The organism is Peristeroidobacter agariperforans, assembly GCF_004138335.1.
In the GTDB taxonomy this organism is placed as follows: domain Bacteria; phylum Pseudomonadota; class Gammaproteobacteria; order Steroidobacterales; family Steroidobacteraceae; genus Steroidobacter; species Steroidobacter agariperforans.
Genome location: NZ_RYFW01000002.1, coordinates 167501 through 628873, shown reverse-complemented (window position 1 = coordinate 628873; position 461373 = coordinate 167501). Strand labels below are relative to the sequence as shown.

At 62.5% G+C, this 461373-nt stretch carries 410 protein-coding genes, 5 tRNA genes, 2 rRNA genes and 4 pseudogenes (2 of these 421 only partly in view); 138 read left to right on the top strand and 283 right to left on the bottom strand.

Annotation, left to right across the window (positions count from 1 at the left end):
- The 7 genes from EK373_RS16715 to EK373_RS33380 all read right to left on the bottom strand — a co-directional run.
- Positions 1 to 566, bottom strand: the 5' portion of a protein-coding gene (locus tag EK373_RS16715; protein WP_129644878.1) for a chemoreceptor glutamine deamidase CheD. 67 nt of this gene lie to the left of the window's left edge; only the first 566 of its 633 coding nucleotides appear in the window; the start codon lies at positions 564 to 566; the stop codon falls past the left edge of the window.
- Entirely contained in the window at positions 559 to 1440 is an 882-nt protein-coding gene (locus tag EK373_RS16710; protein ID WP_129644877.1) for a CheR family methyltransferase, read from the bottom strand. Before EK373_RS16710 ends, EK373_RS16715 begins: the two co-directional genes overlap by 8 nt.
- Positions 1441 to 1507: 67 nt before the next feature.
- Positions 1508 to 2014, bottom strand: a complete 507-nt coding sequence (locus tag EK373_RS16705; RefSeq protein WP_129644876.1) for a chemotaxis protein CheW — start codon at positions 2012 to 2014, stop codon at positions 1508 to 1510.
- Positions 2015 to 2182: 168 nt separating this feature from the next.
- Entirely contained in the window at positions 2183 to 3928 is a 1746-nt protein-coding gene (locus EK373_RS34025) for a methyl-accepting chemotaxis protein (protein WP_129644875.1), read from the bottom strand.
- 193 nt (positions 3929 to 4121) lie between these two features.
- Positions 4122 to 6221 carry a chemotaxis protein CheA gene (locus EK373_RS16695; RefSeq protein ID WP_129644874.1) on the bottom strand — a complete coding sequence of 700 codons (2100 nt, stop codon included), beginning with the start codon at positions 6219 to 6221 and terminating at the stop codon, positions 4122 to 4124.
- 6 nt (positions 6222 to 6227) lie between these two features.
- On the bottom strand, positions 6228 to 6590 hold the full coding sequence (locus EK373_RS16690) for a response regulator (RefSeq protein WP_129644873.1): 363 nt from the start codon (positions 6588 to 6590) through the stop codon (positions 6228 to 6230).
- Positions 6587 to 7237 (bottom strand): STAS domain-containing protein, encoded by a 651-nt coding sequence (locus EK373_RS33380; RefSeq protein WP_198683388.1) that lies wholly within the window; start codon positions 7235 to 7237, stop codon positions 6587 to 6589. Before EK373_RS33380 ends, EK373_RS16690 begins: the two co-directional genes overlap by 4 nt.
- A gap of 187 nt (positions 7238 to 7424) precedes the next feature.
- On the opposite strand from EK373_RS33380, the gene fliK reads away from it, so the two are divergent.
- Together fliK and EK373_RS16675 are read left to right on the top strand one after the other, a co-directional pair.
- Complete coding sequence (gene fliK / locus EK373_RS16680) at positions 7425 to 8645, top strand: flagellar hook-length control protein FliK (protein WP_129644872.1); 1221 nt, start codon at positions 7425 to 7427, stop codon at positions 8643 to 8645.
- The gene (locus EK373_RS16675) at positions 8642 to 8986 is read left to right on the top strand and encodes an EscU/YscU/HrcU family type III secretion system export apparatus switch protein (RefSeq protein WP_129644871.1); all 345 of its coding nucleotides are present in this window, start codon (positions 8642 to 8644) and stop codon (positions 8984 to 8986) included. Before fliK ends, EK373_RS16675 begins: the two co-directional genes overlap by 4 nt.
- 49 nt (positions 8987 to 9035) lie before the next feature.
- Here EK373_RS16675 and EK373_RS16670 read toward each other — a convergent pair whose 3' ends face one another.
- From EK373_RS16670 to EK373_RS16660, 3 genes are all read right to left on the bottom strand, one after another.
- Complete coding sequence (locus tag EK373_RS16670) at positions 9036 to 9581, bottom strand: DUF2802 domain-containing protein (RefSeq protein ID WP_129644870.1); 546 nt, start codon at positions 9579 to 9581, stop codon at positions 9036 to 9038.
- 133 nt (positions 9582 to 9714) lie between these two features.
- The gene (locus EK373_RS16665) at positions 9715 to 10068 is read right to left on the bottom strand and encodes an Hpt domain-containing protein (protein ID WP_129644869.1); all 354 of its coding nucleotides are present in this window, start codon (positions 10066 to 10068) and stop codon (positions 9715 to 9717) included.
- 74 nt (positions 10069 to 10142) lie between these two features.
- Positions 10143 to 12713 carry a serine/threonine-protein kinase gene (locus EK373_RS16660; protein WP_198683387.1) on the bottom strand — a complete coding sequence of 857 codons (2571 nt, stop codon included), beginning with the start codon at positions 12711 to 12713 and terminating at the stop codon, positions 10143 to 10145.
- A gap of 245 nt (positions 12714 to 12958) precedes the next feature.
- Between EK373_RS16660 and EK373_RS16655 the strand changes: the two genes are divergently transcribed.
- Positions 12959 to 15502, top strand: coding sequence for an HWE histidine kinase domain-containing protein (locus EK373_RS16655; RefSeq protein ID WP_129644867.1), 2544 nt, complete (start codon positions 12959 to 12961; stop codon positions 15500 to 15502).
- A 3-nt stretch (positions 15503 to 15505) separates the two neighbouring features.
- On the opposite strand, the gene EK373_RS16650 is transcribed toward EK373_RS16655, so the two are convergent.
- The 21 genes and pseudogenes from EK373_RS16650 to crcB all read right to left on the bottom strand — a co-directional run bounded on the left by EK373_RS16650 (position 15506) and on the right by crcB (position 33612).
- Positions 15506 to 16018, bottom strand: coding sequence for a GNAT family N-acetyltransferase (locus EK373_RS16650; protein ID WP_129644866.1), 513 nt, complete (start codon positions 16016 to 16018; stop codon positions 15506 to 15508).
- A gap of 131 nt (positions 16019 to 16149) precedes the next feature.
- Positions 16150 to 17424, bottom strand: a complete 1275-nt coding sequence (locus EK373_RS16645) for an oligosaccharide flippase family protein (protein ID WP_129644865.1) — start codon at positions 17422 to 17424, stop codon at positions 16150 to 16152.
- A gap of 121 nt (positions 17425 to 17545) precedes the next feature.
- Positions 17546 to 18547 carry a flagellar motor protein MotD gene (motD, locus tag EK373_RS16640; protein WP_129644864.1) on the bottom strand — a complete coding sequence of 334 codons (1002 nt, stop codon included), beginning with the start codon at positions 18545 to 18547 and terminating at the stop codon, positions 17546 to 17548.
- A 17-nt stretch (positions 18548 to 18564) separates the two neighbouring features.
- A complete protein-coding gene (locus EK373_RS16635) occupies positions 18565 to 19305 on the bottom strand; it encodes a flagellar motor protein (RefSeq protein WP_129644863.1) in 741 nt (246 codons plus the stop codon).
- 81 nt (positions 19306 to 19386) lie between these two features.
- Positions 19387 to 20139, bottom strand: coding sequence for a protein phosphatase CheZ (locus EK373_RS16630; RefSeq protein ID WP_129644862.1), 753 nt, complete (start codon positions 20137 to 20139; stop codon positions 19387 to 19389).
- Positions 20140 to 20176: 37 nt separating this feature from the next.
- Positions 20177 to 20551, bottom strand: a complete 375-nt coding sequence (cheY, locus tag EK373_RS16625; protein ID WP_129645882.1) for a chemotaxis response regulator CheY — start codon at positions 20549 to 20551, stop codon at positions 20177 to 20179.
- Positions 20552 to 20581: 30 nt separating this feature from the next.
- Positions 20582 to 21331 (bottom strand): RNA polymerase sigma factor FliA, encoded by a 750-nt coding sequence (locus EK373_RS16620; protein ID WP_129644861.1) that lies wholly within the window; start codon positions 21329 to 21331, stop codon positions 20582 to 20584.
- Positions 21328 to 22200: a MinD/ParA family ATP-binding protein gene (locus tag EK373_RS16615; protein WP_129644860.1), complete on the bottom strand. Its 873-nt coding sequence runs from the start codon at positions 22198 to 22200 to the stop codon at positions 21328 to 21330. Before EK373_RS16615 ends, EK373_RS16620 begins: the two co-directional genes overlap by 4 nt.
- 54 nt (positions 22201 to 22254) lie before the next feature.
- Positions 22255 to 23787: a flagellar biosynthesis protein FlhF gene (gene flhF / locus EK373_RS16610; RefSeq protein WP_129644859.1), complete on the bottom strand. Its 1533-nt coding sequence runs from the start codon at positions 23785 to 23787 to the stop codon at positions 22255 to 22257.
- Between the two features lie 16 nt (positions 23788 to 23803).
- Positions 23804 to 25909: a flagellar biosynthesis protein FlhA gene (gene flhA / locus EK373_RS16605; protein ID WP_129644858.1), complete on the bottom strand. Its 2106-nt coding sequence runs from the start codon at positions 25907 to 25909 to the stop codon at positions 23804 to 23806.
- A 404-nt stretch (positions 25910 to 26313) separates the two neighbouring features.
- Positions 26314 to 26754, bottom strand: a complete 441-nt coding sequence (locus EK373_RS16600) for a hypothetical protein (protein WP_129644857.1) — start codon at positions 26752 to 26754, stop codon at positions 26314 to 26316.
- Positions 26755 to 27056: 302 nt separating this feature from the next.
- Positions 27057 to 28172: a flagellar biosynthesis protein FlhB gene (gene flhB, locus EK373_RS16595; RefSeq protein ID WP_129644856.1), complete on the bottom strand. Its 1116-nt coding sequence runs from the start codon at positions 28170 to 28172 to the stop codon at positions 27057 to 27059.
- Between the two features lie 9 nt (positions 28173 to 28181).
- Positions 28182 to 28961, bottom strand: a complete 780-nt coding sequence (fliR, locus tag EK373_RS16590) for a flagellar biosynthetic protein FliR (RefSeq protein ID WP_129644855.1) — start codon at positions 28959 to 28961, stop codon at positions 28182 to 28184.
- Positions 28962 to 28973: 12 nt separating this feature from the next.
- Complete coding sequence (gene fliQ / locus EK373_RS16585) at positions 28974 to 29243, bottom strand: flagellar biosynthesis protein FliQ (RefSeq protein ID WP_129644853.1); 270 nt, start codon at positions 29241 to 29243, stop codon at positions 28974 to 28976.
- The gene (gene fliP, locus EK373_RS16580; RefSeq protein WP_269813689.1) at positions 29240 to 30007 is read right to left on the bottom strand and encodes a flagellar type III secretion system pore protein FliP; all 768 of its coding nucleotides are present in this window, start codon (positions 30005 to 30007) and stop codon (positions 29240 to 29242) included. The genes fliQ and fliP overlap by 4 nt, the downstream gene beginning before the upstream one ends.
- Entirely contained in the window at positions 30007 to 30504 is a 498-nt protein-coding gene (gene fliO / locus EK373_RS16575; protein ID WP_129644851.1) for a flagellar biosynthetic protein FliO, read from the bottom strand. The genes fliP and fliO overlap by 1 nt, the downstream gene beginning before the upstream one ends.
- Positions 30505 to 30537: 33 nt before the next feature.
- A pseudogene (gene fliN / locus EK373_RS16570) lies at positions 30538 to 30807 on the bottom strand (flagellar motor switch protein FliN); the annotation flags it as partial.
- 127 nt (positions 30808 to 30934) lie between these two features.
- Complete coding sequence (fliM, locus tag EK373_RS16565) at positions 30935 to 31939, bottom strand: flagellar motor switch protein FliM (protein ID WP_129644847.1); 1005 nt, start codon at positions 31937 to 31939, stop codon at positions 30935 to 30937.
- Positions 31940 to 31954: 15 nt separating this feature from the next.
- Positions 31955 to 32455 (bottom strand): flagellar basal body-associated FliL family protein, encoded by a 501-nt coding sequence (locus EK373_RS16560; RefSeq protein WP_157994393.1) that lies wholly within the window; start codon positions 32453 to 32455, stop codon positions 31955 to 31957.
- Between the two features lie 239 nt (positions 32456 to 32694).
- Complete coding sequence (locus tag EK373_RS16555; RefSeq protein ID WP_129644843.1) at positions 32695 to 33216, bottom strand: GNAT family N-acetyltransferase; 522 nt, start codon at positions 33214 to 33216, stop codon at positions 32695 to 32697.
- 12 nt (positions 33217 to 33228) lie between these two features.
- On the bottom strand, positions 33229 to 33612 hold the full coding sequence (crcB, locus tag EK373_RS16550; RefSeq protein WP_129644841.1) for a fluoride efflux transporter CrcB: 384 nt from the start codon (positions 33610 to 33612) through the stop codon (positions 33229 to 33231).
- Positions 33613 to 33728: 116 nt separating this feature from the next.
- On the opposite strand from crcB, the gene EK373_RS16545 reads away from it, so the two are divergent.
- Positions 33729 to 34850, top strand: a complete 1122-nt coding sequence (locus EK373_RS16545) for a hypothetical protein (protein ID WP_129644839.1) — start codon at positions 33729 to 33731, stop codon at positions 34848 to 34850.
- A gap of 3 nt (positions 34851 to 34853) precedes the next feature.
- On the opposite strand, the gene EK373_RS16540 is transcribed toward EK373_RS16545, so the two are convergent.
- The 4 genes from EK373_RS16540 to EK373_RS16525 form a co-directional block, all read right to left on the bottom strand.
- On the bottom strand, positions 34854 to 36245 hold the full coding sequence (locus tag EK373_RS16540; protein WP_129644837.1) for a family 43 glycosylhydrolase: 1392 nt from the start codon (positions 36243 to 36245) through the stop codon (positions 34854 to 34856).
- 109 nt (positions 36246 to 36354) lie between these two features.
- Positions 36355 to 36942, bottom strand: coding sequence for a 2-hydroxychromene-2-carboxylate isomerase (locus EK373_RS16535; protein WP_129644835.1), 588 nt, complete (start codon positions 36940 to 36942; stop codon positions 36355 to 36357).
- Entirely contained in the window at positions 36939 to 37415 is a 477-nt protein-coding gene (locus EK373_RS16530) for a hypothetical protein (protein WP_129644833.1), read from the bottom strand. The genes EK373_RS16535 and EK373_RS16530 overlap by 4 nt, the downstream gene beginning before the upstream one ends.
- On the bottom strand, positions 37412 to 38848 hold the full coding sequence (locus EK373_RS16525; RefSeq protein WP_129644831.1) for an FAD-binding oxidoreductase: 1437 nt from the start codon (positions 38846 to 38848) through the stop codon (positions 37412 to 37414). Before EK373_RS16525 ends, EK373_RS16530 begins: the two co-directional genes overlap by 4 nt.
- Before the next feature lie 131 nt (positions 38849 to 38979).
- Between EK373_RS16525 and EK373_RS16520 the strand changes: the two genes are divergently transcribed.
- Positions 38980 to 39720 carry a helix-turn-helix domain-containing protein gene (locus EK373_RS16520; protein ID WP_129644829.1) on the top strand — a complete coding sequence of 247 codons (741 nt, stop codon included), beginning with the start codon at positions 38980 to 38982 and terminating at the stop codon, positions 39718 to 39720.
- A gap of 1 nt (position 39721) precedes the next feature.
- On the opposite strand, the gene EK373_RS16515 is transcribed toward EK373_RS16520, so the two are convergent.
- The 26 genes from EK373_RS16515 to flgB all read right to left on the bottom strand — a co-directional run bounded on the left by EK373_RS16515 (position 39722) and on the right by flgB (position 64820).
- Complete coding sequence (locus tag EK373_RS16515) at positions 39722 to 40612, bottom strand: flagellar hook-length control protein FliK (RefSeq protein ID WP_157994392.1); 891 nt, start codon at positions 40610 to 40612, stop codon at positions 39722 to 39724.
- Positions 40613 to 40647: 35 nt separating this feature from the next.
- Complete coding sequence (fliJ, locus tag EK373_RS16510) at positions 40648 to 41085, bottom strand: flagellar export protein FliJ (RefSeq protein WP_129644825.1); 438 nt, start codon at positions 41083 to 41085, stop codon at positions 40648 to 40650.
- Positions 41086 to 41090: 5 nt separating this feature from the next.
- On the bottom strand, positions 41091 to 42488 hold the full coding sequence (fliI, locus tag EK373_RS16505; protein WP_129644823.1) for a flagellar protein export ATPase FliI: 1398 nt from the start codon (positions 42486 to 42488) through the stop codon (positions 41091 to 41093).
- A complete protein-coding gene (locus tag EK373_RS16500) occupies positions 42485 to 43198 on the bottom strand; it encodes a flagellar assembly protein FliH (RefSeq protein ID WP_129644821.1) in 714 nt (237 codons plus the stop codon). Before EK373_RS16500 ends, fliI begins: the two co-directional genes overlap by 4 nt.
- The gene (gene fliG, locus EK373_RS16495) at positions 43195 to 44211 is read right to left on the bottom strand and encodes a flagellar motor switch protein FliG (protein WP_129644819.1); all 1017 of its coding nucleotides are present in this window, start codon (positions 44209 to 44211) and stop codon (positions 43195 to 43197) included. Before fliG ends, EK373_RS16500 begins: the two co-directional genes overlap by 4 nt.
- Positions 44204 to 45952, bottom strand: coding sequence for a flagellar basal-body MS-ring/collar protein FliF (fliF, locus tag EK373_RS16490; RefSeq protein WP_129644817.1), 1749 nt, complete (start codon positions 45950 to 45952; stop codon positions 44204 to 44206). The genes fliG and fliF overlap by 8 nt, the downstream gene beginning before the upstream one ends.
- A 58-nt stretch (positions 45953 to 46010) precedes the next feature.
- Entirely contained in the window at positions 46011 to 46376 is a 366-nt protein-coding gene (gene fliE, locus EK373_RS16485; protein ID WP_129644815.1) for a flagellar hook-basal body complex protein FliE, read from the bottom strand.
- Between the two features lie 20 nt (positions 46377 to 46396).
- Positions 46397 to 47536 carry a sigma-54 interaction domain-containing protein gene (locus tag EK373_RS16480; RefSeq protein ID WP_269813688.1) on the bottom strand — a complete coding sequence of 380 codons (1140 nt, stop codon included), beginning with the start codon at positions 47534 to 47536 and terminating at the stop codon, positions 46397 to 46399.
- A 189-nt stretch (positions 47537 to 47725) separates the two neighbouring features.
- Positions 47726 to 49234, bottom strand: a complete 1509-nt coding sequence (locus tag EK373_RS16475; RefSeq protein WP_198683385.1) for a sigma-54 interaction domain-containing protein — start codon at positions 49232 to 49234, stop codon at positions 47726 to 47728.
- 324 nt (positions 49235 to 49558) lie between these two features.
- A complete protein-coding gene (locus EK373_RS16470; RefSeq protein WP_129644813.1) occupies positions 49559 to 50125 on the bottom strand; it encodes a PilZ domain-containing protein in 567 nt (188 codons plus the stop codon).
- 5 nt (positions 50126 to 50130) lie between these two features.
- Entirely contained in the window at positions 50131 to 50475 is a 345-nt protein-coding gene (locus EK373_RS16465; protein ID WP_129644811.1) for a hypothetical protein, read from the bottom strand.
- Positions 50472 to 50876 carry a flagellar export chaperone FliS gene (fliS, locus tag EK373_RS16460; RefSeq protein WP_129644809.1) on the bottom strand — a complete coding sequence of 135 codons (405 nt, stop codon included), beginning with the start codon at positions 50874 to 50876 and terminating at the stop codon, positions 50472 to 50474. Before fliS ends, EK373_RS16465 begins: the two co-directional genes overlap by 4 nt.
- A 90-nt stretch (positions 50877 to 50966) precedes the next feature.
- Complete coding sequence (gene fliD / locus EK373_RS16455) at positions 50967 to 52343, bottom strand: flagellar filament capping protein FliD (RefSeq protein WP_129644807.1); 1377 nt, start codon at positions 52341 to 52343, stop codon at positions 50967 to 50969.
- 18 nt (positions 52344 to 52361) lie between these two features.
- A complete protein-coding gene (locus EK373_RS16450) occupies positions 52362 to 52739 on the bottom strand; it encodes a flagellar protein FlaG (protein ID WP_157994391.1) in 378 nt (125 codons plus the stop codon).
- Positions 52740 to 52761: 22 nt separating this feature from the next.
- A complete protein-coding gene (locus tag EK373_RS34020; RefSeq protein ID WP_129644803.1) occupies positions 52762 to 54186 on the bottom strand; it encodes a flagellin N-terminal helical domain-containing protein in 1425 nt (474 codons plus the stop codon).
- A 236-nt stretch (positions 54187 to 54422) separates the two neighbouring features.
- Positions 54423 to 55625 carry a flagellar hook-associated protein FlgL gene (gene flgL / locus EK373_RS16440; RefSeq protein ID WP_157994390.1) on the bottom strand — a complete coding sequence of 401 codons (1203 nt, stop codon included), beginning with the start codon at positions 55623 to 55625 and terminating at the stop codon, positions 54423 to 54425.
- A gap of 79 nt (positions 55626 to 55704) precedes the next feature.
- On the bottom strand, positions 55705 to 57597 hold the full coding sequence (flgK, locus tag EK373_RS16435; RefSeq protein ID WP_129644799.1) for a flagellar hook-associated protein FlgK: 1893 nt from the start codon (positions 57595 to 57597) through the stop codon (positions 55705 to 55707).
- Between the two features lie 35 nt (positions 57598 to 57632).
- Positions 57633 to 58562, bottom strand: coding sequence for a flagellar assembly peptidoglycan hydrolase FlgJ (gene flgJ, locus EK373_RS16430; RefSeq protein ID WP_129644797.1), 930 nt, complete (start codon positions 58560 to 58562; stop codon positions 57633 to 57635).
- 13 nt (positions 58563 to 58575) lie between these two features.
- On the bottom strand, positions 58576 to 59682 hold the full coding sequence (locus tag EK373_RS16425; RefSeq protein ID WP_129644795.1) for a flagellar basal body P-ring protein FlgI: 1107 nt from the start codon (positions 59680 to 59682) through the stop codon (positions 58576 to 58578).
- Between the two features lie 41 nt (positions 59683 to 59723).
- A complete protein-coding gene (flgH, locus tag EK373_RS16420) occupies positions 59724 to 60404 on the bottom strand; it encodes a flagellar basal body L-ring protein FlgH (RefSeq protein ID WP_129644793.1) in 681 nt (226 codons plus the stop codon).
- A 12-nt stretch (positions 60405 to 60416) separates the two neighbouring features.
- Entirely contained in the window at positions 60417 to 61202 is a 786-nt protein-coding gene (flgG, locus tag EK373_RS16415) for a flagellar basal-body rod protein FlgG (RefSeq protein WP_129644791.1), read from the bottom strand.
- A 42-nt stretch (positions 61203 to 61244) separates the two neighbouring features.
- Entirely contained in the window at positions 61245 to 61988 is a 744-nt protein-coding gene (gene flgF, locus EK373_RS16410) for a flagellar basal-body rod protein FlgF (RefSeq protein WP_129644789.1), read from the bottom strand.
- Positions 61989 to 62031: 43 nt separating this feature from the next.
- Positions 62032 to 63255 carry a flagellar hook protein FlgE gene (gene flgE, locus EK373_RS16405; protein WP_129644787.1) on the bottom strand — a complete coding sequence of 408 codons (1224 nt, stop codon included), beginning with the start codon at positions 63253 to 63255 and terminating at the stop codon, positions 62032 to 62034.
- Positions 63256 to 63295: 40 nt separating this feature from the next.
- Entirely contained in the window at positions 63296 to 63970 is a 675-nt protein-coding gene (locus tag EK373_RS16400) for a flagellar hook assembly protein FlgD (protein ID WP_129644786.1), read from the bottom strand.
- Positions 63971 to 63985: 15 nt separating this feature from the next.
- Positions 63986 to 64399, bottom strand: coding sequence for a flagellar basal body rod protein FlgC (flgC, locus tag EK373_RS16395; RefSeq protein ID WP_129644784.1), 414 nt, complete (start codon positions 64397 to 64399; stop codon positions 63986 to 63988).
- A gap of 13 nt (positions 64400 to 64412) precedes the next feature.
- Complete coding sequence (gene flgB, locus EK373_RS16390) at positions 64413 to 64820, bottom strand: flagellar basal body rod protein FlgB (RefSeq protein ID WP_129644782.1); 408 nt, start codon at positions 64818 to 64820, stop codon at positions 64413 to 64415.
- A gap of 519 nt (positions 64821 to 65339) precedes the next feature.
- Here flgB and flgA point away from each other — a divergent pair.
- The 3 genes from flgA to EK373_RS16375 all read left to right on the top strand — a co-directional run bounded on the left by flgA (position 65340) and on the right by EK373_RS16375 (position 67227).
- Positions 65340 to 66077, top strand: coding sequence for a flagellar basal body P-ring formation chaperone FlgA (flgA, locus tag EK373_RS16385; RefSeq protein ID WP_157994389.1), 738 nt, complete (start codon positions 65340 to 65342; stop codon positions 66075 to 66077).
- A 333-nt stretch (positions 66078 to 66410) separates the two neighbouring features.
- Positions 66411 to 66728: a flagellar biosynthesis anti-sigma factor FlgM gene (flgM, locus tag EK373_RS16380; protein ID WP_157994388.1), complete on the top strand. Its 318-nt coding sequence runs from the start codon at positions 66411 to 66413 to the stop codon at positions 66726 to 66728.
- A 13-nt stretch (positions 66729 to 66741) separates the two neighbouring features.
- Positions 66742 to 67227, top strand: coding sequence for a flagella synthesis protein FlgN (locus EK373_RS16375; RefSeq protein ID WP_129644776.1), 486 nt, complete (start codon positions 66742 to 66744; stop codon positions 67225 to 67227).
- A 6-nt stretch (positions 67228 to 67233) separates the two neighbouring features.
- On the opposite strand, the gene EK373_RS16370 is transcribed toward EK373_RS16375, so the two are convergent.
- The 4 genes from EK373_RS16370 to EK373_RS16355 all read right to left on the bottom strand — a co-directional run bounded on the left by EK373_RS16370 (position 67234) and on the right by EK373_RS16355 (position 70823).
- A complete protein-coding gene (locus EK373_RS16370; RefSeq protein WP_129644775.1) occupies positions 67234 to 67536 on the bottom strand; it encodes a hypothetical protein in 303 nt (100 codons plus the stop codon).
- Positions 67537 to 67925: 389 nt separating this feature from the next.
- Complete coding sequence (gene hemP / locus EK373_RS16365; protein WP_129644773.1) at positions 67926 to 68126, bottom strand: hemin uptake protein HemP; 201 nt, start codon at positions 68124 to 68126, stop codon at positions 67926 to 67928.
- Between the two features lie 77 nt (positions 68127 to 68203).
- Entirely contained in the window at positions 68204 to 69349 is a 1146-nt protein-coding gene (locus tag EK373_RS16360; RefSeq protein ID WP_129644771.1) for a DUF6607 family protein, read from the bottom strand.
- A gap of 88 nt (positions 69350 to 69437) precedes the next feature.
- Entirely contained in the window at positions 69438 to 70823 is a 1386-nt protein-coding gene (locus EK373_RS16355) for an L-serine ammonia-lyase (RefSeq protein ID WP_269813687.1), read from the bottom strand.
- 208 nt (positions 70824 to 71031) lie between these two features.
- On the opposite strand from EK373_RS16355, the gene EK373_RS16350 reads away from it, so the two are divergent.
- The 4 genes from EK373_RS16350 to EK373_RS16335 are packed head-to-tail and all read left to right on the top strand — an operon-like array spanning position 71032 to position 74426.
- Entirely contained in the window at positions 71032 to 71685 is a 654-nt protein-coding gene (locus EK373_RS16350; protein WP_129644769.1) for a PepSY-associated TM helix domain-containing protein, read from the top strand.
- A 17-nt stretch (positions 71686 to 71702) separates the two neighbouring features.
- Positions 71703 to 72215, top strand: a complete 513-nt coding sequence (locus EK373_RS16345; RefSeq protein WP_129645877.1) for a DUF2271 domain-containing protein — start codon at positions 71703 to 71705, stop codon at positions 72213 to 72215.
- A gap of 20 nt (positions 72216 to 72235) precedes the next feature.
- On the top strand, positions 72236 to 73042 hold the full coding sequence (locus EK373_RS16340) for a DUF4198 domain-containing protein (protein WP_129644767.1): 807 nt from the start codon (positions 72236 to 72238) through the stop codon (positions 73040 to 73042).
- A gap of 4 nt (positions 73043 to 73046) precedes the next feature.
- A complete protein-coding gene (locus tag EK373_RS16335; protein WP_129644765.1) occupies positions 73047 to 74426 on the top strand; it encodes a sulfite reductase subunit alpha in 1380 nt (459 codons plus the stop codon).
- 40 nt (positions 74427 to 74466) lie between these two features.
- On the opposite strand, the gene EK373_RS16330 is transcribed toward EK373_RS16335, so the two are convergent.
- Complete coding sequence (locus EK373_RS16330; RefSeq protein WP_198683383.1) at positions 74467 to 74817, bottom strand: DUF4870 family protein; 351 nt, start codon at positions 74815 to 74817, stop codon at positions 74467 to 74469.
- 197 nt (positions 74818 to 75014) lie between these two features.
- On the opposite strand from EK373_RS16330, the gene EK373_RS16325 reads away from it, so the two are divergent.
- On the top strand, positions 75015 to 75206 hold the full coding sequence (locus EK373_RS16325) for a hypothetical protein (RefSeq protein WP_129644764.1): 192 nt from the start codon (positions 75015 to 75017) through the stop codon (positions 75204 to 75206).
- An 11-nt stretch (positions 75207 to 75217) separates the two neighbouring features.
- On the opposite strand, the gene moeB is transcribed toward EK373_RS16325, so the two are convergent.
- Positions 75218 to 76363 carry a molybdopterin-synthase adenylyltransferase MoeB gene (gene moeB, locus EK373_RS16320; RefSeq protein WP_198683382.1) on the bottom strand — a complete coding sequence of 382 codons (1146 nt, stop codon included), beginning with the start codon at positions 76361 to 76363 and terminating at the stop codon, positions 75218 to 75220.
- 287 nt (positions 76364 to 76650) lie between these two features.
- On the opposite strand from moeB, the gene EK373_RS16315 reads away from it, so the two are divergent.
- Positions 76651 to 77541, top strand: a complete 891-nt coding sequence (locus EK373_RS16315; protein ID WP_129644762.1) for a helix-turn-helix domain-containing protein — start codon at positions 76651 to 76653, stop codon at positions 77539 to 77541.
- On the opposite strand, the gene EK373_RS16310 is transcribed toward EK373_RS16315, so the two are convergent.
- Complete coding sequence (locus EK373_RS16310; protein ID WP_129644760.1) at positions 77542 to 79227, bottom strand: AMP-binding protein; 1686 nt, start codon at positions 79225 to 79227, stop codon at positions 77542 to 77544.
- Between the two features lie 33 nt (positions 79228 to 79260).
- Complete coding sequence (locus EK373_RS16305) at positions 79261 to 79764, bottom strand: asparaginase domain-containing protein (protein ID WP_129645874.1); 504 nt, start codon at positions 79762 to 79764, stop codon at positions 79261 to 79263.
- A 110-nt stretch (positions 79765 to 79874) separates the two neighbouring features.
- Here EK373_RS16305 and EK373_RS16300 point away from each other — a divergent pair, with 110 nt between their 5' ends.
- On the top strand, positions 79875 to 80906 hold the full coding sequence (locus tag EK373_RS16300; protein WP_129644758.1) for an aldo/keto reductase: 1032 nt from the start codon (positions 79875 to 79877) through the stop codon (positions 80904 to 80906).
- 10 nt (positions 80907 to 80916) lie between these two features.
- Here the strand turns inward: EK373_RS16300 and EK373_RS16295 are convergent, their stop codons facing one another.
- From EK373_RS16295 to EK373_RS16285, 3 genes are all read right to left on the bottom strand, one after another.
- A complete protein-coding gene (locus tag EK373_RS16295) occupies positions 80917 to 82608 on the bottom strand; it encodes an N-acyl-D-amino-acid deacylase family protein (protein ID WP_198683381.1) in 1692 nt (563 codons plus the stop codon).
- 113 nt (positions 82609 to 82721) lie between these two features.
- Entirely contained in the window at positions 82722 to 84662 is a 1941-nt protein-coding gene (locus EK373_RS16290) for a hybrid sensor histidine kinase/response regulator (RefSeq protein WP_129644756.1), read from the bottom strand.
- A gap of 252 nt (positions 84663 to 84914) precedes the next feature.
- A complete protein-coding gene (locus EK373_RS16285) occupies positions 84915 to 85247 on the bottom strand; it encodes a thioredoxin family protein (protein ID WP_129644754.1) in 333 nt (110 codons plus the stop codon).
- 149 nt (positions 85248 to 85396) lie between these two features.
- On the opposite strand from EK373_RS16285, the gene EK373_RS16280 reads away from it, so the two are divergent.
- Entirely contained in the window at positions 85397 to 86239 is an 843-nt protein-coding gene (locus EK373_RS16280) for a polysaccharide deacetylase family protein (protein ID WP_129644752.1), read from the top strand.
- Here EK373_RS16280 and EK373_RS16275 read toward each other — a convergent pair.
- From EK373_RS16275 to EK373_RS16240, 8 genes are all read right to left on the bottom strand, one after another.
- Positions 86157 to 87113 (bottom strand): GlxA family transcriptional regulator, encoded by a 957-nt coding sequence (locus EK373_RS16275; RefSeq protein ID WP_129644750.1) that lies wholly within the window; start codon positions 87111 to 87113, stop codon positions 86157 to 86159. The two genes, EK373_RS16280 and EK373_RS16275, sit on opposite strands and share 83 nt — an antisense overlap.
- Positions 87114 to 87128: 15 nt before the next feature.
- Entirely contained in the window at positions 87129 to 87686 is a 558-nt protein-coding gene (locus EK373_RS16270; RefSeq protein ID WP_129644748.1) for an isochorismatase family protein, read from the bottom strand.
- A gap of 123 nt (positions 87687 to 87809) precedes the next feature.
- Positions 87810 to 89051, bottom strand: a complete 1242-nt coding sequence (locus EK373_RS16265; RefSeq protein ID WP_129644746.1) for a sugar phosphate isomerase/epimerase family protein — start codon at positions 89049 to 89051, stop codon at positions 87810 to 87812.
- A 94-nt stretch (positions 89052 to 89145) separates the two neighbouring features.
- Positions 89146 to 89490, bottom strand: a complete 345-nt coding sequence (locus EK373_RS16260) for an ArsC family reductase (protein ID WP_129644744.1) — start codon at positions 89488 to 89490, stop codon at positions 89146 to 89148.
- Positions 89491 to 91455 (bottom strand): TonB-dependent receptor, encoded by a 1965-nt coding sequence (locus EK373_RS16255; RefSeq protein WP_129644743.1) that lies wholly within the window; start codon positions 91453 to 91455, stop codon positions 89491 to 89493. It lies immediately after the preceding gene.
- A gap of 126 nt (positions 91456 to 91581) precedes the next feature.
- Positions 91582 to 93381, bottom strand: coding sequence for a DUF885 domain-containing protein (locus EK373_RS16250; protein ID WP_129644741.1), 1800 nt, complete (start codon positions 93379 to 93381; stop codon positions 91582 to 91584).
- Between the two features lie 76 nt (positions 93382 to 93457).
- Positions 93458 to 94534 carry a cyclic nucleotide-binding domain-containing protein gene (locus EK373_RS16245; RefSeq protein WP_129644739.1) on the bottom strand — a complete coding sequence of 359 codons (1077 nt, stop codon included), beginning with the start codon at positions 94532 to 94534 and terminating at the stop codon, positions 93458 to 93460.
- A gap of 131 nt (positions 94535 to 94665) precedes the next feature.
- Positions 94666 to 95382: an SDR family NAD(P)-dependent oxidoreductase gene (locus EK373_RS16240; protein ID WP_129644738.1), complete on the bottom strand. Its 717-nt coding sequence runs from the start codon at positions 95380 to 95382 to the stop codon at positions 94666 to 94668.
- 202 nt (positions 95383 to 95584) lie between these two features.
- Between EK373_RS16240 and EK373_RS16235 the strand changes: the two genes are divergently transcribed.
- On the top strand, positions 95585 to 97822 hold the full coding sequence (locus EK373_RS16235; protein WP_129644736.1) for a DUF6600 domain-containing protein: 2238 nt from the start codon (positions 95585 to 95587) through the stop codon (positions 97820 to 97822).
- 271 nt (positions 97823 to 98093) lie between these two features.
- Entirely contained in the window at positions 98094 to 99980 is a 1887-nt protein-coding gene (locus tag EK373_RS16230) for a DUF3413 domain-containing protein (RefSeq protein ID WP_198683380.1), read from the top strand.
- Here the strand turns inward: EK373_RS16230 and EK373_RS16225 are convergent.
- Entirely contained in the window at positions 99924 to 102296 is a 2373-nt protein-coding gene (locus tag EK373_RS16225; RefSeq protein ID WP_129644732.1) for a Tex family protein, read from the bottom strand. The genes EK373_RS16230 and EK373_RS16225 overlap by 57 nt on opposite strands.
- Before the next feature lie 213 nt (positions 102297 to 102509).
- On the opposite strand from EK373_RS16225, the gene EK373_RS16220 reads away from it, so the two are divergent.
- A complete protein-coding gene (locus EK373_RS16220) occupies positions 102510 to 103820 on the top strand; it encodes a serine hydrolase domain-containing protein (RefSeq protein ID WP_129644730.1) in 1311 nt (436 codons plus the stop codon).
- A 38-nt stretch (positions 103821 to 103858) separates the two neighbouring features.
- Here the strand turns inward: EK373_RS16220 and EK373_RS16215 are convergent, their stop codons facing one another.
- Positions 103859 to 106246 carry a TonB-dependent receptor gene (locus EK373_RS16215; RefSeq protein ID WP_129644728.1) on the bottom strand — a complete coding sequence of 796 codons (2388 nt, stop codon included), beginning with the start codon at positions 106244 to 106246 and terminating at the stop codon, positions 103859 to 103861.
- A 131-nt stretch (positions 106247 to 106377) separates the two neighbouring features.
- Entirely contained in the window at positions 106378 to 108297 is a 1920-nt protein-coding gene (locus EK373_RS16210; RefSeq protein WP_129644726.1) for a tetratricopeptide repeat-containing sulfotransferase family protein, read from the bottom strand.
- Positions 108298 to 108396: 99 nt separating this feature from the next.
- On the opposite strand from EK373_RS16210, the gene EK373_RS16205 reads away from it, so the two are divergent.
- The 4 genes from EK373_RS16205 to EK373_RS16190 all read left to right on the top strand — a co-directional run bounded on the left by EK373_RS16205 (position 108397) and on the right by EK373_RS16190 (position 112237).
- On the top strand, positions 108397 to 108927 hold the full coding sequence (locus tag EK373_RS16205) for a methylated-DNA--[protein]-cysteine S-methyltransferase (protein WP_129644724.1): 531 nt from the start codon (positions 108397 to 108399) through the stop codon (positions 108925 to 108927).
- 46 nt (positions 108928 to 108973) lie between these two features.
- Positions 108974 to 110467 (top strand): amidohydrolase, encoded by a 1494-nt coding sequence (locus EK373_RS16200; RefSeq protein WP_129644722.1) that lies wholly within the window; start codon positions 108974 to 108976, stop codon positions 110465 to 110467.
- The gene (locus tag EK373_RS16195; protein WP_129644720.1) at positions 110464 to 111714 is read left to right on the top strand and encodes an amidohydrolase family protein; all 1251 of its coding nucleotides are present in this window, start codon (positions 110464 to 110466) and stop codon (positions 111712 to 111714) included. Before EK373_RS16200 ends, EK373_RS16195 begins: the two co-directional genes overlap by 4 nt.
- Before the next feature lie 82 nt (positions 111715 to 111796).
- Positions 111797 to 112237: an EF-hand domain-containing protein gene (locus tag EK373_RS16190; protein WP_129644718.1), complete on the top strand. Its 441-nt coding sequence runs from the start codon at positions 111797 to 111799 to the stop codon at positions 112235 to 112237.
- 111 nt (positions 112238 to 112348) lie between these two features.
- Here EK373_RS16190 and EK373_RS16185 read toward each other — a convergent pair whose 3' ends face one another.
- Positions 112349 to 113644 carry a hypothetical protein gene (locus EK373_RS16185; RefSeq protein WP_157994387.1) on the bottom strand — a complete coding sequence of 432 codons (1296 nt, stop codon included), beginning with the start codon at positions 113642 to 113644 and terminating at the stop codon, positions 112349 to 112351.
- Positions 113645 to 113825: 181 nt separating this feature from the next.
- Between EK373_RS16185 and EK373_RS16180 the strand changes: the two genes are divergently transcribed.
- Both EK373_RS16180 and EK373_RS16175 read left to right on the top strand, forming a co-directional pair.
- Positions 113826 to 115814 (top strand): TonB-dependent receptor plug domain-containing protein, encoded by a 1989-nt coding sequence (locus EK373_RS16180; RefSeq protein ID WP_157994386.1) that lies wholly within the window; start codon positions 113826 to 113828, stop codon positions 115812 to 115814.
- 2 nt (positions 115815 to 115816) lie between these two features.
- Positions 115817 to 117259 (top strand): PepSY domain-containing protein, encoded by a 1443-nt coding sequence (locus EK373_RS16175; RefSeq protein WP_129644712.1) that lies wholly within the window; start codon positions 115817 to 115819, stop codon positions 117257 to 117259.
- Between the two features lie 65 nt (positions 117260 to 117324).
- On the opposite strand, the gene EK373_RS16170 is transcribed toward EK373_RS16175, so the two are convergent.
- The 6 genes from EK373_RS16170 to EK373_RS16145 form a co-directional block, all read right to left on the bottom strand.
- Positions 117325 to 118467 (bottom strand): acyl-CoA desaturase, encoded by a 1143-nt coding sequence (locus EK373_RS16170; RefSeq protein WP_129644710.1) that lies wholly within the window; start codon positions 118465 to 118467, stop codon positions 117325 to 117327.
- A 175-nt stretch (positions 118468 to 118642) separates the two neighbouring features.
- Positions 118643 to 119701, bottom strand: a complete 1059-nt coding sequence (locus tag EK373_RS16165; protein WP_129644708.1) for a cell division protein FtsA — start codon at positions 119699 to 119701, stop codon at positions 118643 to 118645.
- A gap of 4 nt (positions 119702 to 119705) precedes the next feature.
- Positions 119706 to 121196 carry a peptidoglycan recognition protein family protein gene (locus EK373_RS16160; RefSeq protein WP_157994385.1) on the bottom strand — a complete coding sequence of 497 codons (1491 nt, stop codon included), beginning with the start codon at positions 121194 to 121196 and terminating at the stop codon, positions 119706 to 119708.
- A gap of 111 nt (positions 121197 to 121307) precedes the next feature.
- Positions 121308 to 122879, bottom strand: a complete 1572-nt coding sequence (locus EK373_RS16155) for a sialidase family protein (RefSeq protein ID WP_129644705.1) — start codon at positions 122877 to 122879, stop codon at positions 121308 to 121310.
- A complete protein-coding gene (locus tag EK373_RS16150) occupies positions 122876 to 125158 on the bottom strand; it encodes a TonB-dependent receptor (RefSeq protein WP_129644703.1) in 2283 nt (760 codons plus the stop codon). Before EK373_RS16150 ends, EK373_RS16155 begins: the two co-directional genes overlap by 4 nt.
- 124 nt (positions 125159 to 125282) lie before the next feature.
- Positions 125283 to 125705: a hypothetical protein gene (locus EK373_RS16145; RefSeq protein WP_129644701.1), complete on the bottom strand. Its 423-nt coding sequence runs from the start codon at positions 125703 to 125705 to the stop codon at positions 125283 to 125285.
- 294 nt (positions 125706 to 125999) lie between these two features.
- On the opposite strand from EK373_RS16145, the gene EK373_RS16140 reads away from it, so the two are divergent.
- From EK373_RS16140 to EK373_RS16125, 4 genes are all read left to right on the top strand, one after another.
- Positions 126000 to 126383 (top strand): response regulator transcription factor, encoded by a 384-nt coding sequence (locus EK373_RS16140; RefSeq protein ID WP_232831129.1) that lies wholly within the window; start codon positions 126000 to 126002, stop codon positions 126381 to 126383.
- Positions 126383 to 127231, top strand: a complete 849-nt coding sequence (locus EK373_RS16135) for a methyltransferase family protein (protein ID WP_129644697.1) — start codon at positions 126383 to 126385, stop codon at positions 127229 to 127231. The genes EK373_RS16140 and EK373_RS16135 overlap by 1 nt, the downstream gene beginning before the upstream one ends.
- A 115-nt stretch (positions 127232 to 127346) precedes the next feature.
- On the top strand, positions 127347 to 128339 hold the full coding sequence (locus EK373_RS16130) for a hypothetical protein (protein ID WP_129644695.1): 993 nt from the start codon (positions 127347 to 127349) through the stop codon (positions 128337 to 128339).
- 124 nt (positions 128340 to 128463) lie between these two features.
- The gene (locus EK373_RS16125; RefSeq protein WP_129644693.1) at positions 128464 to 129669 is read left to right on the top strand and encodes a hypothetical protein; all 1206 of its coding nucleotides are present in this window, start codon (positions 128464 to 128466) and stop codon (positions 129667 to 129669) included.
- Positions 129670 to 129752: 83 nt separating this feature from the next.
- Here the strand turns inward: EK373_RS16125 and EK373_RS16120 are convergent, their stop codons facing one another.
- The 8 genes from EK373_RS16120 to miaB form a co-directional block, all read right to left on the bottom strand.
- Entirely contained in the window at positions 129753 to 131024 is a 1272-nt protein-coding gene (locus EK373_RS16120; protein WP_129644691.1) for a dicarboxylate/amino acid:cation symporter, read from the bottom strand.
- 8 nt (positions 131025 to 131032) lie between these two features.
- Positions 131033 to 131815, bottom strand: coding sequence for an undecaprenyl-diphosphate phosphatase (locus EK373_RS16115; protein ID WP_129644689.1), 783 nt, complete (start codon positions 131813 to 131815; stop codon positions 131033 to 131035).
- A gap of 118 nt (positions 131816 to 131933) precedes the next feature.
- Complete coding sequence (locus tag EK373_RS16110; protein WP_157994384.1) at positions 131934 to 132581, bottom strand: FMN-binding negative transcriptional regulator; 648 nt, start codon at positions 132579 to 132581, stop codon at positions 131934 to 131936.
- A gap of 108 nt (positions 132582 to 132689) precedes the next feature.
- Positions 132690 to 134249 carry an apolipoprotein N-acyltransferase gene (lnt, locus tag EK373_RS16105; protein WP_198683379.1) on the bottom strand — a complete coding sequence of 520 codons (1560 nt, stop codon included), beginning with the start codon at positions 134247 to 134249 and terminating at the stop codon, positions 132690 to 132692.
- Between the two features lie 109 nt (positions 134250 to 134358).
- A complete protein-coding gene (locus EK373_RS16100; protein ID WP_129644683.1) occupies positions 134359 to 135210 on the bottom strand; it encodes an HlyC/CorC family transporter in 852 nt (283 codons plus the stop codon).
- Positions 135203 to 135697, bottom strand: a complete 495-nt coding sequence (gene ybeY, locus EK373_RS16095) for an rRNA maturation RNase YbeY (RefSeq protein ID WP_129644681.1) — start codon at positions 135695 to 135697, stop codon at positions 135203 to 135205. Before ybeY ends, EK373_RS16100 begins: the two co-directional genes overlap by 8 nt.
- The gene (locus EK373_RS16090; protein ID WP_129644679.1) at positions 135694 to 136734 is read right to left on the bottom strand and encodes a PhoH family protein; all 1041 of its coding nucleotides are present in this window, start codon (positions 136732 to 136734) and stop codon (positions 135694 to 135696) included. Before EK373_RS16090 ends, ybeY begins: the two co-directional genes overlap by 4 nt.
- A complete protein-coding gene (gene miaB, locus EK373_RS16085) occupies positions 136731 to 138179 on the bottom strand; it encodes a tRNA (N6-isopentenyl adenosine(37)-C2)-methylthiotransferase MiaB (protein ID WP_407676196.1) in 1449 nt (482 codons plus the stop codon). The genes EK373_RS16090 and miaB overlap by 4 nt, the downstream gene beginning before the upstream one ends.
- A gap of 315 nt (positions 138180 to 138494) precedes the next feature.
- On the opposite strand from miaB, the gene EK373_RS16080 reads away from it, so the two are divergent.
- The 3 genes from EK373_RS16080 (at position 138495) to EK373_RS16070 (ending at position 145195) form a co-directional block, all read left to right on the top strand.
- Complete coding sequence (locus EK373_RS16080) at positions 138495 to 143615, top strand: Ig-like domain repeat protein (RefSeq protein WP_129644675.1); 5121 nt, start codon at positions 138495 to 138497, stop codon at positions 143613 to 143615.
- Between the two features lie 20 nt (positions 143616 to 143635).
- Complete coding sequence (locus EK373_RS16075) at positions 143636 to 144622, top strand: RHS repeat-associated core domain-containing protein (RefSeq protein ID WP_157994383.1); 987 nt, start codon at positions 143636 to 143638, stop codon at positions 144620 to 144622.
- 84 nt (positions 144623 to 144706) lie between these two features.
- A complete protein-coding gene (locus EK373_RS16070; RefSeq protein ID WP_129644671.1) occupies positions 144707 to 145195 on the top strand; it encodes a hypothetical protein in 489 nt (162 codons plus the stop codon).
- Between the two features lie 81 nt (positions 145196 to 145276).
- Here the strand turns inward: EK373_RS16070 and ssb are convergent, their stop codons facing one another.
- Positions 145277 to 145771 (bottom strand): single-stranded DNA-binding protein, encoded by a 495-nt coding sequence (gene ssb, locus EK373_RS16065; protein WP_129644669.1) that lies wholly within the window; start codon positions 145769 to 145771, stop codon positions 145277 to 145279.
- A 238-nt stretch (positions 145772 to 146009) separates the two neighbouring features.
- On the opposite strand from ssb, the gene uvrA reads away from it, so the two are divergent.
- Positions 146010 to 148865 carry an excinuclease ABC subunit UvrA gene (gene uvrA / locus EK373_RS16060; RefSeq protein ID WP_129644668.1) on the top strand — a complete coding sequence of 952 codons (2856 nt, stop codon included), beginning with the start codon at positions 146010 to 146012 and terminating at the stop codon, positions 148863 to 148865.
- A 6-nt stretch (positions 148866 to 148871) separates the two neighbouring features.
- Here the strand turns inward: uvrA and EK373_RS16055 are convergent, their stop codons facing one another.
- The 5 genes from EK373_RS16055 to EK373_RS16035 all read right to left on the bottom strand — a co-directional run bounded on the left by EK373_RS16055 (position 148872) and on the right by EK373_RS16035 (position 151661).
- Positions 148872 to 149252 (bottom strand): VOC family protein, encoded by a 381-nt coding sequence (locus EK373_RS16055; RefSeq protein ID WP_129644666.1) that lies wholly within the window; start codon positions 149250 to 149252, stop codon positions 148872 to 148874.
- A 21-nt stretch (positions 149253 to 149273) separates the two neighbouring features.
- Positions 149274 to 149747 (bottom strand): hypothetical protein, encoded by a 474-nt coding sequence (locus EK373_RS16050; RefSeq protein WP_129644664.1) that lies wholly within the window; start codon positions 149745 to 149747, stop codon positions 149274 to 149276.
- Between the two features lie 75 nt (positions 149748 to 149822).
- Positions 149823 to 150620, bottom strand: coding sequence for a TIGR00266 family protein (locus EK373_RS16045; protein ID WP_129644662.1), 798 nt, complete (start codon positions 150618 to 150620; stop codon positions 149823 to 149825).
- Between the two features lie 84 nt (positions 150621 to 150704).
- Positions 150705 to 151217 (bottom strand): GNAT family N-acetyltransferase, encoded by a 513-nt coding sequence (locus EK373_RS16040; RefSeq protein WP_129644660.1) that lies wholly within the window; start codon positions 151215 to 151217, stop codon positions 150705 to 150707.
- A 210-nt stretch (positions 151218 to 151427) separates the two neighbouring features.
- Complete coding sequence (locus EK373_RS16035; RefSeq protein WP_129644658.1) at positions 151428 to 151661, bottom strand: hypothetical protein; 234 nt, start codon at positions 151659 to 151661, stop codon at positions 151428 to 151430.
- Between the two features lie 170 nt (positions 151662 to 151831).
- On the opposite strand from EK373_RS16035, the gene EK373_RS16030 reads away from it, so the two are divergent.
- Both EK373_RS16030 and pepQ read left to right on the top strand, forming a co-directional pair.
- Positions 151832 to 152674: a 2-keto-4-pentenoate hydratase gene (locus EK373_RS16030; RefSeq protein WP_129644657.1), complete on the top strand. Its 843-nt coding sequence runs from the start codon at positions 151832 to 151834 to the stop codon at positions 152672 to 152674.
- Positions 152675 to 152676: 2 nt separating this feature from the next.
- A complete protein-coding gene (gene pepQ / locus EK373_RS16025; protein WP_129644655.1) occupies positions 152677 to 154014 on the top strand; it encodes a Xaa-Pro dipeptidase in 1338 nt (445 codons plus the stop codon).
- A 451-nt stretch (positions 154015 to 154465) separates the two neighbouring features.
- On the opposite strand, the gene mscL is transcribed toward pepQ, so the two are convergent.
- Together mscL and sthA are read right to left on the bottom strand one after the other, a co-directional pair.
- The gene (mscL, locus tag EK373_RS16020; RefSeq protein ID WP_129644653.1) at positions 154466 to 154870 is read right to left on the bottom strand and encodes a large-conductance mechanosensitive channel protein MscL; all 405 of its coding nucleotides are present in this window, start codon (positions 154868 to 154870) and stop codon (positions 154466 to 154468) included.
- 110 nt (positions 154871 to 154980) lie between these two features.
- Complete coding sequence (sthA, locus tag EK373_RS16015; RefSeq protein WP_129644651.1) at positions 154981 to 156372, bottom strand: Si-specific NAD(P)(+) transhydrogenase; 1392 nt, start codon at positions 156370 to 156372, stop codon at positions 154981 to 154983.
- A 345-nt stretch (positions 156373 to 156717) separates the two neighbouring features.
- Here sthA and EK373_RS16010 point away from each other — a divergent pair, with 345 nt between their 5' ends.
- Both EK373_RS16010 and EK373_RS16005 read left to right on the top strand, forming a co-directional pair.
- Positions 156718 to 159222 (top strand): TonB-dependent receptor, encoded by a 2505-nt coding sequence (locus tag EK373_RS16010; RefSeq protein WP_129644649.1) that lies wholly within the window; start codon positions 156718 to 156720, stop codon positions 159220 to 159222.
- Positions 159223 to 159299: 77 nt separating this feature from the next.
- Positions 159300 to 160283 carry an FAD:protein FMN transferase gene (locus EK373_RS16005; RefSeq protein ID WP_129644647.1) on the top strand — a complete coding sequence of 328 codons (984 nt, stop codon included), beginning with the start codon at positions 159300 to 159302 and terminating at the stop codon, positions 160281 to 160283.
- A gap of 381 nt (positions 160284 to 160664) precedes the next feature.
- Here EK373_RS16005 and rplQ read toward each other — a convergent pair.
- The 45 genes and pseudogenes from rplQ to EK373_RS15780 form a co-directional block, all read right to left on the bottom strand.
- Positions 160665 to 161057 (bottom strand): annotated as a pseudogene (gene rplQ / locus EK373_RS33760) (50S ribosomal protein L17); the annotation flags it as partial.
- 61 nt (positions 161058 to 161118) lie between these two features.
- Positions 161119 to 162123 (bottom strand): DNA-directed RNA polymerase subunit alpha, encoded by a 1005-nt coding sequence (locus EK373_RS15995; RefSeq protein WP_116808871.1) that lies wholly within the window; start codon positions 162121 to 162123, stop codon positions 161119 to 161121.
- A gap of 103 nt (positions 162124 to 162226) precedes the next feature.
- Positions 162227 to 162850 (bottom strand): 30S ribosomal protein S4, encoded by a 624-nt coding sequence (gene rpsD / locus EK373_RS15990; protein ID WP_129644643.1) that lies wholly within the window; start codon positions 162848 to 162850, stop codon positions 162227 to 162229.
- A 20-nt stretch (positions 162851 to 162870) separates the two neighbouring features.
- Entirely contained in the window at positions 162871 to 163284 is a 414-nt protein-coding gene (rpsK, locus tag EK373_RS15985; protein ID WP_129644641.1) for a 30S ribosomal protein S11, read from the bottom strand.
- Positions 163285 to 163304: 20 nt separating this feature from the next.
- On the bottom strand, positions 163305 to 163685 hold the full coding sequence (gene rpsM / locus EK373_RS15980) for a 30S ribosomal protein S13 (RefSeq protein ID WP_129644640.1): 381 nt from the start codon (positions 163683 to 163685) through the stop codon (positions 163305 to 163307).
- Between the two features lie 90 nt (positions 163686 to 163775).
- Entirely contained in the window at positions 163776 to 163889 is a 114-nt protein-coding gene (gene rpmJ / locus EK373_RS15975) for a 50S ribosomal protein L36 (protein ID WP_116808875.1), read from the bottom strand.
- A 45-nt stretch (positions 163890 to 163934) separates the two neighbouring features.
- Positions 163935 to 165233 carry a preprotein translocase subunit SecY gene (gene secY / locus EK373_RS15970; protein WP_129645872.1) on the bottom strand — a complete coding sequence of 433 codons (1299 nt, stop codon included), beginning with the start codon at positions 165231 to 165233 and terminating at the stop codon, positions 163935 to 163937.
- A 98-nt stretch (positions 165234 to 165331) separates the two neighbouring features.
- Entirely contained in the window at positions 165332 to 165781 is a 450-nt protein-coding gene (rplO, locus tag EK373_RS15965; RefSeq protein WP_129644638.1) for a 50S ribosomal protein L15, read from the bottom strand.
- Positions 165782 to 165784: 3 nt separating this feature from the next.
- On the bottom strand, positions 165785 to 165979 hold the full coding sequence (gene rpmD / locus EK373_RS15960) for a 50S ribosomal protein L30 (RefSeq protein ID WP_129644636.1): 195 nt from the start codon (positions 165977 to 165979) through the stop codon (positions 165785 to 165787).
- A gap of 40 nt (positions 165980 to 166019) precedes the next feature.
- On the bottom strand, positions 166020 to 166529 hold the full coding sequence (gene rpsE, locus EK373_RS15955; RefSeq protein WP_129644634.1) for a 30S ribosomal protein S5: 510 nt from the start codon (positions 166527 to 166529) through the stop codon (positions 166020 to 166022).
- A 12-nt stretch (positions 166530 to 166541) separates the two neighbouring features.
- Positions 166542 to 166892, bottom strand: coding sequence for a 50S ribosomal protein L18 (rplR, locus tag EK373_RS15950; protein WP_129644632.1), 351 nt, complete (start codon positions 166890 to 166892; stop codon positions 166542 to 166544).
- Positions 166893 to 166960: 68 nt separating this feature from the next.
- Positions 166961 to 167497, bottom strand: a complete 537-nt coding sequence (gene rplF / locus EK373_RS15945; RefSeq protein WP_129644630.1) for a 50S ribosomal protein L6 — start codon at positions 167495 to 167497, stop codon at positions 166961 to 166963.
- Positions 167498 to 167512: 15 nt separating this feature from the next.
- Positions 167513 to 167908 carry a 30S ribosomal protein S8 gene (gene rpsH, locus EK373_RS15940; RefSeq protein ID WP_129644628.1) on the bottom strand — a complete coding sequence of 132 codons (396 nt, stop codon included), beginning with the start codon at positions 167906 to 167908 and terminating at the stop codon, positions 167513 to 167515.
- A 27-nt stretch (positions 167909 to 167935) separates the two neighbouring features.
- Positions 167936 to 168241: a 30S ribosomal protein S14 gene (gene rpsN, locus EK373_RS15935; RefSeq protein ID WP_116808881.1), complete on the bottom strand. Its 306-nt coding sequence runs from the start codon at positions 168239 to 168241 to the stop codon at positions 167936 to 167938.
- A gap of 16 nt (positions 168242 to 168257) precedes the next feature.
- Entirely contained in the window at positions 168258 to 168803 is a 546-nt protein-coding gene (gene rplE / locus EK373_RS15930; RefSeq protein WP_129644626.1) for a 50S ribosomal protein L5, read from the bottom strand.
- 32 nt (positions 168804 to 168835) lie between these two features.
- Positions 168836 to 169150 carry a 50S ribosomal protein L24 gene (gene rplX / locus EK373_RS15925; protein ID WP_129644624.1) on the bottom strand — a complete coding sequence of 105 codons (315 nt, stop codon included), beginning with the start codon at positions 169148 to 169150 and terminating at the stop codon, positions 168836 to 168838.
- A gap of 10 nt (positions 169151 to 169160) precedes the next feature.
- Positions 169161 to 169529: a 50S ribosomal protein L14 gene (gene rplN / locus EK373_RS15920; RefSeq protein ID WP_129644622.1), complete on the bottom strand. Its 369-nt coding sequence runs from the start codon at positions 169527 to 169529 to the stop codon at positions 169161 to 169163.
- Positions 169526 to 169822, bottom strand: coding sequence for a 30S ribosomal protein S17 (rpsQ, locus tag EK373_RS15915; protein ID WP_129644620.1), 297 nt, complete (start codon positions 169820 to 169822; stop codon positions 169526 to 169528). The genes rplN and rpsQ overlap by 4 nt, the downstream gene beginning before the upstream one ends.
- A 2-nt stretch (positions 169823 to 169824) precedes the next feature.
- Complete coding sequence (gene rpmC, locus EK373_RS15910; RefSeq protein WP_129644618.1) at positions 169825 to 170031, bottom strand: 50S ribosomal protein L29; 207 nt, start codon at positions 170029 to 170031, stop codon at positions 169825 to 169827.
- A 15-nt stretch (positions 170032 to 170046) separates the two neighbouring features.
- Positions 170047 to 170460, bottom strand: a complete 414-nt coding sequence (rplP, locus tag EK373_RS15905) for a 50S ribosomal protein L16 (protein ID WP_129644616.1) — start codon at positions 170458 to 170460, stop codon at positions 170047 to 170049.
- An 11-nt stretch (positions 170461 to 170471) separates the two neighbouring features.
- Positions 170472 to 171170, bottom strand: a complete 699-nt coding sequence (gene rpsC / locus EK373_RS15900; protein WP_129644614.1) for a 30S ribosomal protein S3 — start codon at positions 171168 to 171170, stop codon at positions 170472 to 170474.
- Between the two features lie 5 nt (positions 171171 to 171175).
- Positions 171176 to 171517 (bottom strand): 50S ribosomal protein L22, encoded by a 342-nt coding sequence (rplV, locus tag EK373_RS15895; protein ID WP_129644612.1) that lies wholly within the window; start codon positions 171515 to 171517, stop codon positions 171176 to 171178.
- A gap of 5 nt (positions 171518 to 171522) precedes the next feature.
- The gene (gene rpsS / locus EK373_RS15890; RefSeq protein WP_129644610.1) at positions 171523 to 171801 is read right to left on the bottom strand and encodes a 30S ribosomal protein S19; all 279 of its coding nucleotides are present in this window, start codon (positions 171799 to 171801) and stop codon (positions 171523 to 171525) included.
- Positions 171802 to 171819: 18 nt separating this feature from the next.
- Positions 171820 to 172644, bottom strand: coding sequence for a 50S ribosomal protein L2 (gene rplB, locus EK373_RS15885; protein WP_129644608.1), 825 nt, complete (start codon positions 172642 to 172644; stop codon positions 171820 to 171822).
- Positions 172645 to 172675: 31 nt separating this feature from the next.
- Entirely contained in the window at positions 172676 to 172975 is a 300-nt protein-coding gene (gene rplW, locus EK373_RS15880) for a 50S ribosomal protein L23 (RefSeq protein ID WP_129644606.1), read from the bottom strand.
- Positions 172972 to 173589 (bottom strand): 50S ribosomal protein L4, encoded by a 618-nt coding sequence (rplD, locus tag EK373_RS15875; protein ID WP_129644604.1) that lies wholly within the window; start codon positions 173587 to 173589, stop codon positions 172972 to 172974. The genes rplW and rplD overlap by 4 nt, the downstream gene beginning before the upstream one ends.
- A gap of 12 nt (positions 173590 to 173601) precedes the next feature.
- A complete protein-coding gene (gene rplC / locus EK373_RS15870; RefSeq protein ID WP_129644602.1) occupies positions 173602 to 174294 on the bottom strand; it encodes a 50S ribosomal protein L3 in 693 nt (230 codons plus the stop codon).
- A 391-nt stretch (positions 174295 to 174685) separates the two neighbouring features.
- Positions 174686 to 175000, bottom strand: coding sequence for a 30S ribosomal protein S10 (gene rpsJ / locus EK373_RS15865; protein ID WP_129644601.1), 315 nt, complete (start codon positions 174998 to 175000; stop codon positions 174686 to 174688).
- A gap of 56 nt (positions 175001 to 175056) precedes the next feature.
- Positions 175057 to 176247, bottom strand: a complete 1191-nt coding sequence (tuf, locus tag EK373_RS15860) for an elongation factor Tu (RefSeq protein WP_129644583.1) — start codon at positions 176245 to 176247, stop codon at positions 175057 to 175059.
- An 86-nt stretch (positions 176248 to 176333) separates the two neighbouring features.
- On the bottom strand, positions 176334 to 178424 hold the full coding sequence (fusA, locus tag EK373_RS15855) for an elongation factor G (RefSeq protein WP_129644599.1): 2091 nt from the start codon (positions 178422 to 178424) through the stop codon (positions 176334 to 176336).
- A 63-nt stretch (positions 178425 to 178487) separates the two neighbouring features.
- Positions 178488 to 178967: a 30S ribosomal protein S7 gene (rpsG, locus tag EK373_RS15850; protein ID WP_116808904.1), complete on the bottom strand. Its 480-nt coding sequence runs from the start codon at positions 178965 to 178967 to the stop codon at positions 178488 to 178490.
- Between the two features lie 38 nt (positions 178968 to 179005).
- Complete coding sequence (gene rpsL, locus EK373_RS15845) at positions 179006 to 179380, bottom strand: 30S ribosomal protein S12 (protein WP_129644597.1); 375 nt, start codon at positions 179378 to 179380, stop codon at positions 179006 to 179008.
- 221 nt (positions 179381 to 179601) lie between these two features.
- Positions 179602 to 183804: a DNA-directed RNA polymerase subunit beta' gene (gene rpoC, locus EK373_RS15840; protein WP_129644595.1), complete on the bottom strand. Its 4203-nt coding sequence runs from the start codon at positions 183802 to 183804 to the stop codon at positions 179602 to 179604.
- A gap of 50 nt (positions 183805 to 183854) precedes the next feature.
- Positions 183855 to 188018 carry a DNA-directed RNA polymerase subunit beta gene (gene rpoB / locus EK373_RS15835; RefSeq protein ID WP_129644593.1) on the bottom strand — a complete coding sequence of 1388 codons (4164 nt, stop codon included), beginning with the start codon at positions 188016 to 188018 and terminating at the stop codon, positions 183855 to 183857.
- Between the two features lie 183 nt (positions 188019 to 188201).
- On the bottom strand, positions 188202 to 188585 hold the full coding sequence (rplL, locus tag EK373_RS15830) for a 50S ribosomal protein L7/L12 (RefSeq protein ID WP_232831128.1): 384 nt from the start codon (positions 188583 to 188585) through the stop codon (positions 188202 to 188204).
- 54 nt (positions 188586 to 188639) lie between these two features.
- A complete protein-coding gene (gene rplJ / locus EK373_RS15825) occupies positions 188640 to 189170 on the bottom strand; it encodes a 50S ribosomal protein L10 (protein WP_129644591.1) in 531 nt (176 codons plus the stop codon).
- Positions 189171 to 189448: 278 nt separating this feature from the next.
- Positions 189449 to 190144, bottom strand: a complete 696-nt coding sequence (rplA, locus tag EK373_RS15820) for a 50S ribosomal protein L1 (RefSeq protein ID WP_129644589.1) — start codon at positions 190142 to 190144, stop codon at positions 189449 to 189451.
- A gap of 1 nt (position 190145) precedes the next feature.
- Entirely contained in the window at positions 190146 to 190577 is a 432-nt protein-coding gene (gene rplK, locus EK373_RS15815; RefSeq protein ID WP_129644587.1) for a 50S ribosomal protein L11, read from the bottom strand.
- A gap of 171 nt (positions 190578 to 190748) precedes the next feature.
- Positions 190749 to 191282: a transcription termination/antitermination protein NusG gene (gene nusG / locus EK373_RS15810; protein WP_116808912.1), complete on the bottom strand. Its 534-nt coding sequence runs from the start codon at positions 191280 to 191282 to the stop codon at positions 190749 to 190751.
- 1 nt (position 191283) lies between these two features.
- A complete protein-coding gene (gene secE, locus EK373_RS15805) occupies positions 191284 to 191661 on the bottom strand; it encodes a preprotein translocase subunit SecE (protein ID WP_129644585.1) in 378 nt (125 codons plus the stop codon).
- A gap of 28 nt (positions 191662 to 191689) precedes the next feature.
- Positions 191690 to 191765, bottom strand: a tRNA-Trp gene (locus tag EK373_RS15800).
- Between the two features lie 52 nt (positions 191766 to 191817).
- Positions 191818 to 193008 carry an elongation factor Tu gene (gene tuf / locus EK373_RS15795; protein WP_129644583.1) on the bottom strand — a complete coding sequence of 397 codons (1191 nt, stop codon included), beginning with the start codon at positions 193006 to 193008 and terminating at the stop codon, positions 191818 to 191820.
- Between the two features lie 66 nt (positions 193009 to 193074).
- Positions 193075 to 193150: transfer RNA gene (locus tag EK373_RS15790), tRNA-Thr, on the bottom strand.
- Between the two features lie 76 nt (positions 193151 to 193226).
- A tRNA-Gly gene (locus EK373_RS15785) sits at positions 193227 to 193300 on the bottom strand.
- A gap of 9 nt (positions 193301 to 193309) precedes the next feature.
- Positions 193310 to 193395 (bottom strand) — tRNA-Tyr (locus EK373_RS15780).
- 182 nt (positions 193396 to 193577) lie between these two features.
- Between EK373_RS15780 and EK373_RS15775 the strand changes: the two genes are divergently transcribed.
- Entirely contained in the window at positions 193578 to 195116 is a 1539-nt protein-coding gene (locus tag EK373_RS15775; protein ID WP_129644581.1) for a sensor domain-containing diguanylate cyclase, read from the top strand.
- Positions 195117 to 195143: 27 nt separating this feature from the next.
- On the opposite strand, the gene murI is transcribed toward EK373_RS15775, so the two are convergent.
- A complete protein-coding gene (gene murI / locus EK373_RS15770) occupies positions 195144 to 195965 on the bottom strand; it encodes a glutamate racemase (protein WP_129644579.1) in 822 nt (273 codons plus the stop codon).
- A gap of 233 nt (positions 195966 to 196198) precedes the next feature.
- A complete protein-coding gene (locus EK373_RS15765; protein ID WP_129644577.1) occupies positions 196199 to 197182 on the bottom strand; it encodes a threonine ammonia-lyase in 984 nt (327 codons plus the stop codon).
- A gap of 159 nt (positions 197183 to 197341) precedes the next feature.
- Here EK373_RS15765 and EK373_RS15760 point away from each other — a divergent pair, with 159 nt between their 5' ends.
- Positions 197342 to 197620, top strand: a complete 279-nt coding sequence (locus EK373_RS15760; RefSeq protein WP_116808918.1) for a PilZ domain-containing protein — start codon at positions 197342 to 197344, stop codon at positions 197618 to 197620.
- Between the two features lie 29 nt (positions 197621 to 197649).
- On the opposite strand, the gene EK373_RS15755 is transcribed toward EK373_RS15760, so the two are convergent.
- Positions 197650 to 198951 carry a spinster family MFS transporter gene (locus EK373_RS15755; RefSeq protein WP_198683377.1) on the bottom strand — a complete coding sequence of 434 codons (1302 nt, stop codon included), beginning with the start codon at positions 198949 to 198951 and terminating at the stop codon, positions 197650 to 197652.
- 137 nt (positions 198952 to 199088) lie between these two features.
- On the opposite strand from EK373_RS15755, the gene recQ reads away from it, so the two are divergent.
- Positions 199089 to 200969, top strand: a complete 1881-nt coding sequence (gene recQ / locus EK373_RS15750; protein WP_232831127.1) for a DNA helicase RecQ — start codon at positions 199089 to 199091, stop codon at positions 200967 to 200969.
- Between the two features lie 98 nt (positions 200970 to 201067).
- A complete protein-coding gene (locus tag EK373_RS15745; protein WP_129644573.1) occupies positions 201068 to 202015 on the top strand; it encodes a 3-oxoacyl-ACP synthase III family protein in 948 nt (315 codons plus the stop codon).
- Between the two features lie 21 nt (positions 202016 to 202036).
- Here the strand turns inward: EK373_RS15745 and EK373_RS15740 are convergent, their stop codons facing one another.
- Positions 202037 to 202996, bottom strand: a complete 960-nt coding sequence (locus tag EK373_RS15740) for a universal stress protein (RefSeq protein ID WP_129644571.1) — start codon at positions 202994 to 202996, stop codon at positions 202037 to 202039.
- Positions 202997 to 203059: 63 nt separating this feature from the next.
- Positions 203060 to 204616 (bottom strand): hybrid sensor histidine kinase/response regulator, encoded by a 1557-nt coding sequence (locus EK373_RS15735; RefSeq protein ID WP_129644569.1) that lies wholly within the window; start codon positions 204614 to 204616, stop codon positions 203060 to 203062.
- A gap of 222 nt (positions 204617 to 204838) precedes the next feature.
- Between EK373_RS15735 and EK373_RS15730 the strand changes: the two genes are divergently transcribed.
- The 3 genes from EK373_RS15730 to EK373_RS15720 all read left to right on the top strand — a co-directional run bounded on the left by EK373_RS15730 (position 204839) and on the right by EK373_RS15720 (position 208698).
- Positions 204839 to 205588, top strand: coding sequence for a sensor histidine kinase (locus EK373_RS15730; RefSeq protein WP_198683376.1), 750 nt, complete (start codon positions 204839 to 204841; stop codon positions 205586 to 205588).
- Between the two features lie 5 nt (positions 205589 to 205593).
- Positions 205594 to 206241: a response regulator transcription factor gene (locus tag EK373_RS15725; RefSeq protein ID WP_129644565.1), complete on the top strand. Its 648-nt coding sequence runs from the start codon at positions 205594 to 205596 to the stop codon at positions 206239 to 206241.
- A gap of 84 nt (positions 206242 to 206325) precedes the next feature.
- Positions 206326 to 208698, top strand: coding sequence for a phosphoketolase family protein (locus EK373_RS15720; protein ID WP_129644563.1), 2373 nt, complete (start codon positions 206326 to 206328; stop codon positions 208696 to 208698).
- Positions 208699 to 208751: 53 nt separating this feature from the next.
- Here EK373_RS15720 and EK373_RS15715 read toward each other — a convergent pair whose 3' ends face one another.
- Positions 208752 to 209876: an NAD(P)/FAD-dependent oxidoreductase gene (locus tag EK373_RS15715; RefSeq protein WP_129644561.1), complete on the bottom strand. Its 1125-nt coding sequence runs from the start codon at positions 209874 to 209876 to the stop codon at positions 208752 to 208754.
- The gene (locus EK373_RS15710; RefSeq protein ID WP_232831126.1) at positions 209873 to 211168 is read right to left on the bottom strand and encodes an SAM-dependent methyltransferase; all 1296 of its coding nucleotides are present in this window, start codon (positions 211166 to 211168) and stop codon (positions 209873 to 209875) included. Before EK373_RS15710 ends, EK373_RS15715 begins: the two co-directional genes overlap by 4 nt.
- A gap of 255 nt (positions 211169 to 211423) precedes the next feature.
- Here EK373_RS15710 and hemN point away from each other — a divergent pair, with 255 nt between their 5' ends.
- From hemN to EK373_RS15660, 10 genes are all read left to right on the top strand, one after another.
- Positions 211424 to 212797 (top strand): oxygen-independent coproporphyrinogen III oxidase, encoded by a 1374-nt coding sequence (gene hemN / locus EK373_RS15705; RefSeq protein ID WP_129644557.1) that lies wholly within the window; start codon positions 211424 to 211426, stop codon positions 212795 to 212797.
- Positions 212798 to 213027: 230 nt separating this feature from the next.
- Positions 213028 to 214500 (top strand): cytochrome-c oxidase, cbb3-type subunit I, encoded by a 1473-nt coding sequence (gene ccoN, locus EK373_RS15700; RefSeq protein ID WP_129644555.1) that lies wholly within the window; start codon positions 213028 to 213030, stop codon positions 214498 to 214500.
- An 8-nt stretch (positions 214501 to 214508) separates the two neighbouring features.
- The gene (gene ccoO, locus EK373_RS15695; protein WP_129644553.1) at positions 214509 to 215144 is read left to right on the top strand and encodes a cytochrome-c oxidase, cbb3-type subunit II; all 636 of its coding nucleotides are present in this window, start codon (positions 214509 to 214511) and stop codon (positions 215142 to 215144) included.
- On the top strand, positions 215141 to 215314 hold the full coding sequence (locus EK373_RS15690; protein WP_129644551.1) for a cbb3-type cytochrome oxidase subunit 3: 174 nt from the start codon (positions 215141 to 215143) through the stop codon (positions 215312 to 215314). The genes ccoO and EK373_RS15690 overlap by 4 nt, the downstream gene beginning before the upstream one ends.
- Positions 215311 to 216246 (top strand): cytochrome-c oxidase, cbb3-type subunit III, encoded by a 936-nt coding sequence (ccoP, locus tag EK373_RS15685; protein ID WP_129644549.1) that lies wholly within the window; start codon positions 215311 to 215313, stop codon positions 216244 to 216246. Before EK373_RS15690 ends, ccoP begins: the two co-directional genes overlap by 4 nt.
- A complete protein-coding gene (locus tag EK373_RS15680) occupies positions 216233 to 216529 on the top strand; it encodes a hypothetical protein (RefSeq protein ID WP_129644547.1) in 297 nt (98 codons plus the stop codon). The genes ccoP and EK373_RS15680 overlap by 14 nt, the downstream gene beginning before the upstream one ends.
- Entirely contained in the window at positions 216526 to 217923 is a 1398-nt protein-coding gene (gene ccoG, locus EK373_RS15675) for a cytochrome c oxidase accessory protein CcoG (RefSeq protein ID WP_129644545.1), read from the top strand. The genes EK373_RS15680 and ccoG overlap by 4 nt, the downstream gene beginning before the upstream one ends.
- The gene (locus EK373_RS15670) at positions 217920 to 220424 is read left to right on the top strand and encodes a heavy metal translocating P-type ATPase (protein WP_129644543.1); all 2505 of its coding nucleotides are present in this window, start codon (positions 217920 to 217922) and stop codon (positions 220422 to 220424) included. The genes ccoG and EK373_RS15670 overlap by 4 nt, the downstream gene beginning before the upstream one ends.
- Positions 220421 to 220588 carry a cbb3-type cytochrome oxidase assembly protein CcoS gene (ccoS, locus tag EK373_RS15665; RefSeq protein WP_129644541.1) on the top strand — a complete coding sequence of 56 codons (168 nt, stop codon included), beginning with the start codon at positions 220421 to 220423 and terminating at the stop codon, positions 220586 to 220588. Before EK373_RS15670 ends, ccoS begins: the two co-directional genes overlap by 4 nt.
- On the top strand, positions 220566 to 221294 hold the full coding sequence (locus EK373_RS15660) for a sulfite exporter TauE/SafE family protein (RefSeq protein ID WP_129644539.1): 729 nt from the start codon (positions 220566 to 220568) through the stop codon (positions 221292 to 221294). The genes ccoS and EK373_RS15660 overlap by 23 nt, the downstream gene beginning before the upstream one ends.
- Here EK373_RS15660 and EK373_RS15655 read toward each other — a convergent pair.
- Positions 221288 to 222934 carry a SulP family inorganic anion transporter gene (locus EK373_RS15655; protein ID WP_129644537.1) on the bottom strand — a complete coding sequence of 549 codons (1647 nt, stop codon included), beginning with the start codon at positions 222932 to 222934 and terminating at the stop codon, positions 221288 to 221290. The two genes, EK373_RS15660 and EK373_RS15655, sit on opposite strands and share 7 nt — an antisense overlap.
- A gap of 240 nt (positions 222935 to 223174) precedes the next feature.
- Here EK373_RS15655 and EK373_RS15650 point away from each other — a divergent pair, with 240 nt between their 5' ends.
- Positions 223175 to 225655 (top strand): PAS domain S-box protein, encoded by a 2481-nt coding sequence (locus EK373_RS15650; protein WP_129644535.1) that lies wholly within the window; start codon positions 223175 to 223177, stop codon positions 225653 to 225655.
- Here EK373_RS15650 and EK373_RS15645 read toward each other — a convergent pair.
- The 3 genes from EK373_RS15645 to EK373_RS15635 are packed head-to-tail and all read right to left on the bottom strand — an operon-like array spanning position 225622 to position 231360.
- The gene (locus tag EK373_RS15645; RefSeq protein WP_129644533.1) at positions 225622 to 226812 is read right to left on the bottom strand and encodes a sensor histidine kinase; all 1191 of its coding nucleotides are present in this window, start codon (positions 226810 to 226812) and stop codon (positions 225622 to 225624) included. The genes EK373_RS15650 and EK373_RS15645 overlap by 34 nt on opposite strands.
- Before the next feature lie 26 nt (positions 226813 to 226838).
- A complete protein-coding gene (locus EK373_RS15640) occupies positions 226839 to 227723 on the bottom strand; it encodes a CheR family methyltransferase (protein WP_129644531.1) in 885 nt (294 codons plus the stop codon).
- A gap of 4 nt (positions 227724 to 227727) precedes the next feature.
- Positions 227728 to 231360: a response regulator gene (locus tag EK373_RS15635; protein WP_198683375.1), complete on the bottom strand. Its 3633-nt coding sequence runs from the start codon at positions 231358 to 231360 to the stop codon at positions 227728 to 227730.
- A gap of 318 nt (positions 231361 to 231678) precedes the next feature.
- On the opposite strand from EK373_RS15635, the gene EK373_RS15630 reads away from it, so the two are divergent.
- From EK373_RS15630 to EK373_RS15620, 3 genes are all read left to right on the top strand, one after another.
- Complete coding sequence (locus EK373_RS15630; RefSeq protein ID WP_198683374.1) at positions 231679 to 232308, top strand: response regulator transcription factor; 630 nt, start codon at positions 231679 to 231681, stop codon at positions 232306 to 232308.
- A gap of 155 nt (positions 232309 to 232463) precedes the next feature.
- A complete protein-coding gene (locus EK373_RS15625; protein ID WP_232831125.1) occupies positions 232464 to 234803 on the top strand; it encodes a putative bifunctional diguanylate cyclase/phosphodiesterase in 2340 nt (779 codons plus the stop codon).
- A 401-nt stretch (positions 234804 to 235204) separates the two neighbouring features.
- Complete coding sequence (locus EK373_RS15620) at positions 235205 to 237394, top strand: sensor histidine kinase (RefSeq protein ID WP_129644523.1); 2190 nt, start codon at positions 235205 to 235207, stop codon at positions 237392 to 237394.
- Between the two features lie 6 nt (positions 237395 to 237400).
- On the opposite strand, the gene EK373_RS34015 is transcribed toward EK373_RS15620, so the two are convergent.
- The gene (locus EK373_RS34015) at positions 237401 to 239122 is read right to left on the bottom strand and encodes a methyl-accepting chemotaxis protein (protein ID WP_129644521.1); all 1722 of its coding nucleotides are present in this window, start codon (positions 239120 to 239122) and stop codon (positions 237401 to 237403) included.
- A gap of 341 nt (positions 239123 to 239463) precedes the next feature.
- Between EK373_RS34015 and EK373_RS15610 the strand changes: the two genes are divergently transcribed.
- The 3 genes from EK373_RS15610 (at position 239464) to EK373_RS15600 (ending at position 242169) form a co-directional block, all read left to right on the top strand.
- Positions 239464 to 239682 carry a DUF3562 domain-containing protein gene (locus EK373_RS15610; RefSeq protein WP_129644519.1) on the top strand — a complete coding sequence of 73 codons (219 nt, stop codon included), beginning with the start codon at positions 239464 to 239466 and terminating at the stop codon, positions 239680 to 239682.
- A gap of 183 nt (positions 239683 to 239865) precedes the next feature.
- A complete protein-coding gene (locus EK373_RS15605) occupies positions 239866 to 241146 on the top strand; it encodes a glycerophosphodiester phosphodiesterase family protein (protein WP_129644517.1) in 1281 nt (426 codons plus the stop codon).
- Between the two features lie 99 nt (positions 241147 to 241245).
- On the top strand, positions 241246 to 242169 hold the full coding sequence (locus EK373_RS15600; protein WP_129644515.1) for a S1/P1 nuclease: 924 nt from the start codon (positions 241246 to 241248) through the stop codon (positions 242167 to 242169).
- A gap of 4 nt (positions 242170 to 242173) precedes the next feature.
- Here EK373_RS15600 and EK373_RS33080 read toward each other — a convergent pair whose 3' ends face one another.
- From EK373_RS33080 to EK373_RS15590, 3 genes are read right to left on the bottom strand one after another with little or no spacing between them, the layout of a single operon-like run.
- A complete protein-coding gene (locus tag EK373_RS33080) occupies positions 242174 to 242329 on the bottom strand; it encodes a hypothetical protein (RefSeq protein WP_157994382.1) in 156 nt (51 codons plus the stop codon).
- Positions 242330 to 242343: 14 nt separating this feature from the next.
- Entirely contained in the window at positions 242344 to 242580 is a 237-nt protein-coding gene (locus tag EK373_RS15595) for a VOC family protein (RefSeq protein ID WP_129644513.1), read from the bottom strand.
- Complete coding sequence (locus EK373_RS15590) at positions 242505 to 243206, bottom strand: VOC family protein (RefSeq protein WP_129644511.1); 702 nt, start codon at positions 243204 to 243206, stop codon at positions 242505 to 242507. Before EK373_RS15590 ends, EK373_RS15595 begins: the two co-directional genes overlap by 76 nt.
- Positions 243207 to 243437: 231 nt before the next feature.
- Between EK373_RS15590 and EK373_RS15585 the strand changes: the two genes are divergently transcribed.
- On the top strand, positions 243438 to 244625 hold the full coding sequence (locus EK373_RS15585; RefSeq protein WP_129644509.1) for a hypothetical protein: 1188 nt from the start codon (positions 243438 to 243440) through the stop codon (positions 244623 to 244625).
- Between the two features lie 144 nt (positions 244626 to 244769).
- Here EK373_RS15585 and EK373_RS15580 read toward each other — a convergent pair whose 3' ends face one another.
- The 8 genes from EK373_RS15580 to EK373_RS15545 all read right to left on the bottom strand — a co-directional run bounded on the left by EK373_RS15580 (position 244770) and on the right by EK373_RS15545 (position 252936).
- Positions 244770 to 246224 carry a bifunctional 2-methylcitrate dehydratase/aconitate hydratase gene (locus EK373_RS15580; RefSeq protein WP_129644507.1) on the bottom strand — a complete coding sequence of 485 codons (1455 nt, stop codon included), beginning with the start codon at positions 246222 to 246224 and terminating at the stop codon, positions 244770 to 244772.
- 4 nt (positions 246225 to 246228) lie between these two features.
- On the bottom strand, positions 246229 to 247386 hold the full coding sequence (gene prpC, locus EK373_RS15575) for a bifunctional 2-methylcitrate synthase/citrate synthase (RefSeq protein WP_129644505.1): 1158 nt from the start codon (positions 247384 to 247386) through the stop codon (positions 246229 to 246231).
- Between the two features lie 172 nt (positions 247387 to 247558).
- On the bottom strand, positions 247559 to 248839 hold the full coding sequence (locus tag EK373_RS15570) for an NAD(P)/FAD-dependent oxidoreductase (protein WP_129644503.1): 1281 nt from the start codon (positions 248837 to 248839) through the stop codon (positions 247559 to 247561).
- Between the two features lie 21 nt (positions 248840 to 248860).
- Complete coding sequence (locus EK373_RS15565) at positions 248861 to 249178, bottom strand: 2Fe-2S iron-sulfur cluster-binding protein (RefSeq protein ID WP_129644501.1); 318 nt, start codon at positions 249176 to 249178, stop codon at positions 248861 to 248863.
- A gap of 69 nt (positions 249179 to 249247) precedes the next feature.
- Complete coding sequence (cofD, locus tag EK373_RS15560) at positions 249248 to 250189, bottom strand: 2-phospho-L-lactate transferase (protein WP_129644499.1); 942 nt, start codon at positions 250187 to 250189, stop codon at positions 249248 to 249250.
- Positions 250186 to 250947: a coenzyme F420-0:L-glutamate ligase gene (cofE, locus tag EK373_RS15555; RefSeq protein WP_129644497.1), complete on the bottom strand. Its 762-nt coding sequence runs from the start codon at positions 250945 to 250947 to the stop codon at positions 250186 to 250188. The genes cofD and cofE overlap by 4 nt, the downstream gene beginning before the upstream one ends.
- Positions 250948 to 250955: 8 nt before the next feature.
- Complete coding sequence (locus EK373_RS15550; RefSeq protein ID WP_157994380.1) at positions 250956 to 251729, bottom strand: enoyl-CoA hydratase/isomerase family protein; 774 nt, start codon at positions 251727 to 251729, stop codon at positions 250956 to 250958.
- 103 nt (positions 251730 to 251832) lie between these two features.
- Entirely contained in the window at positions 251833 to 252936 is a 1104-nt protein-coding gene (locus tag EK373_RS15545; RefSeq protein WP_129644493.1) for a flavodoxin family protein, read from the bottom strand.
- Between the two features lie 143 nt (positions 252937 to 253079).
- Here EK373_RS15545 and EK373_RS15540 point away from each other — a divergent pair, with 143 nt between their 5' ends.
- Entirely contained in the window at positions 253080 to 254465 is a 1386-nt protein-coding gene (locus EK373_RS15540; protein WP_198683373.1) for a mechanosensitive ion channel family protein, read from the top strand.
- On the opposite strand, the gene EK373_RS15535 is transcribed toward EK373_RS15540, so the two are convergent.
- Positions 254435 to 255433: a sulfate ABC transporter substrate-binding protein gene (locus tag EK373_RS15535; protein ID WP_269813686.1), complete on the bottom strand. Its 999-nt coding sequence runs from the start codon at positions 255431 to 255433 to the stop codon at positions 254435 to 254437. The genes EK373_RS15540 and EK373_RS15535 overlap by 31 nt on opposite strands.
- 616 nt (positions 255434 to 256049) lie before the next feature.
- On the opposite strand from EK373_RS15535, the gene EK373_RS15530 reads away from it, so the two are divergent.
- Positions 256050 to 257315 (top strand): M20/M25/M40 family metallo-hydrolase, encoded by a 1266-nt coding sequence (locus EK373_RS15530; protein ID WP_129644489.1) that lies wholly within the window; start codon positions 256050 to 256052, stop codon positions 257313 to 257315.
- A gap of 1 nt (position 257316) precedes the next feature.
- Here the strand turns inward: EK373_RS15530 and EK373_RS15525 are convergent, their stop codons facing one another.
- Entirely contained in the window at positions 257317 to 257886 is a 570-nt protein-coding gene (locus EK373_RS15525) for a phosphoribosyltransferase (protein WP_129644487.1), read from the bottom strand.
- Between the two features lie 56 nt (positions 257887 to 257942).
- Here EK373_RS15525 and bioA point away from each other — a divergent pair, with 56 nt between their 5' ends.
- The 3 genes from bioA to bioD are packed head-to-tail and all read left to right on the top strand — an operon-like array spanning position 257943 to position 261050.
- Entirely contained in the window at positions 257943 to 259217 is a 1275-nt protein-coding gene (gene bioA, locus EK373_RS15520; RefSeq protein WP_129644485.1) for an adenosylmethionine--8-amino-7-oxononanoate transaminase, read from the top strand.
- Complete coding sequence (locus tag EK373_RS15515; protein WP_129644483.1) at positions 259214 to 260323, top strand: aminotransferase class I/II-fold pyridoxal phosphate-dependent enzyme; 1110 nt, start codon at positions 259214 to 259216, stop codon at positions 260321 to 260323. Before bioA ends, EK373_RS15515 begins: the two co-directional genes overlap by 4 nt.
- 22 nt (positions 260324 to 260345) lie before the next feature.
- On the top strand, positions 260346 to 261050 hold the full coding sequence (gene bioD / locus EK373_RS15510) for an ATP-dependent dethiobiotin synthetase BioD (RefSeq protein WP_129644481.1): 705 nt from the start codon (positions 260346 to 260348) through the stop codon (positions 261048 to 261050).
- On the opposite strand, the gene EK373_RS15505 is transcribed toward bioD, so the two are convergent.
- From EK373_RS15505 to EK373_RS15495, 3 genes are all read right to left on the bottom strand, one after another.
- Complete coding sequence (locus EK373_RS15505) at positions 261005 to 262000, bottom strand: ornithine cyclodeaminase family protein (RefSeq protein ID WP_129644479.1); 996 nt, start codon at positions 261998 to 262000, stop codon at positions 261005 to 261007. The genes bioD and EK373_RS15505 overlap by 46 nt on opposite strands.
- A 216-nt stretch (positions 262001 to 262216) precedes the next feature.
- On the bottom strand, positions 262217 to 263989 hold the full coding sequence (locus tag EK373_RS15500; RefSeq protein WP_129644477.1) for an acyl-CoA dehydrogenase: 1773 nt from the start codon (positions 263987 to 263989) through the stop codon (positions 262217 to 262219).
- 24 nt (positions 263990 to 264013) lie between these two features.
- Positions 264014 to 267514 (bottom strand): methylmalonyl-CoA mutase family protein, encoded by a 3501-nt coding sequence (locus EK373_RS15495; protein WP_129644475.1) that lies wholly within the window; start codon positions 267512 to 267514, stop codon positions 264014 to 264016.
- A 166-nt stretch (positions 267515 to 267680) separates the two neighbouring features.
- On the opposite strand from EK373_RS15495, the gene EK373_RS15490 reads away from it, so the two are divergent.
- Complete coding sequence (locus EK373_RS15490) at positions 267681 to 268334, top strand: TetR/AcrR family transcriptional regulator (protein ID WP_198683372.1); 654 nt, start codon at positions 267681 to 267683, stop codon at positions 268332 to 268334.
- Here EK373_RS15490 and EK373_RS15485 read toward each other — a convergent pair.
- From EK373_RS15485 to EK373_RS15470, 4 genes are read right to left on the bottom strand one after another with little or no spacing between them, the layout of a single operon-like run.
- The gene (locus EK373_RS15485; protein ID WP_129644471.1) at positions 268331 to 268669 is read right to left on the bottom strand and encodes an Hpt domain-containing protein; all 339 of its coding nucleotides are present in this window, start codon (positions 268667 to 268669) and stop codon (positions 268331 to 268333) included. The two genes, EK373_RS15490 and EK373_RS15485, sit on opposite strands and share 4 nt — an antisense overlap.
- The gene (locus EK373_RS15480; protein ID WP_129644469.1) at positions 268669 to 269055 is read right to left on the bottom strand and encodes a response regulator; all 387 of its coding nucleotides are present in this window, start codon (positions 269053 to 269055) and stop codon (positions 268669 to 268671) included. The genes EK373_RS15485 and EK373_RS15480 overlap by 1 nt, the downstream gene beginning before the upstream one ends.
- Before the next feature lie 2 nt (positions 269056 to 269057).
- A complete protein-coding gene (locus EK373_RS15475) occupies positions 269058 to 270101 on the bottom strand; it encodes a diguanylate cyclase (protein ID WP_129644467.1) in 1044 nt (347 codons plus the stop codon).
- A gap of 5 nt (positions 270102 to 270106) precedes the next feature.
- Positions 270107 to 271060, bottom strand: coding sequence for a response regulator (locus tag EK373_RS15470; RefSeq protein ID WP_129644465.1), 954 nt, complete (start codon positions 271058 to 271060; stop codon positions 270107 to 270109).
- A 202-nt stretch (positions 271061 to 271262) separates the two neighbouring features.
- Here EK373_RS15470 and EK373_RS15465 point away from each other — a divergent pair, with 202 nt between their 5' ends.
- Together EK373_RS15465 and EK373_RS15460 are read left to right on the top strand one after the other, a co-directional pair.
- The gene (locus EK373_RS15465) at positions 271263 to 273416 is read left to right on the top strand and encodes an ATP-binding protein (RefSeq protein ID WP_129644463.1); all 2154 of its coding nucleotides are present in this window, start codon (positions 271263 to 271265) and stop codon (positions 273414 to 273416) included.
- Positions 273413 to 276913 (top strand): ATP-binding protein, encoded by a 3501-nt coding sequence (locus EK373_RS15460; RefSeq protein WP_129644461.1) that lies wholly within the window; start codon positions 273413 to 273415, stop codon positions 276911 to 276913. The genes EK373_RS15465 and EK373_RS15460 overlap by 4 nt, the downstream gene beginning before the upstream one ends.
- Here EK373_RS15460 and EK373_RS15455 read toward each other — a convergent pair.
- Entirely contained in the window at positions 276897 to 277889 is a 993-nt protein-coding gene (locus tag EK373_RS15455) for an isoaspartyl peptidase/L-asparaginase family protein (RefSeq protein WP_129644459.1), read from the bottom strand. The genes EK373_RS15460 and EK373_RS15455 overlap by 17 nt on opposite strands.
- Positions 277890 to 278186: 297 nt before the next feature.
- Between EK373_RS15455 and EK373_RS15450 the strand changes: the two genes are divergently transcribed.
- The gene (locus EK373_RS15450; RefSeq protein WP_129644457.1) at positions 278187 to 280256 is read left to right on the top strand and encodes a carboxypeptidase-like regulatory domain-containing protein; all 2070 of its coding nucleotides are present in this window, start codon (positions 278187 to 278189) and stop codon (positions 280254 to 280256) included.
- Positions 280257 to 280306: 50 nt separating this feature from the next.
- Here the strand turns inward: EK373_RS15450 and EK373_RS15445 are convergent, their stop codons facing one another.
- From EK373_RS15445 to EK373_RS15435, 3 genes are all read right to left on the bottom strand, one after another.
- Positions 280307 to 281932, bottom strand: coding sequence for a glycoside hydrolase family 43 protein (locus EK373_RS15445; RefSeq protein ID WP_198683370.1), 1626 nt, complete (start codon positions 281930 to 281932; stop codon positions 280307 to 280309).
- 86 nt (positions 281933 to 282018) lie between these two features.
- Positions 282019 to 284334, bottom strand: coding sequence for a pectinesterase family protein (locus tag EK373_RS33375; protein WP_198683369.1), 2316 nt, complete (start codon positions 284332 to 284334; stop codon positions 282019 to 282021).
- Positions 284335 to 284344: 10 nt separating this feature from the next.
- Positions 284345 to 287584, bottom strand: a complete 3240-nt coding sequence (locus EK373_RS15435; RefSeq protein ID WP_129644453.1) for a TonB-dependent receptor — start codon at positions 287582 to 287584, stop codon at positions 284345 to 284347.
- Between the two features lie 320 nt (positions 287585 to 287904).
- Between EK373_RS15435 and EK373_RS15430 the strand changes: the two genes are divergently transcribed.
- Together EK373_RS15430 and EK373_RS15425 are read left to right on the top strand one after the other, a co-directional pair.
- The gene (locus EK373_RS15430) at positions 287905 to 288798 is read left to right on the top strand and encodes a rhamnogalacturonan acetylesterase (RefSeq protein ID WP_322095824.1); all 894 of its coding nucleotides are present in this window, start codon (positions 287905 to 287907) and stop codon (positions 288796 to 288798) included.
- Between the two features lie 55 nt (positions 288799 to 288853).
- Positions 288854 to 289453, top strand: a complete 600-nt coding sequence (locus EK373_RS15425) for a DUF938 domain-containing protein (protein ID WP_129644451.1) — start codon at positions 288854 to 288856, stop codon at positions 289451 to 289453.
- A 19-nt stretch (positions 289454 to 289472) separates the two neighbouring features.
- Here EK373_RS15425 and amaB read toward each other — a convergent pair whose 3' ends face one another.
- A complete protein-coding gene (gene amaB / locus EK373_RS15420) occupies positions 289473 to 290993 on the bottom strand; it encodes an L-piperidine-6-carboxylate dehydrogenase (RefSeq protein WP_129644449.1) in 1521 nt (506 codons plus the stop codon).
- Positions 290994 to 291002: 9 nt separating this feature from the next.
- Positions 291003 to 292025: a saccharopine dehydrogenase family protein gene (locus EK373_RS15415; RefSeq protein WP_407676200.1), complete on the bottom strand. Its 1023-nt coding sequence runs from the start codon at positions 292023 to 292025 to the stop codon at positions 291003 to 291005.
- 173 nt (positions 292026 to 292198) lie between these two features.
- On the opposite strand from EK373_RS15415, the gene EK373_RS15410 reads away from it, so the two are divergent.
- From EK373_RS15410 to EK373_RS15380, 7 genes are all read left to right on the top strand, one after another.
- Positions 292199 to 292645 carry an Lrp/AsnC family transcriptional regulator gene (locus tag EK373_RS15410; RefSeq protein ID WP_129644445.1) on the top strand — a complete coding sequence of 149 codons (447 nt, stop codon included), beginning with the start codon at positions 292199 to 292201 and terminating at the stop codon, positions 292643 to 292645.
- Between the two features lie 91 nt (positions 292646 to 292736).
- Positions 292737 to 293957, top strand: a complete 1221-nt coding sequence (locus tag EK373_RS15405) for a putative DNA modification/repair radical SAM protein (RefSeq protein WP_129644443.1) — start codon at positions 292737 to 292739, stop codon at positions 293955 to 293957.
- Between the two features lie 2 nt (positions 293958 to 293959).
- The gene (locus EK373_RS15400) at positions 293960 to 295336 is read left to right on the top strand and encodes a UdgX family uracil-DNA binding protein (RefSeq protein WP_129644441.1); all 1377 of its coding nucleotides are present in this window, start codon (positions 293960 to 293962) and stop codon (positions 295334 to 295336) included.
- 28 nt (positions 295337 to 295364) lie between these two features.
- Positions 295365 to 296363: a ligase-associated DNA damage response exonuclease gene (locus EK373_RS15395; protein WP_129645867.1), complete on the top strand. Its 999-nt coding sequence runs from the start codon at positions 295365 to 295367 to the stop codon at positions 296361 to 296363.
- Positions 296360 to 297982, top strand: a complete 1623-nt coding sequence (locus tag EK373_RS15390; RefSeq protein WP_129644439.1) for an ATP-dependent DNA ligase — start codon at positions 296360 to 296362, stop codon at positions 297980 to 297982. Before EK373_RS15395 ends, EK373_RS15390 begins: the two co-directional genes overlap by 4 nt.
- Positions 297983 to 298009: 27 nt before the next feature.
- Positions 298010 to 298444, top strand: coding sequence for an NIPSNAP family protein (locus tag EK373_RS15385; protein WP_129644437.1), 435 nt, complete (start codon positions 298010 to 298012; stop codon positions 298442 to 298444).
- A gap of 12 nt (positions 298445 to 298456) precedes the next feature.
- Positions 298457 to 298804, top strand: coding sequence for a GFA family protein (locus tag EK373_RS15380; protein ID WP_129644435.1), 348 nt, complete (start codon positions 298457 to 298459; stop codon positions 298802 to 298804).
- A 3-nt stretch (positions 298805 to 298807) separates the two neighbouring features.
- On the opposite strand, the gene EK373_RS15375 is transcribed toward EK373_RS15380, so the two are convergent.
- The 8 genes from EK373_RS15375 to EK373_RS15340 form a co-directional block, all read right to left on the bottom strand.
- On the bottom strand, positions 298808 to 300190 hold the full coding sequence (locus tag EK373_RS15375) for an alginate export family protein (protein WP_129644433.1): 1383 nt from the start codon (positions 300188 to 300190) through the stop codon (positions 298808 to 298810).
- 111 nt (positions 300191 to 300301) lie between these two features.
- A complete protein-coding gene (locus EK373_RS15370) occupies positions 300302 to 300826 on the bottom strand; it encodes a hypothetical protein (RefSeq protein ID WP_129644431.1) in 525 nt (174 codons plus the stop codon).
- Positions 300827 to 300860: 34 nt separating this feature from the next.
- Positions 300861 to 301127: a hypothetical protein gene (locus tag EK373_RS15365; protein ID WP_129644429.1), complete on the bottom strand. Its 267-nt coding sequence runs from the start codon at positions 301125 to 301127 to the stop codon at positions 300861 to 300863.
- Positions 301128 to 301149: 22 nt separating this feature from the next.
- The gene (locus EK373_RS15360) at positions 301150 to 302670 is read right to left on the bottom strand and encodes a SulP family inorganic anion transporter (protein WP_129644427.1); all 1521 of its coding nucleotides are present in this window, start codon (positions 302668 to 302670) and stop codon (positions 301150 to 301152) included.
- Positions 302671 to 302707: 37 nt separating this feature from the next.
- Complete coding sequence (locus tag EK373_RS15355; RefSeq protein WP_129644425.1) at positions 302708 to 303400, bottom strand: carbonic anhydrase; 693 nt, start codon at positions 303398 to 303400, stop codon at positions 302708 to 302710.
- A 74-nt stretch (positions 303401 to 303474) separates the two neighbouring features.
- The gene (locus tag EK373_RS15350) at positions 303475 to 304806 is read right to left on the bottom strand and encodes an ATP-binding protein (RefSeq protein WP_129644423.1); all 1332 of its coding nucleotides are present in this window, start codon (positions 304804 to 304806) and stop codon (positions 303475 to 303477) included.
- A gap of 1 nt (position 304807) precedes the next feature.
- Positions 304808 to 305518, bottom strand: a complete 711-nt coding sequence (locus tag EK373_RS15345; RefSeq protein WP_129644421.1) for a response regulator — start codon at positions 305516 to 305518, stop codon at positions 304808 to 304810.
- A gap of 165 nt (positions 305519 to 305683) precedes the next feature.
- Positions 305684 to 306199, bottom strand: coding sequence for a hypothetical protein (locus EK373_RS15340; RefSeq protein WP_129644419.1), 516 nt, complete (start codon positions 306197 to 306199; stop codon positions 305684 to 305686).
- Positions 306200 to 306364: 165 nt separating this feature from the next.
- Between EK373_RS15340 and EK373_RS15335 the strand changes: the two genes are divergently transcribed.
- Positions 306365 to 308704, top strand: coding sequence for an NADP-dependent malic enzyme (locus EK373_RS15335; protein WP_129644417.1), 2340 nt, complete (start codon positions 306365 to 306367; stop codon positions 308702 to 308704).
- Between the two features lie 48 nt (positions 308705 to 308752).
- Here EK373_RS15335 and EK373_RS15330 read toward each other — a convergent pair whose 3' ends face one another.
- A complete protein-coding gene (locus tag EK373_RS15330) occupies positions 308753 to 309076 on the bottom strand; it encodes a PepSY domain-containing protein (protein WP_129644415.1) in 324 nt (107 codons plus the stop codon).
- A 158-nt stretch (positions 309077 to 309234) separates the two neighbouring features.
- Between EK373_RS15330 and EK373_RS15325 the strand changes: the two genes are divergently transcribed.
- From EK373_RS15325 to EK373_RS15315, 3 genes are read left to right on the top strand one after another with little or no spacing between them, the layout of a single operon-like run.
- Positions 309235 to 309558, top strand: a complete 324-nt coding sequence (locus EK373_RS15325) for a PepSY domain-containing protein (protein ID WP_129644413.1) — start codon at positions 309235 to 309237, stop codon at positions 309556 to 309558.
- A 1-nt stretch (position 309559) separates the two neighbouring features.
- Positions 309560 to 310225: a response regulator transcription factor gene (locus EK373_RS15320; protein WP_129644411.1), complete on the top strand. Its 666-nt coding sequence runs from the start codon at positions 309560 to 309562 to the stop codon at positions 310223 to 310225.
- Complete coding sequence (locus tag EK373_RS15315; protein ID WP_129644409.1) at positions 310225 to 311598, top strand: sensor histidine kinase; 1374 nt, start codon at positions 310225 to 310227, stop codon at positions 311596 to 311598. The genes EK373_RS15320 and EK373_RS15315 overlap by 1 nt, the downstream gene beginning before the upstream one ends.
- Positions 311599 to 311630: 32 nt before the next feature.
- On the opposite strand, the gene EK373_RS15310 is transcribed toward EK373_RS15315, so the two are convergent.
- On the bottom strand, positions 311631 to 312329 hold the full coding sequence (locus tag EK373_RS15310; protein WP_129644407.1) for a glutamine amidotransferase-related protein: 699 nt from the start codon (positions 312327 to 312329) through the stop codon (positions 311631 to 311633).
- 229 nt (positions 312330 to 312558) lie between these two features.
- Between EK373_RS15310 and EK373_RS15305 the strand changes: the two genes are divergently transcribed.
- Positions 312559 to 313308 (top strand): FadR/GntR family transcriptional regulator, encoded by a 750-nt coding sequence (locus EK373_RS15305; RefSeq protein ID WP_129644405.1) that lies wholly within the window; start codon positions 312559 to 312561, stop codon positions 313306 to 313308.
- A gap of 113 nt (positions 313309 to 313421) precedes the next feature.
- Positions 313422 to 314633, top strand: a complete 1212-nt coding sequence (manD, locus tag EK373_RS15300; protein WP_129644403.1) for a D-mannonate dehydratase ManD — start codon at positions 313422 to 313424, stop codon at positions 314631 to 314633.
- Here the strand turns inward: manD and EK373_RS15295 are convergent.
- From EK373_RS15295 to EK373_RS15270, 6 genes are all read right to left on the bottom strand, one after another.
- A complete protein-coding gene (locus EK373_RS15295; RefSeq protein ID WP_198683368.1) occupies positions 314623 to 315771 on the bottom strand; it encodes a hybrid sensor histidine kinase/response regulator in 1149 nt (382 codons plus the stop codon). The genes manD and EK373_RS15295 overlap by 11 nt on opposite strands.
- Positions 315768 to 316343, bottom strand: coding sequence for a chemotaxis protein CheB (locus EK373_RS15290; RefSeq protein WP_129644400.1), 576 nt, complete (start codon positions 316341 to 316343; stop codon positions 315768 to 315770). Before EK373_RS15290 ends, EK373_RS15295 begins: the two co-directional genes overlap by 4 nt.
- On the bottom strand, positions 316343 to 317164 hold the full coding sequence (locus EK373_RS15285) for a CheR family methyltransferase (protein WP_232831122.1): 822 nt from the start codon (positions 317162 to 317164) through the stop codon (positions 316343 to 316345). Before EK373_RS15285 ends, EK373_RS15290 begins: the two co-directional genes overlap by 1 nt.
- The gene (locus EK373_RS15280) at positions 317161 to 320259 is read right to left on the bottom strand and encodes a response regulator (RefSeq protein ID WP_129644396.1); all 3099 of its coding nucleotides are present in this window, start codon (positions 320257 to 320259) and stop codon (positions 317161 to 317163) included. Before EK373_RS15280 ends, EK373_RS15285 begins: the two co-directional genes overlap by 4 nt.
- Positions 320260 to 320369: 110 nt before the next feature.
- Entirely contained in the window at positions 320370 to 321257 is an 888-nt protein-coding gene (locus tag EK373_RS15275) for a DMT family transporter (protein ID WP_129644394.1), read from the bottom strand.
- On the bottom strand, positions 321254 to 321784 hold the full coding sequence (locus EK373_RS15270) for a GNAT family N-acetyltransferase (RefSeq protein WP_198683515.1): 531 nt from the start codon (positions 321782 to 321784) through the stop codon (positions 321254 to 321256). Before EK373_RS15270 ends, EK373_RS15275 begins: the two co-directional genes overlap by 4 nt.
- A gap of 128 nt (positions 321785 to 321912) precedes the next feature.
- On the opposite strand from EK373_RS15270, the gene EK373_RS15265 reads away from it, so the two are divergent.
- The 3 genes from EK373_RS15265 to EK373_RS15255 are packed head-to-tail and all read left to right on the top strand — an operon-like array spanning position 321913 to position 325429.
- Complete coding sequence (locus EK373_RS15265) at positions 321913 to 324189, top strand: ATP-dependent DNA helicase (protein WP_129644392.1); 2277 nt, start codon at positions 321913 to 321915, stop codon at positions 324187 to 324189.
- Positions 324190 to 324199: 10 nt separating this feature from the next.
- Positions 324200 to 324973 (top strand): helix-turn-helix domain-containing protein, encoded by a 774-nt coding sequence (locus EK373_RS15260; RefSeq protein WP_129644390.1) that lies wholly within the window; start codon positions 324200 to 324202, stop codon positions 324971 to 324973.
- Between the two features lie 36 nt (positions 324974 to 325009).
- Entirely contained in the window at positions 325010 to 325429 is a 420-nt protein-coding gene (locus tag EK373_RS15255) for a VOC family protein (RefSeq protein ID WP_129644388.1), read from the top strand.
- Here the strand turns inward: EK373_RS15255 and EK373_RS15250 are convergent.
- The 3 genes from EK373_RS15250 to EK373_RS15240 form a co-directional block, all read right to left on the bottom strand.
- Positions 325426 to 326124 (bottom strand): extensin-like domain-containing protein, encoded by a 699-nt coding sequence (locus tag EK373_RS15250; protein ID WP_129644386.1) that lies wholly within the window; start codon positions 326122 to 326124, stop codon positions 325426 to 325428. The two genes, EK373_RS15255 and EK373_RS15250, sit on opposite strands and share 4 nt — an antisense overlap.
- 66 nt (positions 326125 to 326190) lie before the next feature.
- Positions 326191 to 327786: an amidase family protein gene (locus EK373_RS15245; protein WP_232831120.1), complete on the bottom strand. Its 1596-nt coding sequence runs from the start codon at positions 327784 to 327786 to the stop codon at positions 326191 to 326193.
- 252 nt (positions 327787 to 328038) lie between these two features.
- Positions 328039 to 328644 carry a hypothetical protein gene (locus EK373_RS15240; RefSeq protein ID WP_129644382.1) on the bottom strand — a complete coding sequence of 202 codons (606 nt, stop codon included), beginning with the start codon at positions 328642 to 328644 and terminating at the stop codon, positions 328039 to 328041.
- A 339-nt stretch (positions 328645 to 328983) separates the two neighbouring features.
- Here EK373_RS15240 and EK373_RS15235 point away from each other — a divergent pair, with 339 nt between their 5' ends.
- Together EK373_RS15235 and EK373_RS15230 are read left to right on the top strand one after the other, a co-directional pair.
- Complete coding sequence (locus tag EK373_RS15235; protein ID WP_129644380.1) at positions 328984 to 330984, top strand: carboxypeptidase-like regulatory domain-containing protein; 2001 nt, start codon at positions 328984 to 328986, stop codon at positions 330982 to 330984.
- Between the two features lie 61 nt (positions 330985 to 331045).
- Entirely contained in the window at positions 331046 to 332086 is a 1041-nt protein-coding gene (locus EK373_RS15230; protein WP_232831119.1) for a tetratricopeptide repeat protein, read from the top strand.
- On the opposite strand, the gene EK373_RS15225 is transcribed toward EK373_RS15230, so the two are convergent.
- The 9 genes from EK373_RS15225 to EK373_RS15185 form a co-directional block, all read right to left on the bottom strand.
- A complete protein-coding gene (locus tag EK373_RS15225; protein ID WP_129644376.1) occupies positions 332069 to 332452 on the bottom strand; it encodes an energy transducer TonB in 384 nt (127 codons plus the stop codon). The genes EK373_RS15230 and EK373_RS15225 overlap by 18 nt on opposite strands.
- A 92-nt stretch (positions 332453 to 332544) precedes the next feature.
- Positions 332545 to 333249 carry a molybdopterin-dependent oxidoreductase gene (locus tag EK373_RS15220; RefSeq protein WP_198683367.1) on the bottom strand — a complete coding sequence of 235 codons (705 nt, stop codon included), beginning with the start codon at positions 333247 to 333249 and terminating at the stop codon, positions 332545 to 332547.
- Positions 333250 to 333290: 41 nt separating this feature from the next.
- Positions 333291 to 334034, bottom strand: coding sequence for a cytochrome b/b6 domain-containing protein (locus tag EK373_RS15215; protein ID WP_129644374.1), 744 nt, complete (start codon positions 334032 to 334034; stop codon positions 333291 to 333293).
- Between the two features lie 81 nt (positions 334035 to 334115).
- Positions 334116 to 335075 (bottom strand): hypothetical protein, encoded by a 960-nt coding sequence (locus EK373_RS15210; protein WP_129644372.1) that lies wholly within the window; start codon positions 335073 to 335075, stop codon positions 334116 to 334118.
- A gap of 92 nt (positions 335076 to 335167) precedes the next feature.
- Positions 335168 to 336421 carry an RNA polymerase sigma factor gene (locus EK373_RS15205; RefSeq protein ID WP_129644370.1) on the bottom strand — a complete coding sequence of 418 codons (1254 nt, stop codon included), beginning with the start codon at positions 336419 to 336421 and terminating at the stop codon, positions 335168 to 335170.
- On the bottom strand, positions 336421 to 336807 hold the full coding sequence (locus EK373_RS15200) for a YciI family protein (RefSeq protein ID WP_129644368.1): 387 nt from the start codon (positions 336805 to 336807) through the stop codon (positions 336421 to 336423). Before EK373_RS15200 ends, EK373_RS15205 begins: the two co-directional genes overlap by 1 nt.
- A gap of 104 nt (positions 336808 to 336911) precedes the next feature.
- Positions 336912 to 338324 carry an aminotransferase-like domain-containing protein gene (locus EK373_RS15195; protein ID WP_129644366.1) on the bottom strand — a complete coding sequence of 471 codons (1413 nt, stop codon included), beginning with the start codon at positions 338322 to 338324 and terminating at the stop codon, positions 336912 to 336914.
- Between the two features lie 22 nt (positions 338325 to 338346).
- On the bottom strand, positions 338347 to 338538 hold the full coding sequence (locus tag EK373_RS15190) for a twin transmembrane helix small protein (RefSeq protein WP_129644364.1): 192 nt from the start codon (positions 338536 to 338538) through the stop codon (positions 338347 to 338349).
- Complete coding sequence (locus EK373_RS15185) at positions 338535 to 338756, bottom strand: hypothetical protein (protein ID WP_129644362.1); 222 nt, start codon at positions 338754 to 338756, stop codon at positions 338535 to 338537. The genes EK373_RS15190 and EK373_RS15185 overlap by 4 nt, the downstream gene beginning before the upstream one ends.
- 160 nt (positions 338757 to 338916) lie before the next feature.
- On the opposite strand from EK373_RS15185, the gene EK373_RS15180 reads away from it, so the two are divergent.
- Positions 338917 to 339384, top strand: a complete 468-nt coding sequence (locus tag EK373_RS15180) for a hypothetical protein (RefSeq protein ID WP_129644360.1) — start codon at positions 338917 to 338919, stop codon at positions 339382 to 339384.
- 6 nt (positions 339385 to 339390) lie between these two features.
- Here EK373_RS15180 and EK373_RS15175 read toward each other — a convergent pair whose 3' ends face one another.
- Positions 339391 to 341991: an ATP-binding protein gene (locus EK373_RS15175; protein WP_198683366.1), complete on the bottom strand. Its 2601-nt coding sequence runs from the start codon at positions 341989 to 341991 to the stop codon at positions 339391 to 339393.
- Between the two features lie 88 nt (positions 341992 to 342079).
- Positions 342080 to 342352, bottom strand: coding sequence for a DUF4242 domain-containing protein (locus EK373_RS15170; protein ID WP_129644356.1), 273 nt, complete (start codon positions 342350 to 342352; stop codon positions 342080 to 342082).
- 147 nt (positions 342353 to 342499) lie between these two features.
- Between EK373_RS15170 and EK373_RS15165 the strand changes: the two genes are divergently transcribed.
- Positions 342500 to 342883 (top strand): VOC family protein, encoded by a 384-nt coding sequence (locus tag EK373_RS15165; RefSeq protein WP_129644354.1) that lies wholly within the window; start codon positions 342500 to 342502, stop codon positions 342881 to 342883.
- Here the strand turns inward: EK373_RS15165 and EK373_RS15160 are convergent.
- From EK373_RS15160 to EK373_RS15150, 3 genes are read right to left on the bottom strand one after another with little or no spacing between them, the layout of a single operon-like run.
- Entirely contained in the window at positions 342878 to 343297 is a 420-nt protein-coding gene (locus EK373_RS15160) for a hypothetical protein (RefSeq protein WP_129644352.1), read from the bottom strand. The genes EK373_RS15165 and EK373_RS15160 overlap by 6 nt on opposite strands.
- A gap of 42 nt (positions 343298 to 343339) precedes the next feature.
- Complete coding sequence (locus tag EK373_RS15155; RefSeq protein ID WP_129644350.1) at positions 343340 to 343801, bottom strand: GNAT family N-acetyltransferase; 462 nt, start codon at positions 343799 to 343801, stop codon at positions 343340 to 343342.
- A complete protein-coding gene (locus EK373_RS15150) occupies positions 343798 to 344199 on the bottom strand; it encodes a rhodanese-like domain-containing protein (RefSeq protein ID WP_129644348.1) in 402 nt (133 codons plus the stop codon). Before EK373_RS15150 ends, EK373_RS15155 begins: the two co-directional genes overlap by 4 nt.
- Positions 344200 to 344291: 92 nt before the next feature.
- On the opposite strand from EK373_RS15150, the gene ftrA reads away from it, so the two are divergent.
- From ftrA to EK373_RS15135, 3 genes are read left to right on the top strand one after another with little or no spacing between them, the layout of a single operon-like run.
- Positions 344292 to 345278, top strand: coding sequence for a transcriptional regulator FtrA (ftrA, locus tag EK373_RS15145; RefSeq protein ID WP_129644346.1), 987 nt, complete (start codon positions 344292 to 344294; stop codon positions 345276 to 345278).
- Positions 345279 to 345289: 11 nt separating this feature from the next.
- Complete coding sequence (locus EK373_RS15140) at positions 345290 to 346459, top strand: MFS transporter (RefSeq protein ID WP_129644344.1); 1170 nt, start codon at positions 345290 to 345292, stop codon at positions 346457 to 346459.
- A gap of 36 nt (positions 346460 to 346495) precedes the next feature.
- Positions 346496 to 346774, top strand: a complete 279-nt coding sequence (locus tag EK373_RS15135) for a Dabb family protein (RefSeq protein WP_129644342.1) — start codon at positions 346496 to 346498, stop codon at positions 346772 to 346774.
- Between the two features lie 56 nt (positions 346775 to 346830).
- Here the strand turns inward: EK373_RS15135 and EK373_RS15130 are convergent, their stop codons facing one another.
- From EK373_RS15130 to EK373_RS15105, 6 genes are all read right to left on the bottom strand, one after another.
- Positions 346831 to 347088 carry a hypothetical protein gene (locus EK373_RS15130; protein ID WP_129644340.1) on the bottom strand — a complete coding sequence of 86 codons (258 nt, stop codon included), beginning with the start codon at positions 347086 to 347088 and terminating at the stop codon, positions 346831 to 346833.
- A gap of 225 nt (positions 347089 to 347313) precedes the next feature.
- The gene (locus EK373_RS15125; RefSeq protein ID WP_129644338.1) at positions 347314 to 350568 is read right to left on the bottom strand and encodes an amidohydrolase family protein; all 3255 of its coding nucleotides are present in this window, start codon (positions 350566 to 350568) and stop codon (positions 347314 to 347316) included.
- 124 nt (positions 350569 to 350692) lie between these two features.
- Positions 350693 to 351595, bottom strand: a complete 903-nt coding sequence (locus tag EK373_RS15120; RefSeq protein WP_129644336.1) for a class I SAM-dependent methyltransferase — start codon at positions 351593 to 351595, stop codon at positions 350693 to 350695.
- 25 nt (positions 351596 to 351620) lie between these two features.
- Entirely contained in the window at positions 351621 to 352007 is a 387-nt protein-coding gene (locus EK373_RS15115) for a VOC family protein (RefSeq protein WP_129644334.1), read from the bottom strand.
- Positions 352008 to 352196: 189 nt separating this feature from the next.
- Positions 352197 to 353516, bottom strand: coding sequence for a sugar MFS transporter (locus tag EK373_RS15110; protein WP_129644332.1), 1320 nt, complete (start codon positions 353514 to 353516; stop codon positions 352197 to 352199).
- Positions 353517 to 353621: 105 nt separating this feature from the next.
- Positions 353622 to 354554 (bottom strand): LysR substrate-binding domain-containing protein, encoded by a 933-nt coding sequence (locus tag EK373_RS15105; RefSeq protein WP_129644330.1) that lies wholly within the window; start codon positions 354552 to 354554, stop codon positions 353622 to 353624.
- Positions 354555 to 354651: 97 nt separating this feature from the next.
- Between EK373_RS15105 and EK373_RS15100 the strand changes: the two genes are divergently transcribed.
- Positions 354652 to 355707: a DUF1579 family protein gene (locus EK373_RS15100; RefSeq protein WP_198683365.1), complete on the top strand. Its 1056-nt coding sequence runs from the start codon at positions 354652 to 354654 to the stop codon at positions 355705 to 355707.
- A 23-nt stretch (positions 355708 to 355730) separates the two neighbouring features.
- Here EK373_RS15100 and EK373_RS15095 read toward each other — a convergent pair.
- The 4 genes from EK373_RS15095 to EK373_RS15080 all read right to left on the bottom strand — a co-directional run bounded on the left by EK373_RS15095 (position 355731) and on the right by EK373_RS15080 (position 359659).
- A tRNA-Thr gene (locus EK373_RS15095) sits at positions 355731 to 355806 on the bottom strand.
- Positions 355807 to 356005: 199 nt separating this feature from the next.
- Positions 356006 to 356473, bottom strand: a complete 468-nt coding sequence (locus tag EK373_RS15090; protein WP_129644328.1) for a universal stress protein — start codon at positions 356471 to 356473, stop codon at positions 356006 to 356008.
- 124 nt (positions 356474 to 356597) lie between these two features.
- On the bottom strand, positions 356598 to 357950 hold the full coding sequence (locus EK373_RS15085) for a J domain-containing protein (RefSeq protein ID WP_129644326.1): 1353 nt from the start codon (positions 357948 to 357950) through the stop codon (positions 356598 to 356600).
- Positions 357951 to 357955: 5 nt separating this feature from the next.
- Positions 357956 to 359659, bottom strand: coding sequence for an Hsp70 family protein (locus EK373_RS15080; protein ID WP_129644324.1), 1704 nt, complete (start codon positions 359657 to 359659; stop codon positions 357956 to 357958).
- A 141-nt stretch (positions 359660 to 359800) separates the two neighbouring features.
- On the opposite strand from EK373_RS15080, the gene EK373_RS15075 reads away from it, so the two are divergent.
- A complete protein-coding gene (locus EK373_RS15075; protein WP_129644322.1) occupies positions 359801 to 360634 on the top strand; it encodes an N-acyl homoserine lactonase family protein in 834 nt (277 codons plus the stop codon).
- Positions 360635 to 360706: 72 nt separating this feature from the next.
- Here the strand turns inward: EK373_RS15075 and EK373_RS15070 are convergent, their stop codons facing one another.
- Positions 360707 to 363490: a S8 family serine peptidase gene (locus tag EK373_RS15070; protein WP_129644320.1), complete on the bottom strand. Its 2784-nt coding sequence runs from the start codon at positions 363488 to 363490 to the stop codon at positions 360707 to 360709.
- A 95-nt stretch (positions 363491 to 363585) separates the two neighbouring features.
- On the opposite strand from EK373_RS15070, the gene EK373_RS15065 reads away from it, so the two are divergent.
- Positions 363586 to 364113: a hypothetical protein gene (locus EK373_RS15065; RefSeq protein ID WP_129644318.1), complete on the top strand. Its 528-nt coding sequence runs from the start codon at positions 363586 to 363588 to the stop codon at positions 364111 to 364113.
- Positions 364114 to 364152: 39 nt separating this feature from the next.
- Entirely contained in the window at positions 364153 to 364893 is a 741-nt protein-coding gene (gene map / locus EK373_RS15060) for a type I methionyl aminopeptidase (protein ID WP_129644316.1), read from the top strand.
- 3 nt (positions 364894 to 364896) lie between these two features.
- Here the strand turns inward: map and EK373_RS15055 are convergent, their stop codons facing one another.
- Together EK373_RS15055 and EK373_RS15050 are read right to left on the bottom strand one after the other, a co-directional pair.
- Complete coding sequence (locus tag EK373_RS15055) at positions 364897 to 367164, bottom strand: TonB-dependent siderophore receptor (protein WP_129644314.1); 2268 nt, start codon at positions 367162 to 367164, stop codon at positions 364897 to 364899.
- A 212-nt stretch (positions 367165 to 367376) separates the two neighbouring features.
- Positions 367377 to 367769 carry a hypothetical protein gene (locus EK373_RS15050; RefSeq protein WP_129644312.1) on the bottom strand — a complete coding sequence of 131 codons (393 nt, stop codon included), beginning with the start codon at positions 367767 to 367769 and terminating at the stop codon, positions 367377 to 367379.
- A 168-nt stretch (positions 367770 to 367937) separates the two neighbouring features.
- Between EK373_RS15050 and EK373_RS15045 the strand changes: the two genes are divergently transcribed.
- From EK373_RS15045 to EK373_RS15035, 3 genes are all read left to right on the top strand, one after another.
- Positions 367938 to 368273, top strand: coding sequence for a hypothetical protein (locus tag EK373_RS15045; RefSeq protein WP_129644310.1), 336 nt, complete (start codon positions 367938 to 367940; stop codon positions 368271 to 368273).
- A gap of 58 nt (positions 368274 to 368331) precedes the next feature.
- On the top strand, positions 368332 to 368787 hold the full coding sequence (locus EK373_RS15040) for an SRPBCC family protein (RefSeq protein WP_232831118.1): 456 nt from the start codon (positions 368332 to 368334) through the stop codon (positions 368785 to 368787).
- Positions 368788 to 368917: 130 nt separating this feature from the next.
- A complete protein-coding gene (locus EK373_RS15035) occupies positions 368918 to 369427 on the top strand; it encodes a DUF4142 domain-containing protein (RefSeq protein ID WP_129644306.1) in 510 nt (169 codons plus the stop codon).
- Positions 369428 to 369487: 60 nt separating this feature from the next.
- Here EK373_RS15035 and EK373_RS15030 read toward each other — a convergent pair whose 3' ends face one another.
- Both EK373_RS15030 and EK373_RS15025 read right to left on the bottom strand, forming a co-directional pair.
- Entirely contained in the window at positions 369488 to 369730 is a 243-nt protein-coding gene (locus tag EK373_RS15030) for a hypothetical protein (RefSeq protein ID WP_129644304.1), read from the bottom strand.
- Positions 369731 to 369780: 50 nt separating this feature from the next.
- Positions 369781 to 370530, bottom strand: coding sequence for an OBAP family protein (locus tag EK373_RS15025; RefSeq protein WP_129644302.1), 750 nt, complete (start codon positions 370528 to 370530; stop codon positions 369781 to 369783).
- A 33-nt stretch (positions 370531 to 370563) separates the two neighbouring features.
- Here EK373_RS15025 and EK373_RS34285 point away from each other — a divergent pair.
- The 3 genes and pseudogenes from EK373_RS34285 to EK373_RS33745 form a co-directional block, all read left to right on the top strand.
- Positions 370564 to 371088: pseudogene (locus tag EK373_RS34285) on the top strand (cytochrome c oxidase assembly protein); the annotation flags it as partial.
- 34 nt (positions 371089 to 371122) lie between these two features.
- Positions 371123 to 371230 (top strand): annotated as a pseudogene (locus EK373_RS34280) (cytochrome c oxidase assembly protein); the annotation flags it as partial.
- A 213-nt stretch (positions 371231 to 371443) separates the two neighbouring features.
- Positions 371444 to 371755: a DUF2934 domain-containing protein gene (locus EK373_RS33745; RefSeq protein WP_232831116.1), complete on the top strand. Its 312-nt coding sequence runs from the start codon at positions 371444 to 371446 to the stop codon at positions 371753 to 371755.
- A 61-nt stretch (positions 371756 to 371816) separates the two neighbouring features.
- Here EK373_RS33745 and EK373_RS15010 read toward each other — a convergent pair whose 3' ends face one another.
- Genes EK373_RS15010 through EK373_RS15000 form a run of 3 tightly spaced genes read right to left on the bottom strand, consistent with a single transcriptional unit; the run spans position 371817 to position 375626 of the window.
- Entirely contained in the window at positions 371817 to 372416 is a 600-nt protein-coding gene (locus tag EK373_RS15010; protein WP_129644296.1) for a DUF4142 domain-containing protein, read from the bottom strand.
- Between the two features lie 9 nt (positions 372417 to 372425).
- Positions 372426 to 373820 carry a cytochrome B6 gene (locus tag EK373_RS15005; RefSeq protein WP_129644294.1) on the bottom strand — a complete coding sequence of 465 codons (1395 nt, stop codon included), beginning with the start codon at positions 373818 to 373820 and terminating at the stop codon, positions 372426 to 372428.
- Positions 373821 to 373871: 51 nt separating this feature from the next.
- Positions 373872 to 375626: a YbhB/YbcL family Raf kinase inhibitor-like protein gene (locus EK373_RS15000; RefSeq protein ID WP_129644292.1), complete on the bottom strand. Its 1755-nt coding sequence runs from the start codon at positions 375624 to 375626 to the stop codon at positions 373872 to 373874.
- A gap of 350 nt (positions 375627 to 375976) precedes the next feature.
- On the opposite strand from EK373_RS15000, the gene EK373_RS14995 reads away from it, so the two are divergent.
- The 3 genes from EK373_RS14995 to EK373_RS14985 are packed head-to-tail and all read left to right on the top strand — an operon-like array spanning position 375977 to position 378302.
- Entirely contained in the window at positions 375977 to 377104 is a 1128-nt protein-coding gene (locus tag EK373_RS14995; protein WP_157994379.1) for an HWE histidine kinase domain-containing protein, read from the top strand.
- Entirely contained in the window at positions 377101 to 377514 is a 414-nt protein-coding gene (locus tag EK373_RS14990; protein ID WP_157994378.1) for a response regulator, read from the top strand. Before EK373_RS14995 ends, EK373_RS14990 begins: the two co-directional genes overlap by 4 nt.
- 14 nt (positions 377515 to 377528) lie before the next feature.
- Positions 377529 to 378302 carry a Crp/Fnr family transcriptional regulator gene (locus EK373_RS14985; RefSeq protein ID WP_129644286.1) on the top strand — a complete coding sequence of 258 codons (774 nt, stop codon included), beginning with the start codon at positions 377529 to 377531 and terminating at the stop codon, positions 378300 to 378302.
- Here EK373_RS14985 and EK373_RS14980 read toward each other — a convergent pair.
- The 9 genes from EK373_RS14980 to EK373_RS14940 are packed head-to-tail and all read right to left on the bottom strand — an operon-like array spanning position 378262 to position 387771.
- Positions 378262 to 379044: a TIGR04290 family methyltransferase gene (locus tag EK373_RS14980; RefSeq protein ID WP_129644284.1), complete on the bottom strand. Its 783-nt coding sequence runs from the start codon at positions 379042 to 379044 to the stop codon at positions 378262 to 378264. The genes EK373_RS14985 and EK373_RS14980 overlap by 41 nt on opposite strands.
- A gap of 10 nt (positions 379045 to 379054) precedes the next feature.
- Complete coding sequence (locus tag EK373_RS14975; RefSeq protein WP_129644282.1) at positions 379055 to 380194, bottom strand: CgeB family protein; 1140 nt, start codon at positions 380192 to 380194, stop codon at positions 379055 to 379057.
- Positions 380181 to 381317: a CgeB family protein gene (locus EK373_RS14970; protein WP_129644280.1), complete on the bottom strand. Its 1137-nt coding sequence runs from the start codon at positions 381315 to 381317 to the stop codon at positions 380181 to 380183. Before EK373_RS14970 ends, EK373_RS14975 begins: the two co-directional genes overlap by 14 nt.
- The gene (locus tag EK373_RS14965) at positions 381314 to 382438 is read right to left on the bottom strand and encodes a CgeB family protein (protein ID WP_129644278.1); all 1125 of its coding nucleotides are present in this window, start codon (positions 382436 to 382438) and stop codon (positions 381314 to 381316) included. Before EK373_RS14965 ends, EK373_RS14970 begins: the two co-directional genes overlap by 4 nt.
- Complete coding sequence (locus EK373_RS14960; protein WP_129644276.1) at positions 382435 to 383526, bottom strand: glycosyltransferase family 4 protein; 1092 nt, start codon at positions 383524 to 383526, stop codon at positions 382435 to 382437. The genes EK373_RS14965 and EK373_RS14960 overlap by 4 nt, the downstream gene beginning before the upstream one ends.
- Entirely contained in the window at positions 383523 to 384569 is a 1047-nt protein-coding gene (locus EK373_RS14955) for a Gfo/Idh/MocA family protein (RefSeq protein ID WP_198683364.1), read from the bottom strand. The genes EK373_RS14960 and EK373_RS14955 overlap by 4 nt, the downstream gene beginning before the upstream one ends.
- Entirely contained in the window at positions 384566 to 385504 is a 939-nt protein-coding gene (locus tag EK373_RS14950; protein ID WP_232831115.1) for an MDR/zinc-dependent alcohol dehydrogenase-like family protein, read from the bottom strand. Before EK373_RS14950 ends, EK373_RS14955 begins: the two co-directional genes overlap by 4 nt.
- Positions 385505 to 385558: 54 nt before the next feature.
- Entirely contained in the window at positions 385559 to 386665 is a 1107-nt protein-coding gene (locus EK373_RS14945) for an NAD-dependent epimerase/dehydratase family protein (protein WP_198683363.1), read from the bottom strand.
- Positions 386662 to 387771 (bottom strand): NAD-dependent epimerase/dehydratase family protein, encoded by a 1110-nt coding sequence (locus EK373_RS14940; RefSeq protein ID WP_129645862.1) that lies wholly within the window; start codon positions 387769 to 387771, stop codon positions 386662 to 386664. The genes EK373_RS14945 and EK373_RS14940 overlap by 4 nt, the downstream gene beginning before the upstream one ends.
- A 340-nt stretch (positions 387772 to 388111) precedes the next feature.
- Between EK373_RS14940 and EK373_RS14935 the strand changes: the two genes are divergently transcribed.
- From EK373_RS14935 to EK373_RS14905, 7 genes are read left to right on the top strand one after another with little or no spacing between them, the layout of a single operon-like run.
- Positions 388112 to 389251: an inositol-3-phosphate synthase gene (locus EK373_RS14935; protein ID WP_129644270.1), complete on the top strand. Its 1140-nt coding sequence runs from the start codon at positions 388112 to 388114 to the stop codon at positions 389249 to 389251.
- Positions 389199 to 389798 carry a histidine phosphatase family protein gene (locus EK373_RS14930; protein WP_129644268.1) on the top strand — a complete coding sequence of 200 codons (600 nt, stop codon included), beginning with the start codon at positions 389199 to 389201 and terminating at the stop codon, positions 389796 to 389798. The genes EK373_RS14935 and EK373_RS14930 overlap by 53 nt, the downstream gene beginning before the upstream one ends.
- Entirely contained in the window at positions 389795 to 390940 is a 1146-nt protein-coding gene (locus tag EK373_RS14925; protein WP_129644266.1) for a CgeB family protein, read from the top strand. Before EK373_RS14930 ends, EK373_RS14925 begins: the two co-directional genes overlap by 4 nt.
- Before the next feature lie 2 nt (positions 390941 to 390942).
- Positions 390943 to 391734 carry a sugar phosphate nucleotidyltransferase gene (locus tag EK373_RS14920; RefSeq protein ID WP_129645861.1) on the top strand — a complete coding sequence of 264 codons (792 nt, stop codon included), beginning with the start codon at positions 390943 to 390945 and terminating at the stop codon, positions 391732 to 391734.
- Positions 391731 to 392654: a glycoside hydrolase 5 family protein gene (locus EK373_RS14915; RefSeq protein WP_129644264.1), complete on the top strand. Its 924-nt coding sequence runs from the start codon at positions 391731 to 391733 to the stop codon at positions 392652 to 392654. The genes EK373_RS14920 and EK373_RS14915 overlap by 4 nt, the downstream gene beginning before the upstream one ends.
- Positions 392651 to 393886 (top strand): phosphopentomutase, encoded by a 1236-nt coding sequence (locus tag EK373_RS14910; RefSeq protein WP_129644262.1) that lies wholly within the window; start codon positions 392651 to 392653, stop codon positions 393884 to 393886. Before EK373_RS14915 ends, EK373_RS14910 begins: the two co-directional genes overlap by 4 nt.
- 27 nt (positions 393887 to 393913) lie before the next feature.
- Positions 393914 to 394780 carry a glycosyltransferase family protein gene (locus EK373_RS14905; protein ID WP_129644260.1) on the top strand — a complete coding sequence of 289 codons (867 nt, stop codon included), beginning with the start codon at positions 393914 to 393916 and terminating at the stop codon, positions 394778 to 394780.
- Positions 394781 to 394782: 2 nt separating this feature from the next.
- On the opposite strand, the gene EK373_RS34010 is transcribed toward EK373_RS14905, so the two are convergent.
- Both EK373_RS34010 and EK373_RS33075 read right to left on the bottom strand, forming a co-directional pair.
- Positions 394783 to 395778, bottom strand: coding sequence for a sigma-54 interaction domain-containing protein (locus tag EK373_RS34010; RefSeq protein WP_407676199.1), 996 nt, complete (start codon positions 395776 to 395778; stop codon positions 394783 to 394785).
- 420 nt (positions 395779 to 396198) lie between these two features.
- Positions 396199 to 396339: a hypothetical protein gene (locus EK373_RS33075; protein WP_157994377.1), complete on the bottom strand. Its 141-nt coding sequence runs from the start codon at positions 396337 to 396339 to the stop codon at positions 396199 to 396201.
- A 178-nt stretch (positions 396340 to 396517) separates the two neighbouring features.
- On the opposite strand from EK373_RS33075, the gene EK373_RS14895 reads away from it, so the two are divergent.
- From EK373_RS14895 to EK373_RS14885, 3 genes are all read left to right on the top strand, one after another.
- Complete coding sequence (locus EK373_RS14895) at positions 396518 to 397384, top strand: MBL fold metallo-hydrolase (protein ID WP_129645860.1); 867 nt, start codon at positions 396518 to 396520, stop codon at positions 397382 to 397384.
- Positions 397385 to 397456: 72 nt separating this feature from the next.
- Positions 397457 to 398632 carry a hypothetical protein gene (locus EK373_RS14890; protein ID WP_198683358.1) on the top strand — a complete coding sequence of 392 codons (1176 nt, stop codon included), beginning with the start codon at positions 397457 to 397459 and terminating at the stop codon, positions 398630 to 398632.
- A 41-nt stretch (positions 398633 to 398673) separates the two neighbouring features.
- Positions 398674 to 399432 carry a ferritin-like domain-containing protein gene (locus EK373_RS14885; RefSeq protein WP_129644256.1) on the top strand — a complete coding sequence of 253 codons (759 nt, stop codon included), beginning with the start codon at positions 398674 to 398676 and terminating at the stop codon, positions 399430 to 399432.
- Between the two features lie 24 nt (positions 399433 to 399456).
- Here the strand turns inward: EK373_RS14885 and EK373_RS14880 are convergent, their stop codons facing one another.
- A complete protein-coding gene (locus tag EK373_RS14880) occupies positions 399457 to 399639 on the bottom strand; it encodes a hypothetical protein (RefSeq protein ID WP_129644254.1) in 183 nt (60 codons plus the stop codon).
- A 106-nt stretch (positions 399640 to 399745) separates the two neighbouring features.
- Between EK373_RS14880 and EK373_RS14875 the strand changes: the two genes are divergently transcribed.
- On the top strand, positions 399746 to 400354 hold the full coding sequence (locus EK373_RS14875) for an alpha-ketoglutarate-dependent dioxygenase AlkB (RefSeq protein ID WP_198683357.1): 609 nt from the start codon (positions 399746 to 399748) through the stop codon (positions 400352 to 400354).
- Entirely contained in the window at positions 400351 to 401037 is a 687-nt protein-coding gene (gene bluB, locus EK373_RS14870) for a 5,6-dimethylbenzimidazole synthase (RefSeq protein WP_129644252.1), read from the top strand. Before EK373_RS14875 ends, bluB begins: the two co-directional genes overlap by 4 nt.
- Here the strand turns inward: bluB and EK373_RS14865 are convergent.
- Positions 401007 to 403016 carry a TonB-dependent receptor plug domain-containing protein gene (locus EK373_RS14865; protein ID WP_232831114.1) on the bottom strand — a complete coding sequence of 670 codons (2010 nt, stop codon included), beginning with the start codon at positions 403014 to 403016 and terminating at the stop codon, positions 401007 to 401009. The two genes, bluB and EK373_RS14865, sit on opposite strands and share 31 nt — an antisense overlap.
- 297 nt (positions 403017 to 403313) lie before the next feature.
- Here EK373_RS14865 and EK373_RS14860 point away from each other — a divergent pair, with 297 nt between their 5' ends.
- The 3 genes from EK373_RS14860 to EK373_RS14850 are packed head-to-tail and all read left to right on the top strand — an operon-like array spanning position 403314 to position 406596.
- Positions 403314 to 403844 (top strand): YfiR family protein, encoded by a 531-nt coding sequence (locus tag EK373_RS14860; RefSeq protein WP_129644246.1) that lies wholly within the window; start codon positions 403314 to 403316, stop codon positions 403842 to 403844.
- Positions 403841 to 406210, top strand: a complete 2370-nt coding sequence (locus EK373_RS14855) for a hybrid sensor histidine kinase/response regulator (protein WP_129644243.1) — start codon at positions 403841 to 403843, stop codon at positions 406208 to 406210. Before EK373_RS14860 ends, EK373_RS14855 begins: the two co-directional genes overlap by 4 nt.
- A 32-nt stretch (positions 406211 to 406242) precedes the next feature.
- Entirely contained in the window at positions 406243 to 406596 is a 354-nt protein-coding gene (locus EK373_RS14850; protein ID WP_129644241.1) for a hypothetical protein, read from the top strand.
- Here the strand turns inward: EK373_RS14850 and EK373_RS14845 are convergent.
- From EK373_RS14845 to EK373_RS14765, 17 genes are all read right to left on the bottom strand, one after another.
- Entirely contained in the window at positions 406593 to 407351 is a 759-nt protein-coding gene (locus EK373_RS14845; protein WP_129644238.1) for an SPOR domain-containing protein, read from the bottom strand. The genes EK373_RS14850 and EK373_RS14845 overlap by 4 nt on opposite strands.
- Before the next feature lie 20 nt (positions 407352 to 407371).
- On the bottom strand, positions 407372 to 407677 hold the full coding sequence (locus tag EK373_RS14840; RefSeq protein WP_129644235.1) for a hypothetical protein: 306 nt from the start codon (positions 407675 to 407677) through the stop codon (positions 407372 to 407374).
- A 79-nt stretch (positions 407678 to 407756) separates the two neighbouring features.
- A complete protein-coding gene (locus EK373_RS14835; RefSeq protein WP_129644232.1) occupies positions 407757 to 408521 on the bottom strand; it encodes a type III pantothenate kinase in 765 nt (254 codons plus the stop codon).
- Positions 408522 to 408526: 5 nt separating this feature from the next.
- Positions 408527 to 409564 (bottom strand): biotin--[acetyl-CoA-carboxylase] ligase, encoded by a 1038-nt coding sequence (locus tag EK373_RS14830; RefSeq protein WP_129644229.1) that lies wholly within the window; start codon positions 409562 to 409564, stop codon positions 408527 to 408529.
- 8 nt (positions 409565 to 409572) lie between these two features.
- The gene (gene plsY / locus EK373_RS14825; RefSeq protein WP_129644226.1) at positions 409573 to 410217 is read right to left on the bottom strand and encodes a glycerol-3-phosphate 1-O-acyltransferase PlsY; all 645 of its coding nucleotides are present in this window, start codon (positions 410215 to 410217) and stop codon (positions 409573 to 409575) included.
- Positions 410218 to 410226: 9 nt separating this feature from the next.
- The gene (gene ctlX / locus EK373_RS14820) at positions 410227 to 411207 is read right to left on the bottom strand and encodes a citrulline utilization hydrolase CtlX (protein ID WP_198683356.1); all 981 of its coding nucleotides are present in this window, start codon (positions 411205 to 411207) and stop codon (positions 410227 to 410229) included.
- 34 nt (positions 411208 to 411241) lie between these two features.
- Positions 411242 to 413242 (bottom strand): heparinase II/III family protein, encoded by a 2001-nt coding sequence (locus tag EK373_RS14815; protein ID WP_129644223.1) that lies wholly within the window; start codon positions 413240 to 413242, stop codon positions 411242 to 411244.
- A gap of 10 nt (positions 413243 to 413252) precedes the next feature.
- The gene (locus tag EK373_RS14810; protein ID WP_157994376.1) at positions 413253 to 414611 is read right to left on the bottom strand and encodes a phenylacetate--CoA ligase family protein; all 1359 of its coding nucleotides are present in this window, start codon (positions 414609 to 414611) and stop codon (positions 413253 to 413255) included.
- A 16-nt stretch (positions 414612 to 414627) separates the two neighbouring features.
- The gene (locus tag EK373_RS14805; protein WP_129644217.1) at positions 414628 to 415713 is read right to left on the bottom strand and encodes a glycosyltransferase family 4 protein; all 1086 of its coding nucleotides are present in this window, start codon (positions 415711 to 415713) and stop codon (positions 414628 to 414630) included.
- Positions 415706 to 416893 (bottom strand): glycosyltransferase, encoded by a 1188-nt coding sequence (locus EK373_RS14800; protein WP_129644214.1) that lies wholly within the window; start codon positions 416891 to 416893, stop codon positions 415706 to 415708. Before EK373_RS14800 ends, EK373_RS14805 begins: the two co-directional genes overlap by 8 nt.
- A 2-nt stretch (positions 416894 to 416895) precedes the next feature.
- Positions 416896 to 418032 (bottom strand): glycosyltransferase family 4 protein, encoded by a 1137-nt coding sequence (locus tag EK373_RS14795; RefSeq protein ID WP_129644211.1) that lies wholly within the window; start codon positions 418030 to 418032, stop codon positions 416896 to 416898.
- A 114-nt stretch (positions 418033 to 418146) separates the two neighbouring features.
- Positions 418147 to 419454, bottom strand: a complete 1308-nt coding sequence (locus EK373_RS14790; protein WP_129644208.1) for an O-antigen ligase family protein — start codon at positions 419452 to 419454, stop codon at positions 418147 to 418149.
- Positions 419455 to 419710: 256 nt separating this feature from the next.
- Positions 419711 to 420739: a sulfotransferase family protein gene (locus EK373_RS14785; RefSeq protein WP_157994375.1), complete on the bottom strand. Its 1029-nt coding sequence runs from the start codon at positions 420737 to 420739 to the stop codon at positions 419711 to 419713.
- A 108-nt stretch (positions 420740 to 420847) separates the two neighbouring features.
- The gene (locus EK373_RS14780) at positions 420848 to 422269 is read right to left on the bottom strand and encodes a lipopolysaccharide biosynthesis protein (RefSeq protein ID WP_269813706.1); all 1422 of its coding nucleotides are present in this window, start codon (positions 422267 to 422269) and stop codon (positions 420848 to 420850) included.
- A gap of 34 nt (positions 422270 to 422303) precedes the next feature.
- The gene (locus EK373_RS14775; RefSeq protein WP_129644199.1) at positions 422304 to 424334 is read right to left on the bottom strand and encodes a glycosyltransferase family 39 protein; all 2031 of its coding nucleotides are present in this window, start codon (positions 424332 to 424334) and stop codon (positions 422304 to 422306) included.
- A 26-nt stretch (positions 424335 to 424360) separates the two neighbouring features.
- Positions 424361 to 425893, bottom strand: a complete 1533-nt coding sequence (locus EK373_RS14770) for an undecaprenyl-phosphate glucose phosphotransferase (RefSeq protein ID WP_129644196.1) — start codon at positions 425891 to 425893, stop codon at positions 424361 to 424363.
- 194 nt (positions 425894 to 426087) lie between these two features.
- Positions 426088 to 427452, bottom strand: a complete 1365-nt coding sequence (locus tag EK373_RS14765; RefSeq protein ID WP_129644193.1) for a pectate lyase family protein — start codon at positions 427450 to 427452, stop codon at positions 426088 to 426090.
- 367 nt (positions 427453 to 427819) lie between these two features.
- Between EK373_RS14765 and EK373_RS14760 the strand changes: the two genes are divergently transcribed.
- Genes EK373_RS14760 through EK373_RS14750 form a run of 3 tightly spaced genes read left to right on the top strand, consistent with a single transcriptional unit; the run spans position 427820 to position 432677 of the window.
- Positions 427820 to 429607 carry a glycerol-3-phosphate dehydrogenase/oxidase gene (locus EK373_RS14760; protein WP_198683355.1) on the top strand — a complete coding sequence of 596 codons (1788 nt, stop codon included), beginning with the start codon at positions 427820 to 427822 and terminating at the stop codon, positions 429605 to 429607.
- Entirely contained in the window at positions 429604 to 430662 is a 1059-nt protein-coding gene (locus EK373_RS14755; RefSeq protein ID WP_129644187.1) for an NAD-dependent epimerase/dehydratase family protein, read from the top strand. The genes EK373_RS14760 and EK373_RS14755 overlap by 4 nt, the downstream gene beginning before the upstream one ends.
- 5 nt (positions 430663 to 430667) lie before the next feature.
- Positions 430668 to 432677: a protein kinase domain-containing protein gene (locus EK373_RS14750; protein ID WP_129644184.1), complete on the top strand. Its 2010-nt coding sequence runs from the start codon at positions 430668 to 430670 to the stop codon at positions 432675 to 432677.
- Positions 432678 to 432685: 8 nt separating this feature from the next.
- On the opposite strand, the gene EK373_RS14745 is transcribed toward EK373_RS14750, so the two are convergent.
- A complete protein-coding gene (locus EK373_RS14745; RefSeq protein ID WP_129644181.1) occupies positions 432686 to 433447 on the bottom strand; it encodes a class I SAM-dependent methyltransferase in 762 nt (253 codons plus the stop codon).
- A 133-nt stretch (positions 433448 to 433580) separates the two neighbouring features.
- Between EK373_RS14745 and EK373_RS14740 the strand changes: the two genes are divergently transcribed.
- Genes EK373_RS14740 through EK373_RS14725 form a run of 4 tightly spaced genes read left to right on the top strand, consistent with a single transcriptional unit; the run spans position 433581 to position 438374 of the window.
- The gene (locus EK373_RS14740; RefSeq protein ID WP_129644178.1) at positions 433581 to 434768 is read left to right on the top strand and encodes a glycosyltransferase family 4 protein; all 1188 of its coding nucleotides are present in this window, start codon (positions 433581 to 433583) and stop codon (positions 434766 to 434768) included.
- Between the two features lie 22 nt (positions 434769 to 434790).
- A complete protein-coding gene (gene asnB, locus EK373_RS14735; protein ID WP_129644175.1) occupies positions 434791 to 436737 on the top strand; it encodes an asparagine synthase (glutamine-hydrolyzing) in 1947 nt (648 codons plus the stop codon).
- Positions 436738 to 436749: 12 nt separating this feature from the next.
- On the top strand, positions 436750 to 437754 hold the full coding sequence (locus EK373_RS14730) for a lysylphosphatidylglycerol synthase transmembrane domain-containing protein (protein WP_129644172.1): 1005 nt from the start codon (positions 436750 to 436752) through the stop codon (positions 437752 to 437754).
- On the top strand, positions 437751 to 438374 hold the full coding sequence (locus EK373_RS14725; RefSeq protein WP_129644169.1) for a serine O-acetyltransferase: 624 nt from the start codon (positions 437751 to 437753) through the stop codon (positions 438372 to 438374). The genes EK373_RS14730 and EK373_RS14725 overlap by 4 nt, the downstream gene beginning before the upstream one ends.
- Here the strand turns inward: EK373_RS14725 and EK373_RS14720 are convergent.
- From EK373_RS14720 to EK373_RS14705, 4 genes are read right to left on the bottom strand one after another with little or no spacing between them, the layout of a single operon-like run.
- Complete coding sequence (locus tag EK373_RS14720) at positions 438360 to 439205, bottom strand: CpsD/CapB family tyrosine-protein kinase (RefSeq protein WP_129644166.1); 846 nt, start codon at positions 439203 to 439205, stop codon at positions 438360 to 438362. The two genes, EK373_RS14725 and EK373_RS14720, sit on opposite strands and share 15 nt — an antisense overlap.
- A gap of 39 nt (positions 439206 to 439244) precedes the next feature.
- Positions 439245 to 440933, bottom strand: a complete 1689-nt coding sequence (locus EK373_RS14715; RefSeq protein WP_198683354.1) for a GumC family protein — start codon at positions 440931 to 440933, stop codon at positions 439245 to 439247.
- Between the two features lie 52 nt (positions 440934 to 440985).
- Positions 440986 to 442170, bottom strand: a complete 1185-nt coding sequence (locus EK373_RS14710) for a hypothetical protein (RefSeq protein WP_129644160.1) — start codon at positions 442168 to 442170, stop codon at positions 440986 to 440988.
- Positions 442157 to 442714, bottom strand: coding sequence for a polysaccharide biosynthesis/export family protein (locus tag EK373_RS14705; protein WP_198683353.1), 558 nt, complete (start codon positions 442712 to 442714; stop codon positions 442157 to 442159). The genes EK373_RS14710 and EK373_RS14705 overlap by 14 nt, the downstream gene beginning before the upstream one ends.
- Before the next feature lie 248 nt (positions 442715 to 442962).
- Between EK373_RS14705 and EK373_RS14700 the strand changes: the two genes are divergently transcribed.
- Both EK373_RS14700 and EK373_RS14695 read left to right on the top strand, forming a co-directional pair.
- A complete protein-coding gene (locus tag EK373_RS14700; RefSeq protein WP_129644157.1) occupies positions 442963 to 444015 on the top strand; it encodes a glycosyltransferase family 2 protein in 1053 nt (350 codons plus the stop codon).
- Complete coding sequence (locus EK373_RS14695; protein WP_129644154.1) at positions 444012 to 445082, top strand: glycosyltransferase; 1071 nt, start codon at positions 444012 to 444014, stop codon at positions 445080 to 445082. The genes EK373_RS14700 and EK373_RS14695 overlap by 4 nt, the downstream gene beginning before the upstream one ends.
- Here EK373_RS14695 and EK373_RS14690 read toward each other — a convergent pair.
- Genes EK373_RS14690 through EK373_RS14680 form a run of 3 tightly spaced genes read right to left on the bottom strand, consistent with a single transcriptional unit; the run spans position 444974 to position 449043 of the window.
- Positions 444974 to 446365 (bottom strand): HAD family hydrolase, encoded by a 1392-nt coding sequence (locus EK373_RS14690; protein WP_198683352.1) that lies wholly within the window; start codon positions 446363 to 446365, stop codon positions 444974 to 444976. The two genes, EK373_RS14695 and EK373_RS14690, sit on opposite strands and share 109 nt — an antisense overlap.
- Before the next feature lie 20 nt (positions 446366 to 446385).
- Complete coding sequence (locus EK373_RS14685; protein ID WP_198683351.1) at positions 446386 to 447621, bottom strand: glycosyltransferase family 4 protein; 1236 nt, start codon at positions 447619 to 447621, stop codon at positions 446386 to 446388.
- A 6-nt stretch (positions 447622 to 447627) separates the two neighbouring features.
- Positions 447628 to 449043, bottom strand: coding sequence for a nucleotide sugar dehydrogenase (locus tag EK373_RS14680; protein WP_129644148.1), 1416 nt, complete (start codon positions 449041 to 449043; stop codon positions 447628 to 447630).
- A gap of 317 nt (positions 449044 to 449360) precedes the next feature.
- Here EK373_RS14680 and EK373_RS14675 point away from each other — a divergent pair, with 317 nt between their 5' ends.
- On the top strand, positions 449361 to 450404 hold the full coding sequence (locus EK373_RS14675) for a sigma-54 interaction domain-containing protein (protein WP_129644145.1): 1044 nt from the start codon (positions 449361 to 449363) through the stop codon (positions 450402 to 450404).
- A gap of 99 nt (positions 450405 to 450503) precedes the next feature.
- Here EK373_RS14675 and EK373_RS14670 read toward each other — a convergent pair whose 3' ends face one another.
- The gene (locus tag EK373_RS14670; protein WP_129644142.1) at positions 450504 to 451415 is read right to left on the bottom strand and encodes an anti-sigma factor; all 912 of its coding nucleotides are present in this window, start codon (positions 451413 to 451415) and stop codon (positions 450504 to 450506) included.
- Positions 451412 to 451969 carry an RNA polymerase sigma factor gene (locus EK373_RS14665; RefSeq protein WP_129644139.1) on the bottom strand — a complete coding sequence of 186 codons (558 nt, stop codon included), beginning with the start codon at positions 451967 to 451969 and terminating at the stop codon, positions 451412 to 451414. The genes EK373_RS14670 and EK373_RS14665 overlap by 4 nt, the downstream gene beginning before the upstream one ends.
- Positions 451970 to 452303: 334 nt before the next feature.
- Here EK373_RS14665 and lexA point away from each other — a divergent pair, with 334 nt between their 5' ends.
- The 4 genes from lexA to EK373_RS14645 are packed head-to-tail and all read left to right on the top strand — an operon-like array spanning position 452304 to position 458200.
- Positions 452304 to 452957, top strand: a complete 654-nt coding sequence (lexA, locus tag EK373_RS14660; protein WP_129644136.1) for a transcriptional repressor LexA — start codon at positions 452304 to 452306, stop codon at positions 452955 to 452957.
- 39 nt (positions 452958 to 452996) lie between these two features.
- The gene (gene imuA, locus EK373_RS14655) at positions 452997 to 453629 is read left to right on the top strand and encodes a translesion DNA synthesis-associated protein ImuA (RefSeq protein ID WP_129644133.1); all 633 of its coding nucleotides are present in this window, start codon (positions 452997 to 452999) and stop codon (positions 453627 to 453629) included.
- 12 nt (positions 453630 to 453641) lie between these two features.
- Complete coding sequence (locus tag EK373_RS14650) at positions 453642 to 455075, top strand: Y-family DNA polymerase (RefSeq protein WP_129644130.1); 1434 nt, start codon at positions 453642 to 453644, stop codon at positions 455073 to 455075.
- Entirely contained in the window at positions 455072 to 458200 is a 3129-nt protein-coding gene (locus EK373_RS14645; RefSeq protein WP_129644128.1) for an error-prone DNA polymerase, read from the top strand. Before EK373_RS14650 ends, EK373_RS14645 begins: the two co-directional genes overlap by 4 nt.
- Positions 458201 to 458265: 65 nt before the next feature.
- On the opposite strand, the gene EK373_RS33070 is transcribed toward EK373_RS14645, so the two are convergent.
- From EK373_RS33070 to EK373_RS14635, 3 genes are all read right to left on the bottom strand, one after another.
- A complete protein-coding gene (locus tag EK373_RS33070) occupies positions 458266 to 458430 on the bottom strand; it encodes a hypothetical protein (protein ID WP_157994373.1) in 165 nt (54 codons plus the stop codon).
- A gap of 118 nt (positions 458431 to 458548) precedes the next feature.
- Positions 458549 to 458664 (bottom strand): 5S ribosomal RNA (gene rrf, locus EK373_RS14640).
- 155 nt (positions 458665 to 458819) lie between these two features.
- Positions 458820 to 461373: ribosomal RNA gene (locus EK373_RS14635) — 23S ribosomal RNA — on the bottom strand (it continues 344 nt past the right edge of the window).

Sequence of the window (461373 nt, the reverse complement as noted above, 5' to 3'; positions counted from 1 at the left end):
GACGCCACGTCCCTGGTATAGCTCGAGGTCAGGTGACGCACACGAACGCGGCCGGTGAGCGGGAAGTACTGCACGTGGCGCGGGCAGGTATCGCCCACGTCCTCGGAGGTCACGCGCAAGCCTTCCTGCTTGAGGAACTCGCGCACGAAAGTCACATTGTGATCGCCGACATCGGTCAGCGTCTTCAACACGCGACCGCCGCCGAAGATCTTCACTTCCAGATCGGCGCGCGTGCCGCCGGCCTTCAGGATGCGGTTGATCAGCTGTTCCATCGAGGCGCTGCCATAACGCGTGGCGCGGCCGGCGGCGCCGGTCTCCCACGTGTCATGGCCGTTGCCGCTGGGACGCGGCAACATGAAATGATTCATGCCGCCGATGCCGAGCTTGGGATTGCGGATGCACGCGGACACGCACGAGCCGAGCACCGTGTCGAGCACTTCATCGTGAGTGGTCACGTAGAAGTCGCCCGGCAACAGCTTGGCGATCACCTGGCCCTGCGGATTGGTGTAGCGGCGGATGGTCTCGAAGCCCGGCAGCACCTTGGCCAATGCTGGTTTCTCAGCCATTGGCGCCCCCGTTGCGGCGGTAGATGGTCTTGCCGACCAGTTTGAAGGGCGCGCTGCCTGCATGAATGGATTCCGAATGGCCGATGCACAGGTAACCGCCGGGGATAAGCATTTCGCTGAAGCGGTTGACCAGCTTTTCGCGCGTCGGTTGATCGAAATAAATCATCACATTGCGACAAAAGATCACGTCGAACGGGCCTTTCATCGGCCACGCGTGCAGCAGGTTGAGCGTACGGAACGTGATCATCGACTTGAGCTCTTGCTTGGCGACGGCGGCCCCTTCGTTCGCGCCGCTGCCCTTCTGGAAGAAGCGCTTCAGGCGCTCCGGCGATACGCTCGACATGCGGTCCACCGGGTAGATGCCCGAAGTCGCCGCAGCAACCACGTCGCTGTCGATATCGGTCGCGAGAATCTTGAAATCGTAGCGTGGCGTGGACGGCAGCACTTCGCCGGCGACCATGCCGATACAGTGCGGCTCTTCGCCGGTCGAGCAGCCCGCGGACCAGATACGAATCCGGCGCGAAGCGGCATTGCGCTTCATCGCCTCGGGCAGCATGTACGAGGCCAGCGCCTCGAAGTGATGATTCTCCCGGAAGAACGAAGTGACGTTGGTGGTGATCGCGTTGATCAGACCGACCAGCTCTTCGGGGCCGGCGTCGCGCAGATACTCGCAGTAGGCCTCGTAGCTCGGCAGTCCGAGCTCGCGCAGGCGGCGCGCCAGACGACCCTGCACCAGCTGGCGCTTGTTGGGGCCCAGCACGATGCCGGCATTCTCGCCGACCACGTGGCGGATGAAGTCGAACTCGGCGTCACCGAGCTGAGGTCCATAGTGCGCGGCGTCGGCGGGAGCGGAAGCGGAAGCTTGGATCGGCATATGGACGTTCGCGTGTGATCAACGGCTCGCAAGGTGGCCCTCGCGAGCCGTTACTCACATCTCATCGTTAGGCTGCAGGATTCAGCGCCACTCCCGTGACGTCCGCCCCGATCAGTTGATCGATGTCGAGCAGCATGACCATGCGCCCCGACACGGCAGCCAGACCTTCGATGAATTCAGTGCTGACGTGCGCGCCGAACTCAGGCGCCGGCTTCACATCGCTCGCAGCCACGTCGATCACGTCGGAGACGCCATCGACCACCACACCGAAATCGCGACGGCCGATCGGCGACTGCACCGACAGCACGATGATGACGGTGAGCGGGGTGTATTCGGCGTGCTGCAGGTTGAAGCGCATGCGCAGGTCGACGATCGGAACGATCGAGCCGCGCAGGTTCAGCACGCCGAGCACGTGGCTCGGGGCCTGCGGGATGCGCGTGACCGGTTGCCAGCCGCGAATTTCCTGCACTCGCAGGATGTCCACGCCGTAAGTTTCGTCGCCCAGAGTGAAGGTCAGCATCTGGTTGGAACCGGCAGCGGCGGCATCGATCTGCGCGGCAACTTGATTGGTCATGAAACGAGTCTCCTACTGTCTGTCTTTTCGACCCGGCGACCGGCCGGTGTCAGTGACAGCACTCAAAAGATGTATCGGCGTTCGTCTGCACAGGATGAGTAAGACATTCGCTGCATCACTCGTGCGCCGGCTCCGGGCTCGTTTAGCGAAACCCGGAGCGGCAGTGCGTTAGAAATCGCTCCACTGGCTGTCATCGCCGCTGGCGCGAGCCAGGGGCGCGGGCGAGCCCGACGAAGCGACGGCCTTCGGCTTGTTGGCAGCGCCCAGGCCGGCCTTGCGGACCGCCGCCGGACGCGGACGAGCGACCGGAGCCGCAGCGCGCACAACTTCAGCAGGCGCATGCGAGCCCGAGCCCGTGATGCCGGTGCCATCCGAGCGACGGAAGTAACCGATCTGCGTGACCAGCGTGCCGGACTGCTGTTCCATGGACTTGCTGGCCGCCGACGCCTCTTCCACCAGCGCAGCGTTCTGCTGCGTGACGTTGTCCATCTGGCTGACGGCGTTGTTGACCTGCTCGATGCCGGCCGACTGCTCTTCGGACGCGGCCGCGATCTCGGCGACGATGTCGGTGACCTTCTTGACGCTTTCCATGATCTCCGAGAGGGTCTTGCCCGACTCGTCGACCAGCTCCGAGCCGACCTTGACCTTGTCGACGGAGTCGTTGATGAGACCTTTGATTTCCTTCGCCGCGCTGGCGCTGCGCTGTGCGAGGTTGCGCACTTCGGTCGCGACCACCGCGAAGCCGCGGCCCTGTTCGCCGGCACGAGCCGCTTCCACGGCCGCGTTCAACGCGAGCAGGTTGGTCTGGAACGCGATCTCGTCGATCACGCCGATGATGTCGGCGATCTTGCGGCTCGAGTTGTTGATCTCGCCGACCGCCGCGATCGCACGCTGCACGACTGCGCCGCCCTTTTCGGCCTGCTCGCGAGCACCGACGGCCAGCTGATTCGCCTGGCGCGCATTGTCCGCGTTCTGTTTCACCGTCGCAGTCATCTGTTCCATGCTGGAAGCGGTTTCTTCCAGAGCGGCCGCCTGTTCCTGCGTACGCTGCGACAGATCGTCATTACCGTGCGACAACTGACGCGCCGCCGCGCCGACCGCGTCCGCGCTGCCGCGCACGCCACCGACGATTTCAACCAACTTGCCGTCCATGCGCTTCAACGCTTCGAGCAAGCGACCCAGCTCGTCGTTGCTGTCGACGCGCACGTCGTTGCCCAGCTCGCCGCTGGCGATGCGGTCGGCGATGCTCACCGCCGTGTTCAACGTGCTGACGATGGAACGAATGATCAGCCAGCCGAGCAGACCGGACAGGCCGATGCCGACCACGATGGCGGCGATGATGAACGTGCTGTTCTTCTTGAACGACGCATCCGCTTCGGTGCGCATCTGCTGCGCCACTTCGATCTGCGTGCGCAGCAGGGTATCGCCGGCGTTGTTGAGCTTTTCGTAGGCGGGGCGAGCCTTCTCGATCAGCGCGCTTTCTGCGGCGCTGAAGTTGCCGGACTGTGCGGCGAGCATCGCTTCCTGCACCAGGCCGAGCACATCGGCGCCGTGGCCGCGGAATTGCTCGACGATCTCGCGCTCCTTATCGGTGAGATCGGTGGCTTCGAGCTTCTTGAGCAGCTCCTTCACTTCGACCTGGCGTTCCTGGAGCAGATCGAGCGCCGCTTTGACCGCCGCGGCATCCTGGCGGATGACCACTTCTTCGGCCTTCTCGAGCACCGCGCGCTCGTGCGTTTCGATGGTGCCGACCCAGCCCGTGGGCATGAACCGGTTGGAGAAGATCCCATCGAGATCGGTATTGGAAGATTTGGTGCCGCCGAGGCCGATGGCGCCGACCAGGATCATCACGATGCCGGTCATCGCCAAGGTCGCGAACAGCTTGGCCTTAACGGAAATATTCCACGTATTCATAACATCGATTCCTTAGCTCGCTTTTTGAGCCCCAACTTGCTTTTGTGAACCCCAAAACCATTCCAATGCGCGCGCCCGTGCAATCCGTTCGGGCGCGGACGCCCTTCGTGCCGGAAGGGCGCACCCATGCAGAGTCGATCCAGTCGCGAGCCGCCTGGCCCGGCGGCTGTGCGAGCGCCGGCTGCAATCTTTCTTAAGCAGCCAGTCTCTGCGTCGCGACCCGGATCAAGCCCGGCACGTCGAGAATCAATGCCACCGCGCCATCGCCCAGGATGGTCGCGCCGGACACACCGTCGACTCGACGGAAATTCGTTTCCAGCGACTTGATGACCACTTGCTGCTGGCCGAGCAGATCGTCGACGAACAAGCCGACTTTGCGGCCCTCGCCTTCCACGACCATGATCAAGCCTTCGTGCAGCTGAGTGGTGCGCGGCTCGAGGCCGAACACTTCGTGCAGGCGCACCACCGGCACGTAGCCATCGCGGAACCAGAACACCTCGCCCTGGCCGGCGACGCGGTTCACCATGCCCTGCTTCAACTGCAGCGACTCGATGATGGTGATCAGCGGCACGATGTATGTTTCGGTGCCGACCGCGACCGACTGGCCATCGACGATAGCCAGCGTCAGCGGCAGCGTGATGATGAAGCGCGAGCCCTTGCCGAGCGTCGACTTCACTTCGATGGTGCCGCCGAGCTCCTTGATGTTCCTGCGCACCACGTCCATGCCGACGCCGCGGCCGGAAATGTCGGTGGTCTGCTCGGCGGTCGAGAAGCCCGCCATGAAAATCAGCTCGTAGATCTGGTCGTCGGTCAGCGTCTCATTGGGGCCGATCAGATTGCGCTCGCGCGCCTTCTTCAGGATGCGGTCCTTGTTCAAGCCGCCGCCGTCGTCGCCCACTTCGACGGTGATGCTGCCGCCCTTGTGATACGCGTTGAGGAACACGGTGCCCGTCTGTGGCTTGCCGGCGGCCGCGCGCACGTCGGGCATCTCGATGCCGTGGTCGACGCTGTTCCGCACCAGGTGCACCAGCGGATCGCCGATCTTTTCCATGACCGTCTTGTCGAGCTCGGTCTGGTCGCCGGTCATCTTCAGCTCGACGTGCTTGCCGAGGCGGCCGCTCAGGTCGCGCACCATGCGCGGGAAGCGGCTGAACACGAAGCTGATCGGCAACATGCGCACGCGCATGACGCTTTCCTGCAGCTCGCGAACGTTTCTTTCCAGCGTCGCCAGTCCCGAGCGCAACTGCTCGGCAACGTGGCCGGTGAACTTCGAGCCCAGCTGCGTCAGCATGGACTGCGTGATCACCAGCTCGCCGACGGTGTTCATCAATTCGTCGATTTTTTCGGTGCTGACGCGGATCGAGCCGCCGTCGGTCGCGCCAGCCTTTGGCGCCACTTCAACAGCAGCAGCCGCGGCCGGCTGATGCGCCGGCTCGGCAGCAGTAGGCTTCGCATCCGCAATGTTCACGACGTTGGAAGGCTTCGCTTCCGGCGTCGGCGCAGCGGCGGCGACAGGCGCAGCCACCGCGGGCTGCGCGGCAACGGGCGCTGCCTCTTCTTCAATCTTGAGTTCGCAATCGCCTTCGGCCCAGTCGAACACGCCATTGACGACTTCGCGGGCAGCGTCGGTGTCGAGCGTCAAATCCCAGGCGAGATAGCAGCTTTCAGGCTCGAGCTGCTCGAGTGACGGCAGTGCATTGCCATCGAGCTTGACGCTGAGCTCACCGAGCTCGCTCAACTCACGAATCATGCGCAACGGGTCGTTACCGTGCACGAACAACTGCGGATACGGACGGAAGCTGATCCGCCAGCGATGCGCAAAGCCCGGCTTCGCAGCTTCAGCGGGAGCCGCAGCGGCTACAACCACTGGAGCGGGTGCCGGCGCGGCAGGCGCAGGCTGATTCTTCTGCGCGATAGCCAGCTCGAGATCGAACTGCAGATCGGCAACTTTTTGCGCGTCAATCGCTTCCTTACGCTGCTGCGCGCGGAGCATGTCGCGCATCACGTCCACTGACTTCAGCAGCAGATCGGTGACGTGACGAGTCACTTGCATGCGATTGGCGCGAAGCTCGTCGAGCAAGGTTTCGCAAGTGTGCGTGAACGAGGCTACTTCGGAGAAACCGAAGGTCGCGCTGCCGCCCTTGATGGAGTGAGCAACGCGGAAGATCGTGCCGATCAGCTCGGGCTCCGGAGCACCCGGGTTGAGCTGGAGCAGAGCCGCCTCCATCGAGTCGAGCGCTTCGAAGCTCTCCTCGAAGAAGGCATCGTGAAATTGGGCGAGATCGATAGCCACGCTTGTTTACCTCAGCACGCGATGCATAGTCGCCACCAGTTGCGCCGGATCGAACGGTTTGACGATCCAGCCGGTGGCGCCGGCGTCCTTGCCTTCTTTTTTACGGTCCGGGCCCGCTTCGGTGGTCAGCATCAGAATGGGGATGTGGCGATAGCCAGATTCGGCGCGCAGCGCGCGGATCAGCTGGATGCCATCCATCACCGGCATGTTGACGTCCGAGAGCACCAGGTCGAAGCCCGATTGACGCGCCAGGTCGAGCGCTTCCTGGCCATCGCTGGCCGAAGTCACATCGAAGCCGGCGCTGGTCAGCGCGATGCGCACCATGTCGCGCATCGAAGGAGAATCGTCGACGGCCAGTATCCGCGTCATGCGGCAACTCCTTTTGTCTCGAGACCGAGCAGCGCACTGACGCCGAGCAAGCGCACGGCATCCTGCAGAGCCGCCGACTCACCGCGCCAGGCGACGCTTTGGTTGCGACCGCTGCGATCGCGCACGAAGGCGCACAGCAGCTGCATGGTCGCGGTATCGACACGTTCGACGGCGCTCACATCGAGAGTCACAGCGTCGCCGTGATTCGAGAAAGCGCACAAAGAAGACTTGAGTGCAGCGGCATCTTTCACGCTGCAGTTGGAAGCGAGCACCACGATCGGGTCGCCCACGACGGCCGGCTCCGCGGCTTCAGCAACAACGGCGTCGGCGGCTCCGGTTTCGACAGACTCGACCACCGGCTCGGCCGGAGCTTCGGCGGCAACCTCGGTGGCCTGCTCCATAGAAACATCGCCGGCCTGCTCGAAGATCGCTTCGGCGACCTGCTCGACCGACGCACCGACCACTGACTCGGCAACCTCTTCCGCGATCTGCTCGCTGGCAGCAGCAGCCGGCTCAGCGACCAGCGCTTCCACGGCCGCCGGGCTCGACTCGGCAGCGATCGGCGTTTCAGCGGCAACAACGTCCGCGCCCACGGTCTCAACGACGGCGCGGGCTTTGGCGGAACGTTTACGCTTACTTGTTTTCATGACGCGGCTTAAGGGACTCGTGATACGAATTTCACAGATTCGGGTTTCATATCGGCATATGAGGGGTCAGCTTTAGGTGAGCCACGTCGCACTACTTAACCGTGGCCGGCTAAAGCTCGGGGATTCCCTGCCGATAAATTGGTGAAGCAGTTCACGTTGAAACTGAACTCGCACGAGTGACCCATTCATGCGTATCGACCTGGTGGACTTTCGCAGTACCAGCCCGGCCGGGAGCACTAGCCCGAGCCTGCTGTCGGAGTGGCGCGTAGGCGCGCTCCTGCAGGCTATCGCCGTGCGTGACGCTGCCAGCGGTCAACTGTTCCTCGATATCGGCGGCCAGCGGCACAACGCCCGCCTCGCCTCCGGCAACAGCGCCGGTCCGGCCAATGGCGAAGTGTTGAATGTCCGCGTGCTGCGTAACAGTCCGGTGCTGGCGTTGGAGACACTCTCCTCTTCCACTCCGGTGAGCGCAGATAACGAAGCAACGGTCGTCGCCGATGCCATGCGTCGTTTCGTTCCTCGTCAGGAAAGCCCGGCGCTCATGCTCGCCAATCTGTCATGGCTCGCCCGAGGAAATAATGTGAGCAAGCATGGCCTTGACGAGTTGCCGAAGGCCGTGACGCAGGCCGCAGCGCAGCTTTGGCAGGCTTTGCCTGATGCGGAATCCCTCGGCGACCCCAAAACACTGGCGAGCGCGCTCCAGCGCTCCGGCGCTTTTCTCGAAGCGAATCTCGCCGACGCATCGCGTGGCGCAACCGATCCGAAAGTGCTGGTCAACGATTTGAAGTCGCTGATGCTCACATTGAGCCGCACGCTGCGAGATCACGGCGCACGCCCGAACGCAGCGCACTCGGACATCGCAATGAATGCGGCTCCGCCCACGGCTCGCGGACCACTGACTGCACTCAATGCGGCGCCGGCAACGTTCTCCATGATCGATGGAGCCGAGCAGCAGATGAATGAACTGTCACGTCAAACCGACGGGGCAATCGCGCGCCTGACCACGACGCAGATCACCAACACGGCGCCGGATCCGGCCATGCAATCGATGCTGATCGAACTGCCGGTGCGGCACGACGATCGCGCCTCCATGCTTCGGTTGCGGGTCGAACACGACGAGTCCCGCAAACGTCAGGGCGGCGGCGATTCGTGGAGCGTCGAGGCGGCCATGGATCTGGGTCAGGTCGGCGCACTGCACGCGAAAGTGACTTTGGCCGGTCATCGCATCGGCGTGCAGTTGCGAGCCGAGTCGCCCGCCATCGTCAACGCCTTGTCCGCACGTGCCGGAGAGCTCGAATCGATCCTGCGCGACGCGGGGCTCGAGATCGATCGGATCGTTTGTTTGCACGGCATGCCCGCCGGCGACACCGGCGCTCGTCCCGCGCGCTTACTGGACGTACGAGCATGAACGAGCGTCCCAAGCCACCGATCGCCGTCGCGCTCCACTACAACGTCAACGGTGGCGGTGCGCCTCGGGTCGTCGCCAAGGGCGGCGGACAGATCGCGGAAAAAATCATCGACACCGCTCGCGAGCACAACGTGCCGCTGCAGGAAGACGCAGCGCTCGCGGGAGCGTTGTCGAAATTGGATATCGGACGTGAGATTCCGAAAGAGCTGTACGTGGCGGTTGCGCACGTACTGGCATTTGCCTGGTCGGTCGCGGGCAAGAGCCCGCCGCCGAGCTCGCCGAGACCGGAAGAACAAACTGCGCGACTCCCGGCGCCAGGTTACTCGCCGTCGAGATGGTGACGAGCAAAAATGAGGCCGCGATCCCTGCGGCCTACCGACTGACCATTGTTCAGCTGACGACGCTCAACAACGAGCCACGCTTGCGGCCCGTCGACTGCGGCTGCTGCTGTTGCGGAGCCTGCGCGACCTGCTGTTGCTGAGCTACCTGCTGACGAGCCTGCCAAGCCGCGACATCGGGCTGAGACTTCGCCGCGTGCAGACGAGTCAACAGCTCCGCTTCATGGCGAGTGATGCCGCAGTTCGCGACCAGATCTTCGACAGCTGAGCCGTTCTTCGCCATGCGCAGCGCCAGGTCATAGCCGCGCGCTTGCGCGGTGGCCACCACTGCCGGCATCTGCGGACGACGCGAATCGGTTTCGGCACGCTCGCTCATCGCTTCGATGCGCGCACTCATGACCGTCACGGTCTCGTGCAGGGTGCGCATTTCGGTGAAGGCCCGCTCGAGCTGATCCCGCAGCGCCTGTGAATCCCGCTCGTCGGCACGACGCCAGCGTGTGAACGCCAACGCAAACACCCAGAACGCGCCGATCAGCAACACGGCACGGCCGGCGATCAGCACGGTGTCGAGCGAGGGGTTGGGCAGAATTTCAAACATGGCGACTCCCGTCAGATGGCGTCAAACCTTTGGCGCAAACCGAAGGTCTCGACGGGATAGGAGCACGATGCGTGCCACCGACCGGCGGCTGTGGCGACTGGCGGCGGCTTGCGAGTGAGTTTTTGCGAACCGGTTAACGCTCTGGCGCGTGGCGCCGATCGAGCTCCGCCCACAACGCCGCCTCATGGGCATCGATCTCGCGAGCCTCGTGACGGGCCAGCGTCAGATCGCCGGCACGCGCGGCCCTCTCAATGGCGCCGGCGCATTCGCCCAGTGCGGAGGCGCCCACGTTGAGGCTGGCGCCCTTCAACGCATGCGCTTCGCGGATAACCGGCGTCAATTCACCGGCCGCCAACGCCGTCCTGAGCCGGCCGAGCGTGCCCGTCGCGCTGGCGCGGTAGGCGCCGAGCAGTTCCTGCTCGAAGGCCGCATCGCCATCGGTCACTTCGAGCAGCTGATTGCGGTCGAGCACGGGAGCAGTGTTCATCGCTGCGGACGGTTCGTTCACTTAGAACCGGCAGCACAATCTCAACGCGACGCCGACGCCATCCTGGACGTTACCTATTCGCCGCCGCGCCGGGCCGCAGCGTGCACCCGCTGTAGTTCCTGCCGCATGAATGCAAAGTTCGAGTTGCCGGCATGCTTCTGCAAATGCGCCAGTGCGGCGCTCGTCAACTCGCCAGCGCCGTGCAGATCGCCCATGCGCTGCTTCAGACGCGCGCTCTCCATCACCAGCTGCAGATAATCCAGGTCGAATTCCCGCGGAGCGTCCAGCGGCCCACGCTGCGCCAAGGCCGCACGCGCTGTGGGTAAATCGTTGTCGGCGAGCGCGACATCGATGACGGCGGCGAGATAACAATCCGACTTTTGCGCCGGCACACCGTAGAACTGCGGCAACTCAGCGACGCGAGTTAACTCGGCCTTGGCCGCCGCGATTTTGCCCTGCAAAGCCAGGGCGCGAGCGCGCACGGCGAAATACTGAACGCCGTTGGGTACGAAGCGCGTACCGAACTCGATCGCGCGCTGGCCGTACGGGTCGAGCACGGCGAGCGCCTGTTGCGACCGCCCTTCTTGCAGCAGCCCAAGCGCCTTGTAGACGGCGGTGTCGAACTCGACCGCGGTGGGGTTTGCTACGTGCTCGGGCGTGAGCACCAGATCGAAATACTGGTGCGCCTGTTCGAGCTTGCCCGCCTGGTGCAGAGCCTGACCGTACAAGCCCAGATGAATGCGCGTGTAGATGGAAACATCGCCGGCATGCTGGCGCAACAGCTCGATGCCCTTCTCGTAATCGCGCAAGGCATCGTCGACCCAGCCCAGCTGCATCTCGCAAAACGCCGCCCACGCATAGCTCGAGCCCAGATCGCTGTAAGCCTGCAGACCTGATTGCTCAAACACCTGGCTCGCGGCCTGAAAATATTTGACCGCCGCACGCATGTCGCCCTGGGTTCGATGCAGTTGACCGAGCGCGAACACCGAGTTGAAGTGGCCCGGGTCGTTCGGATAACGCGTTTTGAACAGCTCCACCGCCGCTGTCATCAGCTCGATCTCGTGCATGGGATCGGCAGAGAACTGCGCGATCGTCGTGCCCATCGCCCGGGCTCGCAGCAGCGACGTTCTATCGTTGCGTCCATCGAGCACGCGCAGCGCCTCGTCACGAGCTTCGGCCGCCTCCTTGCCCCGGCCGAGCAAGCGGCCCGCGAACGCGACGCCGATCAAGCCTTCGACGTAAGCATCGGCGCCCGTGAGACGCATCTCGCGCGCGATCTTCACCGACTCCCGATACAGCGTGCCGGCGCGATCGAACTCGTTGATATCGATCAGCAGCCCTGCAACGGTGTTCATCACTTCCATGCGAACCGCTGGCGTGTCCGTGAGATCGTGCAGAACTTTGTCGCTCGCCGCGACCAGCAGCTCGTGCACGCGCATGTTGCGAGCCTTGAGCGCATCGGGCTGCAAGCGTGTGTTCTTTTCGAACAACGAGGTCATGAACGACTGCACCGCGCGCGTCTTTCTGACTTCCTCTCGAGCGATGCGTGTCTGCTCGGCCGCGATGTGTGCTTGCCAAGTCGTGGTCACGATGCCTGCAACCAACGCGAGCGCGCCCAGCGATGCGGCCGTCACCGCGTATTTGTGACGGCTCATGAACTTGGTTGTGCGATAGCGCAGCGAGTCGCCTCGCGCACGCACGGGCATGCCGTCGAGATAGTTGCGCAGGTCTTCGGCGAATTGATCGACGCTGGCATAGCGCCGCTCCGGCTCCTTGCGCAAAGCCATGAGCAGCACGTTGTCGAGATCGCCCTGCAATGCGCGTCGAGCTCGCTTGCGGGCGAACTGCATCTGCGGCGATATCTCCCCGGTAGCCGTGCGGACACGCGTTTCATTGACGGCCGTGCTCGGTTTGCTCAGCGGCGAATCGCTGAGGATCTCGACTGCGCGTTCGGCAGCGTTGTCCTCTCGATAGGGGCTGCGACCAGTCAACAGCCGGTACAGCACTACGCCCAGCGAATACACGTCGCTGGCCGTGGTGATGGGATCGCCGCGCACCTGCTCCGGGCTTGCATATTCCAGCGTCATCACGCGCACGTGAGTAGCCGTCATATCCGAGGGCGTCGTGGGTTGCTCGGTCTCGAGCAGCTTGGCGATGCCGAAGTCGAGCAGCTTCACCGTGCCTTCGGCCGTGACCAGGATGTTGCCGGGCTTCAGATCCCGGTGCACGACCAGGCGCTGATGCGCGAAGCTGACCGCTGCGCAGACCTGCAAAAACAGGCGTACCCGCTGCGAGATCGTGAGATGGCGCTGTTCGCAATACGCGTCGATGGGCTGGCCGGCGATCAGCTCCATGACCAGATACGGCACACCCTCTTCGGTCGCGCCGCCATCGATCAAACGCGCGATATTGGGATGTTCCAGCTGGGCCAGGATCTGCCGCTCGGAACGGAACCGCCAGGCGACGCGAGAGGCATCGTGATCGACGCGCACCAGCTTGATGGCAACGCGCGAATGATAGTGATCGTCGGCGCGCTCCGCCTGATACACCTCGCCCATGCCGCCGCGGCCGATCAGCTCGATGAGGCGGTAAGGCCCCAGGCGCGATCCGATGCGGAGCTTGGGAAAAATGGGCTCGGTTGACATGCAACTCGAATGGCGGAGAGCTGCAGCTATTCTGGCATGAGTTGCTCGCGCTCTTGCGCGGTGCACCTCAAAATTTTGGCGTTTAGTCGTAGCTCCGTGGAGCCACCGGAGAGCCATCGCCGGATTTCTTTACGTTGCGCACGGGGCGGTTAGGGTATCTGCCTAACGGCAGCCGATGAGAAGTCCACTGTAGGGAAGGCCTGTACAATCTGGCCCCTGGCCATCGGCGCTCATAGAATCCAGCGATGCCTGCGCCCAGCGCATCGATCGACCTGACCAATTGCGATCGCGAGCCCATCCATCTGCTGGGCGCGATCCAGCCGTTCGGCTTTCTTATCGCGGTGTCGACGCCGGACTGGTTAGTGCAACGCGCGTCGGCCAACGTCAGCGACTGGCTGAAAGTCACAGCAGCCGAAATGTTGGGCCGTTCGCTGCTCGACTTCATCGACGTCGACGCTATCCACACGCTGCGCAATCAACTGCAGATCGTGAACATGACCGGCACGACCGCCCGCCTGTTCGCCATGCGTATCGATGACTCGCGCCGACGCTTCGATCTGGCCGTGCACACGATGCCTGGCTTGGTCGTCATTGAGTGCGAGCCCAGTGCGGCGGGCAGCTCCGTGAATGCGAGCGCGCTGGTCCGAGGCATGATAAATCGCGTGCAGAGTGCGCCCGATCCACGATCGCTGAGCTGCATCGCTGCCCGGGAACTGCGCGCGCTGACAGGCTTCGATCGCGTGATGGTCTATCGCTTCGCACCCGATGGCTCCGGCGAAGTAATCGCCGAGTCGGCCGAGGCCGGCATCGAATCTTTCCTCGGCCTGCACTATCCGGCCAGCGATATTCCTCGCCAGGCGCGCGTGCTCTATGAGCGCAACTGGCTGCGAATCATTCCTGACATCGAGGCAGCGCCCTCGCCCATTCAGCCGGCGCTCGACGCTGCCGGCCAGCCGCTGGACCTCTCGCACAGCGTGTTACGCAGCGTCTCTCCCATCCATATCGAATATCTCAGGAACATGGGCGTGCGCGCTTCCATGTCAGTGTCGATTCTCAGAGAAGGACGATTGTGGGGTCTGTTCGCCTGCCATCATTACAGTGCGCTGCACGTCGGCTTCGAGCGGCGCACGGCCGCGGAGCTGTTCGGACAGATGTTCTCATTGCTCCTGGAGAATCGCGAGCGCGAGGCCGAAAGCGGCTACGAAAATCACGCTCGGGAGCTGCACGACCGCCTCGTGCAGGACATGGTGAGCGAACAAAATCGCGCCCGAAGCATCGCCACGCACCTCGACAACATTGCCAGTCAATTGACCTGCGACGGCGTCGGGCTGTCGCTCGACGGCACAGTGACATTGCACGGCATGACACCGGATCGACGGCAGTTCGCCGGTTTGATCGAGCACGTGCGCACGTCGGTGACCCCATCGGGCAACTACGCCACTAACGAGATTCGCGCCGCTTATCCACTCGCCTCGAAATTTCAGGAGCGCGCCGCCGGCATGCTGGTGATGCCGCTCTCCAGGCTGCCGCGTGACTATCTGATCTTCTTCCGACGTGAAGTGGCGCGCACGGTCAATTGGGCCGGCGATCCGAACAAGCCGGTGACGCCGGACCCGCAAGGCGATCGACTGACGCCGCGCAAGAGCTTCCAGTTATGGCGCGAGACCGTCTCCGGTCAATCGGTACCGTGGTCGGCAGCGGATCTTCGCATTGCCAGCAGCTTGCGCATCAGTTTGCTCGAAGTGATCCTGCGCCTGTCCGATCAAACCGAGGAAGAGCGGCGGCGCGCAATGCAGAGACAGGATCTGCTGATCGCGGAGCTCAACCATCGCGTCCGGAACATCCTCAGCTTGATCCGCGGACTGATCCACCAGAGTCACGACCCCAATCTATCGTCAGTGCAGTTCATGGATGTGGTTGGCGCCCGTGTGCAGGCGCTCGCTCGCGCACATGACCTGATCACGGCGGATCAATGGGGACCGGCGCTGTTCAGTGCGCTGATCGAATCGGAGGCTGGCGCCTACTTGGGCGATGCCAAGCGCGTACAGCTCGCCGGGCCCGATGCGCGTCTGCAGCCTCAGGCTTTCAATGTCGTGGCGCTGGTGATTCACGAGCTCATCACGAACTCCTCGAAATACGGCGCGCTCTGCTCCCGGCCCGGTACGGTGACCATCGAAACCCGGCTCGACGAATCGGGTAACTTCATCATCGACTGGCGCGAGCGCGGCGGGCCGCCGGTGCAAGCACCGAAACGTCGCGGCTTCGGCAGCGCCGTGATCGAGCGAACCATTCCATATGACATCAACGGCGAAGCGCGGATCGACTTCGAGCTGGCCGGTGTGCACGCACGTTTCCTGATTCCGGCGGAGTTCGTGCAAGCTGTTGACAAAGCTGCTCCGCATCGAGAGACAGCGGCCGCGGTCGCGCCCGACGAAGTGTCGATGCCGCAGGAAGTGCTGCTGGTGGAGGATAATCTCATCATCGCCCTGGACGCGGCCGATGCGCTACGAAAGTCTGGCGCCCGCGATGTCCGGGCCGCGAGCAATGTCAGCGCCGCGCTGAGGATGATCGAAGAACGCGTGCCGGAGTTCGCAGTGCTGGATGTGAACCTGGGCGTCGAGAGCAGTTTCGAAGTCGCCAACCGGCTGAGCGCGCTCGGTGTGGCATTCGCGTTCATGACAGGCTACGGAGAAACCGAATCCTTCCCCGCCGAGCTTGCGCACGTGCCGCGCATCCGCAAGCCCTTCACACAGCAAAGCCTCGCCGCCGTGCTCAAGCGGCGACGTTGAACCTCAGCCGACGAACTCCAGCGCGAACAGCTTCACTTGATCCTGTTCCGCCATCTCGATGAAGCGCTGGAAGTGCATGCCGCACTTCTGTAACACCTGGATCGAGCGCTCGTTGTCCGGCGAAGTGATGGCGAGAATGCGCGGCAAGCGATGCTCGCGATGGCCGTACTTCAGCACGGCGGACGCGGCTTCCAGCGCGTAGCCCTTACCCCAGTGCTCCGGCAGGAATGCATAGCCGATGTCGGGATCGGGCAAGGTATCGCGCTTGAGCAGCCCGCACGAGCCGACCGCTTCGCCAGTGCTCTTCAGCTCGCACAGAAACATGCCGAAGCCGAAGCGGTCGTACATGTCCAGTGGCCCGGTTCGCAGATAGTTGCGCGCATCGTCCAGATTGCGCACGTGCTTGTCGCCGATGTAGCGCAGCCATGACGGCTCGTTGACCAGTCTGAAAATGAACTCAGCGTCGTCGAGCGTCAGCCGCCGCAGCACCAGCCTCTCGGTTTCCAGAACGCGCATGGCATCCCCCGCGTGGTAGTGCGCAGTTAGAGAACTGCAGTGGGGTCATGCTACAGGCTTTCCAGAACGCGCAGCAATTCGCCGCGGCCCAGGCGACTTCAGAGAGGGCCGCGCGGCGCGACTGAGGCCGGTCAGGCAGGAGCGTAGCTGCGTCGGCGTAGCGTGCCGAACAGATTGCCGAAATAGAGTAGATCGACCATCAGATAAGAAACCACCAGCGCCGCAATCGTCGCACCGATCCCAAACGAAGGCGTAAAGCTCACCGTCAGTAGCACGCAGACAATGGTGCCCAACGCGATACGCACTGCCCGCGCCACGTTCAAGTTCGCCGCCAGCATCAGCCGCCCCAGCACGATCTCCATGCCCTGGGCGAGCACGATGGCGGCCATGGCGGCGATGATCGCTTCTGAACCGGCGAAGCGCTCGCCGAGCACCGGCACCAGCAGCGGCGGCACCAGCAGATACATCGCCAAAGCGAAGCTCGCCGCGAGCGCGCTGCCGACGATCAGCCCCTGCCGCGCCAGTCTTTGAAACGCCGCCGGGTCTGCGAAGGCGTGACACAGACGTGGGTATACGGCCACACCGGTGAAGAACAGCGGCAGGCAGGCCACCTCCACCAGTTTCAGTCCAGTCGCATAGATGCCGGCGGCGGCCTCCCCTACCTGCAAGGACAGCGCGATCACGCCGATGCGATTCAACAATTGCCCGAGCAGGCCCGCCGCCGCGAACGACCACAGCATCCGCGCGCGTTCGATCACATTTCGCCCGCTGAGGTTGGGCAGCAGGCGCGCCTTGAACGACGCGGCCGAACGCAACGCCAGTATCACCATCAACAAGCCGCCGCACGCGAACGCGATCGCAGCCGTGTGCAACGACCACCCAAACACCCAGATCAACAGCCCGGTCGCGACAAACGCGGAGCCCCGACCCAGCAGATTGATGATCGCCGGCGCCAGCATGTGCTGTTCGGCCATCGCCGGAACGAACAGGGTCGCCGAGAACGCCGCGCCCAGCTGATAAACGCTCATCGCGATGATGATGGTCAGGGTCGTCGGCCTTGGTTGGGTAACGAACAAGTAGCCGAGGAGCACGAGCACTGCGACGACGGCGATACACAGCTGCGCGCCGAGCAGATTGGAAATCAGCGCCGGACGCCGCTCGACCGGCAAGCGCGAGTACTCACGCACACCGTACTCATCGATGCCGAGCGTCGCGGAGTAATACACCAGGCCGGCCAGGGCGAAGGCGTAGCCATACTCGCCCATGCCCTCCGGACCGAAACGCCGGGACACGACCAGGAACAACAGAAAATTGAGCAGGTCGGCGCCGATCCGACAGGCCAGTAGCGCAAAAGCGTTGCGCCCGGTTTTATGCCCCAGCGACGTGGGGGAGGAAGGTGCTGTCATGGACCCGCTTTGCCTAAGGCGCTGCAGCGCCTTATCCGTTTGTTCCGCGGCTTAGCAACGCGGATTTGGGCATTTAACGCGCCGCGTCGACGACGGTTCCAGCGGACCGGTTACGGGAAGTTTATCTGCCGCCGGAGACGGGCGGGATTGGCGCCGCTGTGATTGCAGGCGCAGGTGCGGCAGCTTGAGCAGTGGTGACCGCGGGCTGCGGGACTTGTGGCTGCGGTTGCGGAACCGGCTCGGACTCCGGTTGGCCGCGATCGCCCGCATAGTCGCCTTCAGGATTGCCGTTGCCGCTGAGAATCACCAGCAGCACACGTCGATTCAGATTGCGGTTCTGCTCGGTATCGTTCGGATACGCGGGACGATATTCACCCAAACCGACGATCGCCAGCCGGTGCGGATCGAGGCCCGAGTCTGTGAACAGGTGAACGACGCTCGCGGCGCGCGCCGCCGACAGCTCCCAGTTGGATGTGAACGCGGCCGACTTGATCGGCAGATTGTCGGTGTGACCTTCCACGCGGATCGCGTTGGGGAACGGTTTCAGCGTTTGCGCCAGCTGCTTGAGAATGTTCTGCGCCTCCGCCGACAGCTTCGCGACGCCGCTCGGGAACAAGATGTCGGTGCGAATCTCGACTTCCACCCACACGCCATGACGCCGCACCACGATCATCTGATCGCGGATCAGCTCGCTCATCGCCTGCTCGACTTCGGCCGCAACGCTCTCCAGCTCCATCATCGCCGCCGAAGTATGTTCGGCTTCGTATTGACTCTCCGAAGCATGGCGCGCGCCCTGACTCACCACGTCGGAAACCTGCAACGGCGAAGGTTCGAGCATGCTGCGTGGCTGGCCGTCGAGCATGGCCTGCTGCACGATCGTCATGTTGATATCTGCGCCGGAGCCGACGCTCTTCTCGCCGACCTGGATCGGCTGCAGCGTGCGCGGTGAGCCACGGAACGCGGCCACGAGCGAGTCGGAGAGAATTCGATACTTGCCCTCGTTGACCGAGGACATGGCATACATCACGACGAAGAAGGCCAATAGCAGCGTCACGAGGTCGCCATAGGGAATGGCCCACGCTTCGTGGTTGGCATGCTCTTCGTGCTGGTGGCGGCGGCCCATGATGTGATAGGGCTCGCTTAGTGCAGATAACCCTGCAGCTTGGCTTCGATGCTGCGCGGGTTCTCGCCCTGCGCGATCGAGATCATGCCCTCGATCACCATCTCGCGCGTCTGGCTCAGGCTCTGGATCGACACCTTCAGCTTGCTCGCGACCGGCAGGAAGAACAGGTTGGCGAAACCAATGCCATAGATGGTGGCAACGAACGCCGCCGCGATGCCGTGGCCCAGCTTGGCCGGATCGGCAAGATTCTGCATCACGGCCATCAAGCCGAGCACGGCGCCGATGATGCCGAGCGTCGGTGCGTAGATTCCCATGCCTTCGAACACTTTCGCTGCGCGCGTGTCCGCCTGTTCGCGCGTGTGCAGATCCACTTCCAGAACGTTGCGGATGATTTCCGGCTCGCTGCCGTCGACCACCAGCTGCAAGCCTTTGCGCACGAAGTCGTCGCGCTCGCGCTCGATCAACGACTCGAGGCCCAGCAAGCCTTGCTTGCGGGCCGTGTTGCTCCACTCCACCATGCGTTTGATCATGGCGTCGCGCTCCACCGTCGGCGGACGAAACACCCACGGCAGAATCGACAGCGCACGCTTCATCACGTGCAGAGGCGTCTGCACGCAAATCGCCGCGATGGTGCCGACCACCACGATCATGAAGGCCGCGCCCGACAGCAGCGAATGGATCCCCGCGCCCTTCAGAACGGCGCCGATGAGGATCGCACAGGCCGCGAGCACCAGGCCGATGAGCGAAAGAATATCCATGGGGCGAGTCGTCTTCCTTCTTAACTATCGAGCTGCACTGCTGACTGATCGCCCTGGAACAGTCAGCACCGCTCGCAGCTATTACATTCCAAGTCCGGCGAGCAGCGAATCCACATCATCCTGGCTGCTTGCCGAGGGACCGTTGTCGACACCCGGCACCGCCGGACCGAATCCTCGGGACATGCCGTCGCTGGCCGCCGGCTTCTCGATCGGCAAGGCGCCCGGCCCCGTGCGCGACAGACGCACCAGATCCACCAGCGCGGTCTCGAGCTCGGAGACCAGCTTCATCACGCCGCGGATGATCTGGCCCGACAAGTCCTGATAGCCCTGCGCCATCAGCACTTCGGTCAGGTTGCCGCGCACCTTATCCATATCGGTGCGCGACGCCGCGAGAAACGCGTCCATCTTCTGGATCATGAGGCGGAATTCATCGATCTCGATCTTGCGGGCGCGGAACTTGGTCCACATGCCGGTGATGTCACCAGCGCCGCGGGACGTGCGATCGGCGAGCGGGCCACACTGCTCCACCAGGTCCATGGTGCGATGAGCTGCCTCATCGGTCATCTTCAGGACGTGATCGAGGCGCGCGCGCGCGTCAGGCACTTCCTTCTCGGCCAGGTCTACCAGCCGTGAGTCGACGCTGAAACGATCCAGCGCGGATTGCAGGTCGCCGGTCAGCTTGCGCAGCTCGGAGAACAGCGTGCGTTCGCGCTTGTGCACGAGCACGTCCAGTTCGGAAAGAAACAAATGCTCGTCGCCAGCGGCGAGCGCGCCGGCCAACGTCGCAATGCTCGATCCGTAATCTTTGCGTAGCGCTTCTATGCCTGAAGTCATGATGGTCAGCTCAATGTTCGCAATGGCGTGCGCGCTGTTAGGCAGCGCGCTGCTCTAAGATCTTGTCGATCTTTTCCTTGAGCGTAACCGCGGTGAAGGGTTTGATGACGTAGCCGCTCACGCCGGCCTGCGCCGCTTCGACGATCTGTTCGCGCTTGGCCTCCGCCGTCAGCATCAGCACCGGCAGCTTCGCCAGCTTCGGATCCGAGCGCACCGCCTTCAACAGGTCGAGGCCCGGCATGCCCGGCATGTTCCAATCGGTGACCAGGAATTCGATGCCGCCGGCCTGCAGGATCGGCAGCGCCGTCTGACCGTCGTCGGCTTCCTGCACGTTCTGGTAGCCCAGATCGTTCAACAGGTTCTTGATGATTCGACGCATGGTCGAGAAGTCGTCGACCACCAGGAACTTCATATCTTTGCTCACGTACGCTTCTCCTAATCTTCAGATCCGGCTCTCGACGCGGTCACGCCAATCCGACAGCCGAGCCTTCAAACGCACCAGTGCCTGTCCATGCAGCTGGCAAACCCGCGATTCAGTCACCTTCAACACCGCGCCGATCTCCTTCAGATTCAGCTCGTCGTCGTAGTACATCGACATCACCAGACGCTCGCGCTCCGGCAGCTCCTTGATCGCGCCTGCCAGCGCCGAACGGAACCCTTGTTCCGTCGCATCGAGGAACGGATCTGCACCCTCGTCTTCCACGCGACCCAGCAACGATTCCTCGTCGCCGGTCGAATCGTCCAGACTCGCGACCCGGCAGCTCGCCGCATCCTGAGCGATGCGGTGGTACTCATCGAGCGACACACCCATCTTCTCGGCGATCTCGATGTCACGCGCTTCGCGACCGAACTCCGCTTCCAACTCGCGCACCGCTGCGGCCGCTGCGCGCGCCTTGCGATGAACCGAGCGCGGCGCCCAGTCGAGCTTGCGAAGTGCATCGAGCATCGCGCCACGAATGCGGATGCCCGCATACGTTTCGAAACTCGCGCCACGATCCGCCGTGTAGTTGGATGCGGCTTCCAGCAGGCCGAGCATGCCGGCCTGGATTAAGTCTGATACTTCGACCGAAGCCGGCAGACGCCCCGCCAGGTGATAGGCGATGCGCTTGACGAGCTCGGCGTGGCGGAGGACCAATGCGTCGCTCTTGGTGGGAGCAGTGGTTACGCCCTGATAAGCGCGCAAACCGCTCATTTCACCACCTCCAGGCGGACCTGGGGACGGCGCACCAACCGCTCCACGAAGAACTCGAGGTTGCCTCGCGGCCCCTCCGGCACAGGCCACTTATCGGCCTTCAACGCCAATTTCTTGAATGCGCGCGAGGCCGGGCTGGCCGGAAATGCGCTCACGACGGGACGCTGTTCACGAATCGAACGGCGCAAATACGGGTCTTCAGGGATTTCCCCAACGTACTCCAGGGTGACATCCAGGAAGCGACTCGTGACTTTCTGCAGCTTCTCGAACAAACCAGCACCTTCGCCCGGCGCGCGGGCCATGTTCGCTACGACTTGGAACTTGTTCACGCCGTGGTTGCGGCTCAGCACCTTGGCGAGCGCATAGGCGTCGGTCATCGAAGCTGGTTCGTCACACACCACGAGCAGCACGTGCTGCGCCGCTTGTGTGAACTGGACCACACTATGGGCGATGCCCGCAGACGTATCGACGATCAATGTATCCACTCGCGTGCTGATGGCGCTGAACGCCTGCACCAGGCTCAGATGACCCGCCGCGGAGAGATTAGCGAGCTCGGCCACACCCGATGCACCAGGCACCACCTGAATGCCGTGCGGCGATTCCAGGATTATTTCTTCGAGCGTGCGCTCGCCGTTCAAAACGTGAGCCATTGTGTAGCGCGGCGACAAACCGAGGAACACATCGATATTGGCCAGACCGAGATCGCCATCGAGCAGCATGACGCGACGGCCGGTGCTGGCCAGCGCGGTCGCCAGGTTCACCGACACACTGGTCTTGCCGACCCCGCCTTTGCCGCCGGTGACTGCAATCACCTGCACCGGCCCGGGATTGGCGGCGCGCTGCAGACCGATCGATTGAATGGAATCCATAATTGCTAGAGTTAACTTACGTGAGTCAATGAGAAATTGAACGAGTCGTCAGGTTCATGCGATGGCGTGCGCCACGGTGCCGAATCGGCGACGTAACAAGTCCTCATCCGCTGAGGCGCCAGACTTACGAGACAAATCCACGGCGCGCGCGATCAGCTGATGCGCACGCGCTGGAGCCAGGTCTTCCGGAACGCGCTGACCTTCGCTGACGTACGTCACGGGCAGGCGTGCACGAATCACCGTGGAAATCGCACCGCCGAGGCTGGTCGCCTCATCGAGCTTGGTCAGCACGCAGGTGGCGGGCTTGGCCGGCGCAAATCGCGTCACGGCTTCTTCGATCGCACCGGCCTGCGAGGCGGCCGACAACACCAGCGTCGTCTCCATGCGCTTGCTCGCGGCGGCCAGCAATGTGAGTTCCTGTTCTACTCTCGGATCGCGCGGGCTCAAGCCGGCGGTGTCGATCAGCACCAGACGCTTGTCGGAGAGATGATCGAGCACGCCTGCCAGCTCTGCGGCGCCATCGATGGCATACGCCGGCACGCCGAGCAGGCGGCCGAGCGTTTGAATCTGCTCCTGGGCGCCGATGCGGACGGAATCCGTCGAGATCAGCGCGATGTCACGCGGGCCGTGACGCAATACCCAGCGCGCCGCGAGCTTGGCGACCAACGTCGTCTTGCCCACGCCGGTCGCACCGACGAGCGCGACGACACCACCACCGTCCATCCAACGCTCGCCCGTCGCCTCGATCTTGCGCGAAAGTACCGCCAGCGCGAGTCGGTTCGCTTCGGCCAGCTCCAGCCGCGTCGGCATCTGCGTGACAATCTCGGTAGCGAGGTCCTGTGCGAGGCCGAGCTGCGTCAGCTGCTTCAGCAATTCAGTTTGAATCGGCGAGCGGCGAGACAAATCGTTCCACGCCAGCGTTGCGAGCTGCGTTTCCAGCATGCGACGCAGAGTGCGCAGCTCCTCGTTCACATCACTGTTCGCGCCGATCAGATCGATCTGGGACAAATCCATGTCGGGCGAAGACTCGGCTTCGACGGCGTAACGCGCGCGATCGTTAGAAACAGCGCGATTCGCCGGCGCGTAACGCTGGCTGCGCTCCGCTCGAGCATCCACGGCTGCGTATTGTCGGTTGCTGTCGTCGCGATCATCCATGTATCGCGATGACTGCTGAGCACGATCGTTCGCGCGTGGCTGAGACGGCTGAGTCGCGAAATGCCGAGTCAGCTCGGCGCGCTCGCTCATATATTCATTGGCAGGGGCGCTCTGCGTTTGCGGAGCGCGGCTCTTCGCAACGCCGCCGAACAACGCGGGATCGTGCTGAACTCGGGCCGGCGCGCTCTGGGAGGCACTGCTCTGCGCTTGCGCTTGTGACTGGCGGCGCTCGGCGCCGTACGTATCGACGAGGCCACGGTCGGCAGCCAACTGTTCCGCTGCATCGTCACCGTCATAGTCAACAGCCGCTTCGACTTCGACGCCACCGGGCACCCGACGGGTCGACAAGATCACCGCGTCGGGACCCTGCGCGTCGCGCACCTGGCGCAACGCCGTCCGCATGTCAGCCGCACGATAATGTTTGATCTTCATAACTTGCTAACTACTCTCAGCGACCGACCGCAGTGACCAAACGGACTTTGCGGTTGTCCGGAATCTCGTTCCACGCGAGCACGTGCATGTTCGGCACAATCGAGCGCATGAAGCGCGCCAGTGTCTGGCGCAACTGTGGCGGCACGAGCAACACTGCCGGCTCGCCCGTCAGCTCCTGACGCTGCGCGGCTTCCGCCAGACGACGCTGCATACGTTCCGCCAGGCCCGGCTCGAGACCCGGCGTCGCGGCGTTGTTGCCCGACAGCGAATTCGTCAACAGCTGCTCCAGGTCCGGCTCGAGCGTGATCACCGGCAGCTCGGTCGACATGCCCGCGATGTCCTGCACGATCTGTCGACCGAGCGCGACGCGAACGTGAGACTGCAACTGCACCGGATCCTGCGTACGCGCCGCGTGCTCCGCCAAAGTTTCGACGATCGTGCGCATGTTTTTGATCGGCACGCGCTCGGCCAACAAACCTTGCAAGGTGCGGACCACCGTGCCCAGCGGCAACAGCCGCGGAGTGAGATCTTCGACAAGCTTTGGCGCAGTCTTCGCCAGCGTGTTCAACAGGTGCTGCACTTCCTCGTGGCCCAGCAGCTCGTGTGCGTGCGTCTGGATGACGTTGCTCAAGTGCGTGGCAATCACGGTGCTGGCGTCGACAACCGTGTAACCGAGCGTCTGCGCGTGATCGCGCATGGAAGGCTCGATCCACACCGCTTCCATGCCGAACGCCGGGTCGCGTGTCTCGATGCCGTTCAGACGACCGAACACTTTGCCGGGGTTGATGGCGAGCTCGCGCTCCGGATAGATCACGCCGTCGCCCACCGGCACGCCGGCGAGATTGATGCGATAAGAATTCGGCGCCAGATCGAGGTTGTCGCGAATGTGTACTGTTTGTACCAGGAAGCCGAGATCTTGCGTGAGCTTGCGACGGACGCCGCGAATACGCGCCAGCAGATCGCCGCCCTGCGCCTTATCGACGAGCGGCACCAATCGATAGCCGACTTCCAATCCGATGATGTCGACCGGCTGCACGTCATCCCAGGTGAGTTCCTTCGACTCCGTCGCAGCCGGCGGCGGAGCTGCCGCTGCAGCGGCCGCAGCCATTTCTTCTTCAGACGGCTGCTGCAACGAACGCTTGTGAAGCATCCACGCGCCGCCACCGCAGATCGCCGCCATCATCAGGAACGGCAGGTTCGGCATGCCCGGAATGAGGCCCATCACACCCAGCAGGCTCGCAGCGATCGCCAGTGCGCGCGGCTGACCGAACAACTGCTTCGACAACTCGCCGCCCATGTCCTGCGCACTCGACACGCGAGTCACGATGATCGCGACCGCCGTCGACAGCAGCAGCGCCGGAATCTGTGCGACCAGACCGTCGCCGATCGCGAGCAATGTATAAGTACGAGCGGCGTCGCTGAACGACATGCCGTGAGCCATCATGCCGATGGCCAGGCCGCCCACCATATTGATAACGAGAATCAGGATGCCGGCCGTCGCATCGCCACGCACGAATTTGCTGGCGCCGTCCATCGAACCGTAGAAGTCCGCTTCCTGGCGAACTTCGCCGCGGCGGGTGCGCGCTTCTTCCTGCGTAATCAATCCGGCGTTGAGGTCGGCGTCGATCGCCATCTGTTTGCCGGGCATCGCGTCCAACGTGAAGCGCGCCGTCACTTCGGAGATACGGCCCGAGCCCTTGGTCACGACGATGAAGTTGATGATGGTGAGAATTGCGAACACGATCACACCGACGGCGTAATTGCCGCCGATCACGAACTCACCGAACGATGCGATGACCTTACCCGCCGCGTGGCCGCCTGTGTGACCGTGCAGAAGCACCACGCGCGTCGAGGCGACGTTCAACGCCAGGCGCAACAACGTGGCAAGCAGCAGGACCGTCGGAAAAATGGCGAACTCGAGCGGCCGCTGCACATAGAACACCACCATCACGACGATCAGCGACAGCGCGATGTTGAACGTGAACAACACATCCAGCGCCATCGGCGGCAACGGCAGGATCACCATCGCCAACGTCGCGAGCACGCCCACCGGCACTCCGATACCGGAGCGCAGCAGCGCTTTCAGGTCGAGCTTGGGTGCGGTTGCAGTGGCAGTGGCCATTCGTCGTCGTCAAAAATCCGTTGTCTGGGCTTGGCGTCGGTATTCCGGCGCACGCCTTATAGGGTGCAACTCGCGAGCCACCCGACTTCGGTCGCGGCGGGCGTTGGTCACAGTTTGGAAAGGAGCCGCTAAGGGAGCGGCCTAGAGGGCCGATAGCGGGCGGGGATGGGCCGATTGAACTGTGACAGAGGTCACGAGCGCACCGTCACGCGTTACCGATCCGCGAAGGCCAATGAGTCAACTTCCTCTCAGCGCCCTCCCCGGCCGGACGGATCGACCTCCGAGTGCGCAGTTGGCGTCTGTCACGAAGTCGAAACTCGGCGCCTCAACGAACAGGTCCGCCGGAACAGAGACCGGTTTCCCACAGACTTCACATCGTTCGCGCCTTTCTGCAGTTGCGTCACCTACTCGCGTCCAACAGACAACTCGCGGAGAAGTTCGCACAGCTGGAAAGGAAGGTCTCGACGCATGATCAAGCGATCGTGGGCATCCTCAAGGCCCTTCATGATCTCATGCGATTGCCAGAACCCAAGAAGCGCCCCATCGGCTTCACCGCCGATCTCGGCGAATAGCACATCGGTTCTGAATATGTCACTGACGCACCACGACACGTCATAAGCTGAATTTTTTTCAGAAAACTCCCTTTCATAGCGAGGGAAGTTCAGTGCGGTTGTCGCTCTATCTATTAGGAACAGCAATTCTACAAAGGAGGTTCGATCGCTGTTCCAAGGAAGCGCGAGTCGTGCAGGGAAGCACGCACTGATCGAGTGTCGGCATGGAGCTGGCATCGATACGTTGCCGCTCAGGAGTGAGCGGGCTCGCGAGTCTTCCAGAAAGTCGATCACGCACCACTCCCACGGCTCGTGACGATTTCACACACAAGGACAGTGACTACCGAGAAGAACAGGATGAAACGCACATGCGCATGTCACGCAAATGCCAGGATGGCGAAAATGGCGTGTCAAGGCATTACTCAAACTGAGTCGCGCCGCAGGTCGCAAGGAGCAGGCCTGCGGCGATTCCATCCACGTAATGATATTCATCAGACGCATTGCCGCGTGCGCGAACCACGGCAAGGCCCCTCATAACCTAAGAGTCCGCGTAGGCGATAACTCCGCGTAAGTGATCTACAGCTGGAGGATTCCCACTACTCTTCGACCGTCACATCCGGCCGTGGCGGCGGTTGGAAGCCGGAGCGCTTGGCGACGCGCAGCTGGAACACGTAAGTCAGAACCTGCGCCACGGCCTGATAAACGGCCGAGGGAATCTCGCCACCGATATCGACGTTTCGATACAGCACGCGGGCCAGCGGCGGCGCTTCGAAGATCGGCACGTTGTGTTCGGTCGCGACCTCACGGATGCGGGCGGCGACCAGGTCGACGCCCTTGGCGACGACGATCGGGGCGCGCATGCGCTTCTCGTCGTAGCGCAAGGCCACCGCGAAGTGCGTCGGGTTGGTGACGATCACATCGGCCTTCGGCACGTCCTGCATCATGCGCTGGCGGGCGAACTGCTGTTGCAACTGACGAATGCGGCCCTTCACTTCCGGCGAGCCTTCCGATTCCTTGTGCTCTTCGCGGATTTCCTGGCGGCTCATCTTCAATTGCTTGGCGTACGTGTACAGCTGATAAGGCACGTCGATGCCGGCGATGATCAGCAGGCCCGCTGTGATGGCGATCAATGCCTTGCCGGCCAGAGTGATGGTGTGAGCAATGGCTTGATGGAGCGGTTCCTGGCCGAGATTGAGCAGCGTGGTCACGTCGTTCCAGAGCACGATCACGGCGATCAGACCGACGATGCCGAACTTGGCCAACGCTTTGATCAGCTCGACCACCGCGCGCATGGAGAAGATGCGCTTCACACCTTCCAGGGGATTCAGCCGACTGAACTGCGGCATCAGTGCTTCGGTGCTGAATGACCAGCCGCCGAGCGCGAGTGGAGCGAGGATCGCGGCAAGGCAGATGATGCCGAGCACGGGCGCGCACATCTTCAAGCCATCGATCGCCGCGCTCGTCAGCATTGGAATCATCTGCGTGGCGTCCAGCGACTGCTCACGAGTCAGTGTGAGGCTGCGCTCCATGAACGCGTACATCTTCCCGGCGATCTGATCGCCCATCATGTACAGCGCCGCCGCCGCCGACATGGTCACCGCCGCCGCACTCAGCTCCCTGGATCTGGGGATTTGGCCTTTGCGCCTCGCGTCCTCGAGGCGCTTGGGAGTTGCGCTTTCGGTTTTTTCTTGTGCGTCATCGCCCTCTGCCATGGCTCACTCCTACGGCGAGACACGCAGCAGCGTACGAATGACTTCGAACGCTGCTTCGAGCGATTGATTGAAGGCGGCCAGCACGGAGGGCAGGCCGATGTACATGATCACCAGGCCGGAGATCAGCGTGATCGGGAAACCGACTGCGAACAAATTCAACGTGGGCGCGGCACGGCTCATCACACCGAACGCGAGATTCACAACCAGCAGCGCGGCCATGCCCGGCAGCGCGACGATCAACGCACCCGCGAACAGCTGAGTGCCCCACTGCGCCACGCGCCAGATCATTTCGCTGTCGAGACCGCTCATGCCGACCGGCAGGGTCGTAAAGCCTTGCACCAGGATTTCGATGAGCACGAGATGACCGTTGATCGCAAGAAACAGCAGCGTCACCAGGATCATGTACATCTGGCCGAGCACCGGCGTGCTGACGCCGCGCAACGGATCGACGTTGAACGCGAAGCCCAGACCCATGGTATTGGCCAGCAATTGCCCACCCATGGCGAGCGCATCGAAGATCAGTTGCAACACGAACGCGCTCGCGAAGCCGATCAGCAATTGATGAATGGTCACGACCACAGCCGCGAACGAAAACACTTCCACGTTCGGCGCCGGAATCAGCGGCGCGACGATGAATGTAATTGCTCCAGCCAGAAACAAACGTACCCGCGGCGGCACGAAGCCGGCGCCGAAGATGGGCGCCATCATGAAACAGGCGCCGATGCGCAGGAATGGCCACAGGTACTGCGCCAGCCAGGCTTCGAGCTGTCCTGTGGTGAGATTGATCATCGACGAGTGTGATCAGCCGATCAGGCCGGGAATGCTCTCGAACAGCTCGCGCGTGTAGCCGACGATGAGCTTCAACATCCACGGGCCGGCGATGACCAGCGTCGCCGCCATGCCGATGAGCTTCGGGATGAACGACAACGTCATTTCGTTGATCTGGGTCGCCGCCTGGAACACGCCGACCAACAAGCCGATCGCGAGCGCTGCGATCAGCAGCGGCGCCGCCAGCAGCATCGTGATCTCCAGCGCGTGGCGGCCGATGGTCATGATGGTTTCTGGCGTCATGTGTAGAAGCTCGCTGCCAGCGTGCCCATGATCAGGCCCCAGCCATCGACCAGCACGAACAGCATCAGTTTGAAGGGCAAGGAAATCAGCACCGGCGACAACATCATCATGCCCATGGACATCAGCACGCTGGCCACGACCAGGTCGATGATCACGAACGGAATGAAGATCAGGAAGCCGATCTGGAAAGCAGACTTCAGCTCACTTGTTGCAAATGCCGGCACTAGTATGCGCAACGGCACATCTTCGGGCTTATCGAAGCCCTGGCCGCCGGAGATGCGCACAAACGTCGCGATATCGCTTTCTCGCGTCTGATCGAGCATGAACTTCTTGAGCGGCTCCACGCCGGTGTTCATGGCGGTGGTCGCGTCCATCTTCCCTTCCATGTACGGCTGCACCGCCTGCGTATTCACCTGGTCGATGACCGGCCCCATGACGAACAACGTGAGGAACAGCGACAGGCCGATCAGCACCTGGTTCGGCGGCGCCTGGCCGGCGCCCAGCGCCTGGCGCAGGATCGCCAGCACGATCACGATGCGCGTGAACGCCGTCATCATCAGCACGATGCCCGGCAACAGCGTGATTGCCGTCATCAGGATCAGGATCTGCAGCGTCAACGAATACTGCTGACCGCCGCCCGGCGCCGTCGACACGGTGACCGCCGGAATGCCCTGAGCAAAAGATATGAACGGCGCGAGCAACATCAGAGCCGCCAGCGCGTACCGCGCGAGCCCCCGGCCGCGCAGCTTGTCGAACGCGCGCATCACAGTCCGAGGCTCCGCTTCAGGATCGATTTGAAATCGGTGGGGTGGCGAGGATCACTGGGCGCGACCGGAGTGCCCGGAGTCTGCGGCGTTACAGGCTCATCGAGAACGTACAGTGTGCTCACGCGGCCTGGCGCCACGCCGACCAGCAACTGCTGCTTGCCGACCTGCACGAGCACGACGCGCTCCTTCGCACCGACGGCGATCTCGGTAACGACATGCAGAGCACCGTTACCAAACTTGCCAAAGCCGCGCAGACGACGCGTGATCCATGCGGCCGCGAAGACGATGCCCAGCACCAGCAACAGAGACAGCGTCACCTGAGTCAGGCTGCCCGCGCCAACGGCGGCGGGGGCCTGCGATGCTTCGGGGGCCGCGAATTTCTCGGCGCCAAATACCATCGGTGCAGCTAAACACAGGATGCCGATCGCGGCCGTGACGGCCAGACCTCGAAGCGCCACGCCACGAATGACGGACAGCATCAAGGTGCGCGGCATGAGAACTTTGCCCTGACTCACTTCGACATCAACTCACTTCAGCTTGCGGATGCGCTCGGACGGCGAGATCACGTCGGTGAGACGGATGCCGAACTTCTCGTTCACGACCACGACTTCGCCGTGCGCCACCAGCGTGCCGTTGACGAACACGTCGAGCGGCTCGCCGGCCGCGCGATCCAGTTCCACCACCGAGCCCTGATTGAGCTGCAGCAGGTTGCGGATCGGGATGCGCGTGCGGCCCACTTCCATCGACAGCGTGACCGGCACGTCCAGGATGACTTCCAGGTTCACATCGGTGGGCGATCCGCCCGGCAGACCGGGATCGGGCTGCGGCTGGGGAGCCGCGCGCTGGCGCTGTTCCTGCTCCAGCAGTTCGGCAAACTGGGCAGCCTGGGCCGCCTCCATTGCTTCTCTACTCATGCTCATGGGTTCAAACCTTCGCGTTCAAGATGTCCAGCATTCGTGGACGCATACGGGAGATACGATCTTCGACCTGCACGGCCTGCTGGCCGTTGGAAACACCGAACTTGCCGCGGAAGATGGGCACGTCCTCGGCCATGATCGTGGCGCGGCCGGTGAAGTCGCACGGCAGGATGTCGCCGGCCTTCATATCCATCAGCTGACGCATGGTGAGCTTGGAGCGGCCCAACAACGTCGTTAACTCGACTTCGGCGTCCTCGATCTCTTCCTTCAGCGCACTGACCCAGCGCTCGTCGTGCTCGACCCGGTCGCTCGCCACGCCGGCGTCCAGCAACTCGCGCAGCGGCTCGATCATCGCGTACGGCATGGTGATGTGAATATCGCCGCCGCCGCCGTCGAGCTCGACGTGGAAGCTGGTGATCACGACGATTTCGGTCGGGCTCACGATGTTCGCGAAGTGCGGGTTGATTTCGGAATTGACGTATTCGATGTCCAGGGGCTGCACGTGCGACCAGGCTTCTTTGAGATCGGCGAACACGTGCTTGAGCAGCATGTGAATGATCCGCTGCTCGGTCGCGGTGAATTCGCGGCCTTCGATCTTCGCGTAACGGCCGTTGCCGCCGAAGAAATTGTCGACCGTGGTGAACACCAGCTTCGGATCGATCACGATCAGGCCGGTGCCCCGCAGCGGCACGATCTTCACCAGGTTCAGATTCGTCGGCACGTGCAGCGTGTGCACGTACTCGCTGAACTTCAGCATCTTCACCGGCGCCACCGCGACTTCCGGCGTCCGGCGCAGCAGGTTGAACAGGCTGATGCGGAACAGGCGCGCGAAACGCTCGTTGATCATCTCGAGCGTGGGCATGCGCCCGCGCACGATGCGAACCTGATTCGAGAAATCGTAGTTGCGCGCCTCGCCGGGCGCGACCGGCGCTTCAGTCTTGACGGCGCCGCTGTCTACGCCATGTAGCAGGGCATCGATTTCATCTTGATTTAGAATGTCACTGCCGGACATGTCTCAATCTCTGGGTTACTGCATTACGAAGCTGGTGAAGTACAACTGCTCGACGTTCTCCGCCTTGCCGCCTTCGGCCGCGATCACGTCCGCCACCGCCTTGAGCGACTGGGTGCGCAGCTGTTCCTTGCCTTCACGCGAGCTCAACGTCTCGAACGTCTGGCCGCCGAGCAGCATCAACAGGTCATTGCGCAGCTTCGGATCGTGTTCCTTGAGCAACTCGGCGGTCGCCGGGTCGCGGGTCATCACTTCGATGCTGACCTGGAGGAAGCGCGTCATTCCCTTGTTCTGGAAATTCACCACGAACGGCGGATCGAACTTGCTGTAGATCGCCGGAGTCTTGACCGCCGGCGCAGTCTCGGCAGCCGCCTGCTCTTCGCCACCCTTCTTCGCGGTCATGAAATAAACGCCGCCACCCGCTGCTCCCGCAGCGAGAATCGAGCACAACACAATCACCAGCATTTTGGATTTGCCGGGTGCCGCAGCAGGGGCTTCGGCAGCAGGAGCATCGGACATCGCGCATTCCTCGAAGACTTCGTCGCTGCCGAAGAAGAGCAAGCGACGTGCCACGCCCTCCAGGGGGTGTGCAAGTGATTAATTCAGAAGAGAAATACCCGAAAAACACAGTGTGAACTGCGACACACCGCAAAACGGCGACGGAATCTTGGCGCGGGCAATTGTGACGTGCTGCTCAAGTGCACGTCGACTCGCATCCGGCAGGTGTCAAATGCTGGACGCGGTAAGGGTTGCAGTTATCAGCCTTCGACGGGCTTACTCGGCGTCTGCAGCGTCAATTGATAGAACGCCAGATCCAGCCAGCTGCCGAACTTGTAGCCCGATTCGCGGATCGTGCCCGCGTGCACGAAGCCGAGCTTCTCGTGCAGGGCGATGCTGACCGCATTGGTCGCGTCGATGCCGCCCACCATCACGTGCAAATCCTGCGCGCGGGCCGCCTCTATCAGACGTTCCATTAACGCCAAACCGAGACCCTTGCCCCGGTGATCCTGGTGCACGTACACCGAATGCTCGACGGTGTACTTGTAGGCCGGGCGCTCGCGAAAAACACCATAAGTGGCGAAGCCCATCAGCGCCCCGCTCTCGTCCTCGACGCCGATGACCGGGTAGTTCTTCGCGTCCTTGGCCTTGAACCAGGCCACCATGCTGTCCGGCGTGCGTTCCACATACTCGTACACCGCAGTGGAAGAGCGGATCTGCTCGTTGAGGATGTCCAGGATCGCCGGCCCATGCCCTGCCAAGGTGCACTTCACGAACTTCATCGCCTGTTCTCCTTAGCCGACGCCGCGCGCCGTGAGCTCGTACCCCAGCCACGCAACCAGCAAGCCAACGACGATGCTCACGACCGCGTTGGCGATCGCCACGCCCGGCTCGCCGCGCTTGAACAACAACAACGTCTCCAGGCCGAACGCCGAGAACGTCGTGAACCCGCCCAGGAAGCCGGTGAACAGGAAGACTCGCGCCTCCGGCGTGAACAAATCCTGCTTCACGGCCAAGCCTGCCAGCAGCCCGGCGATCAAGCAGCCAATGACGTTGACCGCGAACGTGCCGCTGGGAAAGCGCCAGTTCGGGCTCTGGTGCAACACCCACCCCGACAGCTTGAAACGCGCCACCGAACCGATGGCGCCGCCGATCGCGACCAGCAGGATCTGGTTCAATTTGTCACCTCGTCAAAAGCATATAGCAGCAGTTGCTCATTGAATCACGGCTGTAACCCTGTGCCCCATCGCTCGCGTCCAAGCCGACAGACAGGGCAACTGGCATCGAGGGCGCGATGTTTCAGGATTTCAGGCCGGCCGCGGCTGGCGTAATTCTATTCGTTTGCGGATTGCTGAGCATTACGAGCAGCGCCGCCGGCGAAAATGGCGACTTCACCAGTGCCGTCGGCGAACAGGCGATCGCCCGGTCCATGAAGGCCGCGCTGCAGGGAAATGCCAGGCTCGCAGCCGCGGCGCTGCAATCGGCGGCGAGGAGTAGCTTCGCTGGCAAAGACGTTGTTTATCGACGCTGCATGCTGCAGCGATTCGGCCCTGACGCCACGCCGCCGCCGCGACCGGAGGTGGGCGATCCGTTCCTCAGTGATGTGCTGGGGTTGTATCAAACGTACTGGTGGCATGCATTGATGTTCCCTGCCACGCGTGACCGCCACAGCGGCGAACTCCAGCGCGGCCTCAGCAATCTGCTGGGCGAGCCGGATGTGATCACCGACTGGGACGCGCTGGATGAGCGAGTGGCCCGCGAGTTGCGCGCACGAGGATATTACTCGCAGTTGGGAAACACTCCGCCACTGCGGGAACTGATGGTCTGGCGCAAACAGGATTCCTCCGTGCGCGAGGTGCGGCTGCCCGAGCGCAGCTATCCGGTGCAACTCGAAGTGTTGAATGACTTCGTCACGCGCGGTTGGAGCTCGTTTGCACGCTGCGAGCGTAGCTCGAACGGTGGCTGGGCCACCGATGAGCGCCTGTACGCCGTCGGCCCCGCATTCCCGCAGGGCCTGGATAGCGAAGCCTTCCGTGCCAGCCTGCTCGGCCACGAAACTCAGCATTTCGCCGATCTTCAGCAGTTCCCCAGCCTGGCCGCGTGGGAATTGGAATATCGCGCGAAGCTTACCGAGCTGTGGACGTCGAGGGACTCCCTGCGATTTCTGCTCGGTAAGTTCAATCGGGACCAGGGCGACGACGAGCAAGTGCCGCACCTGTTCGCGAACAAGCGAGTGCTACGCGATCTGCAGGCGTACCTGTCCGCAAATGGCTCGGCGCCCGCACAAGAGGATCTGTCCGATGTACCCGCAGACGAGCTTCGCGCGGCCGCTGCCGAAGTGTTGACTCGCGACACTCGCACGAGAGAGCACGCCGCGAGCATGGCCGGGACGAGCCCGGCCATGCCCGGCAAGTGAGCGCTACGGGCTCGTCGCCGAGCTGACGTATTCGAACGCCCACTGCTGGTTGAAACTGATGTTGTCGTACCAGAACTGCATGACGGCGCCGTCGCCCGTCTGGCCGCCGGTGTCTATGGCCTTGCCGTTGGAACGGTTGACGATCTTGTAGTAGGAGTCCACGGCGACGAGCGTCCACTGCTGATTGAAGCTGGGACTGTCGGCCCACTGCCCGACCGCTGAGCCATCGGCTGTGCGACCGACGCTGTCCAGATATTTGCCGCCGGTCACTGCTCGCAATTTCGAATAGCCACCGGAAGTCGTGAGTATCCAACGCTGGTTCGCGCTGTTGCTGGACGCCCACTGCGCTACGTCGGCGCCATCGGCCGTCGCGCCGAGGTTGTCCAGATATTTGCCAGTGGCTCGATTGCGAATTCGATACGTGCCATTGGCGAGCGTTCCGCCCTGCGATGGCAGGTTTACGCCTGCAGCGACCGGCCAGCCATTGCTGAAGCTCATCGTGGTGATTCTCAGCTTCGCCGCGCCGTTATCGTTGCCGTCGTAGAAGTGATAAGTGAGCTTGCCTTCGCCGACGCCTACGTGCCCCGGCCCGATGTATCTTCCATCGCGATTGGGAAGGAATATGCTGCCGCCGCCGTTCAGCACGCTCGCGCCGGCCTTGTCGAGATACGGGCCGGTGATGCTGGTCGAGCGACCGACGACTGTGTAGTACGTGCTGTTCACGCCGTTACAACACAGGCCGCGCTGGAAGAACAGGTAGTAATAACTGCCGTTCTTGTGCAGGTACGGCGCTTCCACCTGGCCGGGCACGAGATCCCAGCGACTGGAGTTGAGCGCCTTGCCGTTCGACGGATTCAACTGCAGCAGGTCGATGCCGGTCTGCCAGTTACCCCACGTCAGCCAATGATTGCTGCCGTCGACCAGCGGCGCCGGATCGATGGCGTTGTTGCCGGCAACGACCAGCCCCTGATCGGTCCACGGGCCGGCCAGATTCGTCGCCGTCGCCAGTCCTATCGCGGCGGGCGCGCCCTGCCCTGCACAGGAGTAGTAAAGCCGATACTGACCGTTGACGTTGATGACATCCGGCGCCCAGAAGAAGCCGTTGAATCCCGACACGTAATTGTTGATCCAGCTGGGCCACGTACCCACTGGAAAAACCGGGTTCTCGACGCGCCAGTCGGTGAAGTTCGCGTTGCTCGAGGACATCGCCCAGACACCGTCGCCGGTCGTAAATATCCAATAGCGCCCGTCGACGTTGCGGATCATGCGCGAGGGGTCGTGACTCGGCGCGACCTGCGCATGGGCCGATTGGTTGAACAGCAGTAACGAGCTGAGGAAGAACAGGATGACCGCCAGAAGGCGGGGTAAAGGTATCCGGCCGTGCAGTTCCATCATTGGAATCTCCCGTTGGATGAGTGACTGATCCGTGTCGGCCGACGGGATTTATATTGTCTGACAATTTAAATCGGCGCAAGACCCTGGTAAAAGCCGCTCGAAATGCGGTTCACCGCTGCGCCCACGCGAGGGCATCTTCGAGCCGGTCATTGCCCCAGAACAGTTCGTCTCCCACGACGAACGACGGCGCGCCAAAGATGCCTCGCTCCATCGCTTCCGCAGTCTGAGCCTTGAGCGTGTCCTTGGCCGTCGGCGTTTGCGACGTCGCGAGAATCGCCGCGGCGTCCTGACCGAGCGCAGTCAAGCATTGCTCCACGACGGCCGGACTGGAGATGTCCGCATCATCTACAAAGTTCGCCCGATAGACGGCACGAACGAAGTCCGGCACCCACGCTTGCTGTGCATGCGAACACACCACCCGCGCCGGCAGCAAACCATTGCGCGGGAACACCGTCGGTTTGCGCAAGGGAATATCCTGACGCTCACAGATTCGTTCCATGTCGCGCCACATGTATCGACCCTTCGCCGGATAGATGTTGAACGGTGAGTCGTTCCAACCCTGCCGGTTGAAAATCGGTCCCAACAGGAACGGGCGCCATACCACTTGCACACCTCGGCTGGCCGCGAGCGCACCGATGCGCATCGCCGCCGGATAGGAATAGGTGCTGGCAAATTCGAACCAGAACTCGATCTTCACGCGGGCTCCCCCTTGGCACGGACATCCATGCTAACCGACGACGGTCTGGCGAGCACCAGCAGGAATAGCGCCAGCACCCAGTGGAACGCAACCGGAATGCCTCCGGCATCGGTCAGGTTGTCCGCGCCTCGCGCGAACTGAAACACCAGTCGCAATACCATCACGACAAAGTAAGCGACAGCAAACCTACGCACCCACGGCATCCCGTGGCTGGAATCGCTCGACGCGCGACGCCCCGCCTGCATCTCGCGCATCGCCAAGGCGGACATGAGCATCAAGATCGCGATCTGCACTGGGACCAGTAGCGGATACGGAATCAGCCCTGAATACCAGTCGCTCATCGGTGGCAACCAGGACGGAGCGGCGAGCAGCACTTCCAGTTGCCCCACGACGCGCAACCAGAACAGGAACGTACAGGCCCACAGCACTATTACTCGGCCACGATTCGATTCCAACGCGTGCAGGCTGTTCATGGCGTCCTTGCGAGCTCGTCGCGGTAGTGCCGATACCAATCGCTTTGAAATACTTCCTGCGGATCCAGACTTCTCTTGGACGCCAGGAATTGTTCGAACATCGGATAGCAGCTACGAAGCTGGGCGACCGAGGCGTGCCGATGATAGGTGAGGAAGTAGCTGCCGCCGTGATTGATGGCGATATCGATCAATCGGCGAAAGGCGTCGGCCGAAGTGGCCAGGCCACGAGCATCGTGATCCACATGGAGGTTGAAAATGACGCACGCGAAGCGCTCGCGAGCCCAGGCCATGAACGTTTCTGTGTCCGGCTCGATCAGTCGCACCGTGCCGTAGATGAAGTCGACCCGATGTCGGAGGAAATCCTTGCGCACATCCTGCATGAAGGCAGCCAGCCGCCCGCGAGGCACATACAGCTCCGTGATCATTTCCGATCCGGCGACCTGCGGCTGCAGCGCCTCGTCGAGCTTGCCGTGATAGTCGTCCAGGTACACGCTCAACTGATGCGTGTCGCTCCAGTAGATCTGCCCGGAAGATTGCAGATAGAAGTCCGCAAACTCGTTGAACGCCTGCAGCTTGTTGCGATGGGCGAGATACAGCAGGCGACGCCAGTCCGCCGGCGACAAGCGAATCTGACCGGACGGAATCGGCGTGTCGGCAGCCACCGGCCGATAGCAGGAGAAGACGCCGCGAGACAGGAACCCGCGATCCTCCGGTGCACTCGAGAACTGGAAGTCGCCGTAAAGATAGCCGCTATCGATCCGCTCCTGAAAGCGCTCGATGATTTGTTCCACCCGCGCGAGCTCCACGACGCGCTCCACTTTCTGCCGCGGCGCCAGGCGCAGCTTCACTGACGTGACGACTCCGAAAAGCCCATAGCCACCGACCACCAGCCGAAACAGATCATGGTTTCGGGCACGACTGCACTCGACGACCGAGCCGTCGGCCAACACCACTTCGACAGCTTCGATGTCCTTGACGAATGGCGAGTAAGCCAGCCCTCGCCCGTGAATGTTGGCCGCCACGGCGCCGCCCAGCGTCAAACGATCCGCGCCAGTTTGTTTCTGGCGGATGCCCCACGCGCTCGCTCCATCACGCTGCGCAATCACGTAGTGTCGTATCAAGTCCGGCCAGGTGATCCCAGCCTGCGCGTGAATGATTCCTCGCTCGCGATCGAAGCCGAGCACCTTGTCCATCGAGCGCATATCCAGCAGCCATGCATCGGTCGCAAACTGCTGGCCACCCATCGCATGACACGATCCGGCGACGCTCAGGCTCTGACCACGCAGCTCGGTCCGCCGCACCGCATGCACCACATCATCGACCGACCTCGGTGCAATTCGCCCAAGCACCCTCGTCGAATTGAGGTGGGAGTGCTTGTCGTTGCAAACCTCGCGGTGTTCTTCCCTGGACTCGAACGTTGCCAGCGCGCTCATAATCGTTCCTTCATTGCCGTAGGTCGGTCAGGCGAGCCTGCCGGCCCCTCCCCAGAATTCGCAACCGGCCTTGCAGAAGTTGCGAAATCCAATACTCTGGGACTCATCCGACCAGACTGGGACCGCATCCAATGAGCGAGTGCGCGCAGATCGTTGCCGTGTTGAAGCGCAGCCTGAAGGCGCGAGGCACGACCTATCGAGACCTGGCGGCAACCGTCGGCCTGAGCGAAGCCTCGATCAAACGCATTTTCGCCGAGGAGACCTTCTCGCTCGCGCGGCTCGAGCAGATCTGCACGGCGTTGGGACTGAGCATCGTGGAAGTCGCCAGAATGGCGGCTCAACAAACCACTGCCGGCGGACAACAGCTCACGATCGAGCAGGAAGAAACGCTAGCCTCCGATTCACGCCTGCTCGCCTGCTTTCATCTGCTGCTCAATGGACACGAGCCGCCGGCGATCGCGAGCGAGCTCGACCTGCCGGAGCGCGAACTGCGTCGTCTGCTGGTCAAGCTCGACGCAGCGAAGCTGATCGAGCTGCAGCCCAAGCTGAAAGTCCGGCTGCGCACTTCGAATGTGATCTCCTGGCGCAGCAACGGGCCGGTGCGACGGCTATATGAGCAACAGGTGAAGACAGAATTCCTGCAGGCCGATTTCACCGGCCGCCACGAGTCGATCAGTTTTGCCTCGGCCGAGTTGTCCGAAGCGTCGGCAAAGATCCTGACGCGCAAGGCCGAGATGCTCGCGCGAGATTTCGCTGAGCTCGCCGCGCTCGATGCCGGGTTGCCCGATAAGGACAAGCGCAGTATGGGATTACTGCTTGCCTTGCGACCGTGGGTATTTTCTATGTACGACGGGCTGCGAAAGAAAGGATGAGCTAGGCGTACGCGTCGAGCAGTCCCAGACGAACCTGAGCGGCTGCCACCGCAGTCGAACCGTCCTCGCTGCCGAAGCCGGACGAAGAAGAAGAAGAAGATTGCGGCGTCGGATTCTGCTGCTGACGGGGCGGCTCGCGAGACACGTTGGCATCGGCCAGCGACAAACCTTGCGACGCGAACATTTCACGCAAGCGTGGCAGCGCGTTTTCGATGGCGTTGCGGGTATCGACGTGCGCGGCGCCGAACTGCACCGACGCCTGGTCGCCATTCATGGTGATGCGAACTTCGAGCGGGCCGAGATGTTCGGGCGACAAACGCAGCGACGCCGTGTGCTTGCCCTGCTCCACCATCATGGTCATCCGCGAGCCGATTTCGTCAGCCCACTGCGAACTGCCGACAGGAACATTGACGGGGCGAGCGTGTGCCGATTCGGCCTGGCGCAACGGCGACACGCTGTCGTTCTCCGGCAGTTGCGGAATCTCGAACTTTCCCTGCGCCGAAGCCTGTTCCGGCTGAATCAAGTCGCTGAGCAACTGCGCTTCCGGAGCGACCGCATCTTTACCCTTTGTCATGCCCGCTGCAGCTACACCAAGCAGCGTCGCCGCCTGCGCATTGCCATCAGCCTTAACTTCCGTCGGCATCACAGGCAACGACATCGGCATCATGCCGAGCATGTCGGCGGACTCGGCATCGCCGTCCAGCTCTTCGGTGTCTTCAGTTGCGGGCAGGGCCGGAGCCGTTTGCATGGCCGTCGAAGCGGGTGTCGGCGCGACCGCGCCGGCAAGCTGACCGAGCATCGACATGAAATCCACCGACACGCCGGACGGCGCAGTCGACGACGAAGTGGCTGGAGCAGCGGCGCCGGGCGTGGCAGTGCTGGCGACTGACATGGGAGTACCTGCGGAAGGAACAGTGGGCGTCATGATCAGGGTCTGGGAATCTTTCGCTGGGCGCGCTCATCGCTTTCGCGCTGCTCGCGTCGTTCGGTCACATGGCGCTCTTCGGCCTGCCAGCGCTCGACCACATGGCCCAGCGCTTTTGAACGTTTCAAGGCTTCCTGCCACTTTACGCGCTCGGCTTCATGCTCGGCACGGGCGCGGTTCACAAGCGTCTGCTGCTGCTTGATGGCCTCAGCCAATCTTGCGAGAAAGGCTTGATAGTCCCGCATTTCCATCACGCCGATGCCGCCTGCAGCGCGCTGTTGAAAGCCGTGCTCGTACTCGGCCTTGTAGCGGACCAGCTCTTCGAGCTTCTTCTCGCCGTCCAGCAGGCGCTTTTCGAACGCAGCAACGCTCATCGCGAGACGCTTCTGCGCCTCGTCGACGATGTGCTGAACGGGCTCGAGTCGTTTCGCTCGCTTCATCTGGATCAACCGCCCACCAGCGCCTGCAACTGCGCCAGGCTGGTGCGGTAGTCGACCGACTCGTGGACGTTCTGCTGCAGAAACTTCTGCATGGCCGGCCACGCGGCGATGGCGGCGTCGATGCGTGGATCGCTGCCCTTGTTATATGCACCGATCGCGATCAGGTCCCGGTTCTGCTGGAACGTCGACAACGCCTGCTTGAACTGACGCGCCATCGTCGAGTGTTCGTGCGGCACGATCTCGTGCATCACGCGGCTGATGGACGCTTCGATGTCGATGGCGGGATAGTGACCGGCTTCGGCGTAACGACGCGTCAGCACGATGTGACCGTCGAGAATCGCGCGTGCCGAGTCAGCAATGGGGTCCTGCTGATCGTCACCTTCGCTCAACACTGTGTAGAACGCCGTGATCGAACCCGAGCCGCTGTCGCCATTGCCTGCGCGCTCGACGAGCTGCGGCAGCTTGGCGAACACCGACGGTGGATAACCTTTGGTCGCCGGAGCTTCACCGATGGCGAGACCGATCTCACGTTGCGCCTGGGCGAAACGAGTCAGCGAGTCCATGATCAGCAGCACGTTCTTGCCTTGATCGCGGAAGTATTCGGCGATGGCAGTCGCGCGCCACGCGCCGTGCAAGCGCATCAGCGGCGTATTGTCCGCCGGCGAGGCAACGACGATCGAGCGAGCCAGGCCTTCAGGGCCCAGAATGCGCTCGACGAATTCCTTCACTTCGCGACCACGCTCGCCGATCAGACCGACGACGATCACATCTGCGGTCGTGTAGCGAGCCATCATGCCGAGTAGCACGCTTTTACCGACGCCGGAGCCTGCAAACAAACCGATACGCTGCCCCCGACCCACTGTGAGCAACGTGTTGATGGCGCGCACGCCGACATCGAGCGGTTCCTCGATCGGCTTGCGCATCAGCGGATTGATCGGCGCACCGACCATGCGAATACGATCTTCGCAGTTCAGCGGCCCGAGGCCATCGAGCGCATTGCCTGCGCCGTCGATGATGCGACCCATGAGCTGCGGACCGACAATCGCCGTGCCCGCGCCGGTGCGAGGGACAACACGTGCATTCGGCTTGAGACCATGAATGTCGCCGGTGGGCATGAGATACAAACGATCGCCCGAGAAGCCGACAACCTCGGCTTCGACGCTGTGACCGTTCGTTCCCAACACGTCGCAACGATCGCCGATCGCAGCCTGGCAGCCAGCGGCTTCGAGCGTAAGACCGATCATGCGTGTGAGCACGCCCTCAACCGGCGGCGGCTCCAATCGATCGACGAGCCTAGATGCACGCTGGAGCTGCTTGGCCCAGTTCGCGCCGCGCTTGAGTTGCAAGCCCTGCGATCCCGGAAGCGCGCCGAAAGCAATCCCAGTGGAGGCCGGATTGCTCATGCCGCACCCGTGCCCGAGCCGTTGCCATCGAACATGTCCGCCGACGTGCCAGCTTCAGCGGGTTGTTCTTCGCCACCGCGAATCGCCGTTACGCGCTCATCGCCCAACAGCGCGCTGATGACGCTGCCAATGCGCGTATCCAAACGTGCGTCGATGTGCGCAGTCTCCGTGGTCACGCGACACCCGCCTCGTCCCATGACGGGATCCTCGGCGATCGTCCAGGCGCGCTCGCCAACTGGGGCAGCGAGTTTTTCACGAACGACAGCGGCGTCTTCGGGATGCAAATGAACGCGTACATCGCGCGCTGACGCAGGCAATAGCGCCACGGTCTCTCGAATGATCGCGATCACCTGACTCGGATCGATGCGCAACTCACGACGCACCAGATGACGGCCGATCGTCAGCGCGAGCTGCAACAGCTGATCCTCGACTTCCGGATCGAGCTCATCGAGCGGACGCGCCAATGAGTTGATGATGGTGTCGAGCCGCTGCACGCGCGCCTGCAGCTGTTCGATTTGCGGACGCATCTCGCGCTCGGCCGCAGCCAGGCCCTGGGCACGACCTTCCGCTTGGCCCTTGGCAAACGCTTCTTCGTACGTACGCTGCTCGAGATCTTCCAGCTCCTGCACGGTCTTGCCGGGGCGACGCCCCTGCACGGCCGCCTGCATGCTGCTGATGCTCGGCAATTCGTAGCGCGACGGATTCGTCATACGAACTCTTCACCCTTGCCGCCGAGCTGGATGGTGCCAGCCTCGGCCATCTTGCGAACCTGCAGCAGGATCTCTTTCTGCGCGGCTTCCACTTCGGACAGGCGCACCGGACCGCGCGACTCGAGATCGTCCTTGAGCATTTCAGCCGCACGCTGCGACATGTTCTTGAAGATCTTCGCCTTGAGCTCGTCGTCCGCGCCTTTCATGGCGAGCAGCAGCTTCTCGCCCGGCACGGCGCGCAGCACTTCCTGCATGCCGCGATCGTCGATTTCGACCAGGTCGCCGAACACGAACATCAGATCCTGGATCTTGCCGCCGAGCGTGTCGTCCACCTTGCGGATGTTCTCGATCAGCACGCTCTCCTGGCTCGAATCCAGGAAGTTCATGATCTGCGCCGCGGTTTTGATGCCGCCGATGATGGAGGTCTTGAGCGCGCCGGTCTTGCCGGCGAACTGCTTCTCGATCACTTCGTCGAGCTCGTGCAGCGCGGTGGGCTGAATGCCATCCAGCGTCGCGATGCGCATGATCACGTCGGCGCGCAGCCAATCCGGGAACTGCGACAGGATCTCCGCCGACTGATCGGCGTCGAGATACGCGAGCACGATGGAAATGATCTGCGGATGTTCCTGACGGATCAGCTCGGCAACGGCGCGCGCGTCCATCCACTTGAGCGCTTCCAAACCCTTGCTGGAGCGGCCGAACAGAATGCGATCGATCACGCCGCCGGCTTTGTCCTCGCCGAGCGCACCGATCAGCACCTTGCGCAGATAATCGTCGACGCCAATGCCCAGTGCGGTTTTCTCCTCGAGCTCGCTGGTGAACTCGGAGAGCACGTTCTGAACTTCGGCGCGCGAGATGTTCTGCAGCTGAGTCATGGCGGCGCCGATACGTTGCACGTCCTTGGCGCCCATGTGCTTCATGATTTCCGTCGCTTCGGCCTCGCCGAGCGACAGCAACAGGATGGCTGCACGCTCGGTGCCATTCCGCTTGCTCTCTGCCTTTTCCTTACTCATCGTCGCCGACCCACGTCTTCACCAACTGCGCCACACGCGCCGGATCCTGCGTCACCAGAGCGCGGGCTGCCGCGATCTGACCGTCATAATCGAGCGGCGCCGCGACGCTGCCATCCGCTGCGGCCGCAAGCGCGGGGCCGGCCACGGCGGCCATCGACATTGGCGTCACCTGTTGAATCTGACCCTGTTTGCCATCCTTGTCCTTACCCTTCTTGTCCGCCTTCGGCGGCACGCCGAGCAGGCTGCGAAGCATCGGGCGCAGCACGCTGAACACCAGCACCAGCAACGCAATCAAGCCCACCAGCAGCTTCGCCACGTCACGCATCAGCGGCTGTTCCCACAGAGGAATCTTGTCCGCCACGATGTCCTCCGGCTTGGTCTCGCCGCGGAACGATTGATTCACGACGCTGACACTGTCGCCACGCTGCTCGTTGAAGCCGATCGCGTCCTTCACCAGCTTCGTCATGTTCTCGAGCTGCTCCGGCGAGAGCGCCGTTTCGGTCACTTTGCCGTCTTCGGCAGTCGAGCGCAGGTTGTCCACCAACACCGCTACGGTGAGGCGTTTCAAACGGCCCGCCGGCAACTTGGTGTACGCGACCGTGCGATCGATTTCGTAGTTGCGAGTCTGCTGCTTGGACGTGTTGTCCGGCGGCGCGACACCAGCGGCGCCGTTCGCATTCGCGGGCGCGCCGTTGGCGGGAGCCGGCGTGGCGTTCGCACCCGGCGGCAGCGCGGTGCCCGGCTGCGGCGGCTGATTCGTCAACGCACCCGGCACGCCCTGCGGACCGGATCCGTTGCGGCTGGTTTCTTCGGCCAGCTGCTCGCTGCGAACGATCTGGCTGTCGGGACGATACTGCTCACGAGCTTCTTCGGTCGTCGACATTTCGACATCGGCAACGACCTGTGCACGGACGCGATCGGTGCCGACCAGCGGCGTCAGCAACTGTTGGACCCGCTGCGTGTAACGATCTTCGAGCTCGCGCGCGATTTCCATCTGCTTCTCGCGCTCGGCTACTTCGGTATTGGTCCCTTCGGGCGACGACAACAAACGGCCCTGCTGATCGACGACCGTGACCTGCTGCGACTCGAGCTCAGGAATGCTGGACGCGACCAGGTTGACGATCGCTGTGACCTGCTCGGATTCGAGACGACGGCCGGGCTTCATCTGCAGGAACACCGAGGCGCTCGGTTTGCGACGATCGCGAACGAAAGCAGACTGACGCGGCAATGCGAGGTGCACACGCGCACCCTCGACGGCCTGCAAGTTGGTGATCGTGCGAGCCAGCTCCGTTTCCAACGCGTGCTGATAACGCGCGCCTTCCATGAACTGACTGACGCCGAAGCCCGGGTCCTTCGACATGACGGAGAAACCGCCATCGCCTTCGGGCAAGCCCTGGCCGGCGAGTTTCAAGCGAGCGTCGTGCACGCGATCGGCGGGCACGGTGATGGCGCCGGTGCCTTCGAGCTTATAGGGAATGCCGTTTGTATCGAGCGCCTGCGCGATCTGCGCGGCGTCCTGCTGGCCGAGGTTGCCGTACAACAGGCTGTAGGTCGGCTCTTTCGACCACAACACGATGCCAACGCCGGCAGCCACCGCGGCCGCGATGCCGATGAGCAACGCGAGCGGCTTGAGGCCGGGCGGAATGAGCGTCGGACGCGGCGGCTGCGCCGGCATCGACGATTCCGGCATACCCGCCATCTGCTGCGCAGGCGACGGCAATGCTGCTGCTTCAGCGCTCATCCTTCACCCCGAACGATTCCATCGAAACCCATAATCATTGGTTACCAGTCGCTCGCCATTAAATCGGCATGTTCATGATTTCCTGATACGCACTCACGAAGCGATTGCGCACTTCGGTGACCGCGCGGAAGGAAACACTGGCCTTCTGCATTTCCAACATCACTTGCGGCAGCTCGATGCCGGGCACGCCCTGCTCGAACTTGGTCGCCAGGTCCGAGGCGCGAGCCTGGGTCTGGCTGACCGAATCCAGTCCTTGTTTCAACACATTCGCGAACGAGCTGGTCGGCGCTTGCACCGCGCTTTCCACACCCGCCACTTTGGCGACATCGTTCTGCGGAGCGCCGACGCCGCCGCCGACACCCTTGATCTGCGACTGCATGGCGCGGATCTGCGAGAGCACGGCGTCGATCTGTAATGAAGACATGTGCGTTTACTCCAGCCAGATCAGGCAGCAGGAACCACGAAGCCCGCTTCACGCAGGCGCTGCAATTTGTAACGCAGCGTGCGCGGGCTGATGCCCAGGCGCTTGGCGGCGGCCTGGCGATTGCCGTTGTCCGAACGCAAGGCGTCCAGAATCAAGTCGCGCTCGGCGCTGGACAGCGAGTCGGACAAGCCGCCCTCCGCGGTGCCGTTCCTGCGCGATATTTCTTGAGCGGCCGGACGCTGAGGCGCGGCCACGAAATCACGAACCGTCTGGCTAGCTGCGGCCAGGGCAGCCGGCAGCGCATCCAGACCTTCGATCTCGAGATGGATGTGCTCCGGCTGGATCACCGAGCTGTTGGCGAGAATCAGTGCACGCTGCATGACGTTGTCCAGCTCGCGGACATTGCCCGGCCAGGGATACAGCAACAACATGTGAGCGGCATCGGCGCTCAGTGCCGGAATCCGTTCGCCAGCGCGGCAGCGAGCCGTCAACAAACGCATCGCGAGCGGCAACACGTCATCGCGACGCTCACGCAGCGGCGAGGTCTGCAGAGGAAACACATTCAAACGATAGTAGAGGTCTTCACGAAACCGACCGGCGGCGACTTCGGCGCGCAGGTTGCGGTTCGTGGTCGCGAGCACGCGCACGTCCAGAGCAATGGACGAACGACCGCCGAGGCGCTCCACTTCACGTTCCTGCAGAACGCGCAGCAGCTTGGCCTGCAAGCCCAGCGGCATCTCGGTCACTTCATCCAGCAGCAGCGTGCCGCCTTGCGCCTGCTCGAACTTGCCGGCGTGGCTGGCGTGCGCGCCCGTGAACGAGCCTTTCTCGTAGCCGAACAGAATGGCTTCGAGCATGTTTTCCGGAATCGCCGCGCAGTTCACCGCCACGAAGGCTTTGCTGGCGCGAGGCGAATGACGATGGATGAAACGCGCCAGCACTTCCTTGCCGGTGCCCGATTCGCCAGCAATGAGCACCGTGCAGTCGCTGGCCGCGACGCGACGCGCGAGGTCCGCCAGGCGCCGCGACGTGTCGGCGATCGCGACCATGTCATCCGATGACGAGAGCGCCGCGCGTGACTCCACCGTCTCTACGGCGTCGTCATTGACGGCCGGCTCGGTGCTCACGTCGTCGAACTCTGTTTGTGACACTGCGCTCATTCGTACGGATCTCTGGTTGCCACCCCAAAGGGAGCAAGTTCTGTTCCAGTGCCGCAGCGGAGAGGTTTTGCCGGTGAATCCTGTGGAGCCCATCACACCGGCAAAGGTTTGCCGCGGCAATCGCGGCCATCGAAGTCAGGGTTGTGCTGAGGGAGGCGTTCAGGGCGAGCGGGACGCGCGCCGCGTCCGTCAAAGTTCCGACGCGGCCGCCTCGTTGAGCATGTGGAATTTGCGGAGCTTCTCGACCAGCGTAGTACGACGCAGTTTGAGCAGGCGGGCCGCATGAGCGACGGTGCCGCCGGCGCGGCTCAGCGCCTGCTGGATGAGATCGCGCTCGATGGTAAACAGGTGATCGCGCAGATCGATGCCCTCCGGCGGCAGCTGCACGACCGCGGATTCGGCCGGCTCACTGGCGAGCATGGACATGACTTCACGGTCTTCATCCATTGCTTCTTCGGCTTCCAGCTCGGACTCCAGCGTCTCGACCGGCAATTGCAGGTCGGCGCTGAGATCCAGCTCGGCCAGCAGATCCGCCGGACGGTACTTCAGCGGCAGATCGGCCACGTCGACCAGGCGGTTCGGACACAGGATCGAAAGACGCTCGATCAGATTACCCAGCTCGCGCACATTGCCGGGCCACGGATAGTGGCTCAGCACTTTCAGTGCCCGCGCGGTCAGTTCTACACGGCTGCGCCCTTCGGCGACGTTGCGCTCGGAGAAGTCCCGCACCAGCATCGTCAGATCTTCGATGCGAGTCCGGAGCGCCGGCATTTCGATGGGGAACACGTTCAACCGATAGAACAAGTCCTCGCGGAACGTACCCTTCGCAATCGACTCCTCGAGATTGCGGTGAGTCGCGGCGATGATGCGGACGTTGCAGCGGATCGGCGTGTGATTGCCGACGCGCTCGAATACCCGCTCCTGCAGGACCCGCAACAGTTTCACTTGCATGGGCAGGCTCATGTCGCCGATCTCGTCGAGGAACAACGTGCCGCCCTCGGCGATCTCGAAGCGACCCTTGCGGGCCGCAATGGCGCCGGTGAAGGAGCCCTTCTCGTGCCCGAACAGTTCGCTCTCCAGCAGCTCTGCGGGGATGGCGCCGCAGTTGATGGCGACGAACGGACGTTGGCGACGCGGGCTCGCCTCATGGACGGCACGAGCAGCGAGCTCCTTACCGGTGCCCGACTCGCCCAGGATCAGCACGCTGGAGTCATGAGCGGCGACCTGGCGGATGAGACGGGTGACATCGCGAATCGCGGCCGAGCTGCCGGTGGGCATGGCAACCTCGCCCACCTCGACCTGTGTAGCTTGTGCAGGCATGCGCAACGCGGTGCCGAGCACCGTGGGCTTGAACGGAAATGTGAGACGGCGCACACGCGGCGCGCCCACATGGGCGATCAATTGATCGGCGACCGTCGACGAGCCGTAGGCCACTACCGGGATGTCGCTCAGTTGTTCGCGCAAGGCGGCGCCCAGCTCGACCCAGTCGCAGTCGGCGACATCGCCGACCAGCAGCGCAGGCGGATTGTTCGGAGTCTGGATCACGGCGCGCATCAACGCGCAGTGATCGATCAACAGCGGTTCGAGACTCAGTTCACGTAAAACTTCCGCGACTTTTTCTGCCCGTCCAGGATCGCTGTCGTACACGACGGCTTGCTGGATGGTCAGGCTTCTCGCCTGGGTGTCGTTCAACTTCATTCCTACGCCTCGCGCTCAAGCGCGTCAGTCTTTGTATGCCTGACAGGCATTCTGTGCCTGGGAAGGAATGGCTCTATCAGGCTAACCCTGAACGCCTTGCGTGCGTGAACTGCTGCCAGAAATTTGGCGCGCGGCTCAGGGGAGAGCTGAGTAAAGCACGGTGCAGACCGCAAGAAAATGCGCACTGGCGCGCACTTTCATCGCGGCTAAGCAGTACCGGAACTGCGTCGAACAATTGGCGCGCGCAAATCGGGTGCGAAGCGCATCACACTCGTTGCCTGCGACAACACTTGCAGACTCAACAGGCGCGCAGCCTGGTTCGTGTTACTTCTTCGGTTGGCGCACGCCGGCGACCTGCCGGCGATGCTTGCGAAACGCGAGCTTCTCGAGCAGGTCCGAAATGTTCTCGCCGGGCGGCACGAAGCGCACCTTGACCTTACCGTCAGGGCTTACCGAAGCAATGCGCCCGAACAGGCGCAACGGATCGGCGACGCAATCCCGCAGATAGACCTCGAGCACGCCCTGGTTGCCCAGCGGCGGGAACGGCGATGATCCTTGGAACACTCCGCCGAGCGCGTTGAAGCGCACCGCTGCGGGCTTGGGACGCGGACGGCTGGCGATGAGCAGCGCGCCGACCATGTCCAGCAGCAGGTTCATTTTCATTTCCAGCCGCATGATGTCCGCGGCGTGGGGCGCGTTCTCATCGGGCTTCTCGATCTGGCCGTGCTCGTCGAGCGCCGCGACCGCCTGCAGCACGCGCAGGTTGCGGTCGGCGAAGCTGCCGACGATGGCAGGATCGAAGGGCTCGGGCAGCGGCCTCCAGGCGACCGGCAGCACGTCCTCGTAGGCGAGCTCTTCGTACAGAATGACCGTGTCTAATCCTTCATACATAGCAGCTATCTGCTCTGTCTGAGCAGCTCCATCATGCTGTCCACCGCAGCCGAGTCGGGCGTGTCGACCACGCCGTTCGCGACCGTTCCTTGTGTCTGTGCCGTTGTGTCGAAATGACTCAATACGTTCGCCGGAGCGATCTTCGCCACGGCCGCGTCGGATTCCGCCATCGCCTGCTGGAGCGCGCCCAGCCACTGACGATCCTGCGGCGACGCGGACGCCGACAGGTTGTTGAGCAGCTCACGGCGCTCCTGCACCGTCTTCGGCACGTCCTGCCATTGGCCAGTCATGGCCTGCTGGACGAGCTTGTGGGTGGCGGCCAGTACGCCGTCGGCAATGATCGAGCTCATCTGCTGCGGCCCTCCGGAGCAATCGCCAGCCAGGCGCTGCGGATCTCGTGCAGCAGCGTGCTGACTTCGTCGAGCATCTCCACCTTGTTTTCGGTGGTGGCGAGCAGCAGGCGGCGGCACATGTAATCGTACAGCTCGGCGAGGTTGGCGGCGATCTGTCCGCCATTGCGCAAATCGAGACTATTGCGCAGCTCACCGATGATAGACATGGCGCGATTGATCAGCCGAGCCTTCTCGGCGGTCTCGTTCCGCTGCATGCAGCCACGCGCGGTGGCGATGCGCTCGATCGCGCCATCCAGCAACATCACGATCAGGCGATGCGGGTCCGAAGCCGCCACCCCACCGTGCGCAGCTGCGCTCTGATAGGCGGCGAGATTCGACGATTTTGCGTAACCCAGCATGCTCAAATGCTCCATCAATCCTTGAAGTGGATAACGGCGTCCTGGCTCGTTACTTGAGGCGCCGAACCTCAGTCTTGCAACGCTTTAAGTTCAATCGCGCGACCAGCTCGGCAGCGAATCGATCTGCTGCGAGAGGTACGCGGAGGTCGCCGACAAGCTCGACAGCAGCGTATCCAGCCGAGTGAACTGCTTCAGATACGTCTGCTGCACGATCTGCATGCGGATGTCGATATCGTCCTTCTTCTTCGTCAGCGCGCGCTGCTCGGCCTGCAGGGTCTTGTTACGCGTATCGATGGCCGCGCCGTCGGCCAGGCGATCTTCGATCTGGCCGTACAATTTCGCGGCCACGCCGGTCTCGGGCGTGCCGAACAAGCGCGCCACGCCGTCGAAGTTGCTGGCCAGCGCGGCATCCAGCTTGGCGTCATCGATGGACAACGTGCCATCCTTCGCCGAAGAAGTGATGCCGATGGATGCGAGTGTCTGCACAGCCGAGCCCGCCTCGGTCACCGGAGTCGACAGCGTGCGCCGGAGCTCGGCATCGATGCCGGACAAAATCGAATCGCCCAGCATCGGACCGCCGGTCCCGCTCGCCGAGTCATAGCCGCCGAGGCGCGTCATCATGCTGCGCAGTGAGTTGTAAGCGGTCACGAAGGACTTGATCTTGTCCTTCGCCTTGGTCTCGTCGTAGCCCACGGAGACACTGACGGTCGTGCCGTCCGCGGCCGACTCCAGGTTCAACGTCACGCCGTCGATCACGCCCGTCAAAGAGTTGGTCGCACTGGTCGTCGCATAACCCGCGACATTCACCAACGCGTCCTGGGCCGGGCGCAGCTCGGTGTAGTTCGCCTGGTTGGTGGTCGTGTACTCGAGCGCCGAGAGCGTGCCCGTCTGCGTCACTTGAATCGCATTGGCGGCGCCCGTCTTGGTCGATGTGAGCACCAGGTGCGCACCGTCGGCGGCATTGATGATCGAGGCGCTGACGCCCGGATTGTTGGTGGCCGAATTGATGGCGTTGCGAATGTCGGCGAGCGTGTTGGCCGGGTCGGCGACGCCGACGCTGAAACTGGTGCCGCCGAGCGCTATCGTGAGCGTGCCCGAGCCCACCACCGTGGTCGCGCCGCCGGCGAACCCCGTCGATGATATCTGTTGCGCAGTCGCGAGCCGCTCGACTTCAACATCGTAGCTGCCCGGCGCGGCATTGGCGGATGCGGTGGCGGTCACGATGTCTTCATTGGTGCTCGTCGTGGAGCGGCCGCTGAAGACGTTCGTGGTTTTCAAACCGTTCAACGCAGACTGGAACGTGGACAGCGCGCCCAGCAAGGCGCTGGTCGCGGAGATCTGCAAAGTGTTCTTGGAAACAGCACGCGCCAGCTGATCGTCCAGCGGTTTACGCTCGGCGGCGACCAGCTGGGACACCAGCGTGTTCACGTCGATCGTCGAGCCGCCTACCACACCTGACGTTGCCATTGTTTGTTCCTTGTTTCGTTACACGATCTGATCGATCAGACCGGTGTGGGCCGTGCCGCCCAGATTCTGCGCCAGGCGCAGCACTTCTTCCGAGGGGATCTGACGAATGGTGTCGCCCGTCGTGCGGTCCTTGACCGTGACCACCGTGCGACCGCTGTGCTCGTCGATCCGAAATTCCAGATAACGATTCATGCTCTGCATGAATGTTTCCAACTGCTGAGCCGCGCGCTTCACGTGTTCGGCGGAAGGCTCGGCAGCCACGCTGGCCGATTGAACAGCCGGCTGTTGAGCCTGCGTCGCTTCGGCAGCCGTGGTCGGCTGCGGAAATGACGGCGAGCGGGGAGATCTTGCGATCTCCCCGCCCGCTTCGACCTGACTTGCGTCAAGCCTGCTCATCATTCACTCCATCGAGTGCTCATTAGCCGCGGAGCAGCGAGAGCACGTTCTGCGGAGCCGAGTTCGCCTGCGCGACCATCGCCGTACCCGCCTGCTGCAGGATCTGGGCCTTGGTCATGGCGGCCGTTTCAGACGCGAAGTCCGCGTCCTGAATTCGGCTGCGCGAAGCAGTCAAGTTCTCGGCAGTGGTCTGCAGCGAGGCAACGACCGACTGGAAGCGGTTCTGAGTCGCACCGAGCGAAGCGCGGGCGCCGCTGATCTGGCCGAGGGCGGCGTCGATCGAGGCCAGCGCGTTGCGCGCGTTGTCAGAGGTCGTCACGTCGATGGCGCTGATGGCCGTGCCGGTCTGCGCGATGGTGTTCGCAGCAGTGCCCAGGCCCGTCACCGCGGTGCCGCCGAAAGTGATCGACGTAACGTCGTTCGGAGCAACGTAGCTCACGTCGAACGTCGCAGTCGTGGTGGTCAAACCACCCAGGCCGTAGGTGGCCAGGGTCGCGCCCGTGGCGCCGCCAGCGGCGAAGCCAGCGACCGCGATGTTGCGACCGTCAGCAGCCGTCAGCTCGAGGCCGGCACCCGTGTCCACCGCCGTCACGCCAGTGGCAGCCGACTGCGCGTTGATCGCGGTCACCGCATTGGCAACGTTGGAAGCAGAGCTGGCCGAGCCGGCGATCGTGATCTGGATGCCGTTGATGGTCAGAGTCGAGTTACCGCTCGCCGAAGCAGCGGCGCCGACCGTACCCGTAGCGACCGTCGCGTCGGCATGGGCCGTCAAGCCCTGGATGCCCTGCGAGTTGATCGCGTTGACCAGCGCCTTGGTGTCCGACAGCGTAGCGCCGCCGGCAACCGTCACTGCGCCAGCGCCGGTGTCCACGGAGAACGTGCCGCCGGAGGTCAGAGCCTGGTTGTTCGCCTGGAAGCCGTTGAACGCACCGAGCGCGCTCGAGCGGGCATTGGCGATCGCCGACACGGTGATCTGGTCGGTGGCGGTCGCGTTGGCGCCGACCTGGAAGGTCTGAGCCTGGAACGAACCGTCGAGCAGCTTCACGCCGTTGAAGGCAGAAGCCTGGGCAACGCGGTCGATTTCTTCGGCGAGCTGCTGCACTTCGGCGTTCAAGGCAGCGCGGTCAGAGGCGCTGTTCGACGCGTTGGCAGACTGCACGGCGAGTTCGCGCATACGCTGCAGGTTGTTGCCGATCTGGGCGAGGTCGCCTTCGGCCGTCTGGGCGAGAGAGATACCGTCGTTCGCGTTACGAGCAGCGACCGTGAGGCCGTTGATCTGCGAAGTCAGTCGCTCGGAAATGGCGAGACCGGCGGCGTCGTCTTTCGCGCTGTTGATGCGCAGACCGGAAGACAGGCGCTGCAGGGAGGTCGCCAACTGGTTGGCGGATGTCGACAGGTTACGCTGAGCGTTCAGCGACATCACGTTCGTGTTGATAACAAGTGCCATGAATCTAACTCCTGGTGATTACTTCGCCGCAGGACCCCTGTCCTTCGGCTTGCTCTCAGCACTTACGGCGTGATGTGCGCCGGACTGCTGTTCGAGTCCTGTATCGGTGCGACCCGGGGGAACTTGAGTGGGGTTTCCCCCAGCGATACAAACTGAGGACTCGGTCACGGACAGTGGCTTTACAGTGGCAGCGAAAGGGTTAAAAAGCCTACGCAGCACCCGTCTGTGGCCATCCATCAACGCAGATAGTTGAAGAGCGACAGATTCGAGATCTTGCTATAGGACAGCTGTGCGGCCTGCAGGCCCACCAGCTGTTGATTCATTTTTGTGAGCGCCTGCGCATAGTCCAGGTCGCGCAGATCTGATAAGGCGCTGGCCGTATCGATATCCATCGCTTCGCGCGAGGCGTCCGCCGAGTCCAGCGCCGACAGCCGCGTGCCCACTTGAGCACGCACGCCGAGGAAATGATCGGTCGCTTGATCCAGCTGCTGGAGCGAGCCCGAGAGCGTCGAGGTCAGCTTGGCGTTCGCTGTGGCATTGCCGGCGGGCTGCCTGAGCAGGTCGACGACCTGGCCGATCGTGTCGAACACGCTTTCGTTGCGGCTGCGATTCACCGTGAAGGTATCGCCGGTTGCCGGCGCGCCCGTGACCGTCACGCTCACGCCGTTGAATGTAATTGCGCTGCCGGCGGTGTACGTGCCGGTCTGCACGACGTTCGCCGGAGTGGCGCCGTCGGTGATCTCATAAGCGGTCGGAGACGTGAACGTGATGGTGTAATCGTCCGGCACCCAGCTCGCCCGATCGACCACCGAGCCCACGTCGATGTGGCCCGAGCCGGTGTTGCTCATATTCACGGCGGTCGAGAACGTGCCATTGCCTTCGGGAATGTCCACGAACACTTCATAGCCGTTGTGACTATCGGCGATGCGCTGCGTGCTGGAAATCTGCAGCTGCCGCGCGCCCTGATCGCCCATGTAATTGATCGGCGTCCCCTCGCCGCCCGTGAACGGCTGCGTGCGCGTCGAATAGCCGGAAAACAGATATTCGCCATTGCCGTCCTGACGATTGGCGATATCCTGGATCTCATCCAGGCGCTGCGCCAGCTCGTTCGCGATCGACTCGCGGTCCGCGTCGCTCAGCGTGGCAGTGTTGCCGGCCGACACCACCAGCTCGCGCACCCGGCCCATGGCGCTGCTCATGTCGACGAACGCCTGTTCTTCCAGACTCAAACGGTTCTTCGCGAGCGTGCTGTTCTTCGCGAACTGCTCCGACTCGGACTGCGAGCGCTGCAGCTCCTGGATGTGCACGTAGGCGATCGGGTCGTCGGCCGGCGTGCTGACGCGCAAGCCGAGCGCCATCTGGTTCTGCAGCTTCGCGAGCCCGGACTGCTGCGTCATCATCGCGCTCAGCGAGCCCATCGAAAAACCAAGAGTGGACATTCGCATACTCAGACCTCTTCTCAAGCAGCCATCCCTGGAACGTTAGCCAGCCGTTACATCCGTGTACCGGCCTCCGGGCTCACCCGCCGGTCGCCTGGAGCACGGACTGAAAGCAGGTGTCCGCAACCCGGATCATTTGCGAGATGGCCATATAAGCCTGCTGATAGCGCAGCAGATTGGCCGCTTCTTCATCGAGGTTCACGCCGGAGACCGACTGCATGGCGTCCTGCGCTTCCTCGGAGACCACCTTCTGAGCCGCCGCCGTCACCTGCGCCTGATTGGTCTTGACGCCGATGTCGCCGACGAACTGACCGATGCCCTGCGACAGCGAGGTCTGGCCATTGTTCATCACCGGCTCGTTCATGAGCCCGGCAAGCAGCAGCATGTTGCGGTTGTCGCCCGTGCCGTTGCTGTTGTCCCGGACAGTGAACGAATCGCCCGCTGCCGGCGTGCCATTGATCTCGACGCGCCAGCCATTGGCGTCGATGTCGGCGCCCGGCGTGTACGTGTACACGGTCGGATCGCCGCTGATCTGATAGGTCGTCGCGCTGGTGAAAGTAATCGTCGTCGCGGTACGCAAGTTCGGGTTGGTGGGATTCAACACCTCGCCCGCGCTGATCGTGGCATTGCCTTGGTTGCCCGCCGTTGCCTGGGCAACGATGGGCGCGGCGGCCGCGATCTCGTTCGGATCGGTGATCAACACCCGCATCCCGCTGACCGCGCCCGTCGTCGGCATGATCTTCAAGCTGTCGCCTACGCCGGCCGCGCCGCTGACGACAATCGAGAGACCATCGGCGACGAACGGATCGCCCGCGGTGCCCGTGCCCGTCATTGGCACGACGGCGCCGGTATCTGCGCGACGCAGGCTCCAGCCTCCCGCCGTGTTCGTGAGAATGTAATCGGAGTTCGTCAGCGCGCCGGCGTCGGTGCGCGTGACCGTCGCTCCGGCAGTGCCGGTGTTGTTGGCATGCGAGCGAACCACGACATCGCCGACGGCGAAGAAGTCGCCGCCCAGGTCGCCGTTGAGATCCATGCCGGCGTTGTGCTGGTCGTTCATCACATCGCTCAGCGCGACGCTGAGTTTGCCGATCGTGTTGCGCGCCGGATCGAGCATTTCAGTGCGGAAGTTGAGCAGGCCGCCGAGGCTGCCGCCCGCGATCGAGCCGGTGATATCGATGGTGCCGACGCTCGACTGCACGGCCAGGCGCTTGCGCGTCGGATCGTACGGATCGCTGGTCGCCACCACTTTCGCCGGATCGCCGCCGACCACCAGCGGCTGGCCGTTGCCGATGAACACGTTCAACTGATTGCCGTCGGTCTTGACGACGTTGACGTTCACATGAGTCGAGAGCTCATCGATCAGCTTGTCGCGCTGATCGAGCAGATCGTTCGGCGCCTGGCCGGACTGCGCATAGCCACTGGAGATTTGCTTGTTCAGATCCGCGATGCCACGCGCCAGCGAGGTGATGGTATCGGCTTCGGCGCTGATTGAAGCATTCACCTGGCTGTCGAGGCTCTTCAGGCTGGAGTCATAGCCCTTCAACCGGTCTACCAGCGTCTGCGCCTGGCTCAACATGGTCTGGCGGGCGGCACTCGAGTTCGGCGAGTCCGCGACCGCCTGCAGTGCGTTCACGAACTTCTGCATCGAGGCGCTCAGACCGGTGGTCGAGTCGCCGAACAGATTGCTGACGCGTGCCGCCTGAGTCGCGTACGTGTTCGACTGGTTATAAGCACTCGACGCGCTGCGCGCCTGACTGGACAGGAAATTGTCGTAAGCGCGATTGACGGTGGTTACGTCCGCGCCGCTGCCGACCCAGTTGCCGCCGAGGAACTGCGGCGTACGAGTCTGGAAGTCCGGCAACTGCCGGCTGTAGCCCGGCGTATTGGCGTTGGTGATGTTATGGCTGGTCACGTCCAGCGCCCGCTGGAACGCGAGCAAGCCGGAAATGCTGGTGTTCAAAAGGTCGGCCATGACTTCACCGGAAAAGCGCTTGCGGGCTCATCAGATCAAAACCGACGCAGTCCGCCGCTACCGCCGTTTGTCGGCGACGTTGAGGCGAACTTTAGCGAGGCGTCCGATGAGTTGGTTAGGGCGCGGACTTCGTCGGCCACTGCGACGATCTTCTGCGCGTAGTTCGGATCGGTGGCATAGCCACCTTCCTGCAACGCCGAGGCGAAGGTGGCCACATCACCACCCGCGCCTCGAGCGTTTTCATACCGAGGGTTGTTGCCGATCAGCCGGGCATAATCGTTGAAGCTGTCGGCCGGCGAGTCGTAAGCGCGGAAACGCTCGACTTTGCGCACGGCGACGCCCTCTTCGAATTCCAGCGTCGGCACATTCGCGGTCGCGCCTTGCCAGCCCGAACCCGCCTTGATGCCAAACAAATTGAAGCTCGAGCCGTTCGAGTGGTTGGGCACTGCACGCCCCCAACCCGTTTCCAGCGCGGCCTGAGCGACGAGCGTACTCGGATCGACGCCGAGCGTCTGACCGGCACGCTGCGCGTGCGGCCACATCATCTTCACGAAGTCTTCTTTCGACATCGCCAGCGGCTGATGATCGGACGAAACATTCTGTGTGGCCGCGGGGAACTCGGCCTGCCCGGCGGCCGCCGCTTCCGCACCCTTGACCATGCCCGACTGCGCCAGCTGACGCACGAGCACATCGGCCAGGCCCAGGCCCTTGCCCTTCGACAACTCCAGCGAGATCTGGTCGTCGAACATGTCCTGGTAGAAGTCGCTTTGCGAACTGGAGAACATCGAACCTTCGCTGAAGCTACGATTCGCATCGCGCATGCTCTTCAGCATCATCTGCGTGAACAGGCTCTCGAACTGCTTCGCAGCTTCTTGCAGCGTCGCCACGTCCTGTTTCGAGGTCGCGTCATTGCGCAACGACGCCAGGGCGGCGAAGTCGAACGAGGCATTGATGGGCGCGGTCATGCTGGGGCGCCCTTTAGATGACGATCAGCTCGGCGCGCAGCGCGCCCGCTTCTTTCAGCGCTTCGAGGATGGCGACGAGGTCGCCCGGCGCAGCGCCGACCTGATTCACCGCGCGCACGATCTCATCGAGATTGACGCCCGCATTGAAAACAAACATACGAGCCGCGCCTTGATCGACTTTGATGTCGGAACGCGGCGTCACGACGGTCTGACCGTCCGAAAATGCGTTTGGCTGGCTCACATCGTTGCGCTCGGTAATCGTCACTGACAGCGAACCGTGAGCAACAGCAGCCGGCGTCACTCGCACGGCGGAGCCGATTACGACAGTACCGGTGCGGGAATTTACGATCACGCGCGCCGGCGCTTCGCCCGGCTGAATTTCAATCGCTTCGAGGGTCGAAAGATAAGAGATGCGCTGGCTGGCGTCGGTCGGAGCCTGCACGCGAACAGAAACCGCATCGATAGCGCGAGCAGTGTCGGGGCCGAGCATCTTGTTGATGCCGTCGGTCAACCGCGCCGCCGTCGTGAAATCCGGAGTATTCAGATTCAACGTTACATACGGCTCGCTGGCGAAGTTGCTCGGCACAGCACGCTCGACCGAAGCGCCGTTCGGCACGCGGCCCGAGCTCGGCACGTTGAGAGAAACACGCGAGCCGTCCCTGCCCTGCACGCCGAAGCCGCTGACCACCAGGCTGCCCTGGCCAATCGCGTACACCTCGCCGTCGATACCGCGCAGAGGAGTCATCAGCAAGCTGCCGCCGCGCAGGCTGGTCGCATTGCCGATCGAATCCACTGTGATGTCGATGGTCTGGCCGGGCTTCGAGAACGCCGGCAGATCGGCACGCACCGTCACGGCGGCAACGTTCTTCAGCTGCGGATTTACGTTCGCCGGAATCGTCACGCCGAACTTCGCCAGCATGTTACGAATGCTTTGAATGGTGAACGGCGCCTGAGAGGTCTGATCGCCGGTGCCATCGAGGCCTACGACCAGGCCGTAGCCCACCAGCTGGTTGCCGCGGACGCCGGCAACCGACGCCAGATCTTTGACGCGCTCGGCCTGTGCCGGCACGACAAACACCGTGGCAATCGTCAGCGTGACCAGCAGCTTTGAGAAGTTCATCACTCTTCGACCTGGACTTGTCTATGTTTGGGCGCCGTCGTTCAGAACGGCAACCAAGGTACATTGAAGAATCGTGCCAACAGGCCCGGCGTGTTGGCGTCGTTGAGCGCGCCCTTGCCGCCATAAGCGATCTGCGCGTCGGCGACCTTCAAAGATGAGATGGAGTTATCAGGATCGACGTCGATGGGGCGCACGATGCCCTGAATGCGCACGTACTCCCGGCCCTGATTGATCGTGATCCATTTCTGGCCCCTGACCAGAAGATTGCCGTTCGGCAGCCGCTGCGCCACCGTGACTGTGATGTCGCCCACAAGTCGGTTGCTTTGCCTGCTGTCGCCGGCGCCGTCGAACTCGGAACTGTTGTCCACCGACATGTTGAGAATTTCGGTGCCGTTGGCGGTCACCGGCCGGCCGGCAATGATCGGCCCCGGCATGTCGACGGTGGTGGACTTGCTGGTCGTCGTGCTCGAGCTCTTCGAAGCGTTGGTGTTCTCGTTGAGCCTGATCGTCAGCGTGTCGCCTACTCGGCGCGCCACCGAATTCTCGAACAGCGCGATGTCGTGGCCGACCTGATAGATGGCGCCATTGCCCTGCTCCGGCGTCGGCGCCGGCTCGGGCCAGGTCGCGGACCAGTCCGGCTCCTTCGGCGGCGTCACGCAGCCGCTGAGTGCAAGCGCAGCCCCGGCCATCACGAACAAGTTACGCACGGTGAGATTGATCATTGCTCAGTTACTTCAAAGCTGATTCGTGAGATACGACAGCATCTGATCGGTGGTCGAGATCGCCTTGGAGTTCATTTCATAGGCGCGCTGGGTTTCGATCATGTTCACCAGCTCTTCGACGACATTGACGTTGGACGCTTCCAGCGAGCCCTGCTCGATGTAGCCCAGGCCGTTCAAGCCCGGCGTGCCGACCTGCGGCGCACCGCTCGCAGCGGACTCGACCAGCAGGTTTTCACCCTTGGGCTGCAGGCCCGAAGGATTGATGAAGTCCACCAGCTGCAGCGTGCCGATCTGCGTCGGCGCAGCTTCGCCATCCATCTTCGCCGTGACCACACCGTCCTTGCCGATGGTGATGCTCTGCACGCCATCTGGAATCGTGATGCCGGGCTGCACACGATAGCCGCTGGATGTCACCAGTTCGCCCTGCGGGCTGACTTCGAAGTTGCCGTCGCGCGTGTAGCCCATCGTGCCATCCGGCAGCAGCACCTGAAAAAAGCCACGGCCGTTCACGGCAACGTCCAAGCTGTTGCCGGTGGTCTGCATGTTTCCCTGGGTGTATTCCTTCTCGGTCGCCACGACGCGCACACCGGTGCCCAGCGACAAGCCGGTCGGGGCCACCGTGTCCTGCGAGGTCGAGCCGCCGACCTGACGCACGTTCTGATACAGCAGGTCCTCGAACACGGCCCGGCCCTTCTTGAAGCCGGTGGTGTTGACGTTGGCGAGGTTGTGAGAAGTGACGGACATGCGCGTCTGCTGCGCATCGAGTCCGGTCTTGGCGGCCCACAAAGCTGGATTCATGATGAGTACCTGGAAAAGTGTCTGGTAGCTGGTGACTGGGGATTAGACGCCGCCACGGAGCAGCTGCGCGGCAGTTGCTGCGTTCTCTTCGGCCGTGCGCATCGCTTTCACTTGCAGATCGAAGCGACGCGCCAGCTCGATCATGTTGACCATGGCGTCTGCGGTGTTGACGTTGCTGGTTTCGAGCGACCCGGTAACCAGCTTCACGTTCGCATCCGCCGGCAACTCAGCGCCGGTGGTGTTACGAAACAAACCATCCTCGCCGCGAACCATTTCTGCGTCCGGCGGATTCACCAGCTTGATGCGGCCGATCATCGCGGTGGTTTCCGCGCCCTGGCCCAGAGGAATGACGGAGATCGTGCCGTCGGAACCGATGGTCAGCGACGTGTTCGGCGGCACACTGATTGGACCGCCCTCGCCCATCACTTGCAAACCCGCACCGTTCATCAACATGCCGCTCGGATCGACACGCAAGTCGCCGGCGCGCGTGTAAGCCTCGCGCCCATCCTTGCCGAGCACCGCGATCCAGCCCGGACCGTTGATGCCCACGTCCAGATCGCGACCAGTGGCGGTCAACGCGCCTTGCGTCGGATCCCAGCCCGTCGTCGAGTTGGTCGCGTACGCGCGCGAGGCATATCCCGATCCGGCCACGTTGCGCGTTTGGAACGCGCTCATGTCGGCGCGAAAACCGGTCGTGCTCGCGTTCGCGAGGTTGTGGTTGTTCGCGGTCTGGGCGCGCAAGGTCTCCTTGGCGCCCGACATCGAGATGTAAAGAAAGCGGTCCATTAGCTACTCGATCTCATCACTGATGATTTCAGAGGGTCGTGAGTTAGCGAATATTGATAATCGTCTGCGTGATCTGGTCCGCGGTCGAAATCATCTGCGAGTTCGCCTGGAAGTTGCGCTGCGCGGTGATCATGTTGACCAGCTGCGCCGTAATGTCGACGTTCGACGCTTCCAGCGCGCCCGACTGAATCAGACCGAAACCGGAGTTGCCGGCCTGGCCGTTCAACGGCTGGCCCGAAGCAAACGTCTGCGCCCAGGTGGTGTCGCCGAGCTGCTGCAATCCCTGCGGATTCTGGAAGTTCGCGATCGCGACCTGGCCCAGCTGCGTCGACTGACCGTTGGTGAAGCGAGCCTGCACCACGCCGGTGGAATCGATATCGATGCCGATCAGGCGGCCGGTGGTGTAACCGTCCTGCGTGATCGAAGTCATGGTGAACGTGTCGCCGTACTGTGTCGTCTTGCTCAGATCCATGGTCACGTTCATATCCGCTGCGCCCGTCGACAGGCCCGCGGCCGCGTTGTAGGTCGGCAACGCGAACTGACCGTTGGCCGGCGTCGTCAGATTGCCGTTCTGGTCATAAACGAGATGCTGCGTGCCCGAGGGGTTGCCGTCGATCGTGACGTGCATGTCCCATTCGTTGGTCGCCGTCTTCACGTAGTACATGCTGGCGGTGTGAGCCGCGCCGAGCGAGTCGTACAAAGTCATCGAACGCGCAGTGTTGTAGCTGGTCTCGTCAGCCGCATCGAACGGCGTCGTGGTCGGCACCGTGGCGGCGGACGGCAGGTTGAACACCGTTTCGACTTCCGTCGTGGCGGACGGCGAGCTCTCGCTCGTCACCAGACGCAGATCGGTCATGGTGCTGGTGTTGAAAGTACCGTTGGCTCCCGCCGGATACACCTGCAGGCGCTGGTTCTGGCTGTTCACGACGTAGCCGTCGTTGTTCGGGCGGAACGCGCCGGCGCGGCTGTAAACGGTGGATCCGCCGTCGCTCAGAATGAAGAAGCCCTGGCCGCTGAGCGCCAGGTCCATGCTGTTGTTGGTGGTGTTGATGTTGCCCTGGGTGAACTGCTGCGACACCGAGGCCACCTTCACGCCGTTGCCGGTCGCGTTACGGTTCACGCCGTACGGAGAGACCGCGAACATGTCGGCGAACTCGGCACGCGACTGCTTGAAGCCGGTCGTCGAGGAGTTGGCGATGTTGTTGGCGGTGACGTTCAAGTCCTGTTGAGCCGCATTGAGACCGCTGAGCGCGATACCGAAAGACATTTGGGTGACTCCTGAGGAAGCCGGTTGAAGCTAGAATTCGTTACTGCACGCGACGTACGTTGGCCATCGAGATCGAGCCGAGCGTCGCAGTGTTCAAAGAGAGATTGGTGCCGCTGGCGTCGAGGCTGACGCTGGAGACGCGACCCGACATCAGCACCTCGAGCGAGCCCGTCTCGCCCTGCACGGTGGCCACGGCTTCGATGTCGTAGGTATCCGACTCAGCCTGGGTACCGTCATTGCGCAAGCCGTCCCACGTGAAGTTCTGCGTGCCTTCGGCGGTCTCTAGCTGAATTTCTCGGACCACAGTGCCGGCAGAGTCAGTGATACGCAGTTGCAAGGAAGTCGTGCCGGCGGGAACGTCGATCTGCCCGGTGACGGTGCCGCCCTGCGTGTGATCGAAGCTGTCGGCCGACGCGAGGATGTCGCGGCCGATCATGGTCGAGCCGTTCAATGTCTGCGTCGCACGCAGCGACGCCGCCAATGTTTCCAGCGAGGTGCCCATCTCCTGCACGCCGGTCACGGTGCCGAACGTCGCCAGCTGCGAGATGAACTCGGTGCCTTCCAGCGGCTTCAACGGATCCTGATTGCGCAGCTGCGCCGTCATCAGCGTCAGGAACGAATCGATGCCGAGCGTCTGGTCCTTCTTGGCCTGCGCTTCGGCGGCAGCCTGCGCTTGCGCGGCCCAGTTCTGGATCGGATCGGTGGCGATGGTCATGTCGAATACTCTCTATTACGAGCCGAGCCGCAGCGTGGCCAGCATCATTTCCTTGGCGGTGTTCATCACTTCGACGTTGTTCTGATAAGAGCGCGACGCCGAGATCATGTCGGTCATTTCTTCGACGGTGTTCACGTTGGGCGCGTACACATAGCCGTTGGCGTCGGCGAGCGGATTGCCAGGCTCGTAGCGAGCGCTCGGTGCTTCCGGGTTCTCGAAGATGCCTTTGACGGCCACGCCGGAGCTCTCCGCATCTTTGCCGAGGCCGGTGCGAATGGCTTCGAACAACGGATGCTTGGCCTTGTAGACCTGGCTCGGATCGCCGCTGACGCTGTCGGCGTTCGCGAGGTTGCTGGCGGTGGTGTTGAGGCGCACCGACTGCGCGCTCATGCCGGAGCCGGCGATGTTGAAAATGTTGAAAGAGGACATGAGTCGTTACCTCTTATTGGCCCGTGATGGCCGTCATCAGGCCGCGGAACTTCGAGTTGAGGAACTGCAGCGTCGCTTGATAGCGAACGGTGTTCTCGGCGAACGCGGCCTGCTCCAATTGAGCATCGACGGTGTTGCCATCGAGCGAGGGAGCGAGCGGCGTGCGGTATTTCAGTTCAGGCGCCGGCGAGCCGTTAACCATCTTGGGCCCGATGTGCCCGGCGTTCGTCGTTTGCAGATGCACGCCCTGCTGCGCATTGCCGCTGGCCTGCGCCAGCGCGCTCTTGAAATCGATGTCACGAGCGCGATAGCCCGGCGTGTCGGCATTCGCGAGGTTTGCCGCGAGCAGTTCGGTACGCTGCGAGCGCAGCGTCAGCGCTTGCGCGTGCACTCCTAGATGTTTGTCGATTGCGCTCGTCATAACTGCATCCGCCAGAAAACTGTCTGCGAAAGTAGTTAGCAAGGCGCGTGCCACTCCGCCGAGAGGCGCATGTTTCCTGGCGGTCTCGCGGGCCGAGAGCGCTAGCAAACAAAAAAGTCGCGAAGTGGGTCACATGCGAGGCGGCAAACGTTTGCCGTCGGCAGAGTCGACGTCGGTGGCTGGCGCCGTCCGAGGTGACGTCCCTCCTTCCGGCACCGTGCTCCCCGTCACTCGCGCTTTCGCGCGGATTCCCTGGGTCCCGTCCCTGGGCGCACTGCTCCGAAAAGGTCCCTCTTTTTCGAAGCTGCCGGAAGGAGGGACGTCACCTCGGACGACGCCCATGGATCAGTGATAACGGCGACCGTCGCTTCTTTGCGTCATCAACCGTCCAGCCGGTCGGCGTGCGTTTCGGCGTCTGGCTGATTTGTTGGGTGCGTCACAGTTCGTACGATGAGGTGCGCGCGATCTGGGGTGCGCGTGGTTTGTGGCATTTCACTTGCTTTGTTTCAGGCAGCGTCAATGAGACGACTCTCGGCGGTTTCGATAGTGACCAGCTTTCGTTCCTATATATGTGTGTTGGCCAGCGCCCTGGCGGCGCTGGCGTTCTCGGCGAACGCGAGTGCCAACGTGCAATCGATCGATTCGATTCAGGCGGCGGCCGAACAATTCGTACGGGCTTCCCTGCCGGAAAAAGCTATCAAGCATTTCGTGTCCGCGGGCAATCTCGACCCGCGGCTGCGGCTCGATGAATGCGCGTCGCCGCTCGAGGCGTTCTCGCAGGGTACCGGCATGAATACCGGCCGCATGACCATTGGCGTGCGCTGCCCTTCTGCAACGCCCTGGACTATTTATGTGCCGGTCACCGTCGAGGTCGAAGTGTCGGTGCTGGTATTGCGCCGGCCGCTGGCGCGTCGCTCGCGGGTGGCGCTCGCCGATGTGGAGCCGCAGGTTCGTCGGATGCCCGGGCGGGCGTCAGTCTTTATCAACGACGTCGCCAGCCTGCAGGGCCATCGCTTGAAGCGCTCGCTGCCGGTCGGCACCGCGCTGACCGTCGACATGCTCCAGCCGGACGTGTTGGTTCGTCGCGGTCAACAGGTCACGCTGATTGCCGCTAACGGTGGCGTGCAGATTCGCGCCCAGGGCCAGGCGCTCACCGAGGGCGCCGCCGACGAGCGCGTGCGGGTTCAGAATGTGAGCTCGCTCAAGGTTGTGGAAGGTGTGGTGGAAAGTGATGGAGTTGTCAGGGTCGGGTTATGAAAACCCGCGCGAAAACGCGGCAGTTTTCTGACATTGGGGTTTTCCCTGCGTCGCCAAACGACGCCACAAGTGTCAGCAGCGCCGCGAATGTGCCGCGAGTCCCAGAAACTTCAGGTGGATACGAGTTTTGCGTCTGTTGTGTCGCCTTGCAGGAGTGAGTGGAGCCAGGTCGATTTGACCTATTGTCACGGTGGTTTTTCACGGCTTGGGTGATTCCCCTAAGGCACGTCTGAGGCCGCAGCCGATGAGGTTGCTAAAGTTCTCAGAATTGCGGCCGTTACCCCTTTCGAGCGGTGCGACGTTGTTGTCGTGGCCGCAACCGGAGAAAGGACCGTGACTACCAAAATCACTGGCTATCAGAACACCCCTGTACAGGTGGGCACCGATAAGTCGGTGACTCGCGCGAAGGATGGCGCAGCTGGCTCGGCCGAAGTGGCCAGCAAGCCGGCCAATCCCGTGCAGATCACTGATCAGGCCCGCAAGCTGGCGGCGCTGGAACAGACAGTGAATAGCGTGCCGGTGGTGAACGAGGCGAAAGTCGCGCGCATCCGCCAGGCGATCGAAGACGGTAGTTACCAGGTGGTGCCGGAGCGCATCGCCGACAAGCTGCTCCGCATGGACCGCGATCTGGGGGCAGCTGCTCAGAAATAAGGAGTGAGGTTTCGTGGATCCGGTTGTCTGTCGCGATACGCTCGACAAATTGATCACCGAAGAATCGAGCACGCTCGACCAGCTGCACCAGCTGCTCGAGCGCGAGCATGAATTCCTGGTCGCCAACGATGTGGACGCACTGGAGCGCGCAGGCACTGCGCGCCAAAACTGCATCGGCACGTTGATGCGCATCGACGATGACCGCAAGGCACTGTGCCGGGCACTGAATGTGTCGCCGGACCAGCAAGGCCTCGATCGCGTCCTCGCGTGGTGCGATCCTTCCAAACAACTGCGTCGTCGCTGGAAAGAACTGGGCGAGCGAGCCGATCGCTGCCGTATTGCCAACGACCGCAATGGTGCGCTGGTCACGGCGCGCATGAGCCGCGTTCAAGGCATGTTGGACATCGTCACTGGCCGCGCCAATCAGCCAAAAACGTATGGCCGCCAGGGCGCGTTCCAGAATCAGCCGCGCACCGGCCGCGTGATCGTCTCCGTCTAAAAACAGTTATCCGTTGATGTGGTTCAGGTCTACGGCTCTTTCGGGAGCCGGCGGCGCATCGCTATTGGCGACCACATCGCCGAGTCGCAGCAGGATGCTCGCAGTGAGCGCGCTGCCCTCTTCTTTCAGCATGCGCGAAACCGCCAGGTTCAGCAGCGCATTCGCAATGTACTCACGTTGCGCCATCGGCACGTCACGCAGCGAGCTCTGAATCCGGTGCATGACGGATTGCAGCTGCGCCACCTCCACGCCGCGATCGTCATCGGTCATTACACGAGTCAAACAACGGCTTGATACGACTGCGTTCATCACTTGGCTCCGTCGACTCAGGACACGAAATGCAGCGCCTCGGCCCCGGCTCGCAAGCCGACGATCGCGGCGAGCCCGGCGCTGATTAGAGTTGGAAATGCGGGAAGCGGCACGCGCAACCAGCGTTGCCGGGGCGATGCTGAATAAGCCAGTGCGCCTGCCAGCATCCAAGTGGCTAGAGCAAAGATCAGCAACCAAACATCTGTTGGCATTGCTACCTCGACTGCGCCGATGTTTGTTTATTCGGCGGCGATGTGAAGTAGCTGGCTGCGCCGGTGCGGGGGGAAGAAGCGGCGCTCGCTGGCGAGATCGCGCGTCTTATGACGTCGCGACCGATACGGTCAGGAACAAGCTCACGGAGTCCCGCAGGACTCACGCGACCAGTACGGTCACTTCGTGAGAATGAGCTTGTTACTGTGAGTCACACGCAAGCGGTAATAACCGCCGCTGTGCTCGATCAGAATCTCCCGCGCCTTACCGAAGAGCTCTTCGGAACGCAGTAAAGGAATCGCCGGCAAACGAGCAAGCTCGGCGGCCGGCGATCGAACCTCCGCTGGGCGGAGAGGGGTTTTGGCTTGTGGTTGCAGCATGGATGCAAATGATAATGACTCTCACTAACAGTGCAAGCCTCTATTGGACTTTTTTTGCTTTCCTATGCCGGGGTGGCTTAGGGCAATGCACCCATATCTTTCAAGGCGTTACGTATGACAGTCTGATTATCTGCGCTCGCGGCAGCGCCCTTCTCCGCAATCTCGTCCGCCTGCGCGAACAGCGGGTGGAACAGGCCGAGCTTGTCGACCGGCCCTTTCAACGTGACCTCGCCCTGCTTCACGAAGATCTGCGACCACTCGTCTCGCACCTGGTCCCAGAATTGCTTGGTTCGATCGTAATAAGAATCGGCCTGCGCGAAGTCGGCATCGCGAATCCGCTCGTAACGAGCCACGCCGTATTCGCGCGCGACATACGGTTGCGATGGCTCGAGGGTTCGCGTCGACGTGAGCACGGTCTTCAGATTGTTTTCTTCCTGGATCCAACCGGTCGGCGAAATGGTGTGACGATTGGTCCCGACCAGCGCGTGGTAGTCGTCGCGCACGCTCCATTCGCGCCGAGGCAGCGGCCGCCATGTTTCGCCGCTCAGCCAGGTAGAGAAACTCGCAGAATGTTCCCAACGTCCGATGCTGGCGTAGCGCGGCGATTCGTCGACTTGATAAACCGTTTGCAGCCACGCGCCCTTGGATTCGGCGGCGCTGAGCTTGCGACGCTGCCAACGATCGCGACCGCGATACTCGACGATGTGAGTCGGCTCGTATTGCCAGTCCTGGCGCCAATGTTTGGTGACCATGGGCTCGCTGATCGAGCCATCCTTCTGCACGATGCGCATTTCGAGAATGTGCACCAGGCTGATGTTCTTGCCGTCGTCGTTATCGACGTAAACTTTTTCCGTGCCCCACGATTGATAAGGCGCGTTCGGCTTGTCCTGGCGCTTGAAAGGCACGACTTCCAGGAAGTCGAACGTGACTCGGAACGTGCCAGCCATGGCGACGATGGCGCGACGATCGCGTTCCTGCGCAGAAATGCCGTCGGCGCGCAGATCTTTCCAAGCTTTCGACGGTTCGAGATCGAGTGTGATCGGCGCGCCTTTGGTCGTGCCACCACGCGGCGCTGGCAGGCCCGCCTCCAGAGGCCACGAGAATGTGTAGCGCGCTGGCGCCGAAGCCTGTTGTGGCTTGCCGGAGTACTCATCGGCGCCCGACGCCGCACCAACAAACAAAGTCGCCGCGAGCGCAACGACCCAACCCTCCACTCTGATCATGACCGACTCCTGAACGCTTTCAGCTTGGATCCGACGTGGTCCTGGCGGCCCCGTCAGTGTAAGCGAGCTGGCGCTCAGGATTGCAGAGTCAGCACTCCGGCAGGTTGACGGCGAGTCCGCCCAATGAGGTCTCTTTGTAGGAATCCTGCATATCGGCGCCGGTCCGCCGCATGGTCTCGATCACTTTATCGAGCGTGACGTGGTGCGAACCGTCGCCCATGAGCGCGAGGCGCGACGCGTCTACCGCCTTCACGGCGCCAGTAGCATTGCGCTCGATGCAAGGAATTTGCACGAGGCCGCCGATGGGGTCGCAGGTCAAGCCGAGGTTGTGCTCCATGCCGATCTCGGCGGCGTTCTCGATCTGCTCGTTCGTCCCGCCTTGCGCGGCCGTGAGGCCTGCAGCGGCGATCGAACAAGCGACGCCGATCTCGCCCTGACAGCCCACTTCCGCGGCCGAGATGCTGGCGTTGTGTTTGTAGAGCGATCCAATCGCCGCGGCGGTCAGCAAGAAGACGTGGCGACCTTCGCGCGTACCGTTACAGTAGCGATCGTAATAACGCAGTACAGCTGGCACGACGCCGGCCGCGCCATTTGTCGGCGCAGTGACCACTTTGCCGCCTGAGGCGTTCTCTTCGTTGACGGCGAGCGCCCACGCGTTGATCCAATCCATGGCGATGAGGGCATCGGCGGATTGCATCTGCTCGCGTTTCTCCAGCGCGGCTCGCAGCTTTGCGGCCCGACGCTTCACGTTCAGACCGCCGGGCAACACGCCTTCCTGACGCAAGCCGCGATCAATGCATGAATTCATGGCCTCGGCGAGGCCGTCGAGGCCGGCGAGCACTTCCTCGCGAGTGCGGGTCGCGCATTCATTGCGCATCATCAGTTCGGCAATGGTGAGGCCATTACTTTGAGCGGCTTCTAACAACTCTGCGGCATCGGAGAACGGCAGCGGAACTGCCCTGGCAGCCAGCGCGGTCGCGGGCGCCTTGGCCTCCTCATCGCTGACAACGAAGCCGCCGCCGACCGAATAGAACGTCGCTTCACGCAGCAATTCGCCACTCGCATCGCGCGCGAACAAAGTCAGCGCGTTCGGGTGATAAGGCAGGCTTTCCTTGAATTTCCAGTGAATGTCGCGCTCGATGCGGAAGTCGATCTCATGCCGGCCGGCGAGCAGGATCTTGCCGTGCTGACGAACCTCCTCGATCAACTGAGCGGCGGCATCGGGATTGACTTGCGCAGGCAGAAAGCCCGCGAGCCCCGTCGTAACAGCAGTATCGGTCGCATGGCCTTTGCCTGTAAGCGCGAGCGAGCCGTACAGATCGACGGTCACTTGCGCGACCCTCGCCAACATTCCCTGCTCTTCCAACGACTTCGCGAAGCGGCAGGCGGCCGTCATCGGTCCCATGGTGTGGGAGCTCGACGGCCCGATGCCGATTTTGAACATGTCGAAGACGCTGACGGTCGCTGCGCTCAAGAGAACTCTCGCTCGATTTCAGGCTGCAAATACTAAACGCACCGCCCGCACAGCGGTGTTGCGAGCGGACACATTAATCGAACGCTGGGGACAATTTCGAAATGTCCTAGAGGCTTGCCAATGAGAATTATTCTCATATGATGCCGGACCATTCACCTCAATGAGTACGGTCCGCCTGTGATTGCCGCCGCGATCGAAGCGATTGTCCATGGCTGAAGCCATCCGCGCCTCATCCGCACGAGCGCAGAAAACTCGCGCGTTCTGGCTGAAGCACCTTCACCAGTGGCACTGGATGAGCGCCGCGATGTGCCTGATCGGCATGGTGTTGTTCAGCATCACCGGCTTCACGCTCAACCATGCGTCGTGGATCGGCGCGAAGCCCGAAGTGACAACGCAGACAGCGCAACTCCCTGAACCCTTGCTGGCGCGATTGAAGAAGCAATGGGAGACAGACGCCGATGAGAAAGCCGCGCTGCCGGCGCCGGTTGCGGATTGGCTCGACGAAACCCTGTCGGTGCGAGCGGCCAATCGCGAAACCGAATGGTCAGACGATGAAATCTACGTGTCTTTGCCCCGCCCCGGCGGCGACGCCTGGCTGACCGTGAATCTGGAAGACGGTGAAGTCACGCACGAACTGACCGATCGCGGCTGGCTGTCGTACTTCAACGATCTGCACAAGGGTCGCAACGCCGGCGCCGCGTGGAGTCTGTTCATCGACGTGTTCGCATTCGCGGCGCTGGTGTTCGCAGTGACCGGGCTGCTGCTTTTGAAAATGCACGCAGGCAACCGTCCGGGCACCTGGCCGATGGTGGGCCTTGGATTGGTACTGCCCCTGCTGCTGGCGATTTTGTTCATCCATTGAGGTTGGTCATGAGAAGAATGACAAAGCTGGCGGGAGCCATGCTGCTGATGGGAGCCAGCGCCGCGTCGCTGGGCGCGGAGTTGAATCTCAAGCTGGAAATTCCGCGCCTCGACGTCGCCGAGTATCACCGCCCCTATGTTGCGGTGTGGGTCGAGAACCAGGATCAAAGCACCGCCGCCCAACTGGCTGTCTGGTACCAGACTGATAGAAAGAAAGAAGACGGCACGCAATGGCTGAAAGACCTGCGTCAGTGGTGGCGCCGTGGGGGCCGCGAGTTACAGATGCCCGTCGACGGCGTGACTGGCGCGACGCGTCCGGTCGGTGCGCACGTGCTGAGCTACCAGGGCACTGACAAACAGCTCGCCAATCTTGCCCCCGGCAAATACAACGTCGTGGTCGAAGCGACGCGTGAAGTCGGCGGACGCGAGTTGCTGCGTCTGCCGTTCGAATGGCCCGGCACCCAGAAACAAACGGCGACGGCTCAAGGCAAGACCGAGCTCGGCGCCATCACCCTCAACGTCACTCCTTAACTCACCTGGCGAGGAAAACCATGAAAACCGCACTTCGCGCCATCGCTGTTTCCGCTGCCTTGCTCGCGCCGTTCGCGAGCCATGCACACAAGATGTGGCTGCTGCCCTCCGCCACCGTCTCGACCGTCGACCAATGGATCACGGTCGACGCCGCCGTCTCGAATGACTTGTTCTACTTCAACCATGTCCCGCTGCGTCTGGACTCGTTGGCGATCACCGCGCCCGATGGTTCGAAGGTGAACCCGGAAAACCCCTTCACCGGCAAATATCGCAGCGTGTTCGACGTGCAGCTGAAGCAGAACGGCACTTACAAAGTGGCGCTCGTCAACAACGGGTTGTTCGCCAGCTACGAGCAGAACGGTCAGCGCAAGCGCTGGCGCGGTAATGCCGAGAAGTTTGCAAAGGAAGTGCCGGCCGATGCGAACAACCTGCAGGTCAGCGAGTCGATTGGCCGCGTCGAAACATTCGTCACGGCAGGCAAGCCGACCGAGACGGCGCTGAAGCCGGCCAACCTCGGCCTCGAGCTGATCCCGCTCACGCATCCGAACGATCTGTACGCCGGCGAAGCGTCGAAGTTTCGTTTCGTGATCGACGGCAAGCCCGCTGCCAATCTGGAGGTGGTCGTACAGCCCGGCGGCACTCGCTACCGCAACGAGCAGGAAGAGCAGAAGCTCAAGACCGATGCGAACGGCGAGCTGAGCGTCAACTGGCCCACGCCCGGCATGTACTGGCTGGAGACTGGCACGGAAGACCAGAAGACGTCCCTCAAGCAAGCCAAGCAGCGCCGGCTGAGCTACGTGGCGACGTTCGAAGTATTGCCGCAGTAAGGAAATGTCCGGGATTCTGGCCGGTCTCAGCGACGCACGGCTGTATTCAGCGTGCGTCGTTGTGATTTTGTATCTCACGACCTGCGCCTACTTCTTGTGGCCGCGTCGCCGGCCGGCGATCGTCACCGCTGGCGATCGCACCGCCAGCGCCACCTTGATCGCCTTCGGGAGTCAAACAGGCTTCGCGGCCGAGCTCGCAAATAGAACGGCCCAATCGCTGCAGGCGGCCGGCGCGCCGGTGATGCTCGCATCGTTACAACAAATCAACGACGAGATCCTGCGACAGGCGAAACAAGCGCTGTTCGTGGTGAGCACGACCGGCGAAGGCGACGCGCCAGACCCCGCAGCTGCATTCGTCCGCGACGTGCTCGACAGCTCCCTGCCCCTGAAGAGCCTGAGTTACGGCGTGCTCGCATTGGGCGATCGCGAGTACGACAACTACTGCGCCTTCGGCCATCGCATCGATCAGTGGCTGAGACACCAAGGCGCAACCGCACTGTTCGACGTGATCGAAGTAGACAACGGCGACGAAGGCGCGCTACGCCACTGGCAACATCAGCTCAGTGTTCTCAGCAACAGTCCGGACCTGCCCGACTGGGAAGCGCCTCGCTACGAGCGATGGCGATTGACGGCGCGACACCAGGTCAATTCCGGCAGCGCGGGCGACGCATGTTTCCACATCGAACTGCGGCCTCAGGCCGACGTGAGCGCGACCTGGCAGGCGGGCGACATCGCGGAAGTCGATCCACGCAATTCGACTTGGGATGAGAAGCTCGAACCTCTGCCCCATCGCGAATATTCCATCGCGTCGTTGCCGGCCGATGGCGCGATACATCTACTCGTGCGACAGATGCGACGGCCCGATGGCGAGCCCGGATTGGGTAGCGGTTGGCTCACAGCTGGCGCGAGAGTCGGCGAGGATGTTGCCGTCCGCGTGCGAAGCAACCCGAACTTTCATGCGCCGCAAAGCGATGTGCCGTTGATCCTCATCGGCAACGGCACCGGCATCGCCGGACTGCGCGCGCTACTGAAAACTCGCATCGCCGAGGGACGTCACCGCAACTGGCTCATTTTCGGCGAACGCAACGCTGCCCACGATCGATTCTACGGCGATGAGCTCGAGCAGTGGCGCGCGGAAGGAAAATTGGAGCGCGTCGACCTCGTGTTCTCGCGCGATCAAGCCGAACGGCGCTACGTGCAGCACCGCGTGCGCGAATGCGCTGACGACTTGAAACGTTGGATCGAAGACGGCGCAGCGATCTATGTGTGCGGGAGTTTGCAAGGAATGGCGCCTGCGGTCGACGCCGCGCTATCGGATGTCCTGGGCGCCGGCACGCTGGAAGAGTTGGCGATCTCCAGCCGATACCGGCGCGACGTCTATTGAGAATTGGTCGAAAGTGACCAGGGCCCTTTCGACTAGCAGCTCACAGCCCCCAGCCGAGATGGTTCGGATAAGGCTGGCGCTCGCCGACGTATCTCAGACCCTTCACGCAGCGGATGATCCACCAGACCGCCAGCGCGATCAGGACCGGAATCCCGATCAGCACCCAGCTCAACACCACACCGACGGCGCCGATCACCAAGCCCATCCAGAACGTGCGGATCTGCAGCTCGTAGTGCGTGCGCAGCCACTCCGGCGCGTCATCCTTGTAGACGTAAGCCACGATCACGCCGATCAGCGCCGTCACGCCGGAAATCAATGCCAGCAAATAGAGCACGTAGATGACGTTGACCATCGACGTGTTGGCCGAACCGTTCGTAACGCTCTGATTCACGCTGGGCTCTCCTAGGAGCGGTAGTGCGAAAATTGTGCGGCCGGTCACGTGCCGGCTCAACCGCATTCACCGGCAAATAGCCGCGACTGGCCTGGATTCTTGCCGGCGCGGAATCAATTACATGCCATGGGGCACGATGATGGTCGGACTGCGACGGCGTACTCTCGCTCCCACAGTTTGAGTCGGGGAGAGAGTCCATGCTCGATTTCGAAGATGACAATGTGGTCCACATGCCCACCCATGTGCAGACGACTTCGCCCGAAGCAGCGAAGACGCTGGAGCAGGCGTGGCAGCGGCGTCGGGCCGAGCTTGCCAATTGGGCTCCGTCGGCGGGTTGGCTTACGGATCGACGTGACGTAAGGCATCTCTCCCGAGCCGGCGCTCGCTGAAGAGGCCCAGCTCAACCCACCGGAGCGACTACGAACGATGCGTCGATCTCCTGGGCCCAGCCCAGCAAGCCCCCTTCCAGGTGAGCGATATTCGCCAGGCCGGCGCGCGTAGCAATGGCCGATGCGGTCAAGCTGCGCGCCCCGCTCCGGCAGATGAAAACAGTCAGCTGATCTCGCGACACTTGATCGAGCCGGCGCTCGATGTCACTCACCGGAATATTCACCGCTCCCGGCAAGTGGGACGCGCTGAACTCGCTCGGTGAGCGCACGTCGACGATAGCGACCTTATCGAGCAGCGCCTGCAGCTCGAGCGGCGACAGACGCCGCACCTGTGCCATCACCTCGGCACTGCAGATCTCGGCCAGGTCCGCGGGCTGGTGAATCGTCGGATGATCGCCACAGACGGCGCAGTCCGCCCGGCGCGTGAAACGAAACTCCCCAAAACGCATCGCCAACGCGTCGTAGGTCAAGAGACGCCCGAGCAGAGGCTCGCCGATGCCGACGATCAATTTGATCGCTTCGGTCGCCTGAATCGTGCCCATCACGCCCGGCAACACACCGAGCACGCCGGCTTCGGCACAGTTCGGCACCAGCCCGTCCGCCGGCGGCTCAGGAAACAAACAGCGATAGCAAGGCGCCTCGCCGGGCACATACGTCATCGCCTGCCCTTCGAAGCGATGGATGGCGGCGGACACCAACGGCTTGCGCAGGATCACGCACGCGTCGTTGGTGAGATAGCGCGTGTTGAAGCGGTCGGTGCCGTCGAGAACCACGTCGTACCTGGCAAAGATCTCGCGCACATTCGCGGCCCGCAACTCGACCGCGTGCGACACCAGTTCGATTTCCGGGTTGAGCGCGAGCAACCGTTCCTTCGCAGCATCGGCCTTGGGCCGGCCGACGCTCTGCGTGTCGTAGAGCACCTGTCGCTGCAGATTCGAGACGTCCACGCGGTCGTTGTCGATCACCCCGATCGTGCCCACGCCCGAGGCCGCCAGATACAGCGCCGCCGGCGAACCGAGGCCCCCGGCGCCGACCAGCAGCACTTTCGCGGCCTTGAGCTTTTCCTGGCCGCGGACGCCGATCTCGCGCAACGCCAGGTGCCGGCTGTAACGTGCGAGATCCGCAGGAGATAACGAGACGCTAGACAACGTAGACATGAATCGACCATCACACTTGGGCTGGACGCTGTCAACCGCGAACCTGAACCGTTGCTAAATAGAGAAAGCGCGGTGGCATGGATTGCGAGCTTGTTCCACCGACACGCGCCCTTTCGGCCAGACCATTGAGACCCGCGCCAGGTTCGCTCAATAATTCCTGCGTCGCCGGCCTGACCTATTAAGCCCGGCGTCAGCACGATCGGACGTTGAGTGACACGCGGCGGAGCAGCCCAGAGGGCGTTTCTCGTTGTATCCTCGACGCAGCAGTACGGTGCCGGAGATCACCGATGAGTGCCACCAGCAACCCCCTGGCCGCCGCGACCTCAGCACCGCCGCGAGTCCAGCGAACAGTCAACGCGAACATCAATAATTTCTGCGCCGGCCTGACGCGTATCGACCCCCGGCCATACGCCATCGTGTGCATGCACATCGGGCCCTCGGTGGAAGTCACTTGCGAGCGCGGCGGCAAGCTGCGTCACGGCCGCGAGGTCGCGGGCGATCTGGATATTGTTCCGGCGCACACCCCGGCTGCATGGGAAACCAAACAGAGCGGCACGACGCTCGTCATGCGCGTGCCCGATGAGTTACTGCGCAGTGTTGCCGTCGAGCTGGACATGGACCCGTCCAACATCGAGATTGCCGACCGCTTCCAGTTGCGCGACCCCTTCATCGAGCACATCGGCTGGGCGATCAAAGCGGATCTCGATTCTGGCGGCGCCGGTGGACGATTGTTCCGAGAGAGCCTTGGCACCGCGCTCGCCGCGCGTCTGCTCCAACGTCACAACCGCCGCTCGTTGCCGATGCGCGATCCGAAAGGTGGCTTGAGCGCGTGGAAGCTCAAGCTGGTGATCTCGCACATCGAGGACAACCTGGAGAGCGAGCTATCGCTGGCCGAGATTGCGAAGGTCGCCGGTGTCAGCGTGTCGCATTTGAAGACGCTGTTCCGGCGCTCGACCGGCACTCCGGTGCACCAATACATTCTGCGCCGACGCGTGGAACGGGCGAAGTTGCTGCTGCAGGATGAGTCGCTGTCGATCGCCCAGATCGCGTTCGCTACCGGCTTTGCGCATCAAAGCCATTTGGCTCGTCACATGCGCAAGATTCTAGGCGTCACGCCGGCGGCAGCGCGTCGCGACCTGGCGCATCCGCACGTCGCAGAGCAAGCGGCGAACATCTGATCAGGCGGTGACGTCTTCGCGGAGCTGCAGCTCCGCGATCATCTGCTCGCGCATGATGAACTTCTGAATCTTGCCGGTGACCGTCATCGGAAACTGCTCGACGAAGCGAATGTGTGTCGGCACTTTGAAGTGCGCGATCTGATCGCGGCAGAACAGCCGAATCGCGTCGGCGTCGCACGGCTCGGCGCCCTTGAGCCTGATCCACGCGCACACCACTTCACCGTAGCGCTGATCCGGGATCCCGAAGACCTGCACGTCCTGGATCTGCGGATGCCGATACAAGAACTCCTCCACTTCACGCGGCGAAATGTTTTCGCCGCCGCGGATGATCAGATCTTTTACGCGACCGGCAATGTTGCAATAGCCTTCGGCGTCGATCACCGCCAGATCGCCCGTGTGCATCCAGCCCTGCTCATCGACGGCCTGACGCGTCTTCTCCGCGTCATCCCAATAGCCGGTCATCACGCTGTAGCCGCGAGTCAGCAACTCGCCGCGCTCGCCTCTCGGCACAACGCGCCCTTCCGTGTCGACGATCTTCACTTCCAGATGCGGGTGAATCCTGCCAACCGTGGACACGCGACGTTCGATGGAATCGTCGCTGCGGCTCTGGAAACTGACCGGACTGGTTTCGGTCATGCCGTACGCGATGGTGACCTGGCGCATATTCATGTCGGCGATAACGCGCTTCATCACTTCCACTGGACACGGCGCGCCGGCCATGACACCGGTGCGCAGGGAGCTGAGGTCGTAGTTACGAAACTGCGGATGATCCAGCTCGGCAATGAACATCGTCGGCACGCCGTAGAGCGCCGTGCATTTCTCGGCAGCGACTGCTTCCAACACAGCCACCGGCTCGAACGCCTCAGCCGGAAAAATCATCGCTGCCCCGTGCGTCACGCAGCCGAGCACGCCCATCACCATGCCGAAGCAGTGATACAGCGGCACTGGAATGCACAGACTATCTTCGTGCGTGAAGCCCATGTGGCTCGCGACGAAGTAGCCGTTGTTCACGATGTTGTGGTGAGACAGCGTCGCGCCTTTCGGCAGGCCGGTGGTACCGCTCGTGAATTGAATGTTGATGGCATCCTCGGGCTGCAACAGCGTGCGCAGCTCGTTCAACCGCTCGTACTCGAGTTCGGCGCCCGATGTTTCGACCGAGCGGAACGGCATGAAGCCCGGCACACGAGCGTCATCGGTGAGAATCACCGTGCGCAATGTCGGCAGTCGCGCTGCCTGCAGCTCGCCCACCGCACTCGTCGCCAGCTCTGGCGCGAGTTGTCGCAACATGCCGATGTAATCGCTGCTCTTGAAACTCGGCGCGAGGATCAGCGCCTTGCAGCCAACTTTGTTGAGCGCGAATTCGAGCTCGGAGATTCGATACGCGGGATTGACGTTGACCAGGATCAGCCCCGCCTTGGCGGTCGCGAATTGGGTGAGCACCCATTCATAGCGGTTCGGCGACCAGATGCCGACGCGATCGCCAGGCTGCAAGCCGAGCTTGATCAGCCCAGCCGCGAAGCGATCCGCCGCTTCGTTCAATTCACGATAGGTCCAGCGGAGGTTCTGATGGCGAACGATCAACGCTGGGCGGTCCGCCCAGCGCCGCGCGGCGTCCTCGAGTGCGACGCCGACGGTCTTGTAGAGCAACGGCACTGAACTGGTGCCGCAGACGTAGCTCAGCTCCATGGTTCCCCCTGCAGCGAGCTTTGGCCCGCCGCGTTATTCGGCTGTCGAGACGAAGCGTGCGTGCTCGCGGTCTTTCTTGACCTCATCGCCGCGGAACACCTGGCCGCTCATGGCCACGTACACCCCGGCGGGCAAGGTCTGCACCGCTGCGAAAGCCATCCCCAGGTTGAACATCGCATCGCTCTCCGCAAAGCGCGCCGGTGACAGTGCGCCCGTGAACACGATGGTCTTGCCCGCGATGGCTTTGAGAACCTTGGCCGAGTCGGTCATGGTGTCCGTGCCGTGCGTGATGACGACGCGATCGGTGTCGAGCGCCGCGACCGTTTCGTACAGCGCCCGCCGATCCTGATCGGTCAGGTCCAGGCTGTCTTTGCGGAACATCTCGACGACGCGGAACGGGCGCGTGACGTTGGCCACATCCAGCATTTTCTTGACCATGGGCTCGCCGATCTTGTACGCGCTGAGCGCGTCGAAGTAGGCCTTGTCGATGGTGCCGCCGGTGGTAATGACTACGATGGGTGGGGTGACTTTTTGCATCCGAGCACGATACCAGCCGCGGCGGTCCGACTGAAGTAGAGCCATGAACCCGCTTCACGAGTCGGTGCGTTACAGTCCCTCCCGCGTTTTATGTCTTGCGGAGAGCAGCGATGGAATTCAGGCAATTGGGCGCATCGGGCTTCACGGTCCCGGTGTTCAGCCTCGGCACCGGCACGTTCGGCGGCAAGGGCGAGTTCTTCAAGAGTTGGGGCGACAACGATGTGAAGGAAGCCACGCGGCTGGTCGATATCTGCCTGGAGGCCGGCATCAACATGTTCGACTCCGCCGATATTTACTCCGGCGGCGCCGCAGAAGAAATCCTCGGCGCGGCCATCCGTGGCCGGCGCGATCAAGTCATCATTTCCACTAAAGCCACCTTTCGCCATGGCAAGGGGCCGAACGATGTGGGCTCCTCGCGGTTCAACCTGATCCGCGCAGTCGACAAAGCACTGACTCGTCTGGGAACCGACTACATCGACATCTTCCAGCTGCACGGTTACGACGCGCTCACGCCGGTCGAAGAAACGCTGCAAACGCTCGATGACCTGGTGCGCGCGGGCAAGCTCCGTTACACCGGCGTGTCGAACTTCTCCGGCTGGCATTTGATGAAATCGCTGGCGGCATCGGATCGTCATGGCTGGAACCGCCATGTCGCGCACCAGGCGTACTACTCACTGATTGGCCGCGACTACGAATGGGAGCTGATGCCGCTGGGCGTCGAGCAGAAAGTCAGCGCAATTGTCTGGAGCCCGCTCGGCTGGGGCCGGCTGACGGGTAAGGTGCGCCGCGGTCAGGCCTTGCCCGAAACTTCCCGGCTGCGCTCGCAACTGAGCGTGGACAAAGGTCCGCCGGTGGCGGATGAGTATGTCTACAAGGTCGTCGATGCGCTCGACGCAGTGGCGAAGGAGACCGGCAAGACCGTGGCGCAGATCTCGCTGAACTGGCTGTTGCAGCGGCCGACTGTTGCGAACGTCATCATCGGCGCTCGCAACGAAGAGCAGCTGACGCAGAACCTCGGTGCGCTCGGCTGGAATCTCACAGCCGAGCAGGTGAAGAAACTGGACGAGGCCAGCGCCACACCGCTGGCCTATCCGTACTGGCACCAGCGCGACTTCACGGAGCGCAATCCGCCGCCGGTCTGATGGTCGGCTCCTAAGAGCCCTTCTGATAGCCCGGTCCTCGCACGACCTGGCCAGGCTTCGCGCCGGTGTGTTCGCCGTCGCGAAGCACCTGCACGCCGTTGACGAAGACGTGCTGCACGCCGGTCGCGTACTGATGCGGCTTCTCGAACGTCGCGTGATCCTTGATCGTGGCCGGATCGAACACGACGATGTCGGCGAAGCAGTTCTGCTTCAGGCAGCCACGATTCGTCAGCTTGAACGTCGTGGCCGGCAGGCTGGTGAGACGACGGATCGCATCCTGCAGCGTCGTCACCTTCTGATCGCGAACATAGTGGCCGAGGAAGCGCGCAAACGTGCCGTAAGTGCGCGGGTGCGGATTGCTGAGCAGGAACGGCCCTTCCGGCGCTGCCGCTTCCGCATCCGAGTCGATGTTCACCCACGGCTGTGACAAGCCGAGCTTCACATTCTCTTCCGACATCAGGAAGTAAGCGGCGCCGACGCGTGTGTGATCTTCGATGACCAGATCGATCGCCGCGTCCTCCGGCGACACGCCACGCATCTTGGCAACTTCCGCCAGCGTCTTGCCGGTGAGCGGCTTGAGCTTCTCTGTCTTGAAGCCAATCAGTAATACGCGATCGGCGGACCCCGCCGCTTGCAACAGACTCTCGAAGTCAGCATTCGGATCGCGCATTTCCTTGATCACGCGTGCGCGGATCTCGGGCTTCTTCAGCCGCGCGACCCAGTCGTCGATGCCGCCTTCCTGCACCCAGGTCGGCATGGCCGCATCGAGACCGGTTGCGCCGGCGGTGTAGCTATACATGTCCGCGGTGATCTTCAGCCCGGCCTTGCGGGCGGCTTCGATCTTGTCGATGGCCTGCTGCATCTTCGGCCAGTTCTTCTGCCCCGCCGCTTTCAAGTGATAGACCTGCGCGGGCACCTTGGCTTCCTTCGCGATCAGCAACAATTCATCCAGCGCTTCCAGGAACCGATCGCCCTCGCTGCGCATGTGAGAAATGTAGGCGCCGCCAAATTCTCCGGCCGCCTTGGTGATCGCGATCAACTCGTCGGTCTTCGCATAATTGCCAGGCGCGTAAATCAACGAACTGCCGACGCCAAGCGCGCCTTCGCGCATCGCCTGACGGACCAGGTCCTGCATGCGGCCGAGCTCTTCGGGGGTGGGCGCGCGGTTGGCGTAACCAATCTCATGCTGCCGGACGGTGGCCGCGCCGATGAACGAAGCAATGTTCGGCGACACGCCCTTCCTGGTGAGAAAGTCCAGGTACTCGCCGAGAGTGGTCCAGGTGATGTCATAGCGAATATCGCCCTGGGTCTTGAGCATCTCCGCCTTGATCGTGGCGTTGACCGGTCCCATGGAGGTGCCTTCGCCGAAGATCTCCAGGGTCACGCCCTGTTTGATGTCGCTCATGGCGCGGCCGTCCTGGATCAACGACTCGGTCGCCCACGACAGCGTGTTGATGAAGCCGGGCGCAACGGCAAGGCCCTTGGCATCGAGGGTCTGCTTCGCCTGGTAATCCGCCAGCTTGCCGACGGCCACGACGCGGCCATCGCGCACGGCGACCGAGCCTTTGACCGGATTGCCGCCGCTGCCGTCGTAGATGACGCCGTTGTTGATGAGCAGGTCGACTTGTTCGGCCGCCGAGGCCGCGCCAGCCAAGCCCAGACACAGGATGACCTTCGCGATGACGATGGACGTGAGGCGCACGATGTCTCCAACGATGGCGAATACGGGGCTGCGACCCTAGCGCAAATCCGCACGGGCCGTACAGAGTTGAGCAACGTTAGCTCACCCGGGCGTCCGCTTCCCGCGAGATCCCCTCATGCGTTGGAATTCTTCCGCCGGGGCGAGTCCGATCTTCGCTGTTCGAACACCTGGGCCAGCACGCCGGCCAGCTCCTCGACGGTATCGGGCTTTGGCACCAGGTCGCGCACGCCGACCTCCTTGGCAGTCTCGCGATCCTCGGCGCGAACGTATCCGGACGTGACCACGACGGGCAGATCGGCGCGAATCTCTCGAATGACCTGCGCCACGTGAAAGCCCGACATCCCCGGCATCGACAAGTCGGTGACGACCACATCGAACTCGGCAGGGCGCTCCCGCAACGCTTGCAGCGCCTGCTCGGCGTCGGTGAAGCCGGTCACGCGATAGCCGCACTTCTGCAACACTCGCGTCATCAGATAAACGAGCGCGTCTTCGTCATCGATATACATTACGCGTCGACCGCGCCCCTCTGCTCGGGTCGACGCGATCTCGCGTGGCCCGCGGCTTGGCGCCTCGGGCGGCGCAATGTCACGCGCCAGCGAATTCTCCGCGAGGGGCGTCAGATCGGCCACGGGGAAATACAATCGGAACGTCGTGCCGCGTCCGGGCTGGCTCGTTGCGAATATCGCGCCTTCGTGGCTGCGCATGATGCCGTCCACGACACTCAATCCAAGTCCCGTGCCGCGGCCCGCCGGCTTGGTCGTGAAGAACGGATCGAAAATGCGATCCAGCGTGGCTTTGTCCATACCACTGCCCGTGTCCGTAACGCTTAAGCGCACATATCGGCCGGCCCTGAGCTGAGGCGCAGGCGCGTCGTCCTGCGCCACGCGCGCGTCGTCGAGCGTCACAGCGATGGATCCGCGTGCGTTGTCGCCGATCGCGTGTGCTGCGTTGGTCACCAGATTGATGATGATCTGATGGACCTGCGTCGCATCGGCGCGCACCGGCGGCAAATTCTTGGCGAACGTGCAGCTGATCTCGATCATGCCGGGCAAGGTCGCACGCAACAGCTTGATCGCATCCTCCACGGCGGACTGCAGTGGCAAAACCTCGCGACGACAATCCCCCTGCCGACTGAACGTAAGAATGCGATTGACCAGGTCCGTGGCTCGCACGCTGGCTTTCGCGATCTGGTCAAGCATGTTCCGGACTGGGTGATCGGGCGGCAACTCCTGCTCCGCCAGGCGCGTGTTGCCGGCGATCGCGAGCAGAATATTGTTGAAGTCGTGCGCGATGCCGCCGGCCAGGGTGCCGAGCGCTTCCATCTTCTGCGCGTGGTGCAAAGCATGTTCCGCATTCTTCCGCGCCGTAACGTCCGTGGTCGCGCCGATCATCTGTGTCGGCTCTCCGTCCGGGTTGCGTTGGATCTCGCCACTGATCGAAACCCATTGCGTGCTGCGATCGGGACGCAGCAACCGAAACTCCAACGCGAACTCGCGAGCGCCGCTGTTGACGAAGTGGTCCATGGATCGGCCGACCCATTCCCGGTCCTCGGGGTGCAGCAGCGCCGTGGCCGTTGCGATGGGCAATATTCCATCGGGCGGTATTTCCCAAAGCTGGTACATCGCGCTGTCCCACCATGCGGTGCGCTGGCGCAAGTCCCAGATCCACGTGCCGATGCGCCCTGCTTTCACCGCAGCCCGCAGTCGAGCGTCGTTCTGGCAATTGCGAATGGGTACGACCTGGCCACGACTCCCCCGTGGTTTGACACCCACCAAGGTGCATCGCGTGTCGCCTGCGTCGACCGGCAAGCGAATAAATCGCAAAGGGAACGTGCTGCCATCGAGACGATGTCCCGTCGCACGATGGCGGACGGCAGGTGCGTCGCCGCCATCCAACGGACGAAATGCCGGGATCAACTCGTCGATCGCACGCTGACGCAGATCGCACTGTTCGCAGCCGAACAGCCTGGCGAACGCCCGGTTCCCGGCGTTGATGTGTCCGTCCTCGCCAATCAATGCCGCTGGCGTCGGCCACCGAGCCAGCGCCAGTCGCATGATCGGAGAGTCGCGTCCTTCTTCCTTACTCTGGTCGTCGTCACCGTCCCTGTGTGGCGACTGCTGCCGCGGTGGGCTCCTGCGGCGATGCGCCCGAACGGATTTCACAGGTCACCTCTGCGGGCCTGGTAATTCTTGACTTATCAAACACAAAGGCCCGGCCGGAGCACGCTCCGGCGGGGCCTTGTGGTTCTACTACAGCCGCGCCGAGGGGCGCAGGTAGTGTTTACCGTTGGGCGTTGCCCTTCAACCTTACGAGAGCTTGGCGTCGAGCAGCGCAGTCAATTCTGCCTTGCGCGGCAGGCCGACCTTCTGGCCGATCACTTCGCCGCCCTTGAACAGCAGGACAGTCGGCACACCGCGCACTCCGAAGCGATACGGCGTCTGACTGTTGGCATCGACGTCCATGGTGGCAACCGTCAACCGGCCGTCATAATCGCGCGCGATGTCTGCAATCATCGGCTTCATCGCCTGGCACGGACCGCACCAGTCGGCTTCGAACTTCAGCAGCACCGGTCCGGATGCAGCCAGCACCTGTTCATTGAAGCTGGCGTCCGTGACCGCGACAAACTTCGCATCGCTCATGGAACCTCTCCTGTCGGGAGTGTGACTTTGGTGAGTCAACATGCGCCCACACACCGACCTCGGCAATCGCCATTGACGATCCCTTCAATCGACAATATCGATGGCGCTTGCGATCATGACGCACCCCTCATTTTCCGGAAGCTGCGCCGTTGAGCTTATGTCGCGCCGATAAATTTCTGCTGGCCAGTGCCGCCGTAACTGCCGGCTCGGCCGCGGTTTTCGGCCCTGGCGCATTGAGCGTCGGGGTGCCTTTCGGCGTGCACGCACTGCTGATGGCGGACGGAATCTTCCGTCCGGACTCCGCGATCCTGTACCCGACCCTGGTGCGCGGCCGCACCGATCAGCCGCAAGTGGCGCTGACTTTCGATGACGGCCCCGATCCCGAGATCACGCCCGCCGTACTCGATATGCTCGCCCAACATGACGCGCGCGCGACATTCTTCGTCATTGGCCGCAACCTGGAGAAACATCGCGCGCTCGGTGAGCACATCCATCGGGAAGGCCACGAGCTCGGCAATCACTCCTGGCAGCACTCGTACCTGCTGAACTTTTCTTCGGCCGCGGGGCACGGCGTCGAGATGGATCGTTGCTCGCAGCTGATCAAGTCAGTGACCCAATCGGATCGCGAGCCCTTGTATCGCCCACCGGTCGGCTTGAAGAGTCCGGCGATGGCGCGTGCCGCTCACCAACGCAATCTCAACGTCGTCGCCTGGTCGATTCATTCAAGAGATACGTTCGCGCGCGATCCCCGGGCGGTCGCGAACGGCGTCGTTCGGAGAATTCGGCCCGGCGATATCGTGCTGATGCACGACGGGCACGATCGCGACAATCAGCATCGCCCGCTCATTCTCGAAGCGCTGCCGTTGCTGTTACAAGGACTGCGCGAGCGCGGACTGAAGTCAGTGACAGTCAGCGAGCTGTCGAGCGAAACTCAGTCGGCGAAGCCCGCTCCCAACGGCGCCACACTCGCCGCAGATGATGCGCGGAGCTGAAGCCGCTACGCTCGGCAACGCGCTCTAACGCCAAGTCACTGTTCATTACCATCTCTCGCGCCACCGCCACTCGCAAGCGCTGCACGTAATCGAGCGGCGAGCACCCCGCATGCTCAGCGAACAGCCGGCCGAGATTTCGAGCGCTCATGCACGCGACGGCCGCAAGCCTGGACGCGGTCCACTCCGCCGCTGGATTGCGAGCGATCGCGTCCTGCACTTTGTGAACCGCGGGATGAATGTGATTTCGGTGCGTCACCCAGGCGGACAGCTGCGGATCGGCCGTCGTCCGGCGCATGTAGACAACGAGGTCGCGCGCCACGGTCACGGCAACCTTGTGACCCAGCTGCTGACCGATGATGTGGAGCGCCAGGTCGACGCCGGACGTGACACCCGCACTCGTCATGATGAGACCGTCCTCGACGAAAATGCGATTGCCGTGCACCGTCGCACTTGGCTCGAGCTTCTCCAACTGGCCGATCAAGTCGTGGTGCGTCGTGCACTCACGGCCGCGCAACAACCCCGCATTCGCAGCCACCAGGCTGCCCGAACAAACGCACATCAAGGTCACCGTCTCGTTGCGAGCGACGACTTGCAGCCATTGCGAGAGTTGCTTGAACGGCTCCGAATCCAAATCCAACGCGGAGGATGTGACGCCGGTGATCACGACAATCGAATGATCCGGCACTTCGGTCGGCAGGCGCTGCAGCTTGTGAAGCTGCAGGCCAACCGCGGATCGCAAGGACGCACTGGTGCCGACGAACTGCAAATCATAGCTGTCCGGAACGAGCGCGCTCGCCAGCCGAAAAGCTTCGGCGGCGCCGGCCACGTCCAGCAGCACGACCTCCGGCAACAGCGCGAACAGCACCGTCCTCATTCGATAAAACCCTCGCTAGATCGCCACGGCTTCCGAGCGCTGCACTTGGGCGAACCGGCCCTGCAGGACCAGTTCGGTGCGGTCGCGAATCTCCGCCGCAGTGTAGGTGCGGCCCGATCCGGACACCATAGGAAAAGTCAGGGTGGCATCCACTGCGTAGCTCACAGTGTAGCCAAGATCCGAAGCGTGACGGGTCGTGGTCTCGCAGCACTGCTCGGTGCGGATGCCGGTGACGATCAACCGGTCGATGCCGTTGGCACGCAGCCAGTAATCCAGGCTCCTGCCGTTCTTGGTGGTCGCGAACATGGCCGAGTGCACCGCCTTGGTGAACACTTCGGTCGGACGGATATCGAGCTGCGGCAGTGTCTTGATCAAGCCGGACTCGTAGGAAAAAGCGTTTTCCGCACCCTCTTCGTCCACATGGAACACCTGCAGCACCGGCAGGCCAGCCTTGTGAGCGCGGTTCACGAGCTGCTGCAAGTTCTGTATGAACTCGGGCAGCTCCGCCTCGTCCCAATACGGACGGCGGGTAAACGACTGCTGCACATCGATGACCAGCAACGCGGACTTCATGGCGACTCCTCCAGAACAACGTGTGCGCATGGTGCGCGTCACGCGGTCCCGGGACGAGAGCGCCCGTCGCCAGGCAGCGGTCAAAAACGGCCAGCGACAACCGCCGTGCCCGGCGGCGGCCGATTATGACCGGTAGGCTTCGCGGCCAACGCCTTGGACGGGGATGCCCTGCGACTTGAGCACGTCGTGCTGGAGCGCATACATGGCCGCAGCGGCCTCGTCGATGGCCTTCACGAAAGCCAACGAGCCTTTGAGGATGGGCGCGAGCCGCGACTTGTCCTGAATTCGGGCCGGCGGATATTCGTGTTCGACGACCAGATACGTCTCGGCCGGATCGATCGACAACAACTCGCGCGCGGCCAGCTGATGATCGAGCCAATCGACGCTGCGATTCTGCAGATACGCGAGCGGATCATGGCGCGCCGTGCCGGGCAGCTCGTGCTCGCACAGCACGGTTTGTTTCTTCCACGCGTTGGCGTGATCGGCTGGATTCGGCGAGGGCTTGCCATCGATCCAGTCGCCACGTTGCATGGTCTGGCCGCCATAGCCCCACGCCGAGACGCCCCGCGAATCGACGACCTGCCCTTTGACATGGAAGCCGCCGATGAGGAATCCGTAGCCGGCGTCCTTGAGATATTGAAACAGCGAGCGCGTGTCCTGCCCCATCAGAATCGCGTGCGACGGGTCGTAGTGGATGCGGAACTGATCGCCCACACCGTGCTTCTCGCAGATCCGGTGCAAGGCGATCCACGGGCCCGGCGCGTAAGCAATGTTGTTGTGCCAGCGATCGAGCACATTCCAGCCCGGCATCGGACATTGCTCGACGCGATACGTCAGGCCGCGAGCCTTGGCTTCCTGCAGCAACGGAATGAACACCTCTTCGAACATGCTGAGGTTTTGATCCATTTCCAGAAGCGGATTGCGGCCGACGAAGCCGCACACGGCATCGGTTCCCAACAGCACGGCGGCATCGAACACTCGCAGCATGAAGTCATGTTTCTTGCGCCGTGCTGCCGGATCGGCGACCAGCATGTTGTCGAAGTAGCCGAGATCGGACAGTCCGACGTCGTTCTCTTTCATGGATGCGAGCACGCGGGCCGCGCGCTGCTTGTTGAACGGCTGCCGCAAGTCGAGGGTGTTCGCGACCGGATCGAGCATCGCCTCGGCGGGCACGTCGCTCTCGGTCGGATGCAACGCCGCCGACAACTGAATGTTCGGAGAGCCGATGTCGCGTGCGAATTGCAGCCATTCCTCAATGGCCAGGTCCGGGTCGGCATCCCGTTTGTCCCGGGGCGTCAGCTCCTGCAGCGCCGCGGTCAGGATGCTGAGTTTCATGGGCTTGGGGGCAAAGGCTGTGGTGCTCATGCCCCGAGTCTGGCAGATCGTGGAACCGTTTACACTCCTGGAATCAGGCGATCCGCGGCTTGCGGCCGGTAACAGGTCTGCCAGGCGCAGTGGGTCACTCGAAGGCGGCTTGATACTCCGCCGGCTTGAACCCGACCAGCAGCTTGGCGCCCTTCTCCAGCACCGGCCGCTTGATCATGGAGGGCTGTTCAAACATCAGCGCAATGGCTTTGCGCTCAGTCAAATCGGCCTTCTGGTCGTCGGGCAATTTGCGGAACGTGGTTCCGGCGCGATTCAGGATTGTTTCCCAGCCCGCCTTCTTGCACCACGCTTCCAGGTGCTCGCGGTCGATGCCCGAGACCTTGTAATCGTGAAACTGGTATTCCACACCGTGCTCGTCGAGCCAGGTGCGCGCTTTTTTCATGGTGTCGCAGGCTTTGATGCCGTAAATGGTCGTCATTCAGAAATTGTACTTCACGCCAAAGCGCACCGTGCGCGGCTCCTGGATGCGGCTGACGCGCCCGTCGATCTGCTCGCCTTCCGGATCCAGCCCGGCGACGTGCGCGCCGTAGTAGTACACGATGTCTTTGCCGTCCTCGTCGAGTGCGTTGAGCAACTCGGCGTAAATGGTGAAGTGCTCCGCCTTCCATGCGCCGCGCAGATTCACGCTGGTCTCCGGATCGGCGCGCAGTGAGTTGTCTTCGATCAGCGGGTACTCGCCGAGATGGCGCACGCGAAGGCTCGCTTCCCAGCGGTCGTAAATCATGGAAACGCCCAACTCGCCCGCGTTCTCGACGGCGCCGGCCACATACACTCCATCTGGACTGTTCTCATAACGAGCGCGGCTGCCGGTCCACACTGCGTCGAATGCGAGCCAGTCGATCGGACGCCAGAAGCCGACCAACTCATAGCCGCGGCGTTCGGTCGCCGCACCCGGCTCGACGGAGTTGGAATCGCCGACGAACTTCAGCTCGCTGTCCAATTCCAGCCACCAGTAAGTCGCAGTCAGCCGGACCGCGCCCCACTCGAAACGCGCGCCGACTTCGTGACCCGAGCCTTTGCTCAGCCCGGCCACCGGCGTTTCTGTGTTCATGACACCGCGCGCGTCGTTGGAATGAAATCCCTTGCCCCAGTTGCCATACACCTCGATACGATCGTTGATCGTGTAGGCCGCACCCAGTTTTGGTGACACCGCGTTGTCCGAGTCCGAGCCCGCATCCACACCATCGATGCGCGCCTTCACGTCGAAATCGTAGTAGTCGCCGCGCAATCCACCCGTGAGTCGCAAGCCATCGATCGGATGCCACGCCGCTTCGGTGTAGATGCCCGCCGAGCTTTCGCGCACCGAGTGCAGGCTGATGGTCTCGATCAACTGGCCGCCATCGGTGTGTTGCAAGCCGACGTTGCCGATATCGTCATGACGCGCTTCGACGCCTGCCGTGAATGACAACTGCTCGTTGATCCGGAACGCTCGCTCGAAGCGGCCACCGCCGATCCAGCGACGATCGAGCTGGTTGATCTGATAGTCATAAGTGGCGTTCGACAGCATGTGCCAGTCGTAATATTGCGCGTACGCCGTCGCTCGCCAGTCATCGCCGATCAAACGAGCGGCGCCGATCCAGCGCAATGTTTCACCTACCGCCGTCGGGTCGAGCGAGCAGAAGGCGTTCTCGCACACGTCGGTGCCAATGGCGCGCTCGGGGACTTGTTCGGTCGGACGCCATTCGGCGTGGTAGCCGGACAGGCTCAATTCGAGCCGCGCGTTCTCGAGCGGCAACGAATATTTCGCCCAGGCCGCTTGATGTCGCAGGTTCTCCGCCAGCTGCCAAGGCCCGTCGTAAGACTTCCATTCGCCGACCGCGACCAGACTACCTTCGCCGATCTGAGTCGATGTGCCGCCCGCCAGGCGCTGCCAATCGTATTTGCCGCCTTCTGCTGCGATGAAAGGATCGAGGCGTGTCACCGTGCTCATGTGCGCGGCGCCGGCCATGGAGAAGTCGCCGGTGTCGGCGCGATACGGTCCCTTGCGGTAGTCGATGCGGTCGATGACTTCCGGGATCAGTCCGTTCACGTCCAGATAGCCCTGCCCATGACCGTGGCTGCGCAGGTTCATCGGCACGTCGTCGATGTAGTTGGAAAAGTCGGTGCCGTGATCCAGATTGAAGCCGCGCAGGAAATACTGGTTGGCCTTGCCCGAGCCGGAATGCTGGACGGCGATCATGCCGGGCACGACCTCCAGCAGTTCCGCCACTCGCAACAGCGGACGAACCGACAGGTCGGCGCCACCAACGGCGCCTTCACTCGCGGCGGCCGCTCGGCCGATCTGCTGCTCGCCCCGGGCGAACACCACGACCTCTTCCAGGGGATCCGCCGCCGACGCGACGTTGCTCACGGCCAATGCCAATGCCCCAAACCACTTGATCATCGTCCGCCCCTCGCGCGTGCCTGACCCATCGAGGCACGGGTGCGAGGAGCTTAGGCGGCGGCCTCCAGACCAGCGCCGTTGATTACGGTTACCGCGCGCTCGTTAACGTCAATAACATCCTGCAAATCAGGGCGCTAGCGCCGACGACGAGCTCGATTTGGCCGGCGCTTTTGTAGCGATCCAGGCTTCGATGCGCTTGCTCACCACATCCAACGGCAACGCGCCACTGAGCAGCAACTCGTCGTGGAACTCGCGCACGTTGAAGTTCTCGCCGAGCGCCTGCTCGGCGTCACGACGCAGACCGCGGAACCGCAGCTCGCCGATCTTGTACGCCAGCGCCTGGCCCGGCCAGGAGATATAGCGCTCCAGCTCGGTCTGGATGTTGTGAGGCGCGAGCGCCGAGTTCTCGGTGAAGCAGCGCCGCGCCTGCTCGATATCCCAACCCAGCCAGTGAATGCCGGTATCGGCCACGAGCCGGCACGCCCGCCACATTTCGTACGAATAGCGGCCGAAGCGCTCATACGGATCGCGATAGATCCCCATCTCTTCGCCCAGGAACTCCGAATACAGTCCCCAGCCTTCGACGAACGCCGTCGGACTGGTGTTGCGACGGAAGTACGGAATGCCGCTCAGCTCCTGCGACAGCGCGATCTGCAAATGATGGCCCGGCACCGCCTCGTGCACCGTCAGCGCCGGCAGCTCGTACAGCGGCCGCTGATCCAGGTGCGAGGTGTTCACCATGTAACCGCCCGCCTGCCCCTGCTGCATGCTGCCGACCCAATACCGACCCGTCGTGTAGCCCTCGGCGATGTCGGCCGGCACCGGGCGCACTCCATAGGGCAGTCGCGGCAGCGTGCCGAACAAGCGAGGCAGCTGATCGTCCGAACGCTTGGCAATTTCGCTCGCCTTTTCCATGAGCTCCTCCGGAGTCTTGGCATAGAAGCGCGCATCGGTGCGCATCATCTTCAGGAAGTCCGCGAAGCTGCCCTTGAAGCCCGTTTCCGCAATCGTCGTCTCCATGAGGCCGCGAATGCGCGCGACTTCCGATTGACCCAGTGCGTGGATCTCATCAGGCGTCATCTGCGTCGTGGTCTCACGCCGCACGAAGAACTTATAGGAGCTCTCACCGTTCGGCACAGTCCGCCACGCGAGCTTGGGACGCGCGGCGCGCAGATATTCCTTTTCCATGAAGTCGGCGAACTTGTTCTGCGCCGGCAGAATCCGATCGCGCACGACAGCGAGCGCCTTGCTGCGATATTCCTCTTGCGCGGCCGCCGGAATGCTCGAAGGCATGCGAGCGAACGGCAGCAGCAGCGAGCTGTCTTCGGCCTTGCTGTTCGCCTGCTTGCGAGCCACTTCGAGCACGCGATCGGCGACGATGCGCGGTTGCGTGTATTTGCTCTTGATGCCTCGCTTCAAATTGGTGAGATTCTGCTCGTAGTACTCCGGCGCGGCTTCGAGTCGAGCGATCCAGGCTTCCGCATCGTCACGCGAGCCAATCGTCGTGGTGCGGGCGAGATAGTCGAGCAATGTGTGGAAGCCGCTGTCGTTCTCGAAGGGAATGCGCGGCAGGTCGAACGTGAGCTGTTCGGTGTGAATCGCGACGACGCCTGTCAGTAGCTGATGATTCAACGCTGCGTCTTCGGACAGGCCGGAGACATCGATCGTCGCCAGCCGCTCGCCGATGCCCTTGAGTTGTCTGGCGATCGCCTGCTGTGTTTCCGGCCGCACGTCCGGCAGCCGTCGCAGCGCCTCGCGATCGCCTTCCTGGCCCGCGCTCACGGGATCGTCCTTGCGGATCAGCTGCTCGTACTCATCGATCAATGCGCTCAGGCTCGCCTCTGGCGATTGCGCCAGCGCCAGCGAACACGACAGCAGTAGAGTAAGACCGCTCAGAACGGATGCGGGGCGGGACCTGAAACCCATGAGGCCGTCTCCATAGCACTTTGGAAGGCGGCATCTTGGGCCGGCGGCCCGGGAAATTAAAGTGCTGATGCCGCGATCAGCGTGGCGCGGCCAGCTCGGTCGAGCCCAGCCCACCGCGCAGCACGCTGGCATGGAAGCCGCGTTCCGCGAGAATGTAGGCGCACGCCGAGCTGCGGCGGCCGGTATCGCAACAGACGATGTAATGCCGGTTGCGGTCCAGTGCTTTCAATTTGAGGCGCAGCGAGTGCAACGGAATGTTGATCGCGCCTTCGGCCCGATAGTGCTCGAACTCCGACGGCAGACGCACATCGATCCATTGCCCCTCTTCCCTGGCGACGATGCGCTTGGCGCTCTCGTAGTCCACCCACTCGAGCAAGGGCTCGTGCAGCAGCGTGCGAAAATCTTCCTTCGCCAGCCGCATCAGCACGCCGTCGGTCACCATGCTCACGGTGGCATTGCGCTTCACGTCGGAGATCAGCGCCTCTTCGCCGAAGGTGTCGCCCATCTTGAGCTCGGCCAGGCGCACGCCGTCCTTGTTGAGCGGCGTCTCGCGCGCGACCTGACAAATGCCTTTGACGACTACATAGAAATAATCGCCGCCGTCGCCTTGCTTGATCACTACCTCGCCGGCGCGGTAGTCGACGCGCTGCAGGCGCATGAACACTGCCTGGATGTTGGCCGGAGGGATCTTGTGAAATGCCTTGGTCTGCAGCAGCGCCGTCATCCAGTCGTCCGGGCCCGGCGCGTTATCATCCAGGCCGTTCAACTCCAGCACCTTGTAAGCGCCGGTCTGATCGAGCGTCACCGCGACGTCCAGGAACTCGCTGTCGATCTGGAAATATTCGATGCGGTCGGAAGTGACCACCGCCGAATAGGGCCGCGGCAGCTGATGCGCCAGCGGGCTCTTGGATTTGGGCGTGCCGCTCTTCACCGTGCCGACGACTTCGCCTTCGGCGAGCAGGTCGATCGCGCCGCTGATCAGATAGAAGGTCTGCCTTTCCTCGTCGCCTTCGGTGAACAGCAGGCGCCCCTTGGGGGCCTGGCGGCGCGTGATCTTACGGGCGAACACGGCCATGCTTTCGGGCTTCATGCCGTCGAACGGCGCGAAAGTCCGCAACAGGGCCAGCTCTTTGGGATTCCCGGTAAAGTCCATGCGCCCAGATCTTTTGTTATTAGACCCTATTAACCTGGGGCAGTATTAGGCAGGCGCCTCACGTTAATCCGCGATGTATCTCACAACTGCGCGGGGCCACGCCCGCAACGTCAACATTCTGTCGCGCCTGCCTACATCCGCCGATACCAGCTCGCGGGTAAACCCCGCAGCAGCCAGGCCACCAGCCGCCAGCGCCGGGTCACATACGCGTGGCGCTTTCGGCCCCGAATCGCCGCGATTATCCGCTCCGCCGCCTTCTCCGCCGTTGCCACCCAGAACAGCTGCGGGCTCTGCGCCATAGCGGTCGCCACGAACCCAGGCTGGATATCCGTCACCGTGATCGGTAAGCCGCGCCGATAGCAGCGCTGACGGATGCCTTCGAGGTAGTTGGAAACAAATGCCTTGGACGCGTTGTACGCCGGCGCGGCCCGGCCGCCGCGTATCGCTGCGATCGATGAGATGCCAACCAAGTGGCCCGAGCCGCGTTCCTCGAGCGCATGGATGGCGGCATTCACCATGGCGGTGAAGCCAAGCACATTGACCTCGATGGTGCTGCACTCCTTGGACCACTCCAGCTGCGGATTGAGAAAGCCCACGCCAGAGCTGACGACATACAGCTCTACGTCGCCCACATCGGCCGCGAGCTCGCACAGGGCAGCCATGGCCTGTTCAGGTTGGGAGATATCGACGGCTTTGACGAAAGCCGGATTGGGCAGCTCTGCGCGCACCTGCTCCAGCAGGTCGACGCGCCGGGCGGCGAGACCCACGCGATAGCCGCGTTTGGACAGGCTGCGCGCCAGGGCCGCACCGATCCCCGAGCTCGCGCCGATGACGATGGCGCCCGGCATAGCATTCCTTTGAACTTAATTACTCGTTTTTTGCGCTGCCTGGAGCGACAGAGTAGCGCATTCAGCCGTTCACCTTGAGTTCACCCCAGGGAACGGATCATGCTGACAACCGTTCTAAACGGGGGTGGGCAACATGATTTCGGGCAACGCCGACCGCCGATTCACGGATCGATCCAGCGGCCAATCCATAGGCAGCAAGCACGTGACGAATTCCCTGACACGGTGGCTGACGGGACTCGCGGGCGGTGTGGTATTGCTGGTCGCTTTCGGCGCCAATGTGGCCCGCGCGCAGGATCCCGAACCGGTCGTCGAGCCGGAGGCCGTCGTTGAAACCGATGCTGGCGAGCCCACCGTCGAACCTGTCGTCGAACCCCAGTCCGCCAGTGAATCCGCCGAATCTGCTACTCGCGGCGCGGCCGTGGTCGACCCGCCGAGCCGCGTCGCCCGTCTCGGCTACATCGATGGCGAAGTAACGATCGCGCCGGCCGGCAGCGAAGAATGGGCCGATGCAGTGCTGAACCGTCCGCTGACCAGCGGCGATCGACTGTGGGTCGAAGACAAAGGCCGTGCCGAGCTGCAGATCGGCTCGGCGGCGGTGTATCTCGATGGTGACACCGGCTTCGGCTTGATCGAGCTCGACGACAACGTCCTGCAAGCGAGCCTGACCGAAGGCGCAGCCACCATCCGCGTGCGTCGCCTGGCCGAAGGCGAAACCATTCAGGTCGAAACGCCCCACTCCACGGTGTTCCTGAATCGGGTCGGCGAATATCACCTCGAAGTGGACAAGTCCGCCGATCGCACCGTCGTCAAGACGCGCAATGGCGAGGCGGAAGTCAGAGGCGGCGGCAACAAACAATTCACCGTGCGCGACAACGAGCGCGGCGTGTTCACCGGCGTGGACAGCCTGACCGGCACGATCGAGCCGATCGGCCCGCGCACGGCGTTCGAGAACTGGGCCAACGATCGCGATAGCCGTAACGAGCGCTCGCAATCGGCCAAGTACGTTTCTCGCGATGTCGTCGGTTACGAAGACCTCGACGACAACGGCGAATGGATCAGCGAGCCCGAATACGGCTATGTGTGGCGACCGACCTATGTCGTCAGCAACTGGGCGCCGTATCGCTACGGCCGCTGGGTCTACGTGTCGCCGTGGGGCTGGTCCTGGATCGATGACGCTCGCTGGGGCTACGCGCCGTTCCACTATGGACGCTGGGCACACATCCGCAACCGATGGTGCTGGGTGCCTGGGCCTCGTCACATTCGTCCTGTGTATGCGCCGGCGCTGGTCGGCTGGGTCGGTGGGCCGACCGTGGGCATCTCCGTTTCCTTCGGCAACGTTGGCTGGTATCCGCTCGGACCCCGCGATGTTTACTATCCGGGCTACCGTCACACGCCGCGTTACATTCGCTACGTGAATGTTTCCAACACGGTCGTCGTCAACCACAACTATTTCTACGGCCGGCGCGTGCCGCCGCCGCACTTCGACTATCACCGCTATCCGGGCGCGGTCACCGCCGTGCCGCGTGACTATTTCGTCGGCGGTCGTCGCATTGGCGATCACTGGGTGCGACCGGACGACAACCAGATGCGCAACTGGCACGGCGTGCGTGAGCCGCCCGCCATCGCGCCGTATCGCGAGAGTGTGCTGGGCGGACCGGTTCGTCGCCCGCCGCGCGATGCGGATCGATTCAACATGGGGCGCGGCGATTACTATGGCGGCCGCGTGCCCTTCCATCGCGAGCGCAGCGCGATCGAGTCGAATGGCAACCGCCCCATCGGCCGCGCCGAGTTGGTCGATCGCACTCCGAGCAACCCGAAACGCTATGGCGATTTCAATGTGATTCGCCCGAGCGGCGGCAAGGGCCCGGACAATCGAGCGGATCGCGAGCGTGCGCTGGGCTTGAGTGGCAGCGCCAATCGCCCACGCGAGCTGAACAACGACTCGGTGCGCGATTGGCAGTCACGCCGCGATCGTGACAATCGCAACGACATGTTGACCCGTCCCGGCAGCAATTTCTCCACGCCCACGCCTCGCCCGGCGGAGCGTAACAATCGAGATCGGGTCAGGAGCATGCCGGCGGAGGAGTCATCGAACATCCGCCGCAACGATCACATGCAACGGGTGCCGAGCAACGGCTATCAGCAGAACGGCAGCGGCTTCTATCGACCGCCGACCAACGACACGTTCCGCGATCGCGAGCGGTCGCGCAGTTCCGGCTCTGGCGCCAGCGGGCCCAATCGCGTCGAGCCCCGCCAGTACAGCCCGCCGCCGCGCAATTACTCTCCGCCGCCCCGGCAGGAACCCCGTACGTTCACTCCACCGCCGCGCCAGGAGCCTCGCAGCCAACCGCAAGCGCCTCGGTCGTCGCCGTCCAATAACAACAACGGCGGCGGGAATCGCGGCGGCAACCGGCCGTGGAATTCGCCGAAAGAACGGTGAGGCCATCGCAAGGGTCGCTCTGACCCACTGAAGCCGATACCATTCGGGGTCGGCTCTTGCGAGGGCCGTCCTCGCTCGTCGCCGCTAGTGCTGTCGCCTGGCGCCGTCACCCGCTGACCGTCGGGCGCAGTAACCGCGCTTCGATCGCCACCGAGTTCATCACCGGCTAATGACAACGACAAAGCCTTCCAAGGAACCTGACTGCCCAGCGACTGATTGTTCGACCGACACCGATAAAACTCGAGGATGGGCCGCGAGGCCCAACATCGACATGCGCGCTCGTCTCATGCGCTGGTGGGGATGGCTTTGGCTGACCACGCTCGGGCTGCTGCTGCTCGTCAGCTTGCGCTACTTCGAGGTGGTCGATCTCGACGCGCAGCCCGCCTCTTTGTTGTTCCGGGCCAGCATGCTCGTGGGGCACTTCACTACATTCGCGGCCGTATCGCTGTTGCCGGTGCTCGCTCTCGTCGTCGCCTGGCCGCACCCCCGCATTGCGATTCCGCTGGGTGTGCTCTGTGGAGCGGCAGCCGTCGCGATGGTGCTGATCGATACGCAGGTTTATCAGCTCTATCGATTTCACATCAATGCGGGCGTTCTGAATCTGTTGTTCGGTGGCGCCGCGGCCGAGACCTTTGTTTTTTCCGCGGCGATGTATGCGCAGGCCGCGTTGATCGCGGCGGCGATCCTGGCGATCTTCGGCGTTGCGTCCAGCTGGTTCTGGCGGCGAGTCGCAGGCTCCGCCCGACGCTCGCCGCTACCAACGATCGTCGTAGCCGTAGTGACTTGCGCGCTGCTCAGCTTCCATTCCATACACATCTGGGCGGACGCCGCGAGCTACGAACCTTTCCTCGAACAAACCGAAGTGCTGCCAATGCGCTACGCCGCGACCGCGAAACGCTTGCTGCGCGCACATGGTGTGAACCTGAACGAGCTGCAGGTCGCGCACACCGATGAATCACACGCCAGAAGACAGCTGACCTATCCCTTGCAGCCCTTGAGCTGTCACGCGCCGGAAAAGCCGCCCAACATCGTCGTCATCGTCATCGATTCCTGGCGCTTCGACGCGCTCGACGCACGAGTCACGCCAAACATCGAGCGCTTCGCGCAACGCTCGGTGCGCTTCATGGATCACTACAGCGGCGGCAACGCGACGCGCATCGGCATGTTCTCGCTGTTCTACTCGATACCCGGCACGTACTGGCACCGAGTACTGGCGGAGCGGCGGGGACCGGTGTTGATCGAGCAACTCGCGAGCCTCGACTACGACGTGCAGGTGTTTCGCAGCGCGCCGCTTTACAGCCCCGAGTTCGACCGCACCCTGTTTTCACAGATCGAGACGGTGCGCATGCGCTCTGAAGGCGCGGGCCCGGACGCCTGGGATCGCGATCTCACCAATGACTTTCTGGCTTACCTCGGCAATCGAGAGCAGACCGCGCCATTTTTCGCGCTGTTGTTCTACGACGCGCCGCATAGCTTCGCTCATCCGAAAGACTATCCCACGCCGTTCGAGCCCGCGGCCAGCCACGTGAACTATCTGCAACTGAATGGCGACACCGATCCACTGCCGCTGCTCAACCGCTATCGCAACTCGGTGCACTACGTCGATTCGCTGGTCGGAGAAGCGATTGCCGGCCTGGAATCGCGCGGACTGCTGGAGAATTCCGTCGTCATCATCACCAGCGATCACGGCCAGGAGTTCAACGACAACGGCCAGAACTACTGGGGACACGCGAGCAACTTCACTCGCTTTCAAACAGCTGTGCCGATGTCGATATATGCGCCCGGGCTCGAGCCTCGGGTGTTCCACCATCGCACCACCCATTTCGATGTGATGCCGACGGTGTTGCGCGACTATCTCGGCTGCGACACGCCCTTCCCTGCTTACAGCGTCGGTCAGCCGCTATACGAGCCCGGCGGACGCGAAATCATCGTCATGAGCGAGTACGCGGACTTTGCCATCAAGCACGGCAACCAGATCGCGGTCGTGCGCAAGCAAGGAATGGAAGTTCGAGACGCAGACCATCTCAAACTCGATACCCGGCTGGCCCCCGAAGTCATTGCGGGCGCCCTCGAGCAGAAGGCGCGCTTCGTCAGCGGCGATTCACGGCCGCTTCAACGCCCGAGCGAAAGCGTCGGCCATAGCGCCGGCACCCACTGACTCCTCACGACGCGGCTGCTGCTGTTGACGCTGCGGTGGACGTGAGTCGCGGTCGCGGCGGAAGTCGCCGGAAGAATTGTCGCGGACGCGTTGAGCGGACTCGTCGAGGCGCATGGTCAGCGCGATGCGCTTGCGCTGCTGATCGACTTCCAGCACTTTGACCTTGACCACATCGCCGGCCTTCACGACTTCGCGCGGGTCCTTGACGAACTTGGTCGACATCATGGAGATGTGAACCAGGCCGTCTTGATGGACGCCGATGTCGACGAACGCACCGAACGCGGTGACGTTGGTCACGACGCCTTCGAGGATCATGCCCTGCTGCAGATCCTTCAGTTCCTCGACGCCGTCCTTGAAGGTCGCGGTCTTGAACTCGGGGCGCGGATCGCGGCCCGGCTTCTCGAGCTCCTTGAGAATGTCCTTCACCGTCGGCAAGCCGAACTTCTCGTCGGTGAACTTGGCAGGATCGACCTTCTTCAGGGTCGAGCCGTCGCCCAGCACTTCCTTCACGGGCTTCTTCAGGTCCGCAATGATGCGCTCGACGACTGGATACGCTTCCGGGTGCACCGCCGACGAATCGAGCGGATTGTCGCCGTTCATCACGCGCAAGAAGCCGGCAGCCTGTTCGTACGTCTTGTCACCGAGACGCGGCACTTTCTTCAGGCCCGCGCGATTCGCGAACGCGCCGTGCTCGTCGCGATAGCGGACGATGTTCTCGGCAAGGGTCGACGACAAGCCGGAAATGCGAGCCAGCAGAGCCGCAGACGCCGTGTTCACGTCGACACCGACCGCGTTCACGCAATCCTCGACGACGGCATCGAGGCTCTTGGCGAGCTTGGTCTGGCTCACATCGTGCTGATACTGGCCGACGCCGATGGACTTGGGATCGATTTTCACCAGCTCTGCCAGCGGATCCTGCAAGCGGCGCGCGATGGATACGGCGCCGCGCAAGCTCACGTCGAGATCCGGGAATTCCTTCGCTGCCAGCGCCGACGCCGAGTACACCGAAGCGCCCGCCTCGGACACGACGATCTTGGTCAGCTTCAAATCGGGATGCAGCTTGATCAGGTCGCCGGCGAGCTTGTCGGTCTCGCGCGAAGCGGTGCCGTTGCCGATGCTGATCAGATCGACGTTGTGCTTCTTCGCCAGCAACGCCAGATGGGCAATCGTGCGATCCCATTCGTTACGGGGCACGTGCGGATAAACCGTCGCGGTCTCGAGCAACTTGCCGGTGTGATCGACGATGGCGACTTTCACGCCCGTGCGCAGGCCGGGATCGAGGCCCATCGTGGCGCGCGGGCCGGCAGGAGCAGCGAGCAACAGATCGTGCAGGTTGTGCGCGAAGACGCGAATCGCCTCTTCTTCCGAACGTTCGCGCAGTGCCGTCAGCAGTTCCGCTTCCAACTGCCATGCGAGCTTGACCTGCCAGGTCCAACGAACCGTCTGCAGTAGCCACGCATCGGCCGGCTTCTTGCGATCCGCGATATTGAAGCGCGCGGAGATCTTCAGCTCGCACGCATTGAACGGCGCCTGACCGGTCGCAGGCGGCGGCTGCATGTCTTCCGGCAACTTCAGCGAGACCTTCAGCAGCTCTTCCTTGCGACCACGGAACAGCGCCAGCGCGCGGTGCGAAGGCACAGTCTTGAGCGTTTCACTGTACGCGAAGTAATCGCGGAACTTCGCAGCCGGCTCTTCTTTGCCTTCGGCAACGGCTGACACGACGATGCCGTTGTCCTGCAGATGCGTGCGGAGATTGTTCAGCAACTCGGCGTCTTCGGCGAATTGCTCGATCAGAATGGTGCGCGCACCTTCGAGAGCGGCTTTCACGTCGGCCACGCCCGGATTGTCGTCGCCCGCCGCCGTCTTGAACGCCGGCTTCAAATACTTCGCCGCCTCGGTCTCCGGCGTTAGCGAATGATCGGCCAGCAGCGCCGCCGCCAGCACATCCAGCCCAGCCTCGCGCGCGATCTGCGCCTTGGTGCGACGCTTGGGCTTATACGGCAAGTACAGATCTTCGAGGCGCTGCTTGGTGTCGGCCGCTTCGATGCTCGCGCGCAGCTCGGGTGTCAGCTTTTTCTGTTCATCGATGCTCGCGATGATGGCCGTGCGGCGCTCTTCCAATTCGCGCAGGTAGCCCAGCCGCTCCTCCAAAGTACGCAGCTGCGTGTCATCCAGGCCCCCTGTCGCTTCTTTGCGATAACGCGCGATGAACGGCACCGTCGCGCCCTCATCCAGCAGCGCCACGGCGGCTTTGACCTGCTCGGGTTTGGCGGACAATTCGGCGGCAATGCGGGATTCAATCGACGGCAGGGGCATCAGGTCCGATCCACAGTGCGAAAACGAAGGCGCGCACTATGAAGAACGAGCCCCCTCGCGACAAGGCTTGAGATTCCGACGGGACTGGTCTAAGCAGTTCTGGGCAAAGTTCTGTCATGGCCCGCCTGAACCGGGGTCGCCGGCCCGAGGCTGGGGCTACACTCGCGCACCGTTACAACAAGTAACTTCCGACGGATCGCGGGGGATTTCACTGTGCGGATACAACCACCCAGCCTGCGCGCATGGAGCCTGGTCGCGCTGGCGATGCTCGTCACGGTTGCGGCCGAAGCGCGCAATCTTTCTCTGCCCGAGGCCAAGCCGGAGAGCGTCGGCTTCTCTTCGGAGCGCCTGAAACGACTGGACGCAGGCATGAAGGCTGTCGTCGACAGCAAACAACTCGCCGGCATCGCCACGATCGTGGCGCGTCGCGGCCAGGTCGTTCAGCAAATGACGTATGGCCACGCCGACATCGCCGGCGCCAGGCCCATGCAGATGGACTCCATCGTGCGCATCTACTCGATGACCAAGCCGATCACCGGCGTCGCGATGATGATGTTGTACGAGGAAGGCAAGTGGAAACCGTCTGATCCGATCTGGCGCCACATCCCGGAGTTCAAGGATCTGAAGGTGTACGCGGGCAATGGCCCCGACGGCCAGCCCACGTTCGTCGCGCCCTCGCACCCGCCGACCATGGGCGAGCTGATGTCGCACACGGCTGGCTTCACATATGGAGTCTTCGGCGCGACGCCGGTGGACAAGCTGTATCAGCAATCCTCGCCGCTCGCCGCAACGTCGCTGCAGGACTTCATCGATCGCATGGCCAAGCTGCCGCTGCTGTATCAGCCGGGCGAAGGCTGGGTGTACAGCGTCGGCGTCGACATCCAGGGTTATCTGGTCGAGAAGTTGTCCGGCAAGCCGTTCCCCGAGTTCCTGCGCGAGCGCATCTTCGAGCCGCTCGGCATGAAGGACACGGCGTTCCATGTCGACAAGGACAAGATGTCGCGGCTCGCGACGATTTATCAGTGGGGCGGCGAAGGTCTCAGCGCGATGCCTCACGACAAGGGCGTGAACCAGCCACCCGCGCTGCCCTCCGGTGGCGGCGGCCTCTACTCGACTGCTAATGACTATCTGCGTTTCGCGCAGATGCTGGCGAACGAGGGCCAGCTCGACGGCAAACGTTTGCTCGCGCCGAGCACGGTTGCACTGATGACGGCGAACCATGTGCCCGACGCGGTGAAGAATCAGAGCGGCAAGTTCGGCATCGGCAACTACCGCATGCAGCCAGGCTTCGGCTTCGGGTTCGACGTGGCGATCTACGAAGAGCCGCTGGAAATCGGCAGCCCGACCGGCAAAGGCACGTATCTGTGGGACGGCATCGCCGGCACCTGGTTCTGGATCGATCCCACCAACGACGTGGTGTTCCTCGGCATCATCCAGCGCCGCGGCGGACCGGCAGGCGTGCCGAACATCGAAGACCTGTCGCGCCAACTCACATTCCAGGCGCTGGTCGAGCCGTCCAAGTAGCCGAAGGGCGGGAGCGCGCTGCTCCCGCCCCTTTCTCGTCAGAACTTCTGCCCGAACTTCACACCGACCGTGCGTGGCCGATTGGTGACGATGTAGGGCTTCGTACACATCTCCTCGCGACACTGCGCAAAGCGCGTGATATCAGCGCGCTTGTCGAAGGCATTGTTCACGAACACCTCGGCAGTCCACGAGTCCTTGCCGAAGCCGACCGAGAAATCGGCGAGGCCGTAGGCTCTGTTCTTGCCAAGGATCGTTTCGTCGAACGCCGTGAGCGCCGCCCGGCTCTCGGACTGATAAACGAATGCGGCCTGCGCGAAGGCGTCGAGCGCCCCCATCTGGAAACGATAGCGGCCGGTGAGATTGGCCTTGTAGTCCGGCACGACTGGAAGCTCCGTTCCGTCGCTTGCACCGCGCAGCACGTCGGGGCCACCGTGCGGATTGGGCGCGAAACAGTCGCTTAGCGGCAGCGGCCGGCCATCGTCATCGAGCAACTCGCAGAATTCCCCGCGGAGCTTGGCGTCGAGCACCGACAGGCCGCCGGAGATCAGGAAACTCTCGGTGGCCGCGAACTCTACATCCGTTTCGATGCCTTTGATGCGAGCGCCGCCCGCGTTGGTGATATTGGTGAGACCATTCTCGCCGGTGAACGAGAACTGGAAATCGTCCCAGTCGAGCAGGAACAGCGCGCCGTTGAAGCGCAGACGATTGTCCATCCAGGTCGTCTTCCAACCCACCTCGTAGTTGTTCAGATAGTCGGCATCGTACGGCGGAAACGTGCCACGACGATTGACGCCGCCGGGCCGGAAGCCCTCGGAGTACGTCACATACACCATGCGATAGTCGTCGAATTTGTAAGTGAGATTGACCTTTGGCGTCACGCCGTCCTCGTCGACAGACTTGTCGAGGTTCTTACAAGGCGCTGTACCAACCGCGGTATAGGGCACCCAGCCGGACCGATCGCCGATGGGGTCGCCCGCGAAGTCGCTGCACAGCGCCTCGCCGCTGGTGCCGCTGCTGCTATAGCCCTCGCCGTAACCGAAGAATCCCGCCAGAGAGTTTTCGGCTTTGAACCAGCGCGCGCCACCGGTCACCGTCAGCCGATCGGTGATGTCGTAACTCAGCTCGCCGAACACCGCGTAATCGCGATCGATTCGCTTCTGCTCGGTCAGCCAGATCGTGTCCGGCCAATCGGTCACTTCATACACGGGCGTCAGGTTGTCGATCTTGTAGCGCTGCTCGATCAGATGCTGCTGGCGTTGGTAGAACAAGCCGCCGACGAAACGCACCCGCTTGTCGCTCGGCGTCGATAGCCGCAGCTCGTGGCTTTGACGCTTGTATCGATCCTTGCCCTGGATGTACTGCGTCGGCTCGATCGTGATGCCGTCGTCGTTGTACACGGTGTAGTAGTACGCCATGTCATAGAACAGCGAGTAGTCGGAGTAGTCCTGCTCGGTGTCCACGTCGCGCTTCAGGTAAGAGCCCGCGTACACGACATCGAGATTGGCGATCTTGCCTTCGACCGTGAGCGCGGCCTGCGTCCAGCGATCGTCGGCGTGCTCTGGGCGATAGCGGGCTACTTTGAGATCGCCGAGGCTGGGGTCGAACGCAAACGCGCCATTCGATTCCTGCTGTTGATGCATCAGGGTGGGCGTGACGGTCCAGCTGTCATTCAAGTCCACGCGCAGAGCGGCACGCGCGCCGTAGGTCTCTACGTCGTTGTAATCCTCCTCGGCCCGATCGGCGTTGTTGATGGTGATTTCCGCCGTCGGATAGAGACGATCCGCCGCGACATTGCTGATGTAGCCCGCGTCGCGCTTGCCCCAACCGACCAGGCGGATCGCGGCCTTCTCGCCCAGCGGCAGGTTGGCGAAGCCTTCAGCGACATAGCCGGTCTCGCCATCGAGCACATTGCCTTCGACGTCGTAGCCCGCCGCGAACTTCGACGGATCGGGTTTGTTGGTGATGATACGAATCGTGCCCGCCTGCGAGCTCGCTCCATACAGCGTGCCCTGCGGCCCGGCAAGCGCTTCGACTCGCTCGATGTCATAGATGTGCACGTCGAGCGCGCCGGTAATCGTCGTAATCGGCTGCTCGTCGAGATAGATGCCTACGGAAGGCATCGAGCCGGAGTGATTGCCATTGTCGCCGCTGCTGACGCCGCGGAAAAACACTCGCGAGAACCCGGGCCCGAGTGAAGTGTAGGAGAGGCTGGGCAGGAACTTGGAATAATCGGCGAAGTCCGTGACGTGCAACTCTTCCAGCTTCGCTGTGCCCAGCGCGGTGATGCTCAACGGCACTTCCTGGAGGTTCTCCTGGCGCTTCTGCGCCGTGACGATCACCTGCTCGAGCACCCTTCCTTCGTTACTTTGCGCCGACGCTGCCTGCGACAGCGTGACTGACAGCGCGGCGGCCAATGGAACCGACATCGATCTTCGGCGGCTGTGCCGAAGTTTGTGAGCGTGCAAGCGACGATCAACCATCTTGCTCTCCCCATGTTGTAGCCGCGGGTGTCCTCGCGGCTCCTTTTGATGAATCGGCCAAAAATCAGCAGGTCGTCTCAATCCTCTTTCGGCACTGCGGGATACGACTCGAGCACCGGCCCCAAAGCACGCTTCAAGGGCCCGAGCCAGGATTCATAGTGCTGCCAGTGATCGACGCCGTCGCGATAGATGGGACGGCGCACCTGCTCCGAGCTGGCAGTGCGCACGGCGCGGTCGTTTTCATAGAAACGCAGGCAGCGCTCGTCGAACGGCAGGCCGCAGTACTCGAGCAGCCGACGCACTTCGTTTTCGGTGTCATCGACCATGGTCTCGTAGATCACTCGATGCACGCGCCCCGGCAGCACGGTGTCGAAATGCGCCATCAGATCTACGTAGTCGCGGTAGTAACGGCCGATGTCATCGAGCCCATACGTGAAAGGCTGGCCGCGCGCGAAATGCTGCTTGAAGCCAGAGAAGCAGCAGCCCAATGGATGACGCCGCGCATCGATGATCTTCGCTCGCGGCAGGATGAGTTGAATCAAGCCGATGTGCGCGAAATTGTTCGGCATCTTGTCGATGAAGAACGGCGCATCGGTTTTGCGCTGAATGCGCGTGTTCGCGATGTACTGATCGCCAAGCTCGCGCAGCTGATCGGCGGAAAGTTCGGCCAGCACTTCCGGATACCTGGAAGCCTCGCCGCGCACTCGCCCACCGCCCAAGGAGCGCGCCGTGTCGATGATGTCGGGCAACTCCATCGTGCCTTCGACCAACGGATGACTGGAGAGGATCTGTTCGAGCAGCGTCGAGCCTGCGCGCGGCAGACCGACGATGAAAATCGGATCGGGCGCCGGCGATCCTCTCCCCTCACGCGCGGCGAAGAACTCGGCTGTGAGCAACTGCTTTGAGCGACGCACGTGCTGTGAGGTCTCGTCGGCGTCGTAGTGGACCATCGCGCGCCGCAGCGAGTTACCTCGGTCATAGTGCTCGAACGACTTCGCGTAGTCGCGCGCATCCTCGAACGCTTTGCCCAGCGAGAAATGAAAGTGAAAGCGATCTTCCTCGCTCAGGTCGTTGCGACGCAGCTGTTCCTGCATGGCCGCGACATCGGCTTCGCTGAAGCGGAACGTTTTCAGATTCGCGAGGCTCCAATACGCCTCGCCCAGCTGTGGAGACAGCTCGATGGCGCGGCGATAGGTGCTGACACATTCGCCTTGCTGACCCGCCGTCTTCAGCGCATGCCCGTAGCTCATCCACACCTTGGCATTGGTCGGATATTCCTTCACCACGTCGCCATAGATCTTCAGCGCACGATCGTAATCCCCCGCTCGGCCGAGCACGGCGGCGTGCATATTGCGAAAGCCGGGATTGCGAGGATCGATGGCGAGCAGACGCTCGATCTGTTCGAGCGACTTCGCCAGTTTGTTCTGTCGGTGCAGAACATACGCATAGTTGTGACGCGCGCCGAGAAAACTTGGCGCCAGTTCGAGACAACGTTCGAGCAACGCTTCGGCATCGGCATATCGCCCGAGTCTCGCAGCCACTTCAGCAAACATGCGAATGGCGGCGACATCGGTCGGATGCTGCTTCAGATGCTCACGAAGCAAGGCCTCCGCCACAGCGATCCGATTCTCGGCCAGCGCGCCGCCCGCTTCGAGCAAACGAGGATCGCGAGTGGAAAAGCGGATGTGCTGAGCGTACGCGTGGTCGGCGCCCTCGACATCGCCCGCTGCGGTGAGATGATCGGCCAGCGTCCGCCATGCATCGGGCAGGTCGGGCTTCAACTCGACGGCCCGGCGCAAAGCCGCGATCGCCTGATCGCCTTGCCGGTTGGCGCTGTAAGCCAGGCCCAGTAGAAACTGCGCCAGAGGATGTCGGGGAATGACCTTTAGAATCTCCCGCGCCTGCTCGGCGGCCGCGGATGGGTCATGATCCAGCAAGCGCCGGGTGTGCGCGAGGGCGATCTCCAGGGTTCCAACCGGTTGCGGTGTTGCGCTCATTCGTCAGAGGACCAGTGACAACGCAATGTTCACGACGATGATCTGGCAGGATCATAACGCCGCTGACACCCGATACTGCAAATGCATTGAGAAAGTCGCATGCCCGCCACCACGTTCAGTTTCCATCTCGAGTGCATGAAGACCCCGATCGGCGACATGCTGGTCGTGGCCGATGAGCAGGATCGGTTGCGCGCACTGGGCTGGGCCGATCTGAAGGCGCGCCTCGATCGCACGCTCGCCGTGCTGTACGGCAACCTGCAGTTGCGAACTCGGCCGGTTTCGGCAGCGATACGCGATGGTTTGCACGCCTATCTCGAAGGCAAGTTGGATGCCATCGATACGATTCCCGTGGAAACCGGCGGCACGGCCTTTCAACGCTCGGTCTGGCAGGAGCTGCGCCGTATTCCCGTCGGCACCACGATGAGCTACGGCGACTTCGCCGCACGCATCGGTCGCCCTAAAGCCGTGCGCGCCGTCGGTCATGCGAATGGATCCAATCCCATTTGCGTGGTCGTGCCCTGCCATCGCTTGATCGGCGCCGACGGCTCACTGACCGGCTATGGCGGCGGGCTGCCGCGCAAGCGCTGGCTGCTCGATCACGAAGCAGCAGCGCAAGGCAGGCTGATCTGATAGATTTTTGCGCTTCGATTTTTTCGCCGCACGGATATCACAAATAATGCAGCTCGTTCATGCGCGCGGCGCCTCGCGCCGCCCGATCGTGATTCCATTGCTGGGGGTTTTGTTGAGTGCCTGCGCAACCGCACCGCAGTCGCAGACTCCAACGCCGCAAGCAACCCCAGCTCCATCGACGCCTGCGCCGTATACATCGACGTACAAAGCGCTTCCCTCCGGCACCACGCTGATTCGTGGCGCGACCGTACTTACCGGCACCGGCACTCGCATCGACAACGGTGACGTGCTCATCGTCGATGGCAGAATCTCGGCGATCGGTACACAACTGGGTGCACCGGCGGGCGCGAAAGTCATCGAAGCGAACGGTCGCTGGGTCACACCCGGCTTGATCGACGTGCACTCGCACCTCGGCGTGTATGCAAGCCCTGGCGTCGACGCACACAGCGACGGCAACGAAATGGTCGACCCTGTCACCGCTCAGGCGTGGGCCGAGCACGCTGTGTGGCCGCAGGATCCAGGTTTCGCGACCGCGCTCGAAGGCGGCATCACCTCCATGCAGATCCTGCCCGGCTCGGGCAATCTCATCGGCGGCCGCGGCGTCACCGTGAAGAACGTTCACGCGACCACCTATCAGGCCATGAAATTCCCCGGCGCGCCGCAGGGCCTGAAAATGGCGTGCGGCGAGAATCCCAAAGGATTCTATGGCGGCAAGGGCCAGGCCCCGATGACGCGTATGGGCAATGTGGCCGGCTATCGCCAGGCCTTCGCCGATGCGCAGGCGTATCGCGAGGAGTGGAATAAATATCGCCGCGAGCTCGCCGACTACGAAAAGAAACAAAAGGACTCTTCCAAGAAGAAGGACGACGAAGCGAAGCCGCCCTCACCGCCGAAGCGCGACCTGAAGTCCGAGACGCTGGTGGGCGCCATGGACGGCGAGATCCTGGTGCACATCCACTGTTATCGCGCCGACGAGATGGCCATCATGGTCGACCTGGCCAAGGAATTCGGCTTCAAGATCGCGGCGTTCCACCATGCTGTCGAGGCCTACAAGATCGCGGACCTGCTCGCACAGAACAACATCTGCGGCGCCGAGTGGGCCGACTGGTGGGGCTTCAAGATGGAAGCGTTCGACGGCGTGATGGAAAACCTCGCGCTCACCGACATGCCCAAGAACGGTTGTGCTGTGGTCCACTCCGATTCGGCGGAAGGTATACAAAGGCTCAATCAAGAAGCCGGCAAGGCCATGGTTCGCGGCAATCGCATGGGTCTCGATATCTCGCGCGAGCACGCAATCACCTGGCTCACGCTCAACGCAGCGAAAGCGCTCGGCATCGACAAAGTCACCGGCACGCTCGAAGCCGGCAAGATGGGCGACGTAGTGATCTGGAATGGCGATCCCTTCAGCGTGTATGCGCTCGCGGAGAATGTGTTCATCGATGGCGCGCTGGTCTATGACCGCGCCAACCCACCGACCAAGCCCGCATCCGATTTCCTGCTCGGTCAGTATGAAACCGCCGTCAAAGGGAGCGCACAATGAAAGCTCTGATTGCTTCGGCGCTGGCCCTGACCGCCAGCCATGCCCTCGCCCAAGACATTTTGATTCGCGGCGCGACCGTCTACACGTCGACCGCCAAAGGCACGCTCACGAACACTGACGTGCTGATTCGCGACGGCAAGATCCACTCCATCGGCGCCGGCCTCTCTGCCGACAATGCGACGACCATCGACGCGAAAGGTCGTGCGTTGACGCCCGGCATGTTCGCTGGCCTCACCACCATCGGCATCCAGGAAGTCACGCAGGAACCGACGACTGACGATGCAGCGATCGGTCTCGGCGCGCCCGCTTATGAAATGCAGTGGCGGCCGGAGTTCGATGTGTCGGTCGCTTATAACGGCCGCTCGGTGCTCGTGCCGGTGACGCGCATCGAAGGCATGACCTGGACAGTGCTGGACCCCGGCATCGCCGAGAGCGGCAACTTCCTTGCCGGGCAAGGCGCAGCCGTGACCCTCGACGGTCGTCAGGATGCCGTGCTCGATGGCAGCCGCTCGCTGTTCATCGATCTGGGCGGAGAAATGAACTCACATTCAGGCGGCAGCCGCGCGGCGCAGTGGATGGTGCTCGAGCAGGCTGTGCATGAAACGCGCAATCGCGTCTCCGACGAGAAGTCGCTGATGCACCCGCTCGGGCGCGAAGTGTTCGCTCGTTATCTCTCCGGCGGACGCGTGATCTTCAACGTCAACCGCGCCGGCGACATCGTCAAGACCATCGCCTTCGCCAGGAAGTACGGGATCAAGCCCGTGATCGCCGGCGGCGCCGAAGCCTGGGTCGTGGCCGACCAACTGGCCGAAGCAAAGGTGCCGGTGATCGTCGACGCGCTCAACAATCTGCCGAACACGTTCGACTCGATCGGCGCGCGGCTCGACAACGCAGCGTTGCTCAACAAGGCCGGCGTGAAAGTCACATTCAGCATGTTCGAAGACAGCCACAACGCTCGCAAGGTGCGTCAGCTCGCCGGCAATGCCGTCGCGCACGGCATGCCGAAAGAAGCCGCAGTCACTGCGCTGACTGCCGACGCCGCAGACATCTTCGGCCTCGGCGCGACTCGCGGCCGCATCGCCGCCGGTCAAGTCGCCGACGTGGTGCTATGGAGCGGCGACCCGCTCGAAGTCACCAGCCTCGCCGATCAGGTCTGGATCGCCGGCCGCCCGGTCGACATGCGCTCTCGTCAGACGGACCTGCGCGACCGTTACTTCGAACGCCTGAAGCGCGCGACCGCGAACTAAGCGGTCAACGTCGCGAGACCTGGTGCGTTGATGGGAGGAAGCTGGCTCACACCAGCCCCTCCCCGAAACCGAGGAAAGCACCATGTCTCGCACGTTTGTATCAGCAGCCCTGCTGATTCTGTTAAGCACTCCCGCGCTGGCCCAGATGCGCGGCGAAGGCGTCTTCGAACGCTCCGACCTCAACAAAGACGGCACCGTCACCCGAGAAGAATTCGTCGCCGCCCGCGCCGATCACTTCGCCAAGCTCGACCGCAACTCGGACGGTTACATCGATAGCAACGACGTTCCCGAACGTCTCGCCAAGCGCCGCAAGCAAAAAGGCGGGAGCGACGGCATGGCGGGTCAGTTCGACGCCGACGGGGATAAGAAGGTCACCAAGGACGAATTCGTGAACGGCCCCACGAAGCTGTTCGACCGCGCCGACACGGATAAAGACAACGTCCTCGATGCCACGGAGCTCGCTGCGGCGAAAGAAGCGGCCAAAGCCGCGGGCGACAATTGGCGCAATCGCAAGCGGCAGTGACACACATCTCACATTGCTTCAAGTGGGACAGCGAGGAACACCAAACGCTCGTAGAGCGCGTTGACCAGCGAACCAAGTTCGCGCGGCCAGCTCCCCTCTTACTCCGCTGGGTCAGGGTGACCCACTCCAAATCGCATCGCTCTTCATCGGCGACACAAACAACAGCCGCGCATTCAGCCCGGCGCGCGCCATTCCATCCACTTCATAAAGCGACTCAAAGGACGAAGCTCCGGCGGAATTACGCGCGACTTCCTCAACTCCCGCCCGACGTGACAACGCCTCAGCCACATGCATGACGCCGTTATCACGCGTGCCCGAAATCACAACGACCCGATTCCCATTCGGCCCAGCGAACGTCGAGAAGTAACCGAAGTCTCGAAACGCGCCGCCCTCCACGCCCATCGGCATCGCCGTGCTCACGTAATCCGTGCCGGTCTGCGTGTCGTGCAACTCATCGAACGATCCACCCAACGCCAGTCTCGACTGCGCGAACACTCGATCGCCGAGCATTCCCATGCCGCTGATGTACCCGACGTAAACGACGTGGCTCGTCTTGAGCAGCCTCGGATCGAGCGCTGACAGCAGCGTCACTCTCACTTGTTTGCCGGCATTCAACACCGGCACCAGGTCCTGCAAAGCGAACGCACTCGCCGCCGGCAGATACGTGAGATCGAGATTGCGATAGTTGCTCAACTGCCCCGGATTGAGCTGCAGATGATCGAGGAAGTCCTGATTGGAGTTGATATAGAACTCGCGCACCAGACGCTCGACATTGCCGGCCTGGTCCACTTCGCCTAGCAGAAAATAATCGCCGACGACGACCGTGATCGGCAGATCGTCATCCAGCAGCGGCCTCCACACCGCACTCTGCCGGACCGCATTCAACTCCCGATCCTGCGGATTCGACGTGAACCAATACGTGAGCACGACACCCGCAACGAACGCCGCCACCGCTGTCAAAGCCGGCCTCAGCCATTGCCGCCATCGCGGCTTATTCGGCGGCGCTACCTGAATCAGCGGTGGCTCAGCGCTCTCCGGGGCCGGAGCCGGCGCTACAGGCGCAACCGCACTGCCCGGTTCGAGCACCAGGCGGTACTCGCCTTTCGGAATCGTGATGCGGCTGTCATACGGCGTCAGCGAGCGTGTCGCGAATTCTTCGAGCCGACGCCGCAGCTTGTGGACATAAACGCGGACGACCGAGTCCTGCCCCACGTCGAAGTTCGCATCCTTGCCGAACACCTGCAGGGCGATCTCGATCTCCTTCGGCGCCTCGCCGCTCAGCGAGCGTGCCAGCAAAAAATCGAACAGGCGCGACAAGGCACCCGGCTTGCCCAAGGAGCCGCTGGCGCGGAACTGCTCCGCCAGTCGCTGCAGCTCGTCGACCGTCATGCTGACCGTCACTCCCATAGTCGCAATGCTAGGAGTTTTAACGTTAAGTAACGTCATTGGAAACAGTAAATTACTGGAGATCGCCCAGGTCCGCTGAGTAGTGTCGTTACGGTGAGTTTGCCCGAGCCTGTCTCGCTATGCGGTAACGCGCAGGTTACGAAACAGTCTCGGCCGTTCAGCACTTCCGTGGGGACCTCCCTTGCTTCGCCATCGCCGCTTCGTTGCAGCCTCCCTGCTGACCTTCGCCTCCACCGTGACGTTCGCGCACGACCCCGCTGGCAAGGATCCGCTGGAGGAGATCCTGGTGACCGCCCGGAGCATCGAGGAGACGCTGCCCGTGGAGCTGGCGCGCTACGGTCACGACGTTGAATACATCAGCGCCGATCGCGTCCGGGCGGCCGGCTATGTCGACGTCAGCACCGCGCTTCAGTTCGAAGTGCCCGGCCTGTTCGTCTCTCCGGGCAGCGGGCCGTTCGACTATGTGGACGTGTCGCTGCAAGGCTCGCGGCCCGGCGACGTGCTGTGGCTGGTCGATGGCGTGCGGATCAACAACCGCATCTTCAACGACACCAGCCCGGACACCCTGCCCGCCAACATGGTCGAGCGCATCGAAGTGCTGAAAGGCGGCGAGAGCCTGTTCTACGGGACCCAAGGCGTGGCCGGCGCCATCAATATCGTGACCCGAAGCTTCTCCGATGAGCCCGGCGGCAACGTCGCCGTGAACTACGACGGCAACGACGGCTATCAAGTCAGCGGCTTCACGCGCGGCGCCATCGGGCGGCACAAGTTCGTGATCTACAGCTCGAAGAACGAGGGCGATGGCTATCGGCAGTTCGCGCACTACGAACCGAGCGCCACCGATCGCGATCGCAGCTATGACGTGACCAACGTCGGCTTGAAGTACGGCCTGGACTTCAACGACTCGTTGCGCCTGGACATGCTTTATCACCACACCGACGCGACGCTCGACAACAACAGCGCGGCCGGCACCAAGCGCAGCTACAACGATCGCGACGAAGACATCGTCAGCGCCAAGCTCGCCCACGATGCCAGCGAGCTGGTGCAGCTGCTGATCAAAGCCTACCTGCACGACTGGGACACAACGTACGCGAACATCCAGAACGATGCCGCGACCGGCGAAGAAGTCGTCGTGTATGCGCCGGGCACGTACTGGGGGTTTCATGACTACGGCGGCAGCGCGCTGGTGAAGATCCGGCCCGGCGGATGGGTCGATTATCACGTCGGCTACGACTACCAGAACTACAAGGCGCGCGACGATGTATTCCCCATCGCGGGCGAGACCGAGACCGTTCATGCATTCTTCGGCGAAGTGCGAACGGCGGAGAATGCGTTTGAGAAAGTCGCGGCTGCTGCGGGCGTACGATACAACCGCGGCAGCGGCGGCAAGAACGCAACGGTATGGAATGTCAGCAGTCGCTACGCATTCAACGATGCGCTGTATGTCGAAGGCGTCGCGGCGACGGCGTTCCTGCTGCCAAGCGCCGAGCAGCTTTATTACATCGGCATCGATGACTACGCCGGCAATCCGGACCTGCAGCCCGAGGAAAGCAAGAATCTGAATGTTTCTATCGGCGGCAACGTTCCGCTGAGTGCAGGCGCCATAGCGTGGCAACTCACAGGCTTTGCCCGCGATGTCGACAATCTCATCGACGTCGGTGACCCGACGGATGAATTTCCCAACGGCCGCTATCGAAATCTGCCGGGTGAAGTGCAGGTTCGGGGCGCCGAAGCGTCGGTCGCTGCGCCGCTCGGGGGCAGCTTTAGAACGAGCTTGAGCTACACCTACAGTCGGTCGCGCGCAGAAGGCTCTGACTTGCAGATCGCCCGTCTTCCGGAGAGCTACGCGAAAGGTTCGCTGCAGTTCACGCCCGCGCAGTTGCCACTGGATGCGAGCGCCACGCTCAATTGGGTCGGCAACGTTTATCAGTCAGTGGGCGGGTTCGGCCGCCAGAACTACGGCAACTACTTCACTCTCAACCTGGCCGCGCGCTATTTCGTCGACGCCGCACGCCGGCATCGCATCGGTGTGAATTTGCAGAATGTCTTTGATGAGGCGTACGCGACCCGACTTAGCTCGGCGCGACGTGACGATGGCTCGGGCTCGTTCATCGCGGAGCGCCTCGGCGTGCCGAGAACTTACGGCGTCAGCTACACCTACGAGTTCTGACGATGCTGCGCTGGCTGATCGTTGGCCATCGCTGGCTGGGTATCGCCACGTGCCTGTTGTTTGCACTGTGGTTTCTGTCCGGGCTGGTGATGATGTATGTGGCGTTTCCGGCGTTGAGGGCCGAGGAGAGATTGTCGATGCAGGAGCGCATCGATTGGAGCCGGGTCGCCATCGCGCCTGAGCGCGTGCTCCATGGGCTCGCACTCGCATCGTTTCCTCGCGAATTTCGCCTGGAAATGATGGCTGGCGAGCCGGTGTATCGTGTGCAGCCGGTCGATGCGCCCCGAGTCGCTGTCTCAGCAGTCGATGGCCGGATCATACAAAAGGTTGACGCCGCTGAAGCTCGCGCTGTCGTGTCACGTGTTGCGGGTCGCGCTGACGCGCTGACTGTGACGACGCTCGAGCGCGATCAGTGGTCGGTCGCCCAGAACTTCAATCAACATCGCCCGCTGCACCGGGTTGCTTTGAACGACTCGCTCGGCACGCAGCTGTATGTTTCATCTCGCACTGGAGAGATCGTGCTGGACACGCATTCTCGCGAGCGCGCGTGGAATTGGATCGGCGCTGTGCTGCACTGGCTGTACTTCCGCGATCTGCGCTCGCAGCCGGCGCTGTGGAGTCAGGTTGTGCTGTGGACCTCTGGCGTGGGCATCGTCGTCGCTTCCACCGGTTTGTGGCTCGGCATCGATCGCCTTCGCCTGCGGCGCCGCTATCGCGGTCGCGACGTCACTCCTTATCGCGGCTGGATGGCGTGGCATCACATCGCCGGCCTGGTCGGAGGCGTGTTTCTTTTGACTTGGATCTTCAGTGGCTGGCTGTCGATGGGGCCACCTGTGCCCTGGGCTCGTGACTTCGATTTTCAGCGCATGTCGGCCGGCAATGCGGCCTTCCTCGGCAATGAGCAGCCTGACTTTCCAGCACCTCTCCACGTGCTGCACTCCTTGAACCGGCGTGATGTACGCGAAGCCGCGTTCGTTTGGAGTCTCGGTCATCCGATGCTCGTGCTGAGAACACGCGCTGCCGAGCCGCTCGTTCTCGATGCTTTGGCTGGCTCGCCTCATCAATTCGACGATGCTTCGCTGACGGCTGCTGCCCCTCGCTTGTTGAGTGACGCACGCCTCGTCACAACCCAGCGCCTCGAACACGAAGACGCCTACTGGTACTCCCGCCGCGGCGAGCGCCCCCTGCCCGTCCTGCGTTTCATCTTCAACGACCCCGACCGCACCTGGATCCACGTCGACCCCCGCACCGGCCAGGTCCTCAACTGGATGCGCCACACCGACCGCATGGACCGCTGGCTCTTCAACGCCCTCCACAGCCTCGACTTCCGCCTGCTACTCGCTCACCGCCCCGCGTGGGACGTGGTGATGTGGCTGCTGAGCTTCGCCGGCATCGTCATCTCCATCACCAGCGTCGTCATCGGCTGGCGCCGACTAAGGGCGTGAACCCCACCGCAAACAAAAAGGGCGCCCGAAGGCGCCCTTTTCTCAATCAACCTCTGCTTGACCGATCAAGCCGCCTGCACGGCGATCAACCGGACGCGCAGGTACTGCTGACGCAGCGACTCTTCGAGTTCGCGAACGCGATGAGCGAATTCGGTGTGCTCGATGTGATCGATGACGGCTTTCTTGGCGACTTCGACCTTCTTCTGTTGCAGCGTAGCCCAGTGAGCGAGCGTTTCCTTGAAGTGCTGTGCTTCGGTTTCGAGCGACTGGCGCAGGGCGGCGAGGCGGCCCTGGTCCTGGCACTGGCCCAGGTTCTCTTCGGCTTTCTGCAGCTGGCGCTCCACCAGGGCCTGGCGGATCTGGAATTCGGGCACGCGCTTGAGCGAGCGAGCCAGGCCGACGAACTTGGCAGCGGAGATCAGCCACTTGGTCGGATCCCACTGGTACCAGCGGATGCCATTGCGATAGTCCCACTGAAACAAGTGGTGATAGTTGTGATAACCCTCGCCCCAGGTGAACAGCGCCAGGATGCCGTTGTCGCGGGCGGTATTCTCGGTGGTGTACGGACGGCTGCCCCAGAAGTGCGCCAGCGAGTTGATGAAGAACGTGCAGTGGTGGCTGACGACCAGGCGCAGGAAGCCGCCGAGCAGCAGGCTGCCCCAGATGTCACCGTGCAGGATGCCCAGCAACAGCGGGATGCCCACGTTCATGCCGATAGCCAGCAGCAGGTAGTACTTGTGCTGGAAGGCCACGATCGGGTTGGCTTCCAGATCCTTGGCATTGCGGAAGTCCTGTTTGCCGCTCTCGTAGTTGCGCAGCATCCAGCCCAGGTGCGAGAACCATAGGCCGCGCTTGGCCGAGTACGGGTCCTGATCCACGTCATCGACATGGCGATGATGCACGCGGTGTGACGACGCCCAGACCAGGATGCTGTTCTGAAGCGCCATCGCGCCGAACAGCATGTAGAAAATCTGCAGGGGTTTCGACGCCTCGTAGCTGCGATGCGCCCACAGGCGGTGATAGCCCGCGGTGATGGACATGCCGTTCAGTGCCCAGAGCACGAAGAAGCACACCCATTCAAAGCCGTCGAACCCGAAAGTGGCCCAATACCACGGCAGCACCGTCACCACCGGAATGGTGGAGATCAGGAACATGATGATCGCGGGCCAGTTCAGGGGCGCGCGATTCGGCGTGGCATCAGCGGTCATCGGGACTCCGTAAAAGGCTTGAGGCTTGGATCCTAGCAGGGGCGGACGCGAATTTCCGCGCAATAATGTCTCAGACTCACCCGGCCGGCACTTCGTGCGAAGTACCGGCCAGGTTCAGGGTTTGCCTGAGGAGGCAGCGCTTAATTGCGTGAACTAGTTCCCTTTCAGGAGGCTTTTAGCGCTCCGCCAGCGCCGCCACCAGCGCGCCGCGGGCGGTGGCTGTCAGCGGATCGCTCGCCATGCGCACATCGCCCACCTGGAACGGCCAGGAGCGGCGGCGCAGCGCCTTCTCGAAGCGGTCCCGGAAACCGTTGGGCTTGGACGTGCCGCCCGCCAGGACGATGGGCATGGGCTGGTCGTTGCGGGGCAGTTTGGGTGTTTTTTGCACGGCCTTGCCCAGCTCGTCGACCAGCGACTCGATCAGCTTGTCGTAGTAGATGTGCAGCGCCTTGTCGATCTTGTCGCCGGCCTCGCGGGTCAGATCCAGCGTTTCTTCCTTGATCGCTTTGACGCGCGTGGCCGGCTCGTTGACGACCGCCCCCACCGACGAATCGATGAAGTCACCGCCGTGCGCGAGGCTCATGGTGAGCGACGGGATCGACAAGTACGAGATCGCGACGTTGCACATGCCGCCGCCGCAGGAAATGCCGATGCCGGTGAAGCCTTCCTTCGCGAGCTCCGCCAACACGACCGCGAGACCTTCGTTGACGGCGAGCGGCGTATAACCGCGACCCTTCAAATAACGCTTGATGGTTTCTTCGTGATAGGTCAGCTCGTGGCCCGTCTCGGGCGCTGCGGCCGGCACGGAGAACGCCAGCAATTCGCCAGGATTCCTGGACACAGGCACCAGCGTGCCAAGGACGGTCTCGAGCACGTGCGTGGCCTGCGGTTCGTGCGGATTCAAGATGCCCTTGGCCATCGGCCGGCGCACGTTGGCGTTGAAGATGTGCGCGAATTTCTCCGAAGCATCGCCGTAGACGATCAGCCGGTCGTCCTCGCGATAGAACGGCGTGCGATTCGCCTTCAGCCCTTGCTCGTGCAACGCCGAGTACGGCACGTCGAAGAACGCGTTGAGCTGCGAGTCGGTGGTCGGCGAAACGTTGTCGCCGCGCGCGGAGACCACCTTGCTGGTGCCCACGTCGAGACCGATGCGTGTGCGGGTGCCGCTCTGGCTCTGGCCAGTGTGGCTGCCGGAGCCCGACGATTCCGAGCCGTGGTCGTTACGATCGTCCATAGCGTTACCCTCTTTTGTCTGCCGTCTGTGAAGCTGGTGTCTCCAGCGCAGGCTCGGGCCCGGCGGGAGTAGGAAGCGCCGCGCGCCAGCGGCGGTATTGCGCCTGGCGCTCGTGCCTTAATTCATCGAGCGAGATCGCGCGCTGACGCGCCTCATCGGCAAGCTGCTTCTCGGCCGCAATCAGGCCGGGCCAGCGCTCGCCCATCGTGCGCAAGAATTCACTGTCGTAGTTGAAGCCGAACAGCACCACGCTCGGCAGCGGCTGCGAATACAGATCCGGCAAGCCGAACGCCTGGAACGGAAAGCCGCGCGCCCAGTCCAGGTGATATCCGATCAAGCCACGCTTCGGCGACACGCTCGCAAGCCCGTGCGTCACGCACATCTCGGGCGCAATCGCGAATCGCTGTCGCAAGTAATGAGTGAGATTGCGACCTGCGATCAGCTGCGCGCGCGTGATGGGCAACGTGCGTCCGCCTTCCCAACGGGATTCGAACGATACGCCGAGGAAGGCCGAATTCAGATCCAGATAAACCTCATCGCCGCGGGACCACACCCCGTGTCCGGCATGATTGGCGCGGCTGTCGTCATCGACGATGCGATACACGCGGCCGAAGCGATCGATCATGTAATTGTAGGCCTGCTCGCGCTGGACGAAGCGGAGCAACGCTGCCGAGCCCTTGCGCAATTCTTGCTCGTAGCCGGGCTCGAGCGGCCACAGATCGCTTTCCGATGTGTGAAACAGAATGCCGATGGGGCGATCGAATTTGGTGGGTAGCAACTTGCCGTCGCGAGTCTGCACGCGATAGTCGCGGGGCGTACCTTTTACCGTGTAAGACGTCTCGATGCGCAGGCCGTTGCTATACAGCTCCCAGCCCGGCCCACGATCTGCAACCCACAGCATGCTGGGCACGATGCCAATGTCTTCTGCGGCCAACGGTTCAGCCACCGGCGGCTGATTGACAGGCGCCTCTTCCGCAGACGCTGGAGAGTTCAGCGTCGCCGTCGTCGTGGGCGGCACAACGAGCGTCGCCGTCGTGGATTCGATTGCACTCGCATTCGCTTCCGTGGACGAGCCAACGGACACGACTTGCTCGGGCTCGCTGCGCCATCGATTGACTTGCCAGGCAACGATGGCCACGAGCACGGGAACAAATAACATCGCTGCCGCGCTCGCGCCGACAACAACACGGCGCGCGGTCTGTCGCGCCGCGAGCGTGCGTTCGGCAATTTCTTCATTGGCATCGGCGACGGCATCGAGCGCGCGCAATCCTTTCAACCGATACCACGCGCGACGCGCCGGCGGGATCGGCACGAGCTGCACGAGTGCGCTCTTATCGTCCTTCTGGTTGAGAGCGTTCTGCAGATAGCGCAGCTTGACGATGGGATCGTCGATGTCATCCGTGATCCGGGTCAGCTCATCGCCGCACTCACGGCTCACGGGCGGCCGCTCACGCCGATAGCGCTCCGTGGGCGAGCCTCTCGCTGCAGCCGTCATGGGCCGGCCATCCATCCAACGAAAACAATGGGATGCACGTTATGCCTGCGAACATTCTGCGTTGCAATCAGGGATTACAGTCGCATTATGTCCGGCGAACTAGTACCCAGTTCACGATCCCGCCAATTCCTTGGCGGTGAGCACACCGGAAATTGCGGTCCGCGAGCCGTTCGCGGTGTATCGATATGCGCGCGGCTTCTCGCCCATCCACGCGGGATCAATCGCATATCGCAGCGCTTCTTCCGGCGCTGGAGAGAAAGCATAGGCTTCCGAGCGCACGCCAAGTTCATCGAGCCGTTGACGAATGTCGGACGCCGCAGCGACGGGATCCGTTGAGATCGTCACCACCTTGAGCGTGGGTTGCTGCTTTTGCAGGGCCGCGATGTTGCCGAGCGACTTCATGCAATAGACACATTCCAGGTCCCACATCACGACCCAGAACTCCGCACCGGCATGCTGCTGCTCGATCTTGCGCAGCGTGTCGCGGCTGAATGGTTTGATCTCATCCTCGCCGCCCGCATCGCCAAGATTCGCGACGGCGACGCCGTCGGCCTTGCGCCAGACAATCAGCATCGACGAGTCGGTGCTCAGCACGCGGGGTTGATCGGATTCGCCCTCTGTTTGTAACGTCGGCCCGGGTGTGAAATGGCGGCCGCCGTCTTTCGAGAGCCACGACTCCACCTGCGTGGCATTGCCGTCGAAACGTTTCCAAACGATGCCGACGATGTTTCCTCGTGCGGCGATGTCTGCGTGCACAGCTCCGACCGGTAACGGCTGCACGTTCGCGGTAGTAGCGCCCGTCAAACGTCCGTAGAACGCACGCCCTTCGCCCTTGACTTGATTGAACCACACAGCGTGACGAGTGCCGTCCGCGCTAATCGCGAGTGATGGCCCGTGATGCGGACACGCGTCGATCTTCCAGCGATCCGTCGTGACGCGCTCGACAGCGACGCCCTGCCCGTCCGGCTTCAACACAGCAAATGCATGATCGCGCTCATTGCCCGGAAACACATGGCGCCACATGGCTACTGCGCGGCCTTTCGAATCGAGCGTCAATGCAATCCGACAGCACTCGCAGCTATTGTCGGCAAGTTTGTAATCGCCCTGCCAAGTCGCGCCACGATCATCCGAGTACGCGTAATAAACTGCCGCCCCTGCGTACTCACGCTTCGCCGCCTGCGCCGCGCCGAGATCGCGCTTGTCGATCCACGTCACCCAGATGCGACCGGCCTCATCGACGAGCAAAGACTCGAAGCGGTGCGTGATGAGCTGGCGATCATGATGAACGACCGCGGGCGCTGACCAACTCTTGCCGCCATCCAGCGAGCGCGTGAAGCGAATGTCACCGGTAAATTTGGCGGAGGTCGGCGACGTCCAGCTCACATAGATCTCGTTGCGAGGACCGAACGCGATCTTCGGACGATTCTCGCCGTCGGCCGAGACCGGTTCCGGTTTCGCCGTCACGCGCATGGCCGGCTGCCAGGTCTTGCCGTTGTCGTCCGATCGCTCGACCACCACATGAGCATTCTTATCGACAGGTTCGCTGCGGACGATCCACAGGCGCTGCTGTCGATCGAACGCCGCGGTCGTGCCCAGAGCACGACCGTGCGACATCGCGGCGAGCGCCGGCTGAGCCAGCACGACGAGTACTAGAGACAGCAGCACGGAGTTGAATGATTTCATGGCGTGCCCTCGAACGACCAGCGCGCCTCGACGAACGCAGTGCGGCCTGGATAAGGATGGGATTGATACGCGCGCTCGTCGGTGAGGTTGTCCATGCCCAGCGCCAGCTCGATGTTACTCTCGGTCGTGTACGCGACCCGCGCGTCCAGCATCGTGAAGCGCGACACCCCGCCGTACGTATCGGGATTGATGTCGTCGTTCTCGAGGTTGTTGAACATACGGCCCGAGTAACGAATGCCGAGACTGGTCAGCCAACGGTCCGTCGGCCGCCACACTGTTTGCAGATTGCCGCGCCACTTCGGGATGCGCGGCCAGACCTTGTCCACTGAAGCCGGATTCTTGTCATTCTCCAGAATCCTGGCGTGCGCATAGGCGAGACTGCCATCGAACGACAGCGATTCGATCGCAGGGATCGCGAGGCTGAACGCGGTCTCGATGCCACGCGTGCGCACGCGGTCGACGTTCTGCACGTAGCTGCGAACCGGCGTCACCGTGATGTTTCTCTGACTGAAAATGCTGTCGCGCACGTCGTCCTGGAACAAGGATGCGCGCAACTTGCCCCAGCCAAACCGGCGCTCGACGGTGAAGTCGGCCGAGTCGGAGCGTTCAGGCTTCAAGTTCGGATCGTTGACGACGATCGTCCCAGCCGTGCTCGTGCCCTGAAACAACTCCGGAACAGTCGGGAAACGCACGCCGCGTCCCGCGCTCAACCGCAGCGTCCAATCATCGTCGGGCGTGAATGCCAACGATGCCTTCGGCGACAGCGCGCTGTCACTCCGATCGGCGTACGGGGCCGCGCCAAGTTGACCGCCGTCGAATGCGGACCAGTCTTCATAGCGCGCGCCCAAGGTCAGCGACCAACGGTCGGCGAGGCGCCATTCATCCTGTAGATACCAGGCTTCCAACCGCGTCTGGCCGAACACGTATTGCGTCAGGTCGCCGCTGACGATGTTGTAGACGGGATTGTCGAGCTCGTACTCGTTGCGGTGATAGCCGATGGCCAGTGTATGACGCCCGCCGGTCCAGTCGTCGGCGAACGGCGTGTAGACGCCCTGCACTTCGAAGGTTTGCCAACCGGTGCCGTCGCGCTCGGTATTCGTTGGATCAGGCGAGCCGCCAGGACCGGAGTCACCTCGATAGCCCTCGATCTGCGAGTCCTCGAGAATGTCGTACTGGGAAAAAACCAGCGATCCATTCCAACCGTCGGGACGCGTCGTTCGCAACGTCGTCCCCCACAGCCGATGTTCTTCCTTGCGTGTGCTCGGCAGGAATGCGTTGGTCGGAATGTCGAACGCAATGCCATCGGCAACCACCGGGCCCGACCAGACTTCATTGCCGGCCGCATCGCGCATCAAGGTGCGATTCTCATTGTCGGTGTCGTTACGCCACAGCGCGACGAAGCCTTCGATCTCCATCCAATCCGTGAGTGCATAGCCGCCGCGCAGCTTCACTTGATCTTGAATCGTGTGATCGATGGCGCCTGAGTTCGCACCGAACACCGCGCGGCGGCGACCCTGCGGATCTTTGTCGAAGCGCACGCCCGTGACTGGCGTCGGCGTACCTGTGACGGCCGGGAAGGTTCCGGCCCCGTTCGCGGATACGGTGTAGTACTGCATCGGGTGACCGGTTGCGTCCTGGCGATTCGCGGCCAGGGTGAACCACGCGCCATTGTCGAAACGGTCGCCGAGGAATGCGGATACTTGATATCCGGTGTAGTCGTCCTCGATACCGTACTCGGCGAAGTGCTCGCTGAAGGCTGTGGTTCGCACGCTCGACTCCAGGTCGACCGGCCGGCGGGTGCGGATCGCAACGGTCGTGCCGATGGAGTTGCCCGGATACGTCGCCGAATAAGGCCCGTACAACACATCGACGCGCTCGATCTCCTCGGGGGCGATCATGTTCCAGCGAGGCGCGTCGAAGCGGCCGAGGAAGTTGGACAGCAGATAACCGTCCATGAAGACCAGGCCGCGAGCCGGCTGCAACGTCGAAAAGCTGCGGCCGCCGATCAGCGCGTTGCGGTCGCCGATGTAACGTTTACGGATGGTGAGATTGGGTAAGTATTTGAGTGCGTCCTCGGGATTGAAAAGATTCTGAGTGCGCAGCTCGTCGGCGGTCTTCGACGCCGTCGGGTTGGGCACTTCCATCGCCGCCCGCTCCCGCAGGCCGGTCACTGTAATCGCATCGATCAGTTTGTCCGTTGCGACGCCTTGAGCGCGCACGCAGACAGGCGCGCCGGCACTGAGCAGTGCCGCCGTCGCGAGAATAGTTCGGGTGTCCATGAAATCGACTCCAGACCTTCGCCGCCGCGATGTTTGGTCGCGGCCTATCAGGGCGCGGAACGGTCAGGAGCGAGCAGCAATGCCCGCGATCCTGACGGCCGGGGCGCCCTCACTGTGAGCAATGTCAGGCGAGGCTGGGAGGACCGCGGATACGATCGGCACGAACTGGGCCGACACGGAGGGTCGGCGCGGAGAGATATTCAAAACGCTCGTCGCGCGGCGCATCGGCTGCGCCGGCGAGATAGGGAATTTCACAAGTCGTCGCGGATGCGACCAGAGAGAACGGACACGGTGCGTTGTCACCATCGTGCGAGGGCGATGACTGATCCGCGCCTCCGCCATGATGCATGCCCTCGTGATGTTCGGCATGTGCGTGCTGCTGCAGCGCCTTCGGCGTAGCCAGCGGTTGCACGACCCCCGAGGGGCAGAACATCAGCTGCAGCTGGCCCGCATCCACCGAAAGCATGAAGCCAGTTGGAATCAGCGCCCGCGCCAGCAGCAGCGGGAGGATCCAGAGGCTCAGCAATTTGAGGGAATGGCGACGCATGACTGCGACGGGAGTATACGCCCGGTCCATGGGCACGGAACAACCATCGAAGGTTAGGCAAGTTGTCCCAGCGCGCTTTTGATGATGCTGGATCGGGGCATCCTGCCCCGCCCAGCATGCGCCCGGCAAAAGGCGTGACTTTTGCCAGTCGCTCGCCGCCTGTGGCGGCGGTTACATCCGTGTACCTGACACAGGAGGTACCCTTTTAGAGCAGTCTCTTTTTGAGCATTTTGCCGCTTGTGACGACTGCCTAGGATGCGCCCCATCGAAACAACACAGGGTTGGGGAGCGTCCATGGATACCGAGATCTGTGACCAGGTCGACATTTACGAACAAGTGCGCGAGGCGGTGCGACAGGCCGTCAGCGATACGCTGGCCCGCATCGCCACCCGCGACGATCTGAACACCCTGCTCCTGCAACTCATGCCGGCCCCGGCAGCCGAGAATGTCGTGAGCGTCTCATCGCCTCGGCCAGCTGCTGCTCCGAGCCCGGTCCGGCTCACGGCCCGCGAGCAGGAAATTCTCGAACGCATCACCGCTGGCGACAGCAACAAGGAAATCGCCCGGGCCTTCGATCTCAGCCTGCACACGGTAAAACGCCACGTCGCGAACATCCTGACCAAGCTCGGCGTCAGCTCGCGCGTGCAGGCAGCGACCTGGAAGTACGCGCGACACTGATGAGATCGCCTTCGGCCATGCTGTCCCCGGAGCACATTCTGCAGACGGGCTTCGGATTCCGCGCTTCGCACATTCTGCTGTCGGCGCTCGAAGCTGGATTGTTCACCGAGCTCGGCAAGGGGCCGCGCTCGAACCGCCAATTGCGTCGCTCGCTCGGCTTGAATCAGAGCGCCGTCGCCGATTTGCTCGAACCGCTGGTGGCACTGGGGTTTCTGGAGCGTGAAGGCGACGACGCCGGCGCCGTGTACGTCAACAGCCGCGAGAGCGGACATTTCCTGGACCGGAACAGCCCCGGCTATCTGGGCGAAGTGCTGTTGCAAAGTGTGGCGGCGGCAACGTCGAGAAAGCCGAAATCCTTCGCGACCGGATTGCTGACCATCGCCGCCACGTTATTGGCCGACCGCTTCGACTTCACCCCTTACGTAACGATGCTCGACCTGGGCAGCCCACGCGGTCTGTTGGCGCGAGCCATCGCCACCCGTCACACACATATGTCTTGCACGAGGGGCGCCATCCCGGTCCGGCAAGCCACCCTCGCTCGCACCGACGTCATCGTCGCGCCGATGATTCTGCGCCGCTTCGACGAGGCCGCACGAGCGCAGCTCTTGAAACGCGCTCATCGGGCCTTGTCGCCCGGCGGCTGCCTGATCGCCATCGAATTGCTCGCAGGCGAAGATCGTCGCCGCAGCTCGGCGCTGGCGACGCTGCTGGGCGCCGAAAACCATCGCAATCGAGCATTGAGCGGGGCGGATCTCGACGATGATTGTCGGGCGGCCGGCTTCGAGCGCAGCGACCTGCTACCGCTCATTGGCCCGCTCACTGCGACGCTCGCCTATAAGTCGAATTGAAGCGTCGGTTGTCCTGACAGTTGCAGCCCGTCCTGACGAGCAGCCTGCTCGGCGGCGTTCGCATCCGCTAGAATCCGAGCCATCAGAAGCCCGCTCCAAGGTCACCGTCTCGAGAATGGCCACCAGCGACGCCAGCAATGCCCGCGCGTTCTCTCGTTTGCGCCATCGGCCCATCGCGCGTCGTGATTTCGCGGAAGCGCTGGAATTGCTGCCGCCCTGGGTCGGCCTCGACGACAACCAGCGGCGCGAAGTCGCCGAGGCGTGGCATTGGCTGGTCAACGAGCCATCGATGCTGGCCGGGGTCATCGAAGATATGGCGCTGCCGCCCGGCCAGCGCATCCAGGCGGCAGGCGCCACTCTGATCGTGCCGAGGAGCCTGAGGCAGACGCTGGATCTGGACGGCCGGCCGCAGGCGTTCATCACCCGGCGTATCTATCGCGGCCTGTGCGACGGCAGCATCAAGCCGATGACCGATCGCGAGATCGGCATGGAAAACGCCCGAGGCGAGCTGACGATGTTGATTCTGCACTTCTCGCAACGGGACTACGACATCGCCAACCCGTACGTCCAGAGCGTGATCGCCTGCGCGCAGGACACCTTCCGGATGTTTCATGAAGGCTATAACCTGCGCGCCGTCTACTATGAAACCGGCGAGATCAACGATCGGGTAGCGGTCGCATCGGGTTTCATCCGGCGTCAGTACGCCGACTCCGTTATGGCTCAGCACCTGCCGCCGGAACACCAGCCCGCATTGTATGGATTGACGCGCGAGCAGGCGCAGACGCTGTTGCCCGGTTCGCCGGCCCGCAATTGTTTCCAAAACCAGCCGCCGCTGTTTACGTTCTCGGCCTCGCAGCGCCGGCTGCTGTGGTTCGCCTTGTTCGATGATTCCGACGATACGCTGATGCCGCTGCTCGATGTTTCCGTGCACGGCCTGAAGAAACTCTGGCGCGGCATTTACGAGCGCATCGAGGATCGCATGCCCGAGTTCTTCGGCGACGCTGCGGGCGGCGATGAAGGCAAGCGCGGCCCGGAGAAGCGCCGGCAGGTGCTCGCGTACGTGCGTCAACGGCCTGAAGAACTGCGTCCCTGGTTGGCCACCGATTGATTTTCTCGAGGCATGCACTGAAGTGCATGGCTCCGCGCTTGCGTACCGGATAGCACCTTCGAGCGATTCGCGAGCACATTCGCTTCCGCAAACTCCGCGCCCATCGTCAAACGCGGAGCTTCCCATGTTCAAGCCCCTTCCCCTGCTGGTGTGCCTGACCCTGTCGGGCTGCATCAGCCCAATCGACTATGCGCGCGCCGATTGTGCGGGCGAGAGCGTCGCAGATAAAAAACTTCACTTCCAGACGGCTCAGATGCTGGATCGCGAAGGCAGGAAAACGCAGGCCCTGTTCTCTTATCAAGCGGCGGTGGGCTATACCTGCGAAAACAACAATCCTTATGAAATGGATGCGGCCAGGCGCGCCGCGGCGCTCGGGCTGGAGCTCGGCCAGGCTGCCGAGAAGGAACGTGACTTCGCACACGCATTCGATCTGTATGAGTCTGGCGGACAGTTCGCGGCTGCCGATCGCGTGTTCATCGAGCTCATCCGCGCCGAGCAGCACAACCCCGCCTCCTATCAACGCGCGCTCGAGCACTATCGCAATCGCGAAGGCGCGTTCTACAGCAACAATGCTGCTGCGCTGAAAGTCACCGGCGATTACAAGGTCGATCCGAAATACATGGCCGAGGTGCAGGCCATGCCGAAGCGCGCCGTCGAGCGGGCCGCCGAGGCTGAGCGAGTTGCATTCAATGAGCAGTACCTGCGTGAGTACGTCCAACTGATCCGGTCACGACCGGAAGGCGCTGACTTCGCAGCCTTGCAACGCGCCGGCGACGTCCAGACCGCGTTTGCCCAGAAATGGAAGGATCCCGAACCGATGAAGACCTCGCGTGCAGCGCTGGAATCCATGCGGATGTGGGCAGCGACCGGTGGCGATGAGGCGCAGCGCAAGTCGGTGGACGCTCGCGTCGCTTCGTTGGTCGAACAAAGAGCCAGCCTGTTACGCGAGAAATTCCACGGCGCGCCCAAGCTGCTCGAAGACGCAATGGATTTCTATCGCGTGCTCGGCAGCGAAGCCAACATCGACGGCAAGCTCGCGGCGATCCGCTCGCAGGCAAAGCAACTTGCCGCCGCGGCCGATTCCAATCAACGGTATGGGCTCGCTGCTGAGTACTATAGCGTCGCCGGCGAGGACGCCAGTGCGCAGGCAATGAGAGACAAGCAGCAACAGTACGCGATGCAAAGCATGCAGCCGCAGATCGATGCGGCCCGCCAACAGGCCGAAGCGCTACAGAAGCAGTTCAGCGATCCCGCCGTCGTGGAAGCGATGAAGAAGCGGGCACAGGCGATGCAGGCGGCGCAGAAGGCCCGCGGGCAAGCGAAGGAATAACAGGCAGCTGGCAAGTGAGGTTGGGATACACCGCCTCACTCCAGGGCAACGAGCGGTAGCCCACTCCCGTTTCGGCAGCGGGATCAGCTCAGCCGACTTTCGCTCGGCTCGGCCACCGCCACGCCGGTGTCACTGGAAGGTTGCAGCTCGCCTTCCCATTTCGAGACCACCGCGGTCGCGATGCTATTGCCGATCACGTTGGTCGCCGATCGGCCCATGTCGAGGAAATGATCGATGCCGAGCAGCAGCACCATGCCGGCCTCGGGAATATTGAAGTGCGGCAACGTGGCGGCGATGACGACCAGCGACGCGCGCGGCACGCCGGCAATGCCCTTCGACGTGAACAACAGGATCGTCACCATCAGGACCTGCTGCGCGATGCTCAGCTCGATGCCGTACACCTGCGCGATGAACATGACTGCGAAGGTGCAATACATCATCGAGCCGTCGAGATTGAACGAGTAGCCGACCGGCAACACGAAGCTCGCGATCCGGTTGCTGCAGCCGAAGCGCTCCAGCTCCTCCAGCGTCTTCGGATAGGCGGCCTCGGAGCTGGCGGTCGAAAACGCCAGAATCGCCGGCTCGCGCACGCGACGGATGAGCTGCATGATCCTGGGCCCGACGACCAGGCCGCCGAGCACGATCAACAGCACCCACAGGGTCAGCAAGGCGAGATAGAACTCGCCCATGAACAGCCCGTACACCTTGATGATGCCCAGCCCTTCCTTCGCGACGATGCTGGCCAACGCACCGAACACCGCGAGCGGCGCAAACAGCATCACATAGCCAGTGACCTTGAGCATGATGTGCGCGACCGCGTCGAGCACTTCGATTACGCTCTTGCTGCGCTCGCCGAGCGAGGCCAGCGCAACACCGAAGAACAGCGAGAACACGACGATCTGCAGGATCTCGTTGTGCGCCATCGATTCGATGACGCTGACCGGAATGAGGTGTGTGAGGAAGCCCTTCAGCGTCAGCGCACCGGCCTGCACGCCGGAGGAGACGGTAGCGTCGGGAATGGGCAGCGACATGGCCTTGCCCGGCTCGAAGATCTGCACCAGGACCAGGCCCAGCGTCAGCGACAGCACCGAGGCGCTGATGAACCACGCCAGCGCCTTGCCGCCGACGCGGCCCACCGTAACGATGTCGCCCATCTTGCCGATGCCCACCACCAGCGTCGCAAACACCAGCGGTGCGATGATCATCTTGATCAGTCGCAGGAAGACGAACGGCAGCAGCGAGGCGATCTCGGCGAAACTCGCGCTCGAGGCCGGGAAGTACGCGAACGCGACGTATCCGCTCAGGATGCCGAGCACCAGCGCGATGATGATCCAGCGTGTCAGGCGATTCGGCATGCAGTCCTCTACACGGCGACCAGCAACAGGATTCCCAGAGCGATGCGATACCAGGCGAATACGGTGAAACGGTGCGTTTGGATGTATTGCAGCAGCCACTTTACTGCGATGAACGCGACAATGGCCGACACCACGAAGCCCAGCGCCAGGTCGCCGAAGTTCTCATTCGCGAGCTGGCCGTCTGCATACAGCTTCAGCACTTCGTAAGCAGTTGCGGCGAACATGGTCGGGATGCCGACCAGGAACGCGAACTCGGCCGCGGCCGGACGCGACGTCATGCCCGCCAGCATGGCCGCGAAAATCGTCGCCGCCGAGCGCGATGTTCCCGGGAACACCGCCGCCAGGATTTGCGCCAGGCCCACCCATGTCGCCACGCCCCAAGTCAGGGTGTCACGCACCGGCTGACGGTCGGCATAGGCTTCGACCGCGAAGATCACGATGCCGCCGACGATCAACGCCCACGCGATCGGAGCCACCGTTTCGGGCAGTTCCAGCCCCACTTCCTTGGCGACGAAGCCGCCAATGACCGTGATGATGAAAGCCCAGCTCAACTTGTACAAATAGTCGCGATTGACGGGATCCCTGAGATTGATCGTCAGGTTCCACAAGCGCCGCCAATAGATCACGACCACCGCGAGAATCGCACCTGCCTGAATGGCGACAGTGAACAGCTCCGAGCGCCGTCCCAACCAGTGCTGCGCGATCAGCAGGTGACCGGTGCTGGAGATGGGCAGGAACTCGGTGATGCCCTCGATGATCCCGAGCAGGATGACCTGTAAAAAATTGTCCACTCGTCCCCATCACCATTCAAAGGCACATCGGCCAATGATACTGGCGTGACGCAGCCGGGGACAGGGTGCGACGCTTTTACATTGCAGTCCCCGGCCCGCGACAGGGCCTGGACAGGTTTCAGCCGCGGCCCGGATTGAACTCACGCATCCAGGTATGCAATTCGGCGCGGCCGCCCTGGCTCAGGCCGGTCATGATCTCGGCAAACACATCGTCGCGTTCATCCTGGCCCAGCTTGAACTTGGCGCGAACATCACGGACCTGCGCGCGGAAACCGATGACTCGATGGGCCAGCGAGCGATAGCGCGCCCCCATGTCGTCGACCTTCCATGCAGACGCCGCGTCTGCGCGCGGCGCGTGGCGTTCCATTGTATCCACGAGCTCGCGCAGATGCGCCTCGATGGCCTCGGGCTGCTCGAAGAATTCCACGTCGACGAAGAACTGCGCGCTGGCGTAATTCCAGGTTGGCGCCTGGGTCTTGTCTTGCATCCACGACGGCGAGATGTAGCCGTTCGTGCCGAGCACCAGCATCACGGCCTTCGGGTTCTGCGTCAGCAATTTGAATTGGTCGTTGGAGCGCGCGAAATGCCCGACCAGGCGCACGACCCGACCCTCCTCATCCGTTTCGGCGAGGATGGGCAGCAGGGTCGAACGAAAGCTGTCCTCGGCAACAGAACCGGACACCACCCAGGCCAGCGGCTGCTGTTGTACGAGACGTAACAAATCCGCATCGGAACGCGGCGCGAAGCGATCCACCCTGGCGCTCATATTCATATCCTGCAAAGTCGACGATGTTAGTTGCTGCCGAGAGCGGCAGCTTTGCCGTGCGGATCATTTATTACAGCGCGCGGGCCCTGCGCGCCAGCTATAAGCGCATCAGCTCTGCGTCTTGCGACGAGCCATCAGTGGCCAGAGCCCGGCCAGCAGGAATAGCAAGCTCAGGATGATCACGGGCCAGTTGCCGACCTTGGCATACGGCGTCAGTCCAATGCGAGGTTGAACATCGCCGGTCAGCACGCCGGGCTTGAAGCGAGGGAACGTTTTTTCGACGACGCCGTTTGCAGCAATGATCGCGGAGATACCATCGTTTGCCGCACGCAGCAGCTGCCTGCCCGCCTCGAGCGCGCGCATGCGGCTGATCTGCAGGTGTTGATGCGCAGCGGTGGAATCGCCGAACCACGCATCGTTAGTCACATTCACGAGCAGCGTCGCGGACTTCAGCACATCGAGCTGTTCCGACGCGTAAGCGTCTTCGTAACAAATGGTGAGCGCCAGTTTCTGGCCGGCGGCGTCGAGTGGATCGGGATTCTCGACCCCGGCTTTGAAGCCGCTGTAGGGCAGCTCCATGCTCCGCAGCCAGCCCGTGAGCCACGTCGGCAGCTTCGGGAAATATTCAGTCAGAGGCACCAGGCGCCGCTTGGCGTACCACTGCGGCTCCTTGTCGAGCGCCAGCACCGCATTGAAAAACACCTGTTCCTCGGGATCGAAGTGCACCTGGCCGAGGACCAGGGCCGAACCTGCGGCATGCGCAGCGGTCCACTCCTCGCTCAGCACGTCGTGCAGCTCATAGGACAGGCCGGGCAATGCGGCTTCCGGCCAGATGATGAGCTTGGTGCCGAGATGCTCGCGCGTCAGGCCGCGATACAACGCGATGGTTTTGTCGCGCTGCTCGTCTTGCCATTTCATTTCCTGCGGGACCGCGCCTTGCACGATGGCGACACTGATGGGCTCGCCGGTCTTTTCGGTCCATTCCTTATCGTGGATCGAGAAGCCGATGAGCCACAGGACGCCAACCACACCCGCCGCGGCGATGCGGATGTTTTTGTTGCCAAGGACGATCGCGACAATAGCGCCCGCACACAAAGTCACCGCCAGGCTGACAGTGTAAACACCACCGACCGGCGCGAAGCCCGCCAGCCACGTATCAGTTTGCGTGTAGCCGAGCGCGAGCCAGGGAAAGCCGCTGAGGAACCAGCCACGAAACCATTCGAGAATGACGATGGCGGCGGGCAGGACGAGCAGCCATTTGATCCAGCCTTGCGCGGGAATCCAGCGTTTCAACGCATAGCCGACCAGCGCCATGTACGCCGACATGATGGCGACCAGCGCCAGCATCACGAACGCCGTCAGCGCCAGCGGCGCATTTCCGATGGTGTGAATGCTGTGATACAGCCAATAGGTGCCGGCGAGATACGTCCCGGCCGTGAACAGGAACCCGCGCTTCGCAGCCTGCTTCGGCGTCGCCTCTTCCCAGGCGAGAAACAAGAACGAGAAACACAGCATGGCCAGCGGCCACAGATTGAAGGGCGCGAACGCGAGCGAAACCGCCGCACCGACCGGCAAGGACAAGTGCGTGTAGAACTTGAAGGTGCGCACGCTCACGGCGTGATCCTTTTCGAGCGGCACGGCCGCCATTTGTTCCTTCGCAGTGTTCACTTGGGTGCAATGACGAATGACTGAGAACTAATGATGCCGCCGAGCGGGCCGGTCCTGCGCATCCACGCACTCCCGGCATTCGGGGCATCCCGCCCAGCATCGAACCGGATCAATCGTCTTGCGGCTCGATATCGCGCGGCGTGATTACGCGCAGCAGATCGAGGCGGCGGCGATCGGCGCGCAATACCTTGAATTCGAGTCCGCCGAGCGAAAAAGATTCACCGCGCCGGGGCAGCCGCCCGAGGCTGCTGATCGCCAGACCGCCGATGGTGTCGAACTCTTCGTCGCTGAACTCCGTGCCGAAGTAGCTGTTGAACTCATCGATGCGCGTCTGCGCCTTGACGGTGAACTGCCGCTCGCCTTCCTTGCGGATGTCGAGGTCGTCGTCCGTGTCGTATTCGTCGCCGATGTCGCCGACGATCTGCTCCAGCACGTCTTCGATGGTCACCAGGCCCGACACGCCGCCGTACTCATCGACGACGATGGCCATGTGATGATGGCTGACGCGGAATTCCTTCAGCAGCACGTTGAGTCGCTTGCTCTCGGGAATGAACACCGCCGGCCGCAAACATTCCTTGATGTCGAAGCTGGAGCGCGTGCCTTCGGCGAAGTAGCGCAGCAGATCCTTGGCGAGCAGGATGCCGACGATCTGGTCGCGATCCTCGCCGATGACCGGATAGCGCGAGTGGCCGTGCTCGACCACCATGGGCAGGATTTCTTCCGGCGGATCGTCGCGATTGACGATGATCATCTGCGAGCGCGGCACCATGATGTCGCGCACCTGCAGTTCGACGACGCGGAACACGCCTTCGAGCATCTCGTGCGCATCGGCGTCGATGATGCCCCGCTCGCGGGCCTGACCCAGCACCTCGTTCAGATCTTCCAGATCGCGTGGCTCGCCGCTCAGCGAGCCGGTGATCCGTCGCAGCCAACTGCCAGTGTGACTGTGCTCTTCAGGCATAAGGGTTGTGATATCCGAATTGCGCGAGAATCTTTGCTTCACGGGCTTCCATCACATCGGCGTCACGATCGGTTTCATGATCGAAGCCCAGCAGGTGGAGTACGCCGTGCACCACCATGTGGGCCCAATGCGCTTGCGCGGTCTTGCCCTGCTCCTTCGCCTCACGCGCCACCACGGGCGCGCAAATGGCAAGGTCGCCGAGCTCTGAATATTCTTTAGCGGGAAATCGAGACGGCACGCCGTTCTTGCCCGGCGCGAGCGGCGCAGCGGGAAACGACAGCACGTTGGTGGGCTTGTCTTTGTTGCGCCAGGTGCGATTGAGGCGACGGCTTTCGGCGGCGCCGACGACGCGAATCGTCAGCGCCAGCTCGCGCTCGACGCTGGGCAGATAGCGGGCGCAGGCAACCTGCGCCCACCGGTTGAAACTCCGGGCATGCGGTACGCCGCGACGCGAACTTGCCACTTGCACGGTCACGGCCAATTTCAAGCTCCGTCGCCTCCAGGCCGGTCGGGAGCGGCCGCCTGCTTCTGCTCGTACGCCTGCACGATCCGCTGCACCAACGGATGCCGGACCACGTCACGCGAAGTGAAGTAGCTGAAGGCCACGCCGTCCACGCCCGGTAAAACATTCATGACGTGCTTCAAGCCCGACATCTGTTGCTTGGGCAAGTCGGTCTGGGTGATGTCGCCGGTCACGACCGCCTTGGAGCCGAAGCCCATGCGCGTCAGGAACATCTTCATCTGCTCGACCGAAGTGTTCTGAGCTTCGTCCAGAATGATGAAGGAGTCATTAAGGGATCGGCCGCGCATGAACGCCAGCGGCGCGATCTCGATCACCTGGCGCTCGATCGCGCGGGCGACCCGGTCGAAGCCCATCATGTCGTACAGGGCGTCATACATCGGCCGCAGGTAGGGATCGACTTTCTGGCCGATGTCGCCGGGCAGGAAGCCCAGGCGCTCGCCCGCTTCCACCGCCGGACGGACCAGCACGATGCGACGCACGCGATCCGTCTGCAGCGCCTCGACTGCGCAGGCCACGGCAAGATAGGTCTTGCCCGTGCCCGCCGGCCCGATGCCGAACGTCAGGTCGTTGGTGTGGATGTTGTGCAGATACTGTCTTTGATTGGGACCCCGTCCACGGATGCCGCCGCGTTGCGTGTGGATCGTCACCTCATCCGACGGACGGGGCGCGACCAGAACTGGCGCCGTTGATTCTTCCATGCCTGCCTCCTGCACTGCTAAATGCACACGATCCGGTGTGATTGACTCTTTCGACGACAGATCGAACAAGCGTCGCAGCACCTTCTCCGCCGCGTTGGCCGCGGCCGGATTGCCGGACACTTCGATATGGCCGCCGCGACGATTCACCTGCACGTTGAGCCGCTGCTCGACGTGGCGCAGGTTTTCGTCCATGGGGCCGACGAAATTGGCGAGCCGGGCGTTGTCCACTGGCTCGAACGCGAGCTCCCGCGTTGCGATGGATGCGTTCAATGCCGTAGTACGCGAACTCGCATGTGAGTTCATTGGGCAGCCACGGCGAGCTCCGCCGCGGCCGGGATGGAAGAGGTGTTGCCCGCGCCGACCAGCCGGCCACGCAGCGAATTTGGCATGGCCTCGGTGATCAGCACATCGGCGAATTGATTGATCAGCGAGTGCGGGCCGTCGAAGTTGACCCAGCGCATGTTCTCCGTCTTGCCGGCAATCTGCCCCTCGTGTTTCTTCGCGGGCCGCTCGACGAGCACACGCTGCACGGTGCCGACCATGCGACGGCTGATTTCCATTGCGTGCTGATTGATGCGAGCTTGGAGAATATCCAAACGCTTGTGCTTCTCTTCCTGAGAGACATCGTCCGGCAGCGACGCCGCGGGCGTGCCGGGGCGACGGCTGTAAATGAAGCTGAAGGATTGATCGAAGCCGACATCGGCGATCAGGTTCATGGTCGCTTCGAAATCTTTTTCGGTCTCGCCGGGGAAGCCGACGATGAAGTCCGAGGAAATGCTGATATCCGGGCGCACCGCACGCAGCTTGCGGATCTTCTGTTTGTATTCGAGCGCGGTGTAGCCACGCTTCATTGCCATGAGAATGCGGTCCGAGCCGGCCTGCACCGGCAGATGCAGATAATTCGCGAGCTGCGGCACGTCGCGATAAGCCTCGATCAACGAGTCCTTGAACTCGACCGGATGTGACGTAGTGAAGCGGATGCGCTCGATGCCCGGCACATCAGCCACGCAATAAATCAACGTGCCGAGATCGCAAGGCGTTCCATCGTCCATCGGGCCGTTGTAGGCGTTGACGTTCTGGCCGAGCAGATTGATTTCCTTGACACCCTGATCAGCGAGCTGGCGGATCTCCAGCATCACCGACTCGAACGGACGGCTCACTTCCTCGCCGCGGGTATAAGGCACGACACAGAAGGTGCAGTACTTGCTGCACCCTTCCATGATGGACACGAATGCAGTCGCGCCTTCCGAGCGCGGCGCCGGTAGGTGATCGAACTTCTCGATTTCCGGAAAGCTCACGTCGACCACGGACCGGCCGGCCGAGCGGATCTCGCGGATCATGTCCGGCAGGCGGTGCAGGGTCTGCGGGCCGAACACCAGATCGACATGAGGCGCGCGCTTGGTGATGCCGTCGCCTTCCTGGCTGGCCACACAGCCGCCGACGCCGATGATCAGGCCTGGATTGGCCTTCTTCAGCTGCTTCCAGCCGCCGAGCTGCGAGAACACCTTCTCCTGCGCCTTCTCGCGCACCGAGCAGGTATTGAGCAGCAACAGGTCGGCCTGCGCCGGGTCGTCGGTCGGCTCAAACCCCTCGGCCTCGCGCAGCACGTCCACCATGCGGGCGGAGTCGTACTCATTCATCTGGCAGCCGAAAGTGCGGATAAAGACGCGAGGCATGGGGTGGAACGGGCGGACGAACGCTAAATCACAGGGCTGACAAGGATAAGGGCGATGCCGGGGCTTTTCCACCGGCTGGCACGCTGCCCGGGATATTTCGGAGCTGCGAGGGCTGCGAACGCCGAATGCCTGGCGCTTGCCATCAAGGCGTTACATAAGAACATTCAGCTTGACAAATTCGCGGCGGGGGCAGCAACGTCACCACAATAGCAAGGGCCATCGGCCTACAAGCGAACAACGGGCGGCAAAGGATTGACGCGATGACCGGGACCAGGATGTCCACCTTCTGATTCTCTCCTTTCCCAGTTGACGCTGTTTCGAGCCACGGATGCGGGTCCGGATGCGCAAGCATCCGGGTGTGGTGTCACGCACACGGAAGAATAAAAGATGATTAGCACACTGAAAGATCGGAATAATTCAGTAAAGCGCAGTTGGTGGTTTTTGGTGCTGTCTGCGGCTTTGTCGGTCAGCGCGGCGTGGGCCCAACAGACCGAACGCGAGCTCTACGACGATTTCACCACCCAGATGCTCAGCGCCTCGGGCGCAGGGAACGCTGGATCGAATTCATTCGGCGATCGCACCGACACCTATTCGGGCGCCACCAGCTTCCTCGTCACCGACGTGAATCTGCCGGGCAACAGCGACCTGCCCGTCTCGATGCAGCGCTCGCTCAATGCTGCCGACGATGGCATGGGCACGCCCCTTGGCATGTTGTCCGGCGAGTTCCTCACCTGGAGCCGCTACGAGGTCCCATATCTCTCCGGCATCTACAAATCGGGGGCTGGTTGGCAATCCAGCGATGGCGACGGCCTCGCCGGCGCCACCAATCTGCGCTGCTCACATGGCGGTGCGCCCGAGGTCACGCAGAGCAGCGGCAAGGAAAGCACCTGGGAAGCTTTCGAGTACTGGCACGCCAATCAGATTTATCTGCCGGGCGGCGGCACTCAAGTGATCCGCGCCATCGGACCGTCTGACATGAACGCGCCGACCGACGGCGCGACCTACCGCTACGTCACCAAGGATCATTGGTATTTCTCTTGTCTGCCGAGCACCGCGAACGGGGTCGCGGGCGAAGGCTTTCTGGCGCGTGCGCCGGACGGCAAGAAATATTACTTCGATTGGCTGGTCCGGTGGCGCAGCGTGTCCGCGCTGTGGAAGACCTCGTTCATCGGCGATCCGACGGTCATCAGCCGCTCGGAATATCGAATGCTGCTGAGGCGCGTCGAAGACCGCTTCGGCAACTGGGTCAACTACACCTACTCGGGCTCGGATCTCACCAACATCACCGCGAATGACGGCCGGCAACTGACCCTGAGCTATGTCACTCCGGGCGGGGCATTGAGCTCGGTCACGGATGGCACGCGCACCTGGAGCTATGACTACAGCAATGGCCTGCGCGTCACGTTTCCCGATTCCACCGTCTGGAGCGCCTCGATCAGCAGCACCATTCGGCGGCTCAAAGCGACCTCGTGCAACTCGCCGTCGATGAAATATGACGGGCAGGCCACCGTGACTATCCAGCTGCGTTCGGGGGCTACCGGCACTTTCGTTTTCGGCCCGGTCCGCCGCGGCCTTTCGTGGGTCTTTTACAACTCCGCAAGCTGGCCGTGCCCGCCGCATCCCAAAGAAATCGATAACGTCGGCCTGTTCAGCAAGGCCGTCTCCGGCGCCGGCTTCACGAGTTTCGGCTGGAGTTACAGCTACGGCCCGCCGAACGGTTGTCACACCTATGGCACTGGCGCATGCACGGCGGCCTCGCCCACGACGCGCTATGTGGATATCACCGGGCCGTCGAATACCTTCGCGCGCTACACCTTCGGCAATCGCTGGCATGACGATGAGGGCGCGCTGTTGCGCATACAAACCGGCTCGTCCGCGTCGTCGATTCTGCGCGACGAATCCATCGGCTGGCAGACATTCGCCGCGCGCGGCCTCGGGTTCAGCGCCGCGGGCGATGCCTACGCCAGCGAAATCGTCCGCCGAGAAGCGACGCGCACGATCTCACAAGACGGCGCGACGTATGTCACGACCCATTCGAACTGGGACAGCTATTTCAATCCCCAGTCGGTGGCGGAATCCGGACCGAACGGCGGATCACGCACGACCCAGCTCACCTATTACAACAATCTCGCCAAGTGGGTGATCGGCAAACTCGCCACCAGCACCTCACCCGGCCGCAGTGTCTCACTGACTTACAATGCCGACGCGAGTCTGCAGGATGCCACGCGCAATGGCGTGACGACGAGCTACACGTATCATCCCGATGGCACGGTCGCGACCATCACCAAACCTCGCTCGCTCTTGCACGAGTATTCCAATTACAAGCGTGGCATTCCGCAGACGGAAGCGCAGGCCGAAGGCATCGCCTTGAGCCGCACCGTCAACGACGCCGGCTTCGTCATGAGCATGATCGACGGCGAGCAGCATACGCGTTCGTTTCAGCGCGATCCCATGGGACGAGTCACCGCGATCGACATGGCTGTGGGCAACGACACCACAATCAACTACCTGGGCGCCGCCAAATCGACCAAGACCTCCACGCGCGGCAGTCTTACGCAGACCATCTCTTATGATGCGTTGTGGCGGCCCACGACTATCAGCAACGCAGGCATCGACGTCACCTTCCAATACGATGCTTTCGGCCGCAAGACTTTCGAATCGAATCCGGGCGAGACGCGGGGCACGCACTTCGAATACGACGCACTCGGCCGACTGACGAAGGTTACGAACGCGGACGATACCTATCGTTCCATGCAGTTTGGACCGGGCACCACGATCGCGCGCGACGAACGATCGAAGGTCACGACACGCACGTATCGCAGCTATGGCAGCCCCAGCGATGCACTGCTGATCGGCATTGCGCCGCCCGACGCTTCCGCCGACGTCACGATCGGGCGCGCTCCAAACGGCAACATATCGAGCATCACGCAAGGTGGATACACGCGCACGTACGAGTATGACTCGCGCAACTTGCCGCTCTCGGAAACGCATCCGGAAACCGGCGCCACCGTCTTCGAAGTGGATGACGCGGGCAATGTCACAGCGAGCACGCATGGCAGCCTGCGAGTCGAGCAGACCTACGACGGCCAGAATCGATTGTCGACGACCACCTACTCCGACGGCACGCCGGCCGTCACGTATACATGGACCAAGACAGGCCAGCTGCATTCGGTCACGACCGCGACGACGTCGCGCACTCTCGGTTATGACGACAATGACAACCTGACTACCGAATCGCTCAACGTCGGCGGCACTTTGCTGGCCGCGGTGTATGCGTACAACGGCAACGACCAACTCTCGAGCATCACCTACCCCATCTCGCAGCGGGTCGTAAGCTATGCGCCGGACAACCTAGGACGGCCGACACAAGTGTCGGGCTATGTGTCGTCGGTCACCTATTGGCCGTCGGGCCTGGTGCGGCAGATCGACTACGCCAACGGCATCTCCACGAACTACGAACAGAACGCGCGCTTGTGGACCAGCGGCTTCAGCACGCGCCGCGCCGGGACCTATTACGCAAACAGCAGCTCCATCTATGACGGCGCGGGAAACCTGACAACCGTCACGGACTCGGTCGATGCGATGAACTCGCGTTCGCTGGGGTATGACGATTTGAATCGCCTCACCTCCGCCTCCGGGCCATGGGGCAGCGGCACCATCGGTTACGACGGCGTTGGCAACATCACCGCGCAAAATCTCGGCGCGCTGTCGTTGAGCTACGGATATGACGACGACAACCGGTTGTCGAGCGTGGCCGGCCGCCGTACAGCGACCTATTCGTACGACGATCGCGGCAACATCACCGCGGCGGCCGGGACGACGTATCTATACGACGGCGTACCGAATCTTCTCTGCGTCAACTGCGGCTCTGCCGGCAAAGTGGAATACGCGTACGACGGCAAAGGCAGCCGCGTCACCGTGACGAAGTCGGGCACGACGACCTATGAGTTCACGGCGTCGACCGGCGAACTGCTGGCCGAGTACACGCCCTCGACGTCACAGCTGGTCGAACATATCTATCTCGCGGGCAAGCGCATTGCCCAGCGCGTCACGGACCAATCGCCGCCGACGGCGTTGACGCCCGTCGCCACGCAAATGACGGCCGATCAGTTCAACAGCGTCACGATTGCCGTGAACGTGGGCGGTACGTCGCCCCAGGGCAGCGTCAAATTTGTACGCCAAGGCGCCACGTTGGGCGCCGCATTCGTGAGCAGCGCACGCGCCAGCATCGATGTGACCGGACTCACCCATGGAGCACATTCAATCACCGCGACGTATTCGGGCGACGCAGCGAATCCGTCGGGCGCATTGACGTATCAGATTCAGGTAACGGTGCCGGCGCCCGCCGTACCCGCGTCGATCACGGTGCCCAGCGGCAGCACTAGCGGCAGCTACGCGATCACTTGGGGGGCCTCCAATGGGCTGGCTGCGTACTATCAACTCTACGAAGCGACCAACACGAGTTTCTCCGGCGAGGCGCTCGTATACAGCGGAAGCGGCACGACCACGCAACTTTCCGGTCGCGGCAATGGCAGTTATTACTATCGTGTCGTGGCTTGCAACAGCGGCGGCTGCAGCGGCCATCGCACTGGCGCGAACGGCACGCTAGTGACATTGCCGCCCGGCACGCCTGCATCGATCAACGTTCCCGCGAACAGCTACACGGTGAGCTTCGTCGTGAGCTGGTCGACACCGAGCGGCCAGGTCACCAGCTATCAGCTGTACCAGGCGACCAATGCCAGCTTCTCCGGTGAAACGCTGGCCTACAGCGGACCGAACAACAGCGTGGAACTGTCGGGTCGCGCGACCGGCAGTTATTACTATCGAGTGCGCGCTTGTTACGCCAGCGCCTGCGGCGGCTTTGCTGCCGGCGGACCGATCGGTGTGACTCAGCCGCCAAGCACGCCACCGTGGATCAACGTGCCGACGACGAACACCACCGGGACCTACACGATCAGCTGGGGTGCATCGACAGGCACGGTCACGTCCTACCTGCTCGATGAATCGACGACTCCGACGTTTGCTAATTACGAGCAGTTGCACGTTAGCCCGGCGACCAGCATCACGGTCTCCAACCGGACCAATGGCACGTACTACTACCGCGTGCGCGCCGCCAACACCTCCACGGTCCCGGCGGTCTGGAGTCCTTATCTGTATTCGCCTCCTGTCACCGTGAATGCGCCAGCACTGCTTGCGGCCGTGAACAATGACTATTGGGGCTGGTATCAGATGAGAGGACAACCGGTGGAGACGTCGCCGCCTATCGTGGTTACAGCCACCGGCGGCGCGGGTGGCTACACGTATCAGTGGGAGCGCGTCTCCGGTGACGGCTCGACGCAAATCGCCAGCCCGACCTCAGCGTCCACGATCTGGACGCGCGGCATGCTCACCGCGACCTACGGCGTCTCCTACGTTTCGTACTGGCGCTGCAGAGTCACCGACGCGGCGAACGCCACGACATACACACAGAACGTACAAGTGGTGTTCCGAAAGGACGACCGCGAATGAACGCAAACACTGGAGCGCACATGAACCCGATCCGCGTGATCTGCATGATGCTGGCGCTGTTTGGCATGGCCACGGCGGCGTTCGGCGGCGAGACCATTACATACTTCCACGACGATCCGGCCGGCAGCCCCACGATTGCCAGCGATGCGAATGGACTCATCGTCTGGCGCGAAACCTACGAGCCTTACGGCCTGGCCGTGATCGACAGCGACGCCGCCGATAACAATGACATCTGGTTCGCCGGCGAACAGTACGACGAGTATACCGGGCTCAGTTACATGGGAGCCCGCTACTACGATCCGATGCTCGGCCGTTTTCTCAGCATGGATCCGCTGCAGGTGGATTTCGCGAACCTCTACACCTTCAATCGCTACGCCTACGCCTACGACAATCCGTATCGATTCGTCGATCCTTCCGGCTGGGATGCCGAGCCGATCGAAGGCGTGACGGTCACCGGGCGCCGCCACTACGACGACCCGTGGTGGGATCAGGCGAGCACCTCGAGGGCCGACGACAAGTCTGCTCTTGCAGCGCAGGACCCGGTGGAGTGGCCAACATTTGCAGACGCGTTCAATGAGCGCGCGGTCGAGTTCTTCGGACCGGTTTCAGCCGCCGCGGACGATGCGGTCGACTACTGGTTGGACGTGGGGGGAATAACCGGGACCGTCTTCGGGACGCTGGCCACGACGCTCGATAGCCACCACATCGGCAACACGACCTGGATCGCCGGAACCGGCTATCTCGGCGGCACTGCCATCCGGGGAATCGGCACCGCTTTCGGCCCTCTCAAACAGTGGGTGCGCATTGGCCCGAGCTACAGCAAGGCGCTTGGACAGAAGATCGCACTTTCAATACGCTGGGGAGCTTCGCCGACCAAGGGCGGCATCTATATCAAGCAGATTGGCAGCCAGTCGCTGCAGCGTCTCAACCAATGGTTACGAGCCCGGCGAATACCCGTCGATGGTTGGCGTACTGCGGACCCGGGTCATCTACATCTGCGCAAATAGTGGGGTCGTATGGCTTTGCGGGCGTTCAGTTCGAGTCCCAGCACCTTGTTGGAGAGCGATCGAGAGAGCACATCGAGCCACGTGATGGACCGGGTGGGGAAGATTTCCGCCTGCTTGGCCAAGGACACCGACAAATCCGCGCTTGTCTACGCCATGGGCGCCCAGCGTCGAAGTCAGATACGGCAGCTGAGCCAGCTTCCAGGCGTCGAAGTCGTCTGGACTCGTTCACTGATTCCCGGGTATCTCGCGCCGCTTCGCCTATTCATTGCCAGCTATGCGGCGCTCATACGCGTCAAGGATCCTTCGCAACTGACTCGGGTCTTTGAATCCGCGACGGACAAGTCGATGGCGGCGATCTATCTGCTGCCTCGGGAATCGGAGCCAGGCTTCATTGAGAAGGTGAAAGCATCCACGTCGCCGCCTACCTATGACTTCGGAGCAAAGCGCGATCCGCAGTACCTGATCTACATGGTCGACGCAGACAGCACGGAATCGTCGACGGGCATCTATGAGATCGTGTCCATGGGATACATGACCGCGGGGTGCATCAAGGAGTGCTTCGACGACTTCTGAGCCCAGCCGCGCGGTTGACGGACGCCAGTCCCGCGGGCCGTAGAAGTCCTGCACTGCAGGACTTCTACCGACAAGGAGCGTTTAGAACGGGATGTCGTCGTCGAAACCGCCACCGTCATCGGCCGGCGGGGGCGCCGAGCGCTCGTTCTGCTGAGGACGGGACGGGGCACGACGCGGCTGCTCATCGTCGCCGCCGAAGCCGCCACCGCCACCCCCACCGCCGCCGCCGCCTCCGCCACCGCGGCCACCCAGCATCTGCATGTTCTGGCCGATGATTTCGGTGGTGTAGCGGTCCTTACCTTCCTTGTCCTGCCACTTACGGGTGCGCAGCGAGCCTTCGATGTAGACCTGCGAGCCCTTGCGCAGGTACTCGGCCGCGATCTCGCCCAGCTTGTCGTAGAGGACGACCGAGTGCCACTCGGTGCGCTCCTGCATGTCGCCGGTCTGCTTGTCCTTCCAGGACTCGGAGGTGGCGATCCGGATGTTGGTGACGGCCTTGCCGCTGGGCATGTAGCGCGTGTCGGGGTCCGCTCCCAAATTGCCCACCAGAATGACTTTATTGATACCGCGCGCCATGACTAGCGAACCTCGAATTCAGGGAAGGCCGGGATTGTAAACAGGCCGCGCGGGGTTCGCAGAACATTCTCGACGGGCAAACTGCCAGTTATTCAGCGCACCGTTGCCGGCCGATTCGTGCTTGGCGCAGCGGCTTTCCGCCGGTCGCTAATTCATGCCGCTCCCTGACCAGGTTTTGCCCGAGGTTGACCGGCCCCGTATATTGAACGATCCCCTTTTGACGCCACGTACGGAATCCATGCCTTCCATCGTCATCCGCGGCGCCCGCACTCACAACCTGCGCAACATCGACCTCGAGCTGCCGCGGGACAAGCTGATCGTTTTCACCGGATTGTCCGGCTCGGGCAAATCGTCGCTCGCGTTCGACACGATTTACGCCGAGGGCCAGCGGCGCTATGTCGAGTCGCTCTCGGCCTACGCCCGTCAATTCCTGTCGATGATGGAAAAGCCCGACATCGATTCGATCGAAGGCCTGTCGCCCGCCATCGCCATCGAGCAGAAGTCGACGTCACACAATCCGAGGTCGACGGTCGGAACGGTCACCGAAATCTACGATCACCTGCGTCTGCTGTTCGCGCGCGTCGGCACGCCGCGCTGTCCCGATCACGGCGTCGATCTCGCCGCTCAGACGGTGAGTCAGATGGTCGATCAAGTGATGCGCTTGCCTGAAGGCACACCGATCCTGCTGCTCGCGCCGATGGTCGACGATCGCAAGGGCGAGCACGCGCAAGTGTTCGAACAATTGCGCGGCCAGGGTTTCGTGCGTGCGCGCGTCGATGGGCACGTCGTTGAGCTGGACGCGGTTCCCAAGCTCGATCCGAAGAAGAAACACAGCGTCGATGCGGTAGTCGATCGTTTGAAAGTGCGGGCCGACGTGGCGCAGCGCCTGGCGGAGTCGTTTGAAACGGCGCTGCGCATGGCCGACGGCGTCGCGCGCGTTTCATTCATGGACGATCCGAAGCGTGAGGAGCTGGTGTTCTCCGACAAGTTCGCCTGCACGGTCTGCGGTTACAGCATCGCCGACCTCGAGCCCAAGCTGTTCTCGTTCAACAACCCCTCGGGCGCTTGCGCCACCTGCTCGGGCTTGGGTGTCCAGCAATTCTTCGATCCGGGTCGAGTGATTCATCATCCGAATCTATCGATCGCCGGCGGCGCGATTCGCGGCTGGGATCGACGCAATGCCTATTACTTCGCGCTCATGCAATCGCTGTCGAAGCACTACAAGTTCGACGTCGAGGAGCCCTGGGAGGAGCTGCCGGCCAAGAGCCGCAAGATCGTGCTCTACGGCAGCGGCGAAGAGAAGATCGATTTCAAATACGTCAATGCCCAAGGCGGCACGCTGCGCCGTTCTCACAAATGGGAAGGCGTGATCCCGAATCTGGAGCGGCGCTATCGCGAGACCGAGTCGGTCGCCGTTCGCGAGGAGCTTTCCAAGTATCTCAGCAATCAGCCCTGCCCTGACTGCAGTGGCACGCGTTTGAATCGCGCCGCGCGCAATGTGTTCGTTGCCGAGCGGAGTTTGCCGGACCTGGCAAGGCTCGCGGTCGCCGATGCATTGAGCTTCAGCTCGGATTTGAAGCTCGAAGGCTGGCGCGGCGAGATCGCGGGCAAGATCATCAAGGAGATCGGCGAGCGGCTGCGCTTTCTCAGCGATGTCGGCCTGGATTATCTGACGCTGGATCGCAGCGCCGACACTCTGTCCGGCGGCGAAGCGCAGCGCATTCGTCTCGCGAGTCAGATCGGCTCGGGCCTGGTCGGTTGTATGTACATCCTCGACGAGCCTTCGATTGGCTTGCACCAGCGTGACAACGACCGGCTGCTGCTGACGTTGAACCGGCTGCGCGATTTAGGAAACACCGTGCTGGTCGTCGAGCACGACGAGGACGCCATTCGCCATGCCGATCACGTCGTCGACCTCGGCCCGGGCGCTGGCGTACACGGTGGCCTGGTCATCGCACAAGGCACGCCGGCGGAAATCGCCGCGGACGCGCAGTCGATCACGGGTCAATACCTTTCAGGCAAACGCGAGATCGCGATTCCGGCGATGCGCACGCCCCTGCAGGAAGGTCGCCATCTGCGCATCGTCAACGCGCGCGGCAATAACTTGAAAGGCGTAACGGTCGACATCCCGCTTGGCGTGATGACGTGCGTGACCGGCGTGTCGGGCTCGGGCAAGTCGACGCTCGTGAACGACACGTTGTATCAATTCGTCGCGCGTCAGTTGAACGATGCTTCGACAGATCCGGCGCCGAGCGATGGCGTCGAAGGCTTGGACGAGATCGATCGCGTCATCGACATCGACCAGAGTCCTATCGGCCGTACCCCGCGATCCAATCCGGCAACGTACACCGGTTTGTTTACTCCGATTCGCGACATCTTCGCCGGCGTTCCGGAAGCACGCGCGCGGGGCTATGAAGCGGGTCGCTTCAGCTTCAACGTCAAAGGCGGCCGTTGTGAAGCTTGCCAGGGCGACGGCGTCATCAAAGTGGAAATGCACTTCCTGCCGGACGTGTACGTGCCTTGCGATGTTTGTAAAGGCAAACGCTACAACCGCGAGACGCTGGAGATTCGCTACAAGGGCAAGAACATCAACGAAGTGCTGGAGATGACGGTCGAGGACGCGCTGGAGTTCTTCCGCCACGCTCCGGTGATCGCTCCGAAGCTGCAGACGTTGATGGATGTCGGCCTGTCCTATATCCGCCTGGGCCAGAACGCCACGACTCTGTCCGGCGGTGAAGCGCAGCGCGTGAAGCTGGCCAAAGAACTATCGAAGCGCTCGACGGGCCGCACGCTTTATATCCTGGACGAACCCACGACCGGCCTGCACTTCTTCGATATCGAGCAGTTGCTCGGCGTGCTGCACCGTCTGCGCGATGAAGGCAACACGATCGTGGTCATCGAACACAATCTCGACGTCATCAAGACCGCCGACTGGATCATCGACCTCGGCCCGGAAGGCGGCGGCGGTGGCGGCACGATCGTGGCTACCGGAACACCGGAGCAGATCGCTCAGGTCAAGAACTCTTACACGGGTAAATATCTGAAGCCGATTCTGGAGAAGAAGAAGCAGCCGGCGGTGCGCAAGCGGGCTTGAGCCCGCTCAATCCCACCGGTTTGCGTTCTTCGGCCATCCGGGCCGCTGTACGCGCACGACGCAGAATCGTTGCCCGGTCGGCGCCTGCATCACGACCCAGCGCTCCAGCCGGTTCACCACGGTCGCGCCCAGCTTTTCCAGCCGCGCCACTTCAGCAGGGATATCGTCCGTTTCGATATCGATATGAACCCTGCTCTCGTGGTCCACGCGCTGGATTTCCACGATGGGCTCGTCCGGCGGCGTCGCCAACATGCGGTAGTTGCCACGAGTTGCCGGGTGATTGGTATCGACCGGGCGGCCCAATGCGCTCGCCCAGAAACTCGCGGCCTGATCGACGTCAGGCGTATTGCAGTCGATGAGTACCGCGCAAAGCCGTGAATGGTGCATGACTCCTCCTCGAGCCCGAGATCATTCATTCTCGACGATCTTGACGTCATAGTACGCCTCGCCCTCGCGGGGCCATTTGCACTTTGACGATCCCTGGCGGGGCTCGAGCACCACCGTCAGCGGGCGGCTGAATCTCTGGGTCTCGGCGGATGCAATCGCCCGGTAGCCTGCTTTCTCGACACAATAGCGCCATCCGTACCAACTCGAGCCGTCCGGCAACAGTATTTCCATTTGCCAATCGCCGCGTCGTGGAATCGACACCGTGCCGGCGGCGTCGGTTTGGTACGGAACGAGCTTCGTAGTAGCGGGTACGGCGCGCGGGTACCGATAGGTCGCAAGAGTGAACGTTGCGCCTTGCACGGGTCGCCCGGCCGAATCCAGCACGACGACATCCACTCGGGGTTGAACCGTTCGGAACGCAGGATAGCAGCCGGCGAGCCAGAGCATCGAGCCGAGGGCAAGTGCGGTTTGTCGAAAACCTAGGGTTACTTCCATTGTGGCTTTGCCCAGGAAGATCGAATGGCTGTGATGTTCCGGCGACCGTGCGTTTATCGACGATCACAATTCGAGTTAGCTATTGTCGCCGTCCAGAAGCCCGCCCAGCGACCCGAGCACAGAGCCTTCGCCGACCTGGCGACCGCCGGCCGCAGGCGCGGAAGCGATGATGCGATTGGCGAGACGTGACAAAGGCAGAGACTGCAACCAAACGCGGCCCGGCCCGGTAAGGGTCGCGAAGAACAAGCCTTCGCCGGAGAACAGCGCGCTCTTCAGTTTGCCGACATACTGGATGTCGAAGTCGACGCTGGGCTCGAGCGCGACGATACAACCGGTATCGACGCGCAGCCGCTCACCTGGCTGCAAATCGCGCATCATCAACGTGCCGCCGGCGTGCACGAACACCAGACCGTCGCCGTCGAGCTTCTGCATGATGAAGCCTTCCCCGCCGAACAGCCCTGCACCGAGTCGACGTTGAAATGCAATGCCGAGCGACACACCGCGCGCTCCGCACAGGAAGCTGTCTTTCTGGCAGATCAAAGTTCCGCCAACTTCGGACAGCTTCACGGCGATGATCTTGCCCGGGTACGGCGCCGCGAACGCCACGCGGCGCTTGGCCCGCGCCTCGTTGTGAAATATCGTCGTAAACAGCGACTCGCCTGTGACCAGGCGCTTGCCGGCGCCGAGCAGCTTGCCGAACAGGCCGCCCTGCTGAGCGGAGCCGTCGCCGAAGACGGTATCCATCTCGATACCGTCTTGCATCATCATCATCGCGCCCGCCTCGCCGATCGCCGCTTCGCCGGGATCGAGCTCGATCTCCACGTACTGCATGTCATCGCCGAAGATCTCGTAGTCCACCACATCCATCGCCATCGAAAGCTCTCCGCCCGGGAAGGTCCCCATAGGATAGCTGATGACAACTATGAGAGCGCCGCGGCGGACTTCGCAGCGACAGGATCAGCGGACGCGCTGACGATTCGTGGACGTGAATGTCTGGCGCACTTCTCCGTGCGCGACTTTTTCCTGAAACTTTCCGCCGGTGTACTCCAGCAGGATGGCGCGCCAGAAACCGACGGCGGCTTTGTTGTGCAGGAACTCCGTGATCTCCCAACTGCCCGCGAAGCGGTTGAAGATCAGATTCGCGGCATCCCGGCCAATGCCCAGCCGCCGCGACTTCAAGGCGATGAAAAACTCCGCCATGCGGAAGTCCACTTGATCGCGCCGATTCCGAGCTGGGCGGCTGACGAGCGCGAAGCCTGCCGGCTGCTCGTTCTTCAAAATGATCAATGGGTAGGAGCTGTCGTCGGCGAACCAGCGCGCCATGAGCTCCGTCTGCACCTCACGGGTGGCCGGGAACACGCCGGTGTTCATGCTCATGAGCGACAGGTCTTCCAGGTACTCCGGATATTGAGCCTGGATCCACTGACGGTCGCGTGGAGAATTCAAAGCATCGCGAATACTGACGGGCACGGCTTGCTGGCGATTCCCTTGCCACCTCCGCTGATCGAGAGTTTCAATCCTTAGATTACAGTACTGCCGATTCACAGTCGCCGATATCGGTGATCCCCACTGCTGGCGGATCCGGGCGACCCTCAAAACGACAACGGGCGGGAAAACCCGCCCGTTGTTCGTGGCAAGTCGGGAACGGATTGGAAATCCGCCCCCGCGAGCCAGGCTCGATTACTGAGCCGGGGGCGGCGTGGTCTCGCCAGCCGGCGCCGTGGCGCTGTCGGCAGGAGCAGCTTCGGCCGGAGCAGTGGCGTCAGCCGGAGGAGCAGCCTCGGCAGCAGGAGCTTCGGCAGCAGGAGCCTCGGCGGCAGGAGCAGCGGCTTCGGCCGGAGCCTCTTCCTTCTTGGCGCAAGCAGCGAGCGACAGCGACAACGCCAGAGCGGCGAGGATCATCTTTGTGTTCATGTGAACGATCACCCCAATGTGATGTAGGTTGATTGAACAGCAACGGATCGAGCGGCTCGCGCCACCGTTCCAATGCGGCGGCGGGAGTCTAAGATGTTTCACTAACGTTTGAAACAGCCACGCAACATTGAGCAGCGTCGTCGCTGCACGAAGACATCTAACAAACACACATGAAAACCAGAGCCGCGTGCAACCTCGCGTCGATGTCATTGATCTGTATCGTGCTCAGCGCGTGCAGTTCGCCGGAGCGTCGCGTCGTTGACGAAATAGTGACATCATGGCGCGAGCAGCGCGCGTTACCGAACATTGACGAAACATTGACAATTGATTCCGCGTATCGCGTGCAAACGCGCAGCGTGCGGGAAAGATTGAATGGCGCGCGTCCAGCGGGATTCAAAGCAGGACTTACATCCGCGCCGGCGCAGGCACGCTTCAAGACCAACGATGCTGTGGCAGGCGTGCTGTTCGAGCAAGGTTCATTGCCATCCGCAAGCACAGTGAGCCTGCACGAACTACGCGGCCTGCACATCGAAGTCGAGATCGCCATGCGCCTCGGCACGCGGATCGATCGGCCCTTGCCGGATGTAGCGGCTCTGCGCGCGCACATAGACGGCATCGGCGCCGCGATCGAGCTCCCCAATCTCGATTACACACAGCCGCAGGCACTCGATGGCATCGACATCGTCGCCACCAACGTCGCTGCAGCGAAATACATCGTCGGCGAGTTCGCTTCGCCTCAACGGCGCGATCCGAATTCGACAGACGTTCGACTCGTGTGCAACGGCAAAGAGATGTTCACCGGCAGGGGCACCGACTCGCTTGGCGACCAGTGGCGCGCCGCGCTGTTCCTGGTGAACAAGATGGTCGAGCAAGGTTGGCAACTCGAGCCCGGGCAAATCCTGCTCACCGGCTCGCTGGGTAGGATGCTGCCGGGCACGACAGGGCACTGCGTCGCCAGCTACCATTCGGGCTCTGCGCAATGGGCCTCGCTCGAGGTCAACGTGACGGAATGACCATGAACGTCCAATCCACCGCTTCGCTGCGAGCTTCGTACACGGCACACCTGCAGATTCAGCGCCGCCACACCGATGACGCGCTCGCCGCCACCGGCTTCGACGCCCTGGCGATCTATGCGGGCGGTCTGCACATGCAATTCCTGGATGACCAGCCCTACCCGTTCAAGCCGAATCCGCACTTCCGCTTGTGGACTCCGCTCGCGGAGCCCGCCGACTGCTGGATCGTGTATCGCCCCCGACAGCGCTTGCAACTCGTGTTCCTGCAGCCGGTGGACTATTGGTACAAGCCGCCCGAGATGCCGAACGATTTCTGGACCGATCAGTTCGACATCAAAATCATTCGTGAAGCCTCGGAGGCGAAGGCACACATCGCTGGCGTGTCTCGCTGCGCATTCGTCGGTGAATGGCGCGAAGAATTCACGGACTGGGGCTTCACCGGCCGCAATCCCGAAGCGCTGATGCACCGGCTGCACTACGTGCGCGCGTTCAAGACGGAATATGAGCTCGAGTGCATGCGTCGCGCATCGCGCGCGGCTGCGCGCGGTCACAAAGCAGCAGAAGCTGCGTTTCGGGCCGGCGGCTCCGAGTATGAGCTAAACATGGCTTATATCCGCGCGACGGGGCAGACAGAGAACGAGCTGCCCTACCCGAATATCGTCTGCCTCAACGTGAACTCAGCGGTTCTGCACTACCAAAATCAGGAGCGCACGGCGCCTGCGCAGTTGCGTTCCTTTTTGATCGACGCCGGCGCGCAGTTTCACGGCTATGCGGCGGATATCACGCGCACGTATTCACGAGAGAACGATGAGTTCGCCGCGTTGATCAGGGCGATGGATAGCGAGCAGCAGGGTTTGTGCAGTGAAGTGCGAGCGGGCGTCGACTACGCTGACATTCATCTCAGTGCGCACCGGCGCATCGCGAAGATCCTGCGTGAGTTCGATGTGATCAAAGTTGCGCCGGACGAGGCGGTCGCGAGTGGGCTGAGCAGCGTGTTCTTCCCGCACGGGATCGGGCATCTGTTGGGGCTGCAGGTCCACGATGTCGCTGGCTTCACGGTGACACCGGACGGCAAACAGAAGGCGCGTCCGCAAGGCCATCCTTATCTGCGCCTGACCCGCACGCTCGAGCCAGGCTTCGTCGTGACAATCGAGCCCGGCCTGTATTTCATCGAGCAGTTGCTGGCGAAGGCGCGCACGTCGCCGCTCGGCAAAGACATCAACTGGCAGCAGGTCGAAATGTTCAAGCCGTTTGGCGGTCTTCGTATCGAAGATAACGTCGCCGCGACGACTGGCGAACCGGAGAATCTGACACGCCCCGCGTTCGCTGCCGCGAACTAAAACCGTTTGGCAGGAAAAGAGAACGCCACGTTCCAGCTCGCAACGCGAAAGTGCCCTCGATACGTGAGGCATCCAGTCGCGCATCTTCGAGCTGGGGAAAGGTGGGGTCTCGGGAAGTTCGCAACCGCGGTGACTCGGCCACCGCCGCCATTCGAGCAAGCCGTTGCACGTTGTCAGTACCGAAGCGGACGCGCGTTGCAGCTCGCAGCGCGTTAGCGCGCAGCGAGCGATACCGACAGTGAAACGGCAGCTGACCAAATCGTGCGGCAGCCATCGAAGACTTACAGCGACAGTGAAGACGCTCGCGAGTTTCCCGAGACCCTCCACCTACGCCCCAGCTCTGCCGACATGCTGCGCGCAACGCGAAGCGACAGCGCGAAGCGAATAACCCCAAGGCAGTCCCACAGGCAGCGCGCAACCGCGTCAGCGGCAACGCGCGTCAGCGCCGCTCTTAACGCTGCTGTTTGAGCAGATCGCGAATTTCCTCGAGCAACACTTCCTGGCGAGGTGGCGCCGGCGGCGCGGCGGATTTGGCTTCCTCGGCTCGGCGCAGGCGATTGATCAATTTGACGAGCATGAAGATCGCCAGGGCGACGATGATGAAATCGAACGTCGCTTGCAGGAATACTCCGTAACGCAGGGTTACCGGCTCGGCGCCTTCCCGAATGGCCGGCATGGTGATCGCGAGCTTGGTGAAATCCACGCCGCCGATGATGTAGCCGAGCGGCGGCGTCACTACGTCGCTGACCAGCGAGCTGACGATCTTGCCGAACGCGGCGCCAATGATGATACCGACGGCCATGTCGACCACGTTGCCCTTGACGGCGAATTCCCGGAATTCCTTGACGAAGCTCATAGCCACCTCGATTGGAGTTGTTAGCGCAACGCGACGATACGCCAGTTGAGCTGAAGAATGTAATCGCGGCCGGCCGGTGCGCCCGCCGACGGATTTAGAATCTGTCCCTGTTACGTCAGCCGGTTGATGCCGTTATACGCCGCGACCCGATACGCCTCTGCCATGGTCGGATAGTTGAACGTGGTCTGGGTGAAGTAACGAATGTCGTTGTTCGAGCTGGCCATCACCGTCTGGCCGATGTGCACGATCTCCGAAGCGTTGTCGCCGAAGCAGTGCACGCCCAGCACCTGCATGGTCTCGGCGTGGAAAATGATCTTCAGCACGCCGACGCGCTCATCCGTCATCTGCGCTCGCGCCAGGTTCTTGAACGAGCAGTGACCGACTTCGTACGGCACCTTCGCTTCCTGCAGCTCGCGCTCGGTGCGGCCGATCGAGGAAATCTCCGGGATGGTGTAGATGCCGCTCGGAATGGTCGCGGTGCTATGGGGCGCGATCGACGGATCGAGCATGTGTTGTACGGCGTGGGAACCCTGCACGTACGCAGCGCTGGCCAGCGCCGGCGGTCCGACAATATCACCCACTGCGTAGATGTGAGCCAGCCCGGTCTGATAGTGCTGATTCACTTCGATCTGACCGCGGCTGTTGGCTTTCAAGCCGATGCGGTCGAGCTTGAGCTTGTCGGAATTGCCGGTGCGGCCGTTCGCCCACAGCAGCAGATCCGATTTGATCTTGCGGCCCGATTCGAGGTGCAGCACTACGTCGCGCTCGCGCGCTTCCAGTGCCTTGAATTGCTCATTATGACGGATCACGCAGCCCTGCTCGCGCAGGTGATATGACAAAGCTTCGGCGATTTCATCGTCGAGGAACGACAGCAAGCGATCCTGAGTATTGACCAGCGTGACCTTCGCGCCTAAGTTGATGAAGATCGAGGCGTACTCACAACCAATAACTCCCGCACCATAGATGGTCACGGAGAACGGATGCTGGTCGTAGCGCAGGATGGAATCGCTATCTCGAATGCGTTCGTGGCTGAAGTCCACCTCGGGTGGATGGTAGGGCCGCGAGCCTGCGGCTATGACGATGTGCTTGCCGCTGATCCGCGTCGGCTTGCCGGTCGGCGGCTGGATCTCCAGCGTGTTCGCATCCACGAAGCTCGCCTCGCCGAACAACACCGGAACGCGATTGCGTTCATAAAAGCGCCGGCGACTCGCCACCTGCGCCTCGATCACTTTGCCCGCCGAGGCCAGCAGCTGCGGATAGGTCAGTTTCGAGGCGTCGTGAAACTCACGCAGCAATGGATTGCGCCGCAGGTCATGGAGGATCTTCACCGCGTGGCGCAGGGCCTTGCTGGGGATGGTGCCCCAATGCGTACAACCGCCGCCCACTTCGAAGTAGCGCTCGACGATGGCGACGCTGCGATGACTCTTGGCAGCTGTCAGCGCCGCGCCCTCGCCGGCCGGACCGCTGCCTATGACCACGACATCAAACTGTTCAGTCGCCATGCTCGTTACCAGACTCAAAGTTTCGAGCCCTGCATCATCCCCGACTCGTTGTCGGGGAACAACAGCCCAGTCCTGCAGAACGCAACAAGATCGCCCATGGTTCGCGCGGCGTTCGGGGGTAGCCCGGACTGCACGGCGCTATCTCCGAATATCCCGGCCCGCAACCGGCATGTTTGAATCATTTTGGTGCTCAAGTGGACGTTGCTTTTATGCAAAGTCTCTTTCAACGGCGCTCCGAACTCAGTAGTCTTCGCGTGCTGGGTATCAACAGCGGGCCGATCAGCCCCGCCATGACAAGTTCTCAATCTGGACCTAGAGATAGTTGGATCTAAACAAGGGGGATCCATGAAAGATCGAAGTGTGCTGCTGCGCCGAGCAGTGGTGGGTGCATTGGCTCTGATAACAGTGCCTGCGTTTGGCCAGCAAGCCACGGAGCAGCAGCAGGATACGCGCACGATCGATACCATCATCGTGACCGCGCAGAAACGTGAACAAAGCCTGCAGGACGTGCCGATCGTGGTGACCGCGATCTCCGAGCAGCTGTTGCAGGATACCGGCGTCAAAGACATCAAAGATCTGACGCTTCTCACGCCCGGGCTGTTGGTCACGTCGACGTCGAACGAGTCGGTCACTACCGCTCGTATCCGAGGCATCGGCACCGTCGGCGATAACGCCGGCCTGGAATCGTCGGTCGGTGTGGTCATCGACGGCGTTTATCGGCCGCGCAACGGCGTGGGCTTCGGCGACCTCGGCGAGCTGGAGCGCATCGAGGTGCTGAAAGGTCCCCAAGGCACGCTGTTCGGCAAGAACACCTCGGCCGGCGTGATCAACGTCGTGACCAAGCGGCCCTCGTTCGACTTCGGCGCCAACGTCGAGCTCACTGCCGGCGATTACGGCGCGATGGAAGGCGCGGCCTCGGTGACAGGCCCCTTCTCCGATAAAGTGGCCGGACGTTTGTATGTCGCCTCTCGCGAGCGCGATGGGTTCCTCGACGTGGTGCGTGGCCCCGGGCCGCGCACCGAAGACGAAGACGTCGATCGCAAGTTCAAGACCGCACGCGGTCAGTTGCTGTTCCAGCCGAGCGAAGCGCTGGATATCCGCTTGACTGCCGATTACACCGATCGCGACGAAAACTGCTGCGCGGCTCCGCAAGCGGTGCTGACGCCGGTGGCCGGCGTGCTCGCCGTGCTGAATGCGTTGTCGCCTGGCTCATTCCGCAACCCTGCGGATCCGTTCGATCGCGTCGCGTACTCGAACCGCTCGACCAAGCAGGAAGTCGAGGACAAGGGCGCGTCGATGGAGATCAATTGGGATCTCGAAGCGCTCGGCGGCGCGACCGCCACGTCGATCACCGCGTGGCGCGATTGGGAAACCATCAATGGCCAGGACGCCGACTTCACCACGGTCGACATTCTGTATCGCAACCCGGACGGCAACTTCGGCAACTCGTTCGAACAGCTGACTCAAGAGTTCCGCCTCGCCGGCGACAGCGAAAAGTTCAGCTGGCTGGTCGGCCTGTTCTACGCCAACGAAGATCTGGACTCGCGCGATCAACTGATTCAGGGCACGCAGTTCCAGCAGTACTTCGTCGGCCTGACTGGCGGCCCGATCCCGCAAAACCCGATCGCCGCCCTGCCGCCCGGCGCTTATCCGGCCAATGGCGCGACCCGCGACGTGTATGAGCAGGAGTCGAAGAACTGGGCGCTGTTCACCAACAACAGCATCCGCTTCACCGAGGCGCTGGAGCTCACTCTGGGCCTGCGTTACACCGATGAATCGAAGGACCTCGACTCGCAGTATCGAAACGAGCACAGCGGCCTGGGTTGCACGCTCCTGCGCAACAGCGCTGCGCTGAGGGCCGCAGCGTCCGGGCAAGCCGGAGCCGTCGCCCAAGGGCAGGCACTGACCATCTACGGCATCGGCTGCAGCGTCACGTACGCCGATCCGATCTTCGGCAACGTCGATACCTCGCAGTCACTCGATGAAGAGGAATGGAGCGGCACCGCCAAGCTCGCGTATCGCTTCACCGACGACGTGATGTCGTATCTGTCGTTCGCTCGGGGCTACAAGGCCGGCGGTTTCAATTTGTACCGCGAGCGCAATGGCATCTTCTTCCTCCCGGCCGGCGCGCCGGGCGGCCCGACGGTCGATACCGATACGAGCTTCGACCGCGAACTCGTGGACTCGTACGAGTTGGGCGTGAAGACGCAGTGGGCTGACAACAGCCTGCTGGTGAACGGCGCCGTGTTCTACCAGGACTACACCGACTTCCAGCTCAACACCTTCACCGGTCTGCAGTTCATCGTGACTTCGCTGCCGCAGGTGGTGTCGCAAGGCGTGGATGTCGACTTCGTGTGGTACACGCCGCTCGAGCAGCTGAGCTTCCAGGGCGGTGTGACGTACGCCGACACGCAGATCGAAGACTTCGGCGGCCCGGCGAATCTGGCGTTCTTCCGCCCCGAGCGTGAAGACGACACGCTGTCGTTCGCGCCGGAAATTTCGGCGAGCCTGTCGGCGACTTACGAGCAGCCGATCGGCAATAGCCTGCTCTTCCGCGGCAACATCGGTGCGCGCTACACGTCGGAGTACAACACGGGCTCCAACCTGGATCCGCGCAAGATGCAGGACGCGATGACGCTGGTGAATCTGCGCCTGGGCTTCGGCGCGGCCGACGAGAAGTGGATGGTCGAGCTGTGGTCGCTGAACGTGACGGACGAGGAGTACTACCAAGTGCTGTTCGACGCCACGTTGCAGGGCTCTTCGACCGCGGCCGGCGCTTCGCAGAGCACACTCAACGGGTTCTTGGGCGCGCCGCGGACCTACGGCGTGACGGCCCGGTTCAAGTTCTAATAAGCACGACAAAAGCTCTCGCAGGAGCAAGGGCGGCTGTAACCAGCCGCCCTTTTCTTTTGCGCTACCATGCTCGGATGAAACACCTGCTGTCGACAGTCCTGGCACTCTTGATCCTCGCTCAACCGGCGCGGGCCGAATGGATGGAGCGCGTCGAGGACGGAATCATGGGAACGCGCATCGTCGTGGAGCTGTGGGCCACCGACAAGGCGCAAGGCAACGCCGCCATCGAGGCCGTGCTCGCGGAAATGCGGCGTGTCGATGAGGCGATGAGCACTTACAAGCCGACCAGCGAACTGTCCATCGTCAACGCGCAGGCCGCTCGGGAGCCGATCAAGATTTCTGCCGAGCTGTTCGATCTGCTCGCCACCGCGCTCGACTACTCTCGCGTCACCGACGGCGCGTTCGATATCACTTATGCGAGCGTCGGCTACATGTATGACTTCCGGAAGCATGTGCATCCGGATGAGAAACAAATCGCCGGCGCCTTGCCGGGCATCAACTACCGGCACGTCGAGCTGGATAAGAAAAACAGCACCGTGCACTTCGCCCGCCCTGGCGTGCGTATCGATTTGGGCGGCATCGGCAAAGGCCACGCGGTCGATCGGGGTATCGCCATCCTGCAGGCGCGAGGCATCGACCATGCGCTCGTCACGGCAGGTGGCGATAGTCGAATCATCGGCGACCGTTTCGGTCAGCCGTGGGTCGTGGGTATTCGCCATCCGGACCGGAAAGATGAAGTGATTGCGCGAATTCCGCTCGAAGATGCGGCGCTCTCGACATCGGGCGATTACGAACGTTACTTCGACGAGAACGGCGTGCGCTATCACCACATCATCGACCCGAAGACGGGTCGCTCGGCGAGCAAGGTTCGCAGCGCGACGATCATTGGCCCGACCGCCACTGGCACCGATGGGCTCTCTAAGACAGCGTTTGTTTTGGGGCCGGAGCAGGCAATCGAAATATATAACCGGTTGGATGATATCGATGCGGTGCTGGTGACGCCGGAAGGCAAAGTGCTGTACACGAAAGGCCTGGCTCCTCCCGACACAGCAAAATAAACGAGTCCTTCGCGCCGGCTCGGCAGGGAGACAGGGAGCCGAGCGGGCACTACTGCCGTTGGGATGGAGGCAGGTTGCAATGAAAAAGGCCCTCTCGATTGCTCGAGAAGGCCTTCGGTATCGACAGTCGAGGCGAAGTTACTTCTTCGCAGCAGCCTTCTTCTTGGCGCCGCCAGCCTTCTTCTTCGGCGTGGCAGTCTTCTTGGCGCTCTTCTTGGCAGCAGCAGCTTCGACCTTCTTGGCCTTGGCAGCAGCCTTAGTCTCCGCCTTGGCCTTCTTCTCGGCCTTCTCGGCGTCGGACTTCACGGACTTCTTGCTGACGCGCTTGGAAGCGGCCTTCTTCTTCGAAGCAGCCTTCTTCTTCGGCGCGGCCTCTTCGCCCTCGGTGGACGGAGCGGCTTCGGCATCGGCCAGTTCCGGCTGATCCAACAGCTGCATCAGCGCCATTTCCGCGGCATCGCCCGGACGCGGGTTCATGCGCAGGATGCGGGTGTAACCGCCCGGACGCGCTTGGAAACGGGGGCCGAGCGTCTCGAACAGCTTCACGACGACTTCGGCATCGCGCAGCAGGGAGAACGCACGACGGCGGTTGGCATCGCTGTCGTCCTTGCCGAGCGTGATCAACGGCTCGACCACACGACGCAATTCCTTGGCCTTCGGCACGGTGGTGCGGATGGTCTCATGACGCAGCAGCGAGGCTGCCATGTTACGCAGCATCGCCTGGCGATGCGGGGCATTGCGGCTAAGCTGCCGGCCAGAAAGTTGGTGACGCATTGTTCTTCAGTCCTTACGCAATCCGGGGTCTCTTCACGAGACCCCGGGTATTCATCTCTACTTAGATCACGTCGCGATCGTCGTCGCGCTTCAAGCTGACCGGCGGCCAGTTGTCCAGGCGCATGCCGAGCGACAGGCCATGGCTCTCCAGCACTTCCTTGATCTCGGTGAGCGACTTCTTGCCGAGGTTCGGCGTACGCAGCAGCTCCACTTCGGTCCGCTGCACCAGGTCGCCGATGTAATGGATGTTCTCGGCCTTCAAGCAGTTCGCGCTGCGAACCGTGAGCTCGAGCTCGTCCACCGGGCGCAACAGGATCGGATCGAACTGCTGTTCGGCCGCCTTCGAAGCACCCTCGTCCTGGCCCTGCAGATCGACGAACACCGACAGCTGGTCCTTCAGGATCGAGCCGGCGCGGCGAATCGCCTCTTCCGCGTCGATCGTGCCGTTGGTTTCGATGTCCAGGATCAGCTTGTCCAGGTTCGTGCGCTGCTCGACGCGCGCGCTCTCTACGGTGTAGGTCACGCGGCGGATCGGGCTGAACGACGCATCAAGCTGCAGACGGCCGATCGGGCCGCTGGACTCTTCAAACGTGGCGCGCTGGATCGCCGGACGGTAGCCACGGCCGCGCTCCACCTTGAGCGTCATATTCAGTTCACCGGCTTTGGTCAGATTCGCGATCACCAGGTCGGTGTTCAGCACTTCCACGTCGTGGTCGAGCTGGATGTCGCCCGCGGTCACGGGGCCCGGGCCCTTCTTGTGGAGGCGCAGCTCGGTCTCTTCCCGCGCATTGAGGCGGATCGCGACCTGCTTCAGATTCAACAGAATGTCGACAACGTCTTCCTGCACGCCTTCGATGCTGGTGTACTCATGCAGCACACCGTCGATCTCCGCTTCGGTGATCGCGCAGCCCGGCATGGAAGACAACAGCACGCGGCGCAGGGCGTTGCCCAGCGTGTGTCCGAAGCCGCGCTCAAACGGCTCGATCACGACCTTTGCCTGCTTGGCGGTCGTGGGAGTCACTTTGACGACGCGAGGCTTCAGGAATTCGCCAACGGATGCCTGCATGGACCATTCACCTGTTTAGGTAAGTGTTGGGGACAGATCGAAAACTGTCCCCTATAGATCAAGGCGTTGAGGACGGATTTCAAATCCGTCCGCAAACACTTCATTACTTCGAATACAACTCGACCACGAGGTTCTCGTTGATCTCGGGCAGAATCTCTTCGCGGTCGGGCAGCTGCTTGAACGTGCCGGTAAATTTCTTCTCGTCGACCTCAACCCACGCCGGGAAACCGACCTGGGACTTGATCTGCAACGCCGTCTGGATGCGCAACTGCTTCTGCGCCTTCTCGCGCACGGCAACCACATCGCCGGCGCTGACCTGGTACGAAGGGATGTTGACCACTTCGCCATTCACCGAGATCGACTTGTGGCTGACCAGCTGGCGAGCTTCGCTGCGCGTGGCGGCGAAACCCATGCGATAGACCACGTTATCGAGGCGGCCTTCCAGCAGCTGCAACAGGGTTGAGCCCGTCGCGCCCGGACGGCCAGTGGCCTTGATGTAGTAATTGCGGAACTGTCTTTCAAGGACGCCGTACATGCGGCGCAGCTTCTGCTTCTCGCGCAGCTGCAGGCCGTAGTCGGACAGACGACCACGACGCTCACCCTTGATGCCGCCCGGCGGCACTTCCAGCTTGCACTTCGATTCCAGCGACTTGACGCCGCTCTTCAAGAACAAGTCCGTGCCTTCGCGGCGGGACAGCTTGCACTTCGGACCAAGATAACGAGCCATGCGACTTCCTTAGCGACGCGTTAGACGCGGCGCTTTTTGGGCGGACGGCAGCCGTTGTGCGGGATCGGCGTGACGTCGGAAATGTTGGTGATCTTCAGGCCGCAGGCGTTGAGCGCACGGACGGCGGACTCGCGACCCGGGCCGGGGCCCTTGACGCGCACTTCCACCATCTTCACGCCGTGTTCCTGCGCGGCGGTACCGGCCTTCTCGGCGGCAACCTGCGCGGCGAACGGCGTGCTCTTACGAGAGCCGCGGAAACCGCAACCACCGCTCGTCGCCCACGACAGGGTGTTGCCCTGGCGATCGGTGATCGTGACGATGGTGTTGTTGAACGACGCGTGCACGTGGGCAATCGCATCGGTCACGTGTTTCTTGACCTTCTTGCGAGCGCCACCTTTGGCGCCGCCGGCCTGGCCCTGTTTCTGCTCAGCCATAAATCCTCGTAACTAAACCGTTATGCCTTGCCGGCCGGGGTGTTCATCTTCACCGCCGCCTTACGCGGACCCTTACGGGTGCGGGCGTTGGTGCGCGTACGCTGGCCGCGCAGCGGCAGGCCGCGACGGTGACGGATGCCGCGGTAGCAACCGAGGTCCATCAGACGCTTGATGTTCATGGACACTTCGCGGCGCAGGTCGCCTTCGACCGTCAGCTTGCTGATTGCCGAGCGCAGCGCAGCGACTTCCGCGTCGGTGAGGTTCTTCACCAGCGTGTTCTGCTTGACGCCCGCAGTCTCACAGGCCTTCTGAGCCTGAGTGCGGCCGACGCCGTAGATATGTGTGAGGCCAACCCACACATGCTTGTTCATCGGAATGTTGACGCCGGCAATGCGAGCCATCTGCGGACTACTCCCCGCGACGAAAAGCGCGGAACTGTAAACTAAAAAACCCTGTAACTCAATGCTTTAAAGACTGCCAACCGAGGCTTATCAGCCCTGGCGCTGCTTATGACGCGCGTCGGAGCAGATTACGTACACCACGCGGCGGCGGCGCACGACCTTGCAGTTCTTGCAGATCTTCTTGACTGATGCACGGACCTTCATGACTCACTCCCGCGGACCGCCTGGCCGTCCGCCATCAAATAGCGACTAATTCTGCTGACCCGGACGGCCATAACCGCGCAGGTTGGCCTTCTTCATCAGGCCTTCGTACTGGTGCGACATCAGGTGTGCCGCGACCTGCGCCTGGAAGTCCATGATCACCACCACCATGATCAGCAGCGAGGTGCCACCGAAGTAGAACGGCACGCTGAAGCGCGAGATCAGGAACTCCGGCAGCAAGCAGACGATGGTCACGTACAGCGCGCCCCACACCGTCAGCCGCGTCAGCACCTTGTCGATGTACTCGCCGGTCTGCTGACCCGGGCGGATGCCCGGGATAAAGGCGCCCGACTTCTTCAGGTTCTCCGCGGTCTCGCGCGAGTTGAACACCAGCGCGGTGTAGAAGAAGCAGAAGAAAATGATCAGACCGCCGTACAGGATCATGTGTGCCGGCTGACCCGGGGTCAGCGCCGTGGACACGTTCTGCAGCCACGCGAAATTGCCCGAGGTGCCGCCCCAGCTGGCGATCGTCGCCGGGAACAGCAGCAAGCTGGACGCGAAGATCGGCGGAATCACGCCCGACATGTTCAGCTTGAACGGCAGGTGCGTGCTCTGGCCGGCATACAGCCGACGGCCCTGCTGGCGCTTCGCATAATTCACCTGGATGCGACGTTGGCCGCGCTCCACGAACACCACGAACGCCGTCACCGCGATCACCATGATGAACAGCACCAGCGCCACGGCCGGGTTGATTTCACCGGTGCGCACCAGCTCTAGCGTTCCGCCGATGGCCGAGGGCAAGCCCGCGACGATACCGGCCAGAATGATCATCGAAATGCCGTTGCCCAAGCCGCGCTCGGTGATCTGCTCACCCAGCCACATCAGGAACATCGTGCCGGCGATCAACGTCATGGTCGCGACGAACACGAACTGCGGACCCGGCGCCACGACCACGCCCTGGTTCTGGAACGCAATCGCCGCCGATGCGCCCTGCACCGCCGCCAGCGCGACCGTGCCGTAGCGGGTGTACTGAGTCAGCTTGCGACGGCCCGACTCGCCTTCCTTCTTGATCGCGGCCAGCGACGGCACGACCACCGCCATCATCTGAATGATGATGGACGCGGAGATGTACGGCATGACGCCCAGCGCGAAGATCGACAACCGCTCCAGCGCGCCGCCGGAGAACATGTTGAAGATGTCCAGGATGGTGCCCTGCTGCTCCTGGAAGAAGCGCGCGAGCGCCACCGGGTCGATGCCCGGTGCCGGAATGAACGTACCGGTGCGATACACGATCAACGCACCCAGCAAGAAGAACAACCGCTGTCGCAGCTCTGCGAAGCGGGTCATCTCGCCGAAGGCGGACAGAGACGCAGCGGTGGCGGGTTTGGTGGCCACGGAGTCCTTGTCGTTCAGTGAATCGTTACTGTCGAACCGTCAGAGGCTGCTTACTTGGCAGCCTCGACCGCTTCGATCTTGCCGCCGGCCGCCTCGATCGCAGCCTTGGCGCCCTTCGTCAGGTGCACGCCCTTGACGGTCACCGCGCGGCTGATGCCACCCGACAACACGATGCGTGCGCGCTCGGAGAACGCCGGCACCAGGTTGCTGGCACGCAGGACGTCCAGGTCAATGACGTCGCCTTTGACCTTTGCAAGCTCCGACAGGCGCACTTCGGCCACCAGCGGGGCGATCTTGGAGCGGAAGCCGAACTTCGGCAGCCGGCGCTGGATGGGCATCTGGCCGCCTTCGAAGCCGACCTTGTGGTAGCCGCCCTTACGTGCGCGCTTACCCTTGACGCCGCGACCGCAGGTCTTGCCCTGGCCGGCGGAAGCGCCGCGACCGACGCGCAGCCGCGTCTTCTTGCTGCCCGGGGCAGGAGACATTTCATTGAGGCGCATGATTTAGCCCTTCAACTCTTCAATTTTCAGCAGGTGGCGCGAGGCGCTCAGCATGCCGCGAATTTCCGGCGTATCCGCCACGGTCACGGTGTCACGAATCCGGCGCAGGCCCAGGCCGCGCACGGTGGCGCGATGAGCCTTGAGCTGGCCGAAGACGCTCTTCACGAGCGTGACTTTGTAGCCCTTGTTGCTTGCCATGACGACTTCCTAATTAGATCCGCGTCGGTAATCGCTCGGCTTACTGGCCGAGGATTTCCCCGACGCTCTTGCCACGCTTCGCCGCGATGTCATCGGGCGACTGCGCGCTGTTCAACGCATTCATCGTGGCGCGCACGATGTTGATCGGGTTACGCGAGCCGTAGCTCTTGGCGAGCACGTTGCGCACACCGGCACACTCGAACACGGCGCGCATACCGCCGCCCGCGATCAAGCCAGTACCGTCGGCGGCCGGCTGCATGTGCACGCGAGTCGCGCCGTGACGGCCCGACACCGCGTAGTGCAGCGTCGCGTTCTTCAGCGACACCGTCGACAGGTTCTTGCGAGCCGCCTGCATCGCCTTCTGGATCGCGACCGGCACTTCACGCGCCTTGCCGTAACCGAAGCCGACCTTGCCGCGTCCGTCGCCCACCACGGTGAGCGCGGTGAAGCCGAACTGGCGGCCGCCCTTCACGACTTTGGCGACGCGATTCACCGCAACGAGCTTCTCGATGTACTCGTCGCCCGCCTGGTTCTTTTCAACTCTGGCCATGTGGTGTCTCTCTTAGAATTCCAGACCGTTCTCACGCGCGGCATCGGCCAGCGCCTTGATACGACCGTGGAACTTGAAGCCGGAACGATCGAAGGCCACCTTGGTGATGCCCTTCGCCTTGGCGCGCTCGGCGATCGCCTTGCCGACGGCGGCAGCAGCGGTCGCATTGCCAGTGCCCTTCAAGCCTGCGGCTACGTCCTTCTGCAAGGTCGACGCAACCGCCAGCACCTTCGACTCGGTGTCGAAGATCTGGGCGTAAATGTGCTGTGACGTGCGATGCACCGACAGCCGCAGAACTTTCAGTTCGCGGATCTTGGCGCGCGAGCGAATCGCGCGGCGCAGTCGTTGAGCATTTTTGTTCATAACTAATCTCTCGAGAAATGCCCGGTACCTTCCGGCTCACATCGATTGATGTGGGCCTAGGCCCGATATCACTTCTTCTTGGCTTCCTTCAGTTCGATCTTCTCGCCGGCATAGCGCACGCCCTTGCCCTTGTACGGCTCGGGCGGACGGAACGCGCGGATGTCGGCGCAGACCTGGCCGAGCTTCTGCACGTCCGAGCCCTTCACCAGAATTTCGGTCTGGCTCGGTGTTTCGATCGTGATGCCCTCGGGCGCCGTGTAGACGACCGGGTGCGAGAAACCCAGCGTGAGGTTCAGGTTCTTGCCCTGCGCAGCGGCGCGGTAACCGACGCCGACGAGCTCGAGCTTGCGCTCGTAGCCCTTGCTCACACCCTGCACGATGTTGGCGAGGTGCGCGCGCGTGGAGCCCGCGACCATGTCGGCTTCGCGACCGTCGTTGGCCTTCTCCACCTTCAGCGCAGCGGCATCCTGCACCACTTTCACGAGCCTGCTGTTGAGCGCGAGGCTCAGCGTGCCCTTGGCGCCCTTGACGCTGATGCTGTCGGCGCTGATGGTGGCGGTCACGCCCTGCGGCAGTGGGACCGGCTGTTTAGCTACTCGAGACATTGCTGTGCGTCCCTATTAGGAAACGACGCAGATGACTTCGCCGCCGTGCCCGGAGGCACGTGCCTGACGATCCGTCATCACGCCCTGCGACGTGGAAACGATGGCGATACCCAGTCCGCCCAGCACGGAAGGCAACTCGTCCTTCCCCTTGTAGACGCGCAGGCCGGGACGGCTGATGCGCTCCAGGCGGTCGATGACCGGGCGGCCCTGGAAATACTTCAACTGCACAGCCAGGGTCGGCTTGCCCTCGACGTCAGTCGCGGTGAAATCTTCGATATAGCCTTCGTCCTTCAGCACCTTGGCAATCGCCACCTTCACCTTGGAGGTGGGGGCGTTGATTTCGGTTTTGCCAGAAGACTGCCCGTTACGAATACGGGTCAGGAAGTCGGCGATCGGATCCGTCATGCTCATTTATGCGTGCTCCAGAGGTACCAGCTGTTACCAGCTGGCCTTGCCGAGGCCCGGAATTTCGCCGCGCATGGTCGCTTCGCGCAGCTTGGTGCGGCCCAATCCGAACTTGCGGTAGAAACCGCGCGGACGGCCGGTGATTGCGCAGCGATTACGCAGGCGGCTCTTGCTCGAGTCGCGGGGCAGAGCCTGCAACTGAGCGACAGCAGCTTCGCGTTCCGCCGGCGTGGAAGTCGGCTTGCGAATGATCTCTTTCAGCTTCGCGCGCTTGGCGGCGTAGCGCTTTACCAGCTTCGCACGCTTGTCTTCGCGATTGACCATCGATGTCTTGGCCATAACCTAGCTCCCGCCGTTACTTGCGGAACGGAAAATTGAACGCTTCCAACAACGCGCGGCCGGACTTGTCGTCCTTGGCGGTCGTGGTGATCGTGATGTCCATGCCGCGGATCGCATCGATCTGGTCGTATGCGATTTCCGGGAAGATGATCTGTTCCTTGACGCCAAAGTTGTAATTGCCCTGGCCGTCGAAGGAGCGAGCACTCACGCCGCGGAAGTCGCGGATACGAGGCATCGCGATGCTCACCAGACGATCGAGGAACTCATACATGCGCGCGCCGCGCAGCGTCACCTTGGCGCCGATCGCCAGGCCGTCGCGGACCTTGAAGGTCGCAACCGACTTGCGCGCGCGCGTGACCAGCGGCTTCTGACCGGTGATCTTGGTGAGATCGCCGACCGCGTTGTCCATGATCTTCTTGTCCGCCACGGCTTCGCCGACGCCCATGTTGACCGTGATCTTGGTGATCTTCGGCACTTCCATGACGTTCGCGAGCTGCAAGGTGTCCTTGAGCTGCGCGACGATCGTGTCGCGGTAATACTGTTCGAGTCTTGCCTTAGCCATCTTCGTTTACCTAGTAGGACCCGCTCCAACGCTTACGCGTCGACGGTTTCCTTGTTGGACTTGAAGAAGCGCACTTTCTTGCCGTCGGCGAGCGTGCGGATGCCCACGCGGTCGCCCTTCTTCGTCACGGGATTCCACAACGCGACGTTCGACAGATCGATCGAGCTTTCTTTCTCGACGATGCCGCCCTGCACGTTGCGCTGGGGGTTCGGCTTGGTGTGCCGCTTGACCATGTTGATGCCCTCGACGACCACGCGGCCCTCGAGAACCTTGGTCACCGTGCCACGGCGGCCCTTATCGCGGCCGGTGGTCACGACGACTTCGTCACCCTTACGAATCTTGTTCATGACCCAACTCTCAAAGAACTTCGGGAGCCAGCGAAATGATCTTCATGAACTGCGCGGTGCGCAGCTCGCGAGTCACGGGTCCGAAGATACGGGTGCCCACCGGCTCCAGCTTGTTGGTCAGCAACACCGCAGCGTTGCCGTCGAAGCGGATCAGCGAGCCGTCGGCGCGACGCACACCGAACTTGGTGCGCACGACCACGGCGTCATAGACCTCGCCCTTCTTCACTTTGCCGCGCGGGATGGCCTCACGGATGCTGACCTTGATGACATCGCCGACCGTCGCGTAACGACGCTTCGAGCCACCGAGCACCTTGATGCACATCAGGCTGCGGGCGCCGCTGTTATCGGCGGCATTCAACAACGTGCGCATCTGGATCATGGCGCGGCCTCCACGGCTTCAACCTGCACGGCGCGCTGGACGATCTTCACCAGACGCCAGGACTTGTGACGCGACAACGGGCGGCACTCTTCGATCGCCACGGTGTCGCCTTCACGGCTTTCGTTGTTCTCGTCATGAGCGAGGAACTGGGTCGAGCGGCGCTGATACTTGCCGTACACCGGGTGCGGCACATAGCGCTCGACAGCGACCGTGATGGTCTTCTGCATCTTGTTGCTGACGACCTTGCCGGTCAGCTGACGTGCAGCCTTCTTGTCAGTCTTCTCGGTGCTCATGATTACTTACTACCTTTCGCGCGGCGCTGTTCAGCGGCCACGGTCTTCAAGCGCGCGATGTCACGACGAACGCGAGTGAAATCGTGCGGCTTCGCGGCCTGGCCGGTGGCGCGGGCCATGCGGAGATTGAACTGTTCGCGACGCAGCTCCAGCAGCTCTTTCTGCAGGTCGGCGGCGGACTTGGCTCGCAATTCTTTGGCGGTGCTCATATCTGGTGACTCGGATCAGCGCACGTTGCGGGTCACGAACTGCGTGTCGACCGACAGCTTGGAAGCCGCCAGGCGGAACGCTTCGCGCGCGATGGTCTCGGACACGCCTTCCATCTCGAACAGCACCTTGCCCGGCTTGATCTTGGCGACGTAGTACTCGACGTTGCCCTTACCGGAGCCCATTCGGACTTCGAGCGGCTTCTTGGTGATCGGCAGGTCCGGGAACACGCGGATCCACACCTGACCGCCACGCTTCACGTAACGGGTCATGGCGCGACGCGCAGCTTCCAGCTCGCGCGCTGTCATGCGCGCACGGCTGGTGGCCTTCAGACCGTAGTCGCCGAAGGCGACGTAGTTACCGCTCTGCGCGAGGCCGGCGTTGCGGCCCTTGAACGCCTTGCGGAACTTGGTGCGTTTGGGTTGCATCATGATGGATTACCTCAGGCAGTCGCTTCGGCGGCAGCCTGTTGGCCTTCAGCCGCTTCAGCCGGCTGTTCCTGCGTGTTGAACACTTCGCCCTTGAAGATCCACACCTTGACGCCGATGACGCCGTAGTTGGTGCGGGCTTCAGCCAGGCCGTAATCGATGTCGGCGCGCAGCGTGTGCAGCGGAATGCGGCCTTCGCGGTACTGTTCGGTGCGTGCGATTTCGGCGCCGTTCAAGCGGCCGGCGACGCGCACCTTGATGCCCAGAGCGCCAATGCGCATGGTGTTGGTAACGGCGCGCTTCATGGCGCGACGGAACATCACACGACGCTCCAGCTGCTGTGCAATGCCTTCGGCAACCAGCATAGCGTCGAGCTCAGGCTTGCGGATCTCGGCGATGTTGATGCGCACGTCGCCCGTGGGCATCTTCATCATCTTCGAGACCTGGCCGCGCAGCTTCTCGATGTCCTCGCCCTTCTTACCGATCACGATGCCGGGGCGCGCCGTGTGAATCGTAATGTTCACCTTGCGCGCGGCACGCTCGATCTGAATGCGGCTCACCGACGCTTCGGACAGTTTCTTCTTCAGCAGCTCGCGCACCTGGAAGTCGGTGTACACGTGCGACGGAAAATTCTTGGTCGACGCATACCACTTCGAGGTCCACTCACGGGTGATGCCGAGGCGGAAGCCGACCGGATTGACTTTTTGACCCATGATTCTTACTCGCTCTTGCCGTCGCCGACCGTCACGATGATGTGACTGTTGCGCTTCCAGATCCGATTGCCGCGGCCCTTGGCGCGCGCATGGAAACGCTTCAGCACCGGGGCGGTATCGATAGTGACGGTCTGCACCTTCAGCTCATCCACATCCGCGCTCAGATTGTTCTCGGCGTTCGCAACGGCCGATTCCAGCACCTTCAGCACCAGCCGCGCGCCCTTCTTCGGCGTGTACTTCAGCGTGTTCAACGCCAGGCCGACGGGCTTGCCACGGACCATGTCCGCGATCAGGCGGCATTTCTGCGGAGAAATGCGCGCGTACTTCAGTTTGGCAGCGACTTGCATTGCGATTACTCCGCCGAGCTCTTCTTGTCGCCCGAGTGACCTTTGAAGGTACGCGTCGGCGCAAACTCACCCAGCTTGTGGCCGACCATGTTCTCGGACACGAGCACGGGAATGTGCTGGCGACCGTTGTGCACGGCGACCGTCAGGCCGACGAAATCCGGCAGGATCATCGAACGGCGCGACCAGGTCTTGATCGGACGACGATCGTTCTTTTCGGCGGCGACACGCACCTTCTTGGCGAGGTGCAGGTCGACGAACGGACCTTTCTTTACGGAACGAGGCACGTTGCTATCCTCTTAAGCTCAATTACGGCGGCGGATGATCATGCCCGCCGTGCGCTTGTTACGACGCGTCTTCTTGCCCTTGGTGTTCCAACCCCACGGGCTCACCGGATGCGGATTACCCTGGCCGGACTTACCTTCACCACCACCGTGCGGGTGATCGACCGGGTTCATGACAACACCGCGCACCGTCGGACGGACGCCGCGCCAACGGATGGCGCCGGCCTTGCCGTATTTGCGCAGGTTGTGTTCGCCGTTAGAAACCTCACCAACGGTCGCGCGGCAGTCGACGTGCACCTTGCGCATCTCGGTGGAGCGCAGGCGGATCGTCGCGTACATGCCTTCGCGAGCGGCCAGCTGGGCCGAGCCGCCGGCGCTGCGTGCGAGCTGCGCGCCCTTGCCAGGCTTCAGCTCGATGCAATGAATCGTGGTGCCGATCGGAATGTGGCGCAGCTGCATCGCGTTGCCAGCCTTGATCGGGGCTTCGGCGCCCGACATCACGGCGTCGCCAGGAGCCACGTCCTTCGGCGCGATGATGTAGCGGCGCTCGCCATCCTTGTACAGCACGAGCGCCAGATGCGCGGTGCGGTTCGGATCGTATTCGAGGCGCTCGACTTTGCCGGCAATGCCGTCTTTGTCGCGCAGGAAGTCGATGACGCGGTACTTCTGCTTATGACCGCCGCCCTGGTGGCGCACGGTCTGACGGCCGAAGTGGTTGCGCGCGCCGGTCGAGTTCTTGTGCTGAACCAGCGAAGTCTCGGGGCCACCCTTGTGGAGGTGATCGCGCGAGATCTTGACCTGGAAGCGGCGGCCCGGCGAGGTCGGTTTGGACTTGATCAATGCCATGACTGATTTCCTGATGCTGTCCGGCGGAGCCTTAGGCTTCCGTTCCGGTCAGGTCGATGCTCTGACCCGGGGCCAGGCGCACATAAGCCTTCTTGTAGTCCTGCCGGCGGCCGAGCCGCTGGCCGAAGCGCTTCTGCTTGCCGCCGACGTTCACCACGTTCACGTCCGCCACTTTGACTTCGAACATCAGTTCGACCGCGGCCTTGATGTCACCGCTGGTGGCATCGCGACGCACGCGGAACACGAATTGGTTAGCCGTCTCGGCGATACGCGCGCTCTTCTCGGACACATGCGGTCCGAGCAGCACGTTCATCAGTTTTTCCTGACTCATGCGAGCCTCTCTTCGAGCAGGCGAACGGCACCGACCGTCGCAAGCACTTGGTCATGACGAGCGAGGCTCAACGGATCGAGCGCGCTCACCGGCAACACGTCGACATACGGCAGGTTGCGCGAGGCCAGCTCCAACTTCTCGTCGAAGGCCTCGACCAGCACCAGCACGTTGTCGCCCTGGTTCAGATCTTTGAGCTTCTGCACCAGCAGCTTGGTCTTCGGGGCTTCGAGCTCGATGCCGTTGACCACCTGCAGGCGATCGGTGCGGGCCAGCTGCGACAACATCGCCTGCAGCGCCGCGCGATACATCTTGCGGTTTACTTTCTGCGAGAAGTCACGCGGCTTGGCCGCGAACGCACGACCGCCACCGACCCAGATCGGGCTGCGGATGGAGCCGGCGCGCGCCTGACCGGTGCCCTTCTGGCGCCACGGCTTGATGCCGCCGCCACGCACTTCGGCCTTGGTCTTCTGTGCTTTGGTGCCCGCACGACCCGCCGCCATGTAAGCGACGATGATCTGGTGCACCAGGGATTCGTTGTACTCGCGGGCGAACGTCGCGTCGGAGACCTGGACGTCCTGAGCCTGCGCGCCTTTGCTGATGAGTTTGAGGTTCATGGGCGACTACTCTTACTTCTTCGCCGGGGCAACGCGCTTGCGGCGCAGCTGCGCAGCAGCCTTCACCGACGGGCGCACGATCACCTGGCTACCCGGAGCACCCGGAACGGCGCCGCGGATCAGGATCAAGTTGCGCTCGGCATCGATGCGCACGACGCTGAGATTTTCGATGGTGCGACGGACCTGGCCCATGTGGCCGGACATGCGCTTGCCCTTGAACACGCGGCCCGGGGTCTGGCGCTGACCGATGGAACCCGGCGAGCGGTGCGACACGGAGACACCGTGCGTTGCCGGCAGACCGCCGAAGTTGTGGCGCTTCATGGTGCCGGCGAAGCCCTTACCGATCGTGGTGCCGGTGACATCGACGACCTGGCCCACTTCGAACGCGTCGACCTTGAGCTCGAAGCCCGCGGCCACATCCTTCATGTCTTCGCCGTTCAGACGAAACTCGACCAGCTGTTTGCCGGGAGCGACCTTGACTTTGGCGTAGTGGCCCGTGAGGGGCTTGTTGGTATGGGACGCCTTGCGATCGCCAACGGCGACCTGCACAGCGCGATAGCCATCGGCCTCGAGCGTACGAACCTGCGTAACGCGGTTCGGCACGGCTTCGATGACGGTCACCGGCACGGTCTCGCCCGCTTCAGTGAAGACGCGCGTCATACCCGCCTTACGACCGACCAGACCTGGGGTCTTGGCAGCGCTCATCGTGATTCCTCGTTAATTACGGCGACACCGCCCGTCCCGGCTCATGACCGGTACGGTGCGACACCGCGCTGATCCAACGCCCGCGACTACGATTGGCCGCGAACGGTAAAACTTTTCAAATGCAGTGAAATCGGCGACAGGAATTCGAGAGGAACGACCAGCTGGGCTGGTCATGCCGCTCGAGCGGTACCCCGTCAGGGCCAGACCTCGGCGCAAAAGAGGCGCGAATTATAGTCAGGTAAGCTGACTTTGCAAGCGCCTCGTAAAATTAAGCGGTTAGCGGTTAGCGGTTAGCGGTTAGCGGTTAGCGGTTAGTTCAGAATTAAGAGCCTCAGCTCCTCGTCTTCACTAACCGCTAACCGCCAATCGCTAACCGCCAACCGCTTCTCAATCAGTTCAGCTTGATCTGCACGTCCACGCCCGCAGGCAATTCGAGCTTCATCAGGGCATCCACCGTCTTGTCCGTCGGGTTCAGGATGTCCATCAGGCGCTTGTGGGTGCGGATCTCGTACTGGTCGCGGGCGTCCTTGTCGCCGTGCGGAGAGACCAGCAGCGTGAAGCGCTCCATCTTGGTCGGCAGCGGCACCGGACCCTTCACCGTGGCGCCCGTGCGCTTGGCGGTCTCGACGATTTCACGCGCCGAGTTGTCGATCAGACGGTGATCGAACGCTTTCAGGCGGATGCGGATATTTTGGTTCGTGGCCATGTTTAGTCTCTTGAAGCGCCGGCGGGTTGGTTCCGACGGCGCCCGTTAAGAATCGATTACTTGATGATCTTCGCGACGACGCCGGCGCCGACCGTCTTGCCGCCTTCACGGATGGCGAAGCGCAGGCCTTCTTCCATCGCGATCGGCGCAATCAGCTCCACCACCATCTTGATGTTGTCGCCAGGCATGACCATCTCGACGCCTTCCGGCAACTGCACCGCGCCCGTCACGTCCGTCGTACGGAAGTAGAACTGCGGACGATAGCCCTTGAAGAACGGCGTATGACGGCCGCCCTCTTCCTTCGTCAACACGTACACCTCAGCTTCGAACTGCGTGTGCGGCTTGATCGAACCGGGCTTGCACAGCACCTGGCCGCGCTCCACTTCTTCGCGCTTCGTGCCACGCAGCAACACGCCCACGTTGTCACCGGCCTGGCCCTGATCCAGCAGCTTGCGGAACATTTCCACGCCCGTGCAGGTCGTCTTCTGCGTGTCCTTGATGCCGACGATTTCAACTTCGTCGTTCACCTTCACGATGCCGCGCTCGATACGACCCGTCACCACCGTGCCGCGGCCGGAGATCGAGAACACGTCTTCCACCGGCATCAGGAACGCGCCGTCGATCGCACGCTCCGGCACCGGGATGTACTTGTCCATCTCCGCCACCAGCTGAATCACCGCCGGCACGCCGATCGGGCTCTGATCGCCTTCCAGCGCCTTCAGCGCCGAACCCTTCACGATCGGGGTCGTGTCGCCAGGGAAGTCGTACTTCGACAGCAGCTCGCGCACTTCCATCTCGACCAGCTCGAGCAGCTCGGCGTCATCGACCATGTCCGCCTTGTTCAGGAACACCACGATGTACGGCACGCCGACCTGACGGGCCAGCAGGATGTGCTCGCGCGTCTGCGGCATCGGGCCGTCAGCGGCCGAGCACACCAGAATCGCGCCGTCCATCTGGGCAGCGCCCGTGATCATGTTCTTCACGTAGTCGGCGTGGCCCGGGCAGTCCACGTGCGCGTAGTGACGCGCATCCGAGGTGTACTCCACGTGCGCCGTCGCGATCGTGATACCACGAGCGCGCTCTTCGGGCGCCTTGTCGATCTGGTCGTACGCCTTGAACTCGCCGCCGTGCTTCTCCGCCATCACCTTGGTCAGCGCGGCCGTCAACGTGGTCTTGCCATGGTCGACGTGGCCGATGGTGCCTACGTTCACGTGCGGTTTGGTGCGTTCAAATTTCTCTTTGGCCACAGCGGCGTTCCTCTATCTATAACTTTAAAAAAATAGCTCGATTTGTCTGGCTGCTGGCGCGCTTCCGACTTGCTGAGTCGGGGGCGTCAGCCCTTCTTGGTAATCACGTTTGCGACGTTGGTCGGCACTTCCATGTACTTGGCGAACTCCATCGTGTACGTGGCACGGCCCTGGCTCATCGAGCGCATGGACGTGGAGTACTGGAACATCTCGGCCAGCGGCACTTCGGCCGTCACGACCTTGCCGGAGATGGAATCTTCCATGCCGACGATCTGGCCGCGACGGCGGTTCAGGTCGCCTACGATGTCGCCGTAATAATCCTCCGGCGTCACCACTTCCACTTTCATGATGGGCTCGAGGATCACCGGCTTGGCGTTGGACATCGCGTCCTTGAACGCCATCGAGCCTGCGATCTTGAACGCCATTTCGTTCGAGTCGACATCGTGATACGAGCCGTCGAACAAGGTCGCCTTCACGTCCACGACCGGATAGCCGGCGAGCACGCCGTTGGCGGTCGCTTCCTTGATGCCCTTCTCGACCGCCGGGATGTATTCCTTCGGCACCGTGCCGCCGACGATGGCATTGACGAACTCGAAGCCCTTGCCGGCTTCGTTCGGCTCGAGCGTGATCCAGACGTGGCCGTACTGACCGCGGCCGCCGGACTGACGCACGAACTTGCCTTCCTGATCGACCTTGGCGCGGATGGTCTCGCGGTACGCGACCATCGGCTTGCCGACGTTCGCTTCCACCTTGAACTCGCGCTTCATGCGATCGACGATGATTTCCAGGTGCAGCTCGCCCATGCCGGCGATGATGGTCTGACCGGACTCCGGATCGCTCGACAAGCGGAACGACGGATCTTCCTTCGCCAGGCGCTGCAGGGCGAGGCCCATCTTTTCCTGGTCGGCCTGTGTCTTCGGCTCGACCGCGACGGAAATCACCGGTTCCGGGAAGTCCATCTTTTCCAGCTGGATGGAATGCTCGGGGTCGCACAGCGTGTCGCCCGTGATCACATCCTTCAGGCCCACGGCCGCGGCGATGTCGCCGGCGCGGACTTCTTTGATCTCGCTGCGCTCGTTGGCGTGCATCTGGAGCAGGCGGCCGATGCGCTCCTTCTTGCCCTTGCCCGGGTTGCTCACGGTGTCGCCGGAGTTGAGCACGCCGGAGTACACGCGGAAGAACGTCAGGTTGCCGACGAACGGATCGTTGAGAATCTTGAACGCGAGCGCCGAGAACTTCTCCTCGTCGCTGGCCTTGCGCGTGCCTTCTTTGCCGTCGGCGAGCAACCCCTTCACCGGCGGCATTTCCACCGGCGACGGCATGAACTCGATGATGGCGTCGAGCATGGCCTGCACGCCCTTGTTCTTGAACGCCGAGCCGCACATGCACAGCACGATCTCGTTACGGATCGAACGCTCGCGCAGGCCCTGCTTGATCTCGTCTTCGCTGAGCGCGCCGCCTTCGAGGTACTTGTTGAGCAGCGTCTCGTTGGCTTCGGCCGCGGCCTCGACCATCTTGGCGCGCCACTCTTCGCACTCTTCGACCATGTCCTCGGGGATGTCCCGGTGCTCGAAGCGCGTGCCCTGGGTGGAGTCGTCCCACCAGATTTCCTTCATGCGGATCAGATCGACCACGCCGACGAATTTATCTTCAGCGCCGATCGGCAGTTGAATCGGCACGGGCACGCCGCGCAGGCGCTGCTGGATCTGCTCGACACAACGCAGGAAGTTGGCGCCGGCGCGGTCCATCTTGTTGACGAACGCGATGCGCGGCACTTTGTATTTGTTCATCTGCCGCCAGACCGTTTCGGACTGCGGCTGCACGCCGGCCACGGCACAGAAGACCGCGACGGCGCTGTCGAGCACGCGCAGGCTGCGCTCGACTTCGATGGTGAAGTCGACGTGGCCCGGGGTGTCGATGATGTTGATGCGATGCTCGGGGAAGTTGTTCTCCATCCCCTTCCAGAAACAGGTCGTGGCGGCGGCGGTGATGGTGATGCCGCGCTCCTGCTCCTGTTCCATGTAGTCCATGACGGCCGCGCCGTCGTGCACTTCACCGATCTTGTGCGATACGCCCGTGTAAAAAAGAATGCGCTCGGTCGTCGTCGTCTTGCCCGCGTCAATGTGGGCAGAGATGCCGATGTTCCGATAGCGTTCGATGGGCGTAGTACGTGCCATGGTCTCTCGAGGGTTGCAAAAGATGCGTCGCGGGTGCGACCGACATCGTTCGCACTCCGTCCATTACCAGCGGTAGTGGGCGAACGCCTTGTTCGCCTCTGCCATACGGTGCGTGTCTTCACGCTTGCGCACGGCCGAACCGCGGTTCTCGGAAGCATCGAGCAGCTCGGCGGCGAGGCGCTGAGCCATCGACTTCTCGCTACGCGCCGAGGCGGCTTCGATCAGCCAGCGCATGGCCAATGTCTGGCGGCGGGCCGAGCGGACTTCAACGGGCACCTGGTAGGTGGCGCCACCGACGCGGCGGCTCTTCACCTCGACCGTCGGCTTCACGTTGTCCAGCGCCTGGGTCAGCAGCTCGATCGACTGCTCGTTCGGCTTGCCGGTCTTCTCGGTGATGCGATCGACCGCGCCGTACACGATCTTTTCCGCGACCGACTTCTTGCCGCGCTCCATGACCATGTTGACGAACTTGGCCAGCAGCAGGCTGTTGAAACGCGGATCGGGAAGAATCGTGCGGGTCGGGGCCGAGGCTCTACGAGACATGAGGTACTACCTTCAAAATAGATGAGGGGTGGCGCCGGTTATTTCTTCGGGCGCTTCGCGCCGTACTTCGAACGGCCCTGACGGCGGTCGTTGACGCCCGCGCAGTCGAGGGTGCCGCGCACCGTGTGATAGCGCACGCCCGGGAGGTCTTTCACACGACCGCCGCGGATCAGCACCACCGAGTGTTCCTGCAGGTTGTGGCCTTCGCCGCCGATGTAGCTGATGACCTCGAAGCCGTTGGTCAGGCGCACCTTGGCGACCTTACGCAGGGCGGAGTTCGGCTTTTTCGGCGTCGTCGTGTACACGCGCGTGCAAACCCCGCGCTTCTGCGGGCAGGCAGCGAGCGCGGGCACCTTCGTCTTGTAATTCGGCGATGTGCGCGGCTTACGGACGAGCTGACTGATACTGGCCATAACCTAATGATTCCTAGAGAGAACACGAAGCCGCCTAGCGGTTGGGCTGAGGCGGCCTAAGTAAATTCGGGTGACTGGCGGGCGGAGGATGGTCGACGCCGGCCTAATCAAAGGCGCGGGATTGTAGGAATGTGACCCTGCAGTGTCAACGGCTTAGAGCCCCGACACGGCGATTCTTAAGGGTCGGGCGGGAAAGGTGAGCCTTCCCCGCCCTCAGTTCCTTACTCCGCGGAGGCTTCGTCCGACACTGACTCCTCGGTATCCACGCCACCGCCGCCCATGTCCATGAAGCCGCGGCCCGTCCCGGAGTCCCGGCGACGACGACGCGAGTGGTAGAACGAGCCCGTACCCGCCGGGATGAGCCGGCCGACGATGACGTTCTCCTTCAAGCCACGCAGGTCGTCCTTCAGGCCGCGCACGGCCGCTTCGGTCAACACGCGGGTGGTCTCCTGGAAGGAGGCCGCGGAGATGAACGACTCGGTCGCCAGCGACGCCTTGGTGATGCCCAGCAGCACCGGCTCCAGACGCGCCGGAATCTTGCCTGACTCTTCGGTGCGATCGTTGACGTCGGTCACCCGGGCGCGATCCAGCTGCTCGCCGCGCAACAGGGACGTATCGCCGGCGTGGGCGATTTCGACCTTGCGCAGCATCTGGCGGATGATCACTTCAATGTGCTTGTCGTTGATCTTCACGCCCTGCAGTCGGTACACGTCCTGGATTTCGCGGACCAGGTAGTTGGCCAGCGACTCCACACCCTGCAAGCGCAGGATGTCGTGCGGGTTCGGCTCGCCGTCGGCGATCACTTCGCCGCGCTCCACCTGTTCGCCTTCGAACACGTTCAGGTGACGCCACTTCGGAATCAGCTCCTCGTGCTTCTCGCCCTGCTCGTCGGTGATGATCAAGCGGCGCTTGCCCTTGGTCTCCTTACCGAAGCTCACGGTGCCGGTGTACTCGGCGAGGATCGCTGAGTCCTTCGGCTTGCGGGCTTCGAACAAGTCCGCGACGCGCGGCAGACCGCCGGTGATGTCGCGGGTCTTCGACGATTCTTGCGGGATACGCGCGATAACGTCGCCGACCGACACCTTCGCACCGTCTTCCAAGCTCACGATGGCGCCCGTGGGCAGCGCGTACACGGCCGGGATGTCGGTGTTCGCGAACGTGACTTCCTTGCCCTTGGCATTGACCAGTCGCACGACCGGACGCAGGTCCTTGCCGCCCGAGCTGCGCTGCTTCGGATCCATCACGACCGTGGACGACAGGCCGGTCACTTCGTCGACCTGGCTCTGCACGGTCACGCCGTCGATGAAGTCCTGGAACTTGATGAAGCCCGCCACTTCGGTCACGACCGGGTGGGTGTGCGGGTCCCAGGTGGCCACGATCTGGCCGGGCTCGATCGGATCGCCGTCCTTGACCGTGATCACGGCGCCGTACGGAATCTTGTAACGCTCACGCTCGCGACCGAACTCGTCGACCACGCCGAACTCGCCGGAGCGCGAGGTCGCGACCCAGTGGCCCTTCTCGTGGTGCACGGTCTTCAGGTTGTGCAGACGTGCGGTGCCCTTGCCCTTCGCTTCCACGGAGTTCGCGGCAGCAGCTCGAGACGCCGCGCCACCGATGTGGAACGTACGCATCGTCAGCTGCGTGCCAGGCTCACCGATGGACTGCGCGGCGATGACGCCGACCGCCTCACCCATGTTGATGCGATGACCACGCGCGAGGTCGCGGCCGTAGCACTGTGCGCACACGCCGTAGCGGACTTCGCAAGCGATCGGCGAACGCACCTTCACCTGGTCCACGCCTTCGGACTCGAGCACCTTCACCAGACGCTCGTCGATCAGCGTGCCGGCTTCGATCACGACGCCGTCGCCGCTCGGCTTGAGCACATCGACCGCGGCCACGCGGCCGAGCACGCGCTCGCCGAGGCCTTCGACCACGTCGCCGCCTTCGACGATCGGAGCCATGGTCAGACCGTTGTTGGTGCCGCAGTCTTCTTCCGTGACCACCAGGTCCTGCGCCACGTCGACCAGACGACGGGTCAGGTAACCGGAGTTCGCGGTCTTCAACGCCGTATCGGCCAGACCCTTACGAGCGCCGTGCGTCGAGATGAAGTACTGCATGGCGTTCAAGCCTTCACGGAAGTTCGCCGTGATGGGCGTCTCGATGATGGAGCCGTCCGGCTTGGCCATCAGGCCGCGCATACCGGCAAGCTGACGAATCTGGGCCGCGCTACCGCGGGCGCCAGAGTCGGCCATCATGTAGATCGAGTTGAACGACTTCTGCGTGACCGTCTGGCCCTTGGCGTTCACGACGTCTTCGACGCCGAGCTTGTCCATCATCGCCTTGGCCACCTGGTCGTTGGTGCGCGACCAGATATCGACGACCTTGTTGTAGCGCTCGCCGTTGGTGACGAGACCCGAAGCGTACTGCTCCTGGATCTCCTTCACTTCACGCTCAGCGCCGCCGAGGATGCGGCCCTTCTGCTGTGGCACGACCATGTCGTCGACGCCGATGGAAACACCGGCGCGCGTTGCGTACGCGAAGCCCGTGTACATCAGCTGGTCGGCGAACACGACGGCTTCCTTCAAGCCGACGCCGCGATAGCACAGGTTGATGACGCCGGAGATCGCCTTCTTGGTCATGTCGCGGTTCACGACATCGAACGACATGCCCTTCGGCAGGATCTCGGACAGCAGCGCGCGGCCGACCGTAGTGTCGACGACACGAGCCTTCGGACGGAAGTTGCCGTCCTCGTTCTTCACGTACTCGGTGATGCGGACCTTCACCTTCGCCTGCAGATCGGCAACGCGGCTCTCATAGGCGCGGTGCACTTCCTGCACGTCGGTGAACCACATGCCCTCGCCCTTCGCATTCACGCGCTCGCGGGTCATGTAGTACAGGCCGAGCACCACGTCTTGCGACGGCACGATGATCGGGTCGCCGTTGGCGGGCGACAGAATGTTGTTCGACGACATCATCAGCGCGCGAGCTTCGAGCTGCGCTTCCAACGACAACGGCACGTGCACGGCCATTTGGTCGCCGTCGAAGTCGGCGTTGAACGCGGTACAGACCAGCGGATGCAGCTGGATGGCCTTGCCTTCGATCAGCACCGGCTCGAACGCCTGAATACCCAGGCGGTGCAGGGTCGGCGCGCGGTTCAGCAGCACGGGATGTTCGCGAATGACTTCTTCGAGAATGTCCCACACTTCCGGACCTTCACGCTCGACCATGCGCTTGGCGGCCTTGATGGTCGAAGCTTCGCCGCGCAGCTGCAGCTTGGAGAAGATGAAGGGCTTGAACAGCTCCAGCGCCATCTTCTTCGGCAGACCGCACTGATGCAGGCGCAGGGTCGGACCCACCACGATCACGGAACGACCGGAGTAGTCGACGCGCTTGCCGAGCAGGTTCTGACGGAAGCGGCCCTGCTTGCCCTTGATCATGTCGGCCAGCGATTTCAGCGGACGCTTGTTCGTGCCGGTGATGGCGCGACCGCGCCGGCCGTTGTCGAGCAGCGCATCCACCGCTTCCTGCAGCATGCGCTTTTCGTTGCGCACGATGATGTCCGGCGCGTTCAACTCGAGGAGTCGGCGCAGGCGGTTGTTACGGTTGATGACGCGGCGATACAGATCGTTCAGATCGGACGTCGCGAAGCGGCCGCCATCCAGCGGCACCAGCGGACGCAGATCCGGCGGCAGCACCGGCAGCACGGTCATGACCATCCACTCCGGCTTGTTGCCGGACTCGATGAACGACTCGAGCAGCTTCAGGCGCTTGGTGAGGCGCTTGATCTTGGTCTCGGAGTTCGTGCCGAGGATCTCTTCGCGAACCTTGAGCACTTCCTGCTGCAGGTCGAGCGACTTCAACAGCTCGTACACGGCTTCGGCGCCCATGCGGGCGTCGAACTCGTCGCCGTGCTGCTCGATCGCTTCCAGATACATTTCGTCGGTCAGCAACTGGCCGCGCTGCAGCTGGGTCATGCCCGGCTCGATCACCACGAACGCTTCGAAATACAGCACGCGCTCGATTTCACGCAGCGTCATGTCGAGCATCAAACCGATGCGCGACGGCAGCGACTTCAGGAACCAGATGTGAGCAGTGGGGCTCGCGAGCTCGATGTGGCCCATGCGCTCGCGGCGCACCTTGGACTGGGTCACTTCGACGCCGCACTTTTCGCAGACCACGCCGCGATGCTTCAGGCGCTTGTACTTACCGCACAAGCACTCGTAATCCTTCACCGGTCCGAAAATCTTGGCGCAGAACAGACCATCGCGTTCCGGCTTGAACGTGCGGTAGTTGATGGTCTCCGGCTTCTTCACTTCGCCGAACGACCACGAGCGGATCATTTCGGGCGAAGCGAGCCCAATCCGGATGGAATCGAAGTTCTCGACCGGAGTGTGCTGCTTAAAGAGCTTTAGCAAATCTTTCATGTGTCACCTACTGAGTGTTGCCTGAGAGTGAGTCGTAAATCCCTTGGGAATTACTTGTCGCTCTCCTGCTCCAGCTCCATGTTGATGCCCAGCGAACGGATTTCTTTCACCAGCACGTTGAAGGATTCGGGCATGCCGGCCTTCATCTCGTGGTTGCCGTCGACGATGGCTTTGTACATCTGCGTACGGCCGTTCACGTCGTCGGACTTGACCGTGAGCATTTCCTGCAGCGTGTACGAGGCGCCATACGCTTCCAGCGCCCAGACTTCCATTTCGCCGAAGCGCTGACCGCCGAACTGCGCCTTGCCACCCAGCGGCTGCTGCGTGACCAGCGAGTACGGACCGGTCGAGCGGGCGTGCATCTTGTCGTCGACCAGGTGGTTGAGCTTCAGCATGTACATGTAGCCCACCGTCACCTGACGCTCGAAGCGCTCGCCGGTGCGACCGTCGAACAGCGTCGTCTGGCCGCTGGCCGGCAGTTCCGCCAGCTCCAGCATGCGCTTGATTTCCTCTTCGGCCGCGCCGTCGAACACCGGCGTCGCCATCGGCACGCCGTGCCGCAGGTTGCCGGCCAGCGCGATGATCTCGTCGTCGGTCAACGAAGCGATGTCGGCCTTCTGGCCGCCCGACTTGTTGTAGACCTCGTCGAGGAAGCCGCGGATCTGAGTCGCGCGCTCGGCAGCCATGCTGTCGAGCATGCGGCCGATCTTGTGGCCGATGCCCTTGGCCGCCCAGCCCAGGTGCGTCTCGAGGATCTGGCCGATGTTCATACGCGAGGGCACGCCCAGCGGATTGAGCACGATGTCGACCGGGGTGCCGTTCTCGTCGAACGGCATGTCTTCCACCGGGATGATGGTGGACACGACACCCTTGTTACCGTGACGGCCGGCCATCTTGTCGCCCGGCTGCACGCGGCGCTTCACGGCCAGGTACACCTTGACCATCTTCAGCACGCCCGGAGCGAGATCGTCGCCCGCGGTGATCTTGGCGCGCTTCTCGTCGAAGCGCTTCTCGAATTCCTTGCGCTGAGCCTTCAAACGCTCGGCGGCGCGTTCGACGGCGGCGTTCTCTTCATCGTCCTGCAGACGAATTTCCAGCCACTGCTCGCGCGGCATGCTGGAGAGATAGCTCTCGTCGATGACGGTGCCGGCCTTGAGCTTCTGCGGGCCTGCCGAAGCAGGCTTGCCGAGCAGCACGGCCTGGATACGCTGGAACAAGTCGTCCTCGAGAATACGGCGCTGGTCTTCCAGGTCCTTGCGAACCTTCTCCAGCTCCGACTTCTCGATCGACAACGCACGGCTGTCCTTCTCGACGCCGTCGCGCGTGAACACGCGCACGTCGATCACGGTGCCGTCCATGCCCGGGGGCACGCGCAGCGAGGTGTCCTTAACGTCAGACGCCTTCTCACCGAAGATGGCGCGCAGCAGCTTCTCTTCCGGCGTCAGCTGGGTCTCGCCCTTCGGCGTGACCTTGCCGACCAGAATGTCGCCGGCCTTCACTTCGGCGCCGATGAACGCGATGCCCGCCTCGTCCAGCTTGGCCAGCGCGATGTCACCGACGTTCGGAATGTCGGCGGTGATTTCTTCGGGGCCGAGCTTGGTGTCGCGAGCGACGCAAGTGAGCTCTTCGATGTGGATCGTCGTGAAGCGATCGTCATGGACGACGCGCTCCGAGATCAGGATCGAGTCTTCGAAGTTGTAGCCGTTCCAGGGCATGAACGCGACCAGCAGGTTCTGGCCCAGCGCCAGCTCGCCCAGGTTGGTGGACGGGCCGTCGGCCAGCACGTCGCCGCGCGCGATCACGTCACCCGCCTTCACCAGCGGACGCTGGTTGATACAGGTGTTCTGGTTGGAACGCGTGTACTTGGTCATCGAGTAGATGTCGACGCCGGCTTCCGACGCTGACGTTTCAGCATCGTGCACGCGAACGACGATACGCGAAGCGTCGACCGAGTCGATCACGCCGCCACGACGCGCGACCACGGTCACGCCCGAGTCGATCGCCACAGCGCGCTCCATGCCGGTGCCGACCAGCGGCGTCTCGGCACGCAGCGTCGGCACGGCCTGACGTTGCATGTTCGAGCCCATCAACGCGCGGTTCGCGTCGTCGTGCTCGAGGAACGGAATCAGCGAGGCGGCCACCGACACGATCTGCTTCGGCGACACGTCCATGTACTGAATCTTGTCCGGCGAGGACAGCATGAACTCGTTCAAGTGACGGCACGACACGAGGTCGTCGACGAACTGCGACTTCTCGTTGAGCGTCGCGTTCGCCTGCGCGATCACGTACTGGCTTTCTTCGATGGCCGACAGATAGTCGATCTCTTCGCTGACCACGCCGTCCACGACCTTGCGATACGGCGTCTCGAGGAAGCCGTAGTCGTTGGTGCGGGCGTACACGGACAACGAGTTGATCAGACCGATGTTCGGACCTTCAGGGGTTTCGATCGGGCACACGCGGCCATAGTGAGTCGGATGCACGTCGCGCACTTCGAAGCCCGCGCGCTCGCGCGTCAGGCCGCCTGGGCCGAGCGCGGACACGCGACGCTTGTGCGTCACTTCCGACAGCGGATTGTTCTGGTCCATGAACTGCGACAGCTGCGAGGAGCCGAAGAATTCCTTCACCGCCGCCGCGACCGGCTTGGCGTTGATCATTTCCTGCGGCATCAAGCCTTCGGACTCGGCGAGCGTCAGACGCTCCTTCACGGCGCGCTCGACGCGCACCAGGCCGATGCGGAAGGCGTTCTCCGCCATTTCGCCGACCGAGCGCACGCGACGGTTGCCCAGGTGATCGATGTCGTCGACCTGGCCGTTGCCGTTGCGGATGTCGCACAGCTCCTTGATCACCGCGATGATGTCCGAGGTATCGGTGTACTTCTCGACGAGCTCCTTGGAGAACTCATCGGTGCGCTTCGAGAAGTGCGCGGCGTCGTACAGGATGCCCGGGCCGACGATCTCTTCACGGTGCACGCGGCGGTTGAACTTCATGCGGCCCACGGCCGACAGGTCGTAGCGCTCGGCATTGAAGAACAGGTTCTGGAACAGGTTTTCGGCCGCATCCTTGGTCGGCGGCTCGCCCGGACGCATCATGCGATAGATTTCCACCAGCGCTTCCAGGCGCGTGCGGGTCGGATCGATGCGCAGCGTGTCGGAGATGTACGGGCCGCGGTCCAGATCGTTCACGTACAGCGCGCGGATTTCGGTCACGCCCGCTTCGATCAGTTTGTCGATCACGGTGACGGTCAGGATCTCGTTGGCCTTGGCCAGGATCTCGCCGGTCTCGGTGTTGAACACGTCGTGCGCCAGGATCTTGCCGACCAGATATTCCTTCGGCACTTCCAAGCTGGTGACGTTCTTCTGCTCGAGCTGGCGCACGTGACGCGCGGTCACGCGGCGGCCTTCCTCGACGATGACTTCTTCGCCGACCTTGATGGTGAACGACGCGGTCTCGCCGCGCAGGCGGGCCGGGATCAGTTCGAATTCAATCTTTTCCTTCGACAGCCGATAGGTGTTCTTGTCGAAGAACATGTCCAGCATCTGCTCTTCGGTGTAGCCGAGAGCGCGCAGGATGATGGTGACCGGCAGCTTGCGGCGACGGTCGATACGCGCGAACACGCAGTCCTTCGGGTCGAACTCGAAATCGAGCCACGAGCCGCGATAAGGAATGATGCGCGCGGAGAACAGCAGCTTGCCCGAGCTGTGGGTCTTGCCGCGGTCGTGATCGAAGAACACGCCCGGCGAACGGTGCAGCTGGGAGACGATGACGCGCTCGGTGCCGTTCACGACGAAGGTGCCGTTGTCGGTCATCAGAGGCATTTCGCCCAAGTAGACTTCCTGCTCGCGGATGTCCTTGACGGTCTTCTTGGTCGGAGTCGACGTCTCTTTATCGTAAACAACCAGGCGTACCTTCACGCGCAGCGGGGCTGCGTAGGTGAGGCCGCGCATCTGGCACTCCTTCACGTCGAATACCGGATCGCCGAGGCGATAGCTCACGTATTCGAGAATGGCGTTGCCGGAATAGCTGGTGATCGGAAACACGCTCTTGAACGCAGCGTGCAGGCCAGCGTCCGCCCGAGCCATCTCGGGCGCATCGGCTTGTAGGAACTTGCGGTACGAGTCGAGCTGAATCGCCAGCAGGTAAGGCACCTCGAGGATGCTCTCCCGCTTGCCGAAGTCCTTACGGATACGCTTCTTCTCGGTGAACGAATAGGCCATCTGGGTCACCCTTGCCGAATCTGATTAGAGAGTTCAGGGCTTCGAAACTGAACTGGGGAGGCCACCCGACGTTGGGCCGCCGCCACAAAAGACAATAGGAAAGCACGGCGGACGGAGCCCGCTCCGCCGCCGCGCCTTCCAGGTACCGGTAAAAGTACGCTCAACAAAACTCCGCGAACGAGATTACTTGATCTCCGCAGCGGCGCCGGCCTCTTCCAGCTTCTTCTTGATCGATTCCGCTTCGGCCTTCGGCACGCCGTCCTTGACCTGCGAGGGCACGCCTTCGACCAGGTCCTTGGCTTCCTTCAAGCCCAGGCCCGTGATCTCGCGGATGACCTTGATGACGCCGACCTTGTTGGCGCCGAAGCTGGTCATGGTCACGCTGAACTCGGTCTTCTCTTCGGCGGCCGGAGCGGCAGCGCCACCGGCAGCAGGAGCCGCGGCAACGGCGACGGCAGCAGCGGCGCTCACGCCCCACTTCTCTTCCAGCGCCTTGACCAGGTCGACCACTTCCAACACCTTCAGTTGGGACAGCGCGTCGATCAGTTCTTCCTTCGAAATAGCCATTTGAATAACTCCAATAGTTAGATGATGTAACCGTAATCGAATCGGGCGGGCGGCTTAAGCCGTCGCGCCGAGCTTGTCCTTCTGCGCGGCCAACACACGCACCAACTGGGCGTGAGGTTCGTTGATCGTGCGGACAAACTGACTCATCGGGGCCTGCAGCAGTCCCAACAGGGATGCGCGAGCCGCTTCGAGCGTCGGCAGGCTGGCGACCCGGTCCAGGTCCTTCGCCGTGAGCAACGCGCCGCCGAGCGACACTACGGTCGTCACCAGCTTGTCGTTGGTCTTTGCGAAGTCCTTGACCAGTCGGGCAGCAGCACCCGGGTCATCCTTCGAGAACGCGAGAACCAGCGGGCCTTTCAGGCTCTTGCCGACCACTTCGAATTGAGTGCCGGCGATCGCCTTGCGGGCCAACGTGTTCTTCACCACTCGCAGGTAGACACCGGATTTGCGAGCCTTGGTCCGCAGATCGGTCATCTGCGAAACCTTTAGCCCACGGTATTCCGCGGCCACCACGGACTGCGCAGTTGCAGCTACCGCGGCGACTTCGGCTACCAGCGCCTTCTTGTCATCGAGTCTGAGCGCCATGATTTCCTCCTGGCGTGAAGAGCGTTAACACGAACGGATGCGCCTCCTTTCGCATCCACCCTGACCGCCTTTTCCCGTTGCCGGGAAGTGCGGTCTGACGGCGCCCTTCAGCGGGAAATTCCCATTTGGGAACGGCCGATTCAGGTAACACCATCTGCGCAGGCCTCATTAAGGAACTCACATTCCACCTGCGGTCTTCGATGTGGCCTGTCTCGCGACAGGCTTCATCAATCAACAGCGAGCACTCACTGCGAAGTGAGTGCCCGCTCGGAAACAACTTAGATCGACAGTGACGACTGCTCGACCGGCACGCCCGGACCCATCGTCGAAGACACGGAGATCTTCTTCAGATAGATGCCCTTGGCGGCGGCGGGCTTCGCCTTCTGCAGGTCCGCGAGCAACGCTTGCAGATTTTCCTTGAGCTTGGCCGCGTCGAAATTCGCCTTGCCGATCGTGCAGTGAACGACACCGGCCTTGTCGGAGCGGTAACGCACCTGACCGGCCTTGGCGTTCTTGACGGCGTCAGCGACGTTCGGCGTCACGGTGCCGACTTTCGGGTTCGGCATCAGGCCGCGAGGACCGAGGATCTGACCGAGCTGACCGACGACGCGCATCGCATCCGGAGAAGCGACCACCACGTCGAAGTCCATCTGGCCGGCCTTCACCTTCTCGGCGAGGTCTTCCAGGCCGACGATGTCGGCGCCGGCGGCGCGGGCCGCATCCTGGTTCTTGCCGGAGGTGAACACGGCGACACGCACCGTCTTGCCGATGCCGTTCGGCATCACCGTCGAACCGCGGACCTGCTGGTCCGACTTCGAGGCATCGATGCCGAGGTTCACGGCCACGTCGACGGACTCTGCGAACTTCGCCTTGGCGAATTCCTGCACGAGACCCAGGGCCACGTCGATCGGATACACCTTGCCCGGCTCAATCTTGTTCGACCAGGCCTTCAAACGCTTAGCTACGAATGGCATGTCACACGCCCTCCACGTCAACGCCCATGCTGCGCGCAGTGCCCGCAACGGTGCGAACTGCGGCTTCCAGATCCGCGGCCGTCAGATCCGGCTGCTTGATCTTGGCGACGTCTTCGAGCTGTTTGCGGCTGATCTTGCCGACCTTGTTGGTATTGGGCGCGCCGCTGCCTTTCTCAATGCCGATGGCCTTGCGGATCAGCACCGACGCCGGCGGCGTCTTGAGAATGAAGGTGAAGCTGCGATCGCTGTAGACAGTGATCACAACTGGGGTCGGCAGACCCTTTTCCAAGCTCTGCGTCTGCGCGTTGAACGCTTTGCAGAATTCCATGATGTTGACGCCCTGCTGACCCAGCGCCGGACCGACCGGCGGGCTCGGGTTCGCCTGGCCTGCAGGGATCTGCAGTTTGATATAGCCAGTGACTTTCTTGGCCATGATGCTCTCCGGGTGCAAACGCCACTCTACGAGTGGCTCCCCATCGTTTAAATAAAGAAGCGGTTGGCGGTTAGCGGTTAGCGGTTGGCGGTTGGTTCAGAACAAGAGTCTTGGCTCTTCGTCTTTACCAACCGCCAACCGCCAACCGCCAACCGCTGATCACTTCGCCTGTCAGGCCTTTTCGACCTGACTGAAATCCAATTCCACCGGCGTCGAGCGGCCGAGGATCTGCACCGCCACTTGCAGGCGGTTCTTTTCGTAGTTGACCGACTCGACCACGCCGTTGAAGTCGTTGAAGGGGCCGTCGATGACGCGCACCACTTCGCCGGGCTCGAACAGCACTTTGGGCTTCGGCTTGTCGATGCCCTCTTCGACGCGCCGGAGGATGCTCATCGCTTCCTTCTCGGTGATCGGCGCGGGCTTTTCCGGCGTACCGCCGATGAAGCCGAGCACCTTCGGCACTTCCTTCACGAGGTGCCAGGTCGCTTCGTCCATCTCCATCTGAACCAGCACGTAACCGGGATAGAACTTGCGCTCGCTCTTGCGCTTCTGACCGTCGCGCATTTCGACCACTTCTTCGGTCGGCACCAGGATCTCGCCGAATTTGTCCTGCAGGCCCTGCATCTTGATGCGGTCCTTCAAGCCCTCCGCAACGCGGTGCTCGAAGTTGGAATAGGCGTGCACGACGTACCAACGCAAAGCCATGTCAACCTCCGCGCCCGGTCAGCCACTTCGTGAGGAAGCCGAGCAGCGTGTCCACGCCCCAGAAAAACAAACCGAGCACGATGATCATGACGAACACCACCAGGGTGACCTGCCAGGTCTCCTGGGTGCTCGGCCAGACCACTTTGCGCAACTCGACGCGCGAGCTCTGCACGAACTGCCAGAACGACTTGCCCTGGTAGGACTGCAGACTGACCAACGCACCGGCGATCAGAGCCGCCAGCACGATGATCCAGCGCAACCAGATCGGCAGATCGACCAGCCAATAGAAGCCCGCGATGCCGGCCGCCAGAATGACGACGCCCGCAGCGAGCTTCAGCGCATCGAGCGCTGTGGCATTTTCCTGTACTTGGTCAGTCATTACGTAACTGCGTTCGTGTTGCCGAGTCTGGCAGGCCAGGAGGGAATCGAACCCCCAACCTGCGGTTTTGGAGACCGCCGCTCTGCCAATTGAGCTACTGGCCTAGACTTTTCAATAGGAGACGGAGGCCGAACGGCCTCCGCCCCGATCAACCGCTTACTTGATGATCTTCGCGACGACGCCGGCGCCGACCGTCTTGCCGCCTTCACGGATGGCGAAGCGCAGGCCTTCTTCCATCGCGATCGGCGCAATCAGCTCCACCACCATCTTGATGTTGTCGCCAGGCATGACCATCTCGACGCCTTCCGGCAACTGCACCGCGCCCGTCACGTCCGTCGTACGGAAGTAGAACTGCGGACGATAGCCCTTGAAGAACGGCGTATGACGGCCGCCCTCTTCCTTCGTCAACACGTACACCTCAGCTTCGAACTGCGTGTGCGGCTTGATCGAACCGGGCTTGCACAGCACCTGGCCGCGCTCCACTTCTTCGCGCTTCGTGCCACGCAGCAACACGCCCACGTTGTCACCGGCCTGGCCCTGATCCAGCAGCTTGCGGAACATTTCCACGCCCGTGCAGGTCGTCTTCTGCGTGTCCTTGATGCCGACGATTTCAACTTCGTCGTTCACCTTCACGATGCCGCGCTCGATACGACCCGTCACCACCGTGCCGCGGCCGGAGATCGAGAACACGTCTTCCACCGGCATCAGGAACGCGCCGTCGATCGCACGCTCCGGCACCGGGATGTACTTGTCCATCTCCGCCACCAGCTGAATCACCGCCGGCACGCCGATCGGGCTCTGATCGCCTTCCAGCGCCTTCAGCGCCGAACCCTTCACGATCGGGGTCGTGTCGCCAGGGAAGTCGTACTTCGACAGCAGCTCGCGCACTTCCATCTCGACCAGCTCGAGCAGCTCGGCGTCATCGACCATGTCCGCCTTGTTCAGGAACACCACGATGTACGGCACGCCGACCTGACGGGCCAGCAGGATGTGCTCGCGCGTCTGCGGCATCGGGCCGTCAGCGGCCGAGCACACCAGAATCGCGCCGTCCATCTGGGCAGCGCCCGTGATCATGTTCTTCACGTAGTCGGCGTGGCCCGGGCAGTCCACGTGCGCGTAGTGACGCGCATCCGAGGTGTACTCCACGTGCGCCGTCGCGATCGTGATACCACGAGCGCGCTCTTCGGGCGCCTTGTCGATCTGGTCGTACGCCTTGAACTCGCCGCCGTGCTTCTCCGCCATCACCTTGGTCAGCGCGGCCGTCAACGTGGTCTTGCCATGGTCGACGTGGCCGATGGTGCCTACGTTCACGTGCGGCTTGGTGCGTTCAAACTTCTCTTTGGCCACAGCGGCGTTCCTCTATCTAGGTTCACTTATTCGAGATGGCAAACACGAACCAGTCAACATGGCGAGTGGAGCTCACGACCGGGATTGAACCGGTGACCTCGTCCTTACCAAGGACGTGCTCTACCAACTGAGCTACGTGAGCGACCCTTCAACTACCTATCAATCTGTCTATCTATCTTCTTATATCCGCCGTACTCGACTCATCGCGGTCAGCGCAATGGAGCGGGTGATGGGAATCGAACCCACACCATCAGCTTGGAAGGCTGAGGTTCTACCATTGAACTACACCCGCCTCGAGGAGTGGTGGAGGGGGTAGGATTCGAACCTACGAAGGCATAAGCCAGCAGATTTACAGTCTGCCCCCGTTGGCCGCTTGGGTACCCCTCCGCGGACATAAGAGCCGGGCATTCTCTTCGCCAACCTATTGAGTGTCAACAGCAACCGAGGTTTGTTTGACGCCTCGAAGCAAAATTCCCGCTTAAGTCATCTCGCCGCGCGCCGATACAGGGCCCGACAGCGCCATTCGGGCGCGTCCCGTATTCGAAACGCAGCTCAATGGACGCGGGTTTATGCTGCCCCAGGACCTCGAACAACGCTTGAGAGCGCAGGTCGATTTTCCCAGTCCGCCGCAGGTGGCGACTGAGATCATCGCGCTCGCGCGCGATCCGGACATCGAGATGGCCAAGGTGGCCACCGCCGTCGGTCGCGATCCGGCCATGACGGCCAAGATCCTGCGCATCGCGAACTCGGCATTTTACGCACAACGCCGCCCCAGCCAAAACCTGCGCCAGGCGCTGGTCATCATCGGCCTGAACGCCGCACTGACCCTGGCGCTGAGCTTTTCGCTGGTTTCCTCGATGCGCGCGCTCCGCGCAACCGGCATCGACTACAGCCGTTTCTGGCGCCGCGCGCTGTTGGGCGCGACCGCTGCTCGCGCTTTCAGCGAAGCTGTGAAAACCGGGCATCCAGAAGACGTTTTCCTGGCAGCGATGCTCCAGGACATGGGCGTGTTGGCCTTGGACCGCGCCGCGCGCGACTTCTACAGCCAGCTGCCGCAGAAAGCGACGCATGCCGATTGGGTGGCCTACGAAATTGCCAAGCTCGGCAAAGACCACTCCTACTACACCGCGATGATGTTGCGCGCATGGAATCTGCCCGAGCGGCTGTGCAAGCCGGTCGAGGCCAGCCATTCGCCGCAGCTGTTCGCGTGGACCACCGAGGAAGGTCAGTTCGCACGTTGCGTCGCACTCGGCAGCGATCTCGCCGAGGCGGTGCTGTCCCCGGATCGCGCGAACTCGGTGCCTGCGCTCGCGCAACGGGCCCATCGTCTGCTGAGCATGAGCCACGAGCACTTCAATGAAGTAGTCGCGCGCATTCTCAGTCTGATTCCAGAAACGGAAGCCCTGTACGAGACGCCCATCCTCGAAGCGGATGACGCCGACAACCTGCTAGCCGAAGCGCGCGAGCTCCTGGCAGTCAGGAATCTGCACGCCCTGCAGGAGGTCACCAACCTGCAGGCCACGACCAGCGCCCTGCAGACTCGCACCGAAGAGGCGGAAGACTCGAGCCGTCGCGACCCGCTGACCGGCGTACTCAACCGGCCGTGGCTGGATCGCATGCTCGATCGCGAGTTCACACAAGCCGTGGTGTTCGGCCGTGACTTGAGCGTCGCGCACGTCGATCTCGATCGCTTCAAACTGATCAACGAAAAGTACGGCACGCCCATCGGCGACAAAGTACTGCACAGCTGCGCGCAAGCGATTCAAGGCGTGGTCCGCGGCAGCGATCTCGTCGCGCGTTTCGGTGGAGAGGAATTTATCGTTGTACTGCCGAGCACTGACCGCGCGATCGCGCGCCAGGTCGCGCAACGAATTCTCGCGGCGCTCGCCGGTGCTGAACACGGAGGTGACAGCGTCGCGGGTGTTCACGTCACCGCATCGATCGGTGTCGCGACGTATACGACCAACCAGCGTTTCCCGAGCACGCTTGCGCTGCTGGAAGCTGCTGACCACGCGCTCTACGCCGCGAAGCTCTGCGGCCGCAATCGCGTGGAATGCTATGACGAACTGCCGACTTCGCGTCGCAGCTCGGTCGCCGCTCGCACTTAAAGCGCCGCGGGATACCCAATCCCGCGTTTATAGATCGACCAGCTCGACCCGGCTCGCGTCGAACGACTCCCCCAAAAATCGGCTGCCCACGCGCGCAAAGCGTTCCGGACTATCCGTGGCTTGCAGAACCGGCGCTGACGCGGGCCCCGCTGTATTCAACAATCCTCGATCGATCAATTCCGCCTGCACGGCGCGCGCCGTCGTTTCCGCGGAATCGACGATCGTGATCGACGGCCCGATGACTACGCGCAACGCCGCTGCGAGCACTGGGAAGTGAGTACAGCCGAGCAACAACGTGTCGATTTGCGAATCGTTGCGAAACAACTCGTCAACATAACGGTGCGCGATGGCTTCGGCGATGGCGCCGTCCGTCCATCCCTCCTCCGCCAAGGCCACGAACAGCGAACACGCCTGCGCCCTCACCCGCGCGTTGGGTTCTAACCGAGCGATAGCGCGCTGATAGGCGCCGCCTCGCACCGTGCCCTCCGTCGCCAGCACCGCGATGTGGCCGCTTTTGGACGCCGCGCACCCCGCAATGGACCCCGGCTCAATCACGCCGATGACCGGCATGGGCGCGAAGCGCTCACGCAACGGTTCGACCGCGACCGACGACGCGGTGTTACAGGCGATCACCAGATACTTGATGCCCTGGTTGACCAGGAACTCGGCAGCCTGGATCGAATACCGCAGCACCGAGTCGGCGCTCTTCGTGCCGTAGGGCAAGCGCGCGGTATCGCCGAGATAAATGAATTGCTCGTTGGGCAGGCGTTGTCGAAGCGCGCGGAGCACTGTCAGCCCGCCGACACCGGAGTCGAACACCCCGATGGGGAGCGCATTTGCTTTGGTCATGGATGAAACTTAACACGTGCCACCCCAGGCACAGGGGCTCGGCGGTGCCTTTCAGCAAAGCACGGCTTCGCTCCGCCGAGCGGGTGTACATGGATGTACACCTGGGCTTGCTCGAAGCAGGACTGCGCAGAGCAATGTGCCCGCCGCCGCAGGCGGCGAGCGCAGGGGGAAAGTCGCGCCTTTTCCCCTCTGCGCCACAGCGCGAGTGGCAGGATGCCCGAGTCGCTGATTTACTAGAGTGGATCGTCGCCGATCAGGCGAGCATAGCTGGTCGCGTCGACGTTACTGCCACAGACAATCAGGCCGACCCGCCGGCCGCGCAGTCGTTCCTTCAGAGGGCCGAGCAACGCGGCGGTTGCCGCCGCACCCGCGGGCTCGACCGCAAGCTTGGCATTCCGAAGCAAGAACCGCATAGCCGCCCGCATTTCACCATCGCTGATGCGAACCAACGCGTCGACATTGCGACGACAGAGCTCGAAGGAGATGGGCAAGGCGTAAGGCGCGCCCAAACTGTCGGCGATGGTCGCGACCCGCTCGATGGAACGCGGCTCACCCGCCGCGAAGCTGCGATGCATGCTGTCCGCGCCTTCCGGCTCGACACCAAAAACTTCGCAGCGAGGCGCCAGTAACTTCACTGCCGACGCGATGCCGGCACACAAGCCGCCGCCGCCGATGGGAATGATGACCGCATCGAGGCGGGGAATCTGCTCACACAGCTCGAGCCCGACGGTCGCGGTGCCGAGCGCCGTGGTGCGCCCTTCGAAGGGATGGATCAGCGTGCGGCCTTCCTGTTCCGCGAGGCGAGCTGCCAACTCGAATCCGCTGTGGGCATTTTCCGCGAACACCACGTCAGCACCGAAGGAGCGACACAGTTCGACACGCAACGGGTTGGCCGACGCGAACATCACCACCTTGGCGCTGACGCTCACCGTCGCCGCGGCGAACGCGACGGCGGCCGCATGGTTGCCGGCGCTGACGGCCGTGACACCTCGCTTCCGCGCGTCCTCCGAGAGGGCCAACACGTTGAGCAGGGCGCCGCGCGCCTTGAAGGTGCCGGTCCGCTGGAACAACTCCAGCTTCAACCACGTCTCGGTAGTGGCACCCAGTACCTGCTCGACCTCGGGACTCTGCAGTCGATGCACGGGCGTCCGCACGACGTGATCGGCGAGCTGGCCGGCGGCCAGACGTATTTCGTCAAGCGTGAGCGGTGACACCATGCGCAGTTACCTAGGTGAATACATCAGTAGAACGAAGGTGCATATTGTGCCGGTGACATTGTGCCGTGACTTACGACATAACGCCTCTCCAAGAGGCTTCGCACGCGCTTTCGAGCGCGGCATAATGATCGCGCACAGATCGCATCGGGGAGTTTGAGCATGGAGCGACGTCTCCATACACGTCATAGAGCGCGTACCGCCGTCTACGTTTCCGTCCCCGGACGTCCCGGCAAGCTGTGCCGCGCGCGCAACTTGAGCGCGAACGGCGTCTTCATCGAAACCGAGAACCTGGGATTGAAAAAGGGCGCGACGGTGCACCTCGCGTTCGCCATCAATCTCGGTGTCGTCACCAAGATCCATCGCCGTACCGCCATCGTCGCGCACGTGTCCAAAGGTGGCACGGGCCTGATGATGGAGAGCCTCACCGGTACGCGTTGAGCGCTAGCTGATTCTCGCAGACGAGTACATCACCTCGTCTGCGTTACCATCGCTCGCATGTCGGCCGCAATCGTCCGCGCCGCGCCGAACAACGATCCCGCGCACAACAACATCAGTAGCGGGATTACATACATCGCACTGTGCAGCCCGGACGCGCGGAATGTGTCTTCCATCGCTGTCGCGCCGGCGTTGAGCATCGCTTGATGTGCGAAGTAATCGCTCAGCGCACCCATGATGGTCGAGCCGAAGCTCGCGCCGAGTACGTACATCGCGAAGAAGTACAACGAGACCGCCGTGCCGCGCAGGTTGGGCGCGACCACATCTTGAATCGCGCTGTACACGGTCGAGTAATACGCGAATGACAGCGCGCTCGACGCTCCCATCAATATCGTAAACACGACCACACCGCCCTTCGGCTGCTGAAGCGCCATGAACACGCACGGCGCCGCGAACAGCAACGCGAATGCGGCAATCAGCACGCGAGCGTTCGCTCGCCTCGTGCGCAGGCGATCGCCGAGCCAGCCGCCCAACAGCAAGCCGATTGCGCCCGTGAGTCCCAACGAGAACGCCGAAATCATGTTCGCGTCCCGCAAGCCGAGCTCGTGGAAACGTTGCAGGAACGGCGTTTGAAACACGTTCACTGCATAGCTGTTGAAGTTGAACAGCAGACCCGACAGCACGATCCACCACAGCGTCTTGATCCGCATGACGCTACGAAATGGCGACCCCGGCAACGCGAGCGAAGTGCGCTGCTCGACGGCGCCGCGCGGCGGCTCTTTAATGAACAGTGCGAGCACCGCGAGTATCAAACCCGGCAAGCACGCCACGAAGAACGCCGCGCGCCATCCCCACTTCTGGCCGATGTATCCCGACAACATATAAGCCGCGAACAGACCGAACGGCAGGCCGAGCATGAAAATCGCCATCGCTCGCGCGCGACGCTCGGGTGGATACAAATCGCCGATCAACGATTGCCCCGCCGGCGCGCAACTCGCCTCGCCGATGCCGACGCCGATGCGCGTCAACAGAAAAGATGTGTAGTTCCAGGCCAGGCCGGACGCAGCCGTGAGCACGCTCCAGAAAGTCACGCCGATGGCGATCAATCGGGTCCGCAGCCAATTGTCGGTCAGCCGTCCCAGCGGAACGCCGACAGCTGCGTAGACCAAAGTGAATACGGTGGCGACCAGGCCGAGCTGAGTGTCATTGAGCCCGAACTCGATGCGGATCGGCTCGCCCAACGCGCCGGCAATCTGCCGGTCGAAGAAATTCATCAGGTTGATGCCGAACAGTACCGCCAGCGCGAAGCGCGCGTTGCTCTGCTGTTCGGTCACGATGCCCCCGGTTCTTAGTGAGTCTTGGTATTGCCGCGAGGGTACCATCCGTGCCCGCGGCCCGGTGGGCAAAGAATTGTGGAACAACGCCGTCTTAACGTGTGCCAATCGCGGAACGAGGATGAGATGATGCCGGTGTGACAGCCGCCCCCGTTGCAATGACTCCCGATGCCCCCGCCGCCGGCGCCGATCTGTTCGCCGCGCTCAAAACTCGCTTTGGTTTCAGCTCGTTCCGCCCGGGCCAGGAAGCCGTCGTGCGCGATGCGCTTGCGGGCCGCGATCTGCTGGCCATCATGCCTACTGGCGGCGGCAAGTCGCTGTGCTTTCAGCTGCCCGCGGTTCTGCAACCCGGCATCACGCTGGTGATCTCGCCGCTGATCGCGCTGATGCAGGATCAGGTGCGGCTGCTCCAGGACAACGGCATCCCGGCGACGTACATCAACTCCAGCCTCGAATCGAGCGAAGTCAGCGCGCGCCTGCGAGGCGCGGCGCAAGGCGAGTACAAGCTGCTGTATCTCGCGCCCGAGCGATTATTACAGTCCGGCTTCTTCGATGGTGTATTGACGCGCCTCGTCGGTGGCCGCGGCATCAACGCTTTCGTGGTCGACGAAGCACATTGCGTGTCCGAGTGGGGCCACGACTTCCGTCCGGAGTATCGGCAGCTCGCCGCGCTTCGGCGTCGGTTCGAGAACGTTCCGTTGTTTGCCTTCACTGCCACTGCCACGCCGCGCGTCCGGCAGGACATCATCAACCAGCTGGCGTTGCACGATCCGGCGGTCCATGTCGCGAGCTTCAACCGCCCGAATCTGTATTACGGCGTGCGCCCGAAGAACAAGCGCACTTACGACGAGCTGCTCGCGCGAGCGCGCGAAGACAGCGCAGGCATTGTGTACTGTCTGTCACGCAAGCGCGTCGACGAGCTCGCGTTGCAATTGCAATCCGATGGGATCGACGCCCTGCCCTATCACGCCGGTCTCAGCGCGGAACAACGCCGTCGCAATCAAGAGGCTTTCATTCGCGACGACGCGCGCGTGATGGTTGCAACGATCGCGTTCGGCATGGGTATCAACAAGCCCGACGTGCGCTGGGTGATTCACTACGATCTGCCGCGCACACTCGAAAGTTATTATCAGGAGTCGGGCCGCGCCGGGCGCGACGGCGATCCCGCCGAGTGCATTCTGTATTTCAGCGCGGCCGACATCCGCACCGCCGAGTTCCTGATTCAACAAAAGGTCGATCCCGACACCGGCGCGCCGTTGGAGGACGAACAGCGGCTGGCCCGACAACAGCTGCGCCAGGTGCTCAACTACGCCGAGTCCACCGAATGCCGCCGCGGAATCCAGCTGCGATACTTCGGCGAAGTGCTCCCCGATTCCTGCGGAAACTGCGACAACTGCCGCAACCCGCGCCAGCAGCAGGACCGCACGATCGAAGCGCAACAGTTTCTGTCGTGCATCGCACGGCTGGCGCAACGACGCGAACGTTTCGGCGCCGCCTATCTGATCGACATCCTGCGCGGCAGTCAGTCACAGCGCCTGATCGACAATGGACATGCGCAGCTCAGCGTATACGGCATCGGCAAGCAGCACAGCGTCGACACCTGGCGCAGCGTGGCGCGCGCCCTGCTCCACCAGGGTCTGGCCCAGGAGACTCAGGACGGCTATTCGGTGCTATCCCTCAACGCCGCCAGCTGGGAGGTCCTGCGCGGCGAGCGCAAGGTACACATCGCCGAAGCCCCCGCTTCGTCACGGCGCAAGTCGGACGTGTCCGGCGGAGCCGACGACCTGCACGTCGCCGATCAGCCGCTGTTCGATAAGTTGCGAGCCTTGCGTAAAAAGCTGGCGGATCAGAGCGGTGTACCGCCCTACGTCATCTTCCACGACGCCACGCTGCGTGAGATGGTGCGCCGGGCGCCGGCCAGCCTGGAAGAATTTGCCACCATCCCGGGGGTGGGCCAGGCAAAACTGGCGCGCTATGGGCAGTTGTTCACGGACGAAATCCGCGCAGCCCGGTCATAGGTCTATAATCGCCGCCGCCTCATCGGGCCGCCGGACGCGCGGCCCTCGTTACTATTGCCTACTGAGATCGCTTCGCTTTGACAGTCCAGAGACGACCGATGTTCATTCATGCCTCGGGTGAGTACCTGCCGGAACGGGTCGTGGACAACGACTACTTCTCGCGGCTGACCGGCCGGCCTTCGCCATGGTTCGAGCAACTGACCGGCATTCGCCAGCGCCGTCGCGCCGGCGAGGGCGAGAATGCGAATTCGATGGCAGTCGCGGCCGTCAAGCACCTGCTGCGCACCGGCGATGCGAACCTTGAAGATGTCGACCTCATCATCGGCGCTTCCTACACGCCGTGGGACACCATTGGCACCATCGCTCACGTGCTACAGCGCGAGTTCTCACTCGCGAATGCGCGTGCCATGTATTTGTCGACGGCATGCTCATCTTTCATAGACGCCATCGACATGGCATCGGCCTACTTTGCGTCCGGCCGCTCCAGCAAGGCGCTGATCGTGGCTTCGGAGCACAACAGTCTGTATTCCTCCGACGGCGACGAGAAATCCGGTCACCTGTGGGGCGATGGCGCGGCCGCACTGATTCTGGGCAACACGCCGGGCAAGCTGCAGCTGGAAGTGTTGGACACGCATACCGTCGGTCTCGCAGATCGCGGCAAGGGTCCGTTCGGCATCACCATGGTCCCGCGCGACGGCGGCCTGGTCATGCATCACGGCAAGGACATTTTCGTGCACGCGTGCCGGGAGATGGCCGGCATGGCGCGGCTGCTCCTGGAGCGCAACAACCTCACTGTGGGCGATGTCCGGCTGGTCATTCCGCACCAGGCGAACAAGCGCATCATCGATAGCGTTGCGGACGACCTCGGCCTGGCGCCGCAACGTGTCGCGCTGACCATCGGCGAGCTGGGCAATACCGGCTGCGCGAGTGTCGCGATCACTTTGCATCGTTACGCGCACAAGCTGGAGCCGGGTGAATATGCGCTGCTGATCGCGTTCGGCGGCGGCTATTCGGCAGCCGGCGCACTCGTCCGCCGCGCGCCCTGACAAACTTTACGTCGCGCTCGTTCAGAGCGCGACATGTTCTCCAAACTGCGGCGGCTTCACGATCAACGCATCGCACGGCAGCTTCTCGAGCACATCCTCCGCCGTACTGCCGACGAAAATCCGCTTGAGCCCGCTACGCGCGATCGCGCCCATCGTCAGTACATCTGCACTGATGCGTTCGGCGGCCAGTGGCAGCATCTGACCGGACCCGCCCAGCTCGAGATGGATGTTCTTGGGCGGGATGTCATAGTCGCTGACCAACGCACTCACGAGCTCGCGGCGATTCTTTTCTTCGATCGCCAGCTCCTCCGGCGCCGCCGCTGCAACCACCTGATTCATTGTCGTCGCTACGCCGATTATGGCCAGCGGCAAATAAACGTGCACCACGTGCAGCTCGCCGTGCAGCCGCTGCGCGAACAACGATGCATGCTCGATGATCCAGTGGTCCAGAATTTTCGGCTTGTCATTGACATGACCTGGGTCCACCGCCGCGACGACGCGCGGTGTCTGCGCCCATGGCGCAGCTTTGGTCAACAACAGCGGCACCGGGCAAGCGCGAATCAACTGCCAGTCCGTATTGGTGAGAAACGTTCGCTGCGCAAGCGAATGATGATGCGTGTCCTTCACCACCAGATCGGCACTGGTGTGTCGGATGCGATCGATCAATCCGACGTGCAGCGGCTCGGCACACACGGTTTCGGTCGTGACATCCAGACCGCGCTCGCGTAACGGTGCGGCCAAAGATTCGAGCTCGCCTTTGATGTTCGTAGGCAGTGGCGCGCCCGGCTTCGAGCGCAGGTGCGACGACAATCGCATCTCGCGCGCCGCCTTGGTATCGCAGACGAACAGCTCCAGCCGCGCATTGAACTTTTCGGCCAGCAGCGCCGCTTTGTCGATCGACGGGTGCGCGGTCGCGGTCGGATCGACGATCACCAGAATTCGTTTGATGTAATCCATGGGCATGGATGTGCTCGTGTTCATGGCTGTGCCCTCACGCTGAGTCTCGAATCGCGGTGCCGCGCCCGGTATCGGGACAACCGCGTATCAACTCCGGGCAAGCCCGCTGCGCTGAACGTCGCTCTGCGTCGGAGCGGACAGCTCGTCGATCGCGTCGAGCAGTGCAGAGGTGTCGACCGGCTTGCTCAGAAAGCGGCAATTCGGCACCGGTGTGCGCAACGAGCGCAGCACCGACGGCAGATCGCCACTGAGCACGACGCCGGGCGCATCGTAACCGAGACGCTGGCGCAGTCGGGTCAGCAGTTCCAGGCCAGTGTTGCGGCCGTCGAGATGATAGTCAGCGACGATCACGTCGCCGCGCTGGAATTTCTCGAACAGCGTCTCGGCCTCGGCGGCGGACGGCGCGCTCTCGACGTGAAAGCCTTCGAACCGAAGAAACAATTCCGTCGCCAGCCGCACGCCATCGTTATCCTCGACCAGCAGCACCCGCGAGCGGCGCGTCGCTCCGCCGACCGGCTCGGCGCTGGCCGCCGAATCCGCGCCCGCAGGCACCAATGTCAAATATTGGTTCGGGATACTCACGACTGCCTGCGTGCCCTCGCCGACCCGTGAGCTGATGCTCACGGCGAATCCCAACAGCCGCGCGACTTCTTTGACGATCGCCAGGCCCAGCCCCACACCCATGCGTTTCGCGCCCTGCGTGTCGACTTGATAGTACTCATCGAAGATGCGATCCAGCTTGTCGGCGGGGATGCCGATTCCCGTGTCGCTCACAGTGATCGTGAGCGCGCTCGAGCCCGGCACGCAGCTGACCTTCACCTCGCCCTGATCGGTGTATTTCAAGGCATTGCCGAGCAGGTTCTGCAACAACTGATAGAACAGATTGCGATCGGTCGAAACGATCAACGCAGCTGGCTCGATGCGCAGTCCGATGCCACGCGCCTGCGCCACCGATTCGAACTCGGTGGTCAGCTGATGCAGGGTATCGGCGAGCGGCACATCGACAACCTCCGGCTCGATCGCGCCCGATTCCAGCCGGCTGATGTCGAGCAAGGCGTTCAGCATGCGAGTCATGCCCTCGATCGCACGCTCCTGCTGCTGTAACAGCTCGCGCAGATCGGGCCGCGAAATCTTGAGCATGGCCGCATTCAGCAGACGAATGGTTTGAATGGGCTGACGCAGATCGTGGCTGGCAGTCGCCAGAAAGCGGCTCTTGGCTCGATTCGCCCGGTCAGCTTCTTCGCGTGCAGCGATCAGGGCTTCATTGATCTGCTGCCGCTCGGTGTTGTCGCGGATCGCAGCGGCGACGAACAGGGTGCTGCCGATTTTGAACGGCGCCAGCCGGATGCCGGCCGCGAACTCGCTGCCATCGGCGCGCCGTGCAAACAAATCGGCAATACGCGCGCCCATCTCTCGATTGCCGGGCTTGTTCAGATAAGCAGTGAGATGACTGACATGCTTGCCGCGCAGGCGCTCGGGAATCAGCGTTTCCAGCGGCTTGTCCAGCAGCTGCTCCGGCGCGTACCCGAACAGGTCCGTGACCGTCTGATTGGCGAAACGGATGCGGCCGCCGGCGTCGACCACGATCAACGCGTCCGGGGAAAAGCGCAACAGGTGCTGGGTGATATCGCTGAGCTGGTCCATCGTCGTCTCGTGGTAACCGGAAAATTATGCCGCTTTTCACCACGGCACAACATCGATACCGACAGGCGGTGGCGCATCTAAGGGGCGGGCGTAGTGAGTTCCGTGGAAGTCGCGGGTGTCGCTGGCCAGGGGTTGCGGCAGTCTGCTACCCATATGAAACTCCCGGAATCATGGCAATCCCGCTCCACCCCGCCCGCGCCGCCGCCCAGCAGCGACTCCGTCATGTCCGCTGAGAGCGATGCTTCGGGCACGCCGGCGACGTCACGGCTGCTCGAGCAGTTGATGCAGATTGCGCGCACCTCGGCGCTGGAAGAAATGGCCAGCGGCTTTGCGCACGAGTTGAATCAGCCGATTGGCGCCATTGCAACGTTTGCGCAGGCCGCCGAGCGCATGCTCTCGCGCCCCGAGCCCATGACTGCGCAAGCGTTGGACGTCCTGCGTCACATCAGCAATGAAGCGCTCAATGCGGGACAGGGCATCCGTCGCATTCGCAAATTGTTCAATGACGTGGCCGTGGCGCGGGTCGATTGCGCCATGCCCGACGTGATCGCTGAGTTGCTGCCCGTGCTGGAGCTTTTGGCGAATCGCGCTGGCGTGCACGTGGAAGTGGCGATCGATGACGCGTTACCGGCCGTTTCGGTCGACCGGCTGCGCATTCAGCACGTGCTTTACACGCTGGTGCAGAATTCACTCGAAGCGCCCCGTCCCGACCAGCGGCCGGCGCGCGTCCGTATCGCAGTCACAGGGGATCGTTACGCGGTGACGACTGCCGTCATCGATAATGGCATGGGCTTGTCGACCGAGGTTCGTGCACAATTGTTTCGTCCGTTTTTCACCACCAAGGATCAGGGCACGGGCCTGGGCCTGGCATCCAGCCGCGCTATTGTCGAAGCGCACGAAGGCGCGATCGGCTGCGACGATGTCGAGGGCGGGGGCGCCAGGTTCTGGTTCAGATTGCCAGCGGCAGTTTGATAGCTATGACGGCCAACAAGACCACGCCTCGCAAAAAACCCACGATCTACATCGTCGATGACGACGACGGCATGCGCCGCGCGCTGAGCGTGCTCATGTCGACCGTCGGCTACAACGCCGTTACCTTCGAGCGGGCTGCCGAATTTCTGCAAAAGCTCGATCCGAATCAGCCCGGCTGCCTGGTGCTGGACGTGCGCATGCCCGAAATGAGCGGACTGGAAGTGCAGCAGCAGCTCAACCGCAGCGGTTCGATGCTGCCCGTCATCCTGATCACCGGCCACGGCGACATTCCAATGGCGGTGCAAGCCATGAAAGATGGCGCATTTGATTTTCTACAGAAGCCCTTCCGCGACCAGGACCTGCTCGACCGCATCAACGGCGCGCTGAAGCAGGATGCCGAGAACCGCGAGACCGTCGAGCGGCACGCCGATCTCAAGCGTCGCAGCGAGTCGCTCACGCCCCGCGAGCGTGAAGTGATGGCGCTGGTCGTCGATGGCCGCGCCAACAAAGTGATTGCGATCGACCTGGGGCTGAGCGAGCGCACCGTCGAGATTCACCGCGCCAACGTCATGGAAAAAATGCAGGCGCGCTCGGTCGCGCACCTGGTGAAGATGCACCTGACCCTCAATGGTGAAACCTTGAGTGGCGGCTAGAGGTTAGAGATCGGCGGTTAGCAAGAACGAGCGCTCTCTACAACCTCCAACTGCTAACGGCCAACCGCCTTCCGAGGAGCCGCCATGTCAGCCGATCCCACGCTCAGTCCTGAATATCTGACCCGGCTCGATGCCTACTGGCGCGCCGCCAACTATCTCGCGGTGGGTCAGATCTATCTGATGGACAACCCGCTGCTCGAAGAGTCGCTGCAGCTGTCGCACATCAAGCCGCGCCTGCTGGGCCACTGGGGTACGACGCCCGGACTCAACTTCGTGTACGCGCATCTGAACCGCGTCATCCGTAAGTACGACCTGGACGTGCTGTATGTGGCCGGCCCGGGGCACGGCGGGCCGGCGCTGGTCGCCAACGTTTATCTCGAAGGCACGTACAGCGAGTACTACCCGAATGTCTCAGAGGACAAGGAAGGACTGCGCCGGCTGTTCAAGCAGTTTTCGTTTCCCGGCGGCATTCCCAGTCACGTCGCGCCGGAAACGCCGGGCTCGATTCACGAAGGCGGCGAGCTGGGCTACGCGTTGTCGCACGCCACCGGTGCGGTGTTCGACAATCCCGATCTCATTGTGGCCTGTGTCATCGGCGATGGCGAAGCCGAGACCGGCCCGCTCGCGACCAGCTGGCACTCGAACAAGTTTCTGAATCCCGTGCGCGACGGCGCGGTGCTGCCCATCCTGCACCTGAACGGTTACAAGATCGCCGGCCCGACGGTGCTCGCCCGTATTCCGCGCGAAGAACTGGCCCAGCTGATGCAAGGCTACGGCTACGAGCCGTTCTTCATCGACGCCGCCGACTCCATACCGGCGACTCATCTCGCCATGGCGCAAACGATGGATCGGATGATCGAGCGCATCCGCGCGATCCAAGCGGACGCGCGCAAGAACGGTTTCAAACAACGACCGCGCTGGCCCATGCTCGTACTGCACACCCCCAAGGGCTGGACCGGCCCGGAGGAAGTGGACGGCGTGCCGGTGGAGAACAGCTGGCGCTCGCATCAGGTGCCGCTCTCCGGCCTTGCCGACAAGAAAGATCACCTGCAGCAGCTCGAAACCTGGATGCGCAGCTACAAGCCTGAGGAGTTGTTTACTACCGAGGGTAGCTTGCAGCCGACGTTGCGCGAGCTGGCGCCGGTCGGCAAGCGCCGCATGGGCGACAACCCGCATGCGAACGGCGGGATTCTACTTCGCGACCTGCGTCTTCCCGACTTCCGCGAATATGCCGTCGAGCTGCCCTCGCCCGGCTCGCGGATCGCTGAAGCAACGCGCTTCCAAGGCACCTTCCTTCGCGACGTGATGAAGATGAACATGCAGTCGGCGAACTTCCGTCTGTTCGCGCCGGACGAGTTCACATCGAACCGCTGGGACAACGTACTGGAAGTCACATCGCGCATGCTCGCCGCCGAGATCCTGCCTTCGGACACCAAAGTCGCCAGCGACGGTCGCGTCATGGAGATGTTGAGCGAGCACCAATGCCAGGGCTGGCTCGAAGGCTATTTGTTGACCGGGCGGCACGGCTTCTTCAGCTGCTACGAGGCGTTCGTGCACATCGTCGATTCGATGTTCAATCAGCACGCCAAGTGGCTGAAAACCTGCCGTCACATTCCCTGGCGGCGCTCCATCGCCTCGCTCAACTATCTGCTGACCTCGCACGTGTGGCGCCAGGATCACAACGGATTCAGCCATCAGGATCCCGGCTTCATAGATCATGTCGTGAACAAGAAGCCCGAGGTCGTGCGCGTGTATCTGCCGCCGGACGCCAACACATTGTTGAGCGTCACGGACCATTGTCTGCGCAGTCGCAACTACGTGAACGTCATCGTCGCGGGCAAGCAGCCGCAGTTTCAGTGGCTGTCGATGGATGCAGCCATCAAACATTGCAGCGCCGGCGCCGGCATCTGGGACTGGGCCAGCAACGATCAGGACGGATCGCCGGATATCGTCATGGCGTGCGCCGGCGATGTCCCGACATTGGAAACATTGGCCGCGGTATCGCTGCTGCGCGCATGGCTGCCATCGTTGAAGATCCGCGTCGTGAACGTTGTCGACCTGATGACGCTGCAGCCCGAGAGCGAGCATCCGCACGGCATGAGCGACAAGGAATTCGACGCCATGTTCACCAAGGACAAGCCCATCCTGTTCGCGTTCCATGGCTATCCCTGGCTGATCCATCGCCTCACCTATCGACGCGCCGGCCATGACAACCTGCACGTGCGAGGCTACAAAGAGGAAGGCACGACCACGACGCCGTTCGATATGACGGTGCTGAACGATCTCGACCGCTTCCATCTCGCGGAGGCCGCCATCGATCTGGTGCCCTCACTCGGCGCGCAAGCCGGCCACCTGCGTCAGCGGCTACGGGACAAACTCATCGAGCATCGCGAGTACGTGCGCCGACATGGAGAAGATATGCCAGAGGTCCGCGACTGGCAGTGGTCGGTGCGATAAGCCGATCCTGCGGGTCCCTGCGCTTCGGCAGCCGGGCATGTGCTCAGCGCGGGTTACGAATAGAGCGCCGGCAACTGTGCGTGCAGGAACCAGCGGTCGAGCACGACATTGCGTGCGAACCACTGAGTTTGCATCAGCGCACGCGCGAGCCCGAGACGTAACTTCGAGGGGAGCATCGCCAGCGCAGGCGCTTCGCCACGCTCGCCGAAGCGGGACCGCAGAGCGGCCTCGTAATGCGACAAGCGCTCGCGACGATAATCGCGATTCAGGGCCAACGCGTTGGCCGCAGCCATCAAGCCCGACTCGATCGCCGGCCGGATGCCCTCACCGCTTTGTGTATAGGCAAGGCCGGCGGCGTCGCCGATGATCATCACGCCATCGGCAATCACAGGCCGGTTGCCGTGCGCGTATAACAAATAGGCGTGACCCTTGAACTTACCGGGCAGATCCGCCGGAATCCTGCCTTGCGCGGCCAGTGAACGGGCAAATGTTTGCACGTGCTCGGCGAGCCGATGGTTTCCTTCGCGACCCAGGCCCACGTTGAGATAGTTGCCTTTGCGGAAACACCAGCCGTAGCCCTTCAGGTCATCGCAGAAATACAGCTCGGGCCGCTCGCCGGTGACCGAACATTGCGCGGCCTGCGATTCATTCAGCTCGAACTCGATTTCCTGCGCGCTGATGGCGCGCTCTTCCTTGCCGAGGTGCGCACCGAGGAAACGTGCGACGGGACAGAAGTGTCCGCCGGCGCCAATGACCAACGGCGCAGAAATCTCGCCATTGACCAGCCAGCGATCGCCCTGCCGCTGCATCGACTGCCAAGCTTCGCCCAGGCGCAATCGCGCACCGCTGTGCTCCAACAAGTAATGATCGAACTCGCAGCGGCGGATGCCGTAGCTCACGACCTTGTGGTAATTCACCGCTGCATTGGCTCGCTCGCCCATGCCGGTGATGAATGAATTGATAGGCTGCAGGACTCGGCCTTGCCGATAGTCCTCGACATCCAGATCGAGTTCCTGCACGACCTGCGGCGTGATCCACCCGGCGCACACTTTGTCCCGTGGGAACACGCTCTTGTCCATGATGAGCACGTCCAGCCCGGCGCGCCGCAGTGTGCGCGCGCAAGTGGATCCGGCCGGGCCACCCCCGACGATCAAGACATCACAGGTGTCGGCGCTCATGGGTGATACAGGTGCTCACGCGTCAGCGGAATCTTGTTGTTGGCGCCGGCCGAGAACACCACCTGGAACAGCTGCATTTCACCGGTTACGAACGCGGCGCGTGAACCGGCGAGATACAGGCGCCACATCCTCACGAAATCCTCATCGAACATGCGCGCTACCTTGTCGCGCGATTCCTCGTACAGCCGCCACCACCAGTCGAGCGTCTTGGCGTAGTGCAGCCGCAGATTCTCCACGTCGAGCACCGAAAACTCCGCGTCCTCGAAGATTTCCATCATCTGCTTGAGCGACGGCGGATTCGCGCCCGGGAAGATGCGTCGATCGATCCAGCGGTGCATGGGCTTCCAGCGGTTGCGGCCAATGGTGTGAATCAGACCCAGCCCGTCCGGCTTCAGGCAGCCGCGGATGACCTCTCCCAGCCCCGGATAGTTCTCGACGCCGACGTGCTCGAGCATGCCCACCGAAACAAACGCGTCGTACTGTCCGCGGATGTTTCTATAGTCGTCCTCGACGAACTCGACGTTGTTTTCCAGCCCCTCGGCCTTGGCGCGCCCCCGAGCAAATGCGATTTGCTCTCGCGAGATATTGAACGCCCTGACTTTCACGCCATGATGGCGCGCCATATACAACGCGAGCCCGCCCCAGCCACAACCGGCTTCGGCGACGGTCTGCCCCGGACGCAGTTGCAACTTGCGGCACACGTGCTCCATCTTGGCGTTCTGCGCCTGGTCCAGGGTGGCATCCGGCGTCGGGAAGTATGCGCAGGTGTACGCCATGGTCGAGCCCAGCCACAGGGAATAGAACTCGTTACCGATGTCGTAGTGATGATGAATATTTTCGCGCGAGCCGTGCAACGTGTTGGACGGCCGCCGGTGCAACCATTGCCCCACGCGCCGCAGCGCCGAGATGGAGTTGCGGCCCGGGTTCGCCGACCCCTGATACAACACCTCGATGAGCCGGCCGATATCGCCCTCGACCTGGATTTTGCCGATGCTGTACAGCTCGCCGAACTGCAGATCGGGATCCCGGCACAGGCGCATCAAGGTGGCTCGATCCGGAATGTGCAGGGTCGCCACCGCCTCGGGTGGGCCGACGCGCTCGCCATTCCAGAGCGCCAGCTGAACCGGCGGATCGCCGAACGCATGTAGCAAAGCGCGCAGCATGCGGCTTTCGAGGGAAAGCAGGTGCGGTGCGGGTTCGGCGTGGGAAGAGGAGTCCTGGCGCGCTGGACCGGGTGGCGCGTTGTCCGCCACACGGAACGTCGTCATAGGCCGCTCTTGAGAGGTTTGCATTGTTGTCTCCGCCCCCGCTGGCAGTCGCCGACCTTTATATTGGGAATTTTTCTATTCGATGCAAGAGTCTGTCGGGAATTGATGTCACTCCCAGCCAAATGCCGGCAAGGATTACAGCCTGTAGCCGTTCCGGACTATCCCGCACGCCTTGCGTGGAGGTCCGGAGCGCGCCGCGGAAGCGGCCTCTCTATAACTATAGCCGCCATAGGCCGGGCCGCTTCGGTCCGTCCAGGCTCCTCCGCCACAAGGCCGCGAATGAAACTCGACGCCACATTGATCCGTCGCTATGACTGCCATGGACCTCGCTACACGTCCTACCCGACGGCAGTTCAGTTTCATCCCGGTTTCGACGAGCAAAGCTACCGTCGCGCCGCCTTATTGAGTAACGCCGGCTCGCCGCCGCCCCTGTCGATATATGTGCACGTGCCGTTTTGTGCGAAGCCTTGCTTCTACTGCGGCTGTAACAAGATCATCACCAGGGATCCGGTGCACGCCGAGCAGTATCTGCAACGTTTGCAGCGTGAGATCGAATTGCAGAGCGCCCTGTTCGAACGGCGGCGCAATGTCAGGCAGCTGCACTTCGGCGGCGGCACGCCGACTTATCTGACCCTGGGGCAACTCGGTGCACTGTTCGAGCAATTGGGCAGGCACTTCAGTATCGACCGCTCCGAGCAGCGGGAATTTTCCATCGAGATCGATCCGCGCACGCTCCAAGCGACCACGCTGACGGAGCTGGCGAAGCTCGGCTTCAACCGGCTCAGCCTCGGCGTTCAGGATTTCGATCCACGGGTGCAACGAGCGGTAAATCGGCTGCAGAGCGCCGAGCACATCGCGGAATGTGTGGTGCAAGCCCGCGAGCTGAAATATCGCTCCGTGAGCTTCGATCTCATCTACGGCTTGCCGCTACAAACCGTCGCAAGTTTTGGCGCGACGCTCGACACAGTCGTCCGGATGCGCCCCGACCGCATCGCGGCCTACGGTTACGCGCACATGCCCCGTCTCTTCAAAGCACAGCGAGCCATACGAGCCGACCAGCTGCCCGATGCGGAAACACGCCTGCAGCTGCTCGCACTCACCGTCGAACGACTCACCGAAGCCGGATATGTGTATATCGGCATGGATCATTTCGCCCTGCCCGATGACGATCTGGCCCGCGCGATGCGCGACGGCAGCCTGCATCGCAACTTCCAGGGCTATTCGACGCACGGCGACTGCGACCTGATCGGCTTGGGCGTGAGCGCCATCGGTGCGGTGGGCAACTCTTACTCCCAAAACCGTAAGGACTTGTCCGGCTACTACGCGGCACTCGACCAAGGGCGGCTGCCGGTGGACCGCGGGATCATGCTCAGCATGGACGATGTATTGCGTCGTGAAGTCATTCAGCGGCTCATGTGCAAGGGCGAGCTTTGCATGCGCGAGATCGAAAGTCGCTATGCGCTCGAGTTCAGCACCTACTTTGCCAATGAGCTGGTCGCGCTGAACGCATTGGCGGGCGACGGACTGATAACCAGCGACGCCGACGCCATCCACGTCACCGAACGAGGCCGTTCGCTGCTGAGAACCATCGCGATGGTGTTCGATGCTTATCTGCCGCGCGCAGCCGGCACGCAGTTCTCCAAGGTCATCTGATCGCATCAGGCAAACCCTGAACATTCGCGCCGTCTTCGCGTGATGCGAAGGGCGTGATCGTCAGCGACGCAGCCACCGCGTCGAAAGCGAGACGCAGTCGACATCTCGGGCCGCACTCAGCGTTACCACTCAGGGGTGGTGCGCAGTCTCTCTCGGGCTCTCCGTAATTAGAAAAAAGGCGCTGCGCGGTACCTTTGCTGCGCCGATTGAAACTCTCTAAGAGGCTTTAGATGTCCGCCAATGTTTTGCCCGCCAGCGCCGCGCTTCCATACGCCGGCACCGAGGCGCGCGCCACGTACAACGACAAAGTCGTTCGCCAGTTCGCGATCATGACTGTCGTCTGGGGCATCGTCGGCATGGCGGTTGGTGCGTTCATCGCCGCGCAGCTGTTGTGGCCGGCGCTGAACTTCGACATTCCCTGGCTCACGTATAGTCGTCTGCGCCCTCTACACACGAATGCAGTGATCTTCGCGTTCGCAGGCTGCGCCCTGTTCGCGACTTCTTATTACGTCGTGCAGCGGACCTGTCACGCACGCTTGTTCTCCGATCGTCTCGCCGCGTTCACGTTCTGGGGCTGGCAGGTGGTGATCGTGGCCGCCGCCATCACGCTGCCGCTGGGCATGACTCAGAGCAAGGAATACGCCGAGCTCGAATGGCCGATCGATCTGCTGATCGCCGCAGTGTGGATCGCATACGGCGTGGTGTTCTTCGGCACTATCGTCAAACGCAAGGTGAAACACATCTACGTGGCGAATTGGTTCTTCGCCTCGTACATCATCACCATCGCGGTCCTGCACATCGTCAACAACCTCGCCATCCCGGTCTCGCCGACCAAGTCATACGTGATCTATTCCGGCGTCGTCGACGCCATGGTGCAGTGGTGGTACGGCCATAACGCGGTGGGCTTCTTCCTGACTGCCGGCTTCCTCGGCATGATGTACTACGTCGTGCCCAAGCAGGCCGGCAAGCCGATTTATTCCTATCGGCTGTCCATCGTGCACTTCTGGGCGCTGATCTCCATCTACATGTGGGCGGGTCCGCATCACCTGCACTACACCTCTCTGCCCGACTGGGCGCAGTCCTTGGGCATGGTGTTCTCGCTGATCCTGCTGGCGCCGTCGTGGGGCGGCATGATCAACGGCCTGATGACCATGTCGGGCGTATGGCACCGGCTGCGCACCGATCCCATCCTGAAGTTCCTGGTCGTGTCGCTGTCCTTCTACGGCATGGCGACGTTCGAAGGCCCGCTCATGTCCATCAAGACGGTGAACGCGCTGTCGCACTACACCGATTGGACCATCGGTCACGTGCACGCGGGCGCGCTCGGCTGGGTCGCCTTCATCACCATCGCCGCGATGTATCAAATGATCCCGCGAGTGTTCGGCAAGCAGCAGATGTGGAGCGTCAAGCTCATGGACGCGCACTTCTGGGTGGCCACCATTGGCATCGTGCTGTACGTCACATCGATGTGGATTGCCGGCGTAATGCAGGGCCTGATGTGGCGCGCGGTGAACAGCGACGGCACGCTGACCTATACGTTCGTCGAATCGCTCAAAGCAACGTATCCGTACTACGGCATCCGACTGCTCGGCGGCCTGATGTTCCTGAGCGGCATGGTGATCATGGCTTACAACGTGTGGCGCACCGTGCGTGACACCCAGCCGGTCGACGTGCCCGTGCTCGCTCCCGCCACCAGTCATTGATCGTCATCATGAAACACGAAATCCTCGAAAAGAAGATTGCCTGGATGGGCGCGCTGATCGCGGTGGTGATCAGCATCGGCGGCCTGGTGGAGATCGCGCCGCTCTACATGCAAAGCTCGGTGGTGGAGCCCTCGCCCGGCATCAAGCCCTACTCCGCGCTCGCGCTGGAAGGACGCGATGTGTACGTGCGCGAAGGTTGTTACAACTGTCATTCGCAGATGGTTCGGCCGTTGCCGGCCGAGACCGAGCGCTACGGCCATTACTCGATTGCCGGTGAAGCGGTTTACGACCACCCGTTCCAGTTCGGCTCCAAGCGCACCGGCCCGGATCTCGCGCGCGTCGGCGGTCGCTACACCGATGAGTGGCATCGTATCCATCTGATGAATCCTCGCGACGTGGTGCCCGAATCGAACATGCCGGGCTTTCCGTGGCTCGCCGAGCGCACGATCGATCCCGCGGCGACCCAAGCGAAGATGCAGGCGCTGCAGAAGATCGGCGTGCCGTACACGGCACAGGAAATTGCGGACGCGCCGGAAGCCGTGCGTAACCGCAGTGAGATGGAAGCACTGATCGCCTACATGCAAGGTTTGAAATTCTACGGCGAGCCCAAGGCCGCCGATGGTTCTGCGAAGGGTCAACAATGAGCATCGAACTGAACGTGGGCCTGGTGCGCGGCCTGCTGACGCTGATTCTGTTTCTAGCGTTCATGACCTTGTGGGCATGGGCCTGGAACAAGAACCGCAAGCACGACTTCGACCGCATGGCGCGCCTGCCGCTCGAAGACCACGACCCGACTCAGGAACAGCCGCGATGATTCGCCAGCCCGCCAGTGTTTTCATCATCGTCTTCACTGCGATCAACATCGTCGCGTGCCTGTGGCTGATGTGGTGGACCGCTCGCACGCGCGTGCCGGCAGCGGACACATCGGATCAGAAATCCGCGGAAGGCTCGGGCAAGACCGGCCATGTTTGGGACGGCGATCTGGAAGAGTTGAACAATCCGCTGCCGCGCTGGTGGCTGGGCCTGTTCATCATCACCGTGATCTTCGGCGCCGGCTATCTCACGTTCTATCCGGGCATGGGCAATTTTGCCGGCACGTCGAAATGGAGCTCGGTCGGCCAGTACGAAGCACAGGTCGCACGCCAGCGCGCGAACTTCGAAGAGCGCCTCGCTTCGTTACAGGATCGTTCGCTCATCGAACTGGCCGGCAACGGCAACGCGATGGCGACTGCCAAGAATCTGTACAGCGCGAACTGCGCCGGCTGCCATGGGTCGGATGCGCGTGGCGCCAAAGGCTTTCCCAACCTCACGGACAAGGATTGGCTGTGGGGCGGCGACGAGCAACGCCTGCTGGAAACGATTGCGCAAGGCCGTCACGGCATGATGCCCGCACTGGGCGGAGCGCTCGGCGATCAAGGCGTCAACGAAGTTGCTTCCTATGTCGTCAGTTTGAGCGGCGGCAAGGCGCCGGCCGATTGGGTGGCGGCCGGCGAACAACGGTTCGCAACGTTGTGCGTCGGCTGTCATGGCGCAGACGCGAAGGGTAATGCCATGCTGGGTGCGCCGAATCTCACCGACAACATCTGGCTGCACGGCGGCGACTTCGACACCGTGCGAGCGACCATTACCAACGGTCGCGACAACCAGATGCCCGCGCACCAGGGTCTGCTCGGCGACACCAAAGTGAAACTGCTCGCCGCCTATGTGCTCAGCCTCAACGAGGCGCAGGTGCATGCCGCAAACTGAGCAGACGACTTCAGCGTCCCGCTGGCCGCACTTCCTGGAAGACTTGGGTGTGCTGCTGTGGGCCTCGTTCCTTGCGGCGTGTGTTGCCACGCTGTTGTTCTTCGCTTGTTTCGACCCGCAGCTGCTCGTGGATGATGTCGCGCCGCCGGCATGGCTGGCGGACCGTCGCGCCGGCTACACCGTCGGCTTTTTCTTTTTCTGGATGATGTCCGCCATCGCCAGCTTTCTCACAGCCTATCTGATCGAGACACGTAGCGGCGCGGCGGACCGGGAACATCGATGAACGCCGCCCGCCCCCTGCAGCCGCCGGTCAACAATGACGGCAGCCTTTATGTTGCTCATCAGAAGGTCTATCCGCGCGAAGTCGAGGGACGCTTCAACCGGCTGCGCGTGGCCGCCACGGTCGCGTTGCTCGGCCTGTTCTACGCACTGCCCTGGCTGCAATGGGAGGGGCGTCAAGCCGTCCTGTTCGATCTGCCGGCGCGCAAGTTCTATATCTTCGGGCTGACGTTCTTTCCACAGGATTTCTTCCTGCTGAGCTGGCTGCTGATCATTGCCGCCCTGTCTTTGTTCTTTTTCACCGCACTGGCCGGCCGCTTGTGGTGCGGCTACGCCTGTCCGCAAACCGTCTGGACGGAGATCTTCGTCTGGATGGAGCGTTGGACCGAGGGCAATCGGCAGCAGCGCATGCGCCTGGACCAGGCTGGATGGTCCTTGAACAAGGTCGCTCGCAAGACCGGCAAGCAATTGCTGTGGATCTCGTTCGCGCTCTACACCGGCTACACCTTCGTCGGCTACTTCACGCCGGTGCGCGTGCTCACCGATTGGGTGTTGACCGCGACGCTCGGCGGCTGGGAACTGTTCTGGATTGTGTTCTACGGCTTCGCCACATACGGCAACGCTGGCTACATGCGGGAACAGGTCTGCAAATACATGTGCCCGTATGCGCGCTTCCAAGGCGCAATGTTCGATAGAAATACCCTGGTGATCTCTTATGACGCCAAGCGCGGCGATCCGCGCGGCTCTCGGGCACGAGGCATCGAGCCCAAAAGCAAAGGACTGGGCGACTGCATCGATTGCACGCTGTGCGTGCAAGCATGCCCGACCGGCATCGACATTCGCCAGGGCCTGCAAATGGAGTGCATCGCCTGCGCCGCCTGCATCGACGCCTGCGATAGCGTGATGGACAAGATGAACTACCCGCGTGGGCTGGTTCGATACACGACGCAGAACGCCCTGGACAACAAACCCACTCGGGTCGTCCGGCCGCGCACGCTCATCTACGGCTCGGTGCTGCTAGCGCTGATCGTCGGCTTCGCTGTCGCCGTTGCGAACCGTCATCTGGTCGAAGTCGACGTGCTCCGCGACCGCAACGCCTTGTATCGCCCCATCGAGGGCGGCCTGATCGAAAACGTCTACACGATCCGTTTCATCAACAAAGACACGCGCGAGCACGCATTACGCGTCACCGCTCGAGGCATCGACGGCATCAGCGTGGATATCGATCGCGAACTGCAACGTGTCGGCGCCGGTGAAGTCGTGAGCACAGCCGTCCGCATTCGTGCGCCGAGCAGCGCGATCAGCGGCGGCCGGGACATTCAGATCGTGGCTCGCTCCGACGACGGCGCCATCGAAGCACGATCCAAGGCGAGATTCATCGCACCGGCGGCCCGATGAGCGTTTGTTTCCACTGCGGCGAGCCATTGCGCGGATCGACGCTGACTGCTCGCATCGAGCAACGCGACCAGCCGGTGTGCTGCAGTGGCTGCCAGGCAGTTGCGGAGCTGATCGCCGGCACTGGCTTGGGTGATTTCTATCGCTATCGCGACGGCAGCTCCGTTAGACCCAGCGAGAGCAGTCAGCACGACAAGTGGCGCGTCTACGCCGACCCGCAGTTCGCGGCCCAGTTCACCCTGACGTCGGAACGACAAACTTCGGTCACGCTGCTCATCGAAGGACTGCGCTGCTCGGCGTGCAGTTGGCTGATCGATCACTCGTTACGGCGGCGCGCCAGTGTACTCGATGTGAGTGTCAATGCAGCGACCGGCCGCGCCAGCGTAATCTGGGACAGTACCCAGCTGAACCTGGCCGAGATCATGCGCACCATCGCGCAGCTGGGCTATGTGCCGCATCCGGTCACAGACGAAACCGTCACACGCGCGCTGCGCGAAGAGCGACGCGACAGCCTGAAGCGCCTGGCCGTCGCGGGCTTCGGCATGATGCAGGTGATGATGTTCGCGGTCGCGGTCTATTCGGCCGAGTTGGCGCACGAAATCATGGAGCCGCGACTGCTCAGCTACTTCCGCACGGTCAGCTTGCTGGTCGCGACACCCGTCATGTTCTATGCCGGCGCACCGATTCTGTTGAGCGCATGGAACAGCTTGCGGAGCCGTTCCATCGGCATGGACGTACCCGTGAGCATCGCATTGCTGCTCGCCTATGGCGCCAGCGTCTGGAACACGTTCAGAGGCGCCGGCGGCGAGGTCTACTTCGACTCGGTCACGATGTTCATCTTCTTCCTGACGCTGGGACGCTTCGTGCAAATGAGCGTTCGTCAGCACACGGCGGGCGTCACCGATGCGTTGGCCAGGCAGTTGCCAGCCATTGCCCACCGAATCGGCTCGGACGGCATCGAAGACGTGCCTGTGACTTCGCTGGCGCTCGACGACGTGATCCAGGTGCGTCGGGGCGAGGTGTTGCCAGCCGACGGGCAGTTGCTCGATGCCGATGCGCACATCGACGAAGCCATGCTCACGGGCGAATCCTTGCCGGTGCATCGGAAGGTTGGCCAACGAGTGGTCGCGGGCACGATCAATGTCGGCGGTCCGGTCAGCATCGCAGTCACCGCTCTGGGCACGGACACAGCGCTATCTCACATCGTCGCGCTCATGCACCGAGCCCAAACATACAAGCCGGCTCTGGCGCGCAATGCAGACTCGGCGGCCGCCAGGTTTCTCGGCTACGTGCTGATGGGGGCCGGACTGACCTGCGCTGCATGGCTGGCGATCGATCCGTCACAAGCATTCGCAGCGACATTGGCGGTGCTGGTCGTCGCCTGTCCGTGCGCTTTCGCCATTGCGATGCCGGCGGCGCTCGCTTCAGCGACGGCGAGGCTTGGACGCCATGGCATTTTGCTGACCGATCCCGATGCGCTCGAGAGCCTGGCCAAAGTGGACCATATCGTCTTCGACAAGACCGGCACGCTGACGCGAGGCGAACTGCAGATCGCCAGATGCGTCTCGCTCGCCGGTCTCACCGAACAGCGCTGCCTGTACATTGCAGCGTTGCTCGAACAAGCGTCCGAACACCCCATGGCTCGCGCGTTTGCGCCTCATCTCGAGCAAGCGACCGTCGAGGACATGCAAACGATTGCCGGTCGCGGCGTGCAAGGGCGAATCGACGGCCGCTTGTATCGCATCGGCACGCCGGACTTCGTCGCCGAGTTACGCTCCGAACAGCAAGCTTTCCAGCAACGGCTAGGCCATGACACATCCCGCGGTGCAATTGATGGCTCACCGGTGGAATCGATGGGTAGCGTCATCATGCTCGGCGACGAGCACCGCGCGCTTGCATGGTTCGAGCTCACCGACTCGCTGCGTCCAGCTGCAGCGAGCGCGGTAAGTCAGCTTCGCTCGTTGAACGTCGAACCTCAGATCCTGAGTGGCGACGGGCACGAAGCCGTACAGGCCGTGGCTCGCCAATGCGGCATCACCGGGCACTTTGCCCGCTACTCGGCGAAACAGAAACTCAGCCACGTGCTCGGCCTTCAGAAGGCAGGCAAGCGCGTTGCCGTGATAGGCGACGGTGTCAACGATGCGCCGGTGCTGGGTGCAGCGGATGTTTCCATTGCCATGGGGCGCGGCGCGGCGTTGGCGCACGCCAGTGCCGGGATCGTTCTGGTCAGCGACAATCTGGCAGCCCTTCCCGATGCCGTGCTACTCGCGCGACGCACACTGCGGATCGCGAAACAGAATCTGCTGTGGGCGGCAATCTACAATCTGGGCTCGATCCCGCTGGCAGCGCTGGGTTTCATTCCACCCTGGCTCGCAGCGCTGGGTATGTCGCTCAGCTCCGTGGCGGTCATGTTGAACTCCACTCGGCTGCTGCCGCGCGCGACTCGACGCACCGCTGCGCCATCGGTTGTTACGTCCGCCAATCTGCGGGAGACGCCGGCATGAGCATTTTGCTCGTTCTGATTCCCTTGAGCCTGGCGTTGGTGATCTTCGCGGGCTGGGGCTTCTTCTGGGCGGTGAACGCCGGGCAGTTCGACGATCTCGAATCGCCGGGCTGGGACGCCCTGCGAGACGAGCCGCCAACCGATGAACGGCCTGGCGATGGCTGACGCCAGCGCCGCCATCGGTCTGTCCGCTGCATTCGTCGCCGGTGTTGCCGGCAGCGCTCATTGCTTCGCCATGTGCGGAGGGCTGGCAGGCGCTCTGGGCATGCGCTCGCGCGTGACTGCGGCGAGTCCCAGTGCGGCGTTAGGCAATGCTCTCTCCTACCATGTCGGTCGTCTCAGCGGATATGCGATGGCGGGCGCGATCTGCGGTTTGATCGGCGCGACACTGCAAGCAGTGCTGGACCTCGCGCGCATTGGAGCGGCGTTACGCATCGCCAGCGGCGCGCTGTTGATGCTGATCGCCCTGCGCATCCTGTCGCCCTGGAATCCGTTGCGATGGCTGGAAACGTTCGGGGCGAAATTCTGGCGTCGGCTGCAACCGTTCACGCTCGGCGCCGGCAGATTGACCGGCCACACTCAAGCGCTCGCGTTCGGCTTTCTATGGGGCTGGCTGCCGTGCGGCCTGGTCTATTCGATGTTGTTGTTTGCCGCGCTCGGCGGGCATGCGCTGAATGGAGCAGCGATTCTGTTCGCGTTCGGCCTCGGCACCCTGCCTTCCATGCTGACGAGCAGTGTGCTCGCTTCGCAGGTGCAAGGCTTCCTCAAGAGCCGATGGCCGCGGTTCGCGAGCGGTGCGCTGTTGCTATTGTTTGGAGCCTGGATGATCTGGGTGTCGATACCGGTGTCCGGCCACGTGCATCATCACTGAGCCGGCACAGAGTTCAACCGCGCCAGCGCCTGCTCCAGATTCTCACAGAAGTTCTCGGCGCCGATCAGATCGACGACGCCGGCGCGGCGCAGCTTGCCGGCGACGCGCTCATTCGCTCCGGTCAGCATCACACGCACTTTACGACGCTGCAGATCGCGGATGACTTCCTCCAGCGTCTGCAGGCCGGTGATGTCCATGAACGGCACCCATCGCAAGCGGATGATCAACACTTCCGGATCGGTGCGGGTGGCCGCCAGCGCCCGCTCGAAATTCTCGACGGCGCCGAAAAAGAACGGTCCCTCCACGGCGAAGGCCAGTATGCCGGGCGGAAAGGTCAGCCCTCGATGCGCGAACTCGCGGCTCAAGTCCTGGTGAGTTTGGTGTTGCACCTCGACGCTGCTCGCCATCCGGCGCAGGAAATGCAGGACCGCGACGATCACACCGATGTTGACCGCGACCACCAGATCCACGAACACCGTGAGAGCGAAGGTCAGCACCAGCACCACAACGTCGGCCATCGGCGCCCGTCGAATCATTTTGATGACGTGGCCGGCTTCGCTCATGTTCCAGGCCACGACGAACAGGATGGCCGCAAGCGCCGCCAATGGAATGTGCACAGCCAGGGGCGCGAGTGCGAGCACGATGAGCACCAGCGTCAGCGCGTGCACGACGCCCGCAAGCGGGCTGGAGCCGCCATTGCGCACGTTCGTCGCTGTTCTTGCGAGCGCGCCGGTCGCGGCGAAACCGCCGAACAACGGCGCCGCCATATTCGCGATGCCCTGTCCGATCAATTCCTGATTCGAATCGTGACGCGTCCCTGCCATGCCATCTGCGACCACGGCGGAAAGCAGCGACTCGATTGCGCCGAGCATCGCGATGGTGAACGCGGGCCCGATCAGTTCGATCACACGGTCGGCCGTGATCTCCGGCATTTGCAGCGTCGGCAGCCCTCGAGGGATGCCGCCGAACGCCGACCCGATCGTCGCCACACCGTCGATATGAAACATCGCCTGCACGATCGTGGCGAACAGCAGCCCGAGCAGCGGACCGGGAATCCGCTTGAGAAAAGACAGGCGCGGCGCGAACAGCACGATCAGTAGCGTTGCGGCCGCCAGCGCCGTGGTTCCAAGGTGTGCTTGCGGCAGCACCTGCAACGTATGCCAGAGCTTCTCGTGGAAGTGCTGCCCGGTCACGGCGGGCAGCCCGAAGAAATCACGCCATTGGCCAGTCCAGATGACAACCGCGATGCCCGCGGTGAACCCGAGGATTACCGGATCGGGAATGAATTTGATGATGGCGCCGAGCCGAGCGATGCCGAGCAACAGCAGCATCACGCCGGCCAGCAACGTCGCGATCTGCAGGCCGTCGATGCCGTGTTCCGCAGTCACTCCCGACAGGATGACGATGAACGCCCCGGTGGGCCCGGCGATCTGCAGCCGGCTGCCGCCAAAGGCCGAGACGAGCAGGCCTGCGACGATGGCCGTGTACAGCCCCTGCTCGGGCTTTGCGCCCGAGGCGATCGCGAACGCCATGGCCAACGGTAGCGCAACCACACCGACGACGACGCCGGAGACGATGTTTCGTGCCCAGTGGGCGCGTCCCAGCAAGCCGGCGCGATGTGCCTCCAGTATCGCGATCATCGAGAATGTTCCTTTGAGCAGTCAGTGCCCCGCGAGATTATGCGGCAGCGCGCCCACGAACCGACAACGAGTGTTCCGGACTCAATAAGTGTCAGTCCCTAGTGACGGCTTGCTGCTCGTGCGGGACCCTCGTCCGGGCATCAGGCCATTGCCTAAACCCGGCTCGGAGCTGTTATTCATAATGAGCCGATGTGACAGCGGCACTCGCTGTTATCGCACATTCTGTCCGATAGTCGTCGTATGCCACTGTCCGCCTTCATCGGTGCCGGCCCGCTGTCTCGCCGGCACACGCAATCGCAGGGCAAGCCCCTGCCGCGGACCTGGTATCGGCCCCTGCAGATGCTCTGCTCGTTATTGGCTCGTCCGTTCGTGGGCGGGCTGCGCAGGCGCGTGCGGGAGCTGGAGAGCGAGCTCGAGGTGCTCAACAGTTGCAGCATCGTGTCGAGCACCGACGCCAGCGGCCGGATCACCCACGTCAACGAGCTGTTCTGTTACCTCAGCGGCTACTCGCGCGAGGAGTTGATCGGGCGCAATCACAACGTGATCAACTCGGGGCACCATCCCCGCAAGTTCTTCATGGACATGTACCGGAGCATCGCCACCGGCCATCCCTGGCGCGGCGAGATCCGCAACCGCGCCAAGAACGGCGACTACTTCTGGCTGGACACCACCATCATCCCAACGACCGACCGCTCGGGTCGCGTGATCCGCTACACCTCGGTGTGTGTCGATATCACCGCCCGCAAGCAGGCCGAAGCGCTGCTGGCTCAGCTGCAAGAGCGTCATGCACGGGCCATCGACGGCTCCGGTGTCTGCCTGTGGGACTGGGACCTGGTGCGCGACTCGGTGGAATTCGACGGCAACTGGGGCCCGATGTTCGGTTATACGCCGGACGAAGCTGTGCGCCTTCCGCGCGACGCGTGGAATAGCGCCATGCACCCGGACGACCTCACCGTCACGCTGCACCAGATCGATCGACATTGCCAGGGCGAGACGCCGTTCTTCGAGAGCGAGGCTCGCATGCGTCACAAGGACGGCCACTGGGTGTCGCTGTTGTTGCGCGGCTCGGTGAACAAGCGCGACCAGAACGGCCTGGCGTTGCGCATCTCCGGCACGGCCATCGAAATCTCACAGCTGAAGCAGGCCATGCGCCAGGCGGAGCAATCCGAGGCGCTGCTGAAAACCGTCATCGACCTGCTGCCGCAACGGGTGTTCTGGAAAGATCGCGACGGCCGCTTCCTCGGCGCGAATCGCAACTTCAAATCCGATGTGGGCAGCGACGACATCGAAGGCAAGACGGACCAGGAAGCGCCGTGGGCCGGGGCGCAGCCCGACGGCTCGCAGGACCGGCATGTGATGGAGCATCGCCAGCCGGTGCTGAACCACGTGCACCAGCTGGTTCGCGGCGGTCACACCGAGTGGCGCACCACCAGCAAGGTGCCGCTCATCGACGCGCGCGGCGAAGTGTGGGGCGTGCTTGGCACCTACCAGGACATCACCTCCTTCAAAGTCGCCGAAGCCGAGTTGATCCAGGCGCGCAATGCCGCCGAGGACGCCAGCAAGGCCAAGAGCGAATTCCTGGCCACCATGAGCCACGAGATCCGCACGCCGATGAATGGCGTCATCGGCTTCACCGATCTGTTGCTGCAAACCTCGCTGGCGCCCGAGCAGCAGGCGATGGCCAGCACCATCCGCGACTCCGGGCAGGCGTTGATGACCATCATCAACGACATCCTGGATTTTTCCCGCATCGAAGCCGGGCGCATTTCGCTGGAGCTGGCGCGCGTCGACGCCAGGCAGGTCGCTCGGGATGCGCTGGCATTGTTGCAACCTCGCGCCGCCGAGAAACATCTGCAGGTCGAGGTGCAATGGCCTTCGCACGTGTCTGCCGTGGTCCTCGGCGATGCCGGCCGCCTGCGCCAGATACTGGTGAATCTGGTCTCGAACGCGATCAAGTTCACCGATGCCGGCCGTGTCACCATTCGTGCCGCGGAGGTCGATGGCATGCTGCGCATGGCCGTCGAAGACACGGGCATCGGCATCACGCCCGAACAGCTGCCGCGCCTGTTCGCCAAGTTCACGCAGGCGGACTCGTCCACCACGCGCAAGTACGGCGGCACCGGCTTGGGTCTGGCGATCTCCAAACAACTCGTCGAACTGATGGGCGGCCAGATCGGCGCGCACAGCCAGCCCGGCGCCGGCTCGACGTTCTGGTTCACGCTGCCCTTCGCTCAGCGCAGCGACGCGACCGGCACGAGTCGCGTGCTCAAGTTGGATGCCCGGCAGGAGTCGACCGATCGGCGGGTAGCAGGCTCGTTACAGCCGCGTGTGCTGGTGGTCGAAGATCACGCCGTCAATCGCATGCTCGCGACGCGCTTGCTCGCCAAGCTCGGCTGCGAAGTGGAATTTGCCGAGAACGGCCGCATTGCCTGCGAGCGCACTTTGCAGCGCAGCTACGATCTCATCTTCATGGACTGCCAGATGCCGGAGATGGACGGCTACGAAGCGACGCGCGCCATTCGCGAGCGCGAGCAAGCCCAGAATCGGCACACGCCGATCATCGCGCTCACCGCCAACGCGATGAGTCAGGATCGCGACCGTTGTCTCGAAGCCGGCATGGACGACTACATCACCAAGCCGTACTCCGCAGCGGACTTCGAGCGCACGCTGCAACGCTGGTGCCCGCCTCAGGCGTTGCCGGCGATGGGCATGGAGAAATAAACCGTCGCGCCGCGCCCTTCGGCGCCTTCCGCCCACGTGCGTCCGCCGTGACGCTGCACGATACGCCGCACGTTCGCCAGGCCGACGCCCGTGCCTTCGAAATCCGTCTCCGCGTGCAGGCGCTGGAACACGCCGAACAGACGATCGGCATACTGCATGTTGAAGCCGACGCCATTGTCGCGGACGTAATAAACAACTTCGTTGCCGCTCACGTCCGCGCCGATCTCGATCTTGGCAGGATCGCGCGGTCGCGTGTACTTGACGGCGTTCGCCAGCAGGTTGATCCACACTTGTTTCATCAGCTGCGGATCGCCCACGGTGTCCGGAATGGCATGGCGCTCCCAATCGATGTGACGGTTGCTCAACTCCGGCCCCAGTTCCTGGAACGTTTCGTCGATCAGCTCGTCCATGCGAATGCGTTGTCGGTGCATGGCCGCGCGGCCGATACGTGAGAACGCCAGCAGATCGTCGATCAGCCGTGTCATGCGCATTGCCGCCTTCTGCACCGTCTGCACATGACGCCGCTCCTCTGAATTCAGCTTGGCGCCGGCCGACACTTCCAGCATCGACACATACGAATGAATGTGGCGCAACGGCATGCGCAGGTCGTGCGACACCGAATGACAGAACGACTCGAGATCCGCATTCGCCGCCGACAGATCGTCATTCTTCTCGCGCAGTGCGCTGTTCAACTCGGTGACCTGCTCGGCAATGCGCACGCGCTCGCCGATCTCCCGCTCGAGCTCGTGACGCGCCTTGTCCAGTTCGACGAACACCGCAACCTTGGCACGCAACACCTCCGGCTCCAGCGGCTTCATCAGATAATCCACCGCGCCCGCCGAATAGCCGCTGAAGACCATCTCGGCCGTGCGCATCATGCCGGTGAGAAAGATGATCGGTGTGGCTCGCGACCGCTCGCGCGCACGGATCAACGCAGCGGTCTCGATGCCGCTCATGCCCGGCATCTGTACGTCGAGCAGGATCACGGCGAAGTCATATTCGAGCACGCACTTGAGCGCCTGCTCGCCGCGCGAGGCCGTGATCAGATTCTGCCCCAGACCTTCCAGCACCGCCTCCAGCGCGTCCAGATTGGCCCGCTCGTCGTCGACCAGCAGGATGTTCGATCTGTGAACCGGTTTGTGCCCCGCTTTGCTCATCGCCGCAGTCTCCCGTGTCACCTCGCTCAGCCCACCCTGCGATACAAGCGGTGGCGTCGCGACAGCAATTCATATTGCGATTCATGCCGGCTCAGGTGCAGCGATTCACTCTGGCCCAGCCCCAGAAATCCCAGTCGCACCAGGCTGTCGCTGAACAACTGGTGCACGCGGTAGCGCAACGCCTCGTCGAAATACATCAGCACGTTGCGACAGAAGATCACGTGAAATTCGTTGAACGACGCGTCGCGCGCCAGGTCGTGGCGAAACACGGCGATTCGATCCAGCACGGCGGGATCGAGCACGGCCGACGTCTCGCCTCGAACGTAGTAATCGGACAGCGCGCGGATGCCGCCGGCTGCGCGATAGTTCTGCTCGTACTCATCTAGCGCGACCAGCGGCAATACGCCGCTGCGCGCCTTCTCGAGCACCGCCTCGTTGAGATCGGTCGCGTAAATCCGGCAGCGGTCGTACAAGCCTTCTTCACGCAGCACAATCGCCAGCGAGTACGCCTCCTGTCCGGTGGAGCAACCGGCTACCCACAGCCGGGGGTACGGATACGTCCGCAACAGCGGCACGACCCGATCCCGAAACAAACGAAAGAACGACGGATCGCGAAACATGGTCGTGACCCGCAGCATCAGCCGATCGAGCACGTGCGCGAGAAAGCGCGGATCGTTGCCGATGCGCTCGCAGAGCTCGCCGAGCCCCGACAATCCCTCGCCGCTGAGCAGGCTGCGCAAGCGACGCAGCAAGGCGCGCTTGCTATAACCGCTCAGATCGACCCCGCTCAGATCGAACAACCGGTCCAGGAACTGGTGCAGGTCCGGCCCGGCGCCCCGCCCATTGTCCGCCATCACGGCAAAGGTCGACGTTGGTTGTTCCTCCGGCATCATGACGAGGCACGCACTCACTGCGCTAACGCTGCTTGTACAGCCACACACGCAGCATGGAGCGCAACTGGTCCAGATCGACCGGCTTCGCCAGGTAATCCGACGCGCCCGACTTCAAACATTCCTCACGCGCCCGCGCCATGGCCTTCGCGGTGAGCACAATGATGGGCAGGTTCGCATGTCGCTCGAAACGGCGAATGCGGCGGATCGCCTCGAAGCCGTCCATCTCGGGCATCATCACGTCCATCAGCACTACGTCGAAATGTTCCGGCGACTGCAGGATCTCGATGGCAGCGGCGCCGCTCTCCGCATAGCGCACACGCATGTGATGACTTTCGAGCCCGGCCGTGATGGCGAAGATGTTGCGGACGTCGTCGTCCACGACCAGAACGCTCCGTCCGCGCAGCACCGGATCTTCCTTGCGCGCTCGCTCCAATAATTGCTGCCGCGACTCCGGCAAGCGCGCCGCCGGGTAGTGCAACAGCAGCGCTGTCTCATCGAGTAGCCGTTCGGGCGAGCTCGCATCCTTGATGATGATGGCCTCGGAGACGGCGCGCAGCTCGGTCTCTTCGGTGCGTGACAATGGCTTGCCGGTATAGATCACAACCGGCGGCGAGCTCTTCCCGAGCCGCCGCTGAACGGTCGCGATCAGGTCGGCGCCGCTCATATCTGGCAGCATCAAATCCGCGATCATGCAGTGGAAACGACCTTCGCCCAACGCCTGTAATGCCTCTGCCGCGGTAGCCGTTGCCACGATCTCCACATCCGTGGCGTTGAACAGCTCGACCACTGCATCACGCTGGCGCTTGTCGTCGTCGACGATCAAGAGTCGGCGGGTAGGACTATCGAGCAACGCCAGCGTCTCGCCGAGCACCCGATCCAACATCTCGCGCGTGACGGGTTTGTGCAGGAACGTCAGCGCGCCTTGCAACAGAGCGCGCTCACGCTGATCGTCCACAGAGATCACGTGCACCGGCACGTGCCGCAACTCCGGGTCGTGCTTCAAGCGATCGAGCACCGCCCAACCATTGCTGTCCCTGAGCAGCAGATCGAGCGTGATGGCGCTCGGTTTGAAGCGCCGCGCGGCGCGGATCGCGTCTTGTGCCGAGCGCTCGATGATTACTTTGAATCCCTTCTCGCGCGCGAAGTCGGCGAGCACCGCAGAGAAACTACGGTCATCCTCGATCACCAGCAGAATGCGATCGTCGGGCGCGAGGTTGGAGCGATCGTCGTCGACGGCCTCCGGCGCATCGCCGAGCGCATCGCTGTCGACGAGCTTCGATTCTTCCACCGCAGCCCGGGGCGGAATGCGAGCAACTTGTGGCGGCTCGGGCCTTTTCACGGCGGCCGCGTCGACCGTCAGTGCGGCGGGTAGGTACAGCGAGAATGTGCTGCCGACGCCGGGCGTGCTTTCCAACGTCAGCGTGCCTTGTAACAAGCGGCTCAGCTCGCGACTGATGGACAGGCCCAGTCCCGTGCCGCCGTAGCGGCGAGCAGTTCCGGCATCCGCCTGCTGAAAGGCTTCGAACACGATCTCGCGACGGTCGTCGGGTACGCCGATGCCCGTATCGATGACGCGGAATACAACGATGGCGTCGGCGTTGGCGAAGTTGGAAACAGGACCGCACCACCCGGAAGTCACGCGCTCGATCTTGAGCGTCACTCCACCCTTGGAAGTAAACTTGAAGGCGTTCGACAGCAGGTTGCGCAGGATCTGTTGCAGGCGCCGGCCATCGGTCACCAGCGTCGCCGGCACATCCGGGCCGACCTCCACCGTGAATCTGAGCTGGGCGTCCTCGGCGACATGGTCGAACGCCTGGCGCAGTTGCTGAGTGATCTCACCGATCCGCACCGGCGCCGCATCGGCCGTCACCGTGCCGGACTCGATCTTCGCCAGGTCGAGGATGTCGTTGATCAGCTCCAGCAAGTCGTTGCCCGCGCCATGGATGGTGGCGGCCCGCTCGACTTGTTTGGGCGTCAACGTGCCTTCGTTGTTCTCGGCGAGGATCTTCGACAGGATCAGCAAACTGTTGAGCGGCGTGCGCAGCTCGTGCGACATGTTGGCGAGGAACTCGGACTTGTACTTGGAGCTGAGCGCCAGCTGCTGCACTTTTTCTTCCAGGGCCGTGCGGGCCTTTTCGACTTCCGTATGGGCGCGCTCGAGCGCTTCGCGTTGTTCCTGCAGCACCGTCGCCTTCTCTTCCATTTCGACGTTGCTCTGCTGCAGCTCCTCGTTCACCTGCTCCATTTCCATGTTGGCCTGCTGCAGCTCGAGCTGCTGCTCGCGCAGCTTCTCCGACAGCGCGGTGGCCTCTTCCAGCAGTTCCTCGGTTCTGCGCGATGCCTGCAAGGCGTGCAGCACGGTGCCGAAGCTCTCACAGAATCGGCTGAGCAACGTGAGTTGTGCGGGAGAGAAGCTGGTCAAGGTGGCCAGTTCCAGCACGGCTTTGACTTTGCCTTCGAAACACGCCGGCATGACGACGACCTGCGCGGCACTGGCATGGCCGAGCGCCGAGCCGATGCGCAGATAGTCTTCCGGCACTTTGTCGAGCACGACCCCGTTGGCATCGCGGAAGCACTGACCGATCAATCCCTGGCCGCGAACGATGGTCTTCGGCGCATTCTCGCTGGCGTAGCTCGCCTGCAGCTCCAACTTGTCGGAACTGTCGTTCTCGGGAACATAGATGAGCGATTGTCTCGCACCGAGCAGGACTGCCAGCTCGGACAGTATCTTTGCGCCCAGCTTGCCCGGATCGCGCGCGCCTTCCATCATGCGTGACAAGCGCGCCAGACTGGTGTTCATCCAATCCTGTTCGGACAATGCCTGCTCGCGCGCAGCGATCTGCCCCGCCATGCGATTGAACATCACAGCGAGCCGTCCCAGCTCGTCGTTGCGCGCCACCGCCACCGCTTGCTGATATTCACCCCGACCGACTCGCGACGCGCCGGCCGACAACGCCGCCACCGGACGCAGGATGCTGCGAGTTACCAGCCAGCCGACCAGTGTGATGAGCAGCACGACCGCAATCGATCCGTAGCGGATCAGTTGCCGCGTGACTTGTTCCTCCGCAGCGGCGCGCTCACGCCGTTCCTGTAGCAAGCGGCGGTCTTCTATATCGATGGCGCGAGTCAGCTCTTCGATGCGCGCCATGATGCCCGTGCCGCTCATCACAATCGCCGCGGCATCCGAGCGCTGCGGATCGAAGAGCAGACGCATGGACTCGAAGCGCTGTGAGACGACCGGCAGCAATGTGTCTATCGACTGCTGCTGGATGGCGTTGTCGGCGGTGAGCCGTTTGAGGTCGGCGAGCGTGCGCCTGGTGTCGATGACTGCGGCATCGAACTGTTCGCGGAATACCGGGGCGCCGATCAACTTGAAGCCGCGAGCCGATGCCTCGGCCTGGCGAATCAGGCCGATGGCGCGCTCATTCTTGCTGAGCACTTCCAGCGAATGTTGTACCCACTGTCGTTCTTCACTGACCGTCTTCAGCCGCGAATTGACCGCTACGCTGAACAACGCCAGCAACAACAGCGCCACACCGAAGCCGGCGCCGATGCGCACACCGACGGGTAGCCATGAGCGACCGGCAGGTTCTATGGGAGCGGCAGCCGACGGCGGCGGCCAGTGATCGGTGCCAGCCGTGGCGCTGGAATCCATCCTGAGAGCAGGGTCAGGCAGCCCGGTCTGTCCAAACGAGCTGGCGTGCATGTTCCAGTAACTGTTGCAACATCGGCAGCGGCCCCGAGCTGAAAGCCGCAGCACGATAGTTACGGTGGCCACCGCTAGCAATCGGTAGTTAACGCGCCTACAGCATTCGAAAGCGGGGTCGGTTGCAGCTTTGCACCGATCATTGGCATGTCATGCCCCGTTGCCGCCCCAACGGTAGTAACAACAACTTAACTACGTTAGATGCCTAGTTTTCCTGCGCGATGTACACTGCTTCAGACGAGACGGGGACATCAGGGAGAGGTGGGGATGAATAAAACAGCGCACCCGGTCGTCCATATTTTGGATGACGACGACGAGGTCCGCGATGTATTGTCGGCGGTCGTGCAGGCCGCCGGTCATGTCGCGGTTTCTTACGGCCGACCTTCGCAATTCCTGGAGAAGCTCGATCACACGCAGCCGGGCACATTGATCCTGGACGTGCGCCTGCCCGAAATGAGCGGGCTCGAGCTGCAGCGTCACCTGATCCGCATCGGCTCCATCCTGCCGGTGATCCTGATCACCAACCACGCCGACATCCCGATGGTCGTGGAAGCCATGCGGGAAGGCGCCTTCGATTTCCTGGAGAAGCCGGTCCGGCACCAGGACCTGATCGAACGGGTCAACGCGGCAGTCAAGAAGGATGCGCAGAACCGGGAGAGCATCCGCCGCCATGCAGATATCCGCTCCCGTTTCCTCACCCTCAGCGCTCGTGAGAAGGAAGTGCTACAGCTGGTGGTGGATGGGCGCGCCAATAAAGTCATTGCCCTGGATCTGGGGCTGAGCGAACGCACCGTCGAAGTCCATCGCGGCAACATCATGGACAAGATGGGCGCCCACTCGCTGGCCCATCTGGTCCGCATGCACATGATCATCCAGTCCGGCGTCGGCCACGCTTAAGGCCGCACGCTGCCCGGCCGGACAGCGAAGACCTCGTCGCCCGATGAGGCGTTCCCTCAATCCGTTTGGATTGTGGACTCCTATGCCGCCGTGCGGACGGATGTGATGTTGAATCACGCGCGTTCGCTCGTTCTCTGGCTTCGACTCCCATCCAAGTGGTCTCCGGCTCGCGCACCAAACTCCTGATCGGCTTCCTCTCGGCTTGCACCGTGCTCGCCCTGACGCTGGCCGTGGCCGCAAAACTGTTTGTAAGCCGGTTCGACGCCATCGAAAACGCTCAAACCCTGCGCAAGGCCGAGCAGCTCGTGCAGGCGGTGGACGCCGACCTGAGCCAGCTCGCGATCAGCGCCCGCGACTACGCTCAGTGGGATCAGATGTACCGATACATCCAGCATCCCACTCAGGACTTCGTCGACGTGAATTTCACGCCCTACTCCCTGGCCGGCATGGAAGTCGACATGGTCGGGATCCTGAATGCTCGCGGCGAGCTGGTGTTCTCCGCCGAGTTGCTGGAACGCCAGCGCCGGCTGCGATACCCCGCGCCGCCGGATCTGCTGCGACTGTTCCTTCATCTGCGCGACGAGCCCCACGACTGGCGTGACCGCGCCCCGGTCGAACGCATCGTCGACACCCCGCGAGGCCCGGTCGCGTTCTCCATGATCGAGATCAACCGCTCCGACAAGAGCGATCCGACCGGCGCGTTCCTACTATTCGTGCGCTACTTCGACCCGGACGAGATCATGCGTATCGGGCAAACCAGCCAGCTGCCTGCGGTCATGACGCGGATCGGCCACGCTGCGCTGGAGCGCGCCGAACTGCCCGCCGACGTGCGCCGTTGGATAGCGACCGCCGACGCGCCGCCGATCTTTGCCACCAACGTCGACGACGAACATGCGATGAGCTACGCGCTGTTGCGAGACATGCACGGACAACCGGTCGCGATGCTGAGCGCGCCGAGCAAACGGGATATCGGGACACTCGGCCGTCGCACTACGTTCATGCTGATCGGCGCGATCGCGCTGGTGCTGGTCGCCTGCGCCGGATCGCTGACCTGCCTGGTCCTGCGGCTCAAACAAAGCTGGCGGCTGCAGACCGAAGCCGAACAGCGCCATCGACAGACGCTGGACCATGTCGGCGAGCACGATTCGTTGACCGCGCTGCCGAATCGGGTGCACCTGCGCAAGCGCCTGCCGGAGCTATTGCAGGAAGCCGCTGCAGCCGGCCGCCCGCTGACATTGTTATATGTCGACCTGGATCATTTCAAACATATCAACGAGTCGCGCTGCCATGGCATCGGCGATCAGTTGATCAAGATCGTCGCGCAGCGGGTGCAGGCTGCGACCCGGCCCGCCGACATCGTCATCCGTTCCGGCGGCGACGAATTCGTGGTCGTCGCGCCGACGTTGAACGGCATGCTCGAGATTCGTGCGTTGGCGAGCCGGCTGCTCACCACTCTGCGAGAGCCCATTCCGCTGCACGATGCAACGGTTTCCATGACGGCGAGCATCGGCGTCGCGGTCTATCCGCACGATGGCGCCGACGCCGAAGCGCTGTTGAAACACGCCGATATCGCTTTGTATCGGGCCAAGGAGCTGGGCCGCGACAACTTCCAGCTGTTCGACGCGAAAATGAACACCGAGCTGAGCGAGCATGTCGCGATCGAACAGGCGCTGCGCCGGGCGATCGGCAGCGAGCAGATCTATCTGGAATTCCAGCCGCTGGTGGATCTGCAGAGCGGCCGGCTCACGTCCTTCGAAGCGCTGGCGCGCTGGCGGCATCCGGAGCTGGGCGTCGTTTCGCCGGGGCGCTTCATTCCGGTCGCGGAAAAGAGCGGCCTGATCGTGCCGCTGGGCGAGCAGATTCTAAGAAGGGTCATCGAACAACTGGCTGAATGGCAGCGAGCCGCCGTGCCGCTGGTGCCGGTAGCCGTCAACGTTGCACCATTACAGTTCGAGCGCGCCGACTTTCCGGCGCGTTGTCACGAACTGGCGCTACAGCACGGGCTCGATCCCAAATGGCTCTCGTTCGAAGTCACGGAGTCGGCGTGGCTGCAGAACTCGACCAAGAGCGTGGCCATGATCGACACGTTGCGCCAGGCAGGCTCGAAGGTCTACCTGGATGACTTCGGCACCGGCTTCTCGAACCTGAGCTATCTGAAGCATCTGCCCATCGACGCGGTAAAGATCGATCAGGCGTTCGTCAGAAACATTACCGTCGATCCGAGCGATGCAGCCATCGTGCGCGGCGTGCTGGCCATGGCGAAGCAGCTCGGCATCGACACCATCGCCGAAGGCATCGAGACTGCAGAGCAGCTGGACTGCCTGCGCGAGATGGGGTGCCATCGCGGCCAAGGCTATCACTTCAGCAAACCGGTTCCGGCGAACCAATGCCGCGCGCTGTTAGAACAGATGGGCGAAATGCGCCGTTTCACCGAAACAATGAAAGCGCGGGCGCTGGAGCGCGTGGCAGACCAGGTTCAGGCGCCGGCCGCCTAGCGCAGGATCGCACGAAGGAACATCTGCATGACCTCGTCGGCGTAGTTGCCTTCCGCTGCCGAGGAACCCTCATTCGGATTCTCGCGTCAGCACGCCCAGGCTGCGGCAGTGTATCCATTTGCTGCGCAAGCACAGTAAGCTGCACATACAAATCAGCAAAAACTCCGCTGCGTGGGCGAGCCGCCGATTGTTCCTTAGGACGCTTGTGCAGCAGGTGAATCACCATCACCCTGGCCCCTTACGCGGAGGTGCGTATAGATGCGGACTCCGCGTAGTGAGTGGGCTATTTAGACTGATCGCACAATCCAGGGTGCAGCGAAGCCGAACCGGACCCAGGCGCGCGACGAGGACCTCCCCTGAACAACAAACATAACATTTCCTCACCGACTCCGGCCGCCGTGATGGCAGCACCGCCCGGCCCGCCGCTGGCCTTGATATCGTTTGCTCGCGCCGTCGCCATCCTTTGCGTCGCCGTCGGCGCCACCGCGCTGATCGGCTGGTGGCTGTCCCAACCAATATTTCAGATTCTCGTGCCCGGACTGGGCACGCTGAAGCCGAATACCGCGCTTTGTTTCATACTCGGCGGCATGTCGCTTGCCGGCCTGGCCGCGCACTCGCGTCCGAACGTTGGAATGTTGAGCCGTTTGTTGATCCGCATTCAGCCAGCGGCAGCCGCTTTGTTACTGCTGGTCGCCAGCACGACGCTGCTCAGTTATGTGCTGCGCGCGCCGGTCGGCATAGACCGGTTGCTGGTCCCTCATGATCCCCCGAATCATATTTCGGTGTTTCCGTGGCGCATGTCGCCGATCTCCGCGATCAGTTTCAGCCTGTTCACCATCGCGGCGCTGCCCTGGCCCGCCCGGCTGACGCGCCTGTGGCTGGCAATGGAGCTGACGGTGCTGCTCGTCATGGTGAGCTCGCTCATCATGGTCCTCGGCTATGCCTATCAAGCGGCGTCGCTGTATTCATTGCCCGGCTTCTCGGTCGTGGCATTGCATACAGCGCTCGGTTTGTTGCTGCTCACCTTGGCCACGCTGACCGTCCATCCACGTTTCGTGCTGGCCGGCCAGGTCATTGCACCGGATCGGGCAGGTGCGGAACTACGCCGCTTGCTGCCGGCAGCGATCCTGCTTCCGGTCATCGTCGGCTGGCTGCTGCTGCAAGGTCAGCAGGGCGGCATTTACGACGGCGACATCGGGCTTGCGATGTTCACCGCTCTCAACATGCTGGGTTTCTCCCTGCTGGTGTGGTGGAACTCGCAAATCGTCCGGCGTAGCGACCATGCGCTGCTCGCTCACCTGCGCCGGGTCGAGGCCGTTGCCGAGCTGGACCGCGCCATCCTCGGCATGCGCTCCACTCGCGAGATCGCCGGCAAGGCGCTCGATCATCTGCGCCGGATCATTCCGTGCGCCGGCGCCAGCCTGATCGTGTTCGATCGGAACTCCAGCGCGCATCGGCTGCTGGCTGCGGGCACTTGCGGCTCCACAAACTTCATCCCGCGCGTGCATTCGGTCGCCAGCTATGAAGAGGCGCTGCGCGATGTCGGCTCTGACCAAACCATCCGGCTGGGCGACCTGCGCATTGTGGACTCCAAGGCTGAGCTGTTCGATGAGCTGCGTCGGGCCGGCGTTGCTTCCTATGTCGGACTGCCGCTGCGTGGCGAACAACATCTGCTCGGCATGCTGGAACTGATCGACGGCCACGCGCAGTGGTTCAGCGACGAGCACGTGCAGGCGGCGCACAGCATTGCCGACCAGCTCGCGATTGCGCTCCAACAGGCCTTGCTCCGCGAAGATATCGAGCGACACACCGCGTCGCTGGAGCGGCGGGTGGAGGAACGCACTCGGGAGCTGCAGGCCATGAATCAGCAACTGACGTTCGCCAACCGCGATCTGGAGGAGTTCACCGCGTCGGCCGCGCACGATTTGCGAGCGCCGTTGAATGCGATGTCGGGCCACTGCGGCATGCTGCGCGATGCGATCGCGCAACACCCCGATGAAGAAGCAAGCCATCGCATGGAGCGCATCGAAGCGTCGGTGCGACGAATGAACGATGTGATCGACGGCATGCTGGGCCTCGCCCAGCTGACCAAGATCGAGCTGGTGCGCAAGCCTATCGACCTGAACGCGGTCGCGGCCGAGGTGATCCAGGAATTGCAGCAGCAATACCCGGGTCATCGCGTGCGTTTCGCTATCGATTGCGGCCCGCCGATATGCGCCGACCCGCGCTTGATGCGCAGCCTGCTGGTCAACCTCTTGAGCAATGCCTGGAAATATACGACGCGCACCGCCGAGCCTTCGGTGACCCTGGCGCGCAAGGAAGACAAATGCGGCCCGGCGTTCGTGGTCCGGGACAACGGCGTGGGCTTCGACATGAACTTCGCCCAACATTTATTCGAGCCGTTCCGCCGCATGCACACGATGTCCGAGTTCCCGGGCGTCGGCATCGGCCTCGCCACCGCTGCACGCATCGTGCAGCGTTACGGCGGCAGGATCTGGGCGAACAGCGTGGTCGGCCAAGGCACGTCGTTCTATTTCACGCTGCCACAGTCGGCAGCGACCAGGAACGACGCGCGAGTAACCGCCGATTAGCGTCGTTTAGAATTCGTGCCAATCGCCGCCGCTGGCCTTGGCCATCGGCGCGGCAGCCGCCGGGGCGCGCGCTGCGGACTTCGCAGCCGGCTTGCGCGAGGGTTTGTTGATCGTTTTGACGACTGCAGCCGGACGCGCCGCGGCCACCGGCGCCGACACGTTCGAAGTGACATTCTCGGCAGTACGGAACTGCCCGACCTGGGCCACCAGGCCCTGACCTTGCTGTTCGAGCGACTTGCTGGCCGCTGACGCCTCTTCGACCAGCGCGGCGTTCTGCTGCGTCATCGAGTCCATCTGCGTGATGGCGTTGTTCACTTGATCGATGCCCTGCGCCTGCTCTTCGCTGGCGGCGGCGATCTCGGCCACGATATCGCTGACGCGCTTCACCGATTCCATGATGTCGGTGAGCGTGCGGCCCGATTCGTCGACCAACTCCGAGCCGGTACGCACTTTGTCGACCGAGTCATTGATCAGATCTTTGATCTCTTTGGCGGCGCTGGCGCTGCGCTGAGCGAGGCTGCGCACTTCGGAGGCAACGACCGCGAAACCCCGGCCCTGCTCGCCCGCTCGCGCCGCTTCGACGGCCGCGTTCAACGCCAGCAGATTCGTTTGGAACGCGATCTCGTCGATTACACCGATGATGTCGGCGATCTTGCGACTGGAGGCATTGATCTCGTCCATCGCGCCCACGGTCCGCTGCACGACCTGCCCGCCTTTCTCGGCGTGCGCCCGCGCGTTGATGGAGAGCTGATTGGCCTGACGCGCATTGTCGGCGTTCTGTTTCACCGTCGCCGTCATCTCTTCCATGCTCGAGGCAGTTTCTTCCAGCGCAGCCGCCTGCTCCTGGGTGCGTTGATTGAGATCGTCATTGCCGCGCGCGATCTGCAAAGCGCCGCTCGACATGGACGCCGACAACGACTTGGTCGTCGCAATGATCCGGTGCAGCTTGTCGATGAAGCCATTGAGCGAACGCGCGATCTCGCCGAACTCGGCGTTCATCGGCGGCAATTGATAAGTGAGATCGCCATCGCCGGCGCGCAGGTCTTCGGTGGCCCGCAACACCTGACGCAGCGGATTGACGATGCTGCGCGCGATGGCAATAGCGAGCCCGATCGACAGGATCACGGCGAGCGCGCCGCCGCCCACCAATGCCGAATTGGCGAACATTCGCGCCTCTTCAGCCGCCGCGGCCCGCTCCTTCAGCACGCTCTGCTGGATGTGCCCGATCTCATCGAGCATCACGCGCATGGCGTCCATGCCCTTCTTGCCGCGAGCCTCGCGCTCGAGCGCGACGATATCCGCCATGGTCGCATCGCCGGTGGTCACTTCGCGTCGCAAGCCGATCGCCGGCTCGATGGCGTGCGTCAGCCAATCTTGTTGGGCCGCGCGCAGCGCCTCGAGCTTTTCTTTCACCCGCTCGTCGCGGGCCAGCGCCTGGGCGCTCTCGAAATGTTCGTCGAATTCCCTGCGGCCCTGGTTCAGCGGCTCCAGAAACGAATCGACGCCGGCGATCAGGAAGCCGCGCGCCCCGGTTTCCATATTGATCAGCGCATCGCTCAAGCCATTGATCTGCTCGATGACGTCATAGGTGCGAATGTTGCTGCGCTGGGCTTCGACCTGCTTGTTCTGACTCATGGTCGCAACCCCGATCAGCGCGATCAGGATGGCGACGACGACCGAAAACGCCACGGTCAGCCGTGTATTGATGCTGAGACTCGACAAGCCCACGACAACTCCAAACAATGTGCGCAGTTCTGCTTAGCTAGTCTTATCGGTCGCGGGGGGCGGACCTTGACAGGTCATCGGGGGATTCGGGGACCGCCTGAGCCCAGCGTAAGCCTTACCACCGGAAACTTATTGCTTGACTTGCGCAAATGGCGCGTTCCGCGAATGTGACAGGTTGTCGGCAATCCGCCAGCAAGGCGGTGCAAGTGACTGACACCACAATAAAAGCTTATTCAGCCCTTGCACCAAAATGGCGCAGGCACGGCGAAGTTAACGGTAACGGCGGGGACTGCGGCTAACATGCGCTCCGCCGATGAACTCGCTTCTACACACCTGGAGGGATCATGACCGTCTTGCGCAATAACGCAGGTGATCCGGCCAAACAGCAACAAGCCATCGAAGCTCTCGCCAAGGAGAGCGATACCCCGGTCGAGCATGTGCGCGAACTCTACGAGATCGAACATGCACGCCTGAATTCTCAGGCTCGAGTCAAGACCTTCGTTTCGGTCATCGCGACCCGGCTCGTGCGCAATACGCTGCACGCGGAACGTACCAACAGCTGATTTCGTCCCCCGGTTCCATTTCGGGACCGGTCGACAGCCGGATTCTCCGGTTGTCATCGAGCGATCATCGAATCGCAACCTGCATTGAACTTCGCCGGCGTATCTCTAGGCCGTTCGAGCGCCCATTAAGTTAACCACCAAGATGTGGCGCCGGACTCCCTATCTCATTCGCAGGAGAGTTCGATGCCACACCCTTTGCAGTTGGCCGCGCCCGCGGCTTTGCTAGCTGCGCTTTGTTCCTTTGCCTCGCTCGCCGGCGATTACGGCCGCGGCGACGATGGTTACGGCGATCGCCATGACGACAGGGGCTTCCCGGGACGCACATCCGTGCAGCTCGGCGACCGCCCGTTCTTCCTGATCGACGGTCTCGACGACAGCCGCCTGAAGGACAAGCTGCAGAGCTGCAAGGCCGGCCCGTTCTACAAGTCCAATTTCTCCATCGCGCATCGCGGCGCGCCGCTGCAATTCCCGGAGCACACCAAGGAAGCGTATGAAGCCGGTGCGCGCCAGGGCGCGGGCGTGGTCGAGTGCGATGTGACTTTCACCAAGGACGGCGAACTGGTGTGCCGTCACGACGAGTGCGATCTGCACACCACCACCAACATCGTCGACACAGAATTGAACGCCTCCTGCACGGCGCCGTGGTCCGGCCCGGGCTCCAGCCCCAAGTGCTGCGCCAGTGACATCACACTCGCTCAGTTCAAGACGCTGAAGGGCAAGATGGACGCATCCAACCCGAACGCCACCACCTCGAAAGGCTATCTCGGCGGCACCGCCTCGTTCCGCACCGATCTCTACAGCAGCCGAGGCACCCTGCTCACGCTGCGTGAGAGCATCGCGCTGAACAAGAAGCTCGGCGTCAAGCACACTCCGGAACTGAAGGCCGGCAATCCGCAGCGCCTGCAGACCGTGTTCGGCGGCCAGGAAGGCTACGCGCAGGCGATGATCGACGAGTTCAAAGCCGCGGGGGTGCATCCGAAGGACGTGTACCCGCAGTCGTTCGATATCCGCGACGTTCTGTACTGGATCAAGCGGGAGCCGCGCTTCGGCCAGCAGGCGGTGTATCTGGATGACGTCGATCCGTCGTCGCCCAACTTCCCGCGCCTGACGTTCGAACAGCTGAAGCAGCTCAAGAAGCAGGGCGTGAAGATCATCGCTCCGCCGATCGGCGTGTTGCTCGCGGTGAACAGCAACGACGAGATCGTGCCGTCGCAATACGCGCTCGACATCAAGAGCCTCGGCTTCGACATCATCACCTGGTCGTTCGAGCGTGCGGACCTGCGCAACGGCGGCGTTGGCGCGGGCTTCTACTACGCCTTCGATCCGACCGGTCGCGCGCTGAAGAAAGACAGCGACATGTACAAGGCGCTGGACGTGCTCGCTCGCAAGGTCGGCGTCATCGGCATCTTCTCCGACTGGCCGGCGACCGTGACCTACTACGCAAACTGCATGGGATTGAAGTAATCCCTGGTGAGAAACTGATTCCGGCGGCGCCGGGGCCGCCGGTGCTGCCCGTGACAGGCTTACAATCGCCGCGTCTTGTTTGTCGTCACGGGATCCGCAATGAAGCCATTCCTCGCCCTGCTGCTTGCTGTCACCCTCCCCTGTTCGACGGCCCTGGCCTGGTCTCGCCCGGGACATATGGTCAGCGCAGCGATTGCTTATGACGAACTGAATGCGCAAGACCGACGGATCGTCGATCGAGTGGTCGCGCTGGCCGAGAAACATCCGGATCGCGGCGCCTTCGAAGTGGCTATCGGCCGGGCCAAGGGCGAGGAACGCGGTCGTCGCATGTTCCTCGAGCTGGCCCGCTGGCCGGACGACACCCGCGGCAGCATTCACGATCATCCAACCTGGCACTACTGGTCGCGGCCCATCGTCGACAAATCGTCGCCGCCGGCGAAGCTGCCGGAAGATGTGCCGCAGGGTGCCGCGTATGAAGCGTTCGCGCTGAGTCTGAGCGTCGCGTCCGATTCGCGCGCTTCCGCCGGCGAGCGAGCGGTCGCGCTGGCCTGGATATTTCATCTGGTCGGCGACATCCATCAGCCGCTGCACAGCGTGTCACAAGTATCGAAACGTTTTCCGGAAGGCGATCGTGGCGGCAGCCTGCAGTTCGTGCTGGATCCTGTCGCCCGGGAGCCGGTCTCGCTGCACTGGTACTGGGACGACCGGGTCAGCCGCGACGGCGAGCCCGAGTTCGCCATCGAGCGCGCCGAAGATCTCATGAGTCGCGTCCCGCGCTCGCAGTTCACGCTGCAACCGTTCAAGAGCGCCACGGAATTTTCGGAATGGGCCAAGGAAAGCTATCAGCTCGCCGCCACCCTGGCGTACGGCCCCGATCTGCGAGCCAGCGATTCCGCCAAAACTGCAACGGAGCAGCCCCAACGTTATCTCGATGAATCCCTGGAAGTGGCCGAGCAGCGACTGACGCTGGCGGGCTATCGACTCACCGAGGTGTTGCGTTGGGCATTTCGTCACGAGCGCTGAAAGTTCACCGCCACCGACTCGTGCCGACACTCATATACCCGTGATTCCCGATCGGCACGCCGACGCTGACGCCGACACCGACGTTGCCGCTGCATCCGCCGAGCGACAGCATCGTCGCGACGAGCGCACAAACAGAGATTTTTCGCACGAACTGGCGCATGGAAGAACTCCGCTTCACATCGGAAACTTCTGCAGGACCAGGATCGCACCGGCAGGATCGGTGACGACCGCGATCGTGTTGTCGCGCAAGGTCGGCGACGGTGGGAGCACGACTCTCCCTCCGAGCGTCCGCACACGCTCAGCCGCCGCAACCGGATCATCAACAGCGAAAAAAGTCAGCCACACCGGCTCGGCCTCGCTGGAAGGGTTCTCGAAGAGACCCGCACGCCGCGTACCCCCTGCGTAAGCCATGTATATTCGCCGCCGCGCCTCGCGGCCGTGAGCGGCTCGTAACCGACGACTGCCGCATAGAACTTAGCTGCCTGTGTCGGATCGTTCGCTAACAGCTCGGTCCACACGATGCGACCGAGGGCTGGCGCGGTGCTCGTATCATCAGGATCACCGATACGGCTGCGAGCAAAACCGATGACAGCTCCTTCGGGATCGATGATTGCGGCGACGCGCCCGAGATTCACCTTCGTCGGCGGCACTGCCACTCGCCCGCCTTCCGCTTTCGTGCGCTGGACCGCGGCGTCGACGTCATCGACAGAGACGTACGGGAGCCATCGAGACATCGGCTTGCCGTCGGCGCGCTCATCGACTTCGAGAAGTCCGCCAACGTAGATATTGCCCGCCCTGGCAATCAGATACTTGTGTCCATGCCGGCTGCCGGCGTCGTCGTAAGTCCAACCGAACAAGCCGCTATAAAAAGCGCGAACCGCAGCGAGATCGTTCGTGATGAGGTCGTTCCATACGACCTTGCCGATGAGCGGGTCCTGCGAGAATGAGAGCGTCGACGTATCGAGGCGCGTTGTCGAGGTACACGCAGCCACAATTGCGCAGAGCGCGACAGCAAGAGTGCCTGACCATGCACGCATCGTAGATAGAGGGCTTCACTGCCGGGCCGGCAGGACTTGGTGCGAAAAGTCTTAACGCCTTCGATGCTCCGTGCCATTCGTCCTTGGGGAAGTGCGTTGGGCGTTCGAACGCCGTACGTATCGAGTGAACGGCAGTTGCCCGAATTACTTCCGCCGATCACTAGTTCTCCACGCAGCCTGTCCCCTGGCACGTACTGTACCCACGTGTCGATCGTCGGAACATGATGGCGCATGAGCACGCCGATACTCGAATCGCGACCCGATTTCTCCCTGGTGCTCGGCGGTCCGCTGTTCCAAATATTCCTGCGCACGCATCTGTCGGGCAATGCGCTGGAACTGTTGCATCGGCGGATGATCGTCGTTACGGGCATCGCGTGGCTCCCGCTATTGGTGTTGTCTGCACTGCGCGGAGATGCCCTCGGGGATGATGTCTCGATCGCCTTTGCCGACGACATCGAGACGCACGTTCGATTCCTGATTGCGCTGCCGCTGCTGATCGCGGCGGAGCTCGTCGTGCACCGTCGCATTCATCATGTGGTGAGCCAGTTCGTGGAACGAGGGCTGATCTTGTCGGAACAGATGCCTGAGTTTCGCGCAGCGATCGATTCGACCCTGCGTCTGCGCAACTCGCCCATCATCGAGCTGGCGCTGATCGTGCTCGTCTACGCCGTCGGACATTGGATCTGGCGCAATGAGATCGCGCTGCATACGACCAGTTGGTATGCCAGTCAGGATGGAGCGCAGATTCAGCTCACGCCGGCCGGGTACTGGCATGCCTTTGTCAGCGTGCCGATCTTCCAGTTCATGCTGATGCGTTGGTATTTTCGCTTCGTTCTGTGGTTCTGGTTTCTATGGCGGGTGTCGCGGCTGCAGCTGCGCCTCCTCGCCAGCCATGCGGATCGGGCGGCTGGACTGGGTTTCCTGAGCGAGAGTCTCTACGCCTTCTCACTCGTTCTGCTGGCCCAGGGCGCAGTGGCTGCCGGGCTGATCGCGAGTCAGATTCTGTACGGGGGCCGGAATCTGCTGGACTTCAAAGTGGAGATTCTCAGCTTCCTCTTCTTTTTCCTGCTCGTGACTCTCATTCCGCTCACGGTATTCACGCCTCAACTGCTGCGGGCCAAGCGCAAGGCATTGCGTCACTTTGGTCGGTTGGTCAATCGGTACTCTGATGAGTTTAACCAGAAGTGGGTGGAGGGCGGCGCTCCGCAAGGCGAGCCCCTGCTCGGCAGCGGCGATATCCAGTCGCTCGCCGATCTTGGTAACAGCTACAGCGTCGTTCGAGAAACACGCCTACTGCCGTTCGACATCAAGGACGTAATGAGACTTGCCGCGATCTCAGCCACACCCTTCCTGCCGCTGCTGTTGACGATGTTCTCGCTCGATGACTTTGCGACTTTTCTGCTCGGGGCGATCTTCTGACGTGCGCCTGCGCATTTCGTTTGTCCAATACCGATGCTTCCCCGCAACTACCGAACGAGCCAGGCCTGAAACGTGCGAGTCGGCGATCGGGCCGCGCGAATCATTCACAAGCTCTCTGGCCAGAGCGGGACGGCGCCGCGGCACTCACTTGTTTTTCACCAACCCCGCCACGAACTCCTGCACCGGCATCTTCTCCAGCCTCCCCCGATCGGCAAACATCGCTTTGATTGCCTCGGTTTGCTTCGGCGAAAAGTGCGCGGCTACGGAGGCTTCGAATTTCTGCACGAGCACCGGCATGCCCTCTGCCCGACGCGTGCGGTGACCTAGCGGAACATCGACCTGCACCCGCTCGGTCCTGGTGCCGTCCCTGAAGAACACTTGCACCGCGTTGCCGATGTATCGCTTATCCGGCGCGTAGTACTCCTCCGTGAAGCTCGTATTCTCGCTCACGACCATCTTCTCTCGTAACGCATCGATGCGCGGATCGCTTGCCGTCGCGTCCTCGTAGTCGGATGCTGAGAGCCGACCGAAGATCAGTGCAATCGCGACCATGTACTGAATGCAATGATCGCGATCCGCGGGATTATCGAGCGGGCCCGTCTTATCGATGATTCGCACGCCCGATTCCTGCGTCTCGATCACAACGCGCTCGATATCGTCGATGTGGCGCTTCACCTGCGGATGCAGCTTCATCGCCGCCTCCACCGCCGTCTGGCCGTGGAATTCCGCCGGGAAGGAAATCTTGAACAGGATGTTTTCCATCACGTAGCTGCCGAAGGCCTGCGGGAACGACAGCGGCTTGCCTTTCATCAGCACATCCTGGAAACCCCACGTCGACGCCGTGACCGCCGACGGATATCCCATCTCATCCGCCATCGCCATCAACGCATGCCTCACCGCCCGGCTGGTCGCATCCCCCGCCGCCCAGCTCTTTCGGGACCCGGTGTTCGGGGCGTGACGATAGGTGCGCAACGCGCCGCCATCGACGAACGCGTTCGAGACTGCGTTGATCACCTGCTCTCGCGAGCCGCCGAGCATCGCGGTCGTCACCGCCGTAGAGGCGAGCCGCACCAGCAATACGTGATCCAATCCAACGCGATTGAAACTATTCTCCAGCGCGCCCACGCCCTGAATCTCATGCGCCTTGATCATGGCGGTGAGCACATCTCTCACCCTCAGCGACACCTTGCCCTGTGCGCCACTGCGCCGCGCCATGTAATCCGCGACCGCGAGAATGCCGCCGAGATTGTCGGATGGATGTCCCCATTCCGCCGCCAGCCAGGTGTCGTTGAAATCGAGCCAGCGAACCATCGCGCCGATGTTGAACGCCGCCTGCACCGGGTCGAGCTCATAGCTCGTACCTGGCACTCGCGATCCACCCGGCATCACCGCTCCAGGCACCACCGGCCCCAACAACTTAGTGCACGCCGGATACTGCAGGGCCTGGAAGCCGCAGGCCAACGTATCCATCAAGCAGTAATACGCGGTCTCGTAAGCGGCCTCGCTGTCGACCTGATACGACAGCGCGTAATCGGCAATCGCCTGCAATATCTCGTCCGGGGCCGGACGTTCTGCCGATTTGAGATCGTGATGCGCCATCTGTTCATTTCCTCTGGTCGAGCGGCACGAACTCGAGGTTCTCCGGCCCGACGTAGTTCGCGCTCGGCCGGATGATCTTGCCGTCCTCGCGCTGTTCGATGACGTGCGCGGCCCAGCCAGTCGTGCGAGCGATGACGAACAGCGGAGTAAACATGGAGGTCGGCACGCCCATCAGGTGATACGACACCGCCGAGTACCAGTCCAGGTTCGGGAACATGTTCTTGATCTCTTTCATCGTCTGTTCCAGCCGCGCCGCGATATCGAACATCTTGGTGTCGCCCGCATCCTGTGCCAGCGTGCGTGCGACTTCCTTGATGACCTCATTGCGCGGATCGGAGATCGTATAGACCGGATGGCCGAAGCCGATGATCACTTCCTTGTTCCCCACCCGCTTGCGGATGTCTTCGTCGGCCTGCTCGGGCGAGTCGTAGCGCTGCTGGATTTCGAACGCGACTTCATTCGCACCGCCATGCTTCGGACCGCGCAGTGCGCCGATCGCGCCGGTGATCGCGGAATACATATCCGAACCGGTGCCCGCTATGACGCGCGCCGTGAACGTCGACGCATTGAACTCATGCTCGGCATAGAGGATGAGCGATGTATGCATCGCGTGCACCCACTCGCGCGACGGCGTTTCCTGGTGCAACAAGTGCAGGAAATGCCCGCCGATCGAATCGTCACCGGTGTCCACGTCGATGCGACGGCCGTGATGACTGTAGTGATACCAATACGCGAGCATGGAGCCGAGGCTGGCGATGAGCCGATCGGCAATGTCACGAGCCGCGGCCGCGCTGTGATGTTCGGGCTCAGGCAGCACACAGCCCAGCGTCGACACGCCAGTTCGCATTACATCCATCGGATGCGCCGCCGCGGGCAATTGCTCGAGCACGGCTTTGACAGCCGCAGGCAAACCGCGCAAACGTGACAGCTTGGCTTTGTAACTGGCGAGCTCGGCGTGATTCGGCAATTTGCCGTGAATCAGCAGGTACGCGATTTCCTCGAACTCGCAGCTGTTGGCGATATCGAGGATGTCATAACCGCGATAGTGCAGATCGTTGCCGCTGCGTCCGACGGTACACAGCGCGGTATTTCCGGCGGTGACGCCGGACAGTGCGACGGACTTCTTCGGTTTGAAGCCGGTGGTCGAAGTTGCTTCGGTCATCGCGAGCCCCCAAAAAGGATTGAGATGGCGATTTGCCCTAAAATTTTTCCCTTCGGCAGCAGCGCGCCGAAGCGCCGCCGCCACTTTGCCACAAGGCCAGCACAGCGTCCTTGCGAACAATGGGGTCTTCCCGAAGCCGCTGACCCCGACGGGTCAGCGGCGGGCGCAAATATCAGGCTTGGGGCGCGGCGGCCTGTACAGGCCCGGCAAGGGTCTTCAGCGGCACCGACTCATCGGCGAGCACCGCGGGGTCGAACGGTTTACACGCTACGACCATGCGCTTGGCGACCATGAATTCCTGCGCACGATTGACGGCGTCGACAGCGATCAGCCGGCCCTGCTTCAGATAGAAGGCGGCGAACGACTTGTTCTCCATCGAACCGCGCAGCACGAACTGATCGTAGCCTTGCGACAGCCCCGTCATTTGCAATTTCAGATCGTATTGGTCGGACCAGAACCACGGCACCGAGTCATAGGCCTTCGGTTTGCCGGCGAGCGAAGCTGCAGCGACGCGAGCCTGTTCGACCGCATTCGGCACCGACTCCAGACGAATGCGCCGGCCGCAGAACACGCTCGGATGATTCGTGCAGTCGCCCGCAGCGACGATGTCCGGATCGGAGGTGACGGCGTACTCGTTGACCACTATGCCGTTGTCGACATCCAGGCCCGCCGCCTGCGCCACTTCGGTGTTGGGCAACAAGCCGATGCCGACAACGACGAAATCAGCAGGAATCACCACGCCGCCGGTGCAGTGAACCGCTGTAACCGCATCGCCAGCGGCATTGAATTCCAGACCCGTGACTTCGATGTTGGTGCGCAGATCGACGCCAGCGTCACGGTGCACCTTTTCATAGAACTGAGACATCTGCGGCGCCGTGACGCGCGCCAACACGCGAGGCAGCGCCTCGAGCACGGTGACTTTCACGCCGCGCGCGATTGCCGAAGCAGCAACTTCCAACCCAACGTAACCACCGCCAATAACGACAAGGCGCTGCCCGGCTTCAAAGCGCGCGCGAATCGCCATCACGTCATCGATGTTGCGCAGATAACGGAAGTTGCTGGTCCGCTCGGCGCGAGCTGCATCGTTGATGGTCATGCGACGCGCGCGTCCGCCAGTCGCCAGCGCAAGCTTCGAATAGGTGACTTCGCGGCCGTCGTCGAACACCAGCTTCTTGTTCGCGCGGTCGATACGCTCGACCCGGCGGCTCAATACCAAGCTGATGTTTGCTTTCTCATACGCGGCCAGCTGCCGCAGGTACAGCGACGTCGCCTCGCACTCGCCTTTCAGATAGGCTTTCGACAGCGGCGGCCGTTGATACGGCAGATGAGATTCGTCGCCGACGATCGTCAACGGACCGGCATAACCTTGTTGACGTAACGCGAACGCAAGCTCGCCGCCGGCGTGGCCCGCGCCAACGATATAGATGTGATCTTCAGTGTGCGTGTCGGACATGAGCTAAATGCGGAACTCGAATCATTCTTCGGGAGCGAGCGTCAGGCGCAGACCGTCGTGTTCCTGCTGCAACTGAATCTGGCACGACAGCCGCGAGTTGTCCTGACGGAACTGCAGCTCGGCCAGCAGATCGCCTTCATCGCTCTGCCGATCGGGCAGCTTCGCGAGCCATTCCGGAGCGATATAAACGTGACAGGTGGCGCACGAGCACATGCCGCCGCAGATGGCGCTGACGCCGTAGTCCAATTCGCGCAGCGTTTCCATCAAAGAGCCTTCCGGCGCCGTTTCCACCTCGTGCTCGCCGCCGTTGCGGTCCACCACGCTCAACCGAATACTCATTCAAATACTCCAGCCCAATGCTCGTCCCGAAACCGGGCGGCATTGTGCCATTTCGCGGTCCGAAGCGTCCTACAACTTGCTAAACGAGCGGGCAAAGTCCATCACTTCCCGGGCCAGACGTTGCTTGTCCGTCGCTGTCTTCATCAGCGTCGCCGTGACGTGCGTGGCCATGCTGATTTGCGGCGCCAGGTGCGCTTCCGACCTGTCGAGCACGAGGCCGTCGATGATGCCCTCATAGAAGCGCGCTATGGTCGCCGAGGACTGCTCGAGCTGCAGCTCGCTCATGATCTTGGTTGTCGGCCCCTTGACCGCCTGACCATTCACCAGCGGCGATACTGCAATTACCGGCACCGTCGCTTCCACCAGGAGCTGGCGCCACGCGGGCATCTCCAGGAACGGGCCGATGCTCAGCCAGGGATTCGACGGGCAGATCACGATGGCTTGCAGCGACGGATCTTCCACCGCCTCCTGCACAAAGGGCACCAGCTGCGCATCGGCCGCGCCGGCGTAGGCCAGTCCCTTGACCGCCGGCTCGCAGCGCCGACCGACGAAGTAGTGCTGAAAATCCAGCGTGCCCTCGTCGGTGACCACCATCGTGCGCACCAGGTCGTTCGTCATTGGCACCACCTTGCCCAGGATGCCGAAGTGGCGCGCGAAGTCGGCAGTGATACCCGACAGCTTTTCGCCAGCATTGAGGCGGCGGGTGCGCTCGATGTGGACCGCCAGATCCTTGTCGCCGAGCCGGAACCAGTGCTCGCCGCCCAGCCGCTCGATTTCCGCCATGAAATTCCAGCTCTCGTTGGCGCGGCCCCAGCCCAGCTCCGGGTTCTGCATGCCGGCCAATGTATAGATCATGGTGTCGAGATCGGGCGAGATCGCCAGCCCAAGGTGTTCGAAATCGTCGCCGGTGTTGACCGCGACGGTGAGCTCCCCGGGAAACAACACACGTTGTAAACCCACGGCGAGCTTGGCCCCGCCGATCCCTCCTGACAGCGCCAGTACCTGCGTCATTGGAATAGATCCTGATCCTTGGAGCGCAGCAACGCCGCTGCGTTACGTTCACTCGCTGTCCATTGCAGTCCTCGTGCGATCACCACTGGAGTTCCCTCGTTAGCTTCACCCATGACCAACGCGGCGCCGGCAGCGAGGGCGTCGGCCAAGCCGACCTCCGTCATTTCCAGCGCGCGACCTTCCCTGTCATATTCGCCTCGACGGTCGATAATGGATGGCAGTCCGGCCGCTCCGATGGCGACATTTACGACGCCGTTACGCCAGGCCCGGCCAAAACTGTCGCTGATCAGCACCGCCACGGGGACTTGCCAGCGGCTGCTCAGCTCATTCCGCAAACGCTCGGCGGATGCGTCCGGATCTCGAGGCAGCAACAACACCTGGTCCTGCGCGGCGCCTGGCACGTTCGAACGATCGACGCCTGCGTTCGCCATCACATACCCGAGCCGATGGCGCACGATCAGCACATTGGGCACGGCACGCATCACCTCCTGCGATTCCGACAACACGACTTCCACCAAGCGTGCGTCCTTGCGAGTTCGGGCCGCCAGCTCCAGAGCGCGGGCCGACGGCGTGATCGAGCGCAAGTCGACGACGCGCCCTTCGGCTTTAGAAACAATTTTCTGCGCGACGACGATCACATCGAACGGCGCGGGCGCCAACCCCGCGCCTTCGACGGCTGTCGCAATCGTCTGCGACAGGTCCTGCCCCGCGATGATTTCGGACAATCCCGACAGGGCAGTGAAAACGACGGATTTCACCGGCCGAATCAGCGGCCCGTGAACTGCGCCGGCCGCTTGTCGAAGAACGCTTTCACGCCCTCGCGGAAGTCCTGGCTGTCGATGCAAACTTTCTGGATCGCTCCTTCTTCGCGGATGGCGCCGGCGAGGTCCAACGCGTGCGCTCGACGAAGCAGTTGCTTCGTGCCCGCCAAGGCCAATGGCGCCGCGTCGGCCAACTTCTCGGCGAGCGCCAACGTTTCGTTGATCAGCTCGGCATCCGGCACCACTCGATTCGCCAGGCCCAGTTCGACACAACGAGCTGCCGGAACGCGGTCGCCGATGAGCGCCAGTTCAAACGCGTGCCGCGCGCCGACACGCTGGGCGAATTGCCAGGTGAGACCGCCGTCGGGCACCAGGCCGATTTTCGCAAAAGGCAATTGCAGGAACGATTTCTCGCCCATCACCAGCATGTCGCAGGCGAGCGCATAGCCGGCGCCGATGCCGCTGGCGAAACCGTTCACCGCGCCGATAACGGGCTTCGGCAGCTCGGCGATAGCGAGAATGCCCGGACCGAACTCCTTTTCCAGCATCGCGGCCACCTGCTCGCCGGAAGGCGGCAAGCTGTTGAGATCGGCGCCGGCGCTGAAACCGCGCCCTGCGCCGGTCAGGACTGCGGCGCGAATGTGCGCAGCGGCCGCGATTTTCTTGAACGCATCGATGATGCCGATGCGCATCTGCTGAGTGAACGTGTTGAGTGCATCGGCGCGATTCAGCGTGACGATCGCGACCCGGCCGCGCTCTTCGTATAGGACTTCGCTCATTGAGGTCTCCGTTGGACTGCGCGGCAGGATGGCGCGAAGCCGCCTCCCATGCAACCGCATGGCCTGCTGGAGCTAAAGCCTGTTTCCTATATTGAACAGGCCGCTACTTTGGGCGGGGATCGCGCACGCCGTCGTCCTTCGGCGGCCCGGCCGTTCGCACCCGAGTCACCGTCTGCAGCAACAGACGGGCTGCATTGCGAACTTCCTGCTGAATCGCTTGGTCCTTGTCGAGCGCCACGTGGCTGGTCGCATACGGCTCGTAGTAACCAATATAGCGATCGATATTCGCGTCGCCCCCGGCCGGCACGAGCTCCATGTCACACAGCCAGTCGTGCAGATTGCGACGTAACGTTTCGGCACCGACGGCATCGCCGTGCACGACCGTCGAGAACGCGCGTCCTTTGAGGTGTCGCGGATAGTCCCAGCCCTCCAGCTCGATGGCTTTCGCCTTCTTCGCATTCTTTCCGTCAGTGCGCGTGGGATCCGGGTTGCCGCCGTCGGCGCACACCAGGCGATCGATCATCAGCTTCAACGGCGACGGCGCTTGATACCAGTACACCGGCGTCACGATCATCACGCCATGGGCGGCCACCCAGCGCGGATAGATCTCGTTCATCCAATCGTTGAGCTGACCGAGCGAATGATTGGGGTAGCACGAGCACGGCCAATGACACAGCGGCATCGCGGTCGCGACACAAGCCTTGCACGGATAGATCACGCGGCCGTACTCGGCCGTCAGATGACTCAGATCGAGCAGATCGACGATCGTTCGCTCGGCCACCAACGTTTGCTCCGCCTCCTGACACAAGCGATAGCTCTTCGACACCTCGCCCGGACAGGTCTGCTCGTGGCGCGCCGCGCCGTTGATCAGCAGTATCCGAGCCGGGCCCTTCGCATCCTCGTGCACGCGCTGCGCTTTGCGAATTTCATCGCGCGCCTGCAGCCATTGCTCGGAGAGCTGATATTCGGGATTCTCGAACTCCGGACCGGCCGCGCGGGTGCGAGGCGCTTTGCGGCCCTCGTGATATGCCTCCCAGGCAAGCTCTGCCAGCGCATCGATCTGCGCCATCGAGCCTTCGAAGGCGGGATCGTAAAAGCGCTGACGGAAGCGCGTTCGGAAGGTGTCCTGGTCGATCTGGGCCGACACGCCGAGTTTTCTCGGCTCGGGCACAGCAGGCTTGGCGCACTTGTCGTTGGATGAGGGCACGCAGAACAACGCTGCCCTTGACGAGGGTGTTCCAGAATTACCGACGGTGCGGACGGCACGATCGAACTTTGAGCGCGCTGCGTGGTTAAGAAGACTTGGTGCGCGGCGCACCGCGATCCGCGCACGCCCTGACGGAGATTTTCATGCAAGAGTTGATCGCGGCGTTTACCAGCCTCGACCGGGCGACCTGGATCACGGTCGCGAGTGTGCTCGTGGGACTGGCATTGGCGCATGTAATTCTGAGTTGGTTCATCAAGTACAAGGCGGCGCGCGAGACGAACACTCACATGCCGATGGAAGACGGCACGCAAGCCGCAATTCGCGAATGGATCTGGCGTGGCGCCACCCGGTGCATTCGTCCGCTGGCGTTCCTGATCTGGGTGAATGGCCTGTATCTGGTGGCGTCGACCATCGTTGCCGACCTCGAGGAATACAAGTTCTCGACGACCGCGCTCGCCGCGCTGGAGTGGTGGCAGGGCCTCGGCACACTCGTCGGCATCGCGTGGCTGCTGGTCCGCATCGGAGTCACGACGGATACAGCGCTACGCAAGATCGCCGCGCGCACCGACAACGATTGGAGCGAAATTCTGATTCCTTTCGCTGGCCGCGCCGTGCGCTGGGTGTTGCCGCTCATCGCCATTCTGCTCGGCGCGCCGGCACTGGCGGTGTCCTCGAAAACCGAAGCCATCGTGCAGGACGCGACCAGCATCCTGCTCATCGCGACGCTGGCCTACGTCGGGCTGCAGCTGATTCATGTCGGCACGTCGCTGATCCTGCAGCGACAGCAACTGGCCGTGAGCGACAACCGCCGTGCACGAGCCATCTACACGCAGGTGACGATGCTGCGGAAGATCGTCACTTCCATTCTCGCACTCATCGCCATCGCATCCATGCTCATGGTGTTCGAGTCGGTGCGTCACTTCGGCACGGCCATCATCGCGTCGGCCGGTGTTGCGGGCATCATCCTTGGCTTCGCCGCGCAGAAGAGCATCGCGACGCTGTTGGCCGGGATACAGATCGCGTTGACCCAGCCCATCCGCATCGACGACGTAGTGATCGTCGAAGGCGAATGGGGCCGCATCGAGGAGATCACACTCACTTACGTGGTCGTTTGTATCTGGGACTGGCGCCGGCTGGTGCTGCCTATTTCTTATTTCATAGAGAAGCCGTTCCAGAACTGGACGCGCAGCAGCGCGGACGTTATCGGCTCGGTATTTCTTTATGTCGACTACAACGTGCCGTTGGCGCCGCTGCGCGCCGAACTGCAGCGAATTCTCGAGGGATCTCAGCTTTGGGATCGCAAAGTGAGCGCACTGCAGGTCACGGACACCAAACAGCACACGGTCGAAGTCCGCGTGATCGTCAGCGCCCGCGATGCCGGGCAGGCCTTCGACTTGCGCTGCGACGTGCGCGAGAAGCTGATCGCCTTTCTGCAGAAGAGCTATCCAGACAGCCTGCCCAGAATTCGCACGTCAACTCTCGATCGGCACCCAGGCGCTCAGCGCGCCGGCGCTTTCGCGAGCGCCTGATCCAGGATGGCGCCGTCGGCGAAGTGGAGTTTCATCACTTTATCCCAGCCGCCGAACACCTCGTCGACCGTCACCAGCTTGATGGCCGGAAACTGGGCAGCGTACTTCTTGGTGACGTTGGCGTCGTTCACGCGGTTGTAGTGCTTGGCGATGATGTCCTGTCCGGCCGGGCTGTAGAGATATTTCAGATACGCAGTCGCGGCTTCGCGCGTGTTCTTGCGATCGACGACCTTATCGACCACGGCCACCGGGAAATCGGCGCGCAGGCTCATCGACGGAATCACCGCTTGCAGCTTGCTCTTGCCGTACTCACGACGGATCGCCGTGATCTCGCACTCGAACGTCACGAGCACATCGCCGATGCCGCGCTCGATGAACGTCGTCGAAGCGCCGCGCCCGCCCGTGTCGAACACCGGCACATTCGCGAGCAGCCTGGTCACGAAGTCTTTCGCCTTGGCTTCATCGCCTTTGTTCTGCGCCAGGGCGTACGCGTAAGCAGCGAGATAGGTGTATCGGCCGTTGCCCGAAGTCTTGGGATTGGGGAACACCACCTGGATGCCGGGCCTGGCGAGATCGCTCCAGTCCTTCACCTGCTTGGGATTGCCTTCGCGCACCAGCAACACCGGCAGCGAATAAAACGGCGAAGCATTGTTCGGCAATCGTTGCCGCCAGTCGGCGCCGAGCAGGCCGGCCTTGTGCAGCAACTCGATATCGGTGACCTGATTGAATGTCACTACGTCGGCCGGCAAGCCTTCGGCCACCGAGCGCGCCTGCTTGGAGGAGCCGCCGTGCGACTGTCGGATCTTGAGCGTCTTGCCGGTCTGCTTCTTCCACTCGGCAATGAACGCCGGGTTGATGTCATCGAACAGCTCGCGCGCCACGTCGTACGACGCGTTGAGCAGTTCCTGCGAAAACGCCGCCGGCGCCAGCAGCAAGCCGGCGAGCGCCACCCAGACGCGAATATTCATGCGCACTGCCATCGATCCTGAATGAGGGGCAGCGATTCTGCAGGCAGGCCGCGGCTCGTGTCAGTAACGCCGCGGTGATAAGGAAGTTATCGGCAGTTATGAGTGAGGCGGCGTCGCGATGACGCCGCCTGAAGGCCTGAATGGCGCTACTGCTGAGCCGGGGGCGGCGGAGTCGTACCCTCAGCCGGCGGAGGCGTCGTGGTCGTGCTATCCGGGGGCGGCGGGGTGTCCGACGGGGTCGGGCTCGGCGCCGGTTCAGCCGGCATAGGAGCAGGCGTCGTCGGCGCGGTATCGGCCGGCGGTGTGCTCATGTCAGAGGTGTCATCCTTTTTCGCGCAACCCGCCGCAAACATCAGCGCGGTCACGGCAAGCAAAGCAAAGGCACGCATGTGTCATTCCCTCCAGATGTTCCGATGCAATCGGCTCCCCTACTAAGCGATTCGCCTTCTCGATGGTTCCAAACAAAGCCTGATGCGAGGACTGCAGGCGACGAATGTCAATGTTTCGTCAATGCGCACGAGTGCGTTCGGCGTCGCAGTCTCAATTTATAATGCTGCATCGGATCCAATGCCGCTGGCGATTGAAGCTCTCGCCCTCTACAAAAAAGGAATGCTGAATGCCTGCGTCCGCCCGCGCCTTGGTGCACGCCTTCCTGGAGCGCGAGTTCATCCGGCAAGTCGAGTTTCTCGCCGAGCTGGTGCGCGTGCCCAGCGACAACCCGCCGGGCGATTGCGCACCTGCTGCCGAGCGCGCCCACGAACTGCTCGAGAGTCTGCTCGATCTAGAAGTGGAAACAGACGTCGTGCCCGCGCAGGTCGCGAAAGCAAATGGAATGATCTCCGCCACGAATCTCATCGTGCGGCGACATTTCGGCCGCGGCGGCATGACAGTCGCGCTCAACGCGCACGGCGATGTGGTGCCGCCGGGCCAGGGCTGGACTCGCGATCCCTACGGCGCGGAGATCATCGACGATCCCGATCACGGATTGGTGATGTTCGGTCGTGGCGTCGCCGTGAGCAAATCGGACTTCGCAACGTATACGTGGGCGCTACTCGCCTTGATCGACCTGGAGAAACAGGGCGTGCCGCTGCACGGCTCGGTCGAGCTGCACTTCACGTATGACGAAGAAGTCGGCGGCAACATCGGCCCGAAACGCCTGGTGTCGGAGCGTCTGAGCACGCCTGCCTTGGCAATCTGCGCAGGGTTCTCTTACGCAGTCACGAGCGCGCACAACGGCTGCTTGCACCTGGAAGTCGTGGTGAACGGCAAGTCCGGCCATGCCGCGATGCCTGAGACTGGCGTCGATGCGCTCGAAGCGACGACCGATATTCTCAACGCGCTTTATGCGCACAGACAGGAGCTGGCGCACAAGCGCTCGAAAGTGCCCGGCATCGAGACCGCCACCCTCAACATCGGCCTGATTCAGGGCGGCATCAATACGAATGTGGTGCCGGACCAGGTCACGCTGCGTCTCGAACGTCGCATCATTCCGGAAGAGTCTGCCGAAGAGGCGGAGTCACAGCTGCGCTCGCTGATCGAAACCGCCATCGCATCTCGCCCCGGCATCACGCTCGACATCAAACGAATCCTGCTGGCCGAGCCGCTGCTCGAACTGCCCGGCGCCGCCCGCTCCCTCATCGCTTTGCGAACGCACGCCGAAGAAGAATTCGGGGTCGCGATCCCCGTGCAGGGCGTGCCGCTCTACACGGATGCGAGGCACTACGCGTCAGCGGGCATTCCCACGGTGCTGTACGGCGCTGGCCCCAAAACATTGCAGGAAGCAAACGGACACGGCGCCGATGAATGTTTGCGCCTCGACGACTTGAGGAAGGCCACCGCGGTGGTCGCGCTGACGCTCGTCGATCTGCTGAGAGGCAACTGAGTTATTTATCGGGCCGCGAAGTGGGCAGGAAGAAATCTTCGTCCACCGGCTTGTTCGCCAATATCTCTGCTCGCGTGAGGCCCTGCACTTCGTGTGGAAACACCAGCCATTGATCGGTCTCGCGAATGAAGTAGTCCGGACGCAGTGAGCTGGTGTTCCTGGTCGGCTTGTAATAGACAGTGGCGATCCTGACCTGCTCCGGCATGTTGCGACGGCAGCGACGTTGCAGCTCGGCAACCACGGCTTCGAGGCTGCGCCCCGAATCGAACACATCGTCGATCAACAGCAGCTGGTCCTCGAAACTCAGCTGCGACACCAGATAGTCGATCGCGTGCACACGCACTGTCTTCGACTGCTCATCGATGCCCAGGTAGGACGAGGTGCGGATCGAAATGTGATCGCATTCGATGCCGTTGAATTCCAGCACCTCTTGCACGGAGATGCCGATGGGCGCCCCGCCGCGCCACACGCCGACCAGAAACGACGGCCGGAAGCCGCTGCGGACGATCTGCACCCCGAGCGCCAGCGAGTCCCGCAACAGGGATTCAGCCGAAATATAGGTTTTTTCCATCGCGGCATCATACTCGCTTACACTGTCTACTCGATTCCGTAGGCGAGGTTGACAGCATGAACTGGCTCGAACGCGACGCCGCCAGCGTCTGGCATGGCTTTACCCAAATGGATTGCTATGGGGCAAACAGCCCGGTGATCGTGGAGCGCGGCGAAGGACGCGAGCTGATTGACGTCGACGGACGTCGTTACCTGGACGCAATCTCGTCGCTGTGGGTCACGACGCTGGGTCATCGCGTGCCCGAGCTCGATCAAGCGTTGCGCGAGCAGTTGGACCGCGTCGCTCACTCGACCATGCTGGGCAATGGCAATCGCATCGTCATCGAGTTTGCTGAAGCGCTGGCTCGGGTCGTGCCGGTGGATCGAGCACATACGTTGTTCGCATCAGACGGCGCTGCCGCGGTCGAGCAGGCGCTGAAGATCGCGTTCCAGTACTGGACCAACAAGGGCGAGCAAGGCCGCACGACCTATCTCGCCTTCGGCGACGGCTATCACGGCGACACCATCGGCTCGCTCTCCTTGGGCGGCGGTGGATTCGGCACACAGATCTTCGATCCGCTGCGCTTCCCTGTGCTCCGCGCCCCTGCGTTCACAGAGCCAGGCGCTTTGCACAGTGCGGCCCAAATGGTTCGCGAGCACCACCGCAAGCTCGCGGCGGTAGTGGTCGAGCCGCTGGTGCAAGGCGCGGCTGGCATGTCGATCGCTCCGGCTGGGGATTTCGCCGAGCTCGGCAAGGCCTGCCACGACACCGGTGTCCTGCTGATCTGCGATGAAGTCGCGACCGGCTTCGGCCGCACTGGCACGCTGTTCGCGTCCGAGCAATGCGGGCTGCGGCCGGATTTGATGTGTCTGGGCAAGGGCATCACGGGCGGCTATCTGCCAATGTCGGCCACCGTCGCGTCACAACGAGTGTTCGCGGCGTTCCTCGGTCCGGACCTGAGCGAGAAGACGCTGTACCACGGCCACTCCTATGGCGGAAACGCGCTTGCCGCCGCCGTCGCGCTCAAACATTTACAGCTGATAGCGTCTCTGCCCGTCCTTGACAACGTCCGTGAGCGCTCAGCTCAACTGCGCAGCGAGCTCGAGACGCGCATTCGCCCCTTCAAGCGGGTCAAACATATTCGCCTGCAGGGGTTGATGGGCGCAGTCGAGCTCGATACGAGTGACGATCCCAAGCTCGCGCGCCGGACTTGTTCAGCGATGGTCAAGCGCGGTGTGCTCTCTCGCTCCATGGGACCTGTCATAACGATCGTGCCGCCGCTCACCATCACGGCAGCAGAGATCGAGCGCATCGTCGCGACGCTCGCCGCGGCGCTGGAGGAAACAGCGTGACCCACTGGAATTCCTGGGCCGAGCGCGAGCTGGCCGGCCTGCGCGCCATCAACAGATATCGCGAGACGGTGCCATTCGATGGGGACGGCCCCGAAGGCCGCGTGCGCGACCGGCGGCTTGTTTCTTTTGCGTCCAACGACTATCTCGGCCTCGCCTCCCATCCGCAGGTCCGGCTGGCCGCCATTTCAGCCATTGAACGCTTTGGCACCGGTGCAATGGCCTCGCGGCTGATCGTCGGCACCCGCAGCTTGCACACCGAATTGGAGTCTTTGCTCGCCGAATGGAACCAATCGGAGCGCGCACTCGTGTTCTCGTCGGGGTACTCAGCGAATCTTGGCGTCCTCACGACATTCGGTGAAACGGACGTGACGCTTTTTAGCGACGAGCTCAATCACGCTTCGATAATCGACGGTTGTCGGCTGGCCAAAGCGCGCACTTTGATTTACCGTCACCTGGATCTGCAGCACCTGCAGACCCTGCTTAGACAAACTCCAGGTCGGAAAATCGTGGTGACTGAATCGGTGTTCTCCATGGACGGTGACACTGCGCCCCTGCCTGCGCTCGCGCAGCTGTGCAGCGAGCATGGCGCGTTGCTCATATTGGATGAAGCGCACGCCGCGCTTGGCCCCAAGCTCGCGGCGACTCCGGATTTAGCGGTATTGCACGTCGGCACTCTGTCGAAAACATTGGGCTCGCTGGGCGGTTTCGTCGCCGGATCGAGCCGTTTGATCGAATTGCTCGTCAATCGCGCGCGGACCTTCATTTTCACGACCGGCCTGTCACCCGCCGACACCGCGGCGGCCGCAGCGGCGGTGCGGATCTGTCGCAGCGAGGAAGGCAATCATTTGCGAGAGCGCCTGCGCTCGCTGATCGATATGCTTCGCCCGGGCCACCCGTCCGCCATCGTGCCTGTCGTCCTCGGTGAGGATGCGGCCGCGCTTGGCGCTGCGGCCCAGTTACGAGAAGTTGGTATCCACGTGCCGGCAATTCGCCCACCTACCGTTCCCAAAGGAACGGCGCGGCTGCGGGTCGCGCTGTCGGCCTCTCACAGCGAGGCGATGGTCGAAAGCCTGCGAGCCGCGCTCGGTAGATTCAACTTTGTTTAATTCGAACCTCGCTCAAGACGCAATGACTGTGATCGATTCCAGACCTTCCCTATTGATTGGCGTGATTGGCACGAACACGGAAGTAGGAAAGACCTGGGTGACCGCGCAACTGCTGGCAACGCTGAAGTTGCGGGGCGCGCGCGTCGCGGCACGAAAACCGGTGCAATCGTATGGGCCGGATGAAATCGACACCGATGCCGCGCGTCTCGCCGGCGCCAGCGGTGAAGAAGTCACTGAGATCTGTCCCGCCCATCGCTGGTATCCGCTGGCGCTCGCTCCGCCGATGGCGGCCAATGCGCTCGGGCGCGGTCCGGTATGGATGTCGGAAATCATCGACGAGATCCGCTGGCCCTCGGAAGTAGACGTCGGCTTCGTCGAAACCGTCGGCGGCGTTCACTCGCCGCTGGCCTGCGACGGTGACAGCCTGGATCTGTTGCGACGTCTCGAAGTGGATCGGATGCTATTGGTCGCCGATGCGGAGCTGGGCACGATCAATGCCGTGCGCCTCACGATGGCCGCCGTCAACTCGACACCGACGATCGTTTATTTGAACCACTTCGACCCGAACAACCAGCTGCACGAATTGAACCGGCGCTGGCTGGTCGACCAGGACAAGCTCACCGTGATCACCGACGTGCATTCGCTGGCAGTGGCCATCGAAGGCGCCTGTCCGAGCAATGGTCACAACTCGGCGCGAACACCCAAGCCGCGCTGCTGCGCGCGTTGATAGATTGCATGGGCCGCGGCGAGATCCTGCGCCGCGATGCCCAGTGATTTATAGACGGTCACTTCGAACTCGTCGGTGCGGCCGGGCACGCTGCCGTTGAGCACCTCGCCGATTTCGCCACGGATATGTTTGGCGGCGTTCGAGCCCATCGCACTGAGCAACTCCCCGGCTTGCGCCAGCGCGGAGCCTCGAAAATCGACGAAGAAACTACTTCGCAGGACCAACGCGTCATCGACTTCACGCGCGCCGGCGGAGCTCGCTCCGATCAGGTTGACGTGCGTGCCTTGTGCGATCCATGCGCCTTCGACGATGGGCTCGCTCGAGCCGGTGGTCGTGCAAACGAGGTCCGCGCCCAGCAAGGCATCGCGAACCGCTCCGTAGACTTCGATGTTTGGCTGTCCCGGCCGCGCTTCGCGATCGGCGAACGCGTAGGCTTTTTCTTTGCAGCGACCCCAGACGCGCACCGAACGCAGCTTACGGACCAGGCTGATCGCGTCCAGATGGGCGGCTGCTTGTTCGCCGGTGCCGATGATCGTCAGATCGGCGGCGGCTTCAGACGCCAACGCTTTGGTCGCCACCGCGGTCGCCGCGGCCGTGCGTAGTGACGTGATCGAAGCCGCGTCGATGATTGCCAGCGGCAATCCTTCGCGTGAATCGAACAGCACCACCACGCCCATGTGAGACGACAAGCCCCGCTGAGCGCTCGCCGGATAAACAGCAATGACTTTCGCGCCGATGGTTGGCGGCTCGTCGAGATAACCCGGCATGACCGCCAGAATGTTTGGCGTGCCCGGCGGCGCACAGCCGATGCGCAGGGGCAGCTGCGCCCCGCCCCGTGACACCTCTCGCATCGCGCTCTCGACGATAGGGATGCAATCCTCCATCGGCAGCAAACGTCGCACGTCGGCGCCGCCGATGACCAGCACGGGAGTGGAGGCTGTATGACGCATTGTTATATTCGCCGGGGCCAGGCGAACTCCGGATGTGATTAGCCATATCCCACACCCGATATGACCGGCCGCGGCGGAGAATTCACCCGGGGTCGAGCCCAAACGTGAAAGGCGGCGACTGCCCCGCCCCCCTTCCCAAAAAAATACAAACAGAATTACCCCCTCCCGTTCACGGGAAGGGGATAAAGGGGTGGGTCTTCAGGCCGGAGAATTGAACTAAAGCTTCGCTGGATCCGCTTCGAGAATCGACGCAGCACCCTGCTTCACAACGCGCGACAACGTCTGCGCCTCCGGCAACAAGTTCGCCGCATAGAACCGCGAGATCTGCTGTTTGGCGGCAAAGAAATCCGGATCGGACGATGCCTGACGAACGGCGAGATCATGTGCCTTGGCCGTGAGCCAACCGCCGATGACGACGCCGCCCAGCATCAAATACGGCACGCAGGTCGCCAGTGCACCCTCTGGATCTTTCAGCAGCGCCGCGGTCGCATCCTTCAACGCAGCGACACCTTCCAACGCAGCGGCCTTGCTCGCCGCGACACCGGCATCGCTCGAAGAAAGCTTCTCGAGCTCCGCCTGCATGTCGGCGATGAGCGCATTCATCGCAGCGCCGTTGTCACGACCCACCTTGCGGCCGACCAGATCGCCCGCCTGAATGCCCGTCGTGCCTTCGTAGATCGGCGCGATGCGCGAGTCGCGCAGGATCTGCGCCGCGCCGGTTTCTTCGATGAAGCCCATGCCACCGTGAACCTGCACGCCGAGCGACGCCATTGTCACGCCAAGCTCGGTCGACCAGCCCTTCACGATGGGAATCAACAATTCGCCGCGAGCCTGCGCCTTCGCCTTCTCATCGCCCTCGGGAAGATGCTTACCCAGATCGAGCTGCATCGCTGCGTACAACGCCACCGCACGCGCCGCATCGGTGTACGCCTTCTGAGTCAGCAGCATGCGCTTCACGTCAGGGTGATACGCGATCGGCGGCACCTTCGAGCCGTCCGGCACGTTGTTCGTCTTCGGCTTGCCCTGCACTCGAGTGCGCGAATATTCGAGCGCCTGCTGATATGCACGCTCCGCGAGTGCATAACCTTCCAGGCCAACGGAGAGACGCGCGGCGTTCATCATGATGAACATATATTCCAGACCGCGATTCTCTTCGCCGACCAGATAGGCAACCGCACCTTCCTTATCGCCATACGACAGCACGCAAGTCGGGCTGGCATGGATGCCGAGCTTGTGCTCGATGGAAACACAGCGCACGTCGTTCGGCTTGCCGAGGCTGCCATCGTCGTTCACCAGCACCTTCGGCACGATGAACAACGAAATGCCACGCACACCGGCAGGCGCGCCTTCGACGCGACCGAGCACCATGTGAATGATGTTCGAGGTGTAGTCGTGATCGCCGTAAGTGATGAAGATCTTCTGACCGTACAAGCGATAGTGATCGCCTTCCGGCACGGCCCGGGTGCGGATGGCAGCGAGATCGGAGCCGGCCTGCGGCTCGGTCAGGTTCATCGTGCCGGTCCACTCGCCGCTGATCATCTTCGGCAGATACTTTTCTTTCTGCGCCTGCGAGCCGCACTGATTGATGGCCTCGACGGCGCCCTGCGTGAGCATGGGGCACAACTTGAACGCAAGGTTCGAGGAGGCCCACAACTCTTCCACGGCCGTACCCAGCACGGTGGGTGCGCCCTGACCGCCGAACTCCGCCTCGGCGCGCAACTGCGTCCAACCGCCTTCGACGAACTTGGCATACGCAGCCTTGAACTCCGCCGGCATGCGAACGCCTTCGGCCGTCCACTTCGCACCAGTGCGATCCCCGAGACGGTTGATCGGATCGAGTACACCCTCGGCAAAGCGGGCAGCTTCGTCCAACACCGCGTCGGCAAACTCGGTGGAATAGTCTGGCAAGCCGGACAGTCCGACCAAACGCTCGTCGCCGATCAGCTGATGGATCGCGAAGCGCAGTTCTTTGAGAGGTGCTTTGTACATGGAAGTCAGTGTGTTAGCTGCAAGTTACATACTGCGGCGATACTGCCCGCCGACTTCGTACAGCGCGCGGGAGATCTGACCGAGAGAACATACCTTAACCGCGTTCATCAGCTCGGCAAAGACATTCCCGCCGGAGGTGGCGATCTTCTGCAGGTTGCGTAGGGCTTCCGCGGTATGCGCCGCGTTGCGTTGCTGGAAGGACTTCACGGCCGCAACCTGGAAATCCTTCTCCTCATCGGTCGAGCGGATCAGCGCGACACCCTTTGCAGCCTCGTTCGAGTCCGTATCGGAAAGGAAAGTATTCACGCCGATCAGCGGCAGCGAGCCATCGTGCTTGCGCTTCTCGTAGTACATGCTCTCTTCCTGGATCTTGCCGCGCTGATACATCGTCTCCATCGCTCCGAGCACACCACCGCGCTCGGACAACGATTCGAATTCCCGGTACACGGCTTCTTCCACCAGATCGGTGAGCTGCTCGAGGAAGAACGAGCCCTGCCACGGATTCTGGTTGTTGTTCAGACCCAGCTCCTTGTTGATGATGAGCTGGATGGCCACGGCGCGACGCACGCTTTCTTCCGTCGGCGTCGTCAGCGCTTCGTCATAGGCATTGGTGTGCAGCGAATTGCAGTTGTCGAACAGCGCGTACATCGCCTGCAGCGTCGTACGAATGTCGTTGAACTGAATTTCCTGCGCGTGCAGCGAACGACCGGAGGTCTGAACGTGATACTTCAGCATCTGGCTGCGCGGGCCGGCTCCGTAGAGATCGCGCATGGCGCGCGCCCAGATTCGACGAGCGACGCGGCCGATGACGGCGTACTCGGGATCCATGCCATTCGAGAAGAAGAACGACAGGTTGGGTGCGAAGTCGTCGATCTTCATGCCGCGCGCGAGGTAGTACTCGACGATCGTGAAGCCATTCGACAACGTGAACGCCAACTGGCTGATGGGGTTCGCGCCCGCCTCGGCGATGTGATATCCGGAGATGGAGACCGAGTAGAAGTTCCGCACCTTGTTGTCGATGAAGAACTGCTGCACGTCGCCCATCATGCGCAGCGCGAACTCGGTGGAGAAGATGCAGGTGTTCTGCGCCTGATCCTCCTTGAGGATGTCGGCCTGAACCGTGCCACGCACCAATGACATTGCTTCGGCTTTCAGTTTGGCATGTTCCTCGGCGCTCAACACACCGGGTGCGATCAGCTGGTCGCTGGTGATGCCCAGCAGCGCGACGCCGGAACCGTCGTGACCTTGCGGCAAGTCGCCGCTGTAGATCGCCGGATTCAGGCCCTTGGCCTTCATCTCATCGCGAATCTCGCCGATACGCTTCTCGGCCGCGGCCCAGCGGCCTTGCGCACGCAGGAAACGTTCGACGCGCTGATCGATCGCCGTGTTCATGAACATGGCTAGCAACATCGGGGCGGGGCCGTTGATCGTCATGGACACAGACGTCGTCGGCGCACACAGATCGAAGCCGGAGTACAGCTTCTTCATGTCATCGAGCGTCGCGATCGACACGCCGGAGTTGCCGGTGCGACCGTAGATATCGGGCCGCGTATCTGGATCTTCGCCATACAACGTCGTGGAATCGAACGCCGTCGACAGACGCGTCGCGCCGTGACCGCTGGCGAGGTAATGGAAGCGACGATTGGTGCGCTCCGGCCCGCCCTCGCCCGCGAACATGCGGATCGGATCCTCTTCCTCCCGACGGTACGGATACACGCCGCCGGTGTACGGATAGCTGCCCGGCAGATTCTCGGACAGGATGAACTGCAACGTTTCGCCCCAGTCCTTGAAGCGCGGCACGGCGATTTTCGGCATCTGATTGCCGCTCAACGACGTGAGGTAGTTATCGCCCGTCACGAGCTTGTCGCGCACCTTGTACGAATACTTCTCGTCGGTAACGCCTTTGACACGCCCGGGCCAACGCTTCAACTCGCCCACGCCCTCGGGGCCGACATCATCGAGCGCCTTGTTGTAGGCAGCGCGCAGCTCGCGACGTGTTGCGTCGATCGACTGATCGTTGAGCGCATCCTCGGGAAAGCGATCCAACGGCTCCGGCAAGCGCGCGTCGTGCAAGGTGCGCAATGTTTCATAGACGCCCGACGCACGCCGAGCCGCGTCGACGACCGCGTCGATATTCGAACGGGCTCTGCGTCCCGCACCCGCGATTTCGGCGAGATAACGGCTGCGCGTGCCCGGAATCAACGGGTCGCGAGACACGAACTTGATCGGCCCGACATCGCCCGGCGACCACTGACGATCCTTCAAGTCCGGACGCTTCTCGTTCACCAGCTTGCACAGGCGCGAGAACAAGTGGTTGACGCCGGGATCGTTGAACCGGCTGGCGATGGTCGGGAACACCGGCACTTGCTCATCCGCCAGACGGGCGCGATCGGGATGATTGCGACGCCACTGCTTGCGCACGTCACGCAACGCGTCTTCAGCGCCGCGCTTCTCGAACTTGTTCAGCACGATCACGTCGGCGAAGTCCAGCATGTCGATCTTCTCGAGCTGACTGGCCGCGCCGTATTCGCTCGTCATCACATAGGCGGACACATCGACCATGTCGGCGATCTCGGTGTCCGACTGACCGATGCCGGCGGTCTCGACGATGATCAGATCGAACTGCGCGAGCCGCAGCAGGCCGATGACATCTTTGAGCACGGCGCTGGTTGCGAGGTTCTGGCGACGAGTCGCAAGCGAACGCATGAACACGTTGGGCGCGGCGAGCGAATTCATGCGAATACGGTCGCCGAGTAACGCGCCGCCCGAGCGACGACGCGTCGGATCCATCGCCACGACCGCAATGTTGCGATCCGGGAAATGGCGCACGAATCGTTGCAGCAGCTCGTCGTTCAGACTGGATTTACCGGCGCCGCCCGTGCCCGTCAGACCGATCACCGGCGCGCCACCCTGCACCTTTGCAATCGCCTTGCGGATCTCCTGACCCGCAGCATCCTCATCGCCTGTGCCTTCCAGCAGAGAGATGGCCTGCGCGAGTTGATGATGATCGCGCGGGTCCAACGAGCTGCCTGAGCCGAAGGCATAGTTGGGCTTGGCCGAGGCAGCGACGCGCTTGAAAACGTCGTCGATCATGCCGTCGAGGCCCATACGGCGGCCGTCTTCGGGCGTATAGATCTTTTCGACGCCGTGCTTTTCCAGCGCTTCGACTTCGTGCGGGGCAATCGTGCCGCCGCCGCCGACGATGACGCGGATGTGATCGACGCCCTGCTCGCGCAGCATGTCGACCATGTAGGCGAAGTATTCGTTGTGTCCGCCCTGGTAGGACGACACGGCGATGCCATCGGCATCCTCCTGAATCGCCGCACGCACGATGTCAGCCACGCTGCGGTTATGGCCGAGGTGCACGACCTCCGCGCCATGGGCCTGCAACAAGCGGCGAATCATGTTGATAGCGGCATCGTGACCGTCAAACAACGACGCCGCGCTGACGAAGCGCAGCGGATGCGCCTCGGGACGGGTCGCTCGGTTGTCGGCACGGAAAGGCAGAACAGCGGCTGTATTCATGGGTCGCCTCGGGGCGAATCGGAGGTATTCCGGGGGCAGAGTAAGCTGGCACTCTAATTTACCCGCGAGTATATTTAGCCCGACCCCGCCCGGTCAATCAGGCCCCCGGGGAACCAGGTCACAGGCTATGATCCCCAGCTCGTCCCTCTTGAGGAGCAGCTTTCCGGTGGCAGGTCGACAGGCGCGCAAGAACGTTCCGCAACGGGCCAGCGGCCCCGCCCTATGGGCTTCGGTGGGCGCGAGAGTGCGGGATCGGGAGCGCAAGCGCGACGCGGTGATCATGACCGCCGCCCGGGCCTTCCGGGAGCGCGGCTATCACAACACCTCGCTGGACGACATCGCGAGCGAGCTGAACGTCACCAAGCCGACGGTCTACCATTACGTCGAGAACAAAGAGCAGCTGCTGTTTGAATGTTTCCGCGCCGGCCTGAAGCTGATCATGGACGGCATCGAGGAACAGCGTGAATCGACGACCACCGGACGCGAGCGCCTGGCGGCAGTGATCACGCGCTACGCCGAAGCCATCACGTCGGACTTCGGCTGGTGCATGGTGCAGGCCGAGAACCAGGATCTCAGCCCGGCGATGAGCCGCAAAGTGAAGGCGCTGAAATCGGAAATCGACCAGGGCCTGCGCAGCCTGATTCGCGCCGGCGTCAGCGACGGCTCGATTCGTCCGTGCGATGAAAAGATGACGGCGTTCGCATTGGCGGGCGCGCTGAACTGGATTGCGCACTGGTATCGCAGCGACGACCAGCTGGCCGCTGCCGAGATCGCGCATCGCTTCAGCGAATTGTTCGAGCAGGGATTGCAGCCGCGTTAAGGCGCACGCGCCGCCACTGCTTTGTCGATCGCCGTTTGTAACTTGTCGAGAGCTTCGAGCATAAGCGGCTGATCGACCGCACCGGAAGCGACGAAGCTCGCAGCCAGACGCTCCATCTCGCCGGCGCAACTGCTGATCTCGTGGAACTGCAACATCGCACCGCTGCCGTGCATGCGGTGAGTCAACGTCTCGATCTCACGAATCACATCCAGGTTGCCGCTTGCGGCGTTGTCGACCATAGTCCTGAGCTGCACCACTTCCCGCGTCACTCGCTCCATATACCGGCCCGCGATCTGGACCATCTTGGCGCGCAGCTCGTCGGGACCGCTGGACATCACAATGTCTCCCAGATGGAGAACACATGCTCGGCCAGCAGCATGGGATCGAACGGCTTGGCGATCACCGCTGCCGCACCGAGCGCGCGAAAACGGGCCACTTCCTGCGGCATGGCCTTGGCAGTCATGAATATCACGGGAATGGCCTGCAGCTCTGGCTGGCTGCGCATCTGCTGCAATGTCGTCGGGCCGTCCATGTTCGGCATCATCACGTCGAGCAGCACCAGATCCGGCTTGCTCGTCTGCATGCTCTGCAAGGCGCGCATGCCCGAGTCCGCCGTGTCCACCGATAGAGTAGGCACGAGGCCGAGCGCCATTTGCACGATCTCGCGAATGTCGGGCTCATCGTCGACGTACAGGATCTCGCGAAGATTGTCTCTGTTCATGGCTAGTGCGCCTGGCCCTGTGCGCTCGATACGGTCGAGCTGAACGCCAGCGGCGAGTTGCCGTCCAGGCACATGGTGTAGCGGTTGCGTCCGTCGCGCTTGCTGGCGTAAAGGCACTGATCGGCGATCTCGATGAGGCGTGAGGAACTCAGATCGCTGGTCAACAACTGCGCGGCCTCGCTACCGCCGATGCTGACGGTCACTGGAATCGGCCCGGCCGATGTTTCGATGGGAGTGTCAGCCATACCGCTGACCAGCCGCTGCGCAACGATCTCGGCGCCGCGCAGATCGGTGTCGATCAATACGATCAAGAGCTCTTCGCCGCCGTAGCGAGCGATCCAATCGCAGGCACGCGGCAACAACTCACGCAGACGCCGATAAGTGTTACGCAGCACCTCATCGCCGATGGAGTGACCGTAGCGATCGTTGATGCGTTTGAAGAAATCGATATCGAGCAACAGGAGCGAGACCGGATGGTTGAAGCGCCGCGTGCGCTCCAGCTCCAGCGACAGCTGCCGCTCGAGATAGCGACGACTGTATGCGCCGGTGAGCACGTCGGTATTCGCCATCTGCCGCTTCTGGTCGAGTGCGCGTCGCAGCGCTTGTTCGAGACTGACGATGCGTCGAGCATTGCCGAGGCGCGCAACCAGCTCGGGCGCCGAAATGTTGCTCTTGCCCAGGTAATCGTCGGCACCGGCCTTCAGACCCGACACGATATCGGCGCTGGCGTTCTGCGCCGTGAGCAGGAATATATATAAGTAACCGGGATAGTGACCCTCGCGCGCCCGCTTGCACAACGTCACGCCGTCCATGCCGGGCATGTTGCGATCGGTGATCATGATGGGACAGAACTCGGTTTCCAGCAGCTGCAAGGCCTGTTCCCCGCTCGAAGCCACGACCGTCTGATAGCCTGCTTCCTGCACGACCGCGACCAGATAATCCCGCGCGTCCGGATCGTCATCGACGATGAGCACTCGCAGCTCGGGCTGCAACGCGCTCAGCTCCAGCGTCAGCGTCTGCTCGAACACGCCGGGATCGGATTGCATGGGGCTCAGCCCGCTTCGGTGCGCCGCTGTGTGGTCGCGGAGGTCGACGCGATTCGAGCCGCTGCTTCGGCCTCACGCAGCAGTGCTTCGATGTTCGCAGAGACAGGTTGTGACGCTCCGGTTTCCTGAGCAGGCGTAAACGATGCACAACCGACCCGAGCCGTGAACGCCTCGAGCGGTGTCAGTAACCGCGCCGCCAATGTGGCGCTCAACCGGACACCGACGCCGGCGGCCGCCGCACCATTGGTCTCGGGTAGAACGACGGCGATACGCTGCACGCCATCGTGTCCGCGATAGCGGGTAGTAAAATCGATATCGACTCGAATACTTTCGGTCACGACACTCACCGCTCGTGCCATCGTGTCCGCAGCCACGGCCTCGCCGCTCTGCGACTGCAGCTCCATCGCCAATATCGACAGGTTCCGGCCGTAGCGGGCTGCACGCTTCAGTTCGGCGCGCATCCGATCGGCCAACACGCCGCTCGCCACGTCACTCACCAAGGCCGCGCCCTGCTGCTGCCTCACGGCGTGTAATGCTTGCCGCATTTCCACCGCCCGAAAGCCGGCACGAATGCCCGCGACGATCTTCGCGTCCGGCGCCCGCTTGCTCAGGTAATCGTCGACGCCGGCGAAATAGCCGCGCTCGTGCGAGCTGTCATCGTCGAGCACCGTGAGCATGATGATGTAGGTCTCACTGTCGCCTTGATTGCGCAGGTTCTCGGTCAGACGAATGCCATCCATGCGGGGCATCTGCCAATCGGTGATCACCACAGGGAACGATTGCGTCTTCAACAATTCCAGCGCGGCGCTGCCGTCGCTGACGGTGTGCGTCTCGAAGCCGAGCGATTTGAGGCGGTCCGCCATCAGCTCCAGCTCGAGCTCGTCGTCATCCACCAGCAGAATACGTTGCGGGGTGCGACCCAAAGCCCCAGTCACGGATGCGTCCTGAACGTTGCTCATAGGAGCGATAGCTCGATGTTTGTGAGAGTTTTCCGGAAGCTTGGCTCCGTGCGCTGCCGCATGAGATCAGCTAGCCCATGCCGTTCGCATGAGTGATTCCCGCAATCTCCGGCCTCCATGAAGTCCATAGCAAAGGCGCGTATATCGGCTCGCGGCCATACGTATTAATAGGGTGTCGAGTCACTTGGCGGGCATTCGTTCATTGCACCGACCTTTTCAAACGGAACAGCGCGTAAGAGATGAACAGCTGCAGCTCCTGTTCGCAGGACTGCCGTCTTCCCTGCTCGCCACCCTGGTACTGCTGACGCTCACCGTCGCGGTAACACATCTTGCCGGCGCCGATCATGCGCCATGGGCGAGTGTCGGCATCGTCATTGTCACTGCGGCGCGCTTTTTCCTATGGCTGGCCTATCGACGCTACGGCCGCCGTGAAAACATTGCATGGTCGACGTTATTCCTCATCGGCGCCATTGCCGGCGGCGCGGCGTGGGGCTTCGGCGCCGTGATGGTGTTTCCTGAGGAGAACGTCGCTGCGCAATCCTTCATTGCCTTTGTCATTGCCGGCGTCTCGGCCGGCGCGATCACCACACTCGCCGTCGATAAACGAACTGCGCTCGGCTTCGTGCTGCCGTGTGTGTTACCTCTGGCAGGCCGGATGCTGATCGAGCCCGGTGCGTACAGCGCCACGATGGGCGCCATGACTGCGATTTATGCAGTCGTGATCTCGGCAGCCGCCATTCGCCTCAGCGAGCACATCACCGAGAACATCGTGCTGCGAATGCAGGCCAGCGAGCAGCAACGAGCTCAGGAGCGCTCCGAGCGAGCGCTGGCTCAGGCCAATCATCGATTACGGGACTTCATCGACGCCGCAGATCACGTCGCGATCATCGCGCTCGATGTTGGCGGCATGATCTCGATGATGAATCGCGGCGCCGAGAAAATGCTCGGTTACGCCGAACAGGAGCTGGCCGGCAAGCTCACGATGGAGCTGCTGCTGGATGCCGATGAGCTGCAGGACATGGCCGGCGAATTGAGCACCGAAGGTCGTCAGCTGTTCGGGCTCGATGCACTTTTACAGTACAGCCGCGCGACCGGCACGTTGCGTCATGAGTGTACGTTCGTTGGCAAGAACGATCAGCGCGTGCTCGTGGATCTGGTGCTGACTCCGACGCGCGTGGATGCCGACACGGTCACCGGCTTTCTGGCCACCGCTATCGACATCAGCGAGCGCAAGCGCGCCGCCGAAGCGTTGATCCGAATGAATCAGCGCTTCGTGCTGGCGGCGCACTCCGGCGGCATGGGCATCTGGGACTGGGACGTGGTCTCCGACACGCTCACCTGGGACGCGCGCACCTACGAAATCTACGGCGCACCTCGCGATCTGAAGCCCGATGTGAATTACATGCTCAGCGCCGTCCATCCGGACGATGCCGAGCGGGCGCGCAACGAATTGATGGCGGCGCTCAGCGGCAAACAGCCCCAATTGCGTACGACATTTCGCATTACCTATCCCACCGGCGAAGAGCGCGTCGTCAGCGCCTCCGGCCTGACATTGCGTAACGCAAGCGGTCGCGCCGTTCGCATGACGGGCCTGATCTGGGATATTACGGAGAGCCGGCGCGTGGAGCGCATGAAGAACGAGTTTGTCGCGACGGTCTCGCATGAGTTGCGCACGCCGCTCACATCGATTCGCGGCTCGCTCGGACTGGTGTCGGCCGGCGTCGCGGGCGCACTGCCGGAGCGCGCGGCGAGCCTGGTCAACATGGCCTTGAACAACTGCGAGCGCCTGACGCTGCTGATCAACGACATTCTCGACATGGAAAAGCTGGAATCGGAGAAGCAGCGCTTCGATGTGCGTCGTATGGATGTGAACGAGCTGGTGAACCGCTCGCTGGAGGACAACGCCGGATTTGCTCAATCGCTCAACGTGCACTTCGTCACCCCAGAGCCGGTGTGCCATGCCGACGTGCTGGTCGATCCCGATCGGTTCCTGCAAGTCATGGCCAATCTGCTCTCGAACGCCAGCAAGTTCTCGCCCGCTGGCGCCGCGATCGAAGTGACTGCGCGCTGCCATCAAGGTCGCGTGCGTGTCTGCGTGCGCGACTACGGCAAAGGGATCCCGCCGGAATTCCAGCCACGCATCTTCCAGAAATTCTCCCAGGCCGATTCATCGGACTCGCGCAGCCGTGCCGGCACCGGGCTCGGGCTGGCCATCAGCCGCGCCATCATCGAACGGCTCGGCGGACATATCGGCTTCGAGACCGGGCCCGGCGGCACCACGTTTTATTTCGATCTGCCCGACGCGGATAGCGTCGCGGCGCAGACCATAGCTCTTCAGCAATCTACAGTTTCATGAGCGCGCTTACTCCGCAGCGCCTGCCGTTACGCAATAGTGACATCGTCGCCGTGGTACTGATCGCGCTCGGCGTCGGCATCGCCGTCGGCTGGCTGATCGGGCGGCCACTCACCTTCCTGGTCGGGTCGGATAACGTCGGCATGACCTTGAACGCCGCCCTCTGTTTCATCGTCGCGGGACTCGCACTCAGCCTGGGACGACCGCGGGTACGCTTGGGCCTGGCGATTCTGCTGGCCATTCCCAGCGTGCTCACGTTGTGCGAGCACGTGTTCGCCATCGATCTCGGCATCGACCGGCTGCTCGGCGATTCATGGATTCTGGAAGCGGCCCTCCATCGAGGCCGCATGGCGCCGCAAGTAGCTGGCGCGTTCGTCCTCGCCGCGCTGGCGCTCGCGCAGTTGAGCCGTCCGCAAAGCAATCGCCTGCATTGGCTTGCGCCGTTGGCCACGGGCGCGATCTTTCTGATCGCCCTGGTGTCGTTCTTCGGCCGGCTGCTGGGCCTGGACATCGTTTATGACTGGCAGTATGCGACGCGCATTGCCCCACACACCGCCGCTGGCTTGTTGTTGCTGTCGCTCGGCCTGGCGCAACTGTGCTATCGACGCTCGTTCAACAAAACCGACGATGTTTCCAACGACTCTCGCCGCATTCTCGCGGTCAGCACCGCGGCGTTGCTGGCGATTACCATCACCTGCGCGGCCGTGTGCTTCGCCGTCGTGGTGCGCCATAGCCACGATCTGCAACGTACGGCGCTGAACCGCGAGTTGCGCAACCAGATAGAACTGATCGGCACCGAAATCGCCGGCCAACGCCAGGAGAGCGAGCGTGTAGTGTCGAGCCAGTCGTGGGCCCTGATCGTCGCGCGCGCCTCGCCGCGAGTCAGTGCGACCAGGCTGCGCGAGGCCCTGCAGAGCTGGGCTGAGGACCGGCTGCCGCTCAGCCGCGGCCTGCAAGCGCTGGAGCTGCTCGATGAGGACGGCGAATCTTTGTTGCGCTCGGGCTCGTTCGGGCCGCCGTCCAGCGCCGTCGTGCCCCTCGACGATAGAGCTCGCATCGAGATCGGCAACGACGCTCGCCTGTTGATCGAGCGGGCGACGCCGCCGGATGCCTCCGGCCGCCGCGGTTTCATTCGAATGCAGTTCGCGCTGCCCCGCCTCACCGCGACTCTGTTATCGGACAAGACGACTAGTGAATTCGACACATCCATCTGTCAGGCGCTCAGCGAGCACTCGATGCAATGCCTGCGGCTGGCCTCTTCGCCTCTGGCAAGTTTGCCGATTGCCCGCGAGACGGCTGGACGCACTGGCCCGCTAAACCTTGCATTCAGTGGCAAGAGCGGCGTGACGTTGGTTGCGGAGCCACGCGGCGCGCGCTTCTTCGCCGCGTATGGCCCCATCGCCGGCACACCTTTGGCGATCACCCTGACGACGCCGCTGGACACGCTCTACAGCGACTTGCGTCAGCGCTTGAACATGTTGCTGTGGCTGATGCTGGGCCTGGTCGCAGCGGCGGTCTGGATCCTTCGGTGGCAGATCGCCCCGCTCATCGGCAAAGTGGTCGCCGCGCGCTCGCGCGCCAACGACAGCGCGATGCACCTCACCGCAATCATGAACACAGCGGCCGACGGCATCATCACCGTCAATCGCATCGGCACCCTGCTTTCGGCAAACCCGGGCTTCCGGCACCTGCTCGATGCCGGCTCGCGTGAACTGGTCGGCGAGCAGCTCACTCACCTGCTGCCCGGACTGGAGTTGCAGGTCGATGAGCACGGCATGCGCTCGCTGGCGCATTGCGCCGAGCAACCCGCCATGGAGTTCCAGCGCGAATCCGCCACCGGCGAGATCAGTTATCTGCAGGTGGAATTCGCGTGGCTCGATCCAACCACGCGCAGCACCCTGGTCGCGACAGTTCGCGATCTGACGCTGCTCAAGCGCGGCGAAATGGAGCTGCGAGAGACGCACAAGCGTCTGCAAGACAGCGAGCGGTTGTATCGCGACCAGGCGACCCGGCTGGCAACGCTGTTCGACAGCGTCGAGGACGCCATCGTCGTCATCAACGCCAGCGGCAACATCGAATCGTGGAATCGCGGCGCCCGGCATTTGTTCGGCTACAGCGCCGAAGACATCGTCGGCAAGGACGCACGCCTGCTGCTGCCCGAGCCGCACGCCTCGCGGCTGTCGCGCTATCTGAAAACTCCCGATGGCGGCAAAGCCGGGCGCATCGAAATGGAAGGCCGGCACGGCGGCGGCCGCGTCGTTCCCATCGAAGTCTCGATCCGCGAAATGATCATCAACGACGAGCAACTTTACGTCGCCGTGCTGCACGACATCTCGGTGCGACGCGAAGTCGAGCGCATGAAAGCTGAGTTCGTTTCGACCATCAGCCACGAGCTGCGCACGCCGCTCACGTCGATTGCCGGCTCGCTGACGCTCATCTCCGGTGGCGCGGCCGGCGAGATCCCGCAAAAGGCCGCGCGGCTGGTCGGTATTGCGCGCCAGAACAGCGAGCGCTTGATTCGATTGATCAACGACATCCTGGATCTGGAGAAGGCCGAAGCGGGCAAATTGGATTTCAGCATGAGCGTGCGCTCGGTGCGCGCCGAGGTAGCGTCGGTAGCCGAGTTCAACCGAGGCTTCGCGCAAAGTCTCGGCGTCGCCATCGAGCTCGAAGATGGCGACGACGCCAACGTGCTCATCGACAGCGACCGGCTCACTCAGGTGCTCACGAACCTGATCTCCAACGCCGCCAAGTTTTCTCCGCCCGGTGGCGTCGTGCGCATTCGCATCGAGCGTGAACAGTCAGCCGACGTCCGCGTTACAGTCAGTGACAATGGGCCCGGTATTCCCGCGGAATTCTGCGCGCGCATTTTCCAGAAATTTGCGCAGGCGGATGCATCGGATAGCCGGGCCAAAGGCGGCACCGGCCTCGGCTTGTCGATAGCAAAGACGATCACCGAACAACTCGGCGGTCGCATCGGCTTCGACACCACGCCCGGCAAGGGCAGCAGCTTCTACGTCATCTTGCCCATCCATTCACAGAGCAAAGCCGAGGATGCTCTGGTCGATGTGGAACGCAGCGTGGCGCCGTCGCCAGGCGAGGAGTTGCCGCAGATTCTGCACGTCGAGGACGATCTGTCGCTCGCCGCCATCGTGGGCGAGGCCATGTCGCGCAACGCCGTTGTGACTTCGGCACGATCGATCGCGGCAGCTCGCCAGCAGCTGGCCGAAAAGCATTTCGACGCGGTAATTCTGGATATCGCGTTACCGGACGGCTCGGGGCAAGATCTGCTGCCCATCCCGACCCGCGCCGGCGAGCGGCCGACGGTCACCATCTCCTACACAGCGGACGAGCCGTCGCGAGCCTTGCGCAACGCCGTGGATGCGGCGCTGGTCAAGTCCCGGCATTCAGTGACTCAACTGATGGTCACTGTGCTGGCTCGCATCGATGGCGTCGACATTCAAGACACCCAGTCGCGGCGGGTTATTTCTCATCCTTGAAGATGCCGATGGTCATCGGCTGACCTTCCGCCACGCGGGCACGATACATACCCGAGGTATTGAAGCTCCACGCCATCTGACCATCGGGCGCGACGGCGATGATGCCGCCATCGCCCTGCAGCTCCGTGAGTTGCTTCTGAATGACTTCGTCGGCCGCCGCTTGCAGGCTCATGCCGCGATAGCGCACCAACGAGCAGATCTCGTGCGCGACACTGAGGCGGATGAAATATTCCCCGGTGCCGGTCGCCGATACGGCGCACGATTGATTCGATGCATACGTGCCGGCGCCGACGATCGGGCTGTCCCCGACGCGGCCCCAGCGCTTGCCGGTGGTGCCGCCGGTGGATGTTCCCGCCGCGACATTGCCAGACATGTCCAGCACGACCACACCGACCGTGCCCTTCTTGCCTTCGTCGTGCGCCAGGCCTTTGGCCGGATCGTCATTCTTGATGCCGGCTGGCTTGGCCGGCACGGGCAGTTTGTTTGCTTGCAGATGTTTCACCAGCGCATCCCAACGGCGTTGCGTATAGAAGTAGCCAGGCTCGACCTGCTCCAGCCCCTGCTGCCTGGAGAACTCGTCGGCGCCCACGCCCATCAGCATCACATGAGGCGACGCGTCCGCCACACGCCTTGCCAATGAAATGGGGTGACGGGTCCGGGTGACTCCGGCGACGGCGCCGGCCTTCAATGTTTTGCCGTCCATGATGGCGGCATCCAGCTCGTTGCGACCCTGCGCCGTGAACACAGCGCCGCGGCCGGCGTTGAACAGCGGGTCGTCTTCCATCAAACCGATGGTCGATTCGATCACATCCAGCGCCGGCTCGTTGGCCGCCAGCAGCTTGGCGCCGTGCTCGGTCACCCTGCGCATCGCCTCCCGGTACGCTCGTTCCTGCTCGGCGGAAAGTTGCCTACGCTCGATGACGCCAGCACCGCCGTGCACGACGATCGCCCAACGCGGTCCGGCTTCAGCCGACATGGCAACACTCGCAAACAGCGCAGCCAGAGCGGCTGCTCGCACCGATATTCTCACGAAGCAGGCGTGAACCATGTCCAATTCCTCACATGATCTGTGCGCGCCACTCTAGCATCGACGCTTGCCAATGCGACGCGCCTCTCACATCGCGCGAGGTGCGTATCACAAGTTGCGAAACTAGTCATCCGCCTATCCAAAATTGGCAATGCGCTGAAAAAAGCTCCTCGACTACCGTGAGTTCATACGTCCCCATGTGCTCCCGGCGTGGGGTTATGAAACCTGGCATTCGAGGAGCATTCGATGAGTTCATTGCGAACTGGCCGGCGCTTGAGCGCGGCGGTCGTCTCAACCCTGCTGATGGCGACGCTCGCCGCCTGCGGCGGCGGTGGTGGCGGTGGGAGCAGCACGCCGGCTCCGACTCCGCCGACCGGCAATCCCAACCCCAATCCGACCCCGCCGACGCCCGAGCCGGAGCTCAGCCGAGTGACGCTGGCCGGCACTGTCACCGACGCCCCGATCGCCAATGCCGTCGTCACAGCCACGATCGGCGATGAAACATTCACGGCCACCGCCGACGCCAACGGCGTGTACAGCCTCGAGATCGCGGTCGATGAAGACGCGACCGGCGGCTTCGTGACATTGTCCGCACGCGGGGTGGGTTCGCAATCGTATGTTGAATTCACCAGCCTCGCGGGCACGTTCGCCTCTCTGCAAAGCCAGGCTGGCGACGATGGCACGTTGTCCAACACCGAGAACTTTGCGACCCAGATCACGAACGTGAGCACGGCTCAAGCGGTGTTGCTCAAGGAAGCCAACGGCGGCAACCCGATTGCGGACGAAGCGAGCCTGCGCACTCTGTCAGCAACGCTCAACAGCCAGGAAGTGCTGGATCTGGCAACCGCGATCAAGTTGTACGTGGACGACTCGGCCAACTATCCGATGCCCGACGGCGAGACCTCGCTGCTGGCGCTGATGTCCAGCAGCGCCACGCGCGAGCAGTTCACCGATAACGCTTACAACCAGGATCCGACGGCCTTCCAGAGCACGCAGACCGCCATCGTCACCGACAGCTCGCTGACGCAGCCGGTCAGCGGCGATTCGCTGCCGGCGAAACTGACGGTGGCGATGCTGTCGGACGCCGCCGAGTTCTCGTTCAACTATTTCAATCGCGTGAACTCGTATACGTTCGACGCCGACGGCACCGGCACGGCTACGGCCGGCAGCTGGAATGTAGATACGACGTGGGCCGTCAATGGCTCGAGCGTCGAGATCAGCTATGGCGAGACGGTGCACGTGACCAGCTACGAGATCGTTCCCGAGTGCACGGAGGTCTCTGGCCAGGTGCAGACGGACATTGCCAGCGACGGCGTGAAGCTCACGTTGTTGAGCGATCGCGTGGTGGCAATCACCGAGACCACTCAGATCACGTACCAGCCGGAGTGCGAGCTCGATCCGCGCACCGAAACGACTACAGTGGCGCGCACCATTCTCGAGGACGACGACTTCGAGCAACTCGGCACCGACGATCTGGCCGATTCGACCCAGTCGATTTACGTATATGTCGACGGCGTGGGCCCCACCGCCGACATCGCCGATCTGAACGCCGACGGCAGCGGCCGGACCTGGGCGTTCGCCAAGGACTTCACCTGGGCGCTCGACAGCTCGGGCCGTGCGGTCAATGTGGAGTTCGCCGACGGCACCGTGGCGCAGTTCCGCTCGCTACGCACCGTCGACGTCGTCACCACCGACCTGTTCTACGAAATCACCACTGCCGACGGTCGTTACATCGACGCAGGCGCCTCCGTGTACAAGGATCCGGAGCTGCCGCTGGTGTTCACTCAGGAAAACGTCGTTGGACGCTTCTATCAGTTCGGCATCGGCATCGAAGGCAGCAGCGATCAGCGCACGAAGGGCTTCCGCCTGCTGTTCGAGAACGACGGCACTGGCGCGCACGAAGACGACAGGATCGAGAACGACCAGCTGATCACCCAGGATGGCAGCAACACCCCCCCGTTCAATTTCCACTGGGGCATCGATGGTGAGGACGTGGTGATCCAGCGTACGTTCGACGTAGCGAACCAACAGGATCATTGCGTACCCGGCAGCAGCGCAGATTGCATCGTCTACGATGAGCGTCGCCTGGTGCCGCTCGCGGTCATGGATCTGCCTTCCGGGCAGCACCGCGCCTACTGGATGGAATATCGTCGCACGGACTTCTATGGCGTGAATGACAACACCCTTCCCAGCACGCTGGTCCGCTTCTACGACTCCGAAGTGCCAGCCGCATCCCCAGTCGTGAGCGGCAAGGCTTCGTTGTTCGGCGAAGCAAGCGCGCGCAAGTTGCGCTTCCGCGGCGTCAGCCAGCGTTGATGTTTGGAGCAGCCCACCGAGAAGGTCCGTCCTTCCGGTGGGCTGCTGTTTTATTCGACGGCGCAGATGCGGAAGTAATCGAAGTCCGCGTAACCGACTGAAGTGCCGATGTACGCCGGCGTGCCCGCCGGCGACGAAGCAAACAATCCGATCGTCGCGCCGACCCAGCGGCCAGGGTCGATCTGCACCGGCGCATGATCGAACGGCACGAAACGCGCGCCGTCGGTGCTGTAGCTGAATTTCACTTGCGCGAGCACTTCTTTGCGCTCGACCGGCCAATGCAGCTTGTCCGGTGGTGTGATATCCACCACGACAGGCTCGATCCGGGCTCGCAGATGAATATCGCTCGTCACGCCTTCCAGTAGTACGCGACCGTCGTGCAGGAGCCGCACGGTGTCGCTGTCTTTGCGTAAACCGATCCAGCTGTACCTCGTTCCCACTACTGCAAGACCCGCGCGCTCGCCTTCACGTATCGGCGCAAAGTGCAGCTTCGTGTCAGCGACGAACTTCGGCGCCGGAAATTTCTGTGTCAGTACACTGCCGGTTTCGAACAAGCTCACCGGCGTAGAAACCGATTTCAAGCGCAGGAACCCGGACGCGGCCGACAAGCTCATCCAATCCTGAGCAGGGTTCGCGTGCCACTGCCACGCCAATGACAAGGGCCCCGAGAAGTCATCGTTCATCTGCGGGACGACAATCTCGCTGGGAGCCTTCACCTTGGGCTTCCGATACGTGCTAACCGGTTCGCCGCGGCCATCTTTGTCACGATCCGCACCGATGACGGGCCAGCCGTCCTTCCACACCATCGGCTGCAAATGCACGCGACGCCCGAACGCACCGGTGTCCTGGAAGTGCAGGAACCAATCTTCTCCAGCGGACGTGGTTACCCATGCACCCTGATGCGGACCATTCACGTCGGTCTTGCCTTGGTCCAGCACGTTGCGGAGTTCATAGGGGCCATCGATGTTTCGCGAACGGAACACCGTTTGCCAACCACCCTTCACACCGCCGGCCGGCGCAAAGATGTAGTACCAGCCGTCGCGCTTGTATAACTTCGGCCCTTCGATCGGCGCCCAAGGCATCGGACCGTTGCTCGTGGGCTGAGGCGGCAGCGCATTGCCATCCACGACCGTCTTGCCGGCATCGAGCAGGCGCGTGCCGTCGGGCGACATGCGCTTGAGTTGCAGAATATTGTTGAAGCCGGCACGACTGCGCGCGTACGCCACGATCAGCCAGGCGCTGCCGTCGTCATCCCAGAACGGAGCGGGATCGATGACGCCCCGACTGTTGTCCACCAACACCGGCGCACTCCACGGCCCCTTCGGATCGCTCGCCGTGATCACGTACACGCCGAAATCCGGATCGGGATAGTAGATATAGAACTTCCCATTGTGATGGCGGATCGCCGGCGCCCAAACGCCACCGCCTCGCCGCGGCACCGAGAAATGCGCCTCCGGCGTCAGTCGTGGCAGCGCGTGGCCAATCAACGTCCAGTTCACCAGATCCTTCGAGTGCAGGATGGGCAAGCCGGGAATATTGGTGAACGATGAAGCGGTCAGATAGAAATCGTCGCCGACCCGCGTCGCGTCGGGATCGGAGTAATCCGCCGCGAGCACCGGATTCTGATAACGCCCGTTACCGAGATCCGGCACCCACGGAGCGCGCGCTGCGCCCATCGCTGGACTCGCGGAAACGATCACAAACCCAATCAATGAACCAAGGATTGAAACTCGGTCACGGCCAAAACGCATTGGATGCCCCATTACATCGCCGCGGGATTCCAGCCGTCCGCACCGGCAAGGAATGAAGACAGCGCCCAACGTTGCGCCTCGGCGGCAGACAGAATTTTGGTATGCGACTGCCGCCGGCTCATATCAGAGTTGCGGCCCGACGTATTGAATTCTGCGTAGTATGCCAGCTTCAGCCGGTCGGTCTTGCCCGGCGTCCATTCGCGCCAGCCTTGCGGATCGAGATCGCCTTCCACCTTGGTATTCATGAAGATCACGGCCGCGTAGTCGCGCCAGGGCCGCCCAAAGTAGATGCGCTCCGCGCCCTTCTCGCCCGTGACGGTGCAGTTATTGAACACGAAGGCCTTGTCTTGATCCGGCGCCGTACGCGCGTGCGCGGTGATCAAGATTTCGGGATGCGCGATGGCGTGAATCTGGCACCGCTCGAAGAACGCCTTGGAGTCGCCGAAGATGAAATCGACGTGTCCCTCGATGTAACAATTCGAGAAATACTGCCGGCTCGTCAGGCACGGATCGGAGCCGCACTTCTTGCTGCCCGCGTACAACGTGTCCTGCGCGCCGAGCAGGCGCAGGTTATCGAATACCGCTCGATCTGCGGTCACCGAAAGCGCGACTGCCTGTGAACGCTGATCCGATCGTTTGTGATAGTCGTTTTGTATCGTGAGATTCTCGGCGCGAAAGTTGTCGCCACTGACGTGCAACGTCGCCGAGCGAAACGTACCGCCCGCCGTCGCCGCAGCGTCGCTCCACACCACGATCACATCGCTGGGACTCGTGCCCAGACCGCGCAAGCGTACGTTCGGCTTGTCGATCACGATCTTTTCGCGGTACTCGCCGGCCGGCAGCAGGATCTCTCCGCCATTGGCAGGCAGCGCATTGACGGCAGCCTGCAATGAGAGGAATGCCGTGCCGTTGTAGGTCGGCTGGGAGAATTTGCCTCTAGGAGTCGGCGCGGTCGCCAGGTCGTGCAGATACTCTTCCAGATTCGTGTAGCCGTCCTTGTCGGCGTCCACGGAGTCATCTGCCACGTATGGATTCATCCCGTTCGCCTGCTCCCACGCATCCGGCATTCCGTCCTGATCGCCATCCAGCAGCGCCGGCAGCGACGCCAGCGCCGGCCAACCGCCGACTTGTGTTTGGGAGTCGATCAATCCGCCGCTGCGATCACGCACGCTCTGCACGAGCCTGCGATCGACTGAATCGCGCACCAACGATGCGCCGGCCGTGGTCAGCACTCGCTCGAAGGCACGAGCTGCCGGATCTGCGGCGACAGGCGCGACGTCGACGGGCTTTGCGAGCCGATGCTCGGGGCCTTTCTTACCCGCGACCAGAGCCCACTGGTCGGGCGGCAGCTGGCCGTCCATGGTGTTGCCCGCGAACCATGCCTGCGCGAGCTCGTTGGATTCATCGAACGCGATCCGCCCAGTCGAGGCCGGACCGGGCAGATACGTGTTATCGACAAAGTTGTATTTGACGATCGAAGCCTTCGCGCCCGTGTCGGCGTTGTAACCCGAGTGCGCGCCACCCCAGTCATAGAAAACATTCGATCGATAGTCGTGAAACGCGCCGAGCGGGTCGCGCGCCGGCGGCACGGGATTGCCGGGTCGGGGATTGCGACCCTGGTGATGCGCCCACAGGTTGTGATGAAAGCTGATGCGCGTGCCGTAGCCGCCGGCAATGAGCGAACCATAGCCGTGCGCACCCTTCGCGTGCACCGATCGATGCAACGACTCGGCAATGATCGACCATTGCACGGTCACATCGTAGAACCCGGTCTGCGGATCCTTGAATCCGTTGTTGACCGACAGCGTCTCGTCGACCGACCAGCTGGCAGAAACGTGATCGAGAATGATGCGCCGGCCGCTGCGAACCCAGATGGCGTCGCTCTCGGCCCGGCGCTCATCGCCCAGACGCGAGCGCATGTAACGAATCACCACGTCGTCGGCTGCAACGATGAGCGGATGATTCTTGAGCGTGATGCCGTCGCCCGGCGCGCTTTGCCCCGCGATCGTGACTCGCGGCTGCTCGATCTGCAAAGGCGATTCGAGTGCAATGGTGCCGGAAACATCGAACAGGATGGTGCGCGGTTGCGCGAGCTCGACGGCGGCGCGCAGGCTGCCCGGGCCCGAATCGTTCAAATTTGTGACTTTGACGACCCGCCCACCGCGGCCACCCAGCGACAGCCGACCTGCCCCTTCCGCGCCGGGAAACGCCAGCGGCGATTCACCAGGCCGGCCTGCCGGGTTCGAAGGCACGCTCTGGGGCGAGGAACAGCCAGCGATCCCCGCCAGGATCGAACCACACAACGGCACAAGCACACGCGATCTCATCGTTGCACCCTCAGAATCTCAAGCGCACACCTGCGAAGTACTGACGGCCGGTGCTGCGATACTGCGTGACCAACGGGCTCTGCTGATAGGCCCAGCGCTCGTCGGCCTGATTGGTGAGATTCAGCGCCTCGAAGTTCAGCGTGATCGCATCGTTCACCACGTACGACACCGAGGCGTCGACGTTGAGCGTGTCCTCGCTGCCGATGAAGTCGTTGACCAGCGGCGAATCGCAGACGCCCGGATCGCAGGAGCCGGACGCCAACGGGTATTGCGTCGCATAGCCATCGCGATACGCACCCGACACGCGCGCGCTCCACTTTTCCGTCTCGTAGTACACGGTGGCGTTGTAAGAGTTCGGTGAGGCTCCCAGCCACGGACCAGGCTGCACGAGCTGCGGACGTGGATTCGCCGCGCCCGGAGGCGTCCCCGGATCGATGATGTACTGCAGTTCCGAAGTGATGTGGGTGTAGTTGGCCTGCACGCCGAGATTGCTGAACACGCCTGGCAGGAAGCTCAAGTCCTGCTGATAGATGAGCTCATAGCCCTTGATGTCGCCACCCGGCGCCGAGCGGAACTGGCGCACATCGAACGGATAGTCAGCCCGCAGATACGCGACGGCGGCGGGATTGGTCTGCTGCGCGATGAGTTGATCGATCACGTCCTGGCCCAGGATCTGCGACAGCGTTTGCGTGGTCACGATGGTCTGCGGATACGAGTCGATTTCCTTGGTAAAGTAAGCGGCGGATACCAGCCCGCCTTCCGCAAAGTACCACTCGACGCTCAAGTCATAGTTCTTGCCGCGAAACGGCTCCAGCTTCGGATTGCCGACGGTGAGCGTGCCGCCGGTCGTGCTGCCGTTGGTGGGCGCTGAAAACGCCGTGATGCTCGGCGCGAGATTACCCAACAACGGGCGCGCCATGACTTTCGCGGCCGCCAGGCGCAGCAGCAGATCTGGCACGAGCTCGTAGCTCACGTTCAGCGACGGCAGCGTATCGGTGTACTCGTTCGTGCCACGGACTGGCAGCGAGCCAGTCGTCAGGCCGTTCGACTCGAGGTTGGTGCGGGCATAGCGCACGCCGACGTTACCCTGAAGCGCGCGATTCCAGACATCGAGCGAGAAATTGAGCTGCGCAAAGTAGCTGTCGTCATCTTCTGTGACCGCATAGGCGTTCGAAGGCGTCGACAGATACGACAGGCGCCAGTCGCCCCATTCGTTGACGCAGTTGCAGTCGAACCCGACCGCATTGCGGAACGCGTCCAGATCGGGGGCGATGAAAGTACGCGGCAGGCCGGCCGGCACATCGAGACCGTCGCCGAAGGTCACCACGCGGCTCATCTCGCCGACTGACTTGCCCAACTCCAGCAGGCTCGGATTCAAAGTCTCCGTAGTCAGGCGTTGGAACTGCTGCGTTTCGAATTCATAGGTCCGCACGCTCGCGCCGAAATCGAGGCTGAACGAATCGGTGATGCCCAGCTTGAAGTCGAGTCGCGCGGTTTCGAAGGTGTTCTCGACTTCGCGCTGATACATACGCAGCGCCGAGAAACCTTTGACGAGGTCCCAGTTATTCGGATCGGCCGCATCGAAGCCGAATTGAATCACCGGCATCGAGCCGCCGCCGCGCTCGTCATAGATGAAGTTGCCTTGCGAGTCCATGCGATTGAACTCGGCCAGCAGGCCCTGGCTGTCGTTGGTCGACTCGGATTGGCCATACACCGCGGCCACGCTGAACCGGTCGCTGAACTGGTGCGAAATGTTCAGCGAACCCTGCCTGAACTCCGTGGTGTAGAAGCTGGCGTCGGCCGCCGAACGGAAGTCCACGTTTTGCAGCACCAGGTAGTCGGCCTGATTCGCGTCATTCACGTGCGCGTCGAGCACGCGCACCGCCGGGCGGCCGATCAATGCGTTGCGCATCGCCATGCCGTTGGGGTCGGCGATGTAACCCACGGAGCCAGGGTTGTTGTAGTACTCGAACGGCTCGAGGTTGTTCGGATTGCGGCTGAACCCGCCCGCGAACACTGGAGCGCCGCCATACATCTGCTCGCCGCAATCGATGGCATCCTGGGTTGCGGTGGCGGCGCGAGCGGTGCACGTCGCGTATGCTGCCCGACGCGACGATGCGGCTGTTGCAGCGGTTGCCGTGTTCAGAGTGGCGTTCGTGTTGTTGCGATTCAAACCGACCGGCGAGATCTGATAGTTGATCTGGTCCTGCTCGAACTTCGAGTACAAGCCATCGAGGCTCACGTCGGTGCGATCCGTCGGCTTCCATTGCAAGCCCAGCGTCACACCCAACCGTTCCTGGTCGAGCGCGGCCTCTTCGATTGCAGGCAGCGCTGGTATGCGCGTGAGATCGTTCAGCAATGCGTAAGCGGTGGGGTTGGACCCCGACAGCGCATTGCGCACGGAGGCGTTGGTTATTCCGCTCGGCAACGCGCTCGCATCCGGCACGGCGAAGCCACGAATCAGATTCGGTGCAGTGGTGCCGGCAAATGTCGCTCCTCGATATGCATAATCGGCCGTCCCAGGCGCCCGCCGAAACGAGTCGATCTCCTGCTCGCGCTTGTTATAGGCGGCGGACATGGAGACACCGAGCCGTCCATCGAACCATTGATCGGCAACCAGGCCGGCGATGCGGGGATTGTGAGTTTCACCGACTTCGTAATAGGCATCCTGCACCGAGAACGCCAGCTGCCGCTCGTCGAAATCCAAGGGACGGGTGGCGATCAAATCCACTGTCGCACCCAGCGAGCCTTCGTCGACATCTGCGGTCGATGTCTTCTGCACTTTCAACGAGCTGAACAACTCGGAAGCAAATGTATTGAAATCGAAGCCGCGGCCGCGATTCGGGCTGGTGCCTGAGTCGTTTGCACCGGCGGTAGATAGCGCCTCCAGACCATTGATACGAACGCGAGTGAAATCGCTGCCCAGACCTCGCACGGTGATCGACCGCCCCTCGCCGTTGTCACGGTCGATCGAGACACCAGGTAAACGTTGCAAGGACTCGGCCAGGTTCGCATCCGGAAAGTCGGCGATATCTTCGGCATTGATCACGTCGACCATCGCGGCAGTATCACGTTTCTCATCGAGCGCGCTGCGCAGCGCCTGACGATAGCCTGTGACCACGACTTCCTCGACTTGAGATCCACTGGACTGCGCACCTTGCGCATAGCTGACCGAGCACAGCGCCATGGAAGAGGCAGCCAACGCCGCACGCACCGCCAGGCGGAGGCATGGTTTCGCACTAACCAGCATGATGAACCCCCCAAAACAGTTGTGTATGTGTCGTTTACTGCGGCCCGGGCCGGATGACACCGGTGGCAATCCAGCGCCAGAATTTGGCCAAAAACAGCCCGTCCTCCCGCTCTTCGGGAAGTTTGCAGCAGCGATAGCGCGTTATCGCTATCACGTGAAATTACTTTTACATATCAAAAAACACATTTCAACCGCTGAAAACGGCCATTTCTCGGCGGGACCGCTCGAGAGAGCGCAGTAGCGCGGGGTCCCCACGGGGCAGTGGTCATGCCGTTCCGGTATCTGCTAGCCTCGCTATTCCTGACACCGGTGGCAGACACATGCACTTCATAAGATGCTGGATCAGAAGGGAGATTTTGAGTGCGGCGGCCGTGTGCCTGATGGGCCCGTTCGCTGCGAATACAGCGCTGGCTGACACCCCTGCGCCATCGCCCGCCCCCGCGCAGATTCGCGCGTCGAAAATTATTTTGATCGGCGATTCGACTGTCGCCGTACAGGGCGGCTGGGGCAGCAGCTTTTGCGCAGAACACGTGACTTCGTTTGCTGCTTGCGTGAATCTGGCGCGCGGCGGCCGCAGCTCCGGCAGTTATATTGCCGAAGGCTCTTGGAACATTGCGCTCAACGAAGCCCGCACGCCGGGCTACGCCACGACCTGGCTGCTCATTCAGTTCGGTCACAACGACCAGCCAGGCAAACCCGGCCGCTCGACCGATCTGGCGACTGAATTCCCGGCGAATCTCCAGCGCTATGTGAATGAAGCCCGCGCTGCCGGTGCGCAGCCCGTCCTGGTCACACCTCTGACGCGTCGAATGTTCATGAACGGCAAGCTCGAGAATGGCCTGGCGCCCTGGGCCGAGGCGATCAGGCGCGTTGCGAACGAGATGAAAGTTCCGCTCGTCGATCTCAATGCGCGCAGCACGGCCGCGGTTCAGGCTATGGGGTCGACAGCAGCAAACGAGTTCGCCCCAAGGCCTCCTTCGCCGGCCGTTGCCGCCGCCGCGGCGACTGGCACCACCATCCCTGCCACGACCGAAACGAACGATCGCCCGCCGGCTCCGCAACCTGTGGATCCGAAGTTGCCGCCCATGGCGCAGCCGAAACTGTCGTTCGACTACACCCACCTCGGACGCAAAGGTTCGGACTACTTTGCGGCGATGGTCACGGCGGAGCTTGCGACTGCGGTTCCGGAGATGCGTCCGCTGCTCATTCCCTGACAGCAGCGCTGGCATAGACTAGGCGCACGATCACTGCGCCCGAGTCCAGTCCGTCATGGCGTCCTCCAAACCCTTCGCGCCCGCCTGCGAGCGCAATCAAGGTCCGATCCTCGAAGTGCTGCGCGGCTATTTCCCAGATCGACGCCGCGTGCTGGAGGTAGGCAGCGGTACCGGACAGCACGCGGTGCATTTCGCCCCGGCTTTTCCCGACGCCGTTTGGCAAACGTCGGATGTCGAAGACAATTTGCCTGGCATCCGGATGTGGCTGGACGAAGCGGCTTTGCCGAATCTGCCGGCGCCGCTCACGCTCGATGTCACGGGCCAGTGGCCAGATGCGCGCTTCGACGCAATCTTCAGCGCCAACTCGCTACACATCATGCCGTGGTCGGCGGTAGAGCAACTCTTCGCAGGGGTCGATCGTGTGCTGGAGCCAGGCGGCATCCTCGCCGTGTACGGTCCGTTCAATTACAACGGCGCCTACACCAGCGACAGCAACCGAGAGTTCGATGGCTGGCTGAAACAACGCTCGGCGCTCAGCGGCATTCGTGATTTCGAAGCCGTTGACGGCCTGGCGCAGAGCATCGGCTGCAAGCTGGTGGGGGATCACACGATGCCGGCTAACAACCGGCTGATCGTGTGGCGGCGCCAATCTTGAGCGCCGCCACCGCGTCAGCTCAGATATCGAACTTCACGCCCTGTGCCAGCGGCAGACGCGAGCCGTAGTTGATCGTGTTGGTCGCACGGCGCATGTAGCCTTTCCAGCAATCCGAGCCGGCCTCTCGACCGCCGCCCGTTTCTTTCTCGCCGCCGAACGCGCCGCCGATTTCGGCGCCCGAAGGACCGATGTTGACGTTGGCGATACCGCAGTCCGAGCCAAGCGCCGACAGGAAATATTCCGCCTCGCGCAGATCATTGGTGAAGATGCACGAAGACAAGCCTTGCGGCACGTCGTTGTGCAGACGAACGGCTTCCTGCAGGTTTTCGTACTTCATCACGTACAGGATCGGAGCAAACGTTTCTCGGCGCACCACATCGTCCTGCGAGCTCACTTCGACCAGCGCGGGGCGAACGTAATAGGCGTCGTCGCCCAAGTCCGGCGCGACACGCGTGCCGCCGACGACCTTGCCGCCAATGGCGGTGGCCTGCTGCAGCGACTGCTGCATGGCCTGATAGGACTGCTTGTCTACCAGCGGGCCGATCAGAACATCCTGACGCCGCGGATCGCCGATCGCGACCGACTCGTACACCTTCTTCAGTCGAGACACGCAGTCGTCGTACACGGCGGAGTGAACAAACAAACGGCGCAGAGTCGTGCAACGCTGGCCTGCCGTGCCCATCGCGCCGAAAGCAATGGCGCGCAGCGCCAGATCCATATCGGCGGTCGGAGAAACGATTGCGCCATTGTTGCCACCCAGTTCGAGAATGGCACGAGCGAAGCGAGCAGCAAGCTTTGGAGCCACCATTCGGCCCATCTGGGTCGAGCCCGTTGCCGACACCAACGGAACACGCGGATGGTCGACCAGAACCTCGCCGACATCCCGGCCGCCGATCAACAAAGTCGACAAGCCTTCGGGCACTCCGCCGAATTTCTTAACTGCGCGCTCGAACAGTGTCTGCACGGCAAGTGCGGTCAGCGGAGTTTTCTCCGACGGCTTCCACACGACGGAGTTGCCGCAAACCAGCGCCAGCGTCGCGTTCCATGCCCACACGGCGACTGGAAAGTTGAATGCGGAGATCACGCCGACGACGCCCAGCGGGTGCCAGTTCTCCATCAAGCGATGCTCGGCGCGTTCGGACGCAATCGTGAGACCGAACAGCTGCCGCGACAGACCGACCGCGTAATCGCAAATGTCGATCATCTCCTGCACTTCGCCCTGCCCTTCGGACAGGATCTTGCCCGCCTCGAGCGTGACGAGACGCCCCAGATCTTCACGCGCCGCGCGCAGTTCTTCACCAAACAAACGCACCAGCTCGCCGCGCTTCGGCGCTGGCACTGCGCGCCACGCGAGGAACGCTTGGTGCGCGCGTTCGATTTGCTCACCGGCTTCCTGAGCAGAGCATTCTTGCAGCCGGCCGACGATGTCGCCGCTGATCGGCGAGCGCGCGATCAAGCTGCCGCCGCTCACACGCTCAGCCGGCACACCGAGCCGCGACAATGTCGCAGCCACGTCCTGGACAACGGTCAAATTAGTCATGTTGATGCCTTACGAGCGGGGCGCGTAGGCGCGCCCGAAGCGATTCGCCAGGAACGTATTCAGATCGATATCTTCCTGTCGAATGAAGCCGCGATCGGCAATCTTCCCGGTCGCGAGCAGATCGAGCACGCCCGTGATCCCCGCCGCCGTCGTAATCTGAATTGCGCTACGCATCACACCGCCGATCTCGGCGCTGTAGATCTTGTTCGCGTATGTGTCCTGCACGAGCTGGCCGTTGCGCTTGCCGCTGACCGTCACGAACACGATGACCACATCCTGCAACGTCGCCGGCAGCGCGTTCTCCAGGATGTCCTTGAGCACATCGCGACGGTCGCGCAGACGCAGATCGTTGAGCAGCGCCTTCATGATGGCGGCGTGGCCGGGATAGCGAATCGTGCGGTAGTTCAGATTGCGCACCTTGCCGTTCAAGGTCTCGCACAACGAACCCAAGCCGCCCGACGTATTGAACGCCTCATAAGTCACACCGTCGAGCGCGAACTCCTCGAGCTCTTCCATCGGCGGCACTTCGCGGCGCTCGCCGTTGACGATGGCTTCGCAGGGCTCGCAATACTCGTTGATCAGCCCTTCGGTGCTCCAGGTCAGGTTGTAGTTGAGCGCGTTCGACGGGAACTTGGGCAGCGCGCCGACTCGCATGCGCACGTCGTGCAGTGTGTCGAAGCGGCGGATCAGATCGTAAGCCGCGATGGTGATGAAGCCCGGCGCCAGGCCGCACTGGGGAATGAACGCCGTCTGCGCACCTTCCGCCAGGCGCTTCACCTTGCGCGTCGTCGCCACGTCTTCGGTGAGATCGAGATAGTGAGCGCCGGCTTCCTTGGCCGCGACGGCGATGTCGCCAGTCAGGTTGAACGGCACCGCGCTCAGCACCGCGAAACTGCCCTTGAGCAGACCGCTCAGCTCGCGCGGATTGGTAACGTCGACCGCCTTGGTCACGATGGATGGGTTCAGTCCGTCGAAACGGCCCACCGCGCGATCCGCCAGGGTGACGCGATAGTCGCCGCTGGCGGCGAGCATATCGGCAATGGTGACGCCGATCTTGCCGGCGCCTGCAACGACAATGTGTTTCATCCGGGCATTGTCGGCAGGGTCCGCGCCAGCGGGTATTGCCAAAGCGCCGAGCAGTGGGCAATGTTTCGGCGTTTTGTCGGTTCCATTCGTCATTTCGCCGAAGCCATGATCGTTTTCGCATGAAGCCGCGCCCGCAACCTCTCGACTCCATCGACCAGCAACTGATTGCGCTGTTGCGCGAGAACGCTCGCGCCCCGACCGCCGCCCTCGCCCGCAGCCTCGGGCTGTCGCGTACCACCGTGCAGAGTCGGCTGGAACGGCTGGAGCGATCCAAGGTGATCACGGGCTATTCGGTGCGCCTGTCGGAGACGCAGGAACGCGGCGCCGTGCACGCCTACGTCATGATCACGGTGAAGCCGAAGCACGCAAGCCAGGTCGAGCGCGAAGTCCGCAAGCTCAAAGACGTGCGCGTTCTGCAGGCCGTCAGCGGCGCATTCGATCTGATGGCGCTGGCGGTCACCGACTCCATCACCGACATGGACGAACTGATCGACTCCATCGGCGAGCTGGACGGCGTCGAACGCACCACCTCCTCCATCGTCCTGTCCACCAAGTTTCAGCGCTGAAAGCTGCCAGTTTTTTGTGAGTTGAAGACGTTCCCCTGACAGGGGCGCCGCGAGCTTGCGCCACGGTTGCGAGCTGTATATACAGCCAGACATGGATCTGGAAACCAAGCTGGCCATCCTGGCCGATGCCGCGAAATACGACGCTTCGTGCGCCAGCAGCGGCGCGCCCAAACGCAGCGCGGCTCCGGGCAAAGGCATGGGCTCGACCACAGGCATGGGCATCTGTCACAGCTACACACCCGACGGCCGCTGCGTGTCGCTGCTGAAGATCCTGCTGACCAACTTCTGCCTGTACGATTGCCTTTACTGCATCAATCGAAGATCGAGCGACATCCCACGAGCACGCTTCTCGGTGCCGGAAGTGGTCGATCTGACGCTCTCGTTCTATCGGCGCAACTACATCGAAGGCCTGTTCCTCAGCTCCGGCATCATCCGCAACGCCGACTACACGATGGAGCAGTTGGTGGCAGTGGCTCGCACGCTGCGCGAAGTGCACGAGTTTCGCGGCTACATTCATTTGAAGACCATTCCGGAAGCGAGCCCCGAATTGGTCGAAGCGGCCGGCCGTTATGCCGACCGATTGAGCGTCAACATCGAACTGCCGACCCGTGAAGCGCTCACGACCCTGGCGCCGGAAAAGAGCGATGTCTCCATCAAGCGCGCCATGGGCGAAATTCGACTGAAGCTCGACGAGAAAGCGGACGGCGGCGCGAAGGCCCCGCGCTTTTCTCCCGCAGGCCAGAGCACGCAGCTGATCGTTGGCGCCGACGAGAGCTCCGACGCGTCCATCATCGAGACGGCGGATACGCTGTATCGCTCGTACAAGCTGCGTCGGATCTATTACTCGGCATTCAGTCCGATTCAACGCGCCTCCGCGCGTCTGCCGAATCGCGCACCGCCGCTGATGCGCGAGCACCGCTTGTATCAAGCCGATTGGCTGATGCGTTACTACGAATTCTCGGTCGGCGAACTCGCGCAGGCCATGCCCGGCGGCAAGCTGGATTTGAGCGTGGATCCAAAGACGACCTGGGCCCTGGCGAATCGGCAGCAATTCCCGGTCGATGTAAACACGGCCGATCGTCACTTGCTCCTGCGAGTACCAGGGCTCGGCGTGCGAGTAGTCGATCGCATCATCAGCTCGCGTCGCCACCGCAAGCTGCGTTACGAGGATCTGAAAACACTCGGCGCAACACTGAAGCGCGCCCGCCACTTCATTTGTACGGCCGACTATCGGCCGCGGCAAAGCGATCGCAGCTCCGACGGCTTGCGGGGTGCACTGATCGGCGCGCCGGAACAGCAATCGTTGTTCTGACGATGTACTCAGCCTGCGTACAAGGATTCACGCAATGGCGCGATGTGGCGCGCCCGCTATTGTCTGCAGGCATCGCGCCTGAGGAAATGGAGTGGCGACTCGGCCAGCATTTCGAGCCGCTGGCGCCCTCCATCGCAGCCTCCGCGGCTTTGAGATTGTCGCGGCAGCTGATGGAATTGCTCGAAGCGCTCAGTTGCTATCGTCACGACGGCCGGTGGGATTTGATGTATCGCCTCGCGTGGCGTTCGCTGCGACAGCCGCGCCTCCTCGAAGATGCCGCCGATCCTGACGTACACCGCGCCGTGCAAATGGAAAGCGCGGTGAATCGCGAAGTGCACAAGATGCACGCGTTCGTGCGCTTCCGCGAGATGACCGACGAGCACGGCGAAACGAAGTACTTCGCGTGGTTCGAGCCGACTCACGACATCCTGCGTCGGGGTGTGGGCTTCTTCTGCAAGCGGTTTCCCAACATGGAATGGATGATCGCCACGCCGGGCGGCACCGCGCTGTGGCAGAACGGCGAATTGCAGTTCGTCGAGACGCCGGACAAGTCGACGCTGCCCAAAGCGGATGCCCACGAAGGCTTATGGCGCACGTACTATCGAAACATCTGCAACGTGTCTCGCATCAACCCGCCGGCGATGCGACGCGAGATGCCGCAGCGATACTGGCGCAACTTGCCCGAATCGGTCGAGATTCAAACGCTGTTGCGCGATGGTCAGGCGAGCTTTGCCCAACGACAGCGTGAAGCGATGGACCTGGAGCTTGCCAAAGCCCGAGCCATGCAGCGCGCGCTGGCCGACTTGCCCGATCATTCCGGCGGACCGTCCGCTTGCCGCCGATGCGATATCTGGCGTCACGCCACCCAAGCCGTGCTCGGCGAAGGCTCTACGTCGGCAACCATCATGCTGGTCGGCGAGCAGCCCGGCGATGAAGAAGACCTGCGCGGCCGCCCGTTCGTCGGCCCGGCGGGCCGTGTGCTCGATAGCGCACTGAAAACCGCCGGCCTCGAGCGCAGCGAGCTGTACATCACGAATGCCGTCAAACATTTCAAATGGCAGCCGCGCGGCAAGCGTCGATTGCATAAGCGGCCGGATGCTTCGGAAGTCGCCGCGTGCAATCACTGGCTCGACGCCGAAGTGTCGCAGGTCAAGCCTCGCATCATCGTCGCCCTTGGCGCGTCGGCACTACGCGCGCTCGCCGGCCTGACCGACTCCATCGAATCGGCGCGTCAGTTGCAAATTCCGCACGCCAGCGGAGCGCAAATTGTGTGCACCTACCATCCATCGGCCATTCTGCGGGCCGATCCGTCGAATGCCGGGCAACTGAGCTCTCACCTGGTGGACGACTTGCGTCGTGCTCGGGAACTCGCCGCCTGACGGCGCGCTTGCTCTACAAATGTCCGCAATGCCGCCGCCGCTGGTGACCGTGACAGAAAACGGCCTTTATTGTCCGGCCGGGGGATTTCATATCGATCCCTGGCGGCCCGTAGACACGGCCGTCATCACGCATGCGCATGGCGATCATCTGCGCCATGGCAGCGCGCGCTATTTCGTTGCAGAGCCGGGCATGGCTATCGCGCGCCATCGCCTGGGCACGGATCATCATCCGATGCCACTGAAGTACGGCGAGCAGCTGCTGCTCGGCGCTACCACGATTTCATTGCATCCCGCCGGTCACATTCTCGGCTCGGCGCAGTTGCGCATCGAGCACGAGGGTCAGGTGTGGGTTGTGTCCGGCGACTACAAACGGCAGCCCGACCCAACGTGTGCGGCGTTCGAGCCCCTGCCGTGCAACGTCTTCATCAGCGAAGCGACTTTCGCGCTGCCGGTGTATCAATGGCAGCCCACCGGCGAAGTGGTCGAAGAAATTTTCGATTGGTGGCGCGCCAATCGCGAACGCGGACTCGCGTCGGTGCTGTTCTGTTACGCGCTCGGCAAAGCGCAACGCGTGCTGGCCGAGCTGCGGGCGTTCACCGACGAAACCGTTTATTTGCACGGCGCGGTCAGCGTCCTCACCGAGGTGTATCGGCACCAGGGCGTCGAAATGCTGCCGGCCATGCCTGTTACGGGGCAGAGCAAAACTGACTATAAAGGCGCACTCATCATTGCCCCGCCGAGCGCCGCCGGCACGCCATGGATGCGACGCTTCGGCGATCACTCTAGCGGCTTCTGCTCGGGGTGGATGCGCGTGCGCGGCAACCGTCGCCGGCGCGGCTATGACCGCGGCTTTGTTCTTTCAGACCATGTCGATTGGCCGGGTCTCATCGAAACATTCAAAGCAACCGGCGCAGGCAGAATTCTGTTGACTCATGGCTATTCCGACGCCCTCGCTCGTTACTTGAACGAACTGGGCATCTCCGCCAGCGCGCTCGAAACGGCGTACGGCGACGAGGAGCAGCAATGAGAGCCTTCGCCGCACTCTACGAAGAGCTCGATACGACGCAGTCGACCAATCTGAAAGTTGCGGCCATGGCTCGCTATTTTCGCGAAGCGCCGCCGGCCGACGCCGCGTGGGCCACGTACATATTGTCCGGCCGACGCCTCAAACGTTTCATCGGCCCGGCACTATTGAAACGCTGGTTGATCGACGAAGCCGGGCTGCCCGAATGGCTGATCGATGAATCCTACGCCTCCGTGGGCGACCTCGCCGAAACCATCGCGCTGCTCACAGCGGGAACGGCGCACAGCGAAGCCAGCGCAGACGACACGCCGCTCGCCGACTGGATCGAAGACCGCTTGCTCCCATTGCGCGACGCGGACGACGACATTCGGCGCCAATCCATCGCCGGCTGGTGGCGCGAGCTGCCGTATCGCCAATGTTTCCTGTTGAACAAACTGCTGACCGGCGAGCTGCGCGTCGGCGTGTCGCAACTGTTGGTAACGCGGGCGCTCGCAGAGGTCACCGGCATCGACCGCAGCGAGCTTGCGGGCCGGCTCATGGGTGAATGGCAACCGGGCGCCCGCTTCTGGCAGGGGTTACACGCAGCCGAGAGCCCACGCACCGATCCAGCCGTTCCTTACCCCTTCTTTCTGGCGTCGCCGCTCGAAGGCGAGCCGAGCCAACTCGGCGACCGCGAAGCGTGGCAGGCCGAATGGAAATGGGACGGCATCCGTGGCCAACTCATTCGCCGCGCCGGCGAATGTCACCTGTGGTCGCGCGGCGAGGAACGCATCACCGAACGCTTTCCAGAAATCATCGACGCGGCAGCCACCCTGCCCGATGGCATCGTGCTCGATGGCGAAGTCGTCGCCTGGAAGGATGGACGCATTCAGCCGTTCGCTTCGTTACAACAGCGCATCGGCCGCAAGAAGCTCAGCGCCGCCATTCTTGCCGCCGTGCCAGTGCAGTTTCTCGCCTACGACTTGCTGGAGCTGGAGGGTCAGGATCTGCGCGCAGCGCCTTTGCGAGAACGTCGCGCTCATCTGGAACGCTTGCTGGCAAATGCTTCACCCCTCCTGCAGACCTCACCTCTGGTGATTGGCTCGACTTGGGACGAGCTTGCTGGCGCGCGCTCTGCCTCGCGACAGCGCAACGTGGAAGGCTTGATGCTGAAGGCGCTGGATTCCAGCTACGGCACCGGCCGCCAACGCGGCGCGTGGTGGAAATGGAAGATCGAGCCGCACTCCTTCGACGCAGTCATGATTTACGCCCAGCCCGGGCAGGGCCGGCGTTCGAATCTCTACACCGACTACACGTTCGGCGTGTGGCGCGAGCAAGAGCTGGTGCCCGTCGCCAAAGCCTATTCCGGCTTGAGCAATCCGGAAGTCGAGCAGCTCGATCGCTGGATTCGCGCCCACACACTGGAGAAATTCGGCCCGGTGCGCTCGGTCGAGCCCAGCCAGGTTTTCGAGCTGGCCTATGAAGGCATCGCAGCGTCGGCTCGTCACAAATCCGGAATTGCGCTGCGCTTTCCGCGAATCCTGCGCTGGCGCACCGACAAACCGGCCAGCGAAGCAGACACGCTCGCGAATCTGCAAGCGATGCTCATGCAAGCGCCTGACGAAATCCGCCGAAGCAGCTAACATTTGCCCTCACTCGAGGAGATGGCAATGGCGAAGGAATTCCTGCGAACCACGGTCCTGGCATTGGCAGCAGTGCTTTTACTTGCAACCGTGCCGCAGCTGGCGTCGGCGGCTGAGCAGCCGCGAGTCATCCATCAGCTGCGCATCTACCAGATCTTCGAGAACAACAAACAAGCGTTCCACGAACGCTTCCGCGATCACGCCATGCGCATCATGGCGAAGTACGACTTCAAGATCGTTGCGCAGTGGGAAACCAGGCACGAGGAACGCACCGAATTCGTTTACTTGTTACAGTGGCCGGATCAGGCGACCCTGACCGATCGCTGGGCCAGATTCATGGCCGATCAGGAATGGGCCGCGATCAAGAAGCGGACCGCCGCCCAGCACGGTCAGTTGGTCGGTGACATCGAAGACCGTGTGCTGACAGTACAGGACTACTCTCCGACCCAGGTCTTTCAATAAGGAACTCTCATCATGAAATACACCGGCAGCTGCCATTGCGGCGACATCGCGTTCGAGTTCGAAGCCAGCTTTGATGAAGTGATGGAGTGCAACTGCTCGCACTGCAGTCGCAAGGGTTACCTGCTGACGTTCATTCCGCACGAACACCTGCAGCTCAACAAAGGTGCGTCGAGCCTGGGCGCATACACCTTCAACAAGCACGTCATCCAGCACCACTTCTGCAAGCGCTGCGGCTGCGCGCCGTTCGGCATCGGCACGAACCCCAAAGGCGGCAAGATGGCCGCCATCAACGTGCGCTGTTTGGAAGACTTCGACCTGACGGCCATCAAGCGCAAGCCGGTAGACGGCAAATCCTTCTAACGCTCAGAAAGTGGCCGTCGCCGAAGCATAGATGTAGGTCGTATCGCCTTCGTTCGGCGCGTCCGGCGCAGTTTCGAGGAATTCGCCGTGCGCCAGGTAGGCGCCGCCGAATTCCAGCACCAGGTTGCCCGGCAGCAGGGTGTATTGAATCTGTGCGTCCAACTGATGGCCGACGAAGTCGCCTGAGTTACCGGTGCGGTCCTGTAAACGCGCGGTGGTGTACTGGTCGCGACTGCTTGCCAGCCACACCGCGCGATAGCCAACCCTTCCGCTCAAATTCGGCAGTGGCTTTGCTTCAAGGCGCAATCCCGGAGAATTGAGATTCGCCCGCGCGAGCGCGCCATAGATCCCGGTCGGCCCATAGTCGAAGCTGCGTGAGCCATATAGCGTATCGAAGCGATTATTTTCGTTGTCCGAGGGATCGTCGTCGCCGCTAGCGTAATCGTAGAAAAGCTCCACACGCGGCAACAGTTTTCCACTCCATGTGTAGCCGATCTCGCCATGGAAAAAGCCAGCGCGATGTTGCAGATCCCTGGTGTCCGTGGCCGCGGTCGTCTGGCGAGAAGTGCCAAACTGATAAGCAGCTTCGGTCTCGAAGTCCCAGGACTGCGCAACCGGCGTTCTATACAAGCGAAAGCCCGGAGTGTAGATGTCACGGTCCGCCGCCGGTATGCCGACGTGATCGCGCGTGCGCAACCCGTAGAAATAAGCTTCGGCCTTCACGTCGCCAAACACCTCGGGAGTCGCACCAAACAGTCCCCAGAGCGATACATCCGAGCTTTCTGAATCGAGCTCGCTGTCGTTGTCCAGCAAAGAGGCGAGATCGGACGGCTTGCGTTGCACCGGCTCGACGTAGAAGGCGCGCGCCTCGAATCCATCGGCGCTCTTCCACAAGGCGTGTACGCCGGTGTACGCGTTGATCGTGTTTCGGAAGTTATTACGCGACACCAGGCGACGGCCGCCCACGTCGATGGTCATGCGGCCCGCGCTCACATCCAGTCGAGCGCCGCGCGACAACACATCGTCGAAGCGCATGCCGGCCAGCATCTGCAGCGGTTCGAGCGTGTTGACGGAGTCCGTGCCCAACGCGCTGCCGGAATCGGCGAGCTGCTGACGCGAATCTTCGAATTCGAGATTCACATACAAGCTCCGCAACGTAACTCGGGCGTTCAGCAGCAAACGTCCGACGAGAATCTCATCGGAACCGGTCGCGCCGGCGCGATACGGATGATTCAGGGTCTCGTAGCGAACGCGATACGATCCGCCGAGGCTGACCAGTTCCGGCGAGTCGATCGCCGCATCGAGCCGCCAGGGCCCTGCGTCCTGCGCGGCGCTCGCCAAGCCTGTCCAACCCCCCAGGAGCACCACCGCCGCCACACGATTCATTGACTCGCACGCCCTCGATCCTCGCTATATCGATGGCAATATAGCGCGTACCGGCGGTTTCGCGCGAGGCCGGGCTCGTGACGTGTAGGGCGGCGGTGCTCCCGCCTCAATTTACGGCATCGTGTCCGGTCGAATGTTCACGATCGAGTGCCTCAAGTCGCTGACGCAACCCCAGAAACCGCTCGTGGCCGGGTGCAATCCGATCTGCGCGCAGGAAAGCTCTGCACGCTCTGCCTGCTGCGACTGGCTCATGCTGAAGTAAGACTGCCACGGCTCGGCGGCGGGCACCGCCGGAACATCGGCGTTCGCGACCATCGCGCTCTGCGCCGCCCTTCTGAACTTCACGACGCATTTCGCCTGTTCGGCGGTACCGCGCACCAGCCCTTGTTCCGAGCAAGCCTGATCGGCCTGCAAGGTCAGATTCGCGTCCTGCAAGGCGCGCACGGTGTCGGCAAGGCTGCCGCCGCACGCTTCGAACTCGGGCCCGGTGCGCAGCCCCATGATCTCGTTGCAAGTCTGACGGACCATCGACGCGTTGGGCGCATCCAGGCCGTACGAGCTCGGAAAGCTCGAGCATCCGAGCAACCCGAAAGAAGAGGCAGCAAGCGCAAGACCGGCGATGAATCGAGTAGACATCGTTTGTTTCCTGTCGGAAATGGAGCTCGAGCAGTTAATTGCCGCTGTCCTTCGCTTGCAGCTGCTCATCGGCCGGCGGCTTCGACGCAACCTTGGAGTCGCACACCGTTACCTGGCGATCTTCGAAACGCGCCATCGCCGGCGCTTTCGGCGCGGTTCTCGGCCACACCGCGACACGCTTTGTTTCCACCCTGCAATTGGCATTCGTCGGCGCGCTCTCGTTCGCGTTGGCGACACCCGCGCCGGCCACGAACAGACCCGCGAGCGTCAGGGTCGCTGAGAGAGAACGAATCGTCTTCATGGTCTTCTCCTCTAAATTTGCCTTACAGGCTCGCGGCCTCGGCGAGGCGGCGATGGGGATTACTGGCGTGCATGTCGTTGACGCCCACCAGCTCCACGCGCGTGCCGGCTTTGCGACTGCGCTGAATCCAGTCGGCGAGCACTTCCGCGCAGGTGTGATCCAGTACTGTGAGTGCGGCGAGATTCAGACGGATGTGACCGCCGTTCGGCAGCTCATCGAGAATCTTGGTGAGCCGCGGCAAGCTCAGAAAGGTAGCGCGCCCGCGAAACTGCAGCTCGATGTGCGCGTCCTTCTGGTCGACATTCACATCGAGTTTCAGGTCGCGCAGATGAGGCATGAGCTCGAGCAGCGACAGCACCAGGCCGGTCAGCACGCCCGTCAACAGATCGGTGGTGACCACCATGAACAGCGTGCTCGCCCAGATCAGCGCCGGCATCACGCCGTAGTGATGGTAGAGGTGTTTCACGTGATCCACGCTCACCAGACGCCAACCGGTCACGACCAGCACGCCGGCGAGCGACGCCATCGGGATCTCACGCAGCAGCCAGGGCAGACCCATTACGAACGCAAGGATCCACACGCCGTGCATGATGGCGGACGCACGAGTCAGCGCGCCGGCCTGGATGTTTGCTGAGCTGCGCACGATGACGCCGGTCATCGGCAAGGCACCAACGGCTCCGCACAGAAAGTTGCCAATGCCTTGCGCACGCAGCTCTTTGTTGTAGTCCGTGCGCACGCCATCGTGCATACGATCCACCGCGGCAGCAGAGATCAGTGTTTCGGCACTGGCGATGAATGCGACGGCCATCGCTGTCGCAATGAACTGCGGGCTCAACAAGCCAGTGACATCGGCCAGCACCGGCCAGGCCAGGCTGGCGAAGATGGATTCGGGAACGTTGACGCGCGTGAGCTCGAGCTGCAGGAAGTACGCAGCCAGCGTCGCAAGCACGACGCCTACCAGCGCGCCGGGAATCAGGCGCAGAGTGGCGGGCCTGAATCGTTCCCAAGCCAGCATCGCCACGATCGTGATGAGGCCGGCCGCGAAGGCACTGACCGTCGAGTGCGCTTCAGTGAACAGACGAAACAGCGAGACCGGGATCGCCAACAGATTTTCTACGCCGCTCGGCTTGGGCAGGTCGCCGAACAACACATGGAACTGACCGATGAAGATCAGAATGCCGATGCCTGCCAGCATGCCGTGCACGACCGCCGGCGAGATGGCGCGAAACCACCCACCGAGCTTCGCGGCGCCCGCAACGAACTGAAATCCGCCGGCGAGCAACAACAGCGGGCCGAGAGCGCCGATGCCGTATTGACGAACCAGCTCGAACACAATGACCGCGAGGCCGGCGGCCGGACCGCTGACTTGCAAGGGCGATCCAGCGAGCGCACCGACGATGATGCCGCCGATGATGCCGGTGATCAGACCTTTCTCGGGCGGCACGCCCGAAGCGATCGCGATACCCATGCACAAGGGCATCGCCACCAGGAACACCACGATGGACGCGGTGAAGTCGCGTACAAAGATACTTTGACGGGACATTCCCGCCGTGCTTTCGCTGGAACTCATAGGGTCGGCCTCAGGCGGTGCGGCTCAATGCCTGATGAGCGGCCAGACGCGGCGCATGCGGAAGTGCGACGGGCAGCGGCGTATCGTCACGCACGGCCGTGAATTCGCCCGTCTGTTCATCCAGCGCCAGGATGGCGCCGGAGTGAATGTCGACATACCAGCCGTGCAGAGCGATGGTTCCTCGCGCAATGCCTGCAGCGACGGAAGGATGCGTGCGCAGATGCGCCAGCTGACAAACGACGTTTTCCAGTGTCAGCGCGCGCAATCGATCGCGATCGGCGAGATCGGGATAGCACTTGCTCACTACCCCTACTGCTGCGTGCGAATGACGCAGCCACGCGGCGACGTTCGGCATTTCATCGAGGGCGCCGGGTTTGAGCAGCCCTTCCATCGCGCCGCATCCAGAGTGACCGCACACGATGATGTCGGTCACGCCGAGCGCCAGCACGGCGTACTCGACCGCCGATGACACGCCGCCATTCATTTGCGCGAACGGCGGCACGATGTTGCCGGCGTTACGCGTGACAAACAGGTCACCGGGCTCGGCTTGCAGGATCAACTCGGGAACGATGCGCGAGTCGGCGCAGGAAATCATCAGCGCCTTGGGACTTTGCCCCTTGGTCGCCAGACGGTTGTACAGGTCCGCATGCCGTGCGAACACATGCTTTTCGAACTTGAACACACGACCGATGACTTCGTTCATCTCAACCTCGAAACTTCACAGTCTGTCGAGGGATGAGAGTGCCGGGGTCGTTTTGCTGGTCTACGGCCGGTTCGTTACAAAGTATTGCTGCCCGTGTCCTGGCGCGGCAGCACGACCTCCGCACACAGTCCGCCTTCGGGACGATTGCTCAAAATCAACTTGCCGCCCGCGGCTGCAATGGCACGCACGGCGATCGGAATGCCCAGACCGACGCCGGAGGTGTTGCGCTGGCGCGCGGGATCGAGGCGCTGAAACGGCTCCAATACGCGCTGCATGTCGGCTTCGGGAATGCCGGGCCCGTCGTCCTCGACGCGAATGTGGATGGCGTCGTGATCCACTGACAGATACACCCACGCCCGATTGCCGTACTGAACCGCGTTGTTGGTGAGATTGCTCAAGGCGCGCTTGAACTCGACGGGTCGGAACCTCGCATCGCAATGCTCGGGACCGAAATAGGTTATGTCGTAGCCGCGATCCTGCAGATCATCCACCACGGTCGCGAGCAGTACGGCAAGATCGACGAGACACGGCTTCTCCGCGTGATCATCGCCGCGGAAGTAGGTGAGCAGCGAGTCGAGCATGAGCTCCATCTCGTCGAGGTCGTGGATCAGCGCATCGCGCGTCTGCGCCTCGTTCACGCCATCGACGCTCAGTCGCAGGCGCGCCAGCGGAGTTCTCAGATCGTGACCTACTGCGGCAAGCGCTTCAGTGCGATCTTTGATCATCGTAACGATGCGACCCTGCATGTCGTTGTATGCGCGGATCAAACGCCGGAACTCGGCCGGGCCCTGCTCTTCCAGCACCGTCGAATTGCCGTATCCCACGCGCGTGACGGCATCGGCCAGCAAGCCGAGCGGCCGCAGGATTAGGCGCAATGTCACGAGTGCGATCACCACCAGCGCGATCATCGGCAAACTGGCAATGAACACCCGGCGCAGCTTCAGCGGCCACTCGCCGACCAGGTCCTGCGCCCGGAAGTGCAACCACGAGCCATCGGAGAGTTGCAACGAGCCGATGACCACCGTCGCATTGTCCGCCGAGCCCAGGTGCAGGCGCAGGTCTTTGCCGCGCAGGCTCGGCTCCCACAACACCATCTGCCGGTGCATTTGCACGAGCGCGTCGGAGCGCTCGCCCGGATCGATCGGCTGTCGGAACCAGCCGAGCTTGAAATGTTCGGTGGAGCTGAACTCGACGATTTTGGAGCGACGCGCCGGCTCTTCGCGCTCGAGCATGCGAGCAACGACGACGATGTGTTCGGAAGTGCGGCGCGCCTCTTCTTCTCGAAGACTGAACCGGCTCGCGCCCTCGTACAGCAGCGTGTTCGCAGTCAAGCCGACGATGGCCGTGATCGTGACCACGGCGAGCACACTGGCGAGAGCGCCCCGAGGGACGAGCGTTATGCGCATCTCAATCGTGCGTCACGTCGGCGGTCAGCATGTAGCCGACGCCACGCACAGTAGTGATCGGAGCTGGCTGGCCCGCGTTCGACAGCTTGCGTCGCAAGCGGCTGACCAGCACATCGATGCTGCGATCGGAGGCATCGCCCAAGCGCACGCGCGACAGCTCGATCAACCGATCGCGTCCGAGAATGCGCTGCGGACTGCCGATGAAGCTGGCGAGCAGATCGAATTCGGCGCCAGTGAGGTCAATACTCGCACCGCTCGGCGACAGGACCGAGCGACGGCGCAAATCCACCGTCCAGCCCGCGAATCGTACTTTCTCCTCGCGCGCCTGATCCGGATCGCTGTTGCTCGGGCGACGCCGCAGCACCGCGCGTATTCGAGCCAGCAGCTCGCGCGTGCCGAACGGTTTGGGGATGTAGTCATCCGCACCGAGCTCCAGCCCGATGACCCGATCCGTTTCATCGCCCTTGGCGCTGACGAAGATGATCGGAGTATCGCTGCGCGCACGCAGCTCGCGGCATAAATCGATGCCGCTGTGACCGGGGAGCATGATGTCGAGAAGAATCAGATCGACCGGGCGCTGCTCGAGCGAATTCCACATCTCCGCCCCGGAACGGGCTTGATGAACGGCGAAACCGTTCTGCTGGAGCGCGCGTGCAATCAGCACTCGAAGACCCGGATCATCCTCGACGACGAGGACAGCTGGGGCAGTCATGCAACGTTTCAGGAATCTTGGCTACGTTGAGAACGCGGCATCTAGCCCGCTCACCGTCGCCGAGTCAACCTGCATTGAAACTTATGGCGGTCGCGCCGGTCCGAACACCTGCCGTCATTCGTCGGCGAACCAGGGCCTCGCAACACTCATCAAATGAGTGCTGCCCTAGTTCGCAACCGCCGGCTGATAGTTTTGGGCAAGCGGCGGCGCCTCGATCGCGAGCGCCAGCGCCTCGCGCGCCAGCTCGATCAAGCCTCGCGTGCAGTATTCGTACTCACCGCGAGTGACGACGATCGACCACGACACTGCACCGGCCTGTTCTGTGACGCGCACCATTGCTCTTGCCGGATCGATGCGGGGCGCTTCACGGCCCGGCGTCTGCGCGGCGCGCGCCAGCGTCTTCAATTCCCGATACAACACCGAGCCGGCGCCCGCTTCCAGCAAGGCAGCAAACGTCAGCGTCGCGGCTTCGATGTCAATACGCAGCCGGCTGATTCGTCCGTCCGGCCATTCCACATCGATCGGCATGCGGCCAACGCGCAGCTTGCCTTCTTGAAAGCTTCGCAGCTCGCCGCGCTCGACCAACGCACGCAAGGCCGCGCAAACCGCCTTGACCTCTTTCGAGCGGCGGATCGGCGCGACAAAGTCACAGGAGTGGGTCATGTCCGTGTGATTACTCATAACCTAATTCACCTACCGAGCGGTAGGCAACGCATAGGATAGGCCGTCGCGGCGGCCGGCTCCAGTACCCTTTCGCAACTTGTATGCACGACCGCGTGAATCGAATACAGTGGCGCCCCCAAATCTGCATGAATTGTTCTTTAGGTTCGCCAAAGAGTCCGGTGAATGAGTCAAGACAGCTCCTTGTCAGCTAACGCGCGCGATAACCTCCGCCAGGCCGCCCTCGCCTACCACGAGCTGCCGACGCCTGGAAAGCTGGCCATTACGGCCACCAAGCAATTGACCAACCAGCGCGATCTGGCGCTGGCGTACTCGCCCGGCGTCGCCGCGGCGTGCGAAGCGATCGCCGACGATCCGCTGGCGGCATTTCGTTACACCGCGCGCGGCAATCTGGTTGCTGTGATCACCAACGGCACGGCAGTGCTCGGCCTGGGCGCCATCGGGCCATTGGCCGCCAAGCCGGTGATGGAAGGCAAAGCCGTGCTGTTCAAGAAATTCGCCGGCATCGACGTGTTCGATATCGAGCTGGATGTGAACGACCCGGACCGCCTGGTCGATGTGATCGCCGCGCTCGAGCCCACCTTCGGCGGCATCAACCTCGAGGACATCAAGGCTCCGGAGTGCTTCATCATCGAGCGCCGTCTGCGCGAACGCATGAAAATCCCGGTGTTTCACGACGACCAGCACGGCACCGCCATCATCGTCGCAGCCGCCGTGCTGAACGGTTTGCAGGTGGTCAACAAGGACATCAAGTCGGTGAAGCTGGCGGTCAGCGGTGCGGGCGCCGCCGCGCTCGCCTGCGTCGACCTGCTGGTCGACATCGGTCTGCCGCGCGAAAACGTGTGGCTCAGCGATCTCGCCGGCGTCGTGTACCTGGGCCGCAAGGAATTGATGGATCCGGAGAAGGAGCGATTCGCACAGCCGACCGATAAGCGCACGCTCGCCGAAATCGTGGTCGACGCTGACATATTCCTGGGCTTGTCGGCCGGCGGCGTGTTGAAGCCGCAGATGGTGTCGGCCATGAAGCCGCGGCCGCTGATTCTGGCGCTCGCGAATCCGACGCCGGAAATCCTGCCGGAAGAAGTTGCAGCCGTGCGCAGCGATGCGGTGATGGCCACGGGCCGCACCGATTATCCCAATCAAGTGAACAACGTCTTGTGCTTCCCCTACATTTTCCGGGGCGCGCTCGATGTTGGTGCAACGACCATCACGCGCTCGATGGAAATCGCCGCGGTCCATGCAATCGCCGAACTGGCGCGCCAGGAACAGAACGACATCGTCGCCAGCGCCTACAACACCGAAAATCTTACATTCGGACCGCAGTACATCATTCCCAAGCCGTTCGATCCGCGCCTGATCGTGAAGATCGCGCCAGCGGTGGCGAGGGCTGCGATGGACAGCGGCGTGGCAACGCGCCCGATCCAGGACTTCGACGCCTACGGCCAGAAGCTGCAGCAGTTCGTGTATCACAGCGGCACGTTCATGCAGCCGGTGTTCGCCGCTGCTCGTCGGGTCGCCAAGGAACATTCACGCATCATCTTCGCTGAGGGCGAAGAGGAACGCGTGCTGCGCGCCGCGCAGATTCTGGTCGATGAGAAGCTGGGGCGTCCGATCCTGATCGGCCGTCGCGGCGTCATCGACAAGCGCATCCAGAAATATGGGTTGCGATTGAAGCGCGACGAGCACTTTTCCAATGTCGATCCCGAATACGATCCGCGCTATCGCGAATACTGGGAAGACTATCGCCGCCTGATGGGCCGCCAGGGCGTCACCGCGCAGTACGCCAAGCTCGAAATGCGCCGGCGTACGACGCTGATCGCGGCGATGCTGATGAAGAAAGGCGAAGGCGACGGCTTGATCTGCGGCACCATCAGCAGCAGCGGCCGTCATCTCAAGTATGTCGACCGCGTGCTGGGCAAGAAGCCTGGCACCAGCGTTTACGGTGCGATGAGCGCGCTGGTCCTCCCCGGCCGGCAGCTGTTCATCGTCGATACGCACGTGAATCTGGATCCGACCGCCGAGGAGCTGGCGGAGATCACCCTCCTGGCCGCCGAAGAAGTCAGAAACTTCGGCATCGAGCCCAAGATCGCACTGATCTCACATTCGAACTTTGGCACCAGCGATGCGCCGTCGGCGCTGAAGATGCGTCGCGTGCTGGAGCTGGTGCGAGCCAGCGCGCCGGAGCTCGAGATCGATGGCGAGATGCACGGCGACTCGGCGCTGGACGAATCCATTCGCAAGACTGCGCTGCCCGAGACGACGCTGCACGGCTCGGCCAACCTGCTGGTGCTGCCGAACCTGGATGCTGCGAATATTGCTTATAACTTGCTGAAGACCGCCGCCGGCCAGAACGTGGCGATCGGGCCGATTCTGCTCGGCTGCGCCGCGCCGGTGACCATCCTCACGCCGTCGGTCACGGTGCGTCGTATCGTGAACATGGCGGCGCTGACCATCGTGCACGCCAACGCCGCGAAGCAGATTCAGCTGGGACTGTCCTCGCCCTGAGCAAACGGCTTCGGTCGCTCCCATTCGGGAGCGACCGTCGGCACGCCGTTACTTGCGCTTCTTGCGATCGTCGTCGTCATATTCGTGTGACAGCGTCTCGCCATTGCGGCGATCGATCATCAACTCGATCTCGCGGCCCTGCGCGTCGTAGCCCTCGACCTCGGCGAGCAGATCGCGCACCTTGATCTCCTTGACCTTGATGCCCTGGGCAGTGAGACGGCTCTCGATTTCGCCCACGCTCAGCGCATTGGCGGGCACCTGGACGGCGAACTCGGGCGGGTTCTGGGCCCAGGCCGATGCGCCTGCCGCGGCCGTCAACGTCACCACTGTCGCCAGCATCACGGCGCGGACGCCGCTCGTGCCAATAGTCATGTCTCTTCTCCTGTGTAAAACTGCCTGCAAATCGGCGGCCCGCTTCGACAAAGCAAAGCATCGGCTGCCATGGCGAGCCACTCTACGCAGGGCATGCTGACGCCAGGCCGTCAGCCCTCGTCAGCTTGGCGTCAGCGCCTGGCAGTCACAGTAAAGCCATGAAATCCAGATTTGCAGTGGCCCTTGTCCTGCTGCTCAGCACGCTGTCGCTGGGCGTGTCTCCCGGACTGGCCGACAAAAAAGACCGGAAGAAAGAGCACACCGTGGTGCGCGAAGCCCTACAGCGCGGCGAAGTGCTGCCGCTGGTCAAGATCCTGGCGATCGCCAATCAGCAGGTGCCCGGCGACGTGATCGAGGTGGAGCTGGAAGAAGAGAAAATCGGGCTGATCTACGAAATAAAAATACTCACTGGCAACGGCCGTGTGCGCGAAGTGAAAATAGATGCCCGCACCGGCAACGTGATCAAGATCGAGGACGATTGATTTGCGAGCCCTGGTGATCGAAGACGAAGCGGCAGTCGCGCAGGACGTGGCGCAGGCGCTGTCCGGCGCCGGCTTCGTCGTGGACATCGCCGCCGAAGGCGAAGACGCCTGGTACAAAGGCAGCGTCGAGGATTACGACGTCGCAGTGCTGGATCTCGGCTTGCCTCGCATCGACGGTTTGTCGGTGCTGAAGCGCTGGCGCAGTGCGCAGCGAACATTTCCTGTGTTGATTCTCTCGGCCCGCAACGACTGGACCGAAAAAGTCGCGGGCATCGAAGCCGGCGCCGACGACTATCTCGGCAAGCCGTTCGAAATGGGCGAGCTGATTGCCCGCATCCGCGGCCTGGTCCGGCGCGCCGCCGGCCGAGCCTCTTCGACCATCGAGGTCGGCGAGCTCGTGCTCGACACCCATCGCATGTCGGCGACGTTCGGCGGCCGTCCGCTGCGACTGTCGCAATTGGAATTTCGTTTCCTCGACTATCTCGCTCATCAAAGCGGCCGCGCCGTTTCGGCCGGCGAGCTCGCGGAACATTTGTATGGCGCGGACGATCCCGGCGACTCCAATGCCATCGAAGCGCTGGTCGTGCGGCTGCGACGCAAGATCGGCCCGCAGGTGATCGAAACCCGCCGCGGCTTTGGATATTTGCTCGCGGGTGATGGTGGGTGATGCCGCGATCCCTGCGCGTTCGGCTGTTGCTGGGCGCCGCAATCGCAATCTTCCTTGCCCTGGCTGCCGCCTGGGTGGCCATGACGCTGTTGTTCGAGCGTCATGTCGAGCGCCGCATCGAAGCCGACTTGATCCGTGACGGCCTGCAACTCGCGGCTGCACTCTCAATTGCGAATGATGGCACGCCAGCACTCGAGCACGAGCCAGGCGATGCCCGTTTCTTCGAGCCCGCCAGCGGCCTGTATTGGCAGGTCTCGACGCCGCAAGGCGCGTTGAATTCGCGATCTCTTTGGGATCAGCATCTGCCCGAGCCCAGGAATGTCGATTCATTGGAGTGGAAGAGCCGCACCCTCGATGGGCCGTTCGACCAGCTGGTGCTGCTGGTCGAACGCTTCATCCGCCCGGAGCGGGCGGGCGCCGATGTATTGATCCAATTAGCGCACGAGCAGAGATCCCTGCACGAAGCGCGGGAGGAGTTTGGCGAGGAGCTGGCGCTGTTCCTCGCGATCCTCTGGTTCATCTTGTCCGCCGCGGCTTGGGTGCAAGTCGAACTGGGCCTGCGACCGTTGCGTCACGTACGCAACGAAGTAGAAACATTGAAGCGCAACCCGCGCGAGCGCATCGTCGCCGCGCACGTCACCGAGATCGAGCCGCTTACACTGGCAATCAACGAGCTGGCGGACGCTCGCGAAAAAGATTTGAGTCGTGCACGCCGTCGCGCTGCCGATCTCGCCCATGGATTGAAAACACCGCTCGCTGCGCTGTCGGCGCAGAGTCGTCGAGCTCGCGAGGCAGGCGCGACGGAAGCCGCTGACGGCTTGGATCAGGCTATCGCGGCCGCAACCTCCGCCATCGAAGGCGAGCTGGCTCGCAGCCGGGCCGCAGCTATTCGCGCCGCTCCGAGCGGCGATACTACGGTCGCGCTGCCGCCGATCGAATCGCTCGTCGGCGTGGTGGAAAAGACGGAGTTCGGCGCGAAGCTGGTATTCGAGGTCAACATTCCCGAGGACCTGCACTTACCCGTCGCCGGCGAAGATCTGCTCGAGATCGCAGGCGCCCTGATCGAGAACGCCGCGCGCTATGCCCGCCGACGCGTTCGCATTACCGGACAAGCCATCGAAGGCGGCTCGTTCTCGGTGGAAGACGACGGCCCCGGCATCGAATCGGAAAAGATCGCCGAGGCACTGATGCGCGGTGGACGACTCGACGAAGCTGGCTCGGGTCACGGCCTTGGGCTCGCCATTGCGAACGATCTGGTAGACGCCACACGCGGCGCCATCACACTGCTGCGCTCAGAGCTCGGTGGTTTGAAAGTAACAGTCGCGTGGCCAGCGCCACATCTTCCGGCGAGCGCCGGGTACGAACGGCGATAGCCCTGATAACACGTCGGCGGGCGGGTGGGCTCCTACCGAGAAAGAAAATTGCGAATCCATTCAGCGACACGCCGCGCATCATTCGGCTTCTGCAACGAAGCCGCCGCCGCATCCGCGAACTCCTGCTGATACCTCGTCCCTCGCCGCAGATCGATCAAAGCCGTCGCATACTCCGGCGAAAACTCCGGATGACCTTGAAATGAAATCGCTCGCCGCTCCGGATACTCGAGCACGGCATAGGGCGTGAACTCGCTGGCCGCGAGCACCTTCGCATCCGCAGGCAGCTCGATGATCTGGTCCTGGTGCGACACCGGAATGCTCAGCTGCAGCTCGGGATCCGAATTCATCCAGTCGGCGCGCCGCTTGATGTCATAGCTGTGCAGGCCGACGCCCCACCCTTTCGGCGATTTGGCGACGCGGCCGCCGTACGCCTCCGCCATGACCTGGTGCCCGAAACAAATGCCGACCATGGCCGTGCGACCGGAGGACTGCTGAATGAATTGCTTCAGCGGCTCGATCCACGCATCTGCGTCATACACACCCGAAGCGGAGCCGCTGATGAGATACGCATCGTGACGGTCGACCTGCCCGGGCAGCTGCCCGCTGCGCACGTCGTAATAGGAATAGCGATAGTCCGGGCCCAGCATCTGCCGGAACATGTCGCCATACGAGCCAAAACGATTCTTCAGATCCGCCGGCGGTGCGCCGGTCTCCAGGATGCCCAGGTCCATCGCGATCTCAGCAAGGAACGATGGCGCATAGCATAGCAATGCCGCACGCGGGGCCCTAGCAAATTGGCCTTACCAATCTCTGTCACTGGCCCGACCAGCAGTCATAACAAGCCGCCACGGGCCTCCAGCAGCTCAACCGTTGGAGCTGAATTTTCCGGTCGGCGGCTTGTGACAATTGGTCAAGCCAGCAATAATGCGAGCCCCTCCGCCACCGACCCACGATTCCCCAATGGCCGCAGATACACAGCGACTGTACGAGCGCATCGCGCAGAAGCTGGCGAGCGGCATTGCACAGGGCGATTACAAGGTCGGCCAGCGCTTGCCCTCCGAGCGGGAGCTGGCGCAGAACTTCTCGGTGTCGCGCCCGACGATTCGCGAAGCAATCATTGCGCTGGAACTGGATCGCCTCGTCGAAGTGCGCGTCGGCTCGGGCGTGTATGTCATCAACACCGAACCGCCGGGCGGCAAAGCCGGCGCGACCGACATCGGCCCGTTCGAATTGCTCGAGGCCCGGCGCTCCATCGAAGGCGAGGCATGCGCGCTTGCGGCCGCTCGCATCGACGATTCCCAACTCGCCGAACTGGCGGCGCTGCTCAACGAAATGCGCACGGAAAATGAGCATGACGTGATGCTGAGCGAAGACGCCGACCGGCGCTTTCACGAGGTCATCGCGGCCGCCACTCAGAACAGCGGCATCATTGCCGCCGTGAAAATGCTCTGGGATGCGCGCACCCGCTCACCGCAAAGCCGCTCGCTCAGCACCAAGGTGCGGGCGACCGGGGTCAAGCCTCGCATCGACGAGCACACCGCGATTCTCAAAGCGCTTCGCCAACGGGACGCCGATGGCGCCCGAGAGGCGATGCGCGACCATTTGACCCGCGTGATCGATGCCCTGCTCAAGGCCACCGAGGTCCAGGAGCTGGAGCGCGCCCGTCAGCAAATCGCCGAGCAGCGCAAGCGATACGCCGCCAGCAAGTAGCTCCGACCCGGCGGGGCCTCGCGCCACAAACCTGGATGGCAATCGTTGACATCCGCAATTGGTCAGGCCAGAGTGGCATGACCAGTATACCCTCCGACTTTGCGATCTGACCCATGCATACCATCGTCGATGCCCGCGTCATCATCACCTGCCCGGGCCGCAACTTCGTCACCCTCAAGATCACCACCAAGAGCGGCGTGTACGGCCTGGGCGATGCGACCCTGAACGGCCGTGAGCTCGCGGTGGCCAGCTATCTCACGGACCATGTGGTTCCGTGTTTGATCGGCCGCGACGCGCGGCAGATCGAAGACATCTGGCAGTTCTTCTACCGCGGCGCCTATTGGCGTCGAGGCCCGGTCACCATGACTGCGATCGCGGCCGTCGACGTTGCGTTGTGGGACATCAAGGCGAAGAACGCCAACATGCCGCTGTACGACCTGCTCGGCGGCGCGAGCCGCACGGGCGTCATGGTGTACGGCCACGCCAATGGCAAAGACCTCGACGAGACCATCGCGCAGGCGAAGAAGTACAAGGAGATGGGCTACAAGGCGATCCGCTTGCAGAGCGGCGTGCCCGGCCTGGCGTCGACCTATGGCGTGTCCAAGGACAAGCTCTATTACGAGCCGGCCGACGCCGCGAAGCCCACCGAAAATGTCTGGTCGACGATCAAATACCTGCCGACCGTGCCGAAGTTGTTTGCCGCCGCTCGCGAGACGCTCGGCTGGGACGTGCACCTGCTGCACGACGTGCACCATCGCCTGACGCCGCTCGAAGCCGGTCGGCTCGGCAAGGATCTCGAACCGTTCCGTCCGTTCTGGCTCGAGGACGCCACGCCCGCTGAAAACCAGGCGGGCTTCCGCACGATTCGCCAGCACACCACGACGCCGCTGGCGGTCGGCGAAGTGTTCAACTCGGTGTGGGACGCAAAGCAGTTGCTCGACGAACAATTGATCGACTACATCCGCACGACCATCGTGCACGCCGGCGGCATCAGTCACGTGCGCCGGATCGCGCACCTCGCCGAGCTGAACAATGTGAGAACCGGTTTCCACGGCGCGACCGATCTGTCGCCCGTCTGCATGGGTGCCGCCCTGCACTTCGATCTATGGGTGCCGAACTTCGGCATTCAGGAATACATGCGCCACACCGACGAAACCGATGCAGTGTTCCCGCACGCGTACACGTTCTCGAATGGCGAACTGCACCCGGGCGAAGCGCCGGGGCACGGCGTGGACATCGACGAAGCGCTGGCCGCGAAATATCCCTATCGGCCGGCGAGCCTGCCAGTGAACCGTCTCGAGGACGGCACGCTGTTCAACTGGTAGCGCCCTCTGCCGGCTTCGGCAGCGGCAGTGTGAAGTGCACTGCCGTGCCCTTGCCCGTTTCGCTCTCGATCCAGATGCGTCCGTCGTGCGCTTCGACGATGCGTTTGGTGATGTACAAGCCAAGGCCGGTGCCGGTGCGCCGGTTCTCGGCGCCCGAGAAATAAGCGTCGAACACCAGCGGCAAGTCCTCGCTGGCAATGCCCGGGCCGGTGTCGACGACCGATGCCTGGATGTGATCCTCGACCCTGTGCAGACTGATGCGGATCTGATCGCTGCGCCGACAGAACTTGATCGCGTTGCCCAGCAGATTCGAGAACACCTGCAGCACGCGCTCACGGTCGCAGAGCACGACGGCCGCCACCGCGTCACATTCTGCCGTCAGGCGAATACCTTTCTGTTGAGCCAACGGCTCGTGCACGGCGATGGCTTCATTCACCAGCTGCGCGGCGATCTCCGGTCGCGGCTTCACTTCGATGCGCCCGGAACGAATGCTCGCCATGTCGAGCAGATCCGCGATCACGCGGCTCATCAGATCGACCGTGCTCGATAGCCGTCCATGAATCGCGGCCCTGGCGTCGGCGCCGAGCTTCTCCGGCGGCTTGTTGAGCATTTGCACGCCACTCTTGATCGCCTGTAGAAAGTTGCGAATGTCATGCGAGACGACCGCCAGCACATCTTCGCGCGCCTGCACCGCATCGCGCAGCAGCGCTTCGCTTTCCCGCAGCTGCAGATATTGCTCCGCCAGTTTCTTGCGTTGTTGATCCAGCCGGATGAAGGTCTCGGTTTTGTGACGCAGGATGTTCGGGTCGACCGGCTTGAACAGAAAATCCACCGCGCCCGATTCGTAACCGCGAAACACCCGGTTCGCCTCGCCAGTGCCCGCGGTCAAAAAGATGATCGGAATGTATTTGGAGCGCTCGGCGCCGCGCATGTATTCGGCCAGCTCGAAGCCATTCATCTCCGGCATCTGCACGTCGACGAACGCCAGCGCAAACTCGTGTTGCAGGACCAGCTCCAACGCCTCGTTCCCCGAGCGCGCGGTGACTATGTCCGCATCGTCCCGGCGCAGCAGCGCTTCGAGTGCGACCAGATTTTCCTCGATGTCATCGACCACCAGAATGCGCGAACGCTCGGTCATGGGGACCTCCCGCTCACGAGGCTCATCAAACCGGAGGCTATGTCGTTGGGCGACCATACGTAAGTGGGCTCGAACAAGGCCAGCGCCGCCGCCGGCATGATGGCGACTTCGGCCGAAAGCGGCGACTGCACGATGGTCGTGCCGCCGGCCGCGTGAATCTCCTGCAATCCAGCGGCGCCATCTTCACTGGCGCCGCTCAATAAAACTCCGATGAGGCCCGCCCCATATACATCGCTCGCCGTCTCGAACAGCACGTCGATGGAAGGCCGGGAAAAGTGCACCGGCGGATCGACCGAGAGCGCGAAACTGCGTTGCGCCTCGACCAGCAAGTGATAACTGGGCGGCGCGATATAAATCGTGCCCGCGACCATGGGCTCTTTGTCTTCGGCCTGCTTGACTGTCAGCGGCGTATCGACGCCCAGCAACTCGGCGAGGCCGCTGGAATGTGAAGGCAGATGAATGACGATTACTACCGGGCAGGACAACGACTGCGGCAGTTCTCGCACTATCATCCGCAACACTTCGAGCGCGCCCGCCGAGCCTCCGATGACGACGGCACGCGGCACGGGCATCAATCCACCCTCCGGTAGATCTTCTGCTCGCCGCTGACCTCCTGAAAGCGCTGTGCGTAAGCCGAGAAGCGCACCGACTCCTTCGTGCCGAGACACAGGAATCCGCGCCGACACAGCGCATCGCTGAACAGCCCGAGCGCGCGATCCTGCAAAGCCTTGTCGAAGTAGATGAGCACATTGCGACACGACACCAGCTGCACTTCGGAAAAAATGCTGTCGGTCGCGAGGCTGTGGTCCGCGAATGTGATGTGCTGTTTCAGCGTCGGCGACATCACGGCGCTGTCTTTGGACGCATGATAATAGTCGGACAGCGAGCCGTGCCCGCCCGCCGTGCGATGGTTCAACGTGAACTGCTTCATCCGATCGAGCGAGTACACACCTTGCTGCGCCTTGCGCAGGCTGCCATCGTTGATGTCAGTGGCGTAGATGCGCGTGCGATCCAGCAGTCCCTCTTCGGCTAACAGAATCGCGTACGAGTAAGCCTCTTCACCCGTGCTGCAGCCCGCGACCCACAATTTGAGCGACGGATAAGTCGCCAGCAACGGAACGGCCTGGGTGCGCACGGCCAGGAAAAACTCTGGATCGCGAAACAGATCGCTGACCTGAACCGTCAGGTATTCGAGCAGGCGCGGGAACACGCTCTCATCGCTCAATACGCGCTCCTGCAACTGCGCCAGCGTCTGGCAATGGAAGTGTGTCAGGGCCTGCAGCAGCCGGCGCTTCAACGAAGCCGGCGCGTATTGGCGAAAATCATAGTGATACCGCTGGTACAGCGTTTCCAGCAGCTGGCGAATCTCGGCATCTGAGATATCCAGCCTCAACGCGGCGCTCCTCGCCGCACCGGCATCCAGATACGCAGCAGCGACAACAGCTTTTCGATGTCGATGGGCTTGGTGATGTAGTCGTTGGCGCCGGCCTGCAAACATTTCTGCCGGTCATCCGGCATGGCCTTGGCGGTGAGCGCAATGATGGGCAGGTTCGCCCAGCGACGCTCGGCGCGAATCGCCCGGGTCGCTTCGAAGCCGTCCATCTCCGGCATCATGATATCCATCAACACCAGCTCGATCTCCGGGCTGCGCGCCAGCACCTCGAGCGCTTCGCGGCCGTTGCGTGCGATTTCCAGGATCGCGCCATGCGGTTCGAGCACTCGCGTGATCGCGAACACGTTGCGTACGTCGTCCTCCACCAGAAGGATGCGGCGCTTCTCGAATATGGACTCGCGACTGCGCGCCACTCGCAACATGCGCTGCTGTTCCGCCGGCAGCGACGCTTCGACCCGGTGCAGGAACAAGGTCACTTCATCGAGCAATCGCTCGGGTGAGCGCGTGCCCTTGATGATGATGGACTTGGAGTAACGGCGCAGCTGCTGCTCTTCGTCCGCGGACAGGGTGCGGCCCGTGTAAACGATCACCGGCGGGAACGAATACGCCTCGTCGGTAGCCATCTTCTCCAGCAGCTCATAGCCCGACGCATCCGGCAGCGCCAGGTCGAGCACCATGCAGTCGAAGGTCGAGGAGCGCAGCTTTTCCAGCGCATCCGCCGCCGAAGCAACTGCAACTGTCTGCACCTGCTCGGACCGCAACAGGTGCTCGATGCTGTCACGCTGCATGGCGTTGTCTTCGACGATGAGCACGGCGCGCGTGGCGGCGTCGTTAGCCTTGCTCGCCAGAGTGGTGAGCGAGCCCAGCAGTTGCTCGCGCTCCACCGGCTTGCGCAGCACATTGGCGGCGCCCATCTCCAGCGCGACATGTGTGTAGTCGTGACCCGAGATGACCTGCACCGGAATGTGCCGGGTCGCCGGGTCGTGCTTCAAACGGTCGAGCACGGTCAGGCCGGTGTGATCCGGCAGGCGAATATCGAGCACGATCGCCGTCGGCCGATGCTTCAACGCCATCTCGATACCTTCGTCGGCCGTGTGCGCGACCATGCACTCGAATTGCAAACCCGATGCGAGCGTGGCGATCGTCTGCGCGAACGTCTCGTCGTCCTCGACGATGAGCAACAGGCGCGAGCCATTGGCAAGCGAGGGGGCAGGCTCCGTTGCTCGCTCGGTGAGTTTGCGCTCACGACTGCGCACGGGTGCGCTGACTGGCGGCGGCGGAACAGCGCGCTCCGCCTTTTCTTCCTGCGCCGGCATGCTGCGGGGGAGCACGAGCGTGAACGTGCTCCCCCGGCCCAACTCGCTGTGCAATTCGATCTGACCGCCGAGCATCGCCGCCAGTTCGCGCGAGATCGACAGGCCCAGGCCGGTGCCGCCGAAGCGGCGGTTGGTGGTGCCGTCGGCCTGGCGGAACGGCTCGAAAATGATCTCCTGTTTGTCCGGCGGGATGCCGATGCCGGTGTCCTCGACGGCGAACGCGATGTCGCCGCTGCCTGCACGCGTGAAGATCCTGAGCGAGACCTTGCCCTGCACGGTGAACTTCAACGCGTTCGACAGCAGATTGCGCAGGATCTGGCGCAGGCGCTGCGAGTCCGTTTCCAGCTCCGGCGGCGCATCCGGCGCCATCGTCAGTTCCAGCTCCACACGCTTCTGGGTCGCCATGGGACGGAACATCTGATTCATGTTGTCGAGCAATGACCGCAGCCCGATGGTCTCGCGCTTCAGGTCGATCTGGCGCGCTTCGATCTTCGACAGGTCGAGAATGTCGTTGATCAGCTCCAGCAGGTCATTGCCGGCCGAGTAGATGTTCCGGGCAAACTTCACCTGCTCCTCGGTGAGATTGCCGGGGGCATTGTCGGCCAGCAGTTTCGCGAGAATCAGCGAGCTGTTGAGCGGCGTGCGCAGCTCGTGCGACATGTTGGCGAGGAATTCGGACTTGAACTGATTCGAGCGCTCCAGCTCTGCGGCCTTGGCAACCAGCTCGCGACGCGCGACATCCAGATCGTCGTTCTGATGCGCGAGCATCTGCATGTGTTCTTCCAGCTGAACATTGGTCTGCTCCAGCTCCGCCTGCTGGGTTTCCAGACGCGCCTGGCTGTCGCGAAGCATATTGCTCTGCTGTTCGAGCTCTTCATTGCTGACGCGCAGCTCTTCCTGCTGGGTCTGCAGCTCTTCGGCCTGCGCCTGCGTCGCACGCAGCAACTCTTCACGCTCGCTGCGCAGACGAGCCGTACGAATCGCGACGCCCATCGGCTCGCTCAACAACTCCAGCAGCTCCAGATCGCCTTGACCGAGGGCTTCGACAAAACCGAGCTCCAGCACGCCGAGCGCCTGGCCATCGGCGACCACGGGACTGACGATAAGGGTCCTGGGCCGGATCGTGCCGAGCGCACCGCTGATCTCGAGCTCGCCCGCAGGCACGGACTTCAAATGGATGATCTTGCGGTCCTTGAGCACCTGGCCGACCAGGCCATCGTCAGCGGCAATGCTGACGCGAGCCGGATGCTCCGCCGGCACTGCATAGCCGCCGATGAATACCGCACCGGCCGAATCCTGACGCGCATATAGGGCGCCGACGCTCGCGCCCAGATACTCGCTGACGAACGTGGCGATCCGCTCGCCCACATCGGTCAGCGTCAGCTCGCCGAGCAGGCGCTGCGAGAGTGTAGATTCGGCCGTGCGCATCCAGTCCTGCTTGCGCAATGACTGACGCGACATGATGCTCATGCGGGTCTGGAAGGCGAACGCCCAGATTACGACCGTCGCGAAGGCGCGGTTCAGCATCGCGATGCTCGGCGATGTGCCCTCCGGCGAAAACTGGAAATCGATGATGATCAGCAGGGTCGACAGGCCCGCCACCGCAATGGGCGCGCCAGGTCGGGTCAGAAAAATCGAGGCGCCCAATGGAATGAGATAGAACAGCCACGTTGCCACGCCGACGCGGGTCTGCAGGTCCACCACGAAGATCGCGAGCATGCTCGCGGCGATGAACAAGTACCAACCGTTGTGCGTCTCTTTCTCGAAACGTTTACGCATGTCGCTGCTGGATTCCGCTGGCCGTGTCGGGGCTTCAGGAATCTGGCCGCGACTTAGTATTTGGCATGTCGCGGACAACGAACAGAGCCGCGCGAAAGTTCCCTACGGGCTCAATTTTCCCCGCTCGACGCCAGCCACATGCCAGCTAGCGCGATCACACCGCCAAGCATTTGACCGGAGTGCAGGATCTCGCCGAGAAACAGCACGGCGGTGAGCACGCCGACCAGCGGATCCAGATTGATGAAGGCACCGACCAGATTGGCTTCCAGCTCGCGCAGCGCGTAGCCATAAGCGATGTAAGCCAGCGCCGAAGCCGCGACGCCCAGGAAAATGACACCCAACCACGCCTGCGTGGACGGCGCTTGCCAAGGTGCGTGAGCCAACTCTATCGCCGCGAGCGGCACGAGCATCAGCGTGCCGAACACTGACACCAGGGCAATGGTTACCGCCTGATCCACATCCGCCAGACGCTTGGCGAATATCGTGTACGCGGCCCAGGACAACACCGCACCGATCATCCAGACCGCGCCGAGCAAGGGCTGCGGCGACGAGTTGTCGGACTCAGCGCCGAGCGCGACCAAGCCGACGCCGACGATGGACAGCACGATCCCGGCGATCCGGCGCTTCGACATTCGCTCCTTCAGAAACATCACGGCAGCGACGGCGACCGCCGCTGGCACTAACGCGTATATCAGGGCGCCCTGCGACGCGGAGCCATACACCAATGCGTAGTTGAATGCGATGGTGAAGGTGGCAATGCCGGTCAGCGCCATGCCGAGCAGCGCGCCCCAGGGCATGGGCTTCGGCAACGATCGCCAATTGCCTTTCAGCCACGCATACGGCAGCAACACGATCGCGGCGGTGAGAAAACGCAAGGTCGCCAGCATCATCGGCGCGATGTCTTTGGCGGCGGCCTTGGTGATGACGAAGGTGCTGCCCCAGACCACCATCGTCGCCACCAGCATGATCAGCGCCAGCGAGCGGCGCGATTCGCTCATGAAGGTTTCAACATTTTGTAGAAGAAATGCGTGGCGCAGTACGCCCCGTCGGGCATGAGTGCGTAGTCCGGGATGGTGCCGCAGTACTGCCAGCCCTGGCGTCGATACAGGCGCTCGGCGTCGTCACTGGCGGTGTCGAGCACGAGCACCGTTTTTCCGGCACTCAATGCTCCTTGTTCGGCAGCGGTCATCAACGCCGCACCAACACCGAGCCGGCGCGCTTGCCGATGCACCAACATTTTCGACACGTCGCCTCGATGCGGCTGGTTCTCCGGCAGGTCGAACACGACCTGCACCGTGCCGACGATGGCGCCTGAACCGTCTTCGGCCACGAAGATCAATCGCTCGCCGCGCCGCGCGCTTTCTGCCGCCTTTTCCCAGAACGCCCGCGCCTTCTCTAGCGTCATGGGCAACATGAAGCTGACCGACGCGCCGCCTTCGACGCAATCGATCAACACTTCGCTCAAGCCTTTGATTTCCCGTTCGCCTATGACTTGCAGGCGACGAATCTGGATGCCATCCGGCACGAGGAGTCCTTTGCAGGCGCCGCCTGCGAGTGCGAAAAAGATATACAGGCGCGGAAATGTGTTCAATGGCTGGCACAGGCGCAGGGCAGGAATGGTACTGTATATATCCTCAGCTCTGCAGCACCCCCATGCCGACGTCCGCGCCACCCATTTCTGTCACGGCTTCCGCGAACCTGTCGGTAGCCGTGCGAGTGTTGTGCCAGTTCACAGCCAAGCGCGGCGATCTGGACTTGCGCTTCACGCCAGCACCGAGCGCCCGCGAAGGTATCGCCGGCCACGTCGTCGTCGCGAACCGTCGGGGTCGCGATTATCAAACCGAAGTGACGCTCGAAGGCACGCACGATGGCTTGCAGGTGCGAGGACGCGCGGATGGTTATGACAGCAAAACGCGCCGTCTCGACGAGTGCAAGACCTATCGCGGCGATCTCGCCCGCATGCCCGACAATCACCGCGCGCTGCACTGGGCTCAAGCGAAAATGTATGGCGCCATGCTGTGTCGAAAGCAGGAGCTGCGAGAGCTCCGTGTCGCTCTCGTCTACTTCGATGTGGACACCGAGCACGAGACAGTGGTGGCGGAAGATTTCAGCGCCGAGGAGCTGCAAGCTTTCTTTACTGAGCATTGCGCCCGATACGCCAGCTGGGGCCGCGCCGAGCTGGAGCATCGCCAGGCGCGCGATCGAGCCCTGCTGGCGCTGAGCTTTCCATACGATTTCTATCCGGCGCAACGTCAGCTCGCCGAGACGGTTTATCGGGTCGCTGCGATGGGCGAGCATTTGCTCGCTCAAGCGCCCACCGGCGTGGGCAAGACGATGGGCACGCTGTTCCCCATGCTCAAAGCCATGGGCGCGCAGAAGATCGATCGGATCTTTTATCTCACGGCGAAGACCACCGGGCGTCAGCTGGCGCTCGACGCATTGAAGGCATTGACGCCGCCCGATCTCAAGCTGCGTGTTCTGGAAATCACGGCGCGCGAAAAGGTCTGCAAATATCCGGACTCGGCGTGCCACGGCGATTCCTGCCCGCTTGCCAAGAAATTCTACGACCGCCTGCCCGGCGCGCGATCGGCAGCGCTCTATCGCGGCACCATGACTCAAAAGGTCATCGGCAGCGTCGCGACCGAGCATGGCGTGTGCCCTTATTTCCTGTCGCAGGAACTGGCGCGCTGGAGCGACGTGATCATCGGCGACTACAACTATTACTTCGATCAAAGCGCATTCCTGTACGGCCTGGCGCAGGAGCAAGGGTGGCGGGTCGGCGTGCTGGTCGATGAGGCGCACAATCTCATCGAGCGCGCACGGCGTATGTATTCCGCGGTCATCGATGCGGAGACGCTGAGGCGAGCGAGAAAGGAATCGCCGCCGCTGCTCCGAGGCGCCATTCAACGGCTCAGCACTCAGTTCCAGCGCATCGCAGACGCCCAACAGGCGCCGTATCAGATTTACGATGTCCCGCCGAAGTCGCTGCTGAAGGCGCTGGACACCTATATCAGCCAGCAAAGCGCGCTGGCCGATCAGGCAGTGCTGTTTCCGGAGCACGTGCAGAAGTTGTTCTTCGATGCCCTCGCCTTCAACGGGCTGGCGGAGGAGTTCGCCGAGCATTCGCTGTTCGATATCACGCACCCCGAACATGCGACATTCACGATCCGAAACGTCGTGCCGGGGCCCTTCCTCAAACTGCGCTTCGCTCACACCGCTTGCGTCGTGCTGTTCTCGGCCACGCTCTCGCCCCGAGAATTCTATCTGGACTTGCTCGGCCTGCCCGACACCACGCGTTGGTTGGATGTGGAGTCGCCGTTCTCGCCGGATCAGCTCGACGTGCAGCTGGTGCGGCACATTTCCACGCGCTATCAGCACCGCGGCGATTCGATCGCGCCCATGGTCGAGCTCATCGTCCAGCAGTTCGAACGCCAGCCCGGCAACTATCTGGTATTCGCCAGCAGTTTCGATTACCTGGCGCGAATCGCCGAGGAGCTGGATCGAGTCGCTCCCCATATTCCCAACCGGCTGCAAGTGCGAAACATGTCGGAGGCCGAGCGCAAAGAATTCCTCGACGGCTTCGCCCCCGACGGCCGCAGCCTCGCGCTCGCGGTGTTGGGCGGCGCCTTCGGCGAAGGCATCGATTTGCCGGGCGAGCGCATGATCGGTGCGTTCATCGCCACACTCGGGCTACCTCAGCTCAACGATGTGAGCGAGCAGATGCGCCTGCGCATGGATGAGTTGTTCGACGCCGGCTACGCGTACACCTATTTATACCCCGGCTTGCAAAAGGTCATTCAAGCCGCGGGGCGCGTGATCCGGACGCGCAACGATCGCGGCATCGTGTATTTGATCGACGATCGCTTCGGCCGCCGTGAGGTCAGGAAGTTGTTACCGAAGTGGTGGAAGTTGAAGACCCGGGCGGTTTAATCTTGACTGCATGACGACGGCGCCCGCTCTCAGCACCTTCACCGTTCGGCGACCCGCGGCCGGGCTGGCGCGCTATGTCAGTCAATACTGGCTCAGCCTCAACAATGCATCGCCGGTGTACGCGGCGCTGCCGGATGGCTGCCTGGATCTGGTGCTCGAAGTCACTGCCAACAACTGTCGCTCCTGGATCTATGGCAGCACGACGCGCCCCACCGCGATTCGCTGCACGGCCGGCACTCACTACCTCGGCATCCGATTTCGTCCGGGGCAAAGCCGTCACTTCATTTCCGCCGCTGCACAGGAGATCACGGACGGCCGCGAAGATCTCCTGTCGCTGATGCGATTTCCGTCGGAGCGCGTCGCCGCTCACATTGCGACCGAAGCGTTGTTCGATGAGCTCGATGAGATTCTGCTCGAAGCGCTGTGTCGCGCTCCGCCGTTTGAAAGTTATATCGATGGCGTCGTTCGGCACATCGAAGCTCACCATGGCGCCACGAGGATCGACGATGTCGCTGCTCGCTTCGGCAAGAGCCGTCGACAGATGGAGCGGGTGTTCCTGCAGACCGTCGGCGTGCCGCTGAAGTTCTTCTGCATGATCTCGCGGCTCCGGCATGCAGCCGACTTGATCGTTCACCCGGCTGCGCGCTCTTTGACCGCGGTGGCGCATGACGCCGGCTACTGCGATCAAGCTCACATGACTCGCGACTTCACCCGCCTCGCCGGCGTCTCTCCCGGCCAGCTGCGCGCGGATGACGCATTTTTTCAATACCACTCGCCCCGTTGAGCGCATGCTCGCGCTTTCTTCCGCGAGGAATTCGTCATGCAATTGGAATCTGCCTATCCGGTCATCGTCACCGATGCGATCGGCGCCTGCCGCGATTTCTACGTGCGCCACTTTGGCTTCGAAGTCGTGTTCGAGTCGTCGTGGTTCATCTACCTGGCTTCGAAGGCGAATCCGGTGCTGGCCATCGCTTTCATGTCACCGGACCATCCCTCCTCGCCGCCCGGACCCGAGAAATTCAATGGCCAGGGCATGTTCTTCACCTTGCAGGTCAGTGACGCGGCGCTGGAGTTTCAGAAAGTGCGACAGTCCGGCGCGCGCATTGCGTACGAGCTGCGCGATGAGCCGTGGGGCCAGCGTCGCTTCGGCATGCACGACCCGTCCGGCACCTGGGTCGACGTGGTTCAACAGATCGAACCGGCGCCGGGCTTCTGGGATCCCTATATGAAATCGGCCTAACGACAGACTCGATACGGACCGCGATCGAAATGGAAATGGTCGCGGTGAGCGGCGTTGTAGTCCGGGCTCAACACGCCATCGAAGAAGCGGCACGCGCCAGTGCGCACCTCTCGAAGAAACGCAGCCTTCTCTGCGCCCTCCTCCCAATCCTTCAAAACTCGAATCCGCTGCCCGTCTTCGAGCACGAATCCAGCGACATCCAACGCTTCCGCCGTCGCGTGCTGACTTCGCGTCGCATTCGCGCGCCCGTAAACGTTTCGACAGGAATAGCTGCCGAAGTGCTCCAGCGTCGCAACGTTCTGACCAAAGTACTTTTGCGCCGCTGGCGCGAGCACATGACGCTCCCACAAAGCCAGTGAGACCGCCGCCCGGCAACTCAAGGAGAACGGCTTGCTGACTCGACTCGATGTTCGATCGACGCGCACTGCATTGAAGAAACCACACGCCGGGCCGGTGACTTTATTGTCCAGCCGCTCGAATTCGATATCGGTCGTCGCCAGCACCTGCTGACATTGCTCCGAGCTCTTCGACAGCCGATTGAGCTTGTGTCGGGTCAGAAAGTTGGGCTCGGCATTCACATCGAGCTGCGCCCACGGATTCCAGTCTGGCGGCACATCGATTGCGCCGCTGCGCACTCCGTAGAGCGCGCCGGCGACGATCAGTGCAAGCACGGCGACCAGAATCAGCAGACGCATGATTCAAGAACCCGCGGCTTGCTTCCCGGGTTGCATGCCACGGATGCGTCAAAATTGCGTCGATCCTCAAGGCACGTTGATCGACTGATTCTCCAACTGCGGCGTGTGCACCGGCAGGCGCCGCACGCGCGTAGCTTGTTCGAAGCTGTAGCCGAGCGCGAACAACTTCGGTTCGCTGAAGGCGGGACCGAAGAAAGAAATGCCGACGGGCAGATCGTCCGTCGTGAAACCGGCGGGCACGATCAAGTCGGGAAAGCCCGTGAGGTTGGCGATATCCACAGCGGACGCCGAGTCCGGCGAGGGCGGCGCCTCGGCCATCAACGGCGGCCGACGCGACGAGGTCGGGTAGACGATGGCATCGAGCTTCTCCGCCGCGAGGATGCCTTCGACCACCGCGCGAACCATGGGCAGGGCGTGATCGCGAACGGACAAGTAACGATAGTCGTCGAGCTTGCCGCTCTCCGCTTCCTTCTTGAACAGGTTCCAGCGAACCGGGTTCGGGCCGGCGCCGCGGGGGCCCAACGAGCGCACGTCATTCGATCGTTCGATCAGGTCCTGGATGTTTTTCGGATAACCCGGCCCGGTCGCGGCCAGATACTGGCTGATCTGGGCGACGAACTCCGGGCGACGGACCGCGGCATAGAACTCCGGCTTGCTGTCGAGCAGCCACTTCGGAAAGCGCACGTCCACGATGGTCGCGCCCGCTTTGCGCATCGATTCGAGCGCCGACTCCATCACCCAATCGACATCGGGATCCGCGCCGAGAAAATCGCGAGCGATGCCGATACGCGCGCCTTTCAATGCACCGGTCTTCAAGAACTGAGTGTAGTCGGTTGTGAATTTTCCCTTGCTCTTCTGGGTCGCCGGATCCGCGGAGTCGACGCCCGTCATGACCCCCAGTGCGACGGCAACGTCATAGACGCTGCGTGCCATCGGTCCGCCCGTGTCGAAGGACAACGCCAGCGGAATGATGCCGTCGCGGCTCATCAAGCCGTGCGTTGGCTTCAAGCCCACGATGCCGTTTGCGGATGTGGGGCCACGAATCGAGCCGCCGGTGTCCGTACCCAAACCGATCGGCGCATACGCTGCGGCGATGGCTGCGCCCGTCCCGCTGGACGAGCCGGATGGGGTGCGCATCAAGTCATGAGGATTGAGCGTCTGGCCACCGAGCGAACTGTGCGCCGTGCCCGAGGCGAACTCGGAGAGATTGAGCTTGCCCAGAATGATCGCGCCGGCGTCGCGCAGCTTCTTGACGACGAATGCATCATTGGGCGGCACCCAGTTCTCGAGCAGCACCGAGCCGCCCGTGGTGGGCATGTCGAACGTATCGAAGTTGTCCTTCAGCAGCACCGGCACGCCGTGCAACGGCGAGCGCGGACCCTTGCTCTTGCGCTCGGCATCGAGCGCGCGCGCGGTCTCGAGCGCTTTGGGATTCAGCATGATGACGGCGTTGATCTTCGGACCCTGGTGGTCGTACGCCTCGACACGCGCGAGGCAATGCTGGACCAGTTGTTCGGACGTGAGCGTGCCGGCTTTGAAGGCCTGGTTCAGATCCGCGACAGTCGCTGCGTCGAAATCGACAGTAGCCGCTCGCGCACAGTTGAAGTAACCGATCAGCAACGCGGCCACAGTCGCCAGGCCGCACGAACGCTTCGATGTCACGGAATGCTCCCCGGAGGTCTTGTTGTGCAGCGAAGATAGCAGGATGCAAGCCCGCGCGGCGACTGCTGAATTCATCCAAGCAAGCGGCACATCGCGAATTATTTTCGTCCTACGCGAACCGGCAGCGCCAGCTTGCTCAACACCTCGGCTGCATGCTGTCTTACTTCCTCATCGCTACGCAGATTGTGGTCCAACAATCGCTCGTAACACGCCCACACCAGAAAGAACGCGGCACCGGTCGCGCTGGTCCAGTCACGCTGCAAGGATGCGAAGCTCGCACCGCTGTGAACGATGCGGTTGCGAATGCTGTACAGATCGCAGAACTGGGCCAACCTTTTCTGGAAAGTGCTCACGACTGGCGGGCAAATCCTGCTCGTCCCAATTGCAGGTCAACGCTGCGATGTACCGGCGATGCTTGTCACCTCTGACTTCAACCGCCGCCACCGCATCCAACGCGTAAATGAGTTGCAGGAACGATGCTTCCGGCACCACCAGATACAACGAGGTTCCAAGCGAACGAAGCGCGTGCCGAATCACGCCTTGATTGGCCCGCTCATCGCGACCCACGATGATCTTTGCGGCCAACTGATCGGTGTCACTGGGTGTGAAGGATTCGACGTCCAAGCCGAGCCAGTTGTTTTGCACCCCGAATGCATCGGTCACATTTCGATAGATGCTCGGCGGCAGCGCCGGATGTTCTGGCATCAGATAGAACACCGAGGCGCCATCGGCAACGCGACCTGCCCGACCGGGCGAACATTCAAGACGCTTATGGTTGCAGTAATGCACTCGCACGATATCGAGGCAACGATCGGCGATGTCGAGCACATAGTCGGTCAGCGGCGCTGCGTCGATCACTGAAGCGTGTCAGCAGTTCGTCACCGATCATGGCAGCAGCCTGGGCTTCGCGAGGTGCGTGACTTGCCCGTCAAAACACTGCTCGAGATCACGCGCGATCCGGAGATCTGCCAGAACGTCGACGTGTACACCGCACGGTGCGATGATATTCTCAAGCTGCCGTACTAAGGCAGCGGAAATCGTTCCGGGAGGATGCCAGAAATAATGGCCGCCGCACGCACGGTGGCTGTCGGCATGGTGCAGGCGCAGATCAAAGCATTCCTTGGCAAGGTCAGCGCGAAGCGGCAGATGGAGCTGGTCGCCCGGCTCAACCAGCTCTAATTAGAACGGGGAGTGTTCATGAGTTCGTTGCGGTCCGGCCGCTCGCTGGGCAAGGCGGTCCTGTCGACTTTGATGCTGTCTGCGTTGGCCGCCTGTGGCGGTGGCGGTGGCAGCAGTGATGGCACCGGCAACAACAATGGTGGCAACGGCAATGGCAATCCCCCGGCGCCGACGATGAGCCGGCTGACGCTCACCGGCACGGTCACCGATGCGCCGATCCCGAGCGCTGTGGTCACCGCGACCATCGGCAGCCAGACCTTCACCACTACCGCCGATGCGAACGGCAACTATCGACTCGAGCTGGCCGTCGAAGAGAGCGCGGCTGGCGGGTTCATTACCTTGAAGGCCAAGGGCGCCGGCGCGCAGTCGTATGTCGAGTTCACCAGCCGGCTGGGCGCCTTCCAGGCGCTGAAGACTCAGGCGGGCAGCGACGAGGTCCTGTCGAGCAGCGAGAACTTCGCTACCCAGATCACCAATGTCAGTACCGCGCTGGCCGTGCTGCTGCAAGAAGCGAACGGCGGACAGGCGGTCAACAGTCAGACGCTGATCGATACGCTGACACCGAAGCTGAGCGCTGAAGCCCTGCTCAGGCTGGCCGCCGCCATCAAGCTGCTGGTCGACCAGCCCGACGTTTATCCGATGCCTTCGGGCCAGACCTCACTGCAATCATTGCTGGCCAATGCGACGCTGCGCGAAGAGCTCGTCACCGACCTGTTCATCCAGAATCCCACGACGTTCCGAAATGCACAGAGCGCCATCGCCAGCGATCCGACACTGACACAGCCGATCACGACCGCCTCGCTACCCTCGACGCTGACGGCAGCGTCGCTCAGGAATGACGTTGCAGCGTACGGGATTTCCGATCGCACAGTGTCGTACACCTTCAATTCCAACGGCACCGGCGTGGCTTCCACCGCGACCCGGAATCTGAACATGACCTGGACTGTTTCGGGCGCGAGCGTCGAGATCACTTATGACGACGGGCCAGTCGAGATGGGTGGCTGGGAGCTGGCGAGTTGCCCCGGAGACGACTATGGCGACACGCCCGCCGAATACGAAGTTGCCTACAGCACACCCGGCGTGAAACTGACGCTGCTCAACAAGGACCTGCTGGCGATCACCGAGTCGCGGCACGTCGTCGCTCGAGGCTGTGGCACCATCGGCCCGCAGCCAGAGATCGTGACCGAGGCTCGCACCATCCTCGATGACCAGGACTTCCTGCCATTCGATATCGCCGAGCTGCGCGACTCGACCCGAACGCTGTGGATCTACAACCGAGACCCCGACGGCGAATACGTGGGGCGCAGCTTCATGCCCGATGTGGCACAGCTGAATGCGAACGGTACCGGCACGACCCGCGCGTTCGGCAAACAATTTTCGTGGTCGCTCGATGCCAGCGGCGCCCTCAACATCGCGTTCGTCGACGGCGTGACGGCCCGGTTTCGCTCGATCCGCGAGCTGGACAGTGTCGCCACCGACGTGCTGTATGAATTCACGCTGCCGAGCGGCCGTCGTGTCGACGCCGGTGCGTCGCTGCGAACGGATCCGCAACAACAGCTCGCGTTCACCCCGGACCATGTGCTGGGCCGCCATTACTTTTTTGGGCTCGATCGAGCGCCGATCGCTCCTGGAGCGAAGGGCTCCCGCTGGCGCTTCGATGCCGGCGGCCTCGGCACCCGGGAGGCCGAATATCTCGACCAGAACGGCAATCTTTACGTTCGCGACAGCAGCAGCGGCGGCTACTACTCATACTGGGCTTTCGAGTGGATCATCGAGGGCGACGAACTCGTCCTGAAATACTGCGAGCCAGACTGGGTGCCGTGCAATTTGACCCAAGACGCACACATGACGGTGCTGGCACGAGATGGGGCGCGCACTTACTGGTTCGAGACGTGGCGGCAATACGTGCCCGACGTAGACCAGGGCTTCCTCACGGACACCTTGATCAGGTATTACGACTACGAGCCGTTCGACGCCCCCTCCGCCGTCGCCAGCAAGGCTTCGAGCGCTCGCCCATAAGACACGAATGTGAGTTAGCCTCGGCAAACGGGTGTGTAGATGGATCTTCAGCATGACAACCATGGCATTTTTACTTGCGATGTCGCTCTGGATGACCGCGGCCTCCAGTGCGCAAGTGAAACATGCCGAAGATCTGCAGCGGGCCATCGATCTTTACGATCGCGGTAAATATGTCGAAGCGATCGAGCTTTATAAGAAGCTGATCGAAGTCGAGCCGAATCATCCGGCGCTGTTATATGAGGCGGGACTGACCGCGAAGGCGCTCGGCGACTTGAAGGCTTGCATCGCCTATGCGACAGACGCTGTTGCCACCAAGCAAGGTCTCCAGTCGAGCCTGGCTTTGTTGGGTAGCTGCCAGGACGATGCAGGTGATTCAAAGGCCGCGGTCGAATCGTTCGAGCGAGGGCTGGCCATTGCGCCCACCGACTCGCAACTCAACTACAACTACGCGCTCACGCTTGCGCGACTCGGCAGGACCGCGGAAGCTCGGAAGCATGCGGGCATATCGATCGAGAGCGATCCGACTCGTTCTTCAGCATACTTGCTGTACGCGGGCACATTGGACGCCTACAGATTGGATGGTGCTGCCGCGCTGACGCGCCTGCGCTTCATCATTTTGGAGCCCAAGTCACAGCGCGCGGCCGATGCGGCCGCAGCGATCGCGACGCGCGTGACGAAGTATCGCAACGAAGGCATAACGACGGATCGCGCGGCCGACGACGTGCAGGTGAGCTCCAAGTCGGATCTGGCACTGCTGGCGTTGAACGTTGCACTCGCGCTCGCGATCGATACCGAACATAAATACACTCCCGTGGACGCCCCCGATGCCGCTCGTTTTGTGGCAGCCATGACCAACCTTCTGACCGGGACCATCGTAACGCACGAGAAGACGGCGGCACTGGAGTTCGTGTGGAACTACGCGGCCGCGCCTTTGGAAGACTTCACCAAGGTTGGGCTGCTACAAACATTCCTCTATTACGTCGCGGGACTGGCCAAGCTCGACGGCAGCCGGGAATGGCTCGAAGCTCATCCGGCGGAACTCGAAGTGCTCGAACGCGCGTTTCGGGCCACGAACGGGAAGGTTTCAGCCGGCGCTCGGTAGCGCGTACTTCATCCTGATCTCCGCGCGTTGAGCGATCTTCTTGCCGTCGCGCTCCACAGGCTCGAACTTCCATTGTCGAAGCGCCTCCACCGCGGAGGCGTCGAAGAGGCCCGCCGGGTGGGCCTCTTCGACTTCGATGTCGGCAACCGTGCCATTCGGCAACAACGTGAACCTCAGCCGAACCCAGCCTTCGACTCCGGTGGCCGCCTCGGGCCATGTTGGTTGAACGGTGTATGTGCGCTTCAGCGTTGAAGCCGAGACAACATCCTGCTCGCTAGCGGACGTTTGCGTTGTTTGACCGTAACAGGCTGCCGTTACTGTGATCGCGGCCACGAGAACCAGCGAGAGAACCGGAACCCGAACCATGGGTGTCACTCCTTTGAGGCGCCGCAGATCGTGAATGTTTGTCTCGATTCCAGCCGTTCAGGGCCGGCGCGTCAAGATGTTTCAAACGGCGCTCAGATGCCCGCGTACCATGACCACCCATTCTGGATGAACCCCCGGGCGCCGTGGTCGTCGAAGTGATCGGTCACCACGATGCGCCTGAGAAACTTCGTGCTCTTGTAACCGAGCTGTGTCTCGACCCTGGCTCGCAATGGCGCGCCGTGGCTGATTGGCAAATCACGGCCATTCATGCCGTAGGCCAGGATGGTCTGCGGGTGCAGGGCATCGAGCATGTCGATACCGTCAACCCAGCCATCGTACGCGTAGAACTGCACGAACCGGGCTGTCGAGCGAATCCCGGCGGACTCCAGGACGCTGCGCAGAGGCACACCGGTCCACTGCGCGATCGCCGACCAGCCCTCTTCGCACGTGTGCCTCGTGATCTGAGTCCGGGACGGCATGCGTTTCAACTCATCGAGTGAGAAAGCGAGCGGCCGGGCCACGCTGCCTTCGACGGGGAGCCGCCAATCTGCAAACCGATTGGCGAGCAGACGCTCATAGACCGGCCCGTGCTCCTTATGGCCGGATGGATTCGTCGTGCCAATCGCGGGCACCGAGGAAATATCCGCATAGTCGTATTCCCGCGCGAGCGACTGGGCAGGCAGCAGCAGCCGGTGGGCCTTGTACGTCAACAAATCGCCCATGCGGAGCACGTGACCATAGGTCGGCGGATCGGTTTGGGAACAGCCGGCCAGCAGCACGCCGGCCGAGGACGCCATGCTTGTGATAAATGCGCGACGTGGCATCCGACTTGGCTGCTTCATTGCTCACTTCCCCAGGTCATGGCTCGCAGCTGGCGACTGAAACCCGTCGCAATCACCATCGCGACGTGAACTATCAAGAAGAGCACCAGGACCGTGAATCCAAAGAAATGGATCGTGCGGGCGGTCTGGTAGCCGCCGAACACATCCAGGAGGATCGGATAGGCGGCGGTCACCGCCGGCGACATCGTCAGCCCTGTTGCGACCATCAAGGGCAGAACGACGAACATGACACTCGTGTATGCCAGCTTTTGTAGCAATCCATAAGGCGGCCCGACGCCCGCCGAACCGACGCGCGGAGAAAAGTGGTTGCGCAAGTCCTGCAGCAATGAGCGCGGCGAGAGCTCGCGGCCACTGGGAAGCAAGTCACGTTTCACGTGCCCGCTCGAGACGCCGAGCGCAACATAGATGGCGCCGATGCCGACGAGTATCCATGCAGCCAGGAAGTGCAGACTGCGTGCCCAGCCATTCTGATTAAATATATGAAAGTTGCGTTCCGCGGTGACCGGCGCCCCGGGCACCTCGGTGAACACCATCCTGCTCTGCAACTCTTCCGGGCGATAATTGTTGCTGATGGGCAGCGTCAACAGCGCCGGCGTCAGATCGTTGCCGACGTGGCCCCAATAAAGACGGGGATGCACCATCAGGATGAAAAATCCGCTGAGCGCCAGCGCCGTGAAGCTCGCCACAGCAATCCAGTGGCAGGTTCTCACCCAGCGGCTGTGTCCCCGTGATGGCTTCATAACATCAGTGTAGATGCGAGCGCCGCCCCTCCCAAGACCGCTTACTGCTCCGGGACGGCGCTTCGCTGCAGATGACGTCCGTCAGGAGTCGTCACACTCGATTGCGAGTCCAAGTGCGGCCGCTTCCGCTGACAACTTGTTTGCGGTGTCACGCGGGATCGACTTGCCGGATTGAGCTCGTACCTGCGAGGAGAAACCTTGAAGCATTGCGCAAGTGGCGGGCAGGTCTGAAGCGAGGAAGTAGGCGCGGGCGTTTTCGATCTTGCCTTGCAGGCTCCGCCCCGGCCCGACACCTGTGACTTGCTCCAGCAGAGAGTCGAACATCTCGCTCGGCGGGAGCAGTTGGGTATTGTCCGCAACCTCCGTGACGCGCCCCACGAAACGTCCGGAGACGACGTTATTCTCGATCGTGACATCGCTGGGCTCCACCTCATAGAAGATGGCCCATTCCCTGGTCGCGGCGGCTTCCGCCTCGTCCGGCGGCTGGGTACTCAGACCTTCAACCTGGCCGAAGATGGCAGGAAACGATTCAAAGGGTATCGCGGCCGAAGGGTCGATCACCGTCGGCAGAGCGTCCGAGGCCAGAGCGGAAGGATCGAGGATGAAATTGATAAGAATCGTACCGAGCGGCACAAACGCAGGATCCTGCCGCGACAGAAAACTCAGGAACGGCGCGAAGCTTGCCTCATTCCCGATGCCTCTGATCTGCAGCTCATCGAAAGCGGCGAAACGGTTCGTCACCAGCACCGACACGTGACCTGGCCTGGAGGGGATGAAAGTAGCGCCAACAGCGGAGGAGAAGGTGTGCCCGCCAACTGAGACCTGGATGAAACTATTCGCATCCGTGAATCGGTACTCGCCGCTGAAGCCGGCAGGATTGGAGTCTCCGGGCGCCTGGGACAGGTCGTACCGAAAAGAGCCTATGACCTCGTCGCCTACCTGAATGCGGTCTGATATCGGCCCCGCCGACGCAGCCAGGGCAAATGTCAGCGGAACTGTTACACGCAAAAGAAACAAACCCACCCGTGCAAGAAAGTTCATACGAGGCTCCTTCGAGTTCGGAGTTCCCGGCGCTGCTCGTGTCCTTATCCTCCAACGCCTGAACTCTGGCAAGCAGCGCCGAGCTCGCTGCACTATTTGCCATCGCGCAGCTTCGCCGCCTTCAGCATCAAATAGTTCCTTTCCGGAATGCTGTTCGTCTTCGCCGCCGCGGCCTGATACAACTCGACGGCTCGAGCTCGCTCGCCGGCGCGCTCGAGCAAGTGAGCACGAACGGCCTCCAAACGATGATTGCCACGCAGGCGTTCATCCTTTTCCAGAGGCGCCAGCAACTCCAACCCTTTCGTCGGCCCATGCACCATGGCCGCCGCTATAGCGTGATTCATCACCGCCATGGGGTTATCTGACATTCGCATCAGTACGCCATACAGCGCCTGGATCTGCGCCCAATCGGTGTCCTCCACACGGGCCGCTTCGTCATGCAAGGCTGCAACAGCGGCCTGCAATTGATATTCGCCGACCGCCCCGCGCGAGAAGGCCGTGGTAACGAGCGCCACGCCTTCGGCAATCATTTCCTTGTCCCACAACGCGCGCTCCTGCTCGTCAAGTGGAATCAGCTCGCCGATCGGCCCACTCCGCGCAAGACGACGAGCATCGGTCAGCAGCATCAGCGCAAGCAGACCGCGAGCTTCGCCATCGCCGGGCACGAGCCTGACCAACAATCGCGTGAGACGAATCGCCTCGTTCGACAAATCCGTGCGTTGCAGTTCAGTGCCCGAGCTGGTCGTGTAGCCTTCGTTGAACATCAGATACAAAACCTGCAGCACCGAGCCGAGCCGTTCTGCCCGCTCCGACGCTTCCGGCATCTGAAACGCCACGTCCGATGTTTTCACGCTCTGCTTGGCGCGACTGATCCGCTGCGCCATGGTCGCCTCGGGCACGAGAAAGGCCCTCGCAATCTCACCCGTCGTGAGCCCACCGACCGCTCGCAAGGTCAGCGCGATTGCCGAAGGCGGCGACAGCAACGGATGGCAGCACATGAACAGCAGCACGAGCGCGTCGTCCGGATCGATCTCCGGCTCGCTATAGATTGCAGGCGCAACCACCAAGGATGAATCTTCCATCGCCACGGCCTCGCGATTGCGACGTGCGATCTCGCTGCGAACGGTGTCAGTCATGCGCCGAAGCGCGACCTGCAAGAGCCAGCCGCGAGGATTGTGGGGCACGCCCTCAGCGGGCCATTGCGTGGCCGCGGCGATCAGCGCTTCCTGTACGGCATCTTCGCAGCTGTTGAGGTTGCGATAACGGCGCATCACGGCGCCGAGTACCTGCGGCGCCAGTTCGCGCAGCAGGTGCTCGGTGCTTGCGTCGAGCTTCCCGGCAGTCACTAGGTTTTCGGCGCCACGCCGATCTCACGCACTTCGATCGGCAGATACAGCGGAGCACCGCCGACGCCCGGCGCGAGCGATGCCTGTGCCGCGATCTCGTAAGCGCGGGCCGTGCTCGGCACATCGATGATCCAGTAGCCGGCGAGGAATTCCTTGGATTCCGGAAACACGCCATCGGTGACCGGCTTGCCATCCTTGCCGGCACGGACCAGCCTGGCCTGCGACGGGCCGGTCAGGCCCTGCGCATCCACCAGTTCGCCCGACGCGGTGAGCTGCTTGTGGAAGTCCATCATGAACGCGATGTGCGCCTCGATGTCCTGCTTCGGCCAGCTCATGATCTGGTACTCGCCAGCCGCGGGGGTGTTCATCATCAGCATGTATTTCATGTGGTTAGCTCCTGTGTGAGGGCATTCTAGCGCGCCGCTGCGGCGTGCTTTCAGGAGCAAGTCGAAGCCGGGCCGCCGATTTCGACACGGCCGGCGAATTTTTTTCAGGCCAGCGAGCGGATGATGCGCCCGAGCTCGGCCACGGCATCTTCGACCTGGGCGGTCCAGGGGTGGCCATAGTTCAAGCGCAGGCAGTTGCGGAACTGCCGACGCGCCGAAAACATCGGGCCCGGCGCGATGCTGATGTGGGCCTCAATGGCGCGGCGATGGACCTCCAGCGCATCGACCTTCTCGGGCAACTCGATCCACAAGAAGTAACCGCCCTCGGGCGTCGCCACCCGGAAGCCCGACGGAAAGTGTTGTTTGAGGGCAGCGAGTGCGGCGCCCTGCTGAGATCGCAGCGACTGGCGCAATTTATCCAGGTGACGATCGTAACCTTCGTTGCGAAGCATCTGCGCGATGCCGTTCTGAATGGGCACGCTGGTGGCAAGCGACGTGGTTACCTTGCGCCGTTGGACAGCGGACGCGAACCGGCCCGCCGCGGCCCAGCCCAATCGATAGCCCGGCGCCAGGCACTTCGAGAACGAGCCGCAATTGAGCACCAGCCCTTTGCGGTCGAACGCCTTCGCCGGCTTCGGCCGGTGCCGGTCGAAATGCAGCTCGGCGTACACGTCGTCTTCGATCAACGGGATCTCGTGCCCGGCCAGCAACTCGACCAGGTCGCGCTTCTTTTCTTCCGGCAGCGAGGCGCCGAGCGGATTCTGAAACGTCGTCATGAACCAGCAGGCGCGTACATTGTGTTTGGCGATGGCCTGTTCGAGTGCGCCGAGGTCGACGCCTTCGCGTGGATGCGTCGGAATCTCCACCGCACGCAAACCCCACGTCTCGATGGCCTGCAAGCAGGCGTAGAACGCGGGCGCTTCGATCGCAACCGTGTCGCCAGGGCGTGTGACTGTTTGCAGGCAGAGCGTCAGCGCTTCGAGCGCGCCGGAAGTGACGACGATCTCGTCGGACGGCACCCGCGAGCCAAACTGCAAATATCGACGCGCAATCTGACGGCGCAGCTCCGGACTGCCGGGTGGCAGGCTCTCGACGGTGCTCCACGGGTCCATGTTTCTGGCGCTGCTGCCGAGGTGTCTCGCGAGCTTTGCCCAAGGAAACAGCGTCGGACTGGGAAACGCCGATCCGAGCGGGACCACATCGCGGTCGCGGGACGCTTCGAGAATGTTGAAGACCAGATCGCTGACATCGACTTGCGTCGATCGCGATGACGGGCGCGACGCGCGCGGCTCGCCCGGACCTTGCTGCCAACGATTGCTGACGTAGTAGCCCGAACGATGCCGGCTCTCGACCAGGCCATTCGCTTCGAGCACATCATATGCGCGCATGGCGGTGGCTGGACTCACTCCCCGCTCACGGCACAGCTCGCGCACCGATGGAATCCGCTCGCCCGCCTGCAGCGTGCCTTGGCGGATGAGCGATGTGAGATCGGCGGCCAGCTCCTGATACAGCTTCATGCGCGCCAGTTTATCGATAAGTTCAGTGCGGCTGCAGCGCTCCCATGTACCAGCCGATCATCAGGAAGGCGAACAACGCCACGGACAGAGCCACGCGAACGGTCAGCGCCTTGACCATGGCCTTGGAGTCGGTGGGCCCGGAGACCATGCTGAACATGGCGTGGCCGAGACTGATGACGATGCCGAGGATCGTCAGAACGATGAGCTCTTTCATGATTGCTCCGCTGCATTGACTTTAGCCGCTGTGCGCAGCTTCTCTTGCGCCGCCTCGCGACGGATGGTGTAGACCAGCGAGCCGAAGGCAACGGCGATCAATGACATGAGCGCCACCATCAGGATCACCAGGCCGCCAGCCTGCCGGTACGCCTCGTAGATGGCGCCTGCTACGCCGATGGGCGTCGTCACCAGCAGCAGGGGTTTGGCAATCCGCATCGCTTTTCTCCTTGGTACGGACGCATCGTAGGGACGCTCTGTGCTGCATAACAGATGCAGATCGAGGCAAAAAAAGTGGCACAGGCAACCGCCCGGCCCGGGTGGAACCGCGCCTTGGCCGGCCCGTTACTCCTGCATCCGAGGCTGAGGAGAAAGTCCAATGCGCACATCGATTTACATAGTGGCCGCCGTCGCCATGGCAGGCTTTGCGACTGCGGACGCGCAGAACACCGGCAATCGAGCAACGCCGTCGCGCACGGAAACACCGGTTCGTCAGCCAACGACGTCGCCTCCTGCCGCGACACCCATGCCATCGCCGCAAACTTCGCCGACGCCGGCGCAGCCAACGCAGCCGAACCGGACAGAGCAGATGACGCCGAACTCGCCAGCCGCGAGACAGGAGACCGTGCGGCCGCCGGATTCACGCCGCACGAGAGAGCAGAATGACAACCGGCTCAACCCTGCGAACAACCAGGAACGAGTTCCGCCCACTTCGCGCGGCATAGGCACATCGGGCAAGCCCGACTGCTCCAAACTGCGTGGCATCGAGAAGTCAGAGTGCGAACGTCGCGACACGACGCGCGATGATTTGCCGGCAGGCGTGACGACGAAGCAGCCGGAGAAGTGACTGCGCCTACGGAGCCTTCGCTGCAATGATCCCGAGGCGGTACGCTGCGCTGACCGCCTCGGCGCGCGTCGACACATCGAGCTTGGTGAATATTGCGGCCAGGTGATGATCGACGGTGCGAGCCGAGCGATGCAGTCGCTGGCCGATCTCTTTGTTCCGCAGCCCCTGTGAAAGCAGGCCGAGCACTTCCACTTCCTTGGTCGTAAGTCCCGCCAGATTGGTCTGCGTGCTCTCTCTCGGGCCGCGTTGTAATCCGCGAACGCCCGCCGAGCGCAGCTTGTAACGCATCCGTTCGATCATCGGGCGGGCGCCGAACGCTTCGAACACCGTGAGAGCCTGGCGCTGTGCCGCTTCGTCGCCTTCCATCATCGCGCGCGCGGCCTCGAACGGACATTGCAAAGCACTCCAGCTCGCCGCCGCTTCCTGCCAGCGACCGGAAATCTCCATCGCGAACGGCGCCTGCGCACAGAAATCCGGCATGCCGCCAGGCAGCGAGCCGTCGCCTTGCCAGCACCAGAACAACAACTCCGACGCAAACCAGGAATGGCGCTTGCGAACCGCCAGCTCGACCCCAGCCGACGCCTCGCTCGCCGCTTCGGCTGCTCTGCCTTCGAGCCACGCCGCCTCAGCTCGCGCAGCTTGCATCAACGCGACTCGCTGCAATGTGCCCGTATTGCCAGCAAGTTCCTGCGCTTCGTGCAAAGCCTCCCACACCGCCGGATCGCCGCGACGAGCACGCACGCGTCCTAACGCGATCAACGCCGTGATGCGAGCGATCACCGGCGAGCGCCGATCGGCGAGCACGACATGCGCTGTACCGGACGCTTCCGTATAGCGCCCCCGATACATCCACACCAACGCCTGCCAGGACAACTGATAGAGCCGCGCGAAGTCGATGTCGCGATCGTTGCAGAACTCGACGCCTTGCCGAAGATAGTTGTCCGCGAGATCGAAACGATAGACCTCACCGCACGCCGACCCCAGATTGACGAAAGCGCTCGCGATCCAGGAATCCGATCGAATCTCTTCGGCCAGCGCACGGCTGCGCTCCAGATGATCGCACCCCTCTGCCACGCGGCCAGAAATAATCAGCGACGACCCGATGGTATTGAGGCAGTGAACGATGGACTCACGATCGTCGAGCGCCTCGGCGACAGCCTTGGCCTGCTCCCCTTCGTTGATTGCTTCCTCGACGTCGCGATCGAGCATTCGCAGGTGCGCGGCCCAGCGACGCACGACTACTGCCGCAGCTCCCGACAGATCGGCGGCGACCAGCGACGCCGCCTCACGCATCGTCGCCTCACTCTCGGCGTTCTTGCCAGAAACGACCAACGCGTGCGCAAGTCGCGCTAGTGAGATCGCCTGCCTGCTTCGTTCACCGAGGTCTTGCCATAGTCGTACAGCGTTGCGTCGCGCCTCGATGGCGTCGCTCACCATGCCGCTGAGCTGACATTCGGACGCATAGTCATCGAGCAAGGCAGCGCGCCGAGCCGTCGGTGTCGCTGCAAACTTCAGCGCCCGTGCGAATTGCTGAGCAGCCTGACGATGCGCGCCCTTCGCTGCTGCTTCTCGCGCAGCCGCGGGCGCCAGTTCCAATACAGCCTCTTCGAGTGATGCGCCTTCGGCATGATGTGCGAGTCGCGCGAGATCAGCCGAAGAATGCGATTGCAGCGCCTGTAGCACCATGCGGTGCAGGCTCATGGCTTTGGTCGGAGTCAACGCGTCGAGGATGGCTTCACGCGCCAGCTCGTGACGAAAGGTGAACACGCCGCTCTGTGCGCACAGCACTCCGGTCGCGAGGCATTCATCGATCCAGCCGCTCTCTGCCGCGGTCAGCTCTTGTAACAACCACGGCTCGATTCGCGGGCCGGCAACAGCTGCAGCGTCGAGAATTGCGCGAGCCGATGGGCGCAACCGGCCAGCGCGCGCCAGCACTGCATCTCGTACGGTCGCCGGCATTCTCACTCCGCCGGCTGCGACGACTTCGGTAACGAAGAACGGATTGCCGCTGGTCTTTGTTTGCAGCTCGGCAGGATCGACGTCGCAATCGCCGACCAATTCTCGGATGGCGGCCAGCGACAGCGGCTGCGGCGACAACCGCTTTGCACCGCTGGTGGCCAGGTCTCCGAGCACCAGGCGCAGCGCGTGCGACGGTCCGACTTCGTCGTTACGAAAGCTCACGACCAGCAGCGCATGCGTGCGGCCGATACGCCGGCCCACATAGCGAAGGCAATCGAGCGTCGCCTCGTCCGCCCAGTGCAAGTCCTCCAACACGATCAAGGCCGGCGGCCGGGTGATTTCGGCAAGAAAACTGCTGAACACGCGCACGCGTTCGACATTGCCATGGAGGGCAGCCTGCAGCTCACCTTTGATCTGAGCGGCGATATCGAACAACGGGCCGAGCGGTCGAGGGGTGTGCAGGGCATCGCAGGCGCCCCAGTACACCGGCACCTGCCCTTGCTGCGAGTTGGCGAACGCGCGCAATAGCGAAGTCTTGCCGATGCCCGCCTCGCCTTCGAGAAACAACAAGCTGCCCTGGCCCGCAGCGGCATCGCGCAGCAGCACCTGTAACGAGGTCAGCAGCTCATCCCGCTCCAGCAGCTTCATGCCCGGGCCCGCCATGCCCACGCCGATCCGCCAATGTCATGGAATCATAGCGCGGCAGTGGCGCCCGGGCGCGAGCTGAAGACCTGCGTCAGTACAGGAAATAAGGATCCAGGACCCGGACTTCGGAAATGCGATCGACCGGCAGCCCATTGCGTTCGGCCACCGACCGGATGGCCTCGGGAGATGGCCCGTCGTAAATGCAGTAGGTCTTTTTGCGATCCGGGGTCACATAGGAGTGCACCCAGGTCACGCCTTCCTGGGCATTGGTCGCGATCACATTGGTGGCCGCCTTGGCGCCTTCCGCATTCGCCGGCAGGCCCAGACCGTCGGGAAAAGTACGTTCGATCAGATAGCGGGGCATGGTCTTCTCCTGAAGGAGTTGCGACGCCCCGCCAAGATACGAATCTGCCGGCCAGGCCGATACGGCGGGATTGCCTATATTGGAAGTCGTCTTTGGTTATGCTTGGGCGGTGGGCAAAGAAACATTGGCTGGCGCGGAGGGAAACTCATGGCCATTCAGCTCAACCACACCATCGTGCACGCGAAGGATGCGAAGGCTTCGGCGAACTTTCTCACCGAGTTGCTCGGGCTGGCCGACCCGGGGCGGTTCGGGCCGTTCTGGACCGTGCAGCTCGACAACGGCGTGACGCTCGACTACATCCAGACCGATGAGCCTTTCATCATCGAACACTATGCGTTTCTGGTGAGCGAGTACGAGTTCGATGCGATCTTCGGGCGCATCCAGCAGCGCAAGCTGGAATATTGGGCGGATCCGATGCACTCGCGGCCGTCCGAGATCAACCATCACGATGGCGGCCGCGGCGTGTATTGGAACGATCCGAACGGCCACTACCTGGAAATCATCACGCGCCCGTACGGCAGCGGTTCATGAGGCGGGCTTGCTCGCTTGCAGCTTGGCGATATGACCGCCGAGCACGGCAGCCGGCAGGCTCAGCCCCAGCCCGACGATCTTGACCCAGGTGGGCAGATCGCCCGCGCCGATCATGCTGATCAGGATGCCGAGCACGCCAAATGCCAGCGCGTTGTAATACGGCATGTTGCGCGCCAGGCGAGCCGCCAGATAGCCGCCCAGCACCGTGGAAGCAGTGCCGAGGAGCAGACCGAGCGCCAGATAGCGGACATCCTGCATCAACACCTGATAGGCGCGGCGGATTTCCTCCCTCGACAGCTCCGTATCCCAGCCCGGGCCGCCGAACATCTGCGTCAACAACATGCCGGAAACGATGTCGATGCCCAGGACGGCAAGAGTTGCAAGAATGACCGCGCGGATGCTGATGTTTTGCATACCGCAAGAGTAGGAGCCTGCGGGCGCTTTCGCCAGCGCCCTCTACCCCATCGTCGACAGATCGATGAACCAGTTCTCCCAGTCCGCATCCTGGGCAGCGCCGTGCTGGCGATAGAAGCGCTTCGCCGGCTCGTTGTCGGGCAGCACCTGCCAACGGATCAGCCTCGCGTTCAGCGAGCGCGCGTGCCCGATTACCGCATCCATCAGGCCGCGGCCGAAATTGCGCCCACGCGCGGCCTCGCCGATGAACAACTCTTTCAACACCACGGTCGGCCGCAAATCGAACGTGTACGGAATCACATAGATCAACGCGTAGCCCACCAGCGACGCATCGAGCTCGGCAACCCAGGCCGTGAACTCCGGCGGACGGTGCGGTGAGAAGCCGCGCTCGATCAGCGCGTCGACGGTCACCGCAAACCGGTCGTCATAGCCCTCGAAACGCGCCAGCCCTTGCATCAGCGACAACAACTGGCGCGCGTCCGAAGCCTGGGCACGACGAATCATTTCTTGCCTGTCTCCAAAGTGAACCCTTCGTCCAGCCAGCCGGTGACGCCACCGATCATCAACTTCACCGGGCGGCCCAGCCGCGCCAGTCGGATCGCGCCACGATGTGCGCCATTGCAGTGAGGCCCCGCGCAATATACGACGAACACCGTGCTGGCCGGATAGTCCTTCATCGTTCCTTCGACGATCTTTCCGTGCGGCAAGCTCACCGCGCCAGGCACGTGGCCCTGTTCATAGAGCGCATGACTGCGCACGTCGAGCAGCACGAAATCCTGCTTGCCGCCGGACATGGAGTCGTGCACGTCCCAGCAATCGGTTTCGAACTCGAGCGCCGTCTCGAAGTGCTTCAGTGCTCGGTCACTGGCAGCGGGGGCGACGGCGGTCACGGCGGTTGTCATAACTGTCTCCGGCTTGGAAGGTGTCAGCATTCTGCGCAAAACTGGCCCCGCCCCCCACTGGCGCTGACGCCATAGATCGGTAACATCGCGCCATGAGCAAAACAGCCCGCAACAGCCGCCGCGTCCAGCGCCGCCACCGCGTCGTCGCCCTCGCCTATGACGGACTGTGCACCTTCGAATTCGGCTGTGTGGTCGAGCTGTTCGCCCTGGAACGACCCGAGCTGGGCGTGGAGTGGTACGACTTTGCCGTCTGCTCCGCCGAGCGCGGCCCGTTGCGTGCGGCGGGCGGTATCGAGGTCAAGGTGCCCAACTCGCTGTCGTTGCTGGATCAGGCAGACACCATCGTGATTCCGGGTTGGCGGAATGCGGACGAAATACCGCCGCCTGCGTTACTGCGCCGGATTCGGGCCGCATATGAGCGAGGCGCACGTCTTTGCACCATATGCTCGGGCGTGTTTGTGCTCGCCGCAGCTGGCGTGCTCGATGGCCGGACGGTCACGACGCACTGGCGCTACGCCGAACGATTGAGCAAACGTTACCCGAGCGTGACCGTGGAACCCAACTCGCTCTATATCGATTCGGGACAGGTGCTGACCTCGGCCGGCTCCGCTGCCGGATTGGACATGCTGTTGCACCTGGTGCGGCGGGACTATGGCGCCGGCATCGCGAATCAAGTCGCGCAGCGCCTGGTGATCCCGCCGCATCGTGAAGGCGGACAAGCTCAATATCTGCCGCGTCCCATGCCGCAAGACGATCGCAACCGACTTTCGAAACTCATCGATTGGGTGCGCGCGCATCCGTCACAAGTTCACACGCTACGAACGCTGGCGCGTCGCGCGTCCATGAGCCCTCGCACGCTGCAACGTCAGTTTCAGGAAACGGTCGGCTTCGGACCGTATGAATGGCTGATTCGGGAGCGCGTCGCGCTGGCCAAGGACATGCTGCAAACCGGGCGTCATTCATTGCCCCGGGTCGCCGAGGCGGTGGGCTTCAAGTCGCAGGAAACATTCCGGCGCCATTTCCGTCGCGTTGCCGGCACCAGTCCGGCAACGTACCGCCGCCAGTTCGCCAGCAACTGACCGGCCGCTTCATGTCACGACCGAACAAGCTGCTGCTCATCCTGAGCTTCGTCGGATTCATCGCTCTTGGATTGCCAGATGCGGTCATCGGCGTCGCATGGCCCGCGCTGCGCACGCATTTCGAATTGCCGCAAGATGCGCTCGGCCCATTGTTTATTACTTTGACCGTGGGTTCGGTGATCGCGAGCACGGCCACCGGCGTCATCCTGAGCCGGATGGGCATCGGCGAGCTGCTCGCGTTCTCGTGCGCGCTGACGGCCATCAGCCTGTTCGGCTACAGCATCGCACCTTCGTGGATCGTTATCGTGTCACTGGGCTTGCTGACGGGCTTCGGCGGCGGCGCCATCGATGCGGCGATCAACACTCACGCCGCAACCCGCTATTCGGCACGGCTCGTCAATGTGCTGCACGCGTTCTATGGCGTCGGCGCCGCTGCCGGGCCGGCGTTGATGACCACGGTGCTGACAACGGGGCGGCCCTGGCAGCTCGGTTATCGAATCATCGTGGTCGTCGAGATCGTGCTGGCCGCGGCCTTTATCCTGTCGCGTCGTCAGTGGCCGCCACCGGTCACATCGCACGAAGAACATCAGCGACCGGCGAAACTGTTGGAAACATTGCAGCTCGGCAAAGTGCAGCTGTCGCTGCTGGTATTCCTGGTTTACACCGGCTGTGAAGCAGCCGCAGGCGCGTGGGTGTTCTCGTTGTTGTATGAAGCCCGTGATATTGCCACTGCCTCGGCCGGCACGGCCGTGACGCTTTATTGGGGCGGCTTGTTCGCGAGCCGGCTCGGCTATGCATTCCTGCCTGCGAATGCCAACCCGGATTCCATCATCAAACTCTGCATGATCGCCGCGCTGGTCGGCGTCGTGACGCTGATCTTCAATCTGCACCCCATCGTCGACACCGCCGCGATCGCGTTGATGGGCTTCGCCGCCGGTCCGATCTTTCCTTCGCTGATTGCAACCACGCCCGGACGCGTCGGTCCGCGGCATACCGCGAACACCGTCGGCTTGCAGGTGTCGATGGGTGCAGTGGGCCTGGCTGCACTGCCTGCGTTGTGCGGCTTGATCGCTCAGCAGTGGGGCCTGGAGCTGATTCCCATCGTGCTGACCGTCGGTTGGGCGGTGCTGCTCGCGGCCTATCTCGCACTACGTCGCACTCAATTTGCCGCCGCGATGTAATATCGCGCACCTCGATTCGATCGGTGGAAACCAGCAATGATCAAGCACATCGTCCTGTGGCGTCTGAAGAACAAAGCGGATGTGGCGCGAGTGAAGCAGGAGCTGGAGAGCATGCGCGGCAAGATTCCCGGCCTGCTCAGCCTGGAAGTCGGGGTCAATTTTGCGGAGAGCTCACCGGTCGATCTGGGTCTTTACACCGAATTCTCGGATCGGGCCGCGCTGAACGCGTATTCCGACCATCCAGTGCACGTGCCGGTGAAGCAGGTGGTGGGCGGTTTGATTCAGGATCGGTGGGTGTTGGACTACGAAGCCTGATCGACCGCCATCGGAGCGGGCGCGAGTGCGCCCGTCCGATGGCGAGTTGCACTCACTCAGCGGTTACGATCCTTGTCTTCCTGCTGCTGATTGCCACCACTCTGCTGCGGTGAACGGACCTGACCCTGACCCGACTGTTGGCCGGGCTGATTACGCTGTCCGCTCTGCTGCTCCTGCTGACCCGACCGCTGACCACCGCCCTGCTGCTGCCGGTTGCCTTGCTGCTGCTGTTGCTGCTGCTGATTCCGGTTGGGGTCGTTGCTGCCCTGCTGAGTGCGGTTCCGTTCCTCAGGATTGTTACGCTCGTTCGCCATTGAAAGTCTCCTCGGCGCGTGGAACTTCTATGAGGCCCGCCGTGCAAATCACGGAGGTGAAATCGCCCTCATCGATGCTGCGCCCGACATCGCGGTGTTAAACGCGTGGCCGCTCGTGGAGTTGCATGCGGAAATGTGCGCAGGCCGCAAGAAATAACCGAGCTGACGTAGGCCATAACTGTAGTGCGATACACGTCAGGTTGTGCGAACAAACCACGATTGAGCTCAGTGACTGTGACCTGTCCACGCCGGGCTCCAATCGATGCCGTGACGCTCGCCGAGCTCCCAATAGAACCTGGTGCGCGGCCGATCGTAGTTGCCGATCTCGTTCATGCTCTGCGAGTCGTATAGCCGGCCGTTCACCATCGTGTAACGAACGCTGTTGGTGTTGCGAATATCCGTGAGCGGATCGCGATCCAGCACGATCAGATCGGCGAGCTTGCCGGGCTCGATCGAGCCGAGCTGATGATCCAGTCCGTACGTGTGCGCGCCATTGATGGTCGCGGCGCGCAGGATTCGCATCGGCGCCATGCCGCCTTCAGCCAGCAGCTGCATCTCCCAATGAATGGCGATGCCGGACGCCTGGCCGTGCGAGCCGACGTTGATCGTCACACCGGCGTCGTCGAGACGCTTCACCGACCGGCCCACCGAGCGGAAGCCGATGTCATACAGCTCATCCGCGAAATGGATGGACTGCATGCCACGCACATGCAACGGCGCCTCGCCGGCACCAGCGATCGGGTTGTACGCGTTGTTCACTCCAGGGATGTAAGTGAGCACCTTGCTCTCTTTCCAAGGCTGCTGGTGCTGGTAGATATAGTTCTCGCCGAACAACTCGCCGAACGTGACAATCAAGGTCGGCGTGCTCGACATCGACGAATTCCTGAACAGTTGCAACAGATCGTCGTAATACGTCGCCACCGGCAGGTTGTGCTCGAGATTGGTGTGGCCGTCGAGAATCATGCTGACGTTGTCGTAGAAATGACCGGCGCCTTCGGCGTCCACCATCAAGTCGCCTTCCGCGGCCGCTTGCAGCAGCCACTGCTTCTGTTCGCGCGTCGTGAGCTTATAGCTCTTGAGAATGTGGCCGCCGATCGCCTGCTTCCGCCGCACGATGCTGCGTGCGTCGTCCAGGCTCCGGATCTGATTGAACACGCGATCCGGCTTGCCGGAGCGCCCGTAAATCACAAAGCCCGAGCTCAGCCAGCGTGGCCCGACCAACTCGCCCGCCTGCGTCATCTCGGTCGCTTCGTAGCTGGTCAGCTCGTTCGAATACGGATCGAAGTTCGTGGTCACGCCATAGGCCAACGCCGCGTAATGAGTCGGGCGCTTCACCGGCGTCACACCGGTCATGTAGCAGCAGTCGATGTGACCGTGCGCGTCGAACATTCCGGGCATGAGCGTCTTGCCGCCGAGGTCCATGACCTTCGCGTCGCGTGGAATAGTGACGCTGCCCATCGGACCGACGGCTTTGATTCGATTGCCCTCGACGACGACCGCGCCGCGTTCGATCACGTTCTCATCGGTCATCGGCAGAATGCGTGCATTCACAAAAGCGAGGACGCCTTCGGGCACGTCGCCCTTCGCGCTCAAATTGATTGCGCGCTGAGCCCTTTCGACGATCCCAGTGTCACTCGGCGAGCTCACGTAGAGATCGCGGCCAAGCATCCAGAGCATCTTCGAGGAATCAGGCGTCCAGACCAGCTCGAAGCCATCGGTCGCCGTCAGGCGCCGGGCTGCCTTGTTGCCAACAGCTGTAACCGCCAGCGCCTTGTCACTCTCCTTGTAGGGCATCACATAGAGCTGGTTGTATTCCTTGAACGCTAGCCACTTCGCGTCAGGACTGAGCACGAAGTCGCCTGTGTCCGCCGTCTCGGCATACGCCTGATCGCGCGCGTCCTTGCCATCGACACCGATACTCCGCAGCAGCACTGCCTTGCGGCCGTAGAAGTCCGGCTCGCCGAAGAAATAGATGCGCTTGTCGTCGGCTGAGAACGGCGCAAGACCGCTGCCTTCCGTCAGGAATTTCGCGCCGGTGCCGTCCACGTTGACGAGATAGATGCCAGCGCGATCGGCCGCGCCGCCCATGGCGCCATCCGGCTCCATGATGCGATAGGCAACACGACGGCCATCGTGTGAGAACTGCGGCTGCCTGATGGCGCCGCGGCTGCGCGCGATCACTTTCTCTTTGCCGTTGGCAGCACGCAGCTTGAGCGACGAGCCCGTCTCGTCATTCCATTCGACCAACGCAAGCTGTCGACCGTCCGGCGACCAGGCCGGCTCGCTCTCCGCCTGCACTGACTTCGTCAAACGTTGCGGAGCGCGCTGACCGGCGAGATCCTGCCGCCAGAGTTTGCCGAGCGCGCGGAACACCAGTTCGCCGCTCGGCGATACAGCGAGCTGTCTGAAGATACGAACGTCAAACTGACCGGGCGCGGACTCGAGCCGAGTGCGCAACGACTTGTGAATCCGATGATGCGCGGGCGCCTGGAACGGAATCTGTGTCGCCTCGCCCGTCTGCATGTCCACCTTCAACAGCTGACCCTTGCCCCAGATCGCGACGGATCGATTGTCTGGAAACCAGCCGAACGAAGGGTAGTAATGCTCTTGCGGGATGTAGTCGCCCTGCAGGTCGCGATCGAGCTCTTGATACACCGGATGCTGCGTGCCCGCGGTTACGTCATAGCGAAACAACACCGTCTTCGCGCCGACACGGCGAATGAACGCAACGCTCTTGGCATCCGGCGAAACCTGCGGCGTCGTCGCGCTGCCGAATCCAGCAATGAGATCGAGGCTCTCGCCGCTTTGCATATCGAGCCGGCGGATGACGAAGTTGCTGAGCCCCGTGTTCAAGTACACGTAGTGCTCGCCGCCCTTGCGCTCGGTGTAATAGAGATAACGACCATCGGAGGCAAGCCGCGGCTCCTGCACATCCTTGCCGCTCTCGGGTGCCGGCACGACAACCTGCTCGGGCGCGCCGTCGAGGAAGAAGCGGCGAACCTCCGACATCTTCATTTCGTACGTGCTGGCGTTGGTCTTGATTGCGACGATGGAGCGACCGTCGTGCGCCCACGCCGGCCCGGTGATCATCGCCAAAGTTTCTTTGCTGATCTGGCGCGCACCTGCGCCATCGGGCGCCGAGATCCAGATATTGTCGGCGCCGGTCTGGTCGCTGAGATACACCAGCGACTTGCCGTCGGGGCTGAATTGCGGGCTGCGTTGAACGGCCGGGCCGGAGTGAATGACCTTGGCCGCGCCGCCTTCGGATGGCATCACATAAATATCGTTGAGCAGATCGAACGCGATGGTTTTGCCGTCGGGGCTCACATCCAGGCTCATCCACGTTCCTTCCGACGCGGTGAAGCTGATGTCGCGATATGCGGGCTCGCTACCGGCAGCGCCGCTTGCCTGAGCCGCAAGCACGGCGCCCAGCGCCGCACAGAATACGAGCGCCGGGCGGGCGTTGCTTCGTCCACTCATCGATGACCCCTGTTGAATCGTTGTCGGGCCATCTTATAGACCGGATATCTGACGAACCGGCGCGTTCTCGGTGCGGCTCGGTGCCCGGTGGGCACCAGCCGCCCGAGTGTCATGTCGGCTTGTTTCAGGCGGTTGCGGCCGCCGGCTTGCGGAACTTCAGCGTCATGCGATCCGACTCGCCGATCGCGTCGTACTTGGCGCGATCGAAGTTCGGGTCGTTCGCATCGGGACCTTCGCTGTAGGGCCGCGTGCGCTTGGTGGGCGGCAGCGTCCACACGCCGAACGGATGATCCTTGGTGTCCTTCGCGTTGGCGTTGATCTCGGACTTCTCCACCAACTCGAAGCCGGCCTTCTGCGCCTGCTCGATCACGTACTCTTCGGTGACGTAGCCGCTTGCCGCCTTGGGATCCTGCTCGCCCGGATTGGCGCGATGCTGCTCGATCGCGAGAATGCCGCCGGGCTTGAGCGCGCCGTACAAATCCTTGAGGAATTTGTCGGTGACGCCGCTGCCCATCCAGCCATGGAACGAGCGCGCCGAGAGCGCGAAGTCAAAAGTGTTCTCCGGCAGCGGAGCCGACTTGGCGCCGAAGTTCACGAACTGCACGGTGCCATACACATCAGGCTTCGCGGCAAAGCGCGCTTCGAAATCCTTGCGCGCCTGCTTGGCCGCTTCGGGCAGCTCGGGGTTTCCGAGGTCAGCCGCGGTTGCGTAATACTGGCCGCCCGTCTTGTTCGCGTACGGCGCGAGAATGTCGCTCCACCAGCCGCCACCGGGCTGCACTTCCAGCACCGTCATGCCTGGCGCGAGTCCCCAGAACTCCAGCGCTTCCTTCGGGTGACGGTATACATCGCGCGACTTGTCGTCAGCGCTGCGCCACTCGCCGTCGATGCTCGCAACCAAGGGATCCTCTGCCGCCGGCTGAGTCGCTTCCGCAACGGGCGGCGCCTGCGTCGCCGGCTCCTGCTTCGAGCAACCTGACAGCGCTGTAAGCATGGCGAGCGCGGACGTGAGCAATACATTCCTCATTTCTTTTCTCCTGCGTTGATGATTTTCAGGCCGGCCCGTGGCAGACCGCTTCGAGGTTCACACCGTTGAGGTCGATGACGAAGGCCCCGTAGTAGCTCGGATGATAATGCGCGCGAATGCCCGGTGGGCCATTGTCACGCGCGCCGGCAGCGAGTGCTGCTTTGTAGAACGCGTCAACCGCCGCGCGAGTCTGCGCGGTGAAGCACAGGTGCATGCCTTGCGGCGCCACGCCTTGGCCAATCCAGAAAAAGGGCTTGCCGTCGGCGCCAAAGCCGGTGAAATCGTTCGCCGCGCCGCTCTCTTCCTTGGGCACGTTCATGACCACGCCGATGCCGAGCGGCGCCAGGGCCTCGAGATAGAATTTCTTGGACGCAGCGAAATCCGGCACGGCAATGCCGAGATGATCGATCATGGCGGTCCCCCTGCGACAACCTCGATGAGTGGACGCCAAGGATGGCATCGGCGCGATGAGGGGTTCAACCGCTGTAATTGCGCCCTGTCTCGCGAGAGGCTCGCCTGGCCGCGAGCAATCGAGGATGGGCGCGGCCGAGGACTCGAAGACCTCGCAGTCGGTCTTCGAGCGCTGGCGACAGAATCGAGCTTACTTGTTGGTCGGCGCGGTCAAATGCTGCTCCGGCTCGGCTGCAGTGACCTTGCAGCCCCAGATCGCGTAGAACAGCACGTACAGCTCGCACACCGCGGTCAGCAGGAACGACGCCTGCAGACCGAACATATCGGCGAGCCGTCCCTGCACGACCACCAGCGCGCCGCCGGCAATCGCCATGATCAACAGGCCGGAGCCTTCTTCGGTGAGCGGGCCCAGGCCGCGAATGCCGAGCGTGAAGATCGTCGGGAACATGATGGAGTGGAACAGGCCGACCGAGATCAGGCTCCACATCGCGAGCTTGCCGCTCGCGAACACCGTCACCATCATGACGATGAACGCGCCCGTCGCGGCCCACGCCAGCACGTTCTCCGCCTGGTACTTGCGCATCAGCTGGCTGCCGACGAAACGGCCCACCATCATGCCGCCCCAGAGCAGGAACAAATAGTTCGACGCCTGCGTGTGCGTCAGGTTGCCGATCTCCGGCGCCGAGACGAAGTTGATGAACAGGTTGCTGACGCCGATCTCGGCGATCAGATAAATGAAGATCGCGGGAATGCCCAGCAGCAGATTGCGGTGCTTCCACAGCGAATGGTTCTTGCGATCGGCAGCGTCGAGGCGGCGTGTGGCAGCGTCGAGGTCCGGCAGCTTGTAACGCGCGATCACGACGGCCAGCACGACCAGCACCATCGCGACGATGAAATAAGGCAGCTGCACCGACTGCGCGTCGGCCAGGCGCTGCTCCATGGTCAACACGGCTGCCCCGCCTTCGACATTACCCGAGGCGCTGCGGCTCAAAATCAAATAGCCGCCGAACAACGGTGCGAACGTCGTGCCCATGGAATTGAACGCCTGCACGAGGTTCAGGCGCGAGGATGCACTCTCTGCCGGCCCGATGACTGCGACGTAGGGATTCGCTGCGACCTGCAGCAGCGTGATGCCCGCAGCAATGGTGAACAACGCCGTCAGCACGACGCCATAAGAAGGAATCCTCGCCGCCGGAATCATGATCAGCGCGCCGACCGCCATGATCAGCAGTCCCACCACCATCGAATGCTTGTAGCCGATGCGCTCGATCAGCTTGGCCGAGGGAATCGAGGCCACGAAGTAAGCGATGAACCACACCGACTCGATCCAGGTGGTCTGCGTATAGGTCAGATCGAACACGGAGCGCAGGTGGGGCAGCAACGTGTTGTTGATGACCGTGATGAAGCCCCACATGAAGAACAGACTGGCGAGCAGCGTGAGCGCCGACTTCTGTGTGCTGGTGATGCCGGCACTGTTGCTGGCAGGGAGAGACGACACCGGTGACGCCATGAACTGCTCCGAGGGCGGGCGAATTGTCTGAGTATAGCTCAGGTCACGGGCCGGCCAGCAACAGCGGCTCGCGGCGTCCGCAGACTTCTGGCAATTCTGTACGAGCTAGCCTGCTTTCGCCCGCCGGATGAAAGCAGCCGCCGAATCGCGCGCAGCCGCCGCTTCACCCTGGATCCAGTCGCGAAACTGACTGATTTTGCGACTGTCCTGGCGCGCGACCGGCACCGTGAACCAGAACGCCCGGCCATCGGTCGCCACCAGGTCGTGCGCCGGCACCAGCCGCCCCGCGTCGAGCTCGGCTTTGAACAGAATCGGCGAGCCGATCGCAACCCCGTCGCCCGCGAGCGCCTGGGTGATGTCCAGATATTCGATCGACAGGTTCGCGCCAATGCTCTTGAGCGCGGGCACCTCATCGAAGCCCAGCGCCTGATACCACAGCGTCCACCAATCAGTTCGTCCGAGCAGCGGCACTTCCCTCGCCCGCTTCGGATCCGCGAGCTTCGCCGCCGCAGCCTTCATCGAAGGAATACACAGAGGCATGAAGATGCTCGGGAAAAGCCTGGTCGCGCGCAGGCCGGGCCATCGCCCGTGACCGTTGCGAATGGCGGCATCGAAGCGGCCGGTCGTGAGGTCCTGCGCATCGGCCGATAAATCCAGTTCGAACTGGATGTCCGGATGCTTCGCGCGATACCGCCCGAGCCGAGGTGTCAGCCAGCTCGTGCCGATCGTCGGCAAGGTCGTGATCGCAAGGCGCGACTGATCCAGATCGACCGCGCGAATGAAACTGGCGCGCAGGCCTGCAAATGCACTCATCGCTTCGGTTGCTATCAGCTCGCCGGGCTCGGTGAGCTCGACCTTGTGCGGATGACGCCGGAACAGGATCACGCCGATCTGCCGCTCGAGCTGACGCACGTGATAGCTCACCGACGCCGCGGTTGTATCCAACTCCTGGGCGGCCTTGGCAAAACTGCGCAGGCGTGCCGCGGCCTCGAAGGCACGAATCGAAGCCAGCGACGGAAAGCGGTGATCCCACACCATAAGTTTGCCTTAGGGTATAGGCCCGATCTTCGCGTGGTCAACTTCACCCGCGTGTTGCCACCATCCTCGTAAGGAACAACAACTGAGGATGTCCCCGATGATGAATCGCCGAGACGTGATGATCGCGATGGCCATGGCGGGGGCGGCCGCCGCCAGCCCGTCCTTGTTGGCGAACGGCAAGGACGTTTCGGCCCACGCGCACGACTGGGATTGGCTGATCGGCAATTGGGATGTCTGGCACCGACGACTGAAAGAGCGCCTCACCAACAACAACGACTGGCAGGAGTTCAACGGCAAGAGCGTGCTGTGGACGACGCTGAACGGGCTCGGCAACGTCGATGACAACGTGGTCGAGCTGCCCGACGGCATCTATCGCGGACTGTCGATCCGCTCCTTCGATCCGGCCACGCAGCAGTGGGCGATCTGGTGGATGGACGGCCGCTATCCGACGCGGCTCGATCCGCCCGTGCTCGGTCGCATCGAAGCCGACACCGGCACGTTCATCGGCAAGGACACCTTGAGAGGCCGGCCGGTCATCGTGCGCTTCCGCTGGCTCGACATTCACAGCAAACGTCCGAACTGGGAGCAAGCGTTCTCGCCCGACGACGGCAAGACGTGGGAAGTGAACTGGCGCAATTACTTCACTCGCACCAGCGCGAAACCCACGTCTCTGCCTCGGCTCGACGACGCGCCTCGCGACTTCGATTTTCTGGTCGGCAGTTGGCACGCCAACAACCGTCGACTCAAACAGCGACTGGCCGGCAGCACGCAGTGGGAAGAGTTCGACAACACGCTTACCAACTGGCCCGTGCTCGGCGGCTTCGGCAATGTTGCCGACAATACGTTCAACGCACCTGGCGGGGCATTCCACGGCGTCAGCCTGCGAGCCTACGATCGCGATAGCAAACAATGGCTGAGCTGGTGGATGGACAGCCGCAATCCCTCGCAGATCTCGACGCCGGAGCGCGGCAGCTTCAGGGATGGCGTCGGCACGTTCCTGGGCGATGACGTGCACGATGGCAAGCCGGTCAAGGTGCGAGCGCAGTGGTCGCGTATCACGCCGTCCTCTGCGCATTGGGAACAAGCGTGGTCCGCAGACAATGGCGCGACGTGGGAAACGAACTGGATCAGCGAGCTGACTCGGAAGGCGTGAATCAGGCTCTAACGCGCGTAAGGTGGTGCTGGCTGAGGGACTCGAACCCCCGACCCACTGATTACAAATCAGTAGCTCTACCAACTGAGCTAAGCCAGCCCGGAGAAGGTCGGGCATTGTAAGCCAGATCCGCGCCGGCGGGAACCTCCAGGTTGCCGCCGGTGTCAGGCTGCCACGGTCAGCTCGTTGCTTGGCAATACAGCCCGATAGGTGTGGCTGACACCGTTCTACTTCTTTGTGGAGCCGGCGGGCACCATAGACAGCTGTAGTATCGATCACATCTGATCGAGTAACAGACTTACGCCGCCGCCTTGGCTGCCGACTCCTGGTGCCGCACCAACAGCACCGGCACGGGCGCGCGGCGTACGATGTACTCCGCATCGCTTCCCATCAACAATCTGCGAACGCCGCGGCGGCCGTGAGTGCCGCAAACGATGAGGTCGGCCTTTGTCTCTTCGGCCTCCTTCACGGCGCACTCGCCTGCTGAGCGTCCGATCGCTTCGATCAAGGCGTGCTCGACCTCGACGCCGGCTTTCGCAACTTTCTTCTCGCACTCTTCCAACAGTTCGGCGCCGGCCTTGCGAAGACCATCGGCGAGGTCGACGATGGCGCCTGCCATCGCTTCGGCGGGCATCATGACGATGGGCTCCACGACGTGCAGCAGGCGGATGCGCGCTTTCAAACTGCTGGCGAGCTCGATGGCCTCATTCAAGCCTTGCGACGCTGCCGCGCTGCCATCGACTGGAACCAGGATTCGTCTGTACATGACAAAGCTCCTGCGGCAGGACCGACTGCTTGCCTGAGATGACGAGCGAAAGTGAGCGAACCGTGGCGATGGGTCTATGCGGCCTTGGTCCAACAACTTTTCACACGCGACAACGGCGCTCTTCTCAGGGCTTCTCGATCAGTTTCCCCGGGTCTGCGTACAGGCTGACGGTCCGGCACTTGTCGAGAAGTGCCGCGATTACCGGGTCGCTTTCGTCCAACGGCAGCTGGGCTGCAGCGTCTGCAATCGTGAACGGGCGGCCCGGAGGACTCAGCCCCGATGGCGTCTGCCACTTGGTGGTGTCCGAGCTTGCTTCGAAGCGCTTGTTCGCTGCGGCGATGTACATTTGCGTCAGGATGGCCTCGCGCGTCTCTTCGTCGCAGCTCGTCAAACGAGCATCCAATCGTTCTTTGGCCGCTGCGCTCTCACGCTCCTGGCGCTCCAGGTCCTCACGCCACTTCCTCACCTGTGGCGCCATGAAGCGTTCGTTGGTCTCGCGAGACTTCCAATCCCGGGTGGCTGACTCGTTGGTGTGCGTATCGGAGCAGGCACGAGCGAATTGGGCGAGAACGACAAAGAGCACCCATATCGCCCAGAACGGAAACCTGCGCTCGTTTTGCACCGGGATCGGCCCGGTTACCGTGAACGATGCCGGCTCCGCGACAGGTTGGTGCTGTCCGGCCATGGCGGTGCGTTCCCACCATTCTCTGTTTTCCGCGGGAATGGCGATGCTCATATCGCTTCTGGCGCGCTCCAGGATGCGCTCTGCCAGTCGCGAGTACGTCTGGGAGCGCGTGAGCGCGCTCAGTCGCTCGGCATCGAATGGCGCTGTGAGCACGTGATAGACGTGCAAATATCCTGGCGCAAGCTCCTCGCCGGATCGCTGATCCAGGTGTGCCTGGGCGCGGTTCGCCAACAATGCGCTGTAACAGCGCAGGACCTCCTGATATGCGTACCAGTAACGCGGATCGCCGTCGAAAATGTTTTCGTGCTCGCGAGCGCCGAGCAACTCGGCCGCCCGACCGCACCACTCGACGTCGTCGATCTTGAATTCCTGGATCAGGCGCGCAACTTCACCGGTAAAGAAATATTGCTCGTCGAGTGTCGCGAACAGGTTCTCGGCCTTGATCGCTGCAAGTTTCTCCAGGAACGCATCGCCCTGTCCTTGGTCCAGCAGCGCATGCAACTCGGCAAAAGCACGCCGCTGCGGCGATTCGATGACGGGCTCGGGCTCCGGCGTCGGCACAGCATCAGCTTCGTGCGATTCGTCCGGTTCCTCCTCCGTCTCGCTCCGTTCCCGTAAGGCGAGATATTCCGCGTGTTGCTTGGCTCTCTCATAGGCCTCGCGCAGCTTCATGTAACCAGCCGGATCCTTCTCCGGAGAAGTTACCTTGAGCAGCGAAGCGTACGCCCGTTTGATCGCCCGCTCGTCCGTCGTCGGTTCGATGCCGAGCACCGTCCAGGGAGTCTCGCGCATAGAGGCTAGCGATCCGCTTCTAGTTCATTCAGGAACGATTCGAACTCTTCGCGCGCACGAGCGATCTCCCGCCGCTCCTGCCGCGAGATCACACTCTGGAAACTCACCAATCGATGTGAGATCGCCTCGCGAGCCGCGCCAAGCGATTCTTCATAAGCACGCTCGGCGCGCGCCAGCAGTTGCTTGTTGACCAGGTCGTTGCGCGGATGCAGCTTCAGCTTGGACAACTCGCCGAAACGCCGGTCGATTTCTTCTTTGCTGAGCACGCCAGGATTGCCTTCGATGACCAGGCGTTGCTTCTCACCGGTCGCAACCACCGTCACTTCCACCTCGAGCAGGCCGTCGAGGTCGTAGGTGAACCGCACGTCCACGCACTGCTGCCGCGCCGGCCCCTTCGGCACTTTCACGTTGATCTCGCCGAGCAGGATGTTGTTCTTCACCAGCGGGTTCTCGCCCTGGAACACTCGCAGATTGATCTGCGTCTGGTTGTCCTGCAGCGTGTTGAAGCGCTCCTCGCGGCTGATCGGAATGTGACTGTTACGTTCGAGAATCGGCGCGTACAAGCCCTGCTCGAACTGCTGCTCGCTCACCTCACGCGCGACCTCCACGCCCATCGAGTATGGGCTCACGTCGGTCATCACCACATCGTTGAGCGCCGAATTGCGTGCTTTCAAAGCCGCTTGAATCGCCGCGCCTTGCGCGATGGCCTCGTCGGGATTGATGTCGACCACGGGGAAACGGCCGAACAGCTTGGTCACCAGCTTGCGAATCATCGGCATGCGAGTCGCGCCGCCGACGAGCACGACCTCATCGAGCTGACCGGTACGCAGCCGGGCATCGCGCAACGCTTGTTGAATGGGACGCGAGAGCCGGTTCAGCAACGCCTCGCAATGGCGCTCGAAGTCGACCGCCGTGATGTCCCAACGCAGCTCCTGCTCCTCCCACGTCACACACATTTGCGCGGTCGGCGCATTGGTGAGCTTGCGCTTGGCCAGCTCCGCCTGGCGAGAGGTGCGCTCGAGCAACGCCTGCGGCGGTTTCAACGGATCGATCTTCAGCGCCGCGCCATGCTGCGCCAGAAACAGCTTGACCAGCTGATCGCGGAAATCGTCGCCACCCAGAAAATTGTCGCCGGAGCTCGCGTGCACTTCGATGACGCCGTCGAACAGCTCGACGATGGAGACGTCGAAGGTGCCGCCGCCCAGATCGAACACCAGATATTTCGTTTCCGCGTTCTTGTTGGCAAGGCCATGAGCGAGCGCCGCCGCCGTCGGCTCGTTGAGCAGGCGTTCGACGTGCAAGCCCGCGAGCTTGCCTGCTGCGAGCGTCGCCTTACGCTGAGTGTCGTTGAAGTACGCGGGCACCGTAATGACAGCTTCAGTCACCGGCGCGCCAAGGAACGCCTCGGCATCTTCTTTCAACGACCGCAGAACGAGCGCCGACAGCTCCTCCGCGCGAAAGCGTCGAGTGCCTAGCTGCACCTCGTACTGGGTGCCCATGTAGCGCTTGAAACCGGCGGCGGTCAGGTGGGGATGGGAGATCAATCGGTCCTTGGCGGCGGCGCCGACCAGCAAGCCGCCGCCGTCGTCCACGCCGACGACCGAAGGCGTCAGGACGTCTCCAAACGCGTTCTTGATCAGGTGCGGCTTGTCTTCGACCCACGCGCCGATCAGGCTGTTAGTCGTGCCCAGGTCGATCCCCACCAGCATTGTTATTCCGTCCTCCCGCTGCCGATGGGATATTACAAATGCCGGAGACCCCGCGCGACCGGGCCGCCGTCACAAAAACACCAGGGCTGCCCATTTCCGGCTAACATTTGCCATACGTTTGTAAAACTACTGGCTTCCCTCATGAACCCGCGATCCTTGACGTTGCTCGCCATCGCCGTCTTTCTAGTTGCTACCGGAACGCCGGCCGCCTCCCCCGCGCCGGTGAAGCTTTGGCGCCTCGACTGCGGGGCAATTCAGGAAGACGACCTGAACCTGTTCTCCGACACCTATGCGTACCTCGGCAAGTCGAAGCAGCTGACAGCGGCGTGCTACCTCATCAAGCACGGCGAGACATACATGTTGTGGGACACAGGCTTGTCGATCGAAGCGCTCGGCAAACCGTTGCAAGGTGCGGGCGCGACCGGCGAGAGCCTGAGCAAGTCGCTGCCCGATCAGCTGCAGACACTCGGTGTCGATCCGAAGCAGATCGCAATCATCGGCATCAGTCACTATCACTACGACCACACCGGCCAGGCGGCGCTGTTTCCGCAGGCGCGGCTATTGATGGGCAAAGGCGATATCGATGCGCTACGAACGCCAGGCAGCGCACGGGCTAAACCTCTTACGCACTGGCTCAACGGCGCAGGCAAGCTGGAAGAAGTCACCGGCGACAAAGACGTGTTCGGCGATCGTAGCGTCGTCATGCTCGATTTGCCGGGACACACGCCGGGCCATCACGGATTGCTCGTGAAGCTGGCGAAGCAAGGTTACGTTCTATTGTCCGGCGACGTGGCGCACTTCGAAGAGAACTACGCCACGAACGGCGTACCCATCTTCAACTCCGATCGCGCGCAGTCGCTCGCCTCGCTGGATCGATTCAAAAACCTTGCGAAGAACCTGCGCGCCACCGTCGTCATTCAGCATGAGCAGGCCGACATCGGCAAGCTGCCCGCCTTTCCGGCGGGCGCAGAGTAACGTCAGCTGACAAAAAAAGGCCCGCGACTCACGCCGCGGGCCCTCGATCTCACGATAGCGCGAGAGATCTGGTTACTTTTTCTTCTGCACGGCCTTCACCGCCGCTTCGGCATTCACGAAGCCGTAGCCGTCGAGCTGGCTGTAGCCCTTGCCGATCAGGTTGAAGAACTCGCCGCGGAAGCCGCCGCCGCCTTCATAGGTGCCGAAGAAGCCGGCGCCGCCCGGAACCACGTTGCCAGAGGGAATCAGCACGCCGCCGCCCAACAAGTCGGCGGAGTTGCCGCCCGCGGCGACATTCGGCCCGGCGGCATCGGCTTCGTCGCGATCGATGCCGAACGACAACAAGTCGCCGCTGCGGAACGATCCTGAACGGAACGCGAGATCGAGTTGTTTGTATTGACCGGCGACACCCGGCGGATCCGCCGGAGTCGACAGCGCGGCCGTCACGTCGGATGCATCCAGCCCCACCGTACGACCGACGACGAACGACTGACCCGGCGCCGGAGCCGGCGTGGTCCGCTCGTCGAACACGATGCCCTGGGTCGCCTGTGTCACATTGCCGCCGCTGCCGTTGATCGAGAGGCTGGCCAGCTTTCTCAAACCGAGCTGGGTGATCGTGAACACGTTGGGATCGAACTGACTGATGGAGTTCTGATCCGCCGACGCGTTGATCGCAACCAGACTGCCGCCCGACAAGGCGAAGCCGGATGAGAAGAACGGATCGAGGTCATGCCTGAACGCGCTGTCTTGAAGGATCTTGCGCATACGCTCCGGCTTCACCGAGCCCGGCCCGCCCGCTGCGTCGAGCACCAGCGCCGCGATCGACGCCGCATGCGGAGCCGCCGCGCTCGTGCCGAAGAAGTTCGGGAAGGTATCCGGATCGACGATCGAATCCGACGTGAAGAACGTCGTATTGGCGCCATCCATCGCAGCCATATCCGGCTTCTGCCGGATCAGCGGCGAACGATAACGTTTGTTGTTCTTGTCGAAGTAGATCGTCGACGGGCCGGGCGACGTGAACGCCTCCGGAACGAACGGCGCATAGAATGCATAGGCCGCGACCCCCATCGCGCCCGCGGCCGAGTTGTGACCGTATGTCACCGGCCCCAGATAGCTGAAGTACTCCTGCGGATTCACGCCGCTGAAGCCGACATAGCGAATGCGATCCGCCACGTTCCGGTTCTTGCTGGGCGTGTTGGCCCGTGCGATCACCATCTGCAACGTCGCGCCCGGCAGCTGGCCGATCTCCACCGGTCGATTGGTGAAACGATTCTGTTCCGCGAACGAGCCGATGAATGTTCCATCCGGCAGGAAGAACAGCAGGTTGTAATCGGAAAGCACCTGCTCGACGACTTCCACCTGTTGCACGCGATAGGAATAGTCACCGAACTGCTCCGCCGTGAAGCTGTCGACCAGCACGGTGTACGTGCCGGCGAGCGGCAGCTCCAGGATCAGCGACTCCGGATTCGTGGTCGAATCCACGAACTGGATCTGCTGGCCGTTCGGATCGAACAAAGCGAAGGTCAGATCCGGATTCGGCGTCCCGGTCGTGGTGTCGTCGGCATCGACGAATATTTCCACCAACTGTCCGGCCGTACCGGGGAACGTAAACGTCGAGGTTCCATTCGGGGGCACCGTGTTCACGCCGGCAACGATCGGCGCTCCCACCGGTGTCGGCGGGATCGGATCGTACGGCTCGTTCCACTGGAACACGATGGTGCTGCCGCTGTTGAATGCGATGGTCTGCGCGATATCGACGGCGCTGCCACCGGCGAAATCGTGGAAGCCGCCCGCATACAGGGCCGGATCGACCGCGCTGAAGTCGAGATTCGTACCCGCCCACGAAGCGGACTCGCCCGGCACGAGGTGCACCTTCGAGTCGTACGCCTGAGTGGCGGGACGATTGCCGGCGGAGGAGAAATACGACACGCCCGCCGCCGCGACTTCATCGACCGCCTGCGCGACGATGCCGTCCTGGAAGAAGGGCTCGGCCAGATAGATGATGTCGTCGACGATGACATCGGCCTTGAAGCCTGGCACCGCGTTCGGCGCGCCCGGGAAGCCGGCGAGTGCACGAATGTTATTGGCGAAATTGACTTCGCCGCCATTCGCCGTTGCGAAGCCGAGCCGCGCCTTCGGCGCCATATCGTGGACGATCTGTAACATCGCGCGGCCTTCATCCGAGGCCAACGGCCAATCTTGCAGCACGACCACCGGTTCGGTGTTGCCTAGCGGATTGCCGGCGCCGGGCAAGTCACCGGTCGCGATGTCGGCGGCGGCGCTGTTCGGTGCGACGTTGGTATCGTAACTGTCCGACATCACACCGACAGTAATGCCCGAGCCATCGATGCCGGGAATCTTGTCAACGCGATGTTGAACGATGCCCTGGCTGTCGGTCGCCCCGACGTTGGTGACCATCGGGCTCGACGGCACGACAGCGAGCACGCCTTTTTTGCCGGCGATACTCAACAGCGAACCACCGGGCACATACGCCTCGACCACACCGGCGCGATAACTCAGGTCGGTGGCCGTGACTTCCACGCCTGTGGTGCTTTTCAAACTTTCTATCACCGTCGCGGCCGGCACTTTGCCATCCAGCGAGATACGCACCAGCGCGCGGCCGGCGGCGTCGAACTGAATGGGATGAGTCAACTGAACTTCGCTGACTGCGGCCCGACGTGCAGCAGCCGCTGGCTGTGCGATCTGCTCGAGGCCACCGCCCAGGTTTTTCGCGGCAGGCTTGGCATCGACGGTCAAGGGCGAGAATCCCAGCGCGGCAGCTGTTAGAACCAGGGCGGGCGCGGTCAGGCGCGATGCGCCGGATCGCAGCCAAAGCAATCCCTCATGCCTATTCATGAAACATACTCCGTGTTTGTATTCCGACGGGAGCCAGATCGTTGTTGTTTTCGGGGCGACGATGCGCCCGAAACACATCGGATCTTCCTACGTGAATGATCACGTTCGCACTCGACGCTACGCCGACGACGGTTGCGATTCAAGATAGATGCTTTACGCAGTGCGCGAACGTTTGTTACATAGCAGTCACGTCGTCGACGGAAACATTTGTGACTCGCCCGAACCAACGGCTGCTGTTCCTCTTGCTCGCCTGCTATGCCGTGGCGAGCCTCGTGCACTTTGTACACAACGCCGAGTTTCTCCGCGACTATCCGGGCCTGCCGGCCTCGTGGTCTCGCGGCGGCGTCTACTTGGCGTGGATCGGAATGACCGCGCTCGGCAGCATCGGCGCGCTGTTGGTATACCGAGGGCGCGAGTCGATCGGGTTGATGTTGTTGGCGGTGTACGCCGTGCTTGGATTGGACAGTCTCGGCCACTACGTCGTCGCGCCGCTGTCAGCTCACAGCTCGACGATGAACACGACGATCCTGCTCGAAGTCGGCGCAGCGGCGTTGGTGTTGCTGGAAGTCGCGCGGCGCTTTTTTGGACAGGCGCTGCGCCGGCGCGGGCAAATCATTCGGTAGTGGGGTACCCTTTACGCTGTCGAATTTCAGGTGAATGACATGTCCATCGACGGCCGGCACGACATCGAAGGTTTACAGCGCATCGGCGCCATCGTGGCTGAAGCGCGCGATGCCATGGGCGCTCGTGTGGCGCCGGGCGTGACCACCGCGGAACTGGACGCGATCGGCAGGGAAATTCTCGATCGTCAGGGCGCCCGCTCGGCGCCGCAACTGGCGTACGGATTCCCGGGGACCACCTGCATCAGCGTCAACGACGACATCGCTCACGGCATCCCGTCCTCGCAGCGAGTCCTGCGCGAGGGCGACTTGGTGAACATCGACGTCTCCGCCGAGCTCGACGGCTACTGGGCCGACACTGGCGCGAGCTTTGCGGTCGGCACCGTGTCCGTTCAGTCGGCTCAGCTTCTGAAAGCGACCCGGCAAGCGTTACAAGATGCGATGGAACAGGCGACGGCTGGCGTCCCGATGCACAACATCGGTCGCGCCGTGGAGCGCCGAGCGAAGCGCTGTGGATTCAGAGTCGTGCGCAATCTGTGTGGCCACGGCGTGGGCCGTTACATCCACGAAGACCCGCAAGTTCCGAACACGTTTGAGCCGCGCAATCGGATGCTGTTGAAGGAAGGCTGGGTCATCACCATCGAGCCGTTCCTGACGACGCGCGCGACCACGGCAGTGACCGCCCCGGACGGCTGGACTCTGCGCACCCCGGACGGCAGCCGAGGCGCGCAGTTCGAACATACAATGATCATCACGCGCGATCGTCCGATCGTCGTGACTTGATCGTCACCACTCGTAACGCAAAGTGCCGACGACGGTGCGCGACGCGCCGAAGTAGCAGCTGTTGGAGAATGGGCACGCGGTGACGTGCTTTTCGTCGAACAGGTTGGCCACGTTCAAGGCCAGCTGTGCACCGCCCAGAGCAGACGACAGGCGGCCCAGATCGTAAGAAGCCAACGCGTCGACCAGCACAAAGCTGTCGGTCGTGAAATGGCTGAACTGCTGCACGTTGTTGATGACCGCGTATGTCGTCGTGCCCTCGGAACCGCCAACATAGCGAGAGCCGAGGCCGAGCGTCAGGCCACCGAGCCATCCTTCAGGACGCGCCACGCCGAAGTCATAGCTCAGGAAAGTCGACGCCATCCACACCGGCGCGCCGAGCAGACGCGTACCCGTCGTTGACGGCGTTACGCCACTTGCCGGCGCACCTCGAGTGATTTCGGAATCGGTGTACGTGCCGGTGAGCACGACTTCGAATCCCGGCAGTACTTCGCCGCGACCTTCCAGCTCGACACCCTGCACTTTCACTTCGCCGATCTGAACCTGCGCGTTGTTGGGAATGCCATTGGCGCCGGCGTTCGGATGTCCCACCGGCACTTTTTGCCGGCGCAAGTCATAAGCCGCGAGCGTGAACAACGCGTTCAGGGCCCGCGGCTGATATTTCAAGCCCACTTCATACTGACGGCCGGTCACCGGGTCGAACGGATCGCCTTGAGACGTCGTGCCGGCCTGCGGCTCGAACGATTCGGAATAACTCACGAACGGCGCGAGCCCCATCGACAGCTCGTACAACGCGCCCAGCCGCCCGGTGAAGGCGTGCTGGGACAGCGGCGTCGTCACGTCGTTCTTCTTGTTGAGCGAATCCTGCTGGTAATCGTCGTAGCGGCCGCTCGCGATCAGCTGCAGCCGGTCGATCTCGATCTGATCCTGCGCATAAAAGCCGATCTGCTCACGCTCGCTCCTGGTGTTGGTGTAACCCGGTGACAGTAGCGTCAAGTCGAGAGCGGGCATCACGCCGCGATAAGTGGGCGCATACAAACTCAGATTGGGAATGCTGGTCGTCGGGTTGTCGGTCTCGCCGGTGTTGAAGTGCTGGACATTCTCGCCGTCGATGTTTTGATAGTCCACGCCTACGAGCACGCTATGAGCCAGCGGCCCGGTCGAGAACTTGATTGCCAGGCTGGTGTCGGCGGTCATCGTATCGAAGTCTTCGTCGGCGCCGCCGCCGCCGCGAATGATCCTCGAGAAGTCCGTGTTGCGACTCGCCCCCGCGCCCGTCGTCGGGAAGCCCGCGACATAGATCTGGCGGTAGCTCAACTCGGTGTTGTGAAAGCGGGCATTGGTTCGCAACGACACATGCTCGTTGAAGTCGTGCCGGAACAGCGCCGAGAACGTGCGCTGGTAACGATCGAACACCTCGTAATCCGGATCGCCGGTGTTGATGTCCTCGGGCAGCTCGCCGAATGGATTCGGCAGCACCGAGCCGAACGCCGGCACGCCCGAATATCCGCCGCCTTTGGGGTCGTGCTGATAGGCCCCGATCAACGTCAAGCTGGTGTGCTCCGAGGGCGCAAACGTGAGCATCGGGCTGATGTGCGTGCGCTCGCTCTCGGTCATGTCTGTGAAGCCGTCGAAGCGCTGCGCGCCGCTGACCACACGGAACAACCAATGGCCAGCTTCATCCAGCGGCCGGTTGATATCGACGCTCGCGAGCTGCGTATCGTAGTTGCCCGCGGCGACCTCGAGCCGCTGAAACGCGATCGGCTCGGGCGTCTTGCTGGTGAGATTCACCAAGCCGCCCGGCGACGAGTTGCCATACAGCACCGAAGCCGGACCTTTGACAACGTCGAGATGATCGACGCGATTGAAATCGACCTGCGGCGTCGAGTACGGACCGGCGATCAAACGCATACCGTCCAGGTAGAACGCCGGACTGAAGCCGCGCAGATACATTTGATCGTAACGAGTCACCATGCCGCCGCGCTGATTGGCGGAAACGCCGGCGACATAGTTCAGCGCCTGGTTGATGGAACGGGCGTTACGACGCGCCAGCTCTTCGGCCTCGATGACGGTGATGGTCTGCGGGGTTTCGATCAGCGGCGTGTCGGTCTTCGTGCCCGCCGCCTGTCCCTTTTCGCGAACGCCCGTGACAACGATGGTGTTGCGCTCGGCAACGTCCGCGTTTGTTTCGGCGATAGCGCCATTGGCTGCAACAGACGCGATGCCCGCACCGAGCAGGGCGCCCTTCAATGAACGAACCCGTGAGCCGGCCATAACTGTCCCTGACGTGCCAACCCACGAAATTCACGGGCACACGTTGTTTGATTCTCGAGAACTGGCTGGCTCGACCGGAGCGCCCTCTTATATAGGAGGTGGCGCGGTCAGGGGCGGGCTGCTGACCGCACCCCTACTTATATAAGAGGGGCGCGGTGGCCGAGATGATAATGGTTCGCATCCGGGATGCAAGGCCCGGACGACAGAGGCCCTCAGCGGTTCAGCACCACCACTGAGATGGCGCCGTCCAGGTTGACGCCGTCGGCGGTGTTTTTCAGCTCCAAAGGCCGTCCGAGGATGCCCTGGTAGGTGTGGCTGAACGAAGCGGCGGCCTTCTCAGCCTTGGCTGGCGTCACCGTCACTTCCAGCTCGTAATTTTCCGCGCTCAGCCGGCGCACCGCCATGGCCACCACGTTGGGCGGGAGGTTCAAGGTAAAGCGCTCGCCCGGGCGCGTTTCGAAGGTGGAGCGCACCTTGTTGTCGGTGCCTTGGGTAGCGACGCGAATTTCGTAATGGGCACGAAATACTTCCGTCGCGCCGGCCGTTGCCACCCCTAAAAACGCTGCGCCCAGTAGCACTGCCAGTGTGTTGCCGAATGTCTTCATTGCTGTCTCCGTGCTCGGTCTTCCCGCCCGTGTATTCGCGATTTCACCCGATCTGGAGGCGCGCTAACGCGTCGGTGGCGAGCGACGTCTGCGGCCACCGGCTCCCCTATTGAACTGTCCTGGTCACCTGTATATAACAACAGGTCCCTGCTGCCTCTACCCCACGCCATGGACTACCGTGACCCCGTCCTCGTCATCGACGAGACCATCGACAATCTGGTCTATCTCGTTGAATGGTGGTTGGAAGATCTGGAGCTGCCAGTGGCTCGCGAGTTCGAGCTGCTGACTCGAGACGACGCCAAGACGCTTTCAGCGTTGCGCGCGACTCGAGCGCTGCTGCCGCGCCTGCGCATCGTCCGCTCCAATTACGAAAGCAGTCCTGCTCTTCCCGACGCGAAAGGTTATTCGCGCGATCGCGCGATGGACGAATTCGTCGAGCGCAGTCGGATCCAGTTTCGACGGCTGCTGCACCCGCCCGGGAACCGACCGCCGCCAGGAACTTGAGCGTCGTGCATCGCGTTCGCAGCGAGTGAGCACACACGAGGAGAGCGCTGTGGAACACGTGGAAAAAATTGTTGACGTGAATTGCCCGATCCACACGGTTTACAACCAGTGGACCCAATTCGAGGAGTTCCCACAATTCATGGCGGGTGTGAAGGAAGTGCGTCAGATCGACGACACGCACGTGCATTGGCGTGCAGAGATCTGGGGCAAGGACAAGGAATGGGATGCGGAAATCACCGAACAGGAGCCGGACAAGCGCATTTCCTGGAAGAGCATTTCAGGAGCGCCGAACGCAGGCACCGTGCGCTTCGAGCCGCTGGACGCCGATCGCACTCGCGTGCGCCTGGTGATGGCTTACGAGCCCGAAGGCGCCATTGAGAACATCGGCGACGCCGTCGGAATATTCGGTTCACGTGTGGAAAACACCGTGCAGGACTTCAAGAAGTTCATCGAATCGCGCGGCCGGGAAACCGGCGCCTGGCGCGGCGAAATCGACAAGAGCCGGCCCGTTTGATCCATCTCTGCGTGGCCCGCCGCCGTGCACGTCGTCCGGGAACCGACTCGTGCACGGCGCGTTCGCTAGATACCGAAGCAACGGCTTCCGAATATCACTTGTTAGGAAAAAGTTATAAACGAGGTGGGCCATGAAGATTTCAACCCTGCTTTTGATAGGTGCACTGGGCACCAGTACGGCCGCGTTCGGCGCGGATGCGATTTCAGCGAAGGATTTCGTGACCAAGGCCGGCGAGTCCGGCTCCGCCGAAGTCATCATGGGCAAACTCGGCGCGCAAAAGGCGACGGATGCTGACGTGAAGGCGTTCGCGCAGAAAATGGTGGCCGATCACACCAAGGCGAACAAGGAGCTGATGGCCGCGGCCAAGGCAAAAGGCCTGGAAGTGCCGACCGAGCCGGGATTGATGCACAAGGGCATGAAAGAGAAGTTCGAGCATCAAGCCGCGGACAACGACTTCAACGAAGACTTCATGGAACAGATGGTGAAGGATCACGAAGCGGCGGTGGAGCTGTTCCAGACGGCGGCGAACGATACGACACTGGATCCTGAACTGCGCGCACTGGCCAAGAAGACGCTGCCCACGCTGCAGCAACATCTGGCCGATGCGAAGAAGCTGGAAGCGAAGTTCGATAAAGAGTGAGATCAGCGTGGAAGCTAACCGACGGGTTAGCTTCCACCGCGACTCGAACTGAACGTCGAATCAATCGCCCTTGTCGCCCTGGCCTGATTTGGCCTTGCGCTTCGCCTTCTTCCGACGATCGCGCGACAACGACGCGCTCACATCATCGCTTTCCTTGAAGCGGCCCTTCTTCGACCGGCGCACATAGCGCTTATCGCCGCGCGGCGCGATCAGCGTACGCTTCGCTGCCTTGCGCGTGGTCTTCTTCTTGGTGGACTTACTTCGAGCCGACTGTTTCTTTTTTGCACGTTTCCGAGTTGCCATGCTGGCCTCCTGTCGTTAGTCCCCTGTCATCCTTGAATTGAACCCGGCACTCAGTGCGGAGTTCCCTCCGCACGCTGCTCGATCCGCAATTGCATCACAATGCCCTTGCTCCATGCGTCGGCCTCTGCATCGATCGGTGGATAGGGAATGTCGGCGCGCCGCTTGCGCAACTCGGCGCTCGACACATCCAAACGCCGGTCGCGATCGGCGATCATTTGCTCATTCGCCTGCCCGTCGGCAGTGAAGCCCATCATCAACATAGGTGTGCCCAGCGGCAGTTCGTTCTGCTGATCCGTATGCCACGTGTGCCAGGTCTTGCCATAGGTTCCCGCAATTTTTGTCATGAGCTCGCGCTCTACGACTTCCGGAATGCCCGGCGCCACAAGCGACCCCGACCGCACCTCGTGCACGTGGCTATGCCACAAATGTTTCTCCTCCGGCGGCAGTGCGGCGAACAACTTCGCGGTGACGATGTATTCGACGCCCATGAGCTTCGCATCGTCGGCGTTGCCATCGAAGATCACGCACTGAATCAGATCTTCGTTGACGTGCCCGCAGTAGTGATGAGCCTCCATCTGCGCCTGCATATTGCCGTTATAGAAATGAAAGCCATCCAGGTAGGCATTCAACTCGCCGAGCGGCGCCTTGTTTTGCAGCAGATTGGCGCCGGACTCGAGCACCTTGGTTTTGCCGGCCGGCTCGCTGCCCGGCGGCGTGACGTTCGAGCTGGTGTTCTCGCCACCGCATCCCGCGAGCAGCACGCTCGCAATCGACGTGCACGCCCAGAACCGCCTATTCATTGGGAGCCTCCACGCGTCGCTCGCAGCGCGGCGATGCATTCCGTAGGTGCGAGTCCAATGCCGACCCTTCTGCAAAGTTCCTCGGACGGAGTTCGCTTTCGTGCACGACCTGGAGCACACGCGCTTCTCCGATGTGGCGGACAACTGCCTGTACTGGCACTTCGTCGCCAGCGCCTGGCTGCGGATCTACGCCACATGGGCGAGCACGAACTCATCATGCTCGTGGCCGCACCGCTGCTGGTGCTGTCGCGTCCGCTGGAAACGATGCTCTGGGCCTGGCCCGGCAAGGCGCGCAAAGTCATAGGCCGCCTGACACTCAGCTTCCTGGTGCAAGGGGGATGGAGCTTGCTGAGCGGCGCAGTGTTCGCCACGGTCTTGCAGGCGGCCGCCCGGTGGCTGTGGCATGGGCCAATATTATTCGAGCTGGCGTTGGCTCAGGATGGCTGGCATATCGCACAGCACCTGTCGTTTCTGATCTCGGCACTGCTGTTCTGGTCGGCGATGCTCTACAACAAACATACCGTCGGGGGGCGTGGGCTAGCCGTGTTATGCCTGTTCGCGACAGTGATCGTCGGCGGCGCGCGGCGCCTTGATGGCGTTTTCGGAGAGTCCCTGGTACCCGCGCCATGCCGCGTTGAGGCTCGCACCGTTCGGCCTGACGCCGGTGGAGGATCAACAGCTCGCAGGTTTGTTGATGTGGACTCCGCGCCGGCTGGTGCACGCAGTGGCGGCCCTGAGACTACTTGCTGCGCTGTCGCGGGACTCGGCCGGCGCAATGCTGAAACATCGTTTACGGAGGGATCCGATTCGATTCCGCCGCGTTTCCCACCCACGGATCCGATCCGAAGCGGAAGAATATAGGCTCACTGCCAGGTTGTTCCCGTCCAGCACCGTGTTTCTCGGGGGAGTCACCATGCGTCCGGCAAGAAAATCGTCCTCGGAACATGTCGTCAAAATCGATCCCGCACTGAACCGGCCCGCCAATGCCGATGAGAGCGTGCCGGAAGCTTTAGTACCGGATGTCATCCACACTAACGTGCAAAGAAGCGCGCCGGATACTCCCCAGACGCGCTGGCAGCGCATCGCGCGTCGCGCCTATGAGTTGGCGCAACAACGCGGCTTCGCGCCAGGCGCGGAGCTCAGCGACTGGTTGCGGGCAGAGAAAGAAATAGACGTGGCCGACCAGCAGAGGCAGGCGGCGCCCGAGAATCAGATTACAGGCTAGAACGATTCAAGAGCGATTCGGGGCTCTCTGCTCGCCAGAGAGCCCCTTGCGCAGCAACGGTCTATCGCTGCGAACCTGCGCCCTGCGTCAGCATCGCGTAACGCTCCTTGGCGTGCTCGAGATGAGCCATCACCTCGGGCAGCGTCTCCATGGAATATTTCCTCAATGCCTCGTTCTGGCCGTAGCTCAGGTGCCACTGCAGCAGGTTGGCGGTGCGTTGATGGTCCTGGATCTGCGAGGAGATATACGCAAGATCAAAGGTCTGACCCTGCGCCTTGTTGAGCTCGTTGCGAATGGCCTGGTGCTCGGCATCCAGGTTCTTCGGCAGATCGGGTTGCATGCCGCGGCCCAGCTTCATCAACTGCTGGTTCGACTTGGAGTGCACTTCCACCATGCGATCGGCGAATTCGCGCACCGCCGGATCGGTTGCCCTCTTCTGCGCGAGCTTGCTCAGCTCCACTTCCGCCTGGCCGCCCAGCGCCGCCTGACGAACGAACAACTTGTCCTGCGTGTTCGAGCCTTCGGGCGCCGGCTTCGCCAGCTCCTTGCCCTCGGTATCGGGCGACATGCCGGCGGGATTGGCGCCCTCTTGCGCAAAGCTGCCAGACGCCAGCAGCGCGCAGCTGCTGGCCAATACGAAAGTCGATAGATGTCGTGACATGACGTCCTCCTAAAGCGCCAGCATGTAAGCGACCAGCGAATCCTTCTCGTCCGCCGTGAGCTTCAGTCCCAGCACCAGGTTGAAATACTCAACCGTATCCGCGAGCGTCATGAGGCGACCGTCGTGCAGATACGGCGGTGAGTCCTTGATGCCGCGCAGGGTGAAGGTCTTGATGGCGCCGTCCGGCATCGCGACCTGATCGTTGAACACCTGGCCGAGCTTGTAGAAGCGCTCCGCCTTCAGGTCGTGCATCTGGTGATCCATGAACGCCTCTTGAGGAATGTGGCAAGTGGCGCACTTGCCTTTCTCCATGAAGATTTTCTCGCCAGCCAACTCCTTCGCACTGGCCTTGCTCGGATCGAGCCGCCCCAGCGGGTCGAGTTTCGGCGCCGGCGGGAAGTCGATCATGTTCTGCATCTGCGCCATCATCGCGACCTGATTGGGGCGATCCGGCAGGTGCACGCCCTTGCGCGTGGCGCTGACGTGATCGCCGTTGAAGTAGGCAGTGCGCTGCTCGAACTCGGTGAAGTCTTCCACCGAGCGCAGCGAACGCTTCGAGCCGTGGATCTGTTGATTGAACATGCCACGCAGGCTGGTGGTATCGAGACGGAAGCGCGCGACCTGCGGACGCACGTCCGGCGTCAGGTGAAATGCGGCGTTGGTGTGAAAGTTGGCGTGACAATCCAGGCACGCCACGCCGTCGCTCTGTTCGGCGACCTTGCGATCCTCCGTTTGGTTGAACTCCTCCTGCGGAAATGGCGTGAGCAGCAGACGCAGACCTTCGATCTGCACCGGCGTCAGAATGCCGACCACCTTCGCGTAGTAATTGCGAATGGTCAGCAGCTGGCCGCCGCTGATATCGCCCAGGTCCGGCCGGTTGATGAGGAAGATCGGCGCCGGAAATTCCGGCGTCATGTGATCGGGTAGATCGAAATCGACGTCGAAGCGTTTGAGATTACGGTCTTCGGCGTCGCCGATCGCCTTGATCTGGTTCTCCGGGAACACCTGCCCGCCGGTCAGTTGCTTGACGTGCGGCAGCGGCATGAAGCCGGCGGGAAACAAACCTTTCGCCTTGATATCGTCGGGCGTCATGTTGGCGAGCGAATCCCAAGTGGCGCCCGAGCGCAGCTTCACGCGCACGCCGTCCTGCACACCTTTACGCCCGCCAGACATCTTCACGCCCTGCATCGGCCGATCGGCCATGTCGTAGCGTTCGTTGAACAGGCTCTGCTGACGTCGCTGCACGGCGGGCTTGGCGCCCTCATCGTTTCGCCGGACTACATCCAGCGGCAACGTTGGCAAAGGACGATAGGTGGCGTCGGGCGGCAGCGGGTCGGCGAGCGTGCCCCCGCCTGCAATGACTCCCATCGTCGCCAGGCAGACCAGGATCTTGGATTTTCGCATGGGCCGGCTCCCTGCAGCAGGTGCTTGCATGATTACTAGATTCCTCGCTGGTTATTGCGGCGCTTGAAACGTTCCGATCAGCTCGCCGTTGGCCAGCACATGGCCGCGCATGGCGTCCAACAGCGCGTGACGATTGAATCCGTCCGGCAGATCGAGCTTGGTGTCGAGCGCAAAGATCTGGAAGTGATAGCGGTGCGGCGGATCGCCTGCCGGCGGGCGCGGGCCGAAATAGCCGCGCTCGCTTTTCGAATTGCTGCCCTGTCGCGCCGGTTGCCCGCGCAGCGGCGCGAACGCCTTTGACACATTTGCCGGCAACGCGCTCAGCGACGGCGGCAGGTTGATCATCGTCCAGTGCACGAACGGCAATGGCGCGACCGCATCGGGATCTTCCATCATCAACACCAGCGACTGCGTGCCCGATGGCAGCGATGACCATCGCAGCGGAGGCGAGATGCCCCGCCCGTAATCGGTGTATTTCACATCGATCACACCGCCGGCCGGAATGGCCGAGGAGGACACGGCGATGGTCGCCGGTGCGTCGAAGATGTCCTTTGCAATCACCTGCGGGTCGGCGCTCGCAGCTGCGCCAGCCGCCGCCACGCGGTAGATCATGTTGTTCGTGTCATCGGTAAACAGCAGCGCGCCGTCCTTGGCCGATGTCACGCCCACCGGTCGGCCGAAGAAGCCATGCCCGCCGGCGACCGGTTGAATGAAGCCGGTGACGAATGGCTCGAACGCCGTGAAGCCGCCACTCGCGTCGAACCTCACGCGCACCACTTCATAGCCATGCGGCGGCTTGCGATTCCAGGAGCCGCGCATCGCGACGAACGCATCGTTGCGATATTCGGTCGGAAACTGCGAGCCCGTGTAAAAAGTCATCTGCATCGGTGCGGCGTGCGCCGCATACATGCCGACGGGCTCTTCGCTCATCCCGGCCCACTGCTCCGACGATGTCTCGAGCGGCTCGGTGTGCGGATTGATCTGGTCGTCGTCATAGACATACGGCCAGCCGAAGCGTTGCCCGGCTTCGGTCAGCTCATTCAGCTCCTCGCTCTGCTCATCGTTGCCCAGCCAGTCGATGCCGTTGTCGAAGGCGTACAAGCGACCCGAGTCCGGATGCCAGCCGAAGCCCAGCGAGTTGCGCAGTCCGCTGGCATATATCTCACGCGGCGCAGGTTGGTCCGGCCGTGAGCGCCGAGCTGCATCGTCGGTGACTCGCTGTAAAGTTGCGTGCTGAGGGTTCGGCTCCCGGCATTCGTTACATGTCGAGCCGACGCTGACAAAGAGATCGCCCTGCGGACTGAACGCCAGCGTGCGATTCGGATGCTGGCCACCATCGGGCAGGCGGGCGCTGACAATACGGCGCTCGCCGATGCGACCATCGGCAAGAATGTCCGCCGCATAGATCGTTTTGATGTCCGTTAGAAAAATTTCCCTGCCGCGGATCGCGATGCCGTGCAGATCGCGCTGACGGAGCACGATCTTCTGAATATCGGCGATACCATCGTTGTCCGTATCACGCAGCATCACCAGATTCCCCGGTGTGCGCTGAGTTACATACACGGCGCCGTCATCGGCGACCGCCAGCATGCGAGGATTGTCGAGGCCTTCGGCGAAACGCTGCAGATGAAAACCTTGCGGCACCGTCAACGACTGGATGCGTGCATCGGTGGCAGGCAAACGTCGCGGCTCATAGACGAACCCCTGGATAGAAACATCGGTCAATTGTCCCTGCTGAGCACCCAGGGACGGCGACAACACGCTGGCGAACATTCCCAAACAAACAACGCCAGCTTTGTTTCCCATCCTCGTCTCCGTGCGCCTGTTGCGAGGACGCAAAGTCCGACGCACCCACAAAGTTCCTCAGCTGCGCTTACCGCATGCGAGGCGGCGTCGAATACGGTCGCATTTACAAGGACGCGATCTCCCGCGCGTGGTCGATTTACTTATGTGATTGAGAGCACGGCGATCGTGGATACTGTGCGCTGCCGCGCGCAATGCACGGCTCCGGTCGCAATCACAAGAGCCTCCGAGCATTAACACAGGTTAATAACATCGATGGGACCAAATCGGCGGCTGAGCCGTTTAGTGGCAAACCTGCCCGGCCGCGCTCACCGTGTTGCCTCTTTTGCGGATGCGCAGCCAGAGATCCTGTCATGACGTCAGATAGTCCGGAGTTCGATCTCTCCCGTCGTCTGAACAGCGGGCTCAAGCGCATTGCCTCCGCTCATGGCGTCGATGCGGTCTTACACGCGACCGCGACCGCCGCGCAGGAACTGGCGAATGCCGCTGGACTTTGTGCCGTGCCTAACCATCAAACTCATTGCGTGATATCCATACCTGAGCGCGGCACCGTGAGCACGCTGAATGGCGGCTCCGCCCTGCAACGTTTGATCACAGGCGCGGTAGCGGCCGGTGAAGCCATCATGCAGCACCGTCCTTCCATGGAAGTGGAATTGCCCTCCGGCCAGCGCTTGCGGGCGGAAACCTTGCTGACTGTGCCGGTGGGCGCCGACTCCGGTTATCTCGGATTGGCGTTCTTCTGGCGCGATGGCCTGACGCCGACCTCCGCGCAGCTGACGTTGTTACCGGGGCTGGCATGGACCAGTTGCCTCGCGCTACGGGCTCAGCAACACGAACGTCAGCTACGGGAGAGCCGGCTCGAACAGCAATCGCAACTTGCCGAGATCGAGCATCGTGCGCGTAATGTGCTCGCCACCGTGCGCTCCATCATCCGCCGTTCAGGGCAGACCTCCGACTCATCAGAGGACCTCGCGTCACACCTCGAGGCGCGCATCAGCGCGCTGGCCCGCACCCAAGGCGCGATGAACGTCGATCGGCATTCCGGTCCGGAGCTGGAAGACTTGATCCGCGCCGAACTGAGCGCAAACGCCGTTCGGGACAATCAGTTCAGCATCGCCGGGCCGTCGTGGCGCCTGGCGCGCCGCGCCGCCGAAACGATCGCTTTGACACTGCACGAGCTCACCACCAATGCGCTCAAGTTCGGCGCATTCACCGTTCCCGAGGGTCGGCTCGCAGTGAGCTGGAACATCGACACGGCTCCGGCGCCGACGTTGCGCTGGTCCTGGGTAGAATCGAACGTACACATCCCGCAGACGCAATCGCGTCGACGCGGTTTCGGCAGTGAGTTGATCGAGCGCGTGCTGCCCTATGAGCTCGGCGCGGTCACGCGCTACACACTTAACGACGGCGGCGCGCAATGCGAGATTCATTTACCGATCAACGAGCGCACCTCTGTCCACGCCGACCGGACACCGCTATGAGGCCCAACCCCAAAGGCGACAACCAGCTGTCGCTCGCCGGACTCCGCGTGCTGGTAGTCGAGGATGACTATTTCATCGCCGAAGAGATCTGCTCCACGTTACGCGAGCACGGTGCGCAGATCGTTGGCCCGGCGCCCGACGTCGAGCACGGCCTGCAACTGGTCAAGAGTCGCGAGATCGATTGCGCCGTGCTGGACATCAATCTGCAAGGCGATCTCGCGTTCGGTCTCGCGCAGGAGCTGCGTCAGCGGGGCACGCCGGCGATTTTTGCGACCGGCTACGACGTCTCGGTATTGCCCGGTGAATTCAGCGGCTACATCCGGCTGGAAAAGCCGGTGAACCTGCGCGCGTTGCTGCAAGCAGTACAGTCCGCTGGCGCGCGCCGACAACCAGCGCTGCAAGAAAGTTGATGGTGGCTTCGTTCATGCCTGAATCCACTCTCATTCACCTGTTGATCCGCAAACTCGAGAACTTCGCGGAGCTGACGGAGGAAGAGAAAGTCGCCCTGCACGAAGCGGCGGGGCCGGTGCGCAGCTACGGCTCGCACGAAGACCTGATCCGTGAAGGCGAGCATGCCCACGGCGTTTCCGTGATCGTTTCGGGCTTTGCCTGCCGGCACAAGATGCTGCCCGATGGACGGCGTCAGATCATCGGCTACTTCCTGCCGGGCGACATGTGCGATGCGCGTGTGTTCATTCTGAAGAAGATGGACCATACCATCAGCACGCTGGCCCCTTCCTCGGTGACCACGCTGCCGCGCGAGGCGGTTCTGAACATCACTTCTCACCATCCGCGTCTGACGCGAGCGTTCTGGTGGAACACGCTGGTGGAAGAAGCGATCGGACGCCAATGGCTGGTCAGCATCGGTCAACGCACGGCGTTGGAGCGGGTCGCTCACTTGTTCTGCGAAGTCTACGTGCGGATGCAAGCGGTCGGGCTTGCGACGCCGGAAGGCTGCGAGTTGCCGGTCACGCAATCGGAGCTGGCGGATACCGTCGCGCTCTCGACCGTGCACGTCAATCGCACGTTGAAAGAGCTGCGTCGGGTCGGGCTGGTGTCGATGAGCAGCAAGTCGCTGGTCATCCATGACTTGGCCGGCCTGCGCGCGCTGGCGATGTTCGATCCGGGTTACCTGCACCTGGAGGGCGAAGGTCTGATCAAGGACCGTTACAGCCATGGGCTGTTGAAATCGTTGTAATCCGCGCCAGGTCGCGACTGGATCCCTCCGGCACTCGCACCGGCTTGCAAACATAGAACTCGTGCTCGGGCCGGGCCAGCACTTCGAAACCGGCCGAACGCAGCAGCGCCTCGACGCAACTGGCGTTGGGCACCCACCAGTTGCTGTCGTCGTCGGCAACGCGATGCTCGACGAACGCCATCTTGGGCCATCCTTCCTCGAGCATCAGCTCGCGCCGATGCAACGGCACATCCGGCGGCGCCACGTCCCGCGCCGGGCCGGGCATGGTCATGCTTTGAAACACCATGAGTCGCTGCGTAGCCCGCCGCACCAGATCCAGCGCCAGCGTCGGGTAGCGCAAGTGGTAGAACACGCCGGTGAACCACACCAGGTCGTAGCGACGATCCGAGCCGAGCAGCCCATAAACATCGCCCTCGACGAACTCGACCTGGTCTTTGAAATCGAACTCACGAGCGGCCCAACACGCCTGGCGTACATAGAGCGGTTCGACATCGACACCCATCACGTGCGCACCGCGCCTGGCCAGCTCGAAGCTGTAGAACCCGGCATTGCAGCCGATATCGAGCACCGACCATCCCGACAGATCCTCCGGGACTGCGGCCGCGACGTGTTGCCATTTGAAACTGGGAAAGTCGCCGAACGGATGATCGGGAGAAGTCTGTGTGCCGTCGGGCAAGTGCAGATTGTGGAACCACGGCCCCAGGCCTGCGATCTGCTCGCGCATCGAGCTTTGCAACGCCATAGCCTAGCCCTCAATGCGCAGCGACAGCGCGCTCGGCAGATGCTCCGGCGACCGCTGCCAGCGGCTTGCGAACAGCAGACTCACGCGCAGCGTTCAGATAACTTTCCAGCTCCTCGGCACGGTGCACGCTGCTGTGTTCGGCACAGATGCGCTCGCGCGCGGCTGCGGCGATCTGCTCGGCCTCGGCATCGCTCACGTTCTCCAGGATTTCAGTGACGTTCCGCGTGGAATCCGCCAGCAGGACTTCCTTGCCTGGTTCCAGCAATTCATCGATCCCGACCCACTCATCCGAAATGATGGGCGTGCCGCAAGCCGCCGCTTCGAACAACCGCACGCTCGGCGAGTATCCCGCCTTGCGCATGTCGGCTCGCGTGAGATTCAAGGTGAATCGCTGCCGGCCGTAGAACTGTGCGTGCGAGCCGGGAGCCATGTGATCCACGCGCTGTACATTCTTCGGCCATACCAGGTGCTCCGGATACTGGGCGCCGACCACGGCGAAGCGCCGCTTCGGCAAGCGACGCGCCGGCTCGTTCAACAATGTTTCCAGCGCCGGCTGCCGGTCCTCGCTGTAGGTGCCCAGGTAGCCGAGCTCGATGTCACGATGCGAGCCGGTGGGCTGATACTGATCGACGTCCACACTGCAATACAGCGGTCGCGCCGACCTCGCGCCGAAATCTCGTTCCAGGCGCCCGAGGATGGGACCGCCCGTGAAGCTCAACATCACATCGAACTCCGGAACCTGCGAAGCGCGCAGATACTCGCAGCTGTCGTCCTGCAGTCGCGCCACTGTCACGGGCGTGTCGATGTCGTAGAACGCCTTGACGCCGGTCGCGTGATCGAGCACCCAATCGCAAACCTGCCGACCCTCATCGACATAAGAGCCGACGATCACTGCAGCAGCGGCACGCAGCCGCGGAGTGTATCTGGCGCACAACTCATCCACGTCCACATACAGCCGCGACTGACAATAAGGCAGGATGGGCGCATCGCGATTGCTTGCGTACCACGGCTGATCCCGCTCGAGGAACATGACCTTGTGACCGAGCCGATGCAGGCCGCGAATCAAGGAACGATAGGTAGAGGCGTGCCCGTTGCCCCACGATGAGGTGATGGACAGGCCGATGAATATGATTTCGTCAGAGCGCCGCACGGTGCACCTCCTCGTCGTATCTGGCCGGCACGGCGCGACGGGATAACTGCTCCACCAGCAATCTCTTGACCTCAATCGCGCGATGCCCGTAGGTGTGCTCACTCAACAGATGCTGCCTGGCACGCTCTCCAATGCGCTTGGCTTTGCGTGCCGTCAGAGCAGGCAAAGCTCTCGCCACTTCCTCGCCACTTTCGACACGCAAGACTTCCCTGCCCGGCTCGAGAAACTGCTCCAGTCCCTCCCAGGCATCGCAGATCAAACAAGCGCCCGCGCCGGCCGCTTCGAATACACGGGTCGGCGGTGAGTAGCCGACCTGCGCCATACTGTCGCGATTGATGTTGAGCACGGCGAGCGTGGAGCAATTGAAAGCGTTGTGGTCGCGTGTATAGACGTGGCCCACGTAACTGACGTTGTCGGTCAACGCGACGTTGCGTTCCCAACCCGAACCGCCCAGCAAGAATTTCTTATCACGCAGCAAGGCGGCAGGCTTTAAAAAGAACTCACGCACGCGGGCCTCGCGGTCGGGCAACCGGTTGCCGAGAAATCCCAACGCGCCGCTGAATCTCGGGTCCGGCTGCACTGGATGATGGGTCATCGGATCAAGCGCGTTGTAAATAGGAACGCAGTGGCGCGCCCCAAAGTTCGAATATTCTGCGACCACGGGCGGTCCGCCGCCGTAGGTCAGCACCAGATCATATCTGGGCACTTGCGATCGAAACGGATCCGACCCATCCGCCCGCATGCGCTGCAACGTAGCCGGGGCATCGACATCCCAGAAAACTGTCAGATTCGAAGCACGCCGTAGTTGCGGCACCTCGGCTTCCAATTCCTCATCGAACACACCGACGCCACTGGCCTTCACGATAATGTCAGCGTCTCGAGCCTGTTCGAGCGCGGACTGCAAACCATCGGGCGTGGCAGGATAAATCACCACCTTGGCCCAGCTCGGGTCGGGCATGTCTCGATGCTGCTGGCGATCGAAGGCGTCCGGCTCGTAGAAAGTTATATCGAATCCGCAACCATCCAGGGCGCGGATCATGCCGCGATAATAGGTCGCCGCGCCGTTCCAGTACGCCGACACCAAGCTCGAGCCGAACATGGCCAATGTTACTTTCGCGGTCATGACAGTCCTCCTGCCACCGAGCGCGGCAAGGCAGCTGTCTGCCGCGTCGTCAAGATATTCAACAGCTCATCGACTCGATGCGCGCAGGAATGCCGAGCCAGAATCGTTTCCAATCCATGGCGGGCCAGGCTTGCCGCGAGTTCTGCGTCATTGAGAATGGCGCGCAGATGACGTTCCATCTCGTTGCCATCGGCCGCCACCAGATAATCGACGCCCGGCCGGAACAGATTCTCGGAGTCGCGCCATGGCGCACTGACCAACGGAATGCCACACGCCAAGGCTTCGAACATGCGGATCGTCGGAATGCCGTGCAGTTGTCGGGCATATGTCTGCCGAGGCACGTGCACGGTGCACCGATGACGAGCGAACACTTCCGGCACCCGATGGTTCGGCAACCAGCCTCGGTACGCGATGCCGGCCTCGCGCAGAGTCTGCAGCGCATGCTCGGGATAGCGGACGCCGTGCACTGCTGCTTTCAAGCGCAGCCGTCGCGTCGGCTCGATCAGATGCTCGTGCAGCTCGGCGCTACGCTCGTCATCGCCCCAGTTACCGATCCAGACCAGATCCGCCCGCTGATCGGTAACAGGCAACGGAGCGAAACGGCGCAGATCGGCGGCTTCGTGCCACACCCAGCTCTGTGCGGCCCAGCCGTGACGTGTGTACTGCTCCGCGACCGCCTGACCAAACGCGAGCACGCCGTCGTAGTGACGCAGATCCAGCTCCGCCATCGTCGACGCGTCGGTGACGCTGCGATGATGGGTGTCGTGGAACAGGGCAGTGCAGCCCTGCCGTCTGGCGCTCGCTCCGATTCGCTGGATCAATGCAGGCTCGTTCCACTCGTGAACGATGACCACATCGGCTCCCTCCAGCGCCGCATCCACATCCAGACTCGCAGCGTCGAACGACTTGCTGCTCAGCTCGGGAAAGGTCACGTAAAAATCGGCGAGCGCAGCCTCGCCCCGCTCGTTGAGCAGATTCGTCAAGCTCCACCCCGACTCCGGCTCGTAGACGTCGACGGCATGTCCGCGGTAGAGCAGTTCGCTAACGATGCCGCGCAGGAAGTGCGCGTTGCCGTGATTCCAATCTGAGATCAGCGAGTGGTAGAACAGGACGAACTTCATGCGGCGGTTCGCTCCCCATGATTACCAAGGAGCGCTCGATACGTTTCCATGTATTCCGCCGCGGTGGACTCGATGCTGTAGTCCTTTGCTCGCCTCCTGGCCGCCGTTGACAGTTCCTGTCGGCGCTCTGAATCGGCAAGGAGCGCGTCCAACTTCCCGCGCAGACTGCGAGCATTGCGCGGTTTGAAGAACTCGGCGGCGCCATTCCATAGCTCGCGCAGCGTCGGGATGTCAGCGAGCACGAGCGCGCACCCGGCGCTTGCCGCCTCGACCACGACCAAGCCGAACGGCTCGTAAAGTGCCGGATGTACGAAGATGCTCGCCCGATGCATCCACTTGTGAACTTCGCGACTTGGTTGCGCACCGACAGCCCGGACTGCCGAGGGTTTAAACGTCTGACCATCGGGTCCTGTAACGCTGCCGATCACATATGCGCTCCAACGGGCGTTTCGTGAGGCATCGTCGAGAACGCGGATGTTCTTCGAAGCATCCCAGGGCCGCCCGCAGGCCAACACAATGGGCTCACGTGGGACGTTGCAACTGGAAGCTGCCGGCGCTCGTCCGTTTCTGATCACGCGTGTTGGCGGCGTAAACGCATAGCACGCACCGAGCTGTTCGAGGAACGCTGCGGTCGGAGCAATAACGATATCGGCGCTGTTCAGCCCGGTGGCGACACGGCCGCGATATTCGTTCCACCGTTCCGGCGGCGAGTTGCCATATACGGCTTGCCACCAGGTCCATACGCACGAGTGCGCCACGCAAACGACAGGTTGTCTCCATGGCAGCGCTGCGTGCGAGTATCCATTGATGTGGATGACATCCACGGCATTCGAGGCAGCGAGATCGAGCAGCCATTTGCCCGCCGCATCGACATCGGCCCAGGCAGCGCCCATCCATTCCAGTCGATAGTCCGACTCCACGAGTTGTACGTTGCACAGCGCTGCGGCGGCCGCGCGTTGCTCTCCGCTCGGACGCGGCCCCATGGTCGCCAGCACGACGTCGACGCCGCTTCCTGACAAAGCCGAGCACAGATCGAGCGCATACGTCCATACTCCGCCCACCGCATCGGCTGTCATCAGGAGCTTCATGCCCGATAGACCTCCTCGATGAGGGCGGCACTGCGAACGATGTTTTCGGCTTCGGCGTCGAAGCGATTGCTCGCCTGCAACTGCCGCAGCCACGCACGCAACGCCCGAGTCCCCCAATCGTCCCTCGACGTCCCGAGTTGCTCGCGCTGCGTTCCTTGAAACAAACAAACGTCGAAGTCATAGAAAGAGCCATCGATATTGCGCCATGAAGCACCACCGCGCGTGCCGGCGATCTCCATCCGAATCTGGGCCGGCTGACCGATGTGCGCATACCAGGAGCAGCACAGCCGCACGATCGCACCGTTCGCCTGGATGAACTCGGCGTAAGCAAGATCTTCCAGCTCCCCCGCACGACCTTGCACTGGCTGCCCATGAGCAAACAGTCGGCTGCGCACCCGCTCCGTGGGCGGCATGCCTTGCACCCATAGCGCCAGATCGAGCAAGTGCACGCCGAGGTCCAGCAAACAACCGCCACCGGCCAGCGCGGGACTCCTGCACCAGGACTTATCGGGCCCGTAGGCATTGTGGAAAACCAGACTGACCGCGATGACGTCACCGAGCGCGCCTGACGACAGCCGACGCCGCAACACTTCCATGCCGGTGATGTGGCGATAGCAGAAGTCGATGCCGAGTAAACGATCGGCAGCACGAGCCGCCGAGAGCACTCGTTGCACATCGCTCAATGTGGTTGCGAGCGGTTTCTGACAGAACACCGCCATGCCGCGCTCCAGGCAAGCGACGGCTTGATTGGCGTGCAAACCGTTCGGTGTCGCAATCACGACCGCGTCCAGACCTTCGTCGAGCAACGCATCGATGGCAGACCCAACTGACGCTTCTGGATGAGCCGCAGCGGCCGCGCGCAGTCGATCGGCATCGCTATCGACCAGAGCGGCGACTTCGAAGTCTGCACGGCTGTCGGCAGTCAACGCGTCGAGTCGCTTGCGTCCGATCCATCCGAGGCCGACGAACCCAATCCGCGGCCGGGCAAGAGCAAGTCGCGCCGAGCTCGGCGATTTGGCGGGCACTTGCAATCGCGCGCTCACGAGTCGACCTCGTTGAGCAGCAGCGCTTTGACGAATCCGTCGGGCCGCTCCCGCATCAGCTTGAAGCCAAGGTCGAGCGAGCCGAGCGATACGGTGTGCGTCAATAACGGGAACGGATCGAGCCGGCCTTCCAACGCAGCTTGGATCGCCTTCTGCACACCCAGGACATAGCGGTCCATCGAACGCTCGTGCGCGTTGATGACATCCAGGCCGCGCCAGTTCCACTGCTGCATATTGACCTGGCGAGGCCCGTCCTGGTGATAGCCGGCGATGATGAGACGGGCGCGCTCGCCCGCAATATCGCTGGCGAGATCGAGACCGGATTGCACCCCCGACACCTCGATTACTCGATCGAAGCCCCGGTTGCTGGTGAGCTGCATGGCCCGCTCGGCGTCGTGACCGTCGTCTTTGGTGGCGATGATGTCCTCCGCCTCCATCGTCAACGCGAGCTGCAGCGCCCACTCACGGTGCGACAGCACCACGACGTGCGCACCGGCGTCGGACGCCAGCTGCGTCAACAGCAAGCCGATGAAACCACCGCCCACGACCGCGACTGTCTGCCCGGCGTGAATGTCGCTGCGCTCGAAAATATTCATCACGCAGCCGAACGGCTCGCCGGGGAACGGTTCGTCGTCCAGCTCCTCCGGCAAGGCCACGACACAGTTACGCGAAGCGATGTCGTACTCGGCATATGCGTGGCCGGACATCAACGCCACTCGCTGCCCTGCTTCGAGATCCTCGACGCCTGCGCCGACTGCATCGACGATGCCCCAGCCCTCGTGTCCCGGCGATCCGGCTTCGAGCGGATATTTGAACCACTCACGTCCTTCCCACACCGGCAGGTTGGAAGCACAGATGCCGCAGCCCTCCAGCATGACACGCACTTCGTTCGCGCCGGGCTCGGGCACCCTCACCTCGCTGATCCGCGTGGTCATGGGCCGAATCAACCTGGCTGCGTGCTGCACATCGCTCATGCGATTACCTTGAAATCAACCGGGAGCGCCCAGTTCCTGCACGCTCGTCTGCGCGGTCCGACGCCGCTGCGCAGGGAGCAGCTCGGAGGCAGTGAGCCAATCGCACAAAGCCTCGACGCCTTCGGTCACCGCAGTGCGCGCCCGCCAGCCGGTCGCCGCCTGGAATCGCCCGGTGTCGGAGACGTAGTAACGCTGGTCGCCGACGCGCCAGCGCTCGAAACGCAGCTCGACGCGTCGTTTCAGTGATTGTTCCAACTGCCGGATCAGCTCCAGCAAGCTCACACTGTTGCCCGGCCCACCGCCGATGTTGAACGCTCGCCCCGACAGACGATCGATCTCGTGTCGCGCGCGCCGGAAGGCATTGACGAGGTCATCGACGAACAACACATCGCGAACTTGTTTGCCGTTGCCATAGATCGTGATCGGCGTACCCGCCAGAGCGCTGCGGACCATGTGGGCCACCCAGCCCTGATCTTCGTTGCCGTGCTGATGGGGCCCGTAGATGCAGCTCATGCGGAACACCGTGGTGCGCAGGCCGAAGCTGCGTGAATAATCCAGCACGTACTGCTCGGCCGCGCCCTTCGAACAGCCATAGGGGCTGTGAAAATCGAGCCCGCGCGATTCGTCGATGCCGTGCGAGCGCACGCGCAAAGTCGTCGGCATGTAACGTTGCCCGTCGGCTCGAACTCTCAGGTCATCGAGTGCGCCGTACACTTTGTTGGTCGACGTGAATATCAAGGATGGCGCGCGGCTGGCGCGTCTTGCCGCCTCGAGAACATTCAATGTGCCGAACGCATTCACGTCGAAATCGAATGGCGGATCGGCCAGGCTGCTGGTGACAGCCACCTGGGCCGCCAGATGGACGACATGCTCGATTCCCCTCATCGCGGCAGCCACTGCCTGGGGATTTCTCACATCGGCTTCGATAAAGTCGACCTGGTCGGGGTGGTGGTGCCGCAGCCACGCGATGTTTCGCTCGCTGCCGGCACGCGCCAGCGAATCGAGGATGCGCACGCGCTCGCCGTTGGCCAGCAGATCCGCCGCGAGATTCACGCCGACGAAGCCGGCGCCGCCGGTGATCAGGACGCTGCAGTGCTGCCGGCTCTTCGCTGCAGCGATCACAGCGTCAGCCCTCTGCGATCGAGCTCGGCGCTGGCGCGCATGAAGTTGTCGTTCGCCGAAGTGCTCGCCAGCCATTCGGCCAATTCCACCAGGCCGTCCTCGAACTTCACTTGCGGCTGGTAACCCAGCAGTTGCTCCGCCTTCGAGATATCTGCAAAGCAGTGCCTGATGTCGCCGATACGGTATTTGCCCGTGACCCGCGGATCGACCGGCGCATTCACCGCGTCGATGACGCTATTGGCAACTTCCAGCACCGTGCGCGGCTCGCCCGAACCAATGTTGAAAGTCTCGCCGAGCGCCGGCGTAGTGAGCGCCAACTGACACGCACGGGCGACATCACGCACGCTGACGAAGTCGCGCCGTTGCATGCCGTCCTCGAAGATCAGCGGCGGATTGCCATTGATACAGCGCGACGCGAAGATCGCGAGCACGCCGGTGTAAGGATTCGACAGCGCCTGATGGGGGCCGTAAGCGTTGAAGAAGCGCAATGCCACGGTCGGTACGCCATAAGCGGATCCGAACATCAGGCACATCTGCTCCTGATCGTATTTCGACAATGCGTACACCGATGCCGGCGCCACGTGCTTGGTTTCCGGAGTCGCCACCGGCTCGAGCTTGCCATCGACAGTTTCGATCTCCCAACGGCCTTCGCTCAGCTGCTGTCGCGATCGCAGCTGCGGCTCGCAATACTGTGAGCCGTTACCGCCCGGCTGCCGGTACAGCCCTTCGCCATACACGCTCATGCTCGAAGCCACCACCAATCGTTGCAGCGGACGATCCATCAACGTTTCCAGCAACAAGGCGGTGCCACGATTGTTGATATCGACGTAGCGTTCGATCTCATACATGCTTTGACCGACGCCGACCGCGGCGGCCAGATGACAAACGTGCGTAGCGCCCTGCAGCGCTGCACACAAAGCATCGCGGTCGCGAATATCGCCTTCGACGCGCTCGACGTCGGCGTGCAGATGAGCCGGAAAGCCGGGCTCCTCGCCGTGAACTTGGGCGTCGAGCGCATCGATCACGCGCACGCGCGAGCCGCTTTCGGCGAGCAGATTGGCCACGTGCGAACCGATGAAACCCGCGCCTCCAGTCACCAGCACCAGTGCGTCGCTGGACCAGCGTCCATTGCCGCTGCGCCCGGAGAATTGGATGGTTTCATCCGATGTCCATAGCTTGCCCACTGGGAGTTCCTCGAAAGCTGTCGGTGATGACTCACGATGGCGAGCCGCCCCGAAGGTAAGTAGCAACAAGCGTGCCGCCGCTGCGGCAGCGTTACACGCGGCGAAAAAGCGGGCAGCAGACCGCCGACCGGGAAAAAAAGTTACATAGCTACGGAGCGACTACACGCCTGGACCCATCGACCGGCGCTTTTTTTATTGATCTGAAGCCTTGCATGATTCGTGCATCAGCGTTCGCGACAGGCTCACTTCGCGGGAGACGGCATTGAACGCTGAGACAGTGAATGTTGGCATCGTCGGCGCCGGCAACTGCGCATCATCCTTCGTGCAAGGCTTGCACTACTACCACGATGCCGACGATGACGCGGTCATTCCCGGTTTGATGCACGCAAGGGTCGGCCCGTACCACGTGCGTGACATCCGAATTACTTCGGCATTCGATATCACCGCACCCAAAGTCGGCAAAGACCTCTCCGAAGCGTTGCTCGCCCCGCCCAACAACACGCGCGTATTCGCTCCGCTGCCTGCGTTGGGCGTCAAGGTCGCGCGAGGCCGCACACTCGACGGCATCGGCATCTATCTGGAAGACGAGCTGATCGAGTCGGAGGCAGCGGAAGCCGATGTTGTAAAGATCCTGCGGGACAGCGGTACGCAGATCCTGGTCTCTTATCTTCCCGTCGGCTCGCAGCGTGCGACCGAATGGTATGCGTTGCGCGCGCTCGAAGCCGGATGCGCGTTCGTCAATTGCATTCCAGTGTTCATCGCATCGGACGCCGACTGGCGGCGCCGTTTCGAAGTGGCGCGCCTGCCCCTGGTCGGCGATGACATCAAGAGCCAGGTCGGCGCGACCATCGTGCACCGTGCGCTGGCCAATTTGTTCCGCGAGCGCGGCGTGAGCCTGGATCACACCTATCAGCTCAACTTCGGCGGCAACGCCGACTTCAAGAACATGCTGGAGCGGGAGCGGCTGGTGTCGAAGAAGCTGTCCAAGACACGCTCGGTCACCAGTCAGATCGACGTGGCGCCGGACAACATCCATGTCGGCCCGAGCGACCATGTCGAGTGGTTGAGCGATAGGAAGTGGGCCTACATTCGTATGGAAGGCACGGCATTCGGCGGCTCGCCGCTGAATATCGAGTTGAAGCTCGAAGTGTGGGACTCGCCGAACTCCGCGGGCGTGGTGATCGACGCCGTGCGCTGTGCGCAGCTTGCGCTGGATCGCCGCGTAGGCGGCGCACTGACGGGGCCGTCGAGCTATTTCATGAAATCGCCGCCTCAGCAGTTCACCGATCATGTTGCGCGCCAGCTGACGCTCGACTTCATCGCCGGCAAGGCCACTCAGGATCAAGCTCATGACCAACGATCTCGTGTTCGTGCGCCACGCCACGTGCGAGCGCATGGATGAGATGTTGCTCGGACGCACGATCGACGCGCCGCTCGCCGCCATCGGAGTCCGGGAAGCAGAAGCAATGGCATGCGTGCTCGCGCCAACTTCGGAAACATTGCTTGTGGTGAGCCCGCGACGTCGCGCTCAACAAACTGCGGCGGCGATTGCAGCGCGCAGTCAGTGCGAGCTCGTGACGGCTTGCGATATCGACGAACTGGACTTTGGCCACTGGTCGGGACAAACATTCGACGAGCTCGCCCGGGATCCCGCCTGGCGGCGATGGAACGAGCAGCGCGACAGCGCCGCCACGCCGGCGGGCGAGCGGATCAGGGACGTGCAGGCACGAGTGCTGCGCCATCTGCACCGACTGAGTGAGGCTTTTCCCGGTCGGCCGATGATCCTGGTGACGCACGCGGAAGTGATTCGTGCCGCGCTCCTGTACTGGCTGCAAGCGCCAATCGGTGCGTATCAGCGATTGGCGATCAGTCCTGCGTCGATCAGCCGCGTGCACCTGAGCGAGTGGGGCCCACGCATCGATGCCATCAACCAGCGGGCATCTTTATGAAAATCGCGATCTTCGGTCTGACCATCAGTTCCTCGTGGGGCAACGGCCATGCCACGCTGTGGCGTGGCCTGTGCAAGGCATTGGCAAATCTCGGACACGAATTCGTGTTCTTCGAGCGCGACGTGCCCTACTACGCCGCCAGTCGCGACTGGCCCTCGCTGCCGCCTGCCCTGGGCGATAGCAAGCTCGTGCTGTACTCGGACTGGTCTACCATCGAAGGTCGTGCCCGTCGCGAGCTTGCTGAGTGCGACACGGCGGTCGTCTCGTCGTACTGCTTCGACGCGCAGGCCGCGACCGACACCATCCTCGACGCCCAGCATCCGCTCGCAGTGTTCTACGACCTCGACACGCCGATCACGTTGGACGCGTTGCGCGCCGGCAAGCAAGTCCCTTACCTCCCCTGGCGTGGTCTCGGCGATTTCGATTTGGTACTGAGCTACACCGGCGGCGCCGCGCTGGAGGCATTGCGAAGCGACCTGTGCGCACAGCACGTCCGTGCGTTGTACGGTCATGTCGATCCGGACGTCCATCATCCGGTCGCTCCGGTGGAGCGCTATCGGGCAATGTTGTCGTGGCTGGGCACCTACTCGGCCGACCGGCAGGTCATGCTCGAAGAATTGTTCGTCGCCCCGGCGCGGCTGCGACCCCGCGACAAGTTCCTGATCGGCGGCGCGCAGTATCCAGAGCACTTTCCCTGGAGCAACAACGTCTATTTCGTCTACCACCTGCCGCCGCAGGAACATTCGGCGTTCTTCTCGTCCTCGCGCCTGACATTGAACGTCACGCGCGAGCCGATGGCTCGCATGGGCTGGTGTCCGTCGGGCCGATTGTTCGAGGCCGCGGCCTGTGGAGCCGCGGTGCTCTCGGACGAATGGTGCGGCCTGGATGACTTCTATACCCCGGGCGAGCAGGTGCTGGTGGCGCGCACCGCCGACGACACGCTGGCGGCGCTGGATATGAGCGATGCGGAGCTACAGGCGATCGGAGGCGCCGCACGCGAGCGCACTTTGGATGAGCACACCAGCCTGCATCGCGCGAAGCAGCTGATTCACTACCTGGAAGAGGTTCGCTCGCCATTTCATCCGCAAGCCATGCAGGGGTCAGCACAAAGCTACGGCCAGACCTTCGACGCGAGGCCATGACCATGTGGGGCATCGTTCCTGCAGCCGGGCGCGGCAGTCGCATTCAACCACTGGCCTTCTCGAAGGAACTGCTGCCAGTCGGCTCGCGCATGTTGAACGACACGCAGCGGCCTTGTGCGGTCAGCGAATATCTGCTGGAGCGGATGATCCGAGGCGGCGCCGACAAGATCTGTTTCGTCATCGGGGCGGGCAAGTCCGACATTCTGGAGTACTTCGGTGGCCACTTCGGCGGCGCCGACCTTGCTTACGTCGTGCAACCGCAGCCTGCCGGGCTATGCGATGCCGTGTTCCGTGCGCGCGCTCTCGTGGCGCCGACCGATACTGTCGCTATCGGCTTGCCGGACACCATCTGGTTTCCAGATCACGGCCTCGCCGCATTGCCTGACGACAAGCTGTCGTTCCTGCTGTTTCCTGTAGAACGGCCGGAGCAATTCGACGCGGTCATGCTGGCGGACGATCAGCTGCACGTGGTCGAGATCCGCGTCAAACAGCCGGATCCCGGCACGCACTGGATCTGGGGCGCGTTCAAGATGCCGGGTGCGGTCCTGCACGAGCTGCACGAGCTCTGGCAACGGCGCAATCGAAGCGATGAGTTCTTTGGAACGTTGATCAATGCCTACCTGGCGGGCGGCGGTGAAGCACTCGGCATCAAAGCCGGCGAGGCTTACGTCGATGTCGGCACGTTGCAGGGCTATAGAGCCGCGATGCTGATGCTCGGCGAAACGCCGCCAGGTTCGGCCGCCATGCCGACCCCAGTCGCGCGTGAAGCCGCTCGTATCGAGGTGCGCACATGATCGAAGCCGCGATGATCTGGAATGAGCCGAATAACAAGTCGCACTGGGATCCGGAGGTCGATCCCGGTTGGGCGCAGTTCGCACAGATGGCCTGCCTCGCAGGTCGGGCCATTCGCTCGACCAATTCTCGCCTGCCCCGGGTGCTCGGCGGCATGTCGCCGATCGATCCGGGCTTTCTGCAGAACCTCGCCGGACGCGGTGTGCTCGAGCATGTCGATGTAGTCGCAGTCCACGGCTTTCCGCTCGACTGGAATCTATGGTGCATCGATGAATGGCCGCAGAAGATCGCGGAAGTTCAGGCAGCAACGCATCTGCCTGTTTGGGTCACGGAGGTCGGCGTTTCGAGCTTCGGCGCCGAAGAAGTGCAAGCGTGGGGCGTGGATCGAACCGCCGCGCTACTCGTGGGCAAAGCGCCGCGCATTCAGTGGTACAGCCTTTACGACTTACCACGCGCCTGGCCCGCAACGACGCGGCATCGCGAAGCCGAAGGCTCGTCCTATTACCGACATTTCTATATGGGCTTGCTGCGTGAGGACGGCACTCCCAAGCAGGCGTTGGAAAGATTCGGGCAGCACACGCCTGCGATGGGTATCTGTCAGTGGTTCCATTTCGAAGACCCTCGGCTCGATGATGCAGTGACCTGGCTGAAACGTCTCGGCGTGCGTCATCTGCGTACCGGCCTCTCATGGGCCGACAGCTTCCGGCCGAACGCGCTCGCGTGGTTCGATCGGCAGATGGCCGCGCTGCAGGACTTCGACGTCACCGTGACATTCTGCTTCACGCCCGAGCACCTGGGCATCCTGCCCCATCACACCAGCGCGCCGCGCGAGCCGGAGCGATTCGCCGAGTTCTGCGCGTCGATGATCGAGCGTTACGCACCGAGCGAAGCACGCTCAACAAACAGAGTGGCCGTCGCATGACCCGTGCATTCATCATTGTGCTCGACTCGCTCGGTGTGGGCGGAGCACCGGACGCCGATCGTTACGGCGATGTCGGCTCTGATACGTTGGGTCACATCGCGCAACGGTGCGCCGAGGGCGATGCCGATCGCAGCGGCATCAGATCGGGCCCCTTGTACCTGCCCAATCTCGCTGCCCTCGGTATCGGCGAATGTTGTCGAGCGGCGACGGGCATCGTATCCCCAAGCCTGAACACATCCGCGTGGCGGCACGGCTATGCAGGCGCCGCGGCCGAAGTGTCGACCGGCAAAGATTCGCAATCCGGCCATTGGGAGATCGCCGGCAGTCCCGTCGATTTCGAATGGGGTTATTTCCCGCGCACTGAGCCGTGCTTCCCACGATCGCTGACGGACAAACTGTGTGAGCGCGGCGGCTTCGACGGCGTGCTGGGGAATAAACACGCGTCCGGCACCCAGATCATCGACGAGCTCGGCGACGAACATGTGCGCACCGGCTGGCCGATCTGCTACACCTCTGCCGACAGCGTGTTTCAAATCGCAGCTCACGAGCAGCACTTCGGACTGGAGCGTCTGCACCAGACCTGCAGGATTGCGCGCGAGCTGCTCGACGAAATGCGCGTCGGCAGAGTGATTGCGCGGCCGTTCGTGACGACCCATTCCGGCTATCAGCGAACTGCGAATCGACGCGACTATGGCGTGCCGCCGCCCTTCCCAACTCTGCTGAGCCGCGCCCGGGACGCCCAACGCGAAGTGATATCGGTCGGTAAGATCGGCGATCTGTTCTGTCACACGGCGACCGGACGCGAGCTGAAGGGCAAGGACAACGACGCAGTGCTCGATCAAGCACTCGATGCGATGAGGCATTTTTCGGACGGCGGACTGATGTTCGTCAACCTGGTCGACTTCGACACCTTGTACGGTCACCGGCGCGACGTACCGGGTTACGCAGCAGCATTGGAAGCATTCGATGCACGCCTGCCCGAGTTTCTGCAGCAGCTGTGCAACGGCGACCTGGCCATCGTCACCGGCGATCACGGCTGCGATCCGACCTGGAGCGGCTCCGACCACACCCGCGAGTGCGTACCGGTGCTCGCGTTTGGCCCGAACTTCAAACACGGCGGCGCCAGGCCTCATGCATTGGGCCAGCTCGCCAGCTTTGCGGACATGGGCGCCACGGTCGCGCGGCACCTTGGCCTGGCCACAGGCGACCATGGCCATTCATTCTTATGGTAGGCGGCCGTGGATGCATGGATCGAAGCAATGAACCGAGGCGATTTCGGTTCGGCCTGGGCCATCAGCGACGCCGTCCTGCGAGAGCGCGTCCGACGTGGCGAGATCTGCAGCCATCTGCCCAGGCATGAGCAATTCGTCTGGAACGGCGAGCCGCTAGCCGGCCGACGCGTCTTCGTCCGCTGTTATCACGGGCTCGGCGATACGCTTCAGTTCGTGCGCCTGCTGGCGCATCCTCGACTGCGCGCTGCCGAAGTCACGCTGTGGGTGCAACCCTCGCTGGTGAAGCTGCTACAAACCGTGCGCGGCATCGATCGGATCCTGCCGCTGCACGAAGGCGATCCGGGGCTCGACTACGATGTGGATATCGAGATCATGGAACTGCCGCATGCATTGCGGTTGGATGTGGACGAACTGCCCGGCCCCATGCCTTATATATATGTACCGGGTTCCGCGGCAAAACGGGCATCGCTGCGCCGGCGCATCGGTGTGTGCTGGTCGGCCGGTGAATGGGATCCGAAACGATCGCTGAGCGCGACCGAGCTGCGTCGCTGGACGAAACTGAGCGATGTACGCTGGTTCAGCCTGCAATTTCCACCGGCCACCTGTGCGCTGCCGGCTGCGCCGATCGCTTCTCGCGACATCGTGGAAATGGCCGCCCGCATGCAACTGCTCGATCTCATCATTACAGTGGATACGATGACTGCGCACCTGGCCGGCGCACTCGGGCTGCCAGTATGGCTGCTCCTACCTTACGCACCCGACTGGCGTTGGATGCTCGGCCGCGACGACTCGCCGTGGTATCCCACGATGCGGCTGTTTCGTCAGCCCAGCGCCGGCGACTGGACCACTGTCATCGAACAGGTGCACCACGAGCTGGCCGAGCAGCTGCATTGAGGTCAAGCGAGCGCGCGATACTCGTTGAGCTTGTTATAAAGTGTCTTGACGCTGATGCCGAGCACGGCCGCGGTCCGCGTCTTGTTTCCAGAGCAGCGTCGCAGCGTTTCCTCGATCACCACGCGCTCGACGGCAGAGAGCGACATGCCTTGCCGAAAAGTCACCGCGCAGTCCGCCGCTACACTGGGCTCGGCGATATCGGCGCCGTATTCCGACGCGCCTCGCAGATCGACGTCGTCATCGGCGAGAATGAACGCGCGTTGCACGGTGTTGTACAACTCACGAACATTGCCGGGCCAGCTGTGCTCCTGCAGATATCGCATCGAGTCGACCGAGAAACCCTTGTTCGAGTCTTCGGCTTCGTTGAGACGATCCAGAAAACATTGCGCCAGCAGATACACGTCCTCGCCGCGCCGGCGCAGCGGCGGGATGTGCAAGTGGAATACCGCGAGCCGATATAACAAATCGGCCCGGAAGCGGTTCTCGGCCAACGCATCGGAGAGCGGCCGATTGGTCGCCGCGATCACTCTGGCTTGCAATGGAATGTCTCGCTCGCCGCCCACTCGATAGAAACGTCGCGACTCCAGCGCACGCAGCAGCTTCACTTGCATCTCGGGCGGCATCTCGCCTGCTTCATCCAGAAACAACGTGCCACGGCCGGCGCGCTCGAAATAACCTGCTTGCGAGCGAACCGCCCCGGTGAAACTGCCGCGCTCGTAACCGAACAGCTCGGCTTCCACCAGGGTCGCAGGAATGGCCCCGCAGTTCACTGCTACGAACGGCTCTTCGCGACCGGCACTCAGGGAATGTATGGTCTCCGCGACCAGTTCTTTGCCAGTGCCGCTCTCTCCGGTGAGCAGCACACTGACTCCGGTAGGCGCCACTCGCTGCAAGCGATGAAACAACTCCGTCATCGGCGCGCATTCGCCGAGCAGACGGCCCAACCCTCCAGCCCGCGACCCGCGCTGCGCATTACCGGCTCGAAGCGTTCGAGGCACGGACCAGCAATCGGCAGCGGGAACATTGATGCTCACAATGACTCCATCTCGGATCTTGCTTCGGCGGGATTCGCTGACGCGAGCGCACAAACACACTATCCTGTATGGCCGTGCTCTGCATTCACATAAGATGCGCAACTCAAGCCCGGTTCCCGTGCCGGCGCTTCGTCCAGACCAAGGAATATCGATGACAGCCAGACAGCGAGTCGCGCCGCAGATGCTTCGCTCGCCTGCGTGTATAGCAAACACTGGTATCAACGCCGCTTGATCAACTCCGGAATCAATGCAGATGGCCCGCCCGGGATGTTCCGCCTGTAACTCGCGAGACAACTTCACTGATGGGCGCGTGAATCGCTCGGCACTGTGCTCGCAAGATAAACAGCAGCAGCGCGTCGCGGCCGGCAGCATGACAGGGTTCGGCTACATTCCTACGCCAGCCATCGCGCAGACCATGTACGGATGCAGCGCTGGAATCGCCGACACCAGCCCGCCGACGCCCAGCGAGAACTCGGTCGCGTCGTTGAGCACGTAATCGATCATCAACGCGGCGACCGCGAGCAAGCTCGCGCTCGGGCCGAGATTTCATTTCTACTCGCGTGCGAGGCAATCTTCAGATGCCAGCAAGGCGAAGCGAGCCGCATTAACCTTTGTTAGTTTCGATCGAGCGTTTCACAAGCGACGGAACGTTTGTCTGCGCTCGGCATTGCACATGCGGGCACGGGTCCCGGAAGGCACAGCCATGCGCATCCATCATCTGAATTGCATCTCAACCTGTCCTCTAGGCGGCGCGCTCATGGATGGGCATTCGACCAGCCTGCGCGGTCGGCTGGCGTGTCACTGCCTGCTCGTGGAAGCAAACAACACGCTGGTTCTCATCGACACTGGCTTCGGCCTCCGGGACGTCGCAGATCCGCGCTCACGGCTCAGCCGCTTTTTCCTGACGCTGCTCTCACCGGACTTTCGCGAGGAGTTCACCGCCATCCGGCAAATCGCGGCACTTGGCTACGACCCGCGCGACGTCCGGCACATCGTGCTCACCCACCTGGATTTCGATCATGCGGGCGGGCTGGATGATTTTCCTCACGCACGCGTGCACATGATGAGCAAAGAACGCGAAGTTGCGGAGGCACAGCGCACGATGCTCGATCGGATGCGCTATCGACCCCAGCAGTGGTCGAGGCGAGATCAATGGGTGATCTATCCGGCGCTGAGCGGCGAGCGATGGTATGACTTCGAGTGCGTGCGTGAACTGCAGGGCGTGCCTCCGGAAATATTGCTGGTGCCGCTCGTGGGTCATACGCTGGGCCACGCCGGCGTCGCCGTCGAACGAACCGGAGGCAGCTGGGTTCTGCAGGCCGGCGACGCCTATTTCTATCACGCGGAGATGGATGTCGAGCGCCCCCGCTGCACGCCGGGCCTGCGTTTCTATCAATGGATGATGGAACAGGATCGTCCGGCCCGTTTGCACAATCAGCAACGGCTGCGCGATTTGAAGCGCAAGCATGCGAAGGCCGTACGGATTGTCAGCTCGCACGACGTGGTTGAGTTCGAAGGCACGGTGCATCGCGCCAGCGGCGCATTGCCCGCCCGTCCAGTGCGCGCGTGAGCTCAGTGAATGTTGCTTGGAACCCGGCCGCCAGCCAGCGGTTCCGTATTCTCATTAGCCGGAGGAGCCATCATGACCCTGTCACTGTTCGAGGATCGCGGTACACCGCTGAATCAGCAACGCTTCACCTGGCGCGAGCTCGCCGGCAAGCCGATCAGTAAGCTCGACGACGACGCATTTTCTCGCGTCCGGGTCATCCTGATGAACGGCATCGAAAGCGAGGCGCTACGTTTCTCGCACGCGGCGGCGCGCTTTAACCTGGAGCTGCGCAGACCGCTCGCGGAAATCCGGCGCGTCGAACAGCACCAGGCAACCATGGTGAACTGGCTGCTCGGCGCCGATCATTCGCCGTTGGAAACAACCATCGGCTATGAGCAGGTGGCCATCGAAGTCACGGCAGCACTGGCGCAGAACGAGCCCGATCCGTATCTCGCGCAGGTTTATCGATTCGGCCTGCTCGAAGACTTCGATCATATGTACCGTTACTCCGCGTTGCTCGATCGGCTCGAAGGCAAGGATTCGAACAACATCCTGCAGAGCTATACCGACGTGCTGCCGGGCCGCCCGACCGTCGTGGAGCATCGCTCCCCGGAAAACGACCTGCGCCGCCCGTTCGATCGCAACACCGCGGCGCCCCTGACGAAATTGAATGCGCTGACGCTCACCGCCGCCGAACATCAGACGCACGACTACTACATGAACATCGGTCCGCTGTTCGCTGACCCGGTCGCGCGGCAACTCTATGCGGAGATCGCATCGATCGAGGAACAGCACGTAACCCAGTACGAATCGCTGCTCGATCCCTCCCAGTCACTGCTGGAGAACTGGCTGATGCACGAGGCGATGGAGGCGTACACCTACTACAGTTGCCTGCAACAGGAAGCCAATCCGCGCCTGAAGTCCCTCTGGGAGCGCATGCTCAATTACGAGCTGGGACATTTTCACTTGGTGAGCGGGTTGTTCCAGAAACACGAGCGCCGCGACCCGCAGGAAATCGTCGGTGAGCGCCTACCCGAGCCAATCAAGTTCGAAAGCCAGCGTGAGTTCGTGCGCGCGACGCTTGCCAGCGAAGTCGATCTGCGCGCCAAGGGCGCCGACATCGTCGGCCTCGAGGAAGAGCCGCAGGAATCCATCGACTATCGTAATCATATGAACTCGCAGGGCTCGCCCTCGGAAACGGTTGCTGCCGGCTATGTCTGGCGCCCCGGCACCGAGGTGCTCTCTCGAGCTCACATTCGCGCCGCGTGACGTCCATCGCGCCTTGTCCGCCAAAGAACCTGGAGACCGCCATGCCACAATCTACTGACGCCACCCGGCTCGGAATCAATCGGACCGGCCTGCAAATGTCACCCCAGCACGCCAAGGAAATGCTGCAAACGGAGGATCTACTCGACGACGAGTCCTCGGGCGCCCAATCCTCGCCCGGAGACGAGCAGGCGCTGGCGCTCGCACGGCAGGAATACATCGCTGCTGCCGATCCACTCGGATCGATACCTGCGCCGGCAACACTCAAAGGGGCGGCGAAGACCGCCGCAAAAATGCTTACAGGACGACGATCGCAGGTATTCATCGACAAGCTCGCAGAACGCCTCGCATTCGAGCGCGGCGGCGCACGTCTTTACGATGCGGTCTGCGCGAAAGCCATTGCACCGAGCGGAGATCTGAACAAGATCAACGTGGATGAATTGTTGGAGATCCGTGATGCGGAGGCGCGCCACGCGCTGATGGTCAAGGAGTGTATGGAAACATTGGGGGCGGATCCGACAGCGCAGACGCCTTGTGCCGATCTGGCTGGCGTCGAATCCATGGGCTTATTACAGGCCGCGAGCGATCCACGCACCACGCTCGCTCAATCACTGCACGCGGCGCTGGCGGCGGAGCTCATCGACAATGAGGGTTGGGATGGACTGATCGTCCTGGCCCGCGACATGGGTCAGGAAAACATGGCCCGCCGTTTTGAACAAGCCTTGAAGGAGGAACGCGAGCACCTCACCAAGGTCAGGCGTTGGTACACGCAGCTCAGCAAGGAAATGAGCGAGCTGATGTGATGCTGGCGAGCGCCATCGCGACGGTCAGTTGCTGCCCTCGCGATGGCTTCTCTTGCGCTCCGCCTTGGTCAACTGAACGAAATTGCGCTGCTCATTCTTGTCCTCGTTACGGCCGCGCTTCTTACGAGCGCCAGGCAACCCCAACGCGCCTTTGGGTCCGGCCTTGCCCGGATTGCCGCCGACGGACGTGATGCGTGATGAACTCATGGGTTGCTCCGTTGCATTGGCTGTCTGTAGCGCAACGCCACTGCGGTAACAGTGTTCCGGCCCCTGCTGTGGTTTATTTTCCCGCCGCGGCCCCTACTATGGCGGCATGAAGCAAGCCGAGATCTTTCCGCCAGCGTTGCCACCCGGGCTGACCTATCGGGAAGACTTCATCACGGTCGATGAGGAGCAGCAGCTGCTGTCCGAGATCCAACGGCTCGCGTTGAAAGAATCGCAGTATCGCCAATACACCGCCCGCCGGCGGACCGTGAAGTACGGCTTCTCGTATGACTTCACTCATCTGCAGTCGAGACCTGCCCCGCCGATTCCGGAATTCCTGACTCCTTTGCGCACCCGCGCCGCCGGATGGGCCGGCGTGCGCCCGGCAGACTTCGTGCAAGCATTGATTGCGGAATATGAACCGGGCACGCCGCTGGGGTGGCATCGCGATGTACCGGACTTCGAAGTCGTGGTGGGCGTCTCGCTCGCTGGCACGGCCCGGCTGCGCTTTCGTCCATATCCCTGGTCGCCGGAGAAGAAATCGCAGGTGTTCGCGCTGGAACTGGCGCCGCGCTCGGCGTACATCCTGCGCGATCAGGCCCGCTGGGGCTGGCAGCACCACGTGCCGCCGACCAAGGAATTGCGTTATTCGATCACCTTTCGCACGGCAAGCGATAAGATTCCGGGATCCCGTCAGCAGAGATCCCGTGCCCCGTGACTGAGTCCGTCCTTCGCTTCAGCGATGCCGAGCGCGCCGCTGTCTATCGCGCCATCGCCGAGCGGCGCGACATGCGCCATTTCAAGTCCGATGCTATCGATGCCGCAACTCTGGAGCGGCTGATGAATGCCGCACACTGCGCTCCCAGCGTCGGATTGATGCAACCCTGGCGATTCATTCGCATTACCGAGCGCGCTCTGCGCGAGCAGATTCATCGCTTGGTCGAAGAGGAACGGCATCGGACCGCGGCGGCGCTCGGTTCGCGACACGACGAATTCATGCGCTTGAAGGTGCAAGGCGTGCTCGAGTGCGGCGAGCTGCTGATTGCCGCGCTCTGCGAAGGACGCGAGCAATATATCTTTGGCCGCCGCACATTGCCGGAGATGGATCTGGCCTCGGTGTCCTGCGCCATTCAAAACTTGTGGCTGGCGGCGCGCGCCGAAGGCATCGGCATGGGTTGGGTCTCGCTATTCGAACCGCTCGCGCTCGCACGGCTGCTTCACATGCCCGATGGCAGCTTGCCGATTGCCGTGCTGTGCCTCGGTCATGTCGAAGCTTTCTATCCCAGCCCGATGCTGGAGTTGACCGGCTGGGCCAAAGTTCGTCCCTTGAGCGAGTTGATGTTCGTCGACCGCTGGAACAACGGCGCCGATCAGAATCTGACGATGACTTCCGCGCCGTAAGTGCGGCCCTGCTGCTGAAGCAGCGTCTGCGCGTGCTCTTCGGAACCGGGGAACAAACGCTCCTCGTCGAAGGCGTTGTAGATGCCCGCGGTCAGCTCCATCTTCGACCAGCGATCGTGGCTGTTCAAGGTGAAGTTCGTGATCCAGTAGGAAGGGCTGTGAGTGCGCGCGAGCGTCACCGTCTCGCTGTTGTATTGCAGTTCCAGATTCGCAAAGACCTTGCTGTTCAAGATCGGTGTAGAGGCACTCAGCTTGCCCAGCTGGCGAGGTGAATTCGTCAGCTCGAGACCCGTGGCGGTGTCCTTGGCGCGCTGAACCGACCAGCTGCCGCGCAGGACGGCGCCGTTGCTATAAGAGCCTTCCAATTCCAGCTCTACACCGCGGGCCTGCACATCCTCGAGGTTATCGAAATAGGGCTCGCCGTCCTCGGTCTCGACCAGCGTGATCAAGCCGTCGATTTGATATTGATAGCCTGACAAGCTCAACCGATACGTCGAGTTGAAGTAATGCTCGTACACCAGCTCATAGGTGTCGATCGTTTCCGGGCGCAGCGGCGGGCGATTGGCCTGCTCCGGGTTGTAATGAGCCTCGTATGGGTTAGGCGCACGGAACGCTTCGCCGTACAGCGCCTTGATGGCCGAATTCGGCGACGGATTGTAGACAGCAGCAAGACGTGGATTGGCAGTGCCGCCGAAGGTCTGGCCGTAGTGGTCGTAGCGCAAGCCTGCGGTGAGGCTGAAATCATCGCGCAACTTCGCTTCCACCTGGCCGAACAAGCCGAGCACCGAGCTCGTATCATCCCGGTCGATATAGTAGACGCGCGGCTCGATAACGTCGTACGCGGCCTGGTACTCGCGCAAGCTGGTGCGATACTCGGCGCCCATGATGACGGTGTAACGATCCGTCGGCAGCAGAGTGAGCTGCACCTCGCTGTTGAGCCACTCACCCCGCATTTCGTCCCGCGCGATCGCTTCGTAGTCGCCCTCGCCGAGCAATGCGTAGTCCGTTGGGAAGTCGCCCTCGTACTGGTATGAATCGTACGACGCACGAACACTCAAACTTGCGCGCTCGCTCAACGCACGGTTGTAGCTCAGTTCCAGGTAGCCGCGCGCGTCGTCCGTCATAGTGCGCGGATCGTCGAATATTGTGTCGAACGACGCGGTCGGAATCTGCTTGTGACGATCGCTCAAGTACAGCGAGGCGGCGAAATTGCCATAGCGCAGGCTGCTGAAGAACTTCGAAGCATTTTCGTCGTCGCGGCCGGCGGCGAGTCCGTTCTTTGCTGCCCGCGCATCGGCGCTGATGCGCTGGTCGAACTCGGGATAGTAGAAGTCCAGGCCATCGCTGGAGTAGTGCGACATCGACACCAGCCAGTCGACGCCGCTATCGAACGTTTTACCGTAGGTCGCGCGCGCCCGCTGGGTGTCATAGCTGGCTGTGTCGACCTCGAGCTCGCCGCCATCGACACCGCGCCCACGCTTGGTGATGACGTTGATTACGCCGAAGAACGCGCTGCTGCCATAGAGCGATGAGCTCGGGCCGCGAATGACTTCGACCCGATCGATCAGCTCCACATCCAGCATGGAGTCGCGCCCCACCGAGCCGCTGTCATAGACGTTGTCGTTGAGGCGGTGGCCATCGATCAGCACCAGCACGCGCGTGTTGTAATCGCCGGGCCGTAGGAAGCCGCGCACACCCAGATAGGTGTAATTGCGGTCGTCAGTCACGTACAAACCCCGAACGCTGCGCAGAACGTCGACCAGATCCGTGTAGCCGAAACGGCGAATGTCCTCGGCGGTCACGAGGCTGATCGACGACGGCGCCTGCGTCACGCGCTGCTCGTACTTCGAAGCGCCGTAGACCACGTGAACGTTCATGTCCATCAGCTGCTCGAGGCTGAGCGCATCGAGATCGCGGCCGTCGGCAACAGCGCCGGCGGACGCCAGCGTCGCCGCCCCGGCGCTCAGCAACGCACGCATGAAATAACTTAAGTTAATCCTCATCACCCGGAATCACTGCGAGTACAGCGACGTCACCGCTTTGCCAGCTTCGATGAGTACGATCTTCGACGCATCCGGCTGCGCTGTTCATAAGACTTCTCCTTAAGTAGCGCGCAGGCGCTTCGCAAATGCAGCAAAGTGAGAGCCGAGTAGCACTCCGCCGCGCGCACGCGGCCGATGACTCACGCACAATGCGCCTTGATGAGTGACCGACATCGAAAATTGAATTGAGTGCGCCAGCGACGCACGAACCAACGCTCGAAAATTTCGATCCACATGAATTGCTTTCTGCACATCGCGATGCTCGTTGCGCTTACGGTGGCCACCGCCGCCAGCGCACGCGCCGATGCAGCCACGCAACGGGAAGATCAGTTCAAAGCCGCCTACGTGTTCAATTTCGTGAAGTTCGTCGCATGGCCCAGCACTGAGGCCACCGATACCCTGACGATCTGCTTCGTGGGCGGCGAGGGTGTCTACACAGCATTGAACACCGGCATCGCGAACAAGCATGTCGGTGCGCGCGCGTTGGCGGCGCTGAAGATGGACGAGAGCCAGACGGCGGATGCGTGTGACGCGCTTTATATCGAAGCTTCTTTGGCCGCTGGCTACCCGCTCCCTTTGAAACAGGCGGTGCTCACTATCAGCGACGCCGCGGACTTCACCACCCGCGGTGGAATGATCGGCTTGTTCACTGAAAATCACCGGCTGCGCTTCGCCATCAACGTGCAGAGCGCCCAGCAAGCCGGCCTGCGCATCAGCTCCGATCTGTTGAAACTGGCCGCCGACGTGCAGCGGGGGCCGCGATGAGCGTGAAGCAGTGGTTCGAACGGCTGCCGATCGGCGGCAAGCTAACTCTGCTCGCCATCCTGGTCAGCGGCATGGCGCTGCTGCTCGCAGGTCTGGTGCTGACCATCGCCGACTATCGCGCCGATCAGCAGGAGATGGGGCGCCGGCTGGAAACGCAGGCGAATATCACCGCACGCGACAGTGAAGCGGCGGTAGCCTTCGACGATCGTGACGCCGCGACTCGTTCGTTGTCCGCACTGAGCGCCGACTCCTCGATCGTCGCGGCGGAAATTCACTACGCGCACGGCGGGGTACTGGCCCGCTTCGGCCGCGATCTCACCGGCGCCGCCGACCGCGAGCAGTTCGTCCATGTGCAAGCCGACATCGTGCTCGACGGCACCATCGGCTCGGTCCACCTCTGGGCCAATCGCGACGAACTGAACAAAGGCATGATCCAACGCATCATGCTGCTAGCCGTGGTGATCGTCGGCGCGCTGGGATTCGCCAGCCTGGCGGCCCTGCGCATGCAGCGCTTCATCTCCAAGCCTATTCTCGCTTTGTCGCGAGCGGCCGAATGCGTCACTCGCTCACGCGATTACAGTCTGCGCGTGCACGTTCACAACAACGACGAGATCGGCCGACTGATCGTCGCTTTCAACGACATGCTGGGGCAGATCGAAGGCCGCGACGCCGAGTTGCTGCGCGCACGCGATGAATTGGAACAACGCGTCGCTGCCCGTACGCACGAGCTTGCAACCAGCAACAACCGCCTGGCCGATGCCACGAAGCGCGCCACCGAGTCGGCAGCCATCGCGAGCGCGGCCAACAAAGCGAAAAGCGAATTCCTCGCCAACATGAGTCATGAAATCCGCACGCCCATGAATGGCGTGCTCGGCATGACCGATCTGCTGCTCGACACGCGCCTCGATGCGGTTCAGCGCGATTACGTGCAGACCATCAAGGACAGCGGTAGTGCGCTGCTGACCGTGATCAACGACATTCTGGACTTCTCCAAAGTCGAAGCCGGCAAGCTCGAATTGGAAGCCGCGGACATGGACCTGCGCGACACGCTCGAAGACGTGGCCCGTCTGCTGTCGGTGCAAGCGCATGCCAAGGGCCTGGAAGTCACGTTGCAGATCGATCCGGATCTGCCCGCGGCGGTCCAGGGCGACGCCGGCCGCGTCCGGCAGATCCTGTTGAACCTCGGCGGCAATGCCGTGAAGTTCACCGAACGAGGCGAAGTCTCGCTCGCGCTCAGTGTGCTCTCGAACGATGCGCATGGCGTGTTCGTTCGCTGCGAGGTGCGCGACACCGGCATCGGCATTCCCGCCGATCGGATCAAGGCGCTGTTCTCGCCGTTCACGCAGGTCGACTCGTCCATGACCCGCCGCTTCGGCGGCACGGGCCTGGGGTTGTCGATCGTGCGGCGACTGGTCGACCTGATGGGCGGCGACGCCGGTGTTGCGAGCCGCGAAGGCGTGGGCTCGACATTCTGGTTTACCGCGCGCTTCAAGAAGGGCCATCCAGTGACCGGCGCATTCTCGGTGCTGACGACTGCGATCCGCGGCAAGCGCGTGTTGATCGTCGATGACAACGCCACCAATCGCAAGGTGCTGACGAATCAGCTGGAGATCTGCGGAGTCGAGCCGGACGTCGCGAGCAATGCTGACGAAGCGATCAAGCGGATGCGCGAGGCGCACGCCAAGGGTCGTGCGTTCGACGCTGCCTTGCTGGACTATCAAATGCCCGGCTGCGACGGCGCCGAACTGGGCCGCAAGATCATCGCGGATGCGCAGTTGAAAGCGACTCGCCTGATCCTGCTGACCTCTTCCGGACAACGCGAGGACAGCCGCAACTTTGCCGAGCTCGGTTTCGCCGGCTACTTGCTGAAGCCGGTCACGCAGCGGGACCTGATCAAAACATTGCAGCTCGTGCTGGCTCAGCAGCCCGAGGTGTGGCACTTGCGATCGCAGCCCATGATTACCGGCGAACGGCTGCAGGCAGCTGGCAACGCCAAGCAAGCTCACATCCTGCTGGCCGACGACAACATCGTGAATCAGAAGGTCGCGGTGCGACTGCTCGAAAAGCTCAACTACCGAGTCGACGTCGTCGACACGGGACGGGCCGCCCTCAATGCCTGGCAATCGGGCAACTACGATTTGATCCTGATGGATTGCCAGATGCCCGACCTCGATGGCTACGAAGCCACGCGTGAGATCCGCAAGGTCGAGAACGACGGCAAGCGCACACCCATCATTGCCCTCACCGCGCACGCCATGAAAGGCGCGGACGATGAGTGCAAGGCGGCGGGCATGGACGGCTATTTGTCCAAGCCCATCGATCGAGCCTTGCTACAGTCGACGCTCGCGAGCTTTCTCGGCCGCTGACGATTGCGGATACTCGGATCATGAGTATCCGCATGACCTCTCTTGCACTGGCGCTGTTTGCTCTCGCGGCGTGCGCAACCGTTCCCAACCGCCCGCCGCGGCCGGCGACATCCTCCTACGGATGTATGGAAGCGGTCGTGAAAGAGAAGGTGCCGTCGGACTTACCAGATAAGAGACAGCACTGCCTGGCCAGCGGCCTGATTGCCCGCTCTTGCAGCGGCAGCGAAGCGTATCTGGCCGGCGCCGGCAAGGAATTAAAAGATTTGCTCGGCGGAGGCGACGCCGAATGGGGCGACTGGCGCGCCGATCGTGCCGGCATCGCTTGTGCCCGCTCCGCCAGCGACGACGACCAGCTCGCGGAGTGCTGCGAGCAGAGCGGCTATTAGCCCGACTGCGGGCAGCCGCGCAATTCCAGGCGCAGAATGCGGCTCTGGCCGACCTGGAACACACTGGTATCGATGGTCTGGCCAGGCTCTTTCAGATCCACATCGATCCAGAACACCGAGCCGGCGCGCTTGCGATCGCTGATCTGCGGATTCAAGCCGATCGCTTTCACTTCTTCGGAGCGCCGCTGCGCGCGCTGATAATCGGAGAACACGCCCAGCGACAGCACGTTCGGCGGATCCGAGCCCGGCATCAAATAAACATCCGTGATGCCATTGGTGTTGAGTATCTGCAGCGCATCCTCGGCGGCCTCGCGCGTCGCGAGGTCGCGAACGCTGACCCAATAGCCGGTCCACAGCTCGCCCTGCTCCACCCGCTGGCGCGGCGAAAATCCCAGGCTGCGCAAAGTAGCTTGAGCCTGCGAGGCCTGGCCCAGGTCGGCGAACGGGCCGACGCTGCTACACGTCAGCGAATCTTCAGGCGCAGTTTGGGGCCGCTGCACGGTGGTCGGCGCTTCGAGCGGCGCTACTTGAGGTGGCGTGATGTCGCGCAGATCGGCGACCCGCTCTTCCTCTTCTTCGGGTTGTTGCTGCTCGGCCGGCGCGTTCTGCGCTTCCTTTGCGAGCACGATGCGAGGCGGCGGCGCAGCCACGCGAATCGGCACGCGATCGAGGCTGCTGACCTGCACATCGATCACTTGGGACCAGATGAAATACAGGGCGTTGACCAGCAGCAACAGCAGACAGAACGCGCGCATGCAGTAGTTATATCGAGCGGCTAACGCCGCTTCTTACCCTTCTGGCTGCTCTGGCCCCAATAGGCGGCAATATCCGCCACTTCGGCCGGGGTCAATTGCAGCGGCTTGCGATGCTTCACCTTGCCTGCGACGATATCGCCGATCAGGCTTTCGAGCGAGGCCACGCTTTCGCCTTCCCAGTCGTCGGCCTCGTGGCATTCGATGCACTTGGCCTGGGAGGCGGCCTTGCCGGCCTGCACGTCGGCCGCGAGCCCCGACAGCGGCCACCAGCCCAGCGCCAGCAGCGCCGAAGCCGCGGTCAGTCGTCGGAATCTCGATTCGGCCATCCCAGCGTCCTCAAATTGCTCTCCGCGTCGATCGAGCCGGATGATACACGACCTCCGGTATCGCCGTGCCCGAGGGGGATCAGGCCGCGGATGCTTCAGGTAGTTGAGCGACGACTGCCAGACCTCGCAGCACCAGGTCGGGAATTTCTCTGCCGGGCGAACGAATGGCCCCTTGCAGCCGGGCGGCGGCGCCACCGGTGAGCAGCAACACTGGCGGCTCGCCCAGCTGCTGTTCGAGAGTTTCCATCGCACGCTCGGTGAGGGCGGCAAGCGCCTGGATGGCGCCCTGCTGAATCGCACCTAAGGTGTTGTCGGCAAACAGTGCATCCCGAGCCTGACCTCCGGCGGCGCGCTGGGCAATGTCACTGGTGTTCTTCAACAGGCTGGACACCATCAGCTCCGGGCCGGGCACGATGACACCGCCCAGATGCTGGCCGCCCGCGTCGAGTCCGTCGATGGTCATGGCCGTGCCGACACTGACCACACATAGCGGCCGCGGCTCGATCGCTCGCCCACCCAACAGGCACAGCCATCGATCCACGCCCAGCTTGGCCGGCTCCGGATATGAATTGCGAATGCCCGCCTGCGCAGCCGGTGAATGAACGAATCGAGGCTCGATCCGCCACGTCGACATGATTGCAGCCTGCGCCAGCTCAGCCATGCGCTTGCCGCCGACATTGGCGATCAGCACGCGCTCGGCCCGCGGACCCGAGCTCAGAATTTGCTGAACGAAATCATCGGGCGTCCAGTTCGAGTGCACGGCGGCGGACTGCGGGCCCATGCCTCGTTCATCGAAGCGCGCCCACTTGATGCGTGTATTGCCGATGTCGATGAGCAGCAGCATCGCGATCAGCTCTTCACCGCGCGCAAGCTGACTTCACCCGAAACAAACTTGCGCAGCTCGCCATCGACGTCGAGCAGCAATGTGCCATCGGCTTCGACACCACGCGCAAACCCCATCGTAGTCTGCGCGCCGCTAATGACCTTGACCGGCGCGTTCGCCAGCGTGTCTAGCTCGTGCCATTCATCTTTGAACGGCGCGAAGCCGCTCACCGTGAAGGTCTGCAACATCGCCAACAACTCGGTAGCGATCGCGCCGATCAACACGTTCCGGGTCGGTGTTTTCTCGCGCATGATCTCGTGAATGTCGGCGATCAAAGCCGCCTCGCGCTCCGCGAGCTGCATACGAATCGCAGCCGGCATGTGCACGTTGATGCCGATGCCGATGATGACTTGCGCCGGGCCCGCCGATTCGCCGCGCATCTCGATGAGGATGCCGCCGAGCTTGCGGCCCTGCCATTGCAGATCGTTGGGCCACTTCAAACCGACGCCTTCGATGCCCAGGCGCCTGAACGCCTTCACCACCGCCACTCCGACCGCGAGGCTGAGCGCCGAAAACGTCGGCGGCGCCTCGGTGAATTGCCAGCCCAAAGACATGCAGATGCCACTGCCGAATGGCGCGACCCAGCTGCGTCCGCGCCGGCCGCGGCCAGCGTTCTGCACCTCGGTGGTACACAGCTGAAAGTGGCCGGCTGTTGGCGGTGAGAGATCGGTGACGAACCGATTCGTCGAATCGACCGTCAGCAGCACGTCCGCCCGCTCGAGCTGGGCGCGAGTTGCGGCCGGTAACGAAGCAACGATGGCTTCTTTGTCGAGCAGATCGACTGCGCGCGGCAATCGATAGCCCTGGCGGGCCACCGATTCGATATCGACGCCCAGCGCCTTGAGCGAGTTCATCAGCTTCCAGACGCCGCCGCGCGAAATCTTCAGCTTCTTCGCCAGCTGTTCGCCGGAATAGAACGAGCCCTCGGCCAGCATGGCGAGCAGCCGCTGCCGGCGTGCTTGGGCTTGAGTCTTGGGAATCTGGGCCTTGCTGCTGGTGGGCATCGTTGCGGTCAGCGGGGGCGCAGCAGCCACAGGCGCCGGGCCCGATTCTCGGTGCCGGCACGCATGCGCTCGATGTTGCCGCGATGGGTATAACAAACGAACACTGTCATCACGGCGCCGAACACCAGCACAGCGGTCGACGGCTCGGCCTCGGCGAGCGCCACATAGATCGGAAAGGACGCGACCGCAAGCATGGTGCCGAGACCGACGAATCCAGTCAGCATCACGGCTGCGAGCCATACCCCGAACACCGGCAGAATGGCGACGGGCTTCAGTCCGATGAGCACACCGATCAAAGTCGCCGCCCCTTTGCCGCCGCGGAATCCGTACCAGACCGGATAAACGTGGCCGACGACCACCGCCGCCGCGCAGGCCACTGCCAGCCAGTCGCGCTCGACCTGCGGATCGATGCCGACGCCGGGCAGATTCATCGGCGCCAGCAAACCGGCCGCGAGCCAGCCCTTGCCGACATCGATGATCATGACCCACAGCGCGAACGACCAGCCCTGCGTGCGCAGAGCATTGGTGCCGCCGGCATTGCCGCTGCCGAGCTTACGAATGTCCACACCGCCGCGCAGCTGGCCGACCAGCAAGCTGCCGATCAGCGAGCCCAGCAGGTAGGCCAGCAGGATTTTGACGCCAAGTTCCAACATCTGGACAAATTATAGTCGTTTCTTCTTGGGCAGATGCAGTTCGGCCAGCATGCAGCGGACGCTGCCGCCGCCCAGCTTCTCGATGGTGGGGATGGCGGCGGCCACAATCGGGCCGGCGCTCGATTCCAAGGTGGCTCGCTGCTCGGCAGTCAAGGCATCGAACGCCTGCTGGGACATGGCGACCACGCTGCCGGTGAGCGAGGAGCCCAGTTCCAGCATGTTGCCGGCGAAGGCGTTCATTTGTTCGAGCGACAGCTCCACGACGGCTCGCCCGGTGCCGCGCAACTGACTCAGCACGCCATCGCGTTCGTCTTCGCGAATGGCATCCAGACAGACGGCGGCGAACCGCTCCCCGACCGACATCAGCACATTGGTGTGATAGATGGCCTTGCCGTTGGCATCGTGCGCCTCGAACGCGACGATGTCGTAATCGAGCTGTTGCGCGAAATCGCCGAGCACATCCAGATCGGTGCGCGGGGAAACGCAGGCATAGGCGACGCGATGAAGGCGATCGAGCACCAGGCTGCCCGTTCCCTCGAGATAGCGGCCCGTGTGTTCGTGCCGGGTCAGGTCGATGAGCCGGGAGGCGTGAAAACCGTGCTTCGTGCTCAACGCCTCGATCAAATCGAGCCGTCGTTCGAGCCGGCGGTTCTCGGCCAGCATCGGGTACAGCACGACCGTGCCGTCGGCGTGAAAGCTCACCCAGTTGTTGGGAAAGATCGAGTCCGGCGTGTGCGGCTCCGGCGTGTCCTCGAACCTGTGAACGGTCACCCCTGCCCGTTCGAGCGCGGCCGCAAGACCATCGAACTCGCGCAACGCCGCGGCCTGATTGGCCGCATCTTCGCTGCCCGAATCGACCTGTTGGAAGGCGTTGGACGCGCGGGTCTGAGGATTACCGGCGAAGGCCACCGGCCGGATCATCATGACATCGGCCGCGCCTTGCTTATCGAAATAGCGTCGATCAGTGAGTTGTCGGTCAGCCAGGCCCATACTGCCCCCTTCGTCAGGGCAGCATTATCGCGCCTCAGCTCTTGAAGTCGATATTGAATCGGGTGACCAGCCGGGCTGCGCCCTCGACCTGACCGCTCGCGATCAGCGTGGTCGTCGGCGCCTTGACGTCGAAACTGCGGGATATCCAACCCGTAGGCTCCGGCCGTTCGACGCCGCGATGAACATTGCAGCGCAGCTCTTCGGGCAGCGTCATCGATATCAACACGTCGCCGCAGGACACTCGCACGTCCCGCCCGTTCGCCACGACCGCGCACTGTTCGGCGAAGTGCCAGAACATCTCGATCTGATGAGGGCCGCTGCCCAGCAACTCGTCGGTGACTTGCAGTCGCGATTGCTGCTTCTCGAATTGCACCTCGCGTCGATGAGTGACCGGATGTTTGAGCCGCCCGTAGCCATCGTGACTTGCGACCCAGCGATCGATCAGTGGCGTGCGCTCGATGGCGATCAACTGCGTCTGCGCGTGCTTGATCCAGAGAAAATTGCCGCCGCTGACCGATTGATCGACGCCGTCGACCCGCAAGGTGTTGTGCGCCGAGGTGCCCTTGAAGTAATCGCGCCACACTCTTTGCGTGTGATAGGCGTAAGTGCCCGGATCGATCAATATCTCCTTGCCGCCGACGCTCAGCGTGAATGACAAGGCGTCCGCGTGACCGTGCGCGGCAATAGATAAATATCCTAGCGGGCCGGCATCGGCGACGATGCGGACCTCGCGATTCGTTTCGAAACGGTCGCCGAGAATGTAATAGCCGGCGTTGGGGAAGTCCTTGCGAATGGGCAGCGACACGCGCGCCATGTCGATGGCTTGGAATCGGGCCGCTGCCGCGTCGCCCAGCAGCCAGCGCGTCTTGTCGTCGACCTCCTGGCTGGCCCGACCGGCGTTTGCCTTGAATTTGAACTCCGCCGAATCGAACAACACCGCCCCGGTCGCGAGCAGCGACCGATAGACATCGCCCACCTCAGGATCGAGCCTGGCGATGATGGCGTCGTCGGCATCGCCAAAGTTCGGCACGGATCCGCCGGTATCCATGATGCTCGCAATGTACTGGAGCATCCCTCGCAGGCGATGCCAGTAAGCCGTGCTGAAATCGCAGCCATTGGCGCGCGCGATCAGGCCGCTGACAATCATCATGTCCGCAACTTCGTGGTGATACCAGTTCGCCTGCTCGCGATTGACGCCATCCTCGGCGTTCTGCAGCAGCATCTCCTTTTCGAGCTCGCGCTGCGCCAGATTCTTCCAGCGCCGGCTGCGCTTCCAGAGCGGCCACGTCAGCGAGGCGACGAACAGCCCCATCAGTTCGCCGAGCAGATGATTGTTCGCCGAGGAGTAGCGCGAGAAATGGCCGGCGATGAAATGGCAATGCTGATACACGCTGGTCAGCCAGCGCTGCTTGAATGCCTCGCCATCCGGGCCTTGGAAGATCGGCGAGCCATCGCCGCCGAGCAGGTGCCACGCGAACGACCAGTTCACCAGGCGAATCGAATGCTCCAGGCTGCTGGTCCAATGCACGCCCGAAGGATACGGGCATTGATCGAACCACGATGCGAGCAGCGTGCGGCAGCCCTCGGCATATTTAGCCTCGCGCGCCAGGTGCCAGGCCTGCGCCAGCGTCACCAGCTGCGCGTGACGGCTGGGCTCCCACAGATATTTGATATCGCCGACCAGCTTCTCGTCGCGATAGTTCAGGGTCTTGCCGAACTGTAGCGGCGCCTGCTTGCCGGTCTTCGGATCGCGATTCCACTGCGGCGGAAACCCCAGCGCAGCGGCCGACATCGCGAAGACAGGAAAGCGGCCATCGAGAATGTCATCGGCCGCGCGTCGATACTTGTCGACGTTGAATGCCGTCGGCAACGTCGCAACCCAGGGTGCGCCCATCCTTTCCGGCGCGGGCGGCGGAGGCGCGGCGGTATGCAGGCCGAACTGCTCGACGCTGGCCTGGACACGTTGCTTGACCCGGTAACCGACTTCCCAGCCGCTCATCGCCGACAGACGGTGCAGCTTCCACTTCAGACTCATGGCTCGAGCCTCACGCCATGTTTCCGTGGGCACGCGTATTGTCCAGGAGCTCCTTCACCGGCGGCCGATGAATGACGAAAGGCGTCTTGCCGCGTGCCGTGCGCTCCAGCGCGGTCACGCTGCGGATCTCGACGGTCATACTCTTTGGCAGCTTCTCGCGAGCGTTGTGCATCAGGCGGTCACGATCGCGCTCGCTGTACTTCTCCGTCGGCAGCACCAGGATCGCAACTTTCGCTGCGCTCTCCTGGATCACCTGGATGCGCACGATGTTGGCCACATCGCGCTGGAAGTGACTGATGCCCGTGACCTGCACGCCCTCCGGCGTGATCAGGATGTCGCTGTCACGACCCAACACGCCGGTGAACGTCCTCAAGCCTAGCGCCAGCTCCTCCAATTCGTGCTCGCCCCAGGCCGCCGGCAAGCGGATCAGGTCGCCGGTGCGATAGCGGATCAACGCCATGGAGCGATTCCACAGCGGTGTGCCGACGATCTCGTATAACCGATATTCCCCTTCCACCCCGGCCGGCTCGAATTGCACATGGGCATAGCCCGGCAGGAATCGATATTCGCTCTGCGCGGTCGCGTAGGCGAAGGCCACGCGCTCGGCCTGACCGTAATAGTCGAGCAGCCTGCAGCCGAGCGTCTCTCGTGCCGCCGGCCACACACGGGGATGCAGAACTTCCGACGAACACAACACTGCCGGGATGCGCACTCTTCGGCCGGCTCGCTTCAGCAGAAAGCACAACGCTTCGAGCGATGTCGGATAGCCGAGCAAACATTCCGGCGCGAACTCATCGATGGCGCGCGCGTAATGCTCGATCGTCGCGGCATTCAGATGCGTGGACGACAACACCAGTCGATTGCCGCCGCCCGCATGAATCCAATACGGCGGCTTGAAATCGTTGGGGTCCTTGATGCTTTCGGTCCGCAGAACGGCGCACCTGGCGGAGCGCGCCTCCACGCCGACCTTTTGCATCATGCGATCGATGCACACCTGCTCGACCACGACGGAACGCAGCGAGCGGACCAGGTCGAGGGGAGCGCCGGACGTGCCGCCCGTATTTGCTTTGATCGTGAGTAGCTGCGACCCGACCGCGAATGCCCTCGGCGCCGAGCGCACTTGGGCTTTCGTCAGCAGCGGCCAGCTTGCGATATCGCGGCCGCCGCGCACGGCCCTTCCATAGCCACCACGGCTCGCCGGCCAGAGCACTTCCTTGAGCCGATCTCGCGTCCATTGGCGACGCTCGTTGAACCCGACCCGCTCGAGGCGCTCCAACTCGCGTTGCGCATCGGCGTAGAACAACGGGTTACGACGAACGGCGGTATCGCCGACCTGAAGCAGCTTGAGTTTTTTGACCAGCGTTTGCATGCCTGTGACCGCTCGTTCAACCCGCCCGTCGACCGTTGCCGTTGGCCACGGCGCGATACACGGCGCACATGCGATCTGAATACTGTTTGACGCACAACGGTTCCACCGTCGCGCGAGCGAGGCGGCCCATCTGCACCCGATCCTCTTCTTGCAGCACCAGCTTCTCGATAGCCGCGGCCAGCTGCGACACATCGCCGGGTGCAATCAGCAATCCGTTCGCGCCATTCACCACATATTCCGGAATGCTGCCGACGGGCGTGCAGATGGGCGGCAATCCCCAAGCCATCGCTTCCAGCAGCGACATCGGCAACCCTTCGGTGTGCGACGGCAGTACGAAGGCGTGCGCCGCTGCCAGCAGCCTGTCGCGCTCCGCCGGATCGACCCATTCACGAATCTGGACTACGTCCTGCACGCCGAGCTTGTTGGCGTGCTCGCGCAGCTGAGCAACATCGCCATGGCCAGCGAGCACGAACTCCACGCGGGCGCGACATTCCGGCGACAGCCTGGCCACAGACTCCGTCAGGTCGAACACGCCCTTGCGCCGGGAGATCAGCCCGAAATAGACAAAACTGACTTTGCCGCCGAGCCCGCGCACTGGCACGCTTTCCGGCAGCACCACAGGGTTCGGCAACACGACGATGCGATGCTTGGGCACGCCGATGGATTCGAAGAACGCTTTCCATCCTTCGCCGAGCACGACCAGGCGCTGCACGCTCTGCAATGTGCTGAGCGTGATCGCGCGCGTGGCCGGCGACATGGTTGCCCAATGTTTCTGATAGCCGCCGCCATGTGCGTGCATGATGACGCTAGCGCCGCGCGCCAGGGCAACGCGGGCCAGAATGATCTTGCGGATGTTGCTGGCGCCGCTGGCGAAATGAATGTGGACCACATCGGGATGCCGATTCAGCTGCAGGGTCAGCTTGGCCACGGACTGCGCGAAAGTTACAGCCTTGGTCCACTTGCCGCCGTCGACCATGGTCGCAATGTGAGTGGCGTGGACGTTCTCGGGCAAGGCGCTCAGCAGCAGCCGCTCCACGCCCGAAACGCCGCCGCGGACGTTCAAACCCGGACCGAGCATCAACACGTTGGATGATTCACGCATGGCTCACCGATTCACGCGTGCCGAACATGCTTTGATAGGACGCCACCATGGCATCCCATGAGAAGTCACGCTGCGCCCGCAGGGATGCCGCCGTGGCCATGCGAGTGCGTAGCACGTTGTCGAGGCGCAATCGATCCAGCAGCTCCGGCAATTGTTGCGGCAGATCGGCCACATCGACGATGTAACCTTCCTTGCCGTGCTCGATCATTTCCGATGCGCCACCGGTGCGCGTCAGGATCACGGGCAATTGCATGGCCATCGCTTCGAGCGCCGCGTTCGAGAAGGTCTCGGACAGCGACGGCAGCACGAACACATCGAAAGTTTTCAGAGCCGCACGCACATCGGGCAACGCGCCAGTGAACGTAACTGCTGCCGAGATGCCTCGCTCGGCGGCCCGCTGTTCCAACGCCGGCCGCAGCGGCCCGTCGCCCACCAGCATCAGGTGCACGTCGGCGCCCGTAGCTCGCAGGTCTGCAACCGTATCGACCAGTGGCATCTGATTCTTCTCGGCTACCAGCCGCCCGACGCTGCCCACGACAAACGCATTCTCATTGATGCCGTATTGGGCTCGCTGCCCGGCGGCGCCCACCCGTGCATGGGCAAATCTGTTCAGATCGACGCCGTTGTAGATCACACTGGACTGTGGACGCATCGGGCTGTCCGCGGTCAGCCAGGCATCCCGCTGCAACTCGCAGCCGTAGACGGTCCAATCGAGATATCGGAGCACTCGCATATAGAAGCTGCGCTTCCAGGCCGCACCCCGGCGCATCTCGGTCGTATTCATCAATCCGATGGTGCGCGGGCGATGCCTCGCCCCGCGTGTAGCCGTGACGACATACAACGCGGGATAGAGATTCACAGACACCAGGTTGCGGGGGCACTGCTCGTCGATGAGGTCTGTCAGCGCCGCATGGGCCTTGAGCGAGAACCGCCCCTGCCGTGACAGAAAGAACGTCGCCACGTTCTCATCGATCTCCTGCAACAAGGTCGTGGGTTCGTTCAAGTAGGCAACACCGACGCGCATGTCCCGCGTGCTCAGCGCATTGGCCAAACGGACGACTTTCTTCTCCGAGCCGCCGACGCCGAGATTGTTCAGAACGAACAAAACATCCATCTCATTACCGCCGGCGGGCCGGAGCGAGGCGACTTCGCGAGCCAACTTTGCTTCTACGCTCGACATGTTCAACCACTGGTGCCGTAACGCAGGACCTGCGAGGGGACCTGCGTCCCCAGCATCTCCAGATAGCGGCTGGCAATGTGTTTCGGTCCGAACTGAGCGATTGCATAGCTACGCGCACGCTCGCCGATGCGGTCGCGCTCGTCGTGATCTGCGAGCAACCGCACGATGGCGTGCTCCATATCTTCGAGATCCGTCGCGGTGTGCCCGAGCTGACGCTGCTTGATCAGGGAATCCGGATCGAAGAATGCGACCACCGGCACGCCTCGCACCCACGCCTGCAGGAACGTGTTCGGGAAGCCTTCGATCTGCGAGGTGTTCAGGAATATTTTTGCCCGGCTGAACATCGTGCCCACATCGGTATAGGGCACTGCGCCCGGACAGGTCAGATTCGGTATCGAGCGCGCCGCTTCGGTCACGGTCCGGTAATAATCCTCCGCCCCGGGCAGCGCGCCGCCGGCCAGCGTGAAGCGCACGTTCGGCATCCGCCGCGCCAGGTCCAGAACAATCTCCGGCCGCTTCACCGGCCTGAGATTCGCAACCCACAGCACGTCGATGTCTTTCTCCGGCTGCGGGCCAATCGGCGTTTCCACGGCCATATCCAGCACTTCGCTCTTCAGCCCGTAGTTTTGCTGTAACAAAGTGCGCTGCTGCTCGCTCTGCGCGACGATCAGGTCTGCATTACGCAATCCGTACTCGTAAATCTTGCGATCGCGCCAGTAGCGGATCAGTTGCTTGCCGGGAATGCACGCCAGGTCCGAGGCAATGCGCGAGATGAAGCGTTTACCGTGCCGACGACAAAACCACGCGGTGATGCCGGTCGCCGCGCCTGCTGGCGATTGATAGTAGATATCGGCATCGATCTCGCGCATCGCGCCGATCATGCCGGTCAGCCGCGGATGAGCGAAGCGCAACACTGGAATGCCTTCATCGCGCGCGTAAGGCGCGACAGCGCGAATCCCGTCGACATTCGTGAGCCGGCCTTGACCGTGATCGTGCACGATCATCGATACGTCGTGGCCGAGATCGCGCCAGGCCCGCGCCAGCAATACGTGCTGCACGGATTCGCCGCCCACATATTTCGCTGTCTTCAGCTTCGCCAGTTGTGGATAGTCATCGAGCCCGACAATGCAAATCTTCATCGGCGATCCAAAATAGCTAGTTCAACTGTACACATGCTACCCAGGCACAGGGATGTGCCCGCCGGCGCAGGCGGCGAGCACAGCGCGAGCGGCAGCATGCCCGAGTCGCTGTTTTTAGTGGCGAACGGCGCCGATCCAGCCATACGGGTCCCCTCGTTGCGGCGCCGACGCCGGTTGTTTGACGGTCACAGGTTCCAGCGCGGTCTCCCGGGCGATCATGGCGAGGCGCATGCTGACGCCGGCATATGCCCAGAAATAGATCCAGGGGGTATAAAGATCCACAAAGAAGGTGGCAGCCGCATACGCGACGGTCGCGACCACGAAGCCGGCCAGCGGGAAGCGCAGACGTACTGGCGCTACCGCGAACGAGCGCAGCGCCGTGCGCACCGGAATTACCAGCAATAGCACGCTGCAAATCAGCCCCGGCAAGCCCAGGTTGAACCATTGCGCCAGGTAATAGTTGTGCGGCGAATATCGGAACGGCATCACCCAATAGGCATTCCAGCCGAAACCGGTGAGCAGCGTCTGCGGATGCTGAAACATCATCGCGATCGCCGTGCTCCAGATCTCGGTGCGGCCCGACGAGGTGCCGCCCAGGTCCTTGGTGCTGAACCCGGAGACCACGCGCTCATATAACAGGTCGCCGAAGCTCAGGCTGACAATGAGCAGAATGACCAGCATCGCGGCACCGGCCATCAAGCCCCAGCTGAAAATCTTGCCCAGCGACAGATAGCGCCGGAACAAATAGGCGCCAGTCATCGTGGCGACGAAAGTCGCTACGAAGGCGCCGCGCGATACCGTCATCAACAGTGTGCCGGCAGTGAGCGCAGCCGCCGCCATCCAGAACCAGCGACGCCAGCCTTTCGAGGCCACGGCCATCGCGACCGCAGCCGGCAATGTCAGCGCAACGAAGGCGCCATATTGATTCGACTCGCCTACCGCGCCCTGCACCCGGCCGTCACCGCGACGCTCGATGTCGCCAATCTGCACGTAGCCGAAAGCATCCAGCACCGCGACGAAATGCGACACGACCCACGACAGCAGCAGGCACTTCAACACGAACGTCGCATCTTTCTCCGTGCGCGTGCCATAGAAGAACACCAGGAAGAACAGCATGTAGTCGACCGCGCGATTCTTCAGGTCGAAGGCGCTGGTGAGCATGTCGTAGCGCGGATAGTCGATGAACAGGACGATCGCGAGGTACGTAAAAATGGAATAGCCGACCAGCGCGATGAACGCGACGTTCATCGCCGGCAGCTGGATCTTGAACTTGTGGCCGTTGGCGTAGCTGAACACCAGGCCCATCACCAGCATGTACAGCAGGAAGTTCTTGATCTTGACGCCGGGCGCGGGACCCGGGTCCCAGTTGAACACGCTGCTGAGCGTAAGAAACAGTGTCAGGGCCGCCAGCACGTAACGCATCAGCGGTGCCCTCCTGGCTGAGCGATGGCTCGATTGGCCACGACTCGATGGGTATGAATGCGCCGGCTAACTCGGACGTACACGTCTGCCTCGGTGGATTCCGCTATCACCGTGAGTAGAGCAAGTTGCATACCAGCAAGGATCGCCAACGGGGGCGCATCATTGCGCGGCTCCATCCCGATCCAGAGTCACTTTAGTTGTAATTATTGCAAGCGTCGCTTCAGTACTTACATTGAGGCATCTCACCGCGCGCTTTTCATCGCGCCATCCGGTGGTGAGTCACATGAAAGCGCAGTGCCGCCGCGACGCCACGATGAGACATGCCGCTCGCGACCAGGTGCGCGCCGTCTTTCAGCTTCAACACGTATTGAGTGAGCGCCGGCATCGTGCGCTGCTGTCTGGCTCGAATCGGCGTGTAATCCATCGCCCGCATGCAGTTCCACGCCAGCGATTCGATCGACTCGATTTCGGGCGGCGTCAGGCGGGTTTCGAACTTGCGGTAGTTGTCATGCATGATTTCGGTGCGGCCCGCTGCGTAACCTCGTTGCTCCACCGATTGCGACAGCTGCGTGAGATCGGCGCTGAAGGGCAGATCGAGGAACTGACAGATGCGGCGCATCTGCGTCTCGGTGTTCTGTAACAACTGTTCGAATCTCACCTCGAGACAGCGCTCGGGCACGATCAGACACTGGCGGTGCGCGACCATCACTTCCTGCCCCCAGCGCCACGCGGCACGGCGAATATCCTTGCCCCAGGCATTGCGCATGGAAACGCAGTGATCGCGCACGTCGCGCACGATGTGCAGGATTCGACCGCCGGGGAAATGGCGCAGGATCAGCGGAATGTGTCGGATATAAGCCGGCGACTTGTCGACCCAGATCACACCCGAGCCGCGCTCGGCATCGAGCTCGTAGCGCGCGAAGCCTTCGAACAAGCCACTCACATCGAAGCGGCCGTTGCAGGCATCGCGCCATTCCTGCCAACGAAAGGGGCCGCGTACTTCGGGACGAAAGTTGAAATAGTTCGCGCCGCTCATCGCATTCGCCAGCTGCTCGAACGCTGCGGTGGTCGCTGGCTCGCCGTGCTGCGCGACCCATTGATCGATGAAGGGCAGGAAGTCGGTCTCGGCCGCGAGGCTGCGGATGCGCGGATGTTTAGTCAACAGACCACGCAAGAGTTTCGTACCCGACCGTGGCATGCCCACAATGAACAAGGGACCTTCCCACTCATCCACTGTAGTTTCGGCAACCGGATCGGCGTGTCCGGAATATCTCTCCAATGTCATAGTAACTATCTCGTTACGGCCCAGTGACCGGGTTGTAACCACTGGGACGCAATGCATCGTCCGCGCCCAAAGTTCATCAACTAAGGGTTGCAGATCGGCGACAGTTACTCAGGACTTGGCGGGCGCTGCCTCTGTTTTACGCAGTCGGCCCAGCATGGCCGTGAGCTCGGGCACGCGGAACATCAGCAACAGCGCCAGGAACAGCGCCATGAACACCGCTGAGCCGAGCACCACGCCGCTCAGACCGAAGTAATCGGTCCAGAACGAGCCATAGAAGATTGTCGAGGCCAACGCCGCGGCGAGCGCGACTTTACCGAGATCGCCCCAACGCGCGAGATCCTTCAAGCCGATGTTATAAGCGCGCATGGTGCTGCGACTGAGCACCAGACCCTCGGTCCAGCGCGAAATGACGAACGCCAGCGCCGCGGCCGGCAATCCGAAAATCGGCATCACCGTCACGAGCAGCAACAGGTTCAGCAGAATCGCGAACAAGCTGCTCGTAACGATCGGAGCAGTCTTGTTCACGGCGCGTAGCGCCACGCCGAAGTCGAACACCTCACGCACCAGCACCAGCAGATAGATCTGGAAAATCACTACTGCGGGCTCGTAGCTGGCGGAGAACAACGTGACCACGAACGTGTGTGCAAATTCGAACAGCACCACACCGGCCGCGGTCAGCAAGATCATCGACACCACCGTCGAGCGTCGCCACAGCGCCAGGGCGCCCTCGCCTTTCGCGCTCTTCAGCGCGGCAAGCTCGGGCAACACCGCATCCGACACCGAGTTGCGCAGTACGCCGATTACCGGCTGGATGTGAGTGCCGATCGCGTAGTGCGCCAGCGCGACCACGCCGAGCGTCTTGGTCACGAACAAATTGCCCAACGACTTGTTGAGCGTCACCAGGATCAGCGCCAGTCCGACCGGCCAGCAATAGCGAAACTGCTCGCTCCAGCACGATTCTTCGCTGCTTTGATCGATGTTGCGACTGGCGCGCCGCCACGCGATCCATGAGCCGGAGATGCGCAGCGCTTCGAGCGCAATCAGACACCAGACGATAGGCATCACATCCCGCCAGATCGTCGCGGCCGTCACTACCACCAGAATGCGTGCGATCAAACGACCGGTCGTATAAGCGAACACGGGCACGGGCCGCTTCTGCGACAGCCAGTAGAACTCCCAGAAATCCAGGTTCACGAACAGCAGCACATAGATCGCAACCGGCAGTTGCAGGCCGGCGAGGATGGCGCCGTTCGACAAGTAATCGGCCAGCAGCGTGCCGCCCACGACCGTCACACTGGTGCCGAAGGTCATGGTCACCGCCTGCCGCACCATCTGCCGCACACAGTTCGGGTGCGAGGGAATGAAATACAGCAGGCTGTTGTTGATGCCGAAAGCGCAGATGGTCGTCAGCAGGCCGGCGTACAGCAGGAACTCGCGATAACGGCCGAACTCCTCGACCGTCAGCAGCCGTACCAGCAGGATGGGACTGATGACCACCAGTCCCTGATTCATGAACCGCGTGATCGAAATGATCGCGGTCCGACTGACTAACCCGGCGATGACTCTACTCCTGCGGAAGAACGACGCTAGACGCCGGCGGTGCGCCGGTGGCGCGCCAGACCTTTGTCAGGCCATCCCGGCCCACGTAAACGACCTCGAACTGGTTCGAGTGCAATACGGGATCCATGTCGCCGCGCATGCCCTTGCGTTTGTCGCTCTGATTCTCGCCGCTGCCGATGACGAATATTCGATTGCGGCGTTCGTTGCTCAGCAACTGCTCCAGCATGGCGGCGCTGCTGATGACAGCGGCGCCGGTGTAGAAATCCTGGATCCGGCCGTTCTTCAGCTCCACGTAACGGCGCGCGTGATTGCGGCTCATCAGCCAGTAGTCGACCCGGCCCAAGTAGTAGGTCTGCTGCAAGTGGTCTTCGGCGATGATCACATCGGCATCCACGATGTGCTGCGCCTTCATGAATTCCGCCGCACCTTTGTGATCGGGGTGCGACTCGTATCCCGAGTTCACCGACGCAACCACTTGCACTGGGTTGACCACCAGGGCGGCCGTAATGACTGCAACGCCCGCCTGCAGCGGCTGGCCGGCGAGCAACCGCATGTTCCTCTGTGCCGCCCAAGCCTGCAGCCAGTCGATACCCTTCTGCGCGAAGGCAAACCCGCACAACATCATCGGCAACACGGATGCAACCGTGTAACGCGGCGGCAGGTTCCAGACATAGAAGCCGATCGTGAACATCGGGATCCAGACCGCGAGCATCGCCAGCAGTACATAGTCCGTGACCTGGCGCCGCTTCATCAAACGCCACAATCCCCACACGACGGCCGCCAGCGCCAGCACGCCTGCCACTTCCGAATACTGGAGGATGCGATAGTAGGGCCAGATGCTCGGCTGCCCAACCAGCGCGCCGATCACCTTTTTCAACGAGCCGGGGGTCGATGCCAACAGGCTGAAATGGATCAGCGCGAGCAGAGCGCTGCCCAGAGCGAAAATCCGAAACCTGCGCCAGACGCGCGGCCCACCGAAACGTCGCGCCACCACCGCGGCCGCAACCAGCAGCAAAAAGGCAAGGTGATAATAAAGCCGCAATTGCATCAGCAAGCCGGCCAGCAACAGCGTCGCAACGCTAATAGCGGCGAACCGTTGGGGAATCACGCGAGACAGATGAATCGCGAAGAACGCGATCGCCAGACCCGCGATCCATAGAGCCACTTCGAAGGTCAGCGCAAAGTCTGCCGGGGCGCGACTGCGATCCCACAACGGCGCGCCGAGATCCGCTGCATATTCCGGCGGCGGCACCGGATACTGCGAATTTACCCAGCCATTGATCAGCACGTACGACACCATCACCAGCGCGGCGGCGATGCTGCCGTAGAGCAGCTTGCGAAGATCGCCTTGCAGGATGCCCGGCATCAGGAACAACAGAACCGTCGTGACAGCGAGCGCGTGCAGCTCGATGCCGACTATCAGTGCGACGACGCCACCGATCAGCCAGCCGATGCGCCCGCTGCGCTCCCAGGCGAACACGCACACCATGCAGCCAGCCACCGCCGCCAGCAGGAAGATGTACATTCGCGCCGTCTGCGAATACACGATCATCGACGGCAGCAACGCGATGCTGGCCGCGAACGCGAGATTCCAATACGGTCGCAGGAAACGACGGCCTGCGAGCCACGCCCACCAGATGGTCAGCACGCCGCACAGCGCCGAAGGGAATCGGAAGGCCCACTCGGATTCGCCGAACAGTTGCACCGAGCCCGCCATGAGATACAGCTCCGTCATTCCGCGCGGATAAAACAATCCACTGGGAAGGATCGGCGCACCCTCGCGCAGGATGCTCATCACGGCCATGGCCATGGTCTCTTCGTCGCCGTGCAGGCCGACATTGCCGAGCCCCCAGAAGCGCACCCACGCACCGACGCTGACGATGACCAGCAACATGACCCGGTGCGCGAGCTGATCGCGCTCCAGCGGCGCAGTGATACGAAACAATCCGGACAGTGAGCGCATGAACCCGCTCACCTGATCCGCCAACGTCGGACTCACTGGCAATAACCCGCGATTGGCCGCATCTGAGAGCATGCACGACCCCTTGTTTAGTAATTGTCCTAGTAAGCCTTGTCGGTCTTGAATAGTTTCGGCACGGTGAGCACCAGGATCTTCAAATCCAGCCACAGCGACCAGTTGCGCAGGTACTCCAGGTCGCAATGCACTCGGCCTTGCATGTCCTGCAGGCGTGGCGTCGGGCCTCGGAAGCCGCTGATTTGCGCCAGCCCGGTGATGCCCGGCGGCACTTTGTGCCGCACCATATAGCCCTTGATCAGCCGTCGATATTCCTCGTTGTGTCCGACAGCGTGCGGGCGCGGGCCCACCAGACTCATCCGGCCCTGTATTACGTTGATGAGCTGCGGCAGTTCGTCGATCGAGCCACGGCGCAGGAAGCGCCCGAGCGCGGTGACGCGCTCGTCGTCGCGACTGGCTTGATCCAGCCAGCCGGTATCCTCGGTGACGGTCATGGTGCGAAACTTGTAGATCACGATTTCGCGGCCGTCCAAGCCGTAGCGGCGTTGCCGGAACAGTACCGGGCCCTTGCTGGTCAGCTTGATCGCGGCGGCGATCGCCAGCAGAAACGGCGCAATGGCGATCAGCACCGTCGAGGCGATGCACAGATCCATCAATCGCTTGGCCGCGCCACGATAGCCATAGAACGGGCTTTCGCGCATGGCGATGACCGGCACCCCCAGGATTTCGCCGGTGCGGGCCTGGAATTGATCGGACACCAGCACATCGGGCAAGTAATAAAGCGAAGCGGTCGTGTCGCCGAGCTTGTCCAGCAAATCCTGCACGCGCCGGATGTGACGCAGCGGTAACGAGATGAAGATTACGTCGATGTCGTTCTTCTTGATGTACTCGGGCAGTTGCGACAACGGGCCGAGCAGCTTGTGACCATCCGTCGCCTCGAGCCGCTGCGCGCTGCGGTCATCGAAGAAGCCCTGCACGCGCATGCACAGCTCGGCGTGTTGAGAGAAACGTTGGGCCAGTTGCTGACTGGTGTTGTTATAGCCAACGAACACCGCCTTGCGCCCGTTGCTCGGCCGGCACAGCACGCGCCGTGCGATTTCGTCCAGCAACAACATGCTGGGAATCAGTAGTGCGGGCGTCGCCACTGCCCATATCAGTATGGCGGGCGTCGAATACGCGCGCGGGTAACCGATGATCAAACCGATCGCCAGCAATGCCAGGAGCAACACCGACCACCGGATCAGCAAACCGCGCGACACCACCATGCGGGGCGCGATCAACTCTGCAGCCGGCGTGCGCGGCGATTGCAGCAACGTGATGGAAAGAATGGTGACGATGATCGTCACCGCATCGAAAGAGTTAGTGGATGCGGTGCCGGTCAACTCGGCCAGCACGTACAAGGTGAGAATCGATACGGCCGCTGGCGCGGTCGCGCGCAGCGAGAAATAAATGGCCGCCAGTGCCGACTGACGCTTGAACAGCAGCGGCGGCGTGATGTCGTAGGCCGCGATCTGCTGAGGGACGGAAGTGTCGGGAAGCTTTACTTGTGACAGCCGCGGCTGCGGCGCGCCCGTCAGCTTTACTGTGCTTCGGACCGCGCTGTCGGGAACTGCGCTCATTCAATGGATCCACGAACTCTTGAGAACAATCGACGGGTCGGTTGGACCTATCGATATGTAATAGCAAGATACGTACCACGAATGCGCGGATGCGGAATTCGAGCCAACCCCGCGTCGTTGCTGAGCCGAGCTATCCGCAGCGCCCACTGCGATCCAGTGGGCTCACCGAAATTACAAACTTATGGTTGTAGAAGTTACCGATTCAACATCGGCGCTTCCGGAGCGCTGGGTGCGCGCCCCTCGACCTGCGCTGCCATGCGGTGCAGCCACAGCTCGAGATTCGTATAGCCGCTCGCAGTGACCTCGTTCGGATTTGCCGGCAACGACAGTGCCCGACGGTTCACGGCCAGACTCGGGTAACCGCCACCATTGCGCTCGCAGCGCGCAGTGCCGTTCGCAGCGACACAATTGATGATTCGGCCAGTGCCGGCACGCGTCTGAGAAATAATGCGTGCATCGACAGCATCGCGATCGGCCGGACGAGCGCCTGAATACTTCAGCACGTGCTCACGCACGACGTTCTGCGAAGTCGGCAGCGTCGTCATGCTGGCCGGCCAGGCGAGCGGCGAGCTGGATTTGAAGTTCGCCAGCGTCAGCGTGCCGTAAATGGATCCGGCCAGTGACCAGGCATCCGAGGTAGCGCCCGCACCGGTGTTATCGGACAGGAACACTTTGGCGCCCGGCCGGAGCGTGGTCGAATCGGCGCGCAGACCGATCGGAGCGTAGCTGCCGGTCGTATCCGGCCCGCGAACGAACGCGTTGCCGACGACCGAGTTCTGCGTGACCAGACCGCGGCTTTGCAGATCGATGGCGGTGTTACCCCAGTTGTAAACCAGGTTGTTCACGATCGCCACACGCCCGGCGGCAGTCATCGGATTACGCGACTGCATGTTCGCAAACAGGTTGCCCGCCAGCGTGGCATTGCCATCGACCGGTCCGATCAGCACGCCGAAGCCGTGCTTGCCCTCGGGGTGAATCGAGTCGTGCAGCGGCTCGGCAAAAATGTTGTTGAGCAGGCTGATGTTGTTCCAGTACTGCCAGGCGCTGGCGATCTCATCCACCGACCAGGTGAAGGTGCAGTGATCGATCACCACGTTGCTGATCGGCGCGGTCGAGGGGGCTTCGATCTTCAATGCGTCGCGATTGGTCGGCGGCTCGCCGCTGGCGGAATCGCCCGGGCGCACGCGAATGTGCTGGATCAGCACATCGGAAGTCTTGACCAGCACCCCCGCGCCACGCAGGGTGATGCCCGGCGACGGCGCCGTCTGACCGGCAACGGTGATATAGCGATTACGGAAAGTGAGATCGTCCGGCAAGGTAATCGTGCCGGAGACCTCGAACACGCAGACGCGCGGGCCGCTGGCGTCGACGCAGGCCTTCAGCGAACCTGAGCCGTCGGCGTTCGTGTTGGTCACACGAATGACCTTCCCGCCGCGACCGGCGGGCGTGGTGATGCCGTGACCGATGGCGCCAGGCAGCACCGGCACAGCATTGGCAAGCGGCGCCAAACCGCAGGCGAGCGCCACGGCGGCGGCGAGTCGGCGAATCAGTGGCTTCATGACGGGATTCTTCGCAGTCATTAACGTCGTTACTCCATTAAGAGTTTCAGCGGCCGTGCCCGGGTCAACCCCGCCTGCCACCAAGCATTTCTTGCACATGAAAAGGACGAGCCGCTTTGCAACTCGGGAGAAAAGTTACAAGGCCCGTTGCAACCATTACATCGGCAAACCCCTGAAGCCCGGCCCAGTTGTCTTGGGCTACCGTAGGCCGATTCCCTGCGGCGGATCGCCGACAGTAGCCGCCCTCGCAAGCGGGCCTTACGCCACATCCGCAACGGGCGCCGCGGTCTGCCCAAAAATTCCCTGCGGGCCGGGCACTGAAAGTGCATTGGAAGCGTTGGGCTTGAACACCTCGAGTAGACGGCGAATGCAACGTACAACAGCGGCCCTGGCAGAACGGGAATATGACTTGCTGATCATCGGTGGCGGCGCCTTCGGTGCTGCCGCCGCGCGCGATGCCGCCTTGCGCGGACTTCGAACCGTGCTGTTGGAGCGCAATGATTTCGGCGCCGGCGCCTCGGCCGAATGTTTCAAGATGGTCCACGGCGGGATTCGCTACTTGCAGCACGCAGACATTCCTCGCCTGCGAGCTTCGTGCCGGGAGAGATCGGCGCTGTTGCGAATCGCTCCGCATCTGGTGAGCCCCCTGCCCATCGCCATTCCCACTTATGGGCACGGTCGCAGCGGCAAGGCTTTTCTGGGAACCGGAGCCCGCGTATACGACGCGCTCACGTTCGACCGCAATCGCGAGATTCGCGATCCCACGCGTATGATCGGCAATACCCGGCTGATGTCGCGCAATGAGATCTTGCAGATGTTTCCTCATTTGCAAACGCCGGAGCTGAGCGGGGCGGTCGTGTTCGAAGACGGCCAGATGTATAACGCGGCGCGGCTGGTGCTCGCCTTCGTCAAAGGCGCGCACGCGGCAGGCGCGGATGTTTGCAATTACGCCGAGGCCACTCGCTTTCTGTGGTCTGGCAACACTGTGCGGGGCGTCAGGGTTCGCGACCAGCTCACCGGCGATGAGTTCGACGTGCGCGCCCGCCTGACGTTGAACGCTGCAGGCCCCTGGGCCGACTACCTGCAAAACGATGCCGAGCATTTCGGCGCGCCGCGGCGGCTGCCGTTTTCCCGCGATGCTTATTTCATCGTGAAGCGCGCCCCCACATCCTCGCACGGTATCGCTATCCAAGGCTTGAGCCGCGACAAGGACGCGTTGCTCGGCCGTCAGACCCGTCATCTGTTCGCCGCGCCCTGGCGCGACAAGACTCTGATCGGCGTCTGGCACAAGTTATTTCCCGAGTCTCCGGATCTCGCCTGCGTACAGCCGGAAGAGATCGAGGAATGGATGGCGGAGATCAACTCGGTGTATCCGACGCTGCAATTGAGGCCTGACGAAGTGAGCTTCGCGCATTGTGGGCTGGTACCTTTCGGCGAAACCGCGACGGCCACCGAGCTGAGCTTCGGCAAGGAGTCGCGACTGGTCGATCACCGCCATACTCATAAAGTCCAAGGGCTCGTGAGCCTGGTCGGCATCCGCTTCACGATGGCTCGAGTCGATGCGGCGCGGGCGCTGGATCTGCTGTTGAAACAAGCGGAACACGCGCCCCCTGCCCCGGCCAGCGATCGGATTCCGCTGCCGGGCGGTGAGATCGAAAATTTCGCCCGCTTCGAAAGCGATGCCTGTGGCTCATTGCCGCCGGGCGTCGCCATGGAGAGCATGCAAGGGCTGGTGCGCAATCACGGCACGCAGTATCGCGCTGTGCTCGACGAAGGCAGCAGCGCCGCGGTCGTGAACATCCCTGGCGCCAGCACGCTCACCGCCGAAGTCCGTTACGCGGTGAGCCATGAAATGGCCGTGCACCTGGACGACGTCGTTATGCGCCGTACAGATCTTGGCGCCGGCTCGCACCCAGGCCCGGCAGCATTGCACGCCACCGCGGCTGAGATGGGCCGGCTGTTGTCGTGGTCAGCCGAGCGTTTGCATCGGGAGATCGCCACGACGGAACACACTCTGCAACGGCATTTAGCGCACGATTCCAGCTCGACGGCTGCATCAGATCCAACGGCGCCTCGAGCGACTGGCGACGCCAGTGCGGCATCACCGAGTCGTGGCGCGATGCTTGCAGAAACCACGGTAAGAGCGACTGCATGACTTCATTCCCGACTTCATCTCCCCAGAAACTGCTCGTAACAGGAGCCACGGGTTTCATCGGCTCGCGACTCGCGTTACGCGCCCATCAACTCGGCCTCGATGTCCTGGCCACTGGCCGTGCCGAGCTACATATAGAGAGCGAGCGGCTGCTCGAGTTGCGTGCCGCCGGCGTCCGCGTCGAAGCCGGTGTGCTGCAGGACCGGGCATTGGTCGATCGGCTGCTGCAAGGGCGCGATACAGTGATTCACCTGGCCGCCGCTCAACACGAGGCGGAGATGCCCGAGAGCTATTTTCGCGCCGTCAACGTGGATGCCGTGCAGACGTTGTTGGGCGCTTGTCGCGCCCATGGCGTCCGCCGCTTCGTCTATGGCAGCACCATAGGCGTTTACGGCGAGGCAAGCGAATCGTTGCTGGACGAAGACAGTCCGTTGCGTCCGGCGAATGTCTACTCGATCACCAAAGCCGAGGCCGAAGGCATCGTGCAATCGTTTGGCGAGCATTTCGAAACCTGCATCGTCCGCATCGCCGAGACCTACGGCCCCGGCGATCGACGGCTGCTCAAGCTGTTCCGAAGCATCGCGCGCGGTCACTTCGTCATGATCGGCAGCGGCAACAACCGGCGGCAGTGCATTCACGTCGACGATCTGACGCGCGGCCTGCTGTTGGCCGCGAGGGATGCGAAAGCGGTCGGCGAGAAGTTCGTGTTCGCTGGCAAAGAAATCATGACCACGCACGAGATGGTGCGACAGATCGCCGGCGTGCTGGAGCGCAAGCCGCCGCGGCTCAAAGTGCCGATGTGGCCGTTCGTCGCCGCGGCTGGCGTGATGGAGACCACGTTGCCGCCACTGCACATTGCGCCACCGCTGCACAGTCGACGACTGGATTTCTTTCGCAAGTCTTTCGTATTTTCCACGACCCGGGCACAGTCATTGCTTGGTTTCCAACCGGCAATCGATTTCCGCACTGGAGCGGCCGACACCGTCAACTGGTACCGGGCGCGTGGCTTGTTGCCGCGCCCCGCCGTCACGGAGGTCGCCGATAGACAATCGGCTTGAGCACTATGTCAGCGAACTTTCACTCATTGCATTCGCGTCGTCTGCGCCACCGGCGAGCTTTTCAGCGGCCACCGGGCGCCGATGGCGACACGACCGCCGACGTGCACGAAGAATTTACGGCGGATCTGGAGCCTGCCACCGCTGACATCGTTCGCGACGATGCGCAGGCCCCGATCGTGGCGACCCCAGCGCCGACAGTCGCGCCCAAAGTCGAAGATCCCGCGCCCCTCCCAAAGGGGCGTCGAGAGCCATTTGTGTCGGCGCCACCGGCTTCGAGCCCGATTACCGTCGACGTGCCGGTGCGAGCCATGGCTCCGAGACCGATCACCGTCGACGTGCCGGTGCGAGCCACGGCCCCGGTCGTCCAGAGCAAACCCTCGCCCCGCCCCGCCGATGTGACGGACGATGTGTTTCAGCAGACTGCGAAGACAGCGGTAACCGCCGCGCCTCGCAAGATCGAGGCGCCGAAAGCGAGCGAGCCACGGCGGCCGGCGCTGGCCCCGGGCAAGGTGCTCTGCGATCGCTACCTGCTCGAGCAAGTCATCGGCTGCGGCGGCACCGCCATCGTCTTCCGTGCGCGCGACATGCTGTCCGGCAAAGGCACGGCGCCCAACGTGCAAGTCGCGGTCAAAACGCCGCGCCCCGAGCTCGGCGATCCGGAGCGCGCGGCAAAGCGCCTCAAACATGAGTTCGAGCACGCCAGGCTGCTGTCTCATCCGAGCATCGTGCGCGTGTTCGATTTACACGAGGACGAAGGCCATTGCTTCATGACCATGGAATTGGTCCAGGGCAAGCTGCTCTCGGAGCTGCTGCGCGATTGGACCATGGTGCCCGTGTCGCTTGCCTACAAGATCCTGCGCAAGTCCGCCGCAGCCCTCAGTTATGCACACAGCCAGAACGTCGTGCATGGCGACTTCAAGCCCGGCAACGTTTTCATCACGCCGGAGGAAGGCGTGCGCATCGTGGACTTCGGCACCGCCGCCGGCCCGACCGCCAACGACTCGCGTATTCCGGCGGGCACGCCGACTTATGCGAGCCCCGAGGTGCTCGGCGGCAGCACGCCCGATCGACGCGATGACGTGTTCAGTTTTGCTTGCGTGGCGTACGAGCTCCTTACCGGCCAGCACCCGTTCGGGCGGCAGTCTTCGTTGCAGGCTCGTGAAGAAGGCAAGATTCCTCCGCGCGCATGGAACCTCTCGACCTCGCAATGGCTCTCATTGCTCTCAGCTCTGTCTTGGAAGCGCGAAGCGCGCCCCACCAGCGTGGAGGATCTGCTGACGCGATTGAATCCGGAGCAGCCGGTCGATTCTGCACCGATGCCCGTCCACGCCGATCCAGAGGAACTCGTGCCCGCCGATTTACCCGCCGATTTGATGCCAAAGCAACGCAGTTGGGGTTTCTTCGCCTTCGTCGCTTGCGCGTTGCTGGTCACGTACTTCGCGTTCCAGCGCCACAACGGAACCGACGACAAGCCGGCGCCGTCACTCCTGCCCGCGACGACGTCGTTACCGGCTGCGCCACTTCCAGACGTGGCCAAGCAGCCTGAGGTCGAAGCAGCGACATCCGCTCCGGCTGCGGCCGCCGAGTCAAAGGATGAGACTGCTGCAACGACCGCCGCCGCTCCGAGCGTCGCAGCTCCCGCTGTCGCCAACAAACCGAGGCCGGCAGCGGCGCCGATGAGCGAGATCTCATTCGAATCCTCGAGCGTCGTTACCAGCGAGAGCTCGGTGGCGGCCGTCTTCCTGATCAAACGCTCGCAACCTTTGTCAGGTCGCGTGAGTGTCAGCTGGAAAACGATCAGCGGCACGGCGGATGCGGGCATCGATTTCGCCTCGGATGCAACGGGCACCGTGTCGTTCGCGGACGGCCAGGCGCAACGCGCGATCTATGTGCCGTTACGCAACGATCTGCGCAAGGAAGACGACGAATCGTTCTACGTGGAGCTGGTTTCGCCCAAGTCGGCCCGCATCGGCAAGACCGACCGCGCCGAAGCGATCATTCGCGACGACGATTGATTGTCCGCTCAGCTGCGGATCGCGACCGCAGCGACTTTCTTGCTCAGCACGCTCACCTTCTTGCCGTACATCCGGAACAGAATCTTCATGCCGAGCTCCAGCACGCCGGTCACGGCCAGCCCGACATAGTTCAACGGATTCTTCCAGAACACATACAGCTTCAGCGCGAACGGCTTGATGTCCTTGAAGCCGCCGAGCTGCAACAGCTGGCCCAGGCTGTATTCCGTGACGATGTAAAAATGGTCAATGTTGTGCGCAAGGTTTTCAGCGCCGACGAACGGATTGGCGCCGTTCATCGCATAGACGATCGTGCGACCACCCGGCCGCAGGGCGGCGTGACACAACTGCAGGAATTCGATCGTCTCCTCGTGAGTCAGATGATTCAGCTCCTGCTCCGGAATGATTACGTCGAACTCGCCGCGGCACTTCTCGAGATAGGGAAAGGCTTCCGCCGCTTCGCACGGCAGGTTGCGACGGCGCGCATGCTCGACCTTGGCCGGGTCGGAATCGATGCCGATCACGTTCTGGTAGCCCGATTGCGCTAACACATTGACTAGATAGCCCGGCCCGCAGCTCACAACCAGAATTTTTGCGGACTTGTCCGCCGGCAGGTGCGGCAGGTAATTGGCGCGGTAATAGGCCGCGAACGAGCTGTAACCGGCTTCGATATTGGCAGGCGCCTGCCAGTAGGAGTCGAATGGCTCCAGGCGCGCCGCCATGACACGACGTTGCGACACCGCGCGTTCGGTAACGATGGGCTGAGCACTCATGATCCGAGATCCCCAGAAAATTCTGACCGTGAGGTCATTCGGCTAAATACGGCGCCCACGCGATTAGTTCCGCGCGAATTGACGGAATTGCACGCTGCGACAGCGGCATGGAACTTGCTCCTCTGTTCGAACCATGCGCATCCTTTTTTGCAATTACGAATATCCGCCGCTGGGCGGCGGCGGCGGAGTGGTCATGGCCGCGCTCGCGCGGCAGCTCGCCCGTCGTCACGAAGTGACAGTACTCACTTCGCGCGCTGGAGGACTACTCTCCGACGATCGCGACGGCGGCGTACGCGTGTTGCGAGTTCCCGTGTTCTTTCGTCGCGAGCTGGCAGTGGCGAATTTCCCGTCCATGGCTGCTTATCTGCCGACGGGATTTCTCCGCGGCCTGCGCTTCAACAGGAATGACTTCGACGTGATCAATACCCACTTCGTCGTTCCGACCGGTCCGCTCGGCCATGCCCTGGCGCGCTGGCACGACGTGCCCAATGTTTTGTCCGTGCACGGTGGCGACTTGTTCGATCCCAGCAAGGGCAGTTCGCCACACCTGCACGCGCCGCTACGAGCTGCCGTGCGTTGGATGCTGCGCGCCGCTGACGATGTGGTCGGTCAATCGCGCGACACCGTGCGTCACGTGACCGAGCTCTATGGCGTACGCCGGCCGGTCGAGCTGATTCCGCTCGGGATCGATCGGCCGCCCTCGGTGAGCGCCGCCTCACGCCAAGACCTCGGCCTGCCGCCCGACGCCTTTGTAATGATCACCATCGGTCGGCTCGTGGCGCGCAAAGCGACGGTACAGCTGATCGATAATTTCGCCGCCAGCGATATTGCCAATGCGCACCTCGTCATCGTCGGCGACGGCCCGGATGCGCCGGCTGTCGAACAGCGCGCGACCGAACTGGGCGTGCGCAATCGAGTGCACATGCTCGGGCAAGTGTCGGATGCGGAGAAATATGCCGCGCTGTCGGTCGCCGATGCGTTCGTGACGGCAAGTCAGCACGAGGGCTTCGGCCTGGTGTTCCTGGAGGCAATGGCTTTCGGATTGCCCGTGCTCTGTTACGACCGCGGCGGGCAGACAGATTTCCTGGTGACCGGCGAGACCGGTCACGTGGTAAAGCTCAACGATCAGGAAGCGTTCGTACGCGCGCTCATCGAGCTGCACCGGGATCATGAAGCGCGTGAGCGCCAGGGCCGCCACAACAGGCAACTGGTCGAGAACTATTTCATCGATACCTGCGCTGCCCGGTATGAGTCCATCTTCGAGGCTGCCATCGAACGTCGCGCCGGAACGCCGAAGGGCCTCACGTCGCCGTCTTCCTAATTCGTAGACCCACTTCCAGAACATGTGTGGCATAGCCGGCATCATCAGTCCCGACCCGCAACGCGAGCAGCCGCTCAAGCGAATGCTCGGCGCGCTCGAGCATCGGGGGCCGGATGGCGAAGGAATTCATCACGACGCGTATGTGACGCTGGGGCATCGCCGGCTGTCCATCATCGATCTGGCCGGCGGGCGGCAACCTTTGTACAACGAGGACCGCTCGCTGGTCCTCGTTTGCAATGGCGAGATCTACAACTATCGCGAGCTGCGTGCCCGCCTCGAACAGGACGGCCATCGCTTTCTTACGAACAGCGACTGCGAAGTCATTCTCGGCCTGTATGAACGTCACGGCGACCAACTGCTCGATCACCTGCGCGGCATGTTCTCGTTCGCCTTGTGGGATACCAAACGCAAACGCCTGCTGGCTGCCCGCGATCACCTGGGACAGAAGCCGCTGTTCTATTGCGCCGGCGAGCAAGGCTTCGCGTTCGCGTCCGAGATCAAGGCACTGCGGGCACTGGACCGGCGCCGTCAGCGGATGAATCTGGCCGCGCTCGATCAATATCTGGCGCTGCGCCTCATCGATGCGCCGCTGACCATGTATCAGGGCATTCACAAGCTGCCGCCGGGTCACCTGCTCACGATCCAACCAGGGGGCGCCCCACAGATCCGCCGCTACTGGCGCCTCCAGCAGAGTCCGAAGCTCGCGGGCAACGAAGAGCATCTGCTCGATGAGTTGCAAGCCAAACTGCAGGAGACCCTTCGACTGCACATGGAGAGCGATGTGCCGGTCGGCGCGTTCCTGAGCGGCGGCATGGATTCGAGCTTGCTGGTGGCAATGTTGTCGCGCGATCTGAAGGTAACGAAGCTGCCGACCTTCACTATGGGCCTGCGCTATCAGCGCTTCGATGAAGCGCCCGCTGCCCGCGCCGTGGCGAATCTGTTCGCCACCGAACATCACGAAGAGCGCGTGCTACCCGAGATCGCCGCGCATCTGCCGGATCTGGTGTGGGCACTCGATGAGCCCTCGGATCCGCTGTCACTGTGTACGTGGCTGCTCGCGAAGTTCACCCGACAGCACGTGAAGGTCGTCATCGGCGGCGATGGCGGCGATGAGTTGTTCGGCGGCTACGATCGCTATTACGGCAACCTCTACGCCGCCCGCTACGGCCGCTTGCCGGAAGGCCTGCGTCGCAAGGTGCTGGCGCCCGCGATGGCGATGATCCCGGAGGCCGGTTGGTACAAGAGCCTGGGCCATCAGCTGCGCTGGCTGCACCATCTTTCGTTTCATTCCGGCAGTGCGCGCTACGCGGCAAGCCTCAACTATTTCTATTTCGATCCGGAGCGGCGGCGTCAGCTGTATGCACGCGATGTCCAGCACCGCTGGTCGGAGCTGGATGCGGAAGCCGCCATCCGCCGCCCGTACGAAGAGTCCGAAGGCGGCGAGCTGGATCGCATGCTCTACGCCGACAGCCTGGTGCGGCTGCCCAATCATCCGGTGATGATCACCGACCGGATCTGCATGGCGCACGGGCTGGAGGCGCGCAGCCCGTTCATGGATCACGAGCTGGCGAGCTTCGCGGCACGACTGCCAGCGTCCATGAAAGTGCGCGGCGGCACTTTGCGTTATATCCAACGCAAACTCGCAGCGCGCTACCTGCCTCCAGAGATTCTGGATCGTCCCAAGCAGGGGTTCTCCTCCGCCCTGCCCTATCTGCTGCAAACCGAATACACGCGTCTGTACCAGTCCTGCCTGAGGCAATCGCAGCTGGTACAGGACCGCGTGCTCGATCGTCAGGCTATTGCGCAACTCGTCGACGAACATCTCGCCAAGCGCGCGGATCACGGCAACCGGCTGTGGCTGCTGATCAACGCGGAAGTCTGGTATCGCATGTCCATCCTGGGCCAGTCCAAGGAAGACTTGCGTCGCGAGCTGGCGGCCGACGAACACGGCGCGCGCCGCGCCAGCTGAGCCGCTCATAAGATGAAAACGTGGCTGCGGATCACTGTCACGCTGCTGTTGTGCGCGCTGCTGTTGATCTATGTGGTGGATGTAAGCTCGGTGCTCGCGACCTTGGGCAACTGCGATCCTTTGTGGGCCGGCATCGCGCTGCTGGCCTTTCTGCTGGATCGCGTGCTGATGAGCTACAAATGGGGCTTGCTGCTGGCGATACGGGGCTACAGCATCTCGCTTGCCCACAAGTTGATGGTCTACTGTAGCGCCATGATGTGGGGCCTGGCGCTGCCGAGCACGGTCGGCGCCGATGGCATTCGCGTCATGCTCGTGCGTCGTTTCGGTGTGCGCGTCGACGACACGCTGGCGACGATTCTCGTGGAGCGTGGCATCGGCTTCATCATCGCGCTGCTGACTGCCGTGGCCAGTTTGATCCTGCTGCGAGCGATGCTGCCGCATGACAGGGCCTACGACTATGCGCTCGCGCTCGGCGTGGCCGGCCTGCTCGGAGCAATCACCATCCTGGTGTTTTCATTCAGCGATCATGCGCTGAGCTCGGTGCTGCGGCTGGTGCCTGCCCGCTTCAGGGACAGCAAAGCGGTGCGCCTGCTCGAACGCCTGCACGAAGCCTACGTTTCGCTGGCGTCGGATCGACCCCGGATCGCTGCATTCTCGGCGCTGACGCTGGCCGAGCACATCCTCGTGATCATTTGTTACGGCTTGGTCGCGCGGGCGCTGGAAGTCCCGTTCAGTCCCGCATTCATATTCGCTGCCGTACCGCTGGCCATCCTGGTCTCGCGCTTGCCTGTTTCGCTGGATGGCATCGGTGTCTACGAAGGCATCTTCATCGCGATCATGGCCCTGGGAGGTGTGAAACCGGCGGACGCGCTCGCGGTTTCGCTGGCGGCACGCGCCTTGCAGATAGTTGTATGGTTCCCTTGGTGGTTGATGCTTGCGGCCCGCACGGGGGTGCGTCCGCCGGTCGAACCGGTGGCTGCAGTATCTGAATCTACGAACATCAGAACATCGACATGAATTCACCCAGCTCGGTATTGCCCGCCAAGCGTTCGCGGCGGGCGGAAAGTCCATTGCGCGCCGATTTGCGGCGTCGTTATGCAATGACCTCAGGCAGCACGTTGCAACGCCTGCTCAGCTGCATTCGCTCTCCCGGCGTGCACGCGGTGCTGGTGTTGCGGTTCGGGCAATGGAGCCGCAGTCGGCCCAAAGCGCTGCGCATCCTGCTCGATCCGCTCTACGTGATCCTGGATTTTTTCGTGCAAGCTTTGTGGGGGATCGAGATTCCGCGCACCGCTCAGATCGGGCCGGGTCTTTATATCGGCCATTACGGCGGCATCACCGTGTCGCCGATCGCGGTGATCGGCCGCGACTGCAACCTGTCTCAGGGGATCACGATCGGCGTCTCCGGCAGTGGAGCAAAACGCGGCGCGCCGACGATCGGCGACAATGTTTATATCGCGCCAGGCGCCCGCCTGTTCGGCAAGATCGCCATCGGCAACAACGTCAAGGTCGGCGCGAATGCCGTGATCCACAAGGATCTGCCGGACAACGCGATTGCCGTGCTGGACCCGGGCTTCAAGATCATTTCTTATGCGGGCAACCGGCCGACGAACGAAGACGAATCAGCGGGCGTATGAGTAATACGCCCCCTGGTCCTGCGACTCGGATCGATTCAACACCACGCCCAGCAAATTCATTTCCTGCAGCAGCGCCTTGGCGCTCTTGAGAGCGTCGCGACTGGTGTAGCCTTCGCCGACCACCATCAACATGCCATCGACCTGCGGCGAGAATGCCAGCACGTCGTCGGACGCCAGCACCGGCGGCATGTCGAATATCACGATCCGCCGTGGCATCTCCGCCTCGAGCCCCTGCACCAGCTCGTCCATGCGCGGCGAGGTGAGCAGCTCCGACGCGTTCGCGACCGTCTGGAAATTCGGCACGACGGCGAGACGATCCATGCCGGTGGGCGAGTAGACGATCTGCTCGAACGTCGCATCGCCGAGCAGAAAATCGGTCAGGCCGCGCTCGCCCAGGCTGTTGTTGAGTCCCAGGTAGCTGGCGACTTTGGGACGTTGCAGATCCAGATCGACCAGGAACACCCAGGTGTTCGAGTCCTGCGCCAGCGCCATGGCCAGATTGATCGAGGTCAATGTCTTGCCTTCACCGGGAGTCGCGCCGGTCACGGCGAACGAACGCCACTGATTGGCTTCGAGCCTGCGTAACAACCGGGTGCGCAGAATCTTGTAGGCACGCAGCGCGCCCGGATCGCTCATCCCGGAAATGATGTTGTTGTCGTCCAGCAGGGCGCGATCCAGCGTGACCGGCTGAAAGCGCCGTACATTCGCCGTCTCCGTGGCAGGAGGCGGCACGCGCCGCAGCCGGGGACGAGCGGCCCCCTGCTCGGGCGGCGGCGCAGAGCGTTGATAGCGTTCCGCGGTCTTGCGCACTGCCTCTTCGATAATGCTCATTTGCGTGCTCTCGTAACTTTCAGATGGACCCTGCTCGGGTCAGGCAACGAATCTAACAACGACCGCTAACGCGAGAATCGCGACGGCCGCGGCAGCTGTAGCAGCATACGCCGGCGCGCCTCGCTTGGGCTTCTTGGCGCCGGAATGTTTGATGACCGGCACCGAGGTCAGCGGCGTGACGCCCAGAATGTCTTGAATATCGCGCGCGCCACGCACCGTCGCATCCATCAACTGCGCCAGGATCACAGCAGTGAGCGAGGCAATCGCGCCCAGCACCAGCGCAATGATCATGATGGCGAGGCGTGCCGGCTTGGCCGGCTCTTCCGGAATCTTCGGCGAGCTCTTCACCTGAAACTTGTCGGCGGTGCCGCCGGCAATGGCGGCTTCGCTCACTTCGGCATCCATCTGGCGCTTCAGCAGCTCGTCGTACTTGGCGCGTGCGCTCGCGAGATCGCGGGTCACCGCCTGATATTCGCGCTCGACTTCCGGCGCCGCGACGATGCGTCCTTCCAGGCCGGTCAGCTTGGTGCGCAACTCCATCGCGCGGGCCTGCAACGCCGCCAGCTGCGTGTCCGTAGCATTCAACTGAGTTTGCAGCTGCATGGCCATTGGCGAGTCGACCGCCGTGCCGACATCGGCGGTCTCCCCTGAAGCGATGCGCGCTTCCAGTGCCTCGATATTGCGCTGGATGCGCTGGACATCCGGATGACTCTCGCTGTAGCGCTGACGAGCTTCGGCGAGGATGGAACGTTGTGTTTGCAGCTGCCCCTTCAGCGACAGACCGGCGCCCGAGCCGCCCGCTTTCAACTGATCGATCTGACGACGCAGCATGATCAGATCGGGATGGCTCTGATCGTATTGGACGCTCATGCGCGCATATTGATCCTCGAGCGCGCGCAGATTGCCCGCTTCCGGACTCACCGAACGGGCCTGCGCGAGTTGCGACACGAGGTACACTCGTTCACGACGCAGGGCCTGCATCTGCGACTCGACGTTCTGGATGTCGTTCTCGGTGCGATCCATCACATTGAGGTTCATTTCATTCAGCTCGGGCAACTTGCCGGCGTTCTTTTGTTTGAACGCCGCGAGCTTGCCTTCCAGCTGTGCGACATGCGTGCGCATGCGCTCCGCTTCGCCTGCAAAGAACTTCGCTCTGCCGCCCGCCTGGCGCTGACGATCGTTGCGATTCTCCGCGAGGAACGCATTGACCAGCCACTCCGCGCCTTCCTGTGCACGCTGCGGTTGTTTGTTGTCGTAGCCGACAGTGAAGGCCGTCACCACGTCGCGCTCGCGACCGGTGTTCGGATCGAGAATCGGCACGGTCACGATGTCGACTTTGATGTCGCTACGCAGATCTTTGAGCGCGCCTGCCGGATCGTCGGCCTGGTGGTCGTAGAGCTGATGCTCGGCCAGCAGCTTGGCGAGATTGCGATCGCTCAACACCACCGTGCTCAAGCTGCGCACGTACTGATCGGCGTACGGCGATTCCTCCGGATCCTGCGCGAGTGCGTTGGGATTTTGTTTGACGGCCTGCGCGCCCTCGATCTCGATCTGGCCCTCGGAGCGATACACGTCGGGCAAGGCTAGTGCGAGCGTCGCACCGACGGCGACGATGGGCAGCCCCACCGCCAGCAGCAGCTTGCGCCGTCTGCGCAGAATGCCGAGGTATTCGCTGAAACCGGCACTCTCCTGCTCATAGCCGGGATAAGGGGGCGGAGGCGTTTGCATTTGACTCGGGGTGGCTGACATACGCTGCTTTGGGCTAATAGGTGGCCGTGGCTTATTGGGCGCGTTTCGGTTCGTACACGATTCCAATCAGGAAGGCGCTGGCGTCGGCATCGGAAGGCTCGTCTTCGTACTCCTGCCACCGATAGTTGTAGCTGCCGATGAGCGACCACTGCCGCAGCCAGCGCCACTCGAAACCCAGCTCGCCAATGGCGTACTTGCGCGTGGGATAAGTGCCATCCTGAGTCTCTTCGTCCTGGGACAGGCGGGCGCCGGCGCGCAAGGCAAAGCGTTGCGATACGTCATGATCGACCCTCAGACGCAACTGATAACGCTCCACCACGGTTCCCGCCGCAACCGGCCCGACGCTGCGGGTCAGGTCCAGGAACAGCCGGTTACGCTGGGTCGACCACTGGCCGCCGGCGCCGGCGATGATGTTGGTGTCGCTCGCGCCGTCCTCCGGCTTGGTCTGCTGGGCGCCGAGCCGGATGTAGGCCCGCGAGTTCTCCGAGTACTGTGTATTCCATTCAAATTCGCCGCCAAAGGCGTCGGTCGTGGTCGTGGTGTCGTACTGGAAGCCCAAGGCACGTACGAACAAAGTCGAGCGCTGCGATGTCAGGAAGCCGAAGCCTGCGCCTGCGCCGAATTCGCTGAAATCCTGTTGCGCCCCAGGCAGCTGATTGTCGAAGTCGGCCTGCAGGTAGTGCGCATCCAGTTCCAGGCGATAGCGTTGCGAGAGGTCGTAGCCGAACGAAGGCGCGATCCGGAAGAAGTCGCGGCGATTGCGGGCCAGGAAGCGGCCCGAGTCGCCCTGGTCCGGCTCGCCCAAGCCGCCGCCGTCGCTGGTGTCCGGCAGTTCGCTGTCCACCACGTCTTCCTGCGAATACAGAAACGGCACGTTGATGCGCCGACGCGGTGTGATGTCGGAGAAGCCGGCATTGAGGTAGTAGTCGGTCGAGTCCTCGTCTCGTTCGTCCGGGAAGTACGTCGAGTTGATGCGCGGCGTGATCTCGAAGTTGGTGCGCGGATCGACCGTCCTGAAGGTCACACCCACCTCCGCTTCGCCGCCCGACACTTCCACTTCGCCGCCTGGCTGTTCGAGGTGATAGTTGTCGTTGTAACGATAGCCCGCCTGCACGCGAGGCGCGACTTCCCAGTTGGCCGCGCCGGCGCTGCAAGCAGCGAGCGCCAACGGCAGGCTGGCCCAGCAGCGGCCGATCGAACGATTACGGCACAACAACGATGTCTCCTGCGATGAGCTCGATGTTGGTTTCCAGACGCTTGCCGCGCACTACCTCGGGGTAGCGAAATGCCATCGCGGTTTGTTTCTCGCCCTGGCCACGCAGCACGATGATGTCGTTGGTGGCCGCGAATGGCGTCATGCCGCCGGCCATGCTCAACGCCTGCATGATGTTGACGCTCGGATTGACGATGAACTCGCCCGGCTTGTTCACCTGCCCGAGCACGAAGATCTTGTTGCCTTTGATCTCCTGCACGGACACGGTCACCACTGCGCCGGAGATGTATTTGGCGAGGCGATCCGCCACCAGCTTGTTGAGATCGCCGACGGTCTTGCCGCGCGCATCGATCTCACCTACCAGTGGAAATGAAAAAGCGCCATCCGGGCGCACCAGCACCTGACGCTGCAGGTCCGGCTCCTTCCACACCGAAATTTCCAGGGTGTCACCCGGCTTGACGATATATGACGCCTGCTGCGCGTGCGCGGCCTGCAGGCCCAGTACACACATCGCCAGCAGCGCCCAGATTCCTCGCATTCTCGCCATCGATTCTGCTCCTGTCGAACCTTGACCGTACGTTCGTTGGTTATTTGCCTGTTACGTTGGCCTGTCCTTTGCACGTCATGTGCCAACGAAACAGCGTGTCGCTTGTCAGCGGCACCGCGACGGGACACCAGGATTCGCCGCCGCGTTGTCACTATGACCAAGCAATGACGTGCGTGTGAGAAGAGTTCCTGCAAAAGGCGAATACCGCCGACGCAGGGAAAGGTTGTAAGAACGTCGGGAAATACAGGATGACTGGTGCAAAAGTTACAACTGAATCAGGGCCCGTCCAGGAAGCGCCGGAGACGTCGCGGCCACGGCTTTCAGTCATCGTGCCGTTGTACAACGAGCAGGAAAGCATTCGCCCGCTCTACGCCGCCATAGTGCAGGCGCTGGGCGATATCGGCTGCACGTTCGAAATGGTGTTCGTCGACGACGGCAGTCGCGACGACACGGCCGAGATCGCGCGCCAGATCGCCCGTTTCGATTCGCGTCTGCGACTGGTGAAATTCCGCCGCAATTATGGCCAGACGCCGGCCATGGCCGCGGGTATCGAGCACGCGCGCGGCGAAATTCTGGTCACCATGGACGGCGACCTGCAGAACGATCCGGCCGACATCAAACATTTGCTGGAGCAGATCGAAGCCGGCTACGACATCGTGGTCGGGTGGCGTCACAACCGTCAGGACAAGCTGGTGACGCGCAAGATTCCCTCGCGCATCGCCAATGTTCTGATCGGCAAGGTCACCGGTGTGCCCATTCGGGACAACGGCTGTTCGCTCAAGGCATTCCGCGCCGAGCTGATCAAGAGCATTCCGCTCTACTCGGAAATGCACCGTTTCATTCCAGCCATGGCCTCCATCGCCGGGCCGCGCGTCGCACAGATTCGAGTGCGCCATCACGCGCGTCGCTACGGCCAGTCCAAGTACGGTCTGTCGCGCATCTACAAGGTCTTGCTGGATCTGATGGTCATCAAGACCGTGACTACCTTCGCGTCGCGGCCGTTGCGTTGGTTCGCGCTGCTGGCGGTGCCGCTGTTCCTGGGCGCGTTCGGCATGCTCGCGCACACGTTCGTGACGCTGATCACCGATCGGGCGCAACTATCGCTGCCGCTGGCAGGCACCGGAATTATTTTTTTGGCGTCGGGCACGATCCTTTTGTGCAGTGGCGCGTTAGCTGAGCTGATCTATTCGCGCGGCGACATTCGTGACAACGAGTTCTTCCGACTGACACAAACCATACGGCGCCGTCGTGGCGATAGTCCCAAGGCGCCGCCCTCGCAACCAGTGACGACAACCTCATGAGCACTCAGCCTCTGACACCTTCACTGCCGTCGATCTCCGTCATCGTGCCCGTGTGCGGGCGACGCTCGGAGCTGCGGCCTCTGTATGCGCAATACAAGGCCGGCATCGCAGCCGTCGGCCTGCCCTTCGAGTTCATCTTCGTCCTCGACGGCGATCGCACCGATGCCAGCCGCGCGCTGGAGGAGCTGTTGAACGATGGCGAAGACATCACCGTCATCAGTCTGACACGCAGCTTCGGCGAGGCTGCTGCGTTGATGGCTGGCTTCGAGCGCGCCCAGGGCAGCGTGATCGTCACCTTGCCGGCCTATCACCAGATCGAGGCGCAGGACATTCCGAAGCTGGTCGCGGCGCTGAGCTCCTCGGACATGGCGATCGGCTATCGCTCGCCCCGCTACGGCAACATGTTCGATCGCATGCGTCGCAGCGCCTTCCACGGGCTGGTGAATTTCGTCACCGGCGCCCGACTGCAGGACCTCGGCTGCGGCGCCCGTGCGATGCGCCGCCAGGTGTTCGAAGAGATGGACCTGTACGGCGACCAGCATCGCTTCATGGCCATCCTCGCCACGCGCCTGGGCTTCCGCGTCAGCGAAGTCGCCATGCGCCAGTCGCCGCTCGATCGCCTGCAGCGGGCGTATCGGCCGAAGCAATACGCACACCATGTGCTCGACCTGTTCAGCATCTTCTTCCTGGTGCGCTTCACCAAGCGGCCGTTGCGGTTCTTCGGCATGTTGGGCGCTGCGACCTTCGGCATCGGCGCGGCCATCATCGCGTTCCTCAGCGTGCAGCGACTGCTCTTCGACGAGAAGCTCGCCGATCGGCCGGCGCTGCTGCTAGGCGCGCTGCTGGTGGTGCTGGGCATGCAAGTGTTCGCGCTCGGCCTGTTGGGCGAGCTGATCATCTTCACTCATGCGCGCGGCATGAAGGACTATCGGGTGCAGGAAGTGATTCAGTATCCCGATCAGAATCCCGGCACGGTGACTTCCTCGGTCGAAGTCACCGATGTCGAGCCGGGCGACGGCCGCAACAGAGAGATCCGGCACACCGAGCCGCCAGCAATGACGGCTTGAGCCTCGGTCGACGCGCCGGCAACGTCCGGCGCGTCGACGCCCGGCTGTCCGGTGGCGATGGTGAGCTTCACATCGTTCAACACCGCCGAGGGCAACTGACTGGCTTCGGCCGTCGAATAAATCATGGTCACTTCAGACAGGCGCCGGATGGCGTTCGCCGCCTGGCTGCCGGTCAGGAAGTGGTGCGCATGATGAATCAGAATGCAATGCGGACGGCCGGCGCGATCGTGCAGCGCCTGCAGCTGTAACAACAACGCGTCGACGAACACCGGCCGCGTCTCTGGCGGCAAGGCGGCCAGATTGATCTCGATGCTGTGAGTGGGCGGTTCGAGCGCCGTCAGCACGTCGGTCAGCCTTGGCGCATCGTGGGCATCGCCCCAACTGCTCATGTCCGCGAAGCTGGAGCGCGACGCCGCGAACGGAACGTTCCGGTCGGCGCCGATGACACAGCACTGATAATCCTGCTGCATCAACTGATCGAGCAGACGATTGCAGATCAAGCTCCGGGCCGCTTCATCCGGCCCGCTGACCAGCACCGAGTCCTGGCACGGCGACAACAGGATCTCGCGTTGATCCTCGCCTTTGCCCAGCACCACACGGCGCCTGGGGACCGAGGCTGCGAGATCGGTCGCGATCAGATCGCGCGCCAGCTCGAGGAAGCCCTCGCAGTACTCGCCTTGCGTGACCCGATCCGCCGCTTCCTTGATGGACTCGGCGGCATTGTTCACGACCACGGCGTGCTCGGCAGATGCCAGCAACGGCAGATCGTTCTCGGCGTTGCCGATGGCAACCAGGTTATGACGCGAGACACCGAGTTCACGCAGCGCCTCGTTCATGCCCGATGCTTTGTCGATGCCCGGTGGCAGGATGAGCAACGTGTCGTCGTTGGTCACCAGCTCGTAATCCATGTGCAGCTTGAGCTTGCGCAACGCCTCGCGCGCCACCTCGAAATATTTCGCAGCCGTGCTGATGATCGAGCTGCCCACCCGCAGCGGCGTGACCTGCCGGCGCCGCAGCTCCTGCAGCAGGATCTCCGGCGGCGCCTGGCCGAGAATTTCGGATTGTCGGGTCGCCGTCCGATGCAGCACCGCGCCGTTCTCGGCGACGATGTAATCGAACAGACGTGCTTCGGGGAATATCTCCAGCAGCCGTCGCAATTCGCGCCCGGTCACCAGAATCAATTTGCGGCCGGTCGCCGACAACTCACGCAATACCTCGATACAACGCTCGTCGCAACGCCCATCGCGAGCCAGCGTTCCATCAAAGCCAGCGGCTAGCACCACGTATCGAATTGTCCTCGCCCTCAAGTAAACAGCGTTTCATAGGCCGCCAGCAGCCGCGGCACCTCGTGCTCCCAAGCCAGCGAATTCTTCACCCGCTCGCGGCCCCACTCTCCCATCTGCTTCCGTCGGGGCTCGTCATCCAGCAACGTCACGATCTGTTGCGCCATGTCGATGGGATCGTTGCGCCGGGCGTACAGCGACGCCTGCTGCGCCGACACGCGCCCCTCGGTCAGGTCGTACTGAACGATGGGTTTACCCAGCGCCATGTACTCCATGATCTTGTTCATGGTGGACTTGTCGTTCATCTCGTTGGCGACATCGGGATTCACGCACACGTCCGCCGTGTTGAGCATGGCGAGCAGTTCCGCATCGGGCACGCGGCCGGTGAAGGTCACGTAATCGGCGACACGCAGCTCCTGTGCGAGCTTGCGCATCGCGTCCAGCTCGGTGCCGCCGCCGACCAGGCCGAAATGAATGTCGGTGCGCCCCATTCCGTGCACGATGTGCTGAACCGCGGTCAGCAAGCCATCGATGCCTTCCTGGCGTCCCATCACGCCGACATAACCAACCAGATATTTGCGCCCGCGCTTCAGCTCCGGCTGCGGCGGCAAGACTTTCAAGCGCCGCAGGTCCGGGCCGCTGCGCACCACGAACACTTTGTTCGGCTGCTGGCCGCCACGCTCGATCGCGATTCTCTTGTACGACTCGTTGGTGGCCACGCACACGTCGGCGGTGCGAAACGTCCAGCGCTCCAGCGCCAGCATCAGCCGATAGAAGACGTCGCGGCGCTGAAACTTCGCTTCGTACAGCTCCGGATTGATGTCGTGGTGATCGAACAGGAACTTCTTGCCGAACAGCTTGTAGAAGCCGCCGATCAGGAAAATCATGTCCGGCGGATTGCAGCCATGGATCACATCGAAGCCCCGGCCGAAACAAATCTTCAGCGACAACAGGAATTCGGCGGCCAACGCCCAGCTGTACTCGAGCGCATAACCGAGCGCACCGTCGGCCTCGAACGGCATCGAATGGCGATGAATCGCGATGCCCTCGAGCTCCTCGAAGCTCTTCTCGTAGCCCTTGCCCTTGGGGCAGATGATCGACACCTGGTAGCCGTTTGCGTGCAACGTACGCGCTTCCTGCCATACGCGCCGGTCGAACGGCAGCGGCAGGTTCTCGACGATGATCAGCACACGGCGGCGACGGGCAACGGCGACGTCGGCGCTCATGACCCGGGTCTGTTCTTCCGCATTCGACATGACCCGCTACCAGCACACGCCCTGATACGCCGCCTGATAGCTCTCGCGATCGGGCAGCACGGCGATATCCAGCAACAGCTGATCGGGCCGGGTGTGGGCCCGCAGCGCCGCCAGCACTTCTGGCGTTTTCATCGCCACGACTAGCACATCCGAGTCGCGCACCAGCGCGTCGAGGTCCGTGGTCATCAGCGAGGCGATGTGCGGAATGCTCTCTTCGATGAAGCGCCGGTTCGCGCCGATCAGCCGCGCGACGTTGACTTCCGGATCGAAAATGCACAACGGCAGGCCCTTGCCGATGAAGCGTTCGGCCATGACCACCAGGGGACTCTCGCGCAGATCGTCGGTGCCGGACTTGAAGCTCAGCCCGATCATGCCGACCGAGCGGCGCCCGCTCGCCAGCACCCGATCCACCGCGTGATCGATGTGCGCGGCATTACTTGGCAGCAAGCTGTTCAACATCGGCAGCTCGACGTCGTTGCTCTTCGCCAGATACAGCAGCGCCTTCAGGTCCTTCGGCAGGCACGAGCCGCCAAAGGCAAAGCCCGGCCGCAGATAGGCGGAGGAAATGTTGAGCTGCCGGTCCATGCACAGCAACTTCATCACCTCGTGCGGATCGACACCGGTCGCCTGCGAGACGCGGCCAATCTCGTTGGCGAAGGTCACCTTCAACGCGTGAAAGGCATTGCAGGCGTACTTCAGCATCTCCGCCGTGCGCACGCTGGTGTGCATGAACTCGCAAGGCAAGTGGCCGAAGATGCCGCGCAACGCTTCGACGGCGTACGGATCGTCCGCACCGACGACCGTCAACGGCGGATTGTCATAGTCGTTGATCGACGTGCCTTCGCGCAGGAACTCGGGCTGGAAGCACAGGCTGAAATCGCGACCTGCCTGCAGCCCCGAGGCGGCTTCGATGGCGGGCTTGATCACTTCATCGAGTGTGCCCGGCTTGACCGTCGACCGGATCACGATGACGTGGCGTGTGGATTTCTCCGACAGCACTCCGCCGATCTGCTCGGCGATGCGTGTGATGGCGCCGAGATCCTGATTGCCGTTCTGACGCGCCGGCGTACCGACGCAGACGAATGAAATGTCGGTGGCGAGAATTGCATCGCGCACCGAATCGGTCACGCTCACTGTGCCGCCACGCATGACGGCGCGGGTCAGCTCCTGGATCCCGGTTTCGACGATGGGCGCCTGACCGCGACGTAATAGCTCGAGCTTGCCAGGATCGATGTCGACGCCAAACATCTCATGACCGTCGCGCGCCAGGCAGGCGAGCGAGACCGCACCGACGTAACCCAAGCCGAAAATACTGATTCGACGCGGCGAGCCGGGTGCAATGTCTTCATCCTCAGCGCTCTCCCGCAGCCACCCACGGCGAGCACGCGCTTCTGCGCTCACGCTATCGATCTGCAACGCCATCATTCGTCTCCGTGTTGAAAGTACCGACCGACGCTCAGCGAAGTCGCCCGGTTCCCTGAAGAGAATGGCAAGTTCTGTGCCGCCGTTCCCTGCATCGCAGTGAGAATTTCCGACGACTCGCCGCAACACGCCCCGGACACGGAAATCCCTGCGTTTTACGGCACATGCTGCGTCAACGAATTCGACACCAAGAATTTCCTACTTTTGTCGCGCCGAAAAAACTTTATTACAAAGGAACTCAGGCAGCGCTTGAAGAATTTGCATCTCACCTAAGCGATCACAACTCTTTACGAGTTTAATTGGGGAGAGATTACACAGTGGACGCACCGATCACGCTGCACGAGAACGGCCTCGGCAACCTCCTCGGGCGCTCGCCTGCCATGCATCAGGTGTTCGGCTTGATCAAACGCGTGGCGCCCACCGAAGCCACGGTCATGATCATGGGTGAAAGCGGCGTCGGCAAAGAGCTTGTCGCCGAATGCATTCACAACTTGAGCAATCGCGCCCAGGGCCCGCTGGTGGCGATCAACTGCGGCTCCATTCCCGGCTCGTTGATCGAGGCCGAATTGTTCGGTTACGAGAAGGGCAGCTTCACCGGCGCCTCTCGCTCGCACGCTGGCGTGTTCGAGCGCGCCACCGGCGGCACGTTGTTCCTCGATGAAGTCACCGAGATGCCGCTGGACATGCAGACCCGCCTGCTACGCGTGCTGGAGACCGGGCGCTTCTATCGCGTCGGCGGCACGCAGGAGATCAAGACCGACATCCGCGTCGTCGCGGCCACGAACCGCAACGTCACCGAAGCGGTCGCCAATCGCCAGCTGCGCGAAGATTTGATGTATCGACTCGCAGTGTTCCCGCTGCACATCCCGCCGCTGCGCGAGCGTCCTGGCGATGTGCCGTTGCTGGCTCAACAGTTCCTGGCCACGCTCAATCGCGGCAGCGATGTGACCAAACGCTTTTCACCCACGTTCCTGGAAGCACTCGGCTCGCGCCGCTGGGCAGGCAACGTGCGTGAGCTGAAGAACGCGGTCGAGCGCAGCTTCATTCTCGCCGACGAGGTGCTGGACGTTGATCTGTCGGTCACGATGCCGACGCACACGCCGGAGCCGGTGGAAGCCGCGCGCCCTGCAGGCGTGCACGTGCCGCTCGGCTCTCGTCTGGATGAGGCCGAGCGCTCACTGATCGAAGTCACATTGGATTATTGCGAAGGCGACAAGCGCCGCGCCGCCGCCGTGCTCGGCTGCAGCCTCAAGACCCTTTACAACAAGTTGAACAGCTACGCGCGGGAACGCGCCGAGAGCGAACAGCCTCTCGGCCGCCACCTTCCCGCCGTCGGCGCCAGCGTGCCGCTGGCAGGTTGATCGTTTCGAGTTGAGACCAGCGCCAGATCCCCACCTGGCTGTCGACCCACCATCGGCCCTCCTAGCAGAGGGCCGATGTCTTTGGTGGGGTCGGTGCGATCAACCCGCGGCGACGGGTGCGAGCACGACGATGCGGTCGCGGCTGGAGACGACGGAGCCGCCGGGCTTCTCGATGGTGACGGCGAAGGCGGCCGGATTGCGAACCTGCAGTTTGGCGGTGATGGGAATGATCACCTCGCTCTGCCCGGGCGGAATATCGAAGATGCCGCCGTCGATCGGATAGCGCTCATCGCGCGTGCCGTCGAAGATCCACAGCTGATAAGTCATCTCGTCCGTGTTGTTGGCTTGCAGGCCGCGGAAACGAAGATATCCATTCTGAGTCCGCTGATCCCACACCACATCGCCGGTAACACCGCTCGCCGCCGGATCCGGCGTGGTCTGCCAGGTTCGCTGCAGCACGCCTTGTTGGGCGAGCAGCTCCTGTCGTTGCTGTTCCAGCGTGCTGGCCACCGGCGCCTCGACCATCGGATCGCCGCTCTGCAAGCGCGGCCACCAGCCAGCGAGAGCGATCAGTACGCTCGCGGCAGCGGCAAACCAACCGACCTTGCCACCGAATGAAGCCGGCTTGCGTGCAGCCGGCGCCTTCGCTGCCGGCAGCGCACTGGCGACTGGCGCTGCAGTGGTCGAACGTGAACGACCCGCGATGCTGATGACTCGCGGCTGCGAAGTGTTCTGGCGAGACGGCGCTGCCGGCATCGAAGCGGCGACGTTATCCGCCTGCGCCATCAATCGCTCGCGCAAGCTGTATGGCATTTCTTCGGGCGTGTTGTTCTCCACATCGCCCGCGAGCAGTAAGGAGGCGGCGGTGTATTCGAAACGACCGGCGTCCACATATTTCTCTTCGGAGAGCAGCTGTTTCAGCTCGGCGCGCTCGGAAGAGTTCAAGCCGTCCACGGCCCGCTGCACCAGCAACTCCACCAGCCTCGGGTTCTGCATGACTGAGTTGCTCATGAGCGCACCCCATCGGAGGCAGCGTTCTGAATACCCATCAACTCACGCACCTGAATCAATCCTCGCCGCATCATGGTTTTTACTGTACCGAGCGGCATTTGCAGCACATCGGCAATTTCCGAATGACTCAATCCTTGCAGGATTCCAAGCTCCAGCACCTGCCGTTGTTCGGGTCGTAATTGCATCACTGCGCGGGCAGCCGCCGACGCCTCGGCGCACACTTCGGCGCTGTTGCCCGGATCGGCCCAGCCCAGCGAATCAATATCGTCAGTGGATTCGGTGCGCGCCTGATGCGCGGCCCGGCGCATGCGATCGATCAAACGTCGCCGCGCGATGGTGGCAACGAATACTTTCTCCGAGCCTTGGTTGGGGTCGAAGCGGCCAGCGCTGCGCCAGACATCCGTGAAGATTTCCTGCACGGCGTCTTCTGCATCGGCGCGCGTGCGCGTCAAGCGTCGGGCGATGGACCAGATGAGACTGCCGAACTGATCGATGCACTCGTGCACGGCACGCGCATCTCCTTGTGCGACTCGAGCGAGTACTGAGTCCGTCATTCTCGGGCGGCTCTGAGTTGTTGTGGTTCGCGTCGCATCGTCGTTGGTCAGTGCGATTAGCGAAGTGTAGGGAGCCGGAAGTATAGCGGAGACTGTCACTTCAGTTCGCCAGCCGTTAAGAAGAGGTTAAGGGATACTCGCAACGGCTTATTCGCGAGCACGGGTCCGTTGGGATTCAGTGGCATTTGCGTACGCCAACTCGATCACGTTCTGGCGTCGCGCATTCAGTTTCGAGGCGTGTCATTTGTGCTTGTGGTGCCGCGGAAAGGATCCTAGACTGCTTACCAGACGTTTGTCTGGTACCGCCCTGGCCAGGGCTCCACCGCCGACCGCCATGTCCGACCTCACTCGCAAACAATTGGAAGTATTGGCTTTTATCCGTCGCTTCATGGATAGCGACGGGTTGCCGCCGACCCGTGGAGAAATCGCCGACGGCCTGGGGCTCAAGAATCGCCAGGGCATCGACCAGCATCTGCGCGCCCTGGCGAGCAAAGGCGCCATCGAGCTGGTCCCCGGCATTTCACGGGGCATCCGGCTGCGGGAGGAATTCGTCGCCGAGCCTGCTGGCGCCGCCCGAGCGTCGGCGTTGAGCTTGCCGCTGCTCGGTCGCATCGCCGCCGGCGCGCCGATCCTGGCGACCTCTCATATAGAAGAGCATGTCACCGTCGATGCTTCGCTGTTCAAGCCGCACGCCGATTTCTTACTGCGGGTTCGTGGCGACAGCATGAAGGACGCCGACATCCTCGATCACGATCTGCTTGCGGTTCATCAAACATCGCAAGTCCGCAGCGGCGAGATCGTGGTTGCCCGCCTGGTCGATGAGGACGAGGCGACGGTGAAGTACTACCAACGCCAAGGTCATATCGTGCGTCTGGAACCCGCGAACGCGGCATACCGGCCCATCGAGATCGATTTGCGTGAACAGGAGTTGTCCATTGAAGGACTGGCAGTCGGAGTGATTCGCACCTCGCTGTCCCGTGTTCGATGATTTGCAGGAGCGAAAGATGGATATTTCGCACCACTCGCCATGAGCACGTCTCGTGCCGAAACATTAGAGCAACTGGCTCGCCTTTGCCGCAGCGGCCGCGAAGGCCCGCCGCCGCGCGTCGAGCCGAGCGGCTCGGCCAGTCTCGATGCGGTGCTGCCCGGCGGCGGCTGGCAATCGGGAACCATCGTCGAGTTGATGCCGCTGAGCGATGGCATCGGCGAGTTGCGCTTGCTGATGCCGGCCCTGGCGAAGATCACCCAGGGCGAGCGCCACGTCGCCATGATCGCGCCGCCTTACATTCCGTTCGCTCCAGCCCTGCTTCGCCATGGGCTGCGGCTGGAGCATTTTTGGATCATTCGCGCCCAGAACGCCGCCGACATCCTGTGGTCTGCCGAACAAACATTGCGCTGTAAATCTTTTGGCGCGGTGCTGGCGTGGCCGTCCGCGATTCGCGATCGTGAAGTGCGGCGGCTACAGCTAGCGGCAGAAGCCGGCAGCAGCATCGGCTTTGTTTATCGGCAACCGAGTGCGGCTCGTGAGTCTTCACCCGCCGCCGTCCGGCTGCGCTTGCAGGCCGATGTCACGGGGCAATTGAGCATCGATGTGGTCAAATGCCGGGGCGCGCGAGCCGGCATGTCCATCGACATCGCCCCTGCGCTGGCCAGTGCTTGAGCGTGACTTCCCATGCTCTGGCTTTGTATCACCCTACCCCAGTTGCCTCTCGAGGCTTTGCAATGTGAGCAGAGCGAGCGGCCCACCGTAGTCACGGTATTGGAAGGCAGCGTGCGCTCCGTCGTCTGCTGCAATCCCGCCGCCGAGCGTGTCGGGCTGAAACCGGCGATGAACTTCACCACTGCGCTGGCAATCCTGCCCGAAGTGATCGCCATGGAACGCCGGCTCACCGCCGAGCAGGCAGCGTTGGAACGACTGGCAACATGGGCTTATCAATTCAGCGGCACGGTGATTCTCGGAGAAGTCTTCGCGGACGTGCAGCGCGCGCGAACCACAGCGTTGTGGTTGGAAATCGGCGCGAGCCTGCGGTTGTTCGGCGGCTTTCGCAAACTCATCGAGCACCTGGAAGCCGAGCTGAGTAAGTTGTCCTATAGCTATCAGCTGGGCGTCGCGCCGACGTTGGAAGGCGCGGCGCTGCTGGCTCGTACCGGCGTGCGCGTCGCTATCACAACGGTCGCGGCCCTCCGTGCACGCATCGAAAACGTGTCCGTCGATTGGTTGAATCTGGATCCCTGGATTCCTCAACAATTACAGACGGTCGGAGTCCGCTCCGTCGGATTGCTGGTGGCTTTGCCTCGCGACGGAGTGGCGAAACGTTTCGGGCCCGAGGTGTGTAACTACCTCGACCGTCTCACCGGCGCCGCGCCCGATCCACGTCCCACTTACCGGCTGCCGCCCCAATATCACGCGCGCTTCGAATTCGAAGCGGAGATTCACAGCACCGAAGCGCTGCTGTTTCCTTTACGGCGCATGTTGCGTGAGTTCGTCGGCTTTTTGAGGGCTCGCGATACGGGAGTGCAGAAGTTCACGCTGCGTTTCATTCATCGCGATGCCGTCGCAACCGTCATCAATGTCGGCCTGTCGATGCCCGACCGGAGCAGCGAACGTTTCCTCACCTTGGGCCGGGAGCGGCTCGAGCATACGGTGCTGCCTTCGGGCTCGGTGGCATTGGAGCTGTCGGCCGACGAGTTCGCCATGCCCACCGGACTCAATGTGGACATGCTCAGCGGCGCGACTGAACAAAGCGAAGAGCTCGGTTACACCATCGATCGCATCGTCGCGCGCCTGGGAGAAAACCAGGTTCACAGCGTGATGGCGGTTGCCGAGCATCGCCCGGAGCACAGCTGGGCAACGGCGTCTGCGGAGGCCAAGCGTCAACCGCTGGATTTTCCAGACCGGCCCTTGTGGCTGCTGCCCGAGCCGAAGCCTTTGCAGCTCAGTGGCATGCCCGCACTGACCGGCGCAGAACGCATCGAAAGCGGCTGGTGGGATGGCGGCGATGTCCGGCGCGATTACTTCATCGCACGCACACAGCAAGGCGCTGCGCTGTGGATCTTCAAGGATCTGCGCGACGGCAGCTGGCACTTGCACGGGTTCTGGTCATGAGCTCGTACGCCGAGCTTCACTGCGTCAGCAACTTCTCGTTCCTGCGGGGGGCCTCGCATCCGGGTGAGCTGGTTTATCAAGCGCACAATCTCGGCTATGCGGCGCTGGCGATTACGGATGAGTGCTCGATGGCCGGCGTGGTGCGCGCACTGGAAGCCGCCGAAGACTGCAAGTTGAAGCTCATCATCGGCGCCGAGTTTCGTTGCCACAACGATCTGCACCTGGTGCTGCTCGCGCCGTCCCAGCGTGCTTATGCGCAGATCTGCGGACTCATCACCAAAGGCCGAATCGAATCGACCAAGGGCACTTATGACCTGACGCGCAGCCACTTCGAGAAGGACCTGAGCGAATGCCTGGCGTTGTGGATCGCGCCTCGCAATGCCCGGCCTTCCGAGGCGCGCTGGTTATGTGAATTCTTTCCCGACCGCGGCTGGATTGCGGTCGAGATGCTGCGTCGACCGGATGACCGGCAACACCTGGCCGCCATGCGCCGATTGGGCGAGTCGTTTGGATTGCCGTTGGTGGCCAGCGGCGATGTTCACATGCATGTCGAATCGCGGCGAGCCCTGCAAGACACGATGACCGCCATCCGGCATGGCTGCACGATCGCGGCTGCCGGGCATCGCTTGTTCCCCAATGCCGAACGCCATCTGCGTCCGCGCGAAGTGCTGGCAGATCTGTATCCCGCGGATCTGCTCGAGGAGACACTGAGGATTGCCGATCGCTGCGAATTCTCGCTGCGTAGCCTGCAATACAACTATCCCAACGAAATCGTGCCAGCCGGCATGACAGCCACGCAGCACCTGCGCAATCTCACCGAGCTGGGCATTCAGCGACGCTGGCTTCGGGGCGAACCGGCCTCGGTACGCGCCATCATCGAGAAAGAGCTCGCGCTGATTCACCGCAAGCGATACGAGCATTTCTTCCTCACGGTTCACGAAATCACCGAGTGGGCACGCTCGGACCTGGCCGATGACGGCACGAAGAAAAAACCGATCCTGTGCCAGGGACGCGGCTCGGCGGCGAACTCCGTCGTCTGCTATGCGCTGGGCATCACCGAGGTCAACCCGGAAGACATCAGCGTGCTGTTCGAGCGCTTTCTCAGCGACGAGCGCGACGAGCCGCCCGACATCGACGTGGACTTCGAGCACGAACGCCGCGAGGAAGTCATCCAGCATGTTTTCAGAAAGTATGGCCGGACGCGCGCAGCGATCGCTGCCACTGTCATTACCTATCAAACGCGCAGCGCCATTCGCGATGTCGGCAAGGCATTGGGGCTGACGGAAGACGTCGTCGGCCGGCTCGCAAAGTCGCATGCCTGGTGGGACAACTGGGAACGGCTGTTCGCCAATATCAAAGCCATGGGCATGCACCTGGACGAAATCGTCATGCGTCGTTTGTGCATCCTGGTGAAGGAATTGGTGACGTTCCCTCGGCACCTGTCGCAACACGTCGGCGGCTTCGTGATCGCCGAAGAGCCGATCAGCGAGCTGGTGCCCATCGAGAACGCCGCCATGCCCGAGCGCACCATCATTCAGTGGGACAAGAACGATCTCGAGGAGCTGGGCCTGTTGAAAGTCGATGTGCTGGCGCTCGGCATGCTGACGGCCATGCGCAAGACGTTCGAGCTCCTGCAGACGGCCGGAGCAGGCCCCACAGCGATGGATCAGATCGAGCGCGGCGATGAACCGACGTACGACATGATTTGTCGTGCGGATACCGTCGGCGTGTTCCAGATCGAGTCCCGCGCGCAGATGAGCATGCTGCCGCGACTGAAGCCGAGGACCTACTACGACCTGGTGATCGAGATCGCCATCGTGCGCCCCGGCCCGATCAAGGGCGGCATGGTGCATCCCTATCTGCAGCGCCGCTCCATGAAGGACGAAGACATTCCCTATGCCAGCGAAGACCTGCGTCCCGTGCTGGCGAAGACGCGCGGCGTACCGATCTTCCAGGAGCAGGTGATGCAGATCGCTATCGTCGCCGCCAGCTTTACGCCTGGCGAAGCCGATCAATTGCGTCGCGCGATGGGCGCCTGGCAGCGAAGCGGCAAGATGAGCATGTATCGCGACAAGCTCATGAGCGGCATGCTGGCCAGGGGCTACACCAAGGAATTCGCCGAGCAGATCTACAAGCAGATCGAAGGCTTCGGCGAATATGGCTTCCCCGAATCGCACTCGGCGTCGTTCGCGCTGCTGACGTATTTTTCGAGCTGGCTGAAGTGCCATCGACCCGCGGCATTCATCGCGGGGCTCATCAACAGTCAGCCGATGGGTTTCTACCAGCCGGCGCAGTTGCTCGAGCAGGCGAAGCGGCAGCAGGTGAAGGTCCTGCCTGTCGATGTGACCGTGAGCGATTATGACTGCACGCTCGAACTGGATGGCACGCGCATGCTTCCCGATGGGAGCAAGGGGCTCTGGTTTGCGATTCGCTTGGGCATGCGACTGATCAAAGGCCTGCGCAAGGACGACGCGTTGAATGTGGTCGCCGCGCGCGCTGTCGCGCCTTTCACCTCAGTAGAAGATGTGGCTTATCGCGCGGGACTGAAGTCGCGCGCGGCAAAGGCGCTCGCGACCAGCGGTGCGTTCCGCAGTTTGAGCGAGCATCGGAATCAAGCCTTGTGGAGCGCGCTGGGGATCGAGAGCCTGCCCGGCGCATTGGCCGGAAATGCCGCTAAAGAAAATTCTCCGCAATTGCCGATCCCAACCGAGTGGGAGGAGATTCAGCGCGACTATCGACAGATGGGACTGAGCACGGGCCGGCATCCGATGGCGGTGTTGCGGTCGAAGCTGCGCGCTTCAGGAATTTCGACTCGCCGCGAGCTCGACTCTATGCGTCACGGACGAACGGTGCGCGTGGGAGGACTGGTGACTCATCTGCAGCACCCGCAGACGGCGAACGGGGTGATCTTCGCCTCGCTGGAAGACGAGACCGGCATCAACAACATCATTTTCTGGCCAGCGATCTTCGAGCTTTATCGACAGCGCATCCTGCAGTCGAACTTCATGGTCGTAACCGGGGAATTGCAGAGCGTGGAGTCGGTCGTGCACGTAGTGGCGACCGATGTGGAGGACTATTCCCACTGGGTGAGAACGTTGCCGCGCAAGTCGCGCGACTTCCACTGATCTAACATTGCAGGACAGCCGCGCGCAGCACGACTGTAAAACTCAACAAGACGGCAAATTGGGGATTAGCTGGCAGCGCGCAGCTGATTGAAGTGCTGAGCGGCCATGTCCTTGCGAAGGACTTTCGCGGCCTCGGCTCGTTGACGCCTGGAGGCGTTCACGGCGGCCTTGGCGACCTTCACATCGACGACCTGGGCTTTGACGAGCCGACGGCGTTCCAGTGGATTCATTGACTCAACCCCTGATTACTGAGCAGCAATTGGTTGGTTGTAGCGATTACAAAGGCGACAAGCTCAAGAGCAAAAAGCCCCGCCGGAATCATCCGGCGGGGCTTCCGCTTATTTAAGAGCCTGGCAGTGACCTACTCTTGCATGCCCGCAGGGCACACTACCATCGGCGCACAGCATTTTCACTTCCGAGTTCGATATGGGATCGGGTGGTTCCTGCTTGCTATTGCCGCCAGGCAAACTGGCTCACGTCGTGGTCGACATTGCTATCGGCCACAGTGAATTCGGAGTTGTTTTGACAACATTTCGACTCAGCGACAGATTCAAAGAATCGATGTCACATTGAGTATCAACAAGTTTCCATACAGGGACCCAAGCTGATTGGGTGTTATATGGTCAAGCCTCACGGGCAATTAGTACTGGTTAGCTCAATGCATTGCTGCACTTACACACCCAGCCTATCAACGTCGTAGTCTCCGACGGCCCTTTAGGGGAATCGAGTTCCCAGGGAAACCTAATCTTGGGGGGGGCTTCGCGCTTAGATGCTTTCAGCGCTTATCCCGTCCGCACATAGCTACCCGGCAGTGCCACTGGCGTGACAACCGGAACACCAGAGGTGCGTCCATCCCGGTCCTCTCGTACTAAGGACAGCTCACCCTCAAGTTTCCAACGCCCACGGCAGATAGGGACCGAACTGTCTCACGACGTTCTGAACCCAGCTCGCGTACCACTTTAAATGGCGAACAGCCATACCCTTGGGACCTGCTACAGCCCCAGGATGTGATGAGCCGACATCGAGGTGCCAAACTCCTCCGTCGATGTGGACTCTTGGGAGGAATAAGCCTGTTATCCCCGGAGTACCTTTTATCCGTTGAGCGATGGCCCTTCCATACAGAACCACCGGATCACTAAGACCTACTTTCGTATCTGTTCGACGTGTCTGTCTCACAGTTAAGCACGCTTATGCCTTTGCACTCTAGAGCGCGATGACCGACCGCGCTGAGCGTACCATTGCACTCCTCCGTTACTCTTTGGGAGGAGACCGCCCCAGTCAAACTACCCACCATACACTGTCCCCAATCCGGATTACGGACCAAGGTTAGAACTTCGAACATCCCAGGGTGGTATTTCAAGGTTGGCTCCACCCGAGCTAGCGCCCAGGCTTCATAGCCTCCCACCTATCCTACACAGGAAGGTTCAAAGTTCAGTGTAAAGCTGTAGTGAAGGTTCACGGGGTCTTTCCGTCTTGCCGCGGGAACGCCGCATCTTCACAGCGATTTCAACTTCACTGAGTCTCGGGTCGAGACAGTGTGGCCAGCGTTACGCCATTCGTGCAGGTCGGAACTTACCCGACAAGGAATTTCGCTACCTTAGGACCGTTATAGTTACGGCCGCCGTTTACCGGGGCTTCGATCAAGAGCTTCGCCTTGCGGCTAACCCCATCAATTAACCTTCCGGCACCGGGCAGGCGTCAGACCCTATACTTCCACTTGCGTGTTCGCAGAGTCCTGTGTTTTTGATAAACAGTCGCAGCCACCGATTACCTGCGACCTTCAATAGCTTCTGGAGCAAGTCCATACACCATCGAAGGCATACCTTCTTCCGAAGTTACGGTATCAATTTGCAGAGTTCCTTAACCCGAGTTCTCTCAAGCGCCTTGGCAGATTATCTGCTCGCCCACCAGTGTCGGTTTACGGTACGGTCCAATGTGATCTGAAGCTTAGAGGCTTTTCCTGGAAGCGGGGCGTTACTCACTTCGGCTCGCGTGGAGCCTCGTCATCACACCTCGGAGTTATGAGCTGCCGGATTTGCCTGGCAACTCCTCCTACATGCTTAAACAGGGAACCAACCCCTGCTGAGCTAGCCTTCTCCGTCACCCCATCGCAATCACACCGGGCACAGGAATGTTGACCTGTTTTCCATCGGCTACACCTTTCGGTCTCGTCTTAGGAACCGGCTCACCCTGCTCCGATTAACGTTGAGCAGGAAACCTTGGGCTTTCGGCGTGCGGGTTTTTCACCCGCATTAACGTTACTCATGTCAGCATTCGCACTTCTGATACCTCCAGCACACCTCGCAGTGCACCTTCGCAGGCGTACAGAACGCTCCCCTACCACCTGCACTTGCGTGCAGATCCGCAGCTTCGGCTCATGGCTTGAGCCCCGTTAAATCTTCCGCGCGGGCCGACTAGACCAGTGAGCTATTACGCTTTCTTTAAAGGATGGCTGCTTCTAAGCCAACCTCCTGGCTGTCTATGCCTTCCCACATCGTTCACCACTTAGCCATGAATTTGGGGCCTTAGCTGGCGGTCTGGGTTATTTCCCTCTTCACGACGGACGTTAGCACCCGCCGTGTGTCTCCCACCGGTTCACTTCCTGGTATTCGGAGTTTGCATAGGTTTGCTAAGTCGGGATGACCCGCTAGCCTAAACAGTGCTCTACCCCCAGGAGTGCTCGATGAGGCACTACCTAAATAGCTTTCGGGGAGAACCAGCTATCGCCGGCCTTGATTAGCCTTTCACTCCTATCCACAGCTCATCGACATACTATTGCAACAGTAGTTCGTTCGGACCTCCAGTGGGTATTACCCCACCTTCATCCTGGCCATGGATAGATCGACCGGCTTCGGGTCTATTCCTAGCGACTGATTCGCCCTATTCGGACTCGGTTTCCCTACGGCTCCCCTATACGGTTAGCCTCGCCACTAAAAATAACTCGCTGACCCATTATACAAAAGGTACGCCATCACCCTTGCGGGCTCTGACTGCTTGTACGTATGCGGTTTCAGGTTCTATTTCACTCCCCTCTCCGGGGTTCTTTTCGCCTTTCCCTCACGGTACTGGTTCACTATCGGTCGATAGAGAGTATTTAGCCTTGGAGGATGGTCCCCCCATGTTCAGGCAGGATTACACGTGTCCCGCCCTACTCTTCGTTGGTCATCGACTTT

Bases quoted from the DNA above. Each gene is read 5' to 3' on its own strand.
- EK373_RS16710 (WP_129644877.1), bottom strand. From the start codon at position 1,440: ATGCCGATCCAAGCTTCCGCTTCCGCTCCCGCCGACGCCGCGCACTAT.
- EK373_RS16705 (WP_129644876.1), bottom strand. From the start codon at position 2,014: ATGACCAATCAAGTTGCCGCGCAGATCGATGCCGCCGCTGCCGGTTCC.
- EK373_RS34025 (WP_129644875.1), bottom strand. From the start codon at position 3,928: ATGAATACGTGGAATATTTCCGTTAAGGCCAAGCTGTTCGCGACCTTG.
- EK373_RS16690 (WP_129644873.1), bottom strand. From the start codon at position 6,590: ATGACGCGGATACTGGCCGTCGACGATTCTCCTTCGATGCGCGACATG.
- EK373_RS33380 (WP_198683388.1), bottom strand. From the start codon at position 7,237: ATGAAAACAAGTAAGCGTAAACGTTCCGCCAAAGCCCGCGCCGTCGTT.
- fliK (WP_129644872.1), top strand. From the start codon at position 7,425: ATGCGTATCGACCTGGTGGACTTTCGCAGTACCAGCCCGGCCGGGAGC.
- EK373_RS16675 (WP_129644871.1), top strand. From the start codon at position 8,642: ATGAACGAGCGTCCCAAGCCACCGATCGCCGTCGCGCTCCACTACAAC.
- EK373_RS16670 (WP_129644870.1), bottom strand. From the start codon at position 9,581: ATGTTTGAAATTCTGCCCAACCCCTCGCTCGACACCGTGCTGATCGCC.
- EK373_RS16665 (WP_129644869.1), bottom strand. From the start codon at position 10,068: ATGAACACTGCTCCCGTGCTCGACCGCAATCAGCTGCTCGAAGTGACC.
- EK373_RS16660 (WP_198683387.1), bottom strand. From the start codon at position 12,713: ATGTCAACCGAGCCCATTTTTCCCAAGCTCCGCATCGGATCGCGCCTG.
- EK373_RS16655 (WP_129644867.1), top strand. From the start codon at position 12,959: ATGCCTGCGCCCAGCGCATCGATCGACCTGACCAATTGCGATCGCGAG.
- EK373_RS16650 (WP_129644866.1), bottom strand. From the start codon at position 16,018: ATGCGCGTTCTGGAAACCGAGAGGCTGGTGCTGCGGCGGCTGACGCTC.
- EK373_RS16645 (WP_129644865.1), bottom strand. From the start codon at position 17,424: ATGACAGCACCTTCCTCCCCCACGTCGCTGGGGCATAAAACCGGGCGC.
- motD (WP_129644864.1), bottom strand. From the start codon at position 18,547: ATGGGCCGCCGCCACCAGCACGAAGAGCATGCCAACCACGAAGCGTGG.
- EK373_RS16635 (WP_129644863.1), bottom strand. From the start codon at position 19,305: ATGGATATTCTTTCGCTCATCGGCCTGGTGCTCGCGGCCTGTGCGATC.
- EK373_RS16630 (WP_129644862.1), bottom strand. From the start codon at position 20,139: ATGACTTCAGGCATAGAAGCGCTACGCAAAGATTACGGATCGAGCATT.
- cheY (WP_129645882.1), bottom strand. From the start codon at position 20,551: ATGAAGTTCCTGGTGGTCGACGACTTCTCGACCATGCGTCGAATCATC.
- EK373_RS16620 (WP_129644861.1), bottom strand. From the start codon at position 21,331: ATGAGCGGTTTGCGCGCTTATCAGGGCGTAACCACTGCTCCCACCAAG.
- EK373_RS16615 (WP_129644860.1), bottom strand. From the start codon at position 22,200: ATGGATTCCATTCAATCGATCGGTCTGCAGCGCGCCGCCAATCCCGGG.
- flhF (WP_129644859.1), bottom strand. From the start codon at position 23,787: ATGAAGATCAAACATTATCGTGCGGCTGACATGCGGACGGCGTTGCGC.
- flhA (WP_129644858.1), bottom strand. From the start codon at position 25,909: ATGGCCACTGCCACTGCAACCGCACCCAAGCTCGACCTGAAAGCGCTG.
- flhB (WP_129644856.1), bottom strand. From the start codon at position 28,172: ATGGCAGAGGGCGATGACGCACAAGAAAAAACCGAAAGCGCAACTCCC.
- fliR (WP_129644855.1), bottom strand. From the start codon at position 28,961: ATGATCAATCTCACCACAGGACAGCTCGAAGCCTGGCTGGCGCAGTAC.
- fliQ (WP_129644853.1), bottom strand. From the start codon at position 29,243: ATGACGCCAGAAACCATCATGACCATCGGCCGCCACGCGCTGGAGATC.
- fliP (WP_269813689.1), bottom strand. From the start codon at position 30,007: ATGCGCGCGTTCGACAAGCTGCGCGGCCGGGGGCTCGCGCGGTACGCG.
- fliO (WP_129644851.1), bottom strand. From the start codon at position 30,504: ATGCCGCGCACCTTGATGCTGTCCGTCATTCGTGGCGTGGCGCTTCGA.
- fliM (WP_129644847.1), bottom strand. From the start codon at position 31,939: ATGTCCGGCAGTGACATTCTAAATCAAGATGAAATCGATGCCCTGCTA.
- EK373_RS16560 (WP_157994393.1), bottom strand. From the start codon at position 32,455: ATGTCCGATGCTCCTGCTGCCGAAGCCCCTGCTGCGGCACCCGGCAAA.
- EK373_RS16555 (WP_129644843.1), bottom strand. From the start codon at position 33,216: ATGAAGTTCGTGAAGTGCACCTTGGCAGGGCATGGGCCGGCGATCCTG.
- EK373_RS16545 (WP_129644839.1), top strand. From the start codon at position 33,729: ATGTTTCAGGATTTCAGGCCGGCCGCGGCTGGCGTAATTCTATTCGTT.
- EK373_RS16540 (WP_129644837.1), bottom strand. From the start codon at position 36,245: ATGATGGAACTGCACGGCCGGATACCTTTACCCCGCCTTCTGGCGGTC.
- EK373_RS16530 (WP_129644833.1), bottom strand. From the start codon at position 37,415: ATGAACAGCCTGCACGCGTTGGAATCGAATCGTGGCCGAGTAATAGTG.
- EK373_RS16525 (WP_129644831.1), bottom strand. From the start codon at position 38,848: ATGAGCGCGCTGGCAACGTTCGAGTCCAGGGAAGAACACCGCGAGGTT.
- EK373_RS16520 (WP_129644829.1), top strand. From the start codon at position 38,980: ATGAGCGAGTGCGCGCAGATCGTTGCCGTGTTGAAGCGCAGCCTGAAG.
- EK373_RS16515 (WP_157994392.1), bottom strand. From the start codon at position 40,612: ATGTCAGTCGCCAGCACTGCCACGCCCGGCGCCGCTGCTCCAGCCACT.
- fliJ (WP_129644825.1), bottom strand. From the start codon at position 41,085: ATGAAGCGAGCGAAACGACTCGAGCCCGTTCAGCACATCGTCGACGAG.
- fliI (WP_129644823.1), bottom strand. From the start codon at position 42,488: ATGAGCAATCCGGCCTCCACTGGGATTGCTTTCGGCGCGCTTCCGGGA.
- EK373_RS16500 (WP_129644821.1), bottom strand. From the start codon at position 43,198: ATGACGAATCCGTCGCGCTACGAATTGCCGAGCATCAGCAGCATGCAG.
- fliG (WP_129644819.1), bottom strand. From the start codon at position 44,211: ATGAGTAAGGAAAAGGCAGAGAGCAAGCGGAATGGCACCGAGCGTGCA.
- fliF (WP_129644817.1), bottom strand. From the start codon at position 45,952: ATGAGCGCTGAAGCAGCAGCATTGCCGTCGCCTGCGCAGCAGATGGCG.
- fliE (WP_129644815.1), bottom strand. From the start codon at position 46,376: ATGTCTTCATTACAGATCGACGCCGTGCTCTCGCAGATCCGCGCCATG.
- EK373_RS16480 (WP_269813688.1), bottom strand. From the start codon at position 47,536: ATGAGCGCAGTGTCACAAACAGAGTTCGACGACGTGAGCACCGAGCCG.
- EK373_RS16475 (WP_198683385.1), bottom strand. From the start codon at position 49,234: ATGAAGTTGAACGACACCCAGGCGAGAAGCCTGACCATCCAGCAAGCC.
- EK373_RS16470 (WP_129644813.1), bottom strand. From the start codon at position 50,125: ATGTATGAAGGATTAGACACGGTCATTCTGTACGAAGAGCTCGCCTAC.
- EK373_RS16465 (WP_129644811.1), bottom strand. From the start codon at position 50,475: ATGAGCTCGATCATTGCCGACGGCGTACTGGCCGCCACCCACAAGCTC.
- fliS (WP_129644809.1), bottom strand. From the start codon at position 50,876: ATGCTGGGTTACGCAAAATCGTCGAATCTCGCCGCCTATCAGAGCGCA.
- fliD (WP_129644807.1), bottom strand. From the start codon at position 52,343: ATGGCAACGTCAGGTGTGGTAGGCGGCTCGACGATCGACGTGAACACG.
- EK373_RS16450 (WP_157994391.1), bottom strand. From the start codon at position 52,739: ATGAGCAGGCTTGACGCAAGTCAGGTCGAAGCGGGCGGGGAGATCGCA.
- EK373_RS34020 (WP_129644803.1), bottom strand. From the start codon at position 54,186: ATGGCACTTGTTATCAACACGAACGTGATGTCGCTGAACGCTCAGCGT.
- flgL (WP_157994390.1), bottom strand. From the start codon at position 55,625: ATGTCCACTCTTGGTTTTTCGATGGGCTCGCTGAGCGCGATGATGACG.
- flgK (WP_129644799.1), bottom strand. From the start codon at position 57,597: ATGGCCGACCTTTTGAACACCAGCATTTCCGGCTTGCTCGCGTTCCAG.
- flgJ (WP_129644797.1), bottom strand. From the start codon at position 58,562: ATGACCGCGCCCATCAATGCCTCGTTCGACTTCGCCGCCCTGGCGTCG.
- EK373_RS16425 (WP_129644795.1), bottom strand. From the start codon at position 59,682: ATGAACTTCTCAAAGCTGCTGGTCACGCTGACGATTGCCACGGTGTTT.
- flgH (WP_129644793.1), bottom strand. From the start codon at position 60,404: ATGATCAATCTCACCGTGCGTAACTTGTTCGTGATGGCCGGGGCTGCG.
- flgG (WP_129644791.1), bottom strand. From the start codon at position 61,202: ATGAATCCAGCTTTGTGGGCCGCCAAGACCGGACTCGATGCGCAGCAG.
- flgF (WP_129644789.1), bottom strand. From the start codon at position 61,988: ATGGACCGCTTTCTTTACATCTCGATGTCGGGCGCCAAGGAGACCTTG.
- flgE (WP_129644787.1), bottom strand. From the start codon at position 63,255: ATGTCTTTCGGTATCGCGCTCAGCGGTCTCAATGCGGCTCAACAGGAC.
- EK373_RS16400 (WP_129644786.1), bottom strand. From the start codon at position 63,970: ATGACCATCGCCACCGATCCGATCCAGAACTGGGCCGCGCAAGCGCAG.
- flgC (WP_129644784.1), bottom strand. From the start codon at position 64,399: ATGTCCTCTTTCAACATTTTCAACATCGCCGGCTCCGGCATGAGCGCG.
- flgB (WP_129644782.1), bottom strand. From the start codon at position 64,820: ATGACGAGCGCAATCGACAAACATCTAGGAGTGCACGCGCAAGCGCTG.
- flgA (WP_157994389.1), top strand. From the start codon at position 65,340: ATGAGACGACTCTCGGCGGTTTCGATAGTGACCAGCTTTCGTTCCTAT.
- EK373_RS16370 (WP_129644775.1), bottom strand. From the start codon at position 67,536: ATGAACGCAGTCGTATCAAGCCGTTGTTTGACTCGTGTAATGACCGAT.
- hemP (WP_129644773.1), bottom strand. From the start codon at position 68,126: ATGCTGCAACCACAAGCCAAAACCCCTCTCCGCCCAGCGGAGGTTCGA.
- EK373_RS16360 (WP_129644771.1), bottom strand. From the start codon at position 69,349: ATGATCAGAGTGGAGGGTTGGGTCGTTGCGCTCGCGGCGACTTTGTTT.
- EK373_RS16350 (WP_129644769.1), top strand. From the start codon at position 71,032: ATGGCTGAAGCCATCCGCGCCTCATCCGCACGAGCGCAGAAAACTCGC.
- EK373_RS16345 (WP_129645877.1), top strand. From the start codon at position 71,703: ATGACAAAGCTGGCGGGAGCCATGCTGCTGATGGGAGCCAGCGCCGCG.
- EK373_RS16340 (WP_129644767.1), top strand. From the start codon at position 72,236: ATGAAAACCGCACTTCGCGCCATCGCTGTTTCCGCTGCCTTGCTCGCG.
- EK373_RS16335 (WP_129644765.1), top strand. From the start codon at position 73,047: ATGTCCGGGATTCTGGCCGGTCTCAGCGACGCACGGCTGTATTCAGCG.
- EK373_RS16325 (WP_129644764.1), top strand. From the start codon at position 75,015: ATGCTCGATTTCGAAGATGACAATGTGGTCCACATGCCCACCCATGTG.
- moeB (WP_198683382.1), bottom strand. From the start codon at position 76,363: ATGTCTACGTTGTCTAGCGTCTCGTTATCTCCTGCGGATCTCGCACGT.
- EK373_RS16315 (WP_129644762.1), top strand. From the start codon at position 76,651: ATGAGTGCCACCAGCAACCCCCTGGCCGCCGCGACCTCAGCACCGCCG.
- EK373_RS16310 (WP_129644760.1), bottom strand. From the start codon at position 79,227: ATGGAGCTGAGCTACGTCTGCGGCACCAGTTCAGTGCCGTTGCTCTAC.
- EK373_RS16305 (WP_129645874.1), bottom strand. From the start codon at position 79,764: ATGCAAAAAGTCACCCCACCCATCGTAGTCATTACCACCGGCGGCACC.
- EK373_RS16300 (WP_129644758.1), top strand. From the start codon at position 79,875: ATGGAATTCAGGCAATTGGGCGCATCGGGCTTCACGGTCCCGGTGTTC.
- EK373_RS16290 (WP_129644756.1), bottom strand. From the start codon at position 84,662: ATGCGACTGGCGCTGGCTCGGTGGCCGACGCCAGCGGCATTGATTGGC.
- EK373_RS16285 (WP_129644754.1), bottom strand. From the start codon at position 85,247: ATGAGCGATGCGAAGTTTGTCGCGGTCACGGACGCCAGCTTCAATGAA.
- EK373_RS16275 (WP_129644750.1), bottom strand. From the start codon at position 87,113: ATGAGGACGGTGCTGTTCGCGCTGTTGCCGGAGGTCGTGCTGCTGGAC.
- EK373_RS16270 (WP_129644748.1), bottom strand. From the start codon at position 87,686: ATGAAGTCCGCGTTGCTGGTCATCGATGTGCAGCAGTCGTTTACCCGC.
- EK373_RS16265 (WP_129644746.1), bottom strand. From the start codon at position 89,051: ATGAGCACCACAGCCTTTGCCCCCAAGCCCATGAAACTCAGCATCCTG.
- EK373_RS16260 (WP_129644744.1), bottom strand. From the start codon at position 89,490: ATGACGACCATTTACGGCATCAAAGCCTGCGACACCATGAAAAAAGCG.
- EK373_RS16255 (WP_129644743.1), bottom strand. From the start codon at position 91,455: ATGATCAAGTGGTTTGGGGCATTGGCATTGGCCGTGAGCAACGTCGCG.
- EK373_RS16250 (WP_129644741.1), bottom strand. From the start codon at position 93,381: ATGGGTTTCAGGTCCCGCCCCGCATCCGTTCTGAGCGGTCTTACTCTA.
- EK373_RS16245 (WP_129644739.1), bottom strand. From the start codon at position 94,534: ATGGACTTTACCGGGAATCCCAAAGAGCTGGCCCTGTTGCGGACTTTC.
- EK373_RS16240 (WP_129644738.1), bottom strand. From the start codon at position 95,382: ATGCCGGGCGCCATCGTCATCGGCGCGAGCTCGGGGATCGGTGCGGCC.
- EK373_RS16230 (WP_198683380.1), top strand. From the start codon at position 98,094: ATGCGCGCTCGTCTCATGCGCTGGTGGGGATGGCTTTGGCTGACCACG.
- EK373_RS16225 (WP_129644732.1), bottom strand. From the start codon at position 102,296: ATGCCCCTGCCGTCGATTGAATCCCGCATTGCCGCCGAATTGTCCGCC.
- EK373_RS16215 (WP_129644728.1), bottom strand. From the start codon at position 106,246: ATGTCGGTTCCATTGGCCGCCGCGCTGTCAGTCACGCTGTCGCAGGCA.
- EK373_RS16210 (WP_129644726.1), bottom strand. From the start codon at position 108,297: ATGAGCGCAACACCGCAACCGGTTGGAACCCTGGAGATCGCCCTCGCG.
- EK373_RS16205 (WP_129644724.1), top strand. From the start codon at position 108,397: ATGCCCGCCACCACGTTCAGTTTCCATCTCGAGTGCATGAAGACCCCG.
- EK373_RS16200 (WP_129644722.1), top strand. From the start codon at position 108,974: ATGCAGCTCGTTCATGCGCGCGGCGCCTCGCGCCGCCCGATCGTGATT.
- EK373_RS16195 (WP_129644720.1), top strand. From the start codon at position 110,464: ATGAAAGCTCTGATTGCTTCGGCGCTGGCCCTGACCGCCAGCCATGCC.
- EK373_RS16190 (WP_129644718.1), top strand. From the start codon at position 111,797: ATGTCTCGCACGTTTGTATCAGCAGCCCTGCTGATTCTGTTAAGCACT.
- EK373_RS16185 (WP_157994387.1), bottom strand. From the start codon at position 113,644: ATGGGAGTGACGGTCAGCATGACGGTCGACGAGCTGCAGCGACTGGCG.
- EK373_RS16175 (WP_129644712.1), top strand. From the start codon at position 115,817: ATGCTGCGCTGGCTGATCGTTGGCCATCGCTGGCTGGGTATCGCCACG.
- EK373_RS16170 (WP_129644710.1), bottom strand. From the start codon at position 118,467: ATGACCGCTGATGCCACGCCGAATCGCGCGCCCCTGAACTGGCCCGCG.
- EK373_RS16165 (WP_129644708.1), bottom strand. From the start codon at position 119,701: ATGGACGATCGTAACGACCACGGCTCGGAATCGTCGGGCTCCGGCAGC.
- EK373_RS16160 (WP_157994385.1), bottom strand. From the start codon at position 121,196: ATGACGGCTGCAGCGAGAGGCTCGCCCACGGAGCGCTATCGGCGTGAG.
- EK373_RS16155 (WP_129644705.1), bottom strand. From the start codon at position 122,879: ATGAAATCATTCAACTCCGTGCTGCTGTCTCTAGTACTCGTCGTGCTG.
- EK373_RS16150 (WP_129644703.1), bottom strand. From the start codon at position 125,158: ATGGACACCCGAACTATTCTCGCGACGGCGGCACTGCTCAGTGCCGGC.
- EK373_RS16145 (WP_129644701.1), bottom strand. From the start codon at position 125,705: ATGCGTCGCCATTCCCTCAAATTGCTGAGCCTCTGGATCCTCCCGCTG.
- EK373_RS16140 (WP_232831129.1), top strand. From the start codon at position 126,000: ATGGATACCGAGATCTGTGACCAGGTCGACATTTACGAACAAGTGCGC.
- EK373_RS16135 (WP_129644697.1), top strand. From the start codon at position 126,383: ATGAGATCGCCTTCGGCCATGCTGTCCCCGGAGCACATTCTGCAGACG.
- EK373_RS16130 (WP_129644695.1), top strand. From the start codon at position 127,347: ATGGCCACCAGCGACGCCAGCAATGCCCGCGCGTTCTCTCGTTTGCGC.
- EK373_RS16125 (WP_129644693.1), top strand. From the start codon at position 128,464: ATGTTCAAGCCCCTTCCCCTGCTGGTGTGCCTGACCCTGTCGGGCTGC.
- EK373_RS16120 (WP_129644691.1), bottom strand. From the start codon at position 131,024: ATGCCGAATCGCCTGACACGCTGGATCATCATCGCGCTGGTGCTCGGC.
- EK373_RS16110 (WP_157994384.1), bottom strand. From the start codon at position 132,581: ATGAGCGCCAGGGTGGATCGCTTCGCGCCGCGTTCCGATGCGGATTTG.
- EK373_RS16100 (WP_129644683.1), bottom strand. From the start codon at position 135,210: ATGCCTGAAGAGCACAGTCACACTGGCAGTTGGCTGCGACGGATCACC.
- EK373_RS16090 (WP_129644679.1), bottom strand. From the start codon at position 136,734: ATGAACTCACATGCGAGTTCGCGTACTACGGCATTGAACGCATCCATC.
- EK373_RS16080 (WP_129644675.1), top strand. From the start codon at position 138,495: ATGATTAGCACACTGAAAGATCGGAATAATTCAGTAAAGCGCAGTTGG.
- EK373_RS16075 (WP_157994383.1), top strand. From the start codon at position 143,636: ATGAACCCGATCCGCGTGATCTGCATGATGCTGGCGCTGTTTGGCATG.
- EK373_RS16070 (WP_129644671.1), top strand. From the start codon at position 144,707: ATGGACCGGGTGGGGAAGATTTCCGCCTGCTTGGCCAAGGACACCGAC.
- ssb (WP_129644669.1), bottom strand. From the start codon at position 145,771: ATGGCGCGCGGTATCAATAAAGTCATTCTGGTGGGCAATTTGGGAGCG.
- uvrA (WP_129644668.1), top strand. From the start codon at position 146,010: ATGCCTTCCATCGTCATCCGCGGCGCCCGCACTCACAACCTGCGCAAC.
- EK373_RS16055 (WP_129644666.1), bottom strand. From the start codon at position 149,252: ATGCACCATTCACGGCTTTGCGCGGTACTCATCGACTGCAATACGCCT.
- EK373_RS16050 (WP_129644664.1), bottom strand. From the start codon at position 149,747: ATGGAAGTAACCCTAGGTTTTCGACAAACCGCACTTGCCCTCGGCTCG.
- EK373_RS16045 (WP_129644662.1), bottom strand. From the start codon at position 150,620: ATGGCGATGGATGTGGTGGACTACGAGATCTTCGGCGATGACATGCAG.
- EK373_RS16035 (WP_129644658.1), bottom strand. From the start codon at position 151,661: ATGAACACAAAGATGATCCTCGCCGCTCTGGCGTTGTCGCTGTCGCTC.
- EK373_RS16030 (WP_129644657.1), top strand. From the start codon at position 151,832: ATGAAAACCAGAGCCGCGTGCAACCTCGCGTCGATGTCATTGATCTGT.
- pepQ (WP_129644655.1), top strand. From the start codon at position 152,677: ATGAACGTCCAATCCACCGCTTCGCTGCGAGCTTCGTACACGGCACAC.
- mscL (WP_129644653.1), bottom strand. From the start codon at position 154,870: ATGAGCTTCGTCAAGGAATTCCGGGAATTCGCCGTCAAGGGCAACGTG.
- sthA (WP_129644651.1), bottom strand. From the start codon at position 156,372: ATGGCGACTGAACAGTTTGATGTCGTGGTCATAGGCAGCGGTCCGGCC.
- EK373_RS16010 (WP_129644649.1), top strand. From the start codon at position 156,718: ATGAAAGATCGAAGTGTGCTGCTGCGCCGAGCAGTGGTGGGTGCATTG.
- EK373_RS16005 (WP_129644647.1), top strand. From the start codon at position 159,300: ATGAAACACCTGCTGTCGACAGTCCTGGCACTCTTGATCCTCGCTCAA.
- EK373_RS15995 (WP_116808871.1), bottom strand. From the start codon at position 162,123: ATGCAGGCATCCGTTGGCGAATTCCTGAAGCCTCGCGTCGTCAAAGTG.
- rpsD (WP_129644643.1), bottom strand. From the start codon at position 162,850: ATGGCTCGTTATCTTGGTCCGAAGTGCAAGCTGTCCCGCCGCGAAGGC.
- rpsK (WP_129644641.1), bottom strand. From the start codon at position 163,284: ATGGCTGAGCAGAAACAGGGCCAGGCCGGCGGCGCCAAAGGTGGCGCT.
- rpsM (WP_129644640.1), bottom strand. From the start codon at position 163,685: ATGGCTCGCATTGCCGGCGTCAACATTCCGATGAACAAGCATGTGTGG.
- rpmJ (WP_116808875.1), bottom strand. From the start codon at position 163,889: ATGAAGGTCCGTGCATCAGTCAAGAAGATCTGCAAGAACTGCAAGGTC.
- secY (WP_129645872.1), bottom strand. From the start codon at position 165,233: ATGACCCGCTTCGCAGAGCTGCGACAGCGGTTGTTCTTCTTGCTGGGT.
- rplO (WP_129644638.1), bottom strand. From the start codon at position 165,781: ATGCGCCTCAATGAAATGTCTCCTGCCCCGGGCAGCAAGAAGACGCGG.
- rpmD (WP_129644636.1), bottom strand. From the start codon at position 165,979: ATGGCAAGCAACAAGGGCTACAAAGTCACGCTCGTGAAGAGCGTCTTC.
- rpsE (WP_129644634.1), bottom strand. From the start codon at position 166,529: ATGGCCAGAGTTGAAAAGAACCAGGCGGGCGACGAGTACATCGAGAAG.
- rplR (WP_129644632.1), bottom strand. From the start codon at position 166,892: ATGAACAAAAATGCTCAACGACTGCGCCGCGCGATTCGCTCGCGCGCC.
- rplF (WP_129644630.1), bottom strand. From the start codon at position 167,497: ATGTCTCGAGTAGCTAAACAGCCGGTCCCACTGCCGCAGGGCGTGACC.
- rpsH (WP_129644628.1), bottom strand. From the start codon at position 167,908: ATGAGCATGACGGATCCGATCGCCGACTTCCTGACCCGTATTCGTAAC.
- rpsN (WP_116808881.1), bottom strand. From the start codon at position 168,241: ATGGCCAAGACATCGATGGTCAATCGCGAAGACAAGCGTGCGAAGCTG.
- rplE (WP_129644626.1), bottom strand. From the start codon at position 168,803: ATGGCTAAGGCAAGACTCGAACAGTATTACCGCGACACGATCGTCGCG.
- rplX (WP_129644624.1), bottom strand. From the start codon at position 169,150: ATGAACAAGATTCGTAAGGGTGACGAAGTCGTCGTGACCACCGGCCGC.
- rplN (WP_129644622.1), bottom strand. From the start codon at position 169,529: ATGATCCAGATGCGCACGTTGTTGAATGCCGCCGATAACAGCGGCGCC.
- rpsQ (WP_129644620.1), bottom strand. From the start codon at position 169,822: ATGAGCACCGAGAAGACTGACAAGAAGGCTGCACGTCAGCTGACCGGC.
- rpmC (WP_129644618.1), bottom strand. From the start codon at position 170,031: ATGAGCACCGCCAAAGAATTGCGAGCCAAGTCCGCCGCCGACCTGCAG.
- rplP (WP_129644616.1), bottom strand. From the start codon at position 170,460: ATGATGCAACCCAAACGCACCAAGTTCCGCAAGGCGTTCAAGGGCCGC.
- rpsC (WP_129644614.1), bottom strand. From the start codon at position 171,170: ATGGGTCAAAAAGTCAATCCGGTCGGCTTCCGCCTCGGCATCACCCGT.
- rplV (WP_129644612.1), bottom strand. From the start codon at position 171,517: ATGCAAGTCGCTGCCAAACTGAAGTACGCGCGCATTTCTCCGCAGAAA.
- rplB (WP_129644608.1), bottom strand. From the start codon at position 172,644: ATGGCATTGATCAAGTCCAAACCGACCTCGCCGGGCCGCCGCTTCCAG.
- rplW (WP_129644606.1), bottom strand. From the start codon at position 172,975: ATGAGTCAGGAAAAACTGATGAACGTGCTGCTCGGACCGCATGTGTCC.
- rplD (WP_129644604.1), bottom strand. From the start codon at position 173,589: ATGAACCTCAAACTCATCAGCAAAGGCGCGCAGGCTCAGGACGTCCAG.
- rplC (WP_129644602.1), bottom strand. From the start codon at position 174,294: ATGAGCGCTGCCAAGACCCCAGGTCTGGTCGGTCGTAAGGCGGGTATG.
- rpsJ (WP_129644601.1), bottom strand. From the start codon at position 175,000: ATGGCCACGAACCAAAATATCCGCATCCGCCTGAAAGCGTTCGATCAC.
- fusA (WP_129644599.1), bottom strand. From the start codon at position 178,424: ATGGCACGTACTACGCCCATCGAACGCTATCGGAACATCGGCATCTCT.
- rpsG (WP_116808904.1), bottom strand. From the start codon at position 178,967: ATGTCTCGTAGAGCCTCGGCCCCGACCCGCACGATTCTTCCCGATCCG.
- rpsL (WP_129644597.1), bottom strand. From the start codon at position 179,380: ATGGCCAGTATCAGTCAGCTCGTCCGTAAGCCGCGCACATCGCCGAAT.
- rpoC (WP_129644595.1), bottom strand. From the start codon at position 183,804: ATGAAAGATTTGCTAAAGCTCTTTAAGCAGCACACTCCGGTCGAGAAC.
- rpoB (WP_129644593.1), bottom strand. From the start codon at position 188,018: ATGGCCTATTCGTTCACCGAGAAGAAGCGTATCCGTAAGGACTTCGGC.
- rplL (WP_232831128.1), bottom strand. From the start codon at position 188,585: ATGGCTATTTCGAAGGAAGAACTGATCGACGCGCTGTCCCAACTGAAG.
- rplJ (WP_129644591.1), bottom strand. From the start codon at position 189,170: ATGGCGCTCAGACTCGATGACAAGAAGGCGCTGGTAGCCGAAGTCGCC.
- rplA (WP_129644589.1), bottom strand. From the start codon at position 190,144: ATGCCATTCGTAGCTAAGCGTTTGAAGGCCTGGTCGAACAAGATTGAG.
- rplK (WP_129644587.1), bottom strand. From the start codon at position 190,577: ATGGCCAAGAAAGTCACTGGCTATATCAAACTGCAGATCCCTGCAGGC.
- nusG (WP_116808912.1), bottom strand. From the start codon at position 191,282: ATGGCTTTGCGTTGGTACGTCGTGCACGCCTATTCCAACTTCGAGCAC.
- secE (WP_129644585.1), bottom strand. From the start codon at position 191,661: ATGACTGACCAAGTACAGGAAAATGCCACAGCGCTCGATGCGCTGAAG.
- EK373_RS15775 (WP_129644581.1), top strand. From the start codon at position 193,578: ATGCTGCCCCAGGACCTCGAACAACGCTTGAGAGCGCAGGTCGATTTT.
- murI (WP_129644579.1), bottom strand. From the start codon at position 195,965: ATGACCAAAGCAAATGCGCTCCCCATCGGGGTGTTCGACTCCGGTGTC.
- EK373_RS15765 (WP_129644577.1), bottom strand. From the start codon at position 197,182: ATGGTGTCACCGCTCACGCTTGACGAAATACGTCTGGCCGCCGGCCAG.
- EK373_RS15760 (WP_116808918.1), top strand. From the start codon at position 197,342: ATGGAGCGACGTCTCCATACACGTCATAGAGCGCGTACCGCCGTCTAC.
- EK373_RS15745 (WP_129644573.1), top strand. From the start codon at position 201,068: ATGTTCATTCATGCCTCGGGTGAGTACCTGCCGGAACGGGTCGTGGAC.
- EK373_RS15740 (WP_129644571.1), bottom strand. From the start codon at position 202,996: ATGAACACGAGCACATCCATGCCCATGGATTACATCAAACGAATTCTG.
- EK373_RS15735 (WP_129644569.1), bottom strand. From the start codon at position 204,616: ATGGACCAGCTCAGCGATATCACCCAGCACCTGTTGCGCTTTTCCCCG.
- EK373_RS15730 (WP_198683376.1), top strand. From the start codon at position 204,839: ATGTCCGCTGAGAGCGATGCTTCGGGCACGCCGGCGACGTCACGGCTG.
- EK373_RS15725 (WP_129644565.1), top strand. From the start codon at position 205,594: ATGACGGCCAACAAGACCACGCCTCGCAAAAAACCCACGATCTACATC.
- EK373_RS15720 (WP_129644563.1), top strand. From the start codon at position 206,326: ATGTCAGCCGATCCCACGCTCAGTCCTGAATATCTGACCCGGCTCGAT.
- EK373_RS15715 (WP_129644561.1), bottom strand. From the start codon at position 209,876: ATGAGCGCCGACACCTGTGATGTCTTGATCGTCGGGGGTGGCCCGGCC.
- EK373_RS15710 (WP_232831126.1), bottom strand. From the start codon at position 211,168: ATGCAAACCTCTCAAGAGCGGCCTATGACGACGTTCCGTGTGGCGGAC.
- hemN (WP_129644557.1), top strand. From the start codon at position 211,424: ATGAAACTCGACGCCACATTGATCCGTCGCTATGACTGCCATGGACCT.
- ccoN (WP_129644555.1), top strand. From the start codon at position 213,028: ATGTCCGCCAATGTTTTGCCCGCCAGCGCCGCGCTTCCATACGCCGGC.
- ccoO (WP_129644553.1), top strand. From the start codon at position 214,509: ATGAAACACGAAATCCTCGAAAAGAAGATTGCCTGGATGGGCGCGCTG.
- EK373_RS15690 (WP_129644551.1), top strand. From the start codon at position 215,141: ATGAGCATCGAACTGAACGTGGGCCTGGTGCGCGGCCTGCTGACGCTG.
- ccoP (WP_129644549.1), top strand. From the start codon at position 215,311: ATGATTCGCCAGCCCGCCAGTGTTTTCATCATCGTCTTCACTGCGATC.
- EK373_RS15680 (WP_129644547.1), top strand. From the start codon at position 216,233: ATGCCGCAAACTGAGCAGACGACTTCAGCGTCCCGCTGGCCGCACTTC.
- ccoG (WP_129644545.1), top strand. From the start codon at position 216,526: ATGAACGCCGCCCGCCCCCTGCAGCCGCCGGTCAACAATGACGGCAGC.
- EK373_RS15670 (WP_129644543.1), top strand. From the start codon at position 217,920: ATGAGCGTTTGTTTCCACTGCGGCGAGCCATTGCGCGGATCGACGCTG.
- ccoS (WP_129644541.1), top strand. From the start codon at position 220,421: ATGAGCATTTTGCTCGTTCTGATTCCCTTGAGCCTGGCGTTGGTGATC.
- EK373_RS15660 (WP_129644539.1), top strand. From the start codon at position 220,566: ATGAACGGCCTGGCGATGGCTGACGCCAGCGCCGCCATCGGTCTGTCC.
- EK373_RS15655 (WP_129644537.1), bottom strand. From the start codon at position 222,934: ATGATCGCGATACTGGAGGCACATCGCGCCGGCTTGCTGGGACGCGCC.
- EK373_RS15650 (WP_129644535.1), top strand. From the start codon at position 223,175: ATGCCACTGTCCGCCTTCATCGGTGCCGGCCCGCTGTCTCGCCGGCAC.
- EK373_RS15645 (WP_129644533.1), bottom strand. From the start codon at position 226,812: ATGAGCAAAGCGGGGCACAAACCGGTTCACAGATCGAACATCCTGCTG.
- EK373_RS15635 (WP_198683375.1), bottom strand. From the start codon at position 231,360: ATGGATTCCAGCGCCACGGCTGGCACCGATCACTGGCCGCCGCCGTCG.
- EK373_RS15630 (WP_198683374.1), top strand. From the start codon at position 231,679: ATGAATAAAACAGCGCACCCGGTCGTCCATATTTTGGATGACGACGAC.
- EK373_RS15620 (WP_129644523.1), top strand. From the start codon at position 235,205: ATGGCAGCACCGCCCGGCCCGCCGCTGGCCTTGATATCGTTTGCTCGC.
- EK373_RS15610 (WP_129644519.1), top strand. From the start codon at position 239,464: ATGACCGTCTTGCGCAATAACGCAGGTGATCCGGCCAAACAGCAACAA.
- EK373_RS15605 (WP_129644517.1), top strand. From the start codon at position 239,866: ATGCCACACCCTTTGCAGTTGGCCGCGCCCGCGGCTTTGCTAGCTGCG.
- EK373_RS15600 (WP_129644515.1), top strand. From the start codon at position 241,246: ATGAAGCCATTCCTCGCCCTGCTGCTTGCTGTCACCCTCCCCTGTTCG.
- EK373_RS33080 (WP_157994382.1), bottom strand. From the start codon at position 242,329: ATGCGCCAGTTCGTGCGAAAAATCTCTGTTTGTGCGCTCGTCGCGACG.
- EK373_RS15595 (WP_129644513.1), bottom strand. From the start codon at position 242,580: ATGGCTTACGCAGGGGGTACGCGGCGTGCGGGTCTCTTCGAGAACCCT.
- EK373_RS15590 (WP_129644511.1), bottom strand. From the start codon at position 243,206: ATGCGTGCATGGTCAGGCACTCTTGCTGTCGCGCTCTGCGCAATTGTG.
- EK373_RS15585 (WP_129644509.1), top strand. From the start codon at position 243,438: ATGAGCACGCCGATACTCGAATCGCGACCCGATTTCTCCCTGGTGCTC.
- EK373_RS15580 (WP_129644507.1), bottom strand. From the start codon at position 246,224: ATGGCGCATCACGATCTCAAATCGGCAGAACGTCCGGCCCCGGACGAG.
- prpC (WP_129644505.1), bottom strand. From the start codon at position 247,386: ATGACCGAAGCAACTTCGACCACCGGCTTCAAACCGAAGAAGTCCGTC.
- EK373_RS15570 (WP_129644503.1), bottom strand. From the start codon at position 248,839: ATGTCCGACACGCACACTGAAGATCACATCTATATCGTTGGCGCGGGC.
- EK373_RS15565 (WP_129644501.1), bottom strand. From the start codon at position 249,178: ATGAGTATTCGGTTGAGCGTGGTGGACCGCAACGGCGGCGAGCACGAG.
- cofD (WP_129644499.1), bottom strand. From the start codon at position 250,189: ATGACGCAGGTACTGGCGCTGTCAGGAGGGATCGGCGGGGCCAAGCTC.
- EK373_RS15550 (WP_157994380.1), bottom strand. From the start codon at position 251,729: ATGAGCGAAGTCCTATACGAAGAGCGCGGCCGGGTCGCGATCGTCACG.
- EK373_RS15540 (WP_198683373.1), top strand. From the start codon at position 253,080: ATGCAAGAGTTGATCGCGGCGTTTACCAGCCTCGACCGGGCGACCTGG.
- EK373_RS15535 (WP_269813686.1), bottom strand. From the start codon at position 255,433: ATGAATATTCGCGTCTGGGTGGCGCTCGCCGGCTTGCTGCTGGCGCCG.
- EK373_RS15530 (WP_129644489.1), top strand. From the start codon at position 256,050: ATGCCTGCGTCCGCCCGCGCCTTGGTGCACGCCTTCCTGGAGCGCGAG.
- EK373_RS15525 (WP_129644487.1), bottom strand. From the start codon at position 257,886: ATGGAAAAAACCTATATTTCGGCTGAATCCCTGTTGCGGGACTCGCTG.
- bioA (WP_129644485.1), top strand. From the start codon at position 257,943: ATGAACTGGCTCGAACGCGACGCCGCCAGCGTCTGGCATGGCTTTACC.
- bioD (WP_129644481.1), top strand. From the start codon at position 260,346: ATGACTGTGATCGATTCCAGACCTTCCCTATTGATTGGCGTGATTGGC.
- EK373_RS15505 (WP_129644479.1), bottom strand. From the start codon at position 262,000: ATGCGTCATACAGCCTCCACTCCCGTGCTGGTCATCGGCGGCGCCGAC.
- EK373_RS15500 (WP_129644477.1), bottom strand. From the start codon at position 263,989: ATGTACAAAGCACCTCTCAAAGAACTGCGCTTCGCGATCCATCAGCTG.
- EK373_RS15495 (WP_129644475.1), bottom strand. From the start codon at position 267,514: ATGAATACAGCCGCTGTTCTGCCTTTCCGTGCCGACAACCGAGCGACC.
- EK373_RS15485 (WP_129644471.1), bottom strand. From the start codon at position 268,669: ATGTCCAGCGGTCCCGACGAGCTGCGCGCCAAGATGGTCCAGATCGCG.
- EK373_RS15480 (WP_129644469.1), bottom strand. From the start codon at position 269,055: ATGAACAGAGACAATCTTCGCGAGATCCTGTACGTCGACGATGAGCCC.
- EK373_RS15475 (WP_129644467.1), bottom strand. From the start codon at position 270,101: ATGCAATCCGATCCCGGCGTGTTCGAGCAGACGCTGACGCTGGAGCTG.
- EK373_RS15470 (WP_129644465.1), bottom strand. From the start codon at position 271,060: ATGAGCAACGTTCAGGACGCATCCGTGACTGGGGCTTTGGGTCGCACC.
- EK373_RS15460 (WP_129644461.1), top strand. From the start codon at position 273,413: ATGAGCGCGCTTACTCCGCAGCGCCTGCCGTTACGCAATAGTGACATC.
- EK373_RS15455 (WP_129644459.1), bottom strand. From the start codon at position 277,889: ATGTCGGCTGAAGCCGGACCGCGTTGGGCGATCGTCGTGCACGGCGGT.
- EK373_RS15450 (WP_129644457.1), top strand. From the start codon at position 278,187: ATGAGTTCATTGCGAACTGGCCGGCGCTTGAGCGCGGCGGTCGTCTCA.
- EK373_RS15445 (WP_198683370.1), bottom strand. From the start codon at position 281,932: ATGGGCGCAGCGCGCGCTCCGTGGGTGCCGGATCTCGGTAACGGGCGT.
- EK373_RS33375 (WP_198683369.1), bottom strand. From the start codon at position 284,334: ATGAGATCGCGTGTGCTTGTGCCGTTGTGTGGTTCGATCCTGGCGGGG.
- EK373_RS15435 (WP_129644453.1), bottom strand. From the start codon at position 287,584: ATGCTGGTTAGTGCGAAACCATGCCTCCGCCTGGCGGTGCGTGCGGCG.
- EK373_RS15430 (WP_322095824.1), top strand. From the start codon at position 287,905: ATGCACTTCATAAGATGCTGGATCAGAAGGGAGATTTTGAGTGCGGCG.
- EK373_RS15425 (WP_129644451.1), top strand. From the start codon at position 288,854: ATGGCGTCCTCCAAACCCTTCGCGCCCGCCTGCGAGCGCAATCAAGGT.
- amaB (WP_129644449.1), bottom strand. From the start codon at position 290,993: ATGACTAATTTGACCGTTGTCCAGGACGTGGCTGCGACATTGTCGCGG.
- EK373_RS15415 (WP_407676200.1), bottom strand. From the start codon at position 292,025: ATGCTCGCCGCCAGCGGCGACTATCGCGTCACCCTGGCGGATCGCGCG.
- EK373_RS15410 (WP_129644445.1), top strand. From the start codon at position 292,199: ATGAAGCCGCGCCCGCAACCTCTCGACTCCATCGACCAGCAACTGATT.
- EK373_RS15405 (WP_129644443.1), top strand. From the start codon at position 292,737: ATGGATCTGGAAACCAAGCTGGCCATCCTGGCCGATGCCGCGAAATAC.
- EK373_RS15400 (WP_129644441.1), top strand. From the start codon at position 293,960: ATGTACTCAGCCTGCGTACAAGGATTCACGCAATGGCGCGATGTGGCG.
- EK373_RS15395 (WP_129645867.1), top strand. From the start codon at position 295,365: ATGCCGCCGCCGCTGGTGACCGTGACAGAAAACGGCCTTTATTGTCCG.
- EK373_RS15390 (WP_129644439.1), top strand. From the start codon at position 296,360: ATGAGAGCCTTCGCCGCACTCTACGAAGAGCTCGATACGACGCAGTCG.
- EK373_RS15385 (WP_129644437.1), top strand. From the start codon at position 298,010: ATGGCGAAGGAATTCCTGCGAACCACGGTCCTGGCATTGGCAGCAGTG.
- EK373_RS15380 (WP_129644435.1), top strand. From the start codon at position 298,457: ATGAAATACACCGGCAGCTGCCATTGCGGCGACATCGCGTTCGAGTTC.
- EK373_RS15375 (WP_129644433.1), bottom strand. From the start codon at position 300,190: ATGAATCGTGTGGCGGCGGTGGTGCTCCTGGGGGGTTGGACAGGCTTG.
- EK373_RS15370 (WP_129644431.1), bottom strand. From the start codon at position 300,826: ATGTCTACTCGATTCATCGCCGGTCTTGCGCTTGCTGCCTCTTCTTTC.
- EK373_RS15365 (WP_129644429.1), bottom strand. From the start codon at position 301,127: ATGAAGACGATTCGTTCTCTCTCAGCGACCCTGACGCTCGCGGGTCTG.
- EK373_RS15360 (WP_129644427.1), bottom strand. From the start codon at position 302,670: ATGTCCCGTCAAAGTATCTTTGTACGCGACTTCACCGCGTCCATCGTG.
- EK373_RS15355 (WP_129644425.1), bottom strand. From the start codon at position 303,400: ATGAACGAAGTCATCGGTCGTGTGTTCAAGTTCGAAAAGCATGTGTTC.
- EK373_RS15350 (WP_129644423.1), bottom strand. From the start codon at position 304,806: ATGCGCATAACGCTCGTCCCTCGGGGCGCTCTCGCCAGTGTGCTCGCC.
- EK373_RS15345 (WP_129644421.1), bottom strand. From the start codon at position 305,518: ATGACTGCCCCAGCTGTCCTCGTCGTCGAGGATGATCCGGGTCTTCGA.
- EK373_RS15340 (WP_129644419.1), bottom strand. From the start codon at position 306,199: ATGAGTAATCACACGGACATGACCCACTCCTGTGACTTTGTCGCGCCG.
- EK373_RS15335 (WP_129644417.1), top strand. From the start codon at position 306,365: ATGAGTCAAGACAGCTCCTTGTCAGCTAACGCGCGCGATAACCTCCGC.
- EK373_RS15330 (WP_129644415.1), bottom strand. From the start codon at position 309,076: ATGACTATTGGCACGAGCGGCGTCCGCGCCGTGATGCTGGCGACAGTG.
- EK373_RS15325 (WP_129644413.1), top strand. From the start codon at position 309,235: ATGAAATCCAGATTTGCAGTGGCCCTTGTCCTGCTGCTCAGCACGCTG.
- EK373_RS15315 (WP_129644409.1), top strand. From the start codon at position 310,225: ATGCCGCGATCCCTGCGCGTTCGGCTGTTGCTGGGCGCCGCAATCGCA.
- EK373_RS15310 (WP_129644407.1), bottom strand. From the start codon at position 312,329: ATGGACCTGGGCATCCTGGAGACCGGCGCACCGCCGGCGGATCTGAAG.
- EK373_RS15305 (WP_129644405.1), top strand. From the start codon at position 312,559: ATGGCCGCAGATACACAGCGACTGTACGAGCGCATCGCGCAGAAGCTG.
- manD (WP_129644403.1), top strand. From the start codon at position 313,422: ATGCATACCATCGTCGATGCCCGCGTCATCATCACCTGCCCGGGCCGC.
- EK373_RS15295 (WP_198683368.1), bottom strand. From the start codon at position 315,771: ATGACCGAGCGTTCGCGCATTCTGGTGGTCGATGACATCGAGGAAAAT.
- EK373_RS15290 (WP_129644400.1), bottom strand. From the start codon at position 316,343: ATGCCCGTGCCGCGTGCCGTCGTCATCGGAGGCTCGGCGGGCGCGCTC.
- EK373_RS15280 (WP_129644396.1), bottom strand. From the start codon at position 320,259: ATGCGTAAACGTTTCGAGAAAGAGACGCACAACGGTTGGTACTTGTTC.
- EK373_RS15275 (WP_129644394.1), bottom strand. From the start codon at position 321,257: ATGAGCGAATCGCGCCGCTCGCTGGCGCTGATCATGCTGGTGGCGACG.
- EK373_RS15265 (WP_129644392.1), top strand. From the start codon at position 321,913: ATGCCGACGTCCGCGCCACCCATTTCTGTCACGGCTTCCGCGAACCTG.
- EK373_RS15260 (WP_129644390.1), top strand. From the start codon at position 324,200: ATGACGACGGCGCCCGCTCTCAGCACCTTCACCGTTCGGCGACCCGCG.
- EK373_RS15255 (WP_129644388.1), top strand. From the start codon at position 325,010: ATGCAATTGGAATCTGCCTATCCGGTCATCGTCACCGATGCGATCGGC.
- EK373_RS15250 (WP_129644386.1), bottom strand. From the start codon at position 326,124: ATGCGTCTGCTGATTCTGGTCGCCGTGCTTGCACTGATCGTCGCCGGC.
- EK373_RS15235 (WP_129644380.1), top strand. From the start codon at position 328,984: ATGAGTTCGTTGCGGTCCGGCCGCTCGCTGGGCAAGGCGGTCCTGTCG.
- EK373_RS15230 (WP_232831119.1), top strand. From the start codon at position 331,046: ATGGCATTTTTACTTGCGATGTCGCTCTGGATGACCGCGGCCTCCAGT.
- EK373_RS15225 (WP_129644376.1), bottom strand. From the start codon at position 332,452: ATGGTTCGGGTTCCGGTTCTCTCGCTGGTTCTCGTGGCCGCGATCACA.
- EK373_RS15220 (WP_198683367.1), bottom strand. From the start codon at position 333,249: ATGGCGTCCTCGGCCGGCGTGCTGCTGGCCGGCTGTTCCCAAACCGAT.
- EK373_RS15215 (WP_129644374.1), bottom strand. From the start codon at position 334,034: ATGAAGCCATCACGGGGACACAGCCGCTGGGTGAGAACCTGCCACTGG.
- EK373_RS15210 (WP_129644372.1), bottom strand. From the start codon at position 335,075: ATGAACTTTCTTGCACGGGTGGGTTTGTTTCTTTTGCGTGTAACAGTT.
- EK373_RS15200 (WP_129644368.1), bottom strand. From the start codon at position 336,807: ATGAAATACATGCTGATGATGAACACCCCCGCGGCTGGCGAGTACCAG.
- EK373_RS15195 (WP_129644366.1), bottom strand. From the start codon at position 338,324: ATGAAGCTGTATCAGGAGCTGGCCGCCGATCTCACATCGCTCATCCGC.
- EK373_RS15190 (WP_129644364.1), bottom strand. From the start codon at position 338,538: ATGAAAGAGCTCATCGTTCTGACGATCCTCGGCATCGTCATCAGTCTC.
- EK373_RS15185 (WP_129644362.1), bottom strand. From the start codon at position 338,756: ATGCGGATTGCCAAACCCCTGCTGCTGGTGACGACGCCCATCGGCGTA.
- EK373_RS15180 (WP_129644360.1), top strand. From the start codon at position 338,917: ATGCGCACATCGATTTACATAGTGGCCGCCGTCGCCATGGCAGGCTTT.
- EK373_RS15175 (WP_198683366.1), bottom strand. From the start codon at position 341,991: ATGAAGCTGCTGGAGCGGGATGAGCTGCTGACCTCGTTACAGGTGCTG.
- EK373_RS15170 (WP_129644356.1), bottom strand. From the start codon at position 342,352: ATGCCCCGCTATCTGATCGAACGTACTTTTCCCGACGGTCTGGGCCTG.
- EK373_RS15165 (WP_129644354.1), top strand. From the start codon at position 342,500: ATGGCCATTCAGCTCAACCACACCATCGTGCACGCGAAGGATGCGAAG.
- EK373_RS15160 (WP_129644352.1), bottom strand. From the start codon at position 343,297: ATGCAAAACATCAGCATCCGCGCGGTCATTCTTGCAACTCTTGCCGTC.
- EK373_RS15155 (WP_129644350.1), bottom strand. From the start codon at position 343,801: ATGATTCGTCGTGCCCAGGCTTCGGACGCGCGCCAGTTGTTGTCGCTG.
- EK373_RS15150 (WP_129644348.1), bottom strand. From the start codon at position 344,199: ATGACAACCGCCGTGACCGCCGTCGCCCCCGCTGCCAGTGACCGAGCA.
- ftrA (WP_129644346.1), top strand. From the start codon at position 344,292: ATGAGCAAAACAGCCCGCAACAGCCGCCGCGTCCAGCGCCGCCACCGC.
- EK373_RS15140 (WP_129644344.1), top strand. From the start codon at position 345,290: ATGTCACGACCGAACAAGCTGCTGCTCATCCTGAGCTTCGTCGGATTC.
- EK373_RS15135 (WP_129644342.1), top strand. From the start codon at position 346,496: ATGATCAAGCACATCGTCCTGTGGCGTCTGAAGAACAAAGCGGATGTG.
- EK373_RS15130 (WP_129644340.1), bottom strand. From the start codon at position 347,088: ATGGCGAACGAGCGTAACAATCCTGAGGAACGGAACCGCACTCAGCAG.
- EK373_RS15125 (WP_129644338.1), bottom strand. From the start codon at position 350,568: ATGAGTGGACGAAGCAACGCCCGCCCGGCGCTCGTATTCTGTGCGGCG.
- EK373_RS15120 (WP_129644336.1), bottom strand. From the start codon at position 351,595: ATGAGGAATGTATTGCTCACGTCCGCGCTCGCCATGCTTACAGCGCTG.
- EK373_RS15115 (WP_129644334.1), bottom strand. From the start codon at position 352,007: ATGATCGATCATCTCGGCATTGCCGTGCCGGATTTCGCTGCGTCCAAG.
- EK373_RS15110 (WP_129644332.1), bottom strand. From the start codon at position 353,516: ATGGCGTCACCGGTGTCGTCTCTCCCTGCCAGCAACAGTGCCGGCATC.
- EK373_RS15105 (WP_129644330.1), bottom strand. From the start codon at position 354,554: ATGGTGTGGGATCACCGCTTTCCGTCGCTGGCTTCGATTCGTGCCTTC.
- EK373_RS15100 (WP_198683365.1), top strand. From the start codon at position 354,652: ATGATGAATCGCCGAGACGTGATGATCGCGATGGCCATGGCGGGGGCG.
- EK373_RS15090 (WP_129644328.1), bottom strand. From the start codon at position 356,473: ATGTACAGACGAATCCTGGTTCCAGTCGATGGCAGCGCGGCAGCGTCG.
- EK373_RS15085 (WP_129644326.1), bottom strand. From the start codon at position 357,950: ATGCGCGAGACTCCCTGGACGGTGCTCGGCATCGAACCGACGACGGAC.
- EK373_RS15080 (WP_129644324.1), bottom strand. From the start codon at position 359,659: ATGCTGGTGGGGATCGACCTGGGCACGACTAACAGCCTGATCGGCGCG.
- EK373_RS15075 (WP_129644322.1), top strand. From the start codon at position 359,801: ATGAACCCGCGATCCTTGACGTTGCTCGCCATCGCCGTCTTTCTAGTT.
- EK373_RS15070 (WP_129644320.1), bottom strand. From the start codon at position 363,490: ATGAATAGGCATGAGGGATTGCTTTGGCTGCGATCCGGCGCATCGCGC.
- EK373_RS15065 (WP_129644318.1), top strand. From the start codon at position 363,586: ATGATCACGTTCGCACTCGACGCTACGCCGACGACGGTTGCGATTCAA.
- map (WP_129644316.1), top strand. From the start codon at position 364,153: ATGTCCATCGACGGCCGGCACGACATCGAAGGTTTACAGCGCATCGGC.
- EK373_RS15055 (WP_129644314.1), bottom strand. From the start codon at position 367,164: ATGGCCGGCTCACGGGTTCGTTCATTGAAGGGCGCCCTGCTCGGTGCG.
- EK373_RS15050 (WP_129644312.1), bottom strand. From the start codon at position 367,769: ATGAAGACATTCGGCAACACACTGGCAGTGCTACTGGGCGCAGCGTTT.
- EK373_RS15045 (WP_129644310.1), top strand. From the start codon at position 367,938: ATGGACTACCGTGACCCCGTCCTCGTCATCGACGAGACCATCGACAAT.
- EK373_RS15035 (WP_129644306.1), top strand. From the start codon at position 368,918: ATGAAGATTTCAACCCTGCTTTTGATAGGTGCACTGGGCACCAGTACG.
- EK373_RS15030 (WP_129644304.1), bottom strand. From the start codon at position 369,730: ATGGCAACTCGGAAACGTGCAAAAAAGAAACAGTCGGCTCGAAGTAAG.
- EK373_RS15025 (WP_129644302.1), bottom strand. From the start codon at position 370,530: ATGAATAGGCGGTTCTGGGCGTGCACGTCGATTGCGAGCGTGCTGCTC.
- EK373_RS33745 (WP_232831116.1), top strand. From the start codon at position 371,444: ATGCGTCCGGCAAGAAAATCGTCCTCGGAACATGTCGTCAAAATCGAT.
- EK373_RS15010 (WP_129644296.1), bottom strand. From the start codon at position 372,416: ATGTCACGACATCTATCGACTTTCGTATTGGCCAGCAGCTGCGCGCTG.
- EK373_RS15005 (WP_129644294.1), bottom strand. From the start codon at position 373,820: ATGCGAAAATCCAAGATCCTGGTCTGCCTGGCGACGATGGGAGTCATT.
- EK373_RS15000 (WP_129644292.1), bottom strand. From the start codon at position 375,626: ATGGGAAACAAAGCTGGCGTTGTTTGTTTGGGAATGTTCGCCAGCGTG.
- EK373_RS14995 (WP_157994379.1), top strand. From the start codon at position 375,977: ATGACGTCAGATAGTCCGGAGTTCGATCTCTCCCGTCGTCTGAACAGC.
- EK373_RS14990 (WP_157994378.1), top strand. From the start codon at position 377,101: ATGAGGCCCAACCCCAAAGGCGACAACCAGCTGTCGCTCGCCGGACTC.
- EK373_RS14985 (WP_129644286.1), top strand. From the start codon at position 377,529: ATGCCTGAATCCACTCTCATTCACCTGTTGATCCGCAAACTCGAGAAC.
- EK373_RS14980 (WP_129644284.1), bottom strand. From the start codon at position 379,044: ATGGCGTTGCAAAGCTCGATGCGCGAGCAGATCGCAGGCCTGGGGCCG.
- EK373_RS14970 (WP_129644280.1), bottom strand. From the start codon at position 381,317: ATGACCGCGAAAGTAACATTGGCCATGTTCGGCTCGAGCTTGGTGTCG.
- EK373_RS14965 (WP_129644278.1), bottom strand. From the start codon at position 382,438: ATGAAGTTCGTCCTGTTCTACCACTCGCTGATCTCAGATTGGAATCAC.
- EK373_RS14960 (WP_129644276.1), bottom strand. From the start codon at position 383,526: ATGAAGCTCCTGATGACAGCCGATGCGGTGGGCGGAGTATGGACGTAT.
- EK373_RS14950 (WP_232831115.1), bottom strand. From the start codon at position 385,504: ATGACCACGCGGATCAGCGAGGTGAGGGTGCCCGAGCCCGGCGCGAAC.
- EK373_RS14930 (WP_129644268.1), top strand. From the start codon at position 389,199: ATGACCAACGATCTCGTGTTCGTGCGCCACGCCACGTGCGAGCGCATG.
- EK373_RS14925 (WP_129644266.1), top strand. From the start codon at position 389,795: ATGAAAATCGCGATCTTCGGTCTGACCATCAGTTCCTCGTGGGGCAAC.
- EK373_RS14920 (WP_129645861.1), top strand. From the start codon at position 390,943: ATGTGGGGCATCGTTCCTGCAGCCGGGCGCGGCAGTCGCATTCAACCA.
- EK373_RS14915 (WP_129644264.1), top strand. From the start codon at position 391,731: ATGATCGAAGCCGCGATGATCTGGAATGAGCCGAATAACAAGTCGCAC.
- EK373_RS14910 (WP_129644262.1), top strand. From the start codon at position 392,651: ATGACCCGTGCATTCATCATTGTGCTCGACTCGCTCGGTGTGGGCGGA.
- EK373_RS14905 (WP_129644260.1), top strand. From the start codon at position 393,914: ATGAACCGAGGCGATTTCGGTTCGGCCTGGGCCATCAGCGACGCCGTC.
- EK373_RS14895 (WP_129645860.1), top strand. From the start codon at position 396,518: ATGCGCATCCATCATCTGAATTGCATCTCAACCTGTCCTCTAGGCGGC.
- EK373_RS14890 (WP_198683358.1), top strand. From the start codon at position 397,457: ATGACCCTGTCACTGTTCGAGGATCGCGGTACACCGCTGAATCAGCAA.
- EK373_RS14885 (WP_129644256.1), top strand. From the start codon at position 398,674: ATGCCACAATCTACTGACGCCACCCGGCTCGGAATCAATCGGACCGGC.
- EK373_RS14880 (WP_129644254.1), bottom strand. From the start codon at position 399,639: ATGAGTTCATCACGCATCACGTCCGTCGGCGGCAATCCGGGCAAGGCC.
- EK373_RS14875 (WP_198683357.1), top strand. From the start codon at position 399,746: ATGAAGCAAGCCGAGATCTTTCCGCCAGCGTTGCCACCCGGGCTGACC.
- EK373_RS14865 (WP_232831114.1), bottom strand. From the start codon at position 403,016: ATGCGTGCGTTGCTGAGCGCCGGGGCGGCGACGCTGGCGTCCGCCGGC.
- EK373_RS14860 (WP_129644246.1), top strand. From the start codon at position 403,314: ATGAATTGCTTTCTGCACATCGCGATGCTCGTTGCGCTTACGGTGGCC.
- EK373_RS14855 (WP_129644243.1), top strand. From the start codon at position 403,841: ATGAGCGTGAAGCAGTGGTTCGAACGGCTGCCGATCGGCGGCAAGCTA.
- EK373_RS14850 (WP_129644241.1), top strand. From the start codon at position 406,243: ATGACCTCTCTTGCACTGGCGCTGTTTGCTCTCGCGGCGTGCGCAACC.
- EK373_RS14845 (WP_129644238.1), bottom strand. From the start codon at position 407,351: ATGCGCGCGTTCTGTCTGCTGTTGCTGCTGGTCAACGCCCTGTATTTC.
- EK373_RS14840 (WP_129644235.1), bottom strand. From the start codon at position 407,677: ATGGCCGAATCGAGATTCCGACGACTGACCGCGGCTTCGGCGCTGCTG.
- EK373_RS14835 (WP_129644232.1), bottom strand. From the start codon at position 408,521: ATGCTGCTGCTCATCGACATCGGCAATACACGCATCAAGTGGGCGCGC.
- EK373_RS14830 (WP_129644229.1), bottom strand. From the start codon at position 409,564: ATGCCCACCAGCAGCAAGGCCCAGATTCCCAAGACTCAAGCCCAAGCA.
- plsY (WP_129644226.1), bottom strand. From the start codon at position 410,217: ATGTTGGAACTTGGCGTCAAAATCCTGCTGGCCTACCTGCTGGGCTCG.
- ctlX (WP_198683356.1), bottom strand. From the start codon at position 411,207: ATGGGCCTGGCTGACCGACAACTCACTGATCGACGCTATTTCGATAAG.
- EK373_RS14815 (WP_129644223.1), bottom strand. From the start codon at position 413,242: ATGAGTCTGAAGTGGAAGCTGCACCGTCTGTCGGCGATGAGCGGCTGG.
- EK373_RS14810 (WP_157994376.1), bottom strand. From the start codon at position 414,611: ATGCAAACGCTGGTCAAAAAACTCAAGCTGCTTCAGGTCGGCGATACC.
- EK373_RS14805 (WP_129644217.1), bottom strand. From the start codon at position 415,713: ATGCGTGAATCATCCAACGTGTTGATGCTCGGTCCGGGTTTGAACGTC.
- EK373_RS14800 (WP_129644214.1), bottom strand. From the start codon at position 416,893: ATGTCGAGCGTAGAAGCAAAGTTGGCTCGCGAAGTCGCCTCGCTCCGG.
- EK373_RS14795 (WP_129644211.1), bottom strand. From the start codon at position 418,032: ATGAAGATTTGCATTGTCGGGCTCGATGACTATCCACAACTGGCGAAG.
- EK373_RS14790 (WP_129644208.1), bottom strand. From the start codon at position 419,454: ATGCGTTACGTGCTGGCGGCCCTGACACTGTTTCTTACGCTCAGCAGC.
- EK373_RS14785 (WP_157994375.1), bottom strand. From the start codon at position 420,739: ATGACATTGGAGAGATATTCCGGACACGCCGATCCGGTTGCCGAAACT.
- EK373_RS14775 (WP_129644199.1), bottom strand. From the start codon at position 424,334: ATGCTCTCAGATGCGGCCAATCGCGGGTTATTGCCAGTGAGTCCGACG.
- EK373_RS14770 (WP_129644196.1), bottom strand. From the start codon at position 425,893: ATGAGCGCAGTTCCCGACAGCGCGGTCCGAAGCACAGTAAAGCTGACG.
- EK373_RS14765 (WP_129644193.1), bottom strand. From the start codon at position 427,452: ATGAAGCCACTGATTCGCCGACTCGCCGCCGCCGTGGCGCTCGCCTGC.
- EK373_RS14760 (WP_198683355.1), top strand. From the start codon at position 427,820: ATGCAACGTACAACAGCGGCCCTGGCAGAACGGGAATATGACTTGCTG.
- EK373_RS14755 (WP_129644187.1), top strand. From the start codon at position 429,604: ATGACTTCATTCCCGACTTCATCTCCCCAGAAACTGCTCGTAACAGGA.
- EK373_RS14750 (WP_129644184.1), top strand. From the start codon at position 430,668: ATGTCAGCGAACTTTCACTCATTGCATTCGCGTCGTCTGCGCCACCGG.
- EK373_RS14745 (WP_129644181.1), bottom strand. From the start codon at position 433,447: ATGAGTGCTCAGCCCATCGTTACCGAACGCGCGGTGTCGCAACGTCGT.
- EK373_RS14740 (WP_129644178.1), top strand. From the start codon at position 433,581: ATGCGCATCCTTTTTTGCAATTACGAATATCCGCCGCTGGGCGGCGGC.
- asnB (WP_129644175.1), top strand. From the start codon at position 434,791: ATGTGTGGCATAGCCGGCATCATCAGTCCCGACCCGCAACGCGAGCAG.
- EK373_RS14730 (WP_129644172.1), top strand. From the start codon at position 436,750: ATGAAAACGTGGCTGCGGATCACTGTCACGCTGCTGTTGTGCGCGCTG.
- EK373_RS14725 (WP_129644169.1), top strand. From the start codon at position 437,751: ATGAATTCACCCAGCTCGGTATTGCCCGCCAAGCGTTCGCGGCGGGCG.
- EK373_RS14720 (WP_129644166.1), bottom strand. From the start codon at position 439,205: ATGAGCATTATCGAAGAGGCAGTGCGCAAGACCGCGGAACGCTATCAA.
- EK373_RS14715 (WP_198683354.1), bottom strand. From the start codon at position 440,933: ATGCAAACGCCTCCGCCCCCTTATCCCGGCTATGAGCAGGAGAGTGCC.
- EK373_RS14705 (WP_198683353.1), bottom strand. From the start codon at position 442,714: ATGGCGAGAATGCGAGGAATCTGGGCGCTGCTGGCGATGTGTGTACTG.
- EK373_RS14700 (WP_129644157.1), top strand. From the start codon at position 442,963: ATGACTGGTGCAAAAGTTACAACTGAATCAGGGCCCGTCCAGGAAGCG.
- EK373_RS14695 (WP_129644154.1), top strand. From the start codon at position 444,012: ATGAGCACTCAGCCTCTGACACCTTCACTGCCGTCGATCTCCGTCATC.
- EK373_RS14685 (WP_198683351.1), bottom strand. From the start codon at position 447,621: ATGTCGAATGCGGAAGAACAGACCCGGGTCATGAGCGCCGACGTCGCC.
- EK373_RS14680 (WP_129644148.1), bottom strand. From the start codon at position 449,043: ATGGCGTTGCAGATCGATAGCGTGAGCGCAGAAGCGCGTGCTCGCCGT.
- EK373_RS14670 (WP_129644142.1), bottom strand. From the start codon at position 451,415: ATGAGCAACTCAGTCATGCAGAACCCGAGGCTGGTGGAGTTGCTGGTG.
- EK373_RS14665 (WP_129644139.1), bottom strand. From the start codon at position 451,969: ATGACGGACTCAGTACTCGCTCGAGTCGCACAAGGAGATGCGCGTGCC.
- lexA (WP_129644136.1), top strand. From the start codon at position 452,304: ATGTCCGACCTCACTCGCAAACAATTGGAAGTATTGGCTTTTATCCGT.
- imuA (WP_129644133.1), top strand. From the start codon at position 452,997: ATGAGCACGTCTCGTGCCGAAACATTAGAGCAACTGGCTCGCCTTTGC.
- EK373_RS14650 (WP_129644130.1), top strand. From the start codon at position 453,642: ATGCTCTGGCTTTGTATCACCCTACCCCAGTTGCCTCTCGAGGCTTTG.
- EK373_RS14645 (WP_129644128.1), top strand. From the start codon at position 455,072: ATGAGCTCGTACGCCGAGCTTCACTGCGTCAGCAACTTCTCGTTCCTG.
- EK373_RS33070 (WP_157994373.1), bottom strand. From the start codon at position 458,430: ATGAATCCACTGGAACGCCGTCGGCTCGTCAAAGCCCAGGTCGTCGAT.